A 459,039-nucleotide genomic window follows, 5' to 3' on the forward strand; every position below is an offset into this window, starting at 1 on the left:
GGACTTCAACGCGCGCTTCAAGCAACCCGGCGGCTTTCACCGGCCGCTCGCGGCGTGCGAGCGCAAATGGAAAACGGAGAGCGGCAAGGCGAATTTCATCGTGCCCGAGACGCTCGACGAAGACGCGGATATGCCGTCGCGAGGCCCGGACGTGCTGCGCCTGATGACGGCCCGCGGCGACAGCCAGTTCAACACTACCGTCTACGGTCTCGACGACCGCTTCCGCGGCGTGCACGGTAGCCGCAACGTGCTGCTGATGCATCAGGACGACATGGCGCAGCGCGGTTTCGCGGAGGGCGACGCGGTGTGCATCTCCACCGTCTCGAACGACGACGTGACGCGCGAAGTCGACGGCATGCATGTCCACGCGTTCGACATTCCGCCAGGCTGCATCATGGGCTATTACCCGGAATGCAATCGCCTGATTCCGCTCTCGCATCACGCGGAATCAAGTCAGGTGCCGGCGTCGAAGTCGATTCCGGTGCGGCTGCGCAAGTCGGCGGTGAGCGAGGATCTGGTGGCGTAAGAAAGTACAAAGGGCGCGCCGGCATGAACCCGGCGCGCCCTTTGTGCCATGCCGAACTACCCGTTCTCCACACCGCGTCAGAACTGATGCAGCATACCCACGTACGCACCGGTTTGCGATTCGCCCACCAGCGGACTCGTATTGTTGCTCGCGTCACGCGGTGACGCTTCGAGCGAGAAATTCGAATTGCTGCCGTTGCGCACGTAGCCCACGGTGCCGTACAGGAAGGTGCGCTTCGACAGGTTGTAGGTGGTGCCGAGCACGTACATCATCGCGTGTCCGGAGGGGTCGTGCGCGGCATCGCCCGAACCGTCGCCGACCTTCACGTAGAAGCCGCCCGCCGTCATGGCCCAGCGCGGCAGAAAGTTGTAAGTGGCGCCGAGCCAGTAGTGATCGGCCGAGTCGGCGACGCCGACGGGGGAATCGGGCGCGGAGTAATGCGTGTAGGCGCCCTGGATTTTCACCGCGTCGAAATGCACGTTGACGCCGGCAAAATATTCGCGCGATGCCTGGAAGATGTTGCTGAAGCGGCCATTGTTGTCGCGCAGTTCGTCGTAAATGCCGCGCACGTCGAAGAGCGGCGAGTGATAGGTCAGCATGATCCCGTCCGAGCGGCCGAACTCGCCGGCCGCGCCGCTGTTGAACGCGCCCGGCTGATTGCCGAACGCATATTGCGCCTGCACATCGAAGCCCCAGAATACCGGGCTGTGATACTCGACGTTGTTGCTGGTTTGCTGCCAGTTACGCCCACGCACGAGCGAGGCCGACGAAAACGCCTGCTGCACGAACGGATCGAATTCCCAGACGCCGTCGCTGTCGATAAACAGATTACGGCCGGCTTGCAACGTGCCCCACTGCTCGCTTTTCAAACCGGCGAAGGCGCGCCGCGACCAGAGCCGCCCGCCGCTCGTCGTACCGTTCATGACCTGCAAGCCGGTTTCGAGGTTGAAGACCGCACTGAGGCCGCCGCCCAGATCTTCGTTGCCTTTGAGGCCCAGCATGCTGGTGCCCCAGTCGCCGCCTTCGGCGCTCCAGCGGGTCGAACTGCCGCCCGCGCCATTGTTGATGTGATTCAGGTATTCCAGGCCGGCGTCGAGGCGGCCATATAAGCTCACGCTGGTTTGACCGTATGCCAGCGGACTTGCCACGGCGAGAGCCGCCATTAATTTTGTATGTAGTCTCATTGTTGTGCCGTCAATTTTTGTGTCCACGATGCGGGCCAAAGCGGACTGCGGATGCTTTCCAACAAGATCGGCGTGAAAGATTTTTGTAAAACCATAGCGCCGGGTCCGACGAACTATAGGCGACAGGCGCTTCATGGCCTATTCGTTTGACGCAATAAACATTTGACCGGCATGCGCTCGACAAACCTCGCCTGCAAACGGATCGGGAAGATCAAAAGACGCTCAAGATAAGATAGTCGGTGATTCGGCCTCAGCCAAATTGCAATGCATGATTCGTTATTGACTATTCAACCTCTGCCATGAATGCACCCGAACTGATCGAAGACGAAAACCTTGGCCTTTACCAGCGCGCCACGGAGAACGGCGCGGAATGGTGGCGCGTCAGCGTGGCCGACCGGCCGGAAAACTATCGGCTCGAACACGGCGTCGACGGTGACGGGAGCCCTGGCGCGGTCGATATCGATCTCGTCGTGGACGCGGAAAATCTGCGCGCGAAGCTGAAGAAATGGCGCCGCGAAGGCTTCGCGATGGATACGGACAACGCCGCGAGCGAGCAGTCGGCAGCCGGCCGGGTCGCCTTCATGCCGGAATTGCAGCGCGCCGCGGCGCGGGCTTCGGCGGCCAAACACCGCCAGCGGGAAGGCACCGGCGAGACCGTGCGCATCGGTCATGTGGAGGTGCCGTGCGGTGTCGGCAATCCGCTCGTGCCGCGCATCAATCCGGCCTATCTGTTCTCGGAGCGCTTCAACGACATTGTCGAGGACATCGTCGAGAACCGGCGCGTCATGCTGATCGGCCACACCGGCGCCGGCAAGACGAGCCTGATCGAACAGGTCGCGGCGCGTTCGCGCCACGGCGTGCTGCGCTCGAACATGAACGGGCAGACCACCGTCGGCGACTTCGTCGGCTTCTGGACCGTCAAGGGCGGCGAGACGTTGTGGGTGGACGGCGTGCTGCCCACGGCCATGCGCGAGGGCCTCTGGCTGATCGTCGACGAAATCGACTTTGCCGAACCGTCGATTCTCGCCGCCCTCACCGCCGTGCTCGAACCGCACGGCCGCCTCGTGCTGAAGGAAAAAGGCAATGAGATCGTCGCGCCGCATCCGGCCTTCCGCCTGTTCGCCACGGCGAATGCGGTCGGCGCGATGAGTCAGTTCCGCCATCTGTATCAGGGCGCCAATCTGATGAACGAGGCGTTTCTGGATCGCTGGCGCGTGTATCTGCTCGACTATCTGACGCCCGCCGAAGAAGCCGATGTCCTGATCGCCACCCTCGCCCCGCATATGACGCGCGCGCTCGCCACCACGCTCGCCGCGATTGCCGCCGATTGCCGCGCGGCGTTCGCTCGCGAGGATCTCTCGAGCGCGTTCTCCACCCGGCGCCTGCTCGACTGGGCCGAACTGATGCTGCGCACAGGCGACCCCGAACGCGCCGCCGGGCCGGCCCTCTACGCGAAGGTGAGCCCGGAAGACGCCGCGTTGATTCGCGGCATCATTCGTCATCACATCGCGCCGGCCCCTGAAGCGTGAGCGCGATGCATGCAAGCCGCGACACGCGCGGCTTCGCCTTCGAATCCACGCTCAGCAAGGTCGCCCGCGTGCTGACCGGCCAATATGGCGTGGCGGTCGTGTTCAGTCCGGACGGCCCGCGCGTGGAGCCGGGCCGCATTGTGATTCCCGACTACGAGTTGCATGGCGAGGTCGAGCGCGACGTGCTGATCGGCTATCTCGATCTGCTGGTGGCGCGCGCCAAACATGCGTCGCTCGCGCAACTCGACGCGCTGCCCGCGGGCGTCGCGGCGAATCTCGCGCAAGTAATCGACGACCGTCGCGTCTGCGCGCAGTTGCTCGACGAATATCCGGGCGCGCGCTGGTTCATCGGCAAGTTGCGCCTGCATGCGGCCGAGCGCGTACGGCAGCGCTGGCCGAAGCTGCACTGGCGCGACCGGCTGGTCTGGCTGGTCGAGCGCGCGATGTGGAACGAACCGCCCGCCCGGATCGAAGCGAGCCATGCGCTGCTCGCCGCCTTGCATGCCGCGGAGGATCTGCTGCACGAAGCGCGCGCGAGCCGTTCGACCGCGCAGAGCATCGCGGCGGCGCAGGCGCTGGTGACGCGCGTGCGCGCGCTGTCGGCGGGAGAGGCGAACAGTATGATGTTCACTGCGGATCCAGTCGAAGACATCGATACGGAAACGGCGGCTTCGTCGTCCGCGCCGCTCGATGGTGACGACGCCATGTTGCCCGATCAGGACAGCGCAAATTCGCCGCCGTCCGACCGAAGCGGCGGTGCGCAGGCGGACAACGCGGTCGGTATGGGTCAGTCGCTAACGGATGCGCAACAGCCGTCCGCGCGTTCAGATGGCGAAGCCCGAAACGGAACCTCGAACGTATCGCGGGCCACGCTGTCGATTCCGCTCGCCACCGAATTCGACGACATCCGCGATCTCACGGGCCAGGGCGACAGCGCCGCCTGGCGCGAATTGCGCGCGCAGGCTCGCGCGGACACCGCGCCGCTGAAGGAAAAGCTCGAACGCGCGCTGAGCGCCGACGAACGCACGCGCTGGCGGCGTGAGCAGGAGCGCGGCGAGATCGATCGCACGGCGCTGGCCAGGCTCGCGACCTTGTCCGGTTACCGCACGCCGTTTCGCACGCAGCGGCCCGCCAAAGGACGCGATGTCGCCGTGACGCTGCTGATCGATCGCAGCGGCTCGATGGCCGGCCGCAAGATCGAACTCGCGCGCCAGTGCGCGGCTGCGTTGTGCGACGCGCTCACGCAACTGTCGTTCGATTGTGAAGTCCTCGGCTATTGCTCGGTCGAATCCGCGCCCATGAAACAGCTCTACGAGCGTCAACTCGCCGGCGGCGCGGATCTGCGGCGCTACAACCGCTTCGTCGAACGGCTCGATCTCAAGGTCTATAAACGCTTCGGCGCAACGGACCTGAGCGGGATCGCCGCGATCGACTGCGGCCACGAGAATCCGGACGGCGATGCGCTCGCCTGGGCCGCGACGCGCCTTGCCGACCGTCAGGCCGAACGGCGCATTCTGATGATGTTCTCCGACGGTTATCCCTCCACCGGCGACGGCGATCCGCAGGTATTGCGCAGCGATCTGCGCGAGCGCGTCGCGGCCATCGGCAAGCGTGGCATCGAACTGGTGGGGATCGGCGTGCTGACGGACGCGGTCGAGGACTTCTATCCGCACAACGTGGTGGTCAGCCGCCTCGCCGATCTGCCGTCGACCGTGTTCTCCGTGTTGAGTTCGATGCTGCTCACGCGTTGACGCCGCCGCTCGTGCGGTTCACGCAAGTCACGCCGCTTGCGGCTTGAACAGATATCGATCGATCACACCACCGCGCGCCACCACCGCCGTGCTCTCGGGAATCTCTTGCCACCAGCCCGGCAGGTCGGCGAGCGGCTCGGACAGCACCAGAAACGCATGCTCGCCGGCGGCCACGATACGCGGATCGTCGGGATACAGCGCGTGCAGATGCTGAAACGACGTGCTGTGAAACAGCGAACGCGACTGCCCCTCGCTCGAATAACGCACGGCGACGATCTGCTCGCCGTCGGTCGCGCACACCGTCATGTTCAACGGCTCATCCACGCCGTGCTTGCGACCGGTTTCCTCGACGAAGGCCACCATCCGCTCCAGCGCGGTGACCGGCGCCAGTTCCAGACCGAAGCTCAGCGCGAGAAAAAACATCACCTCGGAATCGGTCGAGCCTTCAATGGACGGAAACAGATCGGGGTCGATCGCCAGCATCAGATCGCGGCGCACGGACGGATAGTTGCGGATCAGCCCGTTGTGCGCGAAAAGCCAGCGCCCGTAACGGAACGGATGGCAGTTGGTTTCCTGCGAAGGCGTATCCGTCGCCGCGCGGATGTGCGCAACGAACAGCGGCGCGCGGATCGCCCGCGCGGCTTCGCGCAGATTGCGGTCGCTCCACGCCGGCTGGATGCAGCGGTAGCGATACGGAATATCGGTCGGATGGCCGTACCAGCCGATGCCGAAGCCGTCGCCATTGGTCGTGGTGTGGCCGAGCCGCGAATGCAGGCTCTGGTCGATCAGGGAATGTTTTGCGTTGAACAACACCGTTTCGAGCTGAAGCGGGTTGCCGGTATAAGCGAGCCAGCGGCACATGAGGTTCTCTCCTGTCGGGTCCCATGCAAGAAAATGGCTGTCGGGTACGCCTAAGCGCCCCGGCACAGCGTGCCGCCGGGTGCGCGTCTACTTTGCTACAGGCTGCATCGTCGCGATCGGAATCAGGAATTCGGAGAAGCCGGTCAACATGATCTGCACGCCGATGCACAACAGCAAAAAGGAAGATACACGCATGGCGACCTTGGTGCCTTCCACGCCGAGGTATTTGGCGAACACCACCGCGCGGCTATAGACCAGATACACGGTGACGGCCACTGTCAGCGAGATCACCACCGACGCGATGCTCGAAATCACAAACTCCGAGAGCTTGTGCGTGCGGTTCGCGGTCAGCGCAACGGCGGTCGCGATCGAGCCCGGCCCGGTGGTCAACGGAATGGTGAACGGGAAAAACGCCTTCGACATCGCGTTGTCCGCGTCCACCCGCTTGACCGCCGGCTTTTCGGCCGGCTGCGTGTCGGGCGCATTGAGCATCTGCCAGCCGCCCACGGCGACGGCGAGCCCACCGCCGATGCGCAGCGCCTGCATGGAGATGCCGAAGAAATGCAGGATCGGCGTACCGATAAAAAACGCCACCAGCAGCACGCACATCACGTTGATGGCGATCTTGCGGGCGAGCGCGGTGCGCTCCTCCGTGGTCAACGAAGCAGTCCGGTCCAGGAAGACGAATGCAATGCCGATTGGGTTGATGATGCTGATCAACCCGGTAAAGCCAAACAGAATGTCCGAGATCAGACTTTCGACCATATGCGTTCCGTGTCGAGCGACGGCTCGGGCAGCTGCATTGCGCACCCGCCGCGCCGTGCCATGTTGATGAAGCCGAACTCTCTCCGGCGCTCCGGACGTTGCCCGACTGTTGCTTGCGTTGCGTGGCGAGATGATATCGCGCCGCGCCAGCCAAAGCGGTAAAAAGGCAGGCGCCGACGGCGGCGTGCCGCAGCGCTCCACGCTATGCACGCCGCCTTGCAGCGCAGCAACCGTCCCCATAAAGATGCGTCCGCAACTTTCAGAAAGCCTACACTTTTTTGACCAGCTTTACGGGACCGAAGCATCCGGCATACAGTCCCCAGCGAAGCCGCACTTTCAACGAGACGTACTTACCGGTTCGAGGAGTTGCCCCCATGTTGCTTCGTGTACTCGCCGCGCTGCCGTTCATCGGCATTCTGCTCGGTGTTCCGTTTGTGAATCGTGTCGAGCCGCTGATGCTCGGCATGCCGTTCGTGCTGGCCTGGATCGTCATGTGGGTGGTGCTCAGTTCGATCATCATGGCGATCGTCTACCGTCTGGATCCGTCCAACCGTCAGCTCGCCGCCGACGGCGAGGAGGTCCGTTCATGAGCGCACTCGTCATCATTGCGGCCATCACGCTGTTTGCGCTTTACCTCGGGGTGCGCGCCAAGCGTGGCCACGACATGAGTCTCGAGCAATGGACCGTGGGCGGCCGCAGCTTCGGCACCGCCTTCGTGTTCCTGCTGATGGCTGGTGAAATCTATACGACCTTCACCTTTCTCGGCGGCAGTGGTTTTGCTTATGGCAAGGGCGCGCCGGTCTATTACATTCTGGCGTACGGCACGCTCGCGTACATCCTCTCGTACTGGATGCTGCCGCCCATCTGGCGCTACGCGAAGAATCACCGCCTTGTCTCGCAGCCGCACTTCTTCACGCGCAAATACGACAGCCCGGCGCTCGGCACGCTGGTCGCGCTGGTCGGCGTGGCCGCGCTGATTCCCTACCTCGTGCTGCAATTGAAGGGGCTGGGCATTATCGTCGCGACGGCCTCGTACGGCGCGATTTCGTCGACGGCGGCCGTGTGGATCGGCGCCTGTGTCGTGACGGCCTATGTGATCGTCTCCGGCGTACGCGGCTCCGCGTGGAATTCGGTGGTGAAGGACATGCTGATTCTCGCGATCGTGCTCTTCCTCGGCATCTATCTGCCGCTGCACTATTACGGCGGCTTCGGCGACATGTTCCGCGCCATCGACGCCGCGCGCCCCGGCTTCCTGACCTTCCCGGCCAAGGGCTCGAGCGTGACGTGGTTCCAGTCGACGGTGCTGCTGACGGCGCTGGGCTTCTTCATGTGGCCGCATACGTTCGGCTCGATTTTCACCGCGAAAGACGAACGCATTTTCCGTCGCAATGCGATGGTGCTGCCGCTGTATCAGCTGATTCTGCTGTTCGTGTTCTTCGTCGGCTTCGCGGCGACGCTGAAGGTGCCGGGTCTGAAGGGCGGCGACATCGACCTCTCGCTGTTCCGCCTGTCGTTGCAGACCTTCGACCCATGGTTTGTCGGCGTGATCGGCGCGGCCGGGATTCTGACCGCGCTCGTGCCGGGCTCGATGATCCTCACCTCCGCGTCGACGCTGCTCGCCAACGACGTGTATCGCGGCATGGTGAGCCGCAACGCCTCGGACGCCACGGTGGCGAAGCTCGCGCGCTTCCTCGTGCCGGTGGTGGCGCTGGTGGCGGTCGGCTTCACGCTGCAAGGCGGCGAAACCATCGTCGCGTTGCTGCTGATGGGCTACAGCTTCGTGACCCAGCTCTTTCCGGCAGTGATCTGCAGCCTGCGTCCGCATAACCGCGCGACCAAACAAGGCGCGTTTTGCGGAATTCTGGCCGGCGTGGCCGTGGTGGCCGTGACGACCACGATGCACCTGAGCATCGGCCAGTTGATGCCGTTCCTGCCCGATGCCTTGAAGGACATCAATATCGGCTTCCTGGCGTTGGCGGTGAACATCATCGTGTTCGCGGTGGTGAGCGCGATGACGCAGCCGCGGCCGGTCGAGCAGACGCACGCGCCGGTGCATTGATTCAGGCTTTGCTGTTTGCGCAGTGAATGAAGGGCTGTCGTTCCGGCGACAGCCCTTTTTATTTTCAGACGCCGCTCCGGCTTCTGAAATTGAGTGTCAAACCTACACACGAATGAAAAAACCGCGCTTCGGGCGGCCAGGCGTCGAGCCAGATAAATAGGCCTTTCAAGCCAAAGATTCGCCCATCCGCACTGCAACACAAACCCACCTCGCCGCCCCCTGCAAAACCGCGAACCTCAGGCACACCCCTTGCTGAACAGACGCGTCCGCGAATCCCACCGCACTGTGCAAGTGCAAAAAACCCGTCCTTGGGGGCCACTTTGCCGCTTAACGTTCTTCTCGTCGCTTCCGAAGCCCTGCCGCTCGCCAAATCCGGCGGCCTCGGCGACATGGTCAGCGCCTATGCTGCCGCGCTGCGCGATGCCGGCGTCGATGTCTCGATCCTGATGCCCGCTTATCCGGCCGCGCTGGAACGCGCGGTCGACGTCGAGCCTGTCGCGCGCATGACCGGCCTGCCCGGCGGCGACGCGCGGCTGCTGCGCGGCCAGATGCCCGATACCGGCGTGCCGGTGCTGCTTCTGCAAATGGATCACCTGTTCGCGCGCGAAGGCCTGTATCGCGATCCGCAAGGGCGCGACTACCTGGACAACCTCACGCGCTTCGCCTCGCTCGCGGCAGCGGCCGCGCGAGTCGCGCGCGGCGTGCGCAACGTGAAGCGCCCCCACATCGTGCACGCGCACGATTGGCATGCAGGACTCACGCCGCTGTACCTGCGGCTCGCGGGCGTCGCCGCGAAAAGCGTCTTTACGATTCACAACCTGGCGTTCCAGGGCAATCATCCGCTCGCCATGGGCGGCTGGATCGGCGTGCCGCCTGAATTGCTGGCGCCCGCGCTGTCCGACGAGCGCAGCATCGAGTTCTACGGCTCGCTGAGCATGATGAAGGCGGGCATCGTCCATGCGGATCGCGTCACGACGGTCAGCCGGCGCTATGCCCGCGAGATCCTGACGCCGCGCTTCGGACACGGCATGGAAGGCGTGTTGCAAGCCCAGGCCGGCAAGCTGTCGGGCATTGTCAACGGTATCGATACGAGCGTGTGGAATCCGGCGACGGACAAACAGATCGCACGCCCCTACTCCGTCGATGACACCGCTGGCAAGCAGGCCTGCAAGCGTGAGCTGCAGCAGGCCTTCGGTTTGACGCGCGATCCGTTCGCGCCGCTGGTCGCGATCGGCAGCCGTCTGACCGAACAGAAGCTCGCCGATGTCGTCGTGCATACGCTGCCGGCGCTGCTCGAGCGGCATCCCCGGCTGCAGTTCGCGATTCTCGGCCAGGGCGAGCATGGTCTCGAACAGGCGTTGCAGGACGTCGCGGCGGCGTGGCCGGGACGCGTGGGCGTGCAGATCGGCTATGACGAGCGGCGTGCGCACATGCTACACGCGGGCGCGGACATTCTGCTTCACGGCAGCCGCTTCGAACCGTGCGGACTCACGCAACTCTATGCGATGCGCTACGGCACGATTCCGGTTGCCTCGCGCGTCGGCGGTCTGGCCGATACGATCGTCGACTATGCACCGCACGATCCTCGCGGCGAACATCAGGCGACGGGTTTCCTGTTCGACGGCGAAAGCCCGGACGACGTGATGCATGCGCTCGGCCGCGCGCTGGCCGCGTTCGTGCAACCGTCGTCGTGGCACGTGTTGCAGCGCAATGCGATGAGCCGCGAGTCCGGCTGGGACGCGTCGAGCGCGAACTATCTCGCGTTGTACGCGGATCTGGTGGACGCACGTCCGGCGCTGCGCGATACGCAAGTTCGCAAGAGCCCGGTTCGAGCTCATACGGCCACCGCCACGGGTACACGCAGGGAAGAGTTCAACGCCGGCATCGGCAAGATGGCGCGTAGCGCCTGAACGGTTTTGACGCACTCGGGCGCGCTCCGGCGCGCGCGGCACGGTATGCTTGGCGGCCTATCCGTGTTTCGTGGAGTTGCCGATGCAGCCGCCCGTTCTCCGAGTCGCTCGTCCTACCAACAATCTGCGTAAGGTTGCTGATTTCTATACGCGGGGCCTGGGCTTCGAAGTTCTCGCGAGCTTCGAGAATCATGAAGGCTTCGATGGCGTCATTGTCGGACGGCGCGACTGCCACTGGCACATCGAGTTCACCCATCAGCATGGCGTGACCGTCGAACGCGCGCCGACCACCGAGCACCTTCTCGTGCTCTATCTCCCCGAACACGATGCATGGAGCGCGGCCGTCGACCGGCTCGAAGCGCTCGGCGTATCGGCGTGCGCATCGGAGAACCCCTACTGGGACCGTCAAGGCAAAACGTTCGAAGACCCGGACGGGTATCGGATCGTTTTGCAGCAAGCGGCGTGGGTATAAACAGAAAGCTGCTCGACAAGCTAATGCCACCGTTGGGCAAGGTGCTGCGCGCAGACGCTTGCATCGCGAGGCCCTTTCCCTGGGCGCTGGCGCATGGGCATCCGCCGTGAACGGGGGTAGACTGTCCGCCGGATCGAAACCGGACCTCAAGCCACTATGCACAGCGACTCCACCCCTTACGTGCTCTACTATTCGCCCGGCGCGGCGAGCATGGCCGTGCACTGGATGCTGATCGAACTCGGCATCTCGTTCGAATCGCAACTGATCGACATCGACGCCGGCCGGCAGCACGACCCGGCGTATCTGCGGCTCAATCCCGCGGGACGCGTGCCCACGCTGGTCGTCGACGGCACGCCGCGCCACGAATCGGCCGCGTTGCTGATGCTGCTGGCCGAGCGGCATCCCGAGGCCGCGCTCGCCCCGGAGCCGGGTTCCGTCGATCGCGCCGCATGGCTCGAAATGATGATCTATCTCGCCAACACGATTCTGCCCGCCATGCGCGACTGGTTCTATGCGGACTCCGACGGCGACCCTGCCGGCGCCGAAGCGGTTCGCGCGCTGGCCTGCCGTCGTCTCGACGCGGCGTGGGACAAGCTCGATGCCCATCTCGGCGCAAGCCATGACTATCTGATCGGCGACAAGCTCAGCACCGCCGACTTCATGGCCGTCATGCTGATGCGCTGGACTCGCAATATGCCGCGTCCCGCGCTCGGTTGGCCGAATCTCGCACGTTATATCCGACAGCTACGCGCGCGGCCTTCGTTCATTGAATTAAATGCGCGCGAAGGCCTGACCGAATGGCGTAACGAGGAACAGTGACGCGCGCTTGATCGAGATCGCGCGGGTGCCGGTTTGCTGTGGCCTCACTCGCGCGAGCCGTCTCTCGTGTCGCGCACTCGACTGTCGTGGCCGTCTCCGCAGCCCGGCGTCAAGTCGGCCGCTTGCCGATGATCACAATGCCGCGTGAAAGTCCGCTCACGCTATCCACCGCCAATGCGCCTGCGTACAACTGCGCGATCGGCACCCAGACAGCCGGATATTTGTAGCGCGCCACGTCGAGCAGCAACGCGCTGTCGCTCGCCGAATCGTACGCAGCGAGCGGCGACCAATGTCCGCCGCCCGCCTCGCCGATCTCCACGCGCCTGAAATTCAATAGCACGAAGCGGTCGCTGTGGCCCGTGGTCGCCCGCACCAGATCGCGGAACTGGCCGAGCGACAGGTCCGCTGCGTGATATTTCCTGACCTCGACCGGAAAGGAATTCAAAGCCGCGCTGAGCTGATCGAGCGTCATGCCCTCCTGCGAAACCTTGGCGGCGTTGGCCACCTGCGGATCGATGCCGTGGAAGAAATCGTCCTGCGAGAAGAACGGGAAGTCGGGGTACTGCGTCGACTGGGGCCGGCGGATGCCCAATGCGTTGAGCGCCATGACCGAGGTCGCGACGGAGCAATAGGCCTGGTTGCGCTGGGTTTCGAAATACTGCGAGAGGGGCCAGTACGACTGGTTGGAGCTGGAACTCGTCAGCCGCTTCTGGCCGGCCGGCTGCGCCAACGCGACGAGGTTCGGCGGCACCGGCAGCGGGCCGTCGGCCGGGCGCGCGGAGGCCTCGCTATTGGGGCGAATAGCGGGCTGAACTGCGGGCTGACCGGCGGACTGAATAACGGCCGGCGGAACGGCGGCCTGACTGCTGGCCGGCGGCACCGGCGCGCACGCGGTTAGCGCGGCGGCCATAACGGTGACGATCCACTCAGGCCGGCTCAAGCGCCCGATGGCGCGCATCAACGAATATTTGAACATGGATTTTTCCGCGGTGGATGAACCCCGATGACTGCGGCGGCGCCGGCGCATGCATCGACGCGCGCGCAAGCCTCAGTTTTGTAACACGAAACAAGACTCAGCGTGCGCGACGGTGCACGCGCTTTGGCCCGCGAAGCGCGCTTCTCCCCTACAATGCTGCAGCATTTTCCAACCGACTCTCGCCCGTCATCGGCAAGGTCAATCCCACGGAACCGCTGGTCGGATCATGACAATCCAGTCACCCTGCATCGACATTTGCAAACTCGACGGCGAAACGGGCTTCTGCCTCGGCTGTCTGCGTACGCGCGACGAAATCCGCGCGTGGAAGACCATGAGCGACCACGTGCGTCTCGCGGTCATCAATGAACGGCCAAGCCGGGAAGCGATACTGAAACGGGCGACGCAAGGGGCGCAAGCGGCGCAGCCGGCACCCGAGACTCAAACGTCCTGAGCGCGACGCTCACTCAACCCGAGCCGCGAACGCGTAACCGTCTTTGCCGCCGCGCTTGACGTGATACATCGCGTCGTCGGCGGCGGCGACGAGGCGCTGATAATCGCTGACGGGATCGGGGTAGCTGGCAATACCGATGCTCGCTCGCACCACGCCGATGCCCATCTCCGCGTCGGTCTCGACCACGCACGTTATCAGCCGTTGAGCAATCTCGGCCAATTCATCCGCCGTCGAATACTCCCGAATCAGCACCGCGAATTCGTCGCCGCCAATGCGCGCGACGATATCCTCTTTGCGCACCGACTCGCGAAAGGACCGCGACACCGCAACCAGGAATTCATCGCCGACGCGGTGACCGAGCGTGTCGTTGACCTGCTTGAAGCCGTCCAGATCGACATACAGCACGGCGATCTGGCGAGACGTCGGGCCGGCGTGTAAATTCGCCGCCACCTCGTCGAGCGTGGCGAACAGGTTGCGCCGGTTCGGCAAGCCGGTCAGGGAATCGTGCAACGCCGCGTACTCGAATTCGTGCGATTCGCCCGCCAGTTGACGATTGCGTTTCGCGTACATGCCGAGCGCGGTGAGCAACATGCAGAACAGCAGCGCGGCCAGCGCGATCAATACGTTCGCCACATGGGCAATGCGCAGGCGCACGTCGGCGCCATCGGCATCGCGTTGCGCGCGCCAATACGACTGGATCGTGGCGAGCAACGCATCGGTGCCATTCAGACTGGCATCGGGCGCCAACGCCGATGGCGGCATCCGCGGCGCCGCCGATGGGCTCGCATTCACCAATGCCGCGAGCGACTTCAGGTGATCGGCGAGTTCGATACGTGCATGGCGGTAACCTTGCGTTTGCGCCTGGCTGTCGCCGGCTTGCTGCTGCGCGTGTTGCTGCCATACGTCGACGATTGCGCGAGCACTTTCCGCGCGCTCCGCCGCTTCGAGCACGAGGCCGGCGTATTCCTGCTTCAACTGATCCGAGAAGATGGTCCTGATCTGCAACGCGAGATAAAGCAAACCCACGAGCAGACAAAGCAATGACGCGCCGGCGAGCATGGCGGGAGCGCGTCTGAAGGGGCTCATGAAAGCGCCATCTGAACCGGCGCGCCCGGCACGACGCGGCTCACGGGTGGGAATAGATGTCTTGCCGATTTGCGTTGCCATGTTGCCGGTAATTCACACGACGAAAGAAGAGCCCCATGCGGGCGAACAGGTTGTTTTTGTGGCGCGCGTTTTCAGGCGCGCGGCGCTCCTGCGGCGCGGCGCGACCGTCCTTGCCGGGATGCGACGCGGCGAGCTGCTGCGTCGGTGCAGCGCCGGCGTTCGCGGACCGGCGCGCGGGCGTGGGTGGGGGCGCCGTAGACGCGGACGTGCCGGATGCCGCATTGGCAACACGAACAGGCTGCGCCGCGAAGGCTTTGGCCTTGACCTCGCCGGACCAGGACGCGAACTGCCCGCCCGCTTCCGGATCCGTGCCCGCTGGCGATGCCGGCATGGTCGCGCCGCTCGTCGCCTTTACCTGTGACGAAGGCAGCGCTTGCGCCGGCTTGGCCGACGCGATTGCGGCTGGGACCGCGGTCGCACTGGCGTTTTTCGCCATCACAGCCGCCACAGCCGCGTTCGCCGACACACCGTTGCCGAGCGCCCGGCGTGCGCCGGCCATTGCTTCGGCGTACGCCTGCTGATCGTGGTTGAACCAGACGCTATACGCCACCGTGCCCAATACGCCGATCGCAAGCGCGCTGGCCGCGGCCACGCACATCGCGAGGCGTCCGAACCTCGGCGGCGGCGTGGCGGAATTTGACAGACCGCTCGTCTGGCCGCCGGCATGCTGGCCATCGAGCACCGATTTTGGCGAGTCTGTATCGTTGTACATCGCAATACGCTCCGGAATCCTTACGTTCGGCCGGCAGGCCGACTTTATTCAGACGATTTCAGGTGCATGCAAAGCCTCTCGAAGCACGCAACCTGCCCTTCGCACGACGACATCAACACGGCAATGCTGCGCTTTAAACGCAGTCTTTGCGAGGCAGTTTTGCGCGGAAGAAACATGTAAAACGTTCCACACCGCGCATAGCTACGCGCAATGTGCGCGAGAGACGCGCCGGGCGCCCTGACAAAACATGCAGGCGCGCGCGGCAGGGCTCCGCTCATGGCTGCGATCATGCGGCCACCACTTCACACACAGTGGAGGTGTCAACGCTTCGGGGATTGCATTTCAAACGCAAGTGCTGTTCCCGACGGTCTGCTTCGCAGTGGGGCCAGCCTTTGCGGAAAGCGTCTGCCTCAAGGCCTGCCGTACCGCCTCCAGCAGAAACTGCCGGTCACGCCGTACGCCCGCGCGGCATTCTGGGGCGGCAACGAAAAGCACTACTCGGATTTTCTGGTTTATTCGCCTACTGTAGAAGCCGCTGAACAAACCGCTGAAACAGCCTGAGCGCACGCGCCTCGCTTGCCTCGCTTTCCTTGTTCGTGGCGAGGGCGCTCACCCAACCCGGAGATTGTTAATGTCACGCACCATCATGTTTGCGAAAGCCGGTGGCCCTGAAGTGCTCGAATTCATCGAGACGCCGCTGGTCACGCCTGGTCCGCACGAAGTTCGCATCAAGGTCGAGGCCATCGGCCTGAATCGCGCCGAGTCGATGTGGCGCAGCGACGCCTATATCGAGCCCGTCCGGTTTCCCGCGGGACTCGGCTATGAAGCCGCGGGCGTCGTCGATGCGGTCGGCGCCGACGTCACCGGTATCGCGCCCGGCGACAAGGTCAACGTGATGCCGTCGTTCTCGATGAACCAGTACTTCACGTATGGCGAAGTGATCGTCGTGCCGGACAGTGCCGTCGTGAAGCATCCCGAGTCGCTCTCGTCCGCCGAGGCGGCATCGGTCTGGATGATGTTCGTGACAGCCTACGGCGCGCTGATCGAAGACGCGAAGGTGGGCCCGGGCGACTTCGTCATCGTGCCCGCCGCGTCGAGCAGCGTCGGCCTTGCCGCGATTCAGATCGCCAACTACGCCGGCGCGACGTCGATCGCGCTCACGCGCACTTCGGCGAAACGCGAGCGACTGCTCGAAGCCGGCGCCGCGCACGTGGTCGCGACCGGCGAAACCGATCTGGTGGCGGAAGTCATGCGCATCACGGACGGCAAAGGCGCACGCGTGGCGTTCGATCCGGTCGGCGGCCCGAGCTTCGCGAAGCTGCTCGCGGCGCTGTCGTTTCAGGGTATCGCCTACATCTATGGCGCGCTGAGCGAGGAAGCCACGACGTTGCCGTTGCTCGACATGATCGCCAAGGTGCTGACCGTGAAGGCCCATAACATCTGGCTGACAAGCGGCGACCCCGTACGGCAGAAGGCCGCGGTGGATTATGTGCTGAAAGGCTTCGCAAGCGGCGCGCTCAAGCCGGTGATCGACCGCACCTTCAGGTTCGACGACATGGTGGAGGCGCATCGCTATCTGGAAGAGAACGGCCAGTTCGGCAAGATCGTCGTGACGCTCTAGATCGGACTGGCGGATTCGAGCGCCGGGCTCGCCGCGCGTGCGGCGGGAGCGGTTTCGTCGGCGAGGCAGTTTTCCACGAACGCGGTGATCCCGAGCCGCCCTTGCATGCGCACCGAGCCCCGGCAGCAGTCTGTAGAGGGTCTCCTGCGACGCTCACGCTCATTGCACCGTGATCGTCTCCTTCATATTCGGATGAATGCCGCAGAACACCTTGTACACCCCCGGCTTGTCGAACTTGAACTGGTACGTGTCGTTCTGGTCGAGCGCGGCAGAGCGGAACATGCCCGAGTCGTTCACTACCGTGTGCGGCTCGCCATCGAGATTCTTCCAGGTCACCGTCGAACCGGCTTTGACCGTCATCTCCATCGGCATGAACATGAAATTCTTGATGGTGACTGTGTTGGGCGTCTCCGCGCGCGCCACGGACAACCCCGACGATGCCGCGAACAGTGCCCAACTCGCGGCTATTGCGAGCAAAACGCGGCGAATTTTTTTAGTTTGCATAACTGATCTCCTGCATTAGAAAAGAACTGGCGTTTAAACCAGCGTCGTGTCGTCGAGCGTGGCCTTGAGCGGATGCCGGGCAATCTTGATGCTGGTCACACCGAGCATTTTCGGAAGCTGGTCGCTGGGCACCGTCAACGGTCCGGGGCCGGTGCCGTTGCCGGCGGTCGGCTGCGGATAGGCGGTCGAGCGCGCCGTATGGAACGTGATGTTGCCCTCCACTTTTGAAACGATCTGATGGATGTGGCCGTTCAGAACGGTCACCGAGCCGAAGCGTTTCAGATAGCTCATCGCCTGGCCCGCATCGCCGGTGCCCCAGCCCCACGGCTCGTAGATCGTCCACATCGGCATGTGCGCGAACACGACGATCGGCGTGCTGGACGAGCGTCCTTTCAGATCGTTTTCGAGCCACTCGAGCTGTTCGTCGCCGAGGCCGCCCAGACCGTTCGGCTTGAAATGCATCACGTTGACGAGGCCGATGAAATGCACGCCCTGATGGTCGAAGCTGTAATAGCCCTTATTGTCCGAGGCCTTGCCGAAGCGGCTGAAGTATTCGGTTCCCGGGCCGTCCGTCACGTCGTGCTCGCCGGGCACGGTGTGCAACTCGGTGATATTCAGACCGGACATCAGCTGGGCGGCCAGATCGAACTCCGACGCCTTGGACAGATGCGTGATATCGCCGGTATGAATGGTCAGCGCGGGCTTGACCGGCATCGCGTTGACGTACTCGATGGTCTGTTTCAGCGTGCCCGCCACGTTGGGATTGGCTTCCTTGTTAAAGCCGATGTGCGAGTCGCTGATCTGCAGGAAAAGCGGCACACCGCCTTTTGCGACGGATGAATTCTGGTCGGCCGCGAGTGCCAGTTCCACCGGCGTGAGAACGCCGCCCGTCAGAACGAACACCGTGCCGAGACCTCCGAACGCAAGACACCTGAGTGCGCCGCGCCGCGACGCGTTGAATGAATCATGTGATGACATGTTGACCTCACGTTTAAGAGTCGCAGTCGAGCCGTGGATGATCCGGCGGCCCTCGCGAGTCGTTCGTCAGGCATGACCAGGTCGGCGTCGGTTTTATTCCAGCTTCGATCAATGAAGGGATGAAACGCCTTGCGGCGCTGACGGACGGATAGAGGGTCTTCCGACGCGGCGGGCGAACGCACGGCCCGCGTCGAGCATTTGCGCTGCCCAGCCAACCCATGCCTGTCAGGCATGCCAGCCAGCTTATAAAGTCTTTTTACTCCGCCCGGAAAGTCACTAAATTGCACTCAAGGCAACGATTCAGGGCAGATCGCAATGCGCTCAACCCGCTGCGGCCCGCTTCGCCCCATACCGCAAATACATACCCATCAGGAGTTTGAAATGAGCCAGCCCGTCATTCTGATCACCGGCGCACTCACCGGCATCGGCCGCGCCACCGCCGTCGCCTTCGCCGAAACCGGCGCCCGTCTCGTCGTCTCCGGTCGCCGCGAAGCCGAAGGCAAGGCACTCGAAAAAGAACTGCGCGAACTCGGCGCGGACGCCCACTTCATCCAGGCCGATGTACGCCGCGACGAGGAAGTCGCCAACCTCGTCGACCAGACGATCGCGCGCTTCGGCCGCCTCGACGCCGCCGTCAACAACGCCGGCACCGAAGGCCAACCCGGCGCGATCACCAGTCAAACCGTCGAGAGCTACAGCGCGACGTTCGACACCAATGTGCTCGGCACGCTGCTCAGCATGAAGCACGAATTGCGCGTGATGTCGGCGCAAAAGAGCGGCAGCGTGGTGAACGTTTCGTCGACGTACGGTCACGAAGGCGCGGCCTTCGCTTCCGTGTACGCCGGCAGCAAGCATGCGGTGGAAGGCATGACTAAGTCGGCGGCGCTCGAAGTGGCGTCCATCGGCGTGCGGGTCAACGCCGTCGCGCCAGGGCCGACCGATACCGGCATGCTCGACCGTTTCACCGGCACGCCGGAGAACAAAGCCGCGCTCGCCGCCAAGGTGCCGCTCGGCCGGGTCGGCCAGCCGGTCGAAGTGGCGCGCGCCATCGTGTTCCTGGCATCGGAAGCGGCCTCGTTCGTCACGGGGCAGATCGTGACCGTCGACGGCGGCAAGACGGCCGGCTGATCCTCGGCTGATCGCCGCCCGATCGCAGCGGCGCGCGCGGCCATGAGCGCGCGCCGCGAAGCATCATTCAAAGGACCAACAACATGACTACCGAAACATTGACGCTTTACCATTCCACTGCGTCGCCAAACTCGCGGCGCGTACGCATCTTTCTCGCGGAAAAAGGCGTGACGGTCACGCTCGCCGCGGTCGACCTCGGCACACGCGAACAGCACGGCGACGCCTATCGCGCAATCAATCCCCGGCGCGTGGTGCCGACGCTGGTGCTCGAAGACGGCACGTCGATCGGAGAGGTGCCCGCCATCCAGCGCTACATTGAAGACGCCTATCCCGACACACCGCTATTCGGCACCACGCCGAAAGACAAGGCGCTGATCACGATGTGGGAACGACGCGCGGAACAGGAGGGATTTGCCCCGGTGATGGAAGCGATCCGCAACACCGCGCCCGGTTTGAAGGGCCGCGCGATTGCCGGCCCGCGTGACTACGAGCAGATTGCGGCGCTCGCCGAGCGCAGCCGGCAACGGGCCGCTCATTTCCTGGCGGACCTCGACGATCGTCTGAAACAGTCCGCGTTCGTGGCGGGCGAGCGCTTCTCGGTTGCCGACATCACCGCGCTCGTGACGATCGACTTCGCCGCCAAAGCAATCGACATGCAAGTGCCGGCTGATCTGAAATCGCTCAGGCGCTGGTACGACACGGTGTCCTCGCGACCCAGCGCTACGGCGTGACCTGCCGCGGCATCTGAAGCGGCGTGAAAACAGCGGCCCACATCGCTGCAACACGATGCGGGCCACTGGACTACCCGGTACGGCCGCTTATTGGCCTTGCTGCGTCTGCGGCTTCAGTTTGAACTTGCCCTGATAGCGGATCGTCGGACGCTGCGACTGCGTGGTCGGCGCCGTCATCAGCAACTGGCGTGCGAGCGGTGTGGCCGCCGGGCTCAGCGAGCCGATACTCGTGACGCGCGACGGATCCGCGAGACCGCTGTTCACCAGCAGCTTCGCCTCGAGTTGCAGGCTGGTCAGCAGGACCGGATCCTTCAGCGCGTTACCCTGCGCGAGCAACTGGCTCCATGCGTTATTGCTGTAGTTGGTCACGTAGTAATCGAGACCGCTCGGATCGGCGAGCACCGCGGAGCAGCCGTTCAGACGCACCTGCGTTTGCGTGTCCTTCATCGCCAACGTCTTGCGCGAGGTGAGGCCGTCGCCGTATGCGAGTGTCAACGGAATGGTCCACTGGGTGCCCGGATACTGATTCTGATTCGGGAACGGCGACTGTTTCAGCGTGACCACCGTCTGGTTGGTCGTCAGATCGCACTGGGTGTCGAGCGTGATCAGCGGCACACCTGTTTGCCGCACGAAGCTGTCGCCGATTGCCACCATCGGCTGCCCACTCGCTTTCGACAGTTCGTCCCACAAACGCTTGGGCGTAACGTTGCCGAGGGAGTAGTCGGCGAGATACGACTGCAGGCCCTTGCGCATCACTTCTTCACCCAGGTAGTTCTCCAGCATCTTCAGCACGTGACCGCCTTTGTCGTACGTGAAGGCGCTCGCGCTCAGCACGAAGTCGTTCGACGCCCAGCCGTTGAAGTTCGGCTGCACCGGGAACGCCGTGGACTTCAGGTCGGCATTGATCACCGCGTACTTGTTCTTCACGTCGTCGACCCAGCTAAAGCGGTCCGGGAAGAAACGCACCTTGGTCTTGTTCTCGAAGAACGTCGCGAACGACTCGTTTAACCAGACGTCGTCCCACCAGTCGAGCGTGACGAGATCGCCGAACCATTGGTGCGCGGCTTCGTGCGTAAGCACCGTCACACCGTAGTCGGACATGGTCGTGCCCGGCGCCGGCAGAATGTCGTCGGCGAATTCAAGAATGGCGCCCCAGTTCTCCATGCCGCCGAAGTTCAGGTCCTTCTGCTCCTTGAACGCGTCGTTGGCCGCGATCGTGTCGAACTTGGTGAAGGGCAGCGGAATGCCCGTGTAGCGATAGTAATAATCGAGTGCCTGCTTGGTCTGCTGCATGGCCGGTTTGGCCCAGTCGCGCATGCCGGGCGGCGTGAAAATCCGCAGATGCAGACCTTTGCCGTCGGGCAGCGGGCTCGTGAAGTCGTCTTCGAGAATGTCGAACTGGCCGCCGCCGAAGAACAGCAGATACGACGGCATGGGCGGCGTTTTCTCGAACGACACCAGCTTGTAACCGCTATCCACGTTCACCGCCGGTTTCTCGGCGGCGTTCGAGACCACGTTCCAGTTTTGCGGGACCTCCGCGCTCACCTCGTAGGTGGGCCGGAAAGCCGGCTCGTCCCAGCCGGGGAACCATTGGCGCGCGAGGTTCGATTCGCCTTGCGTGAGGATCGCGCCGCTCGTCGTGCCGTCGGTCGACTTCAGGTCGACGCGGAACACGCCTTCAGCCGCCGAGCAACCCGGATAGGGATCGTCGCCGCAACTGCCGCCGGTCTTCGCGACCGGATCGTCATAGGTCTTGAAGTTGATGATCCCGCTCCACTCCATGTGCAGCGAATAGTTGCCGGCGGCGATCTGCCCGCTCGCGGGGCGCAGTTGATAGAAGTCGCCGTCGTCCTGGGGCGTGGCGATTAACGGAATGTTGCCCGGCTGAAGGGTGATGGTGCCGTTGGTGAACTTGACGCGGTGCCCGGCGATCGTGATCGCGTTGACGGCCTTCTGCACCTTGATCTGCACGTCGGCGCGGCCGTCGAACGAAGACAGCGCGGGGTTCGGCCGGAACCACAGCTTGTAGTTGAGCGGCGTCACCGTGTCCGGCAACTCGACGGGCGGCACCGTCTTGTTGATCGAGGTGTCGGCCACGACCGGTGCGGCGGGCGGGACCAGCGCCACTTCGGACGCGCCTGACGCGGCCTCGGGCGCCTGCCCGGATTTGCTCGTCAAGGCAGACGAGCCGTCGCTACCGCCGCATCCCGCCAGAATCGCAACTCCGGCTAATGCGAGGCACTGCATCTGCAATCGGAAATTTATACGCATAATTTAATCCTCGACTGACAATATCGGCAAAAGAAAGTGCGTTGAGTGCTTAAGCTGGATTTCTCTTTTTTCAGCGGCAAAGGTCTCCCGCACCAGCACCGAATTGCTAGCGAGAATATAAAGACGTGTTGGCGCCTCAGCACTTGTGGCTGATTTTATAATTGCGACACACGTTTATTACAATGCTTTCATTTCGACAGACCGGGGTATTTTCCCGGGCTGTTATTCGATCGTCCGGCTGATCGGCAAAGCGGCGGCTTACCTGCGTCTCCGGGCAGGTGGATTAAACCGGATCAGTTTTTTGACGACAGTGCGTAGCCTAGTTTGGCAAACGTTCCCGTGTCAACTTCCTTTCACAAACTTTCTTTCATTCGCGCGATGCGTATGCAAATCGAATGGCATCGGTAATGAAGCCGAGTTAATCCTCTAAGAATTGCAATATCGCGCATGACTACGGGAAACTTTATTTTTCTTTGCGAGAGAGTGTGCTATAGCGCGAGGGCTTAAGCGAATAACCTCGAATGAGGTTTTAATTTGAACTAGCTGGAGAGTTCACCAGGAATTAGCGCGAATAAATACGCAAACAATCGGCTAGCCATTCACCGCTGCCACGATTCGTGCGCACATCGCCTTGTCGGGTAACGGGCCCGAACCGGCTCGAACGTTGTCCGCCATATATTGCGGACGCCCCGTGCCGGGAATCACGACCGTCACCGCCGGCTGCGCGAGCACGAACTTCAGAAGAATCTGCGCCCAGCTCGTGCAGCCGATTTCCCCTGCCCACCCAGGCAGCGGCGTTTTGCCGACGCGTGCCAGCAGGCCGCCGCCACCGAAAGGCTGATTGATCACGACGCCAATGCCCAAGTCCGCCGCGAGCGGCAAGATGCGCGCTTCGGCGGCGCGGTCGTCCGCGGCGTAGTTGATCTGCACGAAGTCGGGTTTCTCGCTGCGCATGACGGACGCGACGTCGTCGAATGCGCTTGACGTGTAGTGCGTGATGCCGATGTAACGAATCCGGCCGCGCGCTTTCCAGTCGCGCAGCGTGGCGATTTGCGTGCGCCAGTCGAGCAGATTGTGAACCTGCATCAGATCGATGCGCGGCTGCTGAAAGCGGCGCAGCGATTCCTCCATCTGCGCGATGCCCGCCTCGCGTCCCTCGGTCCAGACCTTGGTGGCGACGAAGGCTTTGTTGTGCGCATCCAGTTGCGTGAGCAGCGCGCCGGCCACTGCTTCCGACGAGCCGTACATCGGCGATGAATCGATCACCGAGCCACCCGCTGCGAACAGAATACGCAGCACGTCGGCGAGTTGCGCGCGGCCGGCGGGATCGGTGCCGACATCGAAGGTGCGCCAGGTGCCGCAGCCGACCACGGACAAGCGTTCACCCGTGGCGGGAATCACGCGTTGCGACATGCGTGGGAGCGATGTGGCGGCGGATTCGGTTTGTGACTGAGGCGTTGGCGAGCCAGGTGTTGGCGATGACCTTTGGGTTGGCATTTGGGTTGGCGTTTGAGCCGCCGCCATGCGCGGCAATGCGAGCGACGCCGACAGGCCGATCGCTGTATGACGAGCCGTGCGCAGAAAACGGCGTCTGCCCGCATTCCCAACAGCGTTTTTCGACAAAAGTGCCATGACGTACCCCCGATTCGCGCGCAGTACAGTGACTTCGTACGATACGGCAAATCGGCACAGCACGTCGATGCGACTCAAAGCGCCCTGCCTCGACGATCGCAGGTCACACGCCACTAGTGGATAAAGTGCCCGCAAATCGGCACGCTCGCCAGCCGCGCGATCACCGACGACTGTTGTCCGCCACCCGCCACCGCAAACTCGTCCGCCGCCATGGCGGAGCCCGCCGCAGCACCGATCGCGATGACCGCGATCGCAATCCGGCGCAGCCGCCCGATGCGGCCGACGAGCGAGCCCGACTCGCTGCGCCAGCTGGCCAGCAAGGTCATCGTGAGTGCAACTATCGCGCAGCACATGACTCCTCCTCAGGCGTTCGCCGTGGCGCGCTCCTGGCGCGCGGGAAACGGATCGCGCCATGCGCCGATCGCGTTCAGTTGATCGTGCCAGCGCACCACTTCAGGAAACTCTTCAAGCGGCATCGCCGCGCCTTTCGCGTACGGCAGCGAGATGCCGACCGAGAAATCCGCGACCGTCAGGTCATCGCCAAGCAACCACTTGCGTCCCTTCAGGTGCTGGTTGAGCACGGCGGCATGCTTGCGGAAAAACCCCTGCGCTTCGGCGACTTTCGAAGGATCGGGCTCGCCGAGTCCGACCCACGGCTTGATCAGATACTCGAAGTACAGCGCACCGGCATGCCTTAGCAGATGCTGGCTATTCCAGCTGAACCAGCGCACGACGTCGATCTGCTGCTGCGCGCCCCGCGGCCAGAGCGAAGATTCCGCGCGCTGCGCAAGATGGCACAGGATCGCGTCGGCCTCCCAGATGATCTTGTCGCCATCGACGAGACAAGGCACCTTGCCGTTCGGATTGATTGCCAGATAGTCCGCTCGGGTATGTTCGCCCTTGCGCAGATCGACAAAGGCGTAGTCGATTGGCAACCCTAAGTATTGCGCCAATGCGCAGGTTTTTCTGGGAGACAGCGTTTCAGCATAGTAAAGCTTCATGGTCGACCTCAGTGTGCGTTGACTTCGGTGGAATATGCTTCATTTGGCCTGGTTTTCCAGCCCGGCAAGCAGTGCGTCCAGCTTCTCGAATGCCCCGGTCCAACCGGTTTGATGACCGTCGCGAGCGGCCTCGTCGAAGAACTGCGCATGATGGAAATGCAGTTCGGTGCCCTCTTCGATCGGACGAAACCGGATCGTCACGAGCGACCGGCGCTCGGGCAGCGTGACCCACTCCCATGTGAAGACGAGCTTGCGGTCGGTCTCGACTTCCTGGTATTCGCCACGGCAGTCGTGCGTTTCGCCGTCCAGCGTCTGAAACACCACGCGAAAGCGACCGCCCACGCGCGGATCGGCTTCGGCGCTCAGCACCGGCCCGGCGTCCGGTCCCCACCAGCGCGCCATCAGTTCCGGCCGCGTCCATGCTGCGTAGACTCTTGCAGGCGGCGCCTTGATGCGCCGAATGATGGTCAGGCTGGGCTTTTCGTTCATTCGTCGTTCCTCTCGACAAAATCGGCGAGCCGGTCGAGACTCGCGGACCAGAAGCGTTCGTAGCGTCGCAGCCACGCCATCGCCTCTTCCATTGGGCCGGCAACCAGTTCGACCGAGACGGTCCGGCCATTCTTTGTGCGCGCCACCAGACCCGCGTCGCTCAGCACGTCGAGATGCTTCATGACGGCGGGCAGTTTGAGCGGCAACGGCCGCGCGATTTCCGTGACGGACAAGCCCGGCTCGCGCTCGAGGCGCGCGAGGATGGCCCGCCGCGTAGGGTCCACGAGGGCGGAAAACGTGCGATCGAGTTGACTGACTGGAGACTTTGCCATATGGTGAACTATAGGCCGTGAACTTCGCGAGTCAAGGTTTTTTGCGGCCGACTCCGTGAACCCGTAGGCCCGTTGATACTGTCCGTCCTCGACGCGCCACGGCTATCATTCCAACGATTCGCAATCACGGATTCGCTCAGCGTCGAGAGGACAGCACCGTATGGACCTCCTTCAAGGCATGGCAGTGTTCAAGCGCGTCGTGGACGCGTCCAGTTTCTCGAAAGCGGCGGATTCACTGGAGATGCCGCGCGCTTCCGTGTCGACGCTCGTGCAGAATCTGGAGAGTCATCTCGGCGTGCGTCTGCTCAACCGCACGACACGCCGCGTGCAGGTGACCGACGACGGCGCGCTTTACTACGAATACTGCGCCCGCATTCTCGCCGAGGTCTCCGACGCCGAGTCGGCGCTATCCAGCAAACGTCAAAGTCCGCGCGGCACGGTGCGAGTCGACACGTCCGCCACGTTCGCGCATCACGTGCTGATTCCCGTGATGCGCGATTTCAACGCGCGCTATCCTGACATCACGGTGAAGCTGGGACTGGCCGACCGCAACGTGGATCTCGTGCAGGAAGGCGTCGATTGCGTGATCCGCATTGGCGTGCTCGACGATTCGAACCTGGTGGCGCGCTCGCTCGGCAGCGTGCGCATGACGATCTGCGCCGCGCCTGCCTATCTGGAGCAGATGGGCGAGCCCGCCACGCCCGACGATCTCGACAGGCACCACGCGGTGAATTATTTTTCCGCGCGCACAGGGCGCGTCTATCCGATGGAGTTCGAAGCGGACGGCGTGCTGATCAAACGACCGATCGAGGGCAAACTCGCAGTCAACGAAGGCCTGGTCTATGTTGCGTCCGCGGTGGAAGGCCTGGGCCTGATCCAGACGCCGCGCTTCATGGCGGCGAAGGCAATCGAATCCGGCGCGCTGCGTGAGATTTTGCGCGACTGCCATTGCGCGCCATTGCCGCTCTCGATTCTTTATCCGCACCGTCGTTTGAGCATGTCCGTGCGGGTGTTCAGCGAGTGGGTGCACGAACTGGTGCAGCAGAATCCGGACTTCTGCGACTAGCACATTTGAAAAACAGCCACAGCCGTTAGATCAAACCGCGACGCTGCAAGTCGTCCGACAATGCGTCGACGCTGACGAACCTGTGCCCTTGCAGTCCCGCATGGATCGCGCCATTCACGTTGGCGGCCGTGTCGTCGACGAAAAGCGTTTGGGCCGCGGGCACGCCGAGTTGTTCAAGACAACGCAGGTAGGTTTGCGCCGCCGGCTTCGCGGCACCAAAAGCCGCCGACGAGTAAACGTGCGGTCCGAACAGCCGCGCGACAGACGGATTCAGATAAGGCATGTGGTCGGTCAACAGGCGGCAATTGTTGGTCAGCACCGCGATGCGATGCCGCTCGGCGACCTGGGCGGCCAGCGCGAGCGCTTCCTGGTTCGGCGTGATCGACGCGTGACGGGCGGCCAGCCAGTCGTCGCGGCTGACGGGGTAGTTCAGCAGCATGCCCAACTCGCGCAGATACTCGTCATCGCTGATTTCGCCGGCGTCCGCGCGTGCTTCGAGACCCGAACCCCAGATAGAGTGACGCACGGTGTCCGCCGTGCAGCCCGCGGTCGACGCCAGATGCTCGACTCGCGCGGCGCGGTCGTAGTGGGACAAAACACCTTCCATGTCGAACAGAACCAGCGTGATGGATGCGGTCATGCTGTCGGCCTCGCGTCGAAAGCTTTCAGAAATGAAGCAACCGCGCGACGCGATGGCGCCGAACGGTTGCCGGTTTCTATTGTGCCTCGACAAAACCATGACTGCCGGCAACGGCATCGGCATTGGCCGGCGTCACGGTTTTTTTCGCGGAGGTCAGCGAAGCAGCAACTCAGTAAGATCCGCTTTCGTAAAACATCGTCATGCGCCGCTGCCGCCCACCGTCTTGACGCTTTTCCATTGGCCCTGCTCAACCTGGAACAGCGTGTACGGCGGCTTGATCAGATCGCCGTAAGGATCGAACGTGATATTGCCGGTTACTCCGGTGACGGTCACCTTGGCAAGGCTATCGACGATCTTCGCGCGATCGAGCGAGTCGGCGGCGTGAATCGCTTTCAGCATGGCAAGGGCCGCGTCATAGGAAAACGGCGCGTACAGTTCGACATCCTGATTGAAACGCGCCTTGTAGCGCTTGCCGAACGCCTGCGCGGCCGGCAGCTTGTCGAGCGCCGGGCCGGGTTCGAGATCCTGCGTTCCGTTGCCCGCCGTGCCGGCGATCTGCAGGAATGCATTGCTCTTCAGCGCGCCGGCGCCGAACAGCTGTGCGGACATGCCGAGCGATCGCATCTGCTTGACCAGCATCGCGCCCTGCTCGTCCAGGCCGCCGAAGAAAATCAGGTCGACGTTCTTGCTCTTGAGCGTGGTCAGAATGGCGCGAAAATCGATCGCCTTGTCGTTGGTGAATTCCCGATCGACGATATTGCCGTTCGCTTCCTTGACGCCTTTCTCGAACGCATCGGCCAGGCCTTGCCCGAAAGCGGTGCGGTCGTCGATGATGGCAATGCGCTTCGCCTTCATCTGCTCCACCACGAAATGCCCCGCCACGACACCGCCGATACCGTCGTGGCCCATCGTCCGAAACACGTTCTTGAAGCCTTGCTTAGTCAATTGCGGATTGGTCGAGCCCGGCGTGATCATCGCCACATTCGCCTGGTGATACACCGTCGAGGCCGGAATGCTGCAGCCCGAGTTGTAATGGCCGATCACGCCGACCACGCCGTCGTCGACCAGTTTCTGCGCGACCTGAATCGCCACGCGCGGGTCGGCCTGATCGTCCTGCACGTCGAGCACGAACTTGACCGGCTTGCCGCCAATCGTTGGGTTCTTCACGTTCTCTTCATCGAGCGCCAACTGCGCGCCGTACTGCAAGTCCTTGCCGACCCGCGCAACGGGCCCCGTCAACGGTCCGACGAAACCGATCTTGACGATCTGGGGGTCGGCGGCCCACGAGAACGGCATATACGTGGCGAGTGCACAGACAGTGGCACTCAATAGCCAATAGCGGCGATTCATGATGCGCTCCTTGCGAGATGTGACGTCGCGCGTGTGTGTGCAGGTGGGCCGATCCGATGCGCGACGCGTCGAAACCGCTCTGCGATGCTGGTGGTAAAACCTCGAAAAAAATCTGCCAACCCGCCTCTGCTGCAATCAAAAGCGCGTAGCCGCGTAGGGCGCGAGATCGAGCGGCGGCGCACGCTGTGCGATCAGATCGGCGACGATGCGCCCGCTCACGCCTGCCAGCGTCAAACCCAGATGCTGATGACCGAATGCGTAAATGACGTGCGCGCTTGCGCGTGAGCGCGCGAGCACCGGCACGCCGTCGGGCAGCGTGGGACGAAAGCCAAGCCAGTTGCTGTCCGGTGTATCGAGCGCGGGCAACGCCCGCTTCGACGAGAACGTCAGCAGAGCGAGCGGTTGCGCGTGTCGCCAAAACCGGCAAGTTCGACCGTACCCGCCACGCGCAAGCCGTCGCTCATCGGCGTCATGTAGAAACCGCGCTCCGCCCAGCCGACCGGCCGCGACACCAGGTGTTGCGCGCCGCGAAAGCGCACGTGATAGCCACGTTCGGTATCTAGCGGAACCGGGTCGCCGCACTGGCCGGCGAACTGCGCCGAGCGTGCGCCGGTCGCGACCACCACGTGATCGAACCGCCGCGTCACGCCGCTAACCGTCAAGCTCGCGTGGTCCGCACCGGGTTGCACCGCGTCGACGGTCGAGCGTTCGAGCTTCAGTCCCTGTGCGGCCAGTTGTTCGTAAAGCGTCTGCAGAAAGCCTTGTGGATTGGAAAAGTGCCAGCTATTGCTGAACATCACGCCGCGTTCGAAGATCGGCGCCAGCGCCGGTTCGAGTGCGCGTATGGCGGCGCCGTCGAGCACCTCGAAAGCGACGCCCAGCTTTTGCCGCAGATCGAGCGCGGGACGCGCGGCATCGAACGAAGCCGCATCCGAATACAGGTAGAGACACTCGCGCGGCCGGACAAAACGTGCCAGCTCCGCGTTGGCGAGCAGCGGCGCGTAGCCTTCCCGCGCGCAATCGAGCAGCGCGGCGAGCGCCCCGGCGCTCGCTTCATAACGCCGCGGCAGCGAGCTCATCATGAAGCGCACGAGCCACGGCGCGAGATGCGGCAGATACCCCCAACGCAATCTGAATGGGCTTTGATTCGACAGCAGAAAGCGCGGCAAATCGCGGAACACGGATGGGTTGTTGACCGGGATGCACGCATAGTGCGCGAAGGTGCCGGCATTGCCGAACGACGCGCCCTGCCCCACGCCTGCCGGGTCGAATAGCGTGACCCGATGGCCGTCGCGCATCAGCGCCGCGGCGCTCGCGAGGCCGATGAACCCCGCTCCGATAATGGCAATTTCCGGCATCATTTGCGCCCTTCGCCGACGCCCATGCGCGCGCCTTCGGTGAACGAGCCGGCGCCGGTTTTCCGCCTGGTGCCGGGTGGGGAACACTGGGGAAAGCTCATCGGAGAACTCCTGCTGACGGATTGCCGGACGAAGTCCGGCGACGGTTCCTGCATCGCGCCACCAGACAAACGATGACATCTAGAATCACACAATATTTTTTTGTGTGCAATTAAAACGCACATTGTGTGGCCCTGGCACTTTCCCTGGATCGCCGTGGGTGCGCTCTTTGCCGGCGCACCGCGGCCGGGTGAGCTGGCACCTGAAGGCTTGCAGTCGCGCAGGTCTGGTATAGAATCGGCAAACCTCCGCACAATTGCGGACAAAGCTGGTTTTGTATGGAGACACCTGATCTTATGGCTTCTGACAAAGACGCCGCCCGCTCCGCCTCTGGCGCGCCGGAGCAGGCGAAGCGCTCCACCTATATCGAAGTGTCCAGTTCGATCGAGAGCGAGATTCGCAGCGGCATCTATCCGCCCGGCAGCCGCCTGCCGCCGCAACGGCAACTGGCCACCGAACTGGGCATTAATGTGTCCACGGTGTCGCGCGCGTACAAGGAATTGCAGTCGCGCGGGCTGGTGATCGGCAGTAAACGGCGCGGCTCGCTCGTGACCGGCGGCGCGATGCCGAGCGTGGCGCCAGCGCAAGCCACCAGCAACGCCGCGATCGATCTGACCGTCAACCGTCCGGCCACGGGCGAGTTCCTGAACTGCCTCGCTCGCACGCTGGCCGATTTGCCACGCGATCCGCGCTATCCGCAGTTGCAGGAGTACCAGCCGCCGCAGGGGCCCGCGTGGGCGCGCGTGGCCGGCGCGCGCTGGATGGCCGCGCCCGGCTTTGCCCCATCGGCCGATCACGTGGTGGTCACGAGCGGCGCGCAGCACGGCTTATATGCGGTGCTGAACAGCCTGATCGGCACCGACGGCGTGATCCTCGCCGATCAGCTCACCTACTATGGCCTCAAAGCGCTCGCGCCGGTGTTCCAGTTCGAGATCGTCGGCATTCCTAGCGATCGCGACGGGCTGCTGACCGACGAAGTCGAACGCGCTTGCCGGCGCATGCCGGTGAAGGCGGTTTTCACCGTGCCGAACCTGCAAAACCCGACTGTTACGACCATGAGTCTGGAACGTCGCATGGCGCTCGTCGATATCGCGCGCCGGCACGGCGTGGCGATCATCGAGGACGACGTATATGGCCCACTGGTCTCGCAGCGCCTGCCGACGATTGCGAGCCTGTGTCCGGAACTCACCTTCCACCTCGCGGCCACCTCGAAGATCCTCGCGCCCGGTCTGCGGCTCGGCTATCTGCTGAGTCCGCCGGACAGCGCCGCGCTATGCGCGGAAGCCGTGCGCACGACGGCATGGATGCCCGCGCCGATGTCGATGCTGATCGCCTCCATCTGGATCGAGGACGGCACCGCGCGTCACATCATGGACGCGCAGCTCGCCGAGATTCGCGCGCGCCAGGACCTCGCGCGCGAGCTGTTGCCGCAGGAGTTGCTGCAGACCGATCCGGCATGCATGTTCGTATGGCTGAAGTTGCCGCCGCCGTGGCGCGCCGACGACTTCGCGGCGAATGCGAAGGCGCGCGGCGTCGTGGTGATGCCGTCGTCGGCGTTCGCCGTGGACCGCTCGGAGATCGAGCATGGAGTGCGGATCAACCTCGCCTGTGCGACCAGCCGCGATCAGCTCGTGAGCGCGCTACGGCTGTTGAGCGGCACGCTCAAGGATCGTCCGCGCGCGCTGTTCGGCACGATATGACGCGCCGCCCGACTGGCCGCTGCGCATGATCAAAAAAACTTCTCCGCCAAAGGAATAAAGCCGCGACACCGTGCGTTCAATAAGCGCAATGACCATCGGTCATGACAGAGAGGTGCGGCCATGAAATCTGTGCTTAAAGCATTGGGCGTCGTCGTGGGCGGCGCGGCATTGGTGAGTCTTGTCGCGTCGTGCGGCGGTTCCGATTCGGTCAACAGCCAATCGTTTACGTCGACGACACTGGTCTCGGACGGCGCCGTCGCGGCGGCGCATACGGACCCGAATCTGAAGAACGCATGGGGCGTTGCCTTCAATCCAAAAGGTTTCGTCTGGGTGGCCGACAACGCCACCTCGCTCGCCACGCTTTATGACGGCAACGGCACGCCACAATCGCTTGTGGTCAGCATTCCGAACGGAGTGAACGGATCGGCGAATCCGACCGGCATCGTGTTCAACGGCACGACGGACTTCGTCGTGACTCAGGGCGGCAAATCCGGCGTGGGCGCATTTATCTTTGCCGGCGAAGGGGGCACGATTACCGCGTGGGCGCCGACGGTCGCGCCGACCACCGCCTTCGTCGTATTCGACAGCGGCAGCGCCGGCGCGGTCTACAAGGGCCTCGCGCTGGCCAGCAACGGCGGCGCCAACTTCCTCTACGCCGCCGACTTTCACAACAACAGAATCGACGTCTTCGACAAGAGCTTCGCGAAGGTATCGACGCCCGGCAAGTTCCAGGACGCGTCGCTTCCGGCGGGCTTCGCGCCGTTCGGCATTCAGGCGCTCGGCGCAAAGCTCTTCGTGACCTACGCGAAGCAGGACGCGGAGGCCCACGACAACGTCGACGGCGCCGGCCTCGGCTTCGTGGATGTCTACGATACGGCGGGTAATCTGCTGCAGCGTTTCGCCTCAGGCGGCGTGCTGAATGCGCCGTGGGGCATCACGCAGGCGCCGGCCAATTTTGGACGCTTCAGTGGCGACGTGCTGATCGGAAATTTCGGTGACGGCACGATCAACGCCTTCGATCCGGCGAGCGGCCAGTCTCTCGGCGCCATCAACTTGCCCGACAACACGCCGTTCGTGCAGCACGGCCTGTGGGGTATCGCGTTCGGCAATGGGCTCAGCAATCAGCCGATCAACACACTGTTTTTCGCCGCCGGCCCGAATGAAGAAACGAACGGCGTCTACGGACGTATCGATGTGAAAATGTGACGGGCGAACGCGCGGCGCGGGCGCGCTCCGCCACGCGCAGGTGACTGGCGCGGCGGCCGCTTCACGCCGCGCAGCGCATGCGCGCCGCGAGCCGCTGCACGTTCAGCAGCCTCACGATCCGCTTGAGCGCGTGACGCACGCGGCCACGCAAATGCGCCGCACGCATGGTGCGCCAGAAACGGTCCGGCGCGAAGTCGTCGAAACGCGCTTCCTTTTCGAGCAGCGCCTTGCCGCCGGGCAAATGGACGAACGAACAGCAACGGAACCAGCGCAAATCCCGATAGTTGTTGCCGGCCCAATGGCGCCCCACAGCCTGATACGCCCCGACTTCGATCAGCACTTGCCCTTCGTCGCTGAGCGCATTGAGCGCGGCCGAGATGAACGCTTCGTCGCCGTGATGCCTTAAACGCTCGCTTTCGCTGAGATAGCGTGCGTAACTGGCTCGCGCGCGAGGCACCAGCCGGCGCAACGCAACAGGTGTGGCGATCAGAAATTCGCCGCCGTACCAGCGCGGATTCATCAAGCGCCGGTCCGCGACGATCTCCAGATCCGCGACCACCCGCTCGCTGCCATAAGCCGGAAACACCTGATCCGAAATATCGAAGACACCGAGACCGGCTTGCGCGCATCGTTCGATCAGATCGCGGTCCAGCGGCAGGAGCGCCACCATGTCGGCGTCGAGCAGCAACATCATCGTGTCGGCGGGCAAGCTCTCCGCCACCTGGTCCATCAGGTCGAGTTTGAAATGCGCCGCGTAGAACGGCGTATTCTTCGGCAACTCGATGGTCGCGGTGAGCCGCGTCACGAGCGGGCGATGCTCCGCCGGTATGCTTTCGAGCCGGCGCGCGACCAGCTCCGGCGCGTTGGTCATGATCGTCAAGGTCGGCAGACCCACGCGCCGCAAGCTGTTGTTCAGGCAGACCGCCTGACTGACATACGAGAGCGGATCGCGATTCGTCGAGTTGGGACCCGGCTTCGCATCGACATCGACATAAACGAGAGTGCACGGAAAAAGATTCACGTTGCTCCTAAGCACGCGTGAGCGACGGACCGCCTTTTGAGCGATGCGTCACTGTCGAAGGTTGATCCACATGTTCTTGCCTCGGGCGCGGAAACAGCCGCAAGGTGCGCGACATTTGAAATCGCGAATCGTGCCATCGTGGCGTCACATTCGAGCCGGGCACGCTGATCTGCGGCGATGGAGTCGGATGAACCGGGGCGCAGGCATCAGGGTTGGTCTATCGTTTCACGTCCTTGCATCGCCTTTCCGCCAAAACGCAGAGAGACATGACGTGGTGCTGCCGCAGGTTGGTTGGGGGCGATTGCATTGCGAAATAATTGCGGATGCGTCAGTGAGCGTCGCGAATAACTTACTCGTTGCGTTTCGTCATGTGCTTACGATTTGCAGACACGTCGCTTGCGTACGCGTGTTCGCAACTTTGCGACAGACGGCAGCGCTATTCCGCCGCGTCCGGCTCGGCTCCGTAGCGCACGGTCCGGGGCAGCCGTGCGACCGTCAAATCATATGTGCCGGCGTGGCGACGGCGGCCGCGTTTCGACTAGCTGCGCGGCTGCCGCAGCGGCCGGAAGAAGCGGCGAATTTCCGCCGCGAGCAGATCAGGCTTTTCCATGGCCGCGAAATGGCCGCCAGCCGGCATGTCGCTCCATTGCACGACGTTGAACGTTCTTTCGAGCCAACTGCGCGGCGGGTGATTGATCTCCTTCGGAAAGTGCGCGAAACCGACCGGCGGCGCGACGCGTTGCCCTTCGGCGAAACGCATCGGCTGCAGGCGGTTTTCCCAGTACATCTGAATCGCCGGGCCGATACACTGCGTGTACCAGTAGAGCGAGATGTTGGTCAGCAGATCGTCTTTCGAAAACACACGCTCCACTTCGCCGTCGCAATCGCTCCATGCGCGAAACTTCTCGCCGATCCATGCGGCCAGTCCCACCGGTGAATCGTTGAGCGACGCAGCGAGCGTTAGCGGCCTGGTGCTGTGCATGTGCGCATAGCCGCCTTCCTGCGCGGCCCACTCGTTTTTCTCCCACAGGAAATTTTCTTCGGCCGGCGTAAGCGGTTTTTGCGCCGCGCCGAGGGCCGGCTCATAGGAGCTCGGCAGGAAGTTGAGATGAATGCCCCCGACGGCTTGCGGATGGCGCGCGGCGAGCGCGATCGACACGCCCGCGCCAAGATCGCCGCCCTGCGCGCCGAAACGCTCATAGCCGAGGCCTTGCATCAGCGAGGCCCACACATCGGCCACCTGAAACGCGGACGTGCCGGCTTGCGCGGGCGCCTGCGAAAACGCGAAACCAGGCAGCGACGGCACGACGACATCGAAGGCGTCGGCAGGATCGCCGCCGGACGCGGCCGGGTCGCATAAGCGGTCGAGCAGCGCATGAAACTCGAAGAACGAGCCGGGCCAGCCATGAGTGATCACCAGCGGATACGGCGCCGGCCCTACGCCGCGCCGATGGACGAAATGCACGCGCTGCCCTTGCACATCGGCGAGAAATTGCGGCTGCTGATTCAAGCCGCGCTCGGCCGCGCGCCAATCGAAACGCTCGGCCCAATACTCGGCCAGTTCGCGCAGCCATGTGGCATCGGCGCCCTGCTGCCAGGCCGGCGACGGCGTGGCGGGCGCCCAACGTGTCGCGCGAATACGCCGGCGAAGCTCGTCGATCTCGTGATCGGCGATTGCAATCTGAAACGCTTGTATCTGCATGGCAACTCGTCCGGGACGGTGTATGGGTCGACGTGCGCAACCGGTTCAAACAGCGGAGCCACGCCCCGTTCAGGCAGCGAGCCAGCACGAAGCAATCTGCATGGTACACAATGGCGCATTTTTCCGTTTTGCACTCTGGAGACTGCCATGCTTCAAGCGCTCGCCGTCCTGCTCACATTTCAGTGCCTCGGCGAAGGTGTGTCGTACGTGTTCCATTTGCCGGTGCCGGGTCCGGTGATCGGCATGCTGCTGTTGTTCGGCTTCATCATGCTGCGCCCGCAAACCGCCGATGCGATCGAGCCGACCGCGCTCGAACTGCTGCGCCATCTGTCCTTGCTGTTCGTTCCAGCGGGCGTCGGCATCATGGTGTCCGCGAGCCGGATTCGCGGCGACGCTGTCGCGGTGATCGTCTCCATTGCGGTCAGCACGACGCTCGCGATTGCGGTGGCCGCACTCGTCACACGGGCGTTGATGCGCCGCCAGCATCACGAGCCCTCCGCGCCGGAGTCCGCATCATGACCGCCCTTCCGAAGCTCGGTGCCATCTGGGTGTATCTCGCCGCGAGTCCCTTGCTCGGGCTGACGATCACGCTGATCGTCTACCTCATCGCCCAGAGAATCTACGCGAAGGCGCGCTTCAATCCGCTTGCCAATCCCGTGCTGATCGCGGTAGCGCTGCTGGTGGTGTTGCTCGAAATCACCGGCACGCCGTACGCGACATATTTTGAAGGCGCGCAATTCGTTCACTTTCTGCTGGGCCCTGCAACCGTGGCGCTCGCGCTGCCGCTCTACCGGCAATGGCCGAAGCTGCGCCGCTCCGCGTTGCCGCTGATCGGCGGCCTCGTCGCGGGATCGTTGACGGCCATCGTTGCGTCAGTTGGCGTGGCGGCGCTGTTCGGCGCGTCGCATCAAACGCTCGCCTCGCTCGCACCCAAATCCGCGACCACGCCGATCGCGATGGCGGTCGCTTCCGAGATCGGCGGCATTCCCTCCCTGACCGCCGTCCTCGTCATTTCGACCGGCGTATTCGGTGCCGTGTTCGCACGCGCGATTCTCAACGCGCTGCGCATTGCCGAACCCGAGGTGCGCGGTTTCGCGCTGGGGATCGCATCGCACGGCATCGGCACGGCGCGCGCTTTTCAGGTGAGCGAGGAAATGGGCGCGTTCGCCGGTCTCGGCATGGGCCTGAACGGCGTGTTCACCGCGTTCGTCGTGCCGGTGTTGATGCCGCTCGCGGCACGCTGGCTGACGGGCTGAGCGACGTCATCGCAGCAACAGAAAGGCCCGATGGCCGGATAATGAGGCTTCCCTTCCCTTACCCACCCAAAGGAGTTTGCTGCGATGTCTGCCTATGAATCCAAAGTGCCGCGGGTACTGTTGACGAACGACGACGGTATCGACGCGCCCGGCCTCGCCGTACTCGAAGCCGTGGCCGCCGAGCTCGCGCACGAAGTCTGGGTGGTCGCGCCCGAGCACGATCAGAGCGGCACGTCGCATTCGATCAGCCTGCATTCGCCGCTGCGCGTGAGCCGCCAGGGCGAGCGGCGTTTCGGCGTGGCCGGCACACCCGGCGATTGCGTCGTGATGGGCGTGCGTCATCTGATGCGCGACACGCCGCCCACGCTGATTCTTTCCGGCATCAATCGCGGCGGCAACCTCGGTGTCGAAACGATGTTTTCAGGCACCGTCGGCGCCGCCATGACGGGACTGTTGCTCGGTTTGCCGTCGTTCGCGCTGAGCCAGACTTTCAGCAATCGCGACAACGTGCGCTGGGACACCGCGCGTGCGCTCGCGCCCGGTGTGATCCGCCAATTGCTTGCAATCGAGCACGCGGCGCCCACCTGCCTGAACATCAACTTTCCCGACGTCGACGCGGCGCATGCCGGTCCGCTCACGCCGACTCGCCAGGGTGTTGGACTGGTGGAAGATATCGACGTGTTGCCGCAAGTCGATCCGCGCGGCATGGCTTATCACTGGTTGCGCTTTCAACGCGGCGCGCGCGCGAACGATCCGGACAGCGAAACGGCCGTGGTGGCGTCGGGGCGCGTGTCGGTCACACCGCTCGCTTTCGATCGCACCGACGAGCCCACCTTCGCACGGCTCACGGCTTCGCTGAGTTGATCCTGCGGCTCGCCTCCCGCCAATCGCCGGTTTGCGCAGCGTCAGGGACGCGGCGCAGCGGTGAGACCCGGCGCCCCGCCCGGCCCCGCGGGGTCGGGATTGCCGAACGCGGGAAGGCTGCCGTTTTCCCGGGCGCGGGCGATTTCCGCGCGCACCTGCGAGCGCGTTTTCGGGCCGTCGTCCGTTTTCGCCGCCGTGCCGGCTGACGGCATAGCCTGCACCAACGGCGGCGACGGCAAGGTGGCTTGCGTGGCCAGGCCGGCTTGCGGCTCCGTCGGCGCGGTTGAAACCACGGGCGGTTTCTGCGGCACTTGCTGGACTAGCGGCGTCACGACACCCGGCGCGCTGCTCGCGCTCTGCATCGCTTTCGGGCCGGCCTGGACCGGTGAAGGCTGCCTCGCCATGGCCGGTTCGCCGTTGACCGGCGTTCTCGCGTCCGGCGCGCTGTGGCTGTCGACGCGGGCGACCAGGCTGTCCAACGCGGCCTGGTTCTTCGCATAACTCGTCTCGGGGTTCGTCTGTTCCCGGGCCGCAACGCGGCTTTCACGCGACCGGCCATGTTTCGCTGATGAAGAAAACATCCGCACGGGCTTCGCAGCACGTTGCGGCGTCTTCTCGGCTCGCGGCGCGTTCCCGACACGCTGCTCGTTATCCGCGCGCGCCTGCACTTCCTTTCGCAACGCGCGCACCTGATCGTCGTCCTGATGCGCGGAACGCGCTGCATCCAGTTGCGCCTGCGCGGCGGCAAGATCGTTGCGTTGCAGACTATTGCGCGCCGCCTGCAGGCTGCCAGCCGGAGCACCGCTCGAATCGTTGCGAGCGGTGATCGGTCCGGATATGACCGCGCCGCTGATCGTGTCGCCGCGCGTGCGGTAAGCCGGCGTCTCACCTCGTGCGGAACCGAATTCGTCCGTCGACTGCCAGGGTTTGCCGGCCTGCGACACATAGGCAGCGATTGCAACAGCGCTGACGACAAGACCTGCGAGAACGATCTTCCTGGGTTCGCTATACATGCGCCTGCCCTTTCAGTCGTGTTGAATGCGTGTCCGGGGCTGCACGGAAATGCCCGGATTCATCAGAGGGTTGCGACGAACGAGTCCATTCGACGCCGCTACGATGACCGCGAGTTTGCGGCCCCGGCTTTAGCCGCGGGTTCGGCCGATCAAGTCACGTACGGAGGCGCACGCGACCTGGATGCGCTCATTTTCTATTTATATCCGTGAGGCGTCGAATCGTCCGATTGCGCATGGTCCGTTGGCCGAAAAAGCCAGCTTCGGCGCGTATTTTTCCCCACAGTACCTGGAACTGCGAAGCAACCCAGCAAGGCCGAAACGTGTCCACCACTCGTCACGCGTATCTATACGAGCGGCCCTTCTTCCTGTTTCCCACACATCGCAACGGCAATCGAACTCCCGACAATCAATGCAATGCCGAGCAGCGACATGGCGCCGATTGTCTCGCCCCACGCCATATAACCGAACAGAGCCGCCCACACTATGCTCGTGTAGTTGTACGGCGCGAGCGAGGCCGCGTCGGCCTGGCGGAACGCCATGGTCATCAGCAATTGCCCGGCCGTGGCGAAGCAGCCGAGCAAAGCCATCACGGCGAGCGCCTGGAGCGTGGGCATGCGCCACGCGAAGAACAGCGAAGCGCCGGTGGCGATCGTGCCGATCGTCGTGAAATACAGCACCGTCGTCCCCGAATCGTCGGAGGCGCGAATGCGCTTGATCTGAATGATCGATAGCGCGCCGAAGAAGGCGCTCGACATCAGCAGGACAGGACCGAGCCAGCTCGAATGCGAGCCGTCCGGACGCACCACGAACAGTACGCCGGCAAAGCCGACCGCGGCGGCCAGCGCATCGCGCGGCTTTAACGCCTCCTTCAGCAACAGCGGCGCGAGCACGATCACCAGCAAGGTCTCCGAGTAGACGATCGCCACCGCTTCACTAAGCGGCATGTACGGCAAACCGGCGAAAAAGAGACCCGACGCGCCCAGCAGCGTCAGCGCGCGCAGAGTCTGCCCGCGCACGTCCATGTGCCTGATCCGCTCGGCGATCGGCTTGCCGCGCAGGCATACCGCCACCGCCGGCACCAAGCCGAACAACATGCGAAAGAACGTGACTTCGTTGGCCGGATAAGCGAGCGCCACGGATTTGGCGAGCGCATCGACCAGCGCGAAACAGAACATCGACACGAGGATCAGCACAATGCTGCGTAAGGGCACGGCGCTCGTGCGGACGACGGTGACAGGCGGCATGGATTTTCCTGGGAGCGCGTGGAATCACACGTCGCCCCGGTTTGGCGGGCCGGTTGCGCGGCTCGCATCGGTGGAAAACGGATTATGCCTGCAGCGCCGTCAATGATCGGCTCGGTGAAAAAGGCAGAACCGCCAGGCTCGTTGGTGCAGCGCAGCGGCATGCGCATCTTGCGCATGCCGCTCGCATAGCCGTTTGTAACGCCGCGTAATTTGTGCGATGCTAGCCACGCCCTGGTTATCCCTAGAAGAAGCATTGGGCGCGAGGCAGACCAATCCTGTTGTCCATTCCTCTGGAGGAGACATGATTGAGTCATCGCAATTGCGCAATTTCGCGAGCGCCGGCAGCGCATCCCGCACCGCTTTCCGTAGCGTCGAATCCACCAGGCTGCACCGCATAGCGGCCGCTTCAAGCTTCGTTTTCCTGATCAATCTCGCCGGCGTCTGCCATGCCGACACGCAGGTCGGCGGCACGCTTCCGCCCGCGCCCGACATACTCTACGGGGATCTCTTCGTAGCCGTGCAAACCGCGCAGATCTACCCGGATCAGAAGACCTTCGTCGACGCAACGCCAAACGCCGATCCCGCCGCGATCGTCCAACTGTACGAGCAGCAGAAGCACAACCCCCGCTTTTCACTGGCGAAGTTCGTCAACAAATACTTCACGCCGCCGAGTGAGCCGATCATCACGCCGCCCGCCAACCAGACTTTGCGCGAACACATCAACTGGCTGTGGCCCGCGTTGACCCGCACCACCACGAGCGCGCCGCCCAACAGCTCGCTGATTCCATTGCCGAAACCCTATGTGGTGCCGGGCGGCCGTTTCCGCGAAGGCTACTACTGGGATACCTATTTCACGATGCTCGGGCTGCAGGAATCGGGCAACGAAAATCTCGTCGACGACATGCTCGACAACTTCGCCTACGAGATCAATACCTTCGGCCACATTCCGAACGGCAATCGCACCTATTACCTGGACCGTTCGCAGCCGCCGTTTTTCTCGCACATGGTCGAACTCGCCGCGAAGGCGGAAGGCCACGGCGTCTATCAGAAGTACCTGCCGGCGCTGCGCAAGGAATACGCGTACTGGATGCAGGGCGAGACCACCACGCAACCCGGCTCGGCCACGCGCAATGTGGTCGTGATGCTGGATCGCACGGTGCTCAACCGCTACTGGGATGAGCTCGACACGCCGCGCGACGAGTCGTATCTGGAGGACATTCAGACCGCGCAACAGGCGAGCGGCCGCAATCCGAACGATGTCTACCGCGAGTTGCGCGCCACCGCCGAAAGCGGCTGGGATTTCAGCTCGCGCTGGTTCGGCGACAACATGACACTCGCGACGGTGCGCACCACGTCGATCATTCCGGTCGACCTGAACAGCCTGATGTTCCATCTCGAGATCACCATCGCCAAGGGTTGCGGCGAGACGCGCGATTTCCGCTGCGTCGGCGAATTCGCGCAACGCGCCGCGAAACGCGCGCTCGGCATCAACCGTTATCTGTGGAATCCCAACGGCTATTACGGCGACTATGACTGGCAACTCGCCAAACCACGCGACAACAAGACGGCCGCGATGGTGTTTCCGCTGTTTGTCGGCGCGGCGTGGCCGGAACGTGCGCTCAAGACGGCGAAACACGTGCAGTCGACCTTGTTGAAACCGGGCGGCCTCGTCACCACGACCTACAACACGACGCAGCAATGGGATGCGCCGAACGGCTGGGCGCCGCTGCATTGGGCCGCCATTCAGGGCTTGAAGCGCTACGGGCAGGACGAGCTCGCGCAACAGATCGGCACGCGTTTTCTTACCGATGTGAAAGGCGTCTACGCGTCCGATCAGAAGCTGGTCGAGAAATACGTGGTGGAAGGCTCGGGAACGGGCGGCGGCGGTGGTGGCGAATATCCGTTGCAGGACGGCTTCGGCTGGACCAATGGCGTGACGCTCAAGCTGCTCGACCTGTATAGCCCGGGCGATTGAGTCCGCACGGAGGGCGGGCTCGCGGCCGTGGCAAGCCATGAATACTGTATAAAAACACAGTATAATGGTTGCCCGAGCCGCCCTTCGTTGTCTGATTGCGCGGCACCCAGCCCACGTCGGAATCATGGTGTCCCAGCAAGCCCTATTCGCGCCCGAGCCCGTCTCCCTTCTCCATGACCAGGAAGGCGGAATCCGCTATCTGCCCGAGTCGATCCCGGCTGCCACGGCGCAAGTGTGGTTCGAGACGGCGCTGCGCAATGTCGGCTGGCTTAGTCAGCAGCGCATGATGTACGACCGCGAAGTCGCCGTGCCGCGTCTGCTCGCCACCTTCGCGCGTGGTGCCGAAGATGTGCCCGCACCCTTGGGCGAGGCATTCGAAGCCGTGCGCGCGCTCGTGGGAGCGCCGTTCAATCGGGTCGGCCTCAATCTCTATCGCGACGGCGGCGACAGCGTCGCGCTGCACAGCGACAAGACCGAAAAGCTGGTGCCCGCCCAGCCCATTGCCATCATTTCGCTCGGCGCGAGCCGCCGCATGTCGATCCGGCCGAAAGCGGGCGCCGGCGCCGGACGGATCGTACATGTCGAACTGGAACCCGGCAGTTGTCTGGTCATGAGCTACGCGTCGCAATTCACGCACGAGCACGGCATTCCCAAGCTCGCGGGTGTGACGGAGCCGCGTATCAGCCTTGCGTTTCGGTGCTTCAGCGGTTGATTGAAGAACGGTGCGTCAGAGCAACGTGACCTTGCCGGTCGCCAGGTCGTAAATGCCGCCGGCAATCTTGACCTTCCCGCTTTTCACATACGGCCCGATCATCGGTCTGGACGCGATCAGCCGGTTGACATTCAACCTGACGTTTTCAATCGTGGTTTGCGTAAGGAGATCCTCGCCTTGATCTCCTTTAGTCACTTTCGTCACTTTCGCCATCTGCATGGCGGGCTTGATCGCGCGAACCAGTTCCGGCAGATGGCCGGGCAAATGAACGCCATCCTTGAGCGCCTTGACCGTGGCGCTCACCGCACCACACTGCGTATGCCCGAGCACCATGATGAGCGGCACGCCGAGGAACTCGACGCCGTATTCGAGGCTCGCGAGAATATCGTCGTTGACGAAATTACCTGCCACGCGCACCACGAACAGATCGCCCGGACCCTGATCGAAGGCGAGCTCCGGCGCGACCCGCGAATCCGCACACCCAACGACGGCGGCAATCGGATACTGCGCCGAGACACGCGCCGCGCGGCCCGCGGAATAGTCCTTGTTTGAAGGGTTATTCGCGGCGTAACGGGCGTTGCCCTGCATCAGGCGGTCGAGCGCTTCAGAAGGTGGAATCGAATTCGGCGCATTGCCTGACGCGGGTTCCGCCGCCACGGCTGCGCGCCGCGGCAAACCCGCCAGCGTGATCGACGACGCACCGGCCAGCAGCAGATCGCGCCGCGTGGGGGAAGACAGATGACGGCCGCACATGGCTCGCCTCCTATGTCATGAGCAGCGCCCCAGCGGTGCCGTTCGAACCGGCATGAACCGTGAAAGCGGGTCGCGCGCGCGACGCCTCATCGTGCGCTTCGCGCGTTCGAACATCAAGTTAGACGGCGTAGATGTCCGGGTTGTCCACTAGCGGTAAAAACTTGCCGCTAGTGCCGTCGAGCGCGAGCATCGTGCCGCTTTCGATATCGAAGATCCAGCCGTGCAGCCGCAGTGTTTTATTCGCGAGTCCGACTGCCACCGACGGATGCGTGCGGATGTTCGCCAGTTGCGCGATCACGTTGTCCTTGACCAGCGCGGAGAGGCACTCGGCGTCCGAATGGTAGGTGCGTGATGCGTTGATGGCCTTGGCCGCATCCGCGTGACGCAGCCAGCCCGCCACTGCCGGCAGATGATCGAGATTCTTGCAGGTCGAGATCGCCGTCATCGCGCCGCAGTTCGAGTGGCCGCAGATCACGATATCGCGCACGCCCAACACGGCCACCGCGTACTCGACGGTCGCCGACACGCCGCCCGGTTCCGGACCATAAGACGGCACGATGTTGCCCGCATTGCGGATCACGAACAGCGAACCCGGCTCGGTCTGCGTCAGCAGTTCCGGCACGACACGGCTATCCGAGCACGTCACGAAAAGCGTGCTGGGACTTTGCGCCGTGGACAGACGCTTGAACAATGCGCTCTGCTGCGGAAAGACTTCGCGTTGAAAGCGGATGAGACCCTCGATGATTTCCTGCACGGTTGTTCTCCATAAATCGAAGCGTGAGCCCGCAGTGCTCGCGGCAATATGAAACCCGCGAGCATACATGCGATCCATTGGCGCGACTATACCGCAGCCAAAGGCGCGACCGCGCACTGGATAAACACGTGAGCGCGAACGTCGCCGAGGCGCCATCGTGAGAACATTTTCACCGTGCGCGGCGAAACAAAAAAAGCCCCGGCTGTTACCAGCCGGGGCCAACTCTCTCGCTCGCACACCGGAAACCGTGCGTGCATGAGTACTTTACCGATACCGCCGAAGCCGATATATACGCCATGCTGGAAGAGTCCCTTCCAACGCGGCGCGCACTATCTCGCGCCCGCCGGATCAACGGCTATACATCGCATTCCAGTCGGCGGCGGACACAGCCGGGCGGCCGCTTTGCGACGTACCCGCCACGTTGCCGCCATAACCGCTGGTTTCGCCGTTGCGCGCGGCGACGCGGGCTTCAGCGGCCTGAATCGCTTCCGGGTAATGCGCCTGGTCGCCGTCGCCGACGTGATAGCCGCCCTGCTGCAGTTGAACCAGTTCCGCGCGCACCTGCGCGCGCGTAATGCCGGAATTCGATTGGGCGAACACGGTGGCCGAAGCAGCCAGCGAAGCGACGATAACGACAGCCTTGATCAGGGAATTCATGATGGAAACACCTCCAATAATTGATGGTCAGCAGCGCTTCGAATCACTCTCCGCGCAACCGCTAAACCCAATATAGGTGCCGATTCCTCATAGAATAACGGCCCGCCGTCGAAGGGATTGTTCCTGAATCCGGAGCAATCACGCTCAGAAGCGCGTGCGGATCCCCACCGTGCCGACCACCTGATTTGCCGTCGACGACGCGCCGCCAGCCGTGTTGATAAACGCGGTGTAGCCCTTGCCGCTCACGTGCTGGTACATCGCTTCGGCATACACGTCGGTGCGCAACGACAGCGCATAGACGGCTTGCAGGTTCACCTGATTCCACTTCGGATCCGAGCCGAAGCTCGAGGTGCCGCCCACATGCGCGTCCGTATAGGTATAGGCCGCCCCGAGGCTCACCGCGGGCGTCACGGCGTACTTGCCGTTCACTTCGTAGTTGTCGAAGCGCATCGAGCCATGCGTGGCGCCGAACGACGCGGTGTTCTGGAACTGGCTATGCGTGTAGACGAAGCCGGCCGTCACGGGACCGAAGCCATAACTCAACGCGGCGCCGGCCGTGCGCTGCACATCGGCGCCGAGCTGAAAGCCGCCCGTGCCGTTGGCCGCGGATTCGCCGAGATCGACCGCGCCGGACGTATTGGCGGTCGAGTTCGAACCGTTGATCTGCAAATAGCCGGCAGCCGCCTTGAACGGACCGTTGACATAGCTGACGCCGGCGCTATAGGCACGATTCAGCGCGAATTCCGTGTTGTTCGAGAACGCGTACATCCCACCGAACTTCAGACCGGCGTAGTTCGCGCTCGTGTACTTCACGGCGTTGCTCATGCGCACGGAGTGATTCAGATTGTCATTGTCGAACGGATGTGCGAAGCCGGTGTCGCCAAAGGTGCCCGCCGTGCCCGAGAGCGGCGCGACGAAATCGACCAGCGAGTCGTACTGGCGGCCCAGTGTGAGCGTGCCGTACTGCTTGCTGCTCAAGCCGACAAACGCCTGACGGCCGAACAGCCGGTTGTTCTGGCCCAGCTTGCCGTTCTGCACGTTGTAGCCGTTCTCCAGCACGAAAATCGCCTGCAATCCGCCGCCGAGATCTTCCGCGCCGCGCAAGCCGAAGCGGCTGCCGTTGATGTTGCCGCTCGTCGCCTGCACCAGCGCGCCCTGCGAGCCGCCCTTCTTCACGTTGTTGGTGTACATCACGCCGGCGTCGATGAGGCCGTACAGCGTGACCGAACTTTGCGCATGCGCCGTCGCGGCGGCGAGTCCTGCGAACGCCGCGACCGCAGCGGTAATCTTTTTCACGTCAATGCTCCTGCGTAGCTGGAATATCAGGTTGAACAGCGACGCGAGTATAGAAACGCGGGCATTGAAAACGAATGCCCGGACCCTGGAGCAGTCCTTTATGGAATCTGGAAGAATCCGTCATCTGCACGCAGCAATCGCGATGCGCCGCGCTTCGACGAGGTGTTTTGAAAGCAGGAGACGCGCGGCAATGGCTCTGCGCGGAATGGACGGGTTGTGTGTGAACAACAACCGTTGAGCCGTTTGCGAGGCCCGGCGCGCGCGCCGGGCTCATCGTCAATCAGAAACCAGGCCGCTCAGGCCCTGTTGAAATCACCGGTTTCGAGTTCCACGGACTGCCCGCCGTTTTTTTCGAGGACCTTGCGCGTAGCGTTTTCAATCCGCGCGCGATTCGCCTCGAACGTATTGACGAGGTCATGGGCCGAAGGGCCGTCGTTGCCGAAATGCTCGTTCAGCGCATCCAGCGACACGCTGCACCAGACGTCGGCCCCGTCGACATTGGCTTCGAAGGCGACGCGCGCCGCCGCAACCACTTCACGGCGTCCGGTGAATTCGATCCTCATGATGACCCTCCATTTGTCGAAAGAAAGCTTCGAGTGCGCAAACGCTGTGCCACGGCGGCGTGGTCCGCAAGACCGGCCGGGGTCAGCGCACATTCTCAGCAGGGTGCATACTCGACACCGGCCGTCCTCGTACGGTCGTGCCGATGCGTCACGGCCTGGCCGCCCATGGCCACGCTGCCCGACGTGCCTTATATCCTAATACTAACTCCTGGCCCATGTCCCGCAACCCGCAATCGTCGCGTCCCCTCGTCATTGCCGCCGTGATGGCGTCCATGGCGATGGTCGCCATCGAAGCCACCATCGTTTGCACCGCCATGCCTCAGATCGTCGCGCAACTCGGCGATCTGCATCTTTATAGCTGGGTCTTCTCGTCGTTCCTGCTCACGCAGACCGCGATGACCGTGGTGTTCGGCAAACTCGCCGACCTGTACGGCCGCAAGCCGGTCATGCTGGCCGGCATCGCAATCTTTCTGCTCGGCTCGGTGCTGGCCGGCTTCGCGTGGTCGATGCCGGCCATGATCGCGTTCCGGCTGATTCAGGGCGTCGGTGCCGGCGCGATCCAGCCGGTCACGCTGACCATCGTCGCCGACCTCTATCCCGCGCGCGAACGCGGCAAGGTGCAAGGCTATCTCGCAAGCGTGTGGGCGATTTCGGCGGTGGTGGGCCCGATGGTCGGCGGCTTCATCATTCACAACCTGTCGTGGGCCTGGATCTTCTGGATGAACGTGCCGATCGGGCTTGCCTCCGCGGCGGGCTTTATCGCGTTCCTGCGCGAATCGGAACGGCATGCGCGCCCTTCGATCGATTTCGGCGGCGCGGCGTTGTTCATGGCGGCCATCGCCGCGCTCATGATGGCGCTCACCTACGCCGGCGACGACCAGGTCGCGCAAGCGTCGATGGCGGGCGGCGCGTTCGCAATGTGCGTGCTGCTGTTCGTGTGGCAGGAGCGCCGCGCGGCTGAACCGATGATCTCCTTCGCGCTCTGGAGCCGCCGGCCGATTGCCGCCTCCAACGGCGCCACGTTGCTGTCCGGCATGATCCTGATGGGCGCGACCACGTTTTTGCCGATGTACGTGCAGGGCGTGCTGCATCGCTCGCCGGTGATCGCAGGCCTCGCCCTGACGATGATGATGGTGGGCTGGCCGGCCGGCGCGACGCTCGCCGCGAAGTCGTTTCATCGCCTCGGCTTGCGGCGCATTCTGATCGGCGGCAGCGCGGCCATTCCGCTCGGCGCGCTGTTGCTGCTGTTTCTGTCGCCCGGCGGCTCGCCGCTCGTCGCGGCGTTCGGCTCGTTGATCATGGGCTTCGGCATGGGCACGTCGAGCGTCAGTTGCCTGATCCTGATTCAGGAGATCGTTCGCATGGACGAACGCGGCAGCGCCACCGCGTCGAATCTGTTTTCGCGCAATCTCGGCAGCACCTTGGGTGCGACGCTGTTCGGCGCGGTGCTCAACTTCGGCCTCAGTCATTCGAAAGGTGTGGCCGTGGTCACGTCGGACCAGTTGAAGGCGCTGTTGCAGAATCAGGCCGCCAGTCTCGGTGACAGCGACATGATCCGCACTGTCCTGCATCAATCGCTGCACCTCACGTTCATTTCGCTCTTCGTCATCGCGATCTTCGTGGTCGTGCTGCTGATGTTCGTGCCCGCAATCAGGATCGGCGGCGAGAGGAAGATGCCGATCGAAGCATTGGCGCCGCTGGAGGACTGAGATGCGTGGCGGGCGCGGCGGCGTACGGTCCGCGGCCGCGCTTTGTTCGATAAGCCTGACGCACTTCTGTCAGCGTCACCGCGCCGGCAAGGTCGCCGCGAAAAAGCGGATCGCCCGGTCAGCAGCCAGCGCATGCACCGCATCGCGATCGACGCCCGGTCCATCCCGGCAAATGCCCGCCACGTGCGCGACGGCATCGGCGAGACAGGTATCCAGAAACGTGTAATGCGACGCGCCCGGCACCATCTCCACATGCGCGCTTCGCAGCAAACCCGCGATGCGGTGAATGTTGGTAGCCACCGGCGCGGTGACGTCGGCCTCACCCGCGAGCAGCGAGACGGGAATCGTCACGTCGGCAAACGAGTTGTCGTCGAAGGCCTCGCCCAATGCGGGCGCAATGGCGAACACGGCTTTGACGCGTGGATCGCGATACGACGCGCCGGACCGCGCGCGCGAGGCCTTCGTTGCCGGTGATAGATCGTCGAGCGCCGAGGGCGCCGCGCCCGATGCATCGCTGATGCGCGCCGCCTCCGGTGGATGACAGATTGCGTCGGCCTCAGGCGATGTGCAGAAACGCTCGAACGCCGGCAGATTGGTCCGCGCGCCCGCCAGTTCGAGCACGGTATAACCGCCCAACGAAAAACCCACCGCGCCGATCCGCTCACGGTCCACATGCGGCCCGAGCAGCGGATCGGCGAGCACGCCGTCGAGCACTTCGCTCGCGTCGGTGGCGCGCTCCCACCAGAGCATGAAGCCGTCGCGCGTCATCGGCGCCGCCGCGTTGTTGCCCGGATGATTGGCGCCGGCCACGATATAGCCTTGCGCGGCGAGCGCCGCGGCCAGCCAGTCGAGACTGTCGGCAGTGCCACCCGTGCCGTGCGAGAGCACCAGCAACGGGTAGCTCGTGTGGGCGGTCGAGAGCGGCGCTTCGTCGGCGGCGGCACGGCCGTGAAAGATCGGCTGAGCGGGCGCGCCGATCTCGCGCGGCGTCTGCGGCACCGACGTATCGACCGGATACCAGATGCGCGTCACCAGCGCCTCGGCTTTCGCCCCGCGCCAATGGCGAGCCACGGCGGGACGAAACACGCGCGTCGTCTCGCCCACATGCAAGTCGGCCTGATCCGCCGACACGGCGCCCGCCCAGCACAACGCCGCCGCACACGCCAATCCGGCGATGACGGCACAGCTCACACGAAACATGGTCAGTCCTTGCGGATAGGAATCATCAGGTCGGTCACGCACGTCTGCTGCAAACCGGCGACCAGTGGATTGCGATACAGCTCGAGTGCGGGACGCCGGTCGCGCAGATAACCGCTTTGCGGCAGCCAGCCGCCGTAAAGTGCGCGAAAGGTCGGCGAGATCAACGCATACGGACCGATCAGCCGATGCACCGCGTACAGCCCGCCTTCGAGCCGCAACGGTTCGACTGCATCGCTGGCTTCGAGCGGCACGTCATGCGGGCTCGCGACGATCGCCGCGCGATAGCTGAAGCTGTCCTTCGCCGCCGGATCGCGCACGCAGATGCCCACGCGCTGATCCATCACCGCGTTTTCGTCGCAGCGCAGCATCGTCATAAGCGAGCGAAAGGTCTGGCCGATCGTCGCGACCGGTCCGTCGTGCCGCAGACTCAGTACATCGAACGGCGCGATCTCAGTGAGTTCGACGGCAGGCAGCGCCGGAGCCGGGGCGTTGTTCCTCCGCGCGTCGAGGTGTGCGTCAGCCGCGCGGCCCGTGCATGGCGCGGCCAGACGTTTTTGCCGTGCCTTGAACTCGCTCGGCGAGACGCCGGTGAAGCCGCGAAACGCACGCGCGAAGGCCTGCGGGCTGTTGTAGCCGGCATCGTGCGCGACCGTGGTGACCGACGCGGCGGCATCGGTCAGCCGTTGCGCCGCTTGCGCAAGCCGCAGACGTTGCACGGTCTCCACCGCGCTCTCGCCCGTCAGCTCCCGGTAGACGCGATGGAAATGAAACGGCGACAGATGCGCGACCGCAGCGAGGCTTTCCAGCGTATGGTGCGCGCCGGGTTCGAGCAGAATCGCCTCGACCACGCGGGCGATCCGCCGACGGTAATCACGTTCGGTGCTGGGCTTCATCATGGCGCTAGGATAGCGGCGTCGCGGCCACAAGACGGTGCAGAGCTTGCGAAATTTCAGGCGGCGTGTGCCGGCGAGGCAGCACGCTCGTTGCGGCTCGCCCCGGTGAGACACCATGATCTTTTCGCGATCGCGCCGGCGATCGCGAGCGTGCTCATTGCGCTCCTTGCTCCTCGCGGCACAACGCGGTGATCCACGCGTGAACCGCATCGACCGCGGCCGAGCGCGCCGGCTGCGCTGAGCGCATCAGCCAGAGCGGCGTGAGCGCGAAGCCCGGCACCTGCGGCAGGACTTCGACGCGGCCGCTCGTCAACGCGTCGCCCGCGTCGAGTCGCGACACCATGGCGATGCCCATTTCCTGTTCCGCAGCAGCGACGAGAAAACGCGGGTCGCTGACCGTGATCGCCCGGCGCGTGCGCAAGCCGCCGCGCTTCAATTCCGGCAGCCACGGCGCCCATTCGGGACGCGCCTCGTGCACCAGCAATGGCGCCTGCGTCATTACATCGGGAAACGGCGCGTCGCGCAGACGGCGCGCCGTCACTGGTCCGCAGATCGCCACGGCCGCTTCGTCGAGCAATGGCTCACACACCACCTCCGGCGTTCGGATGGCCTTCGACGAGACGACCAGATCGACGTCCACGCGGTCGATCTCGTTGACTTCCTCGCCGGTCACGAGCCATAGCTCCAGCGTCGGCAACGCTTCGGCGAACACCCGCATGCGCGGCATCAACCAGCCTGAAGCGAATTGCGGCGCGCACACGAGAATCACCGAATCCGGATTGCCGTACGGCTCGATGCGATCGCGCCCGTCGGCAAGCGTGGCGAGCGCCGTCGTCACGGTTTGCGCGTACAGCGTGCCGGCGGCCGTCAGCGCCACACCACGGCCGATGCGGCGGAACAGCGGCTGCCCGGTCCATTCCTCGAGCTGCTGGATCTGATGGCTGATCGCCGACTGCGTCAGCGCCAGTTCCTGCGCGGCGCGCGTGAAGCTGCCCAGACGCGCGGCGGCGTCGAAGGCGAGCAAGGCTTGCAAGGGTGGAAGTCTGCGCATTGTCAGCTCGGACGAGATATTAGAAATATCGATACTTCCAGCAAGATTCTTCGCTTTTCGCCGGAATTTTTCCCCGCAATCATAGACCCAGTTGCCCGTCACGCGTAACTCGCCGCTGATTCGCCTTGCGGCAGACATGAGAAATATTTGTGTGAAGGGCGCGTCATTCAACCGACTGGATAGCTCCGTATGACCCTGAATCTGAACGCGCCGCATCCGTATTTGAAAAGCCCCGCTCAAGAGGGCGGCCAGCCTGCCGCGCCGACCTATGCGGGCGTGCTGTCATTCATGCGCCGCCCCTACTCGCGTGACCTCACCGGCGTGGACGTCGCCGTATCCGGCATCCCGCTCGATCTCGCCACGACCTTCCGCCCCGGCACGCGCTTCGGCCCGGCGGGCGTGCGCGCCGCCTCCGTGCAACTGGCGGAACTCGGCGCATTTCCGTGGGGCGTCGATCCGTTCGATCATCTGAACGTGGTCGACTACGGCGACTGCTGGTTCGACGCGCACAACCCGTCGGGCATTCGCGACGCGATCATCGCGCACGCCCGTGGCATTCTCGCCACCGGCGCGCGCATGCTGACGTTCGGCGGCGACCACTACATCACGTACCCGCTGCTGATCGCGCACGTCGAGAAATACGGCAAGCCGCTGAGCCTGATCCACTTCGACGCGCATTGCGACACCTGGCCGGACGACAACCCCGATTCGCTGAACCACGGCACGATGTTCTACAAGGCAATCCGTGAAGGGCTCATCGATCCCGCGCGCTCGGTGCAGATCGGCATTCGCACATGGAACGACGACTTCATGGGCATGCGCATTCTCGATGCGCCGTGGGTCCATCGCAACGGCACGCAAGCCACGATCGACGAAGTGCTGTCCATTGTCGGCAGCGCGCCCACTTACCTGACCTTCGACATCGACTGTCTCGACCCGGCATTCGCGCCCGGCACGGGCACGCCGGTCGCGGGCGGGCTGAGTTCGGCGCAAGCGTTGGAGATCGTGCGCGCGCTGGGCGCCGTGAACCTGGTAGGCGCGGACGTGGTGGAAGTGTCGCCGCCCTACGACCACAGCGACGTGACCGCCCTCGCCGCCGCGCATCTCGCGTCGGACATGCTGTGCCTGATGCGCAATCAGAAGCTGCAACGCCTCACGAATCTATAAGTCCGCGGCCCGTTGACCCCTTTCCGGATGAGATGACCCACCATGCCCCGCACCACGATGAAACCGCTTCTGGCCGCCCTGCTGCTCGGCGCACTCAGCGCTGCCTCGCACGCCGACGAAAAACAGCTCAACCTGTACAACTGGGCTGACTACATCGCGAAAGACACCGTGCCGAACTTCGAAAAAGAGTCCGGCATTCACGTGCGCTACGACGTGTACGACGGCGACGAAACCTTACAGGCGAAACTGCTGACCGGCTCGACCGGCTACGACGTCGTGGTGCCGACCTCCAACTTTCTGGCCAAGCAGATCGAAGCCGGTATTTATCAGAAGCTCGACAAATCGAAGCTGCCGAATCTCGCGAACCTCGACCGCAATCTGCTGAAGCTGGTTGCCGACGCTGACCCCGGCAATCAGTACGCGGTGCCGTGGGCGTGGGGCACGACGGGGCTCGGCTACAACGTCACCCGCGTGAAGAAGATTCTCGGCAACGAGACGCCGCTCGATAACTGGGACATCCTGTTCAAACCCGAGTACCTAAGCAAGCTGAAGAGTTGCGGCGTTTCCGTGCTCGACGCGCCGTCCGATGTGTTCGCGGTCACGCTGCACTATCTCGGCCGCGACCCAAACAGCGAGAATCCCGCCGACTATCAGGCCGCGTACGACACGCTGAAAAAGATCCGCCCGTATATCACGCAGTTCAACGCGACGAGTTACATCAACGACCTGGCGGGCGACGATATCTGCTTCGCGCTGAGCTGGTCAGGCGATGTTTCGATGGCAAGCCATCGCGCGCGTGAAGCCGGCAAGCGCTACGAGGTCAAGTACTTCATTCCGCAAAGCGGCGCACCGGTCTGGTTCGACATGATGGCGATTCCGAAAGATGCGCCGCATCCCGAAGCGGCGCTCAACTGGATCAACTATATCGAGCGCCCCGAAGTGCACGCGGACATTACCAACACCGTGTTCTATCCGAACGCGGATGCCGCCGCGCGCAAATTCGTGCGGCCGGAAATTCTCAACGACCCGACCGTGTATCCGCCCGAGGCCGTGCTGAAGACGCTGTTCCTGCTCAAGCCTTTGCCCGCGCAGATCAAGCGTCTGGAAGGCCGCTTGTGGGCGCAGTTGAAATCGGGTTCGTGAAGCGTCGTTGAACGAGCCGCGCATTCGTCACGATGTACGGCCCTCTTCCGTCAGCAACTCGATGCCGTCGAGTTGCGCCGCGCAGGTATCGCGTACGATCCTGACGAAATCATCGAAATAAGGCCCGGTTCGCGAAGCCTTTCGCGGCCACTGCGTATAGTTCGCTCCACAGTCCCTGGGTGCCGACGCGTTTGGCCAGCACGTAATCGTGATCGACGTAGTTTTTCACGCCCCAGTTCGGCAGCGCCGCGATCCCGCGGCGGCTCGCCACCAGTTGCATGATGGCAATGGTCAGTTCCGCCGTGCGCCGTTCGAGTTTGATGCCGGCGGGCTCCAGCACCTCCCGAATCAGGTCGATGCGCGCCTCCGGCACTGGATAGGTAATCAACGTCTCGTCACGCAGATCGCCCGACACCACGCGACGCTTGTTGCGCAGCCGATGCTCGTTGGCCATCACCACCAGAATCTCGAAGCGGAATAGCGGCGCGATATGCAGGTTACGCCGCGTGGCCGGTTTCGAGCCGATCACCACATCGGCCTTGCCGTCGCTGAGCAAACGCAACGGATCCGCGTGGAACCCGGCGACGAGATCCACTTCGACCTCCGGCCAGCGCCGGCGGAATTCGTCCATGACCGGCATCAGCCAGTCGAAGCACGTATGGCATTCCAGCACGATGCGCAACTCGCCGCGCGTGTCGCCTTTCAGCCGAACAAGATCGCGCTCCGCCGCGCTCACCGCCGCGATCGTTTCGCGGCCGAGCGCAAGGAGCCGCTCGCCGGCCGCAGTGAAACGCAAGCCCTGTTTGGTGCGCTCGAATAGCGACACCTCATAGTGCGCCTCGATATCGCGAATCTGATGCGAGAGCGCGGACTGGCTCAGATGCACGCGTTCGGCAGCCGCTACCAGCTTGCCCGACTCGGCAATGGCAATCAACGAACGCAAGTGGCGAAGCTCAAGCATGGGATGGCTCCGCTTTAGACGAATCAGGTTGGATATGAATGTGGCTCATACATTGGTGAAAACATGTCGCTTGATGAATCATAGCGTGACTTTCACACTGGACGCCAATTCACACAACGAACCACAGGACTTCACATGGCCCGCACGCATATCCCCGGCTTCCCACGCATCGGCGCGCAGCGCGAACTGAAATTCGCGCAGGAATCGTTCTGGCGCGGCGAATCCGATGAACAGTATCTGCGTGGCGTCGCGCGCGAACTGCGCGCCCGTCACTGGCGATTGCAGCAGGATGCAAAACTGGAGTTCGTCACCGTCGGCGATTTTGCGTATTACGACCAGATGCTCAATCTGAGCGCACTGCTTGGCGCTTTGCCGCAGCGTTTCGGCTTCGATGCCAAGGCGTTGACGCTTGCCCAGTACTACCAGCTCGCGCGCGGCAACGCCGCACAACCCGCCATGGAAATGACCAAGTGGTTCGACACGAACTACCACTACCTCGTCCCCGAACTGGGACCGCAGACGAGCTTCGACGGCGGCGTCGAGTGGCTGTTCGACGAGGTCGATGAAGCGCTCGCGCTGAACCTGCCGGTCAAGCCGGTGCTGATCGGCCCGATCACTTATCTGTGGCTGTCGAAGAGCCATGTCCCCGGCTTCGACCGTTTGTCGTTGCTGCCGAAGCTCGTGATCCGCTACAGCCTTTTGCTGGACAAGCTCAAGCGGCGCGGCATCGAATGGGTGCAACTCGACGAGCCGGCCTTGTGCGTCGATCTGCCCGCGGAATGGCTCGACGCGTTTTCCGCCGCGTATGACGTGCTCGGCGCATCGGGTGTGAAAGTGCTGCTGGCCACGTACTTCGAAAGCGCCGCGGAGCACGCGCCGCGAGTGGCCGCGTTGCCCGTCGCCGGTGTGCATGTCGACCTGGTGCGCGCGCCGCAGCAACTCGACGCATGGCGCGCGGCCCTGCCTGCGCATGCGGTGTTGTCGGCCGGCGTGATCGATGGCCGCAATATCTGGCGCGCGGATCTCGGCGAGATCGTCGAATCGTTGCAGGTCTTGCATGCGGAATTCGGCGAACGCTTGTGGATTTCGTCGTCGTGCTCGCTGCTGCATGTGCCGGTCTCGCTCGGCTCTGAAAAGAAACTCGACGCCGATCTGAAATCCTGGCTCGCCTTCGCCACGGAAAAACTCGACGAAGTCGCCACGCTCGCCCTCGCCTTGCGCGATCCTGCGGCGGCCGAAGCGACGCTAGCTGCCGCGGACCGCGCGCTCGAAGCGCGCCGCGGTTCCAGCGCGGTAGTCAACGCGCTCGTGCAAAAACGCGTGGCCGCGGTGAGCAGCGCAATGGCCGACCGGCAAAGCCCGTTCGCCGAACGCAATCGTCTGCAGCGCGAAGCGCTCGGCCTGCCGCTCCTGCCGACCACGACGATCGGCTCGTTCCCGCAAACGCCGGCGATCCGCCAGGCGCGTGCCGCCTACAAGCGCGGCGAACTGCGCGCACTCGACTATCTGCAGCGCATGCGTGCCGAGATCGAGATCGCCGTACGCAAACAGGAAGAGTTGGGGCTCGACGTGCTGGTGCATGGCGAAGCCGAACGCAACGACATGGTCGAATATTTCGGCGAACAGTTGTGGGGCTATGCGTTCACGGAAAACGGCTGGGTGCAGAGCTACGGCTCGCGCTGCGTGAAACCGCCGATCATTTACGGCGACGTCTACCGTCCCGAACCGATGACGGTCGAGACCACGCGTTACGCGCAATCTCTCACGCAACGTCTGATGAAGGGCATGCTGACCGGCCCGGTGACGATGCTGCAATGGTCGTTCGTGCGTGACGACCAGCCGCGCTCGACTACTGCGCTGCAACTCGCGCTCGCGATCCGTGACGAGGTGGTGGATCTGGAAAAGGCCGGCATTCGCATCATCCAGATCGATGAACCGGCTTTCCGCGAAGGCTTGCCGTTGCGTCGCGCCGATTGGGCCGCGTATCTGGAATGGGCCACGCGCGTGTTCCGCATTTCAGCCGCGGGCGTGGCCGATCAGACGCAGATTCATACGCACATGTGCTATTCGGAGTTCAACGACATTCTGCCGTCGATCGCCGCGATGGATGCCGACGTGATCACAATCGAGACCTCACGCTCGGCGATGGAACTGCTCGACGGTTTCGGCGCTTTCGCGTATCCGAACGAAATCGGCCCGGGCGTCTACGATATCCACTCGCCACGCGTGCCGGATGCGCAGGCCATGCAACGTCTGCTGGAACGCGCGTGCGAAGTGATTCCCGCTGAACGCTTGTGGGTCAATCCGGATTGCGGGCTGAAGACGCGCGGCTGGCCGGAGACCGAAGCGGCGCTGACGAATATGGTTCAGGCCGCCAGGGCATTGCGTGTGAAGCTGGCGGCGAGGCAGCCGGATGAAGTGACGGCGTAAGAGGCTCTGGCGTTGTGAGCTGATCCGCGCACTGTGCGACGGTGCGCGGATGGGCTTTTTCACGTAAACCGTTTCAGTCTTTCGCGTACAGCGTCGAGTCGGCGAAGCCTTCGGCGGCCAGCACCTGGCCGACCAGGATCAACGCGGTCCGCTCGATGGAGGTCGATTGCACCTTGCCGACAATATCGTCGAGCGTGCCGGTGATCTTCTCCTCGTCGGGCCAGCTCGCGCGATAGATCACCGCGATCGGACATGCGCCGCCGTAATGCGGCCGCAATTCATCGACAATCCGCGCAAGGTGCCGCACGCCGAGATGAATCGCCATCGTCGCACGATGACGGGCGAGGTCGGCCAGTTGTTCGCCTTCGGGCATGCTGGTTTTGCTCGCGAAGCGCGTGAGGATCAGCGTCTGCGAAATATCGGGCAATGTGAGTTCGCAACCCAGCGTCGCCGCGCATGCCGCCGTGGCGGTGACGCCCGGCACGATCTCATAGGGTATCTTCAGTTCGCGCAGTCTGCGGATCTGTTCGCCGATCGCGCCGTACAGCGACGGATCGCCGGAATGCACGCGCGCCACGTCCTGGCCTTTGTCGTGCGCGGCCGCGAGCAACGCGACGATCTGATCGAGGTCGAGTTCGGCGGTATTAACCACCTGCTGCGCCGCATGACCTTCGAGCACCGCGGCCGGCACGAGCGAACCCGCGTACAGGATCACCGGACAACTGCGCACGAGGCGCTGCCCTTTCACCGTGATCAGTTCGGGGTCGCCAGGACCCGCGCCGACAAAAAACACCGTCATTCACTACTCCCTGATTCGTTGAGGCGGCATGGCATGCATGCGCGATTCAGACTGCGCGTTGCAGTGCGTCGAGCAGATCGGAAACGCTTTCGAACTCCCTCTCTGCTGCCGGCAATTCAGGTCGGCGCAGCATCACGACCGGCAAACCGCGTTCACGCGCGACTTCGAGTTTCGCTTCAGTCGCCTGGCCGCCGCTATTTTTGCTGACCACCACGTCGAAGGCTTGCAGCGCGAATAGCGCACGTTCAGCTTCGAGCGCGAATGGACCGCGCGCCGCGAGGATGCGCGCACGCGGCGTGTCTTCGTGCGCTTCGAGACAACGCACGACCCAGAACTGATGAGGCGGGATTTCGTCGAGATGCGCGAGCGGTTCGCGGCCGAGCGTGAAGAGCGGCTTTCTGAACGGCGCGAGTGCATCCGTGAGTTCGTTCCAGTCGCCGACCATGCGCCAATCGTCGCCGGCTTGCGGTTGCCATGCCGGGCGGCGCAGTGCCCAATACGGCACGCGCGCGGCGCGGCTCGCCTGGGCCGCGTTCGCGCTGATTTGCGCCGCATACGGGTGAGTCGCGTCGATCACGAGATCGATACCTTCACCGGCGATGTAACGCGTCATAGCTTCGCTGCCGCCAAAGCCGCCGACTCGCACCGTGCACGCCAGATCGTCTGGCACCTTGCCGAGGCCGGCGAGACTATACACGTGCTCAGGCGCGAGTTGCCGCGCGATCCGCAATGCGTCGCCCGTACCGCCGAGCAGCAGAATCCGCTTCATTTTCATTGCGCGGCTCCGATCAGCTTGCCCTGGCGATCGATCGCGAACATTTCGACGTTGACCTGCGGCGGCACGATCTCGCGCGCCACCGCCAGTGCATGCCGGCAGACGATATCGCCGAGCGGCACGTGCCGCGCGTGCGCCAAAGCGACCGCCTGCTGACTCGTGTTGGCTGCGCGGATCGCCGCCTGAAGCGCGTCGTCGGCGCCCTGTTCGGCGGCCCATTGCGCGAGCTGCTCGAGGTCGATGCTCGAATTGCGGCTATGCAGATCGAGATGGCCCGCCGCCAGCTTGCTGAGCTTGCCGAAGCCGCCGCACACGCTCAGACGCTCGACCGGCGCGCGCTTCATATGCTTGAGCACCGCGCCGACGAAGTCGCCCATTTCGATCAGCGCGATATCCGGCAGGCCGTAGTGCGCGCGCATCGCGTCCTCGCTCGCGTTGCCGGTGCAGGCGGCGAGATGGGTATAGCCGTTGGCGCGCGCGACGTCGATCCCCTGATGAATCGACGCGATATACGCCGAGCACGAAAATGGACGCACGATGCCGGTGGTGCCGAGGATCGACAGCCCGCCGAGAATGCCGAGACGCGGGTTCATCGTTTTCAGCGCGAGCGCTTCGCCGCCTTCCACGCCGATCGTCACTTCGAAGCCGCCGCCGTACGCATGCTCCGCCGCGAGTTCGGCCAGATGCTCGGCCATCATTCTGCGCGGCACCGGGTTGATGGCAGGTTCGCCGACCGGCAGCGTCAGCCCCGCGCGCGTCACCGTGCCGACGCCCGGCCCCGCGCGAAATATCACGCCCGCTTCGGCGATGAGGCGCACGCGCGCGAAAACGACGGCGCCGTGCGTGACGTCGGGATCGTCGCCGGCGTCCTTGATCGTGCCGGCTTCCGCGCCTTCGTCGCCATTCCCGATCAGGCGGCAGAACACCAGCGGCATCGGCACATGCTGGCCCTTCGGCAACACGATCTCCGCCACTTCGCTGACGACACCCGCGAGCAACAGACGCGCCGCCGCCAGCGACGTCGCGGTGGCGCAACTGCCGGTCGTGTAGCCGCTACGCAGCGGCGCGGGTTGTTCGGGGGTTTCTTCGCGCATCAGGGTTCTGGCGATGGGTCGGTGGGGGTGGCGCCGGTCGTGTTCGTCGCTTTCGTCGTGTTGGTCGTGTTGGTGACATTCGTGGCGCTCATACCGCTTCCGGCACTTGCAGCACGCCTGGCATTCGGCACATCCGCCGCATTCGTCGCGTTAATCTCGGTTTCCGTTCCCACGAGGTTCGCGCCCTCGCCGCTCGCCGGCTTCGTCACCTCCAGCAGCGTGATCGGCAACGCCTGCCGCCACGTATCGAAACCGCCAAGCGGTTGCGCGTCCGCCAATGCGATCCGTGTCAACGTCCCGCCATGCCGCTCGCGCCACGCCGCCAACACCGCCTCACCTTGCAGCGTGACCGCATTGGCGACCAGCCGCCCGCCTTCGCGCAGACCTGCCCAGCATGCCTCCAGCACGCCCGGCACGGTCAGGCCACCGCCGATGAACACGGCATCCGGCACCGGCAACCCCTGCAGCGCCTCAGGCGCGCGCCCCGCCACAAGTTGCAGCCCCGGCATACCCAACGCATCGCGATTGTGTTCGATGAAGCGCTGACGCTCCGCGTGCCCTTCAATCGCAATCGCGCGGCAGGTGGAATGCGCGCGCATCCATTCGATGCCGATCGAGCCGCTGCCCGCGCCTACATCCCACAGCAATCCGCCGGGCGTCGGCGCGAGGCGCGCGAGCGTGATCGCGCGCACGTCGCGCTTGGTCAACTGGCCGTCGTGACGAAACGCATCGTCGGGCAAACCGCAGGTCAGCGGCAGACGCGGCGCGCCTTCGGTGGCACGGCAGTCGAGCGCGATCAGGTTCAACGCGGCCACCTCGCCCGCGGACCATTGATCCGCGCGGCCGTCGATGCGCCGCTCCAGTTCGCCGCCCAGGTGTTCCAGCACGCTCATGCGGGTCGCCCCGTAACCTCGTGCGTTCAGCAATGCCGCGAGCGCCGCGGGCGTGCGCCCGTCCGCGCTGAGCACGAACATGCGCGCGCCGTCATGCAGATGCGCGTTCAGCGTGGGCAACGGCCGCCCCACCAGCGACACCGTCGCGACATCCTGCAACGGCCAGCCGAGCCGCGCGGCCGCCAGCGACAACGACGACGGCGCCGGCAGCACCCGCAATTCCCCCGCCGGCAATTGCCGCGCGAGTGTCGCGCCGACGCCGAACAGCATCGGATCGCCGCTCGCCAGCACGCACACGGCTGCGCCGCGCTCGGCCAGCAAGGGTGCGAGATCGAAGGGACGCGGCCAGGCGGCACGGCGCGCGGCGAGACGCGCGGGCAACATCGCCAGATGACGTTCGCCGCCGTACACCACCGACGCTTCCAGCAAGGCACGCCGCGCGGGCCGCCCCAAACCGGCGAAGCCGTCGTCGCCTATGCCCACCACCGTCAGCCACGCGGGCATGCATCCATCCTCGTTCTGTGTCTTCAAATAATGCGCTGTGCCACGCCGATCAAAGCGTCCAGCCTCGTTGTGCTGTTCGAAAAAAGGCATAATACAGCCGCCGGTGCCCTTCGGGGCCGAAGAGGGAACACAGTGCCACTGTGGCTGCCCCCGCAACTGTATGCAGCGAGTCCGCCTGCGCTCCACGCCACTGGTTCGACCGGGAAGGCCGCGGCGGACCATGACCTGCCAGCCAGGAGACCTGCCGGCGAGACTGTTCGTGCCAGCCAACATCGGGCGGGGTGTACCGATGCCGCAGCCATGCCCGCCTCACGGCATGCTCGGGCTGTCGCGCGACGCTAAACCCGGTGTCCGTCTTGAATCAAGCAACGCCCTCCACCGTTTTATCCGACGCAGCCGCCACGCTGCGGCCCTCGGCGTGCCCGGGGCTGCTGCGCATCGTCGCCGCGCGCGACGGCGGGATTTGCCGGATCAAACTGCCCGGCGGCGAATTGAGCGCGGCGCAGGCTCGGGCGATCGCGGAGGCTAGCGCGCGGCACGCGGGCGGGGTGATCGAGTTGACCAATCGCGCGAATGTGCAGGTGCGTGGCGTGAAGCGCGGTGAAGAGGCGGCGTTGATCGCGGCTTTGATCGACGCCGGTCTTGGGCCGATGCCGGCGAACGGCGTGGCGGGCCGTGCGAACACGATGGCGGCGGCCAACGCTGTGAATGCAGTTGCCGCCAGCGCCGCGAATGCAGAGGCGGAGAGCGCAACAGATACCGGAGCCGCGAACGCAGTGAATGAATGGGCCTCGAAAGCCCCGGACGCAGCAGCGCAGCGAGCGGGCACTGCCCACGCGCTCTCCGCCGCAGCCGCGGCCGCGGCCGCAGCCGACGACGTCCGCAACGTCATGATCAGCCCCGCTGCCGGACGCGATCCGTTCGCGCTATTCGACACACGCCCGCTGTGCGCCGAGTTGCTCACGATGCTGCAAAGCGAAGCGCGTTTCGCAGCGCTGTCGCCGAAATTCGCACTGTTGCTGGACGGCGGCGAACGGCTCGCGAGAGTGGACCATCCGCACGATGTGTGGCTCGCGGCGTCGCAAGAGGCGGACGGCCTGCGGTTCGTGTTCGGGTTCGCAGGTTGTCCGCCTGTGAGCGCTAATGCCGGCGCGCTTATGCAAAGCCAAAGCACCGCGCCTGGAAAACCGGGCGTGAACAACACAGGCGCACTAGCCGCAATCCTCCCGTCACAAGTCCCGGCACTAATACGCGCGCTGCTCCTGACATTCCTCGACCTCGCCGCCGCCGACGCCACGCGCATGCGCCACCTTCTGACCGCGCACTCCGTCGACGCGGTACTGCATCACGCCCAGCAATATCTCGACTTCCCACTGACGCGAAACGCGAAGCTCGCGAACTGGCATCGCGCTACACCAGCCGACGCCAACCTCCGCCTCGGCGCCCATGCCCAACGCGTGCCCGGATCCTGGCACGTCGGCGGCCAGCCACCGCTGGGACGTCTCGACGCAGACACGCTAACGGGACTCGCCACGCTTTCGCAACAGCACGGCAACGCCACGCTTCACCTGACACCCTGGCAAAGCGTGCTGCTACCCGACATCGCCACGCACGCCGTTCCGACCGTGTTGTCCGGCCTGAACGCCCTCGGTCTCGCCTGCGATCCCGCACACGCGATCACGCACCTGATCGCGTGCGCCGGATCGGGCGGCTGCGTGAAGGGTCTCGCCGACACCAAGAACGACGCGTTGCGCCTCGCGGCTCGGCTGCCTGCCGGCGTGGACGTGCATCTAAGCGGCTGCTCGCGCTCGTGCGCCGCCGCGCATTGCGCGCCGTTCACGCTGCTCGCCGCCGCGCCCAGCCTCTACGACCTTTATCGGCGCGACGGCCGGCCCGGCTTCGGCCAGTGCGTCGCGCGCCAACTGACGATCGGCGAGGCCGCCGACCTGCTCGAACGCCTCGCCCGGAGTGACACCGATGCTTGATTACATTCGCGACGGTCAGGAGATCTATCGCCAATCCTTCGCGACGATCCGTGCGGAGGCCGACTTGTCGCGCATTCCCGCCGACCTCGAAAAACTCGCGGTGCGCGTGATCCACGCATGCGGCATGGTCGATGTGATCGACGATCTGCAATTTTCCGCGGGCGCGGGCGTGGCGGGCCGCGCGGCGCTCGCGCAAGGCGCGCCGATCCTGTGCGATGCCGGCATGGTCGCGCAAGGCATCACGCGCGCGCGGCTGCCGGCGGACAACGAGGTCATCTGCACGCTGACGCATCCAGACGTGCCGTCGCTCGCACGTGAACTCGGCAATACGCGCTCGGCGGCCGCGCTCGAATTGTGGCGGCCGCAGCTGGCGGGCGGCGTGGTCGTGATCGGCAATGCGCCGACCGCCCTGTTTCATCTGCTCGATATGCTCGACGCCGGTGCGCCTAAACCCGCGCTGATTCTCGGCTTTCCAGTAGGTTTTGTCGGCGCGGCCGAATCGAAAGCCATGCTCGCGGACGACAGCCGCGGCGTGCCCTACGTGGTGGTGCATGGCCGGCGCGGCGGCAGCGCGATGGCGGCGGCCGCCGTGAACGCGCTCGCCACGGAGGTCGAATAAATGACGGCGCAAGGACGTTTGTTCGGCCTCGGAGTCGGCCCCGGCGACCCGGAACTCATCACGCTGAAGGCGCTGCGCTTGCTGAAGGCGTCGCCGGTGGTCGCGTACTTTGTCGCGAAGGGGAAGAAGGGCAACGCGTTCAGCATCATCGAAGCGCATTTGCACGATGCCCAGCAGCATCTGCCGCTCGTGTATCCCGTGACCACCGAAGCGCTCGAACCGCCGCTTTCCTATGAAGCGATCATCGCTGACTTCTACGACACCGCCGCGCAAGTCGTCGCCACACACCTCGACGCGGGCCGCGACGTCGCCGTGATCTGCGAAGGTGATCCGTTCTTCTACGGCTCGTACATGTACCTGCACGATCGGCTCGCGGCGCGCTACGAAAGCGAAGTCGTGCCGGGCGTGTGCTCGATGCTCGGCGGCGCCGCCGTGCTCGGCGCGCCGCTGGTGTATCGCAATCAGAGCTTGTCGGTGCTCTCGGGCGTGTTGCCCGAAGACGAGTTGCGCCGCCGTCTCGCCGATGCCGATGCCGCCGTCGTGATGAAACTCGGCCGCAACTTCGACAAGGTGCGGCGCGTGCTCGGCGAACTCGGTCTTGCGGACCGCGCGCTTTACGTCGAGCGCGCGACGATGGGCAATCAGCGCATCGTGCCGCTCGCCGAAGTCGATCCGATGGCATCGCCGTATTTTTCGCTGCTCGTGGTGCCGGGGGAAAAATGGCAAGGATGAGCGCACCCGCGATCGTCATTCTCGGCGCGGGCGCGTTGGCGACGGCGCGGCGCATCCAGTCGCTGTACGCGGGCAGCCAGGTGCATGCGTTGCAGGGACGCGTCGAGGCGGACGAGCCGTACAGCGAACTCGGCGCGCATCTGCGGGAACTGTATGCGCGCGGCACGCCGATCGTCGCATTGTGCGCGGCGGGTATCGTGATTCGCTGTCTGGCTCCGTCGTTGTCGAACAAGGGCGTCGAGCCGCCGGTGCTGGCCGTCGCCGAAGACGGCAGCGCGGTCGTGCCGCTGCTCGGCGGTCTCGCCGGCGTCAATGTGATGGCGCGCGAGATTGCCGCGCTGCTGGCTGTGCCGGCGGCCATCACGACGAGTGGCGAACTGCGTTTCGGCACTTGCGTGCTGAATCCGCCCGAGGGCTATACGCTCGCCGATCTCGGCCAGGGCAAGCGCTTCGTATCGGACCTGCTGGCTGGCGAGAGCACGCGCATCGAAGGCGAAGCACCGTGGCTCGACGACGCGCAACTGCCCCGCTCCGCTTCGGCGCGTCTCGCGATCCGCGTGACGCCGCGAACGTGGGACGGGCGCGAAGATGAGCTGGTGATTCATCCACGCAGCGTGGTCGCGGCGGTGACGGCCGTGGATGGCGAGATCGCGACACGCGTGCGCGAGGCGCTGGACGCGCAGGGTCTCGCGCCGCTGTCGCTCGCGGCATTGCTGGCATCTTCTGAGCGCATGGCCGACCCGGCGCTGATCGAGGCTGCAGCGAACCTGAACGTGCCGTTGCGTTTCGCGCTGACACGTCCCGACGATGGCGCGCCGCCGGCCAAGCTGCTGCATGCCGCGCTGCGCATCCCGTACGAGACGCTGCACAACGATGCGGCGGCAGGCGTCGCGCTCGCGTTGGCGCCGCTCGCCATCGATCCCGACACGATCGGCCGCGCGCGCGGCCGTCTGACCGTGATCGGCCTCGGCCCCGGCAGCGCCGATCTGATGGTGCCGGCCGCGCGCACGGCGCTCAACGAAGCCACCGACATTCTCGGCTACGACACCTACGTGAAAATGGCCGGCCCATTGCGCGCCGACCAGCGCGTGCACGGCACGGACAATCGCGAGGAAATGCAACGCGCGCGACATGCGTTCGAACTGGCGAGCGAGGGACGTTCCGTGGTCATGGTGTCGTCGGGCGATCCGGGGGTATTCGCGATGGCGGCGGCGGTGCTCGAAGCGTTAGAGTCGTCCGACAACGCGGAGTGGGCTGCGGTCGATCTGGCAATCGTGCCGGGTGTATCAGCGGCGATGGCAACGGCGGCGCAGGCGGGTGCGCCGTTGGGTCACGACTTCTGCATGCTGTCGCTGTCCGATAATTTGAAGCCATGGACGATTATCGAAAAGCGTCTGAGGCATGCCGCCGAAGCGGATCTGGTGATGGCGTTTTATAACCCGATTTCGCGCGCACGGCCGTGGCAGTTGGATAAAGCGCTGGGTATCGTGCGGGAGTATCGCGCGGCGCAGACTCAGGTGGTGTTGGGCCGCGATATTGGCCGACCTGGCGGCACGCTGCGCACGGTCACGTTGGGCGAATTGCGTTCGTCCGATGTGGATATGCGCACGATGGTGATCGTGGGGTCGTCGACGACGCGGCGATTTGGCGTTGGCGCCGGCGGCGCCGAATGGGTTTATACGCCGCGGTGGTATGAGTGACTGGGCAGTCGGTGGTTATGATGTTTTCCTGTGGATGAACCGGCGCATCGCGAGACAGAAAGAAATAAGAAGCACACCGACGCATAGCGTTGCTATCGCCCAATAAAGGTTGACGGCGAAATACGCCAGATAGTCGTCGGCATCTGCACCACCGCCCTGCCCCGTGACTGATTGATAGGCTTTGATAAGCGCCTTCACAGGACGGGGAATGTCGACGGTGTACCTGCCGAACAAGAGCGAAAGATACCAGCCAAGATCGCAACTGACGACGAACGCAAGTAAAGACATGACAAGCACGACAAAAAAAGACAGTCTGGGAATCGCTTCGCCGTTTTTCCTTGCGGTGAAGTAGCGGGACCCCCACCTTTTAAGTCCCGCCAGTCCCCACGCAAACAGCAACGTAGCGATCAGCCAGTAGAGCAGCAACGCGAGCACTTCCATATCGACAGGATTTGCGAGATATTCAGCGCCGGTGTGGCGCAACCAGAACAGGATAAAAGCTTCCACACTGTCCGGCGTCTCGGTAAGAACGAAGTCAACAAGATACGTTGATCGCCACCCTTCCACCGCCGATATCAATATTAAGGCGATGTAAATCGAAAAATTGATTGCAGATCGCTGGTTCATTTCACGTCGACGGTTCCGTAGGCTCGCAAAACTGTTCCTGGTACAGGTACGGTCTTTCCTCGCGCACGTATAAATTTCTGAAGTCGATCAAATTCGTACGGCCGCTCGACCGTGATACATCCGTGACTCAGCCCGAGGCGCCCGACTGGATGCAATCGGAAGTTGCCGCGCTTGATGCCATTGATGTTGGTCATGTCCCCGGTTGTTGGATTCCAGAGCATGAACCATTTTTGACGGTCGGTGGATCCGAAGCCGTGCGCATCCCACCAGTCGTAAAGGAAGCCCATGTACCCACCTGACTGGCGATCGACAAGGTAGTAGGTCCCTTTCGGAATGGGTCCGACATTTTCCATGGCCGTGTCGTCAGGATTGTCCCGGCCATGACCAGTTCCCGAGAATGCAGCAACGGACGCTGTCCCCTCGCACGATAAAACCGAGTCCGTCTGCCCATTAAGAACAAAAGTACATTTAACCGGCATATTCCCTCTGCCCGCCCAGTCAATTCGTCGTGTTGTTCTTGATATACAGAGTGGCAGTCACCGCACCGCCGCTTCCTCCCAGCGCGTTTTGCACGAAGTACTCATGCTTCATCGTCGAGAAAGACAGGTGAACATCTTCATGGCACTCGTCACCGCCGCCGATCGGTTCCACCTGGGTAACGATCACGTCGTACATCGTGATCTTCAGATATTCGAACGGCATTCCCCCGGCCTTTCGCACAGTCAGCTTCACCTGATCCACATGCTTGCCGGTGAAGCAGTATTTGGCCAGATTCGGACTTGCGCGATCCAGCTTGTGCGTGAATTCCAGATCGGAAACGGTGGCCTTGCCGGCTCCGCCGCCGGAGCCCGACATCATGGTCGAGTCCTGTGAAACCTTCCAGCGCCAACCGATTACGTCAATTTCGTTCAGATGCGAGGCATCCTGCGATTCGCCGTCGATGCCGTTGATCTTGATGAACGTATCCTGTGCCATTGACTATCCCCGTGACATTGCGACTGTTCAGACGGTCGTCACGCGGACATGCGTAGGCATTCGACACAAGCAGAATTGACTACTGTTGGCGAAAGGCTCAGACCGCGATGAAGACTCGGATCAGTAGTTTCCGGGGAAACATTGATCCCTGAAGACGGACCTTTCTGCAAATTCACGTTGATTCATCGGCGGCGCGACTTCGTTCATGCAGCCTGCATCGATCGCGTCACGCCGTGCATCGTACCCCTACGCCGCCACCTTCAAATCCTCAATCGCCCGCTGCCTCACGCCCAGGTCATCCCATAACTCCGGGTGGCAAGTGAACACCAGAATCTGATGCCGCGTGGCCGCGTCGATCAACGCGCGCTTGATCGCGTCGCGCCGCGCGGCGTCGGTATGCACGGCCGCGTCGTCGAGCATGAGCAAGGTCGGCCGGCCCGATGCCTTCAACAGATCCGCGTAAGCGAGCCGCGTCAGAATGCCGAGCTGTTCGCGCGTGCCGAAGCTCAGCGCCTCGAGCGTGTCCGCGCGGCCAAAGCGGTCCAGCGTGGCGGGGCTCAGATCGTCGCCGAGCGCGATCGTGGATTGCGGGAAAATCCGTTTCAGATAATGCCCGAGCCGCTCCGTCAACGGCGCGCGCAATTGCGCGACCGCGGCATCGCGTTCGTGGACCAGCACTTCGTCGAGCAGACTCAACGCGCTCGCGCGCAAGCTCAGTTCGTCTTTGCGCCGCGTCGCCTGCTCGACCTTGGCTTCCACCGCTGCCAGACGCTCGCCGAGACCGGACGCGCCGACCGTCTCCAGTTGACTGCGCAACGCCGCGATCTTCACCTGCCGATCGTTCTGCTCGCCGCGCGCAAGCTCCGCCGACGCGCGATAGCGCTTCGCCTCAGCCGCCGGGTCGTCGAGACGCGCCGCTTCCAGTTCGCGCTCGCGCCCTTCCCGCTGCTTGCGCAATGCCTCGACCTGCACGCGCTGTTCGACGATCTTCGCCTGCCACTGCGCACGGTTGCGGCGGAACGCTTCGTCGTCCAGTTGCGCCTGCTTGCGTTGCAATTGATCAGCGAGCGATTCCGCGTTCGCCATGCCGGTCGATTTTTTGTCGGCCGCCTGCGTCAGCACTTTTCTGGCGGCTTCCAACGCGTCGCGCGCGATCTCGGCGTTGCGGCGCGCTTCATCGAGCGGCGGTGCAGAGGAAACGTCAGGCAGACCCGCGAGCCGCTCATTGGCGGCCTGCATACGCGCCGCAGCCGTCGCCGACGCCGCGCGCAACGCGTCGATACCCTGCGGCGCGTGCACGTCGAGAATCTTCGCCTGGCTTTTCTGCTGGGCGAGCGCCGTCTTCCAGCGCTCATGCCGCGCTTCGCCCTCGCCGAGCGAGGCGACGCCGAGCGCCTGCAACAATTGCGCATGCTGGGCTTCGAGCGACGCGAGTTCGGACAAACGCGCCGGCAGATCGGAGACGCCGGGAATCACCCGCAATTCGCCGAGCGCGCCCAAGCCGATCCGCTTCTCCTCATCCACACGCAGCACGCCTTCGTTGCTCACTGGGTGGTCGTTGACGGTAATCGCGCCGTTCAGGCGATATTCGATGCGCGTCATCGCGGCTTCGGTGCGAGCACGTAACACGCTCAGCTCGCTGCCGAGCGCGGCGAGCCGCTTCAGCTTCGCCTCGTCGATTTCGAACATGGCCGCTTCGCGCGCGGCTTCGAGCACGGCATCGTTCGCCTTGCTGGCTGCGGCGATCGACGCTTCGAGCCGCTCGCTTTCCGCGCGGAAGAGTCCGATCTGGCTGCGCAGATCGGCCGCGGTCACGGCTGCGTTGGCCAGTTCGAGCGCGCGGTTGGCGTCGGCAGACGCCTGCTCGAATTGCGTCACGCTGGCCGCGGCATCCGCGTGTTCGGCCTGAACCGCCGCCACGCTTGCCCGCAGCGCGTCGAGTTGCTGGCGCTCGCGCGCGACGGCCGCTTCCAGGTCGAGCGCGTTCTGCTCCTGCTGCAATGGCAAAGCGAGTTCGGCTTCACTCGCTTTCAGCGACTGCTCAAGTCCTTTGAGGCTGCCTTCGAGTTGCACGACGGCATCGGCGCGCAATTGCGCCTGCAACGCCTTCTGCTCGTGAACCTCCCACGGGCGTTTGCGCTGCGTATCGTCGAAGGTTTGTTGCTGTGTGGCGAGACTGGCAATGTTCGCCTCGAACTGTTGACGCTGCTGTTCGAGATCAGCGCGCTCCTCGATCAGGCGCGTGAGGGTCTGTTCCGCCTCGGCGAGCGGACCGGTGGACTTCTGCGTGCGCGCGGTGAGCAGTTGCCGAAGCTCGCGCTGCACGGCGGCGATCAACGCGTCCTCGCCTGCCGATTCGCGGCCGCCTGACAGTTGCGACAGCGCGTCGCGCAGATACTGCGCGGCGTGGCCGGTGGAATCGCGCATCTCCTGCGTGCCGCCTTGCTGCACCCACAGCAAGCCAGGAACCCCCGCGTTCTCTGCCTTCAACGGCCCACGCGCGGGGCGTGAAAAACCGAGCAAGGCCGCGAGCTTGTCTTCGGCTTCATCTTCACCGAACGCGCTCTGGCCAATCCTCAGCTCGCAACGCTGCCGCGTGACAAACTGCTTCGACAAGCGGCACACCATGCCGTCCAGTTCGAAGCTCACTTCGACCGACGGCTGCCCGCTCGCCTTGCCCCATGGCAACAGGTCTTTCAGATGGGAGGCCTTGTAGCGCTCCAGAAACACGGCGCGCACGGCTTCGGCAATGGTGCTCTTGCCGGCTTCGTTCGGACCGACGAACAGATTCAGACCGGGCTGCAGATCGTCGATGACGAGCTTCCCGGTGAACTGCTTGAACTCCTGAATCGCAATACTTTGCAGCTTCATGCGGACCTCGCTTCGCGCGGCAGTTCACGTTGAAAACGCGCCAGAAGCAGCAACGCCTCGGCCGCGCGCTTGATCTCTTGCGGGTCGGACTGTGGGTCCTCCTGCAAGCCGCGCAGACGCGCCACCACTTTCGCGAGGTAGCCGCTCTGCGCGCCGAGTTCGGCGAGATCGTCGTCGGTGGGCAGCACTTGCAGGCCGCTCAGGTCGACGCGCAAGGCTCGCACGCGCGCGCGGGCTTCTTCCACGGCGACGTGCAGCGCTTCGGCGTCGGCCAGCGCGGCCGTGCCACCGACCGACACGCGCAGCACGTCGTGGCTGCCCAGCGTGGCGAGGCGCGCCTTGAGCGAATCCACATCGGTCGGCACGGCGATGGTCTCCTCCCAACGATGCCACTGATATTGACCGACCCGCACCGGCTCGACCACCGGCGAGGCGCCCGGCTCGCTCAGCGTGACATCGAGCATGAAACCCGGATCGTTGGCGCGGAAGCGGTCCTGCTCATGCGTGCCCGCGTACCAGATGCGTTCATCGACTCTCAGATGTCCGTGCCAGTCGCCGAGCGCCAGGTAGTCCAGACACGCGCTCGCGGCACGCGTCGGCGCGATTGGATTCGACGAGTCGATGCCTTCCTGCAAAATCCCGCTTACGCTGCCGTGCGCGAGTCCGACGCGGTGATAGCCGGCCGGTGTTTCCGCGGTATCGAAGAAACCGGTGGTGTCGTCATACGTGATGCGTTGCGTGAGCGGCGCGCACAGTAATGCGCAGCGGCACTCGTCCAGCAGCACCACGCCGGGTTCGAGCACCACGCGCACATTCGGCGCGATGCAGTTCAGGCGCTGCGCGCGCGTCCATACGCTCTCGACGAGCGCGGCATCGTGATTGCCCGGCAACATGATCCACGGCCCCGCGAACGCTTGCAACGCGCCGAACAAACGGCGGATCACGGTGTCGGAGACGGTTTGCAGATCGAACACGTCGCCGGCCACGAGCACCGCATCCACATTGCGCGCGGCGGCTTCTGCCGCGATCCGGCGCACGGTCTCGAAGCGTGCCTCGGCAAGATGCGCCGCCTCGTCCGGCTCGAACTGGCCGAATTGCGTTCCGATCTGCCAGTCCGCGGTGTGCAGAAACCTGATCACTGTGCCTCCTTCCGTTTCATTCCGTTCAATTGCAAGCTGTCTCGCCAGGCGAGCCAGCGCAGTCTAACCGCAGATGTTACCGTGCCCGCGCGGCAAAGCCAGCCCTCGACGACGAGCGCGCCTGGCCCATGCGCCGCCGAGCGGCGCTACACTCGCGATTCCGGACGCGCGCGTAGGGCGCGCCGCATGATTTCAATCGACCTGGACCCGTTGCCCGCCGCCGATGAACAAAGCAATCGAACTGAAGAAGGCCAAGCGCACCCCGCTCCTGCTGTTGATCGCCGCCGCCTGCGTTTTCGTGGTGACCGCGTTCATGCCGCGCGGCATCTGGGTGGACGGCATCAAGGCGGTGGCCGAGGCCGCGATGGTGGGCGCGCTCGCCGACTGGTTCGCGGTCGCCGCCCTGTTTCGCCGCGTGCCGATCCCGGTCGTCTCCGCGCACACCGCGATCATTCCGAGGAACAAGCACAAGATCGCCGATAACCTCGCGGTGTTCGTGCAGGACAAGTTCCTGGATGTGCCTTCACTGGTCGGTCTGATCCAGAAGCACGACCCCGCGCGCACCATCACCGCGTGGCTGACGCAGCCGGAAAACACCGCCCGTTTAGGCGACTACGTCGTCAAGCTCACCAGCGGCATTCTCGAATTGACCGACGACGTGCGCATTCAGGTTTTCATCAAGGACGCGCTGCGCGACGTGCTGGCCAAAGTGGATCTGTCGCAATCGATGGGCTCGATTCTCGACACGCTCACCAAGGACGGCCGCCATCAGGAACTGCTCGACGCCGGCATCGAACAGGTGGTGGCGCTGCTGCGCGAACCGCACGCGCGCGAGTTCATCGCCGAGCGGATCGTCGAATGGGTGAAAGGCGAGTACCCGAAGATGGAGAAGATCCTGCCTTCGGCATGGCTCGGAGAGAAAGGCGCCGAAGCTATCGCCAACGCGGTGAATCGCATGCTCGAACAGATCAGCGAGAATCCTACGCATGAACTGCGTCAGAAGTTCGACGACGCGGCGCACAAGCTGATCGTCAAGCTCAAAACCGATCCCGCGTTCCTGCAAAAGGGCGAGGAACTGAAACGCTATCTGGTGGAAGGCGACGCGCTCAGTTCGTATGTGAAAGACATGTGGGGCGAATTGCGCGCGTGGCTCAAGCGCGATCTGCAAAGCAGCGACTCGGCCCTGCACGCGCGCGTGGTGGCAATGGGCCAATGGGTCGGCCGCGAACTCGCGCACGATCCGGCGTTGCGCCAGTCGCTCAACGATCACCTCGAAGAAGCCGCGCGCACAATGGCGCCGGACTTCGCGCGGTTCCTGACGCGCCATATCAGCGACACCGTCAAGAACTGGGACTCGCATGAGATGTCACGGCAGATCGAGCTGAACATTGGTAAGGATCTGCAATACATCCGCATCAACGGGACGATCGTGGGCGGCTTTATCGGCCTGCTGCTGTACGCGAGCTCGCAATTGCTGGGCTTGCTGCGTCTGCACATGGGATGAGCAGGCCGCCTTGCGTCAAAGCGCCTACAATCCGGGCATACGAATTGCTCATGCGTTTGGCCCGGACTCCCTCTCCCGGTCCGCGAGCGGCCCTTATAAGAACGACAGCACGTCTCAATCGGAAGTGTGCTCATGAAAATCTCGTTACCGCCAACTGAGCGGCCGAACCGCGTTTACCCGCCGGGCACGCCGAGTCTGCACGGGCTTGCATCGGTGATTACCGGCGTGGTGGTGGTGTGCGGCTTGTACTTCGGCCGCGCGGTGTTGATCCCGATCACGCTGTCGGTGTTGCTCAGCTTCCTGCTCGCTCCGCTCGTACAGATGTTGCGGCGTTTCCATATGGGGCAATTGCCGTCGATTTTTATCGCCGTGTTGTTCGCGTTGGCCAGCTTACTCGCCGTCGGTGCGCTGATCACCGCGCAACTGGTGCAGCTCGCGGCCGACCTGCCGCAGTATCAGGAGGCGATCGAGCAGAAGATCGAAACGGTGCAGGAAAAAACCGTCGGCCGCGCCGATTCGCTCATGAGCCGCGCCGCCGTCGCGTTGCAGCGCGTGTCCCCGCCCAAGCCGAACCCGCCGCGCCCCACCGGACGCGCCGCGCGCAATGCGCCCGCCGTGCCGCAGCCGGTCGAAGTGCACGAACCCTCGCCCACGCCGATGCAACTCGCGCAACGCGCGTTGTCGCCGGCCATTGCGCCGATCGAAACGACCTTTATCGTGCTGGTCGTGACGATCTTCATCCTGCTGCAACGCGAGGATTTGCGCGACCGTTTGATCAGCCTGTTCGGCTCGCGCGATCTGCACCGCACCACCACCGCGATCAACGACGCCGCCGTGCGGCTGTCGCGCTACTTCGTCGCGCAACTCGGCGTGAATCTGAGCGCGGGCGGCGTGATCGCCATCGGGCTCGCGATCATCGGCGTGCCGGGGGCGCTGCTGTTCGGCGTGATCGCCGCATTGCTGCGCTTCGTGCCGTATATCGGCATCTGGATCGCCGCGATTCTCGCCGTGTTTCTCGCGGCCGCGATCCAACCGCAATGGACCATGGCCGTTTATACGCTGATCCTGTTCATTGTCGTCGACGTGGTGGCCGGGCAGATCGCCGAGCCGCTGCTGTATGGTCACCGTTCCGGCCTTTCGCCGCTCGCGGTCGTGGTGGCGGCGATTTTCTGGAGCTGGCTGTGGGGGCCGATCGGTCTCGTGCTGTCGACGCCGCTCACGTTGTGCGTGGTCACGCTGGGCCGCTACGCTGACCGGCTGAACTTTCTCACCGTTTTGCTGGGCGATCAGCCCGCGCTCACGCCCGCGCAGAACTTTTATCAGCGGCTGCTCGCGGACGATCCGCACGAGGCGATCGTGCAGGCGGAGCGGCTGTTGCGCGAAATGTCGCTGATCGACTATTACGACAAGGTCGCGCTCGAAGGTCTCAAGCTCGCCCGCAATGATGCAATGCGCGGCGTGCTGATGCCGGACCAGTTGCAGCGTATCAACGACGCGCTGGTGGACATCGTCGAAAACCTCGAAATCGCCGACGGCTTGCCGGACCGCCTCGCACGCAGCGAACCCGCCGATACCGCGAGCGCGCTGCTCGCTTCGGCCTCGGCCGATCTGTCCGAGCGGCACGACAGCCACGTTTCAGCGCACCCGCAGATGCGCCCCGAAGCGGCAAAAACGTCCGTGCTGTGCGTCCCCGGCCGCGGTTCGTTCGACGAAGTCACCACCGCGATCGCCGTGCAACTGCTCGGCCACCAAGGCCTCGCGCCGATGATGGCGACGCACTCGGGCTATCGCAGCGCACGCGCCGACGAACCGAGCTTCAAGGACGCGCCGATCATCTGCATCGTCTCGCTCGACGCGCCCGAATCGCCGCCGTATCTGCGCAACATGCTGCGGCGCACGCGCGAATGGCGGCCGCGCGCGACGCTGGTGGTCGGCGTCGGCGGTGCGCCGGAGGGCGGCCCGGAGATGGGCGCGACCGGCGCTTCGCACGCGGCGCCCACCTTCCGCGCGATGATCGAAGAATGCCTGGCGGCGTCGAGCTTGCAGCACGCGCGCCACGCTTCGCATGTGGGCGGGGCGGACTAGGCGCTTTCGCTGTGGGTACAGCCGCCCGGCGCCGCTGTACCCAAAATGAGGACAGCCACGCGCGCACCCTCCTTCATACTTCGCTATCGATTCGCACCGCCTCGAAGAGCTAACCAGCCCCGGCGGTCGATTTCCGGCATCGAAGCTCCAGGAGACACGCATGAGCCGCCCCTTCAAACCCTATCCGTTTTCGCCGCGTCACTATAAAGGCGTGGCGCCACCGCTCGTCGACGGGCGCGATCCGGTCAGGCGGCCGGTGGCGATTGTCGGCGGCGGGCCGGTGGGCATGACGCTGGCGCTCGCGCTGGCTCGCCAGGGCGTGCGCTCGGTGCTGATCGAAGCCGACGACGGCGTCTGCACCGGCAGCCGCGCGATCTGCATCTCGCGGCGCAGTCTGGAAATATTCAAGCGACTCGGCGTCGTGCAAGGCTTCCTGCAAAAAGGCTTGCCGTGGACCGGCGGCCGCAGCTTCTATCGCGACACCGAAGTGTTCCGCTTCGCCATGCATCAGGACGACGAGCAATCGCTGCCGCCGATGATCAACATCGCGCAATATCAGATCGAGCAGCTGCTGCTCGACGAGGTAGAACGGCATGCCGACCTGATCGAGATCCGCTGGCAGACGCGCGTGACCGGCATCGAGCAACACGCGGCCGAAGGCGGCCGCGAGAATCTGGAAGGCACGGCCGGCGCAACGCTCGCCCTGCTTACCGGCGACACCGCATGGATGATGGACGCCGACTGGGTGGTAGCCTGCGACGGCGGCCGCAGCACGATTCGCGAGGCGCTCGGCCTCAAGCTCACCGGCACCACGTACGAAGGCCGCTACGTGATCGTGGATATCGAACTGGCCAGCGCGCGCGCCACCGAACGCCTCGCCTATTTCGATCCGCCGTCCAATCCCGGCTCGACCGTGCTGGTGCACAAGCAGCCCGACAACGTCTGGCGCATCGACTATCAGCTTCGCGACGACGAAGACCCGGACGCCGCCGTGCAGCCCGAGAACGTCATGCCGCGCGTGCAGAGCGTGCTCGATTCGATGGGCGAAACCGGCGCATGGTCGCCGATCTGGATCACCGTCTACAAGGCCAACGCGTTGACGCTGGAACGCTACCGGCATGGCGCGGTGCTGTTCGCGGGCGACGCCGCGCATCTCGTGCCGATTTTCGGCGTGCGCGGCGCCAATTCGGGTATCGACGACGCGGACAACCTTGGCTGGAAACTGGCCTGCGTGGTGAACGGCGTGGCGTCGCCGCGTCTGCTGGACAGCTACAGCGACGAGCGCGTGTTCGCCGCGCGCGAGAACCTGAGCTACGGCATGAAGAGCACGGAGTTCATGGCGCCGCCCTCGTTTGCTTTCGACCTGATGCGCCAGGCCGTGCTCGGTCTCGCCGAGCATCATGCGGCGGTGCGCCCGTTGATCAATCCGCGGCAGACGCATGCGATTGCCTACGCGCAGTCGCCGCTGAACGAAACCGCGGGTGAAGCGAGCAACGCTTTCGCGCAAGGGCCGGCGCCCGGTACGGTGCTTCCGGAATGCAGACTCAAACGTGAGGATAAAGGCGTCTCTGTCGATATCCATCTGACGGATCTGCTCGGGCCATGCTTCACTGCATTACGCTTCGGTGCAGATGCGAACGACGACTCCACGCAAGACACAGCGTGGCAGCAGTTGCAAGACACGTTGGCCGAACAACGTATCCCGTTCAAAACCGTCAAGCTGGTCAAGAACGACACGCAAAACGTCGCGAGCTCAAACGTAGTCGATCACACCGGCCGTCTGCACGACATGCTCGACGCCACGCCCGGCACGGTCTATCTGGTTCGGCCCGACGGCCATGTACTCGCCCGCTGGCGCGACGGCAGCGCAGCAGCCACGCAGCGCGCCATCGGCGCGGCGCTGACGATCTGATACAAGGAGACAAACATCATGACCGATAGCGATCTCGACCTCGTCTACACGACGCTCTGCAAAACCCTCACGAACGAAGGCGAAGCGCAGGCGCCGCTATATCTGGCCCGCCTCGCGATGCTGTGCCTGACCGAACTCGACAACCCGCAGCGCGCGTTGTCGCTGATCGAAGCGGCACGGCTGCCGGTTTCGACTGCGGTGACGGCATAAAGCGTAAAAAAGCCGCCGCGCCTGACAGGGCGCGGCGGCTTTTCCTCGACGAAAGTGTTACTGCTTCGGATACAAACCCAGTGTGCTCGCATGCAGGCGCGCGAGACCGAGCAACGCATCCGTATACGGCGTAGCGACGCCTGTCAGTTGTCCCAGTTCGCGCACCGCGGCCACCAGCGCGTCGAGTTCGACTGCTTTACCCGCCTGCACGTCCTGCAGCATCGAGGTTTTCATCGCGCCGAGTTTCAGTGTGACCTCGTGGCGATCCGCCGGCTCCTGATCGATCGGAATGCCGAAGCGCGCGCCGATTTCCTTGGCCTCCAGCATGATGCTCGTGACGAAGTTGCGCGCCAGCTCGTCGCTGAGAATCCGGTCGGTGGTGGCGCCGGTGATCGCGCTGATCGGATTCATCGTCATATTGCCCCACAGCTTGTACCAGACGTCGCGCTGAATCTGCGCGGACGCCGACGCATTGAAGCCGGCCGCCGCGAGCTTGGCCGTGAGCGCCGCGACACGCTCGCTCGCCTGTCCCGACGCCTCGCCGATAATCAGCCCGTTACCCTGATGATGCCGGATGACGCCCGGCGCTTCGACGAGGCAACTGGCGTGCACCACGCAGCCCACCGTCTGCGCACTCGGAATCGCGGCGGCAATCGTGCCGTCCGGATCGATCGACTTCAGGCGCTTGCCGGCGAAGTCCGCGCCGAGTCCGTCGCAGAACCACCAGGGCACGCCGTTCATCGCGGTCAAGACGATGGTCCGGGCGCCAAGCAGCGGCGCGATCCGCGCGGCCACCGACGCCATCGCCGGGCCCTTGACGGCGACCACGACGAGACCCTGCACACCGAGGTCCGCGGGCCTCTCGCTCGCGTTCACTTTCACGGCATGCGTAGCGCCGCTTTCGATCAGACGCAAGCCGTGCTCGCGCAGCGCGTTCAGCGTCTCGCCGCGCGCCACCACGCTCACGCCGTGGCCGGCCTGGGCGAGCTTCACGCCCATCCAGCCGCCGATCGCGCCTGCGCCGTAGATTGCTACTTTCATCGTTTCAATCCTTATAACTGGCGTCGATGCGGTCCACTCGCCGCACCAACGCGTCGAACACGTCCTGCCCCGCGCCGTGACGCGGATCGAACTGCAGCGCGTCGCGCGAGCAGCGAATCGCGACCTCTTCCGGCACCGGCCGCGCGCGGCCCATCGCAAACGTCGCCATCTGGATTTCGCAGGCGCGGTTGAGCGTCCACAGAACCGCGAAAGTTTGCGGCAAGGTGTGGCCCCACGCAAGCAGCCCATGGTTGCGCAAGATCACCGCCTGCCGGTTGCCGATGTGCTCCAGCAGACGCGGACCTTCTTCCGCGTGCACGGTGATGCCCTCGAAGTCGTGATACGCAATGCGGTCGTGCAGTTGCGCGCTGTAGAAGTTGGTCTGCTGCAGACCGTCTTCCAGACAGGCCACGGCGACGCCCGCCGTGGTGTGCGTGTGCATCACGCAGTGGGCGTCGGGCAAGCCTTCGTGAATCGCCGCATGCACGACGAAGCCGGCCGGATTCACCGGATACGGCGAGTGATCGAGCACGCGACCCTGTGCGTCGATCTTCACGAGATTGCTCGCGGTCACTTCGCTATAGTGCAGCCCGAACGGATTGATCAGGAACTGCCGCTCGCCGCCGCTCACGCTGGCGGGAATGCGCAGCGTGATGTGGTTGTAGATCATCTCGGTCCAGCCGAGCATGTCGAAGATCCGGTAGCACGCGGCAAGCTGCACGCGCGCGTGCCATTCGTCCGGATGCATCGCTTGGGCCTTCGGCGCCGTCGGCGCTGGTATATCGAGGGTGGTCATGTGGGTCTCCCTTGTCGACCGCTGTTATCGTTCTGTTGCTCGAAAAGCCGTGCTTACGCGCCCGACACCACGGCCGCGATCGACGCCGCCACATACTCCGCGTTGCGTTCGTTCAGACCGGCCACGCACATGCGCCCGGAGCGCAGCACATACACCGCGTATTCGCTGCGCAGACGCTCCACCTGGCGTTCGCTCAAGCCCGTATAGGTGAACATGCCGCGCTGTGCGAGGTAGCGCGCGCGCATCACTTCATCCACACGGCCCGCGAGTCCGGCGTGTATCGTGCCGCGCATGGCGAGAATTCGTTCGCGCATGGTGGCGAGTTCCGCTTCCCACGAAGCGCGCAACGACGCATCCGCGAGCACGTTGGCGACGAGCCGCGCGCCGTGCGTCGGCGGGTTGCTGTAGTTCGCGCGCACCGTCGACATCAATTGGCCCAGCACGCGGCCGGCCTCTTCCGCGCTCTTGCAGACCACGCTCAACGCGCCGACCCGCTCGCCATACAGCGAGAAATTCTTCGAGAACGAATTGGCGGCGATCAACGGTATCCCCGCGTCGGCCAGCAGACGCACGCAAGCCGCGTCTTCTTCGAGACCGGCGCCGAAACCCTGATAAGCCATATCGACAAATGCGATCAGCTTGCGACGCTGCAAGACCGGCACCAGCTCGGCCCATTGCGCCGGGCTCAGATCGACGCCCGTCGGGTTGTGGCAGCACGCGTGCAGCAGCACGACGCTCTGTTCCGGCAAGCGGCCGATCGTTTCGATCATGTCGGCGAAACGCAAGCCGCCGGTGTGTTCGTCGTAATACGGATAAGTGTTGACCGTCAGCCCCGCGCCTTCGAACACGACGCGATGGTTTTCCCAGCTCGGGTCGCTGATCCAGATCTGCGAGCCGGGGAAATAACGTTTCAGGAAATCAGCGCCCACCTTGAGCGCGCCCGAGCCGCCGATGGTTTGCAGCGTCGCGATCCGCCCCGCCTTGCGCGCCTCGCTGTCCGCGCCGAATACGAGTGCCTGAGCCGTATCGCGATAGAGCGGCAGGCCGGCCATCGGCAGATAGGAGCGCGGGCCGATCGAATCGAGCAGCGCGGTTTCGGCGCGGCGCACGGCGCTCATGACCGGCAGCTTGCCGGCGTCGTCGAAATAGATGCCGATGCTCAGATTGACTTTGTTGGTGCGCGGGTCGAGTTGGAAGTCTTCGTTCAGGCTCAGAATCGGGTCGCCTGGATAAGCGGGAATGTGGTCGAACATGGCAATTCCTTGAATGGGGCCGCGGCGCGGTCTCGGTGTGGCGCTTGGTATGGCGGGCGCGTGGCGCGCGTGTGGCAAAACGACAGCCCACGTGAACCGGCCTGACTCAGACTGGCGAGACGGGAGTCTAAGCGGGTTTGGCCGGGTGCGTCGATTGGCACAAGTTTCCGCGCATGCGGCACGCGGCACAATCAATCGATTTTTCACGATTCGTTAGTTTTTCTTTAGAATCGCCTCATGCCACTCACGCGCGTCACCCTCCGTCAGTTTGAAGCGTTTCTCGCCATCGTCGATCTGCATAGCATCGGCGCGGCGGCGGACCGGCTCGGCCTGACTTCGTCGGCGGTCAGCCAGTTGCTCGCCGACCTCGAAACGGAACTCGGCTTCCGCCTGTTCGACCGCACCACGCGGCGCGTGAATCTGTCGAGCGCCGGGCAGGATTTTCTGGCGTCGGCGGAATCGGTGCTGCGGCACGTGCGCGCCGCCGCGCAATCCGCCGACGATATCCGCAACCGCGCCGCCGGCATCGTGCGGATCGGCGCGCCGCTGGTGCTGGCGGCGACCGCGCTGCCCGCGGCCATCGCCGAATATGCGCGCGACAAGCCGAAGGTGGTCGTGCGCATTTGCGATACCGTGGTCGAGCAGTTGGTGGAGCGCGTGGAAAGCGGCGACGTGGATCTCGCGATCGGACCCGACCGGCAAAGCGGCACGCGCGTGCGTTGCGATCCGGCGTTCGCGAGTCCGTGGGTCATGTGGTGCGCGCCGACTCATCCGTTGAACGCGCGCCGCCGCGTGCAGTGGCCGCATTTGCGCGGCGTGCCGATCGTCGCCACCGGCCGAGACCACGAACGCGCCGTCGGGCAAATGCTGGCCAATCTGCCGGCGGAAGCCCGCATCATTCCCGTGGACGTGGTGGACAACGTCACCACGGCGTTCGGCCTCGCCTCGCAAGGACTGGCCATCACGCTCGCGCCCGCCTACGTCGCGCCGTTGGCGCGCACCTTCGGGCTGGTGATGAAGCGTATCGTCGATCCCGAAACGATCCGCGAGGTGTGCGTGTATCGCTCGACGGAACGCGCGCTGTCGCCGCCCGCCGACGGTTTCGCGGACTTCATCATGCCGTGGTTAAAGCGCTGGGATCGCGAGACGCAGGCGGAGGCACGCGGCAAGCGTGCGTAATTGGTAGCTGCGTGGTAGCTGCGCTGCGAGGTGGTTGCGCTCAAGAGACAGTGTCCGCCCCACCGGCTTAACGTAAAACGCGCAAGCCGGCCGCGCTCCGTTTCAGGATCAAGCCAGTTCGGGCGTCATGCACAACGAGAACAACTGTCTCTGGCTCGAGATGCCGAGCCGCGCGTAAGCGCGCTTCTGATAGGTAATCACGCTCGCTGGCTTGACGCCCATCTGCACCGCGATTTCAACAGCGCTGGCGCCTGCTAGCGTGCCACGCAGCACGTCGAGTTCGCGCGACGTGAGCGCAGGGCAAGCGCGCCTGACCCGCGCCAGCATCGCCGCCGCCGAGCCCTGCTGATGTTGTCCATTCAACGCGTAATGGCCCTTCGCCGCGTGCGCGAACAAGGGCGCGAGACTTTCCACGCGTTCCAGTTCGCCCGGCTGAAACACGCCATAGGCGCGGTCGCGATACAGATTGATCGACAGCCAGACGCTTTCCATGGGCTGCACGAGCAGCGACAGCCGGTCGGACACGTTCGGCTGCGCATAACAGGCCGCGCGATACGCTTCGTTTTCGATCTCTTCGCTTTGCTGCTGATGCAGCACCAGCGCGTCGCGCGCCGGTTTGTCGTGCGGCTGCCCGATGATCGCGCGATTGCCGTCGAGCGCATAGAAATGCGTAGCATAGCGATCGGCGACGTCGCGCAGAAAGCGGCCGCCGCGATGATCGGCGGCGGAAACCGTGCGCGGCCTCGCGTCGAATTCATAGGCGAAGATGGTGCACTGCGAAACCGGCAGCGTATCGCCGACGGTCTTTAAAATGCTGGCCGCGAGCGCGTCGGCATCCGCATGCGAAATCGACATGACCAGCTCGCTTGCGCGCGAAATGCTGATCTGTTCGTTGCGATGCGGTGGAGAAATGCGCCATGAACGCATGATGGAAGTCCGGTCGCCGTGCGGTAGTTCGGTTCGGCAAGCGTAGCACAGCGGCACATGCGGCACATTCTTCACTAATGGCGCAGCGCCGCGCCGTTACTTCCCCGTAAACGATCCGCGCTGGAACGTCACCATTCGCGGCAACTCGATCGTAAAGACCGTGCCCACGGCTTCGTCGGAGTTCACGCTGACGCTGCCGCTGTGCATGCGCGCGATTTCCTGCACGATATGCAGGCCCAAACCCAACCCTTCGCGCGAGCGCGCACCGCTGTTGTTCGGGCCGAACGCCTTGAACAGATGCGGAAACACCTCGGCCGGAATCGTGCCGCGATTGGCGACTTTCAGACGCACGCACTCGACCGCCTCGCCATCCACCTCGACGCCGATATCGCCGCCCGGCGCGCCATGATGCAGCGCATTGCTCACCAGATTCGACACGGCTTGCCAGACGAGGTCGGTGTCCCACGCGCCCGACGTATTGCCGCGGCTCGCGAACACGATCTGCTTGCCGTTCTCGCGCGACGCGAATTCGTCGATCACCGAACGGCACAGCGTCGCGAGTTCGATCGAACGCGGCTGCAGCGGCAGGCGCCCGCCTTGCAAACGCGCGAGATTGAGCAACTGGTCGACCATGCGCGCCATCCGCAGCGAACTGTTCTTCACGCGCGCGGCCACCGTCGCCGACTGTTCGTCGGCCGCCGTGCGCATCAGATACTCCGCCGACGCCAGCACCGCGCCGAGCGGCGTGCGCAGATCGTGACTGAGCACGGCCATCAGCATTTCGTTGGCTTCGAGCATTTGCCGCGTGGTGACGAGTTGCGCCGCGAGCTGACGCTTCTGCTGTTCGAGCTGCACGAACACGTCGACCTTGGATTGCAGAATCCGCGGATCGAATGGCTTGTAGAGAAAGTCGACCGCGCCCGCCTCATAGCCGCGGAACGTGCGCGACGCGTCCTGCGCGGTTGCCGTCAGAAAGATGATCGGCACGTGCGAGGTGCGCGGGCTGCCACGCATCAGCGCAGCCAGTTCGAAGCCGTTCATGCCAGGCATGTTGACGTCGAGAATCGCCAGCGCGACTTCGTGCTTGAGCAGCAGGTCGAGCGCCGCCGTGCCCGAGTCGGCCACCAGCACTGCGAGATCCGGCCGGGCCAGCAAAGCTTCGAGCGCCGTGATGTTGTGAACGATGTCGTCGACGATCAGAATGTTCACGGGTGAGTTCGTCATGGCATCGCGTCAGAAAGAGGCCGGCAATGCAGCAAGCCGCCGGGCCATGGTTTCGGGAGTGTAGACAAAATCCGCCGCGCCGCGTTCAATTGCGGCGCGCGGCATTTCGGGGGAAACAGCGGTGTCGGGCGCCTGCACCCAGCTCGTGCCGCCCAACGCGCGCACGCGCTTCAGGCCGTGCGCGCCGTCGTCGTTGGCGCCGGACAGCAGGAGCGCGAGCAGGCGTTCGCCATATACGGCGGCGGCCGATTCGAACAGCACGTCGATCGAGGGACGCGAAAAGCGCACGGCGGCGTCGGTCGATAGCGCGACGGTGCGGTCCACCTCCACCAGCATGTGATAGCCCGGCGGCGCGATGTGCACGCGCCCCGGCATGATGCGCTCGCCCGCATCGGGCTCGAGCACCGGCAACGCGCAGCGGTGCGCGAACGCATCCACCAGATAGCTGCGCAGATCGGGCGGCAGGTGCGTGACGATCATCACGGCCGGCGCAAAGCCCGCGGGCAGTGCGCTGAGCAGCACGTTCAGCACTTCGATGCCGCCCGCCGAGCCGCCGATCACGACGAGCTCGTAGCCGCGCGCCGCTTCGGCATCGACATTTGGCTGGACAGTTGAGCGTGGCATGGTGAGCGTGCTAGCGCTTCTGGTAAATGCGTTCGCTCGGACGGAATTCGTCGAACGCTTCGTAGTGGCTGGAAAACCGCAAACTTTCCTTGCTGCCCAAACCGAGAAATCCGCGCCGCACCAGCGCGTTTTCGAACAGACCGAGCGCGCGATCCTGCAAGCCGCGGTCGAAATAGATCAGCACGTTGCGGCACGACACCAGGTGCGCTTCGAGAAAGACTTCGTCGGTGGACAGGCTGTGGTCGGCGAACACCACGCGCTCTTTCAGCGAGCCCGCAAAGCGCGCACCGCCATACGCCGCATGATAGTAGTCGGACAGCGAACGCTTGCCACCGGCCGCCAGATAGTTTTGCGTGAAGCCCTGAATCCGGTCCAGCGCATAGATGCCGGACTCGGCGCGCGCGAGCGCGTCCGGGTTGATGTCGGTCGCGTAGAACAGCGTGCGTTCGGTCAGCCCCTCCTCGTCGAAGAGAATTTTCAGCGACCAGAGTTCCTCGCCCGTGCTGCACCCCGCCACCCACACCTTGATCGACGGATAGGTGCGCAGACGCGGCAGCACGTGTTCGCGCAGCGCGAGGAAATACGCCGGATCGCGAAACATCTCGCTGACCTGCACCGTGAGGTACTGGAACAGCCGCGAGAACTCGTCGCCGTTGCGCATGATGCGGTCCTGCAGCTGCGACAGCGTCTTCAGTCCGAATTCCTCGAGCGCCTGCGACAGGCGGCGGCGCAGCGACGACATCGCGTAGTGGCGGAAGTCGTGCTGATACTTGAGGTAGACCGCCTCCAGCAGCAGCTTCAATTCGATGTCGAAGTCGCTCATGCGTTGCGGTGCGTCGAATTCGGACTGACTCATCGTGTTCCTGTGTTCCTTCTACCGTTGGCGCAACCAGACACGGCACAATGCGACCAGCTTGTCCACGTCGATCGGCTTCGAGACGTAGTCGTCCGCGCCGGCTTCGAGGCAGCGCGTGCGGTCGTTCGCCATGGCCTTCGCCGTCAGCGCGATGATCGGCAGATGCGCAAAGCGCGGATTGCGGCGAATCTCGCCCATCGCGGTCAGCCCGTCCATCTCCGGCATCATGATGTCCATCAGGATCAGATGCACTTCAGGGCCGTTTTCCAGCGCTTCGAGCGCTTCACGGCCGTTGCGCGCTATCTGCAGTTTCGCACCGAGCGGCTCCAGCACGTGCGAGAGCGCGAAAATATTGCGGACGTCGTCTTCGGCCAGCAGGATCGTGCGGCCCTCGAAGGCATTGTCGCGCTGACGCACCGTGCGCAGCATGCGCTGCTGCTCGGGCGCGAGCGACGACTCCACGCTGTGCAGGAACAGCGTCACTTCGTCGAGCAGGCGCTCGGGCGACTTCGCGCCCTTGATGATGATCGATTTCGAATAGCGGCGCAGACGATGCTCTTCCTCGTCGGACAGCATGCGGCCCGTGTAGACGATCACCGGCAGCGCGGCATGCGCGGTGTTCGCGGCGAGCCGTTCGAGCAGATCGTAGCCGGTGCCGTCGGGCAGCGCGAGATCGGTCACCACGCAGTCGAAGCTGAACTTCGCCAGATATTCCAATGCCTCCGCCAAGGTTGCGACTGCAACGATCTCGGTGTTTTCGCTTTGCAGCAATGCGCGGATGCTTTCGCGCATCGGCGTGTCGTCCTCGATCACGAGCACGCGTTTGAGGCGCTGCTGCAGACGCGCTTCGAGGCGGCGGATCGCGGCTTCCATCGTGCTGCGCGCGGTCGGCTTGAGCGTGTAGCCGATCGCGCCGAGGTGCAGCGCCTTGTCGGCGTGATCGGTAGCCGAGACGATATGGATGGGAATGTGACGCGTGAGCGGATCGTTCTTCAGCCACTCCAGCACGGTCAGGCCGGAACGGTCCGGCAAGCCGACGTCGAGCAGCACAGCGGCCGGGCGCATGTCGCGCACGAGGGCGAGACCGCTGGCCGCACTGCTCGCATGGACAAAGTCGAAGTCGAGTTCGTGGGTCAGATCGCGCAGGATTTCGGCGAAGGCGAGATCGTCTTCCACGGCGACGATAAGACGGCCGGCACGCGTGCGGTTGTCGCGGTCGTCGGCAATCGGGTTGTGTGTGGTTTCGGACGAGTTGCCGCTGGCTAAGCCGTTGGTTAAGCCGTTGGTTGAAGCGCTGGTTGAGCCGTTGATCAGGCCGTTGGCTGGCGTGATCACGCCGGGCTGGCTGCCGCCTGCAGATGGGCGTGCCAGCAGCGGCTCGGCCACAGCCGGCGCGCCGGCCGCTGTCTGTGCCGACGTATGTGCCGATGTCTGAGCCGATGCAAACGCCGGCGCCGTCGCGTGGTGCGCGTCCTGACTCGCGTTCAGCGCCGCCTCCGCATCGAGCGGCAACCACAGCGTGAACACACTGCCCTTGCCGACTTCGCTGGCAACAGTGATCCGGCCGCCCAGCAAGCGCGAAAACTCGCGCGAAATCGACAGACCGAGACCGCTGCCGCCGTATTGACGGCTGGTGGAACCGTCGGCCTGCTGGAACGCCTCGAAGATCATGTCCAGCTTGTCGGCGGCGATGCCGATGCCGGAGTCGCGCACGTCGATGCGCAGCATGCCGCCTTCGGCCGGCGCGACGGACAGCGCCACCTCGCCGCGTTCGGTGAATTTCACCGCGTTCGAAAGGAGGTTGCGCAGAATCTGCGTGACGCGCTGGCCGTCGGTGATGAAGGTATCCGGCGTGCCCGGCAAGCGCTCGAATGTCAGGCTCAAATGCCTGGCGCCGGCCAATGGCTTGAACGTTTCCTCGAGCGCCTGCAGGGTCGCGTCGATCGACACGGTTTCGAGTTCGACCGTCACCTGCCCGGCTTCGACCTTCGACAGATCGAGAATGTCGTTGATCAGCACCAGCAGGTCGCTGTTCGACGCGTGGATCGTGTCCGCGTAACGCACCTGCTCTTCCGTCAGATTGCCGGTACGGTTCTGCTGCAACAGCTTGGCGAGAATCAGCGAACTGTTCAGCGGCGTGCGCAGTTCGTGCGACATGTTGGCGAGGAACTCGGACTTGTAGCGGCTCGACTGTTCGAGGCGCGCCGCGTTGGCCGCGAGATCGTCCTGCGCGCGCAAAAGATCGGACTTCTGCCGCTCGAGACGCTGTGCGTATTCTTCGAGTTGCACATTGGTCTGTTCGAGTTCCGCTTGCTGCGCTTCCAGACGCGCCTGCGATTCCATCAGCGCGCGGCCGCGCTCTTCGAGTCCTTCATTGGAGACGCGCAATTCCTCCTGCTGCACCTGCAGTTCTTCGTTCAACTGCTGCGTTTCGGCCAACGCGTCCTGCAGACGCTCGCGATACAACGCGGCTTCGACGAAGTCGCCCATGCTCTTCGCGATCAGTTCCATGAACTCCTGATCGCGCACGCCCAGCTCGCGAATGAAACCCAGTTCGACGACGCCGTTGACCTGGCCGTCGTTTTCGATCGGCATGATGAGCAGGTTCTTCGGCGCGCTCTTACCGGTCGCGGACATCACCTGCACGTAATCCGCCGGCACGTCGCGCAAGACCAGCGTGCGGCGCGCCAAAGCCGCCTGACCGATCAGGGTCTCGCCTTCGGCGAAATTGCGCGCGGCGGCCTGCTCGTTGTCGCGGCTAAAACCGTAGGTCGCGATCCGCCGCAGCGTGCCGTGTTGTTTATCGCGTACATAGAGCGCGGCCACGACAGCGTCCAGATATTGCGCGAGAAAGTCGAGCATCGCGCGGCCGACCAGCGGCGAGGTAGTCTGCCCGACCACCTTCTCAGCGAGGAGGCGCTGCCCGGAGCGCAGCCACACCTGCTCCTGCAGCATATCGGTCTGTTCGGCCTGCTGGCGCAGCACGCCGTCATAGGTGGTCGACAGGCTCATCAATTCGCGGCGGCCCATCCATGCGAGCAGGCCGCTCACGCCCAGGCTGAACAGCAGGAACACGCCCACCAGCGTGGTGGTGACGCGGCGCGTGGCTTCGCTGCGCTCCTGACGCAGGCGCAACTCGACGTCGAGAAAATCGCCGAATTCACGGCGCGTTTCGTCAAATTCGATTTTGCCGCGCCCGCTCGCGACAGCGCCCTCGACGTTCTGATTGCGACGGCGCGCGTCGATCATCTCTTCGGCAAAACGGCTCCAGCGTTCCTGGATCGCCTGGATCTGCTTGAGCTTTTCGACTTGCGGCGGGTTGTCGGCGACCATCTCCTGCAAGGCCTCGATCTGCGTCTTGAAGCGCGGGCCGCCGGTTTCGTACGGCGTGAGGAAAGTTTCGTCGCCCGTGATCAGGAAGCCTCGCATCGACGATTCGCGATCGACCGCGAGACGCAGCATTTCATTGGCCCGGCCGATCACGCGCTCGGAATGCTCGGCCCAGTTCATGGTCGAGACCAGATAAGCAATCAGTCCGACGAAGACGGCTATCGTGACCAGGCCGACACCCAGAGGCAAGGCAATATTGCGGCGAATAATGCTGCGAAAACGATTCTGGTCGACGGCCTGGGATGCGGTCATTTTTTCTGTCTTCGGCGGGGCGAATCGAGTCGATTCGGAATATTTTTCGGATATTTCGCGTGATTCCTTCTCTCGCGAAGCGACGCGCGTAATCATACAGGATGGGCTTGTTTTTGAGAGGTGCGCGCGGGGGGTTTAGGCTTACTGGGCGGGGCGGATACGGACTCACGCAACTTTGCGCGACCCGCGTGGGTCAATCGTGCGAGGAATGCAAATCCGCTCTTCGATCATCCGATCACCGTCCACTTTCTTCCGGTAGCCGATGCCCTCTCACGCCTTCACCGATTTCTCCCGCGCGCCCTGGCGTATCGCCCTCGCCGCCGCCTTCATGTGGCATGCCTCGTTGGGCGGCGCGGCGCAGCTTGCCGAGCCGCCCGTGGCGCACGGCGGCATTGTCGCCGCCACCGTGCACGTCGAGGCGCCCACGCAGGCTTCGCCGGTCGTACCCGTGCCGCCGTCCGAGCAATACGCGGCGCTCTATCGTGACGTGCAGCTCGCGCATCTCTATCCCGACAGCAAGACCTTTGCGGACATGGTGCCGCTTTCAGCGCCCGCGCGGATCGTGGCGGCGTACAACGCCGCGAAACAACAGCCCAACTTCAATCTCGCCGAATTCGTGAAGCGGAACTTCACACTGCCCACGCGCACCGCCAAGGCCTACGTGTCCGATCCGAATCAGGACGTGGTGAGCCATATCGATACGCTCTGGAACGTGCTGCGCCGCGAGCCGGATGCGACCGCGAGCCCATGGTCCTCGCTGCTGCCGCTGCCATACGCGTATATCGTGCCGGGCGACCGCTTCGACGAGATCTACTACTGGGACTCGTACTTCATCATGCTCGGCCTCGAACAGAGCGGACAACATGCGCTGGTTGTCGATGAACTGAAAAACTTCGCAACCCTGATCGACCGGTACGGCCATATTCCAAACGGCAACCGCACCTATTACCTGAGCCGTTCGCAACCGCCGTTCTTCGCGCAGATGGTGCAGCTCGTCGCCGAAAACGATGGCGACGCGATCTACGCGCAGTATCTGCCCGAGTTGCAGCGCGAGTACGCCTACTGGATGGACGGCGCCGACGGCCTGCCCGCCGGCCACGCCAACCGGCACGTGGTGCGCCTGCCGGACGGCACGCTGCTCAACCGCTATTGGGACGAACGCGCCACGCCGCGCGACGAGTCGTATCGCGAAGATGTCCTCACCGCGCAGCAGACGCCGCAACGCGATTCCGCGGATCTGTGGCGCAATCTGCGAGCGGGCGGCGAAACCGGCTGGGATTTCAGTTCGCGCTGGTTTGCGGACGGCAAGACGCTCGCCACCGTTGACGTGACCTCAATCGTGCCCGTCGATCTGAATTGCCTGCTGGCCGATCTGGAACGCACGCTCGCCAGGGCTTATCGTCTGCGCGGCGACGTCACGCATGCGGAGAATATGGAACAGCGCGCCGCCGCGCGCGCCGAAGCGATTCGCCGCGTGCTGTGGGATCCGCAACTGCAGGCATTCGGCGACTACGACTTCGTGCATCACACGCTCACGCACCGGCTCACGGCCGCGACGGTCTATCCGCTGTATACGGGCATAGCGACCCGTCAGCAGGCGAAGACTGTCGCCGCGACATTGCAGCGCGAATTGCTGCGCCCGGGTGGGCTCGCCACCACGCAAACGGCGACGGGCCAGCAGTGGGACGCGCCGAATGGCTGGGCGCCGTTGCAGTATCTGGCGGTGATCGGCCTGCGGCGCTATAGCGAAATGGCGCTCGCGCAAACCATCGCGACTCGCTGGATCAGGACCAATGTGTCGTACTACCAGCACACGGGCAAGCTCGTCGAAAAATACGATATCGACGCAGCCACGCCAGGCGTCTCGGCCGGCGGTGGCGAGTATCCGCTGCAGGATGGCTTCGGCTGGACCAACGGCGTGCTGCGCGCGTTGCTCGTGCTGTATCCGCAGACGGTGCAGGCGTCGCGTCCAAACGATATCCCCGAAGGTCCGGCGGGCGTGTCGGCGGCCGCGGCTTCCGCTGCCGCCGCGCCGAAGAATACGCATCGGCTGCATGGCGCGCGGGTGAATCCTTGACGCGCTCTTTACGCTGCAATAAAAAAGACCTGGCCAGTGCAAACCAGCCAGGTCTTTTGACGGCTCACCGCACGCTCAAGCCGGCACGGTCTCGGCCTGCTTCGCCCGTGACCACACGCGATGCTGCTCGGCCGCCTTGATGAAGGCCTTCAGCACGTCGGCGGCCTGCTTGTCGTCGCCGGTTGCGACGCCGTCGGCATGGTCGGGCAAGTGCGCGGCAGCGAGCACGTCACGGCCCGCGCCGATCGCCGCGATCGCCTTCAGATGCTTGAACGCCTCGAGCACGAAATGCCGCGCGTCGCCCGATCCGGCCAGCGTCTTCGCACCCTTGTCGCCGCCCACCACGATCACCGCGTCGAACATGATCGACGGCAAGCCGGCAATCGTGGCGTCCGGCGCCATGCCGTCGATCGCGGCAAGCGTTGGCGCGATCAGCATGGGCACCGCGCCTTCGCCCTGCAGCGCCTTCTGCAACTCCTTGATGGCGGCGCCGTCGGAACCCGGCGCGGCCAGCAGCGCGATCTTGCGGGTCTTGATGCCCGGCCGCACCCGGTTGAGCAGGCTCAGCGCCGGCGATTCCTTGGGCCCGGTCAGCTTCGCCGTGCCTTTCTTCGGTGCCGGCAAACCGAGGCCTTCGGCCACCTGCGCCGCGAGTCCCGCGTCGAAGTTGGCGAGAATCTCATTCACCACGCGCGCACGAATTTCCGGCTTCGTCACTTTGCCGAGTTCGAATTGATAGGCCGCGGCGATGTGGTCTTTCTCAGGCTGCGACATGCTGTTATAGAACAGCGCGGCCTGCGAGAAATGATCGGCGAACGATTCGCTGCGCACACGGATCTTGGTGCCTTCCACGCGCTCCTGATAGCTTTCGAAGCCGCCGTCGGACGGCGCCGGATCGGTTTCCTTCGGCCAGCCGCCGCTCAGCGAATTCGGCTCATACGAAGCCTGGCCGACATTGATCGCCTGGCGGTGCATCGCGTCGCGCTGGTTGTTGTTGAACGGGCACACCGGCCGGTTGATCGGAATCTCGTGAAAGTTCGGGCCGCCCAGCCGGCTGATCTGCGTATCCGTGTACGAGAACAAACGACCTTGCAACAGGGGATCGTTTGAGAAGTCGATGCCCGGCACGATATGGCCCGGATGGAACGCCACCTGTTCGGTCTCGGCGAAGAAGTTATCCGGGTTGCGATTGAGCGTCATCTTGCCGATGATCTTGACCGGCACGAGTTCTTCCGGAATCAGCTTGGTCGGATCGAGCAAATCGAAATCGAATTTGTGCTCGTCGGCTTCTTCAATGATCTGCACGCCCAGTTCGAACTCAGGGAAGTTGCCCGCTTCGATCGACTCCCACAGATCGCGCCGATGAAAGTCCGGATCCTTGCCGGCCAGTTTCTGCGCTTCGTCCCACAGCAGCGAATACGAGCCCAGCACCGGGCGCCAGTGGAATTTGACGAAGCGTCCCTTGCCTTGCGCATTCACGAAACGGAAGGTGTGAATGCCGAAGCCTTCCATGGTGCGCAGGCTGCGCGGAATCGCGCGGTCCGACATGGTCCACAGCACCATATGCGCGGACTCGGGCACCAGCGAAACGAAGTCCCAGAAGGTGTCGTGCGCGGAGCCGCCGGTTGGCATTTCGTTCGGGGCTTCCGGTTTGACGGCGTGCACGAAGTCGGGAAACTTGATGGCGTCCTGAATGAAAAACACCGGCATGTTGTTGCCGACCAGATCGTAGTTGCCTTCCTGCGTATAGAACTTCACGGCGAAACCGCGCACGTCGCGCACCGTATCGGCGGAACCGCGCGGGCCTTGCACCGTGGAAAAGCGCACATAGACCGGCGTCTGGACAGCGGGGTCCTGCAGGAATGCAGCCTTGGTGTACTCCTTCATCGACTCGTAGACCTGAAACACGCCATGCGCTGCCGAGCCGCGCGCATGCACGATGCGCTCGGGTATGCGTTCGTGGTCGAAGTGCGTGATCTTCTCACGCATGATGAAGTCTTCGAGCAGCGAGGGGCCGCGGGGACCGGCGCGCAGGCTGTTCTGATTGTCGGAAATCTTGACGCCCTGATTGGTCCTCAGCGCCTGGCCTTCCGGGCTGACTCGAAACTGTTCGAGATCCTTCGATTTCGGATCCACTTGCGGGTTAGCCGCCTGCGCGTCCTTCGCTGCGGGCTTCTGCGTATTCGTTTTACCTGCCATGAGAATCTGCTCCTTGCGTTCGGGGGCGTGCCGGTGGGGAAATCCGGTCTGACGCAACGAGACAGAGCAGCAATCGATATACCCGCGCAGGCGCGCGGCTAGTCACGCTTGCCGATAACTGAGCGGTACTGAACGGGCTACGCGGCGGGCGCGCCGCGAATGGCGCGCCCGCCGTGCATTGATGGATGCGCCGGAGCGCGCGATCAGAAGCGGTAGTTGATCGAGATATCGGCTACGCCGTTGGCTTTGCGGTGCGTGACCGGACTATTGCCCGCGCTGCCCACCAGTTGTTCGAAGGCGCCGTCCGCAGTGGCGAACCAGTGCTTGTCGAACAGCCATATCGCGCTGACGCCGAAGCCCACCGACTTGAAGCCCGCGCTGGCGTGGTACTGCGGGTATTTCGAATTCGCCGCCTGGGTCTGATTCACGCCGAACCAGCTATTCATGTAAGTGGAGTCCGCCAGCGTCACGTTCGGACCGGCGAACCAGAAGAACTTTTTGGTGCTGCCCGGCATCGGCATATAGGCGCCGAGATCGCCGATCCAGCCGTTCGAGCCGCCGAAATAGCGCCTGACGTCGGCACGCAGCACGAGCGGGAAATCCTGCGAGATCACGTACTCGCCCGACAGTTTGACGCCCGGCGCCGGGTTGATATTGCCGAGGCCATCCAACTCTTGCGGATCGTCATGACCGCGGCGACCCAGATCGTAGACAGTGGCAAGACTCGCACGCCAGTTCTCGCCTTGCGCGAAATTGACACCAAGACCCTCGCCGCTCGAGAAGAAGAACAGATCCTTGTAGCGCACGTCGATGCTCGGTCCCGCCATCAGGTGATACCGGTCGGAACCCTCATAGCGCGGCTGGAACGACGTCGCCGCGCCAACCCGCACCTGCCAGTCCGGAATATTGGGCTGCCACATCTTCTGCAATGGAATGCCGACCGAATATTGCCATTCGCCCAGCGGCGAGGGAGTTTGCGCCGAGGCCGAATGCGGAATGACGGCAACGCCGCCGATGGCCACGGCCACCAGGGAGGATGCCGCGATGCCTGTTTGTTTATTGCGGAGCTTACCGCCCCGCTTTCTACGGCTGTTAAACACCAGAAGCCTCCGATCTCGCCTATGCGAAGAGGGTTATGTTCTCGCCCCGGGATCCGCGAGGGATAAAAAGCACCAGGGCGACCGCCGCGTTGCTACTTGCGGCATGTAACTTTTTCAGCGAACGACACGTATCGCTCGGCAATCTCAGGAGCCGCATCCGTCAGAAAGCCTGTAAATAGCGGCTTTTGTCTGAACAGAGCGGCACGAAAGATTTGCCGATGGACGCACTCGTGCAAAATGCGGGCCTAGTCGCTGGAGAACGGGCTCGGATCGGCGGAAGACGAAGACACAAAGAGACGATACGCGCATGCGGATGCTAACGCGGATGCGGTGAACAAGGCGCGGCCGGCGCCGCAAGACGCCGCGCCGGCCTTCTCGTGGCCTACTGCGATGCCTCGACCAGCACCGGCTTGTCGCGGTACAGATTCGGGAACAGACGCTTCAGGTTGGCGACCTTCGGCATGTCGTTGATCGCGATATACGCCGAGTTGGGGTGCAGCGTCAGATAGTTCTGGTGATACGACTCGGCCGGATAAAAGCCCTTGAACGGCTCGGCCTTCGTCACGATCGGCGCCGGGAAGGCGCGCGCCTTGTCGAGTTGCGCGATATAGCTTTGCGCCACGCGCCGCTGCGTGTCGTTCAGCGGAAACACCGCCGAGCGGTATTGCGTGCCGCTGTCCGGCCCCTGGCGATTCAATTGGGTCGGGTCCTGAATCACGGAGAAATACACCTGCAGCAACTGGCCGTAAGTGACCTTGGTCGGGTCGAACGTGACCTGCACCGACTCCGCGTGCCCCGTCTCGCCACCGCTGACCGTTTCGTACTGGGCGGTATCGCGCTGCCCGCCCGAGTACCCCGAGACGGCCTTCGTGACGCCGCGCACATGCTGGAACACGCCCTGCACGCCCCAGAAGCAGCCTCCCGCGAAAACGGCGGTTTCTTCGTGCGCGGTCGCGGCGGACACCGGTTCGTCGAGCGCCGGTGGCGCGATCACGACGGCGGCCTCCGATGAAAACGCCATGCGCTGGGCCAGCAGCAGCGCGAGCGCGCCGAGTCCGACCGAGAGTGAAATCGCCGCCACGCGCGAGCGCGCCCGACTGCCGTCAATGCGTTTGTGGAAGTTCATGAGGTCCATCCTGATTCACCTGAATCACGCGCCCGTTGCGGGCGTGAATGTCATCGCCAGACCGTTCATGCAATAGCGCAGGCCGGTTGGCTTGGGGCCGTCGTCGAACACGTGGCCGAGATGGCCGCCGCAGCGCCGGCATAGCACTTCGTCGCGCGTCATGCCGAACGACTTGTCGGTATGCGTGATGACCGCGTGATCGAGCGGTTGCCAGAAACTCGGCCAGCCCGTGCCGCTGTCGAACTTGGTCTTCGACGAGAACAGCGGCAGTTTGCACCCGGCGCAGGCGAACGTGCCCGCTCGGTGCTCGTCGTTCAACGGGCTGGTGAACGGGCGCTCCGTGCCCGCCTCGCGCAGCACGCGGTATTGCGCGTCGGTCAACAATTTGCGCCATTCGGCGTCGCTGTGCGTAACCTCGTAGGCGGCTGCCGCGCCGCCGCCTGGCGCCTGTGCCGCGCGCGCCATGCGCCACGTCGAGGCGCCGCCGGCCAGCGTTAGCGCGCCGATTAACCTGAAGAATATCCGTCTGTTGCAAGCCATGATGATCGCTCCGGAAAGTCCGTACCGCTCACCCGTTCCGGCGCCGACCGCGCCGCCCGCGAGTGTTCCCGATGCTTGGTCGCACGAGAGCGGGATAAGTGACAGCATGCGCGTCTTTTTGTGTCCCGGTGGCCGCCGCAATGGCGATTACAGTGGAAATTTCGTGGTCGAGAGAATTTCCTTGAGCACCATGAACGAGCGGATCTGCCGGACGCCCGGCAGATAGAGCAACTGCTCCGCGTGCAGGCGATTGAAGCTGTCGCTGTCGCGCGTGCGGATCGTCATGAAGTAGTCGAATTCGCCGGTCACGACGTGGCACTCCATGCAACCGGCCACCTTCTGCGCCGCTTTTTCGAACTCGGCGAACGACTCCGGCGTGGAGCGGTCCAGCACCACGCCGATGATCACCAGCATCCCCGCCCCCGCCGCCTTCGGGTCGATCAACGCGACGACGCCGCGGATCAGCCCCGACTCCTTGAGCCGCTCCACGCGACGCAAACACGCCGGCGCACTCAGCTTGACCTTCGCCGCGAGCGCGACGTTCGAAATCGACGCATCGGATTGCAATTGCCGCAGGATCGCACGGTCGATGCGGTCGAGCGCCTGCAACGGATCGGCGGAGACGGTGGTGGCGGCTGCCACCGCTGTCGGGGTTCTACGAATTTTTGTTGTGCTCATAGGCCTGTTTACAATTATTTCTTAAGTGGAACGTGGTTTTGTACTTTCAAAACTATGCCCAAGCCAATTTTTTTGCAAGCTCATTTCCAGCTCTTTTCCCTACCATTTGCTCAACGCGACCGGATGCCGTTCGCGTCCCACCTACCCGATCACGGAGCTGCCATGAACCTGCAACGATTCCCTCGTTACCCGCTGACCTTCGGGCCGACGCCGATCCAGCCGCTCAAGCGCCTGAGCGACCACCTCGGCGGCAAAGTGCATCTGTATGCGAAGCGCGAAGACTGCAACAGCGGCTTTGCGTTCGGCGGCAACAAGACGCGCAAGCTCGAATACCTGATCCCCGAAGCGCTCGCGCAGGGTTGCGACACGCTCGTGTCGATCGGCGGGATCCAGTCGAACCAGACGCGCCAGGTGGCGGCCGTGGCGGCGCATCTGGGCATGAAGTGCGTGCTGGTGCAGGAGAACTGGGTCAATTATTCGGACGCGGTCTACGACCGGGTCGGCAACATCCAGATGTCGCGCATTCTCGGCGCCGACGTACGCCTCGTCGCGGATGGTTTCGACATCGGCTTTCGCAGGAGCTGGGAAGATGCGCTGGAAAGCGTGCGGGCCGCCGGCGGCAAGCCGTATGCCATTCCGGCCGGCTGCTCCGACCATCCGCTCGGCGGGCTCGGTTTTGTTGGCTTCGCCGAGGAGGTTCGCCAGCAGGAAGCTGAACTGGGCTTCAAGTTCGACTACATCGTCGTGTGTTCCGTGACCGGCAGCACGCAGGCCGGCATGGTGGTGGGTTTCGCCGATGACGGCCGCGCCGAGCGTGTAATCGGTATCGACGCGTCGGCCAAGCCCGTGCAGACGCGCGAGCAGATCACCCGCATCGCGAAGCAAACCGCCGAACAGGTCGGGCTCGGACGCGATATCACCAGCAAGGACGTGGTGCTCGACGAGCGCTTCGGCGGCCCGGAATACGGCTTGCCGAATGACGGCACGCTGGAAGCGATCCGTCTGTGCGCGCGCCTGGAAGGCGTGCTGACCGATCCCGTCTACGAAGGCAAATCCATGCACGGCATGATCGAGATGGTGCGCAACGGCGAATTCCCCGAAGGTTCGCGCGTGTTGTACGCGCACCTCGGCGGCGTGCCGGCGTTGAATGGCTACAGTTTTATTTTCCGCAACGGCTAAACCAGGCGCTTTCTCAAGTGCTCCCTCAGGAATTCCACGAACGCCCGGATCGTGAGGGAGCTTTGCCTGTGCTGCGGATACACCGCGTAGACGCTCGTGGCGGCGGGCAGGAATGCTTCGAGCACCGGCACGAGCTGACCGCTTTTGAGCGCATCGGCGACGATAAAATCAGGAAGCCGAACAATCCCGAGGCCCGCGACGGCCGCATCGCGGACCAGTTCGCCATTGTTGGCGCGCAACGGCCCGTGGACTTCGACGCCTTTCGTCACGCCATCGACGACGAACTCCCAGCTCACCGCGCCGCCGTGCCCATATAACAGACACGAATGGCGCGTCAGGTCGGCGGGCACCTTGGGCGCACCACGGCGCCGCGCATAACCGGGACTACAGCAGGCCACCATGCGGATATCCACGAGCTTCTGCCCGATCAGCGTGGAATCCGGCAAGCTGCCGATCCGGATCGCCATGTCGAAGCCTTCGCCGACCACATCCACCGTGCGGTCGCTCAACTCCATCTCGAAGCGCACGTCGCCGTGCTCGCGCAGAAACATCGCCACGAGCGGCGACAGATGCGCCATGCCGAACGACATCGGCGCGCTCACGCGCAGCAGCCCGCGCGGCCCGGCGCGCCGCAGCGACATGGCCTGCTCGGCGTCTTCCACTTCACCGAGAATGCGTCTGGCGCGCTCGTAAAACTCCTGCCCGAGGTCGGTCACCGCCAGCTTGCGTGTATTGCGGATCAGCAACTGCACGCCGAGCGTTTCCTCCAGCGCCATCACCCGGCGGCTAACGAACTGCTTCGACAGCGACAGGCGGTTGGCGGCGGCCGTGAAGTTGTGCGCGTCGACCGTGGCGACGAAAATCCGCATGTCATCGAGCTGCATCGTATTGTCCACTCCACAGTGACAGTGTTTCCGATTCCATGGCGATTATACCGGTATGGATTGACCTACACTCTCATTCATGGATCGCGGACAAACATCTGGCCGGATCGCACAACCCAAGGAGAAAAAAGATGCTTGAAATCAGACACGCCAATCAACGCGGCCGCGCGGAGCACGGCTGGCTCAGTTCGCGTCATACGTTTTCCTTCGCTAGCTATCACGATCCCAAGCAAAACGGCTTTTCCGACCTGCTCGTGATCAACGACGACCGCGTTGCCCCGGCGCAAGGCTTCGGCAAGCACCCGCACCGCGACATGGAAATCTTTTCGTACGTGCTCGAAGGCGCGTTGGAGCACAAGGACACGATGGGCACCGGCTCGGTGATCGTGCCCGGCGACATCCAGTTGATGAGCGCGGGAACCGGCGTCGCGCACAGCGAATACAACCATTCGAAGAGCGACCCGGTGCACTTCCTGCAAATCTGGATCGCGCCAGGGCAAAAAGGTACGACGCCGCGTTATCAGCAGCGTCACTTCGGCGCGGACCAGAAGCGCGGTGTTTTACGCCTCGTGATCTCGCCGGACGGTGCAGACGATTCGTTGACGGTGCAGCAGGACGCGCGGATCTATGCCGGTCTCTTCGACGGCGACGAAACGGCGCGGCTCGAACTGGCGAGCGATCGCTATGCGTATGTCCACGTGGCGCGCGGCAGCGTGACTGTGAACGGCGTCGAGTTCAAGGAAGGCGATGGTGCGCGTGTGCGCGGCGAAGAAGCGCTAACCTTCGCCCAAGGCCACGACGCGGAAGTCCTCGTGTTCGACTTGCGCAACATCGAGACGTCGGAGTTGTGGGCTTGAACGGCCGAATGAGCTAAATACGGGCTCGCCGGAAACAAGCCGGCGAGCCACTTTCTTCCTACTCTGTTGAGATAAAAATCATGCGCTATACGTTGTTTGAAAATCAGAAAGACGCGGTCATCCTTATTGCCCGCATTTTGTTGATGGTGCTGTTCGTCATGTTCGGCTGGTCGAAGCTCACCGGTTTTTCCGGCACCGTGGCTTATATGACGTCGAGCGGCGCGCCGGTGCCTGAGTTGTCGGCGGTGATCGCCGTGGTGATGGAGCTCGTCGTGGGCATTGCGCTGCTGGTCGGATTCTTTACGCGGCCGCTTGCGCTGCTGCTCGCGATTTATACGCTCGGCACCGCGTTCATTGGCCATCACTACTGGAACATGACCGGCGCGGTGCAGTACGACAATATGATTCACTTCTACAAGAACATCAGCATCATCGGCGGATTGTTGCTGCTGTGTGTGACGGGCGCCGGGAAGTATTCGATCGATCGGCGTTGAGGCTGCTGTCTCGCGCGGAGCGGTGCGGGCGGTACGTCAAAAAAAGCCAGCCGACTTGATGCCGGGCGATGTGAAGCGCAAACAAAAACGGCGGCCCAAAGGCCGCCGTCCACTTCCACTACTCACACCACTGCATTAAACCGCTACTGCAACTTCAGCTTCACCAACCACTTCCACTTCTTCACTATTGCGGATCAGGTGATCGAACGCGGAAAGCGATGCCTTCGCGCCTTCGCCCACGGCGATCACGATCTGCTTGAACGGCACCGTGGTTACGTCACCGGCAGCGAACACGCCCGGCACCGACGTCGCGCCGCGTGCATCCACGACGATCTCGCCGTGCTTCGACAACTCGACCGTGCCCTTGAGCCATTCCGTGTTCGGCACGAGACCGATCTGCACGAACACGCCTTCCAGTTCAATCTGCTTCACTTCGCCCGAACGCAGATCCTTGTAGACCAGACCGTTGACCTTCTTGCCGTCGCCGGTGATTTCCGTGGTTTGTGCCTGCGTGATGACGGTCACATTCGCGAGGCTGCGCAGCTTGCGTTGCAGCACTTCGTCGGCACGCAGCGTGGCGCCGAACTCGAACAGCGTCACTTCACGCACGATACCCGCCAGATCGATCGCCGCTTCGACACCGGAATTGCCGCCGCCGATCACCGCGACGCGCTTGCCCTTGAACAACGGACCATCGCAGTGCGGGCAGTACGCCACGCCATGATTGCGGTACTCGCGTTCGCCCGGCACGTTGATTTCGCGCCAGCGCGCGCCCGTCGCCAGAATGATCGTTTTGGCCTTGAGCACCGCGCCGTTGGCCAGACGCACTTCGTTGATGCGGCCCGGGATCAGCGCTTCAGCACGCTGCACGTCCATGATGTCGACTTCATAAGTCTTCACGTGCTGCTCGAGCGCCGTGGCGAACTTCGGCCCCTCGGTTTCCGTCACGGAGACAAAGTTTTCGATCGCCAGCGTATCCAGCACCTGACCGCCGAAGCGCTCCGCCACCACGCCCGTCGCGATACCCTTGCGCGCCGAGTAAATCGCCGCAGCCGCGCCCGCAGGGCCGCCGCCGACGATCAGCGTGTCGAACACCGGCTTCTTCTCCAGTTCCTTCGCGGCACGCGCACCGGCGTTGGTGTCGAGCTTCGCGAGGATTTCCTTCACGCCGCTGCGGCCCTGGCCGAACACTTCGCCGTTCATGAACATGGTCGGTACCGCCATGATCTGGCGCGCTTCGACTTCGTTCTGGAACAGCGCGCCGTCGATCGCCACGTGACGGATGCGCGGATTGATCAGCGCCATCACGTTCAGTGCCTGGACGACTTCCGGGCAGTTCTGGCATGACAGCGAAAAATACGTTTCAAATTGATAGTCGCCGTCGAGATTGCGGATCTGTTCGATCACGGCGTCTTCGAGCTTGACCGGATGGCCGCCCACCTGCAACAACGCCAGCACGAGCGACGTGAATTCATGACCCATTGGAATGCCGGCGAAACGGATGCCCGTGTCCTTGCCCGGCTCGCCGATCGAAAACGACGGCTTACGCTCGGCGTCGCCACGACGCTCGATCACGTTGACGCGTTCCGACAACGTCGCGATATCGTTCAGCAATGCCAGCAGCTCTTGCGATTTTGCGCTGTCGTCGAGCGACGCGACGATCTCGATAGGCCTGCTAACCTTTTCGAGGTACGTTTTCAACTGAGTCTTGAGATTGGCATCAAGCATGGCTATTCGATTCCGTGGCGATGGTGTTGGGTTCCCGGCACCGCACGCGCCGGATAGAGCGCGCGAGGTCCGGGGACGTGCGGATCACTGTGAAAAGCGATCCGCACGCTGATGCGCCGCGAGGCGCCGACTACGAAAGGTCGTGAGACCTTAGATCTTGCCGATCAGGTCGAGCGACGGGGTCAGCGTTTCTGCACCCGGCGTCCACTTGGCGGGGCACACTTCACCCGGGTGAGCCGCAATGTATTGCGCAGCTTGCACCTTGCGCAGCAGTTCGCCGGCGTCACGGCCAATGCCGTTGTCGTGAATTTCGGCCAGCTTGATTTCGCCTTCCGGGTTGATCACGAACGTGCCGCGCAGTGCCAGGCCTTCTTCTTCGATCAGCACGTCGAAGTTGCGCGAGATTGCCAGCGTCGGGTCAGCGATCATCGGGTACTTGATCTTCTGGATCGTGTCCGACGTGTCGTGCCATGCCTTGTGCGTGAAGTGCGTATCGGTCGACACGCTGTAGATTTCGACGCCGAGCTTCTTGAATTCGGCGTAACGATCGGCCAGGTCGCCCAGTTCGGTCGGGCACACGAAGGTGAAGTCAGCCGGGTAGAACACGAACACCGACCACTTGCCCTTCAGGCTTTCTTCCGTGACGGTCTGAAAATCGCCATTGTGATAAGCCTGCGCCTTGAACGGTTTGACTTGACTGTTGATGATCGGCATTTTGCTGAGTCCTCTTTCGGAGTGGTTGGAAAGTGGAGTCAGTATGTCAGACGACGCTTAATAGGTAAAGCAGAGTGTTTTAATAACGGCGATAGTCTGACGCTATTTATCTCGCTACTCCTGCCTATCACGCGGTGGGTCAGCCTTCAGAAGCCGCCAGAGGGTCGTACGGCCGATTCCCAGCGCCCGGCTCGCCGCAGCGCGGTTGCCGCCAGCCTGTTCGAGGGCGTGGAGTAGGTCCTCGCGGGTTGGACTGAGGCGGCTCAAGGCGGGCTCGGCGGCGGCGTTTGCGGCGGCGTTTGCTAGATTCGCGCCGCCGTTCTTGCCGCTTAGGCCGCTTATGCCGCTTACACTCGCCTTGACGGTCCCCGCTCGCTCCATGCGCCCGAATTCCGGAAACATCGCCTGCCAATCCTGACCGGCAACGCCCGCTGCATCGCCGAGATAGATTGCGGCGCGCGTCAGCAGATTTTCCAGCTCCCGCACATTGCCGGGCCACGCGTAGTGTTCGAACAGGGGCGCGAGAAACGCCAGCACCCGCTCGAGCGCGCTTTCCGACAAGCCATACTCGAGCGCACTGCGGCTCAACAAGTGACGCGCCAGTTGCGGCACATCGTCACGCCGTTCGCGCAGCGCCGGCAATTTTAACTGAAGCAGGTTCAGACGAAAATACAGATCCGCGCGAAACGCACCCTGCTCGACCAGCGCGTGCAGATCGCGGTGCGTGGCGGCGATCACCCGCACGTCGACCGGCGTGGCGCGCCCCGAGCCGAGCTTCATCACCTCGCGCTCCTGCAGAACACGCAACAGGCGGCTTTGCAGCGCCGCCGGCATTTCGCCGATTTCGTCGAGGAAAATCGTCCCCGTGTGGGCGATTTCGAACAGCCCTGGCTTGCCGCCGCGCCGCGCGCCCGTGAATGCGCCCTCCTCATGACCGAACAGTTCGCTTTCGATCAGCCCCTCGGGCAACGCCGCGCAATTGAACGCGACGAACGGATTGCCGCGCCGCCGGCTCGCATTGTGGATGCCTTGCGCGACCAGTTCCTTGCCGGTGCCGCTTTCGCCGCTCAGGAGCACGGTGGCGTCGTGCGCGGCACCGGCGCGCGCCAGCCGCCGCACGCGCTCGAGCGCCGCCGAGTTGCCGATCAGGTCATCCAGCCGATGCCGCGCGACCAGATGCTTCGGGCGCTGGCTGGTGCGCAGCGAGCGGTCGATACGTTGCGCCACCAGCGCGTCCTGCAAGGTCACCACGGAGCCGGAGCGCACGCCCTGCTCCACGATCGGCATGCAATTGACGATCAGCGCGCGGCCGCCGATCTGCTGGATACGCTCCTCGATCGGCAGGTCGTTTTCGAGCGTCTCGCGCAACAGCGGCCCGACCGCGCGCTCGACTTGCGCGGGCACGTCCTGCTCGCGGTCCAGACCCAGCAAGTCGAGCATGGCGGGATTGACGGCCTCGACCTGGCCGGCGTCGTCGAAAGCGGCGACGCCGTCGCGTAGATGCGCCACGATCGTGTTCAGGCGCACGCGCTTCGATTCCTTCTGGCGGCTCACGCGCGCCAGTTCGACCGAGCGCTCGAACGCTTCTTCGACCGCGCCGAGCGAATACAGGAAAACACTCGCGAGGCCGGCCTGCTGGGCGAAGTCGCACGCCATACCGGGCCCGATGATGACGCTGCAGCCTTCGGCGGCGAGGTTGTCGACCGCGAGCCGCACTTCATCGATCGAACGGTAGGCGCGCTGCTTCAGGCTGACTTTCAGCCACGCGCTCAAGTCGGCCAGTTCGTGCGAGATCGTTTCGTGCAGGACGAGGCCGATCTGCGCGTTCGGCCATGTGGTCGTGGCGCGGGTGATCGCACTCAGTACGTCGAAGCCGTTCACCTTGACCATCACGACCGGCACGTTCAGGTTGTCGCGCAGGTAAGCGCCGTTCGAGCCGGCGGCGAGCACGACGTCGACGGAGCCTGCGTCCACGTATGCTTGCAAGGCAGTGACGGCGGCGCCGTAGCCCTCCCGGACGGAGAAGAATTTCGCGCGCCCGGCATAGCGCGGCGCGACAGTCTCGCAAAGCGACTGCAACCGGCTGATACTCACCAGTGCGATGCCTGGGCGGCCCGGATCGGGGTTCGCAAGGGACGACGTGAAAGAGGACACCGCGGCGCTCCGGTCTATGTTGAAACGTTCCATGGAACGTTTCATGGAACAGTGCGCTCATTGTGCCACGAACGCTTGTCGCGCCGCTTGCGGGCTAACTCGCTGATTGTTTGGGGCAAACTGGCAGAACCGGGAAATGGCACGCTTTCTGCCTATTCCCGCTCGCGCCATTTATCCGACTTTCCTCACAGGAGACACACCGTCATGACCCAATCCGCCGCCCGCCGCGCCGCCTTCCGCGCCAAAGTCAACCAACGCCAGGGCCTGCTCGTGCCCGGCGCCTTCAATGCGATGAGCGCCCGCGTGATCGAGGACGCCGGCTTCGAGGCGATCTACATCACGGGCGCGGGCGTGACCAATATGTCGCTCGGTCTGCCCGACCTCGGCTTCATCGGCCTTGCCGAAGTCGCCGAACATACGGCGCGGATTCGCGACGCGGTCGCGCTGCCGCTTATCGTCGACGCCGACACCGGCTTCGGCAACGCGCTGAACGTGCGCCAGACGGTGCGCGTGCTGGAGCGCAGCGGCGCCGACGTGATCCAGTTCGAAGACCAGATCATGCCGAAGAAATGCGGCCACTTTTCCGGCAAGGAAGTGGTCAGCGTGAGCGAGATGGTTGGCAAAATCCGCGCGGCCGTCGATGCCCGCGAAGACGGCAATCTGCAGATCATGGCGCGCACCGACGCGGCCGCGGTCCACGGCATCGAGGACGCGATCGAGCGCGGCCATCGCTTCATCGAAGCCGGCGCCGACATCCTGTTTATCGAAGCGACCGAATCGCTCGCCGACATCGAACGTTTGCCGGGGCTGTTCGACAAGCCGCAGCTGATCAATATCGTGATCGGCGGCAAGACGCCGGTGCAATCGCGCGAGGCGCTCGCCAAGCTCGGCTACGGCATCGTGCTGTACGCGAACGCGGCGCTGCAAGGCGCGGTGCTCGGCATGCAGCGCGCGCTCGGCACGCTGAAGAGTAATGGCCGCCTCGACGAGGACGCCACGCTGGTCGCGCCGTTCAGCGAACGCCAGCGGCTGGTCAACAAGCCGCTGTATGACAAGCTGGATCGGGAGTACGCCGCGAAAGAGTAAGAAGCATAACGAGGACGCTGTGTCCGGTTGATTGGCTTGGCTAGCCGGCTTGCGTGCAATCTGGACATACGTGCACGCTGGCTTGCTGTCTTGCCGGTTTCCGCGCGAGCGTGGGTTCGACGCGTTGCAGGGACGCGCGGGCTTTCGGGCTTTCGGGCTTTCGGGCTTTCGCGCTTTCGCGCTTTCGGGCGTTTAAGCCCACGGACTTGCCGACCTAACGGGCACGCTGCCTGCGCTGCCCGCCGTGCACGCGCGGCACTCGCCGCGGTAGGCGGTATGGCGCCATTTATTGCGTTAGGATTCAGGGCTGGCGCTCGCTTGCCATCGTCGATGGCCGTGCCGGCGCGCCCCACCCGCGGGCCGCGATCCCGTCGCTCGTCCGCCCCGTCCGGATGCCGGAAACACGTTTTTCAAAAGGTAGTCGCAAGAACATGAAGGTCCAACCATCGCGCGCGAAGCGCCGGCACAGCATCGGCGCTGGAATGCGCTCGCACGACACCGCAAGCCGCCCGACAGGAGCCGCGCAATGAGCGGCAGCGAGACACGCAACGCGCACGTCGGCTGGCTTCCATATATCGTCGCGGCCACCTTCTTCATGGAGTATCTCGACACCACCGTGATCGCCACCGCGTTGCCGCAGATGGCGCACTCGTTCGGTGTCGGCCCCAACAGCCTCAGCCTCGGCATGACGGCCTACATGCTGGCACTGGCGATCTTCATCCCCGCGAGCGGCTGGGTCGCCGACCGCTGCGGCTCGCGCACGGTGTTCTTCAGCGCGATCGGCGTGTTCACCGTGGCTTCCGTGTTGTGCGGCCTGTCGCAGAACGTCGTCGAGTTCACTGCCGCTCGTCTCCTGCAAGGCATAGGCGGTGCGATGATGGTGCCGGTGGGCCGCCTGATCGTGGTCCGCAGCACCGAAAAGAGCCGCATGATGCAGGCGATCTCGACCATCACGTGGCCGGCGATTGCCGCGCCGGTGGTCGGCCCGCCGATCGGCGGCTTCATCACGACCTACGCGTCGTGGCGCTGGATCTTTCTGCTCAACGTGCCGTTCGGCCTCGCGGCCATGGCCGTGGCGCTCGCGCTGGTGCCGAACCTGCGCGGCACCGAACGCAAGCCGCTCGACGTGGTCGGCCTGCTGCTGAGCGGCGCGGCGTTGACGGCGATTCTCTACGGCGCGGAGCTGGCAAGCCAGCCCGGCGAGAATCCGTGGATCGCGGGGGCGATCATCGTCGGCGGTTTGCTGGTGGGCGTGGTGGCGTTCCAGCATGCGAAGCGTCATCCGCATCCGCTCATCGACGTCTCGACGCTGAAAATCCCCACTTTTTCCGTGACGGTGGTGACGGGCTCGTTCACGCGCATCGGCATCGGCGCGGTGCCCTATCTGATGCCGCTGCTGTTCCAGGTCGGCTTCGGCTTGTCGGCGTTCAAGTCGGGGCTGTTGCTGCTCGCGAGCGCGCTCGGCAACCTCGGCATGAAGGCGCTGACCACACGCATCCTGCAGCGTTACGGTTTCCGCATGGTGTCGATCGTCGACGTGACGGTCGCCGGCGTGTTCATCATCGCGTGCGGATTGCTGAGCCCGAACGTGCCGCTCGCGCTGGTGCTGTTCGTCGTGTTCGTCTACGGCGTGGCGCGTTCGATGCAATTCTCCACGCTCGCCACACTCGCCTATGCCGACGTCGCGCAACCGCAGATGAGCGCCGCCAGCACGCTATGGAGCGCGGCCGCGCAAATGACAATCGGCCTCGGCATCGCGTTCGGCGCGGTGTCGCTGCGCGCGGCGGCGTTCTTCAATGGCGAGATCACCGGCCGCGTGTTCACGCTCGACGATTTCCGTCTCGCGTTTCTGTTCGCGGGCGTGGTGACGCTGGCATCCGTGATCGGCTACATGGGTCTCGCACGCAATGCCGGCCAGAGCATCGGCGGCGGCTCGCGCGGCAGCGAAGACCCGGCCAAGGGTTGACGAGAAAGCACGTTGATAAACGGCAGGAGACACGCGTTGCAAGCACACGAACTGACGATTTCGAATGACAAGGCCGCTCTCGATATGGAGACGGTCTATACGTTCCTGTCGCAAGAAACGCCGTGGGCCAAGGGCATGCCGCGCGAGACGTTCGAGCGGGCCGTCGCGGGCTCGCTGTGTTTCGGCGGCTATATCGACGGCAAACAGATCGCGTTCGCGCGCCTGATCACGGACGAGGCGACTTTCGCGTACCTGTGCGACGTATTCGTGCTGCCGGCGTATCGCGGTAAGGGATACGCGTCCGCTCTAATGAAGCACGTTTTCGCGAGCCCGTCGCTGCAGGGCTTGCGAAGAATCGTGCTGGTGACGACGGACGCGCATCGCGTATACGAGCCGCACGGCTTCACGGGACTCGCGACGCCGGAACGTTACATGGAGCGGCATAACCCGGACGTCTACAAGCCGGCCTGAGCGCAGCGCGCGCCGCGAACCCTCGCGGCGCTGTCATCGGTGTGCCACGTTGGACGGTTAACTTGCTGCGGGAACAGAAACCGCACAAACAGTAAAAACCGTCCCCAGCCCATGCCACAGCATTCCGCGCGCGCGACCCGCAGCGCTTCCGTCGACGGCGGCCGCCTTGTTTAAGGCCGCCTTCGCCAGCGCGCTCCTCAATGCGTTCCTTTCGGCGATGCAGATCGCCATCGGCCTCATCGCGCATTCGGACGGGCTGTTTGCCGACGGCGTCCACACCTTGAGCGACCTCGCCGCCGACGGCGTCGTGCTGATCGTGCTGTACCTCACCACAAGACAGCCGCGCGCGGCCGGAACCAGCGCCGACCCCGGCATCGAGCAGGCGCTGGCCACGCTGTTCATCGCCGCCGCACTGATGATCACCGCAGCCGGAATGCTCTGGACCAGCGTCGCGCAAACCTCGACGCTCAGCGGCGGCACCACGATGCATATCGGTGCGCTGGCCGTGAGCGGCTTCGTCATGCTCGCCAAAGAGGCCCTGTTTCGCTATATGCGCGCGGAAGGCGCCCGCACCGGCTCGGCGATTCTGCTGGCCAGCGCGTGGCACGCGCGCGTCGACGCGGTGTCGGCGCTCGTGGCGACGTTGGGACTCGCCGGCAGTCTGGCCGGCATGCCGATGCTCGACCACATCGCCGGCGCGGCGATCGGCCTGGTGATCATGCGCATGGGCTTCGCAAGCGGCCGCGGTGCGTTGAAGCAACTCTTCGCCGGCTCGCCCGGCAACGCGACTGCCGCCGCCGGTCAACCGGCTGAATAAAATCTGGAAGCGGTTCGCGTCAGCCGTAAGCGCGTTCGCGCATCCACTTCGTCATGATCCATTTGTCGCCGCCGAGCACCGGCGCGCCGCCATGCAAGGTGAGTGGATCAAGTTGACGCTGAGCGTTCATATAACGAAAATACACCGCCCCGCCCTGCCTTGCCGCGACCGAAATGCCCGCTTCCGGGAAGATGGTTTCGCCGCCGTCCGGCACGTCGTTCAGGTAGATCACCAGCGTGGCGACGCGCTGGCCGCCTTGCGCGGTATGCACCGCGCTGCCGGGTTGATCCGGCGGAAAGTAGTCGAAGTGCGGGCGGTATTCGCCGGTCGTGCCGTAGTGCAGAATCTGCAGCCCTTCGCCGTTTTCGACCGGCCAGTTCATCAGGCTCGCAATACGCCGGTCCATCCGTTCGATGAACGTGTCTTCGCCGCGCTGATACCAGATGCCTTCGCTGGTGCGATTGCGGATCACGTCTTCCTTGCCGGTATCGGGATTGACCGTGGTGGAACGCTTCAATCGATGGCGGGAGCGCTCAATCATCTCGGCGCATTCATCCGGCGACAACACGTCGCCGAACACGATCACCTGGGGACGCTCGCAGCGCATCAGCACACGCACGTCGCGATCGTGCGCGCGGATGAGATTGCCGCGCGCGACGGGCGGATCGTCGTACTGGTACGTTCGTGGCGCGGCTTTGGCGAGCGCCGCTTCGGTCGCGGCCGCCGCGGCAAAGGTCGGGTTCGCCGCCATAGCCGGGTCCTGGCCGAAGGTCCTGTGCACGGCCGCGCGCGCGGCGTCGGTCGCAAAACCGGCCTGCACCATGGCGTCGACCATCGAATCGGGACTGCAGCCGCGCGCCACGTTGCTGCTCAGCCACTCTTCCCATGCGGCATCCACTACTGGCATAGCATTCCTCATTCGTCCGCTTGAAGAAATTCAGCATCACGTGGCTGAATGATAGCAAGCAGGCGGTCTTAGTACTACAGCCGTAGATCTGGGTAAACTGGAGGCACACATCCTCGTCTTCGGTAGTGGCACTGCTGGGCGCGGTACTGGTGTCGGCGCCGCCATGCCGAACAGGACAACACGTACGCGATAGAGTGGGCGCCGCGCCACAGGATGCGACAGAGCAGCCGGCGGATCTCCTGCACGCTGAGCGGCACCAAACCTTCAGGTGTTTTTTTTGCCGTGCACCCGCAGGGTGACGAGTACTGCATGGGCCAGCAGAGCCAGCGTGATGTGGCGATACCAGCCTTGCCATCGGCGCACCTCATACTGATCGAGTCCGCATTCGCCTTTGGTCGCCTCGAAGCCGGTCTCGATTTCCCACCTGCGGCCCGCGACGTTCACCAGGGTTTGCCGTGTGGCCTTGCTGCGCGGTGCGTATACGACGTAATACGCATGTTCGCGTTGCTCGTCCAGGCTGCGTCGCACCAGCAGGTAATGCCCGAAGCGGCGCTCCTCTTCGGTGATCTGCAAGCGCCACAGCGGAGTCAGCGCCCAGTCATACAGGCGCTCGCCCTTGGCGCCGGCACCCGCTGACAGGCGGCGCCATGCCCTTGCCGGCAGGGCCTCGGCGATCCGGTCTGCCCGTACGTACTCTGGACCTTTCCACCATAGGGGTTCGTTCTTCGCAACGGCCAGCACGAAAGACTGGCCGCGCGACTCGAGCCACAGCCGCAGGTGACGGTCACCGCCGTAGACTTCATCCCCCGTGACCCAGCCGCACGGCACCCCTGCGTCCAGCGCCCGCTCAAGCATACGACGCGCAAGCTGTGGCTTCGTTGCGAATTCCACCGACCCGGGAATGCCCGCTGCCTCGCAGCGCACCCGGTCATCGGTCCACACCTTGGGTACATACAGTTCGCGGTCGATGAACGCACTGCCGCCACGACCGGCATAGCAGAGGAACACGCCGATCTGGCTGTTCTCGATACGACCTGCCGTGCCACTGTACTGGCGTTGAACACCGGCCGAGTGCTGTCCCTTCTTGAGGAAGCCGGTCTCGTCCACAATCAGCACCGCGTCACGCTCGCCCAGTTCTTCCACTACATAGCTACGCAGCACATCGCGAGCGGCATCCGCGTCCCATTGCGCCCGCTCCAGCAGGTGCTGTACGCCATCGGGTGTCGCTTCGCCGATCCATTCGGCGAGTTGCCAGCCGTTCTTGCGCTCGACTGTACCCAGCAGGCCCTTCAGGTATGCGAGCGACCGCTGTCGGGGCTCCGGACGCCTGAACAGTTCCCCGAGCCGCTGGTGCAGTACCTCCAGTTCACGCTCCCACGCTTTTGCAGTCGAATGCATAGCCTTAACGTATAGTAATCCTTAATTATTTGAGTATAGTAAAAAAATCTACGGCTGTAGTATTAGGCCCGACTGCGCGGCACGCTGCTCAAGTACGCTGCTGACGGCGCCGGTAGAGTTCAAGGCCCTTTCGCGCCTGCGCCCGGATAGCGCGCTGCACGAGCGGCGACCAGCCGAGCAGCGTCCCCTTGAGGCCGAGCGCCTGGCGCGTCCAGCTCCACAAATCGAAGCTGTCGCGATGTTCGACGATGCGTCCGTCGCGAAACACGAAACGGGCGTCGATGCGGTTGACCACCGCGCGCCCCGTCTGGCTGAAGAGATAACTCGCAATCCAGTGGGCGCGGCCGCTGCGCTCGTCAGCTTCGACGTCTTCGAACGTCAGCGAAAAGTCTTGTGCGCGCGCCACCAGCATGCGCCACATATCGCGCGCTTCCTCGCCGCGCAGCTCGCCGAACGCCGGGTCGCTGAAGACGACGTCGTCCGCGTAACAGGCCACCATGGTTTCGGCGTCGCGTTGCTGGAACGCCGTGTAGAAACGCTGGATCAGTTCGGTGTTGGTGTTGGCGTTGGGATGGCTCATTGTTTTGATGGGGGTGCGTAGGCCGTTTTTGAAGTCGATCCGGAAAAGCGCCCGGCGATCATTCGACGGCGGGCATGCCGCACACGATATCGGAAAACCGGGCCCAACGGGCATTGCGGCGTGCCTGGCCGTTCGACGCCGCGCCACGCATCCGCGCGGCCTCGCTTCGGCCGGCCCACAGCTTCTGTTCAGCACGCGGGTGGCTTTTCGTTATATCCTGCTGAATATCACGGTACGCTTCGTGGTGCGTGGCGGCGCGTCCTTCGGTACGTCCGTGAGCCGCGCGCGACGAGGCCAAACGAGCCAGTAAGAGCCAGCAGGAGCCACTAGCAGTGCGCAGTCGATCCATCTTATCCGCCCCGGCCGGACGCCTCGGGCGCTTGCCCAACGAGCTTTCGTCGACCATCGTCGCGGTGAAGGCGGCGTCCGAGCGCGGCCGCGCCGAATCGATCCGCGATGTCGTCGATGCCTACCGGCGTCTCTACGGCAGCGCGCAGCGTTTCGTGCTGATGCTGACCGACGACCCGTTGAATTTCGCCTCGGTCGGCACGTCGGGCTCGCATTCACTGAACCAGTTGCTGTCGATCCTCGCCGAGCGGGCGGGTGCCGCGGCGTTCGCGCGTCTGCGCGACCTGAAAGCGGCGATCGAAGAAGCACGCTGCGCCGAACAGCTGCGCGACGCGATCTTTTCCGACACGTTCAGCAACGACCTGGCTGCGCTGCGCAAGGTGGTCGCCGAACTCGAACGCCTTGATGCGGCCTTCGTGGGCTTGTGCGTCGGGCATGTGCTCGAACAGCACGCATGCGCGGCGAGCGCGACGAGTCCGGTGGCCGACCCGCGCCCGGCCGCTGCCCGAAGCCCGGCGGGCGGCACGGCGCCCCGGCGCAAAGAACGCGTCGCCGAACCCGCCCTCACTCCTTCTAACGATTGATTCGCGACATCCGCAGATGAATGTTCTCTCGCGCCCACCGTTATATCTTTCCGAATATATCGTCGACCGCGCTCGCGGGGCGAACGTGCGCCATGTGCTTCGCAGGCACGTTCAACCCGCCTGACCGAACCGGATTCGAGATTCCCATGCACACGCCCCCGTTCCGCCTCGCCCAGCCCACGCGTCTGAAGCTGTCCGGTGAGGAGCGTGCCGGCACCGGCATGCACGCCGCCGACGCGTGCTGCGCGCCCGCCAAAGTATCGTTCTCGAACACCAAACGGCGCGCGCGTCTCGCCGAACTCAACAGCCATCTGCATTGCTCGATCGTCGGCACGTGTCTGGGCACGCATGAATTGCGCAAGCTGGTGCCCAAATTCAGGGGACTCGACCGCCGCGACGCGAGCGATCTCGAGATTCATCACGCGGCGGTCGAACTCGCGATCGAAGGCGGCGCGGCCGCCAAGGCGTTGCACAAACTGCTCGACGAACGCTATGCGGGCGCGATCCGCCGCTTCGACAAAGCCACCGACGACGTCGATCTGCTGAAGCTCTGGGACGAAGCGCTGAAGAGCGGCGACATTCCGCCCGCCTACTGGGCTTTGATGACGCATCCGTTCGCGACCCTGCCCGTCCGTCAGAAGGCGTTCGGCGAATTGCACATGCTGTCGCATCTGGTGGGCGCGGCCAATCGCGCGGACATACGCCGCCTGGTCGCGCTGGAAGAGGAAAACGCCGCCTTGAAGGAAAAAATCGAACGTCAGCAGAGCCGCTTGCAGGAACTCAGCGTGCAACGCGACGCGCGGATTGCGGCGCTCAACGAACAGATCGCCCAACTCACGGCGCATTCAACCCGCCAGATCCCCGCCGACGCCACCGGTCTCACAGCCGAAGCGCAGCGGCTGCGCGACAAACTGGCCGACGCCGATCAGCGTGTCGCCCTGCACACGAGCCGCCGCGAGGCCGCGGAACAGCGCGCGCTGCAGGAGCAGGCCGCGGCACTCGCGCTACGCCGGAGCCACGATCAAACGCTGACGCTGCTCAGACTCGTGCAAAACGAATGCGACGCCCTCGAACGCGCGACGCTGGATGCAGCCGACGCGGTGAGCGGAGCCGGCACACGCCGGGCGAGCCTCGACAGCGTGCAAGGCAAACGGATCGTGTACGTGGGCGGCAGGCCAGGCTCGAACGCCGCGCTCAAGCGACTGGTGGAAGCGGCCGGTGGCGAACTCATCGTGCACGACGGCGGGGTGGAAGATCGCAAGGGCCTGCTTGCCGCGGCCTTGCCGGGCGCGGATCTCGTCGTGTTCCCGGTCGACTGCGTCGACCACGATTCAATGAACATGCTCAAGCGCGTCTGCGAGCGCCATCAGATCCGGTATCACCCGCTGCGCACGGCCAGCGTGGCGAGCTTTGTCGAATTGATGGCCCGTCTGCATCCCGAGAATCTCGCCCAACTGGGCAATCCGCCTACTCCGGTGTTTTGCCTGCGGCACGGCTGAGCGCGCCCTGTTCACGAACCCGGCGGCTCAGGAGCGGATCAGCCTGGTCAACTCGGCGATCTGTTTCGCGCAACTGCGCTGCGCCTCGACTTCGACGTCGCGGTACAGGCGAATGATGGTTTCGCCCACCGGCGTGAGCGTACAGCCGCCGCCGCTCTGACCGCCCTGCTCCGAATGCGTGGCCGGCGACTTGAGCGAGCGGTTCAATTCGTCGATCAGCAGCCACGCGCGCCGGTACGACATGTGGAGGCTGCGCGCCGCCGCCGAGATCGAGCCGAATTCGCGCACGGCTTCGAGCAACTCGACTTTGCCCGGCCCGAGCGCGACCGCGTCCGCGCTACGGATGCGCATTCTGAAGCGCACTTCGGGGCGTGTCTTCGCGGCTTTTTTTGCCGCGGGCGCGGGGGTGGTTTTTGGGGTGTCAGCCATGCGCGAAAGCATACACGAACGGCCGCACAGTCATGCTTGAAGCGCCGGGATGCAATGCCCGTAGTCTTCGCCGCCCGGACAACCTGGCGCCGGCCCTGGCTGCAAACCCAATGACCGCGCGCGTCGTTCGGCGAGGAATTTCTTCCACTGCAGGTTAGCGGTATTCAACGCGACGAGCGTGGGGAAATAACGCGTCAACATCCACGTGACTTGGTCGCGGCCGGCGAGACCGAGATCGCGCCACAGATGATCCGGGCACAAACAGGCATGAGCGATGATCGCCGCGAGACACTGCGCGTCGTCCCCACGGACCGTGGAGCTGGCGTGCGTGAGCAATAGGGCGTGGAGCGTGCGGACGCCTCCCACTCAATTGACGCGGAGCGGCGTCGTCACACAAGACAACGCGAGGACGTCGTAATATAGCGCTCTTAATAACGTATCGGGGTTATCGCATGATTCGCAAGCTGCTCGCTTCTCTCGTGGTCATTGCCGGCATCGTGACGACCGTGCCCGCGTTCGCGCAGGACAACACGGTCAACGTGCTGTACGCCGGTTCGCTCGTCAATCTGATGGAGCGCAGCATCGGCCCGGCATTCGAGAAAGCCACCGGCCAGCATTTCCGCGGTTACGCGGCGGGCTCGAACAAGATCGCCAACGAGATCAAGGGCAAACTGCGCCGCGGCGACGTATTCATCAGCGCGAGCCCCAAGGTGAATGACGCTCTGACGGGCGCGGCAAACGGCGATCACGTCACGTGGTACGTGAACTTCGCCGAATCGCCGTTGATGATCGGTTACAACCCGCAGAGCAAATTCGCGCCGCAGTTCAGGAGCAAGCGCTGGGACCAGGTGCTGCAGGAGCCGGGCATCCGCATCGGGCGGACCGATCCGAAGCTCGACCCGAAGGGCGCGTTCACCGTCGAGATGGTGACCAGGGCCGCTGCGCTCTACCATCAGCCGGACCTCGTCGAGAAAACGCTTGGCGCGGCGGAAAACCCCGAACAGGTGTTGCCTGAGGAAACGCTGGTGGGCCGTCTGCAATCCGGCCAGCTCGACGCCGGCTTTTTCTATTCCACCGAAACGTCCGACCTGAAGATTCCTGCAATCCGCCCCGCACCCGAATTGCAGGCCAAGGCCAGCTACACGCTGACCATTCTCAGCGACGCGCCGAATCGTGAAGGCGCGAGCAGCTTCGTCGACTTCCTGTTGAGCACGCAAGGCCGCGCGCTGCTCAAGCAACATGGCGTGGACGTCATCAAACCGACCGTGAGCGGCAACGTGCAGGCCATGCCGCCGTCGGTGCAAGCCGTAATCGACGCCGCGCAGTAAGCGCGATGAAACGTACCGCTGCGCGTCCGCTGCTGTGGCTGGCGGCGCTGCTGGCCGTCTATCTGTGCGCGCCGTTCGTGGCGAGTGTGCCGCAACTCGGCGCGGCGGACTGGGCGAATGTCGACTGGCGCGCGACGTGGTCGGCGGTCGGCGTTTCCGCCGCAAGCGCGAGCGTCGCTTCGCTCGCGATTCTGCTCGGCGGCGTGCCGCTCGGCTATTTCCTCGCGCGCTCGAACTCGCGCAAGGTGGCGCTGCTCGGCTTTGTCGTGCAGTTGCCGCTGGCGCTGCCGCCGCTCACCAGCGGTGTGCTGCTGCTGTTTCTGCTCGGCCCGTATAGCTGGGTCGGCCGCTTCACAAGCGGCGTGCTGACGGATTCGTTCGCGGGGATCGTGCTCGCGGAAGTCTTCGTCGCCGCGCCCTTCCTGATCATCGCCGCCAAGTCCGCGTTTACCGCCGTCGATCCGATACTCGACGACGTCGCCGCGACGCTCGGCCATCACGCCGGCAGCCGCTTTTTCCGCGTCATGCTGCCGGTTGCGTGGCCGGCGATTCGCGCGGGACTCGCGCTCGCGTGGCTGCGCGCATTCGGCGAATTCGGCGCGACCGTGATGGTGGCCTATCACCCGTACTCATTGCCGGTCTACACGTACGTCGTATTCGGCGGCCAGGGGTTGCCGGCGATGATGCCTCTGCTGCTGCCGACGCTCGCCATCGCGGTCGTCTGCGCGGCGCTGTCGATTTACAGCCTTCGGCAAAAGACCGCGCTCGATGAAACCGAAAACGGCGACGACACGCTCGCACCCGGCGTGGGCCTGACGGCTTCGAATGGCGGCGAAACAGCGGACCTGCGCCTTGCTTTTCATTTGCGACGACAACTGGGCGCGTTCATTCTCGACCTCGCATGGACGCCGGCGACGCGGCGCCTCGCGATCATCGGGCCGTCGGGTTCGGGCAAGTCGTTGGCGCTGCGTCTGATCGCGGGACTCGAATCCAACGCAACGAGCCGCGTGACGCTCGGCGCGACGCCGTTGAATACGCTGCCGCCGGAACGCCGGCAGATCGGCTACATGCCGCAAGACTACGGCCTGTTTCCGCACATGACGGTCGCGCAGCAACTGGCCTTTCCCGTCGATGCCGATCCGGCGAGCGCGCGTTATTGGCTCGATCATCTGGGTCTCGCGCGACTGGTTGCACGACTGCCGCATCAACTGTCGTTCGGCCAGCGGCAGCGCGTCGCGCTCGCGCGCGCGTTGACGCGGCATAGCGAACTACTGCTGTTCGACGAACCGTTCGCCGCGCTGGACACGCCGCGGCGGCGCCGCTTGCAGCAGTCCTTGCGCGCGTTGCAACGCGAGATCGCCGCGGTGACGATTATCGTCACGCACGATCCCGATGAAGCCGCGTTGCTCGCTGATGAAGTGCTGGTGGTCGAACAGGGCCGTGCGCTGCAAGCTGGCTTTATCGACGCCGTGTTTGAACGGCCGGCGTCGATGCGCGTGGCCGGTCTGCTCGGCTTGCATAACGTCGGCGAAGGTGTGATGAGCGCGTCGGGCCAGGTCGAGATCGCGCCGGGCTTCGTGATCGGAACCGGCGACAGCGGGTTCCCTCTGCGCGCCGGCGCGCGTGTCATGTGGCGCGTATCGTCACATGCGATTGTTGTCGGGCAAGACGGCACGCATGCGGGCGTGGTCGATGCGGTCGAACTACGGCGCGGCGAGCGCTATGTCCGCGTGAATATCGCCGGCGTCCGCTTCGACATTGCCAATGAAGACGACCGCCTGCGCGAAGGCGCACCGTGCCGGATCGAGATCCGCGCTCCCGGCGTTGCGGTCTGGCCAGCGAGCGACGCGGCGCACTAGCCTTCGTGCGCGTGAGCGCGGCTCCTGATTTCGGCAAGCGACATATCGATCAGCAGCTTGCCGGAATCGAACACCGTCACCAGCGCGTCTTCCCAATCGCCCTCGACCGTGCGCTCATCCCACGCAACGGGTAGCGTCGTCGTTCGATACTCGCCTGTGTGACGATTCTTCAGTAGCGTCAGCCGCCCTTTCATCGAGCGCTTTCCGGCGTCGGTGACAGGATCCTTGAGCACGTCGTGCCACTCGTCGCCTAGCCGGATCGCCGAACACTTCATCGCGAAGCGCTGCGTGTCGCGATTGATCTGCTGCAACAGCGCGCCGCCCATGCCGAACACGATGTTGTCCGCGGCGAAGCCGGCTTCGTCCATGGCGGCAAGGATCGTTTCTATCGAATCGGGATTCACGCCGTCGCCCTGAATCACCCGCACAGTGTTGAGCACGCGCCGCCCTTTGCCGTTCACCACCGATCCGAACGACGCCTCCAATGCCCGCAGCGTTTGCAGCACGATGGTTTGCGGATCGCCCGAGTCGGGCCGGATCACCAATGTGCCGCCCGAGTCGAGCACGGCCTGCTTCAGCTCGTTGCCCCAGGCGTCGAGTGCGGCGAACAGATCATAGGAGTCGGACACCACCGACACGATCGCGCCCGGCTTGCCGAACCGCGCGATCATGTTGCGAAACGCGTCGGTTTCGCGCTCGCGGCCCCACGAGGTGATCGTGCTGTGTTCCGCCGCCGGCACGGAAAACGCCGCCATCGTCTCGTTGTAGTAGTGGTTCGCCGCGACTACACCGAGCACGGTATCCGAGCCCATGAAGCTGACGAGATGCGCCGCGCCGCCAATTGCCGCCGACTCCGCGCTCGACACGCCACGTGCGCCAAAGTCGTGCAGCTTGAACGGCAATTGCGTGAGGTCGTCGCTGCTCTTCAGCAGATAGCCGCGGATCGTCTCGCGCAGATGCCAGCTCTGCGTCGCGACCGTAATCGGATACCACACGCGCAACAGCATGGTCTCCAGATACGACGCCAGCCAGAACACCTGCGGGTCGTCACATTCCACCGTGACGAGCACGTTGTGCGTCGGCACGACCGAGCCTTCCGGCACCGCGCGGATGCGTACCGGCAGATAACCGCCGTGGTGTTCGACGATGTAGCGCCAGCCCGCTTCGTTGAACGGCTCGCCGTGCGCCGTGAAGAATGCTTTGGCCTGCTCGATCATGGCCGGCGTGATCGGGCGGCACAGGTATTCCTTGATCAGCATCTGCAGGCCGAAGAACAGCGTGCGGTCGTAGCGCCCGCCGCGCGATTCGATGTATGAAAACATCGCCGACGCTTCGGGCGGATATTGCAGGTAGTGCGACGCCTTGTACGAATCCGTGTTGAGAATCGGATTGGACAGAACCGACGCGATATCGTTGAGACCGTTGGACTCGTTTTGCATGGACGATGCTGCGCTCATAGGCGCTCTGAAAAGTAAGCAGACGGGCCGCGCATCCGGCCGGCCACAACGACACGATACACCGTCAAAACGCAGCGGGAATCACACCGAACCGCGCCTGGCTTCGATAGGCGCGATAGGTTCGGCGCAACGAAGCACTTCTACCGAGGCCGCGAGCATGAGCGGCCCATGTCATTGCAGACTCGTTCGATATGCGAATTATTATTTGAGCCGGCTGCGCCACGGGCTGCCGGCCTCCGGTGTCGCAGCGTAGCAGCGGCACGCGTCCGCTGTCCAGATCAGCCGATGGACGTGCGGATTTGCTTCCAACCGGTGTGTCCCGCTCGACAGGATGGGTTCAATGCCCCGGCTTGAGCTGCGGCGGCACGTTCGGCCGCGACGCGAACAACCGGCCGAGCACGCCTTTGCGGCGCTCGGCGCTCGCCGGCCACAGCATATCCGCCAGCAGGCTGATGCCTTGCGCAAGCGTGCTGTCTCTGGCCGACGTCACCAGCGGCACACCGCGGCTAAGCGCGTCGTTGGCCTGCTTGTCGTCGCGCGGAAGCTGATGCGCCACCTTCGCGCCAAGCGTCTGTTCGAGCGTCGACAGGTTGATCTGGGCGTTCTTGTCGTAGTGATTCACCACCACCCGCACCTTGCTGGCCGGATAGCCCAGTTCCCTGAAAATATCGAGCATGCGGCGCCCGCCGTGCAAGTACAGCAGGTTCTGGCGCACCACCATGCAAATCGCATCGCTGCGATCGAGCGCGTGGATCGTCATCGGATTCAGGCTCTGCCCGACGTCGATCAGCACCGCGTCATAGCGCTCGCGCGCCAGCGTGAGAATGCATTCCAACTGCGCGGGCAGCAGTTCGGCCGCCTTGAGCGGGTCGCCTGCGCCCGCCAGCACATCGAGATTCGCGTGGACATGCATCACGCATGATTCGAGTAGTGCGGCGTCGAGGCGCTCCGCCTGGGAGCAGAGATCGGCAAGTGTGGTGGGCGGCGGCTTGTCGGCCATGAGCAGACTGGCGTCGCCGAATTGCTGGCTCAGGTCGATCAGCAGCACGCGCCGGTTGCTCAGCGCGGCCAGCGAATACGCGAGATTCACGGCGATCAGCGTGGTGCCGCTGCCGCCCTTGCTCGAAGCAAGCGAAACGACGCGGCCGGCGCGACGGCTAGTGGCGTTTTTACGCGCGTCGGCCTGGATGAGAATGATGGTGATCTCGTCGGCGTCGGCCGGCCACGACAACACGTGTCGCACGCCGACGCGCATCGCCACGCCCAGCAAGGCGGTGGACGGCGCCGCCGTCATCAGCACGCAATGCAGGGCGGGCGTGCAGGCCAGCGCTTCCTCGACGCCGTCCAGGTCGCGCGCGCTCAGATCGGTGTCGTCGACGATCAGCATATCGGCGCTCCGAATCGCACGGTCGTGCGCCCGCACTTGCCGGGCCGTGCCCTGAGCGGTCCGCAGCCGGTAAGCCACGCCGCTTGCTTCGAGGCGAGCGACGATTTGCGGCGCACGCTCCATGCTGGATGAAATCAGGAAGATGTCGATCATGTCGGCTCTCCGCCGGTCTGGCGCGTTCGGTTGGCGAAGCCGCCTCGACAGCGGTCGAGGTTCGTTTTAGTCGTCGGCATCGGACGGATGAATGTCCGCACCGCGCTCGTAGTTTCGTTCCTGCGACACCGGCATCTCATACACCGAGTCGCGCAGCGCCTCGCGCTGGATCTCCGCTTGCGCCCGGCGCTTGATCGCCTCGGCGATCACCAGCGTGGTCAGATCGACCGGCGCAGCGGCGAATAAAGCATGCGGCGCGGCGATATGCCGTTGATAGGAAATGCCCGCTGAATGAGTCGTGCTTTGGCGATCCGGCCGTACTGTGCCAGCCGGTTTGGTGATCTGTCTGGTCATGACAACCCCCGAAAAAAATGTGCTTCTTCTACCGCTCTGTCCAGGTGAGCCGTGTCCGCAACTTCGCGGACACGGCGCCCGGTCCACCTCGTAACCCGCGTCTCTCTCCGGAGACTCCGGCCATTCCTCCCCGCTTCGTCGCGCCCGGTTGGTCCTCGACCGCGCGCTGCCCCGTCGCTGCTCTTTCGCTGTTTTTCTTGTTGTTGTGCGTACCGTTCGCTCGCCGACTCCACGAGCGCTGTACATGTCGTTTTTTTCCGCCCTTCACATCCGCCATAACCGACGGAAAAAGTGGCGAGGTCAACCTTTACATCGTCCGGTCGCAATGACCGGTACGTTGTACCGACCATTGCGCCGTTCCTTTTATGACATCTGTTTTTTATTGGCCCCGCCGCACCCTCGTAGAACGCAATGGCTTTCCCCAGCCGCGCCTACGAAGTCTTTTTGTCGCCGGTCTCTTCTTATTCTGGCTTCCCTGAACCTGGGACCGGGCGGCAACAGCCTCCGCTGTGAAATGCTTATTGCAACGGCTATGCCATGCACCCTCAAACCCTTATGCCACCATGATCGTCGATGCAGCGCACCGGACCTGGGCGTACTTCGCAGCTCGCGTTGATTCGAATTCGACACATGTTTCCGCGCCCGGCGACACGCCGCAGCACGATGTTCGCGGCCATCTGAACGCCGGGCAGCCCGCGCGCTCCGCGCGTGGCCGGGCGTTGCGTCGCATCCCGGTTAAATATGCCGACGCTTCGGAACCCTATCCGGTAGCAGCGCACGTATGCCCAATGTGTCGCACGCGTGAGACAAGGCAAATCTCGAACTACAGTTCCGTTTGACATTTGCCGTAAAACGAATTGAGGCGTTATGTGCGACGGCGCGCATAGCAGGACTTGACCATCCATTTTTGAAGCGCATGGACAATGAGGCGACGTAAAAAACGTTTCTGAATCCAGACTTGTTTATATGGCGCTTCACAGCGGTTTCGCTTATCGTTAAGCCCATGCGCCAACAAGAGCGCCTGTACCAGGTCAACGAGGTTAAAAACGGTTTGAGTGATTCGGGGAAAAGATCGCGGGACGGTTTCAACGGTGAACACTGTTCCCGCCATTCGTCCGATATGCAGCAGCTCGCGGTTTGCGCCGCCTGCTCCATGCTCCCCGAGATTGCCGCTATCGTGAATCGTGACCGCCGGGCTGGGAGGAGCAGAACCCAAAGCGGTGGATCATTCCATGTCCGGACTCGCGTAAGCGGACCGGCTGGCTCCGTTGGCCGGAAGCCGGCATCACGCCGGTCTGTCGCGTACGTCGCAGAACAGTCCTGAGAGCTGCATCAACCGGGGGTAACATGAATACGACTTGCACGCCTGTCGACACGGAACGTACCGTTCTGTATGTGTCGAACGCGCCCGATCAGAAACTCGCCGATTTTCTGGCGGCTTCTGGCTGGCAAGCGGTGCATGCCAAAAGCACGGCCGTGGCCGAGCGTATGCTCGAACGCGGCAACATCAAGGTCGGCCTGGTCGAACTGCCGGGCGACTGCACATCCCAACATCTGTCCGCGCTGGCGTCCTGTATGCGGCGCGTCGAAACCAACTGGGTCGCCCAGATCGCGCCCGGCCAGGCGGAAAACGAACTGGTCAGCCGCTTCATCCTCGATTACTGCTTCGACTTCGTGACCCGGCCGTGGCTCAACGAGCGGCTAGTATTCGCGCTCGGCCATGCGCATGGCCTGTCGAGCCTGCGGCATGTGGAAGTCGCGCCGGAACCTTCGGCCGGCCGGCACGGCATGGTGGGGCAATGCGAGGCGATGCAGCAGTTGTACCGGCGCATCGACAAATGCGGCGTGACCGACGCGCCGGTATTCGTCGCCGGCGAATCCGGCACGGGTAAGGAACTGACCGCCAAGGCGATTCACGAACGCTCGCCGCGCGCCGGCCGCCCGTTCGTCGCGATCAATTGCGCGGCGATTCCGCCGAGCCTGCTGCAAGCCGAACTGTTCGGCCACGAACGCGGCGCGTTTACCGGCGCGCTTCAGCGCAAGATCGGCCGGATCGAGAGCGCGCACGAAGGCACGCTCTTTCTCGATGAAATCGGCGATATGCCGCATGAATGCCAGGCGGTCCTGCTGCGTTTCCTGCAGGAAGGCACGATCGAACGGCTGGGCGGCAACGGCCCGATCAACGTCAATGCGCGGGTGATTTCGGCGACCCACGTCGATCTGGACAAGGCGGTCGAAGACGGCCGCTTCCGCTCCGACCTGTATCACCGCCTGTGCGTGCTGCGTCTGGTCGAGCCGCCGTTGCGCGAGCGCGGCGGCGACATCAAGCTGCTCGCCAACTATGCACTGAGCATGTACAAACAGGACGGCGCGCGCAAACTGCGCGGCCTGTCGAGCGACGCGATTGTCGCCATGTCGAACTATCCGTGGCCTGGCAACGTGCGCGAGTTGATCAATTGCGTGCGCCGCGCCGTGGTGATGAGCGAAGGCCGCTTTATCACGGCCAGCGATCTGGGCCTGCCGGAAGCCGATAACGGGCCGGCCGTCACGCTGGCGGAAATCCGCAGCAAGGCCGAGAAAGATGCGATCGAACACGCTTTGCAGCGGCATGGCTACAAGTTGTCCGAAGCAGCGGCGGAACTCGGCATTTCGCGGGCCACGCTGTATCGGCTGATGCATGCCAACCGGCTGCATCAGGAGCCGGCGGCCGGGCGCGCTTCCAACACGGCGGGCGGCGCGGATGCCGACGGCGACGCGGAGCGACGGGCGCCTTCTTTGGTGTGAGCGGGTAAGTTCAGCGGCGCTTTTTGCTGCGCCTGATTCGATTGACGCCGGCTTGAACCTCGCCAGCGGGAAGATCGCGGGCTGGGCACGCCTCTGCTTGCACACTGGTGCGCAACGACGCGACTCGATGCATCAGCATGCGTCGCCCACGTCCCTCGCGCCTTTCGCCGTCGCGCCGGCATTGCTATGCTGAAGGCCGTTCATCCATCCTCCGGGAGCGGACTTGGCCGACCCGCATGCACCGGCGCTCAAGCGCCGTTCCTCGTCCGTCCTGCCCGCTCAGGCCAGCCCGTGCGATGCGCTCGTCATCCGCGCGCAGCCTGCCAGTCTCGTCCACCCGTGCCGGCGTAAAAAACTCGCGCTGGCCGCGACTATCCTCGGCTCAAGCATGGCCTTCATCGACGGCTCCGTGGTCAATGTCGCCTTGCCGTCCATCCAGAGCGAACTGGGCGCGAGCGTGGCGGCGATCCAGTGGGTCGTCGACGCCTATCTGCTGTTTCTCGGCGCGCTGGTGCTGGTGGGCGGCTCGCTCGGCGACAAGCTTGGCCGGCGCACGGTGTTCATCGCGGGAATCGGGCTGTTCACGCTAGCCTCGATTGGCTGCGGCCTCGCCCCGGGCGCCACGGCCCTGATCGCGGCGCGCGCCGTGCAAGGCGTGGGCGCGGCGCTGCTGGTGCCGAGCAGCCTGTCGATCATCGGCGCGGTGTTCGACGACAAGGAGCGCGGCCAGGCGATCGGCACCTGGGCCGGCGTCGGCGCGATCACCTCAGCGCTCGGGCCGGTGGCGGGCGGCTGGCTCGTCGATGCGTTCTCGTGGAGGGCCATCTTCTTCCTGAACGTGCCGATTGCCTGCGCGACGGTCGCGCTGGCGGTCATGGCCGTGCCGGACAGCCGGCAGGACGATGACGGAAATCCGTCCGCGCGCGCCGGCGGGGCCACTGGACACGCGGCGGCCGGACTCGACTGGCCGGGTGCCGCCACGGCCACCGCCGGACTCGCCGCCCTGACCTATGGCCTGACGCTCGCCTCGGCGCGCGGCTTCGGCGACCGCTGGGTGCTGGCGTCGATCCTCGGCGGCCTGCTGGTGCTGATCGCCTTCGTCGCGCTCGAAGCGAGAACCCACAATCCGATGATGCCGCTCGACGTGTTCCGTTCGCGCGACTTCGTCGGCGCCAATCTCGTCACGCTGCTGGTCTACTTTGGCCTGGGCGGTGCGCTGTTCTTCCTGCCGTTCACGCTCATCCGCGCTTATGGTTACAGCGCGACTCAGGCGGGCGCGGCGTTGCTGCCGGTGCCGGTGACCATCGGCCTGCTGTCGCGCTTCACCGGCGGCCTGACGAGCCGCTACGGCGCGCGGGCCTTGCTGACCGCGGGGCCGGTCGTCGCCGCGGCCGGCTTCGCGATGCTCGCGCTGCCGTGGGTCGGCGGCGAGTACTGGCGCGGCTTTCTGCCCGCGCTGGCCGTGCTCGGACTCGGCATGACCGTCACCGTCGCGCCGCTGACGACGACCGTGATGGCCTCGGTGTCCGCCGCGCGCACGGGCGTCGCTTCGGGCATCAATAACGCGGTGGCGCGGGTGGCGAGCCTGCTGGCGATCGCGGTGCTGGGAATCGTGTTCGTGTGGTCGCACGACGCGGCACTTGAAGCGCGGCTCGATGCGCTGCATGTGCCGCAGGCAGTGCGCGAGGCGGCGAGCCTGGCGCAGGTCGGCATGGATGCGGGCGCTGCATTGCCTGCCGCAGGGGCGGGTGCGTCGAAGGGAAAAGTGGGCGAGGCAGATGTAGCGGCGGCGCACGCCGAAACCGACGCGGCGCACACAAACGTGGATGCGGCACGGGCCCAACCTGAGGTGGCGCGGGCACAAGCCGACGCCCTCGGCGCGGCATTGCGCGCGGTGGCGCTGGTGTCGGCGTTGTGCGCGCTGGCCGGTGCAGCGCTGGCGTTTTTGACGATCCGTTAGCGACGGCCGCTCGAGATGCGCCGCGCCTGATTCACGCCTCGCGCACGGACGCCCATCCATAGTTCAGACCGCGCTGAAACATCGCTGCCCGGCGCGCGCCATACTGCAGTCACGGTCCTTCACACCACGACCTTCGACTAAACAGGGAGCTTGCACATGGCGATTACCTGCTTCATCCGCTATCAGATCGATCCGTTCCAGCGCGATGCCTTCGACGAATACGCCCGCAACTGGGGCCGCATTATTCCGCGCTGCGGCGGCCATCTGATCGGCTATTTCCTGCCGCATGAGGGGACCAACGACATCGCGTGGGGATTGATCTCTTTCGAAAGTCTCGCGGCCTATGAAGCGTATCGGGCGAGACTGCGCGCCGATGCCGAGGCACGCGACAATTTCAAGCTGGCGCAAACGAAGCGTTTCATTCTGCGCGAGGAGCGCACCTTCACCGAGGTCGTGGAAGGCACCTTGGGTGTGCCGCCGGTGCGCAGGGGGGCAGCGACGGAGTGATGGCGAGGCGGTGAACGTAGCGACGGCCGCGGCATCTACGCGGGCGGCGCGCCTGCGCCTGCGCCTGCGCCTGCGCCTGCGCCTGCGCCAGCGGTTGCGGTTGCGGTTGCGGTTGCGGTTGCGGTTGCGGTTGCGGTTGCGGTTGCGGTTGCGGTTGCGGTTGCGGTTGCGGTTGTGGTTGTGGTTGCGGTTGCGGTTGTGGTTGTGGTTGTGGTTGCCGTTGCGGTTGCCGTTGCGGTTGCGGTTGCGGTTGCGGTTGCAAAGACGCGTGCAGCCGGCAGGCACTTGCGAAGGCGGCAGAACGGGGAATTCCGCCCCGCCGCAGCCGGCATGGGACAATGCGGTTCTTTCCGACAGGCAGGTTTTTTGCTACCGCAAGATGCCGCCGCACGGGGCTTGCCGGCTTTCAGGCACCTCGCGCCAAGGCCGGCCGAGGAACTTGTACGACCAGACCCATGTCGGTTCATGGTCACGCCGCCGAATCGGTCCGTATGCGTCGGCACAGCGTTCCGCCTCTGTCCCCCGCTATGCGCAAACTATTCCCAATCTGGCTGTTCTTCCTTCTCGCTTTCATCGCCGCGCCGGTTTTCGCCGCCGCGGCGCCGGCCACGCCCTCGTCGTCGGCTTCCGGCGTCGGTGTCACGCTGACGCCCGAGCAGGCCCGCCAGGCGCTCGCCGTTCTCAATGATCCCAAGCGCCGCGCGCAAGTCGCCGACACGCTGCAGGCCATCGCCGCCGCCGGCGCGCTGAGCGCGCCGCCCGCTTCCGCGCCCGCGGCCGCCTCGGCGCCCGCCGCGGCAAGCGGCGCCGCCGCGCTCGTGCCGGCGGCGTTCAAGTCGAACGGCCTTGCCTCGCAACTGGCCCGCCAGGGCGCGCACTGGGCCGTGCACCTCGGCGCGTCGTTGCGCAGCTCGGTCGCCGCGCTGCTCGACGTCGCATCGGTCCGCGCCTGGTGGAACTGGCAGTCGACCAACCCGCAAGCGCGTGCCGTGCTGGGCCACGTCGCCTGGTCGCTGCTGGCCGCGCTGCTTCCCGCGCTCGTGCTCGAATGGCTCGCGCGCCGCCTGCTGCGCCGCGCCTACAGGGCGCTGGCCGCGCGCCGCGAACTGGAAGACGACAACGACGCGCGAGCCGACCTGCCCGTCGACATCGCGCCCCAACCCGCCGATGCGCCGAACGCCGCGCCGCCCTTGCCCGTGTCGCCGGCTTCGCCGGTAAGCGCGGCGCAGGCGCAAGCCGAAGCCGTGCCGCCGCGCACCTCGGCCGCTACGAAGGCTGAAGGCAAGCTCACCGAAGCCAAAGGCAAGCAGAACGCCAAGCATCACTGGACGCTCCTGCGCCGCCTGCCGCGCGCACTCCTGACGATGGTGCTGCGGCTGTTGCCGCTGGTGGTGTTCGTCGGCGCGGCGAGCGCGCTGATGTCGATCTTCGCCGACGACGGCACGCCGCAAGACCGCGCGCTCGATTCGCTGATCGACATCTACGTGCTGTGCCGGGTGATCGTGATCGTCTGCGGTTTCTTCCTGCAGCCGGCCGCGCCGCGTTTGCGCCTGCTGCGCATGAGCGATGCGTGGGCCGCTTTCATGCAGCGCTGGGTGGTGCGGATCGTCAGCGTGGTGGGTGCGGGCTCCGCGGTCGCGGAGATCGCGCAGTCGCTCGGCCTGAACGACGCGGCGCATCTTGCCTTGATGAAAGTGGTCGCGCTAGCCGGCCACGTCATGATCTCGATCCTCGTGCTGCAATGCGCGAACCCGGTCGGCGAACTGATCCGCAAGCGCCTCGCCGCGCGCAAGTCGCTGGAGATGTTCGGCAACGTATTCGCCGAAGTCTGGGCGTGGGCCACGGTGTTCGTCGTGATGGCGCTGTGGTTCATCTGGGCGCTCGACGTGCGGAACGGCTATCACACGCTGCTGCACCTCGGCGGCATTTCGCTGGCCGTGCTGGTAGGCGCGCGGGTCGTGTCGATCGTGGTGTTCGGGGCGCTGGCCCGGCTCTTCAATGTGCAGGACGACGCAACGAAGTCGCTCGTGCATCAACGTGCGTACCGCTATTACCCGCTGCTGCGCCGTGCGGTGGCGTGGGTCATCGGCATCGTGACCGCGCTCGCGCTGTTGCAGGTGTGGGGCGTGCATGTGGTCGACCTGTTCCGTACGGGCACGATCGGGCACCGGCTCGCCTCGGCGATCATCACGATCGGCGTGGCGGCCGTGGTCGCGCTGCTGGTGTGGGAAGGCGTCAACGTCTCGGTCGAACAGCGGCTCGACCGCTGGACCACCAGCGGCGACCTCGTGCGCGCCGCGCGCTTGCGCACCCTGCTGCCGATGCTGCGCAGCGCGCTCTTCTGCGCGATCGCGCTGGTGGTGGTGCTGACCGGTTTGAGCGAACTCGGCGTGAACATCGGGCCGCTGCTGGCGGGCGCGAGCATCTTCGGCGTGGCACTCGGCTTCGGCTCGCAGAAACTGGTGCAGGATTTCATCACCGGCATTTTCCTGTTGATGGAAAACGCGATGCAGGTCGGCGACTGGGTCACGCTCGCGGGCGTGTCCGGCACCGTCGAATATCTGTCGATCCGCACCGTGCGGCTGCGCGGCGGCGACGGTTCGCTCTACACCGTGCCCTTCAGTTCGGTGTCGACGGTGAACAACACGAATCGCGGCATCGGCAATGCGGCGGTGAAGGTCAACATCGTATTCGGCCAGGATGTCGATCTCGCCATCGACACCTTGAAGGAAATCGGCGCCGCCTTGCGCGAGGACGACAAGTTCAGGGACGGCATTCTGTCGGACTTCAGCTTCTGGGGTGTCGATGCGCTCGACGGCTCCGCCATCACGCTGGCCGGCCAGATTCAGTGCCGCGACAGCGCGCGCTGGGGCGTGCAGCGCGAATTCAACCGGCGCATCCTCTTCCAGTTCCAGGAACGCGGCATCGAGATCGCGAACCCGCAGCGCAATCTGTTGACGTGGGACCCGGACAGCGCGCCGGCCAGGATCGAAGCGGATGAGGTGCACAAAGGCGCACCCAGATCATCTGACGCAACGCAGGACGAACCGCCCGCCGCCGCGCCATCCGCCGACGACGCCGCTGACGACGCCGGCAAAGCCGACGCGCCGGTGGAAGATCAGTTGCCCGTCGATCCTAAGCCGGCTGGCGGCCCAGGAACGCCAGCAAATCCCGGTTCAACCTCTCCGCATGAGTGAAGTAAAAGCCGTGGCCGGCGCCTTCGTAGACATGCAGTGAAGCGCCGGGTATCAGCGCCGCCGTGGGCCGGCCGGTCAGTTCGAGCGGCGCCGACGCATCGCGGTCGCCATGCAGCACGAGCGACGGCACCTCGATGCGCGCCAGTTCCGTGCGAAAATCGGTGATGGTCTGCACGCGGGCCAGTTCGAGCATCGCTTGATGCGAGGTTTGCAGCATCATGCGGATCGTCCAGTCCATCGGCGCGCGCGACACGCCGGGCCCGAAATACGGCGCCGCGTTCGCCTCGATCCAGTCGGGAAAGGAGCGGCTCAGCGCGCGGCGGCCCTGCTCGAATAACGCGGCGTCGATGCCGTTCGGGTTGTCGTCGGTCTTCAGTAGATACGGCGTGGCCGCGGGCGCGACGAAAGCGATCCGGGCGACGCGCGCCGAACCGTAGCGCGTCAGATAGCGCACCGCTTCACCGCTCGCAATCGAATGCGCGACCAGCGTGACGCCGCTCAGATCGAGCGCGCTCAACACGCTTTCCAGATCGGCGGCGAGCGTGTCGAAGTCGTAGCCGCGGCCGGGGTCGCTCGAACGGCCATGCCCGCGCCGATCGTACGCAATGCAGCGGCAATCGAGGCGCGACAGCGGTTCCATCTGGTACGCCCACATGTCGGAGTTCAGCGTCCAGCCCGAGAGGAAGACGAGCGCGGCGTGCCCTGTCCCCAGTCGCGGTAGAACAGGCGCGTATTGTCGGCGGTGCGGATGGTGTTCGGTTCGTCGGCGAGATAGGGTGCGGTCGCGTTCATGGAGTCTCCTTTGTCGACCAGAGTCGGCGCTTTAGCGCTTACTCTGGTCCCGTGCAAGATCGTTGCGGCCTCAAGTGGGAACCGTGATGCCGTGCCGCCACTGTGCCGCGCGGCGGGAGGCAGGTCGATTACCCGAGAGGTAAAGAGGCGCGCTAGTGAAGCGCCGGTTGCCGCGCTATCTATTGCACGTCCCACCAACGCGGCAGCAAGCGCCGCACTTCCGGCCGCCGATAGCGGTCGTCGATCAGATGCACCACACCCTGGTCCTGCTCCGTGCGGATCACGCGCCCAGCCGCCTGCACCACTTTCTGCAAGCCAGGGTACAGATACATGTAGTCGTAGCCGTTGCCGAATCTCGTCTCCATTGTTCGACGCATCTGTTCGTTGATCTCGTTCATCTGCGGCAAACCGAGCGTGGCGATGAAGGCGCCGATCAATTGCCGGCCGACCAGGTCGATGCCTTCCGAAAACGCGCCGCCGAGCACTGCGAAGCCCACGCCCTGGTTCATGGTGCGAAAGCGCGCGAGAAACGCGTCGCGCGCCGTTTCGTCCATGCCGGGTTCCTGCGCCCAGACCGGCAAGTCCGGATGCCGCTCGCGCATCAGCGCAACCACGCGTTGCAGATACTCGAAGCTGCTCAGAAAGCCCAGATAGTTGCCCGGCTGCGCGGCGTATTGCCTGGCGATCAGATCGACGATCGGCATGAGAGAGCGCTCGCGGTCGCGCCAACGCGTCGATACGTTGCCGGCCACGCGCACCTGCAACTGTTCCGCGCGAAAGGGCCCTTCCACGTCGAGCCATTGGGTCTGTTCGGGCAAGCCCAGCGTGTCGCGATAGAAATGATGCGGGTTGAGCGTGCCCGAGAACATCACCGTGGTGCGCGCGGCCGCGTAGCGAGGCACCAGAAACGGTGCGGGAATCACGTTGCGCACGCACAGCGTGGCATTCGTTTTGTCGCGCGGCGCGTAACGGTCTGTGGCGAGCGTGATATCGAAGATGGAATGCTCGCCGAGCTGCTCAGCCAGCGCGACGAAATGCATCGCGTCGAAGAAAAAGCGCAGCGACGCTTCGTCGATGGAAAGCGGCGCTTCCGCCAGTTGATCGGTGACGGCGCCGATCAGATTCTGCGCGGCCGAGAGCAGTTTGCCGGGGACGTCGGCATAGACCTGATAGGTCTCCGTCTGCGCACGCTTGACGGCGCTCCACTCGCGTTGCAGCCGCTCGAGCGGCTTGCGCAAGGTGGCCGGCGCCGTCTTGCGCGCGAGCCGGAACGCCGCCTGATCGAGCGAAGCGCTGTACATGCGCCGCGCGCGGTCGAGCAGATTGTGCGCCTCGTCCACCAGCACGCCGACGCGCCACTGATTGATCTGCGTGAGCGCGTACAGCATCGCACTGCTGTCGTAGTAGTAGTTGTAATCGCCGACCACCACGTCGGCCCAGCGCGCCAGTTCCTGCGCCAGATAGTACGGACAGACCTGGTTGGCGAGCGCCGCGTCGCGCACCGCCGCGCGGTCGAGGCGCGCACCGGCCAGCGCCGCGCTTCGGGCCGCGTCGAGCCGGTCGTAGAAGCCGCGCGCGAGCGGACAGGATTCGCCGTTGCAGGCTTTGTCGGGATGCTCGCAGGCTTTGTCGCGCGCGACCAGTTCGAGGGTTCTCAACGGCAGACGCGTGGCGCCTTGATGGAGGGTTTCGATCGCGTCCAATGCCAGCGCGCGGCCCGGCGTCTTGGCGGTCAGAAAGAATATCCGCTCGATCTGGTCCGAAGCGCACGCCTTGAGCAAGGGGAAAATCGTCGCGAGCGTTTTGCCGATGCCGGTCGGCGCCTGCGCCATCAAAGGCTTGCCGTCACGCGCCGCGCGATACACCGACACCGCCAGCTCGCGCTGCCCACTGCGAAACTGCCCGTGCGGAAACTGCAGCGCGCCGAGCGCCGCGTTGCGCGCGGCCCGATGCGCTTCTTCCTGCACCGCCCAATCGAGAAACCGCTCGCATTGTTCGACGAAGAAAATCTCCAGGTCGAGCGCCGTATGCGTTTGCGTCAGCAGCACCTCTTTCTGCGTGCCGATATCGAAGTACACCAACGCTACGGTCAGCTCCGTGAGCTCCCGCGTCCGGCACAGCAGATGACCGTAGACGAGCGCCTGCGCCCAGTGCAGCGTGCGGTGATTGGCCGGCATGCGTTCGAGATCGCCGCGATGGGTTTTGACCTCTTCCACGCGGTTCGCGACGGGATCGTAGCCGTCGGCGCGCCCGCGCACGGTCAGATTGCGGTGCGTGCCGGTCAGCGTGATTTCGGTTTCGTAGCCGCTCGCGCGCCGGCCGGCGACGGTCACGTGGCCCGCCATGCCTTCGAGCGAGGTCGGCGCCGGCGTGAAGCGCAGATCCAGATCGCCACGCCGCGCCGTGAACTCGCACATCGCCCGCACGGCGACCACGTAGGTCATGCGCGGGCCTCGCTGGTGGGGCTGATGATGGCTTGTGTGGAGGCCTCGATAGTGGCTTTTGTGGCGGCCTCAGAGAAAGCCTTGGCGGTAGCGTTGGCGGCAATTTCAGCCGCGCCACCTTCGGCAACGACCTCTTCATCGGCCCAGCGCACGTCGAGCACGCGCACCGGCATGCCGTGCTGCGCGCAGTATGCGAGCCAGCGAATCTGGTTGTCCTGCAAGCGGTCGCCCGGGCCCTTCACTTCGATCAACTCATAGCGACGTTCGGCCGGCCAGAAGCGGATCAGGTCCGGCAAACCGGACCGATTGCCGCGCACGTCGCGCAGCAAGCGTTCGAACCACAGCTTCAGATGCGCGGCCGGCAGACAGTCGAGCGCCAATGCAACGAGTTCCGGCGTAAGCAGCCCCCAGAACACGAACGGCGATTGCAGCCCCGCCTTGCCATGCAGATGCCGCACAATCGTCTCGCGGTAGGCACCGCTATCGAGTTGTTCGAGACACGCGGCGAACAGCTCTGCGCGGCGCGCATGAAAATCCGGCGCGTGCAGATCGGCCGGACCGCGCTGGAACGGATGAAAAAACGCGCCGGGCAACGCCGCGAAAACCGGCTCCCAGCACAACAACCCAAACAGCGAATTGATCAGCGCGTTCTCGACGTAGTGCACCGGCGCGGTCTCGCATGTCAAGTGATCGCGGGTGACGTATTCGACCGGCATCGGCGCCTCGGGTCGCGGCAGCACGAGCGTGCTGCGCTCGACCGGGCGAGCGGCAGACACGCGCGCGACCGGTTCGCCGCGCTTGCGCTGCAAACGCGGCAGCATGCGCGCGACGCGTTGCGCCTCTTCTTCGCTCTCCGGCGCGGCGGCGGCTTGCGAGGCCAGCGCGAAAGCATCGTCGAAACGCTCGCTGCGTTCGAGCACGCGCATGCGCCGATGACGCGCGCCGGGCCACGCGCAACGCTCATAAACGGCCAGCGCGGCCGCCCAGTTCTGCCGACGCTCGCACAGGTAGCCGATGCGGAACAACAGTTTCGCGCGCCGCGTTTCAAGCCAGGGGTTGGCCGTTTCAATGGCGGCGACAGTCGCGACGATCTCTTCGACTGCGAGCGCTTCCGTTTCGCCACTAGGTAGCCATTCGAGTGCTTCACGGCATGCGTGCAACGAGAGATAGACGTCGACATCCGCGCGCTGCTGGAACGCGCGCGACGACGGCGCGAACGCCACTTTCTCGTACTGGAACACGCCGAGGTCGGCGAGCACGAACTCCGACCACTCCTGCTGCAAATTGCCGAAGAACATCAACCGCAAGCGTTCGCAAAGCGGCGCGATCGCCACGTGAAAAACGCGGTCCCCCGTTCGGCTATGCCATGCCGAAAGCGGACGCGCCGTGGCGTCTTGCTCGTCGCTTTCGCTTGCGTAAAACGGGCGCAGTGTTTCCAGCAGATCCGGCTTGCGCAGGCTCCTTGCGCCCGGAATCATCGCGATGGCGTCTGAGAAAATCTCCATCAACTCGGCACGCGTGGTGAGTGCGAACAATTCGTCGAGCGTGAGTCCCGGTTCGGTGTCGACCCAGCCGAGCGCCGCAATTGGCGCCGCTGCCTGCAACGGGCAGCCGATCTCGTCGTAAGACAGGCGGCTCGCGCGGAACAGCGTGCCTTTGCGCATGAGCATGCGAACCAGTAGCGCGCGCGATGACTGCGGCAACGCGGCGAACTCGCGCAGAAACGCTTGCTCGTGCGCGTCGAACAGATCGTCGTAACGCTGCGCGAGCCACGCCAGGGCGCGCTCGAAGTTCAGCAGATAGTAGAGGGCGTAGGGAGAGACGGGTGTCGCCACGGCACTTTCATGAAACCTGTATGTTTATACAGTGATGATAGCAAACTCCGTGGCCGGCCCGGCCACACGGCCTTGAGGCGACATCCTAGCGGGGCTTGAACGTACCGCCATGCGAATCCGTCCGCGCGCCGCTTTACCCTCGCGTGCTCCGCAACGGCGACGAAGTATCGGAGATGCCGGAGTTCCATGTCAGCAGAGTGGCAGGCTTATCGAACGGGATGCCGCATTGTGTCATTCGATCGTGCCGCCGCTACTGCATTTTCATTGCGCCGCCAGCCACACCACCGTCAACGAACGCACGCCTTGCGCGCCGCGAATCAGCACGCCTTCGATATCCGCCGTCGCCGAAGGTCCGGTGACGAGCGCCGCATAGCGGGCATCGCGGAAATCATCGCGCCGGTACACGTCCTGCAAGCCGTCGATCAGTTGCGCCGGGTCGAGCAGCACGACCAGATGCTGCACGATGTAGCCCAGCGCGTTGACCACATACTCGCGCTCGCTGAACCACACCGAGCCGGTCTCAGCGACGCCGAAGCGCGCCCGCACGACGCCCACGTCGATATCCTGTAGCGAAGCGGGTTCCGTGTCGGCGGTGAGCGGGCGCGTGCCCGACACTTCCGCGGTCGCCGAAGCCACCGACGCCTCAGCGCCGAAGCGCTCGCGAATCAATCCGCTCACCTCGGCAGCAGACGTGGCTTCGACGCAGGTGCCGCCCATTGCCTGCAAGGCCGCCGTGAAGCGCGCGCGCAGATCGCCGCCCGCTGCGTCGAAGAGCGGCACTTCAGGCCGTGGCCGCGCCGGTGGCTGTGCCTGCCGCACCTTGTCCAGAAAAGCCTCACGCGTTGCCATTGCCGCCTCCACGATTCTTCTTGTACCAGGCGTGGAAGGTCAGCTTTGGCGCCTCCGGCAACTCGCGTTGCTTGCCCCAGATATTCAGCGGGTTATACAGCACGAAATTCGGCAGTCGTCGCAGCGCGCTGCCCATCGACGACACCGTCGCGCGATACAAGGTCGGGCTCGCCAGCAAACGCCCCGCCATTTTCAGCACTTCGTGCTTCACGAACGGCACTTCATGGCGCTCCGCAATCACCGTCCGCCACTTATAGATCTGCTCGTGAATATTGATCTTCACCGGACACACATTGGTGCAGCTGCCATTGAGCGTCGACGCGAACGGCAACGCGCTATAGCGCTTCAGATCGAAAGTCGGATTGATGATCGCGCCGATCGGCCCCGAGTAGGTGCCGCCGTACGACAGCCCGCCGCTGCGCCGGTACACGGGACAGGTATTCATACATGCGCCGCAGCGAATGCATTTGAGCGAATACCAGAAGTCCTCCATGGCGAGCCGCTCCGAGCGGCCGTGATCGACGAGGATGAAATGCATCTCCGTGCCCGGACGCGGCGCGCGAAAATGCGAGGTGTACTGCGTGATCGGCGAGCCGAGCGCGCTGCGCGACAACATGCGGATGAACACGCCGAGGTCGGATACTTTTGGAATCAGCTTCTCGATTCCAATCGACGCAATATGCAACGGCGGCACATTCGCCGACAGATCCGCATTGCCTTCGTTCGTACACACCACCACCGTGCCGGTCTCCGCCACCGCGAAATTGCAGCCGGTCATGCCGGCGGTCTTCTCGCGCACGAAGTACGGCCGCGTGTTCATGCGCTGGCTTTCCGCCAAGTAGTGAATGTCGCTGTTCTTCGGATCGGTGCCGATGGTGCGGCCGAACAGTTCGGCGACATCGGCGCGCAGTTTGTGCACGGCCGGCACCACCATATGGCTCGGGTCCTGATGATCGAGTTGCTGGATGCGTTCGCCCAGATCCGTTTCCATCACCGTGATGCCGCGCGGTTCGAGGTACTCGCGCATCTTGCATTCGTCGGTGAGCATCGACTTGCTTTTGACGAGCGTGGTCATGCCGCGCTCCGACATGATCTGGTGCACGAGCGCGTTGTGCTCCTCGGCGGTGGCGGCCCAATGGACGGTCACGCCGTTGGCCTCGGCGGCCGCCGCGAACTGTTCGAGATACTGCGAGAGGTTCGACAGCGTGTGTTCTTTAATACCCGACGCGAGCTCGCGCATCGTCTCCCATTCGGCAATGCCGTGCGCCTGCACGTCGCGCTTCTCGCGCAAATCCCATAGACGTTTGTCGTGAAACGCAACATGCTCTGTCTTGCCGATGAAAGCGGCCGCCGCTTTCGCGTGATCGATCCGGTTGCTCATGCGCGTGCTCCGTTGAGGACCTGCGCGATATGGATGAAGCGCGCGTCGGCTTTCATGCGTTCGGCGCAGCCTTGCTGATGCATGAGACACGACATGTCGCCTGAGACGATATATTCGGCGCCCGCGTTCAGATGATCGCGCACCTTGTCCTGCCCCATGCGCACCGACACCGGCTCTTCGGTGACGGAGAACGTGCCGCCGAAACCGCAGCATTCGTCGGGCCGCGCCGGCTTGACGAACTCGATGCCCTTCACGCCTTCGAGCAAGGCGCGCGGCTTGGAAAACGGCGTGCCCGCCACCTCCGATATCGACGCTTCCTTCAGATGCCGCAACGCGCTGCAACTGTTGTGCAATCCGACGCGATGCGGAAACTCAGCCCACGGGAATTCACGCGCACCGACCACGTCATGCAGAAACTCGACGAGTTCATAAGCGTTCGCGCGGACCTTCTTCACTTCGTCGGTTTGTTCGAGCGCGGTTAGATGCTCGCGCACGTGATGGATGCAACTCGCCGACGGCCCGACGATGTAGTCATAACCGGCAAAGTTGCGCGCGAACACGCGCTCGGTACCGGCGGCCTCGGCATGCGCGCCGCTGTTGGCCATCGGCTGGCCGCAGCAGGTTTGCTCCTGCGGATAGTCGACCTCGATGCCGAAGCGCTCGAGCAATTCGAGCGTGGCGATCCCCACTTCGGGATAGAACGCGTCGATGAAGCACGGGATGAACAGGGCGACTTTCATAGGCTCTTTGAAAGGAAAAGCAGCAGCCGGCGATTCACCTACTCTACTGCGGAATCGCGTCGGTGAACCAGTGTGGCGCTGCAGCGGCGTTGAACGATTGTCAAGGATTTCGCCGCGCTAGTCTGACTGGTAAGGTTGGTCTGACCAAGAATATAAGGAAGTTGCGAAACAGTGTCAATCGCGGGATGGCAAGCACCCCGCGTCGCGCGCAGGCATCCCCCGCGATGAAATCAGAACTGGAGCAGAGTTAAAAAGCGGGGCGTTGGAACCGCAACGACACGGCCGCCTGGCGCGCGCCCGGACGGCATGCGAGCAATCACGAAACCGCACTCGACGAAGGCTTCGCCGCATCTTCCTTGTACATCTCGCGCACGAAGGTCAGATGACGCTCGGCGGCCTTGCGCGCCTTTTGCGCGTCGCGCGCCATGACGGCGTCGTAGATGGCTTGATGCTGGCTCATCAACTGCTTTTCTATCGCGTCGTCGTAATCGATCAGCCGATGGTACTGGCGCATGCCCTCGCGAATCAGCGTATGGATGCCGTGCATCACATGCGCGAGCGCGATGTTGTGCGTAGAGTCGGCGATCGCAAGGTGAAACGCGGCGTCCAGTTCCGCGAGATTGACGCGATCCTGAGACTGCGAGCCGGCCTTCAACGCCTCGAACGCGACGCTGATCTTTTTCAGGTCGGCGGCCGTGGCGCGCTCCGCGGCATACACCGTCGAAATCGATTCGAGCCCCTGGCGCAACTCCAGAATATCGGCACTGGTGCGCGGATTCTGCAGCAGCAGCTCGGCGAGCGGCTTGGAGATGATCGGCGCCGTGACATCGACGACCGTAAAACCGCCCCGCCCCGATGTCTCGATGTAGCCGTCCGCTTCAAGCCGAATCAGCGCTTCCCGCAACGACGGCCGCGACACGCCGAGCTGCGTCGCCAGATCGCGTTCAGCCGGCAAGCGGTCGCCGGGCATCAGCGTGCCGTCCGAGATCAGTTGCTTGATCTGATCGGACACCACGTCGGACAGCCGTTTGCGCGTGAAGGCCTGGATCGGGAGAAATGGCATGGGCAGCGGTGAGTAAAGCCGGTTGAGCGAGCGGTTTTCAGGCCGTGGAGAGTGTCCAGGCACGATGCGTTGCGACGTTGCAGTCGCGCTTGAACGTTGCAGCGAATTATACCGTTCAACGGAACACGCCGAATCCGGTTGGCACGCGAGCCCGTCGGCGTAGCGAGTGGTCGGGAACCCGCTAGCGCGCACCCGCCGCGTAGAAAACCGCCAGATCGCGCCGGAGCGTGTGCAAGGCCGCGTCGTCGAGATAGATCATGTGACCGGTCGGATAGTAGGCGATTCGCACATTGGCGCGCAGGGGCCCGTCCAAGCCCAGATGCGCGAGCGCATATTCGGTCGCGTAAAACGGCGTGGCCAGATCGAAATAGCCGTTCACCGACATCACGCGCAACTGCGGATTCTGCCGCATCGCTTCAGCCAGATCGCCGGCCGCATACGGTACGGGCAAACGCTCGCCCCACCATTCGCGGTGCTTCCAGTCCCATTGCGTCAACGCTTCATCGTTGAAGACGCGGTAGCGATCGGCCGGCGTGAAGTGCAGGTCCTGAGCAAAATGCTGGTGCAGCGCCGCGTCGAAAGCACTCGACACGCTGCTCACCGAGGCGTCGTAGTCGGGGCGATCCGACACGCTGTCGAAGTCGATGCCTTCAAAACGCGCATCGTAACGGCCGACACTGCGCGCCTGATCGCGCAGCAATTCACTGCGATAACGCGACGGATAGAGACGCAGGCGGCTGCGCTTCACATAGGCGACATCAAGGCCGGTGAATTGCGCGACGCGCGCGGCGATCGCGTCGCGCTCGGCGTCGGGCAGCGCATCGCCTTGTGCGAGGGCTTGCGCATACGGGCCGCGTGCGAACGCGCGGGCTTCGTCGAGGAAAGCCGGCAGACTGGCCGGCTTCGGCACGATCTTGCCGTGATACCAGGCGATCGCCGCGAAGCTCGGCAGATAGCTTTCGCTTTTGAAATCCGAACCCGCCGAAAACGCGGCCGAATCGAGCACCGACGACATCAGGATCACGCCGTTAAGCGCGATATTGTTCTGCCCCAACTGATACGCGAGCATCGCGGCGCGCGCGGTCCCATACGATTCGCCGAGCAGATACTTCGGCGAATTCCAGCGCTGGTTCACCGTCAGATAGCGGTCGATGAATTGCGAGAACGCATCCACATCCTTGTCGACGCCCCAGAAGTCTTTGCCCGTGCCATGACCCACGACGCGCGACAAGCCCGCACCGACGGCGTCGATGAAGACGAGGTCGGTGCGATCGAGCAAGCTGTCTGGATTGTCGGCGAGCGTATACGGTGCGGGCGGCGTGATATCCGGGCTCGCGGTACGCACCCGCTTCGGCCCGAATGAGCCGATCATCAGAAAGACGGTGCCGGCGCCCGGACCGCCATTGAACAGAAACGTGACCGGCCGCGTCTGCGGCGTTTTGCTGGCGACGGTGTAGGCAATATAGAAAACGCTCGCGTTGGCCTGCCCCATTTTGTCGCGCAACAGCAGGTTGCCGGCGGTGGCCGTGTAGTCGATCTTGCGGCCGTCGAGCCGAATGGAATGCTGCGTGACCGATGCGGTTTCCGGCGGTACGGGAATCCCCGTCGGTTCCGCTTTCGCGTTGCGCTGCGCCGTGCTGCCAGACGCTTCGTTCTGCGCCGACGCGACCGCGCGTGGCTGCCGAGGCGCGCGTTTCGCCGCCGCATGCGAGTCCTGCTGCGGTTGGCCGTTCGGCTCCGCGCTCTGATTGGGCTGGCCGCTCACGAAGCGGGGCGCGTCCGGCTCCGATGCCTCGGTATCGGCGCTCGCTGCGGCTTCCGGCGAGTCGCCCGGTTCAGCCGCCGCGCACAGGGTGCTGAACATGGCGAGTGCGGCAAGCACGAGCGCCATCGCGACGAGCGCGGCCGCCATGGATCCCGCCATCAAGGATTGGCGCAACCAGAAGGTAAAGCGAAGGCCCATGAGTTTCCCGACGAGTGTCGATAGGCGCCGATGTCCGCAAGGTGCAGGCTTAAGACGAACTCGGCGCTCGATTTTTGACGCAAGCATTTACGGCGTCAATCGAAAACTGGCGAGACACGCATTCCTCCCACGACGCATCGCCGCGTTACGCCAATCGAAAAGCAAACGAAACGTTGGCGAAAGACTCACCGACCCGGCAACGCGCCGACGAATACAGCGATGCGTTCGCACGCGTCGATCAGACGCGCTTCGTCGACGACGAAACCCAGCCGCACGAAACCATTCGCCGTCTCGCCGAACGCACTCGCGTCGAGCAGCGACACACCCTGCGCGCGAAATAGCTGCCAGGTGAAGTCGACCGTATCGAGGCCCGTGCCGCTCACGTCGACCATCATGAACATGCCCGCCTCGGGCAACAGGCACCGCAAACCCGGCACGCGATGCAAACGCTCGAACACCACGTCGCGCCGGCGCCGGTAGATCTCACGCATCTCGGCGGCGATCCGCGCCTTGTGCTGCAGAGCCGTCAAGGCGGCCTGCTGGATGAAGCCGGGCAAGCCGTAGAGCATGGCAAGCGCGAGCCGCCCCATGTGCTCGATCAGCTCCGTGGGCCCGATCGCCCAGCCCACGCGCCAACCGGCCATGGCATGCGATTTCGACAGACTGCCGAGCGTCACGGTGCGCTCGGCCATGCCGGGCAGCGCGGCGATGCTCACGTGCTCGCGTTCGAACGTCAGCTCGGCGTAGACCTCGTCGGAGAGCACCCATAGGTCGTGCCGGCACGCGAGCCGCGCGATACGTTCAAGATCGGCGCGCTGCATGACCACACCGGTCGGATTGCACGGCGTCGCGAAGAAGATGGCTTTGGTGCGCGAGGTAACAGCGGCTTCGAGCGCGTCGCAGTCGACATGAAACGCCCGCGCCGAATCCACAGGCACCGTCACGAGCGTGGCGCCGGCCGCGCGCACGCAGGCCTCGTAGGTCAGATACATCGGTTCCGGGACGATCACTTCGTCGCCCGCTTCCAGCAGACACAGCGACGCGGCGAACACGCCGTTCTGCGCCCCCGCGGTCAGGATCACATTGGCGGCGCTCGCGGCGCAGCCGGTCATGCGCGTGTGTTCCGCGGCGATCGCCGCGCGCACCGGCTCACGGCCGGACACGGCGCTGTAGTGCGTATCGCCGCCGCGCAAGGCTTCGATGGCGCGCTCGACGATCGGCGCGGGCGTGGCGAAGTCGGGGTCGCCCACGCTCAGGACGATGACTTCTTCGCCTCTCGCCTCCGCCTGCTGCGCGACACGATGGATTTCCCACGCTGAGGTGCGCCGGCCTTGCAGGCGTTCGACCAGATTCGAGTACTTCATTCACTGCACCCCGTTTACCATGGACCCGCCAATGTAAAGGGGCGCGCGCGAAACGTCCAGATACGAAAAAGCGCCACGCGAACAAACAGTCTCGCGTGGCGCCCGGACGTTGCCGCTGATTCGCGGGGCGACGCGTTTAGATCTGGCGGCGCAACTCCGCCGGCGGGACCTTCATCAGATGCCGGTATTTCGCCACGGTGCGGCGCGCCACCAGCACGCCCTGATCGGCGAGCATTTTGGCGAGCGTGACGTCCGAAAGCGGATCGTGCGTGTTTTCCGCGGCGATCATTTCCTTGAGCAGCGCGCGCACGGCAGCGGCTGAACAGGTGCCGCCGCTTTCCGTGCCCAGTTCGCGCGGGAAGAAATGCTTGAACTCGAAAATACCGCGCGGCGTGGCCATATATTTGTTGCCGGTGGCGCGCGAGATGGTGGATTCGTGCAGGCCGAGTTCGTCGGCGACGTCGCGCAGCACCATCGGCTTGAGCGCGATTTCGCCGTACTGGAAGAAGGCCTTTTGATGCGCGACGATGCATTCGGCCACGCGCTGAATCGTATCGAAGCGCTGCTGCGCGTTACGGATCAGCCAGCGTGCTTCCTGCAATTGCTGCGCGAGCGGTGAACGGCTTGCGCCGGCCGACTGCGCGAACAATTCCGCATACATGCGATGGATGCGCGCGCGCGGCTGCACCGCCGGATTGATCGTTACGACCCACTTGTTGCGGACCTGACGCACGATCACGTCCGGCACCACGTAATTGTCTTCGGTGCGGCCGTAGCTGTTGCCGGGCTTCGGATCGAGCTTGCGCACCAGCGCGCAGGCCACGCGCAGCTCTTCCGCGCTGCAGCCGATCTGCTTTTGCAGTTCAGCCTGCTCGCGACGCGCGAGCCGTTCAAGATGATGTTCGACGACTTGACGCGCCACGTCGCGCCCCGGCGTGTCGGCGGGCAACGCATTCACCTGCAGGGACAGGCATTCGGACAACGAGCGCGCGCCCAGACCCGGACGATCGAGCGACTGGACGAGACGCAGCGCCACGAGCAATTCTTCTTCGGTCAGTTCCGGTTCGAGATCGACGCTGGCCGCGAGGTCGGAGAGTTCCTGACGCAGGTAGCCGTCGTCGTCGAGCGCTTCGATGATGAAGCGGGCCACCGCGCGGTCGCGGTCGTCGAGGCGATAGAGGCGCAGCGAATCGTGCAACTGCTCACGCAAGGTCGGCTGCGAGCGCGCCCATTCGGCTGGGTCGCTGCTGTCCGAGTCGCCGTTCTGGCGCGTGGAACTACGGCTGCTGTAGTCGCCGGAGAAGTCGCCCGGCATATCGTCCTGGCCCGCGCTTTCCAGCGTGTCGTTGGCGCCGGATTCAGACGGCAGCGCATCGGGTTCGGCTGTCGCGACCGCGTCGGTGGCGGGCAGCGCGCCGCCGTCTTCGCCGGAGGTCGCGGTTGCGAGCGCTACATCTTCCGTTTCCGACGAGTCGTACTCGAGGAACGGATTGGTGTCGAGCGCGGTGCGCAACTCCTGCTGGAACTCCAGAGACGACAACTGCAACAGACGCACCGATTGCTGAAGACGCGGCGTGAGTGCGAGAGACTGCCTTGTGCGTAGTTCAATGGAAGGCATTGTAGTGAGGTCCCTTTGATAGCGAAAATTGGTGAGTAGGCCGTTTAGAGCAACTGTCGTACCAACTCCCGCAACGCACTGTTTTTTCTACGCTTTGTGTTTTCAGGCCCGCCAATTGCGCAGGCCGCCGGGCGCCTTTTTTACAAGCTCCCGGCAAATTCCGGTCCCTCCCGCCGACAGCCGCCATGCTTGGCGTCGACGCACTGCGGCATCGTATTCGTCAGCCTAAATACTTGTGCCGTAACGGCTTTCCCGACATTCCCAAGTTTCTGACGCCACGCCGGGCACACCGCTTGCGTCCTTGCACTATGTGGACGGACGCCGGTCCGTGCATGCGAGACGCGCAAGCAACACGGAGCGAATGCATGCAGAGACCGTCGGCCGGTGTCGATAACGGGCCCTGACGGAACCGTAGCGGCAACGATCCCACGCGTGTCATCAGCGGTTTCGACCGCGATCGACCGCAGGCAACAAGACCGCAATTTTGATCAACACCCGAAGGAGAAACCATGAAGACCATCCAACTTCTGAAGACCGCAGGTAGCATCGCTTGTGTCGCTTTCGCACTGAACGCGACGAACGCCATGGCGCAAAGCAGCGCCCCGTCGGCGGCATCGGAAACCGTCGGCCAGCATGTCGACGACGGCGCCATCACCACCAAGGTCAAGGCCGATCTGCTGGCCGCCAAGAACGTCAAGTCGACGCACATCCACGTGAAGACCCGCAAGGGCGTGGTGTGGCTCACGGGCACGGTGCCTTCGGCTGACGACAAGGCAGCGGCCGGTGAAGTCGTGGAAGCCGTGAAGGGTGTGTCGAGCGTGAAGAACCATCTGAAGATCGCCGCCGAATAAAACGGCGGGTCTGGCCGGACAGTGTCGATCTCGGTCGGCACCGCCCGGTGCTCAGGACTCACAGCAACGAGAAAAGCCATTCGCAATGCGAATGGCTTTTTTTATGTGCGGCTCGCTTTTGAGTTCTACCAGTCGCAATCCGATACGAGCCGAAACAACCGACGCCCTTTTCGGGCGCCGGTCACTCACCTACTTCTTAGCGCTTCGCCGCCGCATATTGATCGCGCAGATCACGCACGCGGTCATGATTCTGCAGCACGCCTTGATACTGCCGCTCGACGATTGCCCGCACATCGGCCGGCAGTTCCTTTTCGAGTGCATCGTGATAGCGCTTTTTCGCGACGTCCTCGCCCTTCTCACACTCGGCAAGAATCTCGTGGTCGCTGCGATCCGTCACAGCGGACTTCACATCGACCCAGCCGCGATGCAACGCGCCGCTCATGCTGCCGCCCGTTTCGGGCTTGCCGCCCAGTCCTTGAACCGCATCCTGCAATTCACGCGCGCCGCGCGCGCAGTCTTCCGCGCGCGACAGGAACAGCGTTTTCAGCTGTGCGTTGTGCGCATCTTCGGCTGCCTTGCGAAAGCCCTTCTCGCCATCCTTCGACGTTTCGACCAGATCGTTCAGCACGGAAACAACGTTCGTAGCCATTCAATACCTCCAGGGGTTTCGTTAGTCACGGAATCCGCCGCCGGAGATAAGTTGCCCGAATCGCGAGGCACTCTCCCTCCGGCGATGGAGTTCATAGATCCGTTCGCACGGCGCGTGCCCGGAACATGCGGCAACGAACGTTTGCGCGCTGCGTCTACGCGCGCGTCCGATCTTGCCAAGGCGCGTAAATCTTGCCCGCCGCTACGCGACGCAATCGGCGGCAAAGCCCCGCGCAACGGGCTTCCGCTCGATGGCACAACGGTTGCTTTATAAGCTCCGCCCGGGCACGCGCGCAATGCAACAACACACTGCAAGACGTGCCAACGGATTGAAAAGAATGGGCAAGCAACAACGACAGGGAGAATCACATGAAGATCAGGAGCGTAGAATTTCTCGCCGCCGTCGCGATCATCAGCTCGGCAACTGTGATGCAGATTCGTGAACATGTGCTGGCGCAGGAAGCGCCGGCCTCGCAGGCCCAGGCTACGTCGCCTTCATGTGGCTTGACGCATGACGGCTTGGTATCGGCCGCTTGCGAGGCGACGCGCGACAAGCGTCAGGTCGATCGAGCACCCCAACCGCAGCGCAATGCGCCGCAAGTCTGGGTTTGAGCAGGCGTTTCAGCGCTATTTGAATAGTGGCCGGACAGAAAAAAGAACGGCCCGATCGATATCGGGCCGTTCTGCTAACTACCGCGATGAAAATATTCAGCGATTCAAGCGCTCTTCTCGCTGAACTCGCTGAGCGGCACCGGCTTTTTCAACGGATCGAAGTCGGCCCAGCGCCCCTGCTGCCAGCGTCCGCTCGCCCGTTCGATCGCCATGCCGCCGGCTTCGCGCAGCACCCGCGCGGCATCGAACTGATTGTCCGGCGAGACATGCACGGCGACCAGCACGCCGGAATCGCGAGTCTCTTCATGGAATGCCGAACGATGACCTGTGTGGCCGGCATCGCGCGTAAGGGACATGGCGCCGACCAATGAGCCCACATATGCGCCGACGCCCGCGGCAATCAGCGAGACGATAATCGGCGCGGAAAATGCCGCGAAGATCCCGACGCCCACCACCGCGCCGGCTACCGCGCCGATCGTGACGCCCATGCCCGCACCTTTGGGCGCCTCCTTCGCGCCGGCATCGGTGCCGGTGTCGCCGCCGATGGGATAGCGCGCGTGCTGACCGCGCGGATTGACGAAGAACAGCGTGACGTCTTCCTCGACGAAACCTGCGTTGAAGAGCTTGGCCGCCGCGTCTTCAGCGGCGGGAAAAGTCGTAAAGCGTGCAGCGACGATGAGTGACATAAGGCCTCCTTGCATCGTTGATAGCGTTTGCGGACCATGCCGCCGCATTTCGCCGCGCGGCATCGCGTGCGCGAGCGGCGGCACGCGCCGGCCTTACGCCGTGGTGCCGCGATCCGGTTCCATGCCTTCCACTCTGAACAGTCCGCTATGCAACACTACGCCTTCACCGTCGTTCTGGTCGAGTGCTTCGGCGCAAACCGAACGGATACGTTGACGACCTTTGTCGAAAGCCGACATCAGCGTGGCTTCCAGGGCGGAATCGGCGCCGAAATGATCCTCGAGCGCCTCGGCGGTAATCGTGCATACGACCGGCTCGCCGTCCACCCGCGCCATGAAGCGCACGGTCAGGTTCGCTCCGTCGAAGACCGGCTTGTCGTCGGAAAAAGTGATCTGCATAAGGGAATCCTCATAGGCCGGCCGCGGCCGGATCGCATTCATGGCGAACCCTTCATTGCGCCGGCGAGTTGCTGCGCCATCGCGAGATGATGTTTGATGGTCGGCAGCGCGTGCGCGGCCGCGGCCTTGAGTTGCGCGTCGGTGCCGCTGGTGCTTTCCTGCTGGAAGAGATCGACCGCTCGCTGGTGTGCTTCCACCCCAACCTGCTCGACATAGGCCTGATCGAAATCCTTGCCCTTGAGCGTCTGGAGTTTGCCGACCAGCGCGGAATCCGCCGACGGCGTCGAGGTGAAGCCCTTCTTCGAGACGAGCGCCGCCATGCCGTGCGAGAGTTTCGTGTGATCCGTAATCATCTGCTGCGCGAATTTCTTCACGTGCGGATCGCTGGAATTCTTGAGTGCGACCTTGCTGGCCGCGATTTCAGTGGCGTCCGACTGCGACGCGTCCTGCACGAATTGCTGATCCGCCGGCGAAAGCTTCGTGCCGCTGACCGGCGCAGCGCTCGCCGGGGCGTCGCTCGCCTGCGCGTAGACCGCGCCAATGGACGCCGCGCTCAAACTCAGCGCGACGGTCATCGCTTGTAGGGAATACCGGATTTTCATGCATTTTCTCCCAGGTCGACGGATACGCCGAAGCGGAACCGATAAGACGGAGCGCAGCTTCATTCCATCTTCGCGCGCGCTTCGTCACCTTCAACACCACATTCATGCCGCCTTGCGTTTCGACAATTGCGCAATCAGCGTTTTGTTAAACGCCGGCAGATCGTCGGGCTTGCGGCTACTGATCAGATTGCCGTCCTCCATGACTTCCTGGTCCACCCAGCTGCCACCGGCGTTGCGAATGTCGTCCTGCAGGCTCGGCCAGCTCGTCATCGTGCGGCCCTTGACGATTCCAGCCGACACCAGCAACCACCCACCATGGCAGATCACCGCGATCGGCTTTTTTGCGTTGTCGGCTGCCTTGACGAAGGCTTGCGCCTGCGGCAGCAGACGGATGGCGTCGCCGTTGACCACGCCGCCGGGCAATACCACCGCGTCGTAATCGTCCGCGCTGGCCTTGTCGAAGGTCGCATCCACCTCGACGGAGTCGCCCTTATCCACGTGCTTGAAACCCTGAATCTTGCCGGGCTTCGCTGAAATCACATGCACCGTCGCGCCCGCCTCGACGAGCGCGCGTTGCGGCTCGATCAGTTCCGCCTGCTCGAATCCGTCCACCGCGAGTACCGCCACCTTGTAACCATTCAACGCACTAGCCATCCCTCATCTCCTTCGTCAGTGCCGGGCCAGCAATGCCGCGTGGCCAGCCCTTCGATTAACTCGATGTGAGCAAAGTACGTGCCCATACGTTCGGATCGCGCGCCCGGTTCACGCGCCCGCGTGACGCCTGCCGCCCGACGCCCGTTCACAGCCCTTGCGGATCGTCGTCGAGGCCGTCATCGTCATTGGCCAGCGGATCGATCACACGGTCCGGCTCGATGTCCGCATCCGGTATCAGGGTGGAATCGCCGTCGGCAGCGGCGCGCTCGCCTGTGCCGGCACGATCCGTATCGCTGCCGAGTTCGGTGTCGCCAGTTTCGAGCGCGTGATTGTCCAATTCGGTATCCACGTCGAATTCATGACGCTTCGCACCAGCCACATCGCTGCCGCTATCGGACGAATCGCTCGGGCCGAGCGCGCCGGTCGTGCCGGCGGTTTGTTTGACGACCTGTTGCGGCTCTTCATCGGGATTCAGGGTGCTGCTCATGGCGCTCTCCTTGGTTGATTCGCTTCGTTCGATACACGTAGCGAGCTTCCGCAAGGACTGTTCCGCCCGCTCGCGAAGCAAGTCCGAAGCAACCCAAGCGCCGTCGCCCGCCCTGTCGACGCCGCGCCAGGCATTGCCGTTGCTTGCAGGCACGGTCACCGGCGCCACGCGCCTTCTGCTTGAAATTTCTACCAGCGACGATGGCTGCTACAACCACCTCGATTCAACGCCGCCCTGCACGCGCGGACGACGACAGCGCTAAACAGCCCACGCCCGCCGCCCTGCCGCCGGGCCTGCGCCACGCCGACGACACGAAGCCCGGCATCACGCGTCAGCGTGAAAGGGACGGCTTCGCGTATTTCGACGTGACGGGCAAACGCATCGACGACGAAGACGAAATCAAACGCATCAACGCGCTCGCCATTCCGCCAGCGTATGAAAGCGTGTGGATCTGTCCGGATCCGCGCGGCCATATCCAGGCGACGGGCCGTGATGCGCGCGGCCGCAAGCAATACCGCTATCACCCGCGCTGGCGTGAAACGCGCGACGCGGACAAATACGAACGCATGGCCGAGTTCGGCCGTGCGTTGCCGAAGATTCGCGCCCGTGTCGCGCGCGACCTGAATCTGCCGGGCATGCCATGCGACAAAGTCATCGCCGCGATCGTGCAGTTGCTCGATACGACGCTGATCCGGATCGGCAGTGTCGAATACGCGCGCGATAACCAGTCGTATGGTTTGACGACGTTGCGCAAGAAGCACGTGAAGATCGAAGCCGGCCAATTGCGCTTCAAATTTCGCGGTAAAAGCGGCGTCGAACACGACGTGACGGTGAACAACCCGCGCGTCAAACGCATCGTGCGGCGTTGCGCCGATCTGCCGGGCCACGACCTGTTCCAGTATCTCGACGCGGACGGCACGCGCCACACCGTCGGCTCCGCCGATATCAACGACTATCTGCGTCGCGCGAGCGGTGCGGACTTCACGGCCAAGGACTATCGCACGTGGGCCGGCAGCGTCTATGCGCTGGCCGCGCTGCGTCGCCTGATATGCAGCAGTGCGGCTGAAGCTCGCCGTCATATCGTCGCGACCGTGAAGGACGTGGCGGCGTTGTTGCGCAATACGCCGGCCGTGTGCAGGCGTTGCTACATTCACCCCGCCGTGATCAGTTCGTTCGAAGCAGACGAGTTGCAGCGTCTCGCGCCCGCTGAATCGCGCCGCGGGTTGAAAGCGGATGAAGTCGCGCTGGCCACGCTGCTTGCGCAGGCCGAGAAACGCGCGGCGAAGCTCGCACGGCAGGCGGGTGCGAAAGGCCGCAAGGCGCGCGAATCGGCGGTGGCGGAAAGCATCGACGGTTCGATCACGAGTCTGTTGAAGAAATCGCGCGTGGTGCGCAAAGCGGCAGCCGCGAAGGTCGATGCGAAGACGGGAGCGCAAGCTGCGCGGCGAGCCGCCGCACCTCGGGCGGCAGGCGCGCGCACGGCGAGTGCGTCACGTGCAGTGAAACAGACCGCGCCTTAGAACCTTAAGGCCGGGGATGTCACGGCGCAGGGCGTGTCGCGCTTCTTGAATCGTCGCGTTTGGCCCCGTCGCTTTACCGCGCGCTCACTGACCTTTCGTATCGCTGCTTGCGTCCGCGCCCGGCGTGTTGGTCGAATCGGTCATCGGCTTCTTGGTTTTCGTTTTGGACATGTGATGCGATTTGGAGCCACTGGAACTCATGGCTCCCGATGTGGGCTGTCCATTCGTGGTCGGTGCCGCTGTCGCCGCGCCGTGAGCGTTCCCCGAGCCGCCGGTGCCGGCGCCGCCACCGTTACCGTTACCACCGCCCGCTTGCGCGAACGCCGCGCCCGACATCACAACAAGTGCCGACACCAGCAACGCTTTTGTATGTTTCATCAAAGTCTCCGTGAATAGATGGACAGCGCGCCCAGGTGATCCATTGCGCTGCTGGCCAACCATCCCGCAAGGGCTATGCCGCATTGCAAGGGCATGTCGCCATCCTGACCGTGAAACGCGTCGTCGCGAACCAGTCAGTCAGTCGGCAGTTGCTCCTTAGCTGTCCTCCTCTCCTCCGACGAAATATTTTCAATCGCGTCAGCACGCTTTACGCGTTCAACGCCACGTCCGGCACGCCGCTACGCACGCGCTTCGCGCAAGACGCACGCGTATACGACGCACGGAGCACCCCGCCCAATATCGCGCGCAGGCCTTCCGCCACACGGAGGAACGCCGGTTGCTCAACTTGCACACACCCAACCTGTAGAGGAGGCTCATCATGGTGAACCAGACACAAACGCAAGGCGGCATGCGCCAGGAACAGGGCGCCCGGGTCATCGGCAAGGGCAGCGCGACCGCGGACGGCCCCGGCCCGGACGTGATGGCCGCCGCCACACTCGACGGCAACAAGGTGCTCAGCAGCGACGGCGAGGACATCGGCAAGATCAAGGACATCATGCTCGACGTCGGCTCGGGCCGCGTTGCGTACGCCGTGCTCTCGAGCGGCGGCTTTCTCGGCATCGGCGACAAGCTGCTCGCCATTCCATGGCATGCACTGACGCTCGATACCGGCCGCAAATGCTTCGTGCTGAACATGACCGCGGAACGCGTGAAGAACGCCCCGGGCTTCGACAAGGACCACTGGCCATCCATGGCGGACCAGACCTGGGCCACGTCCGTGCATCAGTACTACGGCAGCGAACCCTATTGGGGCCGCGACTCGACTTTGCGTCGCGACGACTATGGCGTCGGCGACGTTCCGCCCGCGTCGTCGGATGCGCCGGAGGCCGGCGGCCTGAAGTTGTAACGCGTGCTCACGGTCGGCGCACGTGGCCGTAGGGCGCCACGTGTGCTGACACCGATGCGCCGGCATGCCGCCATCGCGGCAGCCGGCGCGTTTCACTTTGAGCGCAGAATAAGCGTGATCAGCGCGCGCAAGATTTGATAAGGAGGCGGCAGCATGGCCACACGCAAATCCACCAGCAAGTCCAGGCGCCCGGTCACCCGCGGCAAGTCGGGCCGGCCGCCGCGCCAGCGGCACGCCAAGGCTCACGCGGCGCATGCCGCTAAAAGCCCGAAGAAGTGGTCGCATCACGTCATGGAAACCAGTGACGCGATGGATATCCAGCACGATGTGTTCAAAACTGGCAGCGCGGAATCGATCGCGCAATCGCTCAAGCAGTCGTCCACGAAGAGCCGCCGCCGCAAAGGCACGCCGTTCCAGTCGGCCATGTCGATGCTGAACTTCTATATCAACCGCGCCGGCAAAAACCTGCCGAAAACGCGCCGCGACACCCTGCAACAGGCCAAGCGCAAGCTGCGCGAAGCGTTCGGACGCGCGCCCTGAAATGACGCGCCAGTAATCGGCGCGGCGGGGCGCACCGTTGTTCAACCGGCCATGCATGCAGCAGGCGCATGCGGGCCCTCACCGGATGCTCATGCACGAAACTTTGTGGTTTCTCATCGTCGGCGCTGTGCTCGTTTTCATGGGCCTGGCGGCGACCACACTGCGGCGCCTACCCATCAGCGCCGCCATGTTTTATCTCGCGATCGGCTACTTTCTCGGGCCGCCCGGTATTGGCTTGCTGCGCCTCGATATGATCGCCGACGCGCATCTGCTGCGCACCATCACCGAAGTCGCATTGCTCGTCTCGCTGTTCGCTATCGGCCTGCGGTTGCGGCTAGGCATGCTCGAAAAACTCTGGACTGTGCCGCTGCGTCTCGGCTTTCTTGCGATGCTCGCGACCATTCCGCTGCTGATGCTGTTCGGCGTGTACGTCCTGCATCTCGGCTGGGGGCCGGCCTTGCTGCTGGCGGCGATCCTCGCGCCGACCGACCCGGTTCTGGCCCACGATGTGCAAGTGCACAACCCCGGCGACCACGATCTGCTGCGCTTCGCGCTCTCCGGCGAAGGTGGACTGAACGACGGCATCGCGCTGCCCTTCGCGATGCTCGGCCTCGCGTTATGCGCGGCGTCCGCCGCCGAAGCGGGAGATCTGTTGAACCTGGCGCTCGCAGGCAGCATGGTGTGGGGCGTGGCGGGCGGAATCGCGATCGGCGGCATGCTCGGCTGGGCCACTACACACGCGGTGACGTGGCTGCGCACGCGCCACGCGCAGGCGCTCGGACTCGAAGGTTTTTTTGCGCTCGGTTTGATCGTGCTGTCGTTCGGCGCCGCGCAGCTTGCGCACACCTATGGCTTTCTCGCCGTGTTCGCCGCCGGTGTCGCGATGCGCCGTGTCGAACACCGCGCGAGCGGCGGCCAGTCGCCACGCGAAACCATCGGCACCGTGGATTCCGCAGACGTCGAGGCGACCGCGGCGAATCCGAGCAAGGCGCACGCGTATATGACGGAGTCGGTGCTCGGCTTCACGATCGAGCTCGAACGCATCGCCGAGGTCGCCGTCATGGCAATGGTCGGCAATGTGCTCGCCACGCTGCACACGCCGCTCTTTACCTGGCACACCGTCGCGCTGACCGCGGCGCTATTCGTGCTGGTGCGGCCGGCAGCGGTGGAGTTGTCGCTGCTCGGATCGAGCGCGACGCCGACGCAGCGCCGTTTGATGAGCTGGTTCGGCATACGCGGCATCGGTTCGTTTTACTACCTCGCGTACGCGCTGGAAAACGGCGCTGCAACCGAGGTCGCCCCACTCGTGCCGTTCACGCTGGCGGCGATCGCGGCGTCCGTGGTGATTCACGGCGTTTCGGCGACACCGTTGATGAGCTGGTATCGCCGGCTGCGCAGTCGTGAAGGTTAGTTCGACCGTCAATCGGAGTCGCTAGAATACGTGACCTTCATGCCGCAACAAGGCTTCCCCCATCCGATGATCCCACCCGACGATTCCCGACGCACGGCACGGGCGAGCGCCGCCAACTCGCTGTTTGCCTTTCTCAAGTCGTTGCCGCTCGGCGAGCGCCTGATCGAAGGCAGCTTCATGGCTGTGCAGGCGGTCGCCGGCGCGAGTCTGGCGGTCGCCATCGGCCGCCTGCTGCATACGGAGCAAAGCTTCTGGGCCGCCATCACGGCGATCGCGGTCAGCCAACATAGCTATGTCGACACCCGCAACCTGTCGCGCGATCAATTCATCGGCGCGATGCTGGGCGGCTTGTGCGGACTGGTGGGCGCCACGTTCGGCGCCGGCTATTTCGCGGCTTACGCGGCCACGGTGGGCGTGGCGATCGCCCTGTGCTGGACGCTGAATGTCGGCAGCGCGGCGCGCCTGGGCGGAATCACGGCGACGATCATGCTGCTGGTGCCGGGCATAGGGCCCGCGTGGGACAGAGCCCTGCTTCGCCTCGGCGAAGTGACGCTCGGCACGGTCTGCGCGTTGCTGGTGGCCTTTCTGATGTCGTGGATCGAGCATCGCTGGTTAGGCAAACCGGGCAAGCCGTAGCTAGCTTTCCGTCCCATCGTTCTCTTGCGGACGACGCCGGTAGCGTCCCGGCGGCACGCCGACACTTTGCTGAAATGCCTTGCCGAAGGCGGCTTCCGATTGATAGCCCACCGCCTCGCCGATCTCGGCCGCGCTGCGCTGCGTGCGGCGCAGCAGATCGCAGGCGATGGTCATGCGAACCTGCGTAAGAAAGTCCATCACCGTCATGCCCGCGCGCTCGTTGAAATGGCGTGCGTAAGTGGCGCGCGACATGGCGGCGAGAGCGCCGAGTTCGGCGATGGTCCACGCCCGTTCGGGCGCGCTCAGCATGCCCTGCACGGAAGCGCCGAGGCGCGCGTCGGCAAGCAAGGCGAGTACGCTTGACGCCGAGGCGTTCTGCTCGCCGTGCGCCCTCAGCGCAATGGCGAGCAGCGCATGGCTCAATGCGGTGACGATCGCGAGCGCGCCCGCCTGGCGTCGTTCGGCCTCGCTGCGCATCAGCGCGATCACCGTTTGCAGCGAGCCACGCGTTTCCATGCCGCTCAGCGAGACATGCAACGGATCAGGCAGCGCGTTCAGCAGCAAGGCCGACGAACCCGGCGAATAGACGAAGCGGCCGCACAGAAGATCGAGGTCGGCGGGGATGCGCGCGCTGTCGTGCCCTTCGTGGCCTTCGCGGCCGTCGTTGCGTCGCAACGGCAGCATGCCGTCATGGCTTTGCGTCAACGGTGCGGTGGCGTTCGAGCGCTGCACATCGCGCACCCGATGCGCCGCGCCGCGCGGAAACAGCATGAAGTCGCCCGTGCGCAACTCGCGCTGGGCGCCGTCGGCGGTTTCGACGACGCACGCGCCGTCCAGCACCAGATGAAACGGCGCGATGCCCGCTTCCAACTGCCCATGATCGATGTCGAAGGCGCCCGACAGCAGGCAACGCAGGTCGAGACTGGCTTGGGGCCGGGCAAGGTCGATCAGTCGGCTAAGCGTATCCATGAGACGATCGCGCTAAAAGTTGAGCGAATCGAGTATTCAGGATATCGCGGCGCGGCGCAATACTTGTCTTACGACGCCGGCGCCTGCCGACGCGCATCACCCCAAGGAGCACTGCCATGTTGAACTGGATCGATTACCGTCAGGAACTGTTCGGCCGTATCGGCGAAATCGCCAAACTGTCGCCGGATACCGTGAGGGGTTATCAGGCGCTTTCGACCGCCGGCCAGAAGAAGGACCTGCTCGGCGCCAGGACGCGCGAACTGATCGCGCTCGCGGTCGCGGTCAGCCTGCGTTGTGACGGCTGTATCACCGTCCATACCGCCGAAGCGCTCAAACATGGCGCAACGCGCGAGGAAATTGCCGAAGCGCTGGGCGTGGCGATCGCCGTCAATGCGGGCGCCGCGATGGTGTACTCGGCTCGCACGATGGATGCCACAGCGGCTTATACAGCGCAGGCGTCTGACGCAGCGCAGGCTGCCACGGAATGACCGGCGGCATCGCGAGATGCCGGGCTGCCGCTACACCGCCGGATGCCGCGCCTCTTCGAGCTGTTTGCGGCGCGGCTCGCCCTGACGCTCCAACATCCAGCCCGGATATTCTGTCGGCAGCGCACTGACCTGATCGAGTTTCACGAGGTCATCCGCGGTGAGCGAAACGCCGGTCGCGGCGATATTGTCGTCGAACTGCTCGACCTTCTTCGCGCCGACGATCACCGTGGTGACCAGCCGCTGATGCAGCAGCCACGCGAGCGCGATCTGCGCGACCGACACCTGTTTCGCCTCGGCGATCCCGCGCATCACGTCGATGCAGTCATAGGCGCGCTCGCGATTGACCGGCGGAAAATCGAACGTCGTGCGACGGCTGCCCGCCTCGCCCTGCTGCTCACGCCCATACTTGCCGCTCAGCAGGCCGCCCGCAAGCGGACTCCACACCATCAGGCCGAGGCCTTCGCTATGCAGCATCGGCGCGAGTTCGCGTTCGAGGTCGCGGCCCGCCAGCGTGTAATACGCCTGCAACGTTTCGAAGCGCGCGAGCCCGAGGCGCTCGGAAATGCCGAGCGCTTTCGCAATCTGCCACGCGGCCCAGTTCGACACGCCCACGTAGCGCACATGGCCGTGCTGCACGAGCGTGTCGAGCGCGCGCAGAGTTTCCTCGATCGGCGTGGCCGGATCGAAACCGTGGATCTGGTACAGGTCGACGTGATCGAGTTGCAGCCGCTTCAAGCTCGCCTTCACGCCGTCGATGATGTGATAACGCGAAGCGCCGCGCGCATTGGGAAACTCGCCCGTCTGGCCGAAGACTTTGGTGGCCACCACGATCTTGTCGCGCGGCACCTTGAGGTTTTTCAGCGCCTGGCCCGTGATCTGTTCAGACAGGCCCTCCGAATAGACGTCGGCTGTGTCGATGAAATTGATGCCCGCGTCGAGCGCCCGGCCGACCAGCCGCTCCGCGTCCGCCTGCTGCAGATCGCCGATCTGCTTCCAGATGCCCCCGCCGCCGCCGAAGGTCATCGTGCCCAAACATAGCTCTGAGACAAAAACACCGGTACGGCCCAACTGGTTGTATCGCATCGTCGAGACTCCATCGTGGTTCGTGGATGGGTGAGGCGTAGAGAGTACTGCAATCGGCGGAATCCGGCAGCGCGCGACCCAGGCGCGCGTCACGCGGCAAAAATTCCCGCAACGCGGCTTTCGCTCGCGACATAAATGCCGATCCGCGGCCCTCGGCAAAACCGGGGTAAACCTGCCAGACTGATTCCTGAACCATGCAACCGGCTGCTTTCGCCGCCCTCTGGATATGGCACGCCTCGCCCCCAACTACGCAAGCATGACTTCGGCTTCCACCACTACTGCTGCTTTGGGCGCGGCGCCCGCCGCCGCACCTGTCGCGACGCCCGCCGTCGGGCTCTCGACGGCCGGCGCGCTCGCCGATTTCCATCCCGCAGTCGCGAGCTGGTTCCTCAAGACCTTCCCCGCGCCGACCGACGCCCAGGCCGCCGCGTGGCCGCAGATTCGCGGTGGCCGCTCGACGCTGGTGGCCGCGCCGACCGGTTCGGGCAAGACGCTCACCGCCTTCCTGTCCGCGCTCGACGACCTGGTCCAGCAGGGCCTCGCCAACGGCGGCGCACTGCCCGACGAAACGCTGGCGGTCTACGTGTCGCCGTTGAAGGCGCTCTCCAACGACATCCGCCTCAACCTGCAGTTACCGCTGCAGGGCATCGCCGCGGAACTCGACGCGCGCGGCTTGCCGCCGCTGGATATCCGCACCGCCGTGAGGACAGGCGACACCACGCAGCAGGAGCGCAATGCGCTGAAGAAGCGCGCGCCCCATATTCTTGTTACCACGCCGGAATCGCTTTACGTGCTGCTCGGTTCGGACTCCGGCCGGCGCATGCTGTCGACCGTGCGCACGGTGATCGTCGACGAAATTCACGCGCTCGCCGGCGGCAAGCGCGGCAGCCATCTCGCGCTCAGCCTGGAACGGCTCGACGCGCTGTGCCAAAGGCGCTTGCCGCGGATCGGTTTGTCGGCGACGCAAAAACCGGTGAGCGCGGTCGCGCGCTTTCTGGTGGGCGGCGGCAGCATCGACAGCGGGATTCCCGCCGACTGCGCGATCGTCGACGTGGGTCATATTCGCGAACGCGACCTGGCGCTCGAGATTCCACCGGTGCCGCTCGAAGCGGTTATGCCCAACGAAGTGTGGGAGCGCGTCTACGACCGACTCGCCGAACTGGTGGCGATGCACCGCACCACGCTGATCTTCGTCAACACGCGCCGCATGGCCGAGCGCGCCGCGCGTCATCTGACCGAGCGGCTGGGCAAGGACGTGGTCGCCGCGCATCACGGCAGTCTCGCGAAGGAACATCGTTTCGACGCCGAACAGCGCCTCAAACGTGGCGAGCTGCGCGTGCTGATCGCGACGGCTTCGCTGGAACTCGGCATCGATATCGGCGACGTCGATCTGGTCTGCCAGATGGGTTCGCCCCGCGCGATCGCGCCGTTCCTGCAACGGGTCGGACGCTCGGGCCACCATGTTGGCGGCATGCCCAAAGGCAGGCTGTTTCCGAATTCGCGCGACGATCTGATCGAATGCGCCGCGCTGCTCGATTGCGTGCGGCGCGGCGAACTCGACGCGCTGCGCATTCCCCGCGCGCCGCTCGATGTGCTGGCCCAGCAGATCGTCGCGGAAGTCTCGAGCGCGGAATGGAACGAGGACGCGCTGTTCGACCTGATGCGGCGCGCGGCTCCGTACGCGGACCTGACGCGCGAGCAGTACGACGCCGTGCTGCGCATGCTTGCCGAAGGCTACACGAGCCGCAACGGTCCGCGCGCCGCTTACGTGCATCGCGACGTGGTGAGCGGCACGCTGCGCGGCCGGCGCGGCGGCAAGCTCGTCGCTGTCACCTCGGGCGGCACCATTCCCGAAAACGCCGACTATGCCGTCGTGCTCGAACCGCAGGCCATCAATATCGGCACCGTCAACGAGGATTTCGCCGTCGAAAGTCTGGCCGGCGACGTGTTTCAACTCGGCAACGCGTCGTATCGGATTCTGCGGATCGAGAGCGGGCGCGTGCGGGTCGAAGACGCGCAGGGCCAGCCGCCGAATATTCCGTTCTGGCTCGGCGAAGCGCCGGGGCGCAGCGACGAACTGTCGTTCGGCGTCGCGCGTTTGCGCGAACAGATCGCTCGCCTTCTCGACGATAAAAACGCGGCGGCCGAGGAAACGGGCGCCGAAGCCGACACGCTTTCCGCCCGCATCGACCACGCGATCGACTGGCTGGTCGACAACCTGCATCTCGACGAAGCCGCCGCGCGCCAGATCGTCGACTATCTCGCCCGCGCGCGCGCCGCGCTCAGCGTGCTGCCCACGCAGAACACGCTGGTCATGGAGCGTTTCTTCGACGAATCCGGCGGCACCCAGCTCGTGATCCACGCGCCATTCGGCAGCCGGGTCAACCGCGCGTGGGGCCTCGCATTGCGCAAACGCTTTTGCCGCACGTTCAACTTCGAGCTGCAAGCCGCCGCCACGGAAGACGCGATCGTGCTGTCGCTGACCGGCAGCCACTCCTTCGTGCTCGACGAAGTATGGCGCTATCTGCATTCGAACAGTGCCGAGCATCTGCTGATTCAGGCGCTGCTCGACGCGCCGTTGTTCGGCGTGCGGTGGCGCTGGAACGCCACGACCGCGCTCGGCCTGCCGCGTTACACGGGCGGGCGCAAAACCGCGCCGCAATTGCAGCGCATGCGCAGCGAAGATCTGCTCGCGAACGTGTTTCCCGAACAGGCCGCGTGTCTGGAGAACGTGGTCGGCGAACGCGAACTGCCGCATCATCCGTTAGTGGAGCAAACCGTCGACGACTGTTTGCACGAGGCGATGGACAGCGAACGCTGGATCGCGCTGCTGCGCCGTATCGAACAGGGCCACGTGCAACTGGTCGCGCGCGATTTGCCGGCGCCCTCGCCGCTCGCCGCCGAAATCCTCAACGCGAAACCGTACGCCTATCTCGACGACGCGCCGATCGAGGAACGCCGCACGCAAGCCGTGCTGAACCGGCGCTGGACCGACCCGTCGAGTGCCGACGATCTCGGTGCGCTCGATGCCGAAGCCATCGAAAGCGTGCGCGACGAAGCATGGCCGCAGGCGCGCAATGCCGACGAGATGCACGAAGCGTTGACCGGCCTTGCGTGCATCACCGAGGCCGAAGCGCGCCGCAACGAAGGCTGGCCGGCCTGGCTCGCGTCGCTGGCCGAGTCCGGCCGCGCCACCCGCCTGCAGCTCGCCCACGATTGCGCCCTGTGGCTGCCCGTCGAACGCGTCACCTGTTTTCAGGCGCTCTATCCGCACGCTGAATTCGCGCCGCCGCTCGCCGCGCCGAAAGGCTACACGGAAAGCTGGAACGAAGACGACGCGCTGATCGACGTGCTCCGTGCGCGTCTGACCGGCTTCGGCCCGCTACCTGTCGGCGCGATCGCCGAAGCGCTGAAATTGCCGGCCGCATCGGTCGAACAGAGCCTGACGCGCCTCGAAGCCGAAGGCTACGTGATGCGCGGCCGCTTCACGCCGCAAGCCGCCGAAGAAGAGTGGTGCGAACGACATCTGCTCGCGCGGATTCACCGATACACCGTGAAACGCTTGCGGCGCGAAATCGAGCCGGTGGAGCGGCACGACTTCATGCGCTTTCTGTTCGAGTGGCAGCATCTAACGCCGGACACGCGCAGCGAAGGGCGCGACGCGCTGGCCGCGGTCCTCGAACAGCTCGAAGGCTTCCAGGCCGCGGCGGCCGCATGGGAGGAAGACATCCTGCCCGCGCGCGTGAAGGCGTATGCGAATACTTCGCTCGACGAACTATGCCGGGCCGGCAAGATAGTCTGGACGCGCCTGACGGAACGCGCGCGCGGCACCGGCGGGCCGATCCGCAGCACGCCCATCGTGCTGCTGCCGCGTGCGCAAGTGCGCGTATGGAGCGCGTTGCTCGATCCGTCGAAACAACCGGAGTTGTCGGCGCGCGCGCAGAGCGTGTATGAAACGCTCCTGCAACACGGCGCGATGTTCTTCGACGAATTGCTCGCCGAAGTTCGCGTATTGCGTATGGAATTGGAGAGTGCGCTGGGTGAGCTGGTGGCGGCGGGCCTCGTGAACTCCGACAGTTTCGCGGGCTTGCGCGCGTTGCTGAAGCCGGCTGCCAAACGCAACGCGTTTTCCAGCAACCGGCGCGCGCGCTCGAGCGCGCTGATCGGCGGCATGGACGACGCGGGACGCTGGGCACTGGTCAGCCGGCCCACCGCTGGTGCCGCTGCCGCGACGGAGAATGTGCAGGAGCGCCGCCGGCAATTGCCGCCCGAAGTGCTGGAACATGTCGCGATGACGCTGTTGCGCCGTTACGGCGTGGTGTTCTGGCGTCTGCTCGAACGCGAAGCCGAGTGGCTACCGCCGTGGCGAGACCTGCTGCGCGTTTTTCAGCGGCTCGAAGCGCGCGGCGTGATTCGCGGCGGACGCTTTGTGAATGGCCTCGCCGGCGAACAATTTTCGCTGCCCGAAGCAATTCCCGTGCTGCGAGAAGTGCGGCGACATGCGAACGACGGTGCTTTTGTCTGTGTCGCCGGGACTGATCCGCTGAATCTCGCCGGCACTTTGCTGGTCGGCGAACGGGTGCCCGCAGTAGCGGGGAACCGCATTCTGTATCGCGACGGGATCGTGGCCGCAACCCTCGTGGCAGGGACTTTCTGGTTCGAACCGTCGCTGGAAGCGGTTCCCGCCGAAAGGGAAAAGGCTCGCGCGTGGCTGGCGCGGCGGTTTTAGCTTTTGGAATGCGCGCGGATCGCCGTAAATTACCTGAGTGTGACGGAAAAAATAGCATGTAGAAAAGGGCGTGAAAAAGCCTAAAGCCACAAGTTTTACTGACCGTAAATCTTTATAAGCCTTATTCCAATCGCTTCGCTACAATGGGGACAGTCTTAAGTATGATGAAGACTGTCTGCCGCTCCGCCTTCAAGGCGGCCACCGGCACACACCGCCCGGGGAGCTCATGAACGACGACCAACACGAGCAGGTGCTATTTGCTCAGTTCGGCACAAGCAGCCCATGCTGGCGTCTGTCGAACGACAGCAACGCGCTCGAACTCACGCCCGTCACTGGCGACGTGCCGGCCAGTGTCGCCATTCCGCTGAATCCTCAGCAGGCTTCGCAAATCCGTTGCCTCACGGGCGTGACCTCGCACCTCGTCCTCGACGTGCGGCTGTTCGGCGAACCGTTGCGTCTGCATCTGGTCGGTAAAAAACTCAGCAGCAACAGTTGGGCCGGCACCGCCTCCGCCTATGACGACACCGAATCCGTCGCCCGCGATCTGGTGCACGGCCTCTCGTTTGCCGAGCAGGTCGTGTCCGAAGTGAATTCGGTTGTCGTGATCGTCGACCGGCATGGTCGAATACAGCGCTTCAACCGTCTCGCCGAAGAACTCACGGGCGTCAAGGAAGAGAACATTGTCGGCCGCAACGTCTGGGCGTTGTTCATGTCCACCGAAGACGGCGCGGCCTCCAGCCAGAACATTGCGGGCTTCTTCAATCGCGGCGTGTCGTACGAAGTCGAGCGGCGCGTCAAAACAGTGCATGGCGAGCGGCTATTTCTGTTCCGCAACAAGTTCGTGCAGAGCGGCAGCGGCATCGACGAACAATTCCTGATCTGCTCCGGCACTGACATCACCGAGGAACGGCTCGCGCAGGAACGCCTCACCGAACTGGCCAATACCGACTCGCTCACCGGCCTCGCGAACCGCAACGCGATCCAGGACAAGATCCGCGCCGCTATCGAAGACGCCGCGCCGGGCGAAGCCGTCGGCGTGCTGTTCCTCGACCTCGACAACTTCAAGAAGGTCAACGACCACTACGGCCACGTCTTCGGCGACCGCCTGATCCGCGACGTGTCGTCGGCCATCGGCGAGTGCCTGAATGAAGGGGATACGCTCGCGCGTCTCGGCGGTGACGAATTCATCGTCCTCGCCGCCAAGGGCACGGCGCACGAACTCGAAACCACCGCGCAGCGCATTCTCGAACGCATGCGCACGCCGTTCGCGCTCGGGCTCGTAGAGGTCTACACGGGCTGCTCCATCGGCATCGCGCTGTATCCGGAACATGGCGACAGCCTCGAATCGCTGATCCGTTCGGCCGACACGGCCATGTACGTCGCCAAAGACGAAGGCAAGCGCACGCACCGCGTGTTCTCGCCGGAAATGAACCGCCGCGTCGCCGAGTACATGTGGCTCGACACCAACCTGCGGCGCGGCCTCGAAGAAGGCCAACTGACGCTGCACTACCAGCCGAAACTGTCGCTCGCCACCGGCGTGGTGCAGGGCGTGGAAGCGCTGGTGCGCTGGAATTCGCCGGAGCGCGGGCAGATCATGCCGAACGAGTTCATCCGTTACGCGGAAGAGTCCGGGCTGATCGGCGTACTGGGCCGCTGGGTCATGGAAACGGCCGCGAAACAGGCCGCCAAATGGAAGGCGGACGGCTACAACCTGCGCATCGCGATCAATGTGTCGGCGCGGCAACTGGTCGATACGGCCGTGGTCCGCCATTTCAGCGAGGCGTTGCAGAACGCCAGGCTCGACCCCTGCCTGATCGATCTCGAACTGACCGAGAGCTGCCTGATCGAAGACGAAACGGCCGCGATCGATCTGATCAAGCAGTTCCGCCAACTCGGCGCGCAGGTTCATCTGGACGATTTCGGCACGGGTTATTCGTCGCTATCGCAGCTCGGCCGGATTCCGCTCGACGTCATCAAACTCGACCGCAGCTTTGTGCGCTCGATCAACGCCGACACCAAAGCGCAGGCACTGGTGCGCTCCATGGTGGCCGTCGCGCAGGAATTGAATTTCAAGGTGGTCGCCGAAGGGATCGAGACCGAGTCGGAAGAAGTGTTCATGAAGGGCCTGGGCGTGGATTACGTGCAGGGCTTCCTGTACGGTCAGGCCATGCCGGCGGCTGAATTCGAACGCTGGTTGCAGGATAGACAGAAGCTCAGGCTGATTGCCTGAGCTTCCGGTGCCGCCGCCCTTGCGGCTCGTTGTGGTCGAACCCGCGGTCGAACCCGTCGCCGACCTCGGATCAATTCAGGCGAAATTGGCCGCGCTGGCCGTCTGACGCAGGTTCGAGGTGCGGCGGTTCTGCAGCGTCACCAGCCGCTCCATGAAGGCGAGGTCCTTCTCCTCGATCGTGAAGGCGGCGTCGACCCAATCCTCGGTGATTTCCATCAGCTCGGCGCGCGAGAGTTGCAGCACGCGCTGGCGCGCCCGCAGCATCGCGCGGATGCCGTTCATTTTCGGCTTGAGCGTGTCGATGAAAGTGCGGGTCGCCATGTAGGCTTCGCCGGGCTCGAACAGCTGATCGACCAGACCCTTGCCGTAATGCCATTCGGCCGTATGCGATTCGCCGACGCCGATCAGTTCCTCCGCGAGCCGCATGCCGGCCTTGCGCGCCACCAGTGAATAACCGCCCATGCCCGGGAACAGGTTGAACGCGATCTCCGGGAAGCCCATGCGTGCGTCGCTCTGCGCGAGCAGGAAATGATGCGCGAGCGCGGCCTCGAAGCCCCCACCGAGTGCCGTGCCCTCCACCATCGCGATCGAAATCGCCCCCGTGTCGAATCCCCGCGACGCCGCATGCACGCAATCCACACAGGCGCGCGCATAGGACATCAACGCCTGACGCTTGCCGGCGCGGATCGCGTCCGCGAAGAAGTCCAGATCGCCGCCGACGTTGTACATGGTCGGAATCAACGAACCGGTGACCCAGAAATCGATCGGCAATCCTGATTCCCGTGCTGCCTGCGCGAGTTCGAGGATGTCATGGACCAGATCGAGATTGAAGCAGGGACGCGGCTGCGCCCGCAACATCATCCACATGACATTGCGGCCTTCTTCGTAGTAAGCCGAAATTTGCGAAAGATTGCCGGCTTCGAGGAACGGACGGCAGGCGTGATGGTTATGCAGATTCATTTTGAACGGTCCTTTTAAGGTTAAACACTGGTATTGCTATGCGAGCCTAAAGCAGACCGGAATTGGATGGGAGCGGGGTAACCAACAGATGAATGCAAGCCGCGTTCAAAATCCCGCCAGCAGGCGTTCTGCGGGAAAGAGAACGCACAGAGGCATGTCGCATCGACGCAAACGCTTGCGCACCGAAAATGGGCGAAATTGACCCGCAAACAGGCGCTCGGCGCGCAATCAGTTTGCGCACGGCCGAGATTGAACGTCTTGCCGGAATGGCAAGAAAGAGAAAATAATTTTCGATTAGAAAATTCAATCGAAAATGATAAGCGGCGAATTATTTTCTTCTGTGATGGGTTGGCTAACAGACGGTGTATCCGCTTCGCATAATCAAAACGCGGGCGACCCATCGCGCCCGCGCTTTTGCATCAAAATCGTTTATTGCAAACGCGCGGACCAGCGGCCTGCTTCTTCCGCGCTCATGCCGACGGCGAGCGCCGCGGCGAGAATCTGCGCCCATGTGGCCGAATCCACGGGAATACCCTCCGCCTCGCGCTGCGCGCGCGTCACGCGCTCGGGTTCTCCGGGCTCATAGATACGGTCGGTGCCGGCCGCGAGCGGCGAGGCCTTCACCCAGTCGATGAACGCGTCGGCTTCGGCTTGCGCATCGGGCGCGTCGAACGCGGCCGGATCGATGATCACCGACAGCATGCAGTTGATGATCGCGTTGGTCGTGCCGAGCGTGGTCGAGTGCGTGGTAAAGCCGCCCGAGAGCGCGCCGCCGAAGATCTCGCACATGGCCGCGAGTCCGAAGCCCTTATGTCCGCCGAACGGCGTCAGCGAACCGAACGGCGCTTCGTGCATGACTTTGGGTTCGAGCGTGGCGCGGCCCTCGTGATCGATCAGCGCGCCGGGTTGAACCTGCTTGCCCTGGTTATAGGCGACGCGCGTCTTGCCATAGGCCACCGTGCTGGTCGCGAAGTCGAGTACGAGCGGAGGTTTGCCGGGCCGCGGATACGCGGCGCAAAACGGATTCGTGCCGATGCGCCGGTCCGCGCCGCCGAACGGCGCGACGAGCGGATCGCCCGCCACGTTGACGAAGTGGAACGACACGAGACCCGCCCGTGCGCACTGTTCGGCCCAATGACCGATACGCCCGATGTGATGCGCGCTGCGCAAGCCGACCGCGCAGATGCCGAGGCGTTTGGCGCGCTCGATACCCTGCTCCATGGCCTCGAACGCCACCACCTGGCCGAAGCCTCTGCCGCCTTCGACGGTCAGCACGGCGCCTGCGTCTTTGACCACGTCGGCATGCAGGTTCAATTGAAGCTCGCCGTCGGCAAGCGACGCCACATAGCGCGGAATCATGCCCACGCCGTGCGAGTCGTGGCCCGTCAGATTCGCCGCCACCAGATGATCGGCGACCAGTTCCGCTTCCCGTGGCGTGCTGCCCGCCCGCTCCCAGATTGCCCTCACATAGGCGTGCAATTGATCGGCCGGAATCCGGGGCGTGACGGGTTGAGCGGTCGAGTTATCGGTCATTCACAAGGTCGGCGGACGTGACGGATTCAGGGCAAGCAGAAGTTAAAGAACTCGCTCAGGGCGCGGCGGCGATCACCTCGGCAACCGCAGCCGTGAGCTTCTTGCCGTACGGCACGTGCAGGAACTCGTTCGGCCCGTGCGCATTCGACCTCGGTCCGAGCACGCCGCACACCATGAACTGCGATTTGGGGAAACCTGCCTTCAATACGTTCATGAGCGGGATGGTGCCGCCCTGCCCCATATACGCGACGTCGGCGCCGTAGTGCCGGCGCGACGCGTCGTTGAGCGCGGTGGCGAGCCACGGTGCAAGATCGGGCGCGCTCCAGCCGCTCGCCGCGCCCGCGTCCGGCATGAACGTCACCTTGGCGTTGTACGGCGGATCGACTTCGAGCAGCGCCTTCATGTCGGCGACGGCCTTCTCCGCTTCGATCATCGGCGGTAGACGCAGCGACAGCTTGAACGCCGTGCGCGGACGCAGCACGTTGCCGGCGTCAGCGAGCGCGGGCAAGCCGGCCGCGCCGGTCACCGACAGCGACGGACGCCATGTCGAATTGAGCAAGGCCTCTTTCGGATCCGTGGTGGTGGGCAGCACCTGGCGGCCGTCCTGGCCGCACGCCCATGGCAGCTTCTTCCAGACGTCGTCGCCGAGAATCCTGGCGGTGGCTTCCGCTTCGCGCAAACGGTCCGCGGGGATCTCGATATGGAAACCCTTCGGCAGCAGCGTGCCGTTGGCGGAGTCCTCCAGCCGGTCGAACAGCTGCCGCATGATACGGAAGCTCGACGGCGCGATGCCGCCATAGCCGCCCGAGTGAATGCCTTCGTCGAGCACCTGCACTTCGAGATCGCCGGCGACGAGGCCGCGCAACGACGTGGTGAGCCACAGCTGATCGTAGTTGCCCGCGCCCGAATCCAGGCACACCACCAGACCGACCTTGCCGAGCCGCTCGCGCAGCGCGTCGACATAAGGCAGCAGATCGTAGCTGCCCGACTCCTCGCAGGTTTCGATCAGACCCACGCAACGTGGACGCTCGACACCTTGCGCGTCCAGCGCGGCGAGCGCGGTGATGCTTGCGTAGATGGCATAACCGTCGTCGGCGCCGCCGCGGCCGTAGAGCTTGTCATTTTCGAGCTTGGGCGTCCACGGCCCGAGGTCGTTGCGCCAGCCGTCGAACTCGGGCTGCTTGTCGAGGTGGCCATACAGCACGATGGTTTCCTCGCTGCCCGAACGCGTCGCTGGGGACTCGAAGAAGATCACCGGCGTGCGGCCAGGCAAGCGGATGATTTCGAGTTTCAGACCGCGCACGGGCTGCTGTTCGGCCCATTGCGCCGCGTCGGTGATCACGCGCTCCAGATAGCCGTGCTTGACCCACTCGGGATCGAACGCCGGACTCTTGGCCGGCACGGCAATGTAGTCCGTCAACGCGGGCACGATCTCGTCGTTCCACTTGCGGTCCACGAATTCGCGTAGCGTCTCGGGGTTGATGCGCTGAGCCTGCTGGGTATCGTCGGAGATCATGATGGCGGTCCGTGGGATCTGTTCTGTCGAAACGATCATGATAGTCCGGTTGCGGGATTGGCTGAACCCCTCGCAATACATTGGCCTCGCTGAGCGGGCGGCGCGAACTGCCGGTGGCAGTCATCCCACGCACGGCGCAACGCTTTGCGGCGAGCTTACGCAAACAAAATAATCGCGCGACAATCGCAGCATGGGTCGCCTATCGCGAGGGAGCCGCTTCATGGGAGGCAATGTCGTCGTGCAGGCCATCGCCGCGGTGCTGGCGCTGGCGCTCTACTTTTTGCCGGCCGTGGTGGCGGACCGGCGCAAGCGTCATGACGTGCTGACGCTGGCGCTCTTCAATGCCTGTCTCGGCTGGACCGTGTTCGGCTGGCTGCTCGCGCTCTACTGGTCCTTGCAACCGAACCCGCCGAAGAACATTGCGGGCGAAGTCGTGGAGACGCGCAAGCTCGTGAGGATGCGGGCGTTTTCCAGCGCGCTGCTGGTGCGCGTGCAACGACGCGCGAGCGAGCGGGATCGCTCCGGCAAGTAAATCAGGCGTGGTGTGGCGAGGCGGAAAAACGGGCTGGTCGGCCAAGGCGGCCGACCCTACTGCGGGCCGTTCAGGCCGCGCGGCTCATGCGGTTCCACAAGACGGAACCAGCGGGAATGGAGCGCGGCTCGACGCGTACGCTCGCGGGTGAAAACATCTCGCGGCGCAGTTCGCCGTGCTCGTCGAACCATTCGCAAATCAGCCAGTCGCCAGGATTGAGCGCAACGGGGCCTGCGTAGGTTACCGTCATGCGCGAGCCGCCTTCCTTCAAGGTGACGACGTCGCCGATGTTGATCGGGGCGGTGAGCGGTGCCTGGAATGCGTCAATGGTAGCGGTCAGCATATTCGTCCCCCTACGGAACCGTTGAACGGTATTTAAGTCATTGCGCCGGTTTTTCGACTTTGGATCTGCTGAAGGAAAACTCTAAAGGATTGGGCAAGATTAACAATCGAAATTAATGGCCGCAAGCGCTTTTTATTGATACCGTTTTCACCGGAAGTGGAATGGCTTCCACTGCCGGCTGTCGATGGGTAAAAACCGGGAAAACCCTGAAATCGGCTGCCAGGCCGCCTTTCCGTGCCGCACTGCACGATCGCAAGGCTTACTGCCGAGTGTCGGCGCCGCCGGTAGAAAATGCGAATGCGGTTTCGTCATATCTAATGCTCCAGCGGACAGCGATTCAGGGTTTATTCTGATCGTGCATAGCAAGATTACCTGTGAATAACGAACTCACCGGTAAATGCGCCATGCTTAAAATCACTCTCGTTTAAAAAAATGCCTAATAACCTCGGGCAATCTTTGTTGAAAACGATTGCCGCCGCCGGATTTTCAAACCGGCTGCGCCGGGCGGCGCAGCACGAGTTGCTGGTGCCGCACGAGCAGCACGCTCAAGCCGATGCACACGAACATCAGCAGTGCGTTGATCGCGAGGCTGAGCTGGAACGCGTGCGCGTAGTCGCCGGGTGCCGCGCGCCCGCCGATCGCGCCGAAGAACGCACCGCTGATGGCTGCCGTGCCGAACGCCGAGCCGATCTGCAGCGTCGACGACACCACGCCTGAAGCAAGCCCGGCTTTCTCCGGCACGACCTCCAGCAACACGATGCGCATGATCGACGGCAGCAGCAGCCCATGACCGACGCCCGCGCATACCAGCCCGCAATAGAACAGCAGATCCGGTGTAGCCGATTGGGTGGCGGACCAGCCCGTGACCATGAAGCCGACCGTCATCATCGAAAAACCGAGCGTGAGCACATGGCCGCCGATGCGCTTGACTACCGCCGGCGAGGCCAGCGGCCCGACGACGAACCCGATCGCGAACGGCATGATCGCCATGCCGGAGGCGAGCGGCGTCCAGTGCAAACCGGTCTGCAGGAAGATCCCGTAGGTCAGGAAAAACGCGCTGTTGCAGTAGAACAGAAACGCGAGCACGAGCCCTAGCGCGAAGGCCCGGTTACGGAACAATTGCAGATCCACCAGCGGATGGCCGCCGCCGCGCTCCACGCGCTGCTCGGTCATCACGAAGAGCGCGAACGCCGGCAGCGCAAGCGCGAACATCACGAAGGTCCACGCCGGCCAGCCGGCTTCGCGGCCGTGCGTCATCGGATAGATGACCAGCAGCAGCACGGCGGACAGCAGCGCCACGCCCTTCACGTCGATGCCGGTGCGCGTGGCCGGCTGATTCTCCGGCACGAACTTCCACGTGCCGAGAAACGCCGCGATGCCGATCGGAATGTTGATCAGAAAAATGATGCGCCAGTCGAGCCCGAACGGGTGATAGGTGATCAGCGCGCCGCCGCCCAACTGGCCGACGATCGATGACAAGCCGAACACGAAGCCATACAGGCTCATCACCTTGGTCTGCTGATGCAGGGGCACCACCGCGCGAATCGTGGCGAGCACTTGCGGCGCCATGACGGCGGCAGCGATGCCCTGCACGATCCGCGAGATCACCAGCATGTGCCCGCTGGTCGCGAAGCCGCACAGCGCCGAGGCGACCACGAACGCCGCCATGCCCGTCATGAACATGCGGCGGCGGCCGAACAGATCGCCGAGCCGCCCGCCCGTGATCAGCAGCACCGCATACGCCGACGCATAGGCGGAGACGACGAGTTGCAATTGCGCGTCGGTGGCGTTCAGGCCGGTGTGGATCGAGGGCAGCGCGAGGTTGACGATGAAGTAGTCGAGCGGCGCGAGGAAGGCGCCGACGAATAGCACCGCCAGCGCAAGGCCTTGCCGTTCGAAGCGCGGCTGGGTCTTGTCGGCCGCTGGTGTGACGCCCTTTGTCACGCCCTTTGGCACGCCCGCGGCCGAACCCGTCGCTAGATTCGCGGCCGCAGAGCCAGGACAGATCACCGCTGAAGCTGCGGCGCCTTGACGTCCAACGCATGCCGCCGCAGCGGACTTGATCGCTTCGCTTTTCATGACTGATCGTTCAAAAATTCGGCAAAAAAATTTAGACGAGCGCGCGCATGGCGACGTCCACGATTCCTACCAGCGCGTCTTCCTTGTGAGCGACCCGCCCCAGCACGCGCAGACCTTGCATGACGCAGAGCAGAAAATCGCCGACAGCTTTTTCGTCGAGCGTGGAGTTGAAGGCGCCGCTCGCCTGACCGCGTATCACCGACGCCGCCAGCAGCGTCGCCATGCGGCGCTGAATCGCGGCGACGCGGCCGCGCAGTTGTTCGTCGCCCGGTTGCATTTCAAGCGTGGTGTTGGTGATGAAACAGCTACGCTCGCCGGTGAGCGCGCACGCGACCCGAGCGTAATGCAGCAAAGCGTTGCGCAGTGATTCTTCCGGCGGCACCGGTGCGTTCAACCGCTCGGCGAGCCGTGCGACCGACCCTTCCGCGTAATGATCCAGCGCGGCCAGCATGATGCCGTGCTTGTCGCCGAACACGCCGTAGAGACTGCCGCGCAACAGGCCGGTGGCCTTGCACAGGTCGTCGATCGAGGTGGCGTGGTAGCCGTGATTCCAGAACACCTGGCTCGCGCTCGCCAATACCGTGTCTGTGTCGAACTCGCGCGGCCTGCCGCGCGAGCTGACCTCGCCGGCTTTCTTCGTGGATTGTTTCGAATCGCCTGATTGCTTCATGCAGTCGATATTATGACTAACCGTTCAAGAAATCAAGACGAGTTTCCGTAGGCGTGAGTGTCGAAGAGTGTCCCTGCACAAAAGACTCGAAAAATTGAGCAATAGAGTCCGAAACGCCGTCGAATGGCCGTGCAATAGACCCCGAAAAATGAAAGCTGTCTTTAATATTTCACGCACCCATTCGCTTCCGCGCGGGGCGGACCATGAGGGTTCAGCGTTGCGGTAATCCATAGCTGTCTCGCACATCACGACTGACTCCGGACACGCGCACGGGCTCCATGAACCCTACGGTAGATTAAACCCAACGATATCGCCATCGCACTTTGCACACCAAATAGACGCCTTCATGCAGCGGCTTTCGGAACGTACCGACGATCGGTAGTCTGCTAGCGTGCGCTCGCAGCGTCGATGGATACGGGCAATCCCAGCGGCAAACTGGCAAGCCGATTGACTCGATATCGGCCATTGCAGTCGTTCAGCTACTGCGTCTCATCGGGCGGCTGGACGCTGCTAACCGGCCGTTCGCCCGAGCCGGATCCGGAGCGGCGACTCTCACATCCGCGAAAGCGTGCTGTCGTTAAGGGTTATTGGACGTCTGCCCTCATTCACATGGCCGCGAGTCTGCCGCGGCGCCTGTGGGCAGGCGTCGGATAAGCCTCGAGGGAGGAAACCGCGGAGTGGTCCGGGACGCTCGGGATTCCGGGCGGCTATGGCGATTGATGGTCCGGCATCCTCAGCATTGCTGGAGGAAGGCGGCTCGAACAGGATGCTGGAAGAGCCCAGACGTCGTGACGATGCGATGCACTGGTGCGAGGGTGAGGAAGAAGGGGACGTGCGGGAGGCTGCGTGACGCGCCAGGCACAAATGTCCGCTTGTGGGCCGCGTTGCCGCAAAGCCGACGTTGGGTTGGCAGATCGAGGAAACGCCGCGTTCATGGGCGGCCCTGCATCGGTGGCGCGCGAATCGGTGCGGTGCGTTGGAGGATGTCGATGACGATCATCGGGGCTCCGCAGTGCCGGCAGATGAAGGCGGGCCGGGGCGCGACGACGGGCTGCCCAGATGGCGGGCCGGGTTCGGGCGTGACATGCAGCAGCTCACGCACCTTCGCGAGACTGGCGCGGCGCACCGGGTTGGCGAGCAGCCCGTAGTGACGGATGCGATGGAATCCGTCGGGCAACACATGAAGCAGGAAGCGACGCATGAACTCAGCGGCCTCCAGCGTCATGGTCTTGTAGCGGGTGCGCCCCTTCTCGCGATAGTCCTTCCAGCGGAACGTCACGCCGTGCTCATCGAAGGCCAGCAGACGCTGGTTGGAGATCGCTACGCGGTGCGTATAGCGCGAGAGGTACGCGAGCACGGCTTCGGGTCCCGCAAAGGGGCGCTTGGCGTACACAAACCATTCGCAGGCACGCAGGGGTGCGAGCCACTGAGCGAAGACGGTCGCATCGGCAAGCGCCGCATACTCGCCGAAGAACTGCAACTGGCCGCGCCGGTGAGAATCAGCGAGGGCTTCGAGGAAGCGGCGCCGGAACAGGCGCGAGAGCACGCGCACCGGCAGGAAGAAGCCGGGCCGGCAGCCGATCCAGCGTTCTGCGTCGGACGACAGCCCCCCGCCGGGGACGATGCCGTGCACGTGCGGATGATGCGTGAGCGCCGAGCCCCAGGTGTGCAGGACGAGCGTGGCGCCGATCTGCGCGCCGAGATGCCGGGGATCGGCGGCGATCGTGCGCAGCGTGTCGGCGGCGATGTCGAACAGCAGCCCGTAGATGACCCGCTTGTTGTACCAGGCGATTGCGCTGATGGTAGCGGGCAGCGTGAAGACGATGTGGTAGTACTCGACCGGCAGCAGGTCGGCCTGACGCGCTTCGAGCCAGCGTCGTGCGGCATTGCCCTGGCATTTAGGGCAATGCCGGTTGCGGCACGTAATGGAGTGAACTCCATTACCTGCCTTATGGGAAGTTCTGTCTAACGGGGAGTTGCAGATCAGGTTCGGCGCGAAACCTACCGGGCGTATCTGGTTTTGTATCTGGCCGGTCGCCATTTAACACCCCATAAAATCGCGGTCCTCCTTTGCTATGGTGGTTGGGCCTTCCCAGGCAACCCTCATAGGAGGATGTGATGCTGGACACCTACCTGGTAGCACCCAAAACCTTGAAACGCCTGCGCTCGGGACCCAGCGGAGTCTTCATTGACGACTTTGCTGACGCGCTTGAACGAGACGGATATTCCGCGGCCAGTGCCATACGTTACCTGCGAGCTGCCGACCATCTTGGTCGCTTCATGCTGGCACACGGCGGTACCCTGGCCGATACTGGTCCACAAACCCCGGAAACCTTCTTTCGTCATCTGCCAACTTGCACTTGCCCGGAAGTAAAAGGTGGCAGGACCGGCCACCACGTCTATTTCGGCGCCAAACGCTTTCGCGAATACCTGATCGAGATCGGCGTCTGCCCGGACGACAAGCCTTCGATTGCAGAGATTCGGGAACCGGCAATCGTAGGTGGTTTCCGGCGATGGTTGCAAAAGCACCGGGGTGCGAAGGATCCAACCATTCGGCTCTACTGTCGTGATGCCGCAGTGATGCTGAAAGTGCTTGGCGATGACGCCAGCCAGTGGGATCCGAAGCAGATACGTACGTTCCTGCTGAACAGTGCCTGCAGTTGTGGTGCTGGTACCGCTGAAAAGCGGGTCACTAGCGCGCGAGCCTTCTTACGCTACCTCGGGGTTCACGATCTGTGTCGGCCGGGTCTCGATCAGGCGGTTCCGTCGCTGGCGCATTGGCGCCTGGCGTCACTGCCAAGGTGTCTGAGCGCTGACGAAGTTGACCGCCTGATCGCCGCATGCGATGACGATTCACGCAGGCGTCTTCGCGATCGTGCGATCGTCCTCCTGCTTGTGCGACTTGGGGTTCGCGCAGGTGACCTGGCGAACCTTCGCTTGAGCGGTATGGAGTGGGACTCCGGGACGCTACGTGTCTTGGGAAAGGGGCGCTATGAAGTTCGCCTTCCGCTGCCGCAGGATGCTGGCGAGGCACTTCTGCGGTATCTCGAATCGCGACCTCGGGTTGCCGGCAGCGACCATGTCTTTGTTAGAAACATCGCACCCGTCAAGCCGCATATCTCAAGCGACGGCATATCTTCGATAGTGAAGCGCGCACTAAAACGGGCCGGGGTGAGTTCGCCCGCCAAAGGTGCACATCTGCTGCGCCACACGGCGGCGACTGAGATGTTGCGCCACGGGCTTCCCCTCGACCAGGTTGGCCTGATCCTGAGGCATCGCGGCATTGATACCACGGCGTATTACGCCAAGGTCGACGTAGCGCTGCTCAGCCAAATCGCTCGGCCATGGCCGGAGGTGGCGAAATGATGCCGGCCGTGGAGTCCTATCTTGCCGCGCGGCGTGCCGCCGGATTCAAACTGCTGAACGCAGACTACCTGTTGCGCAGTTTCGCGTGCTTTGCTGTCAAACGCGGTGAAATGCACGTTTGCACGCAGACAGCAATCGACTGGGCCGGCGAGGCTGCGTCGGTGGCCCAGCGTGACGCAAGGCTAAAGACCGTGTGTCGGTTCGCCCGGTACATGCGTATGGAGGATCAAAACCATGAACTACCACCCGCCCGCCACTTTGGTTACCGAAAGACGCGTCGCGTTCCGTTCATCTACACCTGCGCTGACATTGAGCGCTTGATAAACACAGCCTTGCAATCGGGCCCTCGGGGCACGTTGCAACCACAAACGTATGCGACATTAATTGCCCTGCTGCTAGCCACGGGCATGCGGATCTCGGAGGCCCTGAACCTGCGCCTTGCCGACATGACTTCCGAAGGACTGCTGATTCGAAAGAGCAAATTCCAGAAGACCCGTCTAGTTCCACTGCACGAGACAGCGGTGGCGGGTTTGCAGAGGTATTTAGCACTGCGGCGACGAGCCTGCCCGGGTGACGACCATGTGTTCGTTGATGACGACGGTCACGCGCTCAGATACACGGTTACTTACTGGATGTTCCAGAAGCTGCTGAAGTTTGCCGGCATCGGCACCACCCACAACGGCCACCGTCCCCGCTTGCATGAGCTCAGACACACGTTCGCCGTCAGGGCACTGGAGGCAAGCCCGGAAGGCCGAGACCGGGTCGGGCGGCACATGTTGGCCCTTGCGACCTACATGGGACACGTCAACATCAACGCCACCTATTGGTATCTCGAGGCCACGCCCGCGCTCCTGCGCGACATTGCTGTCGCCGCAGAGGGGTTTCTCACCGGAGAACAGAAATGATGCCGATCGCGCCGCACATTGTTGCATTCCTTCGTCAAAACCTTGCCCATGAGAGAGGCGCCAGCCAACACACCTGCGACTCCTATGCTTGCACCTTCCAGCTTCTGTTCGAGTTCGCCGCCAGGCGACTCAAGGTGACGCCCTCGTCGCTAGCACTGGAGCAGCTCGATGCGAGGCTGATCAGCGACTTCCTGGAATATCTCGAAGATGCGCGCCACAATTCGCCTGAGACGCGTAATGTCCGGCTGGCTGCAATCAGGTCATTCTTCCACTTCCTTGAGTATCGCGAGCCCGCGATTCTTGAGCAAGCGCGACGAATCCTGGGCATTCCCTATAAGAAAACCGATTCCCGTCTGGTGCCATATCTGCTCGAGGATGAGGTTCGGGCTCTGCTCGATGCGCCAGATCCGTCAACGCGCGAGGGTATTCGGGACCGGGCGATGCTGCATCTGGCCATCTGCGGCGGCCTGCGTGTATCGGAGCTGACGGGATTGCATACCGCCGATGTTGTCCTCCCGTCGTTGAGCATCCGTGTTCACGGCAAGGGCCGGCGGGAGCGCGCCTTGCCCCTGTGGAAAACGACCGCTAACGCGTTGCGTGCCTGGATGGTGATACGGGGAAGTGTCGCAGTACCGGAATTGTTCGTTAATGCACGGGGCGAAGCGATGAGCCGTTGGGGTTTCGCGTATGTCCTTAAATGCCACACTGCGACGGCTAGTCATAAGTGCCCCTCGCTGTCGAAGAAGCAGGTATCACCGCACGTCTTGAGGCACACCTGTGCAATGATAGTACTGCGAAGCACTCAGGACATCCGAAAGGTTTCCCTGTGGCTCGGGCACAGCGATCTGGCGACCACTGAAATCTACACTCGCGCTGATCCAACTGAGAAGCTCGAAGCCCTCAACGCGATCGTCCCACCGCATTTGCGCAGGGGTTCGTTCCGGCCGTCCGATAAGGTAATCGCCATGCTCAGGGCCAAGCTTTAATGGAGAGCTGAACGGGCGCGGAGTTCACTCCGTGCTCGCTCAGGGGGTGCCTTCTCCCCATAGCAAAACACTTCCCATAAGGCAGGAGTTGTAGGCGATCTCGGTGCGCGCGCAGCCGGAACAGCGCAGCACATGCCCGCCCAGCGCCGCGCTGCGGCACTGTTCGATGGCTGACATGACCTTCAGCTGCCCGAGGCTCAGGTGGACTGTGCGACGCCACGCCGGCCCGCGTGCGCGGAAGATGTCCGCGACCTCCGGCATGAGGTACTGCGCCGGGTCAGTTGGCGGGCAGGCGCTCCAGCGGACTGGTGACTTCGCGCAGCAGGTCGGTGGCTACCTGCGCGTAAAGCGCGGTGGTTTCCAGCTTCTTGTGGCCAAGCAGCACCTGGATCACGCGGATGTCGACCTTCTGTTCGAGCAGGTGCGTGGCAAAGCTGTGGCGCAGCGTGTGCATCGACACGCGCTTGTCGATCTGCGCGGCCTCGGCGGCCGCACGGATGGCACGGTTGAGTTGCCTCGGCGTGAGGGGATCGATGGGGTCGAGCCCGGGAAACAGCCACCCGCCGTCGGGCATCCTGCCCTGGGCACGGGCCACACGCCACCAGACGCGCAGGCGTTCGAGCAGCACCGGTGAGAGCATCGCGTAGCGATCCTTGCGGCCCTTGCCCTGCTCGACACGCAGCGTCATGCGCTGGCTGTCGATGTCTGTGACCTTCAGCGCCACCACTTCGCTGACGCGCAGCCCGGTGCCGTAGGCAACCGAGAGAGCCGTCTGGTGCTTCAGGTTGCCTGTGGCGGCGATGAGCCGCCGTACTTCATCGGGGCTGAGCACGACCGGTAACGTACGGGGCACGCGCACGGGCTGCATCCGGGCCATCAGTTCGGACTCGTGGAGCGTGGTCTCGAAGAAGAACTTCAGCCCGGTGATCGCGGCGTTCAGTGATATCGGTGACGTGCCATGATCGACCAGATGCAGCTGGTAGGTTCGCAGGTCCTCGACCGTGGCGGTATCAGGCGAGCGCCCGAGGTATCGGGCGAACTCGCGGACGATGCGCAGATAGTTGGCTTGCGTCTTCGGGGAAAGCTGGCGCATACGCATGTCGTCGATCATGCGCTGGCGCAACGGGCTGACGGTCGGTTGAGAGGAGGTCATGATGCGGCTCCTGCTGGAGAACGAGGCGGATTGCCTCATTCGCCAACATAAACCGCGCGACCGGCCCCTCCCTGACCTCCAGCGTCGGACCGCAGCCCCCTACCGCGCGAGCGGTTTCGTTCGTCGACCCTGAGCCGCCGTCGGAGGCTATTCCCCGAACGGCCGAAGTTGAGCTTGGACCGGACCGTCGCGCCTACTTGAGCGCAATCACATCCGCCACCAGCAGCGCCGTCATATTGACGATCCGACGCGCCGTCGCGGATGGCGGCAATACATGCACCGGCTGTGCCGCGCCCAACAGAATCGACCCGATGGCGACATTGTTGCCTGCGGCGGTCTTCAGCAGGTTGTACGAGATGTTGGCCGCGTTGATGTTCGGCAGCACCAGCAGGTTTGCGTCGCCTTCGAGCGTCGAGTCGGGCATCACTTCGCGGCGCAGATCGTGATCGAGCGCGAGACTGCCGTGCATTTCTCCGTCGACCTGCAAGTGCGGCGCGCGCTCGCGCAGGATCGCCAGTACATCGCGCATCTTCTGCGCCGACGGCGCATTGCTCGTGCCGAAGTTTGAGTGCGACAGCAGCGCGATCTTGGGCTCGATGCCGAAGCGCAGCACTTCGTCGGCTGCCATGATCGTGATTTCGGCCAATTCCTGGGCCGTCGGATCGACGTTCACGTGGGTATCGACCAGGAAAATCTGGCGCCCCGGCGGCGCCAGCGCGTTCATGGCTGCGTAGACGTTGCAGTCCTTCTTCTTACCCATCACCTGATCGATGAAGTGCAGATGCCGGTGCGTCGTGCTCACCATGCCGCAGATCATGCCGTCCGCCTCGCCCTTTTCAACCAGCATCGCGCCGATCAGTGTGGTGCGGCGGCGCATTTCGAGCTTTGCCATCTGCGCGCTGATGCCCTTGCGGGACATCATTTTGTGATATTCCTGCCAGAAATCACGATAGCGCTCGTCGTGGTCGGTGTTGACGACCGTGTAGTCCTGCCCTGCGATGAGACGCAGACCGTAGCGCGCAATACGCTGCTCGATCACCACCGGACGGCCGATCAGGATCGGTTTGGCCAGCTTTTTGTCGACGATGATCTGCGTGGCGCGCAGCACACGCTCTTCTTCGCCTTCCGCGAACACGATGCGCTTTTTCTCCGGCTCGACGCCACGCGCGAGCTGGAAAATCGGCTTCATGGTCGTGCCGCTGTGGTACACGAACTGCTGCAGATGCTGTTCGTACGCTTCCATGTATTCGATAGGACGCTCGGCAACGCCCGAGTCCATCGCGGCCTTCGCCACGGCCGGTGCGACCTTGACGACCAGACGCGGATCGAACGGCTTCGGAATCAGGTATTCCGGCCCGAACGACAGGTCCTGAATGCCATACGCCGTCGCGACGATGTCGCTCTGCTCCTGGCGCGCCAGTTCAGCAATCGCGTTGACCGCGGCAATTTCCATTTCCTGCGTCACCGTCGTCGCGCCGGCGTCCAGCGCGCCGCGGAACAGGAACGGGAACACCAGCACGTTGTTCACCTGGTTGGGGAAGTCGGCACGTCCGGTTGCGAGAATTGCATCTGGACGTACTTGGAGCGCTAGCTCCGGCAGGATCTCGGGCGTTGGGTTAGCGAGCGCCAGAATCAGCGGCTTGTCCGCCATCCGCTTGACCATGTCCTGCTTGAGCACGCCACCGGCCGACAGACCGAGGAACACGTCCGCGCCGCCGATCGCTTCGGCAAGCGTACGGGCGCTGGTTTCGCGTGCAAAACGCTCCTTGTCAGGGTCCATCAGTTCGACGCGGCCCTTGTAGACCACGCCGGCGAGATCCGTCACCAGAATGTTTTCGAGTGGCAGTCCAAGGTCAACAAGGAGGTCAAGGCAGGCAAGCGCCGCCGCACCTGCGCCTGACGCTACCAGCTTCACGTCCTCGATGTGCTCGCCTATGACCTTCAAACCGTTGGTGATGGCCGCCGCCACGACGATCGCCGTGCCGTGCTGGTCGTCGTGGAAGACCGGAATCTTCATGCGCTTGCGGCATTCGCGTTCGACGATGAAGCAGTCCGGCGCCTTGATGTCTTCGAGGTTGATGCCGCCGAAGGTCGGTTCCAGCGCCGCGATCACGTCGACCAGCTTGTGCGGATCGGACTCGTTCAGCTCGATATCGAACACGTCGATGCCGGCGAACTTCTTGAACAGGACGGCCTTGCCTTCCATGACCGGCTTCGAGGCGAGCGGCCCGATGTTGCCGAGGCCCAGCACCGCGGTGCCGTTCGTGACGACGCCGACCAGGTTGCTGCGCGCGGTGAAGCGCGCGGCGTTCAACGGGTTTTCGACGATTTCCTCGCAAGCGAATGCAACACCGGGGGAGTAGGCCATCCCAATCCCTGCTGAGAGACACCGATCGCTTCGCTGATGATGAGTCCGGCGCTCGCGCGCTGGACGTAATACTGCGCCATGATCGATGTCGGCAAGTGATCTCGCGTACCCCGCGCGCGGGTCATGGGCGCCATAAAGATGCGGTTGGGCGCTTCGATTTCGCCCAGCCGGATTGCGTCGAAAAGCGCGGTCATGTCGTTCTCCATTGGCTTTGCGGTTACACGAGGCGCGCGCCGCCATCGACGTTGAGCGTCGCTCCGTTCATGAAGCCATTGGTCATCAGGAACACCACGCCCGCGCCAGCTTCGCTGGCGGTGCCGAGTCGATGCAGCGGCAGCGTCTTCTCCATGTTTGCCACGACCCCATCGCGCGCGTCACCGAGCGCCTTGCGCAGAATAGGCGTGTCGATCGGACCGGGCGACAGTGTGTTGACGCGCACCGGCGCCAGTTCGAGAGCCAGGCCGCGCGCGAGCGCTTCCATGGCGGCGGACGCCGCCGCGAGCACCGCGGTGCCGTAGGCGTTCGGACGGTCGGCGAGACTGCCCGAGATGAAAGTGATCGAGCCATCGGCGCTCAACCGGTCTCCCAGGGCGCGAATAACGTGCACAGCCGCCCAGATGCGTTCCTCGAACGCGTTCCGGAGATGCGCTACATCGGCGTCGCGCACCGTCCCTGCGACGAAGGTGCCCGCCAGCAAAACCAGATGATCGACCTTTGGAATGTCGCGTACCGCCTGCTGTAGAGCGTCTGCGTTGGTCACGTCGGCCGCGCGCCATCCGGCGAAGCCATGCTGTGCGGCGATCAGTTCAGCCGTATCCGCCGATCGGCCGACGACGATGACCTCCGCGCCCGCCCGCTTCGCCTGGATAGCCGCGTCGAGCCCGATGCCCGACGTCCCGCCAAAGATGAGTGCGGTCTTGCCTGCCAGCGCGTGGTGGGCGACTTCCGCGGCCTGTACGTCCTGCGTTTTGGTCTTCGCGTTCATTTCCTTCTCCTGTTGGACTTCGCCGGTTTGGCGTCGATGGAAGAAGGTTAATTCACGAAACCGGGCTTGATAATAAGGCGGTTGTTCGCTTTAATGATGCCATCATGGAACAAATCGCCATCGAAAGGCTGACCGGACTGATTGCTTTTGCGCGTGCCGCATCGCTTGGCAGCTACACGGCTGCCGCGCGTTCGCTGTCCGTTTCGCCATCGGCCATCAGCAAGAGCATTCAGCGGCTAGAGCAGCATTTCGGACTCAGGCTGTTCAGCCGGACTACGCGCTCGCTGACGCTGACACCGGAGGGGCGGGACCTTCTGGAGCGCACGCAACGGTTATTGCGCGAGGCGGAAGGTATCGAGCAAGGCGTAGCCGCTGCGCGCGCGGAGCCGGCCGGAACGCTCAAGGTGACGGCGCCGTTGCCCGTCGGCGTGAACATCCTCGCGCCCGCATTGACGATGTTCCGCCGACAGCATCCGAAAGTGACCGTCGATGTCCGCCTGAGCGATCGTTACGTCGATCTGATCGAAGAGGGCGTGGATGTCGCCATTCGGGTCGGCGACCCCGGCGACACGCGGTTGATTGCGCGTCGTCTTGCACCGCATCGGATTTGCGCGTTCGCATCGCCCGAATATCTGCAGGAGCGAGGCCTGCCTCAGCATCCGAATGATCTCTTGCAGCACGATTGTGTGAACTTTAGATATCAGTCGACGGGGCTGGAGGCTGCATGGCCGTTCAACGTGGGGGGCAAACTCGTTGAGTTTACGCCTCCGTCGGCTTTGATTATCGACGTCAGCGACGCCATTGCCGCGGCTCTGGCCGCGGGTGCCGGAATCGGGATTTCGACGACATATATCGCAGCGGCATACGTTGGAAGGCGCGAACTCGTACCGGTGCTGCATGAGTTCGCCTATGACCGATTCAATTTACATGCGGTGTGGCCCGAGAGCCGCCGCAGCAATCCGGCGGTGAGAGCATTTGTCGGATTTTTGCAGGACATCTTTCCGTCTCCCGCCCCTTGGGACGTGCTGGTGCAGGCTCATGCTTTCTAGCGCTTGTTGTCGAGGAATACGCGGTCATCGGTTGGATGTGCGATCCGTCTCACGTTCGTCCCTCGTCGCATCGAATCTTTGCGCCTTACCCGAGCTGCCGAAAATTCTCCATCACAAAGTCGCTAAACACACACGTCTTAGCGGGTAGAAGCCGCCGCGAAGCGTAGTAAAGGGAAATCATGCCCACGTCTGAATGCAATTCGGGCAGCAAACGCACGAGCTTGCCGCCGGCCAGATCCGGTACGCCGGGAAGCGCCAGCATCGCGACACCCAGACCGAGTCTGGCGGCTTCGCACATGGAAGCGGGATCGTTCATCACGTGACGACGATCACCACAATTGTTACTCGTATGATCTCGGCTATGGTTTTTGTGCGCGCAAGCTCCAATCTACTTGAGAGAGACGGGCACTGTGAACGGCCGCTTAAGGAAACCACGGCTGGCCGTTGTGGGTCGAGGGTGTGTGAAAACACCATGATCGCCTAAACTGGATTAACTCATTCAGCTTGGGTGATCGGATGAAGCGATTCATAGAAGGTGAAGATCGCAAGCAGGTGACGCTGCTTCCAGAGTGCCTCGATGACTTTGTTGCCGAGGACAATCCGGTCAGGATCATCGAGGCGTTCGTTGAAGAGCTTGACCTTGAATCACTGGGCTTCGATGGAGCGATGCCGTCGACTACAGGTCGCCCGTCCTACCATCCAGCAGTGCTGCTGAAGATTTATATCTACGGCTACCTGAACCGAGTTCAGTCGAGCCGGCGTCTTGAGCGCGAATGCCAGCGCAATGTTGAGTTGATGTGGCTCACTGGCCGACTGGCTCCAGACTTCAAGACCATAGCCGACTTTCGTCGTGACAACGGCATCGGCATTCGCAGCGTGTGTCGCCGCTTCGTGATGCTGTGCCGTGAGCTGAAGCTGTTCTCGCAAGCGCTGGTCGCCATTGACGGCAGCAAGTTCAAGGCAGTCAATACGCGCGATCGCAACTTCACCGAGGGTAAGGTCGACAAGCGCCAGAAGCAGATCGAGGAGAGCATCCAGCGGTATCTGAACGCGCTGGAGACTGCCGATCGTACGCAACCCGCTGAGCTGGAAGCAAAGACGACCAGATTGCAAGACAAGATCGCACGCTTGCGCGAGCAGATGCGAAACCTCGATCAGATCAAGCAGGAACTCAAGACGCAGCCCGACGGCCAACTCTCGATGACGGATCCTGACGCGCGCTCGATGGCGACGAGCGGCAAAGGCTCGGGAATGGTGGGCTACAACGTGCAGGTGGCCGTTGACGCCAAACACCACCTCATCGTTGCTTACGAGGTCACAAACTCTGGCAGTGACCGGGCGCAGCTTAGCCCCATGGCAAAAGCTGCGCGCGACGCAACGGGCAAAAGCAGACTGCGGGCGGTCGCCGATCGTGGCTACTACAGTGGGCCTCAAATCAAGGAGTGCGCGGATGCAGGGATTGCGGTCATGCTGCCGAAGCCCACGACATCGGGCGCGAAATACCATGGCCGATTCGACAAGGCAGACTTCATCTACATTGCGCGGGACGACGAATACCAATGTCCGGCTGGAGAACGGGCAATTTACCGTTACACCAGCGAGGAACATGGGATGCAGTTACACCGATACTGGAGCGGCGCCTGTCCGCAATGCAAAATAAAGTCACAGTGCACGCCCAGCGACCAACGGCGGATAAGTCGATGGGAGCATGAGTCGGTGCTGGAAGCAGTTCAACGTCGGCTGGACAAGACGCCTGATGCGATGACAGTGCGCAGGCGAACCGTCGAACATGTCTTCGGAACGTTCAAGCATTGGATGGGCTATACGCACTTCCTGACGCGCAGGTTACCCAACGTAGGTACCGAAATGAGTTTGAATGTACTCGCCTACAATCTCGCTCGAGTGCTGAGAATCCTGGGCTTCAAGAAGACGATGAAGGCAATGCGGCTGGTGGGTGCGTGAGCACCCCGTAGGTCCTGAAACAAGCCCTTAAACTCGTCTGGAACGCATCGGAGAGGCTCACCTCCTCGTCGTCGCCGTGATGGCCGTGAAGGCAGCCAACCGCGCCGCTGGGCTCGGCGGTCATGCGTCGCATTGCAATTCAATCGGGTTTCCACACAACCTGGGTCGACTGCTGCCCGACACGGCGGATCAATGGCCGACCTCGCCGGACCTTCTATGTCGGAGCGCGTTCGGCTTCAGTCGCGCGTATTTGAACTAGACTTGGAGAACATGATTTGTGCGCTGTTTGTGCCCGGAGGTCTGCCGCAGCCCGCAAGCGATTCTTGAGTGGACAAGGGCCCGGCTGGAATCGTCATTTTTCGTTCGGTAACTCTGTGAGCAATTCCACCCTCCCTGTGTCTTCCGGCTTTCTCCCGCATTCCGAAGAGCTGCGTTGCTTCGGCATGCCGAGCCTGATTGCCAACGCTGCAAACAGAACCATTGCTACGTTGAACCACAACGCTATTGCAGCAGCGAACCGGAGTCGGTCAGGATGGATTGCGGGCAGGGATCGCATCGGTGAGAAGCCGTCCGTGGCGGTTAGGGCGGTGAAGATCGCGGCGGATATCGCTATGCCAAATGCCGTACCGAGAGACGATGCCATTTTGTAGATGCCCGACGCCGCGCCTGACCGAGCGTCGGCGACACTGGATAGTGCGGCGTCTGTGGAGGGCGTCGCATAGAGGCCCAGACCGATGCCGAGCAGCGTGAACCCAATGACCGCGATGATCACGTACCCGGTTGCGGATACGTACGTGAACGTGGTGAGCACAATGCCGCCCGCTGTTACCGCGCAGCCGATTAGCATGGGCCTACGCGGACCACCCCAACGTTGGTGCAATTTTTCTCCGACCCGGATCGTCATCAGGATTGCGACGAGGTAGCCCGCTGTCATCAAGCCCGACTGAAGCGACGAGAGCCCATAGGCCTTTTGAACCAGCAATAAGACAATCAGGAGCGCCCCTGCCACGCCGTTCAGGAGAAAATTCGATAACGTGGCGGCTAGATAGGCTGTGTTTTCGAACAGCCGGAAATCGACGAATGGATGACTGCAACGACGTTCGGTTCGAATGAACACGAGCAAAGCAACCGCGAAGACGACCATCAACGCAAGTACGATTGGATTGAGCCAGCCAAGCGTCGACCCTTGCCCCACCACTACGTTGAAAGCCACCATGGCAATCAGCAGCGCGGCCAGGCCGATCCAATCGAACGGCTGTGTAGCGGCGTCTGCATCACCGCGACTTTCCGGCGTCCCACGAATGAGCCTCCAACTCGCCATGGCAACGGCAATGGACATCCAGAAGATAGAGCGCCATCCCATCGTGGCATCGACCACACCGCCTAGCAGCGCGCACAGGCCCGAACCGCCCCACGAACCAATCGACCAGAAGCTGAGTGCCCGTTGCCGCGCCGCGCCATCGTAATAAGCTTTCATCAGGGACAGGGTAGCCGGCATGATGCATGCAGCTGACACGCCTTGAATGATGCGCCCAGTCATCAGGAATATCACTGTGCCGCATGGAGAAGTGGCGATCAGAAGAGAGCCAATGGCACTCAGCGCAAGGCCCACGTAGGTCATCATCACGCGGCCGAACCTATCGGCTAGCCCACCCGCTACGACGATGAAAACCCCGGAAAAGAGTGCGGTAATGCTGACGGCAATGTCACTGATACCGTCGTTGATCCTCAGTTCCGTTCTCATGGCCGGCAGCACGTTGAGCGTCGTCTGAGCAAACAGCCAGAAGGTAACAACCGCGAGCACGATTCCGGCGGTGAGCCTGTCGTTGCCCTCGTATTGAAGGGGATTGACCGTCTTGTCGGAAATAGCCATTTTCTTTTCTCCGCACCCTGAGCAGTGGTGCGCGCGCGATAACAGGAGCGGAAGGCGGCATGGCCGCCGTCTAATGCCGAATTGCTGGAACTGTCGCGAGGGCCATTGATATTTGTCGGGTAGCTGGTTCTGGTCCGGCGAAATTGAAATTTCCGCCCATACTTTCGTCCAACTTACGTACGCCCGACACTCCCATTTGGGAGGGAAATCCGCCTCGGAAGGAGCGAGCATGACGCGCGTCGAGACCATCCATCGAGCGATCCGGCACGTTTATGAGGCAGCGCTTGCGCCGAACGGATGGCCAGGCGCCATCGTTTCGGTCACAGAGGCTATTGGCGCGCCCAAGGCGATGCTGCATGTACAGGCAACGCAGGCGGCATCTTGTTTCGCGATCTCCACCGGGCTTGAGACCGAACACGCGCGGCGTCTGCAACGGGAGTTCGAAACCCGCCTGCCTGGGTGGATCAAAGCCATTCCGGTCGGCACGCCGCTGCGTCAGACCTCGGCGATATCGGACGCGGAATTCAGGCACACGGATATCTATAACGAAGTGGTTCGCCCTGCGGGCGGATTTTATGGGATCGTCGCGCCGCTGGTTCGTTTTCCTGATCGACAAGTTCATTTTTGCGCAGGTCGCAACCTGGGCACTGCCGACTTCAGCGACGACGATGTCGGCGCAGCCAGCCTGATCGTTCCGCATTTGACAACGGCGCTACAGATAGGAAATCGGCTGGCTGCGGCGGACCTCCGGGCCAAAAGTGCGTACGACGTGATCACGCAATTGAATATCGGCGTGGTGCTGCTCGATGCGGCAATGCACCCCATCTTTGTCAACCGCTGCGCCGAAGCGCTAGCTCGGACCTGTGATGGCCTACTGCTCACCGGAAAAGACGTATCGGCATCCCGCGCTTCAGATGCGAAAAACCTGAGGGACGTGATCACAAGGGCGATCGGCCTGAACGACACAGGCCGGGACGCCAGTGAAGCTGCCGTGCGACCTCAGGTACCGATGCGCTGTTATCTGTCCCGCAGACCACCGCGCCTGCCGCTCGTCGTCCGCGTCTTGCCTGTCAATGCATCGGACATGCTGGAAGGGATCAGCGCGGGCACCCGCGCAGCCCTATTCGTGATTGAGCTGGACAAGCCAGTGGGGATCGATCCCATGGTCCTCGCCGCGAGCTTTCATCTGACGCGACGCGAGGCGGCACTTGCCGCGCTGCTCGCTCAAGGAATGGATCTGGCAGAAGCGGCCTCGCAATCCGGCATAGGCATCGGAACGGCGCGCGGATATCTTAAACAGATCCTGGCGAAGACCGACACGCACAGGCAGGCTGAACTGGTGTCTCTGTTGTTACGTGGCGGCCTGCAAATCGCGCGGTGATCAGCACGACGTAACGGATGGTCGTCACTATCCGGATCGTTGCCGTTGAACTCGCGCCGCGTATAAGGGCAGCTCAGTGTCGACTCGGTTCGGCCGCCGTCGGACTCAGTTCGGCCAATTTCTGCCGCTCGCCCGACACATCGAGCGGTCACTCGAACGGCTGATCCCCTTCGGAACTGGCCGGATTTCCAAGGCGAGCATCTCGGCCTTCGCCGACGTTGAGCGTTCGACGATCGGAGCGCATCCGGCGCCCTCGGTGATGAACATGATCTTCAAGCGCCGTTCGCCCGCGGGCTCCCTCATCGGCAGCACCGCGGAAACGCAGGATATGCTCGACTTCTGCGGCAAGCGCGATATCGTGTCCGACATCGAGATGATCAGGACGGACGAGATCAACCACGCTTACGAGCGCATGTCGACGAGCGACGTGAAGTATCGCTTCGTGGCCGACATCGCGACGATCGCACGCTGGTACTCTAAAAGCGAGGTCCTCGAAGAGCACTGCTCACAACGCGGGCCTCCTTTCATGAGCGTGCGTTCGTGCTGAACACCCGCTTTCCTTTTCTTGACATTGCCCTTGCCGGCTTCTAGATTAAATCAAAACAAGAAGCACTGCAGGTCGATTCCTTTACATCTCTTTCATTCCGGCAGCGCAGACATGGCGAGTCTGCCGGTGTGTACCGCATTGCCTAAATGATTAGGAACACGATATAAAGGAGTTCGCAATGAAGATGATGCGTTGCCTCGCCGCGATAGCGGGTCTCGTTTTAGGTGCGTCTGCATCGGTGTCGCTGGCCGGCAATGGCGACGGCTATGGCGATGACGACATCTACATCGGCGAGACCACCAACGACACGATCCAGCGCTGCGACATCCAGCGCGGCAGTTGTCAAACGTTCGTGCAGTCGCAGGCGGGCGGGCTGCGCGGGCCGCGCGGCATGGTTTTCAGCGGCAGCAGGCTGCTGGTCGTAAACCAGAACGTCAATCAGCCCTTCAGCGGCGAAGTGCTGAGCTACAACGGCAGAAGCGGGGAATTCGCCGGCAAGGTCGTCTCCAGCGGTGATCCGAATCCGCCCTACGCGCCGCGTGGCATAGTTCGCGGGCCGGGCAACATGATTTACGTCGCAGAGTTCGGTCTGGAGACCGGCCCGTGCGCCGACGGCCATATCCGCAAATACGACGGCCGTACGCACGCGTGGGTGGCCGACCTCAGCATCGAAGGGTTCGTGGCGGACGGCAAGCCGGGCTTCCATCCACGCGGACTCGTGTTTGGACCGGATGGTTATCTGTATGTCACCGCGTTCGGCTGTCCGACCAGCGTCGGTGCCGAATACGACCCGGAAGCCGGATACGTGCTGCGCTTCGATCCGCGCACGGATAAATTCGACAAGAGGATCGTGTCGCACCTGAAAGGCGCTCCGCTCCTGCATCGGCCCGAAGGTATCTTGTTCGATCGCAAGGGCAATCTTTGGGTCACGAGTTTTCGGAAGAACAGCGGCGACAAGACGCAGCTGGATGTCCTGCTCAGGATCGATGTCAAGCGCCAGACACAGAGCGGCTTCATTCCGCTGGGGCGTTCGGAATATGACGATCTGAAGCATTACCGGACGTCGGCGCAAGTCATCGTGATGGGACCCAAGGGCGACATCTTCGCTCCGATCGCGCGCGGTCCGACCATGCTTGGACCCGAAGGCTACACCATCTCGCCAGTGCCGGGACAAGGCGAAGTCTGGCGTTGCAGCCCCGAGTCGGGCAGCTGCCGCACGGTCGTGAGAGGCGGCGCGCTGACCAATCCGTGGTACGCAATCTTCCGCTTCAGCGACCCGGCCACGCTTGAATATATGGATGATTAACGCCTCTCTTCATACTCAGGGGAATAACCGTTCGTAGGCCTGACATTTGAAACTATCCTAACCAGTCAGGCAAAATGGCCGGACGGCCGATCGCCGAACCAGACCGGCCCTTCATATGGCGGTAGGGTCGAACGGTTGCTACCCTTCGCCATGCTTGGCGAAATCGACCCACCGGCGCAGACGTGCGAGGTCCTGACGGTCAGCCGTGGTCAAACCGTCGTGACACACGCCGGCATCAATGTCAGTCTGCGCGCCACCCGGTTAGTTATCGTCTGCACGCTAGGCTCGAACTCACGCGCCAGTTGCTCAGGCGTTCGCCCCGCTTCACCAGCTCGACTATGCGAGCCCGGAACTCCGCCGGATGCGGTGCTCCATGCTTGCCCATTTTGGCACCTCCTTATCCAAAGGATAGCAGTCCGTTTTCGCGGCGCAATCTCAGTCCGTCGATGCCCGTTCTAGCCTGAAGGCGGTCATAGGCAGTACGCGCCTACGACGTCCGTTCGGAGTCGAAAGTGTGAGTTCGCTGACGTGGAAAGGTGTGCCGCTCCTCTGCTTCAAGCCGACAACGTCGGCAGTCTGCCGTATTGCTGACGTAGGCTCCAGTTCGCTTGAATGTCGGCAATGGCCGAATCTGAGACAGCGCCAAGTCAATGACAAGCGCGCCGACAGGCGAGACACGGCTTTGATTGGCCCCGACGCCGCAATTCCTCGCCACAAAAACTCATTCGGCGGATGAGGAATCTTATCGATGCGCTCGCCGAACACGCCCTCGATTCCGACTCTTCGATATCAAGAGTTTCCCGTCCGGTAAATGTCCGGCGCAACACCCATGCGGTAGCGCTACTGTCAGTAACCGACCAGTGAACGGGAAAACCGATAGGCCCCGCGCGCTTTCGGACCCTGCGGGACCGCGCACGTCAATGACCGGCACGTATGCCAAGCCTGACTCAAATGCCAACCTTTCTATGGTCGCCCGAATCGGCAACCATCCTCTTAAGCGCAGGCGAAAAATATGTCATTCGATCAATACGTCAACATCCCAACCCAACATATGGGATATGAAGTGCGCTCTCTTTCGTTACTTTTATGCCTAATTTAGAAAGTGCGGTTTTTTGTACGTCCATACCTATCACCCCCATTGTCAGTAGTGACTTCCACCATATCGTTAAATTACGATATATGATTCGGGTTGTAGCGATGCAGCCGCAAGGGCGCTAACCGGCGCCCTCGCCTGCCCGTTGTTGTTGATCACCCTGAAACTACCCAATGACGTTCGACATCGACGCGATTCACAAAGCGCTTGCCAACCCGGTCCGCCGGGAGATTCTCAGCAGGCTGCGCGAGCCGTACGCGCATTTCGGCGACCAGGAGCTGCCGCTCGATTACGGCGTCTGCGCCGGCAAGATCGAGGGACAGTGCGGCTTGTCGCAGTCCACCGTGTCGGCCCACCTGGCGGCTTTGCAGCGCGCGGGGCTGGTCACGTCGAAGCGGGTGGGTCAATGGGTGTTCTTCAAGCGCAACGAAGCCGCCATCCAGGCGTTCCTCGAGCACATCAACACCAAGCTGTAGGCGCCGCGATTTGCATTGCCGCGCTTCTTTCATCAAGCAGTTTTTTCCGGCTCGGGCCGCGCGCCCTCGGCCAAAGGTGAACTCATATGCCGACTCTTTTCGATCCGCTGCAAATTGGCGACATCACGCTGTCGAACCGCATCATCATGGCGCCGCTCACGCGCCAGCGCGCCGAAGAAATCCGCGTGCCGAACGCGCTGATGGCGAAGTACTACGCTGAACGCGCGAGCGCCGGCCTGATCATCAGCGAAGCGACCTCGGTCACGCCGCAAGGTGTCGGTTATGCCGAGACGCCGGGCATCTGGTCGCAGGAGCAGGTCGAAGGCTGGAAACTCGTCACGAGCGCCGTTCACGCCGCCGGCGGCAAGATCTTTCTGCAGCTGTGGCACGTGGGCCGTATTTCGGACCCGCTGTTTCTAAACGGCGAACTGCCGGTCGCGCCGAGCGCGATCGCGGCACGTGGCAACGTGAGCCTGGTGCGCCCGGAGCGTCCCTATGTGACGCCGCGCGCGCTCGAACTCGATGAAATCGCCGGCGTGGTCGAAGCCTTCCGCAAAGGCGCGGAAAACGCCAAGGCAGCCGGTTTCGACGGCGTCGAAATACACGGCGCCAACGGCTATCTGCTCGACCAGTTCCTGCAGGACAGCACGAACCAGCGTACCGACGCATACGGCGGCCCGATCGAAAACCGCGCGCGTCTGCTGCTCGAAATCACCGACGCATGTATCGGCGTGTGGGGCGCGAACCGCGTCGGCGTGCACCTCGCACCGCGCCGCGACGCGCACGCGATGGGCGATTCCGACCCGGCCGGCACGTTCGGCTACGTGGCCCGCGAACTCGGCAAGCGCAAGATCGCGTTCATCGCCGCACGTGAAGCGCTCGGCGACGACCGTCTCGGCCCGCAACTGAAGAAAGCCTTCGGCGGCCCGTACATCGCGAACGAAAAGTTCACCAAGGAAACCGCGCAGCAAGTGCTCGACGCGGGCGAAGCGGACGCGGTGGCGTGGGGTCAACTGTTCATCGCGAATCCGGATCTGGTGCGTCGCTTTGCGACGAATGCGCCGTTGAACAAGCCGAATCCGGCTACGTATTACGCACGCGGTGAAACCGGCTACGTCGACTATCCCACGCTGGAAACCGTGGAATAAGGCTTGCCACAGGCTGAAAAAAGCCGAAGCCAGGCGGAGCGTTGGCGGAGGTTAAGCTGCTGAATCGAAAAGCAGCCAATGCGTGACGTGGTGCCGAAAAACGCGCGGCGGGTGAGACTCGAACGATATGTTCCGGTCATACCCGCCGCGTTTCTTTATGGCTCGACACCCGGGCCCACGCGTCCCACGTCACGCAATATCACGCCGCATGAACACCCGTTTCGATTCGTCCAGTCCTCGCGCGATATGCGCATCGCGCCGCGCGATCAACGCCGCGTCGAGGTCGGCCTCTTCGATATCGCGAAACCCGAGCCGCCGATAATACGGCGCGTTCCACGGCACCTCGCGAAACGTCGACAGAATCAGTTGCGTGAGCCGTCGCGTGCGCGCAAGGTGCGCGACCTGCTCGATCAGTGCGGCACCGATACGTTGCCCCGCGTGCGAGGTGAGCACATCGAGTTCCTGCACGTAGATGCGCGTGGGTTGCGGCTCGAACATCACGAAACCGGCGCACGTTTCATCTGCAGCCACGGCAACGATGATTTCCCGCGCGGCGATCTTGCGCTCGACGATTTCCAGATCCATCGGCGGTGCATCGGCGATACCCGCCATATCGACGCTGAGAAAGCGCTGTCCCGCCTCGAATTCGATCGCGCGGATCGCATCGGCATCGTGCAGTTCGGCAAGCCGGAAGGTGATACGGGCAGCGTGTTGCATGGGCGTTCCGGGAGTTTCGTGCTGGTGGTTATTCTCGACGACACGCCCCGATATTGACATCACCTCTGAGAAATAGACAAGTCAGCGCGCCGCCGCGGGACTAAACTCCTGAAGATCCAAATTCCCCTCCGACCCAAAATGGATCTGATGCATGTGCTGCAGGTCGCCCTGCACTTCGACCAGCACCTGAGCGGCCTGATCGTGCAATATGGCACCGCCGTCTACGCAATGCTGTTTCTCGTCGTATTCGTCGAGATCGGTTTCTTGCCGCTGTTCTTCCTGCCCGGCGATCCGCTGATTTTCATTTGCGGCGGACTTGCGGCCACCGGCGCGCTGAACGTCTGGCTCGTGATTCCCGTGCTGTTCGCCGCAACGGTGGCCGGCAGCATCGTCGACTACGCGATCGGGCGGGCGATCGGCGAGAAAGTCTATACCGCCGACTATCGCTGGCTCGACAAGAACGCGCTGCGCAAGGCGCACGCGTTTTACGAAGCGCGCGGCGGGCTGACCTTTCTGCTGTCACCGTTCATCGCCGTGGTGCGCACCTTCGCGCCGTTCGTCGCGGGCGTTTCGCGCATGACGTTCGCGCGTTTCGTGTCCTTCGTCACCGCGGGCGCGGCGTTGTGGATCGTGTCGCTGGTCGCGGCCGGCTATCTGTTCGGCAACGTGCCGCTGGTGCGCGATCACATGAGTTCGATCGTGCTGTTGGGCGTCGCGCTCGGTGTCGGCTCGCTGCTCATGAGCGCCGTGTGGCGCTTCGTTAACCGGCGCCTGCGCGCGCACTGAAGGTCGTGGAGATCGTCATGACGCTGTCTGCGTTGCTCGTTTTCGCCCTCGCGCTGATCGTCGCGGCCGGCACGCCGGGACCGAGTGTCGCCGCGCTGGTCGCACGCGTGCTGACTAACGGCTTTCGCGACGTGCTGCCCTTTCTCGCCGCAATGTGGATCGGCGAGGCGCTTTGGCTCACCTGCGCGGTCGCGGGCCTGGCAGTGATCGCGCGCAGCTTCGGCATGGTGTTCGTGGTGCTCAAATTCATCGGCGTGGCGTATCTGCTCTTTCTCGCCTGGAAAATGTGGCGCGCGCCGGCCGACGTGCAAGGCAGCGACTTGCCGAGCGGCCAGTCGCCGTGGCGTATGTTCATGGCGGGCCTGTTCGTCACGCTCGGCAATCCGAAGATCATGATGTTTTATCTCGCGCTGTTGCCAACCATGGTCGACGTGTCGCGCATCGGCACCGTCGCGTGGTTCGAACTCACGCTCACCATGCTGATCGTGCTAATGACTGTCGACTTCGGCTGGGCGCTGCTTGCCACGCGTGCGCGCAAACTGCTCACCACCCGGCGCGCCGTGAAGATCGCCAACCGCGCGAGCGCAACGATGATGGCGGGCGTCGCGGCGGCAATCGCCACGCGCTGATACTTTCCTCGCCTGGACGTCTTCGCGCTCCTCAGCCGGTCGATCGGGACGCTTGCACCGCGGTTCGCAGTGAAGCCAGCAACGCCTGCCACCATTCGCCGTGCCGCAGCAGAAACACGCGATCGGGGAAATGGTGACGCGCCACATGGTCCTGAGGCACGCTATTCCAACCACGGTGCTCGACGGTCACCCGCGTTTCGTCGCCCACCGCTTCGAAGCGCACCTCGACATGCGTGTGCTGCGCGTCGCCGAAACTGGCCTGACGCCAGCCGAAGGCGAGACGCTCGCCCGGCTCCCAAACCGTAACGCGACCGATCTCGAAGACGCTGCCGTCCGCCTGCGTCTCAACCAGGCGGCGTTGCTCGCCCGCCGGCTCAGCCGGTTCGAACGACAACACGCCGGCGCTTTGCGGCGTGAACTGAAACAGCTGATTGGGCCGCCACCATGCGCCAATCTCGCGCGTAAAAACATCGAACGCGCGTTGCGGCGAGGCGGCCACGCGCAACGACACCTGCACGCGCGAACTCATCCCTGGGCCTCCAGATGCGCCTTGAACGACAGCAATTGTCCGGTCCACATGGCCTCGGTCTGTTCGAGCCACGCCTTCAGTTCGCTCATCGGCGTCGAACGCAACACGTAAAGCCGCACACGCGCGTCGACACCGTCATGCGATTCCTCGATCAGTTGGCTCGAGCGCAGCACACGCAAGTGCCGACTCATCGCTTGAGGCGACAGGCCGGTGGCTTGCGCGAGTTCGCCGGCGCGCATCGGCTGACGGCTGAGCAGATCGACCACCTGACGCCGGTTCGGATCGGCCAGCGCGGCCAATGTGCGGTCGAGCGAGGCGGCGGCAGGCAGGGCCATGTGTTACACCCATCCTTCGGTCTTCAGGCCGCTGACGCGCTCGGCTTCCTCGCGCGACACGGTGCGAACCGTCTGGCCGAAGCTCCACACATGCCCCTCCGGATCGCGGACCGCGTAGACGCGGTCGCCGTAAAACTGATCTTCCGGCTCGCGCGTGACTACCGCGCCCGCGGCGCGCGCCCGGGCGCAATGTTCGTCGATGCCGTCACGCAATTGCACGTGCACCGACTGCGTGTTCTTGCCTCCAATCGACGCCGGACTGGCCGCGTTTTCCGACCATTCACGGCAGATCATCACGTAGCTGTCGCCGAAACGCATTTCCGAGTGGCCCAACTGGCCGTCGTTGTCTATGACGACCAACTGGCGCTCGAAGCCGAACGCCCGCTCCAGCCAGTCGAGCGCGGCAAAGGGGTTCTTGTAGTACACCGCGGATCCCAATGAAGGGCGATGAAGCGGCTCGTTCATGACTGCCTCCTTATTAAACGTCATGGTTGATATTTAACACTATAGTTAAACAAATCCGCAAAGCAAGGACGACGTGAATACCTCCCTCGCCTTGACCTCAGTCAGATACGAAGGTAACCTTAGCAGGTAACCTTCACATTCGTCATGGCATAAGCATGATCAAGAGCGACCTACCGCCCGACACCGAAGCCCTGCACGCCATGGCGGAAGACTTACGCGTGCTGGTCGGCAAATTGCGCCGCCGTTTGCGCGAAGAATCGCATCTGGGCGATTTCACCCCTTCACAGGTGCAGGTCCTCGGTTTGCTGGAGCGCGAAGGTCCGGCAACGGTCACCGCGCTCGCGCGTGCTCACGGCATGCGTCCGCAGTCCATGGGCGAGACGCTTTCGGTTCTGAAGGCGGCCGGGCTCGTCAGCGGCGCGCCCGATCCGAATGACGGACGGCAGACGGTCCTCTCCCTCACACCCGCTTTTCGCAAGAAAATCAAGGCAAGCCGCGCAGCGCGCGAAGACTGGTTGTTCCGCACCATCCAGACGCGCTTCTCGGCGGCCGAGCAACGACAACTCGCAACCGGCGTGGACTTACTCAAACGCCTCATCGACTCGTAACTTTCAGGAGCCACTTATGGCACTCACCACGCTCGACGCAAAAACCGCACTGATCGTCATCGATTTGCAGCAAGGCATTGTTGCGCTGCCCACCGCGCATCCCACCGGCGAAGTCGTCAAGCGCTCAGCTGCCGTCGCCGACGCGTTTCGCCGCCATGGTCTGCCCGTGGTGCTCGTCAACGTGACCGGCGGTGCGCCGGGCCGCGCGGAACAGGCGCGCCCACCCGGCGACTTCCCCGCCGGCTTCGCGGACCTCGTGCCCGAGATCAACGCGCAGCCGTCGGATCATCGGGTCACCAAGCGCACCTGGGGCGCATTCACGAACACCGATCTCGAAGCCTATCTGCGCGAGCAAGGCGTCACGCAAGTGGTGCTGGTGGGCGTGGCAACCAGCATCGGTGTCGAATCCACCGCGCGCTACGCCGACGAACTCGGCTTCAACGTCACGTTCGTCATTGACGCCATGACCGACCTCCATGCGGACGCTCACACCAACAGCATCACGCGCATCTTCCCGCGTATCGGCGAGACCGGCACGACGCAGGAACTGCTCGCGTTGCTCGAGCGCTCGCGCGCATGATGTCAGGTTCGACCATCTATCGAAGCCCGCGCGCCGGGCTAACCTCGCACAGGGAAACAGTCCGGTGACAGGCACTTTCCGTTCGCTACGCAATTTCAATTACCGGGTCTGGGCGAGCGGCGCGATCGTCTCCAACATCGGCACGTGGATGCAGCGCACGGCGCAGGACTGGCTCGTCCTCACGGAACTCACCCAGCACAATGCGACCTCGGTGGGGATCGTCATGTCGCTGCAGTTCGGGCCGCAATTGCTGCTGTTGCCGCTCACCGGTTATGCAGCCGATCACTTCGACCGCCGCAAGCTGCTGTTCGCCACCCAGGCGGCCATGGGTGCTTGCGCACTGGGCCTAGGCATTCTCACCGTCACCGGGCTCGTGCAGTTGTGGCACGTCTATGTGTTCGCGGGGCTGCTCGGCTGCGTCACCGCGTTCGACTCGCCGGTGCGCCAGACCTTCGTGTCCGATCTGGTCGGCGAAGAGGATCTGTCGAACGCCGTCGGACTGAACTCCACTTCGTTCAACATGGCGCGCATGATCGGGCCCGCAGTTGCTGGATTGCTGATCGCATCGGTCGGCACCGGCTGGGTGTTTCTCATCAACGCGTTGTCTTTCGTCGCCGTGCTCGGGTCGCTGCGCATGCTGCGGCTGAACGAACTGCATCTGAGATCGCACGCGGCGCGCTCGCGCGGCAGTTTTATCGACGGCTTCAAGTATGTCTGGAAGCGTCCCGATCTGGTGACCGCGTTGTTGATGCTGTTCCTGATCGGTACCTTCGGGCTGAACTTCCCGATTTTCATTTCGACGATGTCGGTCACGGCGTTTCATGCGGGCGCCAGCGAATACGGGGTGCTGAGTTCGACCATGGCGATCGGCTCCGTGACCGGCGCGCTGCTCGCCGCGCGCCGCGCGAAACCGCGCATGGTGCTGCTGCTCGGCTCGGCGGCCATGTTCGGGGTAGGCTGTACGGTAGCTTCGCTGATGCCAAGCACCCTGTCATTCGGCCTGATGCTCATCGCGATCGGCGTTTCGACGCAGACCTTCTCGACGTCCACCAACAGTCTCGTACAGGTCACCACCGAGCCTGCCATGCGCGGCCGCGTGATCGCGATTCTGCTGGCTATTTTAATGGGCGGTACGCCGCTCGGCGCGCCGGTCGTCGGCTGGGTCGCGGACCGTTTCGGCCCGCGATGGGCACTTGGGGTAGGCGCGGCTTCGGGATTCGCGGCGGCGCTCGTCGGCTTGCTTTATTTCGTGAAGTACCGCCAGCTGCGCGTGTATATCGAAGCGGGGCGTCTGCGCTACAGCGTCGACGATCCGCGGCAGGCGCCCGCCTATGTCAGCCCTGCTGCCGCGGTGCAAAACGCTGTGTTAAGCGAAGCGGAACAGGATTCGTCCGCGGGCGTGTAAGAGGCAGTTGCCGCGCGCAGATGCGAAAAAATCCGCGCCTGACTTGTCGGGCGCGGATTTCATCATTGCAACGATCGTCGAACGACTTACTTCGCCACCGGCATCGTAAATTCAGCACCCTTGGCGATGCTATCGGGCCAGCGCTGCATGATGCTCTTGTAGCGCGTATAGAAGCGCACACCCTCTTCGCCGTATGCATGATGGTCGCCGAACAGCGAACGCTTCCAGCCGCCGAACGAATGCCATGCCATCGGCACCGGAATCGGCACGTTGATGCCGACCATGCCCACCTGAATCTGCCGGCCGAACGCACGCGCCACGCCGCCGTCCGAGGTGAACAGCGACACGCCGTTGCCGAATTCGTGCGCGTTGATCAGATCCACGGCGCTCGCGAAATCGGGCACCCGCACCACTGCCAGCACCGGGCCGAAAATCTCTTCCTTGTAGATCTTCATGTCCGTGCCGACATGGTCGAACAGCGTGCCGCCGACAAAGAAGCCTTCTTCGCTAGCCACCGGATGCGCGCGGCCGTCGACGATCAGCTTCGCGCCTTCCGCCTCGCCCGACGCGATATAACCCGTCACCTTGGCCTTATGTTCAGCGGTAACCAACGGGCCCATTTCAGCGTCGAGATGTTCGCCGTTCTTGATCACCAGCGACTTGACGCGCGGCACCAGCTTTTCGATCAGCTTGTCGGCCACGTTGCCGACCGCCACCGCAACCGAAATCGCCATGCACCGCTCGCCGGCCGAACCATAGGCCGCGCCGATCAATGCATCGACAGCTTGATCCAGATCGGCGTCGGGCATCACCACCAGATGATTCTTCGCGCCGCCGAGCGCCTGCACGCGCTTGCCGCGCTTCGACGCTTCCGTGTGAATGTATTCGGCGATCGGCGTCGAGCCCACGAACGACAGCGCCGCGACGTCCGGGTGATCGATCAGCGCATCCACGGCCACCTTGTCGCCGTTGACCACGTTGAACACGCCGTCCGGGAGACCGGCCTCCTTCAGCAATTCGGCGAGACGCAGCGACGCCGACGGATCACGTTCCGACGGCTTCAGCACGAACGTATTGCCGCAGGCGAGCGCGACCGGGAACATCCACATCGGCACCATCACCGGGAAGTTGAACGGCGTGATACCCGCGACGACGCCCAGCGCCTGCCGCAGATTCCAGTTGTCGATGCCGCCGCCGATCTGGTCGGTGAAATCCGTCTTCAGCAGGTTCGGAATGCCGCACGCGAACTCGACCACTTCGATGCCGCGCACCACTTCGCCTTGCGCGTCCGTGAACACCTTGCCGTGTTCGCGTGTAATCAGCATTGCCAGTTCGTCGTGATGCTGGTTCAGCAACTCCTTGAACTTGAACAGAATGCGGGCGCGCTTGATCGGTGCCGTTTCGCTCCAGGCGGGAAAGGCGGCCTTGGCGGCCTGCACCGCCGCGTCGACTTCTTCGACCGACGCCAGCGCGACCGAGGCGCTCACCTTGCCGGTGGCGGGATTGAACACGTCCTTGAAGCGGCCGCTGGTCGGCGCGGCCGGCGCGCCGGCGATGTAGTGGCCCAGCTGCTGCACCGACAGCTTCGCTTGTTCGTTCACTGCATTCATGTCCTTACCTCGTGTTCGGGATAAACCGCGGCGCGTCGGCACCGGGCCATAGGCAAAAAATCAGGCTACGTCGCCCAGCGCCAGAGCGGCGATCCGCTCGTCGGCAGGCTCCATGAGACCCGCCAACTGTATCGACGGCGCCGGTCATACTCCCGATACAGCCAATTAAAACCGCGCCTCACTGTATTGTTTTTTGTGTGGCAACTGTATTGGGACGCGAACCCGTTCAGGCGTCAGCGCACGTCGCTGTGGCCGGGTCAAAACCCGCCCACGCCGCGCGTCACCAGCGCATACGGCCCGCTCGTCAACTGTTCCCGGAGAAATTCAATGCACACCTGGATCTTCGCCGACGACGACAGCCGCTCCGCCGTCACCGCCCACACGTCCGCGGACTGCATGTAATCAGGCAGCACGCGCACCAGTTCGCCGGTGCGCAGGCTTTCGGCCACGTCCCAGATCGACACCATCACCACGCCGTAGCCGTCTCTCGCCCACTGCACGACGATATCGCTGAGATTGGACGCGACGGTGCCCGTCACCTTCACGCTCTTTTCGCCGTCCGGGCCGCTCAGACGCCAAACGCCGAAGCGGTCGTCGCGTCCGCGAAACAGCAGGCAGTCGTGCTGGGCCAGTTCGGCCAGTTCGAGCGGCATGCCGCGCCGCTCCAGATACTCCGGCGACGCGCAGAGTATCCGCGCGCTCTCCACCATCTTGTGCGCGATCAGGTGCGGCTCATGCACTTCGCCCACGCGAACGTCGATATCGAAGTTCTCGCCGACCAGATCGGCGCGCCGGTCCAGCAATTCCAGCCAGATCTCGAGATTCGGATGACGCTGGCGCAGCAAGGCCAGAATCGGCGACACGTGTTTGCGGCCGAGCCGCAGGCTGGTGCTGATCCGCAGCAAGCCGCGCAGTTCGGTGCGGCGATCGGCGAACGCATCGGCCATGCCTTGCACGTCGTCGAGTATTTTCTGCGCCCACTGCAAAGCGGCTTCGCCGTCGCTCGTCACGCTGACCCGGCGCGTGGTGCGCTGAAAGAGCTTCACGCCAAGACTCGCCTCCAGCATGGCGATACGCTTGCTGACATGCGAAGGCGACAAACCCATTTCCGTCGATGCCGCCACGAAGCTGCCCCGGCGCGCGATGTTGCAGAACAACTGCAGATCGCGCAGGAAAGCCTCATTGCTGGCTGTGAGCGCATTCTGATTTTCCATCTGGCCGCATTGTGTCCGTGCAGAAGCACATTACCCTAGCCTTAACGAGCCGATCGGGCAAGCGACGCCGGCCGGATGAATTACTCGGTACAACCAGGTACTCGTTAACCCTGCATCTGGAAGACCGCTTCGCTGCACAGCAACATCCCAGGCGTCCGGAAAGCAGGCCGAGCGGTCGGGGCCAGGTAAATCCTGGCTTGCATAGTTTTGCTTTCAGTACGCCAATGAATCAGCCGTAGAAGCTGATCAAAAAACATTTCTGTTATGGAGACGACATGGAAACGACTACATCGGCGGCCGGCCACGAGCGCCGCTCGCAGGCTCGCAAAGCAACCGCCAGCGGCTGGATCGGATCGGCACTCGAGTACTACGACTTCTTTATCTACGCCCAGGCGGCGGCCCTGATCTTTCCACAGTTGTTCTTTCCCTCGGGCAATCCGAAGATCGCCATCGTGGCTTCGCTCGCCACTTACGGCGTGGGTTATGTCGCACGGCCGATCGGTGCGGTGGTGCTCGGGCACTGGGGCGATACCCACGGTCGCAAGAACGTCCTGCTGGTCTGCATGTTCCTGATGGGCTTCTCGACGATGGCAGTCGGCTTTCTGCCTACCTATCACAGCGTCGGGCTGCTCGCGCCCACTCTGCTGGTGGTGCTGCGCCTGATTCAGGGCTTCGCCGTGGCCGGTGAAATCTCGGGCGCGAGTTCGATGATTCTCGAACACGCACCATTCGGGCGGCGCGGTTACTACGCCAGTTTTACGTTGCAAGGCGTGCAGGCGGGCCAGATTCTCGCCGCCGCGGTGTTCCTGCCGCTCGCCTACTTCATGGACGAGAGCTCGTTCAATTCGTGGGGCTGGCGCATCCCGTTTCTGCTGAGCGCGGTGGTGCTGATTGCCGGCTACATCATTCGCCGCGAAGTCCATGAAACGCCCGCCTTCACCAAGGAAGACGCGAGCGGCAACGTACCCAGGTCGCCGATTGTCGACGCCTTCCGCTACAACTGGCGCGACATGGTGCGCGTGATTCTCTGCTCGCTGATGAACGTGATTCCGGTCGTCGCCACCATTTTCGGCGCGGCCTATGCGGTGCAGGCGTCGTACGGCATCGGTTTTTCCAAAAGCGTCTATCTGTGGATTCCGGTGATCGGCAACATCGTCGCCGTGCTGGTCATTCCCTATGTGGGCAATCTGTCCGACCGGATCGGGCGGCGCCTGCCCATCGTCGTCGGCGCGCTCGGCGCGGGTCTGCTGTCGTTCGGTTACCTGTACGCGATCAGCATCCGCAACGTGCCGCTCGCCATCGTGATGTCGGTCCTCATGTGGGGCATCATCTATCAAGGCTATAACGCGATCTTCCCGAGCTTCTATCCGGAACTGTTCCCGACCCGCTCACGCGTCTCCGCCATGGCCATCGGCCAGAACATCGGCACGACGATCACCGCCCTGCTGCCCGCGCTGTTCGCCTATGTCGCGCCGCCCGGATCGACCAATGTGCCGCTCATCATCGGCACGATCACGTTCGCCATCACCATCGTTGCCGCGGTGACCGCATGGACCGCACGCGAGAACTACCGCGTCAAGTTGAGCGATCTGGGCGAACCCAATGCGGTGCCGATCGATAAGGCCAGCTACGACCGGATGCGGGCCGAGACCATGGCAGAAACCAAAAAAGCACTCGCGTAAGCCATTTCGATCGAACTTCAAAGGAATCGATCCATGACCACCATCCGGATCTCCGTGGCCGGCGCGGGCTATATCGGCCGCGCTCATATGGCTGTCGCGCAGCAGAGCGGCACGTGCACGCTGTCGGCGATCGTCGACCCGTCGCCGGCGGCACAGGCGCTCGCTGCCCAAGCCGGCGTGCCGCTTTACCGGACGCTCGAGGAACTGCTCGAACGCGATCGCCCGGACGGCGTGATCCTGGCCACGCCGAACCAGTTGCATGTGGAGCACGCGCTGACCTGTCTCGCGGCCGGCGTACCCACGCTGCTCGAGAAGCCGATCGCGCCCACGGTCGATGAGGCCGAAACGCTGGTCGGCGAAGTCGAACGCCGCGGCGTGCCGTTGCTGATCGGGCATCATCGCGCGCACAGTCCGATCATGGCCCGTGCGAAGCAACTGATCGACGAAGGCCGGCTCGGCAAACTGGTCGCGGTGATGGGCAGCGCAGTCTTCTTCAAACCGGATGAGTACTACGCCGACGCCCCCTGGCGGCGCGAGCCGGGCGGCGGTCCGATCCTGCTGAATATGATTCACGAGGTGCACAACCTGCGCATGCTGTGCGGCGATATCGTGGCCGTGCAGGCGTTTTCGTCGCATGCCACACGCGGTTTTCCGGTCGAAGACACCGTGGCGATCAACTTGCGCTTCGCGAGCGGCGCGCTCGGCAGCTTCATGCTGTCGGACACGGCCGCAAGCGCGCGTAGCTGGGAACAGACGTCGCAGGAAAACAAGGCTTATCCAACGTATCCGGATGAAGATTGTTACGTCATTGCGGGCACCTTCGGCTCGCTCGCCGTGCCCACCATGCGCCTGAAAACGTATGGCAAGGCCGAGGATCGTTCGTGGTGGAAGCCGTTTCAGGTCGGCGTCGCCGAGATGACTCGCGACGATCCGCTCAAGCTCCAGCTCGAACATTTCGCGCGCGTGATCCGCAAGGAAGTCAAACCGCTCGTGAGCGCCCGCGACGGCCTGCAAAATCTGCGCATTACCGAGGCGATTGTCGAAGCGGCCAATACCGGTTGCGCGGTCGACACGAGGTCCGCGCTCGCGGCGGCGCACTGATGTCGCCCGGCCTTTACTGAATCCATTGCTCCAGAGACATCCCATGAAAACCTTCGTGATGCTTCACGGCATCAACCACAATATGTTCGGCAAGCGCGATCCCGCGCAATACGGCACCGTGACGCTGGCCGAAATCGACAGCAGTCTGCAGGCATTGGGCAAGGAGCTAGGCGTCCAGGTCGAGAGCTTTCAGACCAACAGCGAAGCCGCCATGTGCGAACGCATCCACCAGGCTTTCACGGACAATGCGCACGGCGTCATGATCAACGCCGGCGCGTGGACGCATTACAGCTACGGCATTCGCGATGCGCTGGCGATCCTGACGGTACCGGTGGTAGAGGTCCACATGTCGAACATCCACGCGCGCGAAGCATTCCGGCACGTGTCCGTGTTCGCGGAAGTCGTCAAAGGGCAGATTTGCGGCTTTGGTGTGGACAGTTATTTGCTGGGGTTGCGGGCGGCCGTATCAGCGGCGGCCGCTTAAACAACGGTGCTTTTGCGTCGCCGCGTTCGGGGTCGTTCACCGTGCGCGGCGAATGCTCCATCAGCGCCATGCGTCGGTCAGTTCGTTGGCCAGCACCATCTTTTCGCGGATCACTTCGACAAAGCCGGCGTCCGCGCCACCCTGTGCCTTGAGGAATTTGAGCGCGGCGGAATGCACGGCACGCATCGCCCTTCCGTCGATGCCGCTCATGCGCGCCGCACCGCGCCGCGTCTCGTCCACCAGATCGCGTGCGCTGCTGAAGTCGGGCCATAAGCCGCTCTGCGCTTCGAACGCCGCGCGCAATCCCGCCGCATAGTCAGGCGATGTTCCGAGCCGGTCCATGTCGATCAGCAGATCGACGCCGCCCGCAATGCGCAACGCACACAGAATCCACAATGCAACGAACGCCCGATACGCATTATTGCCCTCGGCCGTGCGCGCATACTGCTCGCAGGCCATTGCATAAGCGTCATCCGAAGTGGGCGTGGCGGGCGGCAAGCTCACGCCGCAAATCTCGATGGCCTGCCTGACTAGCGGGTCCGCCCGATTCAGCCCCAGCACCCGAAACGGCGCGGCCACGAAAAACGGATTGCTCCATTGCCGGCCAAGCAGCCACCCCGAAGCGAACTGCGACGCGGGATTTCGCAGCACACCCACATGCATCGCCTGCGGAAAAGCCGGTTTGAGCCACGGCAATCGGCCGGACGAACGGCAAAATTTGAAGACCGACACGCTGCCTTGTTCGGTGGTGCGCTCGCAAAGATTGCGTAAATAGGCCTTCAATGCGGGAAATTCTGCGTCCGGTACGCTAGCGAAGCGATCGAGGCTGAAGGCCCGGCGGTAACCGTCCACACCGCGAGCGCCGTCGCGCAAAAACGGGCGATATTCGTCGAAATACGGCGCGTCGAGCGGCGGGTGTCCCGACGTCAGCGTAGGGCGCGACGCGGACACATCGGCAAGGCTCAGGTCCGCGAGCACGTTGCTGAGCGGTTCATAAAAGGCGGTCACGGTGTCGAGTTCGCGCAGTCGTGACCAGACCCATGTTCCCGCACTACGCCAGCCTGTATGTAGAAATACAGCCTGTTTCAAGGCGCTGTTCCGCGCGGCATCGTTTGACGGGTCATGCGGCGACCCATAGGACAACGGCATGTGGACTTCTCTTCAATGAAAGGTAATCGGCGCAAGCGTCTACTTTAGCGGCGCGCGCCGCCGCCTGCGTGACAGAAGCATCACTTTACCTTGCAAGCGGCAACGCGTTCGCCGGCGCGCGTGGCAACCCGAACTGGAAACGCCAGTCCAAACACTTTAAGCTGCCAGTCTTCCGAACCAAAACGCCGCCCATATGAACGATTCGGCCGATATCCGCTTCCTGTTGACGCTGCGCGAAAGCGGCAGCCTGGTCGCCGCGGCGCGCAAGCTGGGGCTGTCGCCCTCGGCGGTCACGCAGCGTCTTCAGCAACTGGAAAGGAAACTGGGCGCGCAACTGGTGAACCGCACGGCACGCCGCCTGCAGTTCACGGACGAAGGCACGCTGCTGTGCGAACGCGGCGCCGACCTTGTCCAGCAGTTCGACGCGCTATTCGAAGATCTGCAGATGCGCCGCGGCGGACTCGTCGGCACGCTGAAGATCAACGCGCCGCTGGGGTTTGGGCGGCGGCATCTCGCACCCGCGATTGCCGATTTCCAGCAGCGGAATCCGGAAGTCGACGTCGCGCTCACGCTTTCCGACAAGCCGCTGACCGAGACGATGGATCGCTTCGATATCGTCGTGCACATTGGCGAACTGCCGGTGTCGAATCTGATCGGCTACACGATTGCGCCGAATGCGCGCTTCGTCTGCGCGGCGCCCGCGCTGATCAAGCGAATCGGCACGCCGGAATCTCCGGATGAATTGAGCAAACTGCCCTGCATCGTGCTACGCGAGAATAACGAAGATGTCTCGCTGTGGCAGTTCAGCAAGGGCCGCACGCGCCGCAGCGTGAGGGTGTCGGCTCATTTGAGTTGCAACGACGGTGACGTGATTCGCCAGTGGGCATGCGAAGGACGCGGCGTGATCCTGCGCTCCGAATGGGACGTGGCCGAAGATATCGCGAAGGGCAAGTTGGTCCGTCTGCTGCCCGGCTGGAAAGCGCCGGATGCCGACGTCATGGCGCTTACGCATCAACGCGCGGGCCTGCCGGCACGCACTCGCCATTTCATGCAGTATCTGCAAAGCAGGTTCAGGCCGCAGCCGCCCTGGCGGCGATGAATGTTCAAAACCAACTCCGGTGCAGTCGCAAAACGGATCATTCAATCTGACCGAATCTATGAGTTAGCCAATCTGAACGCCGCGCCGCCGGTGAAACTTTATAATCAGTTCACCGTCCGCTGCTGGTCAAATCGATCATGACTCTTGCCTCCGTGCCTGCCGCCTATCCCAAAGCCGTCCTGTTCGATCTGCTGACCGCCCTGCTCGACTCGTGGACCTCGTGGAATCGCGCGGCCGGTTCCGAGCAGGCGGGCCGGACATGGCGCGCCGCGTATCTGCGGCTGACCTACGGCTGCGGCTCATACACTGCGTACGAACAACTGGTGCGCGAAGCCGCCACCCAGGTGGGCCTGCCCGAATCCGCTGCGCTGGCGCTCGAAGCGGACTGGCCGATGCTCACGCCGTGGAGCGGCGCCCTCGACGCACTGCAAACGCTCGCATCGCATTGCAAGCTGGCGGTCGTCACCAACTGCTCCACGCGCCTCGGCACACAGGCGGCGCACCTTTTGCCGGTCCGCTGGGATGCGATCGTCACCGCCGAAGAGGCCGGCGTGTACAAACCGGACCCGCTGCCTTACCGCCTCGCGCTCGACAAACTCGGCGTGCAAGCTCACGAAGCGGCGTTCGTGGCCGGCTCCAGCTACGACATGTTCGGCACCGCCGCCGTCGGCATGCGGACGTATTGGCACAACCGCGTCGGCCTGCCGCTCGTTGCCGGCGCGCAGCCGCCCGAGATCCAGTGCGCGACGCTGGACTCGCTCGTCCCGTGGCTCGCTCGCTTCGGCACCAGCCAGCATGACCACGCATAACCCCATTTCCGGTGAAAGCATGAAACTCGACCAGATTGAAACCCCCGCCGCGTTGATCGACGTCGCACGGATGCAAAGGAACATCGCGCGAATGCAAGGGCGGATGAACACGCTCGGCGTCGCGTTTCGGCCGCACGTGAAGACCACCAAATGCATCGACGTGGTCCGCGCGCAGATCGCTGCCGGCGCGCGCGGCATCACGGTGTCCACATTGAAGGAAGCCGAGGCGTTCTTCGCCGCCGGTGTCGACGACATTCTTTACGCCGTCAGCATGGCCCCGTCGAAGCTGCCTAGAGCGCTCGCGCTGCGCCGCCAGGGCTGCAATCTGAAGCTCGTGGTTGACAATCCGATCGCCGCCTCGGCCATCGCTGCATTCGGCGATCAGCATGGCGAAACCTTCGAGGTGTGGATCGAAGTGGATACGGACGGGCACCGCTCAGGCATTACACCTGAGCAGGACACGCTGCTCGAAGTCGGCCGGATTCTGCATGAGAACGGTGTGAAGGTGGGTGGTGTGATGACCCATGCCGGCTCGAGTTACGAGCTCGATACGCCCGAAGCACTCGCCGCGCTCGCTGAGCAGGAACGCGCCGGCTGCGTGCGCGCCGCGCAGCGGCTGCGCGAAGCCGGCATTGCTTGCCCGGCCGTCAGCGTCGGTTCGACGCCAACGGCCCTCGCTGCCACGCAGTTGGAGGGTGTCACGGAAGTACGCGCCGGCGTGTACGTGCTGTTCGACCTGGTCATGCACAACGTCGGCGTGTGCGCGCTCGACGACATCGCGCTCAGCGTGCTCGCCACCGTGATCGGTCATCAGGCGGACAAGGGCTGGGCGATTCTCGACGCGGGCTGGATGGCGATGAGCCGGGATCGCGGCACGTCGAAGCAGTCGCACGATTTCGCGTACGGCCAACCGTGCCTGCTGAACGGCACGCCGCTGTCCGGCTACGTGGTCAGCGGCGCCAATCAGGAGCACGGCATCCTCTCGCCGACAGCGGACAGCGCGCAGGCCCACGACGATGTCACGCAGCGCTTCCCGATCGGCATGAAACTGCGCATTCTGCCGAATCACGCGTGCGCTACCGGCGCGCAGTTTCCCGGGTATCACGCGGTGGCGCCGGACGGCAACAGCGTGGAGTGGCGGCGCTTTCAGGGCTGGTGAAGCAGGAGGCGCCAGCGCATGACACCTCTATTGCGCAGCGCCGACGATGTGATCAAGCTCTACGGCTACAGCCGCTCCACAAGGCAGTCGCATAACGCATGACGATTTCGCCCACCACCGTGCTCGACTATCCGCGTCGCGCGTACAAGGACCGAGGCATGCACGACAACGCAGCGAACACCGCGACACCCGACTCGCGCCGCTGAGCCGCTAAGCTGCCACATCACTCCTCCTCTTCCTCCAGCCCCGCCAGCAGATCGTCCACCGCGCGATACACGCGCTCGACGATCTCCGGCCCCACCTTGCGCTCCAACGCGCGGTAATGCGCTTCGAGATCCTTCGAAATCACGCGCACCAATTCCGCGCTCGTGTCCGTCAGCGACACCAGCACGCGCCGCTGGTCTTCAGCGAACCGCTCCTTGGTCACCAGTTCCATGCTCTCCATGCGCGCGAGCACACCGGCCATGCTCGGGCTCGAAATCGTGCAGATATCGGAGATGTGACGTGGTTCCATCGGGCCGTGCTCATTGAGCGCGCGAATCACGCGCCACTGCTGTTCGGTCAATCCATGCGCGGTAATCAGCGGACGAAACCGCTCCATCATTTTTTCTCTGGCGCGCAGCAACAGCATGGGCAGGTTGCGGTGCAAAACTCGGGTCGAGGCGGAAGCGGACATGTTGGAAGATGATTTAAATGCAGCCGTCGAAGCTTAAGGGAAAACCCGCGATCAGCCGACAGGCTATTGACCATGGATGATATCAAGCGCAATACTACTAACATGTTAGTATTTTTGCCGAGAGACAGCTAATTTATGTTTCCACTTGCCGATCATCTGCTGCATCCCGAGGGCGAGGCGCTGCCGCGCGACGTGGATGCGCGCGCCGCGGCCGCGCTGCTCGCACGCGGCACGGCCTGCCGCGCGCCGGTTCGCGGCGCTGTCTATGGAACCTTGCTGAATGACCGCGCCGCGCTCGCGGCGCTGGGCGACGCGGTGCACGCCGCGCCGTATAAAGCGCCGCCACAAGCGCCGGTGCTCTATCTGAAGCCGCGCAATACGCTCGCCGGGCATCGCGCGCGGGTCGTCGTGCCGGACGACGCGTTGGGGGTGGAAGTCGGCGCGTCACTCGGCATCGTGATCGGCCGCACTGCGACACGGGTCAGCGTGGCCCAGGCATTCGACTATGTCGCCGGCTACACGCTGGTCGCCGATCTCAGCGTGCCGCATGCGAGCGTGTACCGGCCGTCGGTGCGATTCCGGGCGCGCGACGGCTTCTGCGTCGTCGGACCCGCCGCGGTTGCGTCGCATCATGTTGCGACGCCGGATAACCTTCCGATCCGGGTTCAGCTCGGGTCACGGGACGCATTCGCGGCGAGCACCGCGTCGTCGGTACGCAACGTCGTGCAAATGCTCGCTGACGTCACCGATTTCATGACGCTCAGCGCGGGCGACGTCATCACGCTCGGCGTGCCGCACGGTTCGCCTGTCGCGCATATCGGCGACACGGCCACGCTGTCGATCGGCGCCATGCCGCCGCTCACGGTGTCGTTTGTCGGCGCCGAAGAAGAACACGAAGGAGCACGGCCATGATGCGCGGCCGCATTGCGTATGCAGGCGCGATTCACGAAGCCTATCCCGACGCCAACGGCGTGCGTCTCGCCGATGGCCGCGTGCGTCGCGAAGATGAAGTGGTATGGCTCGCACCGATCGAAGTCGGCACGATCTTCGCGCTCGGCCTGAACTATGCCGAGCATGCGAAGGAATTGCAGTTCAACAAGCAGGAAGAGCCGCTCGTGTTCCTCAAGGGGCCGGGCACGGTGATCGGCCATCGCGGCGTGACGCGCCGCCCCGCCGACGTCACCTTCATGCACTACGAGTGCGAACTGGCGGTGGTGATCGGGCAAACCGCGAAGAACGTGAAACGCGGCAACGCCATGCAGCATGTGGCGGGTTACATGATTGCGAACGACTACGCGATCCGCGACTACCTGGAAAACTATTACCGCCCCAACCTGCGCGTGAAGAATCGCGACGGCGGCACGGTGCTGGGCCCATGGTTCGTCGACGCCGCCGACATCGAAGACGTGACGCAACTCGAATTGCGCACGTTCGTGAACGGCACGCGTCAGCAACACGGCAACACGCGCGATCTCGTCACCGGCATTCCGGCGCTGATCGAATACCTGAGCAGCTTCATGACCCTCGCGCCCGGCGACGTGATCCTGACCGGCACGCCGGAAGGCATCGTCAACGTCAATGCGGGCGACGAAGTGGTCTGCGAAATCGACGGTCTGGGCCGTCTCGTCAACACGATTGCATGCGACGCGGACTTCAACCGCGCCTGAGCGACAGCGAGAGAAACAGAAAAGGACACAGCAATGCGAATCGAGCATCTGATCAACGGTAAAGCGAGCGCGGCGAAAGACTACTTTGAAACGGTCAATCCGGCCACGCAAGAGGTACTCGCCGAAGTCGCGCGAGGCGGCGCGGAAGAAGTCGACGCCGCCGTGCGCGCCGCCAAAGACGCGTTTCCCGCATGGGCCGCCAAGCCCGCCGCGGAACGTGCGAAGCTGGTGCGCAAGCTCGGCGAACTGATCGCGAAGCACGTGCCGGATATCTCCGAGACCGAAACGAAAGACACCGGCCAGACGATCTCGCAAACGCGCAAGCAACTCGTGCCGCGCGCCGCCGACAACTTCAGCTATTTCGCCGAGATGTGCACGCGTGTCGATGGCCATACGTACCCGACCGACACGCATCTGAACTACACGCTGTTCCATCCGGTCGGCGTGTGTGCGCTGATCTCGCCGTGGAACGTGCCGTTCATGACGGCCACATGGAAAGTCGCACCCTGTCTCGCGTTCGGCAATACCGCGGTATTGAAGATGAGCGAACTCTCCCCGCTCACGGCCTCCATGCTTGGCAAGCTCGCGCTCGAAGCCGGCATCCCGGCCGGCGTGCTGAACGTGGTGCACGGTTTCGGCAAGGACACCGGCGAGCCGCTGGTCGCGCATCCGGACGTGCACGCCGTGTCGTTCACGGGCTCGACGGCGACCGGCAACCGCATCGTGCAAACAGCGGGGCTGAAGAAGTTTTCGATGGAACTCGGCGGCAAGTCGCCATTCGTGATTTTCGACGACGCCGATTTCGAACGCGCGCTCGACGCCGCCGTATTCATGATCTTCTCGAACAACGGCGAACGCTGCACGGCGGGCTCGCGCATTCTCGTGCAACGGGCAATTTACGCGCGCTTTGCCGAGCGCTTCATCGAGCGTGCGAAGCGTTTGACGGTGGGCGATCCGCTGTCCGACAGCACCATTGTCGGCCCCATGATCAGTCAGGGCCATCTGGCGAAGGTGCGCAGCTATATCGAACTCGGCTCGAAAGAAGGCGCGATGCTCGCGTGCGGCGGCCTCGACATGCCGGAGTTGCCCGAGGCCATGCGCAAAGGCAACTTCGTGCAGCCCACCGTGTTCGTCGATGTCGACAATCGCATGCGCATCGCGCAGGAAGAGATTTTCGGCCCGGTCGCCTGCCTGATTCCGTTCGACGACGAAGCCGACGCGATCAAACTCGCCAACGACATCTCATACGGCCTGTCGAGTTATATCTGGACCGAGAACACGGGTCGCGCATTGCGCGTCGCCGCCGCCGTCGAAGCCGGCATGTGCTTCGTCAACAGCCAGAACGTGCGCGATCTGCGCCAGCCGTTCGGTGGCACCAAGGCATCGGGCGTGGGCCGCGAAGGCGGCACGTGGAGCTATGAAGTGTTTCTCGAACCGAAGAATGTTTGCGTCTCGCTGGGCTCGCATCACATTCCGCGCTGGGGCGCTTGAGTCATTAATACGCTTCGTGCGCCAAGGCCTGGTGCCCCGCGCGGAGCAGCCACACCGAACAGGAGACCGCGATGGGCAAACTCGCGCTGGCAGCAAAAGTGACGCACGTCCCGTCGTTATATCTGTCCGAACTCGACGGTCCGCATAAAGGCTGCCGTCAGCCGGCGATCGACGGCCATCATGAAATCGGCCGGCGCTGCCGCGAACTCGGCGTCGATACGATCGTCGTGTTCGATGTGCATTGGCTCGTGAACAGCGAATACCACATCAATTGCGCGCCGAAGTTCGAAGGCGTCTACACGAGCAATGAACTGCCGCACTTCATCAAGAACATGCCGTACGCGTATCCGGGCAATGTCGAGCTCGGCAATCTGATCGCGGAAGTCGCCAACGAGATGGGCGTGAAAAGCCGCGCGCACAGCGAGACCACGCTCGAACTCGAATACGGCACGCTGGTGCCGATGCGTTATATGAATGGCGATCAGCATTTCAGGACCGTCTCGGTAGCGGGCTGGTGCATGTGGCACGACCTCGACACCAGTGCGCGCTTCGGCCTCGCGGTGCGCAAGGCCATCGAGGAGCGTTATGACGGCACGGTGGCGATTCTGGCGAGCGGCTCGCTCAGCCACCACTTCGCCAACAACGGCACGGCCGAGCAGTTCATGCACAAGGTGTGGAGTCCGTTTCTCGAACAGATGGACCGCAAGGTGGTCGAGTTGTGGGAAGCCGGCGATTGGAAGACCTTCTGCGAAATGCTGCCGCTCTATAACGAAAAATGCTGGGGCGAAGGCGGCATGCACGACACCGCGATGCTGCTCGGCGCGCTCGGCTGGGACCGTTACGACGGCAAGGTGGAAGTTGTGACGCCGTATTTCGGCAGTTCGGGCACCGGCCAGATCAACGCGATCTTCCCGGTTACGCCGCTACCCGCCTGAATACGAGCCAAGGAGTTCACCGTGCCGCATCTGACTCTCGAATACAGCGCCAATCTCGCAGCTGAAGAAAGCATCGGCCAACTTTGCCAGGCCCTCGCGCAGTGCCTCGACGCGCAACGCGAGAACGAACAGCGCATTTATCCGTTGGGCGGCATCCGCGTGCGCGCGTTGCGCTGCGAGCAGTACTGCATCGCCGATGGCCGCGCCGACGCCGCGTTCCTGCACGCAAACCTGAAGATCGGCGCGGGCCGCTCCGAAGCGGCAAAAAAGGCCACCGGCGACGCGCTATTCGCGTTGATCAAACAGTACTTCGCCACGGAATTCGAACAGCACGGGCTGGCCTTATCGTTGGAGATCAATGAATTCAGCGAAGCCGGTACGTGGAAACATAACAACCTGCACGCACGCCTGAAGGCTGAATAGCGGCACTGAGAGAATCCATCATGCTAGACGAACAGACGATCCGCGAACTCGCGGCACAACTCGACCACGCCGAGAAAACGCGCACGCAACTGCGCCACTTCTCGGCCGCTTATCCGCAGATGACCGTGCAGGACGGCTACGCGATTCAACGCGAGTGGGTCAAGCTCAAGCTCGCCGAAGGCCACGTGATCAAGGGCCGCAAAATCGGCCTCACCTCGCGCGCGATGCAGCGCTCGTCGCAGATCGACGAACCCGACTACGCGCCGCTGCTCGACAGCATGTTCATCGAAAACGGTCAGGACATTCGCGCCGACCGCTTCATTGCGCCGCGCGTGGAAGTGGAACTGGCGTTCGTGCTGAGCAAGCCGTTGAAGGGTCCGGGGGTCACGCTATTCGATGTGTTGGACGCGACCGCTTACGTGACGCCGGCCGTGGAAATCATCGACGCGCGCATCGAACAATTCGACCGCGAAACCAAAGCCCCGCGCAAGGTCTACGACACGATCTCCGACTTCGCGGCGAACGCGGGCATCGTGCTGGGCGGCCGGCCCGTGCGTCCGCTGGACGTCGATCTGCGCTGGGTCGGCGCGTTGCTCTACAAGAACGGCACCATCGAAGAAAGCGGTCTCGCGGCCGCCGTGCTGAATCATCCGGCCACCGGTGTGGCCTGGCTGGCCAACAAAATCGCTCCGTACGATGAAACGCTCAACGCGAACGACGTGATTCTGAGCGGCTCGTTCACCAGTCCGATCACCGCGCGCGCAGGCGACACCTTCCACGTCGACTACGGTCCGCTGGGCGGCATCGGTTTGAATTTCATCTGAACTCATTTGAGCCGACACGACATGTCTCTCCCGCCGAACACATTCAAGCGCGCGCTCGCCGAAGGCAAACCGCAATTCGGCCTGTGGGCCGCGCTCGCCGACGCCTACGTGACCGAGTTGCTGGCCACCGCCGGCTTCGACTGGCTGCTGATCGACAACGAGCATGCGCCCAACGACGTGCGCAGCACGCTCGCGCAATTGCAGGCGGTGGCCGGATATGCGTCGCATCCGGTAGTGCGTCCGGTGCGCAGCGACAGCGCGCTGATCAAGCAATTGCTCGACATCGGCGCGCAGACCCTGTTGCTGCCGATGATCGACACCGCCGGGCAGGCCGCCGACGCGGTCGCGGCCACGCGCTATCCGCCGCAAGGCATTCGCGGCGTGGGCAGTGCACTGGCGCGCGCATCGCGTTGGAACCGGATACCGGATTACCTGAACACGGCGGCGGACGAGTTGTGCGTGCTGGTGCAGGTGGAAACCGTGCAGGGCATGGCGAATCTGCCGGCGATTGCGACGGTGGACGGCGTCGACGGTGTGTTTTTCGGTCCTTCGGACCTCAGCGCGTCGATGGGGCTGCTCGGCAAACCCGGTCATGCCAGCGTGCGCGAAGCGATTCGCGACGGCATCCAGAGCGTGCTGCGCGCGGGCAAAGCGGCCGGCGTGCTCGCGCCCGATCCCGCGATTGCCGCCGACTACCTCGAAGCGGGCGCGACTTTTGTGGCGGTCGGCACGGACACGGGTTTGCTGAGCCGCGCCGCGGCCGATCTGGCGGCGTCGTATAAAAAGTCTGCGACGATGGCGGCATCGCCCAAGGGCGGGTACTGACCCGACCCGTTCAGCGCGAACATGCAGGGCCGCGCCGAGGGAAAAAGGAAACGCCCTATTCCCCCGCGGGCCAAGGCAAGCCCGGCGCCGACCAGTCCAGTTCCACCCCGATCACGGACCGCTCGGTGGCGAACTGCAGTGCCAGCGTCACCGCGATACACGGCCTGCCGCTCGCCAGCGAAAGATAAGGATTGCTCGACACCGCCGCGCCCGGCAGCAATACCGCGTTACGAAAATACGGCCGATGATCCCAGCGCGCATCGCGCGGATTCGCCACGGGTTGCAGCGAGGCCCCGTCCGCGCTCCATGCCGGCCCCCGCACCTCATGCCCGATCTGCCTGCCCGCGTCGTCCAGAATGAAACAGCTGACGCAGCGCTCGAACCTGGCCAGTTGAGCGAACGCATCGTCCATGGCCACACCGGCCAGCAAGGCATCGGCAGCGAGCCGCAAGGCAACCCGGTAGGGCTCCACTTCGGTTTCGAACAACGCATGCTGGTGCGCCCGCCCTTGCGCGATCACATCGAAAGCCTCATCGATACGCCGGTGCACCGACTCCGGCGGCGCGATCTCTTTGGCCGGCCGCCCCAGCAGATAACCCTGCGCGAAATCCACATTCGATTCCACCGCGAGAATCAGTTCTTCCGTGGTCTCCACGCCTTCGACGACCACCAGCATCCCCGCCAAGTGCAGCAACGAAACGAGTTTCGGCAGAATCGGCTGCTCGGTGCCGTGACCCGTCGCGCGAATCAGTTCGCCGTCGAGCTTGACGAGGTCCGGGCGGATCCTGAGCAGCCGGTCGAGATTCGACTGGCCGGCGCCGAAATCGTCGACGGCGATCAGGAAACCGTGCTGGCGGTACAGCGCCGCCGCTCGCGACATGTCGTCGACGCTGCCGCCGTGCGATTCGAGAATCTCCAGAACCACGCGCTCAGGTTCGAGCCCCACCGCCCGCACGATTTTCGCCAGCTGATCGGCGTAGCCTTCCGCGATGAACGTGGCCGGCAGAATGTTGAGGAAGAGCCACGCGTCGTCCGGCAGCGACCGGCGCGCGCCGGCCAGATGCACGACGTGACTCGCGCGGTCGAGCGCGCCTTCGTCGCTCGAAGGCCGGGGTGCGAACAGCACCGCGGGCAGCACCAGCGTGCCGTCCTCCTGCTCGCCGCGCAGCAAAGCCTCGAAGCCCACCTGCTTCTGATGCGACAAACTGTAGAGCGGCTGAAAATGCGACGTGAGGTAGTACTCCTCCCACCGGTGCCGTCGCACGGGCGCCCCGCCTTCATCGGATCCGTCGTCGGCCAGCAGTTGCAGCGCCTCGCGCGGCAGCGCGCGCTCGGCGCACACCCGGTTTCTGCCGGAATGCTTGGCGCGCAGCAAGGCTTCGTCGGCGCGATCGAGCAGCACCATGATGCTTTCGCCGCTGCGGTGCTCGGCCACGCCGAAGCTCGCGGTCAGGCGGCCGTCCGGCCGCTCGATCGCGGCGATCGCCTGGCGCAGCCGTTCAGCCACATGAAGCGCGCCCGTGAGACCGTCGCCCAGCAGCAGCGCGAATTCCTCGCCGCCGATCCGGCTCACGCTGTCGTCCGCGGAGACCTCTTCCATCAGCACCTGGGCGACCTGGTACAGCGCCTGGTCGCCGACCGCATGGCCGAAGCGGTCGTTCAGGGATTTGAAGTTGTCGATGTCGAGAAAGATCGCGCTGACCCGCGTATCCGGCGTGACACTGTCGAGGCGGTGCTCGGCCTGCTTGACAAACGCGCGGCGGTTTTGCAGGCCGGTCAGCGGGTCAGTTGCGGCGAGTTGCGCGAGTTGGCTTTCCAGCAGAAAGTGGCTGCGGCGAAACCGGTAGAAGCCGAAGTGAAACACCGCGGAAGTCGGCACGCCGATCGCCACGATCCACATCCACACCACCGTCGCGACGTCATGCGTCAGCGGCGCGCCGAACAGCAGCGCGAACGCCGTGGCATAGAAGAGCACGCTGCCAGTGACGAAGTGCGTCGGCGTGAGCCATAGCGGCGCGGCGCAGATCGGTATCACGACCATGGCGGGCAGCGTCCACAGCAACGGCTGCGCGACGCCGACGACGTTCATCGCCATGCCCGCCACCAGAACCTGTGAGTAGGCAACGCCGATCAGGCCGAAGCTCCACGTCGACTTGGCGCGCGGAATCGCCAGCACCAACAAGGCGAGCAGCAGCGCGCAGGTGAGCCGGTAAGCGAGCGGCGCAGCCGGGCCGTCGACCAGACTGCGCGCCCCGACGAAGCAGAGGAACGCGACCACGGTGAATGCCATGGTCACGGTGGACAGCGGACGTTGGTGCTCGAGCGAGCGCCGGTGGAAGCGATCGCGCAATCCGGCGTCGGACTGGTGCTGCGTTGCGGTGGAAAGCATATTGATAGATATCAGCCTGGTTCCGGTCACTCTGCCAATGGATATCGGCAAATGTCTGACAAATATTTATGCCTTCCCTACAAATAGAAAAGATTTTTCCTTTCGCGCCCTCTGCTTTCCGCTCTACGCTCTACGCCGCCATCACGCGATTGCGGCCGGACGCCTTGGCGGCATACAACGCGCCGTCCGCGCGCGCCATCAACTGGGCGAGGGATTCATCGCGCCGAAACTGATCCACGCCGACGCTGAAGGTGTACCGCAGCCCACGCGGCAACTCGTCCGGCGCGGCCCCGGCCAGGCGGCCGCGCAGACGGTCGAACAGGCTCACTGCTTCGGCGGCGGTGGTGGCCGGGCACAGCACGCCGAATTCCTCGCCGCCCAGCCGGCCGAACAGATCGCCGACCCGCAGGTTGCCGGCGACGAAGGTCGCGAAGTGCTTCAGCACCTGGTCGCCCGCCGCGTGGCCATAGTTGTCGTTGACGGCCTTGAACGAGTCGATGTCGATGATCGCCAGCGCCACCGGCGAGCGGCTACGCAGCGACGCGCTCAGCAGCGCGTCGCCGATCGCGAGAAACGCGCGGCGCGACAGCGCGCCGGTCAGGTCGTCGACGTTGGCCAGCCGTTCGAGCCGCTCGGCGAGGCGGTCGTGCGCGAGCATCACCACGCCGATCGAAAGACAGGGCGGCGCAAGAATGCCCAGCGCGAGAAAAATGATGTTCGACGGCGACACTTGCATCAGGCTGGTTTGCGTCATGAGACCGAAGCCGTACATGAGCCCGCGCGACGCATGCCCGGCGCACAGCAGCATTGCTGCCACCGCGAGGAAATAGTAGCTATAGCGCGGCCGGTGCGCGGGACGGCCGCGCAGCATGAGCGCGGCGAGCGCGGCATATAGCGCCGCGTGAAACGCCGACACCAGCGCGACGCGCGCGTTGAAGTCCGGCGCGGCGAAGGTCCAGTACGAGATGCCGAACAGCACGGCGACGAGGCCGACGTAAGCCGGCCACGGTCGCGCGCGGCGCCCTAGAAAGCGACAACAACCTTCGACTACGAGCAGCAGCGAAGCAGCCAGCAACACGTTGGACGCCACGAAGGTCAGCCAGCGCGACCCATGGCCTTGCAACGCGAAAGCCAGCAACGCGACGATCGCGATCGCGTTGGCGGAGATCCAGTAACCGACGCCTGGGATCGCCGCGCGCCACAACGAACCGAGCACGGCCATCGCCATGGCGCTCGACAACACGGTGACCAGAAGAATACTGAGTGGATTGAGCATTGCAGTGAATGTGAATCAAACGGCATCGTCGGCATTCGCCACGTACGCCCGTTCGTTTTGCGCGCGCACCTTGATGTAAGTCCGCAAGCTTAGCGGCTCGGACAAAAAGTGGGCGTGCAAGGGCTCCGAAAGATTCAGAAAGAATTTCCGCAGGAGGACGATCACAACGGCTTCGCAATCGCGAAACGTTGCATTTATCACGAAACCGAAAATGCTAAATCACCTGGCGAGTCCAGCCGTTAATACAGCCATGACGGACACATTCTTACCGGCCATCCATGATGGCTCAGCGCACGGGCGATTCAGGCAGCAAAAATTACTTAATCCAGAATGCATCCATCGCAATCGATTGCGCGTATAAACAGACGAATGGAAAGTGGCCAAAAGTTAGTGTCTTAAGTAGACTGCTTCGAAGTGTGGTGGACAGACTAGACAGCCCGGTAAAATTAACCTAGGCCGCGTGCAATACGCAATTTCCCGCAAGACTTCTTCTTTTCACCCGGTCGTGGCATCTAATTTTTTTAAGCAGTCAAAGCAACGGCCATTTCCCGGAAAACATGGTCCCCATTCTCGATTACCTGCTGGAACGCCAAATCTCGCCGCAGTGGCGCGGCATGCTCACCGCCTTGGCCACCGAGTTCGAAGCGCAGATCGGTCGCGACGAACTGCGTCAGCTGATGCATCGCGTCGGCAGCCGGTTTGCCGCGGCGCATCCGTTGCCCGCCTGCGACTCCACCGCCGAACTCGCACGGACCTTGAATCTGTACTGGCATGAAATGGATTGGGGCTACGTCGAGTTGGCGGACGAACCCGAGTCGCTGCGCATCGTCCACTACTGCGCGCCATTGCAGGCATTCGGCGGCGCGGCGCTTGCATGGACGCCGGCCTTTCTCGAAGGCGTGTATCAGACCTGGTTGAGCGCGCTGGGCGCGCAAGGTTTGTCGGTCGCGCAAACGAGCGGGTACAGCGAGGACACCGCGATCGAATTTCGTCTGGGCCGTCATCCGGTTTGAACGCCGCACGGTGATGAACATGTGGCCCAGCCAGGTGGGCCGCGTGTGTAAATGGACACAGTTGCAATGAGCAGTAGAGGAACGCGCCAGACCGGTGCGCGTGAAGTGGCAGAACAGGCAGGACCGGCGTTTCAGGGCCGCGAACGCAAGTCAGGATCGGGGCAAGGGTAGGCATGAATAAGACGGCGGCACTATGAGCTCATCGAGCGACATCGAGAAACTTTTCGATCATTTTGGCGGCGACGCCAATGCGTACCAGGAAATCGGCCGCGAGAACGAAGCGCGTTCGGCGCGCACCCGTTGGCCGTTATTAGTGACGCTCGATCTGACCCAGCCGACGATTCCCGCCATCGGGCAGCATCGCGAGCCCAAGCCTCAGGCGCAGGCGGTCCAAGCGCCGGTGGCCGTCGATCGCCAGGACACCACGCCAAAAGACGCCGCCTCTGTCACGCGCGCGAAGGCGCCGCTGTTCACGCGTTCGCATCGGCGGGATATTCCGCCGGTCGCCGTGGCCGCGCCGGTGAATGGGCCGAAGGGCGCGTCGCGCTTCGGCGAACTCGAATCGAAAACCGACGCTACGCCGCCGGTGGCAGTTGGCGCTGTTCGAGTGGAAGCCGTCGCGCCGGTGGCTGCGCAAGCCGCGCCAACCGCGCCTCAGGCTCCGGTTCAGAGCACGCTGGCTGCGACTCCGTTCGCTTCGGCTGCGAGTCCGGCACGGACAGCGCCGCTCGCTCCCGTGCCTCACGCCGCGCAACCGGTTTCCGTGCCGCCGGCGATCCCGCTGCGACCGCCGGTGATGCAAGCGGTCGCGTCCGCCGCGCCGAGCTGGGCGCAGACCCCGGCGCCCGCGCGTGCTTATGCGAGCACGAGCGCGCCTCTTGCACCCATCGCACCCACCGCTCCGACGCACCCCGCTTCCATCCTCGGCAAGCTCTTCGCGCCGGAACCCGCATTCGCATCAGCGCCGCCGCAACCGGCCAAGGCCAGCGACACATCCGCGCCTTTGCAGTCGGTCTTCGACCGTTTGCGCGGCACCCCCGCTCAAGCCGCAGCACCCGCCGGCGCCACGCGCGCCGCCGCACCCGCCACCTCCAACTCGTGGCTGATCAACGGCCCTCGTCGCTCATGAAAGTCATCGCGGTGGTGTCCGCCAAAGGCGGGGTCGGCAAGACCACTCTTGCCGCCAATCTGGCGTCGGTGCTGGCCTCCGGCGGCCGGCGTGTGATCGCGCTCGACCTCGACCCGCAGAACGCCCTGCGTCTGCACTTCGGCGTGCCGCTCGACAGCATCGACGGTCTGTCGCGCGCCACGCTGACGGGCGACCCGTGGCAATCCGTGATGTTCGACGGCGTCGACGGCGTGACCGTGCTGCCCTACGGCGCGCTGCTCGAAGACGACCGCCGCCGCTTCGAAGCGCACATCGACCAGGATCCGCGCTGGCTCGCGCAGTCGCTGCAGAACCTGCGCCTCGACGCCTCCGACATCGTGATCATCGACACGCCGCCGGGCTCGTCCACGTATGTCCGCACGGCCCTGACGGCGGCCACCTTCACGCTGAATGTGGTGCTCGCCGACGCCGCGTCGTACGCCGCGATTCCGCAGATGGAGCGGCTGATCGCAGCCTACGCGGCGCCGCGCGCTGAATTCGGCGGCGAAGGCTATGTGGTCAACCAGATCGACCAGTCGCGCCAGCTGACCAAAGACGTGCTCAAGGTGCTGCGCCAGATGCTCGGCACTAAACTGTTCCCCGGCGTGATCCATCTGGACGAAGGCGTGAGCGAAGCGCTCGCGTGCGACACCACGCTGATTCACTACGATCCACTCAGCCAGGCGGCCGCCGATTTCAAGTCGTGCGGCGCATGGCTGCTGGCGGCGCTCGACGCGATCGCCGTCTCGCCGAGGAACGTCGCATGAGCACGTCTCCAGCGCCGGGCCTTGAGCCCGCCGAGTCGTCGCGGCTCGATCGCTTCGTCGACGCGCGCTTCTGGAACAGCCGCATCGTCACCGGACTCGTCACGCTGTTCGCGCTGGTGATGCTGTACTTCGTATTCACCGTGCCGCTCGCCTTTTACGAGCAGTTGACGTTCGCGACCTGCTGCTTCGTGACCGCGCTGATGTTCCGCCGTCTGCAAGGCCGTTATGCGACGATGGTGATGATCATGCTCTCGGTGGTCACTTCGGGCCGCTATATGTTCTGGCGCCTGACCGCGACCACCTACTGGGAGCATCCGCTCGACGCCGGCTGGGGCCTGCTGCTGGTATCCGCCGAAGTGTATTCGACCATCGTGCTGCTGCTCGGCTATTTCCAGACCGCGTGGCCGCTCAAGCGCACGCCGATGCCGCTGCCAGCGTCGCGCGACCAATGGCCGACCGTCGACGTGTTCATTCCGACCTACAACGAGCCGCTCTCGGTGGTGAAGCCGACCATCTACGCCGCGCTCGCGCTCGACTATCCGGCCGAGAAGATTTCGATCCACGTGCTCGACGACGGCCGCCGCCCCGAGTTCAAGGCGTTCTGCGAAGAGGTCGGCGTCAACTGGACGATCCGCACGCACAACCGCCACGCGAAAGCCGGCAACATCAACGAAGCGCTGAAGATCACCAGCGGCGAATACCTCGCGATCTTCGACTGCGATCACATTCCGACGCGCTCGTTCCTGCAAATCGGCCTCGGCTGGTTCCTGCGCGACAAGCTGCTGTCCATGCTGCAAACGCCGCACCACTTCTTCTCCGCCGACCCGTTCGAACGCAATCTCGGCACCTTCCGCAAGGTGCCGAACGAAGGCGAGCTGTTCTACGGCCTCGTGCAGGACGGCAACGATCTGTGGAACGCCACCTTCTTCTGCGGCTCGTGCGCGCTGCTGCGCCGGACCATGGTCGAGGAGATCGGCGGCATCGCGGTCGAGACCGTGACTGAAGACGCGCACACCGCCTTGAAGCTGCACCGTCTCGGCTACACCACCGCGTATCTGGCGATTCCGCAGGCCGCGGGGCTGGCCACGGAATCTCTGTCCGGCCACATCGGCCAGCGGATTCGCTGGGCGCGCGGCATGACGCAGATTTTCCGCATCGACAATCCGCTCACCGGCAAGGGCCTCAAAATCGGCCAGCGCCTGTGCTATCTGAATGCGATGATGCACTTCTTCTACGGCATTCCGCGTCTGGTGTTTCTCACCGCGCCGCTGTCGTATCTGTTCTTCGGCGCGCACGTGATCGAAGCCGCCGCCGGCACGATCGCGATTTACGCGCTGCCGCACATGATGCACGCGAGCATCACCAACTCGCGCATGCAGCGCTCGTTCCGCCATTCGTTCTGGGCCGAAGTCTATGAGTCGGTGCTGGCCTCGTACATCACCGCACCGACGCTACTCGCGCTCATCAACCCGAAGCTCGGCAAGTTCAACGTGACGGCCAAGGGCGGCCAGATCGAGAAGAACTATTTCGACTGGGCGATCTCGCGGCCCTACCTGTTCCTGCTGTTGCTGAACCTGATCGGCTTCTGCGTGGGCATCGTGCATATCTACTTCAACTGGCATGTGCGCAGCGTGGTGCAGACCACTATCCTCAACCTCGGCTGGACCACGTACAACATGCTGATTCTCGGCGCGAGCGTGGCCGCCGCGAGCGAGCGCAAGCAGATTCGCGCGGTGCACCGCGTGGCGATGCAGATGCCCGTCATGCTGAAGTTTTCGACCGGCCGCACGCTCGCCTGCGAAACCATCGACTACTCGGAAGGCGGCGTCGGCGTGGCGCTGCCCGCCGCGATTCAGGTGCCGATGCACGAGCGCGTGACCGTCTCGCTGTTTCGCGGCGACGAGGAATACGCGTTCCCGGCGACCGTCGGCTTCACCGCCCCGGGCCGCGTGGGCCTGCGCTTCTCCACCATGACGCGCGAGCAGGAGTACGAGTTCGTCAAGACCACCTTTGCACGCGCCGACGCCTGGACCGGCTGGGCGGAAGGACGGCAGCAGGACACGCCCCTGCGCGGCCTGTCGCATGTGCTGACGGTGGGCGCGCGCGGTATCGCGGGTCTGTTCGAGCATCTTTATGCCGACCTTCGCAGCTCGATGAAAAGCCGTCCAATGGACGTCAAGAAGCTAAAAACGAAAGACTGATCTATGCGCAACTGGATGGCGAAGGGCAACATCGAACGCTCGAATCACGAGCGCAGTGGGTCCGGATTGAGCATGCATCGCGCGGCACGCCCCGGCTCGCAACGGCTGATGCGCGGCCTCGCGTGCTGGCTGGCATTGCAGACGGCGCTGGCCGCGCCGCTCGCCTCGGCGGCTGAAGTCGTGGCGGTGGCTGCCGGCGGTGCAAACCCGACGGGCGCCAGTCAGAGTGCCGCGAGCTCCGTTCAGAGCAAGCCGGTTGCGCCGAATGTGCCGACTGCGACCGGCGCCGGCACTGCGAACGCGGCGGGTCCGGCCGTGCCCTACGATCCGAACGCGCTGGCGCAGCCGCAACTGGCGACACCGACGCCGGCGCTCGCTGCGTCGTCGGTCAAAGCGTTGGGCGTCAGGACGCCGACCACCGCCGAGCCGGGCACGCTGGTGCCGGGCGGCCGGCGTCAGACGCTGACCTTCGCCGATCTCGGCGCGCTCGACCCGCTGCAATTGCGCGGCACCGACGGCCAGAACGGCGTGGCGTTTTCCGTGCGCGGCGACGAAGTGGTGACGGGCGCGGTCCTGCATCTGGTGTACAGCTACTCGCCCGCGCTGCTGCCGAATATCTCGCAGCTCAAGGTGCTGGTGAACGGCGAAGTCGCCGCCACCCTGCCCGTGCCGCACGAACAGGCCGGCATGCTGGTGGCGCGCGACGTCTCGATCGATCCGCGCTTCATCACCGAGTTCAACCATCTGAATGTGCAGTTGATCGGCCATTACACGACCAGCTGTGAAGACCCGGCCAACTCGTCGCTGTGGGCCACGGTCAGCAATGCGAGCTCGCTCGATCTGACTTACGCGTCGCTCGCCAGCAAGCCGGATCTGGCCGCGTTGCCGGCGCCGTTCTTCGATCGACGCGATGTGCGCCGTCTCGAGCTGCCGTTCGTGTTCCCGCAAAAGCCGGGCAATGCCACGCTCGAAGCGGGCGGCATCGTGGCGTCGTGGTTCGGCGCGCTCGCCGGTTATCGCGGTGCGGTGTTTCCGGCGCAACTGGATAACGCGCCGCTGTCGGGCAACGCCGTCGTATTCGCGACTTCGGATCAGCGTCCGGCCGGCATCAATATTCCGGCCATCTCCGGCCCGACCATCGCGGTGGTCGATCGCGAAGCGCCGGCGCGCGGCAAGCTGCTGCTCGTGCTCGGCCGCACCGAGGCCGAACTGAAAACCGCCGCGAAATCGCTCGGCATTGGCCAGAACACCTTGACCGGCCCGAGCGCGACCATCACTCAACTGAACGAGCTCGCGCCGCGCGCGCCGTACGACGCGCCGAACTGGCTGCCCACCAATCGTCCGGTGCGCTTCGGCGAACTCACCGATCCGCGCGATCTGACGGTGTCCGGTTACGACGCCGACGCCGTGCGCGTGAATCTGCGCGTGCCGCCCGATCTGTTCATGTGGCACACCAAGGGCGCGCCGATCGATCTGCGCTACCGCTACACCGTGCGTCCGCTGCGCGACCGCTCGTCGCTGAACGTGAGCGTGAACAACGGCTTCGTGCAGGCGCTGCCGATTCCCGCCGAATCCGCTTCCGTGTTCGAGCTGAGCCATTACTTCGCCACCGTGCTGCCGGACAAGACCGCCGAGGCGCGCCGCACGCTGCACATTCCGCCGCTGCTGCTGACGCCGCGCGCCCAGGTGCGCCTGCACTTCTTCTACGACATTCCGAATACCGGCGAATGTCATGGCCGTCTGCTCGACAACGTGGTCGGCGCGATCGATCCGAACTCGACCATCGACCTCTCTTCATTCCCGCATTACATGGCGCTGCCGGATCTGGCCGCGTTCGCCAATAGCGGCTTCCCGTTCACGCGCATGGCGGACCTTTCCGAGACCGCCGCGATCCTGCCGAACGATGCCGATTCGAGCGACTACAGCCTGTTTCTGCTGACCATGGGCCGCATGGGCACGTCGACCGGCTATCCGGTGACGGGCGTCACAGTCGGCACCGCCGACGACGCCGACAAGTTCGCCAACAAGGACCTGCTGATTTTCGGCGCACCGGGCAAGCAACCGTTGTTGCAGCGCTGGGCCAAGTCGATGCCGTTCTCCAGCGACGGCGACTCGCGCACCTTCCAGCTCACCGACATCGTCTTCAAGCTCGAGGACTGGTGGCACGGCGAACGCGGCGTGGAGCGCACGCCGGCGCGCGCCGATCTGACTCTGGTGAGTTCGAACGGAGACGCGTTGCTGACCGGGTTCGAATCGCCGCTGCAGAAGAACCGCAGCGCGGTGGCGCTGGTGAGCGCGGCCGGCCAGTCGGACGCCGACCTGTCCGCGGCGCTGCTCGACTCCGACGTGCTGCCGCAGATTCAAGGCGCGATGGCCGTGATCCACGGCCGCACCGTCACCATCACCTCGAACGGCGAAGCGTATTACGTCGGCCACCTGTCGCCGCAGGAGTATCTGCGCTGGGCGCTGTCGTCGCATCCGCTGCTGTTGATGCTGGGCGGCGTGCTCGCCGCGCTGATCATCGCGGGCCTGTTCTACCGGACGCTGCGCTCGATCGCCGCGCGCCGCCTGAGGGACTAATAGGACTGATATGCGGGTTCGAATCAACAAGAAAATCGGCGTGGCGCTGACGCTCGGGCTGGCCGCGTCCGCGAGTTTCGCCAGCCTCGTCAAAGTGGCGCAGACCACCGCCGCCCCCGGCGCCTGTGGCGATTGGAGCGGCTATCGCACGTTCGTCGAACGCTTCGTGCAGGCCGACGGCCGCGTGATCGACTATTCCACGCCGGCGCAGCAAACCACTTCCGAAGGCCAGTCGTACGCGCTCTTTTTCGCGCTGGTCGCGAACGACCGCGCGACGTTCGACCGGCTGCTCGGCTGGATTCGCACCAATCTCTCGGGCAATCAGTTCGACGCGCAGAACATGCGGCTGCCGTCGTGGCAATGGGGCAGAAAAGCGGACGGCTCGTATGGCGTGCTCGATCCGAATTCCGCATCGGACTCCGACCTGTGGATCGCCTACGATCTGCTGCAAGCCGGCCGCCTGTGGCATGAAGCGGCTTACACGCAGTTGGGCGAAGCACTGGCCGCGCAGATTGCGCGTCAGGAAATGACCACGCTGCCGGGCGTCGGACCGATGCTGCTGCCCGGACCGCAAGGCTTCAAAAGCGGTGGCGTGACGCGCCTGAATCCGAGCTATCTGCCGCTGCCGGTGTTGCGCTATCTCGCGCACGAGATGCCGAACGGCCCGTGGGGCAAGCTCGCCGACAGCGCCTACAGGCTCATCAAAACGACTGCGCCGCAAGGCTTCGCGCCCGACTGGGCGGCCTGGCAAAACGGCCAGTTCGTGGTCGATCCGAAAAGCGGCGACACCGGCAGCTACGACGCGATCCGCGTCTATCTGTGGGCCGGCCTCGCGTCGCCCGCTGATCCGCTCGCCAAACCCTGGCTCGCGGCGCTCGGCGGCATGCGCGCGCGCGTCGCGCAAACCGGCTTTCCGCCCGAGAAGGTCTCATCGACCACCGGCGCGGCCAGCGGCGAAGGACCGCTCAGTTACTGGGCTGCGCTCGCGCCGTACTTCAAGGCGTTCGGCGACGAGCGCGGCCTTGGCCTCGCGCGCACGCATCTCGCGGCGCTCGACACCAACGTGCCGGGCCGCGAACCGGTTTACTACGATCGTGTGCTGGGTTTGTTCGGCACGGGTTTCATCGACGGCCGCTATCGTTTCGACGAAGCTGGACGTCTCGTGCCGAGTTGGAGAAACGCATGCGACTGAGCGCCCTCGCGTTGTCATTGCGCCTCGCGCTCAGCCTCACGGCCGTCTGCTGCGTGGCGACGGTTGCGCCGGACGCGCTGGCGCAGGCGTCGAAAGATCCTTTGAACGTGTTGATCGATCAGGGCAAGTACTGGCAATCGCATCAGCGCGGCGACCTCGCGGAGCAGGCGTGGCTGAAAGTGTTGCGCATCGATCCCAGGCAGCCCGATGCGCTCTTCGGCATGGGCATGGTGCTCGCCGACCGCAAGGACGGCGCCGGCGCGCAGCAATATCTGGCGCGCCTGAAAGCGGTCGCGCCGAACTATCCGAATCTGGACGAACTCGGCCGGCGCCTCGGCGAATCGAGCCTGCGCGACCAGACCGTCAACGACGCGCGGCGGCTCGCGCAAAGCGGTCAAAGCGCGAGCGCGGTGCAGGAATACCAGCGCGCGCTGAACGGCAAACCGGCCACCCCCGAATTGCAACTCGAGTATTACCAGGCGCTCTCGGCCACGCCGCAAGGTTGGGATCAGGCGCGCCGCGGCCTCGAACAGCTTGCGCGCGACAACCCCGACGACCCGCGTTACGCCCTCGCCTATGCGCAGCATCTGACCTATCGCGACGTGACGCGCCGCGACGGCATCGCGCGTCTGCAGAAACTGGCGGGCGACAGCACGGTCGGCGCGTCCGCGAAAAAAAGCTGGCGTCAGGCGCTGTTGTGGCTCGACGCGCGGCCCTCCGACGCCCCGCTCTATCAGGCCTATCTGCAAACCGCCACCGATGACGCCGCCGTGAAAGCGCGCTTCGATTCGATGGTCCAGCAGGACAGCGCGGCGCGCGCGCGTTCACAGGAAAATGCCGCAACCGACGCACGCGGCCGCACCGTCGCCGATGGTTTCAGTGCGCTCGACCGCAACGACGTGGCCACGGCGCGCGCGAAGTTTTCCTCGGTGCTGGCCACCAGCCCGAACGACACCGACGCGCTCGGCGGCATGGGCATCGCCGCGCTGAAGCAGGAGCATTTCGCCGAAGCCCGCAACTATCTGGAACGCGCGTCGCGCAACGGCAATCCGGCGCGCTGGAAAACCGCGCTCGACAGCGCGAGCTATTGGACCTACACGAGCGACGCGATCGGCGCGCGCAGCAACGGCGAATTCGCGAAGGCGAAGTCGCTGTTCGAACGCGCGATCGCGCTGAATCCGTCCGACGTCACCGCGCAGGTGCTGCTCGGCGAAATGCTGCTCGCGAACGGCGACCCGAGCGGCGCCGAACAGGCCTACCGGATGGCGCTGCGCCGCCAGGCCGACAACCCCGACGCGGTGCGCGGGCTGGTCGGCGCACTCGCCGCGCAAGGCCGCGGCGACGAGGCATTGCAGTTCGCCAATCAACTCAACACCGAACAGCAGTCGAAGGCCGGCGGCATCAACCGTCTGCGTGGCGAAGCGCAGGCCGCCCAGGCGCGCGCCGCCGAAGCGCGCGGCGATCTGGGCAGCGCGCGCAGTCTGTTCGAAGACGCGCTGCTGAATACGCCCGACGACCCGTGGCTGCGGCTCGACCTCGCGCGCATCTACGTGCGCCAGGGCGCGGTCGCCAACGCGCGCAGCATGATGGACGGCCTGCTCGCCGCGCATCCCGACATGACCGACGCGCTGTATGCGAGCGCGTTGCTGTCGGCGGAAACGCAGGACTGGTCGGCGGGTCTCGCGCAACTCGACCGCATTCCGGTCGCGCAGCGCACCGACGCGATGACCACGTTGCAGCACCGCTTATGGGTGCATCAGCAAGCTGACCTCGCCGCGCGGATGGCGCGCAGCGGGCAGACGCAGCAGGCGCTCGCCACACTGCATGCGGCCGAACCGGTCGCCGGCAACAGCCCCGAACTGATCGGCGTGATCGCCGCCGCTTACCAGCAGGCCGGCGATCCCAACCGCGCGCTCGGACTCGTGCGCGCCGCCATGAACGCGGCGCCGGGCAACACCGATTTGTTGCTGCAATACGCGGGCATTCTGTCGGCCACGCAACAGGAAGCCGAACTCGGCATGGTGATGCGCCGGCTCGCGTCGATGCAGTTGACGCCGCAGCAACGCACCGACTTCGGCAACCTGAATCTGGGCATCGTCATCAAGCAATGCGACGCGGTGCGCCAGCGAGGCGACCTCGCGAGCGCTTACGACGTGATCGCGCCGTGGCTCGCGGCCATGCCCGACAATCCCGACTTGCAGGCCGCGCTCGGCCGCCTCTATTCGACGGCCGGCGACGATCGCAACGCGCTCGCCAGCTATCGCGTCGCGCTGCAACGCAAGCCCGACGACCTGAATCTGCTGCAAGCGACCATCTCCGCTGCGACCGGTGCGAAGCAGTTCAGTTACGCCGAAACACTCGCGAAACAGGCCTTGAACGCGGCGCCTGCCGATCCTGGCGTGCTCGCCACCGTCGGCCGCATGTATCGCGCGGAAGGCAAGCTGTCGCTCGCGTCGACTTATCTGCAACGCTCGCTGGTCGCCGCCAACACGCCGCTGATGGCCAATGCGCCGCGCAGTCCGGCGAGCAACGTGCCGCGCGGCTGGGAAGCGGCGATGCGCCGGATTGGCGCGACGCCGCTGCCGGGCACCAATCCCTTCGAAGGCAAAACCGCCACGGTCACGCCAACCGACGCCGACAACGCCGCGCTCGCCGGTGGCTACAACGCCGCGCGCTCAGCGCTTCCGTATTCGCAGTCTTCCTTGCCGACACAAACCGTGCCGAACTATCCGCCGCCTACGCAACCCGCGCCTTACGTCGCACCTTATACGGCGCCCGCGCAGCCCTATGCGCCGAACGGTGCGCCTGCCGCCTTGCCGTATAACGCGCCGCGTCCCGCGCTCAATACCGGCGGGTATGGGCAGGAGACTTACGGGTCGAGCCAGGCGGGCGCGCCGTTGCAGCCTTATCCGGGGCAAGGACAGCCGCCGATGCAGCAGCAGGCGCAGATGCCGCCGATGCAGCAGGCCCCGCAGCAGTACAACCCGGCTTATCAACAGCAGGCGCCTTATCCGCAGCAGCCGCAATACGGTACGCCGGATGGCTATGCGGCCACGCCCTGGCCGATGTCGCCGGCCGCGCGCGAAGCGCAGGCCAATGCCGGTTCGATGCAAACGCAACCGTATGGCGCGCAGGGCGCGAGTCCGAAGCGCTCGACCGGCAAGAAGCAGAGTGCGCCGAAGAATAGCCGCAATGCGCCCGCCTATTCGCAGCAGCCTTATGGGCAGCAGCAAGGTTATCCGCAGCAGCAACAGCCGTACTACGGGCAGCAGGCATATCCGCAACAACAGCCGCAGCAGGGCTACGCGCAACAGCCGTATCAACCTCAACCGCCGCAGCAGCAGGCTTACGCGAATCAGGGCTACTACGCGCAACAGCAGCCATACATTCCGCAGCCTCCCACCGGTTACGCGCAACCGTACTATCCGGCGCAACCCGGCGCGAACGGCAATGGCAACACCTACGCGCAGCCGAACGTGGCGAACGCGCAAACACTCGGCGTCGCGGAAGAACTCGCGCAGGTCAATCGCGAACAGTCGAGCAGCATCTCGGGCGGCATCGTGTTCCGTAACCGCGCCGGCGAGGACGGCCTGTCCAATCTCACCGATATCGAAGCGCCGATCCAGGGGCGCATCCGGGCAGGCAACGGCCACGTGGTCGTCACGGCGACGCCTGTCACGCTCGACGCCGGCAGTCCCGCCGACAATGTCTCGACGCTCGCGCGCTTCGGCGCCGGCCTGTCTAACGGCACGTCGGTATCGGCTGCCAATGTAGGCAGCCAGACGGCAAGCGGCATCGGCTTGTCGGTCGGCTACGAGGGCCGCAGCCTCAGCGGCGACATCGGCGTGACGCCGATCGGGTTCCGCGAGACCAACATCGTGGGCGGTGCGAAGTACAACGGCGGCATTACCGACAAGGTGTCGTATTCGCTGGCCGTCGCGCGCCGCGCGGTGACCGACAGTCTGCTGTCCTATGCCGGCGCGCGGGATTCCGGCACCGGTCTCGAATGGGGCGGCGTCACTTCAACCGGCGGCCTCGGCAGCCTCGCTTGGGACGACGGCACGAGCGGCCTGTATGTGAATGCGGCGTTCCAGTATTACGACGGCAACAACGTACTGAGCAATACTGCGGTCAAGGGCGGCGGCGGCATCTATACGCGTCTGCTGAAAGACGCCGATCAGACACTCACGATCGGCGTGAATACGACGCTGATGCGTTACGACAAGAACCAGTCGTACTTCACCTATGGCCAAGGCGGCTATTTCAGCCCGCAACAGTACGTGATCCTGAACTTGCCGGTCGAGTGGACCGGGCGCAACGGCGCGTTCACGTACGACGTGAAGGGCTCGATCGGCGTGCAGCATTATCGTCAGGATGCGTCGAACTACTTCCCGCTCAACGACGGTTCCAATCGCCAGAACGCGGCGATCGGCAATGCAGCAACTGTCGGCACCAGCGTGCAGAGCGGGGCGCAGTATCCGGGCCAAAGCAAGACCGGGGTGTCGTATTCCCTCAGCGCAGTGGGCGAATATCAACTCGCGCCGCAACTGGCGTTCGGGGCCACCGCTTCGCTCGGCAATGCTTATGAATATCGCGAGTATCTCGCGGCGGTTTATGTGCGGTATAGCTTCAGCAAGCAGACCGGTTTGCAGCCGTTCCCGCCTACGCCGCTTGTTTCGCCGTATCTGTCGTTGTCGAATTGATGCGGGTGGGTATGTCGGCGGTGGCTTTTATCAGGCCGCCGCCGCGCGCAAAACAACATCAACTACCCTCACGCTCCGTCGCATACCGCCGGCAATGCTCCAGATACCCAGCAGCATGGCTGCTCACCAGTTCCACAATACCCGTCCACAGCCAGCCCGGCGCATCCAGCGTCTTCGAACGGTTTCTGCGTAGCTCGGTGAGCCACCCCTTGCGCTCCGCGCTATCCATTTGCCGCGCGTGCGCCTTGCCGACCACCATCGCCAGAAAGCGCGCGGCCTTCATTGCTTCGTCGCGGGTCAGTTGCTCGATGGTCAGCTTCATGTCCTGCGGCAACAATTCACGAATCACGACAGCGCGATCCGCGAGACGCGCCGCGCGCATCCGCTCGCCGAGCGATGGCGACAAATGCCGCGCGCCCTCCACCACCCGCTCCGCGTTGTCGCGCGGCATGCGCACGCCGGGATAGCGCGGCGCGGCCGCTTGCGCGGCTTCCTTGATATCCATCAGGCACAGGTCGTCGCCCTCAATCGCCGCGCCGTCGATGTCGAGCAGCACCGCATAACGCAATCTGCCGAGCGAACTGCAGCCCTTCACCCAGTAAGCGGCGTCGAGAACTTCCACGTCGGCTTCATCGCCGGCGCCGCGGATCACCGTGGCGAGGCGCGCCAACGAGCCTTTCTCGAACAACGCCTCGATCTCGCGACGCTCGCTCTTGGCGAGCGGCCAGAAACGCGGACCGAGCGGAATGGTCGGATCGAGATCCTCGATACGCTCCTCCGCGAGATGCCGCCACGAACGGCGCACCGCTTCCCTCATCACCACCCTCACCGCCTCGGGCTTTTCCGCGTGGATGTCGGCGTCGCCCGCCGTTTCGTCGAAGGCGCGCTCGTAACCGTCCGCGAGCGCTTCCATCATGCGCACGGTGGTGACGCCGGGCAGATCCGAGCCACGCGCGGCGGTCGCCAGCGAGAGGCCGAGGCGGATCAGGTCATGTGCCGGATTGCCGATCACGGTCTGGTCGAGATCGCGAATCTGGATTTCAACGCGCCCTTGCGCATCGGCGACGGGTCCGAGATTGCCGGTATGGCAATCTCCGCATATCCAGATGGCCGGGCCTTCCGGCAAAGCGTGGCCTTCTATTCCCTCGAGCCATTCGTAGAACTTGCTGGTGTTGCCGCGTACGTAGGCGTGCGCGGAGCGTGCCATTCTGGCGTTGCGGCGCGTGATCAACAGCGCCTGGCGCGCATCCGGTTTGGGCAACTTGTTTCGTGTGATGTTTTTTTTCGCCATGATGAGGTCCGCGTTTATCGACGTTCGAATTCTGCGTGGCGTTCAACGCCACGGTGCGCCAATCGGCGCGCGCGAACGCCTCGCTGCAGCAGGATTCGCGCCTATCTTCTGAATGCGAACTGTAAGCACCGAGCCACCACAATTGCCAACGTCGGCCAGACCCCGAATAGCCCCCACAACGCATGCGCGATGAATCACCGGCCCGGTGTTGTGGCTTACAATTGTCGCAGCCAGGTGCCCGCATGCACCGGCACGCGGTACACGGCAGAAGCTTCATCCCGCCTCCTGCTGCGGTGCAAACGCATCGCGCGAGCCGACAGAGTGGGACACTTTCATCGACGTGACCTCTGTGGAGCGCAGCATGCCATTTCCGGCACAAGACCACGGCTGCTCCGGCTGGCGCGGGGAGATGGCGCAGCGCATCAGCGCATTCGACTGGGCAGCCACCGGCCTCGGCGTCATCGAAAACTGGCCGCGCAGCCTCACGGCGACCGTCCAGTTGCTGCTCGCCTCGCCCGTGCCGCTCGTGTTGCTGTGGGGCAAGCCCGGCTACATGATCTACAACGACGCGTATGCGATCTTCGCGGGCGGACGACATCCCTATCTGCTCGGCTGCCCGGTCGAACACGGCTGGCCGGAAGTCGCCGATTTCAACCGCCATGTCATGGCCACGTGTCTCGCGGGCGGCACGCTGTCGTATCGCGACAAGGAACTGATACTGCTGCGCGACGGCAAGCCCGAAGACGTGTGGATGGATCTCTACTACAGCCCCGTCGCCGACGACAGCGGCGCGCCGGCGGGCGTGCTGGCAGTGGTCGTCGAGACCACCACGCGCGTGCTCACTGAGCGCTGGCGGCAACGCGCCGAAACCGAACTGCACGAGACCAACGAACGGCTGCAACTCGCGCTCAATACCGGCACGGTGCTCGGCACATGGATGCTGGATATGCGCACGGGCAAGGTCAGCGGCGACGAACGTTTCGCGCGCACCTTTTCCTTTCAGCAGGAAGAAGCCGCGAAAGGAGTCGAGCGCCACGCCGCGGTCCACATGCTTCATCCGGACGACCAGGCGCTCAACGATCAACTGACCGCCGAGGCGATCCGCACGCGGCAGCCGTTTCGCGCCGAGTTTCGAATCCGGCGGCCCGACGGCGACTATCTCTGGGTGCAGGCGAACGGCCAGTGCGAATTCGACGAGCACGGCGAACCGACACGCTTTCCCGGCGTGCTGATCGACATCCACGAGCGCAAGATCGCCGAACAGTCACTGCGCCAGTTGACCGAGACGCTCGAACAGCGCGTCGCCGACGAGGTCGCGGCGCGCGCGCTGGCCGAAGAGCAGTTGCGCCAGGCGCAGAAGATGGAAGTGATCGGCAGCCTCACGGGCGGCGTCGCGCACGACTTCAATAACGTGCTGCAGGTGATCAACGGCAACCTGCAAATGCTCGCGGCCGACGCCGGCGACCATCCGGCGACCTTGCGCCGCCTGTGCGCCGCGACGGACGCCGTCAAACGCGGCGCGAAACTGGCCGCGTATCTGCTCGCCTTCGCGCGGCGCCAGCCGCTCTCACCGACCGTGCTGAACCCTCGCCGGCTGCTGAGCGGCATGAGCGAGATGCTGCACCGCGCGCTCGGTGAAACGGTGCGGATCGACACGGTCCTGAGCGACGATTTGTGGAACGTGCAGGCCGATCGCAACCAACTGGAAAACGCGCTGCTCAATCTCGCGATCAATGCGCGCGACGCGATGCGAGCCGACGGCACGCTCACCGTGCGCGCGGCCAACCGCGTGCTGGACACCGCGTTCTGCCGCGGCAAACCGGAGCTCTCGCCGGGCGAATACGTGGTGTTTTCCGTCACCGATACGGGCACCGGCATGCCGCCCGAGGTTCTGCAGCGCGTGTTCGAGCCGTTCTTCACCACCAAGCCCGACGGCCACGGCACCGGCCTCGGTCTGAGCATGGTGTTCGGCTTCGTCAGGCAAAGCGGCGGCCATACCTTGATCGATAGCGAACTGGGACGCGGCACCACCGTCTCGCTGTTTTTCCCGCGCTGCTGCGAAGCCGAAACCTCGGAAACCGTCGACGAGACCACGGCGCCCACCGGTAGCGGCGAAACGATTCTGGTCGTGGAAGACGACGCCGACGTACGGCTGACCGCCGTCGAAATGCTCGCGCAACTCGGCTACAAGGTGCTGACCGCGTCGAGCGGCGACGCGGCAATCGAGTTCATCGACAGCGACGTGCCGATCGATCTGCTGTTTACGGACGTGGTGATGCCAGGCAAGATCAAGAGCGTGGAGCTCGCGCAGCGTGCCGCGGCGCGCTCGCCCGCGGTGCCCGCCCTCTTCACCTCCGGCTATACACGCGACGAAATCGTCCATCACGGCAAACTCGACGCCGGTATCACGCTGCTCTCGAAACCGTACCGGCGCGACGACCTCGCCCGCAAGGTGCGCAACGTGTTGCGCGCCGGCGCTGCCACGGCGGCGGGTATGGCGTTGCCCGTGTCCGTGGCCGAAGGACAGATCGCCGCCTGCGTGCCGCCTGCTGCTTACGACCCCGCCAGGGAATCCGGCCACGAAAGCCAAGCTCCCGCGGTTGAAGCTATCCGCCAAAGGGGGTCGCCGTTTGCGACGGCGCGCTCGACTCGCACGCCGGCTCGTGTGCTGCTCGTCGAAGACGATATGGACTCACGCGAAGCATTCAGCGATCTGCTGACTGCGTTGGGCCTCGATTGCACTGCGGTCGCGAGTGCGGAAGAAGCGCTGCCGCTCGTGCCCGCGCAACACTTCGACATCCTCTTCACCGATCTCACGTTGCCCGGCATGTCCGGCGACAGTCTTGCACGCGCCATGCTGCGCCAGCAGCCGGGTATTCGCGTGCTGCTCGTGTCGGGCTACGGCAAGAACGCGCAGATCGGCGACGCGATTCCAGGTGCACGGCTGCTCGGCAAACCGCTCGATATCGCGGAACTGCGGCGCGAACTCGCGGACTGGATCGATCACACCGAGGCAGCGTCCTAGCCGGCGCGCGCCACGCATTCAACCGACTTCACGATGGACATTCGCTGCGGCACCGCAGGCTGGACCGACAAGACACTGATTGCGTGCAAGCGCTTTTATCCGCGCGGCAGCAGCAGCGCTGAAGCACGTCTGCGTTTTTATGCCTCGCAGTTCCCGCTGGTCGAAGTGGATTCGGCTTACTACGCGATGCCTTCGGCAAGCAATGCGCAATTGTGGTTCGAGCGCACGCCTGAAGGCTTCACGTTCAACTTCAAGGCGTTTCGTCTGTTCACCGGGCATCAGACTTCGCCCGATGCGTTGCCGCGAGACATTGCGATGGCGCTGCCGGAAGGCATCACCGGTCCGCGCAAGAAGAACGTGTACTACCGCGACATGCCGGACGATATCCGCGATGAACTGTGGCGGCGCTATCTGGAAGCGCTCGAACCGCTGCGCGTGAGCGGGCGGCTCGGCGCCGTGCTGTTCCAGTTCGCGCCGTGGATCACGCGCGCGCCGGACGGCCTCGCGCTGGTGGAGGAATGCCGGGCGCGGATGGCGGGCTACATGATGGCGGCCGAGTTTCGCAATCAGTCGTGGTTCGATGAAGAGCATGCAGCCCGGTCGCTCGAATTCCTGCGCGAGCGCGGCATTGTGCATGTGATCGTCGACGCGCCGCCGGACGTGACCAACCGCGTGCACACCGTGTGGGACGTGACAAATCCCGAACTCGCGATGGTGCGTCTGCATGGACGCAATACGCAGACGTGGAGCGCGACCGGCGCCGCGAGCGCGGCGGATCGGTTTGATTACGACTATGACGAAGCGGAGTTGACGGAGCTCGCCGTGCCGATTCGTGCGATCGCGACGCGCGCCGGACGCACGCATGTGATTTTCAATAACTGCTTCGAGGATCAGGGGCAGCGCAATGCGAGGGTGTTGATGGGCATCCTCGGTTCCGACGCCATCGCGCCGTGAGGTTGCAAGTCAGCGATCGGCCAACAAGCGGTATTCGCTCACTTTCTTGCTAAGACATTCGGGAGTCGGCTCCGCTCCCTGGGAGGCCATCCGGTTCTCTCTTGAGTCTGGACCTGGTCGCGGCTCCGCCTCTTCAAAAGCTCGGGCGAGAACCTGCACAGTCAGCCGTCAACCGTTGGCAGCTCACTTGATTCTCACAACGACCTTGCCCCTGGCGCGTCCCTGGGCCAGATATTCAAGCGCTTCCTTCGCTTGGTCAAACGGGAACACCTTGTCAATCACTGGACGAACCTGTTCTGACTTGAGGAGTTCGCCAATTTCGGAGAGCTGGGTTCCATCGGGACGTACGAAGAGAAATGAATAGGTCACATCCCGCGTTTTCGCAAGCCGCATGATCGTGCGGCTCATTAGCCCGAATACCAACCTTAGAATGAAGTTTAGCCCGCGAGCACGGGCGAACGCCGCGTCCAGCGGCCCGATGAGAGACACAATCTTGCTCCCGGCTTTAAGGATGCCTATGGATTTTTCAATCGCATCACCTCTGATAGTGCCAAGCACTACGTCGTAGCCGCGCAGCACTTTTTCGAATTCCTGCTTTTTGTAGTCGACGATCTCGTCGGCGCCCAGACTGGTTACGAGTTGGACGTTGCCCGTACTGGTGGTCGTTCCGACCCTGGCGCCGAAGTGCTTTGCCAACTGGATCGCAAACGTGCCGATACCGCCGGCCCCTGCAGGAATGAACACCTTCTGGCCGGCTCGGATATTAGCGCGCTCCTTCAACGCCTGCCAGGAGGTAAGCCCGACCATCGGAACGGCGGCAGCCTGCACGAAGTCCAGGTTGACCGGTTTCGATGCCGCAACGCGCTCCGGCACCGCCGCGAATTCGGCGATCGAGCCCCTACCGAGATCGAAGAGGCTGGCAAAGACGGCATCACCCGGTTTGAAACGCGTCACACTGCTGCCGACCTCGGTCACCACACCAGAAATATCGCTGCCGAGCGTAGCCGGCAATTCGAATTTGAGGACGGGCTTGAACGTCCCTGCCGGAATCATGTTGTCGATTGGATTCAACCCCGCCGCGTGGACCTGGACCAGCAGTTCATCAGGCTTTAGCGTGGGGCGAGGCACTTCGGCAAACCCGATCTCGGGCGACTTGCCATAGCGTTTGAAGGTGAGTGCTTTCATGGTGTTCTAAATTCAATGTTGGGTACCTGTCGCCGACCGCGAAGGATTCATCACGCCAGAAACTCCAGTGCTTTGATCACGAAGTCGGTGTGATACTGAAAGATGCCACCGTGCCCGGCGTCCTGGTATATGACGAGCTGCGCGTGGGGAATGCGGCGGGCCATGTCAGAGCTCAATGCGGTGGGCACCATGATGTCGTTGTCTCCATTGGCGATCAGGACAGGCATGCGCAGGCGGGTAAGGTCTTGCGCCGCCTGCTGGCCCCACGCCTTGATCGCCTTGAGTTGGCGAAGCAAGGCGCGGGGTGTCGGCCCCCTGTCGCGCCCGGCCTTGCGTTCCTTGAGCCTCTTCAGAAAAGCGCTTGCTGCCTGTCGGCCGTTGGTGGTGGCGGTGAAGAACAGATAGGTCTTGGGATCGCGCATCGTCACCAGACCCTTGAGCATCAGCGGCCAGGACGTAGCCCCCACGCGATCGATTCCCTGGCCGCCCGCGGGTCCTGTGCCTGTGAGGATGAGCCTGCGCACCAGATCCGGCGCCTTGAGCGCCACGTCCTGCGCCACGAAGCCGCCGAGCGAAAAGCCGAGCAGATCAACCTGATCGAAACCCATCGCGCGGATCAACGCGATGGTGTCGTGCGCCATCTCGTCCACGCTCACGGGCGCAATGCCACCGGAAGAACCGATTCCCCGGTAGTCGATCGCGATCACGCGATGCTTGCGGGCCAGGCCATCGACGATGCGCGGGTCGAAATTATCCAGCACGGCGCCCCAATGGTTGAGCAGCATCAGCGGGATACCCCCGTGCGGGCCTAGTTCGCGGTAAGCGAAAGTGGTTCCCCCCACCCTGACCTCGTTGTTCTGTGCGTGGGCATAGGATGTTGCCGATTGGCTATCTGGGTTGAAACTGATCATCATCGATTCCTTGAGGGGCGGCCTTCACGCGTTGACGTCCACGATAGTGCGGCCACCCACCTAGCCCTGGAGCACCGCATCTGCAAGGCCAGGCACTTCGGCCACGGCGACCACCCGGGTGCGTGTGCGAGCTTTCCGGGGTCCACGTCGGTGGCCAGACGTGCTCACGCTTCTAGCCGCACGATAAGGCATTGCTGGCTTGGGGTATGACAGAAGCCGCAGGGGTCACGCTTCTGACCGATAGCGATCGGCCGCGTGCGCCTGCCGAATGTCCGACAGGAGCCCTTGACGCGCGCCATCCAGCGCGTCCCAGCGCCCCGCCACGTGCAGCGGCGGGATGGTGACGAGTTCGCGACGATCAAAGCCGACCAGCGCCGCATCAACCAGTTCGCCGACCTCCATCACCTCGGGAAGCGTATTGACGTCGATGCCGGCGCGCCCCCAGATCTCCGTGCGGGTCGCCGCCGGGAGCACCGCCTGCACGTAGACGCCGCTGGGCGACAACTCGAGGTTCAATCCCTGCGACAGGAACAGCACAAAGGCCTTGGTGGCGCCGTAAATCGACATGCCGAACTCGGGCGCGAGACCCACCACCGAGCCGATGTTGACGATCGCGCCGGTACCCGACTGCACGAAGCGCGGAGCGACCGCGGCAGCGAGCCGTGTCAGCGCCGTGGTGTTGAGCGTGATCAGGCGTTCGATGCCCTCAGCGGTCTGCTGCACGAAGCTACCGGCCTGGCCCATGCCGGCGTTATTAATCAGGATGCTATGCGAGCGTCGTCGCGCAGGCGAGTCTCGACCGCGGCCAGATCCTCAGGCCGGGTCAGGTCGGCCTGCAGCACGTCGACGGCCACATCGCTTTCCTCACGCAGGCGCGCGGCGAGAGCATCGAGGCGGGCCTTGTCGCGTGCAACCAGCACGAGGTCGTGGCCGCGGCCGGCGAAGCGCTCCGCGTACGTGGCGCCGATACCAGAGGAGGCGCCCGTGATGAGAACTGTCGGAAGCGTGGTCATGAGCTAATTCCTTTGCAAGAGAGGTTCGGATGGTGGACGCAAGCTGCGCTCGCCTCAGGCGATGATGGACGGGTAGTCGGTGTAGCCCGCAGCGCCGCCACCATAGAGCGTGGCGAAGTCGGGCTGCGCCAGCGGTGCGCCGGTCTTCAGGCGTTCGACCAGATCGGGGTTGCTGATGAATGCACGGCCGAAGGCGAACAGGTCTGCTTTACCCTCGTTGAGCCTGGCAGTAGCGAGTTCCAGGTCGTAGCCGTTGTTCGCCAGGTAGGTTTGCCTGAACCGACGGCGCAGCGCGTCGTAGTCGAACGGTGCGACATCGCGCGGGCCGCCGGTCGCGCCCTCGACCACGTGCAGGTAGACGATGCCCAGCGCGCTGAGCTGCGCGGCGATGTAGTCGTACTGCGGCTGGGGATCGCTGCTCGAGATGCCGTTTGCCGGCGACACAGGCGAGATGCGGACGCCGGCGCGATCGGCACCAATTTCTTCCACCACTGCAGCAACGACTTCCAGCAACAGACGCGCACGGTTTTCGATTGAGCCGCCGTAGGCGTCAGTGCGCTGGTTGGCCCCGTCCTTAATGAACTGCTCCAGCAGATAGCCGTTGGCACCGTGGATTTCTACGCCGTCGAAGCCGGCCGCGATAGCGTTGGCCGCAGCCAGGCGGAAATCATTCACGATGCCCGGCAACTCGACAAGCGCCAGCGCACGGGGCTGGGACACGTCGACAAATCCGTTGTTGACGAAGGTTTTCGTCTCCGCGCGAATGGCCGAAGGGCCGACCGGCGCAGCGCCGCCGGGCTGGACATCGACGTGCGAAACACGGCCGACGTGCCAGAGTTGCGCGAAGATGCGTCCACCCCTCGCATGCACAGCCTCAGTGACCTTGCGCCAGCCGGCGATCTGCTCGGACGTGTACAGGCCGGGAGTGTCCTGATAGCCCTGAGCCTGAGCTGACACCTGGGTGGCCTCCGTGACGATGAGGCCGGCCGAGGCGCGCTGGGCGTAGTAGGTCGCGGCCAGTTCGCTGGGTACCAATCCCGCGCCAGCGCGATTGCGGGTCAGCGGAGCCATGACAAAGCGGTTGGCGAGTGTCAGGCGGCCAAGGGCGTAGGGCTCGAAAAGCGTCTTGTCGGTCATGTTGCGTCGGCTTCCAGGATTGGGAATGGACACAATGATGACGATCATAATCTAACTTGTCAAGTTTTGATGATGATCAACATCAATGTATAATGGAACCTTCGCAGATATGCACTCACAGTGGTCAGCAAATGAAGATCACCAAGGCACAGGCGCAGGCCAATCGGGAACACGTCGTCGAGACGGCGTCGAAACTGTTTCGGGAGCGCGGCTATGATGGGGTTGGCGTTGCCGATCTGATGGGCGCCGCCGGCTTCACCCACGGCGGCTTTTACAAACAGTTCCGCTCCAAGGCCGACCTGATGGCGGAATCGGCGGCCTGCGGCATCGCGCAGACCGTGGCGCTGAGCGCTGACGTGGAGGCGCCTGAGTTTGTGCGGTACTACCTTTCTCGCGAGCACCGCGACACCCGCGCGACCGGTTGCACGATGGCCGCACTGGGCGGGGATGCCGCGCGTCAACCGGAAGCAGTCCGTGCCACGTTCGCGGCCGGCATTGAGAGCCTGCTGGCTGCGCTGAGCCCCGAGGGCACTGCGTCGGGCGATGCGGATGCGGGCCAAGCGCGAGCCCGGTCCCTCGACATACTGGCGCACGCCGTCGGTGCCATTGTCATGTCGCGCGCCTGCCCGGACGATTCGCCACTGGCCGACGAAATCCTGGCGGTTTGCCGCGACGCGATTCTGGCGTCAACGAGCCCGTCGGCGACCGCGGGCGAACCCGCGCGCAATGACGGTAGCGGCACGTCGGCAACGACGGAGTGACTCCGTTACCGGCGAGTTCCGCACACAGCGGAGCACTCCGCGGTTTCCTCCATCGGATTTATTTGTCGGCCGCCGGCACGTCGGCGTGTGGATCGCCAACAGTTCTGCTATAGGCGGATACACCGTGGCGACGTCGAATCAGGGGCGAAGGCTTCTTCCGGCTCTGATAGCGGCAATCGACCCTCTCACGCTGTCCGTTTCGCGCTGCGGATTGAACCCGTCGATGCAACACGGGTAGCTGGTTAGGTGTGACGGTGGCAGGCGACGGAAGCCAGTGCCAAACCCTGAATACCGATTGCGAAGCGAGTCAGGAGTCGGGTTTCCTGAGCGCCAAACGCGCTGCCTGTGGCGTCTTCCCCGTCCACGCCTGAAATGCCCGCGCAAACGAGTTGGGATCCTCAAAACCCAGCAGAAATGAGATCTCTGCGCCGGACATCGACGAATTCGTCAGGTAGTGTTTTGCGAGCGACTCGCGCAGGACGTCCAGCGTCTCCTGGAAACTGGTACCTTCAGTCTTCAACTTGCGCTGCAGGGTCCGAGTGCTGACACCGAGTTTGCGGCAGACGACATCCATCGTCAGTTCACCAGCCGGCAACGCCTCGAGTAGCACGCCGCGCAGGCGTTCCGCCATGCTGGCGGTTCGGTCCAACTCCGCCAGTCGCATACGCAGGGCGGGCTCGAAATATGACCACATCTTGTGGTTCTCGGTCAGGAAGGGACGTTCAACGTCTTCCGCAGCAAAAACAAGCGTGGCCAATGCGGTGCAGTCGACCGGTACGCCGAAATACGCCTCGTATGCACGGAGGTCCGACTCCGATCCCGGCTGCACGGGCCAACCTGCCCGCAACGGTCGCACGTGGCTGCGCGTAGCGAGCCGTGCGAGCTGCACGAAGAACACCAGCTTGAACGCGAGGAACACGCTCGGTGGAGACTCCGTGCGGTCCAGGAAGTCGATGGTGACCCTACAGTGCGTCGCCGTTCGTGCCACGTTGATCTCGATCGGCGCGACCAGCCTGACGTACTTTGCGATGCGGTGAAGTGCCCCCTCCATGTTCGCACTGCAGAGCGCAGCAAAGAGCTCCGGGTCGAACCAGTCGGACGACATCACCTGTGCAACCTGCAAGGGCGCCGGACAGTCTGCCCGCACAGCCTCGGCTTCCGCCTCGATGGCCCGCCAGAGTTTGAAGAAATCCGGCGAGTTCAGACGCACGTTCTGGCGGGCGAACAGATCGCCCGGAAGCTGTGCGCGGCGCAGCACGCTCGGCGTTGCCAATCCTGCGTCTTGCATCAGTAACCGCCAGCCCGGCCACACGGCATACCCCAGCGGGGGGCTGCGGTAGCCATTCAACGGGATTGTGTGTTCTATAGACATGGACGAAGTTTACGCGGTCGATCACGACAGCGCACTCGCCGATCGCGCCAACGGCGTACGCAATCATTGGCGCGTTTGGCAGTTTGATTGGCGCGTTCGGCGAGTGCGCGTGACGCGACTCGACGGCAAAGTGCTGCTTATGCCAGTGGTGCCGTCAAATCACGTGCGCCAGGCTGGTTATTCATCATTGCAAACGCGGCATGGCGCGATTCGATGATTTTACCGGGCTGGTTGCAGCAGTCGTCAGATACTGCCAGCGCCGACCGCGAACTACTCATCCCGGCCTGCATGGCTGAGACAACATGCCGTATCTTTGGGGAAGCACACATGAAAAAAACTGTCCTGATTACGGGCGCATCGTCGGGTTTTGGATTGATGCTTGCCAATCACCTCCATCAACAAGGTTTCAATGTGATAGGCACCAGCCGTGAGCCGGAAAAATACGCGGGTAAGGTGCCATTCAAACTGTTGCGCCTGAACATCAATGAAGACGGCTCCATCGAAGCGTTTGCCGACGAATTGTTCCGACACATTAGACAGCTGGACGTACTGGTTAATAATGCAGGTTACATGGTCACAGGGATCGCGGAAGAAACGCCAATCGAATTGGGGAGGCAACAGTTTGAGACCAACTTCTGGGGCACGGTCAAGGTGACAAATGCCTTGCTACCAAAGTTCCGGGCACAGAAGCAGGGGCAGATTATCACTGTCAGTTCCATCGTAAGTCTAATCGGCCCCCCGAACCTGTCGTATTACGCTGCTTCCAAGCACGCGGTTCAGGGGTTCTTCAAGTCGTTACGTTTCGAACTGAATCAGTTCAACATTAAAGTTAGCATGGTGGAGCCGGTCTGGTTCAAAACCAACCTTAGCCAGAATGCTGTCTCCGCGGGCAGCGGCAGTATCGCGGACTACAACACATACCGGAAGCAGGTGACAGCCGCGACGCAAAAAGGCATAGACGAAGCGGAAGCACCAGACGCGGTTATCAATACCATTACTCGGCTGATTAACGCCAGTGAACCGAAATTCAGTAATCCTGTCGGAAAAATGACAGGCATGATTCTTTTCCTTCAAAACTACGCACCAAAAATGTTCGAAGGTTCAATACTGAAGAGCGTAACAGCCGCGAAATGAAGCTACCGGCGCTCATCAATCCTTCAGTTACGCGACACACTACCCGACGAAAGAAAATCAGTTGGCAAAACCGCAGTCGGCGTGAATTTGGGAATGACAGTCAATTTGCTAAATGAGAGGACTTTAACGATGAAATATTATCTTTGCAAATTTATTCCGCCGCGTGCGGATTTCCTCGCGACGATGTCTGCCGGTGAAAAGGAATGGATGAGGCAGCATGGAGTCTTTCTGAACGAGCTCCTCGATAAAGGGCTGATCGTCGCTCATGGGCCCGTGATTGATGACGCTGGTGGCTACGGCGTATCGCTCTACCAGATCGCCGATGATCAGGATATTTCCGCGCTGACATCGGAAGACCCGATCGTGAAGAACGGGGTTGGTCATTACGAACACTACACCATGCTTCATTTGACAACGCGTGGTTGAAAGCCCCAGCGGTTAGCGGGGCGCATCAACTGTCGCCGTTTGACAACCTCTCATGGCGAATTCACCCGCTCGATCCAACGCAACCCTTCAGTTCGCCGTGTGAACAGACAAAGAAATCAGTACCTTCAACGAAGCGCAGCCGCCACCGCCTCGTCAATCTGCAGCGCGAAGCGCGCGTCAACATCGGGCACGCTGTAGCCAATTGACAGTTCCAGATACGCGTCGCCCAGCACCAACTGAACGAACGTTGCTGCCCGCAATGCAGCAGTCGGCTCATCAAATCTCTTCCGCAGAATTCTTGCGGCGAACGCACGCACGACCTTTGCACCATTTTCGTAGAACACCTGACCGAGTTCCGGAAGGCGCTCGGCCTCAGCGACGATCGCCCGGTAAAGCCGCAGGTAATCCGGCGCGATCAGGCTTCGTGCGAGCAGCCATCCCAACTCGTGCAACTCGACTTCAGGCGATCCATCGGATGGCTCGTGCAGAGCGCCCGCAAGAAGTCCGCCGATCTCAGCGCACATCGAGCTCACCAGACCCACGAAGAGTGCCTCCTTCGACTTGAAGTGGCGGTAGACCGTCTGTTTGCCGACGCCAGCGGTCGCCGCGACGTCGTCCATCGTGGCGAGACCAAAACCCTGGCTTAAAAAAACGGCTTTCGCGCCGTCGAGGATCGCGGACCGCTTGCGGCGTTGCAGCGGGCTCAGGTCAGGGGAAGAGAAAGCGTTCATACGGCATAGATAGCAGATCATCGAACGGTTGACAAGACTGGGCAGTCTCGTTTACCTTTGTCGAAACGAGACCGACAAGTCTCGTTCATCTGATTTATCGATTTCACAGGCGATCATCAAGGAGAGCGCTTTGGAACTGTTCATTACGGGTGGTACGGGCTACATCGGGCAAGCGGTCGCGCGCAAGGCAATCAGCCTCGGCCATCAGGTGACTGCGCTGGTGCGCCAGGACAGGTCATCGGCCGCCAGCGCGCTGGCGCGTCTCGGTGTGAAACTGCATGCGGGCGACCTGCGTGAGCCGCAGTCTTTCGCGGCGGCTGCCGGTGCCGCCGATGGCGTGGTGCACGCCGCGTCGACCAACGATGCTTCCGCCGCTGCTGTTGATGAGGCTGCGGCGGTAGCGATGCTTTCGCATTTGCGTCCGGGCGCGGCATTTGTCTATACGTCGGGCACCTGGGTCTACGGCAATACGGTGGGAGGGCCCGCGACGGAAGCATCGGCGCTGAACCCGACACCGCTCATTGCCTGGCGGCCCGCCGTGGAGCAACAGGTGCTGGCGCTGGCAGCGAGCCGCTCGATCGCCGCAGCGATTCTCAGACCGGCGATGGTGCACGGCTACGGCGGCGGCGTCTTCGGCATGCTTGCGGGCATGGCCCGTAAGACCGGCAGTGTGAGGATCGTTGGCGATGGTCGTAATCACTGGCCCGCCGTTCACGTCGATGATCTCGCCACGGCTTACCTCAGCGCGATCGAGCAGGCGACAAGCGGGGAGGTGCGAGTCGCCGGACAGATCTTCAACGTGGTCACGGAAGATGCCGTTGCTGTTGCCGAGATGGGTGAAGCGATCCGGGCGTCGGTCGGCGCCGATCGCGTCGAACTCTGGCCGCTCGCCGATGCGCGCCAATCGCTTGGACCGTTCGCTGACGCACTGGCGCTCGACCAGGCGATCAGCGGCCAGCACGCCCGGCGAGTGCTGACGTGGGAACCCCACGGCCCCGGCCTGATTGCGGACCTCTCTTCACAAGCGCACTTTCAGCAAAGCAACGGAGCATGACGATGGCGTGGAACAGCTTGTCTTTCGAATCGATTCTCGCGACGATCCTGGCGGTTCTATTCGTGATTGCCGGGGTGATCAATCTCTCACGACGCGGCGCGGCAAAACGGGACTTCGCGCGCTGGGGTTACCCGGCGTGGCTTCAGTTGCTCTGCGGCGCGCTCGAACTGCTGAGTGCGGCACTTCTTCCCTGGCAGCAAACCAGAGTCTTGGGCCTGACGCTGGCCGGAGCGGTCATGATCGGCGCGCTCTTCACGTTGCTACGAAACCGGGAGCCGTTCGGGCATCTCGCCCCGGCGCTGGTCTTCTCGGCTCTGATTGTGGCCACCTTGGCGGTTCGCGGTTGAGGCTTCCGCGACACCGCGCGAATGAGCCCGAGACGCTGACATGCCGCGCCGGCAATCCGCGCTGCAGGTACTTGAAATACACACGCGGATTGCGGCATTGGAGCAACTTCAGTTGACCATGTGCTTGATAGGTCCTGCTTTTGCCGCGATGGCCACGCGCTCCATTTTCACGTGCTGTGTGCAGCGGCCCAGATTCGATGGCAATGCCGGCCGCCCCTGACTAGCGGTCCCGTTCTTCTGCTTCTTGAAGCGGTGTGTTAGCGGCTCACCGCCGGCAGTTCACACAAGTTTGTTCATCCAGACCGTTAAGGCATGGGCCCGAAGAAAATCGCGCTCAGCTTTTTTCGGCCGATCACCCGCGCAAGTTCAGCAATCACGCAATACATAAAGATCAGCGTTGCGAGGAGGATCTGGACGGCCCAGAAGCGAGGCCAACTGACATCGGCCCAGAGTTGCGCATTGGCCGCGACGAGACCGGGCGCTTCTTTCCAGTAGTCATAGAGCCGCTCAAAGTAATGAACGATGAGCGCGACGGCCGCATACATCAACGTCTTCCAGCCGACGTTCCAGACAAGCGGCTTGTCGGGAAAGCGATTGATGAACGGCAACATGTCCGCGACCAGAACGGATTTACCCAATATCAATGACGCGAGAAGCACCGAAGTCGACGTAGGCAGCGAGATACCCGAGCCTCTGATCATGAGCGCCCTGACAATCGCGACGATGTGAAGGATGATGAAAAAGAAGATCGTCGGCGGAAGCGTTTTCATGAATTCATGCTTGATCTTGCCCGTCAGCGTACCCATGATGCGCTCCTCGCCAGCCGCCCTGACCTATCCGCACGCTCAACACGCCTCAGCAATCATCGGTGACGGCCGGCTCCGCAATCGCGAGCATCTGCGTTAGCGACCCGGTGGAACTGGCAGGCGTGTCGATCATGAACAGCGATTCGCGCAAAGCCAGCTCAATATCGAAGCGTTGTTCCAGCCACGCTCGCAGGCCGGCCTCGGACATGATGACGATGTTGCTGCGTTTCGCTTCATCGGTGGTCGTCACGTCAGGCATTTCGGGGACAACGTCCGGGTCGAAGCCATTCGTGGTCGCATGAAAGAAACCCCACGTGTCATTTTCAATAAGCAGCACATGGAAGTCGGGGAGCGCCAACAGCGCGTCTTCACTGTGAGCCGCTTCGATGCGTGCCTGAAGCAGGTTCAACGCTTCGACGGCGGACATGCGCATGCGCACCGCGGAGAGCGCGCCCCCCGTGGTGTCGATCGGCTCGACAATCCCCGCATCAATCGCCTTGCGGGTCGCTACCGCGACGGTCAGCGCAAGAGGATGACCAACGCCGAAATCAATCTTGAAGTTGCAGATCGCGCACATGGTTTCACCTCAAGGCGTGACGATGTTGAACCAGAAATCGAAGTTGTCGAGCCAGGACACGAACTCGCCAAGCTTCTGGCTATTGCCGTCGATTTTGGCGCTGCCCGCCATCACCAGCTTCTGCATGTTGGTTTGCCCCATCATGATGCTGTTGAGGTCCGCGCGCGTCATGGTGACCGTTGCGTCCGCTGATTTCGAGGTTCTGTCTTTTGAATAGTGCAACGCGCTGTTCTCGACGCCCAGCACGCAGTTTTCCTTCGTATCGGTCAGTACGAGATTGAACGACGCCGTCTTCCCGTTCGCTCGCTCACCATTCAGCCGGATACCAAGGTAGTCGAGGAACATGTCGAGCGGCATGGCCTGAATGGTATCCGGGCTCTGCGGCGCGGGCGCCTGTCCCTTCCTGACGCCGTTGCGCAATTCCATGGCTCCCGTCAGATAGAAGTTGCGCCAGGGCGCAGACTCCGACTGGTAGCCAAGCTGCTCATAAGCGTCCGCCAGCAGCTGTTTGGCAGCGGTGTTTTGCGGATCCGCGAACACCACGTGGTTGACGACTTCCGCCACCCATCGGTAGTCGCCCTGATTAAACGAATCGTGCGCCCTTCGCAGAACGGCAGCCGCTCCACCCATGTACTCGACATACCGCTTACCGCTTACCGCTGTCGGTCGGCTGCAAGCGGTGCAGATTTGCGGGCACGCCGTCAAAGAATCCAAGGCGCAGGTTGTACTGCGCGACGGCATCGTGATAGACCGTGCCGTAGTAGCTCCGGCAATACCAGTGCTTCGCAAGGCTGTCCGGCAGACGGACTGCCTCGCCAATCTCGAGCGGCGTCTGGCCCGTGTTGGCCATGCGCATGACCTGGTCATGCAGATAGCGATACATGTCGCGTTGCGCACGCAGGAAAGCATTGATCCGGTCGTTGCCCCAGGTAGGCCAATAATGCGAGGCAAAGAGGACCTGCATATCGTCGCCGTGCAGATCGAGCGCCGTTTGCAGGTACTTGGACCAGAGCAGCCCATCACGAACTTTTGCGCCTCGTAACGTGTACAGATTGTGCAGCGTGTGAGTGGCATCTTCCGCCGCGCAGAACGCCTTGAACTTCGGCAGATAAAACATGAACTCAGAAGGCGCCTCCGATTCCGGCGCCATCAGAACCTCAATGTCCACGCCGCGAGCGTCAGTTTCTGGCCGGTCTTTTCTGCAAACATGGAGGGCACCGCCAGCGTGATAGTACCGACCGAAGTCGTCTTTCCCAGACCACCATCGACAATCCCCGTCGGGCTGCGCGGTAGCAGTGAGCCATACATGTAGCTGGCGCGACGCCCCATCGCATTGCCGGCGATGATGTTCTCGCCGACGGCAGCTTCAGTGAAACCAACCGGCGCCACAATCTGCACCTTGCCCGATTTCAGATCGTCGTCACTGACGAGGCCTCGCACACCGCCATAGTGATCGACATGGCTGTGCGTGTAGATGACGTGAGTGATCGGCTTGTCGCCAAGATGCGGAATGACGAGCTGCTTCCACACCGTCGAAGCTACTTCGGTCGTAATAAAAGGATCGACGACAATATAGCCGTGATCTCCCCGAATAATGCTCATCACGGAGAGGTCGTAGCCGCGCACCTGCCAGATGCCGTCGACCACCGTGTAAAGCCCGTGATTCATGTTCAGCTTGGCGTTGCGCCAGAGGCTCGGATTGACCGTTGATGGAGCGTTGTTTTCCGGGCCGCCGTGTACAAACGCGAACTGCTGAAGGTCCCAAGCCGGAAATTCGCCTTGCCCCTTGATGATGACCGGCTCGGGGAGCGTGGCGATGAGACCGCGCTTTGCGTCTTCAAAGTCCTGGGCGTCAGCGAAAGAAAGAAAATCGGCGTATTGCTTATTCAATGCAATGGTCGAGGGCGACGCGGGCTTTGAAGCAGGACTGGTTGAGTTTGTCGACCCGGCTTGCGCAAGCGTTTCGCCAACTGCCCCGGAAAATCCGGTTGCCACGCCGACAACCGCCACGTTTTTCAGGAACGCCCTGCGTGCTCCAGGCTTTGCCGCATCCGATTGGGACATGCCCACCTCCGGTAATTAGGAAAAGCGGACGCTCAATGGCCTTTGAGAGTGGCCTGCCCGCCCTCTTACTGATCCAGAAAACTCGATGGATTAATTAACTGCCAGCTACGTATTCAGTAATCTGTAGCGTCGTTCGCCTGTAGCAGGCTTTTTGGCCTATGTCCGCGTGAATCGGCAATCAAGGAAGGTTATGCGATTGTCACAGGCCTCCAAGTCGTATTGACCGACTGATCCAATGCCCGCAACTGATAACGTATAAATGACCGGCTAACGATATTGCGTTTAAAACGCGATTCAAACGTCCGCAGTTTCTAAACATAGGACAATTTTTCGATATGTCTCACATTTTTTGCGTCAACTTCGTTGCGTGGTAATTCGCAATATCGGAAGTTATCTGGAATTGGCGCCCTACGATACGTAGGCTACCGGATCAATCGGGTCGCCTTCCGCCTCGCCGAACGCCGGGCTCGGAACGTAAGCATGTACGAACAGTTGTTCAAACGTGCGCGCCCGGCGCAGCGGGTCTTGCGAGAGCAGCTTGCCGTGCTTCTCAGCGAGACAAGCAGGATCGCCTGCGGCGGAGCCGTTTCGTTTAATTCTGCGAACCGTTTCCGTGGATGGCGATTGCGATGCGGATTACAGAGCCTGCTCGACACCCGCAATCACATCGACCCGGTTCTGACGCGATAGACCTCCGCCTGAAAACATCTCAGCCACAACACGGACTTCACGAGCCTTCAAGGAGAAGCAGCGGCATGGGCCGGATGGCGGCAATGGAAACCTATGTCAGTGTGGTGGAGGCGGGTTCGTTCTCGGCGGCCGCAAAGCGGCTCAAACTCGGGCAACCGGCCGTGTCGAAGTCGATCACGCAGCTCGAAGAGCGACTCGGCGTGCGACTCCTGTTGCGTTCGACACGCGGACTGACGCCCACCGACGCAGGTCAGCGCTTCTACGAGCACGTGCGGCGCGCAATCGAAGAAGTGGACCTTGCAGAACATGTCGCGCGCGACGTGTCGACGGGGACTCTCCAGCGTGCTTCGCGTCAGTGCCGCGGTGACCTTCGCAATCGCCGGCAAGTGCTGTCGGTGTATAGATTAATTGCTTCGACGAGCAGGGGCCGCGCAATGCAAGGACTTTAATTAGCATCCCGGAAGCAATTGCAAATCCGCTATGCACCGATCCGCCGACAGCCTTACGAAATCAGGTCCACCAGAATTTCTTCCATTGCCTTTGCGCTAACGCCCTCATGTCGCCATAGCCGCGAGTTATCGCGCTCTGGTGACATTCAACCGCGCACGGGGCGCGGCCACCGGCGTTTCCCGTGCCGGCCGGGCGTTCAACTCGAACGACCGGCAATCCGACGACGAATCTGCCTAGCGCCGAAAAAACACCCTCTGCAAGGCTGAGTACGCGGCACGTTAAGTGCTCCATTCGTGATCAAGCAGGCGGCGATCGTCTGCGTCTTTATTCCGGTCCAACCAAGGAGGACGAATCATGAATAAGGCAACCAGCACCTTAATCGCGGCCGTCGCCGCACTCGCTCTGTCGGGCGGCGCTTTCGCGCAAACAGCCGGAGGCTCCAGCGGCGCAGGCACGTCAGGCAGCACCGCTAGCCCGGCGAACCAGACGAACCAGATGAACGGCGCAGCGGGTGGCTACGGCACGCCAAGCGGCACCAATTCCGCTAGCGGCATGGCCACCCGGCAGGCGCCGAACTCCGGCCTGCCGAGTGGGAACAGCACTTCGACCTCCGGCACCAGCGCGCCTAAGACGAGTAACACACTGGCCACCCCAAGCGTCGTGTCGCCCGCCGCCGGCCAACAGCAGTGATCATGTCGGTTCGCTTGAGGACCAACCGTCGGCGACGACTCCACAAAGGACGTCGCCGAATGAGATCCATAAGCGTCGGTAGCGTTATTCGAGAGCAATTGTCCGGCGCGTCAATTCAGACACCGTGTCCGCGCTTACGGAGGACGTCCAACCAGAGCTATCGCCGCATGATCCTGTGCAGTTGAAGACTCGCCGCCAACTGGCGAGTCCCCGCGCTTTAACTTCCAATCCGATGAACCCGCGGGCGCAACCGCCGCAGAGCGCATTTTCACGCGACCGACAATCTGCGCGTGCAATCCGGCCATCGGCATCGCGCTTTTTATCCTATTGTCGCCAATGCGGCTTATATTGATGTCAGGCGTGTTCCCGCATCAACAGGATTCCGCTTGAGCGCGATCCCCGCACTGGTGCTGGCCATCGTGGCCGCGAGACGGGTGGTCGCAGCATGAAATACGCGGCACGCACGCGCCCTGGTAGGATGCCCATCGCACGCCTTTGGTGGAGTCCGGTTCACTGTTGCTCCTCACGCAGCCTGTCCTTTCGTCACGAGAACCATCATGCCCGTCCAACCCGACAAAGTCCCCGCTGCCAGCGCCCCACCGCACAAGGCCCCGCGCAAGGTCATGCCGATCGCCGCGCGCAATCTTCTGATGGTGGCCGTGGGCGTCATGGTGTTCGCGATCGTGGCGACCGTCGTGCTTTACGGTCCGATTACGTACGGCGACCAGATTCCGAACTTCGGCATCATCCTCATGCTGACCGTGCCGGTGATCGCGGGCGTGGCGTTCCGGGTCGGACTGGATGCGTGGTTCGACCGGAAGTGAACGACGGCCGCTTCAAGCGCACACCGTTTGAAAGCCGCCGCGTCTAGCGTGTCGACGCGCCAAGCGGCAGCACCACCCACACCTCCAGCCCGCCACCTTCGCGCGCATGAAACTCCAGACTGCCGCTGTGCAGGCGCGCGATTCGCTCGACGATCGCCAGTCCCAGCCCGGTGCCGCCGCTGTGCGTACGCGCATTGCGGCCGCGCTGGAACGGCGCCTTCAGTTGCTCCAACTCCTGCGCTGAAAGACCTTTGCCGCGATCGCCGACTGCAACGTACACCGCCTCGCGCGTGGCCCAGCTTCGCACTGCCAGTCCGCTTCCGCCGTACACGATCGCGTTCTGCATCAGGTTCATCAGCAGCCGCATCATGCTGATCGGCCGATACGGCACAGCGGGCAACGTCGCAAGGGATAGCTCGAACTCGTGCCCCAGCCCCGCGAAATCCCCCGCCAGCCGTTCGATCAGCGCATTGAGATCGCCAGGCTCCGGCTGCTCGCGCTCGCCGCTGCCCGCGTAGTCCATGAACTGCTGCAAGATCGTTTCGATCTGATCCAGATACGATTCAGCGGCGACCACGAAGCCGCTGTCGCTGCCACTGGGCATGGCCATGGCCATCGAAAGACGCAGCTTGGTCAACGGCGTGCGGATGTCGTGCGAGATGCCCGCGAGCATCAGCGCGCGCGTCGCCTCGGCTTGTTGTAACGCCTGCGTCATCTGATTGAACGCGCCGCTCACCGTGGCGATTTCGGCGGGGCCGTCGGTCGGCAATGGCGCGGGCGTTTCACCGGCGCTTACGCGGCGCGCCGCGCGCGTCAACTCCTGGAGCGGCCGGTTGAGGTGGCGCTGGATCAGGTAGCCGGTCAACGCCGCCAGCGCGCCGAGTCCGAGCGTCAGCACGATGGCGGCGTCGAGTCCGTTGCCCTGCGCGTCTTCGGGAACGGGCAGCGCGATCCAGTACGGCGCTTGCGGTGCATCGGCCGGCGCATGCATGCGGATCCACAGTCGCTGGCCGCCCAGCGTTTGCCAGCGCGCCGGCATGTCGGCGGGCAAATGCGCGCGCAAGCTCTCAAGAAACACGTTGCGCTGATAGGTGCGGTACGCGCGCATGAGATTCGGCGGCGGCGCGGTGGCGGCTTCGTCCGGCGCCTGGGCGCGGGCGTCGAGGCGCGCGCTCAAGCCTTGACGCGCCGCGGGCGGCGTGGCCGCGAGCAGATTGTCGAGCGTCGTCACATAAGTGGCGAACACGGCCGCCGCACGCTCGACGCGCGGCCGCTGCACATAGTGGATCAACACGCCGAGCGCGCACACCTGGCTCAGCATCACGAGCGCGATCAGCAGCGCGATATTGCGCGCCAGCAGCGTTCTGGGCAGCAACCTTTGCAGCAGCGAGCGTGTCATGAGTCGACGTCCGCGACCAGCATGTAGCCGACACCCCACACGGTCTTGATGAAGCGCGGCTTGGACGGATCGTCCTCGACGATCTGCCGCAGCCGCAGCACCTGCACGTCGATGCTGCGATCGAGCGCATCGTGCTCGCGGCCCCGCGCGCGCGCCAGCAGATTGTCGCGGCTCACCGGCCGGTTCGGCGACGACGCCAGCGCGACCAGCAGCAGCATCTGCGCGGAGTGAATCTCCAGCAACTCGCCCGCGCGCGACAGCTGCTGCTTCACGATATCGAGCGAGAAGTCGCCGAAGCTCACGCTTTGCGACGTCACGGTGACCTCGCCCGAGGCGATCTTCTGGCGTCGCAGCAGCGCGTTGATACGCGCCACCAGTTCACGCGGCAGGAACGGTTTGGCGAGGTAGTCGTCGGCGCCGGTTTCGAGGCCGACCACCCGGTCGAGCGGATCGCCCTTCGCGGTCAGCATCAGGATCGGCAAGGTCTGCCCCTGCTCGCGCAAACGGGCGCAAATAGCCAGGCCGTCCTCTTCGCCGATCATCAGATCGAGCACCAGCAGATCGAAGGGCTCGCGCTCCAGGTAACGGTCGAGGCGCTTGCCGTCTTCGGCGACGCGCACGTCGAAGCCGTGGCCGCGCAGAAAGCGCTGCAGCATATTGCGCAATTCGACTTCATCGTCGAGCACGATGATTTTGGCGGGGCGATCCATGCGAAGGCTCCTCGATTCAGGCTAGGCGTCGGGCGGCGTTGCTTTCCGTGCCGCATGCCGTTCGCCCAGACGCTGCAACAGCACATAAAACGACGGAATGAACAGCACGGCAATGCAGGTGGAAGCGAGCATCCCCGAAAATACCGCAATCCCGAGCGAGCGGCGCGCGCTCGCACTGGCGCCGGTGGCGATCACGAGCGGCACCACGCCGAGAATAAATGCGAACGAGGTCATCATGATCGGCCGGAACCGCAGGCGCGCGGCTTCGATCGCCGCCTCGGTTATGGCGACGCCCTGCGCGCGCAGATGCCGCGCGAATTCGACGATCAGAATCGCGTTCTTCGCCGACAGCGCGATCAGCAGCACGAGACCGATCTGCGTGTACAGGTTGTTGGCGGCGCCGAGCGCGGCGAGTGTGCCCGCCGTGCCGAGCAGGGCCAGCGGCACCGCCAGAACCACGGCGATGGGCAACAGCCAGCTTTCGTATTGCGCGGCCAGCACGCAGAACACCAGCAGCACACCCACGGCGAACACCCAGTACGCCGAATTGCCGACCAGTTTCTCCTGATACGACATCGCGGTCCACTCATAGCCAATGCCCGCTGGCAGAATACGCGCGGCTTCCTGCTCGAAGGCCTTGATCGCGTCGCCCGTGCTGTAGCCCGCCGCCGGATTGCCGTTGATGGCTGCGGCCGGAGCGAGGTTGTACAGCGTCGCCACTGCCGGGCCGACACTCGTGCGCGCGTCGATGAAGGTGCCGAGTTCGACCATGTGGCCGCTGTTGCTGCGGATCTGCAAGCGGCGAATGTCGTCGGTTTCGCGGCGGAATGCGCCGTCGGCCTGCACGAACACCGGGAACGTATGATTGAAAGTGGTGAACTGGTTCACGTAGCTCGAGCCGACATAGTCCTGCAGCAGATCGAACACATTGCCGACCGGCACTTGCAGCGACTCCGCCTTGGCGCGATCGAGCGTGAGTTCGACGGTCGGCACGGACGCGCGGAACGGGCTGAACACGCGCTGCAATTCGGGCCGTTTCGAGACGCCGGCGATCAACGCGTCGGTCGCGTCCTGCAAGCGCCGATAGTTTTGCGAGCCGTCGGTCAGCATGACCTGCATCTGCACGCCGCCGCTGTTGCCGAGGCCCTGGATAGGCGGCGGCACGATCACCACGGAGCGGATGTCCGGCAGCTTCGCCAGCTCGCTATTCATGCGCAAATAGAGCGAGCGCAGGTCTTCGCCTTTGCCGCGCTTGCTCCAGTCGTCGAGCGTCACGTAGATCAGCGCGGAATTCGGCAGCGAGGCGTTGTTGTCCAGCGGCGAGATGCCGCCAATCGACACCACATGGCTCACGCCCGGAATCGCGCCGATGCGTTTCTCGATCTGCGTGCTCGCCTCGCGCGTGCGTCCGAGCGAAGCGGCGTCGGCGAGTTGCGCGGCGATCAGCACGTAGCCCTGATCTTCGAGCGGAATGAAACTGGTGGGTATGCGCGTCAACAGGAAAGTGGAGCCCGCGCCGAGCAGCAGGGCGATCACCAGCGCAATCCCGCAGCGCGCGACGAACCACGACACGACCCGCACGTAGCCCTTTTCGACGCGCGCGTAACCCTTGTCGAACACGCGATACACGATATTCGGTTTGCCGGGCCGCGCATGCCGCAGCCAGCGCACGCTTTGCACCGGCTTGAGCGTCACCGCGTTGATCGCGCTGATCACGGTGGTGGCGACGACCACCAGAGCAAATTGACGGTACATCTGCCCGGTCACGCCGCCGAGAAACGCCGACGGCAAAAATACCGAGACCAGCACCAGCGTGATGCCGATGATCGGCCCAAGCAGTTCATGCATCGCGTCGATGGCGGCCTGCTTCGGCGTCTTGCCCTGTTCGATATGCTGCGTGATGCCTTCGACCACCACGATCGCGTCGTCCACCACGATGCCGATGGCCAGCACGATCGCGAACAGGGTCAGCAGGTTGATCGAAAAGCCAAGCACGTAGATTGCACCGAACGTGCCGATGATGGTTACCGGAATCGTCGTGGCCGGCACCAGCATCGCGCGCCAGTTCTGCAAAAACAGCAGGATCACCGCGAGTACCAGCAAGGCGGCTTCGAACAGCGTCTTGTACACGTCGATCACCGATTGCCGCACGAAGGTGGTCGTATCGAACGGCAGCTGATAACTGACGCCTTTCGGCATGTCTTTCGCGAGGCGCGCCATGGTCGCCTTCACGGCATTGCCGACTTCCAGCGCATTCGCTTCGGGCAACTGATAAATGGCGATGCCCGCGGCCGGCTTGCCGTCGAGATTGAAGAACTGTCCGTAACTCGACGAGCCGAGTTCGGTACGCCCTACGTCGCGAATCCGCACGAAATGGCCGCCGTTATCCGGATCGGCCTTGACGATGATGTCGTCGAATTCGCGCGGATCGGAGAGCGCGCCGTGCATCGTCACCGTGAGCTGGAACGCCTGGCCGCCCGAGTTCGGCTCGGAACCGAGTTGGCCCGCGCTCACTTCCCTGCTCTGGCTCTGGATTGCGTTCATGACATCGGCGGCGGTCAGATTGCGTTCGCTCAGCTTCTGCGGATCGAGCCATACGCGCATGCTGTACTGCCCCGTGCCGAACACGGTTACGTCGCCCACGCCCGGCAAACGCGCGAGCGTGTCGCGCAGATAGATCACCGCGTAGTTGCTCAGAAACAGCGAATCGTATTTCGGATCCGGCGATTGCAGCGTGTAGAGTTGCAGGATCGCGGTCGAACGCTTGCGCACGGTCACGCCCTGCTGCTGCACCGCCTGCGGCAGTTGCGCGGTCGCCGCCGAGACGCGGTTCTGCACCAGCACCTGCGCCTTGTCGACATCCGTACCGACGGCGAATGTGACGGTGAGCGTATAGGTGCCGTCGTTGGTGCTGGTCGACTGCATGTACAGCGCGTTTTCCACGCCGTTGACCTGCGTTTCGATCGGCAGCGCCACGCGGTCGATCAGCGTCGCGGCGCTGGCGCCGGGAAAGCGCGCCACCACTTGCACGGTGGGCGGCGTGATGGGCGGATATTGCGCGATGGGCAGATTGATCAGCGCGACGGCGCCGAGCAGCATCACGATCAGCGCGATCACATTGGCGAAGACCGGCCGCTCGACGAAGAAGCGGATCATGACTGGCCTTGCGTGTCCGCGGCCACCACTTGCACCCTGGTGCCCTGCGCCACCGCTAGCGCGCCGCCCGTCACGACCTGATCGCCGGCGTTCAGGCCCGACGTGATCGCGCGCAGCGAGCCGAACAGTCCGCCCGTCACCACCGCGCGTTTCTCGATCACGCTCGCGCTGTTCACGATCAGCACGAAAGCGCCGGCCTGTTCGCGCAGCAATGCGGTGTCGGGCACCAGCAAGACGTTTTGCGGCGCGCCGGCGGGAATATGCACCTCGACCGACATGCCGGGAATCAGATGCGCGTCTTTGTTCGCGATGTCCGCACGCAGTCTAAGCGTGCCACTATTGGCGTCGACCCGCGTATCGACGAATTCCAGGGCGGCATCCTCGCCCTTGCCGGCCGGCGCGCCGCGCACGTTCACCCGCACCGTGCGCGGCGGTTTGGTGAACAGGCCGATGCGGTTCGCGTCGCGTTCGTTCAGCGTGAAGTTCACGTACACCGGCTGGATGCGATCCAGCGTGGCGAGTTTGGTGGAATCGGACGCGCCCACCAGATTGCCGACGTCGAACGACCGCGCGCCAATACGTCCCGCGAACGGCGCGCGAATCTCCGTGTAGCCGAGATTGATGCGCGACATATCGCGTTTGGCGAGCGCCTGGTCGCGGGTGGTCTGCGCTTTCTGCAACGACGACTCCGAGGTCGCGTTATCGGCCGTGAGCTGCTTCTGGCGGGTCAATTCCTGTTCGGCGTTGACGAGCTCGGCCTGGTCGTAAGTGAGCTGCGCGCGGTACGTGTCCGGCTCGATGCGGAACAGCAACTGCCCTTGCTTGACGTTGGCGCCGTCGCTGAAGCCGATTTCCTTCAGCACGCCCTGCACGCGCGCCACCAGCGTGACGGTGGCGGAAGGCGCGACCGTGCCGCTCAGATCGAGCTGTTCACGCACCTCGCGCGGCTGCGGGCGCATCACGCTCACTTGCGGCACGGGCGCAGTGTGGGCGGCCGGCGCGTTGCCGTCGCGGCAGGCGGCCAGCGCCATGGCGAGCACGATGCATATCCCCACCGCCACACGTCTGGCTATCAGACCGTTTTCTGCCATTTCGTTATTTCCCATTCTCGGGCTCGCCTCCGCTCGCGCGCGCCAACGCGGAATTCGCGGGCGGGTTCAACAGGCGGCCCCAATCCGTGCGCCGCGCCATCTGCTCGGCAATCTGTCCGCTCACCACCTGCTGCCCTTGCGCCACTTCCCAGCCTCCGCCGAGCGCGCGATACAGCGCCACCGCGGCGATCGCGGCGAGCCCCTGGTTCTGCGCGAGCGAATCGCCGTCACGCAATGCCGAGCGCGACGCGTCGAGCACCGTGTCGTAAGTAACGGAGCCTGAGCGATACTGCGCGTTGGCCAACCGCAGCGCGCGCTGCGAGGCGTCCGACGCGCGCGCCGACGCGGCCAGCGCGTCGAGCGTGGTGCGCAGTCCGGCAATCGCATCTTCCACTTCTTTCTGCGCCTGCAGCACCGTGTTCTGATAGTCGAGCACGGCCTCCTGAAAGGTCGCGTCCTGAATCCGCACGGCGTTTTTCAATTGACCGCGATCGAAGATCGGCAGCGTGATGCCCGCGGAAAAGAGGCCGATGGTTTTGCCGCCCCACTGCGTCAGTCCAATGCCATGCTGTTCGCCCGACGACAGCCCGAACAGGCCCGTCAACGACAAGGACGGATACAGCTTCGCCTTGGCCGCGCCGATCAGCGCCGATTGCGCCGCCGCGTTGAGCGCGGCCTGGCGCACGTCGGGCCGGCGCCGCAGCAGATCGGCGGGAATGCCGACATCGATCTGCGTGGGCGGCACGGGAATCGCGCTGCTGCCTTTGAGTTGCGCGTCGACGGCGTCGGGCGGATCGGCGAGCAGCACGGCCAGCGTGTCGCGGTCCTGCGCTCGCGCCTTGATGAGCGGCGGAATCTGCGCCTCGGTTTCCGCCACCAGCGTGGCGGCCTGCTCGACATCGAGCTGGCTCGACGCACCATGTTTGTAGCGCGCCTGGGTCAACGTGAGACTCTGCTGGACCGACTTCAGATTCTGCTGCGCGACGACGATGCGTTGTTCGAGCGCACGCAGATCGATGTACGCATTGGCGACGTCGCCGAACAGCGACACCAGCGCGTTGTCATACGCGGCTTCCGACACGCGCAGTTGCGCGCGGTCCGATTCGATCTGCCGGCGGTATTTGCCCCAGAAGTCGATCTCCCAGCCGGCATTCACGTGCAAATGCTCGGCCCACAGATGGGCGGGCGGAATCGGGCCGACGCCGCTCGTGTTGATATGTTCGGCACCCACCGACACGCTGCCCGACTGCGGCAGCAGATTCTCCGTACTGGTCGCGAGCTGCGCGCGCGCCTTGAAGATATGCAGGCCGGCCACTTGCAGCGACAGGTTGCGCTCATACGCGCGCTGCTCCAGCGCGGTGAGCACGGGATCGTTGAACGCGTTCCACCAGGCGGCTTGCGCGGCAGGTGTCGCCTGCGCCGCGCCGGGCAGACTTTCGAGCCACTGGTTTTCCAGCGTCGCTTGTGGTTGCTTGAAATCCGGGCCGACGCTCACGCAACCGCTCAGCGCCGCGCTGATCGATACGACGATCGACGCGCCGGCGATACGCAGATAGCGGGACGTGGCAGGTTTCATCGCACGTTGTTATTGGCTCGGAGGACGGCCGACGGTTCGGCGGGACGGCTCGTGCGCCGGCGGCAGACCGCGCCGCGCCACGGCCCCATGGTCCCGCCAATGCCCGCGGGGCTCAGTGCGCTGCCCCGCGTTCCTGCATGAATGCCTCGATCTGCGGCAGCGTGATGTAGCCCGCCTTCTGCGTATCGATCTCGTCGAAGTGCTTGGCGACCATCGGCATGCCGGCGGCCGCCTGATCTTTGGTGAGCTTGCCATCGTGCGTGGTATTGGCGTTCGCAAAGCGCGATTGCAGCTGCTGCACCATACGCTCCATGCGCTGCGGATTGCCGCCTTGCGGTGCGGCTTGAGCGAACGTAACGGTGGATGCGCAGCACAGCAACACGATAGCGATCAACTTCTTCATGACTGACTCCTTCGATTGAGCCACCGAGCGTCGCCTGCCGTTTGCCGCGATCCGTTTCGATGACAGGCCGAATTCTTGGGGAAGCGCCGTCGCAAGGCAACTTCAGAATCATGTCGATTCATGTCACGGCTTTTAAGGCCTCCCCTTGAGCCGCCACGAACGCCGCCACGAGCGCCACACCGCAATGCAGCATGCGCTTCCATCACCCGCAGCCATGCCGCAGCGCCGCCGTGGCGTGACATGGAATGAAATGAGTTTGCGATGCCGTTTTGACGGCGCTTTGCGTATCTTTCGTCTGCCGGCGCCGTCAGCGCCTCGCCGCAACGGCTGAGTTCTCACGTCACCCGAATCAGCCGGCCCGCTTCTTCACCTGAAGACGCCTCGCGCTGCTCAACGCATCAGGAGTACCAATTGACTATCCGTCTCGTCTGCGCCTCAACTGTCACCGCCATCGGCCTCGTCTGTTCGTCGACGGCGTTCGCCCGCGTGGTCGTCTATCTGCCCGCCGCCGTGGTCTACGCCCCGCCGCCGCGCCCGGTCTACTACTCCGTGCCGGTCAATCCCGTGTACGTGGTGGCGCCGCCGCCAGTGCCCCTGCCCGTGGCGGTTCCGGTCGCGGCCGCCGTGACGGCGCCGAAGCCCATCCCCCTGTACACCACCGTCGTCGTCCCCGCGCCGACCAACTACGCGGTCGTACCCGCCCCCGCGGTGACCTACGCCCAGCCCCTCATGATGATGCCGCGTTAGGCGCGCGTGGCGCGTCATCAGTGAATGTGCCAGTTACAACCCAGGCTGTGGAATCAGCATAGGACATGCTGCCGCCAGCAATGCCTGGTGGATTCCCGTTGTCCTGGGCGCTATCCGGCGGCGTGATGCGAGCGCGAATCCGCGCGGCAAAACTCTGAATGCGCCCTTGGAATAAAGCGCTGCGTCTGGCGGTTATAGAGGAAGGCCGAACGCAGCACGACTCCGTTCCAGACGACGTGGAACATCGCTTGCTCACTGTTCGTTATGACCGGGCGCATGTCCATTCGTTGGACACGTCCGTCCAACCTTGGGACTCTCAAGCGGCCTGCGGGCAGATTTTGGGCAGGCCACCGCCCTTTGCGGATACATCAGATGAACTACCAGGAACTCGACAGGGAGATCGCCCACCTCGAACGCGTATTCGAGATGATCTCCGCCAACGATCGCATTCCGCTGTCCTACTGGCACAGTCGCCTGCGAAATTTGCCCAGACCGATGTTGATGCCGATCCAGCGCGCGCGCATCGCGCGGCTGGAGGCGACGCTGCGCTCGCTGACGGAAGCGGACGAAGCGTCGTTCGCCGAACCGCCATTGCGTCCCACCGGCACGCGGTCGTAACGCGGCGGCCGGGACCGGCCGCCGCCCTCGAAACGGGATGCTCCGTCAACCCGTCAGGATTCGCGCGCCGAGCGCCAGCACGAGCGCCGGCAGCATCACCAGCGCGCCCACTTTCAAAAACTTCATGAAGCTCACGTCTTCGCCTTCGCGGCGAATCGCGTTGAGCCAGAGAATCGTCGCCAGCGAACCGGTAATGGACAGGTTCGGCCCGAGGTCGACGCCGATCAGCAGCGCGTCGATCACACGCTCCGGACTGTGCGCCTGCATCACGGTCGAACTGGCGATCAGGCCCGCCGGCAAGTTGTTCATCAGATTGCTGCCGATCGCGATGACGGCGCCCGCCCAGCCCGCCGTGGCCAGTTCGTGCTGCTGCGCGGCGCGCTGCGTGAGTTGCGCCGCCGCCGTGATCACCCCGGTGTGATCGAGCATTTCGACGAGCACGAACAGCGCGGCGACCAGCGGCAGCACGCTCCACGAGATTTCGCGGATCATCGGCAGCGGCGATTTGCGCTCCAGAATCAGCACGATCAGCGCGGTCAGCGCGCCGAGTATCGCGGTCGGCATGCCGAGCGGAACGTCGAACGCGGAGACAGTCAGCAGCACGGCGGCCGTCACCGCGATGCCCGCGAGCGCCACGCGGCCGCTGGACGACAGCTCGACCGGATCGAGATTCGCCTCGCAGGTGCCGGCGAGCGCGTCGCGCTGGGTCCAGCGCAGCATTACGTAGGTCGCGACGATCGACAACAGCGACGGCAGCGTGAAGCGCATCAGCCAGGCGCCGAGCGCGGGCGTGTGATTGCCGTACAGCACGATGTTGGCGGGATTCGAGATCGGCAGCACGAAGCTCGCCGCATTGGCGATGAACGCGCAGACGAACAGCAAAGGCAGCGGATGCGTCTTCGCCTTTTTGGCGGCGGCGAACACGGCCGGCGTGAGGACGACGGCGGTGGCGTCGTTCGAAAGAAACGCGGTGATCACCACGCCGACCAGATAGACGAGCAGGAAGAGTTTGCGCGGCGAACCCTGGGCATGATTGACCGCGAGCACAGCAACCCAGTCGAACAGACCTTCACGGCGCCCCACTTCCGACAGCAGCATCATGCCGAACAGGAACAGATAGACGTCGGTGCCCTTGCCGATCGCCTCGAGCGCCAGATGGACCGGCAATAGCCCGAGCGAGACCAGCAGCAGCGCGCCGGCCACGGCCCACACGGCTTCGGGCCATTTGAACGGCCGGGTGATGACGCCCGCCGTGGCGGCGGCGGCGATACCCCAGGAGAGGAAAACGGAATTCACGAAGTGAGCCTTGAATCATTGATACGCGCGAGCGCGATATCCGGCCTGGCCGGGCGAACGTGCCGATGAGACGGCGGATGCAGGCGCTGATATAGCAAGTTGCGCGCCCATGGCAGCGCCGGCGCGCGCGCTTCATCCCACGCGCTTCATCCCACTCGGTTGACCGCCGCGATGCAATCGCGGCCGTTGTCCTTCGCGTGATACAGCTGCGTGTCCACCAGATTGACGAAGGCCACCGGATCGGCCGCCGCGGCGGGAATCGTGGTGCCGACGCCGAAGCTGGCGGTGATGGTCTGCCGGAACGGCGAGCGCTCATGCGGGATCTGTTCGGTCGCAATACGGTCGCGGCAACGCTCGGCCACCTGGCGGGCGGCGTCGGCGCCGGTGTTCGGCAGGATCAGCACGAACTCCTCCCCGCCGAAGCGGCCGACAAAGTCGCCCGGCCGAACCGCGTCGGCCAGCACGCTGGCGATCCGCCTCAGGCACTCGTCGCCCTGCACGTGGCCGTAGTAATCGTTGTACGACTTGAAGAAGTCGATATCGACCATGACCAGCGAGAGCGGCGCCGCATGACGCAAAGCCGCGCTCCATTCGCGCTGCAGACTGGCGTCGAACGCGCGGCGATTGCCGACGCCCGTCAAGCTATCCTTGAACGACAGCGCCTCGAGTTCGCGCTGCAACGCCGCCAGCTTCTCCTCGGTCTTCTTGCGCTCGCTGATATCGAACATGAAACCGACCAGCGACTCCACGTTGCCGCGCGCGTCGCGAACCACATGCACCACGTCGCGCAGCCACACGTATTCGCCTCGGCTCGTCAACGCGCGATAGTCCGCTTCGTGATCGGTGCCCGCCTGCGATTGCGCGACACAGAATTCGACCACTTTCTCGCGGTCCTCGGGATGCATGCGCGCGGCCCAATCCTGCACGGTTTTCCAACTGGACGGCGCCCAGCCCAGCAGGGCTTCGATCTGCGGGCCGATATAGGCGAACTCGATGGTCGCCCAATCGATCTTCCACGGAATCGCTTTGGTCGATTCGAGCAACGTGCGGTAGACAGCCGCGTCGTGCTCCATGTAGCCTTCCACCCCGGCCGCGGCAGATGCCGCAGGTGTAGTCTCGTGCCGCAGAAAATCCGCGCTCAGCGCGATATTGTTGTTTTCAAGCCTGTTCATCGGTCCCAACTCTCCTCGCGGTTCAGCCGGCAAATTAACACAGCGGACGACCTCCCGGCCCATTACAGCGGCCGCACCGTTTTATTCCAGCGACATTAGCGTCACGGCTACAACAATCTGTTCCCTTCTCCCCGGCTATTCAGCTTCCATTGGCATCCCTACTATTCGCACTCACCTGCAATACCCGATAACCCTAGAACGTCAAAGTATGAATTCCAGCCCTGTCCGTTCAGACCGCTACCACGGCGCCGCCATTGCCTTGCATTGGCTGATCGCGGCGTTGATCATCTGCGGCTTCTATATCGGCTGGATCATGAGCGATATTCCCGGCTTCACGCCCACCAAGCTGAAGTATTTCTCCTGGCACAAGTGGATCGGCGTGACGGTATTCGTGCTCGCCGTGGCGCGTGTGCTGTGGCGCGCCACCCACCGCGCGCCGGCGCTCGACAGCGCCACGCCCGCATGGCAGAAAGCCGCGGCCCACCTGGTGCACGGCGTGCTGTACGTGCTGATGCTGGCGATTCCGCTGTCCGGCTATTTCTACAGTTCCGCCGCCGGCATTCAGGTGGTGTATCTCGGCATCGTGCCGCTGCCGACCATCATCGGCCCGGATCAGGCGCTCAAGGCGAGCCTGCGCACCGTCCACGTGTTGCTCAATTACACGTTGCTCGCACTGGTTGCGATGCATGTGGCGGCGGCGCTCAAGCATCAGTTCGTCGACCGCGACGGATTGCTGGCCCGAATGATTCCCTTCCTCAAATAACAGCCGGCGATTGGCTACGGCTTGTTGGCAATCTAATTCCCAGCCGTGTGCAATCAACGCACGCAGGTTCGATAGGATGCGTACCACCATGAAAACAACCCTTTACCACTCCGTTCAACGCGCAACGCTCGCCGGCATCGCGGCCTTCTCGCTCTTCGGCGCAAGCCTCGCGCATGCCGATGTCGATGCGAGCAAAAGCAGCGTGATCGCCACCACGAAACAGATGAACGTGCCCGTCGACGGCAAGTTCAGGAAGTTCTCGGCGCAACTGAATTTCGATCCGGCCAGGCCGACAGCCGGCAGCGCGAACGTGTCGATCGACACCGGCAGCTACGACCTCGGCGCCGACGACTACAACAAGCAGGCCCAGGGCAAGGAATGGTTCGACAGCGCCACCTTCCCGGCCGCGACCTTCGTCTCCAGCGCGATCGCGCCGGCGGGCGGCAACCAGTACAAGATCACCGGCAAGCTCACCATCAAGGGCAAGTCGCAAACCGTCGTCGTGCCGGTCACCATCGCCAGCCAGGGCACTACGCAAACCTTCGACGGCGCGTTGCCGATCAAGCGCTCGCAATTCGACGTCGGTACCGGCGAATGGAAAGACACGTCGGTGGTCGCCGACGAAGTCGTCATCAAATTTCACATCGTCGCTTCGAAGAAATAACTCGATACGAAGCGTCGCAGCCCAATCTGAAACCTGGAGAACACCTTGAAGAAACAACTTTCGCTCGCCGCAGGCGCGCTGGCCGCCGCATTGTCGTTCAACGTCATGGCAGCCGATACCTATCAGCTCGACCCGACGCACACCTACCCGAGCTTCGAAACCGACCACTTCGGCGGCGTGTCGATCTGGCGCGGCAAGTTCAAGAAAAGCAGCGGCACCGTGGTGCTGGATCGCGCCGCGAAGACCGGCACGGTCGACGTGACGATCGACATGAGTTCGGTGGATATCGGCAACGACAAGCTCGACGCGGAACTGGTCACGGACAAGTTCTTCGACGCCGCCAAGTACCCGAGCGCCACCTACAAAGGCACGCAGATCCGCTTCGACGGCGACAAGCCCGTGGAAGTAATCGGCACGCTGACCATGCACGGCATCACCAAGCCGGTCAATCTGAAGATCGAGTCGTTCAAGTGCTTCGTGAACCCGATGCTCAAGCGTGAAGTGTGCGGCACGGAATCGACCGCGACGTTCAATCGCGACGACTTCGGTGTCGACTTCGGCAAGACCTACGGCTTCAAGATGCAGACCACGCTGCACATTCAGGCCGAAGGCATCAAGCAGTAAGCGCCTGCCTGTCAGGCTTGCGTTTCGCGGTTGCGGCAACCGGTCTTTCGACCATCACGTTGCCGCGACCCGCCCCTCCTCTCTCCACGTCCGCTCGTTGTTCCGCTCAGCCGCTGATTAGCGCGCGGAACGTGTCCACGCTTTCCGTGTAGGTGCCCGTCTGCCCATTCGACGTCACGGTAATGCCGACCGTCGACGCATCTTTCGGTGTGATGGTCTCGACGGTATCGCTCGTCGAGAGCTGGATCACACCGGCCTGCACGTTGCCGCCGCTGATCGTGACCGGTGCCGGCGTCGCGACATTGAAGGCGATCACCGCGTCGGCCACGTTCACACTGATGCTGCCGCTGGTAGTGAGCATGTCCGTGACCGGATCGGTGCCATGCACGCGCGAGTAATTCAGCGACGTAATCGTGATGGTGCCACTGATGTTGCCTGGGCCCGCCGGCTGCGAACGGCTGAGCGTCACGCTCGGCGCGCTCGCGGTGGTGGTGGTGACGCCCGTCTTCGCGTCGTAGCTCATGGTGAAGTTGACCGTGCCGTTCACCACGGTCGTGCTGTTCGCGGAAACCAGCGTCAACGCGTTGGCCGTTTCAACGGCCGTGTACGACCAGTTGCTCGACGCGCTGCCGACCACGCCCTGCGAACTCTGAATCTGCACGCTCACCGTGCCGGTAATCGAGGCGCTGTTCGATATGCCGGGCGCCTTCAGCTGTCCGACGCATTGATTGAAGCTGACGGCCGCGCTTTCACCGCCTTGCAGGCCGCTCGCGCCCGCGTTCTGTGTCGCCACATTGATCGACCCGCCAGCCGGGCAAGCGGTCGTGCTATTGGGCATCCCCGCGGTGACATCGCTCACTAGCGACTGCACCACCGAGGTATAGATTACCGCGACGCCCGGCCCCGACAGCATGCCGAATGCGCCGGCATGACGCGCGACGTGCTCGCTTTGCACGGCTGAAGACAATTTCAGCACGTTGCTGCCGCTGCCGGCGCTACTGCCGCCCGAGCCGCCGCACGCGCTGAGTAGAACCGCTGCGGCGACCACCACTGCTGCGTCGAACGATCGTGACGTTTGAGACGAAAACATAACTGCTCCAGATCCAGAAAGCCGGTCGCGCACACCATCACGACACACGCAAGACGAAGCGCAACACGCTCCTTTTCTCAGACGAATAGACCCATTTCTCGAGTACCGTGTGCGTGGCAAACGGGTCATCTGCGAGAGTCATTATCAAAGCGCGGCATTCTGTTCGATTCACCGAATATGCCTTTAAAACAGGTCTATTCCGCACACCACTTGCGATTCAGTCGTTCGTTCGGCAGGATTTACAGGTCATAAATTCCGTTTTCTTCAAACCACAAAACTTGAGCGCGAGGAACTGCCATAACTGCCCGCTATTCGTTCCTTTGAACCGCATGGTTAAACCGTACAGTCGCCCCACAGAAATGATCCTTGTCGGGAGACGGTGCGGTGAAACGGGTAATAAATGCAGCTGTGGTCGCGACGTGGGCGACGGCGATGGTGGGAGCGGCGCAGGCGCAGGAAATTTATGTGCATGGCGGCACGCTCGGCGCGGGTGTCGGCGCCGCCTTGCCGCTGAATTCATGGGCGGGCGTGCACGCGGAAATCGAAGGATTCGATCTGTCGCACTCGGTCAACGCCAGCGGCAACGAGTACGACGGCCACCTCAAGCTGTTGCAAGGCGGCCTGTATCTCGATCTGTTCCCGTTCAGCTCCAGCGGCTTTCGCGTGACGGCCGGCGCGCTCATCAACGACGACGAACTGAGCGCGCATGCCGTGCCGAACGCACAAGGCAACTACAAGATCGGCGACGACTTCGTGCCGGCCGTGGGCGCCGCGCCCTCGGCGACGGTCACGCTGCCGCGCGTGATGCCTTACCTCGGCATCGGTTACGGCCACAAGCCGGTCTCGAAAGGCTTCGGCATGACGGTCGACCTGGGCGTGGCATATGGCCGCCCGCGCGTCTCCTACAACGTGCCGGCTATCTATTCGATGTTCACGCCGCAGTCGAACATCGACGAACAGGAGCGCAAGATCACCGACCATGTGGAGCGTTACAAGCTCTATCCGGTGCTGCAGATTGGGGTGAGCTACCGGTTCTGAGCAACCTTGGGAAATGGCAATGAACTCGCCTGCAACCCTTACGGTTGCGGGCTGCTTTGGCACGCACGCGTCCAGCAGGACGAAGGGAATCGCCGGCTGCGCGCCGCTGGTGATCGATCTGTTCGTGGAGGCGACAACCCACGTGTCAAAACAAAGTCTGCAAAAAAATGAAATGAGACTGGCCAGTTGCTTTCAGGCATGCGTGCGACTCATCGCTTCTGCTCGGCCGGGAGATCATGGATCGAAGTGACCTTCGATTCCGCTTCGGCTGTAACATTCATACGACAGGTCGCATTGTGGCGGTGAACGGCCGCGTTGCCCAAGGCGACCATTCATCCAACTGGCAGGAGCGTGTTGTCATGAACATCCAGCGGATCATGCGAATCATCAAACGGCTCGTACTCGTCGTGCTCACGCTGTCGGCTCTCTGGCCCGGCGGCCTCACATGGGCCGACGACAACGCCGCCGCGCTGAGGGGCGAGTACGACACGCTAGCGCCACAGCTGAAGTCGAACGTATTCCATCGTCCAATCCATCTTGATTCGCAGGAAACGCAGAACGCGTTGAAGGGCGATATCTATGCCGTAGTCGATTATCCGTTCGCGACCGTCAACAGCGCCTTCAACGACCCGCAGCGAGGCCCCGCGACCTGGTGCGAAGTGCTGATCCTGCATCTGAACACGAAGTACTGTCATGCCACTTCAGGCAGCAACGGCGCGACCATCAGCATGAACGTCGGCAAGAAGACGGAACAGGAACTTGGCGACACGTCGCGTGTGCAGCTCAACTACCGTTCGGGTCGCGACCAATCCCGACTACTTCCAGGTCGATCTGAGCGCCGCGGAAGGACCGCTCAGCACCAGGGACTATCGCATCGTGCTGGAAGCCGTCGATATCGGCAAAGGGCGCACGTTCCTGCATCTCACGTATTCGTACGGATTTGGCATGGCGGGACGCATCGCGATGAAGACCTATCTCGCGACCATCGGCAGCGCGAAAGTGGGCTTTACGCAGGCGTCGAACGGCGATTACGTGGGCGGTGTGCGCGGCCTCGTCGAGCGCAATACGATGCGCTATTACCTCGCCATCGACGCGTACCTGGGCTCGCTTTCCCTGCCCGCCGACAAACGCGTCGAGCAGCGCTTTGCGACATGGTTCGATGCGACAGAGCAGTACCCGCGCCAATTGCACGAGGTGAGCCGGCAAGAGTATCTGCAGATGAAAAAGAACGAATACCAGCGCCAGCAAACGGCGCAATAGAAGAACCGGCGGAGGTCGCCGCGTGCAGGTCGAGAAGCCGGTTGCGGCGGGACCGCGCCACCGTCGATGACCGGTCGTCGGCTTGAGGCTAGCACTGCGTTGCCCGTCGCACTACGTTTTCTCCGATAATGACGTCCGGCCAGGGATGAGCGTTGATGCGCCCAGGTCCCATCGCTACAGGAGATCGCGATGCATCTCGCCGGCACAATACTTCCGATCTTCGCCATCATTCTAACGGGGTGGGTTGCCGGCGCCTCGGGCTACATGCCGCGCGCGCTGGCCGCGCCGCTGATGCGCTTTGCCTACTACGTGGCGATGCCCGCGTTGGTCTTCCTGACGATCGCCGACCAGTCGCTTCACTCGCTCCTTGACTGGCGCTTTCTGGCCGCGTTCGGCGGCGGCTCCATGATCTGCTTCGTGGCGGTCATGATGTTCGTGCGAACGGCGTGGAGCGCGGGCGTCGCGAAGAGCGGAATACTGGCTGCAGCCGTGTCGATGACCAACACCGGATTCGTCGCGCTCCCCATATTGAAGACGCTTTTTGGCCAACCGGGCGTACTCGCGGCGGCGATCGCGACCGTCTTCGTCGGCGCCGTCATGTTTCCGATACTGGTTCTGCTGCTCGAAATCGGGCGCTACGATACGTCGGGCAACATACGGACGGCTGCGCTGTTGCGGCAGATCGCGACCAATCCCGTCATTCTCGCGACAATCTTCGGACTGCTTGCGTCGATCCTCGGTCTGAAGCTGTACGGACCGGCCGTGTCGTTTCTCACCATACTCGGCGAAGCGTTGACGCCATGCGCGCTGTTCGCAATCGGACTCGATCTGACAATCGCCGAACTGCGCGAGCGGCTGGGTCTGTATGCGTTGCTGACGGCCCTCAAGCTGGCCATCATGCCGCTCGTGGTCTATGGCCTTTGCCTTGCGTCCGGGCTCGACCGGACTGCGACCATTGCCGCCGTCGTGTGCGCTGCCGTGCCCACAGCCAAGAGTGCGTATGTGCTCGCGGTCGAATACGACGTCGAAAAGAACGTAGTGGGTGCCGTGATCTCGATGTCTACACTCTTTTCAGTCCTCACCTTGCTCGCGTGGCTTTACGTTTTGTAGCGCGCAAGCCACCGCAGCAGCCATCCCGACAACCGCGCTCCCGGCCGTCGTTCTGCCGGGCGATCACTGGATCGGCGGCACCACGCCAAGCTTTTCGGCCAGCATTCTCTCGTAGACACCGAAGTGCAGATCGACCTCCTCCTGCGTCACTACAGTCACCAGAATATTGATCTGCGCGGGTTGCAGACCCAGGACTGTCGCGATCGCCGCTTCCAGTTGCGGCGCGCAAAGGCGGTCGTCGGCAAACGTGGTGCCGACAGCGATTTCGTAAGCGGATTCCCGGTGGAATACCACTTCGACCAGGCGCGCGCGGGCGCTCATATTGTTGTCGATTGCCAGCCGGATGACTTCGACCGCGGTGCGCATCGTCTCGGTCGGAAAGCCCTTGGTTGAGCGCAGCCGGATCCGGTGCCGTCCCAGTGTCAGCCAGTCGTATTCGAATTCCATGGTGTCCTCGCATGGTTCGTCAGGGGTGTCCTGGAGGTAGGGATGCGGCCGCCCAAATTCAAGGATAAAAAGTGGCGATACCCTCTTGAAATTTCCGCGCGGGATTTCTATCTTGAATTCCGCTGAGGCAGTCGCGCCAGCAGTCCGGCGCGCTGCGTGTTTCTATTTGTTTGCCCGCAGCACGGCAGACGGACTGGAGCGCGTAGACCGGTTCGTCTTCCTGCTGGCTTGAAGGAGGAAATGACCATGAGCGATCTCTACTTCGGGACCGATCTTTCCAGCGAGCTAGACCGTCTGCAACGGCAGATGGCGAGCCTGTTTGGCGGCTTCCCGTCCAGCATCCGTTCCGGGCGCTCCGGCGCGTTCCCGCAGGTCAACATCGGCTCGACCGACGACTCGATCGAGATCGTCGTGTTCGCGCCGGGTGTCGATCCGGCGAACCTCGATGTGTCGATCGACAAGGGACTGCTGACCATCAGCGGCGAGCGCCGGACCCCACAGCCGGAAGCGGCCGGCGACGACACCCGTACCTATGCGCAGGAGCGCTTCGCCGGCGCATTCCGGCGCGTCATTGAACTGCCGCAGCACGCGGACCCCGACAAGGTCACGGCGCAGTACACCAATGGCTGCCTGACCGTGAGTATCGGCAAGCGGGAAACATCAAAGCCGCGGGCCATCACCGTTCAATGAAACCGGTCACAGAACTGAGGAGGACATCATGAACGACACCACAGAACTTGCCAGGAAAGACGAAAAGGCGGTCGAGCGGCGCGCGGACGACCCGTCACAACGCCGGATCACGCTCACGCCGCCCGTGGACATCTTCGAGGATAGCCAGGGCGTCACTCTGTGGGCGGATTTGCCCGGCGTGACAAAGGACCGGCTCGATGTGAAGGTGCACGACGGCAACCTGTACATCGAGGCAGAGGCAGTCGTACCCACGCCGGCGGAACTGCGCCTGCACCACGCGGAGATCCGCCAGCCTCACTTCGCGCGGGCGTTCGCTCTTGGGGTTGACTTCGACCCGACGAAAATCGACGCCAACCTGAAGGACGGAGTGTTGACGCTGAGGATACCGCGCCGCGACGAAGCCCGGCCGCGGCGGATCGAGGTGCGCACGACCTGAACCCGGCAGACAGGCGACAACCACAGGAGAGAGCCCGGTGGCGGCCACCAGGCCGCCACCTTCGAATGTGGAGGTCAGGACGTCGGAGTGAATGCACTGGCAGCGCGCCGGCAATGCCGCTACGTCGGCTGCCGAGAGATGACCCGCTCGCCGCGCGAACGAGGAGTGTCGACGGCCGCGCACAGGTAACCGGAAACATCGACGCTCACGCCACTGTTCGCGCCGGATGACCGGCATCCGGCTCTCCTGCCAGACTGGCCTTAAGGAGAAAACTACCGGAGGAAACTACGATGAACACGGATCTGAAGAAGTGGAATCCTTTTAAATTCCTTCGACGCGCAGGGCGCAAGTCCGATGCGGACAGCCCGGAAAGCCCGCCGGCCACCGACCCGTGGCGCGCCTCCTGGCCCGACCTGCCGGGATTGTTCATGCGCGAACCGTGGCGCGTCGTGGAGGAGTTCTTTCACGACCCCTTCGCGGGCCGCGGCGCGCTGGAACGATGGTTTGGGGACTTCAGTTCATCGCGCTTCCAGCCGCGCATCGACGTGGTCGACGAAGGAAAAGTGCTGCGCGTGACCGTCGAACTGCCCGGAATGCAGCGGGAGGATCTGACCGTCACCGTCGAAGATGGGGCGTTGGTGTTGCGCGGCGAGAAAAAGCAGGATGTGCGCAGCGAGGAAGACGGATGCTACCGGCTCGAGCGCGCCCATGGCAGCTTCGTGCGTACGATCCCGATGCCGGAGAACGCCGATCCCGATCATGCGCTGGCAAAGTTCGACAACGGTGTGCTCACGTTGACCGTGCCGAAATCGGAGCCGCTGCGGTCCGTGGGCCGCACGATTGATATCGGGTAGCCCGGACGCCGGCAGGAAGCCGTCATCAAGGCTGATTCGGAACTTTGTCTCATGGACGCACGCGAGCGCGACCGTGTGATCGCGCTGCTCGCCGAAAAAAAGAGGGGCCGCACGGTTCTTTACGTAGCGGCCCCACGCTCAGTTCGATGGGCATCGACGGCAATTCGCGCTGCGCCATACAACATCGATTACCGTCTGGCGACCGGGCCGCGCCACGGAGCCTGTGCTTTCAATTGTCCCGTGTCCGCGCCTGTCCATCGCCGGCGCGCCGCTTCGCCCTTGAGCTGTGGGCCGGCGGCAAGGCGGCGCGCAACTGGTCAAGCGTGAACGGTTTGCGCAGCGCCGACCATTCGAAGTCGAACCTCTCGTGCTCCGGGACAACGTTTCCGGAAGCGAAAATGATCCGGAGTGCCGGGCGGGCGGAAGCCGCGCGTCGCGCGAGCTCGGTGCCCGACATGTCCGGCATGATGACATCCGTGAACAGGACGTCGTAGTCGTCCGCTTCCAGCGCATTCAGCGCCGCCGCCGCGCTTTCTGCGCGCCGCGGACGCATCCCGATCAGCATCAGCAGTTCGCAGGTTGCGTCCAGCGATGCAACGTCGTCTTCCACGACCAGGATGCGCAGGCCCTCGCCGTTTCCGCCCGGCCCGACCTCCTCGCCTCGACGCGTATCGGCCGCACCCGCTCCGGTCGCTTCGGTATCGCTTTTACCGAGCACCTGTCGCACCTTGGAGGCGAGCTGCTGGCGGCTGTACGGTTTGCTCAGCAGTTCCACGCCGGGATCGAGCCGGCCACCATGCACGATCGCGTTCTGCGTATAACCCGACGTGAAAAGCACCTTCAATTCAGGCAGCATCTGGACTGCCCTTCTGGCCATTTCCGGACTGCGCAGTGCGCCGGGCATCACCACGTCGGTAAACAGCAGATCGATGTGCACGCCGCTCGCCACGACGCTCAGTGCCTGCTCTGCGTCGTTGGCTTTGAGTACCGCATAACCAAGACCGCTGAGAAGTTCAACGACGGTCGCCTGGACCTTCAGATCGTCCTCCACGACCAGGATCGTCTCGCTGCCGTGCTTGAGGACACCCCCGGTGTTACGCCTGGTCTCAACCGCCGTGCCGCTCGAGCGGGGCAGATAGATCCTGACGGTCGTTCCCTCACCGAGCTCGCTATAGAGGCGGATATGGCCGCCACTCTGCTTGACGAAGCCGTAGGCCATGCTCAGGCCGAGGCCCGTGCCGCGGCCCTCCGGCTTCGTGCTGAAGAACGGGTCAAAAGCGCGCTCAATCACTTCCCGGCTCATGCCGGTCCCCGTGTCCGTGACGGCCAGCATCACATACTGCCCGGCTGAGACGTCGGTAAGCGCTGAGACGTACTCGTCGTCGAGCGTCGCGTTGGCGAGTTCAAGCGTGAGCTTGCCGCCGTCCGGCATCGCGTCGCGCGCATTGATGGCCAGATTCAGGATCACGTTTTCAAGCTGATGGGGATCGGCGATGGTATTCCACAGGCCGCCGGCCACGACGGACTCAATCTCGACCCGCTCGCCTAGTACCCGCCGCAAGAGGTCGTCCAGCGCCTGCAACTGACGCGCGGGGTTGATGACGACGGGCTCAAGAGGCTGCTGGCGACCGAAGGCCAGCAATTGCGACGCGAGCTTCGCGCCGCGATCGACCGCGTCGAGCGCGTTGCCCAGCCGCTCGGCGCTCCAGCCGTCGCGGCCGTGCCGGCTTTCGAGCAGTTCCAGATTGCCGCGCATGACCTGGAGAACGTTGTTGAAGTCGTGCGCCACGCCGCCCGTCAGTTTGCCCAGGGCTTCCATCTTCTGTGCCTGGAACAGGGCTTTCTGCGTTTGCTCGAGTTGCTCGCTGGCGCGCCGTCGCTCGGTGATGTCGCGTGTGATTTTTGCAAATCCGACCAGCTCACCGTTTTCATGAATGGCGTCTATCACGACATGCGCGAAGAAACGGCTTCCGTCGCTGCGCACGCGCCACCCCTCGGCCTCGAAACGTCCCTCCCGCCGCGCCGTGCCCAGGCCCCGGAAGGGAACGCCCGCCGCGACATCCTCCGGGGTGTAGAACCGGGAAAAATGCGAGCCGATGATCTCCTTCTCGGTGTAGCCCTTGATCCTGCGCGCCCCCGCGTTCCAACTGGTGATGTGCCCGTCGGGCGAGAGCATGAAGATGGCATAGTCGGTAACGCCCTGGACCAGCAGCCGGAAGCTGCGCTCGCTCTCGAGTACCGCGTCGTGAGCGGCCTTCTTGTCGCTGACGTCGCGGACCACCTTGCCAAAACCGATGAGCTTGCCGCTGCTATCGCGCAGCGGTGTCATGACGACGTTCGCCCAGAACGACGTGCCATCCTTGCGCACGCGCCAGCCCTCCGCGATGTAACGCCCGCCCTCGGTGGCGGCGCGCAGCGCGGCCTCCGGCGCGCCCGCGGCACGCTCGGCCTCGGGGTAAAAAAGGGCAAACGAACGGCCAATAATTTCGTCGGGGCGATAGCCTTGAATGGATTCGCCGCCCGGGTTCCACGTGAGCACCGTGCCTTCCGGCGAAAGGGCGAAGATGGAGTAGTCCTGGGTGGATTCGGCCCAAAGCCGGAGCCACACAGAGCTGAAGGCATCGGATTGCGCGGTCATGGAAGTCTTTTTTAGATGAGGCATGCGGTGGATCTGCCCGTCGGGTGCCCGGCAACAATAGATGCGGGCGCACTTTAGTCCAGATACGGTAGCAATTATCGAACCCGGTGCAGCGAGAAGCCGATCACTGCACCAAATGGGCGACGGTTCGGATACGATGATCAGAATTCGGGCCGCCGGCCCGCCACGAAGTTGCCGCTTTCGGAACAAACATGCGACTGGCTCAGTTCATTTCGCAAGAAATGGAAGCAATTCTCGCCGAGTGGGAATCTTTTGCCGCGACATTGCTGCCCGCCGCCCAAGGCATGACCTCGCGAGAACTACGGGACCATGCGCAGCAGATCCTGGAGGCGATTGCGAAAGACCTGTCTACCCCGCAGACCAGGCAGGCGCAGTTCGCAAAGTCGCGCGGACGCGTGTCGCCGGTGATCGACGCGCCTGAAACAGCTGCTCAGACGCACGCGGTGCTTCGTGCCCGTGGCGGCTTCGATATCAATCAACTGACTGCCGAATATCGCGCCCTGCGCGCCGCGGTGCTCAGGTTATGGCTGGATAGCGGCGGCCCGCCGACAGATGAACTCGACGACGTGATCCGGTTTAACGAAGCCATCGACCAGGCCCTAAGCGAGTCGGTGAGTTTTTTCACGAACCAGGTCGACCAGAGCCGTAACCTGCTGCTGGGTATGCTGGGTCACGATATGCGAAGCCCGCTGCAGACCATCCAGGTCACCGCGCACCACCTCGCGAGACTGAACGACGGCCAGGAAGTATCCACCGCAGCGGCCCGGTTGATCCGAAGCGGCGCCCGCATGCAGGCGCTTCTGGATGACATGCTGGACTTCAGCCGGACCAAGCTCGGACTGGGCATCCGCGTGACGCAGGCGCCGGTCGATCTTGGCACGCTGGTGGCCGACGAGCTGGACCAGTTGTGCGCCGCGCACGCGGGCCGGAAGGTCGAGCTTGAGATCGCCGGCGATACCCGAGCCACGTGCGACGGTCGGCGCATCCAGCAGATGCTGGGCACCTTGTCGGAAATGCGTTCAAGTACGGAGAGCCGGGCGCCGCTGTGAAGGTGCTGGTGGCCGGGAACGGTGAGGACGTGTCGATTGAGGTGGTAAACCAGGGTCAGGCAATACCGCCGTCAGCACTCCACCGTATTTTCGAGCCTCTTGAGCGCGGTCCCGTTGCGGAAGGCGGGCCGGGCGCCCAGGATAGCCTGGGACTTGGGCTCTACATCGCCCAGGAAATCGCCCGGGCTCACCGCGGCGATATCAGCGCCCGCTCGGACGAGGCCGAGACGGTATTTACGGTGCGCCTGCCGCGTCATTCTGCGAGTCCGTAAAACGCGGGTGCAGGTTAATACGATCCAGCGCCTTCGCAAGCCTCTCCACCGCACCGTCAACGTCATGCAGTTTGTCCAGGCCAAATAACCCAATGCGGAAGGTCTTAAAATCCTCTGGCTCGTCACATTGCAGCGGAACTCCAGCCGCGACCTGCAACCCTGCATCCGCGAACTTCTTGCCGGATCGAATCCCATCATCGTCCGTGTAACTGACAACCACGCCCGGAGCCTCGAAGCCTTCGGCCGCCACGCTTCTGAAACCGTTGTCCGCAAGGAGTGCGCGAACGCGCTTGCCGAGTTCAAGCTGCTCCGCTCGCACTTTATCGAAGCCGTATGTCTCGGTCTCCTTCATGACATCGCGCAAGATCGCGAGACCGTCCGTGGGCATCGTTGCGTGGTAAGCGAACCCGCCGTTCTCGTAGGCTTCCATGATCTGCAGCCATTTGCGAAGATCGCAAGCGAAACTGGTGCTTGTCGTTCCGTCGATCCTTTCGCGGGCAAGCGGGCTTAGCATGACCAGCCCGCAGCACGGTGAGGCGCTCCAGCCCTTTTGCGGCGCGCTGATCAGAACGTCGATGCCGCTCGCCTTCATGTCGACCCAGACCGTGCCGGAGGCAATGCAATCCAGTACGAACATGCCGCCGACGGCATGCACCGCGTCGGCCACCGCGCGCAAATAAGCGTCCGGCAGCATGATCCCGGAGGCGGTCTCGACATGCGGCGCAAACACCAGATCCGGCTTGTTTTCCTTGATCGCAGCGACCACGTCTTCGATCGGCGGCGGCGCGTAGGCCGCCTGTCTCCCTTGTTCGACCGGGCGCGCCTTCAGCACGATCGATTCAGACGGAATGCCGCCCATGTCGAAAATCTGCGTCCAGCGATAACTGAACCAGCCATTGCGGATGACCAGACACTTCCTGTTCGTTGCGAACTGCCGGGCAACGGCTTCCATGCCGAAAGTCCCGCTGCCGGGCACGACCACGGCCGACTTCGCGTTGTAGACCTTCTTCAACGAATCGGAAATATCGCGCATGACTCCCTGGAAGAGTTGCGACATGTGATTGATGGATCGGTCGGTGTAGACGACTGAATATTCAAGGAGCCCCTCGGGGTCGACATCGGGAAGTAAGCCTGGCACGTTGGTCTCCGGTTTTAGAAATATACGGATCGAAAACAGATTCTAACGAAAGCAATCTATGGCTGAGGCAAAAAGCATTCTGCCGCTCGGATCGAAGCGCCAGACAGTTCGCGAGGCCCTACGACCTGACAAAAACACTGTATGAATGTACAGTCTAGGTATTTGCGCCGCGGAACGCGACTTCTCGCTATATCGACGTTCATGACTGGGGTCCAGATAAGCGCCCTATTGGCCAAGCCAGACCGTGAACGCTATTTTTGAGTATCAAGGCATGCCAGATGACAGGCGCATAGCCCATATTGACATGGACGCATTCTTTGCGTCCTGTGAACTTTCGCAGTATCCGGAGCTGCGAGGCCAAGCCATGGTGGTTGCCGGCCGTCGTTCGGACGCGCCCCGAACGAACGCCGATGGGACGCGTGAATTCGCGCGCTTACGCGACTATACGGGCAGAGGCGTCCTGACGACCGCAACCTACGAAGCACGAGCGCTCGGAGTTCATTCCGGGATGCCCACCATGCAGGCAGCCCGGCTGGCGCCGGATGCCATTCTCCTTCCAGTGAACTTTGATCTCTATCGAACGTACTCACGACTGTTCAAGGACGCAATCCGGTCCGTCAGTCCGACAGTCGAAGACGTGGGCATCGACGAGGTCTACGCCGATCTATCGCTGCTGAACGACGAATCGGAGCAAATTGCACGGAAGCTGAAATCCGCCGTCTTCGAGGCGACCAATCTCACATGTTCGGTCGGCATTGCGCCCAATAAGCTTCTGGCAAAACTATGTTCGGACATCCAGAAGCCAGACGGAATCACCATTCTGCGGCGTGAGGATCTGCAAGCCAGGATCTGGCCAATGGCTGCGGCAAAAATCAATGGTATCGGGCCGAAGGCTAACGCCAAGCTGACGTCTCTCGGGATAACGACCATCGGTGACATTGCCGCATGCAGCGAACAATGGCTAATCGAACAGTTCGGACGGAGCTATGGGGCATGGCTTCGCAGAGTCTCCCACGGGCTCGATGACAGGCCAGTGGTCACTTACAGCGAGCCTGTCTCGATGAGCCGCGAGACCACCTTCGAGCAAGACCTGCACGCCGTACGACACAGGCAGGAACTCGGTACCGCATTTACCCGTTTATGCGAACAGGTGGCGTCGGACTTGCAGCGTAAAGGCTATCTCGCGCGCAGGATCGGGATCAAGCTTCGCTTCAACGACTTTCAGACAGTAACGCGTGACGTCACGCTCCAGGAGCCGGTTGCGGACGCCAAGGCACTGCGCCACGCGGCCACCCAATGTCTGAAACGGGTTGAACTTGTTAAATCCATCAGGTTGCTGGGCGTGAAGGCAGGCGGCCTCCAACGTGCGGGAGCGACAGAAAGCGACGCGCCGGCTCAGTTCACGCTGGATTTCTAGTCCATGTACCGGCTTGCCGGGCGAATGTATCTCGACGAGCCGCGAGACGACCTTCGAACGCCGCTGCGGCATCTGCCGATTCAGGCTGACTTGCTCTTCACCAGTGGCGGATAACCGGTTCCGTCAGCAGCCGCACCCGGATTCGAGCGCGCCGCCGGCACGTCGGCTTCCGTCGGCGAAACCGCCGCGACCGAAAACACAAAGGTGTTGATGCCGTGGGCGCTTTGCGCGGACACGGTGCCGCGATGCATCTCCGCGATCGCTTTCACGATCGCGAGCCCGAGGCCGTGATTTTCGCGGCTATTCGTGCGCGAGACTTCCGCGCGGTAGAAGCGGTCGAACAGATGTTCGAGCACATCCGGCGAGATCGGCTCACCGGGATTGGCCACCGCGACGCGCACCTGACTCTCGTCACTCACGATCGTCACGCTGATCTCGGCGTCCGGCTCGCAATGCTGGATAGCGTTCATCAACAGATTGGTGCACGCGCGGCCGAACAGCGAGCGGTTCACGCGCGCCATGGCGTCGCCGCGCAATTGCGCATGCACCCGCGCTTCTTCGAGCGGTATCTCCAGAAACTCCAGCGTATGCGCGACTTCCGCGGCCAGCGACACGTCGACGAGACCCGTTGCGCGCTCGCCCTGATCGGCGCGGGCGAGAAACAGCATGTCGTTGATGATCGCCCGCATGCGCTCGTATTCTTCGAGATTCGATTGCAACGTGTGACGCAGATCGTCGACCGAGCGATTGCGTGTCAACGCGACTTCCGTCTGGCCGATCAGAATCGTCACCGGCGTGCGCAGTTCGTGGGCCACGTCCGCATTGAACGATTCGAGGCGGCCATACGCGCAGTCGAGCCGTTCTAATGCACCATTGAAGGAGTTGGCCAGGTCGTTCAGTTCGAGCGGCAGCGAGGCCGTATTCAGACGCTGCGAGCGGTTATTCGGACTCACGGCGGAAGCGTCGCGCGTGAGGCGCGTGAGCGGCGCGAGACCGAGCCGCGTGACCGAATAGCTGAGCAGCAACACGCCAAGACTGCCGAGCGCCGACAACGCGGCGAGCGCCGAGCCGAACACGCGCATGGTGCGCACATTGGGCGAATAGCTCGCGGCCACCTGCAATTGCACCGCCGGACGCGCGCCGTAAGCGGGAATCGTCACCGTGGAGGTCAGCATGTCCTGGCCGCCGCCCGCCGGCGTTACGCGCGAATAGCCGCCGGCCCAACTCGTGACCACCGAGCCGCCGACCGGCGTGCCGTAATGGAAATACGGATCGGTGCTCGACACCGCGTATACCGTGCTGCCGTCGTGCGGCGTCATGTCGGTAAGCTTTTCGCGCGCCATGCGCCACTTCTCCGGCGTCACGGCGTGATACACGATGATGCGCGCGATCTGCGTGCGGTCGTCGAGCGACTCGCGCAGATGGTGTTCGAGCTGCGTGCGCAGCACCAGAAAGAGCCCCGTGCCGACCAGCGTGAACACGAACAGCGCGACCAACGCGAACATCAACGCGAGGCGCCGGGCAATCGACCTGTTCATGGCTGCTCCGCCTCTTCACGCACCTCGAGCACGTACCCCATGCCGCGCACGGTATGCAGCAGTTTGGAGGGGAACGGGCCGTCGAGCTTGGCGCGCAATCGCTTGATCGCGGTCTCGACCACGTTGGTATGGCTGTCGAAGTTGACGTCCCAGACGAGTTCGGTAATCGCGGTCTTCGACAGAATGTCGCCTTGCCGGCGCGCCAGCACGCTGAGCAGCTGGAATTCCTTGGCGGTGAGATCGAGGCGCACGCCGTCGCGCGTCGCGCGCCGGCCGATCAGATCGACGAACAGATCGCCGACGGAAATCAGCGTCGACTCCTGCGAGCGCGTGCGGCGCGCGAGCGCATGAAGCCGCTCGACCAGTTCGAGAAACGAAAAGGGTTTGGTGAGGTAGTCGTCGGCGCCTTCGCGCAGGCCGCGCACGCGGTCGTTCACGTGATCGCGCGCGGTGAGCATGATGACCGGCGTGGACTTGCGCATACGCAGCGCCTTCAGCACGCTGAAGCCGTCGCGTTTGGGCAGCATCACGTCGAGGACGATCACGTCGTAATCGAATTCGGTGGCCAGATGCATGCCTTCCTCGCCGTCGAGCGCGACGTCGACGACCCACCCCTGCTCTGTCAAACCGGAGCGCAGGTAGTCCACCACCTTGTGCTCGTCTTCAACAATCAGCAATTTCATGCGCGTCCCCTTGTCTGTGCATTATACGAAACGCCTTGCAATCGTCTTGCGCACCGCCGCGTGCTCCCGCTGCTGCCCCTGCTTCTTCATGATCCGCTAGCTCACCGCGCCGGAGCCATCGCCTCTTTCGTGTCGCTGGGTTGCGCGCCCGCGGGCGTACTCGACATGTCCGTGCCGACATCCCAGCCGCCGCCCAGCGCCTTCACGAGCGAGACCGACAGCGTCATCTGCTGGCCGTGAATTTGCACGTCCTGGCGCTCGCTGGTGAGCAGCGACTGCTGCGCGGTGATCACGTCGAGGTACGCGACGAGACCGCCCGAATAGCGGTCGTTGGCGAGAGCCAGTAGACGCTGCGCATCGGTGACGGCCTCGCTCGACTGCTTCGCCGCGCCATCCAGCACGGACAGTCCGGTGATGCCGTCCTGCACCTGCTGGAACGCGGTGAGCACGGTCTGGCGGTAGTTCGCCTCGGTGGCCTTGTAGCCTTCGCTCGCGAACTTCACGTTGGCCGCGCGGCGGCCGCCGTCGAACAACACCTGGCCGACTGCCGCGCCGAGGGTCCACATCAGCGTCGGCGCGCTCAGCAGACTGGCGAACTGCGTGCTTTCCCAACCGATGCTCGGCGCCAGCGTGAGACTCGGAAAAAATGCCGCCCTGGCGACGCCGATCTGCGCGTTCGCCGCAGCCATCGCGCGCTCCGCCGAGGCGACATCGGGCCGCCGCTGCAACACGTCGCTGGGCACGCCGAGCGGAATCGACGGCACCTGAACCGCGAGCACCTTGGGCTCGATCGAAAACTGCGGCGCGGGCACGCCGACCAACGCGGCGATCGCATGTTCGAACTGCGCCCGCTGATTCAGCAGCAGTTGCGCCTGCACACGTGTCGAGTCGAGCAGCGACTTCTGTTGCAGCACGTCGAGCCCGGACACCGAACCGAGATCATGTTCCGTGGTGACGTAGTCGAGCGCCTTCTGCTGCAGTTTCACCGACCGATTCAGCACGTCGATCTCGGCGTCGAGTTCACGCAGCGAGAAATAGTCGCTGGCGAGATCGGTGGTGAGCACGAGCCGCGCGTTGGCCAGATCGTCCGCCGATTGCTGCGCGGAAGCCGCCGCGCCTTCCACTTCGCGACGTATCCGGCCGAATAGATCGGTGTCGTAGCTGATCGTGGGGCCGAGCTGCACATTGTTTTGCACCGTCGACGTCGTGGGCGTGCCGTAATTCGTTCGTGGACGGTTCTGCGAAATCCGGAAGCGCGATCCCTGCGCCGCGAAATCGACTTCGGGAATCTGCTGTGCGCGGTTATTCGCGAGCGTCGCCCGGGCCTGCTCGTAATGCGCGCTGGCCGCGACCAGCGTCTGATTCTGCGCGAGCGCCTGCGTTTCCAGCGTGGCGAGCGTCGGATCGCTGAACGCGCTCCACCAGTCCGGCGAGATCGGCGCATGAGACGGCACGGCCACGCGCCAGTACGAATCGGTTTGCCAGGTGGGCGGCACCTCGGCCTGCGGCCGCTCGTAATTCGGCCCGACTGTGCACGCGGCCAGCAGCGCCGCGCCTGCCAGCGTCGTCAGCGCACGGCATGTGGCCACGTGCTTCACGATGCCCCCTTGCCGTTGGTTTGCGGCTGCTGGATCTGCACGTGATCGCCGTCCGCGATCGAATCGCTCGGGTTGATGATGATCTTGTCGTTCGCCTCGACGCCGCTTTCGATTTCAAGCGACTGTCCGAGATCCTGCGCGATCACGATCTTGTGCAACTGCACGTTGCCCTTTGCATCGACCACGGCGACGCGCGGGCCTTCGGCACGAAACAGCAAAGCATTGCCGGGCACCGTCAATCGCGCATGCGCCAGGGCCGGCACGGCGACCTGGACGTACGCGCCAGGGCGCAGCTTGTCGTCTGGATTCGGCAAGGTCACTTCGATCTGCAGCGAACGGGTGGGCACGTCGATCGCGCCGGAAATGTGCGTGATCGTTCCGTGGAATTGCTGGCCCGGCAGCTCGGCCTGCGTCACCACCACCTTCTGTCCCGCCGACACGTTTTGCGCGTACGCCTGCGGCAATTGCACATAAACGCGCAGCGGGTCCGACTGCGCGAGCGCGAAGAGCGCGCGGCTCGTGCCGCTGCCCGCGTCGATCAGATCGCCGACATCCACATTGCGTTGCGTGACCACGCCCGCGAACGGCGCGACGATCCGCTTGAACGATTCGAGTTGCTGCAGGCGCTTGACGTTGGCGTCGGCGGCGGCGAGATTGGCGACGTCTTGCGTATAAGTGCTCTGCCGTTCGTCGAGTTCCTGCTGCGAGACCGCATCGCGCTGACGCAATTGCTGCCAGCGGTCCAGCGAGCTCTTCGCGAGGCCGAGGCTCGAACTGGTTTGCTGGCGCTGCGCCAAAGCTTGCGCGAGTTCCTGATCGATTTCCGGCGTATCCAGATCGGCGAGCAATTGGCCCTGCTTCACTCGCGCGCCGATATCGGCGTACCAGTGCAGCAGATAACCGGTGGAGCGCGCAAAGATCGGCGATTCGACGTAGCCGCGCAGCGTGCCTGGCAGCAAGGTATCGCCGCCGCCTTCAGTCTGGGTCGGGCTCACCACGTTCACATACTGCGTGGCGTTCTGCTTCGTGGTCTCCGCCACCGCATGGTTTTGCATGATGTTGGCGATCACGGTGCGCAAGGCCCCGACGGCCAGCAGCGCCAGCACGATCCACACGGCGATTTTGGCGCGCTTCCATTCTTGATGGCGCGGTGGCAAGGCGTGGCCGCCTTCTGTCTCTCGCGCAGGAATCGCTAGCGATGCATGAGTTTTTTCGGTCATCTCAGTCAGCCGTCATTTAACTTTACGCGGGCTTGCCAGCGCCGCCGTGCTCGGGCGCGGGGCCGTCGTCGTGGGAACCCGTGTGATTCGCGCCGCCATCGTCATCGCCGCCGCGGTGGCGGTGCGCGAGGCGGGAGTGAATCGCCGCGAACACCAGCGGCACGAAAAACAGTGTGGACACAGTGGCGAACAGCAAGCCGCCGATCACCGCGCGGCCGAGCGGCGCATTCTGCTCGGCGCCTTCGCCGAGACCAAGCGCCATCGGAATCATGCCGATGATCATCGCGAAAGCCGTCATCAGCACCGGCCTGATCCGGCTTGCGCCGGCTTCGAGCGCGGCGGTCAGCGGCGGCGCGCCGGCGGACAGACGCTGGCGCGCAAACGACACCATCAGAATACTGTTGGCGGTAGCCACGCCCATGGTCATGATCGCGCCGGTCAAGGCCGGCACGCTCAGGTGCGTGCCGGTCAGGAACAGCATCCACACAATGCCCGCCAGCGCCGCGGGCAACGCGCTGACGATGATCAGCGGATCGACCCACGACTGGAAGTTCACGACGATCAGCAGGTACACCAGCACGATCGCCATCGCCACGCCGAGTCCCAGCCCGAAGAACGAACTGCGCATGGTCTGCACCTGGCCGCGCACGGTAATCTGACTGCCGCGCGGCAGCGACGCGCGCACGTTGTCCACCAGCTTGTCGACCTGATTCGCCACGCTCCCCAGGTCGCGCTTCTCGACGCTCACATACAGATCGATCACCGGCCTGATGTTGTAGTGCGTGACTTCGGCGAACTGCGTCTGCGGTGCGACCCGCACCAGGTTGCCGAGCAGTTGCGTCGGGCCGTTGGCCGAACCGGAGACCGGCGTGCGCAACAGTTCGTCGATCGACGACACCTGGTACTGTGGCGTTTGCACCGCGACGTTGTATTCCACGCCGTTGCGGTTGTTGAACCAGAAACCCGGCGATGTTTGCGAACTGCCCGACAACGAAATGAGCACGTTTTGCGCCACATTGCTTGCGCTCAGATTGAGTTGCTGAAGCCGCGTGCGGTCCATCTGAAGATTGATCGCCGGTTCATCCAGCTTCTGCTGTATATGCGTGTCCACTGTGCCGGGAATCATGCGCACCTGTTTCAGCAGCTTGCGCGCAATGTCGAAGTTGCCCTCCTGATTCGCGCCGGAAATCTGCACGTCCACGGCGGCAGGCAAACCGAAGTTGAGAATCTGCGTGACGATGTCGGCCGGCTGAAAGAAAAACTCGACGCCCGGAAAGCGCTGCGGCAGAATCGCGCGCAGTTTGTCCATGTAGATTTGCGTGGGCTTGTGATCTTCATTGAGCGCCACCTGGATCTCGCCGTCGAGCGTGCCGATCGTGCCCGCATTGCTGTACGAAAGATTGATGCCGCTATAGGGCAATCCCAGGTTATCGAGAATCGTGCCGAGTTCTCTCTGCGGCACGACTTCGCGAATCACCTTTTCGACTTCGTCGGCGAGACGCGCGGTTTCCTCGATGCGCGTGCCGGTCGGCGCACGCATATGCAGGCGAATGTCGCCGGCGTCCACGCTCGGGAAGAAGTCTTCGCCGAGCACGAAAATCAGGCCCATCGAGACGACGCAAAAGCCGAGGAACACGCTGCCGAACATGCCGCGACGCACCAGCAAGCTGCTCAGAATCATGATGTAGCCGGCGCGCATGCGCTCGAACCCACGATCGAAGCGGTGATAGAGGCGCATGAACAGACCGGGCTTCGCACCCTGCTTCGGCTTGTGCGCGTGCCCCATCAGCAGCATCGCGAGGGTCGGCACCAGCGTACGCGAGAGAATGTACGACGCCAGCATGGCGAACACCACGGCTTCGGCGAGCGGCACGAATAGATAACGCGCCACCCCGGTCAGGAAGAACATCGGCACGAACACGATACAGATACAGAGCGTGGACACCAGCGCCGGAATCGCAATTTCACCCGCGCCGTCGAGAATCGCGTCGTGCAGATTCGTGCCCATATGCAGATGCCGTTCGATGTTCTCGATCGTCACCGTGGCATCGTCCACCAGGATCCCCACCGCCAGCGCGAGACCGCCGAGCGTCATGATGTTGATGGTCTGCCCGAGCGCATGCAACGCGATCAGCGAGGACAGGATCGACAGCGGAATCGAGATCGCAATAATGCAGGTGCTGCGCCAGTTGCCGAGGAACAGCAGGATCATCGCGGCGGTCAGCGCGGCGGCGACCAGCGCCTCGCGCACCACGCCCTGCACCGCCGCTTTCACGAACACCGACTGATCGAACAACGCAGTGATTTTCAGATCGGGCGGCAATGCCGCTTGTGCGTTCGGCAGCAGCCCTTTCAGCGTATTCACGATGGAGAGCGTCGACGCACTGCCGTTCTTCAGCACCGACATCAGCACGCCGCGATGCCCGTCCTGCCGCACGATATTGGTCTGCGGCGAGAAACCGTCGCGCACATGCGCAACTTCACGCAGATACGTGGTCGCGCCGTTGAGCGTGCGCACCGGAATATCGTTGAGCCCTTCCAGCGTGCTGGGCGAGCCGTTCATGTTGATCGTGTATTCCTTCGGTCCGATCTTCGCCGTGCCGGTCGGCAAGATCAGGTTTTGCGCGTTGAACGCGCTGACCACATCGGAAGGCGTCAGGCCTTTGGCAAGCAGCGCGCGCGTGTTCAGGTCGACCGAGATCAGCCGCGACTTGCCGCCATACGGATACGGCACGGCCGCGCCGGGAATCGTCACGAGTTGCGGGCGCAGAAAGTTCAGCGCCGTATCGTTGAGCGCCTGCTCGGAGAGTTTCGGGCTCGACAGGCCGAGCTGGATTACCGGAATACTGGAAGCCGAATAGCTGATCACGAGCGGCGGCGTGGCGCCCGGCGGCATCTGCTTGAGCTGCGCCTGTTCGACGGCCACCGTTTGCGCGATCGCAGTCTGAATGTTCGCGTTCGGCTGCAGGAACACCTTCAGGATCGTGATGCCCGCGAGCGATTGCGATTCGATGTGCTCGATGTCGTTGACCGTGGTGGTCAAACTGCGCTCGTTGACCGAGGTGATGCGGTTGGCCATGTCTTCGGCCGACAAGCCCGTGTAGGTCCAGATGATACTGACCACCGGAATATTGATTTCCGGCAGCACGTCGACCGGCGTGGTGAACAGCACGAACGGCGTCGCCAGCAAGATCAGAATGGCCATCACGATGAACGTGTAGGGCCGCTTAAGCGCAACGTTGACGATCCACATGAAACGCGCCCGGATGAATGCAGGTAAGGGATGGTGAATCAGCGCTTATGCTAGATCGCTAGCACCAACACCTGCATGGCGCCAAAATGGCGGAATTGTCAGGAAGGCTAACGTAAGGAAAAACGGTGCTTGAACTGCGAGGAGTTTGCCGGCAAGCAAACGTTTGATAAGAGAAGATAGCCGGAATTGAGGTGCCGCTTCAATGCGATGTCGCGCGAGCGCGTCGCGAAACATCGCATGGATTGTCTTGCGCGAAGCAAATACTTCACGCGCATTCAAAGCCTGGTCGATCCTCGACCCTTTGCCACGCCGCTACCGGCGTTACTTCGCAAACAACGCCGACATATCCGCGAACGCCTTGAATTCCAGCGCATTGCCCGACGGGTCGAGGAAGAACATGGTCGCCTGTTCGCCCACTTCGCCCTTGAAACGCACATGCGGCTCGATGATGAAGTCGATGCCGGCCGCTTGCAGCTTGTCCGCCGCGGCCTGCCATTGCGCCATCGAGAGCACCGCGCCGAAGTGGCGGACCGGCACGGCATCGCCGTCGACCTTGCTGGTATGACGATGACCGATTTCCTCCGGCGCGAGATGCGCGACGATCTGATGGCCATAGAAATTGAAATCGACCCACGCGTCCGAGCTGCGCCCTTCCGGGCAGCCCAACAGCTCGCCGTAAAACTCGCGCGCGGCGGCAAGGCTATGAACAGGGAACGCCAGATGGAACGGCGGCAAGACGGTATCGGCAACGCTCATGATGGGGAACTCACTGATTGGAATTGGGTTGAACGTGCGGGCCTTTTGAAAACCTCACGCGTGAAGCAAAGTTTAACCATGACTAAAAATGTTGAAAAACGATATATATTTGATCTGACTATCACCAAATTCGATCAATCGAAAATGCTAAGCGAACTCAAGACTTTCATTGCAGTCAGCCAGTACGGCACGTTTTCGGGCGCCGGCGCGCGCATCGGCCTGACGCAATCCGCCGTGAGCGCGCAAATGCAACGGCTTGAAGAAGAACTCGGCTTCGCGCTCTTCGACCGCACCGGCCGCTCCGCCACACTCAACGACGCCGGCCGCGAAACGCTCACGCTCGCGGAGGAAATGATGACGCTCTACGCGCAGCTTTCCGAACGTGGCGCGGTCGCGGCGGAAAGCGGCATGCTGCGGGTGGGCGCCATTGCATCCGCGCAAGTGTCGCTTCTCGCCGACGCACTCGCGCGCTTTCGCGACGACCGTCCCGGCTGGCGCATTCGGGTCGTGCCCGGCGTGTCGCTTGGCTTGCTGGGGCAAGTGGACTCCGGCGAACTGGACCTGGCCGTCATCATCAAACCGCCCTTCGCGCTGCCGTCCGAACTCGAATGGCGCACGCTCGTCACCGAACCGTTCGTGCTGCTCGTGCCCAAGGCGCTCGTGCGCGGCAAGGGCGCGCCGCGGTCCTGGCGCGACCTGCTGCGCAGCGAACCGTTTATCCGCTACGACCGCGGCTCGTTCGGCGGCAGGCTGGTCGACCGGTTTCTGCGGCGCTCGCGGGTCAATGTGCGCGACGTGATCGAACTGGACGAGCTGCAAGGCATCGTGCAACTGGTCGCGCGCGGCATCGGCGTGGCGCTGCTTCCGAATAGCGCGGGGCTCGGCAAATGGCCGGCCGGCGTCGTGGCGCTCGAACTCGGCGAGGCGACGTTTCAGCGGGAAATCGGCCTCGTGCAGCGTCCGCGGCATAGCCGCCAGGCGGTGGCGGGCGCGCTCGCGGATTGCATCGGCATGGCAGCCGGTGCGTGAGCCCAAGCCGCCGCGTCCGCGCGATTGTGCTGTTGCTGGAGCAACGAACTGTATCTGTGAGATTCTTCCGCCCACGCGCAAAAATCTGCGTTCGCGCGACGACTCGCGCTCTTTACCCGTGTGCGCTGCGAGCCGCACGCCCTGCCCGCCGCCAAGGTCCAGCCGATGATCGCCAGCAGCTTCCTCACCGCCGATGTCCTGATCGCCTACAGCGCCTACTTCGTCGGTACGGCGAGCCCCGGGCCGAGCAATCTCGCGATCATGTCGCTGGCGATGAGCGCGGGCCGCCGTTCCGCGCTCACCTTCGCGCTCGGCGTGGTGTCGGGTTCGTACTTCTGGGCGCTGCTGGCGTCACTGGGTTTGTCGGCCGTACTCGCCACTTATTCGGAATGTCTGGTGGCGATCAAGATTGCCGGCGGTCTGTATCTGCTGTGGCTCGGCTTCAAATCCGCGCGCTCCGCGTTCCGTCCCAAGGCGTTGCCCACGGGCACGGCGCGTGACAACGAACCACTCAAGCGCCTCTATCTGCGCGGCCTGCTGCTGCATCTCACCAATCCGAAAGCGATTCTGGTGTGGCTCTCGATCGTCTCGCTGGCCATGTCGCCGGCCGGCGGCACCTCGCATGCCACGCCGGTGGTGCTCGGCTGCATGTGCATCGGCATGTCGGTGTTCAGCAGCTACGCGGTGCTGTTTTCGACCGCTTCCGCACGGCGCATCTACGCGTCGATCCGGCGCTGGCTGGACGGCTCGCTCGCCATCATGTTCGGCATTGCCGGCATCAAGCTGCTGACTTCGAAAAGCTGAGCGCGTCCGGAGGCGCCTGCCGCTCTGCGATACTGTCGCCGTGACAATTGAAGCGGATAGACGAATACGATGAGCGGCGGTAACGAAGTGAATCCGGCAGCGCAGCGCTCGCCATGGCGCAAGCGGCTCTACCTCGCGGGCATCACGGCATTCGTGGCCGGTGTGATTCTGGCCGTGATCATCTATGCGACCACGCCGCCGCCGGACAGCGCCGTCTCCATGTATAGCGTGGCCGATCCGCGCTATCAGATCGAACTGCAGCGTATTGGCGGCAATGCGGCGGTGCTGATGGCGCAGCTTCATCAGTGGTTCGACGGACTGTGGCACGGCACGGCGCTCGCTTATACCGTCGCGGTGTTGGGCGCTGTTATCGCGGGCGTATGTTTCTTCATCGGCTATTTCTTCGCTGACGAATAACCGCGGCGCCGGAAGCTGCGCATCGCGCTGCCCTCGCGCAATCCCGCGCTTACGTGGCCTCTTTCACATGCCGGTCGGGTTTCTCCACACCGGCCGTGCGCAGCGCTTCGTGCAAGGTGTTGAAAATGCAACCTTCCTCGACGATCGGCGTGATGCCGTGCCGGTCCATGTCCGACCGCAAATAGCGGTTCACGCGCGCGAACAATACCTCGATGCCCTGGCTTTTCAATGTCTGGCACAACTCGCCAATCGAGCGTGAGGCCGAATAGTCGATGTCGGTGATCGCGCTTGCGTCGATCACGAAGCAGCGCACCTTGCTCGGCGCAAGGTCGATCAGGCGCCGGGTATCGTCGACGAAAAAGTGGTCGTTCGCGTAAAACAGATCGGCGCCGAAGCGGTAGACGATCAGGCCCGGCGCGGTCTGGACGCCGGGCACGGCGGGCACCGGCACCCAGACGCCGTCGTCGTTGGGGGCGAGAATCATCGTGTGCGGACGGTAGCTGTGGCGCACGTGACGCAGCAGCGAGAGCGCCACCGCCACCAGAATGCCGTGCTCGACGCCAATCAGCACCACGGCCGCCGCGGTGAACACGGCCAGCGCGAATTCGCCAGGGCTCTCCCGGCGAATCGCAAACAAGGTCTTCAGATTGATCAAGCCGATGGCGATCGTGAACACGATGCTGGCGAGAATGCAGTGCGGCAGATACTGCAAATAGCGGCTGAAAAACAGCAGCACCGCCACCACCACGGCCGCGAAGACCAACTGCGCGAACTGGCTGCGCGTGCCGGCGAGATCGGCCATGGCGGTTTGCGTCGGACTGCCGTTCACCACGAAGGCGCCTGAAAACGCCGCCGCCGCGTTGGCCACGGCGATGCCGAGCAAGTCGGCGTTGGTATCGACCGGTTCGCGGTGACGCTCGGCGAACACGCGGCTCGCGGCGGCGCTCTGCGCGACGATCATCACGAAGCAGGACGCCGCCACGGGCAGCAGATCGAGCATCTGCTGCCATGTCACCGACGGTACGCGCAGTGGCGGCAAGCCGCCCGCCACCGGGCCAAGCACGGCAATGCCGTGGACCGGAAAGCGATACATGTCGCTCGCCGCAATACCCGCCACGACGGCGATCAACGGCACCGGCACGCGTGGCAGAAAGCGTTTGCACGTCAGAATGGCGACGACCACCAGCAGCGAAATGGCGAGCGTCGGCCGATGGATCTGGCTAACTTCGCGCACCACCAGCATGAGCTGATCGACGCTGCGCGCGGCATGTCCGGGCAAGCCGAGCATGTCGCCGAGCATCGCAATGCCGACCTGTACGCCGACGCCTGCAAGGAAGCCGACCAGCACGGTGCGCGACAGAAAATCGGCGAGAAAGCCCAGTTTGAAAATCCGCGCGATAAACAGCAAGGCAGCGGTAAGCAAGGCGACCATCGCGGCGAGCGCGGCATATTCCGCGCTGGAGGCCGGCGCCATGGTGGAAAGCCGGCTTGCGAAGATGGTGGCGGTCGCGGAGTCCGCGGCGACGACCAGATGCCGCGAGGCGCCGAAAAACGCAAAGGCGATCAGCGGCAGAAAGACCGTGTACAAGCCCGTCACGGCCGGCATGCCGGCAATACGCGCGTAGCCGAGCACTTGCGGAATATCCATCGACGCAAGCTGCACACCGGCCAACGCGTCGCGCGCCGCCGCGGCGCGGTTCAGAGGAAGGACGCCCTTCAGCACGCTGGCGCGTGCCGCAACAGTCGCCAGAAAATCTCGCATACGCGATACCGCCCTAATCCAGGTTATCGCGCATCGTGCCGCGACTCGGCACTCAAAGGCAAGACCTGTAGCGAGGTCGCCTCAAGAAAGAGAACACGCAGTACGCGCCCGATTGGCGCTGCGGACATCACCCGGCTGACCGACTTACCGCCTGAATTGTCCCGTAGCCGGATGCACGTGCCGCGCGAAACCGAGCAACGCGGCAATGCAGATCGGACAGGCAATGAAGAACACGGCCAACATCTCGCACCCCGTAACGTCTTGTTCCCGCGAGTTTACGCGATCGGCATGCGAACTGAATGGGGGAAAACAGCAAATGACTGTGTCGGCAATTACAACAGTCTCGCGCGAGTCCGCAGTCGTTTCATGGCCACTTTTTATGCTCGAGGCGGTCTCCCCGTATAATCCCGCATGACCCGAATCCCGCATCACCTGCCCTCGCCGCCGGCCGCTTATCGCCGCCGCGCCGACCACCGCTCTTCGGCGGTCGCATGAAAACCCCGAAACGTCTGCTCCCGCTCGTCGAAGAAGGCCTGATCGACGAAGTCATCTCCCAGTTGATGAGCGGCAAGGAAGCCACCGTCTACGTGGTACGCAGCGGCGACGCCACGCGCTGCGCGAAAGTGTACAAGGACGCCAAACAGCGCAGCTTCCGCCAGGCTGCGTCCTACCGCGAAGGCCGCAAGGTCAAGAACAGCCGCCAGCAACGCGCGATGGAAAAAGGCAGCCGCTATGGCCGCGAAGTGCAGGAACAGGCCTGGCAGAACGCCGAAGTCGACGCGCTGTTCCAGCTCGCGAACGCGGGCGTGCGCGTGCCGCAGCCTTTTATCTGCACGGACGGCGTATTGCTGATGGAGTTGGTGACCGACGCCGACGGCAACGTCGCGCCGCGTCTGAACGATGTCGAGATGACGGAAGAACGCGCGCTCGAACTGCATGCGCGACTGGTGAACGAGGTAGTGCGCATGTTGTGCGCCGGCATGATCCACGGCGACCTGTCCGAGTACAACATCCTGCTTGCCGCCGACGGTCCGGTCATCATCGACCTGCCGCAGGCCGTGGATGCCGCCGGCAATCTCGAAGCGCCCGCCATGCTGGAGCGCGACGTCAACAACCTCGCCACGTATTTCGGCCGCTTCGCGCCGGCGTTACTGGAGACCAGTTACGGCAAGGAAATCTGGTCGCTCTACGAAGCGGGCGCGTTGCATGTGGACGCCGCGTTGACCGGCCGCGTCGAACTGGACAGCACGCCGATCGATCTCGAAGCCGTGCTTCAGGAACTCGAAGATACGCGGCTCGATGAAGAAGCGCGCCTGCGCTACGAGCAGTCGCTGCGCAGCGGCACCTGAACCTTCACGGGCGGCCGGGCAGCGAGGTCAGCACCTCTGCCGCCTCGCCGCCTCGCGAGAAGCAGCTACGACGTACTGCTCAACCGCGCCGCCTGCATCGCCCCCTGCGCCGGTCCCACCGACTCCCGCATCGTCACGCTCACCGGAAACTCGCGGAAAATCTCCCACGTAGTCCGGTAGCACTGATTGACCAGCCAGCGCACGGCGTTCTGCGTCAGTTCCGCGGTCGGGATATGCACCGAGGTAAGTCCGGGCGCGGCATACGCGGCCGAATAATCGTCGTCGTAACCGATCACCGAGACTTCGCCGGGCACCGAGATGCCCGCCTGGTGAAAACAGGCCAGCGCACTCACCGCCATCGTATCGTTCGCGCAGAACAGACCGGTGAAACGGCGCTTCGTGCCGAGCAGCTTTTGCGCGGCGGCGTAGCCGCCTTCCGGTGAAAAGTCCGATTCGATCAGCGTGACGTCGTCGCGTGCAATGCCCTCGCGCGCCAGCTCGGCGAAAAAGCCCTCCAGACGCATCTGGTTGTCCGAAGAAGTGAAGGGCCCGGAAATCACCGCAATCTCGCGATGCCCGTGATCGAGCAGCGCGCGCGCCGCCAGTTCGCCGCCCCGATGGTGGTCGGCGCAAAACGACGCCTCCGGCAACTGGTCGAACGCGCGGTTCAGAAACACCATTTTCGGGTGCATCTTGTGCAGCATGATCAGGTCTTCGTCGTGCAGATCGTGGCTGATCACCACCACACCGTCGCAATCGCGGCCGATCAGAAAGCGCACCGCCTCGATGGCCTGCTCGCGCGGCGAGACTTCTCCGCAGCCGGTCGCCACCACCACGTGGCGGCGCACCGCGCGCAGTTCTTCGTCGGTCTGCTTGAGGATCGTGCCGTAGTAGGAGCCGAAGAACGTCGGCACGAAAATGCCGACCATGCCGAGCGACTGCGTGGCCATGGCCCGGCCGATGGAAGACGGACGAAAGTTCAACTGTTCGATGGCCGCCTTCACGCGCGCGGCGGCATCGGCTGAGATGGGTCCTTTACCCGAAATGGCACGCGAGGCGGTCGACATGCCCACGCCGGCCAGTGCCGCGACATCTTTGAGTGTTGCCACGCGGATCTCCGTCAAGCATGTTGTATTGTCAGCGACGCCGCGTGCCGGCGCTACAAACGCGCGCCGCCCGCTTCGTCGAACAGAGAGACATGGGTACTGTCGAACGAAAACGCCGCGGTGTCCCCTATCGCCACCGGCGTCTTCGTCTGGTCGATCGATGCGACCTGCACTCCATGATAGTCGAGCCAGATGACGCGGTGGTTGCCCATCGGCTCCACGAGCGAAACTTTTGCGTGTTCGCTCGCGCCTTCGGCGAGCCGCACGTCTTCGGCCCGCACGCCGAGCACGCACGGCAAGCCGTTGGCGGGCGCGGTCTTGAACGAGTACGCCGACACGTCGAGCCGCCAACGCTCCGTGCAGAAGTGGAGCGCGCCGTCGCGTGCTTCGAGCGTGCCCTTGAGCAGGTTCATCGCGGGCGTGCCCAGAAACGTCGCGACGAACAGGTTGTCGGGACGCGCGTAGACTTCGGCGGGCGTGCCGAACTGCTGGATGACGCCGCCGCGCATCACCGCCATGCGGGTGGCAAGTGTCATTGCCTCGACCTGATCGTGCGTGACGTAGATCATCGTCGCGCCCAGGCGCTGGTGCAGTTGCTTGAGTTCACGGCGCAGCTCGGTGCGCAATTTGGCATCGAGATTCGAGAGCGGCTCGTCGAACAGGAACACGTCGGCTTCGCGCACGATCGCCCGGCCGATGGCGACCCGCTGCCGTTGGCCGCCTGACAGTTGCGCCGGTTTGCGCTTGAGCAGCGGTCCGAGTTGCAGCATGTCCGAGGCGCGCGCCACGCGCCGCGCAATCTCCGCCTTCGGCGTGCCGTTGATGCGCAGCGCAAACGACAGGTTGCGCTCCACGCTCATGGTCGGATACAACGCGTACGACTGAAACACCAGCGCGATGCGCCGGTCTTTCGGGTCGGCCCAGGTCATGTCTTCGCCGGCAATCTCGATGCTGCCGTCGGTCACGTCGATCAAGCCGGCAATGCTGTGCAGCAAGGTGGATTTGCCGCAGCCGGACGGTCCGAGCAGCACGACGAATTCGCCGGCCCGCACGTCGAGATTCAGATTCTCGATCACCGTGTTCGCGCCGAGTTGAATCGTCAGATTGCGCACGGCGACGTTGGCCGGATTCGTGAGGCCCGCGGCATCCGCCGCATCGGGACTGCTCGCCACACCCGCCATGTCCGCCGCGTTTGCCATATTAGCCACGTTTGTCATCGCCCTATCCCTTGACGGCGCCGGACGCAATGCCGCGCACGAACCAGCGGCCCGAAACGAAGTACACCGCGAGCGGCACCATGGAAGTCAGAATGGTCGCCGCCATATTGACGTTATAGAGGCGCTCGCCGGTCGTCGTATTGATGATGTTGTTCAGTTGCACCGTCATCGGCAAGTTTTTGGTGCCGGCGAAAACTAGGCCGAGAATGAAGTCGTTCCAGATGCCCGTGACCTGCATGATGACCGCCACCACGATGATCGGCGTGGACATGGGCAGCATCAGTTGCAGGAAGATGCGCCAGAAGCCGCCGCCGTCGATGCGTGCCGCCTTGAACAGCTCCTGCGGAATCGACACGTAGTAATTGCGGAACAGCAGCGTCATGACCGGCATGCCGAAGATGGTGTGAATCACCACGATGCCCGGCAACGAGCTGAACAGATGCACGCTCGCCAGCACGCGCACGAGCGGATACACCATCACCTGCACGGGAATGAACGCGCCCATCAGCAGCACGCCCAACAGCAGGCCGGCGCCGCGCGGCCGCCAGAACGACAGCGCGTAGCCGTTCACCGCGCCGATCGCGATCGAGAGAATCGTACTCGGCACGACAATGCGCACCGAGTTCCAGAAACCGACCTGAATGCCATTGCAATCGAGCCCGGTGCAGGCGGACTGCCACGCCGCGCTCCACGCGCTGAGCGTGAAATGCGCGGGAAATGCCAGCAGATTGCCGAGGCGGATCTCGCTCATCGGCTTGACCGAGGTGACGAGCATCACATAGAGCGGCAGCAGGAAGAACAGCGCCGCTGTGAGCAGGAACGCGTAGACGCCGAGCCGCGCCGGGGTGAACGTCGAGCGGCGGCGGCGTGGCTGCGCGCGGCGAGGCGTGCCGCTTTTCAACGGCGGACTGAGCGTGTTCATCACACCTCCTTGCGCAGGGCGGCGCGGCTGCGGGCATAGAAGAACGGCGCGAGAATCGCCAGCACGGTGGCGAGCAATACGATCGACGCCGCCGACGCGAGCCCGATATTGGCGCGGCCGAACAGATAGTCCATGATGAACTTCGCCGGCACTTCGCTCGCCGTGCCGGGGCCACCTTGCGTCATCGCGACCACGGCGTCGTAGAGCTTCACGACCATCACGAACAGCAGCACGAAAGCAGTGGAGATGGATGGGCCCAGCATCGGCACGACGATACTGACATACACCCGCCAGCGCGGAATGCCGTCGATGCGCGCGGCTTTCCACAACTCGTCGTCGATGCCGCGCAGGCCCGCGAGCAATAGCGCCATCACCAGACCCGAGGCCTGCCACACCGTCGCAATCACGATGGTGTAAATCACCCAGTCCTGATCGACGATCCAGTCGAAGCGCGCGTGCGCGAAACCGAGCTTGTGCAGCACGGCTTGCGCGCCCAGTTCAGGGTTCAGGATCCACTGCCAGACGAGCCCCGTCGCCACGAACGACATCGCATACGGATACAGAAACACCGTACGCAACGCGCCTTCGGCGACCACGCGTTGATCGATGAAAATCGCCAGCAGCAAACCGATCACCATGCACGCCACGATGAAACACGCGCCGTAGATTACGATGTTCTGCAACGACAGCAGCCAGCGGTCGTTATTGAAGAGACGCGCGTACTGCGTGAAGCCCGCGAAATCGCCGGAAGGAAATGTGCGCGAATTGCTGAGCGACACGCGCGCGGTCCAGACCATCGTGCCCAGATAGGCGAACACGACGGTCAGGACCATCGGCAGCAGCGCCAGCCATGCCGCGAACGGAAAACGCTTCTTGAGCGGCTTTTTGAGCCGCGCCTGGCGAGCCTTGGACGACGACCCGCCGGCCGGCAGCTTGAGCGCGTGCATGCCGCGCACCTAGCTCTTCAACGCGCTGGCGAACGCTTTCTGCGCGTCGTCGACCGACTGGTTCTTGTTCCAGAAGTTGGTGATGACGTCGATCAACGCGCCCTGCGTGTCAGGTGAGAGCAGCATTTCCGGATTCGGCAACTGACGCGACTTGTCCTTCATGATCGCAATGCCCTCCTTCGCGCAGATGTCGAGGCTGCCGGCGTCCACGTCGGGACGAATCGGAATCGAGCCTTTCTTCGCGCTGAATGCCACTTGCGCGGACGGCGAGGTCATCACCGTGGCAAGCAGATTCTGCGCCTTGATCGTGGTGGGATTGTCTGTTTTCGGGAACACGAACACGTCGCCCGCGACCAGATACGGCGAATGCGGACCGAAACCCGGGAAGCAGCCGAAGTCCTTGCCCGCGCTCTGATTGGCCGCCGAGAATTCGCCCTTGGCCCAGTCGCCCATGATCTGCACGCCCGCCTTGCCGGAAATCACGAGCGCCGTGGCATCGTTCCAGTTGCGGCCGGGCGAACCCGGGTCGACGAAATCGTGCAGGCGCTTGAACGATGCCAGCACTTTCTTGAACGCGTCGGATTTCACGGCGTTCATGTCGCGATCGCGGTACACCTTCATGTAGAGATCGGCGCCGCCCACGTCCGCCAGCACCGCGTCGAAGGTGATTTTCTCCTGCCAGGGCTGGCCGCCGAGCGCGAGCGGAATCACGCCGGCGGTTTTCAGCTTGCCGAGATCGGCGATGAACTCGTCATAGCTTTTCGGCTCGCCCGCAATGCCCGCTTTCTGGAACACTGGCTTCGAGTAGAAGAACCAGGCCGGCATATGGATATCGACCGGCGCGGCATAGTAATGTCCCTTCACCTTGATGCTGTCGAGAATCGATTGCGGGAACACGCCGTTCCAGTTCTCTTTCGCGGCGACGTCGTCGACATTGTTCAGCAGGCCCTGGTCGATCAGGTCGTGAAACTGCTTGGACGTATTGAACTGCGCAGCCGTGGGTGGATCGCCGCCGACGATCCGGTTGATCGCCGTGGAGCGCGCCTGATCGGCGCCGGCCACCGCGTTGTCGACCCACTGGCCGCCGGCCTTGTTATACGCATCGGCGAACTGACGGATCGCGGCCGACTCGCCGCCCGAGGTCCACCAGTGAATCACGTTGGCCTTCAAAGGCTCCGCCTGCGCGACGACGCCATACAACGCCAGTGCCGCAACCACGCCTCGCAAGACCAGTTTTTTGCTGTTCATTCCGTCTCCTCTCGATCATGCAACCAACTTGCGCCAAACCATGGCGCCCGTGTTTTCAAGTCGACATACAAACCAGCTTTCACCTGCTATTCAGTGCGTGCCTTGCGCTCCTTCAGGAATTTCGACACCAGCTCCGCGCTGCGTTTGATCGTGCGTTTCTGGGTAGCGTAATCGACATGCACGATACCAAAGCGACGCTCGTAGCCGAAGGCCCACTCGAAGTTGTCCATCAGCGACCAGAGAAAATAGCCGCGAATCTCCACGCCGGCCTTGATCGCCTGATCGACCGCGGCGAGATGGCGTTTGAGGAACGAGATACGCTGGCTGTCCTCGACCTGAGCGTCGATCACCTTGTCGTCCGAGGCCATGCCGTTTTCCGTGATGTAGATCGGCGGCAGGTTCGCGTAGGTGGCCTTGAATCCCGTCAACAGATCGCGCAGGCCGTCCGGATACACCTCCCAACCCATCTGCGTGCGCTCCACGCCTTCGAGCGGCACATCCTTGAAGCCGTGCGCGCCATCGCTCGCGACGTTCGTGCGGAAATAATAGTTGATGCCGAGGAAGTCCAGCGGCGCGGCGATGGTTTGCATGTCGCCGGCGAGCACCAGCGGCTCGGTGCCCGGCCACAACTCGAACAAGTCCTGCGGGTAGCTGCCCTTGAGCAGCGGATCGAGAATCCATGCGTTGTGCTGGACTTCGAACAGATGCGCCGCGCGCTGGTCGGCGGCGCTCTCGCTGTTGGCCGTGCCGCGTCCGACGTTGGCGACGACGCCGACTTGCGCCGCCGGATCGTTGGCACGCAACACCGGCACCGCGAGACCGTGCGCCAGCAGCAGATGATGCATGGCCTGCGTGGCGTAGCGCGCGTCGGCGAGTCCCGGTGCGTGGTGGCCGTTGCCGTAGCCGAGGTACGCCGAGCACCACGGCTCGTTGAGCGTCATCCACGCATCGACGCTGCCGGTCAGTTCGCGGCTCATCAGGTCGGCGTAATCGGCGAAACGGTAGGCGGTATCGCGATTGAGCCAGCCGCCGCGATCTTCCAGATGCTGCGGCAAGTCCCAGTGATACAGCGTGACGAAGGTCGTGATGCCCTTCTCTTTCAGCCGCGCCAACAGGCGTTGGTAGAAGTCGATACCTTTGCGGTTCGGCGCGCCGGCCGCGTCCATCACGCGCGGCCAGGCGATCGAGAGCCGGTAGGCTTCGAGGCCGAGGCCGGCCAGCAGGTCGATGTCGGCTTCCCAGCGATGATAGTGATCGCAGGCCACCGCGCCGGTGTCGCCGGCCAGCACTTTGCCGGGCTTCGCTGAGAACGTGTCCCAGATGGACGGCAGGCGGCCGTCTTCGTTCACCGCGCCTTCGATCTGATACGACGCGGTGGCCGCGCCCAGCAGGAAGTTCTTGCGCCACAGCGACGAGTCCGCGGGCGGCGTGAATGGATCGGCGAGTGATGACGAATGGGGAGAGAGAACGTCGGATACAGCGGATGTGTCATTTGCCACGGATTCCTCGCTGAGGTCGTTGAACCGGGTACGGTGGAAGCCGGAACGCCCATCCCCGGGACTTGGGGTGGAAGCGCTTCCACAACACCCGCGAACGATAGCAGCGGCGGATTCGACGCAGCAATCAGGGTTTGTCTGGAGCGATGGCTGGCATGCCCGGCGCGGCGATGCGCCGGGCATTGCAAGAGCCTTTGTCAGCGGTAGCGCGAATCTGTTGCAAGCGTGGCGGGCGCAATCTCACATGCCACCAGCGCGGTGCAATCTCACGGCTTTGCGGCCAGGTTGAACGCGCCGCTGTCATACGCTTCGCAGTAGGTTTTCCAGTCCGCCACCACCTGCGCCTCGCACTGCGTCGCGCTTTCCACCAACGGCAACTGCCAGTCCCGGCGATTGCCGAACGCGATCAGATCGTCGGCGATCGACGACTTCTGCCGCCCGCCGCTACGCAGATGCGCCCACGCGCTCAACTCGGCCATGCTGCCGACCACCTCTTCGAGACGCGGCAGCTTGCCGTCCCAGTCGCTCAAGGCCACGCGATCTTCCGAAGGCTGCAAACTGCGCAGCACATACGAGCGCCCATTGAATTCGACCGCATGGAGAAACGCCTGCGAGACCGCCTGATTGCGCCGCTGGATTTCGACGACGCGTTGCGCTTCCGTCTGCCACGCCGGCTGCGGCGTGCTGACGTGCGGCGTCACGGAAGAAGACAGCGCCTCTTTCAGATCGATCAGATAGTTGCCATCCGGCGAGCCTTTGCCTTCGACGAGAATCACGTAACGATCGACGCCGAGGCTCCCCGTGCCGGCAATCCGCCGCGCCACGTCGAGAATGCGAAAGAAGTCGGGATTGGGCTCGCCCGCGGCGAACTTCTGCATAAACTGCGTGACCGCGGCACGCTGCGTGTCGCTGACCGCTAGCGCTTTCTTGCCGTCCACTTTCAGCGTGCGGGTCTTGCCCTTGAGCACCGTGCGCCGGTCCAGATGCGCCACCCGCGTGCGGCTGGCAAGCGCGACGAACAGATCGCGCACCATGCCGGTCGCGGTCTCCGCTTCGATCCAGCGTGATTTGCCATTCGCCAGCGCCGCGCCATACTTTTCCAGCGCGACCTGGCACAGCGCCAGCGCCTGCGCGCGGCTCAGCTTGAGATCGCTCGCGCCGACCAGCACGCTCGTCAACAGGCGCACCAGTTCGTAGAGATTCGGCGCGAGGCAGGCCTCGTCGAAGTCGTTGTTGTCGAAGTAGATCAGCCGGTTGTCGGCCTTGTAGCTGCCGAAATTTTCCAGATGCATGTCACCGCAGATCCACACCGGCGGCGCGTCGTCGAACACCTTGGCTTGGGGCAGGCGTTCGTAAAACAGGTGACACGTGCCGCGCAAAAACACGAACGGCGACGTGCGCATGGCTTTGTATTTCATCGCGAGCCGTTCGGGATCACGACCGGCGTTAAAGCTGGCGATCGTCCTGGCAATATCGAGCATGAATTTCCTTTGAATGCGAGCATGTCGTACATTGCGACGACCAACGGCGTAGACCGTGCGGCGCGGCAACGACTGTTTGACAGTAGACCACACCGCGCTCCGCAAACACCCGGTTTTGGCATTCACCTTCGACAGCGCTTGCGCGTCGCGCGCGTCTGAACGCTAAGCCGTTTCCCGCGCACCGAACTTCTTGCGGTACGCGCCCGGACTCGTCAACGCAATGCGCCGGAAGTGCCGCCGCAACGATTCCTCGGAGCCGAAGCCCGCCAGTTCCGCGATGCGCGCCATCGGCAGCGGCGCCTGCGCTTCGAGCAGTTCGCGCGCGATGGCCACGCGTTCGCGTACCAGCCATTCATAAGGCGCCATGCCGGTGGCATCGTGAAACTGCCGCTGCAGTGTGCGCGGGCTCATTGCCGCCCGCTCGGCGAGCGAGCGCAACGTATGCGGCAAAGCAGGATGAGTGCGCACCCAGTCCATCAGTCTGGACAGACGGCCGCTGTCGTCCTGCGGCATGGGGCGCGGCACGAACTGCGCCTGGCCGCCCTCGCGATGCGGCGGCACCACGAGCCGCTGCGCGACCCGGTTGGCCACCGCGCTGCCGTGATCGCGCCGCACCAGATGCAGCAGCATGTCAAGCCCCGCCGCCGAACCCGCCGACGTGATGATCTGCCCTTCGTCGACATACAGCGCGTCCGACTGTACATGCAAGTGTGGATAGCGCTGCTGCAATTTGTCGGCATAGCGCCAGTGAGTCGTGACGGTCTTACCGTCGAGCACGCCCGCAGCCGCGAGTACGAACACGCCGGAGCAGATCGAACAGAGGCGCGCGCCGCGCGCGTAGGCGGCGCGGATTTTCTTCAGGAGCGGTTCGGGCGGCACTTCATCGGCATCGCGCCAACCGGGAATGACGATGGTGTCGGCGCGCTCCAGCAGCTTGAGCGTATAAGGCGCGGCAAGCGTGATACCGCCCGCCGCCCGGATCGGCCCCGGCTCGCTTGCGCAGACCGCGAAGCGATACCAGTCCACGCCGAGTTCAGGACGCTCGAGCGCGAACAGTTCGGTCACGCAGCCGAATTCGAAGGTGCAGAGCCGGTCGTAAGCGAGCGCGACAACGAGATGATTGTGCATGGCGCGATGTTACCGGATATTGACGATTACGCCACTTATCCGGCGTGGCACGCGGCGCCACAATCAAGGCGTCTGAACCGCGATCGCCAGGCAACCCACACACCTATTACTCCTATCGGAAACTCACGTCACCATGCCGACCCTGAACGCCGTCACCCAAACTCCCGCCGCCGACAGCGCCGCCGCGCAAGCTCACTTCCAGGCCACGCTGCAATTCGAAACGGATTGCGCCGATGTCCACGGCGCGCTCGCGAGCGGCGCGCCCGGCTTTGTGCTGCTCGATGTGCGCGGCCCCGCGCTGTTCGCGCAGGGCCATGTGCCGGGCGCGCTCAATCTGCCGCACGGCAAGATCGTGGCCTCCAGACTCGCTGACTATCCGCCGCAGACGCTCTTCGTCACGGCCCGTCAAGCTCATGAGCGGCGGCATCGCCGGCTGGCTCGACGAAGGCTTCGCACTGACACAAACACAAACGGCGTCCGCCGGCGAGGTGGCCAAAGCCAATGGCTGACATATTGAGAATCGATTAAATAAAAGCCTCGTGCTGTCGATAACAAGTTCAGCCGCTTCTCCTTCGCGGTTGGACTGAACATGCAGAGCTCATATAATTTTTGGCTGGTGACCATCTCGTTCGCCGTTGCGACGCTGGCGTCGTACACGGCGCTCGACCTGACCGGCCGCATTTTCCTGCTGGCGTCGGCGCGGCTGCGGCGCGTCTGGCGGCTGGGCGGCGCTGCATCGCTCGGCTGCGGCATCTGGTCGATGCACTTCATCGCCATGCTCGCCTTCTCGCTGCCGATTCCGCTCGGCTACGACCTGGCGACGACCGCCGCGTCGCTCGGGCTCGCGATCGGCGCCTCCTATCTCGCCCTGTGCGTCACGACCCGCGAGCGGCTCACGGTGGGCCGCCTGCTGGCGGGCGGCGTGCTGATGGGCTTCGGGATCGCCGGGATGCACTACACCGGCATGGCGGCCTTGCAGATGGCGCCTGGCATCCGCTATCGGCCGGGGTGGTTCGCCGGTTCGCTCGCGATCGCGATCGGCGCGTCGACCGCCGCGCTGTGGATGGCCCGCGCGCTCAGCAACGACGACGCGCGCCACGTCGTGCGCAAGCGTGTGGCTGCGGCGCTGGTGATGGGCGTGGCAATCAGCGGCATGCATTACGCCGGCATGGCCGCCGCCGACTTCCTGCCGGGCGCCATCTGCGGCGCGGCCCAAGGCGTGAACGCCACCTGGCTCGCGACTTCGGTGATCCTGCTTACCTTTGCCGTACTGATCGTTACGTTGATGCTGTCGCGCTTCGATGCGCGCAACGCCCTTCTGACCGGCGCGGTGTCAAGGCTGAACGGTCAGATCGTGCGGCTCGCCACGCTCGACACCCTGACAGGACTGCCCAACCGCAGCACGCTGACCGAGCGCATCGAACGCGCGATCCTCGGCGCGCGGCGGCAGCGCGCGCTGTTCGCGATCCTCTTCATGGACCTCGACGGCTTCAAGACCATCAACGATTCGCTCGGCCACTCGGCCGGCGACCAGGTTTTGACGGCGTTCGCGCAGCGCCTGCTGCAGTGCGTCCGCGAGACCGACACCGTCGCGCGGCTGGGCGGCGACGAATTCGTCGTGCTGGCCGAAAACCTCGGTTCGCGCGAGGATGCCGGCGCGCTCGCGGAAGGCGTGCTCGAACGCATGCGCGTCGGCGTGTGGACCGACTCGCAGCCGCTGCAGGTCATGCCGAGCATCGGCATCGCCCTCTATCCGCACGACGGCGACACCGTCGAAGCGCTGTTGAAGCACGCCGACGCGGCCATGTACAAGGCCAAACGCGCGGGCCGCAGCACCTATCGATTCTTCGAACGCCGCATGAACGAGGCCGCCACGCGCACGCTGCAGATTCAGAACGCGTTGCACGACGCGCTCGCCGCCGGTCATTTTTCGCTGCACTTCCAGCCCAAGTTCGAAGGCAGCGGCAACTCGCTGGCAGGCGCCGAAGCGCTGATCCGCCTGCATCACCCGCAACTCGGCACGTTGACGCCGCTCGAGTTCATTCCGATCGCCGAGCGTTCAGGGCAAATCGTTCAGATCGGCTACTGGGTCGTGCGCGAAACCTGCCGGCAGATTCGCCAATGGGTCTCGCAAGGCCTGCCGTCGATGAAAGTGGCGATCAACCTGTCGCCGCGCCAGTTGCTGCAGCCGAACCTCGTGGCGAGCATGCTTGAAATCGTCAACGCCGAAGGCGTGGCCTGCGAGCAGATCATGTTCGAGATCACCGAAACCGTGGCCATGCAGGACGCGCCGAAGACCATCGAAATGATCCGCGAATTCCAGGCGAGCGGCTTCGAGATCGCGATCGACGATTTCGGCACCGGCTATTCGAGCCTTGCCTATCTGCAGCGTTTTCGCGTCAAGCAACTGAAGATCGACCGCTTCTTCACCAATGGCCTCGACGCGCACGGCCCGGAGGGCAGCGCGATCGTGTCGGCGATCATCGCGCTTGCGCACTCGCTGGAAATGGATGTGGTGGCCGAGGGTGTGGAAACCGAATCGCAACTCCACATGCTCAAGACGATGAGGTGCGACGAGATGCAGGGCTTCCTGCTCGGCAGGCCGCTCAACGCCGACGACTTTGGCAACCTGCTGCGGGACAGAATGGTGGCCGCATGAACCTGACGACCGTCTGAAGCGCACGGCGCGGCCGGTGCTGGACCTCGTTTCACGAGCAAAAAATAATACGCAGGTCAGGTGTTGGAGACTTCATGAAATTCGATGTAGCGACGTTTACTTCGCTGTGGTTGACCACGTTTTTGTGCTGCGCCTTGCTCACGACCGCGCTGTCGCGCATGTTCGCGCGTGTGAGCGCGTTCCGCTTCTGGGCCGTCGGTTTCTATCTGCTCGCCGCGTCGTCCGCCTGCTTCACCCTGCATCTCACCTGGCGTCACGACGTGCTGCTGATCGCCACCGCGACGCTCGCGCTACAAAGCCGCATGCTGATCTGGGCCGGCACACGCGAGCTGTTCGGCGCGGCAGCGCCGTGGCGCGCCGGTCTGGCCGTCACGGCCGTGTTCTGCGCGCTCTATGCCGGCGCGCTGATCTTCAAAGTGCCGACCGTGTTGCGCGCGGTCCTGCTCGCACTGTTTTTTCTGCCGGTTCGCGCCGCCACGCTGTATGAAGTGTGCCGCCGGCGCCGTCCGCACCTCGGGCCGGCCCGTCTGATCGCGATGATCGGTGGCACGATCGTTACGCTCAACACCATCGTGCCGCTCGTGCTCGTGCTGCTCGACCGCACCAATCTGTCGCTGCTGCTCGGCAATCCGCAGACCACGTCGGCGCTGTACGCCGTGGTGTTCGCGGGCGATCTGCTGCTGGCGAGCGGCCTGATCGTGCTGGCTTTCAAACTGCAGATCGTCGAGCGGGACATGCTCGCCACGCTCGAACGAGTCGCCATGGAACGGCTCGCCGCGAACCGGGAATTGCGAGCGGAGCGCAATGGGCGCCCCGTGCCCGGCGACCCGCCCGGCCACGACACGCCGGCGCCGCGCCAGCCGCTGCCGGGATCGATCTGATTCGCCGGGCGGGCGCTGTGACGCCCTAGCCGGCCTTGCGTTCGTCGAAGGCGCTGTCGGCCACCGACACCAGATGCGGCGTTGCCGCCTGCGCCGCTTGCGCCGCGTCGCGTTTGGTGAGCTTGCCGTCCACCGCGGCGCCGCAATCCATCCGCAACTGCTGGTAGTAGATGTTGCCGGTCACATGCGCATTGCTCTGCAACTCGACGAAGTGATCGGCAATCACGTCGCCGACGATCCTGCCGTTGACCACGACGTCGTAGCCGTGCACGTTGCCTTCGATCGAGCCGCGATCGCTCAGGACCAGTAGCGTCTGGCCGCCCGGCTCGCCGCTGACGTTGCCCGTCACGTGGCCGTCCATGCGCAGGCCGTCGCTGAACTGCAGGTCGCCGGTGATTCGCACGTCGTGAGCGATCAGGGTAGCGAGCTTGGTTTGCTGGATGCCGGTGGTTTTCTTCTTGAACATAACAATTTCCTCGAAATGAAACGGGTCGTCGCGTGATGTTGGGCGTGGCGACGAGCCTGGGGGCGGCTGCTTTGCGTGCTTTTCGGTTTGCAGCTTGCGGTTCGCCTGGTTCGCGCGGTTAGCTGCGCGGCGCGGCGGTGGTTGCGGGAGAACGCCGCTTGCTCTGGCCTCGCAGAAACTGCAATTCCGCGCTGAGCCGCGCGACCTCGGCTGCGGCGCTGTCCGCCGCCTTCTGCACCGCGGCGCGCGCCGCCGTCTCTTGCTCCAGCGCGAGCCGCGTGCGGGCCAACTCGGTCTGCTTCGTTGCTTCGTCGACGGGCGCGGGGGTGCATTGCTCAGGCGGCAAGCCGGCGCGCCTCGCGTGCCAGGCCGTGAGCGCCGCCGCGCCTGCGCATGCGCACAGGACGCACACCACGGCCCACACCGTCATGCGAAACACCACCGATTGCGTGGGCCGAAGCGTGTAGGCGCGATGGGTGAGACTGCGCGCGTCGCGCGGAGAGTGCCGTTTAACCATGAGCCGCGGGCGCAAACAGCGCGAGGTAAGCCACCGGGTTGACCGGCGCGCCGTCGACGAGGACTTCGAAATGCAGATGCGGGCCGGTGGAACGGCCGGTCGAGCCGACATCGGCGATGTATTGCCGCGGCAGCACCAGATCGCCTACATGCACGACGATCCGCGACGCATGGCCGTAGCGAGTCATCAGCCCGTTGCCGTGATCGATTTCGACCGCGTTGCCATAGCCCGATTTCTCGCCGGCGAAGACCACGCGGCCGCCCGCCGCCGCCAGAATCGGCGTGCCGGTTTTAGCGACCAGATCGAGCCCCGGATGAAAGCTCAAACGATGCGTGAACGGATCGGTGCGATTGCCGAACGGCGACCCGAAGCGCGCGCCGTCGGCGGGCATGCGGCCCGGAAAGGCGGCGTAGGCGAGAGCGTGATCGGCGGTCTGCTGTTCGAGCGCCGAGAGGGTCGCGGCAAGGCAATCCAGATGCTCGCCCGTGCGCCCGGCATCCGCATGGCGGCCCAGCGACGGCGTGAGGTCGCTACAGCGGCGCGGCGGCAAGGCCGGGCCGCCCTCGCCTTCGCTGTCGGTGGCGGAGCTGTCGGCTTCGGACGCCGCGGACGCCGCAGCCGGTGCGGCGGGCGCCGCTGATGCGCGCGGCGCGGGCCGAGGCGTGTTCAGGCGTGCTTCGAAATCGCGCAAGTCGCCGACCTGCGCCGTGAGTCGCGCGATGCGCGGTTCGATCTGCGCCACCGACGCGTTCAGCTTGCCAAGCTGGTCGATTGCATAGTCGTGCTCGACGCGGACCGACGCCTGATCGCCGGAACCGTTGCGCGCGAACCAGTGCGCGCCGATCGCGAAGCCCGCGGCAAGCGCCAGCACGGCCGCGCCGCCGGCCGCGCTCACAGCGAGCGTCAGCGCGGTACGGCGTGTGACGAAGCCGACCGAGCCGCTGGAAAGCTGGCTGCCGGCGCGAAACACGGAAGCCATCAGCGGCTCCTCGCGCGTGCCGGGCCCGCGGCGCGCGCCCACCTGTGCGCGCCACGACGCCGGCTCGAAACCGGCAACGCGCGAGGCGCTCCGCTCGTGCGACGCGTGGCGGGCAATTGCAAACGGGACAGAAGATCAGCGAACGGGGCTAACTGCATACGGCATCGACCGGCTACGCGCCGGCCGCGATAATGACAGAGGGCGCCGATTATCCCCTGGCAGCACGAAGCATCATCTCAAATACAGGACGCCAGGACGATGTGCCGCGCGCGGCGCGGATGCCGGGCACTTCATGCCCCCCGTTTCGCCATGAACGCCCCCGTCAAACCGATACTCCGGTCTCCCGCGACTCGCTCCACTCCCGTTCAGCCAGCGCTTCGAGCCGCTCGACCAGCGCACCGCTGGCGCGCGTCATCGGCATGCGCAGTTCGTCGCGTATCAGGCCTTGCGCAGCCAGCAAGCCCTTGACCGGAGCGGGATTCGGCTCGGCGAACAGCGCCTGGATCAACGGCACGAGCGCGTGAAAAATGCGCCGGCCTTCGGCGAGCCGCCCCGCCGCGAGTGCGCGATACATCTCGACGAAGCGCTCGGGCCGCAGATGCGCGGACGCCGCGATCGCTCCGCTGCCGCCCAGGCACAAGGTACTGAACATATGGATGTCCTCGCCGGCAAGCACCTGCAAGCGAGCGTCGCGGATCAGCGCGAGCGTGATATCCGGCGAACCGGCGCAATCCTTCACCGCCTGAATCCGCGGATGCGCCGCGAGCGCGAACAGCGTGTCGAGTTCGAGCCGCACTCCCGTTCGAGACGGAATGTCGTACAGGACGACCGGCTTCTCGCTGGCATCGGCCAGCGCCATGAAGTGCGCGACGATGCCCGCCTGCGAAGGCCGGATGTAGTACGGCGCGGCCATCAGCACGCCGGCCACCGGCAGCGCGTTCAGTTGCTCGATGCGCTCGCGCATGCGCGCCGTGTGATTGCCGGCCACGCCGGCCACCACGGGCAGCGCACGCCCATCCCGCGCCAGATGGGCGGCGGCCTGCGCTTCGTCGAGAATCGTCGCCAGCACGGCGTCCTGTTCGGCGGCGTCGAGCGCGGCGGGTTCGCCGGTCGTGCCGAGCGCCACCAGCCCGGCGATACCCGCGCCGGTATAGCGCCGCACCAGCGCGCGCAACGCGGCGTGATCGACGGCGCCGTCGGCAAACGGCGTGATGAGCGGAACCCAGATACCCGAAAAAATAGACATGTCTTTACCTCGATGACGACCGTATCGATTCCGTCAGGCGGTGCGAGGGAGGAAAGACAGGAAGTGCCCAAGCGGGCGTTGACCGGCTGTTCCGTCGCACATCTGACGGAACAGCAAGCTCCGGTCAGATGAGCGGCTGTTTTTTGGCTTTGGCGCCGGCGTTCGAACCCAACGCGCGTGCGGCAACCACGCTCGCGAGAGCGAGACGTGCGGAGGTCGACGGGCGGAGTCTGAGCGTGGGGCCGGAATGCATGAGACGCAGTGTAACCGCGGGCGGCGTGGCTTGGCAAAGTGCATCTCGAAATTGCTTGACATCTGCCGCAGGAAAACTAATATACGCACCGCGTACATCAGCCCGCCATTTCCTCTTCCGACAGGTGCCCCATGAGCGTCCCGCAACAAGCCTTCCTACGCGATGCGATGCGTCGCCTGAACATGACGCGCGACACATTCGCGAGCCGCATCGGCGTGTCGCGCCGGGCGCTCGACACGTGGCTGCTGCCGGACGACTCGCAGGAATCGCGGGCCATGCCGGAGATCGTCGAGCGCTTCGTGTCGGAAATCGTGGTGCACGGCGAGCCGGGCGAAAAATATACGCAAAGCGTAGACGCGCAATCGCTCGCCAGCCAGATGCTTTTCGAGGGCAAGCCGCAGCTGCTTTCGGTGGATCAGTTCTCGCGCGATTCGGTGGAAGCGCTGTTTCGCGTGGCCGACATCATGCAGCCGATCGCCCGCCGCCGCAAAATCTCCCGCGTGCTGGAAGGCGCGGTGCTCGGCAATCTGTTCTTCGAGGCGAGCACGCGCACCCGCGTGAGCTTCGGCGCGGCATTCTGCCGGCTGGGCGGCTCCGTTTGCGACACCACCGGCTTCACGTTTTCGTCGATGGCCAAGGGCGAGTCGATCTACGACACCAGCCGCGTGATGAGCGGCTACGTGGACGCGCTGGTGATCCGCCATCCGGAGCAAGGCTCGGTGGCCGAATTCGCGCGCGCCACCAACGTGCCGGTCATCAACGGCGGCGACGGTCCGGGCGAGCACCCGAGCCAGGCGCTGCTCGACCTGTACACGATTCAGCGCGAGTTCTCGCGCCTGGGCAAGATCGTCGACGGCGCGCATATCGCGCTGGTCGGCGACCTCAAATACGGGCGCACCGTGCACTCGCTGGTCAAGCTGCTGGCGCTGTACCGCGGCATCAAGTTCACGCTGATCTCGCCGCCCATGCTCGAAATGCCGAGCTATATCATCGAGCAGATCTCGCGTAACGATCATGTCATCGAGCAGACGACCGATCTGACCACCGGGCTGCGCGGCGCCGACGTGGTGTACGCCACGCGCATTCAGAAAGAGCGCTTCACCGACGAATCGTTCGAAGGCTACACGCCGGATTTCCAGATCAACCAGGCGCTGGTGGACAGCGTATGCGGCGCCGATACGCTGATCATGCACCCGCTGCCGCGCGACAGCCGGCCGGGCGCGAACGATCTGAGCGTCGACCTGAATCACGATTCACGGCTAGCGATTTTCCGGCAAACCGACAACGGCATTCCGGTGCGGATGGCGATTTTCGCGGTACTGCTGGGCGTCGAGAAACTGGTCCAGCATTCCATGCGCGATGCGGCATGGCGCCCGCCCGCCTATCTCGGCCCGGACGATGCGGTGTTTCACGGCATCGATTGATGGATCAGTGGGCGGCTCTTTGAAACCGGTCCGCCGCACACCAGCACAGTCTCATCAAGCCGCGGCGCTTGCCGCCATGGCGCCGTTGCGTTTGAATGCCCCGGCGAAAAACAGCACCTGATACTGCACCGCGTTGGCCCAGTACTTCCAGGTGTGGCCGCCGGGCCGCTCCGCGTAATCATGCGGCACGCCGAGTTCGACCAGGCGCTCATGCAGCGTGCGGTTCGATTGCACCAGCGAGTCGTTGACTCCGCAGTCGATCGTGAGCGCGATATGCGCGTTGCCGAAACTGCGCGCGTTCTCGACGATCGCCTCGTTGTTCCAGAAGTCGGCATGCCTCATCGGATCGCCAAATACCTGGTCGATGCCGGGCTCATCCTCGCAGCCACGCGGGTCCACCGCGCCGCTGATGCTGCCCGCGGCGCCGAATTCGTCCGGCCGGTGCAGCGCGATATGCAAGGCGCCGAAGCCGCCCATGCTCAAGCCGGTAATGGCGCGCGCCTGACGTGTCGCGATCGTGCGGAAATGCGCGTCGACGTAACCCACTACCTCGGTGCCCACATAGGTTTCGTAACGGCTGTGCGGATCGACCGGGCTGTCGATATACCAGCTTTCGTGGCCGCCGTCGGGCATCACGAGGATCACGTGATAGCGGTCGGCCAGCTTGCCGATCTGCGAATTCGTGGTCCAGTCGGTGTAGTCGCCACCCGAACCGTGCAGCAGATAGACGACCGGAAAGCGGTCGGCCGCCTTGCCGCGCGCATATTGATCGGGCAGCACGACCGTCGCTTCGAGCGACTTATGCATGGCCGCGCTCGGAATGACGACGACCCGCGACTGAAACGCCCACGCAGGCGCCGTAAAAAGCAGCGTCAGAATGAGCCAGAACGTACGAGCTTTATTCATGGTTTGTCGCTTTTCCCTTTCCAGAAGTCCGAAGAAAACTGTCCGGCATACGGCGGCAAAATTCTGTCGACGACTCTAGCAATGGCGACTTACAACCAAATTTCAGCGAAACATACGATCTCGTCAGCTTGGCGTTGGGGGAAGAGGCGCGCCTTCCTGTATGAAGGACCTACTACCATGCGCGCCTGTTCAGCATGCTATTCGACGTGCGCGGCGAAGCCGACCTTTTCCGGCTCGATATCGGCCCGCAAGGTCAGTTCCGGAATCGTGTAGGCGCCGCGGTTTTGCGGCCGGAACGGAATCGGCTTGGTCTTCCAGAGATCGTCCAGACGCTGCCCGAGTGCATCGCGCACCTGCGGATAGTTTTTCTCGTCGATGCGGCTCGTCTGGTAAATCACGAACGGCGGCAACACGTCGAAGCCGGGGTAATACAGAATGCCGTGCTGGATCGGGAACAGCACGTCGTCGATCGGACCGTTGATGCCGCGCGGACTGTAGTGCGATTCCCATCCGCCCGTCGTGACCATCAGCATCGCGCGCTTGCCGGCCAGTTTGCCCTCGCCGTAACGTTCGCCCCAGCGCGCATCGGAATGCTCGCCGACGCCGTATGCAAAGCCGTACGCATACACGCGCTCCACCCAGCCTTTGAGGATTGCCGGCATGGTGAACCACCAGAGCGGAAACTGCAGGATCACGGCATCCGCCCACATCAACTTTTCCTGTTCGCGTTCGATGTCCTTGCTTTGCAGGCCATTCTCGAATGCATGCTTCGAGTCGAGCGCGGGATCGAAGCGCTCACCGGGTTGTTTGGCGAGGCTGTCCTGCGCATCGAGCGATGCTTTCCACTGCATTGCATACAGGTCGGATACCTGAACGGTGTGTCCGGCGCTTTCGAGACGTTGGACCGTAAAGTCCCTGAGCGACCCATTCAACGATCTGGGTTCCGGGTGCGCATAAACAAGAAGAACGTTCATCACATGGCCTTCATGGCTAAAAGAGAGAAACCAAAGATAGACCTCGCTTGGGTATATTGGAAATGAATTGCCAATATGTCAGGTATAGCCATGAATAATCTCAGGAGGCTCGACCTCAACCTGCTCGTCACGCTCGACGTGCTGCTGTCGGAGCACAACGTCACGCGCGCGGCCGAGCGGTTGAGTTTCTCGCAGCCGTCGGTCAGCGTGCATCTGGCCAAGCTGCGGGAAGTCCTCGGCGATCCGCTGTTGCTGCCCGGACCGCGCGGCATGCGGCCCACCGCGCGCGCGGAGGCGTTGCGCGAACCCTTGCGCGAAGCGCTCGAGGCACTCGAGCGCGCGGTAGCGCCGGCACGCCCTTTCGATCCCGCCGAGGCAACGCACAGTTGGCGCATTGCCGCGACCGACTACGTCGAATCGACGATCATCCTGCCCGCGCTGGCCGGCTTGCGCGCGGCGGCGCCAGGCACGCGCCTCGCGGTCGTCGAACTGGTTCCACCGCGTCTTGCGCGGCAGGCGGAACAGGGGGAGATCGATCTGGGATTTCACACCAGCGAAGGCGCGCCCGAAGGCTTGCGCCACCGGCTGCTGTTCGCCGAGCGCTATGTTCTGGTGGGCCGCGCGGGCCATCCGCGCCTGAAGCGCCGGCCAACGCTCGCGCAGTTCTGCAAACTGGAGCATGTAATCGTGTCGCCGGACGGTGGCGGATTTGCCGGCGTGACGGACGAAGTCCTCGCGAAGGCCGGCATGACACGCCGGGTTGTGCTGTCGGTGCCGCACTTCCTGTTCATGTTGTCGGCGCTCGCGAACACCGATCTGGTGGGCATGCTGCCCGAGCGACTGGTACGCGACAACAGTGCGTTGCGCGTGGTCGAGCCGCCGCTGGATGTGCCGGGCTACGAGATAGCGATGCTCTGGCATGAGCGCTCGCATCGCGATCCGGCGCATCAGTGGCTGCGGGAGACCATCGCGAATTCGGTGTGAAGTCCGCGTGACCCACGCGAAAAACATTTGCCCGGCCACGCATCACCCCGTCACGCTTTTCCGCTCGCACCGCCGATCGCGTCCAGTTCCGCGCACACCTCGGCGGACAATTTCAACTGCGACGCCTGCAGGTTTTCACGCAGATGCCCGACGCTCGACGTGCCGGGGATCAGCAGAATGTTAGGTGCCCGCTGCAACAGCCATGCGAGCGCCACTTGCATCGGCGTCGCGCCGAGTGTTTGTGCGATCTCCGAGAGCGCGGACGATTGAATCGGCGTGAACCCGCCCAGCGGAAAAAACGGCACATACGCGATGCCCTTGCCCGCGAGTTGGTCGATCAGCGCGTCGTCCTCCCGGTGAACCAGGTTGTAGTGGTTCTGCACGCAGACGATTTCCGCGATGTGCCGCGCCTCCTCGATCTGCGTCGCCGTCACATTGCTCAAGCCGATGTGGCGCACGAGTCCACGTTGTTGCAGTTCGGCCAGCGCCGTGACCTGCTTTTCGATCGACCCTTCGGCCGGCGCGTGAATGTCGCCCATGTTCCGCATGTTGACGACCTCCAGCGCGTCGAGACCGAGATTGCGCAGATTGTCGTGCACGCCGCGCTCGATATCGTCGGGTTCGAGCGCCGCCAGCCACGCGCCGTCGCTGCCGCGCACCGCGCCCACCTTGGTGACGATCACGAGGTCGGCGGGATAAGGATGCAGCGCTTCACGGATCAACTGGTTGGTAATGTGCGGCCCGTAAAAGTCGCTCGTATCGATGTGGTTGACGCCCGACGCCACCGCTTCGCGCAGCACCGCGAGCGCCGCGTCGCGATCCTTCGGCGGCCCGAAAACGCCGGGGCCGGCCAGTTGCATGGCGCCGTAGCCCATGCGGTGCACCGGGCGGCCGGCGAGCGGAAAGGTGTCCGTGGTGCTGAGATTCGACATGATGCGCTCCGTGGTGAGTGGTTGAACGCAAGTATGGACGCGGTTGCGCTGTTGAACAAAGCCGTCTAACGTGTACGGGTTGTTAAAAATTCTGCACAATCGTCATGGAATTGAATGATCTGGCTGCTTTCGTCTCAGTCAGCCGCGCGGGCGGCTTTCGCGACGCGGCGCGTATCAGCGGCGTATCGGCGTCGAGTTTGAGTATCGCCGTGCGCCGTCTGGAGGCCAAGCTCGGCCTGCGCCTGCTTAACCGCACCACGCGCAGCGTGGCGCCAACCGAGGCCGGTTTGCGGCTCATCGAGAAGCTGTCGCCGCTCTTCAGCGAAATGGAAGCGGCGCTGGACGTGCTGAACGTGTTCCGGGACAAGCCGGCCGGCACGCTCAAGCTCAACGTGCCGTCGAGCGCTGCTCGCATCGTCTTGCCGGGCATCATCGCCGCGTTTCTGAAAACGTATCCCGACATCCGCGTCGAGGTCGTGGTCGAGGATGGTTTCGTCGACGTGCTGTCGATCGGCTGCGACGCCGGGATTCGCTATGACGAGCGGCTCGAGCAGGACATGATTGCGATTCCGATCGGACCGCGCGTGCAACGCTTCGCCACGGCGGCGGCGCCGGGCTATCTGGACGCGCACGGGCGCCCCGATCATCCCAGCGAGTTGCTTTCGCACGCCTGCCTGCGCGGTCAGTTCGCCGGCGGCGCCATGCCGATCTGGTATTTCGAGCTCGACGGCGAAGTGCTGCAGCTGAATCCATCGGGGCCGCTACTGGTGCGGCCGGGCGCGGCGATCGATCTCGCCGTCAGCGCGGCCATCGCCGGTGTGGGTGTCGTTCACCTGTTTGAAGACATGCTGCGCCCGCATCTCGACAGCGGCGCACTGGAGCCGATTCTGGAGCCGTGGTGGCAGCGTTTTTCAGGCCCGTTCCTTTACTATCCGGGGCGTCGTCATTTGCCGGCGCCGTTGCGCGCGTTCGTCGATTTTTTGAAGGTGATCAATTCTGACTGATACAGCGACGCGGAATAGGCAGGGCAATATTGCCGACCACCCAAAGAAACGGCACGCGCGCTTCGGAAGAAATCGCCCGTTGCACCGCGAGTCCATTAGGGGTCACGGCCGCGGTTTGCACAGCTGCGCGACCGTCGTTAGAAAAAGCGTCGCGCCCACCGGCTTTCTCAAGCAGATATCCCAGTTCTTGCCCGCACTTTCGGTTGGCGGAACGGCGGTATGCATGATAATCGGAACGGTGGCGAGCGCCGGCATCGCTTTCAGCCGACGGCACAATTCGGCGCCGTCCATGAGCGGCATCATCCAGTCGGTGATGATCAGGGCGGGCACGTGGGCCGCGACGCGCGCGACCGCCTCCACGCCGTTGCTCGCGCAAGCGACTTCGTAGCCTTCGTTCTCGAGTATCAGGCGCCACGCCGCGAGGATTTCCGGCTCGTCGTCCACCAGCAAGATTGAGTGCATCGGGGGCCGCCGGGTTGAACGTCCGGTTGGACGTTGTTGTTACCTTCCGACAGCCCCGCAAGGGGTGTTCCACTATCCGCACCTACACCTATAAAAGATGCGAATATTCGGCTGCCACCACGTTTTCGGAGCCCGTGATGGCGGAACGCTTGCTGGCCCGGCCTACCGGTCACGGCGGCCCGGAGTATAGGCCTGCCGGACACACCATGCGCGTCCGAATGCTGCCAGCCTTTTGTCACTTGTAGAAACTTCATCCCACTGCGCCATCATGACCGATACACGCGTTAGCCCTTTGCGCAATTTTGCCGACTTCGTCCGCGCGGAGCGGACCCGACTGACCGAGCAATGGATGAATGCCGTCTTCGGCGACACCGATCTCGTCGAAGCGGACAAACTCACTTACCAGCAACTCGCCGATCATCTGCCGGAAATTCTCGAAGGACTGTGCGTGGCGCTCGATGTCGAAGATCTCGAACGGGTCGAGACAGCCATCGAGCGCGATGCGAGAAAGCATGGCAAGGTGCGCTGGCGCCAGGGCTATCGCATCGAGGAACTGGTGCGCGAGCTCGATCTCTTCCATCAGGTGCTGGCCGCGGCGCTCGAGGAATTCGCCGGTCTCGACAGCACCTTCACGCGCCGCCATGAGAGCCGGGCGCGCCGCCTGATCGCCGAGACGTTCAGCATGGTTACGCTCACGTCGATCAAGGAGGTAGTGAGTGAACGGGACCGCAAGATCGACGAGTACACCGGCCAGCTCGAGCGCGCCAATCACGAGCTGGTGCTGAAGCAGCGGCTGGTGAGCGACCTGTACGAGTCGCGCATGCAGATCACACGCAGCGTGGTGCACGATCTGCGCAACTTTCTGAACGCGTTTTCCATGGCGTTGCAATTGATCGAGCGCGCGCCGGCAAAAGCCGAAATGGCGTTGACGCTGGCGAACCGTCAGGCCACCGACATGAAAGAGCTCGTCGAGCAGATGGTCGAGTACTCCGTGGTGCTCGGCGACGGCGCCCCGCTCACACTCGAACCGGTCGAGCCGCGCGAGCTATTCGATGAACTCGTCGCCTCGTCGCGTCCTTCGACCGAAGCAAAAGGACTCACGTTGCGCGCGGTGTGCGATCCCGCTTTGACCGCCGTCATTTCCAATCGTCTCAAGCTCAAACAGATTGCCGTCAATCTGCTCTCCAACGCAATCAAATACACGAAGTCGGGGCAAATCGAATTGAGCTTCGCGATGGCCGGTGCGGAGCATTGGTCGATTCGCGTCGCGGATACCGGCGTGGGTATCGCGCCATCGGATGCGGAGCGCGTGTTCGGCGAATTCGAGCGCGCTGCGGGCGACGAGATCCCCGGCACGGGCCTCGGTCTCGCTATCGTCAAGGAATTGTGCCGCGTGTTGAACGGGCAGATCGACTTTGTCTCGCGCGAGGGGGTGGGCACCCGGTTCGAGATACGCTTCCCGCTGGTGCTGGTGGAACCGCAATAGAACCGCGCGGCGAACGAACACCCATGATCGAGATCGCCACCGCCGAATTCCCGCAGCAACTGGAAACGGTCCGGTCCATCTTCCGCGAATATGCCGGGAGCCTGGACATCGATCTCGGCTTCCAGAACTTCGAATCTGAGCTCGCCGGCTTGCCCGGCAAATTCGCCGCACCGCGCGGCCGGGTGCTTCTCGCGTACAACCGGGAAGAACTGATTGGCTGCGTCGCCATGCGGCCTCTCGACGACACCACGTGCGAAATGAAGCGGCTCTATGTCCGTCCATCGGGACGCGGTCTGCGGGCCGGCAGGCAATTGGCAACGCGGATTTGCGATATCGCGAGAGACGCGGGATATCACCGCATTTGTCTCGACTCGCTTCCTACCATGCAGGCGGCGCTCGATCTTTACGCATCGCTGGGTTTCGCACGGATTCCCGCTTACGTCTTCAATCCAATTGCCGGCGCGGTATTTCTGGAGCGCAATCTGATTCGCCCGGATAATCAATCGAGCTGATCGGACAATGCAGCACTGGTTATTTAGTGCGTTTAGCAATCTTCTTGGTAGCGTGAGTGTCGTGCGTGGCGCAAGTGCTGTCCGTGCTCGTGCAGTAAGCGACGCGAGCGGCAATCACAACGCTATTCCGCCTTGGCACCGCCCATCGACAAACATTCGCTCATCGCGCCGCCTCTGTCGCTCAGCCCTCGCACGACCACCTCCGATGATTTGCCATCGCGTCTCGCCAATTCCGCAAGATCGAGCAACGCGGCGTAGCGAGCGGAGCATTCTTGCGATGGTTGACTTGCTCCACCTGTATCCACTGGCACGGCGAAGCGGCTCATCGCAAGCGCCGCTCCCGCGGCCACGACAACCGCTGCCAACGCGCCTGCTTTATAGAACCGCCGTGCCGGTGAATCCTTGAGTGACGCTCGGCGCGCCGCGACTGTCTCCCGGGATTTGACTCGCATGGCAGCCCCCTCAGGACCAGTGCGCCGGCACCCAGACACGCCCGATCCAGTGGCCCGGCACCCACACGACCGGACGCGGCGCCGGCGCGACGTAGACGACGCGCGGCGCGACATACACGGCATGCGGCGGGGGCGGCGGTGCGTAGACGACCGGCGGCGGCACATAAGCAACGGGCGGTGCGACCACCACTGGTGCAGGCGTCACGACAACCGGCTTCGGCGCAACCACGACAGGAGCCGGCGTCACCACAACCGGAGGCGGCGGCGCAACCACCACCGGTGCGGGCGTCACCACGACCGGAGGCGGCGGCACATAGACCACCGGCGGAGCGACCACGACCGGCTTCGGCGCCACCACCACCGTCGTGCCGCCCGTCGCGACGACACCCGTGGTCGCCACCACCGTTCCACTCGACGTCACCGTGTTGCCGTGCGTGCCCGTCACGCTCGTCGAGGTCGTCACGACACCCGGCGCGACACGCGTGGCCGAACCCGAGTGATTGACGGTGCCACCATCGGAACCCGTCACGGTGCCCGAGCGCGAGCATGTCGAGCCGGCGCAATTCGTCGACGCCGAATGGTTGACCGTGTTGCCGTTCGAGCCCGTCACCGACCCCGACGACGAATACTGTCCCGGGCCGTTCTTCGTGACATCGCCGGACGTGGTCGCCGTCTTGCCATCGGGTCCGGTAAGCGTGCCGGTGTGCGAGCATGTGCCGCCGGCGCAATTGGTATCGCCTGCATGCTGGACGGAGTTGCCGTAGCGTCCCGTCGCGGTGCCCGAATTCGAGAACTGGCCCGGCGCATTGCGCGTCACCGTGCCGGTGTTGGTCGCGAGACCGCCGTAAGGGCCGGCGACGCCGCCCGCATGCGAGCAGCTGCCACCGCCGCACGAGCCGTAGCGCGCGCCGTTATAGGTGCCGCGCGACGTGTAGGCCGTGCCGTGTTGCGACCAGGCGAATGCCGATGCGCTGCCGAGCGCGAGCACGGCGACCGTGGCGGAGAGCACGAGCTTGCGCAGCGCGCCGCGCGCGGATGAAGGGGTCGTCAAGGAGTCGGAAGCGCAGACAGATGCAGCGGCGGTGGCGGTGGCCGGGACGACGAACGAACGATTTTTCACGATATGTCCTTCTGGGATTCGGGCCACTTCTGTCACTGCTGCGTGGCGACGAAACGGACTATAGAAGGACACGCCGACATAATCGACCGGGAAGATATGTCACCCTGTTTCACCGTGAGCAAAGCCCGTGCGACAAGGGTTTGCGGGCGTTTTCCGCGCCGCGTGACATATTTCGACATAGATTGTTGCAGGCGAAACGGCGGACCGCGCCTGCTTTTAGAAACGGCGATTGCCGCTCCTCGCTTGTCGTGCGCGACGACAAGCGAGGCTGCCAACTCTTCTAACCGTTCTTCATATCATTGCGTTGCGCGCGCCATGGCGATATCGGCAATCTGGTTGGCCTGATACGACGAGCGCACCAGCGGCCCCGCCACGACTTCGCGAAAGCCCATCGCCAATCCGGCCTCGCGCCAGGCGTCGAACTGTTGCGGCGTCACGTACCGCCGCACCGGCATATGAAAACGCGACGGCGCGAGATACTGCCCGATCGTCAGGATGTCCACGTGATGCGCGCGCAGATCGCGCATCGCGTCGAGCAGTTCTTCGTCGGATTCTCCCAATCCGGCCATCAAGCCTGATTTGGTCAGCATCGTCGCGTTCGCCTTCTTGACGCGCGCGAGCAGTTGCAGCGAGCCCTGATAGTCCGAGCCCGCTCGCGCGGCACGATACAAGGCAGGCACCGTCTCCAGGTTGTGATTGAACACATCGGGCCACGCGTCTGAAAACGCCAGCAACGCTCGCGCGACACGTCCGCGAAAATCCGGTGTCAGCACTTCGACCCGAATGCCCGGCACGCGCTCGCGCAGCAACGCCACGCAGCGCGCAAAATGCGCCGCGCCGCCGTCGCGCAGATCATCGCGATCCACCGACGTCACCACGACATAGCGCAGGCCGAGCGCCGCCACGGCATCGGCGAGCCGCTCGGGCTCCGCTTCGTCGGGCGGCGCGGGGCGCCCGTGCGCGACGTCGCAGAACGCACAGCGCCGCGTACAGATACCCCCCATGATCATGAACGTCGCGGTGCGCCGCGCAAAACATTCGCCGATGTTCGGACACATGGCCTCCTCGCAGACCGAATGCAACCGGTGCTCGCGCAGGATCGCCGCAATGCCGGCGACCGTCTCGCTCATCATCGGCTTCGCGCGCAGCCACGGCGGCTTCGGCAAGACCTCGCCGTCCGCGGCCGGCACGATCTTCACCGGAATCCGCGCGAGCTTGTCAGCGCTGCGCTTGCCGTGCTGGCCGAGCGCGGTGACGCTTTCGCCATGCAATGCGGCGTCCATTTCAGCGCCCCAGAAAATCGTTGAGCAGACGATTCACTTCGGACGCCGCTTCCATCTGCACCATATGCCCTTTGCCTTCGAGCACGTGAACCCGGGTGTCGCCCGGCAGACCCTGCGCATGCGCGGCCGGGATGATCTGATCGCCGGCGCCCCAGATCACGAGACTGCGCGGCGCGAGTTCCGCGAGCCGGTCCCGATAGCTCGCGCGTTGCGCGTTGCCGTCAAAGGCCGACGCCGATATCTTGCGCAACGCCTCGGGGACGCCTTCGAGCCGCTTGTACTTGACGATGTCCTCCACCAGTTGACGCGTCACGAGACTTGGGTCGGCGAAGAGTTTGGCCAACTGCGGCTTGAGCGCATTGCGATTACTGCCTTCGGTGAAACCGTTGATGTAGTCGCCGTTGATTTCCGTGCCCAGTCCCGCGGCCGAAATCAATGCCAGCGACGCCACACGTCCCGGCGCCTTTGCCGCAACGGTCATGGCGACCAGTGCGCCCATGGAATGGCCGATCAACTGCACCTTGTCGATGCCGCGATCGTCCATGAAGGCGATCACGCTGTCCGCGAGCTCATCCGCACTGCCGGTCTCGAGCGCCTTGCCGGATTCGCCGTGACCCGGCAGATCCAGCGCCCACACTGCCCGATGCGCGGCGAGGTCGGCGTGATTGAACAACCAGTTGTTCAGATCGCCGCCAAAACCATGAATCAACAGCGCGGGTGTGCCGCCCTCACCGAGTTTCAGATAACGCACCATGCGCCCGCCGATCTGCGCTTTCTCCGGTTGCGGTCCACTGTCGCCATCCGCCGATGTGGCCGGCACGAAGTCGCGCTGAAACGCTTCGACCTCGGCGTCGATCTGCGCGTCCGGCGTTTCGGCGTCCGCCACCACGGCCAGCAATGCGCCGATGGGCAGCGTGTCGCCCTCCTGCGCGATCTGCCGGCGCAAGACGCCCTCGAACGCACACTCGACGCCCGACGAGATCTTGTCCGTTTCCACGTCCAGAATCTCGTCGCCCTTTACTACCTTGTCGCCGATGGCCTTAAGCCAACCGTTGACCTGTCCCTGCTCCATCGACAAGCCCCATTTGGGCATCGTGATCATATGGATCGGCATCGCTCAAGCCCTCACTTTCAGTACGGCCTCGGCGATCTGCGCAGCCGACGGGATATACATGTCTTCGAGCACGCCGGCAAACGGCGTGGGCGTATGCGGCGCGGTCACCATTTCGATCGGCGCCTTGAGCGAGTGGAACGCACGCTGCGCGATCAACGCGGAAATGTCGGTGGCGATCGAGCAGCGCGGATTCGCTTCGTCGACCACGACCACGCGTCCGGTACGGTTCGCGCTTTCCAGGATCGTTTCTTCGTCGAGCGGCGAGGTTGTCCGCAAGTCGATCACCTCCACCTGGATGCCGTCCTTCGCGAGTTTTTCAGCGGCTTCGGTGGCGTAATGCACCATGCGTCCGTAGGTGACGATCGTGGCGTCGTCGCCGTCGCGCACCACGTTCGCTTCGCCGAACGGAATCGCATACGACTCTTCGGGTACCTCGCCTTCGCGGCCATATAGCAACTTGTGCTCGCAGAAAATCACCGGATCGTTGTCGCGGATCGCCTGAATCAGCAGACCCTTCGCGTCATACGGCGTCGACGGGCAGACCACTTTCAGTCCGGGAATGTGCGTGAACAACGAAGTCAGCATCTGCGAATGCTGGGCCGCCGCGCGCAAGCCCGCGCCCTGCATTGCGCGAATCACGACCGGCGTCACCGCCTTGCCGCCGAACATGTAGCGGAACTTGGCGGCCTGGTTGAAGATCTGGTCGAAACACACGCCCATGAAATCGATGAACATCAACTCCGCGACCGGCCGCATGCCGCAGGCCGCCGCGCCGACCGCCGCGCCGACATAGCCGCCTTCGGAAAGCGGCGTGTCCAGCACGCGGCCCGGATACTTGTGAAAGAGTCCTTTCGTGACGCCGAGAACGCCGCCCCACGCGTCCTGTTCACCAGGCGAGCCGGCGCCGCCCGCGTTGTCCTCGCCCATCACGATGACGGTTTCGTCGCGGGCCATTTCCTGACTCAGGGCTTCGTTGATTGCCTGAGAGAATGTGATCTTGCGTGCCATGTCTGTCTCCAGAATCGTTTAGATGTGCAATGCCGTGCGTTACGGATAAGACACGTAGACGTCGCTCAACAAATCTTCAGCAGTCGGCAGCGGCGCAGCCTTGGCTTCAGTCACCGCGCTGTCGATCAGACTCTTGACCTCGGCATCCACGCCGCGCAACTGATCCGCGCTCAGCATTTCGGCGCGCACCACGCGCTCTTCGAAACGCTTCAGGCAATCCTTCTCGTCGCGCAGTTTCTGCACTTCGCCGGGCGCGCGATAGGTTTGCGCGTCACCTTCGAAATGGCCGAAATAGCGTGAGAATTTCACTTCGACGAGCGTCGGCCCACCGCCCTGCCGCGCGCGTTCGATCGCTTCACCAAGCGCTTCATGCACCGCAAAGAAATCAAAGCCGTCGACGATCACGCCCGGCATGCCAAAGCCGCTCGCGCGATCCGCGATGTTGTCGGTTGCCACCGACCACGTCGACGATGTCGCTTCCGCGTAGCCGTTGTTCTCCGCCACGAAAATCGCCGGCAGCCGCCATACCGAAGCCAGATTCAACGATTCGAAAATCACGCCCTGATTCGAAGCACCGTCGCCGAAAAAGCACACGCCCACGCCGCCCGACTTCTTGTACTTCGCCGCCAGCGCCGCGCCGCAAATCAACGGCCCACCCGCGCCGACGATACCGTTCGCGCCCAACATGCCTTTCGACAGGTCGGCGATATGCATCGAGCCGCCTTTGCCATGGCACACGCCGGTCTTGCGTCCGTAGATCTCGGCCATCATGCCGCGCACGTCCACGCCCTTGGCGATGCAATGGCCATGACCGCGGTGCGTGGTCGCCACATAATCGGCGTCGTTCAGATGCAGCATCGTGCCGACGGCCGACGCTTCTTCGCCCGCGTACAGATGCACGAAGCCGGGAATCTCGCCGGTCGCGAATTCCACGTGCAGACGCTCCTCGAACTCGCGGATCGTGCGCATCATGCGATACGCCTTCAGTAGTTCTTCCTTGCTCAACTCAGTTGAAACCGACATGGTGTGTCTCCTTGGAATGAATGCACTGCCTGCCTACAGCCTACTTTTGATGCGCAACCACGTTCGCCACGTCCCGCACCAGTTGACGTGACGCCGCGAAACGCAGCGTGCGTTCGACATCGACGGTCAACGGCCCTTCCCAATCCAGCGCGATCTCATAGCGGTCGCCGCGCTCCAGTTCGATTTCGCGCTCGCCGTCGAAAGCGAGCGTGCCGTGCTCGGTGTCGAGCGGCCGCCACACGCCGACTTCGACGCGTTCGCACGTGCGCATCACCACGCGCTCCACGCGGCCCGGCGCAATCGGCGCCACCAGCGGCACGCCCGATTCGCCCGGCGCCGCGAAACGCAAATGCAAACCGTGCGACGCGGTGCGCTCCACGGGCGCCCACGCTCCGCCGATCGACGAAAGGCCGATGCCGTCCGGCGAGGCAAACGTGAGAAAGAGTTCTTCGATATCGGCCGGATCGGACACGGCCCGCGCGCCGACAAAGCGCTGGCGGCTCACGCAGACATCGACCAGCGCGATCTCCTCGCGGCCGCGATTCGGCCCGGCCGTACAGCGCACCACGAGCCGCTTGTTGCGCATCAGCGCCGCGTCCGGCGGCACCGCGCCCGACGCGACAAGCGCGCCCGCAAGGCCGGCCACGGTCGCTTCGCGCAAATCCGGAAAGGCGTTGTTGGTGCCGGTGGACAAGGTCAGCAACGGCACTCTCCCGCAATGTGCGGCGACGGCGCGATGCGTACCGTCACCGCCCAGTACGGCGATCAGTTCGACACCCGCCTTCAGCATCGCGGCGACCCCGGCGTGGGTATCGGCGACGCTGTCGGTGATCAGCTGCTCGATGAACTCGACCTCGGGCCAGCGCTGTTGCGCGGCGACAGCGTCGTGCGTGTCGAGCGCGCGCAGCAGCAGCGCCGCCACGCCGGTCCGGTCGCGCAAACACAGCACGCGGGTCACGCCGAGCACACCGAGCCCGACCAGCAGGCGCACCACCATGTTGGCTTTTTCGGAGGTCGGAAACACCGACGCGTAGGAAGTAAGACGACGAATGTCGCGACCCGACGCCGGGTTCGCGATCACGCCGACGGTGATGGGCGATGGCACTGTACTTGTCTCCTTTCTACGCCGTCGTCGAACGGCGGCGCTTTGTCATGCGCAGGACACTGCAAAGGGTGTGCCAATTTGCCGAATAATCGTGACGCCACACGAAAGTGCCGTGTTTAAAGGGCTCTGCGCATTGCCATGCGGGCGAGACATCGAACCACTGCCGCGCGATGCAGCGTCACAGGCGTCTCACGCCGACCGCTTGCGACGTTCGCAACCGGCACGACGAAACCGAACACGCAGCGCAAACCCTTCACCCGCCTCGATCCGCGCGGCAAGGCTCCACGTCTCACCCGAGACTGAGACAAACGTCTCACGCGTCTCGCGTGCTGCATTGCAGTGTGATTCCTCAAGCGGGATGTGATACAAGAAGCCCTGATCTCACTGTGTGTCGCTCGCCTGGAGCCGACCATGCCTTACCTCTCGCAGACCCAGCACATCGACCGCGTGCGTGGCGCCATTGAAGGACGCCTGCCCGCGCCTGCCGATTCTCCGCGGCTCGTCTCGTCGTGGCAGCGTTCGTTCGAACAGTACCGGCTCGACCCTGGCGCCGTGATCGGACCGCGCGTGCTGACGTCCGCCGAATTGCGCGAAGTGCAGGGCAAGGAAGAGGACTTTCTGCGTGCGTCCGGGCAATGTCTGTCACGTCTGCACGACATGATTCGCGTCGCCGACTATTGCGTGATGCTCACCGACGCGCACGGCGTCACCATCGATTACCGGATCGACCGCGAACGCCGCAGCGATTTCAAGCATGCAGGGCTGTATATCGGTTCGTGCTGGTCCGAGCGCGAGGAAGGCACCTGCGGCGTGGCGAATGTACTGACCGATCTTGCGCCGATCATCGTGCACAAGACCGATCATTTCCGCGCTGCGTTTACCACGCTCACCTGCAGCGCGGCGCCGATCTTCGCGCCGACCGGCGAGATGATCGGCGTGCTCGATGCGTCCGCCGTGCAGTCGCCGGATAACCGCGACAGTCAGCGGCTCGTGTTCCAACTCGTGCGGCAAAGCGCCGGTCTGATCGAAGACGGTTACTTCCTCAATCAAACCAGCCAGCACTGGGTTCTTTTCGGCCATTCGAGCCGCAACTTCGTCGAGGCGCAGCCCGAAGTACTGATCGCCTTCGACGAATGCGGCAATCTCGTCGCCGCCAATCGCAAGGCGCGCGAGTGCATTCCGGCGCTCAACGGTCCACGCCACATCGACGACGTATTCGACACGTCGGGCTCGCATCTGCACGACGTCGCGCGCACGGATGCGATTATCGGCTTGCGCCTGCGCGCAACCGGAACGACGCTGTATGCGCGGATTCGTGCGCCGCTCAGGCGCGTCTCGCGCTCGGCGTCCACGATGAACGGCAGTGCCGCACGCTCGTCGCAAAGCGCGTCGCAAGACGATCTGCAACTGGGTGCGCTCGGGCGTTTTCTGCACAGCGCGGAGCCGCAGATCGCGCACAACGCGGCCGTGGCGTTGCGCGTGATGGGCAAGCGTCTGCCGATTCTGATTCTCGGCGAGACCGGCGTCGGCAAGGAAGTGTTTGCGCACGCGGTACACGATTCGGGCGCGCGGCGTGCGAGGCCGTTTATCGCCGTGAATTGCGGCGCGATTCCCGAATCGCTGATTGAAAGCGAATTGTTCGGCTACGCGCCCGGCGCCTTCACCGGCGCACGCAGCCGCGGCGCGCGCGGCAAGATTGCGCAGGCACATACGGGTACGCTGTTTCTCGATGAAATCGGCGACATGCCGCTCGATCTGCAAACGCGTCTGCTGCGCGTGCTGGCCGAAGGCGAAGTGACACCGCTCGGCGGCGATGCGCCCATGCGCGTGGATATCGACGTGATTTGCGCCACGCACCGCGATCTCGCGCAGATGGTCGCGGCCGGCACGTTCCGCGAAGACCTGTATTACCGGCTGAGCGGCGCATGTTTGCCGATGCCGCCGCTGCGCGAACGCGCGGATATCCGCGACGTGATCGACGCGGTCTTCGACGAAGAAGCGCAAATGGCCGGCCACGTGCTCACGCTGGACCCACAACTCGCCGAACGTCTTGCAGGGTTCGCATGGCCGGGCAACATTCGCCAGTTGCGCAACGTGATGCGGTACGCGTGCGCGATCTGCGACAGCGCACGCGTGGAATTGCGCCATGTCGCGCCGGATATAGCGGCGTTGCTCGCGCCCGAGGCCGCGCACAAACCGGCGTTATTGCGGATCGATCCGCATGACGGCCGGCGACGGGACGCGCGGCAGGATCCGCGCGAGGAGCGTGCTCGCATTATCGACGCACTCACGCGCCATCAATGGCGGCCGAACGCGGCGGCGCAGGCGCTCGGCATGTCGCGCGCCACTTTGTATCGGCGTATTGCGTCGTTGGGCATCGTCGCACCGCATCGACGGTGAAGCGCTGCTTGTCAGTGTGATGCGTCGCCACGCGCAAAACGCGTGAGTCGCCATTGCCACTACGCGTTTTCGTATTCCATTTTCACGTACCCGTTTGTATGGATTGCGATCTTTTCGATTGACAAGACCTGCGGCAAAACGGCACACTCGATCTCATGTTGACGCACATCTCCATCGCGAATGCGATTACACACCCGAAGCGAGCCATCATCGGCTGGCCATTGGGAGTACGTGCGCGTTAGCAGTCTGAATCTGCGTAACACATCCCCAAGGCCCCGCCGGTAACGGAAGGGGCCTTTTGTTTTGTGGGCGCCTCCGTCAGCCGGCTTGATGACGGAGAACGAGATGGATCAGGCAAGCCCGCAGTGCATGGATGATGACTCGAGTCTGGTGGCGTATCGGCAGGACGAGCGTCTGCCGAGGCTGGTGCTGCATTTTTCAGTGACGCCAGGCGCGACGCTGACCTGGCGTGTGGAGGCCGATAGCACGCTCGCCGTGCAGGGCGCGCGCCTCTGGCTCACACGCGTCAGTTCACCTTACGATCATTGGCTCGATCCGGGCCACACATTTCAACTCCAACGCGGCGAGCGTGTGTGGCTGAGTACCGATGGCGAATGCGTCGCGCGCGTGTCGTTGAGCTACGCGTTGCCGGCGCGAGGCGGTCTGCTCAGACGCTGGCTGGGACGACTCGCGTGGTTGAGTCTGGGACCGCCTGCGCCACGTTAGCCGAGTGCCTGACGGCGCGGCTCCGCGAGGCAACACACGCGACGGGAAAGACACAAACACCCCTGCAAACGAGGGGTGTTTGCTCGCACGCTCTTTTGCACGAACGCGTGATGGCGCAAGACTGTTTATATGCTTACTTCGGCGTCACCTGCACGGCCGCCGCTGAAACGAATACCGCGTGGATCGTATCGCCGACCTTGACGTCTTTCAGATCGACGTCCGGACCGGCTTCGAGGGTTTGCGTCTGATACGCGCCGCGCAGCGTGACCAACCGCTTCTTGCGATCGATCTTCTGCACGGTGGCGAGCACTTCGATCTGGCGCGCCGATTCGAAGCCGCCCGAAGCCGGGGCATACACCTGTGTGTCGACACGCGCGCGAATGCCCTTGTCCTTGCCGGTGACCTTCTCGGCCTTCACGAGCAGCGCATTCTTGTAGAGCACGTCCACCTGATCACCCACTTTCAGCTTGTCGAAACCCTCCACCTGCTGGCTTACGAGCACGACCACCACGTTGCCGCCCGACCCCTTGAGCGTGAGCGTACGTGTGCCTGGATCGATACCGACGATCTGCGCCCGCACATGCACCGGCTCCACCGCGCTGACGACGCCTTGCGCGGCACTGGCCATGGCATCTTGCGCCCAGGCCGGCTGGGCTGCGGCCAACGCCGCGAACACCAACGCTGCTCCAATGGTCGTTGCCTTCATATGCATGCTCCTCGAGAAATTGTTTGATGCAGCGTGACGGCGATCCGAAACCGCGAGATGCCGATTGATAACTCCATGAGTGCCTGTGTGTCTTCAGGATGATAGTTTTCAAAAGGTACGGCGCAAATGATTTTACATGCCTTACAACGGTCTGCAATTGATTGAATTGTGATCTTCAAATAAATGCACGCAGCCCTGTAATGTGCCGCGACGTGGCGTCGCAGCGGCGTCTTGCGAGACGACAACGACGCGACATTGCCACCGCCATTCAAAATGAACGACAGGTTTTAAATGCACCCAGCATTAAGCGGATACTGCATGATTGTCGAATCGGCAATCAATATTTTTTGGGTATTCGAGCATTATCGAGCGTGTCATTAGATCGGATTAGATGCCGATTCGATATGCGCCCCATGCGCGTTGAGCACAAAAAGAAACAGCCTCGTCGCGTGAGCAACGAGGCTGTTTCATCCAGCAGCTTCAACCGTGACGCGGACTAAGCCGCTGAACGATCACACCCGCTCGATCGCGATCGCAATGCCCTGGCCGACGCCGATACACATCGTGCACAGCGCAAAACGGCCTTGCGTGCGATGCAGCTGATACATCGCCGTGGTCACGAGACGCGCGCCGCTCATGCCGAGCGGATGGCCCAATGCGATCGCGCCGCCGTTCGGATTGACGCGGGCGTCGTCGTCGGCCACGCCGAGTGCGCGCAGCACCGCGATGCCTTGCGAAGCGAACGCCTCGTTCAGTTCGATCACGTCGAATTGATCGATGCTCATGTTCAGACGCGCCAGCAGTTTCTGCGTGGCGGGCGCCGGGCCGATCCCCATCACGCGCGGTGCGACGCCGGCCGTGGCGATACCCAGCACGCGAGCACGCGGCGTCAAGCCGAAGCGCTTGGCGGTCTCTTCATTCGCGAGCAGCAGGGCCGCCGCGCCGTCGTTCACGCCCGACGCGTTGCCTGCCGTAACGGTGCCGTCCGGACGCACTACGCCCTTGAGCTTGGCGAGCGTTTCGAGGCTCGTCTCACGCGGATGCTCGTCTTGCAGCACCGTGATCGGGTCGCCCTTCTTCTGCGCGATCGTCACGCCGACGATTTCCTGCGCGAGCGTACCGTCGCGTTGCGCGCGCGCCGCTTTCTGCTGGCTGCGCACGGCGAAAGCGTCCTGATCGGCGCGGCTGATGTTGTAATCCGTGGCGACGTTCTCGCCCGTTTCCGGCATCGAATCGACGCCGTACAGTTTCTTCATCAGCGGATTGACGAAACGCCAGCCGATGGTCGTGTCATGGATTTCAGCCTGGCGCGAGAACGCAGTAGGCGCCTTGCCCATCACGAACGGCGCGCGGCTCATGCTTTCCACGCCGCCCGCCACCATCAACGCGGCCTCGCCGGATTTGATGGCGCGTGCCGCGATGCCGACCGCATCCATGCCCGAACCGCACAGGCGGTTCACCGTCGTGCCCGGCACACCCTGCGGCAAGCCCGCCAGCAACAGCGACATGCGCGCGACGTTGCGGTTGTCCTCGCCGGCCTGGTTCGCACAGCCGTAGATCACGTCGTCGATCGCGTTCCAGTCGACGTCCTTGTTGCGCTCCATCAGCGCCTTGAGCGGCACGGCGCCCAGATCGTCGGCGCGTACCGACGACAGCGAACCCGCATAGCGGCCGATGGGGGTGCGAATCGCGTCGCACAGGAATGCTTCGGTCATGTGATGTCTCCAGTTGATGTGCTGCGTGCGCCGCGCCGCGGCCGGAACTCAGGCCCGGCGCAAACCGGACGCGCCGGAAAGCACGACGGAAAGCGGCTGCCGGGCAGCGGCGGCGTCAATTCAGCTTAGCGCAGGATGATGAACGGTGGGCTCGAGAATGTCGCAACATGTTCTTGATACGAACAGACGGTCATATATCGAACAACCAGACACGATAATAGACGCGCGGCCGAAACCATGTCAAGCACGGCCAGGCCCGCACCAGGGAATACGTGCAGGCCGCGTGCGTTTTTTCGAAGAATCAGACGAAACGTGCGCCCCTGCCGGCGGCCCGTTTTCCAGGCGCCGGCACGGGGCTGAAGACTGCGTGGCGCGTGTTTCTAGCGGAGCTGGATATGCTCGTCCTCGATATAGCTGCGGATCACATCGGCAAAATTGCGCTCGCCGCTCAACCCCAGCCCTTCGGCACGCGACGTATCCCACCGTCCCGGCCAGCTACCCACGATTTTTTCGACGCGCGCATCCGGTTCGAACACGATCCGCGCGGCGACCGCGTCGCCCGCCACCTCGCGCAGCGCGGCGACCATCTCGTCGACGCTCACCGAAATACCCGGCAAATTCAACACGCGCTGGTTACCGAGCGCGGCGGAATCGAGTTCGAGTCCGGCGATCAGGCTCTCGATCGCCTTGCGCGGCGACAGCAGCCACAGGCGCGTCGAGCCCGCGACCGGGCACACCGCCGCTTCGCCGTTCAACGGCTCGCGAATGATGCCGCTCGCGAACGACGACGCCGCCGCATTCGGCTTGCCCGGCCGCACGCTGATGGTGGGCAGCCGCACCACGCGGCCGTCGACGAAACCGCGCCGCGCGTAATCGTTGAGCAGCAACTCCGCGATCGCCTTCTGCGCGCCATAGGACGACTGCGGATTCAGCGCGGTGTCGTTCTGCACGACCTCGGGCAATTCGCCGCCGTACACCGCGACCGAACTCGTGAACAGCACGCGCGGCCGGTGGCCACGTTGCCGGCAAACTTCGAGCAGCAGCCGCGACGCATCCAGATTGATGCGCATGCCGAGATCGAAATCCGCTTCGGCCTGGCCGCTCACGACCGCGGCCAGATGGAAGATCGCCGAAGTCTGGGCGTCCATCACGCGCTCGAGCACGCTGCGCTCGGCGATGTCGCCTACTTCCGCGCGCACGCGCTTATCGCCGAAATCGTTGGCTTGCACGACGTCGAGCAACACCAGTTCGGTGATCGCTTGCGGCGTGCCTTGTGGGTCTTTCAGGGAACCCCGCGCGAGCAGTTCGCGCGCGAGACGCTGGCCGAGAAAACCCGCACCGCCGGTAATGAGTACTTTCATGATGTGTTCGTCCTTGTTAGCGGGTCGCGTTCAGATACGGTTTGAGCCAGCCGAGACCGGCCGACGTGCCCGCGCGCGGCCGGTATTCGCAGCCGATATAACCGTCGTAGCCAAGCGAGTCGATCAATTCGAGCAGGTACGGGTAGTTCAGCTCGCCCGTATCGGGCTCATGGCGCTCGGGCACGCCGGCGATCTGAATGTGGCCGATGCCGGCCATATCGCGCTTGAGTTTCACCGCAAGGTCGCCTTCGACGATCTGGCAGTGGTAGCAGTCGAATTGCACCTTGAGATTTCCTGCGCCGACTTCCGCACAGACCGCTTGCGCTTCGTCCTGACGGGTCAGAAAGAAGCCCGGCATGTCGCGCGTATTGATCGGCTCGATCACGACGGTGATGCCCTCGGCCTGCGCCGCCTGGGCGGCATGGGCGAGATTGCTCAGGTACACCTCGCGATGTTTCGCGCGCGGCTGATCCGCGCCGATCAGGCCGGCCATCACATGCAGTTTGCGATTGCCGAGCACGCGCGCGTAGTCGAGCGCGGTATCGATACCGCGGCGAAATTCATCTTCGCGGCCCGGCAGCGAGGCGATCCCACGTTCACCGCCGGCCCAGTCGCCGGGCGGCGCGTTGAAAAGCGCTTGCGTCAGACCGCTCGCGTCGAGGCGCGCCTTGATCTCGTTGGCGGGGAAATCGTAGGGGAACAGAAACTCGACCGCTTCGAAACCGTCTTGCGCCGCGGCGGCGAAACGGTCGAGGAAAGCGTGCTCGTTGTACATCATCGAGAGATTGGCGGCGAAGCGAGGCATGGCAGCGACTCCTTGAAAACGTTGATGCGGCGCGCGGCAGCAACGCATGCCGCGCGAGCGTGTCGATTTACCGGTTGACCAGTTTGGCCGGCGTGAACCACGTGGCGATCGCGCCGATCACGAGCATGCCCGCCAGCACATACATGCCGGTTTGCGTGCTATGCGTGAGATCCTTCAGATAGCCGATCATGTACGGGCTCGCGAATCCCGCGAGATTGCCGATCGAATTGATAATCGCGATGCCGGCCGCAGCGGTCGCGCCCGACATGAACGCGGTGGGCAGCGACCAGAACAGCGGCGCGCAGGTCAGCACGCCGGCAGCGGCGAGCGAAAGAAATGCGATCGACACCACCGTGTTGTCCGCGAACGAAGCCGCGACCGTGAAGCCGATCGCACCGAACAGCGCCGGCACGATCAGATGCCAGCGGCGCTCACGGCGCTTGTCGGCACTGTGCCCCATCAGATTCATCACGACGATCGCGCACAGGAACGGAATCGCGCTCAGCAGGCCGATATTGAACGCGCCGGTCACACCTGTCGATTTGACGAGCGTCGGCATCCAGAACGTCAGACCGTATTGCCCGGTGACGAACGCGAAATAGATCAGCGACATCCACCACGTGCGCGGATCGCGGAACACCGCGCCGAGCGAGTGCGCCTGGGCCTTTTCCTTCGGCTGCGCGGCGGCGATTTCATCGGTGAGCAGGCGCTTTTCGCGTTCGCTCAGCCACTTCGCGCTAGCGATGCCATTGTCGAGATACAGGATCGTGGCGATGCCGATCGCAATGGCGGGAATCGCTTCGATCAGAAACATCCATTGCCAGCCCGCGAAACCGGAGCTGTTGTGGAACGTCTGCATGATCCAGCCGGACAGCGGATTGCCGAAGATGCCCGACACCGGAATCGCCGACATGAACACCGCAATGATCTTCGCGCGCCGATGCGACGGGAACCAGTAGGTCAGGTACAGGATCACGCCGGGATAGAAACCGGCTTCGGCGAGGCCGAGAAGAAAGCGCAAGATGTAGAACTGCATCGGCGTCTTCACGAAAACGAACACAGCCGAGAGCAAGCCCCACGTAATCATGATTCGCGCGATCCAGATGCGCGCGCCGAGCTTGTGCATCAGAATGTTGCTCGGCAACTCGAACAGAAAATAGCCGATGAAGAACACGCCCGCGCCAAGACCGAACACCGTTTCGCTGAATGCCAGGTCTTGCGACATCTGCAATTTGGCAAAGCCGACATTCACGCGGTCGAGATAGGCGACCACATAGCAGAGCATCAGAAACGGCACGATGCGCCAAAATACTTTCTTGTAGGTGCGCTCGACTTCGGCGGTGCCGGGTTGTCCCGTGGCCGCTGCTGCAATCGGCTGGCTCGAGGTGGCCTGATACGAACTCATGCATTGTCTCCTTCAGTGGATGGCCCGATGCGTCATGTGGAGCGCAACGTGACGTGGCTGTGTTTTGTCGGCTGTGACTACCAGCTAGCGCCGAATACGGTGCGCAGTTCTTCGAGTGCGGCTTCGTCGAGCGGTGCGGGCCGCGGGTTCGTCATCAACCACAAACGCGCGGTCTCTTCGAGTTCTTCTAGCGCATAGGAGGCTTGCGCCACGGAACGCTCCCACACCACCGGACCGAGACGTTCGAGCAGCACCGCGCGAACGCTGTCGGCCAGTGCGGCGATCTGTTCGGCGACTTGCGGATCGCCGGGCCGCCTGTAACGAATCAGGGGGACGTGGCCCACTTTCATCACGTAGTACGGCGTGATGGGCGGCAGCACGTCGGTCTCGCGCCAGACGCCCGCTAGAGTCAGCGCGACCAGATGCGTCGAATGCGTGTGGACGATGCCACGCGCCGCGCCGTTGCGCGCATAGATGCCGCGATGCAAGGCCAGCGTTTTCGAGGGCCGGCCGCCGGATACCGCGTTGCCGTCGAGATCGACTTTGGCGATATCGGCGGGATCGAGCCGGCCGAGACAGGCATCGGTCGGCGTGATCAGCCAGCCGTCGTCGAGCCGCGCGCTGATGTTGCCGGCGGTGCCGACCGTGTAGCCGCGTTGATAGAGACTCGCGCCGGTTACGCAGATTTCCTCGCGAACGCGTGCTTCGTCCGTTGTGTGAAGTGCGGGCGCGCCGGTCATTGCGCGGCTCCGTTCAGATGACGCAGCGCTTTTTCGAAGAAGTCGGTCGTGCCGAAGTTGCCGGATTTCAGTGCGAGCGCGAGCGGTTCGGCGCCGGTCGTGGCGGTGGCCGGCACGCCGGGATCGATCTGCGCGCCGATGCGCAGCGTGTGCACGTCGAGCGCCTGCACCACTGCGCCCGAGGTCTCGCCGCCCGCCACCACGAACTTGCGCACGCCGCGTTCGTGCAGACCGCGCGCGATCGACGCCAACGTGTTTTCAACCAGATGCCCTGCTTCATTCACGCCGAGCTGACGTTGTACCGCCTTGACTTCGTCGGGCGTGGCGGTGGCATAGATCAACATGGGCTCGGCTTTGTCGAGGTACGGCTGGGCGAAAGCCAGCGCCTGCTCGACGACGTTCTCGCCGCGCGCAGCCGCGAGCGGATCGACACGGAACGCAGGCCGTGTCGCGCGCCATTGCGCGACCTGCGCGTTGGTCGCTTTGGATGCGCTGCCGGCCAGCACCGCCGACAATCCGCTCACCTGAGGCAACTGCGCGGCATCGCCCTGCTCGTTCAGCAAACCCGCGCGGCGGAAGTTGGCCGGCAATCCCAGTGCGATACCTGAGCCGCCTGTGATCAACGTAAGATCGGCACACGCTTCGCCGAGTACGTAGAGGTCGGCATCGGACACCGCATCGGCAATCGCCATGCGCACGCCTTCGTTACGCAACCTGTCGAAAGAGTCGCGCACGGCCGACACGCCTTGCGCTACGGCGTCATAACGCACGAGCCCGACTTTCGACTGCGTCTGCCGCTGCAGCACGCTCACGAGGTTCGCGTCGCGCATCGGCGTGAGCGGATGGTTCTCCATGCCCGACGCGTTGAGCAACGTGTCGCCGACGAACAGATGGCCGCGAAAGATCGTGCGGCCGTTCTCGGGAAATGCCGGACAGGCGATCGTGAACGCGCCAGCGCTGCCGTCGCCGGACAATGCGTCGAGCAACGCGTCCGTGACCGGGCCGATATTGCCCGCGTCGGTCGAATCGAAAGTCGAGCAGTATTTGAAAAAGAACTGCCGGCAACCTTGTGCGCGCAACCAGTCGAGCGCGGCGAGCGATTGCGCGACCGCATCGGCGGCGGGGATCGTGCGCGATTTCAGCGCGACCACCAGCGCGTCGGCCTCCACCGTTTCATTCGATGCGGGCACGCCGATGGTCTGCACCGTGCGCATGCCGCCGCGCACCAGCATGTTGGCGAGATCAGTGGCGCCGGTGAAGTCGTCGGCGATGCAGCCGAGCAGCGCGCGTTTCGTAGTAGCCGTCATGACGCTGACCTCCTCACTTCGCCGCCGGCACGTCGATGCCGGGGAAAATCTTGATCACCGCGGAATCGTCCTCGCCGCCGTGACCGGCCGTGGACGCCATCATGAACATCTGATGCGCCGCCGCCGACAGCGGCAACGGGAATTTCGAGCGGCGTGCGGTATCGAGCACGAGGCCGAGATCCTTGACGAAAATATCGACGGCTGAAAGCGGTGTGTAGTCGCCGTTCAGAATGTGCGGCACGCGGTTCTCGAACATCCACGAATTGCCCGCGCTGTGTGTAATCACTTCGTACAGCGCATCCGGATCGACGCCCTCGCGCAGGCCGAGCGCCATCGCCTCGGCGGCCACCGCGATATGCACGCCGGCCAATAGTTGATTGATGATCTTCACCTTCGACCCGGCGCCGTGTTCTGAGCCGAGGCGATACACCTTGCCCGCCATTGCGGCCAGCACGTCCTCGCACGCAGCGTAGGCCGCAGCGGGACCGGACGTCATCATGGTCATCTCGCCGGAGGCCGCGCGCGCCGCGCCGCCGGAGACCGGTGCGTCGAGCATCTGCAAACCGGCCGACTCGATCCGCTTGCCGAGTTCGATCGCGAAGTCCGGCGCCACGGTCGCGCTGGCGATCACCACGCCGCCCGGTTTCATCGCCGCGACCGCGCCCTGCTCGCCGAACAGCACGGCTTCGGTTTGCGCGGCATTCACGACCAGCGTGACGACCACCTCGCACTGCGCGCCGAGTTCGGCGGGCGTTGCGCAACCCACGCCGCCTTCCGCGACGAACGCATTCAGGACCTCGCTGCGCAGATCGCATGCATGGACCCGCAGACCCGCGCGCAACAACGAGCGCGCGACACCCAGGCCCATTGCACCAAGACCGATGACACCGACATTTCTGGACATGCTTGACCTCTATGAATTCGTTGGACGCTCGCGCGCAACACTGGGCGTTTCAAGCTCGGCAGGAAAGCTCAGCAGATCCCTGCTTCCGCGAGACGCCGTGCCGCGTTGTACATATGCGTTCGCGCCGCATTGCGCGCCGCCATCGGATCGCCCGCGCGAATCGCGGCGGCGATCGCCGCATGCTCTTCGCGCACCTGACGCGAAAAGTCCTCCCGCAACGCTTCGTTGCGGCGCGTGACGACCGTGCCGGCTTCGAGGTATTGATTCAGGAACGTGAGGGTTTTGAGGAAATACGGATTGCCGGTGGCGGCCGCAATCGCGCGATGGAACGCGACGTCTTCCGCTACGCCGTCCTCGCCTTCGGCCACGGCCTCGTCGATCTTCGCGAGCGCCGCATCGATCGACATCATGTCGGCGTCGCTGCGGCGCATCGCGGCTTCCGACGCGACTTCCGCCTCGATGGCGCGCCGCAGCGCGAGTATCTGCACCACCGAGCCGGGCTCGACCGCTTCCGCGTAGTCGATCCGCAGCGGCCGCACCGTGCCGTGCGCGGCGACGAACACGCCGCTGCCCTGGCGCGGCTCGACCACGCCCTCGTTCTTCAGCCGCGAGATCGCCTCGCGGATCACCGTGCGGCTCACGCCGAACTGCTGCGCCAGCACGGCCTCGGTCGGCAGCTTGCCGCCGCGCTCGAAGGTGCCTTTGTCGATCTGCTTGAGCAGCTGTTGCGCGACCGTGTCGCTCAACGCTCTCGCAGGAATCTTCTCGAACATCGATGCCTCGATTGATCATGTTGTCGGGTCATCATACAAATTTTAGGCACGGGCTGCATCCATGCAAACCCTGGGATTTTTGTTCATCTGGCGGCAAAGTTGGCGAAACAGAAGGCTTAAGCTATCGTCACGCCTTTAGCGCGTCGCGCCGGGAATTCAGGCGCGGCGCGGGTCCGCAGTTCCTCGAACGCATCTTCAAGGTCCATGAGCAAAGCCCTGCCGCCGTCTTCCGCCGTTCCCGTCAGCGCCGAACCGGCCCCGGACAAACCGGGCGACTCCTATGTGCAGTCGTTCGCGCGCGGCCTCGCGGTGATCCGTGCGTTCGACGCCACGCGCCCCGAACAGACGCTCACCGACGTCGCCGCCGCCACCGGTCTCACACGCGCCGGCGCGCGCCGCATTTTGCTGACCCTGCAGACGCTCGGTTATGTGGAGGCCGAAGGCCGGCTGTTCCGCCTCACGCCGAAGATCCTCGACCTCGGCTTCGCGTATCTGACTTCCATGCCGTTCTGGAACCTCGCCGAACCGGTAATGGAACAACTGTCCGCGCAGGTTCACGAGAGCGTCTCGGCAGCCGTGCTCGATCGCACCGAGATCGTCTATGTGCTGCGCGTGCCGACCCACAAGATCATGACGATCAACCTGTCGATCGGCAGCCGCTTGCCGGCCTACTGCACGTCGATGGGCCGCGTGCTGCTGGCCTCCCTCGACGACGAAGCGCTCGACGCGACGCTGGGCTCGACGCCGCTCTACGCCCACACGCCGCGCACGGTCACCGACAAGGAAGAGTTGAAGAAGCTGATCGCGCAGGTGCGCCGCCAGGGCTGGGCGATCGTCGATCAGGAACTGGAAGGCGGTTTGATTTCGCTGTCCGCGCCGATCCGCAATCGCCAGGGACGCGTGATCGCCGCGATGAATATCAGCGGCAATGCGCAGCGCAATTCCGGCAAGCAGATGGTGAAGGCGTTTTTGGAACCGTTGCAGCACGCCGCGCAAACCGTCTCGGAGATGGTGGCGCGGCGCGGGTAAGCGCGGCGGCGGCGCCTTGTTCGAGCAAGCAATCAATCGATCGGCTTGTCCGCGGTTTCCTTCAGCATCGAGACCGCGATCAGCGACACCACGACGCACGCCGCCACATAACCGGCCGGCGCCAGCTTGCTGCCAGTCAGCTTGATCAGCCACGTGGCGACGAGTTGCGCGGTCCCGCCGAACACGCACACGCTCAGCGCATACGCGATCGAAATGCCGGTGGCGCGCACGCGCCGCGGAAACGACTCGCACATCAAGGCAAATTCCGACGCCGAACCCATCGAGTAAAACAGCAGCATCAGCGCGGTCAGCGACATGATGACGGGCAACTGCGGAAAGCGGTTGATCAGCATGAAGGCCGGAAACAGCAGCAGCACCAGCACGCCGCGTCCGAACAGGATCGGCCGCTTACGGCTGCCGATGCGATCCGACAGCATGCCGAATAGCGGACACGTGATCAGCATCACGAAACCCGAGGCGACGCCGACCAGCATCGATAGCGACATCGGCAGGCCGAGCGTGTGGATCGCGTAGGTCGGCATGTAGAAGGTCAGGATGTAGGTCGAGACCGTGCCGCCCATCACCGTCAGCGTGATCAGGATGAGCGGGCGCACATGGCTGGTGAAGAGTTCGTGCAGCACGCCGCGTTCGATCGCGTGGCCGTGCGCGCTCGCCGTGTCGTCGGCAAGACGGCGGCGCAGATACATGCCGACCGGCGCGATCAGCACGCCGAGCAGGAACGGAATGCGCCAACCCCAGCTTTCCAGCGAGTCTTTCGGCAACGCGCCGGACAGCGCCGCCGCGATGCCCGAGCCCATTAACGCCGCGCCGCCCTGCGTGGCCAGTTGCCAGCTTGCGCGAAAACCGCGCCGCGTGCCGCCGCCCTGTTCGAGCAACGTAGAGGTGGCCGCGCCGAACTCTCCGCCTTGCGAGAAGCCTTGCACGAGACGCGCGAACACGATCAGCAAAGGTGCCGCCAAACCGATCTGCGCATAGGTCGGCGCGATTGCGATCAGGCCGGTGCTCACCGCCATCAGCATGATGGTCAGATTGAGCGCGGCTTTGCGGCCCTTGCGGTCCGCGTACACGCCGAGCATGACGCTGCCGAGCGGCCGCGTGACGAAGCCCGCCGCGAACGTCGCCACCGACAACAGCAACGACGTGGTCGGATCCGCCGACGGGAAATACAGCTTACCGATGATCACGGCAAAAAAACCATACACGGTGAAGTCGAAGAACTCGAGCCAGTTGCCGATCACGGCGGCAGCGATCGCGCCTCGGCTCGTGGTTCGGCTCGCCGCGGCGGCGTGGCTCGCATCGGTCGTGGTACTCATCGCGTGGTCTTCCTCGTTGTTATGGTTGTAGGGCTTGGCTAGGGCGCGGCGCGTTGCGCCGGATCACTGCCCCAGATAGCGCTCCACCAGCCGCGTCCAGAACGCCGCGCCGACCGGCAGATTGCGGTCGTTGAAGTCGTAGTGCGGGTTGTGCACCATGCAGCCGTCTTCCCCTGCGCCGTTGCCGATGCGCAGAAACGTGCCCGGCCGCTTCTGCAGCATGAAGGCAAAATCTTCGCTGCCCATGAGGATGTCGGTCTGCGCGACCACCTTGTCGTCGCCGACCAGTTCGCGCGCCACCTCCACCGCGAAATCCGTTTCGGCATCCGAATTGACCACAACCGGATAACCTTCGATGTACTCCACCACCGCCTTGCCGCCATAGCTCGCGGCCTGCGATTCAGCGAGTTCGGTGATGCGCTTCTTCAGCAGCGCGCGCACCTCGGGACTGAACGAACGCACGCTCAGTTCCAGCTTCGCACTGCTCGAAATCACGTTGTTCGCGGTGCCCGCATGCATCGAGCCGACCGTCACCACCGCCGGCTGCGACGGATCGACGTTGCGCGCGACAATCGTCTGCAATGCCATCACGATGCTCGCCGCCACCACGACCGGATCGACCGTCAGATGCGGACGCGCCGCGTGGCCGCCGACGCCTTCGATCGTGATGATCGCCTTGTCGCCCGCCGACATGAACGGCCCTTTACGGAACAACAGCACGCCCGGTTCTTCGCCAGGATGGTTGTGCACGCCGAACACGGCGTCGCAGGGAAAGCGCTCGAACAGGCCGTCGTTGATCATCTTCAGCGCGCCGCTGTCGATGCCGCTCTCCTCGGCCGGCTGAAAGTACAGATGCACCGTGCCCGAAAAATTGCGCGTGGCCGCGAGGCGTTGCGCGGCGCCGAGCAGCATCGTGGTGTGGCCGTCGTGGCCGCATGCGTGCATCTTGCCGTGCGTGCCGCTCGCATACGGCAAGCCGGTCTGCTCGATGATCGGCAGCGCGTCCATGTCGGCGCGAATGCCGATACTGCGCTTGCCGTCGCCCACCTTCAGCGTGCCCACCACGCCCGTCTGGCCGACGCCGCGCGTGACCTGCCAGCCCCATTGCTCGAGCTTGCCAGCGACCAGCGCGCTCGTCTGGTGTTCCTCGTAGGCCAGTTCCGGATGATGGTGAATGTGATGGCGAATCTCGCGCAGGCTCTCGGCGGCGGGCGCCAGGTCGGACACTTCGGTAAAACGCGCGGCTTCGCTCATCTCCAGGGCTCCAAGGATTCATGGCCGCATGAAAACGCGGCAAACAGGCGAGCACTATAGCGACGCCGTTTTGTTCGAATAAGATGCTGTTTTTTTCACCCCGATTAACAAGCGTTATATACGGGATTACCCGAATGAAACCGCAGCAGTTGCAAGCGTTCGTGGCCGCCGCTCATCACCGCAGTCTGCGCGCCGCGGCGCGCGAACTCGGCGTGACGCAACCGGCCGTCACGCATACGATCCGCGAGCTTGAGAGCGCGTTGAATGCCGAGCTGATGGTGCGCAGCGTACGCGGCATCGAATTGACGGCATGCGGGCTCGCGCTGCTGCCGCGCGCCGAGCAGTTGCTCGGCGACATGCGGCGTACGGTCGAAGCGGTCGAACAGGTCAAGGGAGAACTGGCCGGCAGGGTCAGCGTGGGCACCATGCCGTCGATCGCGCTCACGGCGCTGCCGCACGCGGTCTCGAAGTTTCGCCTCGCGATGCCGCTGGTCAATCTGCATCTGGAGGAAGTGACGATTCCGGACGCCGTCGCGCGTTTGCGCAATGGCGCGCTGGATATCGCGGCGATCCATCATGTGCAGGCGCTCGACAGCGATCTGGTGCAGGCGCCGCTCTACTCGACGCAGTTCGTCGTCGCCATGCGCGCCGGGCATCCGCTTGCCAATGTGACGCGCCTGCATGAGTTGCTCGACGCGGAGTGGATCGTGACCGTGGGCGCCGATCACTTCCCGCACAGCGTGATGATGGCGATGTTCGCCGCGCACGGCTTGCCGGTGCCGAAGCGGCTGGTCCGTGCGCCGTCGTCGTTCGCGGTGACGCTCGGACTGGTGTCGCAAACCGATGTGATCGGCTGCTTCACGCGGCCGCTTGCGCAGATGGTCGCGCCGCTCGGCATTCGCGTCGCGCAGATCGAAGAGGCGCTGCCTAACTACGATCTCAGCATCATTTCGCGGCGCGGCCTGCTGCCGACGCCGGCCGTCCTGCAGTTCGTATCGTGCCTGCAGGATGCGACACGGGAGAGCATGGCGGCAGCAGGATAGTACGGCTTACTGAACGTCGGCTTCCGCCTTTAAAAACGCAATCAACTCATGTCCGGCTTCGTCGAGCGCGCCGGAATTATCGATCGTGGTGCAGCGCACGCCGTCCGGCAACGAGAACGGCGCGCGGCGCGCGAGCCGCGCCGCCACCTGTTCCGCCGACTCACGCGCCCGCGCGCCGAGGCGGGCTTCGAGAATGTGCGGCGCGGCGTCCACGTGTACCACTTCCGTGTGCGGATAGCGCGCCAGCACGTGCTGCAAATGCTGCCGTGAGCCGTTGACGACCACCGTGCAGCCGCGCGCAAGCCACGCATCGAGTTCGACACCGATGCCATAGCGCAGCGAATGGCTCGACCATTCGAGCGCGAACAGGCCGAGCACGGAACGCGCCGCGAACTCTTCCACGCTCAATGCCACATGCGCCTCGCCGTTGCCGCTCGGCCGCGTGATGTAGCGATGCGCGAACAGAATCGGCTCGCCCATCAGGTGCTTGCGCGCGAACTCCAGCAACGAATCCTTGCCCGCGCCGGACGGTCCCATTACGTAGATCAAGCGACCTGTCATTGTTATTTCACCTCGCCGGTCTGAAACGGCACGCGCTGCCACAACACGAACGGTTCACCGGGCGCCGGTTCGACGAAGAGCGCCGCCTGATCGACCAGCAGCGGCCCGAGCGCGGGTGTTCGCGCTCGCCACCATGCGACCAGCGTGGCGCGCTCCTCGGCATCGGCGAGTGAACTGGAGAGCGTCATATGAAAACGGAATTCGTCGAACACGTATGGATAACCCCATTCGATCAGCAGCGCACGTTGCCGTTCGCTCAACGGGGCCGCCAGACGCCGCGCCAGATCGACGGCGGACGGCGGCGCGCGCAAGCTGCCGAGTGTTTGCAACGCGCTCGCGGCCACGGCGCGGATGCCGGCCTCACCTCGCGCATCGGCCGGCCGCAACGCAACAAAGTCGCCGAGCGTCGCGGCTTCCACCGGCAATGCAAATGCGCTTTGCGTCCGTGCCCACTCACGCGTGGCTTGCAATACATGTGCCTGCGTCACGCCGTCGGCGAGTCGAAACGGCGCGACCAGTGTGCCGTGCCAGCCGTAGCGGCGCGGTGCTTCGGTCAGTTCGACGAGTGGACGTGCGAGATCCGAAGGTTGCGGCGCCTCGCACCGCTCGCCGCTTTCCGCGTCGCGCGCGAGCCATGCCGACCCGGCTCGCCACCACGCCGATTCGCGCGAGGGCGCGTAATACACGGCAAAACGAGCCTCGGCGCTCCATTCACCGCCGCTCATAGGTCGTGCTCCACCAGCAGTTGCACGCGATCCGCGGCGAAGTGCGTGAAGCCGTATTTGATGGGCGTGCCTTGCAGATCGACATCGACGTTCTCGACCCACAGCACCGGTTGCTGGCGGTTGATATTCAACCGCCGCGCCACCTCCGGTTCGGGCAGCACACTGCCAATGCGGCTCCACTTGCGCAAATAATCGTTCACGCCGAATTCCGCCATGGCCTTGGTGATGCCGCCGGTGCGCTCCAGCACTTGCGGCAAGTCAGCGAAACGCGCCGCGGGATACCAGTTGCGCGCGAACGTGAGCGGCACGCCGTCGGATTCATGCAGCGATTCGATCCGGTAGACCGATGCACCGGCCCGCAGACTCAAGGCCTTCGCGACGCTCGGCTCGGCCTTCACGCGCGCGGCCGACAACATCGTGCCCGCCGCCGCGTGATGCTGCTGGCGCAAGTTTTCTGTAAACCGCGTGCGGCGGCCAATCGTATAGTCGATGGCGCCCGGTTGCACGAAGGTGCCGCGCCCCTGCTCGACGCTGACGAGGCCCAATGCGGCAAGACCCAGCATGGCCCGGCGCACGGTATGCCGGTTCACGTCGAAGCGTTTGGCCAGTTCGCCCTCGCTCGGCAGGCGCCCTTCTTCGCCAAATCCGCTGGCGGCGATTTCCGCCGCCAGGATCTGCTCGATCTGCCGCCAGACGGCAACGCCCGCGCCGCGTTCGAGCATCGTGCCCGGCGTCGCGTTGTCGTTCGATGTCATGGTGCTGTCATTCCCCTAGGTTCAAATATTCGCTATGACGTGCATTGTAGTGCGCAAGCCGTGATGGAAATATGAAACGGCTTTTATGCGCTACACGGCTCGACAAGCATACTCCTAAACGTCTAGACGTTTAGATGAATAGATGGTCAAATGTCTACTCGCTGGATCAACAGGAATTTCGATGAGTGCCACTTCCGCCTCGCCTTCCTCCGCTCCGTCATCGGCTGTCCGGCGCGCATGGATGGCCGTGCTGGCGCGCACGCCGCGCGCCGATCTCGAAGCCGCGCTCGAACGCGCACTTCGGGACATCCCCACTCCCACGTATGACTGGCTGCGCCCGCCCGAGATCGGCCTCGCAATGGTGCGTGGGCGCGTCGGCGGCAGCGGCGATCCGTTCAATCTCGGCGAAGCCACGGTCACGCGCGCCACCTTGCGCCTGCGTGCTTCGGGCGACGCGGCCGCCGCCGTCGGCGTGGCATGTCATCTCGGCCGTGACCGCCGGCGCGCCGAACTGGCTGCGCTAGCAGACGCGCTCCTGCAAATGCCGGAGCATCACGCCGTCTTGCATAAGCAACTGATCGAGCCGTTTGCCGCGCAGGTGGCCGTGAAACGCGCCGGGCGGCAACAGGACGCCGCGGCCACGCGCGTCGAATTCTTCACGATGGTCCGGGGCGACTGATGGAAAACTCACAGATTGCATTGTCCGCTTTGACACCGGGTTTCGCAGACCCGGTGCATGACACCCAAGCTGTGTTCCGCACCCTGCTCGACGCGCTGTCGCGTCCAGGCACGGTCGGTGTAGTCGAGAACGTGCTGCCCGAAGTGCGGGCCACGCGCGCTGAACTTGCCGCCTTCGCGGCGCTGTTCGCACTCTGCGACTACGCGACGCCCGTGTGGCTTGCGCAACCCGATACGGCCTTGGCCTCGGCGCTGCGCTTCCATACCGGCGCGCCGCTCGTCGACGAACCGGGACACGCCGCGTTCGCCTATATCCACGACGCCGGCGCGTTGCCGCCGTTGGACTGCTTCGCGCTCGGCGCGGCGGAATCGCCCGAGCAATCGGTCACGCTGCTGATTCGCGTCGAAGCGCTGACGGGCGGCGCCCCGGTCGTGCTGAGTGGCCCCGGCATCCAGCACACGGCCACGATCGAGCCGGTCGGCCTGCCCGAGCATTTCTGGCGCGAACGCGCCGCCCTCGCGCCGCTGTTTCCTTGTGGCGTGGACTGTTATCTCGTCTGCGGCGCGCGTCTGATCGGCCTGCCGCGCACAACTGAAGCGAAGGTGAACTGATGTACGTTGCCGTCAAGGGTGGAGAACGCGCGATCGAAGCGTCGTGGCGTCTGCTCGACAAGGCACGCCGCGGCGACATGCGGCTGGCCGAACTCAGCGTCGCGCAGATTCGCGAACAATTGCGCCTCGCGGTGGCGCGCGTGATGACCGAAGGCTCGGTCTACGACGAAGAACTCGCCGCGCTCGCCATCAAGCAAGCCGCCGGCGATCTGGTCGAAGCGATCTTCCTGCTGCGTGCATATCGCACCACACTGCCGCGCTTCGGCTACACGCGGCCGATCGATACCGAAGCGATGCACACCGAGCGTCGCATTTCGGCGACATTCAAGGACGTGCCCGGCGGCCAGTTGCTCGGCGCGACTTACGATTACACGCAGCGTCTGCTGGATTTCGCGTTGCTGGCCGAAGGCGATGCGGTAGCAAGCGTGGCTCCGTCGCCTTCGAATCAAGCCGCCGCAGTGCAAACAGAACCCATGCCGCGCGTCGTCAGCCTGCTCGACAAGGAAGGCTTGATCGAACAGGAACGTCCCACGCCGAACGCGCCGGAACCCGGCGACCTGTCGCGTGAGCCGCTCGCCTTTCCCGCGAGCCGCGCTACACGTCTGCAAAATCTCGCACGCGGCGACGAAGGCTTTCTGCTTGCGATGGGTTACGCGACGCAGCGCGGCTACGCGAATTCGCATCCGTTCGCGGGCGAGATCCGCTTCGGCACGATCGCCGTGGAAATGGAACTCGACGAGCTGGGCGAAACGGTCGAAATCGGCGACATCGACATTACCGAATGCCAGATGATCAACCAGTTCGCCGGTAGCGGCGAGGTGCCGCCGACGTTCACACAAGGCTACGGTCTCGCGTTCGGCCACTCGGAACGCAAGGCGATGGCGATGGCGCTCGTCGACCGAGCCTTGCGCGCCGAGGAACTCGGCGAAACGCTTGGCTCGCCGACCCAGGATATCGAATTCATGCTCTCGCATAGCGACAACGTCGAGGCGTCCGGTTTCGTGCAGCATCTGAAGCTGCCGCATTACGTCGACTTTCAATCGGAGCTGGAACTCGTGCGCCGTTTGCGCGCGAAGCACGCCATGCAGAGCCAGGAAGCAGGCACGGATCAACCCAGCGGTCAGCAGGAGCAGGCAGCATGAACGCGCCCGACACATCTTTCGCCACCGCGCCCACGGCGTCATACGACAGCGCCGCCGACGGCTACAACTTCGCATACCTCGACGAACAGACCAAGCGCATGCTGCGCCGCGCCTTGCTCAAGGCCGTGGCCGTACCGGGTTACCAGGTGCCGTTCGCCTCGCGTGAAATGCCGCTGCCGTTCGGCTGGGGCACGGGCGGCATTCAGGTCACCGCGGCGATCATCGGCAAACAGGACACGCTGAAGGTGATCGATCAGGGCTCCGACGAAACCACCAACGCGGTCAACATCCGCCGCTTCTTCGCGCGCACTACCGGCGTGGCGACCACGCGCCGCACCGTCGACGCGACGATCATCCAGACGCGTCACCGCATTCCCGAAGCGCCGCTCACCGAGAAGCAGATCCTCGTCTATCAGGTGCCGATGCCCGAGCCGCTCTTTCGCCTCGAGCCACGCGTCGCCGAATGCAAGAAGCTGCATGCGCTCGCCGATTACGGCCTGATCAGCGTGAAGCTCTATGAAGACATCGTGCATCACGGCAGCATCGCGACCACATACGACTACCCGGTGATCGTCAATCATCGCTACCTCGCGTCGCCGTCACCGATTCCGAAGTTCGACAATCCGAAGATGCATATGAACCCCGCGCTGCAATTGTTCGGCGCCGGCCGCGAGCGGCGCATTCACGCGATTCCACCGTACACGCCCGTGCGCAGTCTCGACTTCGACGATCATCCGTTCGAAGTGCAGAAATGGCAGCACGCCTGCGCGCTGTGCGGATCAACAGAAAGCTTTCTAGACGAAATGATCGTGGACGACGCCGGCAAGCGCATGTTCGTCTGCTCCGATAGCGACTACTGTCACGAACGCCGCGGCGACGCGGATCTCGATCTGCCGTCGCGCGAAGCACGCAAGGGAGAGCCCGCATGACGCCGCTTCTGAGCGCCCGCTCGCTCACCAGACAATACGGCGGCCGCAACGGCTGCAGAAACGTCAGCTTCGATCTGTATCCGGGCGAGGTGCTATGCATCGTCGGTGAATCCGGCTCGGGCAAGACCACGCTGCTCAACACGCTCGCGCTGAAAAACGAAGCCGATAGCGGCTCCCTTCACTACACGGCCACGCGTGGCGACAAGCTCGATCTGCTCGCGTTGTCCGAGCCGCGCCGCCGTTTGCTGATGCGCACGGAGTGGGGCTTCGTACAGCAGAATCCGCGCGACGGACTGCGCAGCGGCGTCTCGGCCGGCGCGAATATCGGCGAGCCGCTGATGGCGGTCGGCGCGCGCCACTATGGCGATATCCGTTACGCGGCTACGCAGTGGATGGAGCGCGTCGAACTCGACGCCTCGCGCATCGACGAATTTCCGGCAGCGTTTTCGGGCGGCATGCAGCAGCGTTTGCAGATCGCGCGCAATCTCGTCACCAGTCCGCGGCTCGTCTTCATGGACGAACCCACCGCCGGTCTCGACGTGTCGGTGCAGGCGCGTCTGCTCGATCTGCTGCGCACGCTGACGTCCACGCTGCATCTGTCGGTGCTGATCGTGACGCATGATATCGGCGTGGCGCGTCTGCTCGCGCATCGGTTGATGGTGATGCAGGGCGGCGAAGTGGTCGAGGCGGGCCTGACCGATCAGGTGCTCGACGATCCGCAGCACCCGTACACGCAAACGCTGGTTTCCTCGGTTCTGCCGGTTTGAGGCTCACAATGCGATCCATTGAAACAAGCAGTGAAGCGCGCGTCGGCGAGCACGCGTTCATCGACAACGCCGCGCTGATGCTGCGCGCGGTCGGCATCGGCAAGACGTTTACGTTGCATGGCCAGGGCGGTGTGCGGATCGAAGCGCTCGCGGGCGTCTCGCTCGATGTCGAGCGCGGCGAGTGCGTGGTGCTGGTCGGGCCGTCGGGCGCGGGCAAGAGCACGCTGCTGCGCTGTCTATACGGCAATTACCTGGCGAGCAGTGGCTCAATCGTGGTTCGCGATGCGGCGAATGACGGCCAGCCCGTGTCGATCACCGGTGCCGAACCGCACGACGTGTTGCGTCTGCGCCGTGGCGTGGTCGGTTACGTGAGCCAGTTCCTGCGCGTGATTCCGCGCGTGCCGACACTCACGCTAGTCGCCGAACCGCTGCTCTCGCGCGGCGTGCCGGAAGAGGAAGCGCGCGCGCGTGCGGCCGCGCTGCTGGCCAGATTGAATGTGCCGGAGCGGCTGTGGTCGCTCGCGCCCGCTACATTCTCCGGCGGCGAACAGCAGCGCGTGAATATCGCGCGCGGTTTGATCGCGGAGCACCCGCTGCTGTTGCTCGACGAACCGACGGCTTCGCTCGATGCGGAAAACCGCGACGTGGTCGCCGATCTGATCGTCGAGGTACGCGAGCGCGGCGCGGCGATCGTCGGCATTTTCCACGACGAAGATACGCGCAGCAAGGTGGCCACGCGCCGCCTGGAACTGCAGCCGCCGCTGCGTCACTGACGCGAATCACATGAAGCGGCGCGAGCGCCGCGCGAAACAGCACTACACTGACGCATGCGGCATCGATGCAAAAAACACCATATAGCCACACTCAAGTCTGACTGACTACGGAGCAAGTCGATGTTGATCAGGAACGCTCGCATCGTGACGCGAGACGAAGTATTCACCGGCGTGCTACACGTCGAAGACGGCGTGATTCGCGATGTCGAGCGCGGCACGACCAGCGCGCGCGAAGCCGAAGATTGGGACGGCGACTATCTGTTGCCCGGCCTGATCGAACTGCACACGGACAATCTGGAGAAGCATCTGGCGCCGCGTCCGGGCGTGCAATGGAATACCGATGCCGCCTTCGTGATCCACGACGCGCAAGTGGCAGCTGCCGGCATCACCACCGTGTTCGATGCGCTCGCCATCGGCTCGCGTACGAACGTGGGATTGCGGGGCCGCGATCTGCAGACGCAATGCGCCGCGTCGCTCACGCGGTTTTCCGAGCGCAAGCTGTTGCGCGCCGAACATTTCCTGCATCTGCGCTGCGAAATCGCCACCGCCGACGTGGTGGAAGTGTTCGATTCATTGTGCGCGCATCCACTGCTGCGGCTCGCCTCGGTCATGGATCACACGCCGGGGCAGCGTCAATGGCACGACCGCGAGCAATGGCGCCGCTTCCAGGAACGCAACGGCAAGCTGAGCGACGAACACGTCGAGACGGCGCTGGCCGAACTGTCGGTCGAACAGGCGCGTTACGCCGACGCGCACCGCCGCGAGATCGTCGCGCGCTGCAACCGGCTCGGCATTCCGGTGGCGAGCCACGACGACACGCTGATCGAGCACGTCGAACAGGCCAGGCAGGAAGGCATCGTGCTCGCCGAATTCCCGACCACCCGCATCGCCGCCCAAGCCGCGCGCGAACACGGCATTTCGACCATCATGGGCGCGCCGAACATCGTGCGCGGCGGCTCGCATTCGGGCAACGTGTCGGCGCTCGAACTGGCGAACGCAGGCTTGCTCGATATCCTGTCGTCGGATTATGTGCCGTCGAGCCTGATGACCGCTGTGTTCGAACTGGTCGACAAAGCCGGCTGGACCTTGCCGCGCGCGATGCAAACGGTCTCCGCCGAACCGGCGCGCACCGCCGGCTTGCACGACCGCGGCGCGATCGAAGCGGGATTGCGCGCGGACTTCGTGCGTGTGACGATGCTCGACACGTTGCCGGTGCCGCGCGCAACGTTTCGCGGCGGGGCACGGGTCGTTTGAAGTTTGAAATGTGCAGAAAAGACCCTGTTTCAAGGGTCTTTCGATGTTCGCGGGGCGTGTGCACGGCGTGTGCTCACGCCTCGCGAACAGCCTCAGGGCGTGGACGGCAACTGCCCCCACGCCACCAGCACCTTCTGAATCCCACGCGCATACGCATCGCGCTGTTTCGGCGTTTCCGAGTGGTAAGCGCCGATCGCGCGCCACGTATTGCCGTGCTTGACCATCTTCTGTTTCAGCAGCCAGGCCGCCACGTACACGTTCACGCACGGATCGATCAGCGCGCGATGCGGCACGCCTTCGCGCGCGAGATCGTCGAAGTGAATCGAATTGATCTGCAACTGACCCACGTCGATCGAACCGTTGACGTTTTGCCGTATCGCGCTCGCGTCACCCTTCGATTCGTACCACGCCAGCGCTCGCAGCACCCACGGGTTGACACCTTGATAAGCCGCGGCTTCGTTGAAACAGTCGTCGGCCGCTTGCGCGGCGCCGCACACCGACAGCCAGGCGAGCGCGGTCAGGAGGATCTTCAAGGACATGCTGCATCCTTCCGCTTGTCAGCGATAAAGAGGCGAGCGCCGCAGCGCCGCCGGATTACTTAGCCAACGCCTGTTCGATCTGGCGCTGCACGGAGTCGAGATAGGCATGCGAGGCGTCGGATACGACGATGCGCACGACCGGCGTCGGCGGACTTCTGCGCTCTTGCGTCGGCGCCGCCACACGCTGCTTCTTGCGATGCGTCGCCGGCTTGAGCGGCAACGCGTCGTCGCCCGCGCCCGGCGGCGGGAGCATCGCGAGCGACGGCAACGGCGGATACACCTTGTCCGCCGCAGCCGGAAATGCGGCCGGGATTGCGCCGACGGATTGCAGATCCGCGCCCGGCTGACCGGCGAAGGCCGGCGCGCTCAGCAGCATGGCCAGGGCGAGAAAAACGATGCGAACCGTCACGGTGCCCTCCTTCACTGAACCGTCCTGATGGACACGCTATACGGTTGACCCAACCCGGCGGTGCGGTTCTCGAAGTTCACGCGCGCGGTGCGCTGTGCCGGCACGCCCTTCCACACCGCCTGATTCAGATACGCGAAGTCCTGTCCCAGCGCGGTCACGAGCACGACCGTGGACTGCGGCTGCGCGGCAGCCAGCGCGCCCGCCTTGGCGAGCACGGCGGCGAGTTGCGGATCGCGCGCGCCGAGCGCGTCGGGCGGAATGTCGAAGCTGATCACCTCGTTCGGCGCCTTGTCCGGATGAGCCGCAGTCGGCGCAGGCATCTGCGCGCATCCGGCGACCGCGAAAACGGCAGCCAATAACCCTATCTGTCGCTTCACGGAAGTCTCCCGTCAGATTCGTTGCTATATCGGAGTTTTCGGCAGGCTCGCGGCAAAGTTGATATGGCGGAAACGCTTCGCTGAAAATCAAAAAGACTTGCCTCAAGATCGGCGCAAACGATTGCTTCGGCGCTCGGCGAAGCGAGGATCGAAGCAAACTTGCCTCGCGGTTTTGGAGGGAAGAGAGAAGCCGGCGACAGAGACAGAAAGCCGCTGGAAAGAACACAGAAAGCTGTGGGCAAAGTCCCTTACCCACAGCGAGCTATGCAGACGGCCACAGCAACGCCCGTCAGGAGCGTCGCCAATTCAGGCCGGCAGCCCGCGTATTCAGCCAGATCACGCCGTCGGCTCGGCCTCGTGCCCTTGCGTCGCGCCAACGTCCGCCTGCGCCTGCTCGAACTGTTCGCGGCGGCGCATGTCGAGCACATCGTGATAACGCATATAGCCGCAGCGTCCGCCGGATTTGGCTGCGTACATCGCCGCATCCGCGTTGAGCAGCAGTTCCTCGGCTGTGCCGCTGTCGTCCGGGAACTGGCTGATGCCGATGCTCGCCCCCACGGTCATGCCTTGCCCGTCCACCTGGAGTTCCTCGTTCAACGCCGCCATGATGCGCGAGGCAATGGCGGGCGCCGCCTCCGCCGAACGCGGCCCCTCGATCAACACGATGAACTCGTCGCCGCCCAGACGCGCCACCACATCCGCGGAACAGAGCACCTGTTTCAGCCGGCGCGCCACCGCGACCAGCACCTTGTCGCCGACGGCATGGCCGAATTGATCGTTGATCTGCTTGAAGCGGTCCAGGTCGACGAACAGCACGGCCAGCCCTTCCTCGCGCCGCGTCGCTTCGTCGATCGCGTTTTCGAGCTTCTCCATGAACAGCACGCGGTTCGGCAGTCCGGTCAGCACGTCGTGCGTGGCGAGATGCACAAGTTCGCGTTGCTTGGTGTGCAGCGCGTCCATCTGCGCTTTAATTTCGCGGCGCAGCCGGTCGAAGCAGCGCGCCAGCACGCCGATCTCGTCGGTGCGTTTGAGCGGCAGCGTTTCCATCGCGTGCTCGGCGAACAGATGCGTCGCCGCGTACGCGAGACTATGCAGCGGCTTGGTCAGCGCGCGCGCGAACAGAACCGCGAGGAACAGCGCCAGCACGCTGAAAATCAGCACCATGCGCACGATTCTGTCGCCGAGCAGATTCGCGCCGGACAAGACGTCTTCGAGCGGTTTGGCGAGACCGAGCACGATGAAGCGGTTGCCCTCCAGATCGCCGAACGGCCTGCGCACGAAAGCGAGCACCTGGCCGGCGGCCTGGTGCGGCCGCGCAAGACCGTTGACCAGCGCCTCGCTTTGCGTCTGTTCGAAAAGCGGCTTGGTCACGGAGAAACTGTCCTGCATCAGCACGCGCCGGCCGCGATCGAAGCCGAAGGTTTTCGAGGCGTCCGGATTGACGAGGAAATCGCCCCACTCGTTGGCCAGATAGACCTGATAGTCGCTCGGCAAATCGCTTTGCACGCGCTTGAACAAACCCGCCAGATCGATGTCGATCACGACCACGCCCACCACCGTGCCGTTACCGTTCGACACCGGCGTGCCGAGCCGCAAGGTCGGCTTGCCCTCCGCGGCATGCGAGCCGAATTCATGGTTGACCAGGATTGGCGAGGTGTAGATGCGGCCCGGCGAAAACGCCAGCGTGTCGAACACATACGCGAACTGGCCTTTCTCCTGCAGCTTGTCCCCTTCGACGCGCACGAGGCCGTCGGCGTCGCGGTCGAAGCGAACCAGTTCGAGTCCATAGTGCTGACGCGAAATCAGCCTGACTTGCAGGTACTCGGGGTGATGCACCATGAAACTGGAATACACCTGTGCCAGCCGTTCGCGTGCCGCGCTCGGGCCGGCACCGTCGTCGGTCTGCGCGAGCTCCGCCGTGGACGGCATGCTCGCGAGTACGAGCGCGTCGGCGGCGACATCGTCGATCGAGGTGGAAAAGCGCTGGCCGAGCAATTCCGTCGACATGAGCAGGCTGCGCTCGGCTTCGTTCACGAGCATCGTGCGGTTGGCGCGATACGCGTAGTAGCCGGTCGCGCCGGACGCGAGCACGCCGATGCACGCAAGCAGCACGGATAATTTGAAGGTCAGCCCAGGCCGCATCATCAAAAACGCTCCGACCGGTCCCCGGACACGATTCGGGCCCACAGGTCCTCGCGCCGCTGAATATCTTCCACCGGGCCGATCCACACAATGCGCGCGTTATCGGTGTTTTCCGTGGGTGCCGTCAACGTGTTGGCGAGTCCCTGGCGTTGCGTGAGCAACGCGCTGACCTCCGGTTCGAGCATGTAGTTGATCCACGCGAGCGCCAGCGGCCGATCGGCCGCCGCGCGCGTCATCGACCAGCAATCCAGCCACGCGAGCGCACCTTCGTCGGGAATCACGTAGCCGACATCGGCGCCGGCGCGGCGCAGCAACTCGACCTGCTGGGTGCCGTAGTTGCCGAACATCAGCGCGACCTTATGCTGGATGAAAAACGCGGTCGCCTCCTCGGGCAACGTGTAATAGGTCAGCAGATTGCGGCGCAGATCGACGAGCTTGTGAGCAATCGCGCGCATTTGCGCGGCATCGAGTTGAAAAGGATGCGGATAGCCGAGCGCCAGCGCCGTGAACGAGAAATTGTGCTGCGCGCTATTGAAGTCGAGCACCTTGCCGCGATAGCGCGGATTCCACAATTCGCGCATGGAGCGCGGCGCCACGGCGACCTGCTTGCGGTCGTAGATCAGGCCCATCGACGAATACGTAAAGGGTATGGCGTATGCCTTGCCGCTCGACGTGATCCCGCCGATCGAGGCAAGCGCCTGAAAGCGCGGCAATTGTCGTTTGGTGTTCGGCACGCTCGCGAGATCGAGCGGCGCCAGCAGATTCGCTTGCGTGTAGCGCTGGATTTCCGCGGTATTGGCGGCGAGCACGTCGAAAGGCGGCGCGCTTACGGCGTGCATCTGGGCCCACAGCGCCTCGTCGGAATCGACCAGCGTCACTTCCACTTTGGCTTGGTAGCGCGCCTCGAAATTCTTGACGACGTCGGCGTCCGCGTAGCCGGGCCAAGCCAGCACGCGCAGAATCTTCTCGTCGGCTTTAACCGGCGACGCCGAGAAAAGGCTCACGCAGATAAGCGTGCCGATCAAATATGTTAAAAATCCCGGACAAACGCCACATAACGACAAACGTGAGCGCGCCACGGCGCCAGCGATTCGTGAATGGAAGAATCGTTTAAAAATGCGCTTTGCATCTGCTGTCAACATCATGTGCATAACCAACACCGTTTAGCAGAAGGCCTTTCTGACGAGCGCAAACACGCGGACTCGATCCGCGGACAGGTTGCCCGGTGACTTTCTTCAGACAGAGACGCTCGATGCTGCATGTGGCTGAGCGCGAGGAGCATCGATGATAGCGCTAAGAAAACCATTTTTGGTTTTTGGCTCAGCCACAGTCGAAAAAATTACCAGTCGGACGCGATGCAGCAGACCCGCTCATCTGCATTTAACGGCAAGTTTTGCGCAAACTTTAACTCGCCATCGATGGATTGAAACGCGCGAACACGTGAACCGCGCGCTGTAATGCCGCGCGACAGTCCGTCGCTTGATCATGGCATTCGGAAGTTGCCAGCGGCGCTTCTAAAGAAGACCCGCGCGGATGCCGATAAACGATCTCTTGCCCCAAGCCGCCGGCGGCGACAGATGGCAGACGGCAGCGTCGCCGGATGCCACGCGGCCTGTCTCCTGGGCAATCGAAGAGACGGACAAGAAACAGATCATGCGCCTGAGCAAAATAGAGTGGATGTGGGTGGCCGTCGCGGCCGGATCGATCGCGTGTTTCGGCAGTTGGCTGCAGGGCGAAATGAACCGGACCGCGCTCGCGCGCGCCGAGCGCGAGACGCAGGACATGCGCGGCACCTGCTCAGGCATGTCCGCGCATGAGGCGCAGATGATGGCCAAAGGCGAGCTATGGTGCGGCGAGGTCGGCGCAGCGCGCGCGGAATCGCTCGGCAAAGAGTAAACAGAGTAACCGGCCGCGTTGTAGTCCAGCGGTATTCGGGCGCCTTGAGCCATTCTTGACTCGCGCATGAGTCCGGCAGCCGCGATCGTGCAGCCGCAATTAGCCAACTTCATTACCAGGCGATTACAAATCCGAGGCGCGCAGCTTATTCCATCCAATACCTACGCAATACGCACCGCGGCCGCTTCCGAATCTCCACCACATTCAAGCACTAAAAGCTATCCTCATGCGCCATCCGGTGTTTCACTAGCTACCCAATCTTTTTGAACTGATAAGCTTGGCGCGCGCTGCTGGCCGCCCCGGCTGGCAGCTTCAACCCAAGCCCGGTCGTGAGTCGCGCCGGGTGCCCCGCAGCGGCACAATCGCATGCGGGCGAATTTGAACTACACCGAGGAGTTAAACAGTGAAAAAACTGCTAGCGGCTTTGACGGTTGCTCTGCTTGCTACCGTCTCGATTGGCGCACACGCTAAAGATTGGTCGACCGTGCGTTTCGGCGTTGACGCCAGCTATCCCCCGTTTGAGTCGAAGGGCTCGGACGGCAAGCTCGTTGGCTTCGACATCGACCTCGGCAATGAAATCTGCGCGCGCATGAAGGCCAAGTGCGTGTGGGTGGAAAACGACTTCGACGGCATGATCCCGGCCCTGAAGGCGAAGAAGTTCGACGGCGTGCTGTCGTCGATGTCCATGACGCCGCAACGCGCCGAGCAGATCGCCTTCTCGAACAAGCTGTTCAACACGCCGACGCGCCTCGTGGCGAAGAAGGGTTCGGGCATCCTGCCGACGGCCGACTCGCTCAAGGGCAAGACGGTTGGCGTGGAGCAAGGCACGATCCAGGAAACCTACGCGAAGACGTACTGGGAAGCGAAGGGCGCGAAGGTCGTGCCGTATCAGAACCAGGACCAGGTCTATGCCGACTTGCTGTCGGGCCGTCTGGACGCAGCGCTGCAAGACGCGGTGCAAGCTGAAATCGGCTTCCTGAAGACGCCGCGCGGCGCTGGCTTCGAATTCGTCGGCAAGAACCTCGACGATCCGAAGATCCTCGGCAACGGCGCAGGCATCGGCATGCGCAAGGAAGACACGGATCTGAAGGCGAAGGTCGACAAGGCGATCGCCGACATCATCAAGGACGGTACGTACAAGAAGCTCGAGAAGAAGTACTTCGACTTCGACGTGTACGGCGGCTAAGTTGGCCATGCGCGTCTGAGCGCGCGCATGCCGGTTGGCAGAAACGGGCTCCGCCACAGGCGGAGCCCGTTTCGTTTGCGGCGCCGCATAAAACCACACACTGCGTCATATCGGCTAAGATCGTGCGATCGAGGCGCCCGCGAGGCGCCGCCCGCCGGCCCGCCATTGACCGGCCGCGAAGCAAATTCCCCACTGTTATCAACGAGATAGCGCGGCGCGCCCCACTTGGCCGCGGATTTGAAGACCATGCAAACCCAAACCCATCCGCTGATTGCCCCGACGCTCGGCACCGCCCGCAACCTCACAAGTTTCCACTACGGTCCTGGCGGCGCGCAGAAGATCTATATCCAGTCGTCGCTGCATGCCGACGAGTTGCCCGGCATGCTGGTGTCGTGGGCGCTGCGCCGCAAGCTGGCCGCGCTGGAAACAGCCGGCAAGATTCGCGGCGAAGTCGTGATCGTGCCGGTAGCCAACCCAATCGGCCTGAATCAGCACTTTCTCGGCCATCTGACGGGACGCTTCGAAACCAACACCGCGCAGAACTTCAACCGCAATTTCCACGATCTGTCGGCGCTAGTGCAGCCGGTGATCGAGTCGCGCCTGAGCGACAGTCTCGAGGCCAACCGCACCGCCATCCGCACCGCCATGCGCGAGGCGCTCGACGCACAGAAGCCGGCCACCGAACTCGAATCGCAGCGTCTCGCACTGCAAAAGCTCTCGTACGACGCAGATGTGGTGCTCGATCTGCATTGCGACTGGGAAGCCGCGATGCACCTCTACACGAACCCCGATCTGTGGCCCGAAGTCGAGCCGCTTGCCTGCTATCTGGACGCCAAAGCGTCGCTGCTTGCGCTCAATTCGGTGGGCAACCCGTTCGATGAAATCCACAGCTTCTGCTGGTCGGATCTGCGCGGCCGTTTCGGCGACCGCTTCCCGATTCCGAACGGCTCGATCTCGGTCACGATCGAACTGCGCGGTCAGCGCGAGGTGTCGTATGAGTACGCCGAGCACGATGCCCAGGCGATCATCGAATATCTGACCTCGCGTGGCGTGATCGACGGCACGGCCGCACCGCTGCCGCCGCTTGAATTCGCCGCCACGCCGCTTGCCGGCGCCGAGCCGATCGTCGCGCCGATCAGCGGCGTGCTGGTGTATCGCTGCGAAGTCGGCAGCTGGGTCGACGTCGGCCATGAGATTGCCGATATCGTCGATCCGTTGACAGAGCAAGTCGTCACGCTGAAAAGCACGGTGGCCGGCGTGCTGTACGCACGGCATCTGACGCGCTTTGCGACGGCCGGGCTGGAGTTCGCGCGCATCGCCGGCGCGAAGGCGTTCCGCAGCGGGTCGTTGTTGAGCAACTAACTCTTCGGACGGTGTGGCGTCGTTGCCCGTTGCCTCCGTAAGTGCCTGAACCGAAAAGCAAATCGTCCGCTATTCAAGCGGGCGATTTGCATTGGGCGCGTCGTTTATCGAAACCCTGGTCAGAAGGCCGGAATGATCGCACCTTTGAATTGCGTATCGATGTACTTGCGCACTTCGTCCGACTCGTACGCCGCCACCAGCTTCTTCACCCACGGCTGATTGCGGTCCTGCTCGCGCACCGCGATCAGATTCGCGTACGGACCCTTCAGGTCCTCGATCGCGATCGCGTCTTTGGTCGGCTGCAGGCCGGCCTTGACCGCGTAGTCGGTATTAATCGACGCCGCGTCGAGATCGCCGAGCGCGCGCGGCAGTTGCGCGGCGTCGAGTTCGACCAGCTTGATCTTCTTCGGATTCTCAGCGATATCCAGCGGCGTCGCGTTGACGCCGTTCGTGCCGACGCCCGCCTTCAACTTGATCACGCCGTACTTCTGCAAAAGCAGCAGCGCGCGGTTGCCGTTCGACGGATCGTTCTGGATGCCGACCTTCGCGCCTTCCGGCAAGTCCTTGAGCGACTTGAGTTTCTTCGAATAGAAGCCCATCGGCGACACATAGGTCAGGCCGACATTGACGATCTTGTAACCGCGTTGCTTGATCTGGCTGTCGAGAAACGGCTGGTGCTGAAAACCGTTGGCATCGAGGTCGCCCGCGTCAAGCGCCGCGTTCGGCTGAATGTAATCGTTGAATTCGATGACCTTGACGTTCAAGCCCTCGCGCGCCGCCACTTTTGTCACGACCGTCCAGATTTGCGCGTCCGGACCGCTCATCGTGCCGATCTTGAGTTGTTTGTCGTCCGCGTGCGCGAACGTGGCCGTCAGCGAGACGGCGGCGATAGCGAGCAGCTTCTGGATGATTGTGCGGCGTTGCATGCGTTTCCCCACGGGCGATTTGTCGATAGGCGCGCATCGTCGCATGCGGACGCGGCGTCCGAAACCAATCGTTTTTCACACGCTTATACGCCCGACCCGGAAAAAGCTTATACGCGCATGCCCTGCGCGATTTGCGCCGGCAGCGCTATGTGAGTGTCGCGTAGGCACGACAGATTTCAAAAATAACCATGCTGTCACATACCTTACTCTGCGTTCCCTTAAATTGCGGGCCATCGCACGACCTGACCAAAGAGTTCGGCGTCGCGATCGCTTAATTTTTAATCGGAGAAAGTCTTGAACAAGAAACTATTGACCGCCGCTACTCTCGCCGTCTTCGCCACCGCCGCCCACGCGCAAAGCAGCGTCACGCTGTATGGCGTGATCGATGCCGGTATCAGCTACGTGAACAACTCGAAGACCGCAACGGGTCACGACAACCTCTTCAAGTATGACGACGGCGTGGCGCAAGGCAGCCGTTGGGGCCTGCGCGGCACGGAAGATCTGGGCGGTGGCCTGAAGGCGCTGTTCGTGTTGGAAAACGGCTTTAACAGCGGCAACGGCACGCTCGGCCAGGGCGGCGCGCTGTTCGGCCGTCAGGCTTATGTCGGTCTGTCGCAAAACAACATCGGCTCGCTGACGTTCGGTCGCCAGTACTCGTTTTCGACCGACTACCTGGGCGGCAACTACTCGACCGGCGGCCAGACCGTCGCGGGTAACTACGCTTACCACATCAACGACGTCGACCAGCTGACGTCGAGCCGTATCAACAACGCGGTCAAGTTCAGCAGCGCGAATTTCGCGGGCCTGACCTTCGGCGCGATGTACGGCTTCTCGAACCAGGCCGGCGCGTTCGCCGGCTCGCCGACGGTCGGCACGACCGCGGGTTCGTCGCGCGCTTATAGCTTCGGCGTGAACTACGCAAACGGCCCGTTCGGCGTCGGCGCGGCTTACACGGACATCCGCTTCCCCTCACAATCGACGCCGGCGTTCTCGACGGCGATGGCCAACGTGACGACGGGCACCGTGCGTGATCTGCGCACGTTCGGTGTCGGCGGCCGTTACACGATCGCCGCAGCCACGCTGTGGGCGTTGTACACGAACACGCGTTTCGAGCCGATCACGGGCGGCACGACGACGTTCGCCGCCTATGAAGCAGGCGCGAAGTACGCGTTCACGCCGGCTCTGACAGCAGGCGCGGGCTACACGTACATGCACCTGAGCAACGCGAACAAGGGCCACTGGAACCAGGCGGACCTGAGCGTCGACTACGCGCTGAGCAAGCGCACGGACGTGTACGCGCTGGGTATCTACCAGATCGCTTCGGGCCACAACGCGGCAACGGGCGATGTGCAAGCGCAGATCGGTTCGAGCACGAGCTACTTCAGCACGTCGGGCACGGGTTCGGATAACCAGTTGGCGTTCCGCGTCGGTATCCGTCACAAGTTCTAAAGCGAATTTCTCGCAGCGGGGAACGTGAGTTCGCTGCTGGATCGAGGTTCTGGAAAAACGCCCCGCGGGGCGTTTTTTCTTTTGGGCGAGTGCTTGTTCATCCGGATCATTCGCCCCGTTGTTTCCGGTTCCGATCAACGCACGAGGCAATGCGCGAACAAGCAAGCGGCCAGCCGAAATGGTCCTGCTTGCTACGGACGCGGGAAGCCGAGCGCGTCCGCCTGCGTTCTCAGCTCCGCAAAGCGGCCACCCACCGCGCTGACTGCCGTATTGGGGACGGCGCTTTGCGGCGTGACCTGACTTTTGTCCAGCTGTCCGATGCCGGTCGCGGTCGAGGCGCCAGTGGCCGCCGACACGGTGCACGCCGCGCCGTAGACACCCGGCGTGACGGCAATGGCCGGTACGTCGGTGCGCGGTGCGTCCGCCAGATCCAACGCATACGCGAGGTTGACCGTTGCCGGATCGCTGCTCCGCACGCCGAGTGGATCGAGTCCAAAGCGCCAGGCAAGCAGTTGGTGGATCGAACTGGGATCGAACGGATAACGCGACACACTGTTCGCACGTACGCGCGGTCCGAGCAGCACGCACGGTACGCGAAACCCGAGCCGCCCGTCGTTGCCCAACGCGCTTTCAGCGGCCGACACCGGCCTGACCGGCGGCGCGACATGTTCCATGAAGCCGCCCCACTCGTCGTAGACGATGATCACGAGCGTCTTGCTCCAGTTCGGGCTCGTGCGCAGCGCGTCGTAGATCTGCCCCAACAGCACCTGGCCATTGCGCACGTCCGCATGCGGATGATCGTCGTTCGAGGTCCCCTGCGATTCGCCGCCGAAACTCGGATCGACCATGCAGAACGACGGCAGCGTGCCCGCGGCGGCATCGGTGAGGAAATCGGCGAACAGCTTGGAACGCCCGACATAGCGGGTGCCGTAAAGCGCCGTGAACGGCACGTCGTGGAAGTAATACGTCGACGAGATGTTCTTCGCGTCCAGCCGGTCCCAGATGGTCGGCAGCGACGAGACGTCGAGCGTGTCGCTCAGACGGTCCGTTTCACCGCTATGCAGGTAGACCCGGTTCGGGTAAGTGTCGGCGAGAATGCCGCTCATGTAATAGTCGCACACGGTGTACTGCGCGGCGGCCCCTTGGTAAAACTCCAGATCCGCGGAGTGGAAATAGCCGACCGGCAGCAAGTCGCCGGGCGTGAGGCTGGTGGCCGGCGTCAGCAGAAAGCCGTTCATCGCGCCGTTTGCGAGGTGGACGCGCCCGGCTTCGTACGCGTGATTCGGGTCCGCATAGGCGCAGCCCTGGAAGCCATAGGCCGCATTGGCGGTGAGTGCGAACGACGCGCGCGCCGTGCCGAACGCATCCGTGAACGTGCGGCCTGCCTGTGCGCCTTCGGCGTTCGGCACCCATCCCAGCAAATGATCGAAGGAACGGTTTTCCATCGTGACCAGCACGATATGGTCGATGCCGGAAGTCGACGGATCAGGCAAAGGAGGACGCGGAAGATTGGCGCGATCCGGCGGGATCGTTCCAATCGCAGGCGGGGTCGACCCGTCTGACCCGGAGCCGCCGCCGCGCCCGCCACATGCCGACAATGCGATAGAACTTGCCAGCGCGGCGAGAATTTTCCGGCGCGCAAAATCAGGCGGATTCGGGGGCCGAGTGTTCATTTTTGTCGTCTCCTGGGGGCTATGTGTATGTCGTGAGGGTGTGTTCGCTCGTACCGCTGTTCGACTGCGTCGAGAGAGGTAGCAGTTAACGTTCCTCCCTGCCGGATGTTTTGCAGATCGGCGCATAACATATGTGTCCAACCAGTCGCGCAGATGCGCAAAGACTGGTGCTCGCCACCATGGGGTTATGGCGATGAAACACAGGCTGCTGACGGCCGAGCCCGCCGATTTGGTGATGCTGGAACCCCTCAGTCATCCGAAGCGTATGGCAAACGCTCGTATCCGCCGCGCGGATCGACGCTCACCGGCACGGCTCGGCCGGCAGAAGGCGCCGTGACATCGGATGGCGAAAGTTCTGGTACGCTGCGCGCTTTGCCACCGCTTGCATTCGACTCGATGGAAACACCCTTCAATGATCGTGGCGTGTCGGTCACGCGCAACGCACTCTCGTCCGCCGGCCAGGTCTTTCCGCTGCGCGAAATCGTGGATGTGCGCGTTGTCACCGTGCCGAAGAACAAGGTCTTGCCGATCGCGATTTCGCTGCTTGGACTCGCCGGCGTTATTGCCGGCGCGATATTGCGCTCGCCCGTAGGCATGGTGTGCGGCACGATGCTGGCCGTGGTCGGCTGGCTCACCTGGCTGAGCCAGGACATCACGCATCGTCTGATGGTGCAGACGGCGAATGGCGAGCGCGAAGCGCTGTCGAGCGTCGATCGCGATTTCGTCGAACGCGTCGGCGTGGCCGTGAACGAAGCGAAGGCCACAGCCGCCGCACCGAAGGTTTGATGTCGCGCCACGCGGCTATTCGCCGCTATCGAGTGCGATAGCACGGCACGCGCCCCCGCGCGACTATTGATGCAGATCGACATTTGCACGAGCCGGTTGCCGGCCGCGCCCGCGCCTTCACACATCTTTGCAATCGCACCCGAGCGGCCATGTAGAGTCGCCGCTCCTGTTATCGCGTGTTCCCTCCCGCAGGTTTGCAAGCGACCCGGTTTTATCGATCACGCCGCGGCCAATCCAGCGCGATTGCTGTTCGCGCTGTCCGCCTCGCCGCTTGCAATGCCTCGCCTTCGTCAGGGACCCGCCCTCTTGCAAAGCGTGTGACCTATGTTCCTGTCGTTTCTCGATGCCGCGCGCCGGCATTCGCGCCTCAGCCGGCGTCGTCTCAGCGCGGCCGCGCTTGTCGTGACCGGTGCGCTCGTAATGAGCGGCTGCGCCGTGACCTTCCCCACGCCCACGCCGCCCGCGCCGGCTGCCTCCCTGATCAACGGCGGCCAGGACGGCCTGCTGATTCCGCTGCAAGTGGAGTATGTCGACACCGGTCACGCGCGCCTCGGCCTGCCGATCCAGCTCGACGGCAAGGCGGTATATGTCGCACTGGATACCGGCACGCAAGGCGTGCGCGTGCTGAAGTCGGTCCTTCCGGGCACGGACTATCCGAACGCCGGCCCGCTGAGTTCGCTGCCGTTGGCGAACGGCGCGCAAGTCTCCGGCGCGGCCGTCAGACTGCCGATGAGCCTCGCGGGCACGAAGCCGGCGCAAATCGACGCGCAATCCGTCGAACTGGTGAACTGCCAGCCCAACGCCCGGCGTTGCGTGGGCATGGATGGCTACACCGGTGAATTCGGCTGGGCATTCTCGGGTCTGTTCGGCATCGGCGCGGCGCAACCGGACGACACCTGCTGCACGCAACCGCTGCGTGCGTTGCCCGGCAACATCGGCCAGCGCTACCTGGTGCACTCGAACTTTGCGAAACCTTACCTGGTGCTGAGTCCGTCGAGCGCGCTCACGAAGGACTACACGATGGTGCCGATGACCGTCCTGCAAGACGGCACGGCGCAATGGCCGAGAGGCTGCGTCAACGTCGGCGACAAGATGACCTTTTGCGCGCCGCTGGTGTTCGCGACGGCCAGCACCGACATGATCCGCGTTGAAATGGACAAGGCGCCGAACTGGACCGGCGACGACGAAGTCGGCAAGGTGCTCAATCAAGGCAACTACAACGCGGCGCTCGGCACAGGCAAATGGGTGCATCGCTATGAAGGCGCGCAAGTGACGATCGTCAAGGCGAAACCGGGCGCCGATCGCATCGTGATCGGCCTGATGGGCATGCAGAATATCGACGTGCTGTTCGACTTCCCGCACGGCCAGCTGGGCCTGCGCGCCGCGAGCGAGATTGAGCAGTTCGGGCAATAATCGCTGCGGTATCAGTTGCGGCATCGGTCAATGGAAAAGGCCGTGCGATTCACCAGCAATCGCACGGCCTTTACATGTCCACGTCGAGCCGAGACGAAGCAACCGTCCGCTATTCGATATTCAGCGGATTCACATGCCAGATGTTGCGTGCATATTCGCCGATCGTGCGATCCGACGAAAACTGCCCCATGCCCGCCACGTTCTCGATCGCGCTTTCCGTCCATGCGCGTTTGTCGACGAAGCGCGCGTCCACTTCGTCCTGAGCCTTGGCGAACGCGGCGAAATCGGCGAGCACCATGTAGTGATCGCCCCAATCGACCAGTGTGTGGAAAATATCCGAGAAGCGCAGCGGATCGTCCGGAGAGAAGAAGCCCGTGCGAATCTGGTCGAGCGCCGTGCGCAGTTCGGCGTTGTCTTCGTAGATTTGCCGCGGCCGGTAACCGGTGGCGCGCAGGCTGTCCACTTCATCCGCGGTATGGCCGAAGATGAAAATGTTCTCGCGGCCCACCGCGTCGCAGATTTCGATATTCGCGCCGTCCATCGTGCCGATCGTCAACGCGCCGTTGAGCGCGAGTTTCATGTTGCCGGTGCCCGATGCTTCCGTGCCGGCCATCGAAATCTGCTCCGACAGATCGGCGGCCGGAATAATCAGCTCCGCCACGCTCACGCCGTAGTTCGGCACGAACACCACTTTCAGACGGTCGCCGACCAGCGGATCGTGATTGACCTTTTCGCTGACGTCGCCGATCAGCTTGATGATGGTCTTGGCCATCCGATACGCGGACGCGGCCTTGCCGGCGAACATCACCACGCGCGGCACCCAGTCGAGTTCGGGATTCGCGCGAATCTGGTTGTAGCGCACGATCACATGCAGAATGTTAAGCAATTGCCGCTTGTATTCGTGAATGCGCTTGACCTGCAGATCGAACAGCGCGTCCGGATCGAAATGCAGTTTCGTGTGATGCGCGAGACGGTGCACGAGCCGCAGTTTGTTCTGCCGCTTTGCTTCACGGAAGGCTTCGATAAAGCCGCTATCCGTGCGCAGGTTGCGCAACTGCTCCAGTTCGAACAGATTGCTGCGCCAGTGTTTGCCGATCTGCTGATCAATCAGCGAGGACAGCGACGGGCTCGCCTGCGCGAGCCAGCGGCGCGGCGTGATGCCGTTGGTGACATTGGTGAAGCGGTCCGGATAGATGCTTGCGAAGTCGGCGAAGATATCGCGCGTCATCAACTGCGAGTGCAGCTTCGACACGCCGTTCACCTTGTGGCTCGCGACGATCGCCAGATACGCCATACGCACACGGCGCTGCCCGTATTCGTCGACGAGCGAAATGCGGCGGATCATTTCGGCGTCGTGACCCGACTGCTCGCTCACGTGCTTGAGAAACTGCGCGTTGATCTCGAAGATGATCTCGAGATGCCGTGGCAGCAGCCGCGCGAGCAACTCGACGTCCCACGTTTCGAGCGCCTCGGGCATCAGCGTATGGTTCGTGTACGAGAAGATCTGCGTGACATGCTTCCACGCCTTGTCCCATTGCAGATGGTGCACGTCCACCAGCAGACGCATCAGCTCGGGAATCGCCAGCACGGGGTGCGTATCGTTCAGATGCACCGCCACCTTTTCGGAGAAGCGCCCGAACGTACTGTGCGTGCGCTGATAGCGGCGAATCAGATCCTGCATGGTCGCCGAGACGAAAAAGTATTCCTGCCGCAAGCGCAGCTCACGGCCGGCCGGCGTCGAGTCGTCCGGGTACAGCAGGCGCGAGACGTTCTCCGACATGTTCTTCGTGTCGACCGCATTACGGTAGTCGCCGCGATTGAACGCGCCGAGATCGAGCTCCTCGGCGGCGCGCGCCGACCATAGGCGCAGCGTGTTGGTCGCGTCGGTCGCGTAACCCGGAATGACGGTGTCGTAGGCGGTGGCGTTCACGTGTTGCGTGTCGATCCATTCCACGTGTTCGCCGCGCTGTACCGTGCGGCCGCCGAAGTGAACCATGTACGTGACTTCGGGCCGCGGAAACTCCCACGGATTGCCTGCGCGCAGCCAGTAGTCCGGCGCTTCGACCTGCTCGCCGTTGACGATCTGCTGACGGAACATGCCGTATTCATATCGGATGCCATAGCCGAAGCCCGGAATGCCGAGCGTCGCCATCGAATCGAGAAAGCATGCCGCGAGCCGGCCGAGGCCGCCGTTGCCGAGCGCTGCGTCCGGCTCGATATCGATCAGCGCATCCATATCCACGCCCAGACTCGCCAGCGCTTCCTTCATCTGATCGTGGATGCCGAGGGCGAGCAAGGCGTTCGTAAAGGTCCGGCCGATCAGGAACTCCATCGACAGGTAGTAGACGCGTTTCACGTCCTGTTCGTATTGCAGGCGCGTGGTTTTCATCCAGCGCGCGACCAGCCGGTCGCGCACGGCGAGCGCCGCGGCGTGCAGCCAGTCATGCGGATGCGCGGTGACGGCGTCCTTGCCGACGCCATACATCATGCGATTGGAAATTGAGCGCCGTAGCGCGTCGACGGTACTGTTGAGCTGGTCGAATTCCAGATCGACGGCTGTCATCGAAGCCTCCGGGGAAAAAAGACGCGACATACGCGAACCGCACAGATGACGGGCGGGAGGCGCGAGCCGGTCAGGCGGGTTAAGAAACAGAGTAGGTCATTTTACGACCACCGGACACCGGCGGGCGCGAGCGCCTGGTTATGCACATGCCATGCCCGCCGACATCAGCCGGCGCGCCGCTTTTTCGCACGCGCGAGGTGCAAGCCACGTGTGTATGGCACTGCGCGCGTGCATCGGTTCCGCAAAACTGGCAAACGATTGCGAAACGCCCGATGCGCATTGAGTGAAAGGCCACGCTATTATTTTTTCGCCGCGTGACGCGCGGATGAAAGAGTGGGTGGCTCGACGCGTGGTCAAATCGGAGCACCTCGCCTGCAAGCTGGTTGTGCCGGAATGGCGTGTGATGCCACGGGCGCGCAGCAGTTCGCAGACGCCCGGCGGGCTTGACCGTTAGTTGCATCCGTAAAGGCGTAATCGGCGCCCTGCCCCGCCCGAGTCCCAGCACGATTCCCGCGTCTCTGTAACAATCGCTACATTCGCCGCGCGGCTGCCTGAAATGCCTCGAACGCTCCATTCGGGTCACGCGCGTCTGACGTCCCGCAACCTCTGCCACTCGCGCGCCGCGCGTCTCGCCTCGTCCGGCTGCACGCAGGCATGCTCAACCCGTCGAGTCACCGCCTTGTCCGACAAACCCAGCGCCGCCCACCCCGCCCCGCCTTTTCCCGCGGACGTCCCGATGTCCGCGGCCAACCGCCGCGCGATGGCCGCGATCATGCTCGCCGTCGCCCTCGCCACGCTCGACACCGCCATCGCCAACACCGCGCTGCCGGCCATCGCCGCCGACCTGCATGCGGCACCCGCGGCGTCGGTGTGGATCATCAATGCGTATCAGCTGGCGATGGTCGCGACGCTGCTGCCGCTCGCCGCGCTCGGCGATATCGTCGGGCATCGGCGGATTTATATCGGCGGGATTGCGCTCTTCACGCTGGCGTCGCTGGCATGCTCGCTCGCCTCGACGCTGCCGCTGCTGGCCGCCGCGCGCGTGCTGCAAGGCCTCGGCGCGAGCGCGATCATGAGCGTCAACACCGCGCTGATCCGCTATCTGTATCCGCCGCACCGGCTCGGACGCGGTCTCGGCACCAACGCGCTGATCGTCGGCGTGTCGTTCGCCGTCGGGCCGACGGTGGCGTCGCTGATCCTGTCGATTGCCGCATGGCCGTGGCTGTTCGCGGTCAACGTGCCGCTCGGCCTGCTGGCTTTGGGCTTCGCCTGGCCGGCGTTGCCGCACACCGAGCGCGGCAAGCACAACTTCGATCCGGTTGCGGCGCTCCTGAACGTCATCACCTTCGCCGCGTTGATCTTCGCGCTCGGCGAGGCGGCCCAGCGCGCGTCGACGCAACTGGTGGTGAGCGCGGCGGCGATTGCGCTGGTGTTCGGCATCTTGCTGATCCGCCGCGAAGCGGGCCACCCTGCGCCGATGCTGCCGGTCGATCTGTTCAAGCGGCCGGTGTTCGCGTTGTCGGCGGTGACGGCCGTGTGTTCGTTCGCCGCGCAAGGGCTGGCGTTCGTCTCGCTGCCGTTTTACTTTGAAGACGTGCTGCACCGCAGTCAGGTCGAAACCGGCTTTCTGATGACGCCGTGGCCCGTGGTGGTCGCGCTGGCCGCGCCGTTGGCGGGCAGCCTGTCCGACCGCTATCCGCCAGGACTGCTCGGCGCGATCGGTCTCGCGGTGATGTCGGCGGGCATGGCTTCGCTGGCGCTTCTGCCAGTGCATCCGCACGTGCTCGACATCGGCATTCGCATGGCGGTCTGCGGCGCGGGCTTCGGGTTTTTCCAGTCGCCGAATCTGAAGGCGTTGATGGCGAGCGCGCCGCCGGAGCGCAGCGGCGGCGCGAGCGGCATCGTCGCGACCGCGCGGCTGCTTGGGCAAACCACCGGCGCGGCGCTGGTCGCGTTGAGCTTTGGGATTGCCGGGCGGCATGGGCCGACGCTGGCGCTGGGCACCGGCGCTTTCTTTGCCGGAGCGGCGAGCCTCGCGAGCGGGCTCAGGTTGCTGGCGCCGTCGCATCGGTCAGGCGTGCATGCGAAGGCGTCGATGAAATGAAAAAAGCGGGCGCGCTCAAGTGAGAGTGCGTCCGCTGTGGTTTGCCGGGTTGCAGCTTCGTTCTGCTGCCTTGCTTTACGGTGTTGCTCGCAGCCGGCTGGCGTTCGGCTTTATGCGGCTTTATCGCGCCGCGAAATACGCCTTCACTGCTGCGATAAACGTATCGATATCCCCGCGCGATACATCCTTATGCGTCACGAATCGGGACGCATACAGCATCTGCGTGAGAATGCCGCGCTCCTTGAGCCACGCTTCGAGCGGCGCGCAGTGCTGCTGCGGAAACTGCGCGAACACCATATTGGTGGCGACCGACTGCACGTTGACCTGATCGATCGCCTCCAGACCCGCTGCCAGATGCGCGGCGTGCGCGTGATCGTCGGCGAGGCGTTCCACGTGGTGATCCAGCGCGTACAGGCACGCCGCCGCCAGCACGCCGGCCTGACGCATGCCGCCGCCCAGCACCTTGCGCCAGCGGTGCGCCACGTCGATCAGTGCGCGGCTGCCGACCAGCACCGAGCCGACCGGCGCGCCCAGTCCCTTCGAAAAACAGACCGAGACCGAATCGAACGGCTCGCACAATGCCGCGACCGGTTTATCCGACGCCACTGCCGCGTTATAAACGCGCGCGCCGTCGAGGTGAGCGGACAGGCCGTGCTGACGCGCAAGCTGCACCGCCTCGGCGACATACCCCGCCGGCAGCACCTTCCCGCCGATGGTGTTTTCCAGCGCCAGCAGCCGCGTGCGCGCGAAATGGTTGTCGATGGGCTTGATCGCCGCAGCGATCTTCTCCAGCGGGATCGAGCCGTCCGCGGCATTTTCAAGCGGTTGCGGCTGGATGCTGCCGAGCACCGCCGCGCCGCCGCCTTCATATTTATAGGTATGCGCCAACTGGCCCACGATGTATTCGTCGCCGCGCGCGCAATGCGCCATCAACGCCGCCAGATTGCTTTGCGTGCCGCTGGGGAAGAACAGGCCTGCTTCCTTGCCGGTGCGTTCGGCCAAGGTGGCCTGCAAACGCAACACGGTGGGGTCGTCGCCCCAGACGTCGTCGCCGACTTCGGCGGCCGACATGGCCGCGAGCATCGCCGGGGTTGGGCGGGTTACGGTATCGCTGCGCAAATCGATCATTGTGTGTCCCTGTGCGTCTGTGAATGACAGCCTGTAGCAGCCGCGCGACGCGCCGCACCGTCGGTATCGACGGGCGCCACGGTGGCGGCAGTTAGTCGCACAGTATATTCAATTAACGCTGCGCTGAAATCGCGCTGGAAAGAAGCATCACCCGCCCGACTTGGGCAGCCATGCGAGCGGATCGACCGGCTGGCCGTTCTGGCGGACCTCGAACTGGATCGACGCCACCCCCCGGCTGTCCACTCCGACTTCGCCGATGGTTTGCCCTTGTGCAACCGCATCACCTTCCTTCACGAGCAGTGTGCTGTTCTGTCCGTAGGCGGTGATCAGCGAGTCGTCGTGCTTGATGATGATGAGCGGTCCGTACGCCTCGATACCCGTGCCGGCGTACACCACGCGGCCGGTGGCGGCCGCCTTGACCGGATCGCCGGCCCGCCCGCCGATCACGATGCCGTTCGATTTACCGGGCGCGAAGGCTCTCAGCACTGGCCCACGCACCGGCCATTGCAGTACGCCCAGTTGCGGTCCGGCGGCTGCCATCGGCGCGCCGGGCGTGGCCGAACCGCTCGGCGCGACGGCGACCGGCGGCGTCACGACGCTGCCCGAGGCCATCGGCGGAGACACGCGCAGCACTTGCCCCGGCGTCACGGCGGCGTTGACCGGGAGGCCATTCCACGTCGCGATCTCCTGCGGCTTGTGGCCATACGCCGACGCAATCCCGTCGATGGTGTCGCCCGGATTGACCCGGTAGAAACCGGCGGGAACCGGCACCGTGCTGAGCGTGGTCGGGCGGGACGGCGTAGTGCTGTAAAACGGCGTGCTCTCCCACGGCATGGTCGTACAGCCGCTGAATATCAAGCCGAGCGCGGCTGCTGCCAGCAACCGGGTCCCCGTCAATTGCCATGATCTTGTCATTTGATTTTCCTCGACATTTTTTCGATCAATCGGATTCAATCGATGCCCAAGCATTTGCCATGCCGCTCCTCTCGCGGGCGCGGCAGCGCTTATCCATTATGCCGCCGCGCGCGGTGAGAACCGCGCCGGCACGGCACCGGCCGGCCGCCAGGATTCAGACGCTACCTTCCGCCTCGACCACCAGAATGCGCGCGACACCGATAGGATGCGCCACATGTTCGGTGCCGACCGATGCGTAGAACACGTCGCCCGTTTCCAGAATGGCCGACTGTTCGACGCCGCCTTCGCGATAACGCATCTCGACGCGGCCATCAAGCACGGCGAACACTTCCTCGCCGTCGTTGACATGCCATTTGTACGGTTGATCGGTCCAATGCAGGCGCGTCGTGATGCCGCGCATGTTGGCGATATCGAGCGCTCCCCAAGGGCGCGTTGCGGTGAAATTCTTGCTGCGAATGATCTTCATGGTCACGAGGCAGTTGGGAAAACGGCGCCGGCATGGCGTTCGATGCATCGGGCACGGCGGCCCGCCGGAACTCGCGCGAACCGGTTTCCGGCTGGCCCCATTATAGGTGCGCCGGACGGCGGGCTTATGCCGGCGGACGGCGCCGCGATTCGTGTGAGCATTGAATCCGCGGGGCGCTCGCCTATACTCGTTCTTGCTGCCCCGACGCGCCGAAAGCAAAACGTTTGAATTCTGCGAGGGAGTTGAGAATGAACAAAGCCACCTTTCTGGCCGTGCAACTCCACGTCGACGATGTCGCGGCGTCGCCCGGTCTGGTCGAGTTGCTAAACACACACCTGGTTTTCGCCGCCGACGTGGCCGAGGCCGCCGACGCCCTTGTCCAGTTGGCCAGTATCGCGGGATTGTCGAGCGGCGTGGAGGCGAGCGTCGAGATTCCGGCTGTGGCCATCGAGCGTTTGCGCGAGGCGCTCGACAACCTGAGCGGCTATGACGAATCCTGGCTGCTGGCCCTCGAACCCAGCCGCGCATTGTTCGATGAAATAAGCCGCCGGCATCGCACGCTGCACTAGAGCCGCGCTGGCGGATTGCATCCGGGTGCATCCGCCGCACCGCGCACCTTCGGCGTCCGTTCAGCGGCGTCGCCGGTCCGCCACGTTTTGCTCACCGCTCGGCCTGGCTGATTCATCGGCATGCTTCACCGCCGGTGCCGTCTGCAGATTTCGGGCGACTCAACCGGAGGACCGCCGTGAAAAGTCTCCTGAACCGCCGCAACGTGCTGGCAGGCCCATCACATCTCGTGCAGAACGCGCGAGAGAGCGCCTCCGATCCCACCTCACCCGACAGCAGCGAGCACGCAACCTTGGCGGCGTCGTCCGACGGCTCGCCCGCCGGTCCCGCGCTGCCGCGGCCGGTTCGTCCGGTGAGCGCCTTGCGGCCCGTGCCGGTGGTGCCGGCGCAGGTCGGCGTGCACGGCGTGCAGATCGCCGACATCGCCGAAGTGGAATGGCTCGCCGAAGAGGAAGCGTTGGCGCCGTTTCGCGTCTTCCGCAGCTTCGACTATTCGGTCAGCCTGCTGTTCCACGCGAAGGAACTGGCGTACTACGTCGCGCTCTATGAGGACGGCTTGCTGTGGCGCGCGCTGAAAGCCGCCGATCTCGACGCCGCGGAAACCGCCTTCCATCATTTTGAGGAGCAGGCGACGCGGCTCGCGGACGGCGAAACCCGGCGCGCCCAACTGGAGGCGCAGAACGAACAGTTGGCGCGCATGATCGCGCGCTCCGAGGCTCAGGCCGAACGGCTGCGCAGCGATCTGCAAAGGCGCGGCACGCACGAGCAGGCGGTGACGGCCCGCCAGCACCAGGTGCGCAAGGAGGTGTCGCAACTGGAAGCGCAGCGCGTGGCCGCGCAGGCTCATCTGAACAAGGCGCATCGGCAGATTCACCAGCTCAATCTGACGAGCAACGAAGCGATTCCACATTTGCCGAATCGATGAGAACCATGCGCTGACGAGCGCGCAACGGCATCGCGTCGAACACCGGCGCCCTGGCCGCGCCGTAAACGACAAACGCCGCCCGGCAATCCGGACGGCGTTTCCATTTGCTTGCCGCCTTGCAATCAGTCGGCGCTTCCATCAGCTTCAGCGCAGATTAGTTGCCGAAGTAGACCGAGTTACGGTCGTTGCTGCTCACCGGACGGCCCGCTTGCGAGCTGCCGGCGATCGGTGCGCCGTAGCCGCTGTTCACAGCCTGAGCGGTGCCGTTTTGCGCATCGACGCGTGCTTGCGCTGCCTGGATGTTAGCCGGGTAGTTGATCTGATCGCCGACCGGGTTGTAACCGGCCTTTTCGAGTTGAACCAGTTCAGCGCGGACTTGAGCGCGCGTAACCGGCTGATTCGATTGGGCAAAGGAAGCGACAGGAGCGGCCAGAGCGGCGGCGACTACGACTGCAGAGATAAGAGCCTTCATGATGTAAACCTCCAGAACTTGTTTTTAATTCGCTGCGGTTTGTATTCCGTAGCGCTTAAGTAGAAGTTTAAGAAGGTCGACACCTAGGGGAAACCCCTAAAACAATGAAACTCTATTTCGAATTTAGCAACAGTAACGGACCACTTTCCCTAAAGGCGTGTCCGGGCCTTGGCTTTCAGCAATAATTCATCATCTTCAGTTTGCAGCGTTTTTGCGGCCCGGCGCGCCCTGCTCCAAGGGCGCGCCGAGCCGCGATTCAAACGCTCAGCTCCAGTTCGCGTGGAAGCTGCCCGGCTTGTCGATGCGCTCGAACGTATGCGCGCCGAAGAAATCGCGCTGCGCTTGCACCAGGTTCGCCGGCAAACGCTCCGAACGATACGCATCGAAATACGCAATCGCCGACGCGAAAGCCGGCACCGGCACGCCCGCGTTGACCGCGGCCACCACGACCTCGCGCAACGCTGCCTGGTAATTTTTGGCGATGTCGCGGAAATACGGATCGAGCAGCAGATTGGCGATCGCCTTGTCCTTCGTATAAGCGTCCGTGATCTTTTGCAAGAAGCGGGCGCGGATAATACAGCCGGCGCGGAAAATCTTGGCGATCGTGCCGTAATCCAGATCCCACTTGTACTCTTCCGACGCTGCGCGCAGTTGCGCGAAGCCCTGCGCGTACGAAATGACCTTGCTGAAGTACAGCGCGCGGCGCACCGATTCGATGAAGGCGTCGCGCTCGGCGCCGAGCGGCTTGGCCGCCGGGCCCTCCAGCACTTTGCTCGCGGCCACGCGCTGGGTCTTCAGCGAGGACAGCACGCGCGCGAACACGGCTTCCGTGATCAGTGGCAGCGGCGCGCCGAGGTCGAGCGCATTCTGGCTAGTCCACTTGCCGGTGCCCTTCTGCGCGGCGCGATCGAGAATCACGTCGACCAGATCCTTGCCGGTCTCGTCGTCTTTCTTGCTGAAAATCTTCGAGGTGATTTCGATCAGATAGCTGTCGAGCTCGCCCTGATTCCACTCGGTATAGACCTTGCCGAGTTCTTCGTTCGAGAGACCGACCACCTGTTTCAGCACCGCGTAGCTTTCCGCGATCAGCTGCATGTCGCCGTACTCGATGCCGTTGTGCACCATCTTCACGAAGTGGCCCGCGCCGTCCGGTCCCATGTAGGCGACGCACGGTTCGCCGTCCGGCGCCTTCGCGGCGATCTCGGTGAGGATCGGCGCCACCAGGTCGTACGCGTCGCGCTGGCCGCCCGGCATGATGGACGGACCCTTCAGCGCGCCTTCCTCGCCGCCCGACACGCCCGTGCCGATAAAGTGCAGTCCGGACTTCGCGAGGTCCTGATTGCGGCGGATGGTGTCGGTGAAATGCGTGTTGCCGCCGTCGATCAGAATGTCGCCCTTGTCCAGCAGCGGCTTCAACTGATTGATCGTGGCGTCGGTGCCTTCGCCGGCCTTCACCATCAGCAGAATGCGGCGCGGCTTTTCCAGCGACTCCACGAATTCTTCCAGCGTGAAAGCCGGCACCAGCTTCTTGTCCGGATATTCGGCGATGAGTTCGTCGGTTTTCTCGCGGCTACGGTTGTACACCGACACCGCGTGGCCGCGGCTCTCGATGTTGAGCGCCAGATTGCGGCCCATGACCGCTAGCCCCACCACGCCGATTGCCTGTTTGCCCATGTGAATTCTCCAGAGTCCAAAAAATGTCGTGACGCCGCGCCGGAAAAAACGTCGGCGGGACGTCGAGGGTGAAAGAATAAAAGAAATGCCAGCTTGCCGCTCGTTGGTGGACAACGGGCAGCGTTTTCCACCGCGTCGAACCTGCGGTGGACCCGCGTTTATTCGCGTTTAATCTCGTTTGACGCGCGTCAGACTCGCGTCGCGTCCGCGCGTTTCCTGAACACCAGACTGAAATTGTTGGCGGGCATCGCGATCGGCTCATCGCACACCAGTCCGACCGACACGCCCAACGCCACGACCTCCTCCATGTCGCGTACGCCCCATTCCGGATCGCGGCCGCGCAACTGCTGATCGAAGGCATCGTTGCTCGGAGAAGTATGCGCTCCGCCGCGTTTGTATGGGCCGTACAGGTACAGCACACCGCCGTCGACGAGACGGCGGCCCGCACCCGCGAACAGCGCCTGCGCCGCGCTCCACGGCGAGATGTGAATCATGTTGATGCAGACCACGGCGTCGAGCGTGTCCACGCCCCAGTCTGGCTGATGCACGTCGAGCGCGAGCGGCGCACGCACGTTCGTGAGCCCTTCGTGCGCGACCCACGCGCCAATCGAAGCACGCGCGTCGGCATCGGCGTCGCTCGGTTGCCAGTCGAGTCCGGGCATCGCGCGGGCGAACCAGATCGCGTGCTGGCCGGTGCCGCTCGCGATTTCGAGCACGCGGCCGTTGGTCGGCAGCACGGCGCGCAACACCGCGAGGATGGGTTCACGGTTGCGTTCAGCGGATGGCGAATGTTGCCGCAGCGCAGGTTGGAAATCGGTCATGTTCAGCTTCGGTTCTGCTTCAGTTTCAGTACAGGGTCACACACACGAGTTCGGCGAGTTCGCGATCATAGCGCCAGCCGGCCGGCCAGTGCAGTCAACGTCTGCGCGCACGGCGCGGTGATTTTCAACGACAACAATGGATCGGCGCGCGTGCGTCCCAGGTTGATGGCGACGACCGGCTTGCCTTGCTTTTGCGCCCACACGCAAAAGCGATAGCCGGAATAAACCATCAGCGACGAGCCGACCACCAGCACGGCGTCCGCCGTGTCGAGCGCGCGCGAGGCCGCCTCCACGCGCTCCTTAGGCACGCTTTCGCCAAAGAACACCACGGCGGGCTTGAGCAACCCGCCGCAATTCGAACAGGACGGAATACGGAACCCTCCGAGATCGTGCCATTCGAGATGCGCGTCGCCATCGGCGGCGGTTTCCGCGGTCACGTCGACGAGCGCGGGATTGTCCGCTTCAAGCGTCTGCTGGATCGACGCGCGCGAGTGCTGCATGCCGCAGTCCAGGCACGTTACACCGTCTATGCCGCCATGCAGTTCGATCACCTCGCGGCTGCCCGCCCGCTGATGCAGGCCGTCGACATTCTGCGTTACCAGCGTCGGCACGTGGCCGGCCGCTTCGAGCCGGGCCAGCGCGGTATGCGCGGCGTTGGGCTGCGCGTGCGCGACCACCGGCCAGCCGACCATGCTGCGCGCCCAGTAGCGCTGGCGCATGGCGAGCGTGCCGAGAAACTCCTGCACCGTGATGGGCGGCGAGCGTTTCCATTCGCCGTTGTCGTCGCGATAGCCGGGAATGCCGGAGTCGGTGCTGATGCCCGCGCCGGTCAGCACGAACAGCCGCGGATAACGCTGCACGAAGCGATGCAGGTCGTCCAGCGTGTGCGAGTCGTTCAGGGGTTCGAGAGGCGCGGACTGAAGGTCGGTCATGACGGGGCGTGGTGAAGGGCGGTGGCGGTCCCGAGGCAACATCCCACGTGCCGCTCAGCGGTGCGAACGCGGCTTGCCGCTTCGCGGTTCGGGCTTGCGCTGGGCTTGCCGCGCTTGCCACTCAATGAGCGCGCTTCGATAACGTTCCAGCGCTTCGTCGTAGAGATCGAACACACATGGATTGCAGCCGCTATGACAACAGTCGTCGAGATCGGGCTGCACGGGCGGCACCGGCTGCGGGTCGTCCTTCGGTGTGGCTCGGGGCACGGCAAATCGCGTTCCATCAAGGCGGGAAGCGGACAGTATAAGTTGATCCCGCGCCGCTTGCTGCTCGTGCGAAGCCGTCAGCCCCGGCCGACGAACGGCATCTTGCTCGCCATGATCGTCATGAATTGCACGTTCGTCGAGAGCGGCAGTTCGGCCATGTGCAGCACCGCGTCCGCGACGTGCTGAACGTCCATCAGCGGCTCGACCGCGATCTCGCCGTTCGCCTGCGGCACGCCGCGCGCCATGCGCTCGGCCATTTCCGTCGCCGCATTGCCGATATCGATCTGCCCGCACACGATGTCGAATTTGCGGCCGTCGAGCGACACCGCTTTCGTGAGCCCGGTGATAGCGTGCTTGGTAGCGGTATAGGCGACACTGTTCGGCCGCGGCGCATGCGCCGAGATGGAACCGTTATTGATGATGCGCCCGCCGCGTGGATTTTGCGTTTTCATCAGACCGAAGGCCGCGCGCGTGCACAGGAACACGCCGGTCAGGTTGGTATCGACTATTGAGCGCCACTCGTCGATATCGAGTTCGTCGATATCGACCGGCGAGCCGTTGCGGCCCGCGTTGTTGAACAGCACGTCGAGCCGGCCGCGGCGCGCGCGGATCGTCTCGAACAACGCCGCGACGCTATCGGCGCTGGTGACGTCGCACGCCACCGCGAGCGCGTCGCCGCCGAGTTGCTGCGCTTCTTGAACGACGGCGTCGAGCGGCGCCTGACGGCGGCCGGCCAGCACGACGCTATACCCGTGTTCCAGCAGCTTGAGCGCACACGCGCGGCCGATCCCGCTGCCCGCGCCCGTCACCAGCGCGACCTTCTTGATTCCCGTATCCGTCACGTCACGTCTCCTCGTAGTTCAGTGGATGCAGAGTGCAGACAGTCTGCACGCGAACCGCCCGTAGCGGGGCATGGCGTCTTTCGGCGCGCTTTCATTATTTGCCATTCCTGCCGACGGGCGCGTCGGGATGCGCATCAATGGTATCGTTTGCCGTTGCGCGCCGCGCGCGCGATTCAACGCCTTCCCAGGAAGGAGGAAGGAAGACAGGAAGCACGCTTTATGAAAGAACTCTCCACGCCGCCGTCTGGCGTCCACGACGCGCCGTCACGCCGCTGGCCGCAAACCGGTTATCCCGCGATGCTCACCGCCACCGCCGCATGGCATGTCATCGTGCTGGCGGGATGGCTGATCGCACCTGCCGCGTGGCCCTGGTGGCTCGCCGCGATTTTTGTGAATCATGCCATTTTCACGGTAGCCGGCCTGTTGCCGCGCACCTCGCTGCTCGGTCCGAACTGGACCCGCCTGCCGGCCCATGCACGCAACGCCGACGCGATCGCGCTGACCATCGACGACGGTCCCGATCCGGCCGTCACGCCGCACGTGCTGGACCTGCTCGACGCCTTCGGCGTGCGCGCCACGTTCTTCTGCATCGGCGCGAAGGCGCAGCGTTACCCTGAACTCGCACGCGAGATCGTCGCGCGTGGCCATGCGCTCGAAAACCATTCGCAGGTTCACGTCCACACGTTTTCCGTGACGTTGCCGGGCGCGCTCACGCGCGAAATCGATGCGGCACAACGCACGCTCGAAGCCTTGAGCGGCGAGCGCCCGATGTTCTTCCGCGCGCCGGCCGGCTTGCGCAACATCTTTCTCGAACCGGTCTTGCGCAAGCTCGATCTGCGGCTCGCGGCATGGACGCGGCGCGGCTACGACACACGTGAGCGCGATCCCCGGGTAGTCACGCGACGGCTGCTCGATGGCCTCGCGCCACGCGACATTCTGCTGCTGCACGACGGCAACGCCGCCCTCACCGCTGAAGGCACGCCGTTGATCCTCGCCGTGCTGCCGCGTGTGATCGACGCGGCGCGGCAACGGCATCTGCGTTTCGTCACGCTGCGCGACGCGCGCGTGAACGACTGAAGCGCGGTAACGCATATGGGCGCAGTCCACTCGGCTCATGCGCGTTGCAGGTTACGCGGCTTGCACACAGTTCATCGCGTAGCGCAGCGCGAGCAGCGCCGCTACATGCGGAAATCCGCCGCCATGTCTTCGTCGGTGCGCGCCTCGAGCTGGCCGCCGCGGCACGCTTTCAGGAACACGTCGTAATCGCGCTCCACCTGATCCGCGTAGGCGGCCGCATAACCGGTGAGCGCTTCCGCGAACTGGTCGCCACGGCCGATATACGCGCTGACTTCAATCGCCTGCCCGCTCGCCTTGGCATGCGCGCGCGCCATGATCCAGCCGCATAGCCGCGCATAGCCTCCCAGCAGTTCGATATCGAACAGCTCGATGTTCGCCGAGAGCTTCATATCGCGTAGCTGCCGGAAATAGAAATGCCGCCCGAGCGGCCCCGTCGCCCAACCGAGAAAGATATCGCTCGCGGCCTGCAGCATGCGCTGTCCCTGCACGACGCGCTCGCCCTCGTGCTTGTGGGCTGGCGACTTGTAGAACCGCGCGATCACCGAAGGCCGCGCCTCCTTCATTTGCAGGAACAGCGGCTTACCCATGTGATCGACCAACAGCACCACCATGCAGCGCGTGCCGACGCTACCCACGCCCACCACCTTGAACACGATATCCTGCACGGTGAAATGACTGAGCAGTTCGCGCCGATCATGCGACATCGTCTTCAGATACTCGCCCCACATGCGCTCGAGCATCTTGCGCGAGTTCCCGGTTCTGTACGCTTCGGTCTCTTCCTCGGTGAACAGCGTGTTCGCACCGAGCACATGGAACAGCGCCGGTGGCGCGTCGCGGATCGTCCAGCGTTCGCCGTCGCGCTCCGCCATTTTCTCGAGCAGGTTTTCGTGCGTCCGGCTCGCGGCTTTTTCCATGCCGCGCCGCACAGCGCGACGGGCTTCCGGCGTCAGCGCGGTTTCCGCCATGCGGTCGAAGGTGATGCGGTCGTACCAGAGTTCGAGCGCGCCGCATTGCGCATACTGCGACATGCGATCGCGGTATTCGGTGACCGCCGTCATCACGAGATTTTCCGCCGCGCCCCGACTCAGGCGCATATGACGCGCGGCGACGACGAGGCTCGCGGTCAAACGCTTCAGGTCCCACTCGAACGGTCCGACCGATACCTCGTCGAAGTCGTTCAGATCGAAGATGAGTTGCCGCTCCGGCGTAGCGAAACCGCCGAAATTCATCAGATGGCCGTCGCCGCAGATTGGCATGGTCAGGCCGGAGTCGCGCACCTGGCTGAGGTCGTGCGCCTGCAGAAGCGCGGTGCCGCGAAAAAACGTGAAAGGCGAGGCGGCCATGCGCCCATAGCGCAGCGGCACGAGGTTGTGCACCCGATCCTCGCTGCTTTGCCTGAGCAACTCGATCGGGTTGCGGTTCAGTTCGCCTACCGCCTTATGGCTCGAACGTTTCGAATGCTCGCGAGCGGCACGGCCCCGGGCCTCCCGTTCGGCGATGGTGCTGGCTTTCATGCTGTTCTCCGTTTTTCCGGTTCTTGACTAGCGGTTCGAGAGACTGCTTCTGCTGGCACGACGACATCCGGCGACTGACGCATGAGCCCTCACCAACGATAGCCCACACCGCCAAAAATCACATCCGAATCGCGATCATAACGGGTCACGACGCGGTTCCATTCGAGCCGCGCGTTCCAGTGCCCGGTCAGCCGATAGGAGCCCGCAATCGTGACGAGGCCGGAGAACTTGCCGGCGCCCGGCCCGGGGGTCGCGCTGTTTTCGTTCTCGTTGATCGCATAGTAAACACCAAGGCCGACCGCCAGCGAAACCTTGTCGTCGAGAAACGCGCGCGTGGCCCACAACTGGCTCGTCAGGCCATCGCGCCGCGCCACCTTGCTGCTGCCTTCGTGAAGATAGCCGACTGTCACGTCGAGATACTTCGCGAGGCCGCGCCGGTACTCGACTGCGCCGCCCAGCGCAGTCGGCGAACTGGTCGAGTTGACGATGGTTTTGCCGAGATACACCGCCACTTCGTTATTGGTGACCTTGTGCGCGCTGCCGCTCGCCCAGTCGCGCGGACCGGGTGAGCCCGGCGCGTCGAGCTGATAGCCGACGCCGAACATCACGCCGCTCGAATCCGGTCCGCGCTGAACGTGCACGCGATTCAACTGAAGCTGCGTAATCCACCGGTTCGACGCGTAGTACGCGGCGCGGACGCTGTACACCACACCCCAGCCGTGCGTGTTGGAATAGCTGCCGCCCTGCTCGGAGGTGGTCGTATCGAAATAGCGATAGGGGCCGACACCGGCTTGCAGCACGAATTGCGGACTGCCCACGGGAATGCGCGCCCACAACTGGACCATCTGGCCGTCACGGTGATGGTCGGGAATATGCCCTTCGTTGAGCCAGGTGAAGCTCGCGGCGAAATATTGTCCGAGGCCTTCCTGATAGTTGAAGGCCCACGTATACGTGTTGATACTGCTCGCGCGCGAGCCGCCGCCGAATAGCGAAAATTCCTGGGCGTCACTGAGCGTGGGAATGAACAGCAGACCGGCGCCCGTGAGGCAGGCGGCGGCCTTGTGACCCAGCCAACGTTGAGCAGCAGATGTCGAGGCTCGCAAAGGGGATTCCTCTCCGGTTGAGTGCTGGCGCTGCCGGGGTTCGTGATCGGCGGGGCACGGTTACGCGGCAAGGCTCGCACATGAGTGGCCGGCGATGCAAATTGCACGTCATGCTAGCAGACCGATCGGTATAAAGGTTACGTATCCTCTTTGCATCAGCGGGGCATAGTGACTCGGGTTATACCGAGAGCGCCCAATACAGGTTGCAACGGCAACGATCTCGAAACGCGGGCAAATTTACCGGCGTCTTTTTCGAAAACTAACTGATTAGTGAATTTTCGGCGTTTCACGCGGACGAGCACTTCAGCAACGGCGAATTCAGCCGTTTACCCATACATGCAAAAACTTTTGTGACGCACCAGAAAAGTCCTCGAAACAGGACCTGCTCTGATCGAGCATGCGCCGCGCAAGATAATCGGAGAGAGTATGTTTGTTGCAATCGGGTGGCTTCTGGTGATCGGTTCTGTGATCGGTAGCTTTATCGGCGTGGGCGGGCACTTGCCGGCGCTGCTTCAGCCCTTCGAATTACTGTGTATTTTTGGTGCGGCAATCGGCGCGTTTGTCGTGAGCAATCCGACTTCCACGCTGCGCAAAACCATCAAGGCGATTCCGTCGTGTTTCAAAGGTGGCGGCTACACCAAGGAAAAATATCTGGAGCTGATCGCGCTGCTTTATGAACTGCTTCAGAAGGCGCGCAAAGAAGGCATGATGTCGCTCGAAGCCGAGGTCGGTGCGCCGGAAGAAAGCGTGATTTTCCAGAAGTATTCGCACGTGCTGGAAGATCATCATCTGCTCGACTTCATTGTCGATTATCTGCGCATGATGTCCGGCGGCAATGTGAACGTGCTCGAAGTGCAGGACCTGATGGATGAGGAACTGGCCACGCATCACGCGGAAGCATCGGTCGCGGCCAACGCGATTCAGAAGATGGCCGATGGCCTGCCCGCCTTCGGTATCGTCGCCGCGGTCATGGGCGTCGTTCACACCATGGGTTCGGTGGGCGCACCGCCCGCCGCGCTCGGCGAGATGATCGCCGGCGCGCTGGTCGGCACATTCCTCGGCATTCTGCTCGCATATGGCTTCATCGGCCCCATGGCCGATCTGCTCAACGCAAAGGGCCGCGCCGAAGCCAAGCCGTACCAGTGCGTGAAGGCTGTGCTGCTCGCGTCGCTCTCCGGCTATGCGCCGCCGATCGCAGTCGAGTTCGGCCGCAAGGTACTGTTCACCGCCGACCGTCCGAGCTTCCAGGAACTCGACGACGCCGTGCGCGCCACCAAGATGCCGAAGTCGGCCTGACGCGGAGCGGCATGATGAGCGAAAGAAGATCGCGCGCCTCGCAGGATGAGCGGCCGCCGGCGCCGGTGATCGTGCGCCGTTCGAAAAGAGCCGCCGACCATGGCGGCAATCACGGCGGCGCATGGAAGATCGCCTACGCCGATTTCGTCACCGCGATGATGGCGTTCTTCCTGCTGATGTGGCTGCTCGGCTCCACGTCGAAATTTGACAAGCAGGGTATCGAGGATTATTTCAACACGCCGCTGTCGAGCCTGCTCGGTGGCAATGAAGGCACAGCCGCCGCGCGTCCGAGCGTGGTGCAAGGCGGCGGCCGCGACATCTCCGATACGACGCCTGCAGTCGGCAGGAAAAGCCAGGCCGAACCGACGCCGCCCTCCGCGGCGACGCCGTCGGTGGCACCGTCCGATGCGGCGCGTCTCGAGCAACTGAAGGCGAAGCTCAGCGCCTTGATCGAACAAAGCCCCACTTTGAAGGCATTCAAGGATCAGATCCGCATCTCGCTCACGAACGAAGGGCTGCGTATCGAGATCGTCGATTCGCAGAACCGGCCGATGTTCCCTTCCGGCAGTTCGAAGCTTCAGCCGTATGCGGTGACGATCCTCACGCAGATCGGCGCAGCGCTGAACGACGTCGACAACCGCGTTTCAATCGCCGGCCATACGGATGCGGTACCGTACACCGCGGGTCCGGAAGGGTACTCGAACTGGGAGCTGTCGTCGGAACGCGCGAACGCCGCCCGCCGCGCGCTGGTCGCCGGCGGCATGCATGGCGAAAAGCTGCTGCAGGTGCGCGGACTGGCCGACGTATTGCCGCTGAACAGCCATGTGACCGACGAGCCGACCAATCGGCGCATCAGCATTCTGGTGTTGAACAAGGCCGCGGAACTCGCCTTCTTTCACGACGGCGGACGCACCGCGATCGACGAAGCCACGCCGGCAAGTTCAGCCATACCCGCAGTGGTCGAACGCTTGCAACCCGTGACCGGTTCGCATAGCACGCCGTAGCATTTTTCGGCCGCGCGTCCGATAGATTTGGCGGGTGCGCTCGATAACGCACATTGCGCAGCACCTGTGTGTATAAAATCGAACCCATGCGCCCCGCCCTTTCCGAGCAACGGGAGCCCGAACTTCCGCTGCATACGCCCAGTGTGTCGTCGGTGACACTCGCCGCGATCATCGCCGTCATTGCGTGGATTTCGATCGTCGCGCAAGCCGAGGTCACGATCGATCGCACGCTCGCCCGCGGGCTCACCGTGCTCGACGGCCTCGCCCGCATGAGCAGTTACCTCACCAATCTCACGGCGCTCGCCTGCGCGATCTGTTTTACCTGTGTGGCCTTGCGTAGGCACAGATCGGCGCCCGCGCGCTTTTTCCGGCAGCCTACCGTCGTCACCGCCGTGGTGGTGTATATGGCCTTCGTGGGGATCGCCTACAACCTGCTGTTGCGCGGTTACTGGACGCCCACGGCATTGCAGATGCTGCTCAACGAATCGCTCCATAGCGTCTTGCCCATGCTCGCCGCGCTCTACTGGGTGCTGTTTGTGCCGCGCTTTCATCTCAAGCTGCGGCATTGTCTGTGGTGGTTGGTGTATCCGCTGACCTATCTCGGCGTGACCTTCTGGCGCGGGCGCTTGTCCGATTTCTACCCTTATCCGTTCATCAACGTCGACAGGCTCGGGTTCACGCACGCGGCGGTGAATTCGGCGCTGCTGTTTGGCGGCTTCCTGATGCTGATGGCCATCTTCGTGGGGATCAATTCCCGGCGGCGCCACTGAGCGCCCGTCCGGCGCCCCTTGTTTCCCTTTTTCGCTCGGGCGCGCTTCTTGCGCCCTGTCTGGTGAACGTAAGTCGCGCTTTCCGGCGCGGCGTACGTGAGACCTTGGTGTGACAGCGTTGCGATCGCAATGGCTCACACGTAAATTTGACAATGGGAGCAAAAACGTATGGACACCAATTCGGCAGCCAATTCAGCGGAAGGCACGGTCAAGGAAGTCGCGGGCAAGGTACAGGGCGCCGTCGGCGACGTGCTGGGGGATACCGGCACACAACTGGCCGGCAAGGCGAAAGAACTCAGCGGCAAAGCCCAGCAACTGGCCGCGAGCACGACGAGTCTCGTGCGTGAGACCACGGCGGAAAGCCCATTTACCGCGATCGCGGTGGTAGCGCTCGCCGGTTTTGTGGCTGGCGCGCTGTGGGCGCACGGTGCGGCGGGACGCGACTATCGCCGTTGATTTTTGACGGGGTTGACCACCGGGCGATCTGCTTCAGGCGATCGCCCGTTTCGCGTTCGTAGACCGCCGTTCGTACCCCGCCGGTTTTGCACGGCTTTACGCGCCGCCTTTCTTGCGACGCCCCGCGCCCATCTCCAGTTCGACCCACGTAGGCGCATGATCGCTCGCGTGCGGCTCGCCCCGCACCCAGCGGTCGACGCCCGCATCGCGCATGCGCGGCGCGAGGTCGGCGCTCAGCAGCAGATGGTCGATGCGCAAGCCGGAGTTCGTGTCCCAATGCCGGCGGAAATAGTCCCAGAAGGTGTAGACCCGCTCGTCGCCGAAATGCGTTCGCAGCGCGTCGGTCCAGCCTTGCGCGAGCAGCCGCTGGTAACGCTCGCGGCTCTCGGGTTGCAGCAGCGCGTCCTTCAGCCAGGACCGCGGGTTGTAGATGTCTTCGTCGGTGGGCACCACGTTGAAATCGCCGGCCAGCACGACCGGATGAGCGCTTTTGTACAGCTTCGCCGCGTGCTTGATCAAATGGTCGAACCACGCCAGCTTGTAATCGAACTTGGGGCCTGGTTGCGGATTGCCGTTCGGTAGGTAGAGGCACGCCACCAGCACGCCGCCCACTGCGGCTTCGAGATAGCGGCTGTGCGTGTCGTCCTCGAAACCGGGCAGGCCACGGCGGCTCTCCAGCGGCGCTTCGCCCTTCGACAGGATCGCCACGCCGTTCCATGCGCTCTGCCCTTGCCAGATCGCGCCGTAGCCCGCGTCGCGCAGTTGCTCCACGGGAAACGCGCTGTCCACCGCTTTGAGTTCCTGCAAACAGACGATGTCGGGCGCCTCGCGCTCGAGCCACTGCAGCAGCGCCGGCAGGCGCGAGCGGATCCCGTTGATGTTGAAGGTCGCGATTCGAAGCCTGGCCACGGCATGTCCTCCCTGCAATGCGTGCTATTGCGCCGCCGCGTCGCACCACTCGATCGCCCACGACCTCGCGCATGAAATGGCATCCGCCTGGTCGGAAAAGGCGTCGATGTCGCCGGAATCGTGCGACTGGACGTGCTCGTTTTTGCGCGGCGCGCGAGTGATCTTCGCTCTCGCGTAGTAGAGGCCGTCGTCGTCATGGCGGGCGCGGCAATCGATATGGAAATGCCGGTAGTCGAACTGCATTCGATCTCCTTTGAACGCGCTTCACTGCATCTGCCGTAGCATCGCTTATACCCGGGCAACTGTCCTCACAGCACGACGGCAGTCGCGCGCGCCGACCTCGCGCGCGTGATTGCCGTCGTTGTGAGCCCGCGCGTGCCGTCCGCGCGAATCAGTTCGGCACGTTCACCGCGCCGTTGGTCACGGTGATCGCATTGATGCCCGGACTCGCCGCGATCGCCGGCAGATTGGCCGTGGTCAGCGCGGGGGCGGCGCCGGCCGTGCCGCCACGGGGCACCGTGTGAATCACCTGCGACGGCGGCAGCGGCGTACCGCTCTTCAGATGACTCCACATCAGATTGAGCGCCTGAAGATTGTAGTAATGCAGCGGCACGAAGCGCGAGTCGAACCCCGCCACGCCGAGGAACGCATCGAAATGCTGGGCGTTCGTCACTTCGTAGAACGAGAGCTTGCTCGCCCCGCCTTCGCTTAATTGATTCAGGCCGAGATACGGCCGCGACGCATGGTTGATCGGCACCAGCGCATCCGCGCGGCCCTGCACGATGATGGCAGGCTTGCCATGCAGATTCGCGTTCACGCGAATGGCCTCGACGCTGTTGGCCAGCGTGCCGTTCGTCCACAGCGTACGCAGGCAGGAGGCGCCCGAGTAACTGCCGTCGGGGGTCGCCAGCCGGTGGTCCGCCGCTCCGCCGCCCGAGTTGAACACGAGGTTGATGCCGTTGGTCGGCGGCACCCCGTTGCCATTGCCGAACACCGTGAGCATCGGCGACACGGCCGGTGTCACGCCGGCCGTTCCCGTCGCGCTCGTCGTGCCGAAGCTGAAGTCGCAAAGGTTGGCGGTGACGCTCGCTTTCGCGTACGCATTTGCGTAAGTCACTGCAACAGCCGGCACCGCTTGCGAGTCCCACATCGGCGCTTGCAGCAGATCGGAGTCGGTTTGGTAGCCGTTCTGATGCATCAACGCCAGCGCGTTGATCGCCTGGGTCGTCACGTCCCCACCCGCGATCACGCCGGCGCTAGCGAGCGACGCGCAGCGGGCGATGCGAATCGCCGTGGTCGTGGCGAGCGGCAGTGCCGTCAGATACGGTGCGCCGGCCGCGGCGGGCGCGAGCGCCGCGCACGGTTGCAACTGGTTGGCGAGCGTCATGTAGTCGGCGAGCGGCTTGCCGAATGCACCGACGGGCACGCCGCCCTGAGCCACCGACACCTGCGCGGGCAAGCGCAAATTGATCTGCGGTTCGCCGACGACAACCGCGGTGATCCAACCGGACGTGTCCTGTTCCGCCGCCGCGAGCGACGCGCCGCCGCCATTGCTCACCGAAGCCGCAATCGTCGTGATGCTTCCGCCCGCGTAACGCACGGTGCGGGTCGAACCGTTGAGGGCGCCATACGAATCGTTGAGCGCCCAGTACGCGAACTGGATCGCCTCCAACGTATCGTTGCCCCAATCCTTCTCGGGATTCTGCTGCGAGTGCGCATGCTTGAACGCGTAGCGATTCGGAAACTGGCTGTTGTAAGTGGCGAGATCGGTGTTGCCCAGGTTGGCCGTGAAGAGGCTGGCCTTGCCCGCGGCGGTGGCATCCTGCAAGGTGCCGTCGATCAGTGTGACCCGATTGGACGACAGTTCATGCGCACCGTTGCCACTGCCTTTGTCGGTGTACGCCACCGCGCAACCTCGCTTGAGCCCCCACTCGCCGGCGGCGGAAATCGCGCCGTACACGCCGCGCGAACCAGATGACGTCGCCGTGACTATGCACGGCTGATCAGGATTGAAGCTCGCTGGTATCTGCACCAGCATGGTGACGTTCTGCGTGCCGCTGCCGTCGTCGGCGTAAGCGAGATATTCCTTGCCGGCGATCTTGCCTTCGCCGAGCGTGTCGTTGCCGTTCAGATCGACATTCGGCCCCCAGAAGCGTCCATAACCTCCGTTCGCCGTCATGTCGACGAGCGCGCGATAGTTCGACCAGATGGCGAGGCGGCGGAGTTCGGCGGCGGTAGGCTGCGCAGCGTTGGCAATGGCCGGCGCGGCAGCCGATCCGAGGCCGGTTTTGCCGAGGCCGGCGGTGAGCAGGTCGTCGGTATTGCCGTCGTAGGATTGGCTCTTGACCGATGCGGTGGTGATAAAGCTGGGCAGCGTATTGGCTTGCGGTGGCGGGCTACTTTCGCTACCGCCGCTGTGGCATGCAGTCAGCACGACTGCCACCACCAACATGATCGCCAGGGTTGGCACAACCGGGACCGGTCGTTGCGTGGGCTCGACTCTGAGATTGGACTTCACGTTTTTCGTCTCCGATATTTGCTAATACCGTTGTGAATGCAACGGCACCGAAATTGCCGCGTACTGTCCAATGAATCGCGACGCTTCGGATACCGACGCATCGCTAGCCTGCATTGACCTTTCAATGGAGTCAATAGACGTCATGTCTTCGCATAACGAAAGTCAGGATCCGGGCGACGTCCAAGCCGCCATCCCAACACAACCTTCACGCCGCCGCTTTCTTCAATCTGCTGCCGCTGCCGCCACAGTCGGCGCTGCGCCGCATCTGCGCGCGCAAACCCAAACCCCGACCGCGCCGCCGGCTCAGGTTCAGCAAGCGGTGCCGCCGCGTCCGGTCACGCTGACCGTGAATGGCCGCGCATACACGCTGCAACTCGAGCCGCGCGTGACCTTGCTCGATGCATTAAGGGAATACGCGGGCCTGATGGGCACGAAGAAGGGCTGCGATCGCGGACAGTGCGGTGCATGCACGGTGCTCGCCGACGGCCGCCGTATCAACTCCTGCCTGACTCTCGCCGTGATGCATGAAGGCGAGACCATCACGACGGTTGAAGGGCTTGCCGCCAACGGCGCATTGAGTCCGATGCAGCGCGCCTTCATTGAACACGATGCCTTTCAATGCGGTTACTGTACGCCCGGGCAGTTGTGTTCCGCGACCGCCCTTCTGAGCGAATTCCGCAACGGCACCGCCAGCACCGTCACGGCCGATGTCCGCAGCCACCCCGCCCAACTCTCCGACGACGAAATCCGCGAACGCATGAGCGGCAACATTTGCCGCTGCGGTGCCTACGCGAATATCGTGGCCGCCGTGCGCGCGGTGCATGAAGGTGGCGGCCAGAACAACGGCACTAACACCCCTAACGCCTGACGGAGCGACAGCATGGATGCGATCTCATACGAACGCGCCGACGATGTCGCCGGCGCAGTGCGGGCAGCGCAGCAGCCAGGGGCGGTGTTCATCGGCGGCGGCACGAATCTGCTCGATCTGATGAAGGGCGGCGTAGCGCGGCCGATGCGGCTAATCGATATCACGCATATCAGCGGACTCGATACGGTCACCACACTGCCGGACGGCGGCATCCGGCTCGGCGCGCTGGTGCGCAATAGCGATGCCGCCAATCACGCGCTGGTGCGCGAGCAATACCCGTTGCTCTCGCAAGCATTTCTGGCGGGCGCGTCGTCGCAATTGCGCAATATGGCGACGGTCGGCGGCAATCTGCTGCAACGCACGCGTTGCGGTTACTTCTACGACACGGCCTTTACGCAGTGCAACAAGCGCGTGCCGGGCAGCGGCTGCGCGGCGCTCGACGGCCACAATCGCACCCATGCGATTCTCGGCGCGAGTCCGCAATGCATCGCGGTGAATCCGTCGGATATGAGCGTGGCGCTTGCCGCGCTCGATGCCGTGGTGCGCGTGAGCGGCCCGGCCGGCGAGCGAACCATTGCGTTCGCCGACTTTCACCGGCTTCCCGGCGACCGGCCCGATGTCGACACCACGTTGCAGCCGGGCGAATTGATTACCGCCGTCGATCTGCCGCCGCCGCTCTTCAGCGCGAACTCGCATTATCTGAAAGTGCGTGACCGCGCCAGTTACGCATTCGCGCTGATCTCGGTCGCCGCCGCCTTGCAGATGGACGGCACTCGCGTGAAGACCGCGCGCATCGCGTTGGGCGGCGTCGCGCACAAACCGTGGCGCGCGAGTGTCGCGGAACAGATGCTCAACGGCCAGCCGCTCACGCAAGCAACGCTGAATAACGCGGCCTCGGCCGCATTACGCGAAGCGCGGCCGCAGCGCGAGAATCGCTTCAAGGTGGAGCTCGCGCAGCGCGCGATCGTGCGCGCCGTGAACCAGGCCGCCGGGCACGCGGGAGGTGTCGCATGAATCTCATCGGCCAACCCGTCGACCGGATCGACGGTCTGCTCAAAGTCACCGGCGAAGCCCGTTACGCCGCCGAATTTCCCGAAGCGCGTCTCGCGCATGCGGTGCTCGTCACCAGCACGATCGCGCGCGGCACCATTGCATCGATCGATGCGAGCCGTGCGCAGTCACTGCCCGGCGTGCTGCTCGTGATGACTTATCAGAACGCGCCGCGTCTTCCGAACGGCGGCAAGGCCGCATTGGCGCCGCCAGCGGGGCGCCGCCTTTCGCTGCTTCAGGACAATCAGATTCACTACAGCAATGAGCCGGTCGCCGTGGTCGTGGCCGACACGCTTGAACACGCCACCGACGCCGCGCATCAATTGCGCATCACGTATCAGAGCGGCGCAGCGACGCTGGACTTCGCGCAGGCCAAGCCGAACGCGCACGCGCCGGACAAACCGCAAGGCCGGCAAACCGACACGCGACGCGGCAGCTTCGACGACGGCCTGCAAAGCGGTGCGGTACGCGTAGACGCGATGTACACCACGCCGATCGAACATCACAACCCGATGGAGCCGCACGCCACCATGGCGCGTTGGGACGGTCCGCAACTCACGCTCTACGATTCGACGCAAGGCGTCAGCAGCGCGGCGCAGGCAATCGCCAGAACGCTCGGCGTTTCGCCCGGCGATGTGCGCGTGATTTCGCCATTCGTGGGCGGCGGCTTCGGTTGCAAGGGCTCGTCGTGGTCGCATGTGTCCTTGTGCGCGATGGCGGCGAAGCAGACCGGGCGCCCCGTGCGGCTCGTCCTCGAACGGCCGCAAATGTTCGGGCCGGTCGGCGCGCGGCCGCGCACCGAACAGCATTTCGTGCTCGCCGCGCGCCACGACGGCACGCTGACCGCGATGCGCCACGACAGCATCTCGAACACCTCGGTGATCGAAGACTGGACCGAGACCTGCTGCATGGTCACGCGCATGCCGTACGCCGTGCCGAACCAGGTGACCACGCACCGCATCGTGCCGCTCAATCTCGGCACGCCGACCTTCATGCGCGCGCCGGGTGAGACGACCGGTTCGTTCGCGCTCGAATCGGCCATGGACGAACTCGCGGCGGCCTTGAAGATGGACCCGCTCGCGCTGCGCATCAAGAATTACGCCGAGGCCGATCCGCAGGAAAACAAGCCGTGGTCGGGCAAATCCTTGCGCGAGTGCTATCAGACCGGCGCGGAGAAATTCGGCTGGTCGCGCCGCTCGCCGGCGCCTCGCTCGATGCGCAACGGCAGCACGCTGATCGGCATGGGCATGGCGACCGCGACCTATCCGGCCAATCGCAGCGAAGCCAGCGCCCTTGCGCGGATCTTGCCGGACGGCACCGCGATGGTCGCCTCCGGGACGCAGGATATCGGCACTGGCACGTACACCGTGATGACCCAGGTGGCCGCCGACGCGCTCGGCTTCGCGCCGGAGAACATCCACTTCGCGCTCGGCGATTCGTCGCTGCCCAGAGCGCCGGTGTCGGGCGGATCGCAGTCGGCCGCGAGCGTATCGCCGGCCGTGCGGGACGCGGCGAGCCAGGCGCGCGGCCAGTTGATCGCGCTCGCGCTTGCCGATCACGCTTCGCCCGTGTACGGCATCGCGCTCGACGACATCACCGTGGAAAACGGCTGGGTGATGAGCCGCTCGCAACCGGGCAAGCGCGATCCGGCGGCGGCGATCATCGCGCGCTCGGGCGGCAGGCCGATCGAGGCGAGTGCGACCGTCAAGCCGGGCGACGAAAAGCAGAAGTATTCGTTCCACTCGTTCGGCGCGGTGTTCGCGGAGGTGCACGTCGATGCCGATCTCGGCACGATCCGCGTGGCACGCGTGGTCGGCGTGTACGACGTGGGTCGCGTGCTCAACCTGAAGACGGCGCGCAGCCAGTTGATGGGCGGCATCGTGTGGGGCATCGGGGCGGCGCTACAGGAAGAGACCTCGCTCGATACGCGCTATGGCCGCTTCACCAATGCAAATCTCGCCGAATATCACGTGCCGGTGAATGCCGATATCGGCTCGCTCGACATTACCTTTGTCGACCGGCCGGATCCATATATCAACTCGCTCGGGGTACGAGGTATCGGCGAGATCGGCATTACGGGCGTACCGGCGGCAATTGCGAACGCGGTGTATCACGCCACCGGCGTGCGCGTGCGCGATTTGCCCGTCACGCTCGATAAGGTCATGGGCGCGATGCAGGTTTGATGGGCGCGCTTTCGCGGTCGCGGCGCGAATCGAGGCGGCGAGCGCCGCGCATTGATATTCGCGCTTGCCTGTGGCCGCGTTGCATCGCACAATCGACCTCGTTCCCTTCTACCGGTGCCCGCCCATGGCCTACGCTTCGCTCGCCACTGGCGTGTTGCTCGCCGCCGGTTTCGGCTCGCGCTTCGACCCGGAAGGCCTCCACAGCAAACTGCTGGCACGCATGCCCGACGGCACGCCGGTGGCGCATGAAGCCGCGCATCGGCTGCTGCGGGTCGTGACGCAGGTGGTGGCCGTGGTGCGGCCGGGTTCGGACGCGCTCGCGCGGCTGCTCAACGAGGCCGGTTGCGACGTGGTGTTCGCTGCGGACGCCGAACGCGGCATGGGCGCAAGCCTCGCCGCCGGTGTCGAGGCAAGCGCGGAGGCCGAGGGCTGGATCGTCGCGCTTGCGGACATGCCGCGCATCGCCACTGCCACGATCGAAGCCGTGGCGCGCGCGCTGGACGGCGGCGCTTCGCTAGTCGCGCCGTTTTACCAGGGACAGCGCGGGCATCCGGTCGGCTTTGGCATCGAGCATCGCGACGCGCTGCTGGCGCTCGACGGCGATATGGGCGCCAGATCCTTGTTCATGTCGCAGCAGGTGACGCGGCTTGATGTGGACGATGCGGGTATCTTGCGCGACGTTGATACGCCCGAGGATTTGCGCAAGCTGTAGTTGTGCGCTTGGTCAGTCTGGCGTTGCCGGTAGACACACTGTCGTCGGCGCGATCGGCTGCCACTGCTGCCACGCTTGATCTGGACCGGCATTCAGGCGCATACTGTATATCCATACAGTATTTCAACCCACGCGGTTTGATGCGTTTAGTCACGCACAACCGCGGCGCGTCCGCATGAAACGTATTTCTATCGAACCGTCTTTTGCCGCCTGGCGCCATGCGGCGCGGGAACTGTTACGGCAAGGCGTCGAACCGGAGCGGATCGAGTGGGTTGAATGCGATTCGTGTGATCCGGCCGGCTCGGATAACGGCGACGCAAGCGCTCAACAAGGTTCCGCCACCGCTCCGGCCGCCCCTACGCCCGCCATTCCTCGTGAACTGCTCGCCTGGCTGAAAACGGCGGCGTGCTTTTACGCGCCGGACCGCTGGTCCCTGCTCTATCGCATCCTGTGGCGTTGGACACACGGCGAACGCCACGTCCTCGATCCGCAAGACGCCGACGGCGCGCTGCTCGATCAGCGCATCCAGTCGGTCGAGCACGAAACCGGCGATCTGGTGGCGCTCACTCTGTTCAGGCGACGCGATCCGTCCATGGGGCCGCCGGAATTCGTCGGCTGGTACGAGCCGCATCATGATGTGCTGGCGCAGGCCGCCGAGCGTTTTGCCGAGCGCATGGGCGATGCCACGTGGATGCTGGCGACGCCGCAGGGCGCGGTGTTCTGGAACGGCATGTTGCTGCGCATCAGCCGGCCGGCAACGGAGGAAAGCGGACACGTCACGCACGCTTTGGCGGCCGGCCAGTTGAACGAGCCAGCCACACCGGCATTGGGGCCAAGCCAGCCGAACGGGCCGACCACGCCGACATTGCCACCAGGCCAGCGGAACCGGCCAGCCACGCCGACATTGCCGCCCGCCGCCATGGCCGGCGAAGCCACGACCAGCGAGCCCACCGAGGCGCTTTGGCTCGCCTACTACGCCAGCGTATTCAATGGCGCGCCGGCGCCCATGCCGCTGCGTTACTGGAGAACGCCGCCCGCTGGTCCGCCGCTGCCCGCGCAACTCGCGTGCAAGCGCAGCCGTCTCGGCGCGCAGAGCGGCACTGTCACCGTTCCGGAGATGCCGCCGCCCGAATATTCGGCGGTGACGCCACCCTTGCGCGAGCCCACCGGCCCGCTGGCCACTTGCCGGCGCTGCGCGTTGTGGCGCAACGCAAAGCAGGCCGTCGCCGGCGCCGGTCCGGCTCACGCCGCGCTCATGGTGGTCGGCGAACAACCCGGCGAGCATGAGAACCAGCACGGCGTACCCTTCATGGGCCCCGCCGGTCAACTGCTCGACACGGTGCTTGCGCGCGCCGGCCTCGATCGCGCGGCGCTCTATCTGGCCTATGCCGTCAAGCATTACAAATGGGAAACGCTGGAGCAGCAGCGCGTCCACCGAACGCCCGCGCGGCGCGAGGTCGAGGCTTGCCAGTACTGGCTGGACCACGAGCTCGCGCAGATCGCGCCGCGCGTGGTCGTCACACTCGGCGCGACGGCGCTGAAGGCGTTGACCGGCGCGCACGTCAATCTGTCGGAATATCTGGGGCAGACCATCGATCACGGCGGCCGGCTGATCGTGCCGACGTGGCATCCATCTTATGCGCTGAAAATGGCCGACAGCCGGCTGCGCGAGGATATCGTCGCGGGCATGGTGACGGCGTTCAGCCACGCGGCGGCATTGGCGGCGAAAGCGGTGTAGCTTTTTTACCGCTGGATTTGTGCTGCTCGCGCACGCGTCGGCTTTATTGATTGACTATCGTATGCCTCTGCTCATCCAAAATCATTGCAGGGCCGTTGCCACCTTGACCTGCTCGTTTTCGAACGCGGGCTGGAAGGCATCGAGGTCGTCGTCAGTCATGCCTACCGGTGCCGACTTCGCGACGCGTTTCCAGTCTCTGACCGCGTTGCGAACTTCATTGAGAATGCGTTTCGCCTCGTCGGCGGAGAGCCTGAAGTAAGGGGCTTCATTCATCACGGCCTCGATCGAGTCGACCGGCCCGTAGTCTTCATTGAGCCATAACTTCAACTCGGGGTCCTTATCCGGAAAAGGGTTGATGTCGAACGCCGGCGCGAGCCGCCACTGCCCATGCTCGACGTGCAGGAAACCGTGGTTCTGCACATGGTCGTCGACATTGGTAATCAGCAGATTGAACACGAGTCGCCGCCACAACTCCTCCAGGTCGCGCTTCGGGTCAGCACAACGCGCGATGATGCAATCAGCTATCTGGGTATAGGCGTGCTCTTCCTGCCGTGACGCTTGCAGCATGGAGCCAGCCGAGAGGTACGGAATCCGGCCGCCGTTCGCGACACGATCAAAGCGGCGCACGAGCGCAACCGGGATGTCTTCCGACATGACGATGCGCGATTGCGCCACCGTAATGCCGGCGGCTGCGGCCAGATGAAGAGCGAGCACTTCCCCACGCGTGACGCTGCGGTCGTCGTTGACGCTGGGAAATTTGCCGATGGCCAGTTGCCCGTCCTCATCGAGAATCGTGCACTTGGGTCGCATACCGCCAAGCGACGTCCCGCGCCCGCGCAAATACTTCAGGTCGGCTGCGGTTTCCCTGTTCATCTCGACCGCGCGAGTGGCGCCGATCAAATGACCCAATTCGAGCAAGGGCGGCGTGCCACGCCCTCTGTCTTCAATGCTGCGCAAATAGTTGCCCGCTTCGTCCACGAATCGCAACGCACCGATCCGGCTCATATCGTCGACGCCCAGCAGGTAGTCCATCTCCGTGAGCCCGGCGCGCGGCACCTCCAGCCCCTTCTCCTGCGCCGACTTGCGACGCCTTGCGTGGTCACGTGCGATCACCCGGCATCCCCACCCGTCGGGCTCGGTATCCGCAAATGCGAAGTGAAAAATCGAATCGTCTCTGCTGGGTGCCTTACGAAACTGCTGACCGTAAACCAGCTGCAAATCGGGCGAAATCTCGAACCGGTCGGTGGATTGCAGCCACGCTTCGTGATAAGCAAAGCTTGAGTTTTCGCGTGCGCCGTCCTTGTTGAAAGTCAGGGCGCCAACGGGAAGCGCCGCTTGCCCAAGCGCCACCCGGACGATCTGCTGCGACACAGGCCGCTTCATAGCGCCCCCGATTCTGGCGTGACACGTTTATTGCGAACCCGCTGCGGCAGTTGCTGGTTCATTAAGGTCAGCCCGATGGCATCGCCAGCGGAATCCATTAGTCCGTCGATTTTGTCCAGCTCACCCAGAACGAGAAACGCCTGCGCGATCGTGCCGATAGAGATACGTTCGTCGCCGTGTTCCATGCGACGCAGCGTAGCGACGGACGTCTGAATGCGCTCGGCCATTGACGCCTGGGTCAACCGGCGTCGACGGCGCGCCAGCGCAAGGTCGGCTCCGAGTTTCTTCAAGGCACGCACGACCGGCAGAGGGAGCGGATCTCTTTTTCTTTTAACGCTCACATGTGAGCGCTTATGAGGCTTTGCGGTTTCCATATGAGCGGTACTTCAGGATATGGGTTTCCTATTGTCCGCGCGCATTGTTCCTGGGTCAAGTAAATCGACTTAATCGCTCACAGATGATCTTTTATCAACATATAGGGATCATATGTGAGCGATTAACAGGAACTGAAAGTCGTGCGGATGGCGGCACACGCGTAGCCAAAAGGGACGTTCCGGGATTCACCCACCACCCGTCGAGCCCTCAGGCACGCGGCTTGCACATCACAAACCCGCCGCGCAAGCCGCCACGATTCCGCCTAAGCTGATGTGACGCCGCAATTTCCCAAGCACTGGCGCGACACTCGAGCCTCTACCCGTTTCGTCCCCGGCCCGCGCGTCGCGAACCCATCACACGCCCCATGAGCGAAACCAGCCCGCGCCTTTTCATTGTCTCGCCCCATTTCGACGACGCCGTCTTCAGTTGCGGCGCATTGCTCGCCGCCCATCCCGACGCCGCGGTCTGCACGGTATTCGCCGCGCCGCCCGAGCAGCCGATGCACACCGAATGGGATGAAAAGTCAGGCTTCACGGACGCCCATCAGGCCATCCACGAACGCACGCTGGAAGACAACCGCGCACTCGAAGTGCTCGACGCGATTCCGCTGCGCATGCCATTTCGCGACAGCCAGTATTCGGACTCGCCGTCGATCAGCAAAATGGCGGCGGCGCTCGAAGAAACCATCTACCGCACCACCGCCAACACCTTGCTGATGCCGCTCGGCCTGTATCACGACGATCACGTGCGAGTGTTCGAAGCCTGCTGTGAAATCCTGCCGCGCCTGTCGCATCTCACGTGGTTCGGCTACGAGGAAGCGATTCACCGGCGCACGCCCGGCGTGGTGCAGGCGCGGCTCGCGGATCTCGCGCAGCGCGGCATCGTCGCGACGCCCGCCAGTCCGAGCGCCGGCCACACCATCGATGCGCAGCGCCGCGCGCAACTCAAACGCGAGGCGGTCTATGCTTATGAGAGCCAGTTGCGCGCGTTTGGCGCAGGCAATTACGACGACATCTTCGCGACCGAGCGCTACTGGCAGCTCAGCGTGGGTCGTCGCGTGAAAAAGTAGCGGACGCGGCGCGCCGGAAAGGCCTACGCTTGAAGAGAACGGCCGGCGAGAGTTCGACGCCGTCGCCGCATCGGCTTCTTCTCCACTCAAAGGTGCTGCCATGAGCTACGACATGCATACCAGTCCGATTCCCGACCCCAACGCCGATCCGAACCGCGACCCGGAAGCCGATCCGCTGGTGCCGCCGTCGCCCGGCCATCACACAGAGGAGCCGCAGCGGCCCGATGGGCCGCCCGACAAAGACCCGGTGTGACCGCGTTGCGCGGCCAGCCACCGGAAGCGCGAATCAGCGCATCAGTTCGGTAAAGCCTTGCAACAGACGGTCGATGTCGGCGGTGTGAATGTTGCCCATCGTCGAGATGCGGAACAGTTCGGCCGACAAGCCGCCTTGCCCTGCATAGATGACGAAGCCGCGCGCCTTCAGCGCGTCGTGCAGGTGCGGATACGCGATGCCTTGCGGCAAACGGTAGGCGCGCAGCACCACCGACGACTCTTCCGGCGGCAACACGCTGCCGATGCCGCGCTCGGCAAGGCCCGCCCGCGCCTGTTCAGCCAGCGCCGCATAGCGCGCGTGTCGCGCGCGCCAGCCGCCTTCGTCGGCGAGTTCGCGCAGCGCTTCAACCAATGCGTAGTACGCATGCACCGAGGGCGTGAACGGCGTATTGCGCTGATCCTGCAACTTCGCGAGACGGCCGAGATCCAGGTAATACGTGCGGCTCGCCGCCTGCGCGAGCGCCGCGCGGCGCACCAGCACAAACGACGCGCCCGGCACACCATGCAGACATTTGTTCGCCGTGGCGGCCACCGCGTCGAGACTGGCGTCGGCGAAATCGATCGTCTCCGCGCCGAAGCTGCTCACGCCGTCCACCAGTAGACGCAGCCCCCGTTCGCGGCACAATGCGCTGAGCGCGGCCAGATCGTTCAGACGGCCCGTGGTGGTTTCATGATGGATCACGGCGACGTGCGTGAACGCCTTGTCCGCATCGAGGCGTTCGGCGATCCTGGCGAGATCGGGCGCCTGCATCCAGTCGTGCTTCAGCGATTCGTGCGCGATGCCGTATTGCGTCGCGATCTGCGAAATACGCTCGCCATACACGCCGTTTTCCACCACGAGCAGTTTGCCGTTCTGCGGCACCAGCGCGGCAGTCATGCTTTCGACGGCCGCCGTGCCGGAGCCGGTCATCAGCACCGCCTGCCATTCGCTCGCGTCGAGACCGTAGAGATCGACGAGGCGCGTGCGGGCCTCTTCCTGCAAATCGAAAAATTCGCTTTCGCGATGGCACAGATCCGTCTGCAACAGGCTGTTGCGAACGCGTTCGGTGAGCGTCACCGGGCCGGGATTAAGCAGCAGCATGAGCGTTCCCTGACGTTGAATCGAGTTTGACTCGAGGTTGACTTCAAGCCGCGCCGATGTGGCGCATCAGACGCGTCTTCACATCGGGCGGCGTGATGGTGGGACGCGGCAGCCCATCGGGTGTGCCGCGGCGAATGGCCAGACGCGCGAAGCGCGGGCCGTCGAGCGGCGCGGCTTCGAACAGGTCGTCGAGCACATTCACGTCGTCGCTTTCGACCGCCGACGCATAGCCGCACGCCGCCGCCACGCCCGCAAACGAAACTTGCGGCGAGACCGTCGCCTGGCCGCCGGTCGAATCGTGCGCGCCGTTATCGAGCAGCACGTGCGTGAGATTCGACGGGCCGTACGCGCCGATGGTGGCGAACGCGCCCATTCGCATCAGCGCGGCGCCGTCGCCGTCGAGCGCGACCACGTGCAGGTCGGGACGCGACAACGCAAGACCCAGTGCGAACGGCGTCACGCAACCCATTGAGCCGACCATGTACAACTGGTTCGCACGGTCGTCGATCGCATAGAGCTCGCGCCCGCAAAAGCCGGTCGACGCGAGCACCACCGTCGATTCGAGCGGCGTGTGCGCGATCACCTTGTTCAGCGCGTCGTGACGCGAAGCCAGTTCGCTCGCCGCCACATTCGCGAACCGCGATTGCGGCGTGACAGGCACGCGGCGCTCGCTCACACCGCTGTCCTTCAATTCGTACGGCGCCACGCTGCCCTTCTGCATCACGAGCGCGTACGGGCGGCCGGTTTCATCCATATGCGCGATGGCGCGATCGAGCGCCGGGCCGATTGCGTCGGCTTCGGTCGGGAAGGTTTCCCAGGGAATCTCCATCGTCTCGAGCATCGCGGGTGTAACCGGACCCATCAGCGCGTGCTGCGGTTCGTCGGCGACACCGGGCTGGCCGCGCCACGTCACGATCAGCAATTGCGGCAGACGGAAGGTCCACGTGAGCGAGGTCAACGGGCTCACGGCGTTGCCGAGCCCGGAGTTCTGCATCATGGTGATGCCGCGCCGGCCGTTTTGCGCGCCAAGCGTGACGCCCGCAATCAACGCGACGGCGTCGCCTTCATTGGCCGCCGACACGTAATGCAACGATTCGTTCTGCAACACGTAGTTGATGAACGGCGTCAGATAGGAGCACGGCACGCCCGCGTACCAGTCGAAGCCGCGCTCGCGCGCCGCCTCGACGAACTGTGCTGCCTCGATCATTGCGCGGCTCCGCTGGCTGCGTCCGTCGCATCTTTGCCGGCTGCGCCAACCGCGGCCGCGAACGGCGCCTGCGCGTGCGCGAAATCGCCAGCACGGCGGAAGTCTTCGAGGTCGTTCACGCCGCGCCAGTGGCCGTGCACGTATTGCACTTCGATCGATTCGCCCGCTTCGATCAGCGCGTTAAGCAACGCCGGCATGTCGAGCGACGCGAAATCCGCGCGCGCCTGCAACTGGCTCATCACCGCCTGCAGACGCTCACGGCCTTCACCGCGCACATTCAGCAGACCGACCCAGCGGCCATGCGGTGTTTGCGACGCGATCGCCGAGGATGCATCCTGCCCGCTCGACACATGACGCAGCACGACCTTGTTGCCGAACAAACCGCGATCGTCGGCGGCCGAACACCACGCGAAATCGCGCACACTGGCATTTTCGGCGTCGGTCAATGACGAATCGACCACCACGCTGAACGCCGCTTCGCTCTCCACGAGATCACGCAGGATATAGCTGCGGAACAGCAGATCGCCGTACGAGACCACCGTGTCGCCCGCGAGTTTATCGACCGCACACGCGAGCGACGCGAGTTCGCCGGTTTGCGCGTGCTGTTCATTGACGACGAGCTTGATGCCCGCCGTGTCGATCGCATCGGCGCGATAACCGCCGACCACGGTAATGTCGTTCACGCCCTGCTTCTTGAACGCATCGACGAGCCAGCGCAACAGCGGCTTGCCGGCGATCGGCAGCATCACCTTCGGACGGTCTTCGGTCACCGCTTCGAGACCCTTGCCGCGGCTCGCCGCGAGCACGACCGCGGAACCGGCGGCACGGCCGCTCGACAGGTAGCGATCCTCGGCTTCCGAGTATTCGTCGGCGTCTTGCAGGCGGAAGATTTCGTTGACGGCGGCAATGCTGTCTTCCACATTGACGAGCGTTTCGCTCGAATGGATTTCCTTGGCGACGGCCTGCATGGCCGACGTCGCCGCGCGGATCAAATGGTTCGCCCAGATCACCGTGCTGATGCCGGCTTCGCGGAACACTTCGGTGGGCGTGCTGTAGTACTTGGTCGGCACGATCACGAGCGGGCCGCGGCCGGCCCATTCGCGCGCGAATTCGAGAATTTCGTCGGGACGCGACAGCTTGCTGTGAATCAGGATCGCGTCCGCGCCGGCCTGGCGATACGCTTCCGCGCGACGCAGCGCTTCGTCCATACCCCAGCCGGCGATCAACGCTTCAACCCGCGCGACGATCGAAAAATTCTCATCGGACTGCGAGTCTTTACCGGCTTTGATCTTCCCGCAGAACTCATCCATATCGGCGAGCGGCTGCGCTTCGCCGTTGATGAAGCTGTTGGTCTTGGGGAATTGCTTGTCTTCGATACACACGCCGGCAATGCCGCGCTGTTCGAGTTTGCGCACCAGGCGGCGCACGTTGTTGAAGTTGCCGTAGCCGGTATCGCCGTCGAGCAGGATCGGCAGATCGCTGGCGTCCGCCATGAATTCGAGCGTGTCGACCACTTGCGTCCAGCTTGCTTCGTTGTTGTCGCGCACGCCGTATTGCGCGGAGATCGCGAGGCCCGAACCCCAGATGGCCTTGAAGCCGGCTTCGCGAACAATGCGGGCGGACAGGCCGTTATGGGCCTCCATCATGAATTCGAGTTCGTTGCTGACGAGCATCTGGCGCAGGCGCGCGCTACGGGAAACAGACACGAAAGCGGGTTCGCGGGCGTTCATTTTATGTACTCCTGGTGGCGGGCTTATCAATGCTCTTCTATTGCCCGGCTGGCGTCTGGAAAACGGCGACTATAGCGGAATTTTTATTTATTCGTCTTTTCCGTGACAGCGGTTTTCTTCATTTGCGGATAAGTGGAAAAATGTGTCGTTTTTTGCAATCCGCAATTGCGAGAAGTCGCTTGGATTTTATTGGCGTTTTGTGGAATTCTGCCGCAACCGCACGACCACGCTTCGACGGACGGCGCGTCCATTCGTTTTTGTCATCACGCGGTTGTGGCGATACCGAGGTTTTAGTACCCGTATTTTATTTACGGAAGGTTTTAACTCTTATTATCGATTCGCCAACACTGACATTTTCTCACCCGCAATAGTGCGGAATCCCGATTGAACGGCATCGAATAAATCAGCAAGTGCTGAATGCAGCATAAAGCCGCCCGCACGACGATAAAGTCCTTTTAGTCAGACGAATAAAATACCTGACAGCGGGTTTCCCCTGCCCTGCGCCGCTTCTGTCGCCGCGCCGTAAACACAGTCAGCGACAAGCCACTCGCCGCAAGCGAATCCAATCCCTGACCGACCACCGTTCGAAAGCAGAAACCGCTATGACCCTGAACAAAAAACTGACCTCGATGATCGCCGTCCTCTGGATCGGCCTGATCCTGATCGGCGGCTTCGGCGCATGGCAAAACCGTGCCTCCATGATCTCCGACCGCCGCGATCAGTTGAAATCGCTGATCGACCAGGCCGACCACATCGTCGAGCGCTACTACACGCTCGCGCAGCAGCACACCATCACGGACGAGGAAGCCAGAAAGCAGGCGCTCGATTCCCTCAAGGCGATGCGTTACGGCACGGACGGCTACATCTCCGTCAACAATTCGCAGCCCGTCATGCTGATGCATCCGTTCAAGCCGCAGATGGTCGGCAAGGACCTGACGCAATTCACCGATCCGGCGGGCAACCATCTGTTCGTCGATATCGTCAATGCGGGCAATCACGACGGCGGCGGCTTCGTCGACTACCTGTGGGCCAAGCCGGGCAGCGAAAAACCCGTGGCCAAGACCAGCTTCTCGCGTCACTTCGCGCCGTGGGACTGGTATATCGTCACCGGCATGTACATGGACGACGTGCAACGCGCGTTCTACGCCAATCTGCTGCGCTGGCTCGTCATTACCGTCGCGCTCGGCGCGATCGCCACCGCCGTCATGTTGCTGGTGCTGCGCAGTATTCGCCGTATGCTCGGCGGCGACCTCGAAGTGGCCGTCGAACACGCGCAGTTGATGGCGCGCGGCGATCTGGCCACGCGCGTGCCGGTTCAGTCGGACAACACCGGCAGCCTGCTGCATGCGCTTCAGGCGATGCAAGCCGGTCTGGTCGAAACGGTGTCGCGCGTGCGTCTCGGCACGGAAAACATCAATATCGGCGCGACCGAAATCGCCGCCGGCAACACGGACCTGTCGCAGCGCACGGAAGAACAGGCCGCCGCGCTCGTCGAGACGGCGTCGAGCATGGACCAGATGACAGTCAACGTGAAGCAGAACGCGGACAGCGCACTGCAGGCCGCGCATCTCGCCGGTCAGGCCGCGGACGTCGCCACGCGCGGCAGCCGCGTGGTGGACGACGTGGTGCGCACTATGGGCGAGATCACCACCAGCTCACGGCAGATCGGCGACATCATCGGCGTGATCGACGGCATCGCTTTCCAGACCAACATCCTGGCGCTCAACGCCGCCGTCGAAGCGGCGCGCGCGGGCGAACAGGGACGCGGCTTCGCGGTGGTCGCCGCCGAAGTGCGCAGCCTCGCGCAACGTTCGGCCACGGCGGCGAAGGAAATCAAGGCGTTGATCGAAACGTCGACAACTACCGTGGAATCCGGCGCGTCGCTGGTCGCCAACGCCGGCTCGACGATGGGCGAGATCGTGCAGTCGGTACGCCGCGTGAACGAGATTCTCGAGGAGATCAGCAACGCCTCGCGCGAACAGAGCGCGGGCATCGAGCAGGTCAATCGCGCGGTCGGCGAAATGGATCAGGTCACGCAGCAGAACGCGGCGCTGGTCGAAGAGGCCGCCGCCGCGGCGCATTCGTTGAAGGATCAGGTGGGTGTGCTGCGCGAAGCGATTTCGAGCTTCGCGCTGCCGGCCTGAGCGTTTTTACACCGCCCCACACGAGCAGCGGAACAGCAGAAGCAGCAAAAAAAGAAGGCGCTCAACAGGCAGGGAGCGCCTCTTTAACACGCCGCGTCGGAGTCGACGCATTAATCGAACGAAACAGCCGCGCGGATTTTTCAAGTCCGCGCGGTTTTTTTATGGCCGCGCGCGCCCCGGTCTGCGTCGGTTTGCGCCTTGTCGGCAATGTCACCGCGCTCGGCGGCGGCACGGTGCGCGACGTTCGGCTCGGTCACTATCCTCTTGCGTGGATCTCGCATCCAGATTACGTTCTCATTACAATCGGAGCGGCGTCGATAGCCGCGGCGTGCGCGAGGTGGCTGCGCAACTGGCAAAGGCTCTTCGTCACGGTCGACGCGATCGGCTGCGACGTGGCCGCCGCGCAGGCCGCAAGCCCCGCCATTGTCGTGCTGGCCAGCGCGATCATCGGCGTGTGCTGCGGCATGTTGTGCGACGTGCTGTGCAACCAGATGCCGCTGGTGTTTTGCGTCAGGAGTTGTACGCGAGCATCGCCCAGCGCCGGCGTCGTGTATGTCGCTTTGCAAGCCTGCCGCGTCGCGCCGGAACCGGTGTCGCTCGTGCTGCTAGTAAGCGGTTTCGCGATGCGCATGCTGGCCGCGCGTTTCCGCTTGTAACTCAAGGCATTCACCGCCGCCGATTCGGGCGGCACAAGTTAATCGAGCTGTTCGTTATGCGCATCCAATGATCCAGAAGAAGAAATCGCAGTCGCACGATCCCTATACGCCCGTCGCGAAGCACCCCTTGCTGGCCGCGCGCCTGCCAAGGTGGCGTTCGAAATTCATCGTCCTGCTGGTGTTCGGCGCGTTCGCCTCGCTCGCGGGACGCGCGTTCTGGGTGCAGGTGGTGAACCAGGACTTCTACGTCGATCAAGGGCAAAAGCGCTATCAGCGCACCATCGAACTCGACGCGACGCGCGGGCGGATCGTCGATCGCAACGGCTCGATGCTCGCCGTCAGCCTCGCAACCTACGAGATTTGGGCTTCGCCCAAGCTGATCGACGAAGCGGCTGTCGCGCCGCTCTCGAAGCTGCTCGATCTGCCGCTCGCGGAGCTGCGCCGGCGTCTGAACGGCGACAAGACCTTCGTGCTGCTCAAGCGTCAGGTGGATGCCGAGACCGCCGGACATCTGTCGAAATTGGGCCTGGCGGGCATCACGCAGATCGCCGATTCGAAGCGCTTTTATCCTGAAGGCGAATCGGCGGCGCACGTGGTCGGCTTCACGGATATCGAGGACAACGGCCAGGAAGGCGTCGAACTCGCCGCCAACGAACAACTGCTCGGTGTGCCCGGCCAGCGCGAAGTGATCCGCGACCGGCTGGGGCGCGTGGTGTCCGAAACGCGGCCGCTCGTGCCCGCGCAGAACGGCGATACCATCCACCTGACGATCGACCGACGGATCCAGCAGCTCGCTTATGCGCAACTCAAGGAAGCGATCGCCAAACATCACGCCGAAGCCGGTAGCGTAGTGGTGCTCGACGCGCGCAACGGCGAGATCCTCGCGCTCGCCAACTACCCGAGCTTCGATCCGAACGACCGCGCCCGCCTGACCGGCCGCCAGTTACGTAACCGCGCGGTGGTCGATACCTTCGAGCCGGGCTCAACGATCAAACCGGTGGTCGTCGCGCTCTCGATCGATGAGGGCAAGGTGCGGCCGCAGAGTGTGATCGATACCGCGCCCGGATGGTACAAGATTGGGCCGGCCGTGATCCACGACACCTCGAATCATGGCGTGATGACCGTCGCCGAAGCCGTGCAGAAGTCGAGCAACATCGCGCTCGCCAAGCTCGCGTTGAATCTGCCGGCCGAAAAGATCTGGACCAAGTATCAGGAATATGGGCTCGGTTTGCGCCCGGAACTGACGTTTCCGGGCGTGGCATCCGGCAAGGTGCGTCCATACAAACGCTGGCGTCCGATCGAACAGGCGACCATGGCGTATGGCTACGGGCTGTCCACCTCGCTATTGCAGATGGCGCAGGTGTACACGGCCTATGCCGGCGACGGCACCATGCATCGCGTAAGTCTGTTGCGCAACGGAGCGGGCGCGGCCGCGCCATCCGACGACAAGCGCCACGCGGTCACGACGCCGGCCACCGCGCGTGCCATCCGCTCGATGCTGGAAATGGCAACCGGTGTGGGTGGCACAGGCCGCGCGGCGACCGTGGAGGGCTACCGGATCGGCGGCAAGACCGGCACGGCACGCAAACAGGTCGGCGCGACTTACGCGAAAAATCGCTACCGCGCGCTGTTCGTCGGCATGGCGCCGATGAGCGACCCGCGGCTGATCGTTGCGGTGATGATCGACGATCCGGCGGGCAAGGCGTTTTATGGCGGGACGGTGGCCGGCCCGGTGTTCAGCGGCGTGACGAGCGGAGCGCTGCAGTTGCTGGGTGTGCCGCCGGACGCGCCGGGTACTTGAACGAGAGCTTCGGGCGGCATGCGGGGAGCGAGCGAGGCGACGCGAGGCGCGAGCGTCAGCGCCTCAGATCAACGTGCCATCTGCGCATCGCCCGCTGCTGCCAGCGCCTCGATGCGATTGCGGCCGTTGCGTTTGGCCTGATACATCGCGCGATCGGCATCTTCTATCATCGCGCCGCCCAGTTTGGCCGCCTCGCTCGGCGTGCCGCTGATCGTGCGCGCCGCCACACCGATCGACACCGTCAGGACGATGCGCTCGCCATGATCGTCCTGCAAAGCCAGCCGTTCGACCGCCAGCCGCACACGCTCGGCGACGGTAAGCGCGTCGGCCCGGTCGCCTTGCAGCAGCGCGGCGAATTCTTCGCCGCCATAACGCGCCACGGTGTCGCCGAGACGCACCTGTTGCCGCACACAAGCCGCCACCGCCGCCAGTGCGCGGTCGCCGGTCTTATGGCCGTAGGTGTCGTTAATGCGCTTGAAGCTGTCGATATCGATGAACAGACACGCCACCGGCACGCCGTAGCGACAGGCGCGCATGATCTCCTCGCGCATCCGCTCGTCGAAATAGCGGCGATTGGCGAGGCCCGTCAATGAATCGGTCATGCCCAGTTGCTTGAGCCGCTCGCGATGCGCGACGTTGTCGAGGCTCGCTGTCACGATGCTCGCGAAGCGCTCCAGAATGTCGGTGGCCATGCCTTCGGCGAAACGCGCCGGGTCGTCGCTGCCGAGACAGAGATAGCCGCTCGCGGCATCGCCCACGGCAAGCGGCAAAACGATTGCGCTCGCGGGGACCGCGCCGTCGCCGAAGAATGCACGCCGCGCCGAATCGCCCATGCCGTGCAGCTTGCCGAGCCACGGCCGGCCCGCTTCGCACAAACCTTGCGCGGCAAGGCCGCCTTCGCGCGAGACCAGCAGCTTCGACTGATCGAGTGCGCGCAAGGCGGCCGGCTCGAGCAGCTCGCGCAGCATTGGCGCGCGGTCGTCGAGCCAGAGCGTCACGCCCGTCAGCGAAAATTCCCGCGGCAATTGAGTGAACAGCGTGTCGAGAAACGATGCGAAGTCCTGAGCGCCGATTAAACGTAGCTCGACGTTCTGGAAGCGCCGCAACGTGCGCTCGTTGTGCTGCACGGTATCGACGAGCGAACGAAGGCGCTCGGAAAGCGGCGTTTGGGCAAGGTTCGTCACGTTATCTGGGGCGGCCCCGAAGGCGAAGCGGGGTTGGCGACCCCAATCGCTGTAATAACGGCGGATCTCGCCGGGTCTTGAGGGTCCGATCGCGCGACTACGCTTTTACGCGGTCCGCTTTTCGCCTTCTTAAGTCTGGCTTAATTCTTTGCTGCAACCATGAGGCACAACATCCCCTGTTGAAGCCGCCAGAGCACCGGCGGCGCTTTTTCCCCGGGGTGTCGACGACGCGCCAGAAGATGGGCTGCAGGCCCGCGAAGAAGGAGTCAGACCATGGTTGAAGACACGGTATTCGAGCATCTGCGCGCCATGCCCGGCAACGACTGGGTCAGCCAGATTCACTCATGCAAGGTCTCGGACCCGCTGCAGCATCCTTGGGGTCGCTCATACCGGCTCGTCGAATGGACCATGAAGCACACGCCCGAATCAAGCCACCGCGTGGTGCCCGCCGAGAGCACGCCGCTCGAGATCGCTCAAGCTGTTGTCTCGCACGTGCCGGGCCGCCGTTTTTGCCAGGACGGCAACGAATAACCAGCAGCGCGCCGATCACGCGCCGCGCATTCGGCGCTCTAGCCGCGCGCGGCGATCGATGTGCAGTGGTCCAATGCATCCTCCAGCCGGTCGTTGCCCCAGAACATTTCATCGCCGACAAAAAACGTCGGCGCGCCAAAAATGCCACGAGCCGCGGCCGCCGCGGTTTGTTCACGCAAGCGTAGTTTGTTCGCGTCGCTTTGCGCTTCGGCGATGATCTCCGCCGCCGGCAAACCCAGTTCATCGAGCGCTTCGCTCACCACTTCCGTCGAACCGATATCGCGGTCATGCGCGAAGTTCAGTTGCATGATCTTGCGGCAATAGGCGGCGATCCATTCGCGCTGCGCGCCGAGCAGCGCCACGCGCATCGCAAGAAGGGCGGCGCGCGGAAACGTGGAGGGACGCTTCAGGGCGATGCCGTATTTGCGGCATTGCCGTTCCATGTCCTTCCACACATACGCACCCTTTTCCTTCTGAAGGACGAACGGCGAATTGTCGAAACCGAGATCGCGAAACACCGGCCCCAACAGGAACGGACGCCAGTGAATCCGCACGCCTCGCGCAGCGGCCTCCGCTTCAATGCGCATGACGCTGAGGTAGCTGTAGTTGCTGCCGAAGTCGAACCAGAAATCGATTTCCGGTACTTGCGTGGGCACGCGCGTTGCTGATTCGTTCATCTTTGCCCTCCAGTCATTCGTAACCGGACCGCGCTTATGTCTTGCAAAGCTTAACAGTCGGACAGAGCGCGTGTCCCTATGATGGCCCTTCACACCGCTACGTCAGATGCTCATAACATGATGAAGTATCCCTACGACATTCTCACCGCCGCGTGTCTTTTCATCATCGTGGTTTCCACGTCAATCATGCTCGCGCTGTCCTGAGCGATTCGCACCCTCTGGCGCGGCAACGGGAAACCTAGGTACGCGCGCTACCTAGGCACGCACGCTACGCGTTTCCGTAAAAAGACGGGATATACTGTACATATATACAGTACTTTTCGTCTGAGCAATGCGCCTTCCACCCTTTGAACCTCCCACGCTCGCCGAGCTGCGCGCCTGGTGGCGCACGCGCGACGAGCAGGCCGTCCAGCGGCTCATCCTCGAAATCCAGCGGCAGCGGCTCACGCTGCTGGAATTGCGCAATCTGATCGACGGCGGCGTCCAGCAGGCGCGTGCCGCGGACCGCACGCTGGTCGAGCGTGGCGAACCGTTGATGACACTGCGTATCAGGATCGCCCAGGAAGTGCTCCGGGTCGGCGAGATCGACGACACGCGGCAAATGAGCCGCGCCGAACAGGAAAGGCTTGCGGTTCGCACCGAAGGCCAGATGGACTACGCGCGCGAAGGCCGCCTCAGGCGACAGCGCCGCAATATCTAGCGCAAACGCGACCTCGCTGCCGCAGCGGTTAAGCGAGGCCGCGCCATTCGATCAGCGCGTTTGCGTGGCCACGCGCAGGCCGAGCGAAATGAACAGCACGCCGATGATCTTGTTCTGCCAGCGCGTCAGCCACGTCAGACGCTTGACGAATTTGCCCAGCGGACGAATTGTCAACACGATCAACGTCGTATAGAGCGCGCTCATGCCGACAAAAATCAGCCCGAGCGTGGTGAACTGCAGAAATGTGGAACCGTGTTCGGGACGAACGAACTGCGGCAGAAACGCGAGAAAAAACAGCGCGGTCTTGGGATTCAATACTTCGGCGGGAATGGCCTGAAAGAAGGCTTTCGAGGCCGACACCGGCGCGACGGCCGGCATATGAGCGCTTGCCTGTTTCTCACGCAACGCGCGAACGCCGAGATACACCAGGTAGGCGGCGCCGACGAACTTGACCGCGTTGAAGGCCAGCGCCGAAGTCATTAGCAGCGCCGACAGGCCGACCGATGCGCCCAGCGTATGAATGAAATCGCCAACCGCAATGCCAAGGCCGGTGAGAATGCCGGCCTTGCGGCCGCCGTGCACGGTGCGCGTCAACACCAGCAGCACAGCCGGACCGGGAATCAGAAAGAGCCCGAGTACAACGGCAACGAAAGTCCCTAGCGTGGATAGATCAAGCATGTCGTCTCCCTGGTGACGCGCTGTTTGCAGCGAACAGGCGCGCGCGTTCAGCGGAAGATTGTAGACCAATGGGTGATTTCTGATTCGCGCGCGCCCTGTCTGCCGTCTGCTGCATTGCTATCACTTACACGATAAACGCGCGGCGAGCGGCCGGCACAATGCACGCCGCAAACGGGCTCGCGGGTCTTGCAGAGTCGTCTCCGAGATAGTCCGTCAGCGGCCGCTGATCCGTTACCATGGCGGGCACGACGCCGCGTGCGGCCCGTATTTTTTATCTAACGAACTCCTTGCCTTGCCCACTTACACCCTGCCCGCGGCGTTGAGCGCGGAACTCGAGATACGCAAGAGCCGATTTATTGCGTACGCGATACCGGTTGCCGACCGCGACGCCGCGATGGCCGAATTGCGGCGCCTGCGCGACGAGCATCCTGCCGCGACGCATGTCTGCTGGGCTCTGCTGGCTGGCGGCCAGTCCGGCATGTCCGACGACGGCGAGCCCTCCGGCACCGCTGGCCGGCCGATTCTCGAAGTGCTGCGGCATCACGACCTGGACGGCGTGCTGGCCGCCGTCGTGCGCTACTACGGCGGCGTGAAGCTCGGCGCAGGCGGTCTCGTGCGTGCGTATACCGATGCGATCGCTTCGGCGCTGCTGGATGCGCCGCGTGTCGAGCGCATCGCGCAGGTTTCGCTGACCGTCGAGGTCAGTTACGCCGACGAGGCGAAAGTGCGTCGATGGATCGACGCCGAAGGCTATGCGCTCGTGGACAGCGCCTACGCGATGCTGGTGAAAATGACGATCCGTTTGCCCATCAATGCGGTGGATGATGCGCAGCGAGCGTTGGTGGATATGACTCAGGGAAAAGCCGGCTTCTTCTGACGGCGTGCGTGCCTCGTCCTTAAAGGAGGCCGAGCGCGCCCCGATTAAGAGATGCCAGGGTGCAAGCCGCTGTTACCATGTTGTTTATTCCCCGGAACGACTCAATTTAATAGGGTAACTCCTCTGACCTCGACCGCCGTTTTTTCCAGCATAGCGCCTGAGTCGCCGCATCGGAGCGCGTCTGTGCCGCAGTCGCTCGATGCCATGCGTTCACCGTTGACTTCGACCGTGCTCAAGGGATGCGGCACGCTCGCGCTGCCGTTGATGCTCTCCGCCTGCTCGTGGTCGTGGTTCGGCCTGAATACCTCGGCACGCGCGGTGGCGCATCCGACCGGCTGGCTCAGCGTCGCGCCCGCAAGTGACTTCGCCTATGTGCCCGCTCGCGACGGACAAGTTTCGCCGAACCGCATCGAAAACACGGCGATGACGGGCATCGTGCTCAAGAACGACATCAATGAAACCGTGCGCAATGGCATTGTGAAGAGCCTGCGGATCGCCGGTTTTCATCTCGACGGGGGCAAGCGGATCCTCAGCGGCAGCATCGAGACATTCACGGTGGACGACACGCGCTCGCCAGCGTTGTGGACATTGAAAATGCGCTACGTGGTGACCGACGCCGCAACCCAGAAGGTTGTGTTCTCAACCACCAAGACGGTCAAACAGAAGTCGCCGAAGTTCACCAGCAGCACCATCGCCATTGAAGACACGGTCAAGCTGAGCGTCGACGCATTGATCGACGATCCGGGGTTTGTCAAAGCGGTGAATTAAGCGCACCCTCGACATCGGTCTCACCAGCTTCGCTACAATCGCACAAGGGTGTCGCGCGCGCCGTCTCGCCGCGCGGCCCGTCGCAACTGCGTTCTTTCTATGTGCGAGCCGTCATGTCCATCACCGCCTGGCTGTTCTTTCTGCCCGCCTGCTTCGCGATCAATCTCGCGCCCGGGCCCAATAATCTGCTGTCCATCAACGTGGCGGCGCGTCATGGTTTCATGACCGCGTTTGTCGGCGGCACGGGGCGTCTGGTTGCATTCGCAGTGATGCTCGTGCTTGCCGCAACCGGTCTCGCCGTCGTACTGCACGCGTCGGAGTGGTTCTTCCTCGCGATCAAACTGGCCGGCGCTGGTTATCTGATCTGGTTGGCCATTCAGTTGTGGCGCAGCGATGCGCCCACCATCGACACGACGCAGCAGGAAGATGCCTCGCTTACGCGGGTCGCACGCAGAGAGTTCCTCGTGGCTGCCGGCAATCCGAAGGCTATTCTGGTGTTCACCGCGTTCTTGCCGCAATTTGTCGATATTGCCAAGCCGATGTTGCCGCAGTTTGCCGTGCTGGGAGCGAGTTTTCTGGTGTTGGAGTGGTTCGCTATCGCGCTGTATTCGTGGGCGGGGATGTATCTCGGGAAGTGGTTGGTGCGTGCGAGAGTAAGGCGGTGGTTTAATCGGTGCTGTGGGGGCTTTCTGGCGGCGATTGGGGTGGGGTTTTTGATGGTGAGGCGGGGGTGACGGGGCACGCCGCCGTTCGCCGTACCCCTTCCTGCTAATACCAGTCAGGGGACGCCAGTACACGTCCGCGTGTCACCCACGTTGTCGATAAAGTCCATGAACTCTTCGAGATGTGATTCGGCGTTAACGTAACGTTGTTCGTTTTTTCCGCATACCAGAAGTTCGGCAACGTGCCTGACGCAAGCCTCCTCGAGAGGTTGTGCTTCCCGCGGTCCAGGCAACGCATTGTCTTGCAGAAATTCCGCACATTTCCGCTGATAACAGAACAGCATGACAGGGACGTTGTAGACAAAACTAACGATGGCGCCGTGCAGCTTCGAGGTGACCGCGCAGGTCGCGCCTGCGAGCAGATCTATGATCCCGGTAATCGAATCGCTGTATTTGAATCGACTCACGCGCACATACAATGGCGAGAACAGACGCGCAATGTCTCCTGTCACCGCGACGCTCTCGTCGTCAAGTGAGACAAACAAGACTTCATCGACCAGTCGCTGGCTGTCTACTTCGGCAAGTATCGCAAGCACCGTGTCGATATATTGTCGTAGATGAATAGATACGATCAGGGTTCTCTGAGCTTCAAGTCTGCGTTTTGGCGTGTAAATGGCAGGCAACGCGAATGCCAGATCCTTGAGGTTCGCGGGTACCAAACTCGCCGCTGCTGCGATCTCATCAACAGATGCTTCGTCGCGAACGGCAATACGCGGTACATCTTTGAGAACATCCAAAAACCGGTCCCGCCGCTCTATCGTTTCGAAGGGCCCAATCGACACACCAACTGCGGCGACAGGCTTGCCGAGACGCCGTCCCAGATTAACAACCAGGTTTGCGAAGGAAAGCGAAGCATGGGCGCCGAATAGCGAGCCGCCACCAAATATCACCGCCTGAGCGCGTAATATCGCAGCCGCATATGTCACGCACCGCGCCGCTGCGCCAATTGCCCCCCGCCGCGCCCAGAAGGCCCGCGCAACCGGCAAGTGGAACGAATGCGTCAATTCCTGCGTGGTCGTCGCACCGACAATCAGCGGCTGAATGCCTCCGATCCTAAAGGATATCGATTGCAACAGATATCCGAACAGGTCGTCGCCAAAGTTATGGCGTCCGTAGAATCCGAAGAAAGCAATGCGTTTCCCTTGGCGGACAGAAGTGGGTTGGGCACTTCCGGAGCAAGACTCTCGAGCGGAAGCGCGGTCCAATGCATCGTCTGGCGTAGTCATCTCAATGTCCCGTGTGAAAATCTTTAACCACAACGTGTGACTCCAAGTCGTGTTCAGGTGTCAACAGACGCCGGTACACCGTGACATAAGAACGAAAAAGTCGGGTATCGCCAAACCGGGCTACCGCGCGCGCACTCGCAGCTGCACCCATCCGGATGCGTAGCGCCGCGTCGTCGATCAGGCGGCGTGTGTAGCGCTCCAGCTCTTCGTCGTCGTTCGCCAGAAAGCCCGTCACACCGTGGACAATCACATCGCGATTTCCGACGATGCGGCTGGCAACTGCTGGAAGTCCGGCTGCCTGCGCTTCGATCAGGGCTATCGGCATGCCTTCCCAAAGCGAAGGCAGAACAAAGATGTCGCACTGCCGCAGTCGGCGCCGAAGCTCCGGCGCAGCGATCCACCCACTCAACTGAACCACGTCGCGATCGATCCAGCGATCGATGGCATCGCCTTCCCCGTTACCGAACCATACAAAGCGAGCATTGGATGTCGCCACGACGCGTTGAGCAAGGCGTGTGAAGCGCCACGGCGCCTTCTGATAAGCGACCCGTGCTGACGTGCATAGGACGACCTCTCCAAGGCGCCGTTGGCTTCGGCTTAATTCGATATCGTCTAGCTTCACTGCATTCTCGACCAGACTCGTTCGCTCGGCGTTCTTGAAGAGCATTCGTGCATAACGCAATTCACTCTTTGAGCAGGCAACAATGTGCCCACCGCACGCATGCAGCATCCGTTCAAAGAGCAGAAGGAGCTTGGCCTTGTATGGCGAGATGTCCTGCTTCAGAAAGGCGAAACCATGTGGCGAATAAATGGCGCGTGAGGCAATACCAAGTAGACGCGTGGAAACCCGCCCTAATGCCCCTGCTTTCGAAGAATGAAGATGAACAATGTCAGGTCGCTCCCAAAACAGGTCAACGGTAAGTCGGGACAGGCTGACAAGATCGCGAAGGCCGATCGCGGCACCCATCGCGACTACCTTACGGCGTACCCGGGGATCGAACAACTCATCCAGTTTCGCGGACGGCGGCGTGTCCTGGCGCACGGAATGCAGCACGACGACGTCGTCGCCGGCGGCTGCCTGACGATTGGCAAGCAGGACAATACAATGCAGCACGCCGCCGCCCAGTGCTTCTGTCACGTGTACAATTTTTTGACGCATGGCCGCTCACCCCATATCCTGTAATGCGGGCGCGACTCGATACGGGAGGAATGGAGATTCTCCGCGTCCTTCTTCATCGCTCATGTTGTGGATTCGTCCTGCGAGCGCAATCAGTCCAATGACGAACAGACACATCGCCAGGTTCCTGTTCATACGCCCAGCAGGCGGAGAAAACTGGCGCCACAGCATGACGAGCATGAGGTTGACAAGAATCAACTGGAAGCGGATACCGGCATAGCTCACCTGGGTCATGCCGTACAGACAGGCCGCCAACACCGCACATATCAGCCAACCGACAGGCGGAATGGAGAATTGCCGTCGGTACACAATCATCACGCCGAGCATCCCTATCTGAATCAGAAGGAAGAGCAGGCCAGACGACGCGTTCGGTGCGGATATCCCGGTGTACAGACTTGCCTTGTCGGTAAAGTAGTCCGGCATCAGAAGTGAGCCGCCCAGGACAACCATCGCAGCAGTCAGGATCATCAACGTGTTGCCCCGCCGGGTCGTTGCAACAAAAAGGATGAACAGGAGCGCCGACGAGAAATGGACAGAGGTGCTGATTGCCGCGTATATGAAAAATCGAGTTGGCTTCCGCTGTGGCGATATGCTCGTCGCCATCAGAAAGATGGATGATGCGAGACCGTATCGCATCACGTTCATCGTCAGTTCGTAAAACATGCCAGGTACAATGATCAGGCCGCCGAACCAGATACCAAAGCGACTGCGCGAAATGGACCACAGCAAAAGTAGCGCGGTGGTCATCGAAATGCTGTTGACGACGAACCGCGGGTCGGGATTGATGTACCAAAGAAGTTGCGCGTAAGCATTAAATAGCGGTTCACCCCCGTAGCCATTCCCCTGGCCGAGGTCCGTAAACGCCTGGTAATACGCTGCAGTGTCGGTACCACAATGCCCGCGCAAAGCGGCCAACGCGATCATAGGCAGTGCGCAGGTGAGAACGACAACGGGGTTGGTTCCTCCATAGGCAATGCACAATGCAAGGCCGAAGTAGAAGATCAGCAGCGGCATGAAGTAGTACATCATGGTGCGTACCCCGCGGACTGATCCTTTTCAACCAGAATTGCGAGCAGGTTTTTCACGTGAATCTCCGCGATAACACGCAACGACGGAGATACTTAAGCATGCTCAGCAGCGAAAAACATAGCCATTCAACGTTACTAACCAGGCCTCGCTTGCGAAAGGCAAGATAGTTATCCTGTTCGCCTTTCTGGATATTCCAAAGTTGAGCGCTCAGACCCGTCTGTGCACCGAACTGAGCCTTATAAACATGCGAAAGTCGGGACGGAAACAGGTATGCTTTTCCGCCGTCCATCAAAACAACTTCGAGCAACATGAAATAATCTTCCGCGTGCCGCTTTTTCTCGTCGAAACGAGCACTAACGTCCTGGCGCACCATGATGCTGGATGGCGTGAAGCGGTTGGAGAACAGGATGCGCCAACGCGACACGTGATACGGCACAGTAGTAGTCGGCCCTGGTTGTGCGTCGAATTGTTCACCGGACTTAAGTTGTGCCACGGGATGGCCGGTGATCGCCACGTCAGGATGGGCCGCCATCCATCCGTATTGGATAGCTACCTTCGCTGGATGCCAGCTATCGTCCGAGTCGAGAAACGCAATGTAGGGTTGCGTCGCGATAGCCCATGCGGCGTTACGCGCGGCCCCTGGTCCCGCATTGCGAGGCTGCTGGACTATACGGATCCAGTTAGATGGGTAGGCCTGTATCAGTTCGCCGAGGTACTTGCGAGTGCCATCCGTGCTGCAATCGTCGACCAGAATCAACTCTTGGGGGCGACATGTTTGCCGGAACACTGATTCGACCGCGCGTCCGATCGTGTCGCAGCAGTTGAAGCATGGAATGACTACGCTTACTGGAGCATGTTCGCACAGCGATTGGAGCGCCTTTTGAGCGCGTCGCAGGACCTCACTTGCGGGCGCCGGTTTGCGCTGTGGCTCCGAGAGGAAATGGCGCGCGCACAGCAACGATAGCGCTGCCCACAAGATTTCACCGGCGACCGAGGCGGCCGCCGCCCCGGCGATACCCGCGCGTAAGACACCAATGATTCCCGCTATCAGGCTGAACAACAGCGCAACGGCGGCACAGCGATTGCGCACTTGAATCAGATCGCGGGTAGTCATCACCGAAGAGGCACTGACCGTCAGAAATCTGAATGGCGCGCTTAGCGTCATGAATGCGACCACGCAAACGGATTGTTCGTATTGCTTGCCGAATACCAGCGGAATCGCGGTCGGCGCGAGCAGCACCGCAATGCCCGCCAATACGACGCCCAATGCAAACATCCATTTGTTGCCAACGCGATATGCCCGTTCGAGACGCTCATCCCCGGACGCGGCCCAGCGATGGAATCGCGGCATCAAGAGCTTTTGAAACAGAACCGTCGGCAAGAGGTAGAGCGCCGTCAGAATCGTCACGGCCACACCGTAGATGCCCACATCCTGCGGCGTGCCGAGATGCGAGACGATCAAAAGGCCACTTTGCCCGTACGCAAAGAACAACAACCCGGACACGCCGAACGGCATTGCGCTACGCCATAGCTCCGCGACCGATGGCGTCGGCAAAACCCGGTTCATGTCCCCGGCGCCAGACTTCGACCCATGTCCTACCAGTTCCGCTTCCCCACTGCGCAACAGAGAAATCGATTGCCAGGCGCCGAGGGTCACCAACGCGCCGACGCAGCCGAAGCCGAGCGCAATTGCCTCACTGCCTGCGCCCAACTGCCAGCACAAGGCAACCAGCACGAGCCGCCCCGCGTGCTGCAGCGCCTGCCACATCGCGACGCGGCCGAACCTTTCCTCGAGTTGCAATTTCACGGAGGACATTTCAACTGCACCTTGGGTCAGCACCACAGGGAGCATCAATAGCAGGAGATCACGAGTCCGCCTATCAGGCATGCCTAAACACGCCCAGATGGCCCCTCCGATCAGACACACGAAGGCACTGCGAACGACAAAGCTCATCGACGGCGCCATCCATCGTCTGGCCGCCCAGCCTTCAGTGCCATATGCCTTCAACCAGAAGGACGGCACGCCGAAGCCAACGGCAGGGGCAATGATCGTAACGACGGCGAGTGCTGTGGCGAAACGCCCGTATTCCGCCGACGACAGAGAACGTGCGAGCATCGCCTGCACGGCGAATGCCAGCCCTGCTGACGCCAGCGCGCTGACCGACAGCAGCGACACCGCCCGGGCGTCCCGAAATCGCAAATTCATCGCACTGCCCCGTCCAGCGTGGCCCGATCGCCCGAGTTCCCAGAGCGCGTGTAGCGGTAGGTGCCGTAGGTCGCCCCGTAGCGGAAACGTCCAGCATGAGGGTCGATTCCGTTGAGTACCACGCCTCTCACGTCGACGCCAACCTGCCCCAAGCGGCGCGCACTTTCATTGAGCTCCGCCGGTTTGGTGACGCCGGCGCGGGCCACCAGGAAAACGTTGCCGCTTGCATAAGGGGCAAGAATCGCCGCGTCCGGCACGGGAAGAAGCGGCGCCGTGTCGACGATCACTACGTCATAGCTCGCCGAGAGCCCACTAAAAAGGTCGCGCACTGTCGGGCGGCTCAAATGGTCGGCGGCATTCGGCACCATTGACCCGCTCGGAAGGAATTCGAGCGTCGAGCGCTCTATTTTCCGAATTGCGGCATCAAGCCCGCTCCCCCCGGCAATCACATCGGATAGACCCATTGCCGAACTGCAGCCAAAGGAGCGACTGAGTTCGCAGCGCCGAAGGTCGCCGTCGATCAGCAGAACACGTTTACCGCTACTAGCCAGCAAAGCAGCAACATTCGATGCGACAAATGACTTTCCGATGTTGGGAGACGGACCCGTGAACATGACGACGTTGCTGTTTGAATCGGCCAACGAGAACTGCAATGCCGTGCGCAGACTGCGCAGACTTTCAATGGCGGGGTCGGCCGGGTCGACGAGTGCGAGCGGACGCCGTGAAAGCACGTTGCGGCGCAGGAAACTCGGCAATCGGAAGCCACGCACACGTGCCATCGGTACAATTGAAAACACGTCGAGATCGGTCTGCTCTTCTATCTCTTGCGAATCGGATATCCCACGGAACAGGAGGTCGCGAATGAAGGCTGCTGCGGCAGCGGCAAACATTGCGAATGCAACAACGACGATGCACAGCAGCGGGCGCCACATTCGGATCGGTTGGTCGGGCAACATGGCGGTATCGAGGACGCGAACGTTCCCGATCCGTCCTGCCTGCAGAATCTGCAATTGCTCAATGTTGTTCAGCAAGCCGATGTACAGGTCGTTGCTGATCTTGACATCGCGCTGTGCCGTCACCACCTGACGCTGCGTTTCCGGCAGGCGGTCAATGCGCTGATCAAGCCCACCGGAACGCGACCTGAGCACTGATATCTGCTGATCAAGCGCAACCACGGTCGGATTAGTCGGCAAGAAGCGGGTCAATGCATCTGCGCGCTTTTGCAGCAATGCACCGAGTTGTGTTTCATTGTCGGACGATTGCTGCAGGATCTCGCGTGCGTCCCCATCGAGATCGACGGAGCCCAGCTTGCTGCGGACAGCGGCATATGCACTCTCCGCCAAGTCGAGTTTCTGCCGCAAGTCAGGCACCTGGCCGCGCAAGAAAGTCAGCGATCGTGCTGCCTGCTCCGCTTTGCGCGCCTCATTCTGATCGACATAGTGACGCGCAATATCGTTCAGGATCTGCGTGATTAATTGCGGATCGGAACCACGCAATTTGACTTGCAGAACGTTGGAATCCTTGCCCTGCTCACTGACCGAAAGCTTGCGCTGGAGTTCATCGATTGTCTGTAGACGCGATTGGCGCGTAAGCTTGAAACGCGCACCGACCGCTGCTCGAATTGCATCGACGCGCAAGGTTATCGGGCCGTCATCAGTCCGGTAAGTCTCGGTCTTGCCAATCGCGCCGACCGCGGCCCGTTCGATTCCCGCTCCAGACAGCCGATAGGTCCCGGCTTCCAGAACCGTCAGGCCGTAATGCTTTCCTTCGAGTGCTGATGGGACGTCAAAGCGATCGATACTCGCGCGTTCATCACCCCATGTATAGCCCCCCAAGCCGACTATTCCCGGACGGGATAGGCCCTTGTTCGATCGCGCGATTGCGCGGCCGATAAAGGGAAAGCGAGCGGGCTCCGCTTCGATATAGAGGCGCAGGTCGTCGACTGCCGAGGTCACGACTAGCCGCGACTGCAGCACTTGCATTTCTGTGTCAGCCGACGACTTGACGTCGAACATCGATGACAAATCCTGCCCCAGCAGCGAGGATGCTGCCGTCGCCGCAGATCCTTCATCGACCTGTGTAACGATATTGACCTGATATTGCGGATCCGATAAAAGAGCCGCGGCGATGCCGAGAACCGAGAGGACACCGAAAATCCACAGGATCATGCGACGATAAAGCACAAAGACATCGAGCATGGCGGCTAGATTGAACTCCTTGTCCGCTGCGATTGTCTGGTGCGAAACATGCGTTTGGTTCACTGCTTACCTCCGCCAATGGAGACTGCATCAAATCCGCCACCGTTGGATCGCTCAGTTAGCTTTGCCAATTTCCGCACCCAGTGGTCGACGCCGTCTACCAATGCATCGCGACAAATACGAAATGCGGTAATAGATAGTCCCATGGGGTCGTCGATATCTGAATTGTCAAAGTCTCGTATCGAGAACACTCGACCTCGCATGAGCGGATATAGCGACTCAACGCTTCGTTTCTGAGTCGCGGTCATCGTCAAAATGAGTTGCGCTTCGTTCGCGATCTCGCGGGTCAATTGCATGGCGCGATGCGCACGAATATCAATGTCGATCTCGGAAAGCGCGGCGATGGCCTTGGTCTCGGCCCGCTGGCCCGACACAGCCGCCAATCCCGCCGACCGGACGTGCACGTCCGGAAGCCGATGCTGTAGAAGCGCCGCAGCCATGGGGCTGCGGCATAAATTTCCGTGGCAAACCGTTAAAACATTGGAGATCATTTAGTTATGCAGTGAAGTGTTGACGTAGCCTTAAACCGCCGTTTTTTTTGCTCGCGACGTCATGACACGCGCCATACAGCCAACTCGCCAACCTCCAGCGTCCCTGTCCAGTCAATGAAGGTTGCAGTGAGAACAGCCTGACTGGCACCGGCAGGAACAGCGATGTGCGTAGATTGAAGTTCATGTGCTGCGCCTTGTGATTCACTCGTACCCAGCGGAATGTTGCCCAGCGCGTAGAACCGGAATGTGAATCTGATGCTCCCCGTTGCGCCCGTCGTTGCAGCGGCGCACGCGGCCGCAACGTTCTCGCCTGCGATCACAGGAAAGGGGGTTTTAGTGCTGAGCGAAAAATGCGCGTCGCGCCGATTCGGCAGAGTGAGCCTCAACGCGTACCCGGGCGCGACGATTGCGCGACTGCCCGCCGCCTCATTGACCGAGACGATCTCGCCACTTATTTCTGCTGACGCAGCAGGCGATGCGCTCCAATGCGTGAGTGCATTCCACAACGTGCCAGGTTTATCCGAAGCGAAGACACTGTCCACATTAAGCACACTCCCGCGCCAAGGCAGAGCTTGAACTTGTTGAAAGCTCATCGCGGTCAATGATTCGACAGGCACCTCATCGCCGATCAGAGGCGTGAGCGCGCCCTGCTGCGGCGACTCCAAACGCCACTCGACTCCGGACGCACTGAACTTTGCCGTTCCCGCCACTAATCGACGAGGTGCGTTGGTGAGTTCCTTGCGCTTCCAGTGTCTCGGCAACACAATCGAGTCTCGGAAAACGGTTCGAAGAGCTTGGCCACTCTCCGTCGCGTTCACCAGCAATCCGTCGATGCCCTCGAAGTGACAGTGGTTGAATGCCACCGTACCGAAACACGCGTCGCTACCGAAATGCACCACGTCGCCATTGAAATCGAACGAACAGGCATCGAACATGAAATCCATACTGTCAGATTGGATGTCGATGGCACGCGCAGAACCCGATATCGTGCAATCGACGAACGTCATCCGTTCGCCACTATTCTGGCTTCGTCGTTCGCCTCGAGCCACGTAAATGCCATGTTCGCGATTCTGTTCAAACCGTGACGAAAACCACGTGCTGAGGTACGTATTGACCGGATCGATCCGGAGCGCACCGCGCCAGCCGCTGACCACGATATTGCGGCCACCCGCGTCCCGAACAACTCCAGAGAATTCCGTTTGGCGGTTGCCCATCACTATCCCCCACCCTTCAGCCCGCGCGGTACCCGGCCCAAGGATCGAGATCGCGCCCCCTCCACCGTCGAGGAACGGCGAGCGATCACCAGGGAAACGCAACTCAGTCGGAGGTAGCGCAGTCTCGTTTCTACAGGTCAAGCCGTCCAAACCGGCTGGCAAACTGGAGAAGTCGAGCAAAACGCCACCCACCGAACAGAGCTTGATCCAGGGCGCGGTCTCGATCGTTTTTGTTAGAACGTATCGGCCCGACGGCATCAGCAACGCCGGCAAGCAGGATGTGTCGTGTGTACGCAATGCAATGTTGCGTACGAAGTCGATGGCGCGCAGGAAGGTGCCGGTGTCATCGCTAGCGCCCGTTCCCTTCCTGGCGAACTCATCCAACCATCGAAACCCGTGCGGTGTTTGCTTCTCCGTGGTTTGAGCCCACCCTCGCGAAACGACGGACGCACCCAGTACCGTAGCGCCGGCAGTGAACCCCATTATGGAACGGCGGTTCATGATTGCCTCGAGATCAGGTGCCGGATCTCTACGAAACTAAATCCGGCAATCATTTCGCCACCAGACCGGCGGTGAGACCAGCGTTTATACCAGGAAGTAGAAGACTCAACACACGGCTGAAACGAACGAGTCCATTGCCGTCGACATAAACAATGTCCTTCGGCTGCAACTCGAATTGGTTGGCGAGGATCATAGACACTGGCGAAGCGGCGTCGAGATGGAAAACGCGCGCATCTTTGCCGAGGCCGCGGATCACATAAAGCTGCGCGGCGTCCGCAGTCGTTGCGCTAATGCTGCCGGCCTGTGAGAGGGCGTCGCTTAACGTCAGTTGACCGTTGCGAAGCGGTAGTGCGGTGCCTGGCTTCGTCACCTCACCCAACACGAACGTGCCGCTGTCTTCTCTCGCCGACACGCGAACCAGGTCGCCCGGACGCAGCATGATGTTCGAAGGATTCGAGCCGCGCTGTAGCAGTTTGGGGAAGTTGATGTCGTAAGATTGGCCGTCGCGGGTCAGTGAAATTCTGCTTTGATCTGCGCTCGAACTAAAACCGCCTGCATGACTGATTGCGTCATAGAGCGAGGTCGGGATGTCGTTAATTGGCTGAGCTCCGGGCGTATGTACTTCGCCGTCGACGTATATCTGCTTGGCGCGAAACGAGGCCATCCGCACCGTCACTTGAGGATCACGGAACGACTTGCCTAGCTCTATCGCCAGTTGTCTTTGGATTTCGTCTATCTTCATTCCTTCGACGCGTATGCTGCCGGCAAACGGAAATCGAAGTCGGCCAGTATCATCAACGATGAAACCGGACGGCGGGTCATAGGCGCGCGCATTTGCGGGCGGCTGTGCGCCCATTGCTGCGGCCAATTCCGGGTGATCCCAGACCGTGATCTGAAGTACATCGCCAACACCGACCGTATATGCGGATGCGTGCCCAAGCAAGGCACGGGTGTTCAAATCAGCACGGCGATCAACTTCATTCTTCAGCTCGTCGAGCAACGCCAAGGTCACTTCGGTGACAGGCACGGGCAACTGCTCCACGGGTGCACCCGCGCTTGCACTGACCGCAGGTAGCAGAGCCGGGCTGTCCATCCTCATCCCCGGCGCCACCGAGCACGCACTCGCCAACAAACTTACTGCCGTCATCACGACCCCGAGCCTGAAGGCGGGTCTGGCCAGAAATACCGCTAACATCGTGTTCAACCTATTCAAACCAGCGTGCCGAGGCAACGCTCTCGCCACCCAACATCGGGCAGATGTAATCCATAACTCGTGGCGATCTCTGCCTTTCTATGCAGAGTATTGCCTCACAAAAACTCGCCGGCGCCACATCGCGGAACCGCATTTCAATACGCATTCCGATGCCGCAGCCCTCTCACCACCGTCGCCAGCACAATCCGCATATCCAACCCAAAAGACCAGTTCCGCAAGTAATACAAGTCATGTTCGACCCGTGCCTGCATCTTCTCGACCCGATCCGTCTCACCGCGAAAGCCATTCACCTGAGCCCACCCGGTAATACCAGGCTTAATCCGGTAGCGGTGGATATACCCATCGACAATTCCCCGATACTGGTCATCATGTTCAATCGCATGCGGCCGCGGCCCAACCACCGACATTTCCCCACGCAACACATTCAGAAACTGCGGCAACTCATCAAGGCTCGTGCGACGTAAGAACGCGCCGACACGAGTCACCCGCGTGTCTCCTCGCGTGGCCTGCAGAACCACACCTGGCCGCGCCGAGTGCTCGCGCATCGAACGAAACTTGTAAATGCGAAAGACGCGTCCGTCCGCACCCTTACGCCGCTGGGTAAACAACACGGGTCCCTTCGAAGTCGCCTTGACGGCAACCGCAATCGACAACATCACCGGCAACAAAGCCAGCAGCGCCACACTCGCGAACAACCGGTCGAAAACCGCTTTCTGAACCAGCGCGTACGGTGTCATCGGCGAGGCCATCAGATTGATAGCCGGCGCGCCGATCAGATCGACCACGTTTCGATCGAACATCGCAAGACTGCGCACATCAGGAATAAAGCGCAAATTAACAAGGTCACCACTGAATTCGTCGAGCACCTTCAGCACGGTGTCTTCTTCGGACATCGGCAGCGCGATCCACACCTCTTCGATCTGTTCACGGCGCACCCAGTCCGCGAATTCGCGCAGCCGCACGAACGACGGCAAGCCGTCAAACCCGGACTCACTATCCTGTCGCGTGTTGAACGTGGCAACCGCCCGGAAGCCCGCATCCGGTGAACTCATGATGTTGGCGATCACAGCGTCGCGATGCGCGCCGGCGCCAACCACAGCAACCATTCGCAGGTTCCGGCCGCCACGTCTCATCCGACCGAGTACGGCATGCACCACCCACCGCGAAGCGACGAGCGCCGCAGCGGCGATCACGGTCCAACTCACGCACCAAAGCCGGGACACCGACCCAGCGCGATGAAGCAGAAACAACATCGCGAGCCCGCAGGCCTGCACCGCGATCCAGCCGAGCACCAGCTTGACGCTCAGCCGCCATTTCGAGCGGCCACGCCATGAGTCATACACGCCGAACCAGGGCAGCAACAAAACAGCGAACGCAATATCGAGAGCGACGAAGGCGCCTTCGAGAATCGAATACCCTGAGCGAGGCATGAACAGCAGCGAGGCGAGCGCCGCCGACAACGCGATCAACGTCGCGTCTAGCAGGCGCGCCAGCACGCTTTCCATCTCCGCCAAATCCCGGCCAGCGGTTTTACGAATCACCGTGTGCATGAGACCGGGCCTAGCGCGGAGCCGCCGATCCGACACCGCGCAACTTCCGCACAGATGTCACACGCAAGAACACAACGGGATAGCTCACATCAAGCTTTGACTTCATGGCACCACTCTCAAAATTCCTTTCGCGATGCCACGTGCATGCGCAACTTCTCATAGAGGCCGCATTCTGCGCCCACGAAGATTGGAGAGGCTTAAGAGATTTCCGAATCGTTCGCGGCATTCGTCCGCCATCCCCCTTGGCTTCCGATTCAGTCCGGTCCTGTTCCACGTTTTTTCGGGCGCCGCCCCACCCATAACCGATCCCTAATGCACCTCTCCACAAACTTTAACTATCCGCAATCGTCCCGCCCCCGTATGCTCGAACAATGATCCGCAAACCGTGCACGGCAAGACACGGCATCGGGCAAGCGACTATTCATCATCAGAGGAGGGGCGTCATGAAGATCTGTGTCTTCGGAGCGGGAGCAATCGGCGGCTTGATGGGTGTGCAACTCGCACGCGCCGGTGCGGATGTGAGTTTCGTCGCGCGCGGTCCGCATCTGGCGGCCATGCGCGAGCACGGTGCGCGTCTGATCATGGACGGCGAGACGTTCAGCGCACCGGTGCGCTGCACGTCCGACCCGCGCGAACTCGGCGTGCAGGACTTCGTGATCATTACGCTTAAGGCGCATTCGCTGCCCGGCGTAGTCGATGCAATGCAGCCGCTGCTCGGCAAGCACACGGCCATCGTCACGGGCGTCAACGGCATTCCGTATTGGTACTTCTATCAGCACGGCGGACGCTTCGCCGGCACGCGTCTCACGAGCGTCGACCCGGACGGCAGTCAATGGACGAAGCTCGGACCCGAACGGGCAATCGGCTGCGTGCTCTACCCGGCTGCCGAAATCGTCGAACCCGGCGTCATCAAGCACGTGTACGGCAAGAAATTCCCGATCGGGGAGCCGAGCGGAGAACGCACGCCGCGTATTCAACAGTTGCACGAGATCATGCAGGCGGCGGGTTTCGAGGCGCCAATCCGCGACAATATCCGCGACGAAATCTGGCTCAAGCTATGGGGCAACCTGTGCTTCAACCCGATCAGCGCATTGACGCACGCCACGCTCGACGTGCTCACCAGCGACCCCGGCACACGCGCGGTATCGCGCACGATGATGCTGGAGGCCAAGCGCATTGCGGATCAATTCGGCGTGCACTTTCGCGTCGACGTGGAAAAGCGTATTGATGGCGCGGGCGCGGTCGGCGCCCACAAGACATCGACGCTGGTCGATCTGGAGAATCGCCGGCCAATGGAGATCGATCCGCTGTTGACCGTCGTGCAGGAAATGGGCCGCCTCGTCGCCGAGCCGACGCCGACTATCGATGTCGTGCTGGCGCTCATTAAACTGCGTGAACGGATGGCGTTGCAAGGAGATTGAGACTCGATAGAGAGCGTGCGATCAGAAATTCGTTCGCTCTCCCGCCTATCGGCAAAGGCAAACATAAAAGGATCGAACGCCAAAACGCGTTCGATCCTTTTTACGCTACTGATCGATGGCGAGCCACACGGCCTTGGGCTCGGTGAAGTTCTCGATCGCGACGTCACCGTGTTCGCGGCCGAACCCCGAGTCGCCTGACCCTCCCCACGGCAGGCGCACATCGGTGTAGCCGTATGTGTTGATCCACACGGTCCCCGCCCTCAGATCCCGCGCAACCCGATGCACCCGGCCGATGTCCGCGCTCCACACGCCCGCCGCGAGGCTATACAGCGTGCCGTTTGCAATCCTAATCGCGTCGGCTTCGTCGTTGAAGCGAATCACGCTCGCCACAGGCCCAAATATTTCCTCCTGCGAAATGCGCATTTCATGCTCGACGTTGGCAAACACAGTCGGCTCGACAAAGAAACCGCGCTCGCCCACCCGCGCGCCGCCCGTAACGAGCGACGCGCCCTCTGAACGACCCGTTTCGACGTAGCCCAGCACCGTCTTCATCTGCGCCGCGGAGATAAGCGGTCCCATCGACGTTTCGCGCGACGACGGATCGCCGACCTTGATCGACTTCGCGCGCGCGGCGAGGCGCTCGACCACTTCGTCGTACACATCGCGATGGGCGAGAATGCGCGACCCCGCCGAACACACTTGCCCGGTATTGAAGAAGATGCCCGACGCCGCGGCGCGCACGGCGTTGTCGAGATTGGCATCCGGGAAAATCAGATTGGCCGATTTGCCGCCGAGCTCCAGCGTGACGCGCTTGAAATTGCCGGCGGCGCCTTGCAGAATGCCGCGCCCCACCGAGGGCGAGCCCGTAAACGTCACCTTGTCGACGCCGGGATGCGCGACCAGTGCGTCGCCGACCACCCGCCCCTTGCCCGTGACGATATTTAGCACGCCCGGCGGCACACCCGCTTCGAGCGCGAGTTCGCCGATGCGCAGCGCGGTCAGCGGCGTAATCTCCGCGGGCTTGACGATCAGCGTGCAACCGCACGCGAGCGCCGGCGCGATCTTCCACATGCCGATCATCAGCGGGAAATTCCACGGTACGATCGCAGCCACCACACCGACGGGTTCACGCAACGTGTAAGTCAACGCATCGGGGCGCACCGGCACGACCTGACCGTTGATCTTGTCGCACCAGCCTGCGTAGTATTCGAGCGTATCGATCGCGGCCGGAATATCCTGCCGCATCACCGCCGCGATCGGTTTGCCGGCGTCGAGGCTTTCGAGCGCGGCGAGTTCCTCGAGATTCGCGCGCATCAAGCCGGCGAGGCGCATCAGAATGCGGGCCCGCTCAGCGGTCCGAATGCCGTTCCATACTTTCAACGCAGCGCGCGCGGCGCGCACGGCGGTGTCCACGTCGGCGGCGCTGCCTTGCGCAACCAGCGCGATCGGCTCTTCGGTGGCGGGGTTGATGTCGACGGAATATTCGCCGGTGCCGGGCGGCAAGCGCTTGCCGTCGATCAGCAGATCATGGCGCCTGAGGTCGGTTTCAGTTTCCATCATGAAGCTCCTTGCTTGGATGTTGCGTGGGCTGAGTGCGTGCGAGCCGCTTCGATTAAAAGACGCTAGGGCTCGTGGAGGACGGCGCCGTCGCGTGCAACGGTCGGCTTCGTCTGCATCTGCGAAGCGGACAGCGACACGTCGGTGGTCTGTGAAGGGGTGGAGAATTGCGCCCAGGCTGCTGCGGCGTTGGGTCGGAGGGAACGGTTGCGGCGATGCACGAGCAGTGTCGCCAGATTCATCGCGGGTGCGAGCGGCCGGCTGACCAATGAGGCGCCTATTGCCGGCCAATGCGTGTCGATTGGCAAGATGCCGACGCCGAGGCCCAGCTCAACCATGCGCAGCACCGCCGCGACATGTCCGAGTTCCTGCACCGGCCGTCGTTTAACGCCGTTCGCGTTGAAGGCGAGTTCGAGCGCCCCACGCACACCTGTGTCGGCGTTCAGCGTGATGAGCGCCCATTCGTGCAACTCGCTCCATGCAACACTGGCGTGGCGCGCAAGCGGATGCGCAGGTGGCATCACCGCATGGAGCGGTGTCGTGAAAACCAGTTGCGCGTGCAACAGGTCGCCGGCAAGCGGCTCGGCCATCGAGACCACGCCGAAGTCCACCTCGCCCTGTTCGACGCTCGCGAGCACGCCGCTTTGCGGCTGATCCCTGACGGAGACGGCTAGCTCAGTAAAAGCCGCCGCGCAGCGCGCGAGTCCCTGCGCCACCCAACTCGACGACAACACCGGATTGCTGGCGAGCACCACCACGCCGGTGTGACCGTCGTAAGCCGCCCGCTCTTCGCGCAGCGTGAGCTCGATTTCGTCGAGCAGCCGGCCGATTCTTCGCTCGAGGCTCGCTCCCGCATGCGTCAGTTCGACCTGGCGCGTGGTACGGTCGAACAGCTTTAATTCCATGGCGTCTTCGAGTTCGCGCACGCAACGACTCACCGCCGATTGCGTCAAGTCGAACTCACGCGCCGCGCGCGTAAAACTCCGCTCACGCGCGACGGCGACAAACACCTTGAGTTGCTGCAACGAAACATTCATGACGTCACTGCCGGGTGTGGACCATTCACCTATTCTCCTGTCTGCTCAGGCCAATGGCTCAAGCGCGAAGCCTTGCCGTTGCCGGCAACGGCCAGCACACCTTGCGGCTCGTTGTGCGTTTCGATCCAGCGCGAGCGCATCGGCGCGAGTATGAACTTCGCGGAAATGCCCGCGACGATCGTCACGACGGCGGAGACGATGAACACGAGATTCCATCCGCCCGTCGCCGACAACACCGACGCGATCGGCACCAGCAACGAAGCCGTACCCTTGGCGGTGTACAAGGTGCCGGCGTTGGCCGCGGCATATTTGCTGCCGAAGGTATCGGCACAGATCGCCGGGAAGATCGAGAAGATTTCGCCCCAGAACAGGAAGATCAATGCGGCGAATGTCATGAACGCGTACGGGTTAGTGCCGTATTGCATCAGACCGAGCAACGCCAGGCCTTCGCCGATAAAGATCACGAACATCGTGTTTTCACGGCCGAGCTTGTCGGAGATGAAGCCGCACAGCGGACGCGTAAAACCGTTGCAGACGTTATCGATGGAAAGCGTGGCGGTCAGGAGCGGCAAGGTCATGCCGAAGATCGTCATCGGGATGCGTGCGAGGCCCCAGTCTTTCGCGATCGGACCGATCTGCGCGGTCGCCATCAAACCGCCCGCGGCCACGGCGACGAACGACACGTAGATCACCCAGAACACCGGCGTCTTGATCATCTGCCCCGGGGTGAAGTCGACCTTCGACACGGCGAACTTCCTCTTCGGTGCGGCTTGCGAGCGCAAGTTCGGCTTCTTCAACAGCAGCGCAAGCGCGAGAATGCACCCGCCTTGAAGGATGCCGAAGAAGAAGAACGTATGCTCATAACCCGAACGCGTGATCATGTTGGCAATCGGAATCACCGTCACCGCGGCGCCCGCGCCGAAGCCCGCAGCGGTGAGACCCGCTGCAAGTCCGCGCTTGTCGGGAAACCATTTCAACGCATTGCCCACGCACGTGCCGTACACGCCGCCCGCACCGATACCGGCGATGACCGCGGAGACGTACAGCATCGGCAGAGTCGTGATGTACGAATTCATCACCCACGCAACGCCCGCGCAAATCGCGCCGCCCGCGACTACGGGCCGCGGTCCGAACCTGTCGACGAGCCAACCTTCGAGCGGCACGAGCCACGTTTCAGTGAGGATGAAAATCGCGAACGCGAGTTGAATGGACGCTTCGCCCCAGTGATGCCGCGCGTTCATCGGCGTGACGAACAACGTCCACGCGTATTGAAGATTGGCCACCAGAGCCATGCACACCATGCCGATGACGAGTTGCCACCAACGGTTGCCCCAAAATGCGCGGCTCGTAGTCTGCTGACTGATATCGTCCATTCGCTTTGTCTCCACTATTTGTCTGGTGCAGCCGGCTGGCGTCCCGCAGGAAATCGCCCTGCAACGCGCCGTACTGTATGCGTCCCACCTTATGTTATGACCCGAAAAGCCGCGCTCTTCGGGAATATCTGATATTTGCGTCTTTAATTCGCTGCTTTAAAAATAGATCGACTTAAATCATCTCTTTGCGGGAATTTCTTTATTCCGATCAATTAATGCCTTTAACCGCGAGGCGTCGGTTGCTTCGCCCATCAGGGCTCGCATCCAAGCGTTAACCCGAGTTTTTCGCCACGCGCTGCGGCGGCAATTCCGCTTTCTTATACAGAGCCATGCTAGGGTCATTGCTGAATTACTAATAATTAAAGTTTGTTATTATGTTGATTCACATTTGCTTATACATCGGTCATGACGATGCGGAATGCGACTCTGCGGCAACTGAAGGTTTTCGAAACGGTCGCGCGCCACCTGAGCTTCTCGCGTGCCGCCGAGGAATTGCACCTCACCCAGCCGGCCGTTTCCACTCAGGTCCGGCAACTCGAAGAACACGCCGGGCTGCCGCTGTTCGAACAACTCGGCAAAAAAATCTACCTGACGCCGGCCGGCACCGAAATGCTTCACTACAGCCGCGCGATCATCCAGCAGTTCCACGAAGTCGACGAAGCGATGAGTCAGCTCAAAGGTGTCTCCGGCGGCAAGCTGAATGTCGCGGTGATCAGTGCCGGCGACTACTTCTTTCCGCGGCTGCTGGCTGAATTCACGCGCCGTTACTCGGGCGTCGTGCTCAACCTCGCCGTGCACAATCGCGAGGAACTGCTGCATCAGCTGGCTACCAACCAGACCGATCTTGCGGTGATGGTGCGTCCGCCCCACGAGACCGACGCGACCAACGAGCCGTTTGCACCGCACCCGTATGTGATCGTGGCGGCGCCCACGCATCCGCTCGCCAATAAGCGCAACATCAAATTCAGCCAGTTGGCGAACGAAGCGTTTATCGTGCGCGAGCGTGGCTCGGACACGTGGAATTCGATGGAAGAAGGCTTCGCCGGGCGGCTTGCCAACCTCAAGATCGCCATGGAGATCAAAAGCACCGAAACGATCAAGCAGGCCGTGATCGCGGGCATGGGTATCGCCTTTCTGTCCGCGCATACCATCAGCCTCGAATTGCAGCTCGGCCACCTTGTCGTGCTCGATGTCGAGAGCTTTCCGGTCATGCTCAACTGGTACGTGGTGCATCGAAAGAACAAGCGACTGCCGCCGGTGGCAGTCGCCTTCAAACGCTTCCTGATGGAGGAAGGCGCGAATCTGATCGAGAAGATCACGCGCGTCAAGGAATTGAGCGTGTATAAGCAGTAGGCTATGAATATCCAATGAAACTTTAACTATTGCAGATTCGTCAGGACTTCTATGCTGCAAGCGAGTTCCATCACTCGTCTGCCCAGGAGTCCGGTCATGAACCACGCTTCGGTTGAGTCTCATCCCAGCGCACACACTGCCCGTGTTGCCGCGAACCATCCCGACGACGCCCACCTGAGCGCGTACAACGCCGCCTTCAGCGACCTCGGCCTGCGCTTTCGCTGGGACCGCGCCACCCTCGACGTGCTCAGGGAATTCAATAGCGAGGCGGCGCGGATCACTGCCTACATCGAGCGCTTTCACGCCCATTTGCATAGCGCGTACGACGCCGACTTTCTCGCTCAAATGATTCTGCACAAGAAGGCGCAGTACTTCAGCGAGTTCGCGTCGGCGGGCGAGTGAGGGTGTTCGCGGGATCACGGTCCCGCGACGCGTTACACCCGCCCGCCTGAAGGTGTGAGCATTCATGGCATTCGCCGTGCCGCAGCGCGAACCGGCCGGCGGCGGTCGCACGCACGTTGCCGCACGTGGGCACTCACACCATTGCTACCGTTTCGACGATACGGGTAGGCCGCCGTGCGCACGCAGTATGTCGTTACGTCGCGCAGCGTCCAGGTCTGCTCTTCCCCGCCGCGCCATTCGATTCGTGCGAACAGCCCGTGCTTGCCCATCGTCAGACTATGACAGCGCGCGGCAAAGGCGAGTGTGCTCGAATCGTGACCATGCTCGTGGCTGTCGGAGTACTCGCGGCTGAGCATCAAATGTACGCCCATCGCACAAGCCAGCGCGCTCATCGCGAGGAGCGCGGCGAGTCCGAATGGCTGTGCCGGTTCGGTCACGAATCCATAGCCGAGCCAGCCGCACAGTAACAGCGCAAACAGGTTGACGATGCCGTGCCCCGGACGCGCCACCACGCTGAGTCGCAGCGCACCGCGCAGTTTGCAGAACGCGGTGGCCGACGTGGCGAAGATCAATGCGCCGATGAACACGGCGACACAGAGTTCGACACGCTCGACATTCGCCTGCGCCGACGACGACAGATAACGCGCGAAGCCGCCCGACATCACAGCGAGCCCCATGCTGCTGGCCAACAACGCAACGAGGCGCGGGCGCCGCGTCAAGTTGCGCCGACGCACCAGCCACGCGCCGAGCACCGCGCCCGCCACGGCTGCGCCGACCACGCCGTCGCTCGCGCCTATGCCGGCTGCGAAAAGACCGGCGAGCGCGGCGGCCAATGCGCCCGCATGCCAGTCAGGACGGCGCTTCGGTCGCCGTTCGACCGGCAGTTGCCCGACAGCCGCAAGCGCAACGGCCAGCACCGAAGCAAACACCACGGCCAGCGAACACCAGACGGTACTGTCATACGCTAGCGGCATGCGCGCTCCTTCGTACCGGAATGCATGGGCGCGATCCCAACGGATCGCGCAATCGGTCAAGCGTTCAGACAGCGCCTGCCACGGCCGGCTCCGCGCCTGCGGCGGCGCCCGCGCGCACGGCGCTCAAGGTATTGCTCAGCGTGCCGATCCCGTCGACCGTGACCGTTACTGTCGCGCCATCCTTGATCGAACCGACGCCGACCGACGTGCCGCACGCGATCACATCGCCCGGCTCGAGCGTGAGATCCTGCGAGATCAGACTCACCTGCTCGGCGGGCGAGAAAACCATGTCGGCGAGCGGATAGTTCTGCCGCTCCACGCCATCGAGCATTGTGACAAGACGTGCCTGCTGCCAGTCGAAACCGGAGACGATCGCCGGTCCGATACAGCAGAACGTATCGAAGCCCTTCGCCCGGCACCATTGCGGAAAGTGCGGATTCTCGTTCAACAGATCAGCCGCGGTGACGTCGTTGACGAGCGTGTAGCCGAAAATCGCTCCCGCCGCCTCTTCAACACTCGCATCGCGGCAGCGCCGTCCGATCACAATGCCGAGTTCGCCTTCATAGGCGATCTTGCCGGCATAGCTGAGCGGCCGCCTGATCGGCTCACCTGAACCGATCACCGAACCCGCGGGCTTCAACAAGAAAAGCGGGTGCGCCGGCACCGGTTTGTCGAGCTTCGCCGCCAGCGCGTGAAAGTTGTTCCACAGCGCGACGATCTTGCCGGGCGCGCACGGCGCGAGCGGCGTCAGCGCGCGCGTCGACAGCACGGCGCCGGTCGGCACCGGGTGCTCCAGACCTTCATATTCGTGCAGATAGCCACCGTCCACACGGCCGAACACGACGCCTGCGTCGCTCGACATGAACCGCATCCATGTATCCATACGTTGCTCCCTGTTTACGTGGATCGGGCCTAGATCGCGCCGGCAGTGCGCAGCGCACTGACCTGTTCGGGCGAATAGCCGAGTTCGGCCATGACTTCGTCGGTATGTTCACCCAGCAACGGCGAGCGCGTGACCTCGGTCGGGCTGTCGGACAGTTTGATAGGATTGCCAACCGTCAGATACTTGCCGCGAGTCGGATGATCCACTTCGACAATCGTGCCGGTTTTGCGCAGCGACGGTTCTTCGGCGATTTCCTTCATCGACAGAATCGGCCCGCACGGAATGTCGTACTTGTTCAGGATCTGCATGGCCTCGAACTTGGTCTTCGTCATGGTCCAGCGTTCGATCTCGGCGAAGATATCCTTCAGATGCGGCAGGCGCGCAGCGGGCGTCGCGTAGTTGGGATCCGTGGCCCACTCTTCCTTGCCGATCACGTTGCAGATCTTCGCCCACACGGGCGCCTGCGTGATGAAGTAGATATACGCGTTGGGGTCGGTCTCCCATCCCTTGCACTTCAGGATCCAGCCCGGCTGACCGCCGCCCGACGCATTGCCCGCACGCGGCACCGCTTCGCCGAACTCTCCGTTCGGATACTGCGGATACTCTTTCATCACGCCGGTACGTTCGAGCCGCTGCTGGTCGCGCAGTTTCACGCGGCACAGATTGAGCACGCCGTCCTGCATCGCGGCGAGTACGCGCTGACCGCGTCCGCTGTGTGTGCGTTGATACAGCGCCGTGACGATACCGAGCGCCAGATGCAAGCCGGTGCCGCTGTCGCCGATCTGCGCGCCTGTCACGACCGGCGGGCCGTCGTCGAAGCCGGTGGTCGAAGCCGCGCCGCCCGCGCATTGCGCGACGTTCTCGTAGACCTTGCAGTCCTCGTACGGCCCAGGACCGAAGCCCTTCACCGACGCGACGATCATGCGCGGATTCAGTTCCTGAATCCGCTCCCACGTGAAGCCCATGCGGTCCAGCGCGCCCGGCGCGAAGTTCTCGACCAGCACGTCGCATTTCTGGATCAGCGCCTCGAGCACCTGCTTGCCTTCAGGATTCTTCGTATCGATCGTGACGGAGCGTTTGTTGTGGTTGAGCATCGTAAAGTAGAGGCTGTCCACATCGGGAATATCGCGCAACTGCTCGCGCGTGATATCGCCCGCGCCCGCCCGCTCCACCTTGATGACATCCGCGCCGAACCATGCAAGCAGTTGCGTGCAGGTAGGCCCGGATTGCACATGCGTGAAGTCGAGAATGCGCACACCGTCGAGTGCTTTGCTCATGTCCTGTCTCCTGTGTCGACCAAGGCTTGCGCTTTAGCGCCTTACTCTGGTCCTGAGCAACGTAGTTGTTGAAAAGGCGTCTACTTGTAATTTCCTGGCAATTTCGGTGCGTTCTCCGCCGCGCTGACTATGTATGCGGCTTGTCTTCGCGGCAAAAAACGTTAGCGCCGTCACGCGATGCGGGCGAAACAACGGCATCGGCTTTCGGTCTGCGTCTTTTGATATATCACATACCATATTTTTAGGACCGTCAAGCGAGGTTTATCCCGCATTAGCCGGGAAGCCCCGCGCCTGCTGCGTTCGACACAAATAAAAAAGGCCCGCGGTGGCTGCGCCGCGGGCCCTTCCTGTCCTACTCATTCATCAAACGCCGCCTCGCGAGGCAGCCGCGTCAGTCCAGAAAATCGCAATTCGCCTCGACGAACGCCGCCAGATCCAGCGAATGCTGACGGGTGAGACGCTCGGCCAGTTCGGTATCGCGCTTCTCCAGCGCTTCGATAATGCGCAGATGATCGACGATCGAGCGCGACGCGCGGTCGCTCTGCGAAATGGTCATGCGGCGAATCGCGCGCACGTGGATGAAGATATTCTTGATTGTGTCGAGAATGATCTGCGACTTGGACAACTCGACAATCGCCTGGTGAAACGCAATGTTGGCGTCCGAATACTCGGCGATGTGTTCCGCCGGCGTCGCGTCGCGGAAGTTGTCGAACATGTGGCGCAGACGGGCGATTTCCTCGTCCGTGGCGTGCAGCGTGGCAAGACGCGCCGCCATGCTTTCGAGCGCGGCCCACATCTGGATCATCTCGACGATTTCACGCTTGCTCTTGCGCACGATATAGATGCCGCGGCGCGGCACCATGCGCAGAAAACCTTCCTGTTCGAGCAGCGTCATGGCCTCGCGCACCGGCGTGCGGCTAACGCCGAGCGACTCGCTCAGCACCCGCTCGTCGAGACGGATTTCTTCACGGTTCTGATAGATGTCCGCGTCGGCAATGGCCTGGCGGAGCATCGCATACGCCTGATCGCGCAAGCTCGCGCTCGCGCCGATCGGCTGCAATGACAACGTCAACGGTGTGGCCACTGCTTCAGTTTGAAGTTCTGACGACATTCATCGCCTCTTGTTGAACATGCGCACGATACGGTCTTGCCACTGCCACGCGTTGCTCGCCCAAGCCGACGAAGCGGCCATGTTGCGCTGCAAGCTGCGCGACAGGCTGCGGAATCCAGCGGGTCAACAGCACAGTGGCGGCAGAGCCTAAACCGACAACAGCAATGGCAAACAGGGAGAGAGGAACAACTTCCATTTGTAACTCCGAATGATTGAGTGAAGGAATGACTCAATCATATGCTGCAATGCCGCAAAAATCAATATTCCGTATGTAGTATATCAGTCGCTGTTGTTTTTAGGATTATCTACTCACGGTAGCACGGGCCGCTCCGGGGTGTTCGGTCAAGCGGGCCGACGTGGCAAAAGATGGCGCTGTCGGGCTGCCGCCCTGTAAGAATCCGGTAGTTCATTCCGGACAACGCCACCGTCGGGCCTCGAATCGGCAGATTACGCTCGTGTTTCACCAGGCAAACATCATATGTATTTGTATCTCATATTGCCAAGGGCTTGATCGCCCCCTATCGTTCGACGAAGTTGATTTCGTCGCGAATTCGAGCACGCCATATGCAATGAAAATACATATATCGGCGGCATCGAAAACCGCAATTTTTACGCCACAAGACCTAAAGCATTCTTGTGCAAGGCCGATAACAACTAATTCGTCACCGGGAGACCGACCATGAGTAGCATCACCGAGCCGAGCGGGAATTCAGGCTCCGCCCCCTTCTTTTCCAAGCAGGCCACCGTCGCGAAGCCAGGTTTTTCGCGCTGGATGGTTCCGCCCGCGGCCCTTGCCGTCCACCTCTGCATCGGCCAGGCGTACGCCTTTTCCGTGTTCAACGGTCCGTTGACAAAAGTCATCGGCATCACGCAATCGACTGCTGACGACTGGTCCCTGACCTCGCTCGGCTGGATCTTCTCGCTGGCGATCGTGTTCCTCGGTTTGTCGGCGGCCTTCGCGGGCAAGTGGCTCGAACGCGTCGGCCCGCGCCGCACGATGTTTACCGCCGCATGCTGCTTCGGCGGTGGATTCCTGGTTTCCGCGCTCGGCGTATACCTGCATCAGATCGTGCTGCTCTATCTCGGCTACGGCGTGATCGGCGGAATCGGGCTCGGCCTCGGCTACGTGTCGCCGGTGTCCACGCTGATCCGCTGGTTCCCGGATCGCCGCGGTATGGCGACCGGCATGGCGATCATGGGCTTCGGCGGTGGCGCGATGATCGCCGCGCCGTTGTCCGTGGCGTTGATGAATCATTTCCGCAGCGCGACCAGCATCGGCGTGGCCGAAACGTTCGTCGTGCTCGGCATTGCGTATTTCATCTCGATGACGATCGGCGCACTCGCGATCCGCGTGCCGCCGACGGACTGGAAGCCGGCCGGCTGGACGCCGGGCGCCACGAATCAGAACAAGATGATCTCGCGCAATCACGTGCATATCGATCAGGCGTTGAAGACGCCGCAGTTCTATCTGATCTGGCTCGTGCTGTTCCTGAACGTGACGGCCGGCATCGGCATTCTCGGCCAGGCCTCGGTGATGATTCAGGAGAGCTTCAAGGACACGGTGTCGGCAGCCGCGGCGGCTGGTTTCGTCGGCCTGCTGTCGCTCTTCAATATGGGCGGCCGTTTCGTGTGGGCGTCGGCGTCGGACTGGATCGGCCGTAAGAACACCTACTTCATCTTCTTCGCGCTCGGCGCGGTGCTGTACTACCTCGTGCCCGGTTTCGCGGCGTCGGGCCACATCGCCCTTTTCGTGCTCGCCTACTGCGTGATCCTGACGATGTACGGCGGCGGCTTCTCGACCGTGCCGGCTTATCTCGCCGACATGTTCGGCACGGCGTTCGTCGGCGGCATTCACGGGCGTCTGCTGACGGCGTGGGCCGCGGCGGGCGTCGCCGGTCCGGTGCTGGTCAACTACATTCGCGCTTATCAAGTCGCGCAAGGCGTCGCCAAGGCGGATGCGTACACGATGACCGTTCACATCATGGCCGTGCTGCTGGTAGTGGGCTTCGTCTGCAACCTGCTGATCAAGCGTGTGGACGACAAGCACCACATGACCGACGCACAACTCGCCAAAGGCGCTTAAGGAGACTCGCATGTCGACCATTCAAGCAGTGAATCAGACCAGCAAGGTCAAACTCGCCGTCTTCTGGCTGTATGTGACGCTGCCGCTGGCATGGGGCGTGGTCAATACGCTCTCGCAGGCAATGAAGCTCTTCAAGTAAATGTCGTTCGGCACCCCGCGCGCTCGGACGTGCGGGGTGCCTCTGCAGCGAGTGTGACTCGCTGACTGTCTACCGACGCATTCCAGCAGCGCTCATTTCCCGCCGCCCGGCTACCATTGATACGCCGCCCCGGCCGTGACCGCAGTGGTGGCGGAACTGATGCCCGCGCCGAGTTTCACCTTCAGACTCTGCGTGACGCGCGCCGACAGACCCACCGCCACCGCCTGATAGCCTTTGTAACCAGCCGTTCCGACGCCGATTGCGAGGTTCTTCGTGGCATCGACTTCGGGGATCGAGGTCAGCGCCAGCGCCGATGCCGTTCCGGAGTACGCGTTGCGCGCCATGTCACTCAAACCGCCCTGGAACTGCTGCATGTTGACGGCGTCGGTCGGCCCCTGCCCCGCCGCGACGTTGGTGATACGGCGCTCGCTGCCGGACGAGCCCACCGACACCGTGTTGGTCACATCGGCCACCGAGCCCTCGCCGATCGCGACCGAGTTCGGCGCCGATGCTTTGGCGCCGCCGCCGATCGCCACGGAACCGTTGCCGATTGCCTGTGCAGCGTTACCCGAACTGTTGACGGCAACATAGGGCGTGCCGCTGGTCTGGTTGTTCCGCACCACGTTGATCTGCTGGCTAAGCGTGCTGACAGTCTGGTTGGTGGTCCAGAGTTGCGCTCCGGTCACCGCGTCGGTACTGGTGGCCGACAGTGTGCCGTCCTGCAGATTGGTCATCTGGACTTTCGGCGCATTGGCCGCCGCGCCGCCGAGGGTGATTCGGTCATGCGCCGAACTGTCGTACTGCACCGCATTCGCAACCGCGCCGCCAAGGTTGCCGACGGTGCTTTGCAGACCGGCGATATCGCTGCTGTTCTGCGTCACGCGCCCGTCCAGGTTGGTGATCGCGCCGCCGACATTGTTCACGACCGTGCCGCCCACGCTATACGACGGCGCCGAGACCGAACCGTCCGCGTTGACGGTCGCCCCGCCGCCGAGCGCCACCGCCGTGCTCGCCGCCTGCGCGTATAGTTGCGAGCCATTGACCGCGTTGCTGCTGGCCGGCCCCACCGTGCCGGCTGCCACGCCTGTGACGACGCGGTTGCCCGCCGTGCCGGCCATGTCGATCAGCTTGCCGTCCGTGATCGCACCGACGTTGATGACGCGCGACACGGGATCCTGCGTGACCATCCCAATGCCGCCGTTCTGCATGCTTTGCTGCAAGGTGTTGAGGCCTGTGTCGAGCGAGTCGAGCGCGTTGCCGACGGTGGTTTGCGTGCCGCCCTGCATGTGATAGCTGGGGCCGGTCAGCGAACCGTCGGCGTTGATCTGCGCGCCGCCGCCCAGCGCGGCCACCATCGGTCTGAACTGGCCGAGATTGACCGCGGAGGAATCCGTGGTGCCGGCCGCAATGCCCGTCAACTCCCGTGCGCCCCCGGTCCCGGTGAAATCGATGCGAGCGCCGTTCGTGTCCTTCGCCACCGTGAGATTACGCGAGGTCTGATCCTGCTGAACCAGCCCGATCTCGCCATTGCTGATCTGGTTCGTGATGTTGCTCACGTCGCCTTCGATCGTCGTGGTGCGCTGATCGAGTTTGCTGATATTCGTGGTGTTGTCCGTGGTGCGCTGATCGAGGTTGGTGATGTTCGTCGTGTTGTCCGTGACGCGCTGATCGAGGTTGCTGATATTCGTCGTGTTATCCGTGACGCGCTGATCGAGGTTGCTGATGTTCGTCGTGTTGTCCGTGACCCGTCGATCGAGGTTGCTAATGTTCGTCGTGTTATCCGTGACGCGCTGATCGAGGTTCGTGATGCTGCCTGTGTTCTGCGCGACGGCCTGATTGGTGGCGAACAATTGTGCGCCGTTGACGGCGTCCGAACTGCCGGCGGCAAGATTCGCGGCGCGCACGTTGGTGAGCCGGACCGGCGCGCTACTGCTGCCTAACGTGACGGTATCGTGAGAGCTCGAATCGTACTGAACGGAATCGGCGCTGGCCTGGGTGGTGGTCGTGACGACGGCTGCGAGCGCGGAGCCCACATCGTTGTATATCCTCCCGCCGACCTTATAGACGGGCTTCGCAATCGTTCCGTCCGCGGCAACGTCGGTGCCGCCTCCCAGCACGCCCGCCATGCCCTTCAACTGCGAGACGTTAGTGGCATCGCTGCCCTGGGTGCCGGCCCCGACATTGGCGATCTGCCGTTGCAGCGTGGCGGTGCCGACTGAGACGGTATTCGCCCGGTCCGCGGAGGAATCCGCACCCAACGCGACCGATCCCGCTGCCGTGGCCGTCGCACCGGAACCAAACGCGATTGCTTTCGTGGCGGCCGCCGTGATAAGGGCGCCGCTACCCGCTGCGATCGAGTTCGCCGCGTCCGTTTGGACGCTCGTCCCGATAGCCAATGCATTGACGTTCTGAACGGCTGCGTTATAGCCGATTGCAACACCATTCTCTGCAAAATTGTTGCTTGTCGCACCCGCGCCCACCACCGTCGCATTGGGTGCCAACGCTGCGGCTCCCGCGCCGACGGCGGTCGTATTGACGCGCGCCGCGCCCGAACTGGTGCCAACGGCGAGCGCGTTATTGTCGATGGCCATCGCGCCGACGCCGATCGCCATTGCGTTTTCGCCTCCCGACGCTGACGTCGTCAACGCGGGCGTCGTGAACGGACTGACGGCAATGAATTGGGTGACGGGTACTGGATCAGCCAGCGCAGCAGTTGCAAGCGTTAGCGTTTTTGAACGGTTCACATTGGACTCGGGCGTTTGGCCGACAGTCACCGGATCGGCGACATCCCATTCGACAGGCGCATTCATGAGTGGGTTGGGCGACTCCCCGGCCGCTTTCGCGGGCAAAGCCATCACTAACGTCCCAAACAGACTGGTGCCGACGGCTAGCAGTGCGCTATAGCCTACAACCCCTCGCCCACCACGACCTTTCGTCACCTCGGACCCCGCCGCGTATGTGCGGGTCGTGCTATTCCATACGCTCTCATAAGACTTGTTCAACATTCCTCCCAATCTTTTATAGAAGATCCAAGCACCAGGATTTTTACTATGTCATCCTAATTATTTAACGCGATCCAATAGAAACTTAAGACAGCGTGACTACCTGGTCACGACCACAAAGTCGCCGAGCACAAATATACCGTGTAAAGCGATTTTTTAGCTTATATTGGAAAAACGACATAGCGCGTTTAAGACCAAAAATGCCAAACGTCTTATATCGCGCTCATTATTTCTAGGCACTTCTAAGAAGAAATTTTGACTATTCCGAATCAGCGCACGAGACAGCGCTAATTCCGTTTGAAGTTCTCAAAACGGGACGAAAATCGACCACAACGGGTCTACCCTCGGCAGTCAAACGGAAGTCATACGGGAGAACTACACGTGAAGAGGCGTGAACTGATACAGCGGGTGACGCTATACCAAGGCAGATCTATCAGCGGCCCGCGGCCTCCAGACGCATCGGAAAACTGATTTCGAAGATCGTCCCCTCGCCTTCGTGCGAGTCGAAGCGAATCTCGCCCTGCAGCACCCGGCACAGTTCCTTGACGATCGCGAGGCCCAGGCCCGCGCCCGGAATGTCCTCGTCCGTGGCGCGCTCGAACTCCTTGAACACGCGCTCGCGGTCCGACGCGCCGATGCCCACGCCCGTATCCGACACGCGCAGGCGCCAGCGATCGTTTTCCATCGCCGTCATGCTCAATTCGACCTCGCCCGCCTTGGTGTATTTGGCCGCGTTGGTCAACAGGTTGAGCGCGACCTGTTTGAGCTTGAGACGGTTGGAGACGACCACGTCCAGCGCGCCGTCGAAGGCGGTCTGAAGCTGCAGCCCTTTCGCTTCGATCGCGCTTTCGCAGGAGATCACCAGTTCGTCGAACAGCTCGCGCAGCGCGAAGCTTTCCAGCACGAGCGGACTGTCGTCGCCGAGCACCACCGAGTATTCGACCAGTTCGTCGACCAGCGTTTTCATATCGGCCGCCTGACGGTTTGCCAGCGCGAGCGCGGTCTCGGTTTTGGACGGCGCGCGGCCGATCAGTTGCAGCGCCATCGAAAACACGTTGAGAAAGTTGCGCAGGTCGTGCACGACGCTGCGCGTGATTTGCATGCGCGACTCGTACAGGTCGCCGACCAGCCGTTGCTTGAGCGTCAGCTCGTGATTGGCGCGCTCGAGGCGCTCGGTGTAGTCGTCGATCGTGCGGTCGCGTTCGTTGACGACCTCGCGGATCGACGTCAGCGTGACAAAGCTCACGGCTTCGTCGATGAAGTGCCGCGCCCGCTCCTCGTGACGCCGCGTGAAATACGGCCGCGCTTCGCTGAATTCGACGATCGCGCCGGTCAGCATCTGCCGGAACAGATCGAGCTCGCGCACCAGTTCGTCGATCCGGTACCCTTGCTTCCAGCGCAATTTGCCGTGCAAGCGCGCGTCGCGTTCGATCGCGCTCTCTACGTGGTCGAGATCCTGGTTCTCCAGCACGCTGCAGATTTCGTCGAGGATATTCGGAATGTGATCGGCCAGTTGTTCGTAGGTCAGCCGGTCAGATTCGGTCAATTCTGCGTCATGAAAGACCGCCTTCATCCAGCGTTCGGTCAGTTCGACCTGTTGCAGGCGCAACTGTTTGGCGAAAGCGGTGAGCGGCAGTACGTGCGAGTCTGTCATGTGGGAGACCTGGCGCCGCATGGCGGCGAAAATAGGTGTTCCGCGCCGTCCCGGCGAGACTTCCTTCAGGACATGCTTAACGCGACCGCATGGACTGCAAACCGCGCTCAGGAGGCAATGGTGAGCGCTGCGCAAGCCGCCCGGGCGCCTCCAGTATGCGCGATTTATGGAACAAAAATTAACCAGGGTTAGGACGTGTCCGCCCGGCTCGTCCCAAAGAAGGAAGTCCGGGAGGTTGCCACCCGGAGGTCATCCCCCTTGCGCGAAACTGCCCCGCCGCTTCAGATCCTCTCGAACAGCACGTCCTGCGCGCCTTCCCACAGCACTTTGGTGCCGAGCTCGCGCAGCTTCTCCTTGCCTTCGACGATCGTCAGGAAGTGATTGCCCGCGAGTTGCCCCATCTTGCTCGCGAAGCAGCACGAACCGTACGCGAGAATGATCTCGGTTTCGCTATAGCCGCCGGGATAAAACAGGATATCGCCGACCGACGGATGGCTCGTATGGTTCTCGAAGCCGACCGCGTTGCCGTCGTTTTCGAGCTTGAAGTCGCCGAGCGGCACCCAGCATCCTTCGCCGCTCCAGCGCACGTGGATGAGCTTTTGCCGGTACGGTAGGAGCTTCAGGAAAGCGGCCACGGTTTGCGGCGCGTCCGGATGGGTTTCGGCGGTAAAGACATGGCCGCAGGAGGTGATTCGGAGTCGGGTCATCGCCAGGTTTCCAGTGTGAAGGTGAAGGGAACGGTCGGTCGGAGCGCTTGACGCAGGGCGAGGAGCCAAGCCACGGGCAGATGATTCTGTCGTCCGATGCAAGGCTTCGACAGATACAGTTGCTGTCCGACTGGTCAGTCCATTTGGACCTGTGCCAATGTTTTGAGCGAATTACGCCCGGCAAGCCACACCGGCACACGCATGCCAGGTCCAACCACCTCGCCGCCACGAAAGTTCGTAGTTTGCAAGCTGCGCAATGCACAGCACACTGCGCGATGTGCGTGATTCCCGAAGGCGGCTCATCGGCTGAATCTTCCGGCGACCCGATCTTGTCCGCGGTCGGAGGCAGGGCGGCAGCACTGCCCGGCGGCGAAAGCGGCGAGGGGCGAGGCGCCCTCATCAGGCTGCCTCGAATCGTCCACTGCCGTCCCGCCATTGCCGCGCTGACCAGCCGGCCACTTCCAGCCGCGCAATCCGTACTTCAGCCGCGCAGCCGGTAAGCGAGCGGCGTTACGCCGTAGCCACGCTTGAACTGCACGGAGAAATGACTGGCATTCTCGAAACCAACCGCGATCGCAATTTGCAGCACGGTCTGACCGGTGGCACGCAACAGCCGCGCGGCTTCCTCGAGCCGCAAGCGCGATACATATTGATGCGGCGTCTCGCCGGTCTCGCGGCGAAACACCCGCGCAAAATGGAAACTGCTTAGCCCCGCCTGCGCGGCCAGTTCGCTGATCGCCAGATCACCGTCGAGATTGGCGCAAATGTAATCGGTTACACGGCGGACCCGGCGCGGCACGAGGCGCTCCGGGCGCGCCGGCGTTGCGGCGGGCCCGGGACGGCCGCGCGCATAGTGCTGCAACAGATGCGCGGCTAGCGCGTGGACCAGCGCATCGACATACAGACGCGAGTCGGACGGATCGGCGGCGGCGCGATGCAATGCAGCAAGCATCGCGGCGATTAGCGGATCGCGAAACTGCATCGCGTCGCCGAGGGACAGCTCACGGGAGCCGCCCAGTTCCATCTGCTCGGCGACGCTGTCGATCAGGCTGCGCTCGAGGTGCAAATGGACGGTCGACAGCGGCGCATCGCTGATCGAACGCCAGCGCCAGGAGATCGGCGCGGGCGGCACGAACCAGACGTCGCCCATATGCAGATCGGCGCTTTCCCAGCGCCCGTCCAGGTTGCGTTCGAGATGCTCGGCGCCGCTCGCGAGCGTCATCAGCGTGAGGTCCTGCAAGCCGGGCGCTTCCAGCAGCTCCTGCTCGGCCGGTTCGAGATACGAGCGCAGCACCAGGTGCCGCCACGGGCGATCCACGCTCGACACCAGTTTCTGGCCCGCCATGTAGCGGTCGTAGGCGAGCGTCGTTGTGAGTTTTGGAATTCGTACCATCACGTCCATTCCCAGGGAGGTGCCATATGAAGAGTGAACCCTGCCATGCCAGCGTTGCCGATTCTCTATCGCAGCAAGAACTCAAAAATGATAGCAAGGAACCGGCTACCGCAATTTCTGGAAATAGCTAATCATTCAGGTTGTCGTCTTTCACGCGTTTCGAACGCCGGAGCTACCGTTTCATGGAACACGAATGCGATACGCTGCCGCACTGGTTGACCGGTTCGCCGCAAGGTGAAGCCGGGCACGCGTCGGCAGCATACAACTCGGCGGTTGCCGCCCAACCGGCTTACCCGGCCGGCACGCGGCAACTCGAGAAATCAGCCCACGCGGCTGAAGCATCCAGGGCACCCAACCGCACCGCAACAGGCGTGGCGCCCGCAGGCTTTCTCACGCTCTTCACCGAGGAGGAGATCGGCACGCCCTCGCCCGCCGCGCGGCGCGCCGCACCCGTCATCAGTCCGCTGGTGCGCTTTGGCAGCGCGCAGGACCGCATCGAATTCGTGCGGCGGCGCATCAGGCAACTGGGCTTCGACTCGTTCAGCTATACAGCCACGCGCACGTCGGCGCATCACAAGACGATGTTCGTGCTGACCAGCTACGAGTCGCAGAACTGGCTCACGCGTTATTTTCGCGAGCGTTATTTCGAGCTCGACCCGCGCGTGGCCCTCGCCTCGCCCACCGGCATGCCGTTTCTCTGGAACACGGCCGACATGCGCGCCGACCTGCCGCGTGCGCAAATGCGCAGCGAACGCCTCGGCGGGCTGATCGACATGCTGGAGGCGACCGGGCGCAAAAGCGGCATTCTCACGCAGATGCCGCTGCCCGAGCCGGAACTGAGCGCGAGCCTGTGCTTCAACTCCGAGATCGGCAATCCGCGCTGGATGACCGAGTCGATCGTGGCCGAAACGCTGATGTTCGCGCACACGATCCACGAGTTCATCTGGACGCACGCGAAGAGCGTGATCGGCATCGCGCCCGCGCAGCAGCAACGCGTGACGCTGAGCGAATTGCAGCATGCGGTGCTGAAGGCGGTCGTGCAGGGTCAGCGAGACAAGGAGATTGCCTACTTCCTCGGGCTGTCGCCGCATAACGTCGATTACCACTTGCGCCGTCTGCGCCAGCTGTTCAATGTGCGCAACCGCGTGCAGTTGATCAATGTCGCGCAGGCTTATGTGACGTAGAGGCTGGCAAAGCTCAGAGCCGGCACGCGAACGCGTGCCGGACACCCGAAAAGCCGGTTGCGATCGCACCGCGCTTGCCGGGCTGACGTTTGCATGCGCGCGCTCATGCCCTCAGGTCTTGAGCCGATAACCCGTCTTGAAGATCCACGCGACGATCAACAAAAACACGGCCAGAAACAGTGCGGTCATGGCGAGACTCACCTCGACATTCACATCGGCGAGACCATAGAAGCTCCAGCGAAATCCGCTGACCAGATAGACGATCGGATTGAACAGCGTCACGACCTTCCAGAACGGCGGCAGCATATTGACCGCATAGAAACTGCCGCCGAGAAAAGTCAGCGGCGTGATAATCAGAAGCGGCACGAGTTGCAGCTTCTCGAAGCTATCCGCCCAGATGCCGATAATGAAACCGAGCAAACTGAACGTCACCGCCGTGAGCACGAGAAACAGGATCATCCAGAAAGGATGCTGCACTTGCAGCGGCACGAACAAGCCCGCGGTGGCGAGAATGATCAGTCCGAGCAGAATCGATTTGGTGGCCGCCGCGCCCACATAACTCACGACGATCTCCAGATACGATACGGGCGCCGACAGCAACTCATAGATCGTGCCGGTAAAGCGCGGAAAGTAGATCCCGAACGAAGCGTTCGAAATGCTTTGCGACAGCAGCGACAGCATGATCAAGCCCGGCACGATGAAGGCGCCGTAACTGATGCCGTCCACTTCCTTGATGCGCGAACCGATCGCCGCGCCGAACACGACGAAGTACAGCGAAGTCGAAATCACCGGCGCGATAATGCTCTGCATCAGCGTGCGCCAGGTGCGCGCCATCTCGAACTTGTAGATGGCGCGAATCGCGTAGATATTCATTGATTACCTCGGAGCAGACTGACGAAGATGTCTTCGAGCGAACTTTGGGTCGTGTGCAGGTCCTTGAAGCGGATGCCGGCGTCGTCGAGCGCCTTGAGCAGCGCGATGATGTCGGTGCGCCCGCCCTCGCCTTCGTAGGTGTAGATCAGCTCGTTGCCGCCCTTCGCGACGTCGAGCCCGTAACCGGCGAGCGAGGCCGGCACTTGCTCGAGCGGACTCTCCAGTTGCAGCGTCAACTGCTTCTTGCCGAGCTTGCGCATCAACTCCGTTTTCTCTTCGACCAGCATGATTTCACCCGCGCTGATCACGCCGATGCGATCGGCCATTTCCTCGGCCTCGTCGATATAGTGCGTGGTGAGGATGATCGTCACGCCGCTCTCGGCGAGCGAGCGCACCAGCTTCCACATGTCGCGACGCAGTTCCACGTCCACGCCGGCGGTCGGCTCGTCGAGGAACAGCACGCGCGGCTCGTGCGAGAGCGCCTTGGCGATCAGCACGCGCCGTTTCATGCCGCCCGAGAGCGTGATGATCTTGCTATTGCGCTTTTCCCACAGCGAGAGGTCGCGCAACACCTTTTCGACGTAGGCCGGATTTTTCGGCTTGCCGAACAGCCCGCGGCTGAACGAGACAGTCGCCCAGACGGTTTCGAAGGAGTCGGTGGTCAACTCCTGCGGCACGAGGCCGATCAGCGAGCGCGCACCGCGATAGTCGGTTGCGATGTCGCGGCCGTCCACCGTCACGCTGCCGGCGCTGGCGTTGACAATGCCGCAAATGATGCTGATGAGGGTCGTTTTGCCGGCCCCGTTCGGCCCGAGCAAAGCGAAGATTTCCCCGCGGTTGATGGCCAGATTGATGTTTTTAAGTGCATGAAAACCGGTGGCATAGGTTTTCGACAGGTTCGTGACTGAGACGATTGGCTGCATGGAATCGACGATGGCAGACACCGTTGTTTGATTAGAGGGAGCGATGCTAAAGCACCATCGCACCCGCAATGTAAAGGAAAGTGGGAAAGCGTGCAGCGCATCGCGGCGGTGCGCCGGAAACGCGGGGTCGAGGGAGCGATAGAAGCGCGCCGCACCGGCACGGCAAAAGGCGCAAGTTGGCCGGCTTCGCTGCAGTGCAAAATAGTTCGGTTTCCAAAGCGGTTTGGTCGCGCGACGCCGGGAACGCCTCCTGCTCGATTGTTGGCAGTGCCGCCGCGGCGCCTGTCCGAGCGAAACGCGCTCGAGCGAGGCACACCGCTTGCGGCAGTCCATGCATGCAAGTGACAGGCGCTTGCGTGACATTAGACCGACTCTATGGAGGTGAACCATGAAACGCATTACCAGGACGATTTTCGCTTCGGCACTCGTGATGGCATTGTCTGGCGGCGCTTATGCGCAGGCAGGCGGCGGCGCGGGAGGGGCCGGCGGCGGTGCGGGTGGTGGCGGCACCGGCGTGGGTGCGGGCGGCGGCACGACCGGCGGCGCGGGTGGGACTGCCACACCGGGCACGGGCGCCGGGTCGATGAAAAGCCCGAGCGAGTCCGGCTACGGCTCGCCGGGTGTGACCGGCACCGGTGGCGGCACGGGCACCGGCACTGGGGCGACACCCAATAGCCCGTCGATGAACCGCCCGAACAGCGGCATGAGCAATGGCATGAACAAAGGCACGAACAAAGGCATGAGCAACGGGACCGGTAATGGCATGAACAACGGTGCCGGCGGCACGACGCAGAACGGCCAGTAAAACAGGCTGTCGTTGGATTGACCGGTTCAGTTTCGAACGGGGCGGCGGCGCTGATGTAAAGCCTCGCCGCCCTCTTTTTTGAAGCGCCGATCACGCGTTCATCCACCGGGGGCTCGGATCACGCACGCGAGTCATTCCCCTTGCGAGGCATTTTTTCAATAACTGCCGCTCACGGCTCCGCGCAAACGAAACTGTCGGCGGAATTCACATTGCCTCTGCCGACATAGCGCGGAAACAGCGGATAGCGGCACAGCGGACGCGAGCGCCCATTGGTCGCCGCCGCGATATCGGTTGCCGTCAGCGTCTCGGGCGATGCCCCGCGCGTCACCCAATTGTCGAGCGCGCCCAGCAGATCGACCGATGGAATGAACACGCCGCTGCCGTGCTGGAATCCCGGCACCATGTACAAGCGCATGAAACCATTGACCTGGTCGATGCCGAACCTGGCCACCAGTCTGTCGTAGTAAGCGATGGTCTGGTTCGGGCTGATGACTTCGTCGGCGAGGCCTTGCAGCGTGATGAGCTTGCCGCCGCGCGCGATGTAGCGCGTGAGATCGGGGTTCATCGCGCCGATCGTCTGCGACAGCGCGACCAGTTGCGCGCGATATTTGCCGGGGTGTTGCGGGTCGAACCTGAGCGAGTCGAAGGCGGCGTCCCGCGCGACGAAGTAGCGGATATAGCCGTCGCCTTGCGCGAACAGGTAGCCGTTGGCAAAAAACGTCGGCACCGGCAAGCGCTCCGGCTGATGCGCGAGGCCGAGCAGGCCGCTCAGATGCGTGCCCTGAAAAATGTTGTAGCCCCTGTAGCCGTCGACATCCCACGCCAAACGGTAGGGCAACGAGAGCCCGTCGCGCATCACGAGCAAGGTGGCAAGCTGCGTGTTGGTGAGGCATTCATCGTGCGAAGGCGTCCGTCCGCTGCAGCGCAACGAATCGATGATCTCCGCCTCGCGCTCACGGCATGCGGCGACGTCGCTGACAATGCCGTCCGCCGCGCCGTCGAGCCGGTCGCACGCGGCGAGCGTGCGTTGATAGACGTGTTCGAGCAGCATCGGTGGAATGAAGCCGTCGGGCGTGCTGTATTCCGCCTGGCCGAGTTTCACGCCCAGCAGACGCACGCCAGTGAAATTGAGCGCGGGCGAATTCGCGATCACGCCGTCGTAATCGTCGGGATAGCGCTGCATCACGGTGTAGCCTTCGCGGCCGCCGGTCGAGCCGCCGGCGAAATACATGCGTTGCGGCGGCCGGCCGTATGCGCGGACAATCAGCGCAAGCGCGGCATCGTGGGTTTTCTTCAGATGCGCAAAGCCGAAGTTAGTGACCGCCTCGTCGACGAGGCCGAACACCGCCACCGATGAATCGCCGACATGCCCCGAGTCGTCGCCGAAGGTCGCATAACCTTGCGCGAGCGGCGCGCGGTTCGGCGAAAACGGCATCACGCCGGTGCCGCTCACCACCACGCCGTTATAACCGCCGCCACCGATCTGCAACGCGCGGCCATTCCAGCGGCGCGGCAAATTCAGATCAAAACGGATATCCGGCGTCGTGGCGCTGAACCCTTTGATGCGGCCGGTGATACGGCAATACTCGCCGCCTTGCTGATTACCGGGCGCGGTCGCGCTCACCATCGCCGCGCTTTCGATCTGCACGCCGGCAGTGGGCAACGCAATCAGTTCGGGTTGCAGGACGGCGCCCGCCAATTCCGCACAGCGCATGGCGAGCGGCGCTTCCGCAAGCGCGGCGAGCGCTGGCTGAGCGGCCAGCCACAACATTGCGCCGACAATGCGGATGACCGCACGCGAATCTCGCGCGACACGCGCACAGCGCCGACGCGACCTCATCCGTAACCCGCGCCATTGGCGACCGCAGCCGACTTCTGCCCTTTCCAGCCGTTCCAGCCGCGCGCGATCATCAGCACGGCGCCGATAGCGACGAGATCGCCGCCCAGACCGATCAGCACGCCGCGAAAGCCATGAAACATATGCGGCGTCGCCGTATCGACGATCAGCGAAACGAGTGTGCCCGCAACGAAACACACGAGCCCCGTGCGGCCGACGGTCACCACGGCGGGCAGCCGCCGCGCGAGCCACGCGATGCTGCCCAGACGCACGAGCTGTGCGGCGAGCCAGGCAATGACGATGAAGTTGATCACGCGGTCAGGAGACAGATTCTGTTTAAACGCGCCGGGCAAAGGCTGCGTCAGCACGAAGAGTTTGACGATAGCGAACGCCAGCACCGCGACCACCGCGACTCGCGTGAACCAGCGCGCGGTACGGGTTGCGTGAAAGCACTCGCTGATGGGTTGCACCCGGCAGAGAATCCCGAGCACGAACATCAGTTGCCATGCAAACGGATTAAAAGCCCAGTCGGCCACATCGTCAATGCTGAATAATGCGGCCAACGGCCGGGCCAGCGCCCAGATCAGCAAGCTCAGGTTTACCGCCATGAGCGGCGAACGCCGCGCCAGCGGCACCGCGAACGGCACGCTGAGCGCGAAAACCACGTACATGGGCAATACACTCGACAGATAAGGCTGGCGCCGCAGCAGCATGATATCGAAAGCGTCGCGCAGCGGCTGAACCGCAAAAGGCGGCCAGCCGGTGAGGTCCACCATGGGACGGTTCAGATTCAGCGTTGCGAGAATGGCGCCGGACAGCAGCGTCAAGACCGCCGTCAACAGATAGGCACGGTAGATTTCCCAGCAGCGCCGCATGAAGCGCATCTTCGCCGCGTTCTCGCCGCGGCCCGCGAGCACCGCCGTGTATGCCGCCGCCGATGCATAGCCGCCGAGAAACACGAACACTTCAGCCGAATCGCACAACGCGTAGGCATGCAGCATCAGATGCGACAGCGTGCTGCCCGGAATGTGGTCCAGCACGATGACGATCAGCACGACGCCGCGGAAGAAGTCCACTTCGATCGAGCGCCCTCCAAGGGGACTTCCACCGGGGCGGCCGCGACGGGTTTCCATTCAGGTTCTCGCAGGAGAGACGCACGCATGCCGCGCGTCGTTTTTCGTAGAAACACCATGACAATAAAACGTTCCCAGCGAGGCTGCGCAGATCAACGCTGGGCGCTGACAACGCGCCTCTAATTGCGGATCATGTGGCAGTGATTTGAAATTCGGTTGTCGGCATGCGGTAATACTGAGTCATCGCGTCTTCAATTCGCGGCAAGATTTGCGGCTTTAATTCAGCGTCGCGCGGGAGATCGGTAATCGGCACGGAAAATAAATCGCTGAATGCAATGCGCGATTTTTTTCGCTTTTTTTCATCGTAGGATGGTTTCATGCACGCCCGTCGGACCTCACGCGATTCGCGCGACGCCACCGTTCGACGGCGGCCACTCATGTGGACCGGACACGCGGGCGGCCGATCCGCGATCGGCCGGCTCGCCGAGCGTCATTGCGACGCCTTCAACTCGCCACGGCCGACCTGAGCGTCACCGATGCGCGCCGGTCCTTCCACTACCGCCCAGAACGGCTGCGCCGCGCGCGCCGCCTTCGCACTGGAAGACGACCACATGAACAATAGGATTGCCGGCTTCGACGGATTGCGTGCGATCGCAGTCCTGATGGTATTTTTCCAGCACCGCCTGTTCGGCGACATCGGCGAGATTGGCCATCTCGGCGTATGGATCTTTTTTGCGCTGAGCGGTTTTCTGATCATCGGCATTCTTGCTGCGCAACGCGCGCGCATTGAAAGCGGCGCGAGCCGATTCGGCGCCGAATTGAAGCGCTTTCTGTTTCGCCGGACCCTGCGCATTTTTCCGATCTACTACCTGATGCTGGTGGTGATGTGCGTGCTGATGGCGTTCGGCATGGCAAGTCCCGAACTGGCGAGCGGCATGCCGTTTCATTTCGCCTATCTGTCGAATATCTGGATCGGCTCCGTGCTGCACTATTGGCCGGGGCGCTACTCGCATTTGTGGAGCCTCGCAATCGAAGAGCAGTTTTATCTTGTGTTCGCACCGCTCCTGCTGCTGCTTGCCACGCGACGGCATCGCGCGGTGTGTGTCGCGATCGTCGTGGCCGGGCTCGGTTCGCTGCTCGCCATGCGCGCGGCGCATTGGCAGGAAATCACCATTTACACGCATCCGCTGACGAACTTCTGGTTGCTGGCGTTGGGTGGCATTGGCGGCTTGATGATCGCGGGGCGAGCGAGCCGCTTGCGAGGCTGGCTCGGGCACGGCGTGACACTCTTCGCGCTGAGTCTCGCGCTGGTGGGCTTCTGCGCGACCGAACCGAGATGGAGCGAGGTGGACAGTCCACTGCTGTTCACCCTGGTCAGTGCTTCGTATGGTATGTGCATCGCGGCGCTGGTGTGCTCGATTGCCTGCTGCCGCAACGCCTTCGTGATCGGCCTGCTTGAAACGGGCTGGCTGGTGAGCTTCGGGCGAATCAGCTATGGCTTTTACCTCTATCACAATCTGATCCCGGACCTGACGCGCAACCATCACGCCGCGGCGCTCTTTGGCGGCACGGTGCCCGTGTGGGCGCACGTCGTGGGCATCGCCGGGTCGTTTGTGATTTCGCTTGCGATGGCGATGCTGTCATGGCG

The 459,039-nt window shown here is 63.4% G+C and carries 401 protein-coding genes, 13 pseudogenes and 1 riboswitch (2 of these 415 cut by a window edge); of the genes and pseudogenes, 180 read left to right on the top strand and 234 right to left on the bottom strand.

Annotated elements, in window-relative coordinates:
- Positions 1–526, top strand: partial view of an FdhF/YdeP family oxidoreductase gene (locus B0G80_RS31005; protein ID WP_258879082.1) — the end only. 1,844 nt of this gene lie to the left of the window's left edge; only the last 526 of its 2,370 coding nucleotides appear in the window; the start codon falls outside the window, past its left edge; the stop codon is at positions 524–526.
- A gap of 77 nt (positions 527–603) precedes the next feature.
- Here the strand turns inward: B0G80_RS31005 and B0G80_RS31010 are convergent, their stop codons facing one another.
- Complete coding sequence (locus tag B0G80_RS31010) at positions 604–1,689, bottom strand: porin (protein WP_116121736.1); 1,086 nt, start codon at positions 1,687–1,689, stop codon at positions 604–606.
- A 320-nt stretch (positions 1,690–2,009) separates the two neighbouring features.
- On the opposite strand from B0G80_RS31010, the gene B0G80_RS31015 reads away from it, so the two are divergent.
- Both B0G80_RS31015 and B0G80_RS31020 read left to right on the top strand, forming a co-directional pair.
- Positions 2,010–3,239, top strand: a complete 1,230-nt coding sequence (locus tag B0G80_RS31015) for an AAA family ATPase (protein ID WP_116121737.1) — start codon at positions 2,010–2,012, stop codon at positions 3,237–3,239.
- Positions 3,240–3,244: 5 nt separating this feature from the next.
- Positions 3,245–4,990: a cobaltochelatase CobT-related protein gene (locus B0G80_RS31020; protein ID WP_116123785.1), complete on the top strand. Its 1,746-nt coding sequence runs from the start codon at positions 3,245–3,247 to the stop codon at positions 4,988–4,990.
- A 27-nt stretch (positions 4,991–5,017) separates the two neighbouring features.
- Here the strand turns inward: B0G80_RS31020 and B0G80_RS31025 are convergent, their stop codons facing one another.
- Positions 5,018–5,851 (bottom strand): class II glutamine amidotransferase, encoded by an 834-nt coding sequence (locus B0G80_RS31025; RefSeq protein ID WP_116121738.1) that lies wholly within the window; start codon positions 5,849–5,851, stop codon positions 5,018–5,020.
- Positions 5,852–5,938: 87 nt separating this feature from the next.
- Positions 5,939–6,616, bottom strand: a complete 678-nt coding sequence (locus tag B0G80_RS31030) for a MarC family protein (protein WP_106278405.1) — start codon at positions 6,614–6,616, stop codon at positions 5,939–5,941.
- 374 nt (positions 6,617–6,990) lie between these two features.
- On the opposite strand from B0G80_RS31030, the gene B0G80_RS31035 reads away from it, so the two are divergent.
- The 5 genes from B0G80_RS31035 to B0G80_RS31055 all read left to right on the top strand — a co-directional run bounded on the left by B0G80_RS31035 (position 6,991) and on the right by B0G80_RS31055 (position 11,876).
- Positions 6,991–7,206, top strand: a complete 216-nt coding sequence (locus B0G80_RS31035; RefSeq protein WP_116121739.1) for a DUF3311 domain-containing protein — start codon at positions 6,991–6,993, stop codon at positions 7,204–7,206.
- The gene (locus B0G80_RS31040; protein ID WP_116121740.1) at positions 7,203–8,675 is read left to right on the top strand and encodes a sodium:solute symporter; all 1,473 of its coding nucleotides are present in this window, start codon (positions 7,203–7,205) and stop codon (positions 8,673–8,675) included. The genes B0G80_RS31035 and B0G80_RS31040 overlap by 4 nt, the downstream gene beginning before the upstream one ends.
- A gap of 320 nt (positions 8,676–8,995) precedes the next feature.
- The gene (glgA, locus tag B0G80_RS31045; RefSeq protein WP_116123786.1) at positions 8,996–10,585 is read left to right on the top strand and encodes a glycogen synthase GlgA; all 1,590 of its coding nucleotides are present in this window, start codon (positions 8,996–8,998) and stop codon (positions 10,583–10,585) included.
- Positions 10,586–10,667: 82 nt separating this feature from the next.
- Complete coding sequence (locus B0G80_RS31050; protein ID WP_116121741.1) at positions 10,668–11,057, top strand: VOC family protein; 390 nt, start codon at positions 10,668–10,670, stop codon at positions 11,055–11,057.
- Between the two features lie 156 nt (positions 11,058–11,213).
- The gene (locus tag B0G80_RS31055) at positions 11,214–11,876 is read left to right on the top strand and encodes a glutathione S-transferase family protein (protein ID WP_116121742.1); all 663 of its coding nucleotides are present in this window, start codon (positions 11,214–11,216) and stop codon (positions 11,874–11,876) included.
- 109 nt (positions 11,877–11,985) lie between these two features.
- On the opposite strand, the gene B0G80_RS31060 is transcribed toward B0G80_RS31055, so the two are convergent.
- Complete coding sequence (locus tag B0G80_RS31060; RefSeq protein ID WP_116121743.1) at positions 11,986–12,852, bottom strand: phytochelatin synthase family protein; 867 nt, start codon at positions 12,850–12,852, stop codon at positions 11,986–11,988.
- Positions 12,853–13,078: 226 nt separating this feature from the next.
- Here B0G80_RS31060 and B0G80_RS31065 point away from each other — a divergent pair, with 226 nt between their 5' ends.
- Positions 13,079–13,303: a DUF1289 domain-containing protein gene (locus tag B0G80_RS31065; protein WP_116121744.1), complete on the top strand. Its 225-nt coding sequence runs from the start codon at positions 13,079–13,081 to the stop codon at positions 13,301–13,303.
- Positions 13,304–13,312: 9 nt separating this feature from the next.
- On the opposite strand, the gene B0G80_RS31070 is transcribed toward B0G80_RS31065, so the two are convergent.
- Both B0G80_RS31070 and B0G80_RS31075 read right to left on the bottom strand, forming a co-directional pair.
- Complete coding sequence (locus B0G80_RS31070; RefSeq protein WP_116121745.1) at positions 13,313–14,389, bottom strand: diguanylate cyclase; 1,077 nt, start codon at positions 14,387–14,389, stop codon at positions 13,313–13,315.
- Positions 14,390–14,429: 40 nt separating this feature from the next.
- Positions 14,430–15,182, bottom strand: coding sequence for a hypothetical protein (locus B0G80_RS31075; RefSeq protein ID WP_116121746.1), 753 nt, complete (start codon positions 15,180–15,182; stop codon positions 14,430–14,432).
- 631 nt (positions 15,183–15,813) lie between these two features.
- On the opposite strand from B0G80_RS31075, the gene B0G80_RS31085 reads away from it, so the two are divergent.
- Entirely contained in the window at positions 15,814–16,803 is a 990-nt protein-coding gene (locus tag B0G80_RS31085) for a zinc-dependent alcohol dehydrogenase family protein (RefSeq protein ID WP_116121747.1), read from the top strand.
- 159 nt (positions 16,804–16,962) lie between these two features.
- On the opposite strand, the gene B0G80_RS31090 is transcribed toward B0G80_RS31085, so the two are convergent.
- Both B0G80_RS31090 and B0G80_RS31095 read right to left on the bottom strand, forming a co-directional pair.
- Positions 16,963–17,307, bottom strand: coding sequence for a cupredoxin family copper-binding protein (locus tag B0G80_RS31090; RefSeq protein WP_116121748.1), 345 nt, complete (start codon positions 17,305–17,307; stop codon positions 16,963–16,965).
- A 33-nt stretch (positions 17,308–17,340) separates the two neighbouring features.
- Positions 17,341–18,285, bottom strand: coding sequence for a metallophosphoesterase (locus tag B0G80_RS31095; protein WP_116121749.1), 945 nt, complete (start codon positions 18,283–18,285; stop codon positions 17,341–17,343).
- Between the two features lie 381 nt (positions 18,286–18,666).
- Between B0G80_RS31095 and B0G80_RS31100 the strand changes: the two genes are divergently transcribed.
- Together B0G80_RS31100 and B0G80_RS31105 are read left to right on the top strand one after the other, a co-directional pair.
- Complete coding sequence (locus B0G80_RS31100) at positions 18,667–19,413, top strand: SDR family NAD(P)-dependent oxidoreductase (protein WP_116121750.1); 747 nt, start codon at positions 18,667–18,669, stop codon at positions 19,411–19,413.
- A gap of 83 nt (positions 19,414–19,496) precedes the next feature.
- Positions 19,497–20,144 (top strand): glutathione S-transferase family protein, encoded by a 648-nt coding sequence (locus tag B0G80_RS31105; RefSeq protein WP_116121751.1) that lies wholly within the window; start codon positions 19,497–19,499, stop codon positions 20,142–20,144.
- 87 nt (positions 20,145–20,231) lie between these two features.
- Here B0G80_RS31105 and B0G80_RS31110 read toward each other — a convergent pair whose 3' ends face one another.
- From B0G80_RS31110 to B0G80_RS31135, 6 genes are all read right to left on the bottom strand, one after another.
- On the bottom strand, positions 20,232–22,415 hold the full coding sequence (locus B0G80_RS31110; RefSeq protein WP_116121752.1) for a M1 family metallopeptidase: 2,184 nt from the start codon (positions 22,413–22,415) through the stop codon (positions 20,232–20,234).
- Between the two features lie 591 nt (positions 22,416–23,006).
- On the bottom strand, positions 23,007–24,047 hold the full coding sequence (locus B0G80_RS31115; RefSeq protein WP_116121753.1) for an aldo/keto reductase: 1,041 nt from the start codon (positions 24,045–24,047) through the stop codon (positions 23,007–23,009).
- Between the two features lie 113 nt (positions 24,048–24,160).
- A complete protein-coding gene (locus tag B0G80_RS31120; protein WP_147309946.1) occupies positions 24,161–24,400 on the bottom strand; it encodes a hypothetical protein in 240 nt (79 codons plus the stop codon).
- Positions 24,401–24,409: 9 nt separating this feature from the next.
- Positions 24,410–25,048 carry a glutathione S-transferase family protein gene (locus B0G80_RS31125; RefSeq protein ID WP_116121755.1) on the bottom strand — a complete coding sequence of 213 codons (639 nt, stop codon included), beginning with the start codon at positions 25,046–25,048 and terminating at the stop codon, positions 24,410–24,412.
- Positions 25,049–25,087: 39 nt separating this feature from the next.
- A complete protein-coding gene (locus tag B0G80_RS31130) occupies positions 25,088–25,537 on the bottom strand; it encodes an SRPBCC domain-containing protein (RefSeq protein WP_106278145.1) in 450 nt (149 codons plus the stop codon).
- Positions 25,534–25,869, bottom strand: coding sequence for a helix-turn-helix transcriptional regulator (locus tag B0G80_RS31135; protein WP_116121756.1), 336 nt, complete (start codon positions 25,867–25,869; stop codon positions 25,534–25,536). Before B0G80_RS31135 ends, B0G80_RS31130 begins: the two co-directional genes overlap by 4 nt.
- Before the next feature lie 160 nt (positions 25,870–26,029).
- Between B0G80_RS31135 and B0G80_RS31140 the strand changes: the two genes are divergently transcribed.
- Positions 26,030–26,935, top strand: a complete 906-nt coding sequence (locus B0G80_RS31140; protein WP_116121757.1) for a LysR family transcriptional regulator — start codon at positions 26,030–26,032, stop codon at positions 26,933–26,935.
- A gap of 25 nt (positions 26,936–26,960) precedes the next feature.
- On the opposite strand, the gene B0G80_RS31145 is transcribed toward B0G80_RS31140, so the two are convergent.
- The 3 genes and pseudogenes from B0G80_RS31145 to B0G80_RS31155 form a co-directional block, all read right to left on the bottom strand.
- Positions 26,961–27,575, bottom strand: a complete 615-nt coding sequence (locus B0G80_RS31145; RefSeq protein WP_116123787.1) for an HAD family phosphatase — start codon at positions 27,573–27,575, stop codon at positions 26,961–26,963.
- Between the two features lie 198 nt (positions 27,576–27,773).
- Positions 27,774–28,925 carry a branched-chain amino acid ABC transporter substrate-binding protein gene (locus B0G80_RS31150; RefSeq protein WP_116121758.1) on the bottom strand — a complete coding sequence of 384 codons (1,152 nt, stop codon included), beginning with the start codon at positions 28,923–28,925 and terminating at the stop codon, positions 27,774–27,776.
- Positions 28,926–29,060: 135 nt separating this feature from the next.
- Positions 29,061–30,283 (bottom strand): annotated as a pseudogene (locus tag B0G80_RS31155) (NAD(P)/FAD-dependent oxidoreductase).
- A gap of 395 nt (positions 30,284–30,678) precedes the next feature.
- Between B0G80_RS31155 and B0G80_RS31160 the strand changes: the two are divergent.
- Positions 30,679–32,082 carry a PLP-dependent aminotransferase family protein gene (locus B0G80_RS31160; RefSeq protein WP_116121759.1) on the top strand — a complete coding sequence of 468 codons (1,404 nt, stop codon included), beginning with the start codon at positions 30,679–30,681 and terminating at the stop codon, positions 32,080–32,082.
- 120 nt (positions 32,083–32,202) lie between these two features.
- Positions 32,203–33,288 (top strand): TIGR03118 family protein, encoded by a 1,086-nt coding sequence (locus tag B0G80_RS31165; protein ID WP_116121760.1) that lies wholly within the window; start codon positions 32,203–32,205, stop codon positions 33,286–33,288.
- Positions 33,289–33,349: 61 nt separating this feature from the next.
- Here B0G80_RS31165 and B0G80_RS31170 read toward each other — a convergent pair whose 3' ends face one another.
- Both B0G80_RS31170 and B0G80_RS31175 read right to left on the bottom strand, forming a co-directional pair.
- On the bottom strand, positions 33,350–34,309 hold the full coding sequence (locus tag B0G80_RS31170; RefSeq protein WP_116121761.1) for a hypothetical protein: 960 nt from the start codon (positions 34,307–34,309) through the stop codon (positions 33,350–33,352).
- A 538-nt stretch (positions 34,310–34,847) separates the two neighbouring features.
- On the bottom strand, positions 34,848–36,011 hold the full coding sequence (locus B0G80_RS31175; RefSeq protein ID WP_116121762.1) for an epoxide hydrolase family protein: 1,164 nt from the start codon (positions 36,009–36,011) through the stop codon (positions 34,848–34,850).
- A gap of 147 nt (positions 36,012–36,158) precedes the next feature.
- Here B0G80_RS31175 and B0G80_RS31180 point away from each other — a divergent pair, with 147 nt between their 5' ends.
- The 3 genes from B0G80_RS31180 (at position 36,159) to surE (ending at position 38,131) form a co-directional block, all read left to right on the top strand.
- Positions 36,159–36,530 (top strand): CidA/LrgA family protein, encoded by a 372-nt coding sequence (locus B0G80_RS31180; protein ID WP_116121763.1) that lies wholly within the window; start codon positions 36,159–36,161, stop codon positions 36,528–36,530.
- On the top strand, positions 36,527–37,267 hold the full coding sequence (locus B0G80_RS31185) for an LrgB family protein (RefSeq protein ID WP_116121764.1): 741 nt from the start codon (positions 36,527–36,529) through the stop codon (positions 37,265–37,267). The genes B0G80_RS31180 and B0G80_RS31185 overlap by 4 nt, the downstream gene beginning before the upstream one ends.
- An 84-nt stretch (positions 37,268–37,351) precedes the next feature.
- Positions 37,352–38,131, top strand: a complete 780-nt coding sequence (gene surE / locus B0G80_RS31190; protein WP_116121765.1) for a 5'/3'-nucleotidase SurE — start codon at positions 37,352–37,354, stop codon at positions 38,129–38,131.
- A 41-nt stretch (positions 38,132–38,172) separates the two neighbouring features.
- On the opposite strand, the gene B0G80_RS31195 is transcribed toward surE, so the two are convergent.
- Positions 38,173–39,144, bottom strand: a complete 972-nt coding sequence (locus tag B0G80_RS31195) for a DUF4148 domain-containing protein (protein ID WP_116121766.1) — start codon at positions 39,142–39,144, stop codon at positions 38,173–38,175.
- Between the two features lie 344 nt (positions 39,145–39,488).
- Positions 39,489–40,388 carry a DMT family transporter gene (locus tag B0G80_RS31200; RefSeq protein WP_116121767.1) on the bottom strand — a complete coding sequence of 300 codons (900 nt, stop codon included), beginning with the start codon at positions 40,386–40,388 and terminating at the stop codon, positions 39,489–39,491.
- A 301-nt stretch (positions 40,389–40,689) separates the two neighbouring features.
- On the opposite strand from B0G80_RS31200, the gene treA reads away from it, so the two are divergent.
- A complete protein-coding gene (gene treA, locus B0G80_RS31205) occupies positions 40,690–42,363 on the top strand; it encodes an alpha,alpha-trehalase TreA (protein ID WP_116121768.1) in 1,674 nt (557 codons plus the stop codon).
- A gap of 124 nt (positions 42,364–42,487) precedes the next feature.
- Positions 42,488–43,075: an alpha-ketoglutarate-dependent dioxygenase AlkB gene (locus tag B0G80_RS31210; RefSeq protein WP_116121769.1), complete on the top strand. Its 588-nt coding sequence runs from the start codon at positions 42,488–42,490 to the stop codon at positions 43,073–43,075.
- Between the two features lie 15 nt (positions 43,076–43,090).
- Here the strand turns inward: B0G80_RS31210 and B0G80_RS31215 are convergent, their stop codons facing one another.
- The 5 genes from B0G80_RS31215 to B0G80_RS31235 all read right to left on the bottom strand — a co-directional run bounded on the left by B0G80_RS31215 (position 43,091) and on the right by B0G80_RS31235 (position 47,098).
- A complete protein-coding gene (locus B0G80_RS31215; RefSeq protein ID WP_116121770.1) occupies positions 43,091–43,828 on the bottom strand; it encodes a carbonic anhydrase in 738 nt (245 codons plus the stop codon).
- Positions 43,829–43,946: 118 nt separating this feature from the next.
- A complete protein-coding gene (locus B0G80_RS31220; RefSeq protein ID WP_116121771.1) occupies positions 43,947–44,582 on the bottom strand; it encodes a carbonic anhydrase in 636 nt (211 codons plus the stop codon).
- Between the two features lie 348 nt (positions 44,583–44,930).
- A complete protein-coding gene (locus B0G80_RS31225; protein ID WP_116121772.1) occupies positions 44,931–45,239 on the bottom strand; it encodes a DUF4148 domain-containing protein in 309 nt (102 codons plus the stop codon).
- Between the two features lie 144 nt (positions 45,240–45,383).
- Positions 45,384–46,535: a porin gene (locus B0G80_RS31230; protein ID WP_116121773.1), complete on the bottom strand. Its 1,152-nt coding sequence runs from the start codon at positions 46,533–46,535 to the stop codon at positions 45,384–45,386.
- A 296-nt stretch (positions 46,536–46,831) separates the two neighbouring features.
- Positions 46,832–47,098 (bottom strand): DUF1488 domain-containing protein, encoded by a 267-nt coding sequence (locus B0G80_RS31235; protein WP_106278178.1) that lies wholly within the window; start codon positions 47,096–47,098, stop codon positions 46,832–46,834.
- 215 nt (positions 47,099–47,313) lie between these two features.
- Here B0G80_RS31235 and B0G80_RS31240 point away from each other — a divergent pair, with 215 nt between their 5' ends.
- On the top strand, positions 47,314–48,807 hold the full coding sequence (locus B0G80_RS31240; RefSeq protein ID WP_116121774.1) for an MDR family MFS transporter: 1,494 nt from the start codon (positions 47,314–47,316) through the stop codon (positions 48,805–48,807).
- Between the two features lie 75 nt (positions 48,808–48,882).
- Here the strand turns inward: B0G80_RS31240 and B0G80_RS31245 are convergent, their stop codons facing one another.
- The 3 genes from B0G80_RS31245 to B0G80_RS31255 form a co-directional block, all read right to left on the bottom strand.
- The gene (locus B0G80_RS31245) at positions 48,883–50,007 is read right to left on the bottom strand and encodes a peptidase (RefSeq protein ID WP_116121775.1); all 1,125 of its coding nucleotides are present in this window, start codon (positions 50,005–50,007) and stop codon (positions 48,883–48,885) included.
- Positions 50,008–50,009: 2 nt separating this feature from the next.
- A complete protein-coding gene (locus B0G80_RS31250) occupies positions 50,010–50,903 on the bottom strand; it encodes a GyrI-like domain-containing protein (RefSeq protein ID WP_116123788.1) in 894 nt (297 codons plus the stop codon).
- 151 nt (positions 50,904–51,054) lie between these two features.
- Positions 51,055–51,951, bottom strand: coding sequence for a LysR substrate-binding domain-containing protein (locus tag B0G80_RS31255; protein WP_181920102.1), 897 nt, complete (start codon positions 51,949–51,951; stop codon positions 51,055–51,057).
- Between the two features lie 189 nt (positions 51,952–52,140).
- On the opposite strand from B0G80_RS31255, the gene speB reads away from it, so the two are divergent.
- Both speB and B0G80_RS31265 read left to right on the top strand, forming a co-directional pair.
- On the top strand, positions 52,141–53,118 hold the full coding sequence (gene speB / locus B0G80_RS31260; protein ID WP_116121777.1) for an agmatinase: 978 nt from the start codon (positions 52,141–52,143) through the stop codon (positions 53,116–53,118).
- A gap of 42 nt (positions 53,119–53,160) precedes the next feature.
- Positions 53,161–54,261, top strand: a complete 1,101-nt coding sequence (locus B0G80_RS31265; RefSeq protein WP_116121778.1) for a polyamine ABC transporter substrate-binding protein — start codon at positions 53,161–53,163, stop codon at positions 54,259–54,261.
- A 27-nt stretch (positions 54,262–54,288) separates the two neighbouring features.
- Here the strand turns inward: B0G80_RS31265 and B0G80_RS31270 are convergent.
- Positions 54,289–55,222: pseudogene (locus B0G80_RS31270) on the bottom strand (LysR family transcriptional regulator).
- A gap of 135 nt (positions 55,223–55,357) precedes the next feature.
- On the opposite strand from B0G80_RS31270, the gene metE reads away from it, so the two are divergent.
- Entirely contained in the window at positions 55,358–57,652 is a 2,295-nt protein-coding gene (gene metE, locus B0G80_RS31275) for a 5-methyltetrahydropteroyltriglutamate--homocysteine S-methyltransferase (protein ID WP_116121779.1), read from the top strand.
- 73 nt (positions 57,653–57,725) lie between these two features.
- Here the strand turns inward: metE and cobM are convergent, their stop codons facing one another.
- From cobM to cbiE, 4 genes are read right to left on the bottom strand one after another with little or no spacing between them, the layout of a single operon-like run.
- On the bottom strand, positions 57,726–58,451 hold the full coding sequence (cobM, locus tag B0G80_RS31280; protein WP_116121780.1) for a precorrin-4 C(11)-methyltransferase: 726 nt from the start codon (positions 58,449–58,451) through the stop codon (positions 57,726–57,728).
- Between the two features lie 46 nt (positions 58,452–58,497).
- On the bottom strand, positions 58,498–59,220 hold the full coding sequence (locus B0G80_RS31285; RefSeq protein ID WP_181920209.1) for a cobalt-precorrin-6A reductase: 723 nt from the start codon (positions 59,218–59,220) through the stop codon (positions 58,498–58,500).
- Positions 59,221–59,222: 2 nt separating this feature from the next.
- On the bottom strand, positions 59,223–60,320 hold the full coding sequence (locus tag B0G80_RS31290; protein WP_116121782.1) for a cobalt-precorrin-5B (C(1))-methyltransferase: 1,098 nt from the start codon (positions 60,318–60,320) through the stop codon (positions 59,223–59,225).
- Positions 60,320–61,717 (bottom strand): precorrin-6y C5,15-methyltransferase (decarboxylating) subunit CbiE, encoded by a 1,398-nt coding sequence (cbiE, locus tag B0G80_RS31295; protein ID WP_258879085.1) that lies wholly within the window; start codon positions 61,715–61,717, stop codon positions 60,320–60,322. The genes B0G80_RS31290 and cbiE overlap by 1 nt, the downstream gene beginning before the upstream one ends.
- A gap of 84 nt (positions 61,718–61,801) precedes the next feature.
- Positions 61,802–61,981, top strand: a riboswitch (cobalamin riboswitch).
- 83 nt (positions 61,982–62,064) lie between these two features.
- Here cbiE and cobG point away from each other — a divergent pair.
- From cobG to cobJ, 4 genes are read left to right on the top strand one after another with little or no spacing between them, the layout of a single operon-like run.
- A complete protein-coding gene (gene cobG, locus B0G80_RS31300; protein ID WP_116121783.1) occupies positions 62,065–63,702 on the top strand; it encodes a precorrin-3B synthase in 1,638 nt (545 codons plus the stop codon).
- Complete coding sequence (locus B0G80_RS31305) at positions 63,695–64,321, top strand: precorrin-8X methylmutase (protein ID WP_116121784.1); 627 nt, start codon at positions 63,695–63,697, stop codon at positions 64,319–64,321. Before cobG ends, B0G80_RS31305 begins: the two co-directional genes overlap by 8 nt.
- Positions 64,322–65,053: a precorrin-2 C(20)-methyltransferase gene (locus B0G80_RS31310; RefSeq protein WP_116121785.1), complete on the top strand. Its 732-nt coding sequence runs from the start codon at positions 64,322–64,324 to the stop codon at positions 65,051–65,053.
- The gene (cobJ, locus tag B0G80_RS31315; RefSeq protein ID WP_116121786.1) at positions 65,050–66,753 is read left to right on the top strand and encodes a precorrin-3B C(17)-methyltransferase; all 1,704 of its coding nucleotides are present in this window, start codon (positions 65,050–65,052) and stop codon (positions 66,751–66,753) included. Before B0G80_RS31310 ends, cobJ begins: the two co-directional genes overlap by 4 nt.
- A gap of 15 nt (positions 66,754–66,768) precedes the next feature.
- Here the strand turns inward: cobJ and B0G80_RS31320 are convergent, their stop codons facing one another.
- From B0G80_RS31320 to B0G80_RS31340, 5 genes are all read right to left on the bottom strand, one after another.
- Entirely contained in the window at positions 66,769–67,380 is a 612-nt protein-coding gene (locus B0G80_RS31320) for a hypothetical protein (protein WP_116121787.1), read from the bottom strand.
- On the bottom strand, positions 67,377–67,859 hold the full coding sequence (locus B0G80_RS31325; protein ID WP_116121788.1) for a DUF2778 domain-containing protein: 483 nt from the start codon (positions 67,857–67,859) through the stop codon (positions 67,377–67,379). The genes B0G80_RS31320 and B0G80_RS31325 overlap by 4 nt, the downstream gene beginning before the upstream one ends.
- 19 nt (positions 67,860–67,878) lie before the next feature.
- Positions 67,879–68,355 carry a type VI secretion system tube protein Hcp gene (locus B0G80_RS31330; RefSeq protein WP_116121789.1) on the bottom strand — a complete coding sequence of 159 codons (477 nt, stop codon included), beginning with the start codon at positions 68,353–68,355 and terminating at the stop codon, positions 67,879–67,881.
- Positions 68,356–68,601: 246 nt separating this feature from the next.
- The gene (locus B0G80_RS31335) at positions 68,602–71,226 is read right to left on the bottom strand and encodes an AAA family ATPase (protein WP_116121790.1); all 2,625 of its coding nucleotides are present in this window, start codon (positions 71,224–71,226) and stop codon (positions 68,602–68,604) included.
- Positions 71,223–72,365, bottom strand: a complete 1,143-nt coding sequence (locus B0G80_RS31340) for a DNA repair exonuclease (protein ID WP_116121791.1) — start codon at positions 72,363–72,365, stop codon at positions 71,223–71,225. Before B0G80_RS31340 ends, B0G80_RS31335 begins: the two co-directional genes overlap by 4 nt.
- Before the next feature lie 223 nt (positions 72,366–72,588).
- Between B0G80_RS31340 and B0G80_RS31345 the strand changes: the two genes are divergently transcribed.
- The 4 genes from B0G80_RS31345 (at position 72,589) to B0G80_RS31360 (ending at position 78,076) form a co-directional block, all read left to right on the top strand.
- Positions 72,589–73,869 carry a DUF445 domain-containing protein gene (locus B0G80_RS31345; RefSeq protein WP_116121792.1) on the top strand — a complete coding sequence of 427 codons (1,281 nt, stop codon included), beginning with the start codon at positions 72,589–72,591 and terminating at the stop codon, positions 73,867–73,869.
- A 132-nt stretch (positions 73,870–74,001) separates the two neighbouring features.
- On the top strand, positions 74,002–75,954 hold the full coding sequence (locus B0G80_RS31350; protein ID WP_116121793.1) for an AI-2E family transporter: 1,953 nt from the start codon (positions 74,002–74,004) through the stop codon (positions 75,952–75,954).
- A gap of 160 nt (positions 75,955–76,114) precedes the next feature.
- The gene (locus B0G80_RS31355) at positions 76,115–77,866 is read left to right on the top strand and encodes an FAD-dependent oxidoreductase (protein ID WP_116121794.1); all 1,752 of its coding nucleotides are present in this window, start codon (positions 76,115–76,117) and stop codon (positions 77,864–77,866) included.
- A gap of 18 nt (positions 77,867–77,884) precedes the next feature.
- Positions 77,885–78,076 (top strand): hypothetical protein, encoded by a 192-nt coding sequence (locus B0G80_RS31360; RefSeq protein ID WP_116121795.1) that lies wholly within the window; start codon positions 77,885–77,887, stop codon positions 78,074–78,076.
- 57 nt (positions 78,077–78,133) lie between these two features.
- On the opposite strand, the gene B0G80_RS31365 is transcribed toward B0G80_RS31360, so the two are convergent.
- Genes B0G80_RS31365 through B0G80_RS31375 form a run of 3 tightly spaced genes read right to left on the bottom strand, consistent with a single transcriptional unit; the run spans position 78,134 to position 81,166 of the window.
- Positions 78,134–79,117: a 2-dehydropantoate 2-reductase gene (locus B0G80_RS31365; protein WP_116121796.1), complete on the bottom strand. Its 984-nt coding sequence runs from the start codon at positions 79,115–79,117 to the stop codon at positions 78,134–78,136.
- 4 nt (positions 79,118–79,121) lie between these two features.
- Positions 79,122–79,913 carry a class II aldolase/adducin family protein gene (locus B0G80_RS31370; protein ID WP_116121797.1) on the bottom strand — a complete coding sequence of 264 codons (792 nt, stop codon included), beginning with the start codon at positions 79,911–79,913 and terminating at the stop codon, positions 79,122–79,124.
- A gap of 53 nt (positions 79,914–79,966) precedes the next feature.
- Positions 79,967–81,166: an amino acid aminotransferase gene (locus tag B0G80_RS31375; protein WP_116121798.1), complete on the bottom strand. Its 1,200-nt coding sequence runs from the start codon at positions 81,164–81,166 to the stop codon at positions 79,967–79,969.
- Between the two features lie 237 nt (positions 81,167–81,403).
- Between B0G80_RS31375 and B0G80_RS31380 the strand changes: the two genes are divergently transcribed.
- Positions 81,404–82,345: a LysR family transcriptional regulator gene (locus tag B0G80_RS31380; RefSeq protein ID WP_106278230.1), complete on the top strand. Its 942-nt coding sequence runs from the start codon at positions 81,404–81,406 to the stop codon at positions 82,343–82,345.
- A gap of 108 nt (positions 82,346–82,453) precedes the next feature.
- Here B0G80_RS31380 and B0G80_RS31385 read toward each other — a convergent pair whose 3' ends face one another.
- From B0G80_RS31385 to B0G80_RS31405, 5 genes are all read right to left on the bottom strand, one after another.
- The gene (locus B0G80_RS31385; protein ID WP_116121799.1) at positions 82,454–83,272 is read right to left on the bottom strand and encodes a helix-turn-helix transcriptional regulator; all 819 of its coding nucleotides are present in this window, start codon (positions 83,270–83,272) and stop codon (positions 82,454–82,456) included.
- 96 nt (positions 83,273–83,368) lie between these two features.
- Positions 83,369–84,496 carry a hybrid sensor histidine kinase/response regulator gene (locus tag B0G80_RS31390; protein WP_116121800.1) on the bottom strand — a complete coding sequence of 376 codons (1,128 nt, stop codon included), beginning with the start codon at positions 84,494–84,496 and terminating at the stop codon, positions 83,369–83,371.
- A 9-nt stretch (positions 84,497–84,505) separates the two neighbouring features.
- Entirely contained in the window at positions 84,506–85,120 is a 615-nt protein-coding gene (locus B0G80_RS31395; protein WP_116121801.1) for a chemotaxis protein CheB, read from the bottom strand.
- A gap of 10 nt (positions 85,121–85,130) precedes the next feature.
- A complete protein-coding gene (locus B0G80_RS31400) occupies positions 85,131–85,976 on the bottom strand; it encodes a protein-glutamate O-methyltransferase CheR (protein WP_106278236.1) in 846 nt (281 codons plus the stop codon).
- 18 nt (positions 85,977–85,994) lie between these two features.
- A complete protein-coding gene (locus B0G80_RS31405) occupies positions 85,995–89,618 on the bottom strand; it encodes a response regulator (RefSeq protein ID WP_116123789.1) in 3,624 nt (1,207 codons plus the stop codon).
- Between the two features lie 262 nt (positions 89,619–89,880).
- On the opposite strand from B0G80_RS31405, the gene treF reads away from it, so the two are divergent.
- Positions 89,881–91,695: an alpha,alpha-trehalase TreF gene (gene treF, locus B0G80_RS31410; RefSeq protein ID WP_116121802.1), complete on the top strand. Its 1,815-nt coding sequence runs from the start codon at positions 89,881–89,883 to the stop codon at positions 91,693–91,695.
- A 75-nt stretch (positions 91,696–91,770) separates the two neighbouring features.
- On the opposite strand, the gene katE is transcribed toward treF, so the two are convergent.
- From katE to B0G80_RS31435, 5 genes are all read right to left on the bottom strand, one after another.
- Positions 91,771–93,900, bottom strand: coding sequence for a catalase HPII (katE, locus tag B0G80_RS31415; RefSeq protein WP_258879240.1), 2,130 nt, complete (start codon positions 93,898–93,900; stop codon positions 91,771–91,773).
- 197 nt (positions 93,901–94,097) lie between these two features.
- Entirely contained in the window at positions 94,098–94,994 is an 897-nt protein-coding gene (locus tag B0G80_RS31420; RefSeq protein ID WP_116121804.1) for a MipA/OmpV family protein, read from the bottom strand.
- A 382-nt stretch (positions 94,995–95,376) separates the two neighbouring features.
- A complete protein-coding gene (gene msrA / locus B0G80_RS31425; RefSeq protein WP_116121805.1) occupies positions 95,377–96,120 on the bottom strand; it encodes a peptide-methionine (S)-S-oxide reductase MsrA in 744 nt (247 codons plus the stop codon).
- A gap of 24 nt (positions 96,121–96,144) precedes the next feature.
- Positions 96,145–96,660 (bottom strand): peptide-methionine (R)-S-oxide reductase MsrB, encoded by a 516-nt coding sequence (gene msrB, locus B0G80_RS31430; protein WP_116121806.1) that lies wholly within the window; start codon positions 96,658–96,660, stop codon positions 96,145–96,147.
- A gap of 147 nt (positions 96,661–96,807) precedes the next feature.
- Positions 96,808–97,338, bottom strand: coding sequence for an Lrp/AsnC family transcriptional regulator (locus B0G80_RS31435; RefSeq protein ID WP_181920103.1), 531 nt, complete (start codon positions 97,336–97,338; stop codon positions 96,808–96,810).
- A gap of 162 nt (positions 97,339–97,500) precedes the next feature.
- Between B0G80_RS31435 and B0G80_RS31440 the strand changes: the two genes are divergently transcribed.
- On the top strand, positions 97,501–98,517 hold the full coding sequence (locus B0G80_RS31440; RefSeq protein ID WP_116121808.1) for a 1-aminocyclopropane-1-carboxylate deaminase: 1,017 nt from the start codon (positions 97,501–97,503) through the stop codon (positions 98,515–98,517).
- Here the strand turns inward: B0G80_RS31440 and B0G80_RS31445 are convergent.
- Positions 98,514–99,401, bottom strand: a complete 888-nt coding sequence (locus tag B0G80_RS31445) for a LysR family transcriptional regulator (protein WP_116123790.1) — start codon at positions 99,399–99,401, stop codon at positions 98,514–98,516. The two genes, B0G80_RS31440 and B0G80_RS31445, sit on opposite strands and share 4 nt — an antisense overlap.
- A gap of 131 nt (positions 99,402–99,532) precedes the next feature.
- Between B0G80_RS31445 and B0G80_RS31450 the strand changes: the two genes are divergently transcribed.
- Positions 99,533–100,258, top strand: coding sequence for a pirin family protein (locus tag B0G80_RS31450; protein ID WP_116121809.1), 726 nt, complete (start codon positions 99,533–99,535; stop codon positions 100,256–100,258).
- 80 nt (positions 100,259–100,338) lie between these two features.
- A complete protein-coding gene (locus B0G80_RS31455; RefSeq protein WP_116121810.1) occupies positions 100,339–100,752 on the top strand; it encodes a DoxX family protein in 414 nt (137 codons plus the stop codon).
- Between the two features lie 135 nt (positions 100,753–100,887).
- On the opposite strand, the gene ahpF is transcribed toward B0G80_RS31455, so the two are convergent.
- The 3 genes from ahpF to prpR form a co-directional block, all read right to left on the bottom strand.
- Positions 100,888–102,480: an alkyl hydroperoxide reductase subunit F gene (ahpF, locus tag B0G80_RS31460; RefSeq protein ID WP_106278256.1), complete on the bottom strand. Its 1,593-nt coding sequence runs from the start codon at positions 102,478–102,480 to the stop codon at positions 100,888–100,890.
- A 150-nt stretch (positions 102,481–102,630) separates the two neighbouring features.
- Positions 102,631–103,194 (bottom strand): alkyl hydroperoxide reductase subunit C, encoded by a 564-nt coding sequence (gene ahpC / locus B0G80_RS31465; protein ID WP_054035375.1) that lies wholly within the window; start codon positions 103,192–103,194, stop codon positions 102,631–102,633.
- A 114-nt stretch (positions 103,195–103,308) separates the two neighbouring features.
- Positions 103,309–105,381: a propionate catabolism operon regulatory protein PrpR gene (prpR, locus tag B0G80_RS31470; RefSeq protein ID WP_258879086.1), complete on the bottom strand. Its 2,073-nt coding sequence runs from the start codon at positions 105,379–105,381 to the stop codon at positions 103,309–103,311.
- Positions 105,382–105,552: 171 nt separating this feature from the next.
- Here prpR and B0G80_RS31475 point away from each other — a divergent pair, with 171 nt between their 5' ends.
- The 4 genes from B0G80_RS31475 (at position 105,553) to B0G80_RS31490 (ending at position 109,688) form a co-directional block, all read left to right on the top strand.
- Complete coding sequence (locus tag B0G80_RS31475) at positions 105,553–106,434, top strand: oxaloacetate decarboxylase (protein ID WP_116121811.1); 882 nt, start codon at positions 105,553–105,555, stop codon at positions 106,432–106,434.
- Between the two features lie 526 nt (positions 106,435–106,960).
- Positions 106,961–108,400, top strand: a complete 1,440-nt coding sequence (locus B0G80_RS31480; protein WP_116121812.1) for an MFS transporter — start codon at positions 106,961–106,963, stop codon at positions 108,398–108,400.
- Positions 108,401–108,436: 36 nt separating this feature from the next.
- Positions 108,437–108,871: a GNAT family N-acetyltransferase gene (locus B0G80_RS31485; protein ID WP_116121813.1), complete on the top strand. Its 435-nt coding sequence runs from the start codon at positions 108,437–108,439 to the stop codon at positions 108,869–108,871.
- Positions 108,872–109,088: 217 nt separating this feature from the next.
- Positions 109,089–109,688 carry a cation diffusion facilitator family transporter gene (locus B0G80_RS31490; protein WP_258879087.1) on the top strand — a complete coding sequence of 200 codons (600 nt, stop codon included), beginning with the start codon at positions 109,089–109,091 and terminating at the stop codon, positions 109,686–109,688.
- A 19-nt stretch (positions 109,689–109,707) separates the two neighbouring features.
- Here the strand turns inward: B0G80_RS31490 and B0G80_RS31495 are convergent, their stop codons facing one another.
- From B0G80_RS31495 to B0G80_RS31505, 3 genes and pseudogenes are all read right to left on the bottom strand, one after another.
- Complete coding sequence (locus B0G80_RS31495) at positions 109,708–110,595, bottom strand: 2OG-Fe(II) oxygenase (RefSeq protein WP_116121815.1); 888 nt, start codon at positions 110,593–110,595, stop codon at positions 109,708–109,710.
- Positions 110,596–110,868: 273 nt separating this feature from the next.
- A pseudogene (locus B0G80_RS31500) lies at positions 110,869–111,993 on the bottom strand (IS701 family transposase); the annotation flags it as partial.
- Positions 111,994–112,081: 88 nt separating this feature from the next.
- Positions 112,082–112,573: a nuclear transport factor 2 family protein gene (locus tag B0G80_RS31505; protein WP_116121816.1), complete on the bottom strand. Its 492-nt coding sequence runs from the start codon at positions 112,571–112,573 to the stop codon at positions 112,082–112,084.
- A gap of 380 nt (positions 112,574–112,953) precedes the next feature.
- Between B0G80_RS31505 and B0G80_RS31515 the strand changes: the two genes are divergently transcribed.
- On the top strand, positions 112,954–113,505 hold the full coding sequence (locus tag B0G80_RS31515; protein WP_258879088.1) for a hypothetical protein: 552 nt from the start codon (positions 112,954–112,956) through the stop codon (positions 113,503–113,505).
- Positions 113,506–113,651: 146 nt separating this feature from the next.
- Positions 113,652–115,004, top strand: a complete 1,353-nt coding sequence (locus B0G80_RS31520; RefSeq protein ID WP_116123792.1) for a DUF2325 domain-containing protein — start codon at positions 113,652–113,654, stop codon at positions 115,002–115,004.
- 27 nt (positions 115,005–115,031) lie between these two features.
- Here the strand turns inward: B0G80_RS31520 and B0G80_RS31525 are convergent, their stop codons facing one another.
- Both B0G80_RS31525 and B0G80_RS31530 read right to left on the bottom strand, forming a co-directional pair.
- Positions 115,032–115,433, bottom strand: a complete 402-nt coding sequence (locus tag B0G80_RS31525; protein ID WP_258879089.1) for a winged helix-turn-helix domain-containing protein — start codon at positions 115,431–115,433, stop codon at positions 115,032–115,034.
- Positions 115,434–115,463: 30 nt separating this feature from the next.
- A pseudogene (locus tag B0G80_RS31530) lies at positions 115,464–115,790 on the bottom strand (nitrogen fixation protein NifQ); the annotation flags it as partial.
- Between the two features lie 95 nt (positions 115,791–115,885).
- On the opposite strand from B0G80_RS31530, the gene B0G80_RS31535 reads away from it, so the two are divergent.
- Together B0G80_RS31535 and B0G80_RS31540 are read left to right on the top strand one after the other, a co-directional pair.
- On the top strand, positions 115,886–116,761 hold the full coding sequence (locus B0G80_RS31535; RefSeq protein WP_116121821.1) for an extracellular solute-binding protein: 876 nt from the start codon (positions 115,886–115,888) through the stop codon (positions 116,759–116,761).
- A gap of 5 nt (positions 116,762–116,766) precedes the next feature.
- Positions 116,767–118,620 (top strand): ATP-binding cassette domain-containing protein, encoded by a 1,854-nt coding sequence (locus tag B0G80_RS31540; protein WP_116121822.1) that lies wholly within the window; start codon positions 116,767–116,769, stop codon positions 118,618–118,620.
- On the opposite strand, the gene B0G80_RS31545 is transcribed toward B0G80_RS31540, so the two are convergent.
- From B0G80_RS31545 to B0G80_RS46495, 4 genes are all read right to left on the bottom strand, one after another.
- Positions 118,617–120,059, bottom strand: a complete 1,443-nt coding sequence (locus tag B0G80_RS31545) for a nicotinate phosphoribosyltransferase (protein ID WP_116121823.1) — start codon at positions 120,057–120,059, stop codon at positions 118,617–118,619. The two genes, B0G80_RS31540 and B0G80_RS31545, sit on opposite strands and share 4 nt — an antisense overlap.
- Positions 120,060–120,414: 355 nt before the next feature.
- Positions 120,415–121,617, bottom strand: a complete 1,203-nt coding sequence (locus B0G80_RS31550; protein ID WP_116121824.1) for an AAA family ATPase — start codon at positions 121,615–121,617, stop codon at positions 120,415–120,417.
- A gap of 66 nt (positions 121,618–121,683) precedes the next feature.
- Complete coding sequence (locus B0G80_RS31555; protein WP_116121825.1) at positions 121,684–121,971, bottom strand: hypothetical protein; 288 nt, start codon at positions 121,969–121,971, stop codon at positions 121,684–121,686.
- An 865-nt stretch (positions 121,972–122,836) separates the two neighbouring features.
- Entirely contained in the window at positions 122,837–123,187 is a 351-nt protein-coding gene (locus B0G80_RS46495; RefSeq protein ID WP_147309947.1) for a hypothetical protein, read from the bottom strand.
- A 131-nt stretch (positions 123,188–123,318) separates the two neighbouring features.
- Between B0G80_RS46495 and B0G80_RS31560 the strand changes: the two genes are divergently transcribed.
- The 4 genes from B0G80_RS31560 to B0G80_RS31580 all read left to right on the top strand — a co-directional run bounded on the left by B0G80_RS31560 (position 123,319) and on the right by B0G80_RS31580 (position 130,419).
- A complete protein-coding gene (locus B0G80_RS31560) occupies positions 123,319–124,755 on the top strand; it encodes a sigma-54 dependent transcriptional regulator (RefSeq protein WP_116121826.1) in 1,437 nt (478 codons plus the stop codon).
- A gap of 223 nt (positions 124,756–124,978) precedes the next feature.
- Complete coding sequence (locus B0G80_RS31565) at positions 124,979–126,715, top strand: MFS transporter (RefSeq protein WP_116121827.1); 1,737 nt, start codon at positions 124,979–124,981, stop codon at positions 126,713–126,715.
- A 156-nt stretch (positions 126,716–126,871) separates the two neighbouring features.
- Positions 126,872–127,222, top strand: a complete 351-nt coding sequence (locus B0G80_RS31570; protein WP_116121828.1) for an NIPSNAP family protein — start codon at positions 126,872–126,874, stop codon at positions 127,220–127,222.
- A 527-nt stretch (positions 127,223–127,749) separates the two neighbouring features.
- Positions 127,750–130,419 carry a mechanosensitive ion channel family protein gene (locus B0G80_RS31580; RefSeq protein WP_116121829.1) on the top strand — a complete coding sequence of 890 codons (2,670 nt, stop codon included), beginning with the start codon at positions 127,750–127,752 and terminating at the stop codon, positions 130,417–130,419.
- Here B0G80_RS31580 and B0G80_RS31585 read toward each other — a convergent pair.
- The 11 genes from B0G80_RS31585 to B0G80_RS31630 all read right to left on the bottom strand — a co-directional run bounded on the left by B0G80_RS31585 (position 130,358) and on the right by B0G80_RS31630 (position 144,468).
- Positions 130,358–131,059: an alpha/beta fold hydrolase gene (locus B0G80_RS31585; protein WP_258879090.1), complete on the bottom strand. Its 702-nt coding sequence runs from the start codon at positions 131,057–131,059 to the stop codon at positions 130,358–130,360. The two genes, B0G80_RS31580 and B0G80_RS31585, sit on opposite strands and share 62 nt — an antisense overlap.
- Before the next feature lie 23 nt (positions 131,060–131,082).
- Positions 131,083–131,211, bottom strand: a complete 129-nt coding sequence (locus tag B0G80_RS47350) for a hypothetical protein (RefSeq protein ID WP_258879091.1) — start codon at positions 131,209–131,211, stop codon at positions 131,083–131,085.
- Positions 131,212–131,390: 179 nt separating this feature from the next.
- Positions 131,391–133,655: an ATP-dependent DNA helicase gene (locus B0G80_RS31590; RefSeq protein ID WP_116121830.1), complete on the bottom strand. Its 2,265-nt coding sequence runs from the start codon at positions 133,653–133,655 to the stop codon at positions 131,391–131,393.
- A complete protein-coding gene (locus B0G80_RS31595) occupies positions 133,652–135,490 on the bottom strand; it encodes a VRR-NUC domain-containing protein (protein ID WP_116121831.1) in 1,839 nt (612 codons plus the stop codon). The genes B0G80_RS31590 and B0G80_RS31595 overlap by 4 nt, the downstream gene beginning before the upstream one ends.
- A 261-nt stretch (positions 135,491–135,751) precedes the next feature.
- Positions 135,752–136,339 (bottom strand): LUD domain-containing protein, encoded by a 588-nt coding sequence (locus B0G80_RS31600; protein ID WP_116121832.1) that lies wholly within the window; start codon positions 136,337–136,339, stop codon positions 135,752–135,754.
- On the bottom strand, positions 136,326–137,720 hold the full coding sequence (locus B0G80_RS31605) for a lactate utilization protein B (protein WP_116121833.1): 1,395 nt from the start codon (positions 137,718–137,720) through the stop codon (positions 136,326–136,328). Before B0G80_RS31605 ends, B0G80_RS31600 begins: the two co-directional genes overlap by 14 nt.
- Positions 137,717–138,460 (bottom strand): (Fe-S)-binding protein, encoded by a 744-nt coding sequence (locus tag B0G80_RS31610; protein WP_116121834.1) that lies wholly within the window; start codon positions 138,458–138,460, stop codon positions 137,717–137,719. The genes B0G80_RS31605 and B0G80_RS31610 overlap by 4 nt, the downstream gene beginning before the upstream one ends.
- Positions 138,461–138,776: 316 nt before the next feature.
- Positions 138,777–139,523, bottom strand: a complete 747-nt coding sequence (locus B0G80_RS31615; RefSeq protein ID WP_116121835.1) for a FadR/GntR family transcriptional regulator — start codon at positions 139,521–139,523, stop codon at positions 138,777–138,779.
- 181 nt (positions 139,524–139,704) lie between these two features.
- On the bottom strand, positions 139,705–141,486 hold the full coding sequence (locus B0G80_RS31620) for a S10 family peptidase (protein ID WP_116121836.1): 1,782 nt from the start codon (positions 141,484–141,486) through the stop codon (positions 139,705–139,707).
- Positions 141,487–141,671: 185 nt separating this feature from the next.
- Complete coding sequence (locus tag B0G80_RS31625) at positions 141,672–142,850, bottom strand: pyridoxal phosphate-dependent aminotransferase (RefSeq protein ID WP_116121837.1); 1,179 nt, start codon at positions 142,848–142,850, stop codon at positions 141,672–141,674.
- Positions 142,851–142,986: 136 nt separating this feature from the next.
- Entirely contained in the window at positions 142,987–144,468 is a 1,482-nt protein-coding gene (locus B0G80_RS31630; protein WP_116121838.1) for an RNA polymerase factor sigma-54, read from the bottom strand.
- A 509-nt stretch (positions 144,469–144,977) separates the two neighbouring features.
- Here B0G80_RS31630 and B0G80_RS31635 point away from each other — a divergent pair.
- Positions 144,978–145,319 carry a BON domain-containing protein gene (locus B0G80_RS31635; protein WP_106278312.1) on the top strand — a complete coding sequence of 114 codons (342 nt, stop codon included), beginning with the start codon at positions 144,978–144,980 and terminating at the stop codon, positions 145,317–145,319.
- Between the two features lie 196 nt (positions 145,320–145,515).
- On the opposite strand, the gene B0G80_RS31640 is transcribed toward B0G80_RS31635, so the two are convergent.
- The gene (locus B0G80_RS31640) at positions 145,516–145,968 is read right to left on the bottom strand and encodes a PA2169 family four-helix-bundle protein (protein WP_116121839.1); all 453 of its coding nucleotides are present in this window, start codon (positions 145,966–145,968) and stop codon (positions 145,516–145,518) included.
- Between the two features lie 368 nt (positions 145,969–146,336).
- Between B0G80_RS31640 and B0G80_RS31650 the strand changes: the two genes are divergently transcribed.
- Positions 146,337–146,579 (top strand): hypothetical protein, encoded by a 243-nt coding sequence (locus tag B0G80_RS31650; protein ID WP_116121841.1) that lies wholly within the window; start codon positions 146,337–146,339, stop codon positions 146,577–146,579.
- A gap of 104 nt (positions 146,580–146,683) precedes the next feature.
- Here the strand turns inward: B0G80_RS31650 and B0G80_RS31655 are convergent, their stop codons facing one another.
- From B0G80_RS31655 to B0G80_RS31675, 5 genes are all read right to left on the bottom strand, one after another.
- Positions 146,684–147,265, bottom strand: coding sequence for a hypothetical protein (locus B0G80_RS31655; RefSeq protein ID WP_106278424.1), 582 nt, complete (start codon positions 147,263–147,265; stop codon positions 146,684–146,686).
- A gap of 93 nt (positions 147,266–147,358) precedes the next feature.
- Positions 147,359–147,703: a DUF1488 domain-containing protein gene (locus tag B0G80_RS31660; RefSeq protein ID WP_106278318.1), complete on the bottom strand. Its 345-nt coding sequence runs from the start codon at positions 147,701–147,703 to the stop codon at positions 147,359–147,361.
- A complete protein-coding gene (locus B0G80_RS31665; RefSeq protein WP_116121842.1) occupies positions 147,700–148,263 on the bottom strand; it encodes a DUF4142 domain-containing protein in 564 nt (187 codons plus the stop codon). Before B0G80_RS31665 ends, B0G80_RS31660 begins: the two co-directional genes overlap by 4 nt.
- Positions 148,264–148,365: 102 nt before the next feature.
- A complete protein-coding gene (locus tag B0G80_RS31670; protein ID WP_116121843.1) occupies positions 148,366–148,917 on the bottom strand; it encodes a type 1 glutamine amidotransferase domain-containing protein in 552 nt (183 codons plus the stop codon).
- A 145-nt stretch (positions 148,918–149,062) separates the two neighbouring features.
- Entirely contained in the window at positions 149,063–149,404 is a 342-nt protein-coding gene (locus tag B0G80_RS31675; RefSeq protein ID WP_116123793.1) for a chemotaxis protein, read from the bottom strand.
- Positions 149,405–149,604: 200 nt separating this feature from the next.
- On the opposite strand from B0G80_RS31675, the gene B0G80_RS31680 reads away from it, so the two are divergent.
- On the top strand, positions 149,605–150,924 hold the full coding sequence (locus B0G80_RS31680; protein WP_116121844.1) for a DNA topoisomerase IB: 1,320 nt from the start codon (positions 149,605–149,607) through the stop codon (positions 150,922–150,924).
- An 84-nt stretch (positions 150,925–151,008) separates the two neighbouring features.
- Here B0G80_RS31680 and B0G80_RS31685 read toward each other — a convergent pair whose 3' ends face one another.
- Positions 151,009–151,302 carry a hypothetical protein gene (locus tag B0G80_RS31685; RefSeq protein ID WP_181920104.1) on the bottom strand — a complete coding sequence of 98 codons (294 nt, stop codon included), beginning with the start codon at positions 151,300–151,302 and terminating at the stop codon, positions 151,009–151,011.
- Positions 151,303–151,681: 379 nt separating this feature from the next.
- Between B0G80_RS31685 and B0G80_RS31690 the strand changes: the two genes are divergently transcribed.
- The 4 genes from B0G80_RS31690 (at position 151,682) to B0G80_RS31705 (ending at position 154,796) form a co-directional block, all read left to right on the top strand.
- Complete coding sequence (locus tag B0G80_RS31690) at positions 151,682–152,209, top strand: PRC-barrel domain-containing protein (protein ID WP_116121846.1); 528 nt, start codon at positions 151,682–151,684, stop codon at positions 152,207–152,209.
- Positions 152,210–152,362: 153 nt separating this feature from the next.
- Entirely contained in the window at positions 152,363–152,749 is a 387-nt protein-coding gene (locus tag B0G80_RS31695; protein WP_106278331.1) for a DUF3175 domain-containing protein, read from the top strand.
- A gap of 91 nt (positions 152,750–152,840) precedes the next feature.
- Positions 152,841–154,160, top strand: coding sequence for a sodium:proton antiporter (locus B0G80_RS31700; protein ID WP_116123794.1), 1,320 nt, complete (start codon positions 152,841–152,843; stop codon positions 154,158–154,160).
- 66 nt (positions 154,161–154,226) lie between these two features.
- Entirely contained in the window at positions 154,227–154,796 is a 570-nt protein-coding gene (locus B0G80_RS31705; protein WP_116121847.1) for an aromatic acid exporter family protein, read from the top strand.
- Here B0G80_RS31705 and B0G80_RS31710 read toward each other — a convergent pair whose 3' ends face one another.
- Entirely contained in the window at positions 154,797–155,765 is a 969-nt protein-coding gene (locus tag B0G80_RS31710) for an AraC family transcriptional regulator (protein ID WP_116121848.1), read from the bottom strand.
- Positions 155,766–155,881: 116 nt separating this feature from the next.
- Between B0G80_RS31710 and B0G80_RS31715 the strand changes: the two genes are divergently transcribed.
- Positions 155,882–156,253, top strand: a complete 372-nt coding sequence (locus B0G80_RS31715) for a carboxymuconolactone decarboxylase family protein (protein WP_106278336.1) — start codon at positions 155,882–155,884, stop codon at positions 156,251–156,253.
- Positions 156,254–156,283: 30 nt separating this feature from the next.
- Here the strand turns inward: B0G80_RS31715 and B0G80_RS31720 are convergent, their stop codons facing one another.
- Positions 156,284–157,336, bottom strand: a complete 1,053-nt coding sequence (locus tag B0G80_RS31720) for an aldo/keto reductase (protein WP_116121849.1) — start codon at positions 157,334–157,336, stop codon at positions 156,284–156,286.
- Positions 157,337–157,592: 256 nt separating this feature from the next.
- Here B0G80_RS31720 and B0G80_RS31725 point away from each other — a divergent pair, with 256 nt between their 5' ends.
- Together B0G80_RS31725 and pdeR are read left to right on the top strand one after the other, a co-directional pair.
- Positions 157,593–162,065 (top strand): DEAD/DEAH box helicase, encoded by a 4,473-nt coding sequence (locus B0G80_RS31725; protein ID WP_258879092.1) that lies wholly within the window; start codon positions 157,593–157,595, stop codon positions 162,063–162,065.
- 226 nt (positions 162,066–162,291) lie between these two features.
- Positions 162,292–164,295: a cyclic di-GMP phosphodiesterase gene (gene pdeR, locus B0G80_RS31730; protein ID WP_116121851.1), complete on the top strand. Its 2,004-nt coding sequence runs from the start codon at positions 162,292–162,294 to the stop codon at positions 164,293–164,295.
- A 75-nt stretch (positions 164,296–164,370) separates the two neighbouring features.
- Here the strand turns inward: pdeR and B0G80_RS31735 are convergent, their stop codons facing one another.
- From B0G80_RS31735 to B0G80_RS31745, 3 genes are all read right to left on the bottom strand, one after another.
- Complete coding sequence (locus B0G80_RS31735; protein ID WP_106278344.1) at positions 164,371–165,255, bottom strand: crotonase/enoyl-CoA hydratase family protein; 885 nt, start codon at positions 165,253–165,255, stop codon at positions 164,371–164,373.
- 429 nt (positions 165,256–165,684) lie between these two features.
- Positions 165,685–166,788, bottom strand: a complete 1,104-nt coding sequence (locus tag B0G80_RS31740; protein ID WP_116121852.1) for a malate/lactate/ureidoglycolate dehydrogenase — start codon at positions 166,786–166,788, stop codon at positions 165,685–165,687.
- A 55-nt stretch (positions 166,789–166,843) separates the two neighbouring features.
- Positions 166,844–168,304 carry a M20 family metallopeptidase gene (locus tag B0G80_RS31745; RefSeq protein ID WP_116123795.1) on the bottom strand — a complete coding sequence of 487 codons (1,461 nt, stop codon included), beginning with the start codon at positions 168,302–168,304 and terminating at the stop codon, positions 166,844–166,846.
- Positions 168,305–168,524: 220 nt separating this feature from the next.
- Here B0G80_RS31745 and B0G80_RS31750 point away from each other — a divergent pair, with 220 nt between their 5' ends.
- Positions 168,525–168,836, top strand: coding sequence for a superinfection immunity protein (locus B0G80_RS31750; protein ID WP_116121853.1), 312 nt, complete (start codon positions 168,525–168,527; stop codon positions 168,834–168,836).
- A gap of 70 nt (positions 168,837–168,906) precedes the next feature.
- Here the strand turns inward: B0G80_RS31750 and B0G80_RS31755 are convergent, their stop codons facing one another.
- The 4 genes and pseudogenes from B0G80_RS31755 to B0G80_RS31770 all read right to left on the bottom strand — a co-directional run.
- Positions 168,907–169,179, bottom strand: a complete 273-nt coding sequence (locus tag B0G80_RS31755) for a YodC family protein (protein WP_106278351.1) — start codon at positions 169,177–169,179, stop codon at positions 168,907–168,909.
- A 486-nt stretch (positions 169,180–169,665) separates the two neighbouring features.
- A complete protein-coding gene (locus tag B0G80_RS31760) occupies positions 169,666–171,258 on the bottom strand; it encodes an MFS transporter (protein ID WP_116121854.1) in 1,593 nt (530 codons plus the stop codon).
- Between the two features lie 31 nt (positions 171,259–171,289).
- The gene (locus tag B0G80_RS31765) at positions 171,290–171,928 is read right to left on the bottom strand and encodes a TetR/AcrR family transcriptional regulator (protein ID WP_116121855.1); all 639 of its coding nucleotides are present in this window, start codon (positions 171,926–171,928) and stop codon (positions 171,290–171,292) included.
- Between the two features lie 931 nt (positions 171,929–172,859).
- Positions 172,860–173,864, bottom strand: a pseudogene (locus B0G80_RS31770) (IS91 family transposase); the annotation flags it as partial.
- Between the two features lie 182 nt (positions 173,865–174,046).
- Here B0G80_RS31770 and B0G80_RS31775 point away from each other — a divergent pair.
- From B0G80_RS31775 to B0G80_RS31785, 3 genes are read left to right on the top strand one after another with little or no spacing between them, the layout of a single operon-like run.
- Positions 174,047–175,294, top strand: a complete 1,248-nt coding sequence (locus B0G80_RS31775; RefSeq protein ID WP_220377483.1) for a tyrosine-type recombinase/integrase — start codon at positions 174,047–174,049, stop codon at positions 175,292–175,294.
- Entirely contained in the window at positions 175,291–176,199 is a 909-nt protein-coding gene (locus tag B0G80_RS31780) for a tyrosine-type recombinase/integrase (RefSeq protein WP_116120079.1), read from the top strand. Before B0G80_RS31775 ends, B0G80_RS31780 begins: the two co-directional genes overlap by 4 nt.
- A complete protein-coding gene (locus tag B0G80_RS31785; protein ID WP_116120080.1) occupies positions 176,196–177,185 on the top strand; it encodes a tyrosine-type recombinase/integrase in 990 nt (329 codons plus the stop codon). The genes B0G80_RS31780 and B0G80_RS31785 overlap by 4 nt, the downstream gene beginning before the upstream one ends.
- Positions 177,186–177,266: 81 nt before the next feature.
- Here B0G80_RS31785 and B0G80_RS31790 read toward each other — a convergent pair.
- From B0G80_RS31790 to B0G80_RS31810, 5 genes and pseudogenes are all read right to left on the bottom strand, one after another.
- Positions 177,267–177,446 (bottom strand): annotated as a pseudogene (locus B0G80_RS31790) (transposase zinc-binding domain-containing protein); the annotation flags it as partial.
- Between the two features lie 16 nt (positions 177,447–177,462).
- Positions 177,463–178,338 carry a site-specific integrase gene (locus B0G80_RS31795; RefSeq protein ID WP_116121856.1) on the bottom strand — a complete coding sequence of 292 codons (876 nt, stop codon included), beginning with the start codon at positions 178,336–178,338 and terminating at the stop codon, positions 177,463–177,465.
- Positions 178,339–178,531: 193 nt separating this feature from the next.
- Positions 178,532–180,712, bottom strand: a pseudogene (locus B0G80_RS31800) (NADP-dependent malic enzyme); the annotation flags it as partial.
- A complete protein-coding gene (locus B0G80_RS31805; protein WP_309568799.1) occupies positions 180,649–180,912 on the bottom strand; it encodes a hypothetical protein in 264 nt (87 codons plus the stop codon). The pseudogene B0G80_RS31800 and the gene B0G80_RS31805, both read right to left, overlap by 64 nt.
- Positions 180,913–180,923: 11 nt before the next feature.
- Positions 180,924–181,691, bottom strand: coding sequence for an SDR family oxidoreductase (locus B0G80_RS31810; protein WP_116121857.1), 768 nt, complete (start codon positions 181,689–181,691; stop codon positions 180,924–180,926).
- Positions 181,692–181,795: 104 nt separating this feature from the next.
- Here B0G80_RS31810 and B0G80_RS31815 point away from each other — a divergent pair, with 104 nt between their 5' ends.
- On the top strand, positions 181,796–182,740 hold the full coding sequence (locus B0G80_RS31815; protein WP_116121858.1) for a LysR family transcriptional regulator: 945 nt from the start codon (positions 181,796–181,798) through the stop codon (positions 182,738–182,740).
- 85 nt (positions 182,741–182,825) lie between these two features.
- Here the strand turns inward: B0G80_RS31815 and B0G80_RS31820 are convergent, their stop codons facing one another.
- The gene (locus B0G80_RS31820; RefSeq protein ID WP_116121859.1) at positions 182,826–183,056 is read right to left on the bottom strand and encodes a LysR substrate-binding domain-containing protein; all 231 of its coding nucleotides are present in this window, start codon (positions 183,054–183,056) and stop codon (positions 182,826–182,828) included.
- 200 nt (positions 183,057–183,256) lie between these two features.
- Here B0G80_RS31820 and B0G80_RS31825 point away from each other — a divergent pair, with 200 nt between their 5' ends.
- On the top strand, positions 183,257–184,702 hold the full coding sequence (locus B0G80_RS31825) for an IS1182 family transposase (RefSeq protein ID WP_116121860.1): 1,446 nt from the start codon (positions 183,257–183,259) through the stop codon (positions 184,700–184,702).
- Between the two features lie 352 nt (positions 184,703–185,054).
- Here B0G80_RS31825 and B0G80_RS31835 read toward each other — a convergent pair whose 3' ends face one another.
- A complete protein-coding gene (locus tag B0G80_RS31835; protein ID WP_116121862.1) occupies positions 185,055–186,575 on the bottom strand; it encodes an MFS transporter in 1,521 nt (506 codons plus the stop codon).
- A 229-nt stretch (positions 186,576–186,804) separates the two neighbouring features.
- Here B0G80_RS31835 and B0G80_RS31840 point away from each other — a divergent pair, with 229 nt between their 5' ends.
- The 5 genes and pseudogenes from B0G80_RS31840 (at position 186,805) to B0G80_RS31860 (ending at position 192,526) form a co-directional block, all read left to right on the top strand.
- Positions 186,805–187,956, top strand: coding sequence for a helix-turn-helix transcriptional regulator (locus B0G80_RS31840; protein WP_116121863.1), 1,152 nt, complete (start codon positions 186,805–186,807; stop codon positions 187,954–187,956).
- 241 nt (positions 187,957–188,197) lie between these two features.
- Positions 188,198–188,422, top strand: a pseudogene (locus tag B0G80_RS31845) (NAD(P)-dependent alcohol dehydrogenase); the annotation flags it as partial.
- A 259-nt stretch (positions 188,423–188,681) separates the two neighbouring features.
- Entirely contained in the window at positions 188,682–189,809 is a 1,128-nt protein-coding gene (locus tag B0G80_RS31850) for a hypothetical protein (RefSeq protein WP_116121864.1), read from the top strand.
- Between the two features lie 1,266 nt (positions 189,810–191,075).
- Positions 191,076–191,378, top strand: a complete 303-nt coding sequence (locus B0G80_RS31855; protein ID WP_116121865.1) for a helix-turn-helix transcriptional regulator — start codon at positions 191,076–191,078, stop codon at positions 191,376–191,378.
- Between the two features lie 86 nt (positions 191,379–191,464).
- The gene (locus B0G80_RS31860) at positions 191,465–192,526 is read left to right on the top strand and encodes an alkene reductase (protein WP_116121866.1); all 1,062 of its coding nucleotides are present in this window, start codon (positions 191,465–191,467) and stop codon (positions 192,524–192,526) included.
- Positions 192,527–192,715: 189 nt separating this feature from the next.
- On the opposite strand, the gene B0G80_RS31865 is transcribed toward B0G80_RS31860, so the two are convergent.
- Positions 192,716–193,243: a GNAT family N-acetyltransferase gene (locus B0G80_RS31865; RefSeq protein ID WP_116121867.1), complete on the bottom strand. Its 528-nt coding sequence runs from the start codon at positions 193,241–193,243 to the stop codon at positions 192,716–192,718.
- Positions 193,244–193,381: 138 nt separating this feature from the next.
- Here B0G80_RS31865 and B0G80_RS31870 point away from each other — a divergent pair, with 138 nt between their 5' ends.
- Both B0G80_RS31870 and B0G80_RS31875 read left to right on the top strand, forming a co-directional pair.
- Complete coding sequence (locus B0G80_RS31870) at positions 193,382–194,029, top strand: VTT domain-containing protein (protein WP_116121868.1); 648 nt, start codon at positions 193,382–193,384, stop codon at positions 194,027–194,029.
- Positions 194,030–194,046: 17 nt separating this feature from the next.
- Positions 194,047–194,658 (top strand): LysE family translocator, encoded by a 612-nt coding sequence (locus B0G80_RS31875; protein ID WP_116121869.1) that lies wholly within the window; start codon positions 194,047–194,049, stop codon positions 194,656–194,658.
- 31 nt (positions 194,659–194,689) lie between these two features.
- Here B0G80_RS31875 and B0G80_RS31880 read toward each other — a convergent pair whose 3' ends face one another.
- Genes B0G80_RS31880 through B0G80_RS31890 form a run of 3 tightly spaced genes read right to left on the bottom strand, consistent with a single transcriptional unit; the run spans position 194,690 to position 195,987 of the window.
- Entirely contained in the window at positions 194,690–195,187 is a 498-nt protein-coding gene (locus B0G80_RS31880; protein WP_116121870.1) for an SRPBCC family protein, read from the bottom strand.
- On the bottom strand, positions 195,184–195,522 hold the full coding sequence (locus B0G80_RS31885) for a helix-turn-helix transcriptional regulator (RefSeq protein WP_116121871.1): 339 nt from the start codon (positions 195,520–195,522) through the stop codon (positions 195,184–195,186). Before B0G80_RS31885 ends, B0G80_RS31880 begins: the two co-directional genes overlap by 4 nt.
- Positions 195,523–195,525: 3 nt before the next feature.
- Entirely contained in the window at positions 195,526–195,987 is a 462-nt protein-coding gene (locus B0G80_RS31890) for a VOC family protein (RefSeq protein ID WP_116121872.1), read from the bottom strand.
- Positions 195,988–196,142: 155 nt separating this feature from the next.
- On the opposite strand from B0G80_RS31890, the gene B0G80_RS31895 reads away from it, so the two are divergent.
- The 3 genes from B0G80_RS31895 to B0G80_RS31905 all read left to right on the top strand — a co-directional run bounded on the left by B0G80_RS31895 (position 196,143) and on the right by B0G80_RS31905 (position 198,580).
- Entirely contained in the window at positions 196,143–196,595 is a 453-nt protein-coding gene (locus B0G80_RS31895) for a MarR family winged helix-turn-helix transcriptional regulator (RefSeq protein WP_116121873.1), read from the top strand.
- A 16-nt stretch (positions 196,596–196,611) separates the two neighbouring features.
- On the top strand, positions 196,612–197,175 hold the full coding sequence (locus B0G80_RS31900) for an isochorismatase family protein (RefSeq protein WP_116121874.1): 564 nt from the start codon (positions 196,612–196,614) through the stop codon (positions 197,173–197,175).
- A gap of 64 nt (positions 197,176–197,239) precedes the next feature.
- Positions 197,240–198,580, top strand: coding sequence for an MFS transporter (locus B0G80_RS31905; RefSeq protein ID WP_116121875.1), 1,341 nt, complete (start codon positions 197,240–197,242; stop codon positions 198,578–198,580).
- Positions 198,581–198,666: 86 nt separating this feature from the next.
- Here the strand turns inward: B0G80_RS31905 and B0G80_RS31910 are convergent, their stop codons facing one another.
- On the bottom strand, positions 198,667–200,190 hold the full coding sequence (locus tag B0G80_RS31910; protein WP_116121876.1) for a CoA-acylating methylmalonate-semialdehyde dehydrogenase: 1,524 nt from the start codon (positions 200,188–200,190) through the stop codon (positions 198,667–198,669).
- 257 nt (positions 200,191–200,447) lie between these two features.
- Positions 200,448–201,404, bottom strand: coding sequence for a LysR family transcriptional regulator (locus tag B0G80_RS31915; RefSeq protein WP_116121877.1), 957 nt, complete (start codon positions 201,402–201,404; stop codon positions 200,448–200,450).
- 275 nt (positions 201,405–201,679) lie between these two features.
- Between B0G80_RS31915 and B0G80_RS31920 the strand changes: the two genes are divergently transcribed.
- The 3 genes from B0G80_RS31920 to aroQ are packed head-to-tail and all read left to right on the top strand — an operon-like array spanning position 201,680 to position 204,671.
- Positions 201,680–203,086 (top strand): MFS transporter, encoded by a 1,407-nt coding sequence (locus tag B0G80_RS31920; RefSeq protein ID WP_106284657.1) that lies wholly within the window; start codon positions 201,680–201,682, stop codon positions 203,084–203,086.
- Positions 203,087–203,119: 33 nt separating this feature from the next.
- Positions 203,120–204,187, top strand: a complete 1,068-nt coding sequence (locus tag B0G80_RS31925; RefSeq protein WP_116121878.1) for a Gfo/Idh/MocA family protein — start codon at positions 203,120–203,122, stop codon at positions 204,185–204,187.
- Between the two features lie 43 nt (positions 204,188–204,230).
- Complete coding sequence (aroQ, locus tag B0G80_RS31930) at positions 204,231–204,671, top strand: type II 3-dehydroquinate dehydratase (protein ID WP_116121879.1); 441 nt, start codon at positions 204,231–204,233, stop codon at positions 204,669–204,671.
- Between the two features lie 60 nt (positions 204,672–204,731).
- Here aroQ and B0G80_RS31935 read toward each other — a convergent pair whose 3' ends face one another.
- On the bottom strand, positions 204,732–205,820 hold the full coding sequence (locus tag B0G80_RS31935) for a hypothetical protein (RefSeq protein ID WP_116121880.1): 1,089 nt from the start codon (positions 205,818–205,820) through the stop codon (positions 204,732–204,734).
- Between the two features lie 193 nt (positions 205,821–206,013).
- Here B0G80_RS31935 and B0G80_RS31940 point away from each other — a divergent pair, with 193 nt between their 5' ends.
- From B0G80_RS31940 to B0G80_RS31950, 3 genes are all read left to right on the top strand, one after another.
- Positions 206,014–206,919: a LysR family transcriptional regulator gene (locus tag B0G80_RS31940; RefSeq protein ID WP_116121881.1), complete on the top strand. Its 906-nt coding sequence runs from the start codon at positions 206,014–206,016 to the stop codon at positions 206,917–206,919.
- A 137-nt stretch (positions 206,920–207,056) separates the two neighbouring features.
- The gene (locus tag B0G80_RS31945) at positions 207,057–207,728 is read left to right on the top strand and encodes an HAD family hydrolase (protein ID WP_116121882.1); all 672 of its coding nucleotides are present in this window, start codon (positions 207,057–207,059) and stop codon (positions 207,726–207,728) included.
- 19 nt (positions 207,729–207,747) lie between these two features.
- Entirely contained in the window at positions 207,748–208,887 is a 1,140-nt protein-coding gene (locus B0G80_RS31950) for a DSD1 family PLP-dependent enzyme (protein ID WP_116123796.1), read from the top strand.
- A gap of 223 nt (positions 208,888–209,110) precedes the next feature.
- Here B0G80_RS31950 and hpaR read toward each other — a convergent pair whose 3' ends face one another.
- Complete coding sequence (gene hpaR, locus B0G80_RS31955) at positions 209,111–209,518, bottom strand: homoprotocatechuate degradation operon regulator HpaR (RefSeq protein ID WP_116121883.1); 408 nt, start codon at positions 209,516–209,518, stop codon at positions 209,111–209,113.
- Between the two features lie 180 nt (positions 209,519–209,698).
- On the opposite strand from hpaR, the gene B0G80_RS31960 reads away from it, so the two are divergent.
- The 7 genes from B0G80_RS31960 (at position 209,699) to hpaI (ending at position 215,728) form a co-directional block, all read left to right on the top strand.
- On the top strand, positions 209,699–210,475 hold the full coding sequence (locus B0G80_RS31960; protein WP_116121884.1) for a fumarylacetoacetate hydrolase family protein: 777 nt from the start codon (positions 209,699–209,701) through the stop codon (positions 210,473–210,475).
- Positions 210,472–211,230 carry a fumarylacetoacetate hydrolase family protein gene (locus B0G80_RS31965; RefSeq protein ID WP_116121885.1) on the top strand — a complete coding sequence of 253 codons (759 nt, stop codon included), beginning with the start codon at positions 210,472–210,474 and terminating at the stop codon, positions 211,228–211,230. Before B0G80_RS31960 ends, B0G80_RS31965 begins: the two co-directional genes overlap by 4 nt.
- Before the next feature lie 33 nt (positions 211,231–211,263).
- A complete protein-coding gene (gene hpaE / locus B0G80_RS31970) occupies positions 211,264–212,721 on the top strand; it encodes a 5-carboxymethyl-2-hydroxymuconate semialdehyde dehydrogenase (protein WP_116121886.1) in 1,458 nt (485 codons plus the stop codon).
- 71 nt (positions 212,722–212,792) lie between these two features.
- Complete coding sequence (hpaD, locus tag B0G80_RS31975) at positions 212,793–213,656, top strand: 3,4-dihydroxyphenylacetate 2,3-dioxygenase (protein ID WP_106284646.1); 864 nt, start codon at positions 212,793–212,795, stop codon at positions 213,654–213,656.
- A gap of 21 nt (positions 213,657–213,677) precedes the next feature.
- Entirely contained in the window at positions 213,678–214,079 is a 402-nt protein-coding gene (locus B0G80_RS31980) for a 5-carboxymethyl-2-hydroxymuconate Delta-isomerase (protein ID WP_116121887.1), read from the top strand.
- A gap of 20 nt (positions 214,080–214,099) precedes the next feature.
- Positions 214,100–214,903 (top strand): 2-oxo-hept-4-ene-1,7-dioate hydratase, encoded by an 804-nt coding sequence (gene hpaH / locus B0G80_RS31985; protein WP_116121888.1) that lies wholly within the window; start codon positions 214,100–214,102, stop codon positions 214,901–214,903.
- Positions 214,904–214,924: 21 nt separating this feature from the next.
- Positions 214,925–215,728 carry a 4-hydroxy-2-oxoheptanedioate aldolase gene (hpaI, locus tag B0G80_RS31990; protein WP_116121889.1) on the top strand — a complete coding sequence of 268 codons (804 nt, stop codon included), beginning with the start codon at positions 214,925–214,927 and terminating at the stop codon, positions 215,726–215,728.
- 55 nt (positions 215,729–215,783) lie between these two features.
- Here the strand turns inward: hpaI and B0G80_RS31995 are convergent, their stop codons facing one another.
- The gene (locus B0G80_RS31995; RefSeq protein ID WP_116121890.1) at positions 215,784–218,117 is read right to left on the bottom strand and encodes a bifunctional diguanylate cyclase/phosphodiesterase; all 2,334 of its coding nucleotides are present in this window, start codon (positions 218,115–218,117) and stop codon (positions 215,784–215,786) included.
- A 130-nt stretch (positions 218,118–218,247) separates the two neighbouring features.
- The gene (locus B0G80_RS32000; protein WP_116121891.1) at positions 218,248–219,393 is read right to left on the bottom strand and encodes a GGDEF domain-containing protein; all 1,146 of its coding nucleotides are present in this window, start codon (positions 219,391–219,393) and stop codon (positions 218,248–218,250) included.
- Between the two features lie 557 nt (positions 219,394–219,950).
- Here B0G80_RS32000 and bcsD point away from each other — a divergent pair.
- From bcsD to B0G80_RS32035, 7 genes are all read left to right on the top strand, one after another.
- Positions 219,951–220,406 carry a cellulose biosynthesis protein BcsD gene (gene bcsD / locus B0G80_RS32005; protein ID WP_116121892.1) on the top strand — a complete coding sequence of 152 codons (456 nt, stop codon included), beginning with the start codon at positions 219,951–219,953 and terminating at the stop codon, positions 220,404–220,406.
- A gap of 193 nt (positions 220,407–220,599) precedes the next feature.
- Positions 220,600–221,535, top strand: a complete 936-nt coding sequence (gene bcsP / locus B0G80_RS32010) for a cellulose biosynthesis protein BcsP (protein ID WP_116121893.1) — start codon at positions 220,600–220,602, stop codon at positions 221,533–221,535.
- On the top strand, positions 221,532–222,320 hold the full coding sequence (gene bcsQ, locus B0G80_RS32015; protein ID WP_116121894.1) for a cellulose biosynthesis protein BcsQ: 789 nt from the start codon (positions 221,532–221,534) through the stop codon (positions 222,318–222,320). Before bcsP ends, bcsQ begins: the two co-directional genes overlap by 4 nt.
- Entirely contained in the window at positions 222,317–224,521 is a 2,205-nt protein-coding gene (bcsA, locus tag B0G80_RS32020) for a UDP-forming cellulose synthase catalytic subunit (protein ID WP_116121895.1), read from the top strand. Before bcsQ ends, bcsA begins: the two co-directional genes overlap by 4 nt.
- Before the next feature lie 3 nt (positions 224,522–224,524).
- A complete protein-coding gene (bcsB, locus tag B0G80_RS32025) occupies positions 224,525–227,101 on the top strand; it encodes a cellulose biosynthesis cyclic di-GMP-binding regulatory protein BcsB (protein ID WP_116121896.1) in 2,577 nt (858 codons plus the stop codon).
- A 10-nt stretch (positions 227,102–227,111) separates the two neighbouring features.
- Entirely contained in the window at positions 227,112–228,293 is a 1,182-nt protein-coding gene (gene bcsZ / locus B0G80_RS32030; protein WP_116121897.1) for a cellulose synthase complex periplasmic endoglucanase BcsZ, read from the top strand.
- Positions 228,284–232,996 carry a cellulose synthase subunit BcsC-related outer membrane protein gene (locus B0G80_RS32035; RefSeq protein WP_116121898.1) on the top strand — a complete coding sequence of 1,571 codons (4,713 nt, stop codon included), beginning with the start codon at positions 228,284–228,286 and terminating at the stop codon, positions 232,994–232,996. The genes bcsZ and B0G80_RS32035 overlap by 10 nt, the downstream gene beginning before the upstream one ends.
- Before the next feature lie 58 nt (positions 232,997–233,054).
- On the opposite strand, the gene B0G80_RS32040 is transcribed toward B0G80_RS32035, so the two are convergent.
- The gene (locus B0G80_RS32040; protein WP_116121899.1) at positions 233,055–234,287 is read right to left on the bottom strand and encodes a DUF2252 domain-containing protein; all 1,233 of its coding nucleotides are present in this window, start codon (positions 234,285–234,287) and stop codon (positions 233,055–233,057) included.
- Between the two features lie 361 nt (positions 234,288–234,648).
- On the opposite strand from B0G80_RS32040, the gene B0G80_RS32045 reads away from it, so the two are divergent.
- Complete coding sequence (locus B0G80_RS32045) at positions 234,649–237,312, top strand: response regulator (protein ID WP_116121900.1); 2,664 nt, start codon at positions 234,649–234,651, stop codon at positions 237,310–237,312.
- Between the two features lie 33 nt (positions 237,313–237,345).
- Entirely contained in the window at positions 237,346–238,266 is a 921-nt protein-coding gene (locus B0G80_RS32050) for a DUF72 domain-containing protein (protein ID WP_116121901.1), read from the top strand.
- 183 nt (positions 238,267–238,449) lie between these two features.
- Here the strand turns inward: B0G80_RS32050 and B0G80_RS32055 are convergent, their stop codons facing one another.
- The 4 genes and pseudogenes from B0G80_RS32055 to B0G80_RS32070 form a co-directional block, all read right to left on the bottom strand.
- Positions 238,450–239,451 (bottom strand): NADP-dependent oxidoreductase, encoded by a 1,002-nt coding sequence (locus B0G80_RS32055; RefSeq protein ID WP_116121902.1) that lies wholly within the window; start codon positions 239,449–239,451, stop codon positions 238,450–238,452.
- 50 nt (positions 239,452–239,501) lie between these two features.
- Positions 239,502–240,362 (bottom strand): alpha/beta fold hydrolase, encoded by an 861-nt coding sequence (locus tag B0G80_RS32060; protein WP_116121903.1) that lies wholly within the window; start codon positions 240,360–240,362, stop codon positions 239,502–239,504.
- A gap of 225 nt (positions 240,363–240,587) precedes the next feature.
- Positions 240,588–241,375, bottom strand: a pseudogene (locus tag B0G80_RS32065) (SDR family NAD(P)-dependent oxidoreductase).
- Between the two features lie 54 nt (positions 241,376–241,429).
- Complete coding sequence (locus B0G80_RS32070) at positions 241,430–242,512, bottom strand: alkene reductase (RefSeq protein ID WP_116123797.1); 1,083 nt, start codon at positions 242,510–242,512, stop codon at positions 241,430–241,432.
- 131 nt (positions 242,513–242,643) lie between these two features.
- On the opposite strand from B0G80_RS32070, the gene B0G80_RS32075 reads away from it, so the two are divergent.
- On the top strand, positions 242,644–243,273 hold the full coding sequence (locus B0G80_RS32075; protein WP_116121904.1) for a TetR/AcrR family transcriptional regulator: 630 nt from the start codon (positions 242,644–242,646) through the stop codon (positions 243,271–243,273).
- A 307-nt stretch (positions 243,274–243,580) separates the two neighbouring features.
- On the opposite strand, the gene B0G80_RS32080 is transcribed toward B0G80_RS32075, so the two are convergent.
- Entirely contained in the window at positions 243,581–244,561 is a 981-nt protein-coding gene (locus B0G80_RS32080) for an AraC family transcriptional regulator (RefSeq protein ID WP_116121905.1), read from the bottom strand.
- A gap of 171 nt (positions 244,562–244,732) precedes the next feature.
- Here B0G80_RS32080 and B0G80_RS32090 point away from each other — a divergent pair, with 171 nt between their 5' ends.
- Together B0G80_RS32090 and B0G80_RS32095 are read left to right on the top strand one after the other, a co-directional pair.
- On the top strand, positions 244,733–245,779 hold the full coding sequence (locus B0G80_RS32090; RefSeq protein WP_258879093.1) for an SDR family NAD(P)-dependent oxidoreductase: 1,047 nt from the start codon (positions 244,733–244,735) through the stop codon (positions 245,777–245,779).
- A 129-nt stretch (positions 245,780–245,908) separates the two neighbouring features.
- Entirely contained in the window at positions 245,909–246,205 is a 297-nt protein-coding gene (locus B0G80_RS32095) for a YciI family protein (RefSeq protein WP_116121907.1), read from the top strand.
- Between the two features lie 125 nt (positions 246,206–246,330).
- On the opposite strand, the gene B0G80_RS32100 is transcribed toward B0G80_RS32095, so the two are convergent.
- On the bottom strand, positions 246,331–246,936 hold the full coding sequence (locus tag B0G80_RS32100) for a TetR/AcrR family transcriptional regulator (protein ID WP_116123799.1): 606 nt from the start codon (positions 246,934–246,936) through the stop codon (positions 246,331–246,333).
- A 130-nt stretch (positions 246,937–247,066) separates the two neighbouring features.
- Here B0G80_RS32100 and B0G80_RS32105 point away from each other — a divergent pair, with 130 nt between their 5' ends.
- Entirely contained in the window at positions 247,067–247,990 is a 924-nt protein-coding gene (locus B0G80_RS32105; RefSeq protein WP_116121908.1) for an NAD-dependent epimerase/dehydratase family protein, read from the top strand.
- A gap of 2 nt (positions 247,991–247,992) precedes the next feature.
- Positions 247,993–248,337, top strand: coding sequence for a DoxX family protein (locus B0G80_RS32110; protein WP_116121909.1), 345 nt, complete (start codon positions 247,993–247,995; stop codon positions 248,335–248,337).
- 305 nt (positions 248,338–248,642) lie between these two features.
- On the opposite strand, the gene B0G80_RS32115 is transcribed toward B0G80_RS32110, so the two are convergent.
- From B0G80_RS32115 to B0G80_RS47365, 5 genes are read right to left on the bottom strand one after another with little or no spacing between them, the layout of a single operon-like run.
- Entirely contained in the window at positions 248,643–249,143 is a 501-nt protein-coding gene (locus tag B0G80_RS32115; RefSeq protein WP_116121910.1) for a hypothetical protein, read from the bottom strand.
- Between the two features lie 49 nt (positions 249,144–249,192).
- Entirely contained in the window at positions 249,193–249,720 is a 528-nt protein-coding gene (locus tag B0G80_RS32120) for a hypothetical protein (RefSeq protein ID WP_116121911.1), read from the bottom strand.
- 9 nt (positions 249,721–249,729) lie between these two features.
- The gene (locus tag B0G80_RS47355; RefSeq protein WP_258879094.1) at positions 249,730–250,350 is read right to left on the bottom strand and encodes an alkyl sulfatase C-terminal domain-containing protein; all 621 of its coding nucleotides are present in this window, start codon (positions 250,348–250,350) and stop codon (positions 249,730–249,732) included.
- A gap of 16 nt (positions 250,351–250,366) precedes the next feature.
- On the bottom strand, positions 250,367–250,870 hold the full coding sequence (locus tag B0G80_RS47360) for an alkyl sulfatase dimerization domain-containing protein (protein ID WP_258879095.1): 504 nt from the start codon (positions 250,868–250,870) through the stop codon (positions 250,367–250,369).
- Positions 250,870–251,784 carry an MBL fold metallo-hydrolase gene (locus B0G80_RS47365; RefSeq protein ID WP_258879096.1) on the bottom strand — a complete coding sequence of 305 codons (915 nt, stop codon included), beginning with the start codon at positions 251,782–251,784 and terminating at the stop codon, positions 250,870–250,872. Before B0G80_RS47365 ends, B0G80_RS47360 begins: the two co-directional genes overlap by 1 nt.
- 480 nt (positions 251,785–252,264) lie before the next feature.
- Between B0G80_RS47365 and B0G80_RS46140 the strand changes: the two genes are divergently transcribed.
- From B0G80_RS46140 to B0G80_RS32145, 4 genes and pseudogenes are all read left to right on the top strand, one after another.
- Positions 252,265–252,474 carry a hypothetical protein gene (locus tag B0G80_RS46140; RefSeq protein WP_181920105.1) on the top strand — a complete coding sequence of 70 codons (210 nt, stop codon included), beginning with the start codon at positions 252,265–252,267 and terminating at the stop codon, positions 252,472–252,474.
- A gap of 65 nt (positions 252,475–252,539) precedes the next feature.
- Positions 252,540–252,849, top strand: a pseudogene (locus B0G80_RS32135) (LysR family transcriptional regulator); the annotation flags it as partial.
- 429 nt (positions 252,850–253,278) lie between these two features.
- Complete coding sequence (locus B0G80_RS32140) at positions 253,279–253,614, top strand: hypothetical protein (RefSeq protein WP_116121912.1); 336 nt, start codon at positions 253,279–253,281, stop codon at positions 253,612–253,614.
- Positions 253,615–254,171: 557 nt separating this feature from the next.
- Positions 254,172–254,438 carry a hypothetical protein gene (locus B0G80_RS32145; protein ID WP_116121913.1) on the top strand — a complete coding sequence of 89 codons (267 nt, stop codon included), beginning with the start codon at positions 254,172–254,174 and terminating at the stop codon, positions 254,436–254,438.
- Between the two features lie 43 nt (positions 254,439–254,481).
- On the opposite strand, the gene B0G80_RS32150 is transcribed toward B0G80_RS32145, so the two are convergent.
- The 6 genes from B0G80_RS32150 to B0G80_RS32175 all read right to left on the bottom strand — a co-directional run bounded on the left by B0G80_RS32150 (position 254,482) and on the right by B0G80_RS32175 (position 262,773).
- Positions 254,482–255,837 (bottom strand): ATP-binding protein, encoded by a 1,356-nt coding sequence (locus B0G80_RS32150; protein ID WP_116121914.1) that lies wholly within the window; start codon positions 255,835–255,837, stop codon positions 254,482–254,484.
- Positions 255,834–256,547 (bottom strand): response regulator, encoded by a 714-nt coding sequence (locus B0G80_RS32155; RefSeq protein WP_106282327.1) that lies wholly within the window; start codon positions 256,545–256,547, stop codon positions 255,834–255,836. The genes B0G80_RS32150 and B0G80_RS32155 overlap by 4 nt, the downstream gene beginning before the upstream one ends.
- A gap of 21 nt (positions 256,548–256,568) precedes the next feature.
- On the bottom strand, positions 256,569–259,703 hold the full coding sequence (locus B0G80_RS32160) for an efflux RND transporter permease subunit (RefSeq protein ID WP_116121915.1): 3,135 nt from the start codon (positions 259,701–259,703) through the stop codon (positions 256,569–256,571).
- Entirely contained in the window at positions 259,700–260,809 is a 1,110-nt protein-coding gene (locus tag B0G80_RS32165; protein ID WP_116121916.1) for an efflux RND transporter periplasmic adaptor subunit, read from the bottom strand. The genes B0G80_RS32160 and B0G80_RS32165 overlap by 4 nt, the downstream gene beginning before the upstream one ends.
- Complete coding sequence (locus tag B0G80_RS32170; protein ID WP_116121917.1) at positions 260,799–262,370, bottom strand: efflux transporter outer membrane subunit; 1,572 nt, start codon at positions 262,368–262,370, stop codon at positions 260,799–260,801. Before B0G80_RS32170 ends, B0G80_RS32165 begins: the two co-directional genes overlap by 11 nt.
- Before the next feature lie 112 nt (positions 262,371–262,482).
- Positions 262,483–262,773, bottom strand: coding sequence for a hypothetical protein (locus B0G80_RS32175; protein ID WP_106282331.1), 291 nt, complete (start codon positions 262,771–262,773; stop codon positions 262,483–262,485).
- A 411-nt stretch (positions 262,774–263,184) separates the two neighbouring features.
- On the opposite strand from B0G80_RS32175, the gene B0G80_RS32180 reads away from it, so the two are divergent.
- The gene (locus tag B0G80_RS32180; protein ID WP_116121918.1) at positions 263,185–263,520 is read left to right on the top strand and encodes a hypothetical protein; all 336 of its coding nucleotides are present in this window, start codon (positions 263,185–263,187) and stop codon (positions 263,518–263,520) included.
- 372 nt (positions 263,521–263,892) lie between these two features.
- The gene (locus B0G80_RS32185) at positions 263,893–264,138 is read left to right on the top strand and encodes a hypothetical protein (RefSeq protein ID WP_116121919.1); all 246 of its coding nucleotides are present in this window, start codon (positions 263,893–263,895) and stop codon (positions 264,136–264,138) included.
- Between the two features lie 45 nt (positions 264,139–264,183).
- Here B0G80_RS32185 and B0G80_RS32190 read toward each other — a convergent pair whose 3' ends face one another.
- Positions 264,184–265,434 (bottom strand): arsenic transporter, encoded by a 1,251-nt coding sequence (locus B0G80_RS32190; protein ID WP_116121920.1) that lies wholly within the window; start codon positions 265,432–265,434, stop codon positions 264,184–264,186.
- Positions 265,435–265,580: 146 nt separating this feature from the next.
- On the bottom strand, positions 265,581–266,606 hold the full coding sequence (locus tag B0G80_RS32195) for a sensor domain-containing diguanylate cyclase (RefSeq protein WP_116121921.1): 1,026 nt from the start codon (positions 266,604–266,606) through the stop codon (positions 265,581–265,583).
- A gap of 208 nt (positions 266,607–266,814) precedes the next feature.
- On the opposite strand from B0G80_RS32195, the gene B0G80_RS32200 reads away from it, so the two are divergent.
- The 3 genes from B0G80_RS32200 (at position 266,815) to B0G80_RS32210 (ending at position 268,657) form a co-directional block, all read left to right on the top strand.
- Complete coding sequence (locus tag B0G80_RS32200; RefSeq protein WP_106282336.1) at positions 266,815–267,369, top strand: cytochrome b; 555 nt, start codon at positions 266,815–266,817, stop codon at positions 267,367–267,369.
- An 88-nt stretch (positions 267,370–267,457) separates the two neighbouring features.
- Positions 267,458–268,033, top strand: a complete 576-nt coding sequence (locus tag B0G80_RS32205) for a YceI family protein (RefSeq protein WP_116121922.1) — start codon at positions 267,458–267,460, stop codon at positions 268,031–268,033.
- Between the two features lie 45 nt (positions 268,034–268,078).
- A complete protein-coding gene (locus B0G80_RS32210; protein WP_116121923.1) occupies positions 268,079–268,657 on the top strand; it encodes a YceI family protein in 579 nt (192 codons plus the stop codon).
- A 106-nt stretch (positions 268,658–268,763) separates the two neighbouring features.
- Here B0G80_RS32210 and B0G80_RS32215 read toward each other — a convergent pair whose 3' ends face one another.
- Positions 268,764–269,747: a hypothetical protein gene (locus B0G80_RS32215; protein ID WP_116121924.1), complete on the bottom strand. Its 984-nt coding sequence runs from the start codon at positions 269,745–269,747 to the stop codon at positions 268,764–268,766.
- Positions 269,748–270,179: 432 nt separating this feature from the next.
- On the opposite strand from B0G80_RS32215, the gene B0G80_RS32220 reads away from it, so the two are divergent.
- From B0G80_RS32220 to B0G80_RS32230, 3 genes and pseudogenes are all read left to right on the top strand, one after another.
- Positions 270,180–270,785, top strand: a complete 606-nt coding sequence (locus tag B0G80_RS32220; protein WP_258879243.1) for a hypothetical protein — start codon at positions 270,180–270,182, stop codon at positions 270,783–270,785.
- Positions 270,786–271,144: 359 nt separating this feature from the next.
- Positions 271,145–272,045 (top strand): annotated as a pseudogene (locus B0G80_RS32225) (hypothetical protein).
- A 189-nt stretch (positions 272,046–272,234) separates the two neighbouring features.
- A complete protein-coding gene (locus B0G80_RS32230) occupies positions 272,235–273,155 on the top strand; it encodes an AEC family transporter (protein WP_116121926.1) in 921 nt (306 codons plus the stop codon).
- Between the two features lie 63 nt (positions 273,156–273,218).
- Here B0G80_RS32230 and B0G80_RS32235 read toward each other — a convergent pair whose 3' ends face one another.
- The gene (locus B0G80_RS32235; RefSeq protein WP_116121927.1) at positions 273,219–273,602 is read right to left on the bottom strand and encodes a hypothetical protein; all 384 of its coding nucleotides are present in this window, start codon (positions 273,600–273,602) and stop codon (positions 273,219–273,221) included.
- 246 nt (positions 273,603–273,848) lie between these two features.
- Between B0G80_RS32235 and B0G80_RS32240 the strand changes: the two genes are divergently transcribed.
- The 3 genes from B0G80_RS32240 (at position 273,849) to B0G80_RS32250 (ending at position 275,582) form a co-directional block, all read left to right on the top strand.
- A complete protein-coding gene (locus B0G80_RS32240) occupies positions 273,849–274,292 on the top strand; it encodes an Hsp20/alpha crystallin family protein (protein ID WP_106282544.1) in 444 nt (147 codons plus the stop codon).
- A gap of 28 nt (positions 274,293–274,320) precedes the next feature.
- Positions 274,321–274,728 (top strand): Hsp20/alpha crystallin family protein, encoded by a 408-nt coding sequence (locus B0G80_RS32245; RefSeq protein ID WP_106282343.1) that lies wholly within the window; start codon positions 274,321–274,323, stop codon positions 274,726–274,728.
- Positions 274,729–275,018: 290 nt separating this feature from the next.
- The gene (locus B0G80_RS32250) at positions 275,019–275,582 is read left to right on the top strand and encodes an Hsp20/alpha crystallin family protein (protein ID WP_116121928.1); all 564 of its coding nucleotides are present in this window, start codon (positions 275,019–275,021) and stop codon (positions 275,580–275,582) included.
- 229 nt (positions 275,583–275,811) lie between these two features.
- Here the strand turns inward: B0G80_RS32250 and B0G80_RS32255 are convergent, their stop codons facing one another.
- Positions 275,812–278,220, bottom strand: a complete 2,409-nt coding sequence (locus B0G80_RS32255) for a PAS domain S-box protein (RefSeq protein ID WP_116121929.1) — start codon at positions 278,218–278,220, stop codon at positions 275,812–275,814.
- A gap of 212 nt (positions 278,221–278,432) precedes the next feature.
- On the opposite strand from B0G80_RS32255, the pseudogene B0G80_RS32260 reads away from it, so the two are divergent.
- Positions 278,433–279,562, top strand: a pseudogene (locus tag B0G80_RS32260) (ATP-binding protein).
- Here B0G80_RS32260 and B0G80_RS32265 read toward each other — a convergent pair.
- Complete coding sequence (locus tag B0G80_RS32265) at positions 279,525–280,700, bottom strand: aminotransferase class V-fold PLP-dependent enzyme (protein WP_116121930.1); 1,176 nt, start codon at positions 280,698–280,700, stop codon at positions 279,525–279,527. The pseudogene B0G80_RS32260 and the gene B0G80_RS32265 overlap by 38 nt on opposite strands.
- Before the next feature lie 271 nt (positions 280,701–280,971).
- Here B0G80_RS32265 and dinB point away from each other — a divergent pair, with 271 nt between their 5' ends.
- Positions 280,972–282,117 (top strand): DNA polymerase IV, encoded by a 1,146-nt coding sequence (gene dinB, locus B0G80_RS32270; protein ID WP_116121931.1) that lies wholly within the window; start codon positions 280,972–280,974, stop codon positions 282,115–282,117.
- Positions 282,118–282,197: 80 nt separating this feature from the next.
- Here dinB and B0G80_RS32275 read toward each other — a convergent pair whose 3' ends face one another.
- From B0G80_RS32275 to B0G80_RS32300, 7 genes are all read right to left on the bottom strand, one after another.
- Positions 282,198–283,655, bottom strand: coding sequence for a heavy metal sensor histidine kinase (locus B0G80_RS32275; protein ID WP_116121932.1), 1,458 nt, complete (start codon positions 283,653–283,655; stop codon positions 282,198–282,200).
- Positions 283,652–284,338 (bottom strand): heavy metal response regulator transcription factor, encoded by a 687-nt coding sequence (locus B0G80_RS32280; RefSeq protein WP_064269182.1) that lies wholly within the window; start codon positions 284,336–284,338, stop codon positions 283,652–283,654. The genes B0G80_RS32275 and B0G80_RS32280 overlap by 4 nt, the downstream gene beginning before the upstream one ends.
- Positions 284,339–284,439: 101 nt before the next feature.
- Positions 284,440–285,936 (bottom strand): efflux transporter outer membrane subunit, encoded by a 1,497-nt coding sequence (locus B0G80_RS32285; protein WP_116121933.1) that lies wholly within the window; start codon positions 285,934–285,936, stop codon positions 284,440–284,442.
- Complete coding sequence (locus tag B0G80_RS32290; RefSeq protein ID WP_116121934.1) at positions 285,933–287,156, bottom strand: efflux RND transporter periplasmic adaptor subunit; 1,224 nt, start codon at positions 287,154–287,156, stop codon at positions 285,933–285,935. Before B0G80_RS32290 ends, B0G80_RS32285 begins: the two co-directional genes overlap by 4 nt.
- 22 nt (positions 287,157–287,178) lie before the next feature.
- A complete protein-coding gene (locus B0G80_RS32295) occupies positions 287,179–290,409 on the bottom strand; it encodes an efflux RND transporter permease subunit (protein ID WP_116121935.1) in 3,231 nt (1,076 codons plus the stop codon).
- Between the two features lie 45 nt (positions 290,410–290,454).
- Complete coding sequence (locus B0G80_RS45485) at positions 290,455–290,688, bottom strand: hypothetical protein (RefSeq protein WP_147309948.1); 234 nt, start codon at positions 290,686–290,688, stop codon at positions 290,455–290,457.
- Positions 290,689–290,730: 42 nt separating this feature from the next.
- Positions 290,731–291,165 (bottom strand): VOC family protein, encoded by a 435-nt coding sequence (locus B0G80_RS32300; protein WP_012427720.1) that lies wholly within the window; start codon positions 291,163–291,165, stop codon positions 290,731–290,733.
- Positions 291,166–291,309: 144 nt separating this feature from the next.
- On the opposite strand from B0G80_RS32300, the gene B0G80_RS32305 reads away from it, so the two are divergent.
- The 3 genes from B0G80_RS32305 to B0G80_RS32315 all read left to right on the top strand — a co-directional run bounded on the left by B0G80_RS32305 (position 291,310) and on the right by B0G80_RS32315 (position 293,415).
- On the top strand, positions 291,310–292,194 hold the full coding sequence (locus tag B0G80_RS32305) for a LysR family transcriptional regulator (protein ID WP_116123800.1): 885 nt from the start codon (positions 291,310–291,312) through the stop codon (positions 292,192–292,194).
- Positions 292,195–292,359: 165 nt separating this feature from the next.
- Complete coding sequence (locus B0G80_RS32310; protein WP_116123801.1) at positions 292,360–292,998, top strand: LysE family translocator; 639 nt, start codon at positions 292,360–292,362, stop codon at positions 292,996–292,998.
- Between the two features lie 69 nt (positions 292,999–293,067).
- Positions 293,068–293,415 (top strand): hypothetical protein, encoded by a 348-nt coding sequence (locus B0G80_RS32315; RefSeq protein ID WP_106282356.1) that lies wholly within the window; start codon positions 293,068–293,070, stop codon positions 293,413–293,415.
- A 49-nt stretch (positions 293,416–293,464) separates the two neighbouring features.
- Here the strand turns inward: B0G80_RS32315 and B0G80_RS32320 are convergent, their stop codons facing one another.
- Positions 293,465–295,177 (bottom strand): SulP family inorganic anion transporter, encoded by a 1,713-nt coding sequence (locus tag B0G80_RS32320; protein ID WP_116121936.1) that lies wholly within the window; start codon positions 295,175–295,177, stop codon positions 293,465–293,467.
- A 491-nt stretch (positions 295,178–295,668) separates the two neighbouring features.
- On the opposite strand from B0G80_RS32320, the gene B0G80_RS32325 reads away from it, so the two are divergent.
- On the top strand, positions 295,669–296,526 hold the full coding sequence (locus tag B0G80_RS32325) for a PA4780 family RIO1-like protein kinase (protein WP_116121937.1): 858 nt from the start codon (positions 295,669–295,671) through the stop codon (positions 296,524–296,526).
- Between the two features lie 65 nt (positions 296,527–296,591).
- Here B0G80_RS32325 and B0G80_RS32330 read toward each other — a convergent pair whose 3' ends face one another.
- From B0G80_RS32330 to ftrA, 8 genes are all read right to left on the bottom strand, one after another.
- Positions 296,592–297,635: a substrate-binding domain-containing protein gene (locus B0G80_RS32330; RefSeq protein ID WP_116121938.1), complete on the bottom strand. Its 1,044-nt coding sequence runs from the start codon at positions 297,633–297,635 to the stop codon at positions 296,592–296,594.
- A gap of 50 nt (positions 297,636–297,685) precedes the next feature.
- The gene (locus tag B0G80_RS32335) at positions 297,686–298,849 is read right to left on the bottom strand and encodes an ABC transporter ATP-binding protein (RefSeq protein ID WP_181920107.1); all 1,164 of its coding nucleotides are present in this window, start codon (positions 298,847–298,849) and stop codon (positions 297,686–297,688) included.
- A gap of 4 nt (positions 298,850–298,853) precedes the next feature.
- Positions 298,854–299,771, bottom strand: a complete 918-nt coding sequence (locus tag B0G80_RS32340) for a carbohydrate ABC transporter permease (protein WP_116121939.1) — start codon at positions 299,769–299,771, stop codon at positions 298,854–298,856.
- The gene (locus B0G80_RS32345) at positions 299,771–300,718 is read right to left on the bottom strand and encodes a carbohydrate ABC transporter permease (protein ID WP_106282546.1); all 948 of its coding nucleotides are present in this window, start codon (positions 300,716–300,718) and stop codon (positions 299,771–299,773) included. The genes B0G80_RS32340 and B0G80_RS32345 overlap by 1 nt, the downstream gene beginning before the upstream one ends.
- 9 nt (positions 300,719–300,727) lie before the next feature.
- Positions 300,728–301,966, bottom strand: a complete 1,239-nt coding sequence (locus B0G80_RS32350) for an ABC transporter substrate-binding protein (protein ID WP_106282361.1) — start codon at positions 301,964–301,966, stop codon at positions 300,728–300,730.
- Between the two features lie 86 nt (positions 301,967–302,052).
- Positions 302,053–303,465, bottom strand: coding sequence for a GH1 family beta-glucosidase (locus B0G80_RS32355; protein ID WP_116121940.1), 1,413 nt, complete (start codon positions 303,463–303,465; stop codon positions 302,053–302,055).
- A gap of 263 nt (positions 303,466–303,728) precedes the next feature.
- Positions 303,729–304,943 carry a DUF2252 domain-containing protein gene (locus B0G80_RS32360; protein WP_116121941.1) on the bottom strand — a complete coding sequence of 405 codons (1,215 nt, stop codon included), beginning with the start codon at positions 304,941–304,943 and terminating at the stop codon, positions 303,729–303,731.
- A 162-nt stretch (positions 304,944–305,105) separates the two neighbouring features.
- Complete coding sequence (ftrA, locus tag B0G80_RS32365; RefSeq protein WP_116121942.1) at positions 305,106–306,071, bottom strand: transcriptional regulator FtrA; 966 nt, start codon at positions 306,069–306,071, stop codon at positions 305,106–305,108.
- A gap of 133 nt (positions 306,072–306,204) precedes the next feature.
- Here ftrA and B0G80_RS32370 point away from each other — a divergent pair.
- The 3 genes and pseudogenes from B0G80_RS32370 to B0G80_RS32380 all read left to right on the top strand — a co-directional run bounded on the left by B0G80_RS32370 (position 306,205) and on the right by B0G80_RS32380 (position 309,629).
- Positions 306,205–306,580 (top strand): annotated as a pseudogene (locus B0G80_RS32370) (rhodanese-like domain-containing protein).
- An 80-nt stretch (positions 306,581–306,660) separates the two neighbouring features.
- Positions 306,661–308,730: a bifunctional diguanylate cyclase/phosphodiesterase gene (locus B0G80_RS32375; RefSeq protein ID WP_116121943.1), complete on the top strand. Its 2,070-nt coding sequence runs from the start codon at positions 306,661–306,663 to the stop codon at positions 308,728–308,730.
- A gap of 92 nt (positions 308,731–308,822) precedes the next feature.
- Entirely contained in the window at positions 308,823–309,629 is an 807-nt protein-coding gene (locus B0G80_RS32380) for a hypothetical protein (protein WP_116121944.1), read from the top strand.
- A gap of 25 nt (positions 309,630–309,654) precedes the next feature.
- Here the strand turns inward: B0G80_RS32380 and B0G80_RS32385 are convergent, their stop codons facing one another.
- The 4 genes from B0G80_RS32385 to dapA form a co-directional block, all read right to left on the bottom strand.
- On the bottom strand, positions 309,655–310,095 hold the full coding sequence (locus B0G80_RS32385; RefSeq protein WP_116121945.1) for a polymer-forming cytoskeletal protein: 441 nt from the start codon (positions 310,093–310,095) through the stop codon (positions 309,655–309,657).
- Between the two features lie 118 nt (positions 310,096–310,213).
- Positions 310,214–310,612: a hypothetical protein gene (locus tag B0G80_RS32390; RefSeq protein WP_116121946.1), complete on the bottom strand. Its 399-nt coding sequence runs from the start codon at positions 310,610–310,612 to the stop codon at positions 310,214–310,216.
- Positions 310,605–311,591: a M23 family metallopeptidase gene (locus B0G80_RS32395; RefSeq protein ID WP_116123803.1), complete on the bottom strand. Its 987-nt coding sequence runs from the start codon at positions 311,589–311,591 to the stop codon at positions 310,605–310,607. Before B0G80_RS32395 ends, B0G80_RS32390 begins: the two co-directional genes overlap by 8 nt.
- Before the next feature lie 322 nt (positions 311,592–311,913).
- Complete coding sequence (gene dapA / locus B0G80_RS32400; RefSeq protein ID WP_116121947.1) at positions 311,914–312,837, bottom strand: 4-hydroxy-tetrahydrodipicolinate synthase; 924 nt, start codon at positions 312,835–312,837, stop codon at positions 311,914–311,916.
- Positions 312,838–313,221: 384 nt separating this feature from the next.
- Here dapA and B0G80_RS32405 point away from each other — a divergent pair, with 384 nt between their 5' ends.
- Positions 313,222–314,514, top strand: a complete 1,293-nt coding sequence (locus tag B0G80_RS32405) for an aspartate carbamoyltransferase (RefSeq protein WP_106282371.1) — start codon at positions 313,222–313,224, stop codon at positions 314,512–314,514.
- A gap of 54 nt (positions 314,515–314,568) precedes the next feature.
- On the opposite strand, the gene B0G80_RS32410 is transcribed toward B0G80_RS32405, so the two are convergent.
- Together B0G80_RS32410 and B0G80_RS32415 are read right to left on the bottom strand one after the other, a co-directional pair.
- Positions 314,569–315,420, bottom strand: a complete 852-nt coding sequence (locus B0G80_RS32410) for an alpha/beta hydrolase family protein (RefSeq protein ID WP_116121948.1) — start codon at positions 315,418–315,420, stop codon at positions 314,569–314,571.
- Between the two features lie 197 nt (positions 315,421–315,617).
- A complete protein-coding gene (locus tag B0G80_RS32415) occupies positions 315,618–316,394 on the bottom strand; it encodes an NAD(P)H-dependent oxidoreductase (protein WP_116121949.1) in 777 nt (258 codons plus the stop codon).
- 75 nt (positions 316,395–316,469) lie between these two features.
- Between B0G80_RS32415 and B0G80_RS32420 the strand changes: the two genes are divergently transcribed.
- Positions 316,470–317,378, top strand: a complete 909-nt coding sequence (locus B0G80_RS32420) for a LysR family transcriptional regulator (protein WP_116121950.1) — start codon at positions 316,470–316,472, stop codon at positions 317,376–317,378.
- A gap of 50 nt (positions 317,379–317,428) precedes the next feature.
- Here B0G80_RS32420 and B0G80_RS32425 read toward each other — a convergent pair whose 3' ends face one another.
- The gene (locus B0G80_RS32425) at positions 317,429–318,310 is read right to left on the bottom strand and encodes an aldo/keto reductase family oxidoreductase (protein ID WP_116121951.1); all 882 of its coding nucleotides are present in this window, start codon (positions 318,308–318,310) and stop codon (positions 317,429–317,431) included.
- Positions 318,311–318,414: 104 nt separating this feature from the next.
- On the opposite strand from B0G80_RS32425, the gene B0G80_RS32430 reads away from it, so the two are divergent.
- Entirely contained in the window at positions 318,415–319,314 is a 900-nt protein-coding gene (locus B0G80_RS32430) for a LysR family transcriptional regulator (RefSeq protein ID WP_116121952.1), read from the top strand.
- A 102-nt stretch (positions 319,315–319,416) separates the two neighbouring features.
- On the opposite strand, the gene B0G80_RS32435 is transcribed toward B0G80_RS32430, so the two are convergent.
- Entirely contained in the window at positions 319,417–319,758 is a 342-nt protein-coding gene (locus B0G80_RS32435) for a PleD family two-component system response regulator (protein ID WP_258879244.1), read from the bottom strand.
- A 286-nt stretch (positions 319,759–320,044) separates the two neighbouring features.
- Here B0G80_RS32435 and B0G80_RS32440 point away from each other — a divergent pair, with 286 nt between their 5' ends.
- The gene (locus B0G80_RS32440) at positions 320,045–321,262 is read left to right on the top strand and encodes a sensor histidine kinase (protein ID WP_116121954.1); all 1,218 of its coding nucleotides are present in this window, start codon (positions 320,045–320,047) and stop codon (positions 321,260–321,262) included.
- Positions 321,263–321,285: 23 nt separating this feature from the next.
- On the top strand, positions 321,286–321,774 hold the full coding sequence (locus B0G80_RS32445; protein WP_116121955.1) for a GNAT family N-acetyltransferase: 489 nt from the start codon (positions 321,286–321,288) through the stop codon (positions 321,772–321,774).
- 462 nt (positions 321,775–322,236) lie between these two features.
- Here B0G80_RS32445 and B0G80_RS32455 read toward each other — a convergent pair whose 3' ends face one another.
- From B0G80_RS32455 to B0G80_RS32480, 6 genes are all read right to left on the bottom strand, one after another.
- A complete protein-coding gene (locus B0G80_RS32455; RefSeq protein ID WP_116121957.1) occupies positions 322,237–323,346 on the bottom strand; it encodes a hypothetical protein in 1,110 nt (369 codons plus the stop codon).
- 296 nt (positions 323,347–323,642) lie between these two features.
- On the bottom strand, positions 323,643–324,629 hold the full coding sequence (gene lipA / locus B0G80_RS32460) for a lipoyl synthase (RefSeq protein WP_116121958.1): 987 nt from the start codon (positions 324,627–324,629) through the stop codon (positions 323,643–323,645).
- Between the two features lies 1 nt (position 324,630).
- The gene (locus B0G80_RS32465) at positions 324,631–325,743 is read right to left on the bottom strand and encodes an acetoin dehydrogenase dihydrolipoyllysine-residue acetyltransferase subunit (RefSeq protein WP_116121959.1); all 1,113 of its coding nucleotides are present in this window, start codon (positions 325,741–325,743) and stop codon (positions 324,631–324,633) included.
- Positions 325,744–325,746: 3 nt separating this feature from the next.
- Complete coding sequence (locus B0G80_RS32470; RefSeq protein WP_106282388.1) at positions 325,747–326,751, bottom strand: alpha-ketoacid dehydrogenase subunit beta; 1,005 nt, start codon at positions 326,749–326,751, stop codon at positions 325,747–325,749.
- Positions 326,752–326,790: 39 nt separating this feature from the next.
- On the bottom strand, positions 326,791–327,774 hold the full coding sequence (locus tag B0G80_RS32475) for a thiamine pyrophosphate-dependent dehydrogenase E1 component subunit alpha (protein ID WP_116121960.1): 984 nt from the start codon (positions 327,772–327,774) through the stop codon (positions 326,791–326,793).
- A gap of 40 nt (positions 327,775–327,814) precedes the next feature.
- Positions 327,815–328,879, bottom strand: a complete 1,065-nt coding sequence (locus tag B0G80_RS32480; RefSeq protein WP_116121961.1) for an ATP-NAD kinase family protein — start codon at positions 328,877–328,879, stop codon at positions 327,815–327,817.
- Between the two features lie 411 nt (positions 328,880–329,290).
- Here B0G80_RS32480 and B0G80_RS32485 point away from each other — a divergent pair, with 411 nt between their 5' ends.
- Complete coding sequence (locus B0G80_RS32485) at positions 329,291–331,279, top strand: sigma-54-dependent Fis family transcriptional regulator (RefSeq protein WP_116121962.1); 1,989 nt, start codon at positions 329,291–329,293, stop codon at positions 331,277–331,279.
- Positions 331,280–331,624: 345 nt separating this feature from the next.
- Positions 331,625–332,005: a DUF2917 domain-containing protein gene (locus B0G80_RS32490; protein WP_106282392.1), complete on the top strand. Its 381-nt coding sequence runs from the start codon at positions 331,625–331,627 to the stop codon at positions 332,003–332,005.
- Between the two features lie 133 nt (positions 332,006–332,138).
- Here the strand turns inward: B0G80_RS32490 and B0G80_RS32495 are convergent, their stop codons facing one another.
- The 9 genes from B0G80_RS32495 to B0G80_RS32535 all read right to left on the bottom strand — a co-directional run bounded on the left by B0G80_RS32495 (position 332,139) and on the right by B0G80_RS32535 (position 341,721).
- Positions 332,139–332,711, bottom strand: coding sequence for a hypothetical protein (locus B0G80_RS32495; protein ID WP_116121963.1), 573 nt, complete (start codon positions 332,709–332,711; stop codon positions 332,139–332,141).
- A 512-nt stretch (positions 332,712–333,223) separates the two neighbouring features.
- Entirely contained in the window at positions 333,224–334,426 is a 1,203-nt protein-coding gene (gene pcaF / locus B0G80_RS32500; protein ID WP_116121964.1) for a 3-oxoadipyl-CoA thiolase, read from the bottom strand.
- A gap of 380 nt (positions 334,427–334,806) precedes the next feature.
- A complete protein-coding gene (denD, locus tag B0G80_RS32505; protein ID WP_116121965.1) occupies positions 334,807–335,787 on the bottom strand; it encodes a D-erythronate dehydrogenase in 981 nt (326 codons plus the stop codon).
- 16 nt (positions 335,788–335,803) lie between these two features.
- Complete coding sequence (otnI, locus tag B0G80_RS32510) at positions 335,804–336,592, bottom strand: 2-oxo-tetronate isomerase (RefSeq protein ID WP_116121966.1); 789 nt, start codon at positions 336,590–336,592, stop codon at positions 335,804–335,806.
- 67 nt (positions 336,593–336,659) lie between these two features.
- Positions 336,660–337,997 carry an MFS transporter gene (locus tag B0G80_RS32515; RefSeq protein ID WP_116121967.1) on the bottom strand — a complete coding sequence of 446 codons (1,338 nt, stop codon included), beginning with the start codon at positions 337,995–337,997 and terminating at the stop codon, positions 336,660–336,662.
- 77 nt (positions 337,998–338,074) lie between these two features.
- Positions 338,075–338,737 carry an aldolase gene (locus B0G80_RS32520; protein ID WP_116121968.1) on the bottom strand — a complete coding sequence of 221 codons (663 nt, stop codon included), beginning with the start codon at positions 338,735–338,737 and terminating at the stop codon, positions 338,075–338,077.
- Positions 338,734–340,044 (bottom strand): 3-oxo-tetronate kinase, encoded by a 1,311-nt coding sequence (gene otnK / locus B0G80_RS32525; RefSeq protein ID WP_116121969.1) that lies wholly within the window; start codon positions 340,042–340,044, stop codon positions 338,734–338,736. Before otnK ends, B0G80_RS32520 begins: the two co-directional genes overlap by 4 nt.
- A 13-nt stretch (positions 340,045–340,057) precedes the next feature.
- Positions 340,058–340,948 carry an L-threonate dehydrogenase gene (ltnD, locus tag B0G80_RS32530; RefSeq protein ID WP_116121970.1) on the bottom strand — a complete coding sequence of 297 codons (891 nt, stop codon included), beginning with the start codon at positions 340,946–340,948 and terminating at the stop codon, positions 340,058–340,060.
- Between the two features lie 68 nt (positions 340,949–341,016).
- Complete coding sequence (locus B0G80_RS32535; RefSeq protein ID WP_106282401.1) at positions 341,017–341,721, bottom strand: FadR/GntR family transcriptional regulator; 705 nt, start codon at positions 341,719–341,721, stop codon at positions 341,017–341,019.
- Between the two features lie 204 nt (positions 341,722–341,925).
- Between B0G80_RS32535 and B0G80_RS32540 the strand changes: the two genes are divergently transcribed.
- Positions 341,926–342,750: an IclR family transcriptional regulator gene (locus tag B0G80_RS32540; protein ID WP_116121971.1), complete on the top strand. Its 825-nt coding sequence runs from the start codon at positions 341,926–341,928 to the stop codon at positions 342,748–342,750.
- A gap of 32 nt (positions 342,751–342,782) precedes the next feature.
- Here the strand turns inward: B0G80_RS32540 and B0G80_RS32545 are convergent, their stop codons facing one another.
- On the bottom strand, positions 342,783–344,084 hold the full coding sequence (locus B0G80_RS32545; RefSeq protein WP_116121972.1) for an MFS transporter: 1,302 nt from the start codon (positions 344,082–344,084) through the stop codon (positions 342,783–342,785).
- A 63-nt stretch (positions 344,085–344,147) separates the two neighbouring features.
- Complete coding sequence (locus B0G80_RS32550; RefSeq protein ID WP_116121973.1) at positions 344,148–345,338, bottom strand: M20 aminoacylase family protein; 1,191 nt, start codon at positions 345,336–345,338, stop codon at positions 344,148–344,150.
- 134 nt (positions 345,339–345,472) lie between these two features.
- Between B0G80_RS32550 and B0G80_RS32555 the strand changes: the two genes are divergently transcribed.
- Positions 345,473–346,381: a LysR family transcriptional regulator gene (locus tag B0G80_RS32555; protein ID WP_116121974.1), complete on the top strand. Its 909-nt coding sequence runs from the start codon at positions 345,473–345,475 to the stop codon at positions 346,379–346,381.
- A gap of 6 nt (positions 346,382–346,387) precedes the next feature.
- Here the strand turns inward: B0G80_RS32555 and phnN are convergent, their stop codons facing one another.
- Genes phnN through phnF form a run of 3 tightly spaced genes read right to left on the bottom strand, consistent with a single transcriptional unit; the run spans position 346,388 to position 348,422 of the window.
- Positions 346,388–346,942 (bottom strand): phosphonate metabolism protein/1,5-bisphosphokinase (PRPP-forming) PhnN, encoded by a 555-nt coding sequence (gene phnN / locus B0G80_RS32560; RefSeq protein WP_106282406.1) that lies wholly within the window; start codon positions 346,940–346,942, stop codon positions 346,388–346,390.
- 2 nt (positions 346,943–346,944) lie between these two features.
- Positions 346,945–347,667 (bottom strand): DUF1045 domain-containing protein, encoded by a 723-nt coding sequence (locus B0G80_RS32565; RefSeq protein ID WP_116121975.1) that lies wholly within the window; start codon positions 347,665–347,667, stop codon positions 346,945–346,947.
- On the bottom strand, positions 347,664–348,422 hold the full coding sequence (gene phnF, locus B0G80_RS32570) for a phosphonate metabolism transcriptional regulator PhnF (protein ID WP_116121976.1): 759 nt from the start codon (positions 348,420–348,422) through the stop codon (positions 347,664–347,666). Before phnF ends, B0G80_RS32565 begins: the two co-directional genes overlap by 4 nt.
- Before the next feature lie 181 nt (positions 348,423–348,603).
- On the opposite strand from phnF, the gene phnG reads away from it, so the two are divergent.
- From phnG to B0G80_RS32605, 7 genes are all read left to right on the top strand, one after another.
- Positions 348,604–349,101: a phosphonate C-P lyase system protein PhnG gene (gene phnG / locus B0G80_RS32575; RefSeq protein WP_116121977.1), complete on the top strand. Its 498-nt coding sequence runs from the start codon at positions 348,604–348,606 to the stop codon at positions 349,099–349,101.
- Complete coding sequence (gene phnH / locus B0G80_RS32580) at positions 349,101–349,712, top strand: phosphonate C-P lyase system protein PhnH (RefSeq protein WP_116121978.1); 612 nt, start codon at positions 349,101–349,103, stop codon at positions 349,710–349,712. Before phnG ends, phnH begins: the two co-directional genes overlap by 1 nt.
- Positions 349,712–350,854, top strand: coding sequence for a carbon-phosphorus lyase complex subunit PhnI (locus B0G80_RS32585; RefSeq protein ID WP_116121979.1), 1,143 nt, complete (start codon positions 349,712–349,714; stop codon positions 350,852–350,854). The genes phnH and B0G80_RS32585 overlap by 1 nt, the downstream gene beginning before the upstream one ends.
- Positions 350,851–351,783, top strand: coding sequence for an alpha-D-ribose 1-methylphosphonate 5-phosphate C-P-lyase PhnJ (locus tag B0G80_RS32590; RefSeq protein WP_116121980.1), 933 nt, complete (start codon positions 350,851–350,853; stop codon positions 351,781–351,783). Before B0G80_RS32585 ends, B0G80_RS32590 begins: the two co-directional genes overlap by 4 nt.
- Positions 351,780–352,550 (top strand): phosphonate C-P lyase system protein PhnK, encoded by a 771-nt coding sequence (phnK, locus tag B0G80_RS32595; protein ID WP_116121981.1) that lies wholly within the window; start codon positions 351,780–351,782, stop codon positions 352,548–352,550. Before B0G80_RS32590 ends, phnK begins: the two co-directional genes overlap by 4 nt.
- 8 nt (positions 352,551–352,558) lie before the next feature.
- Positions 352,559–353,323 (top strand): phosphonate C-P lyase system protein PhnL, encoded by a 765-nt coding sequence (phnL, locus tag B0G80_RS32600; protein ID WP_116121982.1) that lies wholly within the window; start codon positions 352,559–352,561, stop codon positions 353,321–353,323.
- A 120-nt stretch (positions 353,324–353,443) separates the two neighbouring features.
- Positions 353,444–354,577, top strand: a complete 1,134-nt coding sequence (locus tag B0G80_RS32605) for an alpha-D-ribose 1-methylphosphonate 5-triphosphate diphosphatase (RefSeq protein ID WP_116121983.1) — start codon at positions 353,444–353,446, stop codon at positions 354,575–354,577.
- 92 nt (positions 354,578–354,669) lie between these two features.
- Here the strand turns inward: B0G80_RS32605 and B0G80_RS32610 are convergent, their stop codons facing one another.
- The 5 genes from B0G80_RS32610 to B0G80_RS32630 form a co-directional block, all read right to left on the bottom strand.
- The gene (locus B0G80_RS32610) at positions 354,670–355,116 is read right to left on the bottom strand and encodes a lytic transglycosylase domain-containing protein (protein ID WP_116121984.1); all 447 of its coding nucleotides are present in this window, start codon (positions 355,114–355,116) and stop codon (positions 354,670–354,672) included.
- A 55-nt stretch (positions 355,117–355,171) separates the two neighbouring features.
- Positions 355,172–355,525 (bottom strand): hypothetical protein, encoded by a 354-nt coding sequence (locus B0G80_RS32615; RefSeq protein WP_243856446.1) that lies wholly within the window; start codon positions 355,523–355,525, stop codon positions 355,172–355,174.
- 11 nt (positions 355,526–355,536) lie between these two features.
- Positions 355,537–355,845 carry a hypothetical protein gene (locus B0G80_RS32620; RefSeq protein ID WP_116123805.1) on the bottom strand — a complete coding sequence of 103 codons (309 nt, stop codon included), beginning with the start codon at positions 355,843–355,845 and terminating at the stop codon, positions 355,537–355,539.
- Positions 355,846–356,238: 393 nt separating this feature from the next.
- A complete protein-coding gene (locus B0G80_RS32625; protein WP_116121985.1) occupies positions 356,239–358,047 on the bottom strand; it encodes a GGDEF domain-containing protein in 1,809 nt (602 codons plus the stop codon).
- Positions 358,047–359,048, bottom strand: a complete 1,002-nt coding sequence (locus tag B0G80_RS32630) for an extracellular solute-binding protein (protein ID WP_258879098.1) — start codon at positions 359,046–359,048, stop codon at positions 358,047–358,049. Before B0G80_RS32630 ends, B0G80_RS32625 begins: the two co-directional genes overlap by 1 nt.
- A 10-nt stretch (positions 359,049–359,058) precedes the next feature.
- Here B0G80_RS32630 and B0G80_RS47370 point away from each other — a divergent pair, with 10 nt between their 5' ends.
- From B0G80_RS47370 to B0G80_RS32645, 4 genes are all read left to right on the top strand, one after another.
- Positions 359,059–359,211: a hypothetical protein gene (locus B0G80_RS47370; protein ID WP_258879099.1), complete on the top strand. Its 153-nt coding sequence runs from the start codon at positions 359,059–359,061 to the stop codon at positions 359,209–359,211.
- 384 nt (positions 359,212–359,595) lie between these two features.
- Positions 359,596–359,940 (top strand): hypothetical protein, encoded by a 345-nt coding sequence (locus B0G80_RS32635; protein WP_258879100.1) that lies wholly within the window; start codon positions 359,596–359,598, stop codon positions 359,938–359,940.
- A gap of 403 nt (positions 359,941–360,343) precedes the next feature.
- Positions 360,344–361,126 (top strand): ABC transporter substrate-binding protein, encoded by a 783-nt coding sequence (locus B0G80_RS32640; protein WP_106282419.1) that lies wholly within the window; start codon positions 360,344–360,346, stop codon positions 361,124–361,126.
- Positions 361,127–361,372: 246 nt separating this feature from the next.
- Positions 361,373–362,488, top strand: a complete 1,116-nt coding sequence (locus B0G80_RS32645; protein ID WP_116123806.1) for a succinylglutamate desuccinylase/aspartoacylase family protein — start codon at positions 361,373–361,375, stop codon at positions 362,486–362,488.
- A 119-nt stretch (positions 362,489–362,607) separates the two neighbouring features.
- Here B0G80_RS32645 and B0G80_RS32650 read toward each other — a convergent pair whose 3' ends face one another.
- Complete coding sequence (locus tag B0G80_RS32650; protein ID WP_116121987.1) at positions 362,608–363,414, bottom strand: MetQ/NlpA family ABC transporter substrate-binding protein; 807 nt, start codon at positions 363,412–363,414, stop codon at positions 362,608–362,610.
- Between the two features lie 294 nt (positions 363,415–363,708).
- Here B0G80_RS32650 and B0G80_RS32655 point away from each other — a divergent pair, with 294 nt between their 5' ends.
- A complete protein-coding gene (locus B0G80_RS32655) occupies positions 363,709–364,863 on the top strand; it encodes a porin (RefSeq protein ID WP_106282421.1) in 1,155 nt (384 codons plus the stop codon).
- Between the two features lie 191 nt (positions 364,864–365,054).
- On the opposite strand, the gene B0G80_RS32660 is transcribed toward B0G80_RS32655, so the two are convergent.
- The gene (locus tag B0G80_RS32660) at positions 365,055–366,536 is read right to left on the bottom strand and encodes an alkaline phosphatase family protein (protein ID WP_116121988.1); all 1,482 of its coding nucleotides are present in this window, start codon (positions 366,534–366,536) and stop codon (positions 365,055–365,057) included.
- Between the two features lie 396 nt (positions 366,537–366,932).
- Here B0G80_RS32660 and B0G80_RS32665 point away from each other — a divergent pair, with 396 nt between their 5' ends.
- Both B0G80_RS32665 and B0G80_RS32670 read left to right on the top strand, forming a co-directional pair.
- Complete coding sequence (locus B0G80_RS32665) at positions 366,933–367,322, top strand: DUF6232 family protein (protein WP_106282423.1); 390 nt, start codon at positions 366,933–366,935, stop codon at positions 367,320–367,322.
- A gap of 324 nt (positions 367,323–367,646) precedes the next feature.
- The gene (locus tag B0G80_RS32670) at positions 367,647–368,735 is read left to right on the top strand and encodes a hypothetical protein (protein ID WP_116121989.1); all 1,089 of its coding nucleotides are present in this window, start codon (positions 367,647–367,649) and stop codon (positions 368,733–368,735) included.
- A 109-nt stretch (positions 368,736–368,844) separates the two neighbouring features.
- Here B0G80_RS32670 and B0G80_RS32675 read toward each other — a convergent pair whose 3' ends face one another.
- A complete protein-coding gene (locus B0G80_RS32675) occupies positions 368,845–371,298 on the bottom strand; it encodes a glycogen/starch/alpha-glucan phosphorylase (protein WP_116121990.1) in 2,454 nt (817 codons plus the stop codon).
- Between the two features lie 736 nt (positions 371,299–372,034).
- Here B0G80_RS32675 and B0G80_RS32680 point away from each other — a divergent pair.
- Positions 372,035–373,402, top strand: a complete 1,368-nt coding sequence (locus B0G80_RS32680) for an MFS transporter (RefSeq protein ID WP_116121991.1) — start codon at positions 372,035–372,037, stop codon at positions 373,400–373,402.
- 120 nt (positions 373,403–373,522) lie between these two features.
- Here the strand turns inward: B0G80_RS32680 and ltaE are convergent, their stop codons facing one another.
- The 3 genes from ltaE to B0G80_RS32695 form a co-directional block, all read right to left on the bottom strand.
- Positions 373,523–374,530 carry a low-specificity L-threonine aldolase gene (ltaE, locus tag B0G80_RS32685; RefSeq protein WP_116121992.1) on the bottom strand — a complete coding sequence of 336 codons (1,008 nt, stop codon included), beginning with the start codon at positions 374,528–374,530 and terminating at the stop codon, positions 373,523–373,525.
- Positions 374,531–374,677: 147 nt separating this feature from the next.
- Positions 374,678–375,445: a peptidoglycan DD-metalloendopeptidase family protein gene (locus tag B0G80_RS32690; RefSeq protein ID WP_106282428.1), complete on the bottom strand. Its 768-nt coding sequence runs from the start codon at positions 375,443–375,445 to the stop codon at positions 374,678–374,680.
- Positions 375,446–375,599: 154 nt separating this feature from the next.
- Positions 375,600–375,911 (bottom strand): cupin domain-containing protein, encoded by a 312-nt coding sequence (locus B0G80_RS32695; RefSeq protein WP_181196563.1) that lies wholly within the window; start codon positions 375,909–375,911, stop codon positions 375,600–375,602.
- A 248-nt stretch (positions 375,912–376,159) separates the two neighbouring features.
- On the opposite strand from B0G80_RS32695, the gene B0G80_RS32700 reads away from it, so the two are divergent.
- The gene (locus tag B0G80_RS32700; protein ID WP_106282429.1) at positions 376,160–376,480 is read left to right on the top strand and encodes a hypothetical protein; all 321 of its coding nucleotides are present in this window, start codon (positions 376,160–376,162) and stop codon (positions 376,478–376,480) included.
- Positions 376,481–376,656: 176 nt separating this feature from the next.
- Positions 376,657–377,403, top strand: a complete 747-nt coding sequence (locus tag B0G80_RS32705) for a DUF2968 domain-containing protein (protein ID WP_116121993.1) — start codon at positions 376,657–376,659, stop codon at positions 377,401–377,403.
- A gap of 154 nt (positions 377,404–377,557) precedes the next feature.
- Here B0G80_RS32705 and B0G80_RS32710 read toward each other — a convergent pair whose 3' ends face one another.
- From B0G80_RS32710 to B0G80_RS32735, 6 genes are all read right to left on the bottom strand, one after another.
- Positions 377,558–377,875, bottom strand: a complete 318-nt coding sequence (locus B0G80_RS32710; RefSeq protein ID WP_116121994.1) for a DUF4148 domain-containing protein — start codon at positions 377,873–377,875, stop codon at positions 377,558–377,560.
- A gap of 264 nt (positions 377,876–378,139) precedes the next feature.
- Positions 378,140–379,549, bottom strand: a complete 1,410-nt coding sequence (gndA, locus tag B0G80_RS32715) for an NADP-dependent phosphogluconate dehydrogenase (protein ID WP_106282432.1) — start codon at positions 379,547–379,549, stop codon at positions 378,140–378,142.
- A gap of 188 nt (positions 379,550–379,737) precedes the next feature.
- Positions 379,738–380,370, bottom strand: a complete 633-nt coding sequence (locus tag B0G80_RS32720; protein ID WP_116121995.1) for a DUF938 domain-containing protein — start codon at positions 380,368–380,370, stop codon at positions 379,738–379,740.
- Positions 380,371–380,435: 65 nt separating this feature from the next.
- Positions 380,436–381,302: an NAD-dependent protein deacetylase gene (locus tag B0G80_RS32725; protein ID WP_116121996.1), complete on the bottom strand. Its 867-nt coding sequence runs from the start codon at positions 381,300–381,302 to the stop codon at positions 380,436–380,438.
- Between the two features lie 54 nt (positions 381,303–381,356).
- A complete protein-coding gene (locus tag B0G80_RS32730) occupies positions 381,357–381,569 on the bottom strand; it encodes an oxidoreductase-like domain-containing protein (protein ID WP_116121997.1) in 213 nt (70 codons plus the stop codon).
- A gap of 77 nt (positions 381,570–381,646) precedes the next feature.
- Positions 381,647–382,411 (bottom strand): SDR family oxidoreductase, encoded by a 765-nt coding sequence (locus B0G80_RS32735; protein ID WP_116121998.1) that lies wholly within the window; start codon positions 382,409–382,411, stop codon positions 381,647–381,649.
- Positions 382,412–382,630: 219 nt separating this feature from the next.
- Between B0G80_RS32735 and B0G80_RS32740 the strand changes: the two genes are divergently transcribed.
- Positions 382,631–383,488 (top strand): polysaccharide deacetylase family protein, encoded by an 858-nt coding sequence (locus tag B0G80_RS32740; RefSeq protein ID WP_116121999.1) that lies wholly within the window; start codon positions 382,631–382,633, stop codon positions 383,486–383,488.
- A gap of 101 nt (positions 383,489–383,589) precedes the next feature.
- Here B0G80_RS32740 and B0G80_RS32745 read toward each other — a convergent pair whose 3' ends face one another.
- Both B0G80_RS32745 and B0G80_RS32750 read right to left on the bottom strand, forming a co-directional pair.
- Positions 383,590–385,002 (bottom strand): DUF2252 domain-containing protein, encoded by a 1,413-nt coding sequence (locus tag B0G80_RS32745; protein WP_116122000.1) that lies wholly within the window; start codon positions 385,000–385,002, stop codon positions 383,590–383,592.
- 89 nt (positions 385,003–385,091) lie between these two features.
- On the bottom strand, positions 385,092–386,105 hold the full coding sequence (locus B0G80_RS32750) for a hypothetical protein (protein ID WP_408968709.1): 1,014 nt from the start codon (positions 386,103–386,105) through the stop codon (positions 385,092–385,094).
- A gap of 426 nt (positions 386,106–386,531) precedes the next feature.
- Here B0G80_RS32750 and motA point away from each other — a divergent pair, with 426 nt between their 5' ends.
- From motA to B0G80_RS32770, 4 genes are all read left to right on the top strand, one after another.
- Positions 386,532–387,401 (top strand): flagellar motor stator protein MotA, encoded by an 870-nt coding sequence (gene motA / locus B0G80_RS32755; RefSeq protein WP_116122001.1) that lies wholly within the window; start codon positions 386,532–386,534, stop codon positions 387,399–387,401.
- Between the two features lie 14 nt (positions 387,402–387,415).
- On the top strand, positions 387,416–388,405 hold the full coding sequence (motB, locus tag B0G80_RS32760; RefSeq protein ID WP_116123808.1) for a flagellar motor protein MotB: 990 nt from the start codon (positions 387,416–387,418) through the stop codon (positions 388,403–388,405).
- An 86-nt stretch (positions 388,406–388,491) separates the two neighbouring features.
- A complete protein-coding gene (locus B0G80_RS32765; protein ID WP_116122002.1) occupies positions 388,492–389,175 on the top strand; it encodes a Pr6Pr family membrane protein in 684 nt (227 codons plus the stop codon).
- Positions 389,176–389,343: 168 nt separating this feature from the next.
- Positions 389,344–389,631: a CsbD family protein gene (locus B0G80_RS32770; protein WP_106282441.1), complete on the top strand. Its 288-nt coding sequence runs from the start codon at positions 389,344–389,346 to the stop codon at positions 389,629–389,631.
- 96 nt (positions 389,632–389,727) lie between these two features.
- Here the strand turns inward: B0G80_RS32770 and B0G80_RS32775 are convergent, their stop codons facing one another.
- From B0G80_RS32775 to B0G80_RS32785, 3 genes are all read right to left on the bottom strand, one after another.
- The gene (locus tag B0G80_RS32775; RefSeq protein ID WP_116122003.1) at positions 389,728–390,540 is read right to left on the bottom strand and encodes an exodeoxyribonuclease III; all 813 of its coding nucleotides are present in this window, start codon (positions 390,538–390,540) and stop codon (positions 389,728–389,730) included.
- Positions 390,541–390,564: 24 nt separating this feature from the next.
- On the bottom strand, positions 390,565–390,783 hold the full coding sequence (locus B0G80_RS32780; protein WP_116122004.1) for a hypothetical protein: 219 nt from the start codon (positions 390,781–390,783) through the stop codon (positions 390,565–390,567).
- Positions 390,784–390,931: 148 nt separating this feature from the next.
- Positions 390,932–392,992: a D-(-)-3-hydroxybutyrate oligomer hydrolase gene (locus tag B0G80_RS32785; protein WP_116122005.1), complete on the bottom strand. Its 2,061-nt coding sequence runs from the start codon at positions 392,990–392,992 to the stop codon at positions 390,932–390,934.
- Between the two features lie 208 nt (positions 392,993–393,200).
- Between B0G80_RS32785 and B0G80_RS32790 the strand changes: the two genes are divergently transcribed.
- The 5 genes from B0G80_RS32790 to B0G80_RS32810 all read left to right on the top strand — a co-directional run bounded on the left by B0G80_RS32790 (position 393,201) and on the right by B0G80_RS32810 (position 399,609).
- The gene (locus B0G80_RS32790; protein WP_116122006.1) at positions 393,201–393,926 is read left to right on the top strand and encodes a 2Fe-2S iron-sulfur cluster-binding protein; all 726 of its coding nucleotides are present in this window, start codon (positions 393,201–393,203) and stop codon (positions 393,924–393,926) included.
- Positions 393,927–393,938: 12 nt separating this feature from the next.
- Positions 393,939–394,940: a xanthine dehydrogenase family protein subunit M gene (locus B0G80_RS32795; protein WP_116122007.1), complete on the top strand. Its 1,002-nt coding sequence runs from the start codon at positions 393,939–393,941 to the stop codon at positions 394,938–394,940.
- Positions 394,937–397,159 carry a xanthine dehydrogenase family protein molybdopterin-binding subunit gene (locus tag B0G80_RS32800; RefSeq protein WP_116122008.1) on the top strand — a complete coding sequence of 741 codons (2,223 nt, stop codon included), beginning with the start codon at positions 394,937–394,939 and terminating at the stop codon, positions 397,157–397,159. The genes B0G80_RS32795 and B0G80_RS32800 overlap by 4 nt, the downstream gene beginning before the upstream one ends.
- A gap of 124 nt (positions 397,160–397,283) precedes the next feature.
- Positions 397,284–397,871 carry an NTP transferase domain-containing protein gene (locus B0G80_RS32805; RefSeq protein WP_116122009.1) on the top strand — a complete coding sequence of 196 codons (588 nt, stop codon included), beginning with the start codon at positions 397,284–397,286 and terminating at the stop codon, positions 397,869–397,871.
- 175 nt (positions 397,872–398,046) lie between these two features.
- Positions 398,047–399,609, top strand: a complete 1,563-nt coding sequence (locus tag B0G80_RS32810; protein ID WP_116122010.1) for a UdgX family uracil-DNA binding protein — start codon at positions 398,047–398,049, stop codon at positions 399,607–399,609.
- An 81-nt stretch (positions 399,610–399,690) separates the two neighbouring features.
- Here the strand turns inward: B0G80_RS32810 and B0G80_RS32815 are convergent, their stop codons facing one another.
- Both B0G80_RS32815 and B0G80_RS32820 read right to left on the bottom strand, forming a co-directional pair.
- Positions 399,691–400,992, bottom strand: coding sequence for a type II toxin-antitoxin system HipA family toxin (locus tag B0G80_RS32815; protein ID WP_116122011.1), 1,302 nt, complete (start codon positions 400,990–400,992; stop codon positions 399,691–399,693).
- On the bottom strand, positions 400,989–401,366 hold the full coding sequence (locus tag B0G80_RS32820) for a helix-turn-helix domain-containing protein (protein ID WP_116122012.1): 378 nt from the start codon (positions 401,364–401,366) through the stop codon (positions 400,989–400,991). The genes B0G80_RS32815 and B0G80_RS32820 overlap by 4 nt, the downstream gene beginning before the upstream one ends.
- Positions 401,367–401,731: 365 nt before the next feature.
- Here B0G80_RS32820 and B0G80_RS32825 point away from each other — a divergent pair, with 365 nt between their 5' ends.
- Positions 401,732–402,436 (top strand): PIG-L deacetylase family protein, encoded by a 705-nt coding sequence (locus B0G80_RS32825; protein WP_106282452.1) that lies wholly within the window; start codon positions 401,732–401,734, stop codon positions 402,434–402,436.
- A 112-nt stretch (positions 402,437–402,548) separates the two neighbouring features.
- Complete coding sequence (locus tag B0G80_RS46150) at positions 402,549–402,689, top strand: hypothetical protein (RefSeq protein WP_165924003.1); 141 nt, start codon at positions 402,549–402,551, stop codon at positions 402,687–402,689.
- Positions 402,690–402,722: 33 nt separating this feature from the next.
- Here the strand turns inward: B0G80_RS46150 and B0G80_RS32830 are convergent, their stop codons facing one another.
- Genes B0G80_RS32830 through aepX form a run of 3 tightly spaced genes read right to left on the bottom strand, consistent with a single transcriptional unit; the run spans position 402,723 to position 406,727 of the window.
- Positions 402,723–403,790: a 2-aminoethylphosphonate aminotransferase gene (locus B0G80_RS32830; RefSeq protein ID WP_116122013.1), complete on the bottom strand. Its 1,068-nt coding sequence runs from the start codon at positions 403,788–403,790 to the stop codon at positions 402,723–402,725.
- 43 nt (positions 403,791–403,833) lie between these two features.
- Positions 403,834–404,997 carry a phosphonopyruvate decarboxylase gene (gene aepY / locus B0G80_RS32835; protein ID WP_116122014.1) on the bottom strand — a complete coding sequence of 388 codons (1,164 nt, stop codon included), beginning with the start codon at positions 404,995–404,997 and terminating at the stop codon, positions 403,834–403,836.
- Positions 404,994–406,727, bottom strand: coding sequence for a phosphoenolpyruvate mutase (aepX, locus tag B0G80_RS32840; RefSeq protein WP_116122015.1), 1,734 nt, complete (start codon positions 406,725–406,727; stop codon positions 404,994–404,996). The genes aepY and aepX overlap by 4 nt, the downstream gene beginning before the upstream one ends.
- A 602-nt stretch (positions 406,728–407,329) precedes the next feature.
- Here aepX and B0G80_RS32845 point away from each other — a divergent pair.
- From B0G80_RS32845 to B0G80_RS32855, 3 genes are all read left to right on the top strand, one after another.
- The gene (locus B0G80_RS32845) at positions 407,330–408,871 is read left to right on the top strand and encodes a methyl-accepting chemotaxis protein (protein ID WP_116122016.1); all 1,542 of its coding nucleotides are present in this window, start codon (positions 407,330–407,332) and stop codon (positions 408,869–408,871) included.
- Between the two features lie 161 nt (positions 408,872–409,032).
- Positions 409,033–409,527, top strand: coding sequence for a trimeric intracellular cation channel family protein (locus B0G80_RS32850; protein WP_116122017.1), 495 nt, complete (start codon positions 409,033–409,035; stop codon positions 409,525–409,527).
- A gap of 67 nt (positions 409,528–409,594) precedes the next feature.
- The gene (locus B0G80_RS32855) at positions 409,595–411,328 is read left to right on the top strand and encodes a penicillin-binding protein 2 (RefSeq protein ID WP_116122018.1); all 1,734 of its coding nucleotides are present in this window, start codon (positions 409,595–409,597) and stop codon (positions 411,326–411,328) included.
- Between the two features lie 68 nt (positions 411,329–411,396).
- Here the strand turns inward: B0G80_RS32855 and B0G80_RS32860 are convergent, their stop codons facing one another.
- Positions 411,397–412,512 (bottom strand): diguanylate cyclase, encoded by a 1,116-nt coding sequence (locus tag B0G80_RS32860; RefSeq protein WP_116122019.1) that lies wholly within the window; start codon positions 412,510–412,512, stop codon positions 411,397–411,399.
- A gap of 273 nt (positions 412,513–412,785) precedes the next feature.
- On the opposite strand from B0G80_RS32860, the gene B0G80_RS32865 reads away from it, so the two are divergent.
- Positions 412,786–413,043: a DUF2866 domain-containing protein gene (locus B0G80_RS32865; protein ID WP_106282460.1), complete on the top strand. Its 258-nt coding sequence runs from the start codon at positions 412,786–412,788 to the stop codon at positions 413,041–413,043.
- 38 nt (positions 413,044–413,081) lie between these two features.
- Here the strand turns inward: B0G80_RS32865 and B0G80_RS32870 are convergent, their stop codons facing one another.
- The gene (locus tag B0G80_RS32870) at positions 413,082–413,720 is read right to left on the bottom strand and encodes a 2-hydroxychromene-2-carboxylate isomerase (RefSeq protein ID WP_116122020.1); all 639 of its coding nucleotides are present in this window, start codon (positions 413,718–413,720) and stop codon (positions 413,082–413,084) included.
- 331 nt (positions 413,721–414,051) lie between these two features.
- Between B0G80_RS32870 and B0G80_RS32875 the strand changes: the two genes are divergently transcribed.
- Positions 414,052–414,420, top strand: a complete 369-nt coding sequence (locus B0G80_RS32875; protein WP_116122021.1) for a hypothetical protein — start codon at positions 414,052–414,054, stop codon at positions 414,418–414,420.
- A gap of 51 nt (positions 414,421–414,471) precedes the next feature.
- On the opposite strand, the gene B0G80_RS32880 is transcribed toward B0G80_RS32875, so the two are convergent.
- Positions 414,472–415,098 carry a LysE family translocator gene (locus tag B0G80_RS32880; protein WP_106305054.1) on the bottom strand — a complete coding sequence of 209 codons (627 nt, stop codon included), beginning with the start codon at positions 415,096–415,098 and terminating at the stop codon, positions 414,472–414,474.
- 292 nt (positions 415,099–415,390) lie between these two features.
- On the opposite strand from B0G80_RS32880, the gene B0G80_RS32885 reads away from it, so the two are divergent.
- The 3 genes from B0G80_RS32885 to B0G80_RS32895 all read left to right on the top strand — a co-directional run bounded on the left by B0G80_RS32885 (position 415,391) and on the right by B0G80_RS32895 (position 417,477).
- Positions 415,391–415,975 (top strand): YigZ family protein, encoded by a 585-nt coding sequence (locus B0G80_RS32885; RefSeq protein WP_116122022.1) that lies wholly within the window; start codon positions 415,391–415,393, stop codon positions 415,973–415,975.
- A gap of 228 nt (positions 415,976–416,203) precedes the next feature.
- Positions 416,204–416,743, top strand: coding sequence for a hypothetical protein (locus B0G80_RS32890; RefSeq protein ID WP_116123809.1), 540 nt, complete (start codon positions 416,204–416,206; stop codon positions 416,741–416,743).
- Positions 416,744–416,856: 113 nt separating this feature from the next.
- Entirely contained in the window at positions 416,857–417,477 is a 621-nt protein-coding gene (locus B0G80_RS32895) for a LysE family translocator (protein ID WP_116122023.1), read from the top strand.
- Positions 417,478–417,521: 44 nt separating this feature from the next.
- On the opposite strand, the gene B0G80_RS32900 is transcribed toward B0G80_RS32895, so the two are convergent.
- The 9 genes from B0G80_RS32900 to B0G80_RS32940 form a co-directional block, all read right to left on the bottom strand.
- On the bottom strand, positions 417,522–418,691 hold the full coding sequence (locus tag B0G80_RS32900; protein WP_116122024.1) for a polysaccharide pyruvyl transferase family protein: 1,170 nt from the start codon (positions 418,689–418,691) through the stop codon (positions 417,522–417,524).
- 1 nt (position 418,692) lies between these two features.
- The gene (locus tag B0G80_RS32905; RefSeq protein ID WP_116122025.1) at positions 418,693–419,850 is read right to left on the bottom strand and encodes a glycosyltransferase; all 1,158 of its coding nucleotides are present in this window, start codon (positions 419,848–419,850) and stop codon (positions 418,693–418,695) included.
- A gap of 6 nt (positions 419,851–419,856) precedes the next feature.
- Entirely contained in the window at positions 419,857–420,897 is a 1,041-nt protein-coding gene (locus B0G80_RS32910) for an EpsG family protein (RefSeq protein WP_116122026.1), read from the bottom strand.
- A 52-nt stretch (positions 420,898–420,949) separates the two neighbouring features.
- The gene (locus tag B0G80_RS32915) at positions 420,950–423,103 is read right to left on the bottom strand and encodes a glycosyltransferase (RefSeq protein ID WP_116122027.1); all 2,154 of its coding nucleotides are present in this window, start codon (positions 423,101–423,103) and stop codon (positions 420,950–420,952) included.
- The gene (locus B0G80_RS32920) at positions 423,100–425,364 is read right to left on the bottom strand and encodes a polysaccharide biosynthesis tyrosine autokinase (RefSeq protein ID WP_116122028.1); all 2,265 of its coding nucleotides are present in this window, start codon (positions 425,362–425,364) and stop codon (positions 423,100–423,102) included. The genes B0G80_RS32915 and B0G80_RS32920 overlap by 4 nt, the downstream gene beginning before the upstream one ends.
- Entirely contained in the window at positions 425,361–425,852 is a 492-nt protein-coding gene (locus B0G80_RS32925; protein WP_116122029.1) for a low molecular weight phosphotyrosine protein phosphatase, read from the bottom strand. Before B0G80_RS32925 ends, B0G80_RS32920 begins: the two co-directional genes overlap by 4 nt.
- Positions 425,853–425,911: 59 nt before the next feature.
- On the bottom strand, positions 425,912–427,567 hold the full coding sequence (locus B0G80_RS32930) for a hypothetical protein (protein WP_116122030.1): 1,656 nt from the start codon (positions 427,565–427,567) through the stop codon (positions 425,912–425,914).
- A 49-nt stretch (positions 427,568–427,616) separates the two neighbouring features.
- A complete protein-coding gene (locus B0G80_RS32935; protein WP_116122031.1) occupies positions 427,617–428,762 on the bottom strand; it encodes a polysaccharide biosynthesis/export family protein in 1,146 nt (381 codons plus the stop codon).
- A gap of 152 nt (positions 428,763–428,914) precedes the next feature.
- The gene (locus B0G80_RS32940; protein ID WP_116122032.1) at positions 428,915–430,330 is read right to left on the bottom strand and encodes an undecaprenyl-phosphate glucose phosphotransferase; all 1,416 of its coding nucleotides are present in this window, start codon (positions 430,328–430,330) and stop codon (positions 428,915–428,917) included.
- 443 nt (positions 430,331–430,773) lie between these two features.
- Between B0G80_RS32940 and B0G80_RS32945 the strand changes: the two genes are divergently transcribed.
- The gene (locus tag B0G80_RS32945) at positions 430,774–431,751 is read left to right on the top strand and encodes a 2-dehydropantoate 2-reductase (protein WP_116122033.1); all 978 of its coding nucleotides are present in this window, start codon (positions 430,774–430,776) and stop codon (positions 431,749–431,751) included.
- A gap of 105 nt (positions 431,752–431,856) precedes the next feature.
- Here the strand turns inward: B0G80_RS32945 and B0G80_RS32950 are convergent, their stop codons facing one another.
- The 3 genes from B0G80_RS32950 to oxlT form a co-directional block, all read right to left on the bottom strand.
- A complete protein-coding gene (locus tag B0G80_RS32950) occupies positions 431,857–433,308 on the bottom strand; it encodes an aldehyde dehydrogenase family protein (RefSeq protein ID WP_116122034.1) in 1,452 nt (483 codons plus the stop codon).
- Positions 433,309–433,373: 65 nt separating this feature from the next.
- Positions 433,374–434,345, bottom strand: a complete 972-nt coding sequence (locus B0G80_RS32955; protein ID WP_116122035.1) for a LysR family transcriptional regulator — start codon at positions 434,343–434,345, stop codon at positions 433,374–433,376.
- A gap of 29 nt (positions 434,346–434,374) precedes the next feature.
- A complete protein-coding gene (gene oxlT, locus B0G80_RS32960; RefSeq protein WP_106282479.1) occupies positions 434,375–435,718 on the bottom strand; it encodes an oxalate/formate MFS antiporter in 1,344 nt (447 codons plus the stop codon).
- A 405-nt stretch (positions 435,719–436,123) separates the two neighbouring features.
- On the opposite strand from oxlT, the gene B0G80_RS32965 reads away from it, so the two are divergent.
- Together B0G80_RS32965 and B0G80_RS32970 are read left to right on the top strand one after the other, a co-directional pair.
- Positions 436,124–437,071, top strand: a complete 948-nt coding sequence (locus B0G80_RS32965; protein ID WP_012427868.1) for a LysR family transcriptional regulator — start codon at positions 436,124–436,126, stop codon at positions 437,069–437,071.
- Between the two features lie 96 nt (positions 437,072–437,167).
- The gene (locus B0G80_RS32970) at positions 437,168–437,473 is read left to right on the top strand and encodes a hypothetical protein (RefSeq protein ID WP_116122036.1); all 306 of its coding nucleotides are present in this window, start codon (positions 437,168–437,170) and stop codon (positions 437,471–437,473) included.
- Between the two features lie 62 nt (positions 437,474–437,535).
- Here B0G80_RS32970 and B0G80_RS32975 read toward each other — a convergent pair whose 3' ends face one another.
- From B0G80_RS32975 to B0G80_RS32995, 5 genes are all read right to left on the bottom strand, one after another.
- Entirely contained in the window at positions 437,536–438,447 is a 912-nt protein-coding gene (locus B0G80_RS32975) for an NAD(P)(+) transhydrogenase (Re/Si-specific) subunit beta (RefSeq protein WP_116122037.1), read from the bottom strand.
- Positions 438,448–438,511: 64 nt separating this feature from the next.
- Positions 438,512–439,330, bottom strand: a complete 819-nt coding sequence (locus tag B0G80_RS32980) for a fumarylacetoacetate hydrolase family protein (RefSeq protein ID WP_116122038.1) — start codon at positions 439,328–439,330, stop codon at positions 438,512–438,514.
- Between the two features lie 29 nt (positions 439,331–439,359).
- The gene (gene frc, locus B0G80_RS32985) at positions 439,360–440,607 is read right to left on the bottom strand and encodes a formyl-CoA transferase (protein ID WP_106282483.1); all 1,248 of its coding nucleotides are present in this window, start codon (positions 440,605–440,607) and stop codon (positions 439,360–439,362) included.
- A 391-nt stretch (positions 440,608–440,998) separates the two neighbouring features.
- Positions 440,999–441,718, bottom strand: coding sequence for a GntR family transcriptional regulator (locus B0G80_RS32990; RefSeq protein WP_012427873.1), 720 nt, complete (start codon positions 441,716–441,718; stop codon positions 440,999–441,001).
- Positions 441,696–441,914: a hypothetical protein gene (locus B0G80_RS32995; RefSeq protein ID WP_106282484.1), complete on the bottom strand. Its 219-nt coding sequence runs from the start codon at positions 441,912–441,914 to the stop codon at positions 441,696–441,698. The genes B0G80_RS32990 and B0G80_RS32995 overlap by 23 nt, the downstream gene beginning before the upstream one ends.
- A 483-nt stretch (positions 441,915–442,397) precedes the next feature.
- Between B0G80_RS32995 and B0G80_RS33000 the strand changes: the two genes are divergently transcribed.
- Entirely contained in the window at positions 442,398–443,801 is a 1,404-nt protein-coding gene (locus B0G80_RS33000) for an OFA family MFS transporter (RefSeq protein WP_116122039.1), read from the top strand.
- 10 nt (positions 443,802–443,811) lie between these two features.
- The gene (locus B0G80_RS33005) at positions 443,812–443,940 is read left to right on the top strand and encodes an oxalate:formate antiporter (RefSeq protein WP_106282486.1); all 129 of its coding nucleotides are present in this window, start codon (positions 443,812–443,814) and stop codon (positions 443,938–443,940) included.
- A 110-nt stretch (positions 443,941–444,050) separates the two neighbouring features.
- Here the strand turns inward: B0G80_RS33005 and B0G80_RS33010 are convergent, their stop codons facing one another.
- The 4 genes from B0G80_RS33010 to B0G80_RS33025 all read right to left on the bottom strand — a co-directional run bounded on the left by B0G80_RS33010 (position 444,051) and on the right by B0G80_RS33025 (position 450,696).
- The gene (locus B0G80_RS33010) at positions 444,051–446,750 is read right to left on the bottom strand and encodes a YadA-like family protein (protein WP_408968727.1); all 2,700 of its coding nucleotides are present in this window, start codon (positions 446,748–446,750) and stop codon (positions 444,051–444,053) included.
- 625 nt (positions 446,751–447,375) lie between these two features.
- Positions 447,376–448,596: a sensor histidine kinase gene (locus B0G80_RS33015; RefSeq protein ID WP_116122041.1), complete on the bottom strand. Its 1,221-nt coding sequence runs from the start codon at positions 448,594–448,596 to the stop codon at positions 447,376–447,378.
- A gap of 281 nt (positions 448,597–448,877) precedes the next feature.
- On the bottom strand, positions 448,878–449,303 hold the full coding sequence (locus tag B0G80_RS33020; protein WP_116122042.1) for a DUF3830 family protein: 426 nt from the start codon (positions 449,301–449,303) through the stop codon (positions 448,878–448,880).
- Between the two features lie 481 nt (positions 449,304–449,784).
- Complete coding sequence (locus B0G80_RS33025) at positions 449,785–450,696, bottom strand: helix-turn-helix domain-containing protein (RefSeq protein WP_116123810.1); 912 nt, start codon at positions 450,694–450,696, stop codon at positions 449,785–449,787.
- A gap of 182 nt (positions 450,697–450,878) precedes the next feature.
- Between B0G80_RS33025 and B0G80_RS33030 the strand changes: the two genes are divergently transcribed.
- A complete protein-coding gene (locus B0G80_RS33030) occupies positions 450,879–451,880 on the top strand; it encodes a LuxR family transcriptional regulator (protein WP_116123811.1) in 1,002 nt (333 codons plus the stop codon).
- A 111-nt stretch (positions 451,881–451,991) separates the two neighbouring features.
- Here the strand turns inward: B0G80_RS33030 and B0G80_RS33035 are convergent, their stop codons facing one another.
- Together B0G80_RS33035 and B0G80_RS33040 are read right to left on the bottom strand one after the other, a co-directional pair.
- Entirely contained in the window at positions 451,992–452,753 is a 762-nt protein-coding gene (locus B0G80_RS33035; protein WP_116122043.1) for an ABC transporter permease, read from the bottom strand.
- Complete coding sequence (locus B0G80_RS33040; RefSeq protein WP_106282491.1) at positions 452,750–453,676, bottom strand: ABC transporter ATP-binding protein; 927 nt, start codon at positions 453,674–453,676, stop codon at positions 452,750–452,752. The genes B0G80_RS33035 and B0G80_RS33040 overlap by 4 nt, the downstream gene beginning before the upstream one ends.
- A 388-nt stretch (positions 453,677–454,064) precedes the next feature.
- Here B0G80_RS33040 and B0G80_RS46155 point away from each other — a divergent pair, with 388 nt between their 5' ends.
- Positions 454,065–454,481, top strand: coding sequence for a hypothetical protein (locus tag B0G80_RS46155; RefSeq protein ID WP_181920109.1), 417 nt, complete (start codon positions 454,065–454,067; stop codon positions 454,479–454,481).
- Between the two features lie 169 nt (positions 454,482–454,650).
- On the opposite strand, the gene B0G80_RS33050 is transcribed toward B0G80_RS46155, so the two are convergent.
- The 4 genes from B0G80_RS33050 to B0G80_RS47375 all read right to left on the bottom strand — a co-directional run bounded on the left by B0G80_RS33050 (position 454,651) and on the right by B0G80_RS47375 (position 458,004).
- Positions 454,651–456,252 carry a tannase/feruloyl esterase family alpha/beta hydrolase gene (locus B0G80_RS33050; RefSeq protein ID WP_408968731.1) on the bottom strand — a complete coding sequence of 534 codons (1,602 nt, stop codon included), beginning with the start codon at positions 456,250–456,252 and terminating at the stop codon, positions 454,651–454,653.
- Positions 456,253–456,317: 65 nt separating this feature from the next.
- Positions 456,318–457,451, bottom strand: coding sequence for an OpgC domain-containing protein (locus tag B0G80_RS33055; protein ID WP_116122046.1), 1,134 nt, complete (start codon positions 457,449–457,451; stop codon positions 456,318–456,320).
- Positions 457,452–457,581: 130 nt separating this feature from the next.
- Positions 457,582–457,770 (bottom strand): hypothetical protein, encoded by a 189-nt coding sequence (locus tag B0G80_RS33060; RefSeq protein ID WP_116122047.1) that lies wholly within the window; start codon positions 457,768–457,770, stop codon positions 457,582–457,584.
- 111 nt (positions 457,771–457,881) lie between these two features.
- Positions 457,882–458,004: a hypothetical protein gene (locus B0G80_RS47375; protein ID WP_258879103.1), complete on the bottom strand. Its 123-nt coding sequence runs from the start codon at positions 458,002–458,004 to the stop codon at positions 457,882–457,884.
- On the opposite strand from B0G80_RS47375, the gene B0G80_RS33065 reads away from it, so the two are divergent.
- A protein-coding gene (locus tag B0G80_RS33065; protein ID WP_258879104.1) for an acyltransferase crosses the window boundary here: on the top strand, positions 458,003–459,039 show its 5' portion. The gene runs 121 nt beyond the window's last position; the window shows 1,037 of its 1,158 coding nt (coding positions 1–1,037); the start codon lies at positions 458,003–458,005; the stop codon falls past the right edge of the window. The two genes, B0G80_RS47375 and B0G80_RS33065, sit on opposite strands and share 2 nt — an antisense overlap.

Origin of the sequence: Paraburkholderia sp. BL6669N2, assembly GCF_003387275.1 — a bacterium.
Lineage (GTDB): Bacteria > Pseudomonadota > Gammaproteobacteria > Burkholderiales > Burkholderiaceae > Paraburkholderia.

Excerpts from the sequence above, each read along its gene's own strand:
- B0G80_RS33005 (WP_106282486.1), top strand. The coding sequence starts at position 443,812 with ATGTCGACCATTCAAGCAGTGAATCAGACCAGCAAGGTCAAACTCGCC.
- B0G80_RS32605 (WP_116121983.1), top strand. The coding sequence starts at position 353,444 with ATGTTGATCAGGAACGCTCGCATCGTGACGCGAGACGAAGTATTCACC.
- aepX (WP_116122015.1), bottom strand. The coding sequence starts at position 406,727 with ATGAACGCCCGCGAACCCGCTTTCGTGTCTGTTTCCCGTAGCGCGCGC.
- bcsZ (WP_116121897.1), top strand. The coding sequence starts at position 227,112 with ATGCGGGTTCGAATCAACAAGAAAATCGGCGTGGCGCTGACGCTCGGG.
- B0G80_RS31585 (WP_258879090.1), bottom strand. The coding sequence starts at position 131,059 with ATGGAACCGCTGTCGCGCCTCGATTGCCGCTGCATTGCGTACGATCGG.
- B0G80_RS31400 (WP_106278236.1), bottom strand. The coding sequence starts at position 85,976 with ATGAGTCAGTCCGAATTCGACGCACCGCAACGCATGAGCGACTTCGAC.
- B0G80_RS31635 (WP_106278312.1), top strand. The coding sequence starts at position 144,978 with ATGAAGACCATCCAACTTCTGAAGACCGCAGGTAGCATCGCTTGTGTC.
- B0G80_RS31675 (WP_116123793.1), bottom strand. The coding sequence starts at position 149,404 with ATGAGCAGCACCCTGAATCCCGATGAAGAGCCGCAACAGGTCGTCAAA.
- ahpF (WP_106278256.1), bottom strand. The coding sequence starts at position 102,480 with ATGCTTGATGCCAATCTCAAGACTCAGTTGAAAACGTACCTCGAAAAG.
- B0G80_RS32765 (WP_116122002.1), top strand. The coding sequence starts at position 388,492 with ATGCGCCCCGCCCTTTCCGAGCAACGGGAGCCCGAACTTCCGCTGCAT.
- B0G80_RS32725 (WP_116121996.1), bottom strand. The coding sequence starts at position 381,302 with ATGACCGACCTTCAGTCCGCGCCTCTCGAACCCCTGAACGACTCGCAC.
- B0G80_RS32795 (WP_116122007.1), top strand. The coding sequence starts at position 393,939 with ATGGATGCGATCTCATACGAACGCGCCGACGATGTCGCCGGCGCAGTG.
- treF (WP_116121802.1), top strand. The coding sequence starts at position 89,881 with ATGCCCTCTCACGCCTTCACCGATTTCTCCCGCGCGCCCTGGCGTATC.
- B0G80_RS32080 (WP_116121905.1), bottom strand. The coding sequence starts at position 244,561 with ATGCAAGACGCAGGATTGGCAACGCCGAGCGTGCTGCGCCGCGCACAG.
- B0G80_RS32295 (WP_116121935.1), bottom strand. The coding sequence starts at position 290,409 with ATGTGGATCGTCAACGTTGCGCTTAAGCGGCCCTACACGTTCATCGTG.
- B0G80_RS31755 (WP_106278351.1), bottom strand. The coding sequence starts at position 169,179 with ATGCTGACCGCTACCATTGACGCATTCCAGGCACCGCTCACCGCCCCG.
- cbiE (WP_258879085.1), bottom strand. The coding sequence starts at position 61,717 with ATGCCCGCGTGGCTGACGGTGGTGGGCATAGGCGACGACGGCTTCGCC.
- B0G80_RS31095 (WP_116121749.1), bottom strand. The coding sequence starts at position 18,285 with ATGTCATCACATGATTCATTCAACGCGTCGCGGCGCGGCGCACTCAGG.
- B0G80_RS32145 (WP_116121913.1), top strand. The coding sequence starts at position 254,172 with ATGCCCGTCCAACCCGACAAAGTCCCCGCTGCCAGCGCCCCACCGCAC.
- msrA (WP_116121805.1), bottom strand. The coding sequence starts at position 96,120 with ATGAACTTCCACAAACGCATTGACGGCAGTCGGGCGCGCTCGCGCGTG.
- B0G80_RS32545 (WP_116121972.1), bottom strand. The coding sequence starts at position 344,084 with ATGAGTACCACGACCGATGCGAGCCACGCCGCCGCGGCGAGCCGAACC.
- B0G80_RS33025 (WP_116123810.1), bottom strand. The coding sequence starts at position 450,696 with ATGGTACGAATTCCAAAACTCACAACGACGCTCGCCTACGACCGCTAC.
- B0G80_RS32395 (WP_116123803.1), bottom strand. The coding sequence starts at position 311,591 with ATGGCTTCCGTGTTTCGCGCCGGCAGCCAGCTTTCCAGCGGCTCGGTC.
- B0G80_RS31025 (WP_116121738.1), bottom strand. The coding sequence starts at position 5,851 with ATGTGCCGCTGGCTCGCTTATACCGGCAACCCGCTTCAGCTCGAAACG.
- B0G80_RS31910 (WP_116121876.1), bottom strand. The coding sequence starts at position 200,190 with ATGAATGCAGTGAACGAACAAGCGAAGCTGTCGGTGCAGCAGCTGGGC.
- B0G80_RS32250 (WP_116121928.1), top strand. The coding sequence starts at position 275,019 with ATGAACACGGATCTGAAGAAGTGGAATCCTTTTAAATTCCTTCGACGC.
- B0G80_RS32850 (WP_116122017.1), top strand. The coding sequence starts at position 409,033 with ATGGCCGCGCGCGCCCCGGTCTGCGTCGGTTTGCGCCTTGTCGGCAAT.
- B0G80_RS31615 (WP_116121835.1), bottom strand. The coding sequence starts at position 139,523 with ATGCCATTTCTCCCGATCCAGGCCTTCACGCGCAAACGGCTGTCCGAC.
- B0G80_RS32900 (WP_116122024.1), bottom strand. The coding sequence starts at position 418,691 with ATGACTACGCCAGACGATGCATTGGACCGCGCTTCCGCTCGAGAGTCT.
- B0G80_RS31660 (WP_106278318.1), bottom strand. The coding sequence starts at position 147,703 with ATGAATGCGATCCGGCCGCGGCCGGCCTATGAGGATTCCCTTATGCAG.
- B0G80_RS31250 (WP_116123788.1), bottom strand. The coding sequence starts at position 50,903 with ATGATGAAGCCCAGCACCGAACGTGATTACCGTCGGCGGATCGCCCGC.
- B0G80_RS32240 (WP_106282544.1), top strand. The coding sequence starts at position 273,849 with ATGAGCGATCTCTACTTCGGGACCGATCTTTCCAGCGAGCTAGACCGT.
- B0G80_RS31445 (WP_116123790.1), bottom strand. The coding sequence starts at position 99,401 with ATGCAGCTCGATGACATGCGGATTTTCGTCGCCACGGTCGACGCGCAC.
- B0G80_RS32445 (WP_116121955.1), top strand. The coding sequence starts at position 321,286 with ATGATCGAGATCGCCACCGCCGAATTCCCGCAGCAACTGGAAACGGTC.
- B0G80_RS32185 (WP_116121919.1), top strand. The coding sequence starts at position 263,893 with ATGAACTACCAGGAACTCGACAGGGAGATCGCCCACCTCGAACGCGTA.
- B0G80_RS32345 (WP_106282546.1), bottom strand. The coding sequence starts at position 300,718 with ATGCACGCGCTCAAGCTGCCGGCCGGCGGGTCGTCGTCCAAGGCTCGC.
- B0G80_RS32845 (WP_116122016.1), top strand. The coding sequence starts at position 407,330 with ATGACCCTGAACAAAAAACTGACCTCGATGATCGCCGTCCTCTGGATC.
- B0G80_RS31725 (WP_258879092.1), top strand. The coding sequence starts at position 157,593 with ATGACTTCGGCTTCCACCACTACTGCTGCTTTGGGCGCGGCGCCCGCC.
- B0G80_RS32645 (WP_116123806.1), top strand. The coding sequence starts at position 361,373 with ATGCAAACCCAAACCCATCCGCTGATTGCCCCGACGCTCGGCACCGCC.
- hpaH (WP_116121888.1), top strand. The coding sequence starts at position 214,100 with ATGCTAGACGAACAGACGATCCGCGAACTCGCGGCACAACTCGACCAC.
- B0G80_RS31200 (WP_116121767.1), bottom strand. The coding sequence starts at position 40,388 with ATGCCGCCTGTCACCGTCGTCCGCACGAGCGCCGTGCCCTTACGCAGC.
- B0G80_RS31160 (WP_116121759.1), top strand. The coding sequence starts at position 30,679 with ATGGCTTCTGACAAAGACGCCGCCCGCTCCGCCTCTGGCGCGCCGGAG.
- B0G80_RS32385 (WP_116121945.1), bottom strand. The coding sequence starts at position 310,095 with ATGTTCAAGAAGAAAACCACCGGCATCCAGCAAACCAAGCTCGCTACC.
- B0G80_RS31655 (WP_106278424.1), bottom strand. The coding sequence starts at position 147,265 with ATGTCACTCATCGTCGCTGCACGCTTTACGACTTTTCCCGCCGCTGAA.
- B0G80_RS32790 (WP_116122006.1), top strand. The coding sequence starts at position 393,201 with ATGTCTTCGCATAACGAAAGTCAGGATCCGGGCGACGTCCAAGCCGCC.
- B0G80_RS31925 (WP_116121878.1), top strand. The coding sequence starts at position 203,120 with ATGACCACCATCCGGATCTCCGTGGCCGGCGCGGGCTATATCGGCCGC.
- B0G80_RS31605 (WP_116121833.1), bottom strand. The coding sequence starts at position 137,720 with ATGAGCAACCGGATCGATCACGCGAAAGCGGCGGCCGCTTTCATCGGC.
- B0G80_RS31820 (WP_116121859.1), bottom strand. The coding sequence starts at position 183,056 with ATGAACGATCCCGCTTCCATGTGCGAAGCCGCCAGACTCGGTCTGGGT.
- B0G80_RS31640 (WP_116121839.1), bottom strand. The coding sequence starts at position 145,968 with ATGGCTACGAACGTTGTTTCCGTGCTGAACGATCTGGTCGAAACGTCG.
- B0G80_RS31235 (WP_106278178.1), bottom strand. The coding sequence starts at position 47,098 with ATGAGGATCGAATTCACCGGACGCCGTGAAGTGGTTGCGGCGGCGCGC.
- B0G80_RS32940 (WP_116122032.1), bottom strand. The coding sequence starts at position 430,330 with ATGCACACGGTGATTCGTAAAACCGCTGGCCGGGATTTGGCGGAGATG.
- B0G80_RS31760 (WP_116121854.1), bottom strand. The coding sequence starts at position 171,258 with ATGAAAAGCGAAGCGATCAAGTCCGCTGCGGCGGCATGCGTTGGACGT.
- B0G80_RS31945 (WP_116121882.1), top strand. The coding sequence starts at position 207,057 with ATGACTCTTGCCTCCGTGCCTGCCGCCTATCCCAAAGCCGTCCTGTTC.
- B0G80_RS31085 (WP_116121747.1), top strand. The coding sequence starts at position 15,814 with ATGTCACGCACCATCATGTTTGCGAAAGCCGGTGGCCCTGAAGTGCTC.
- B0G80_RS31860 (WP_116121866.1), top strand. The coding sequence starts at position 191,465 with ATGCCGACTCTTTTCGATCCGCTGCAAATTGGCGACATCACGCTGTCG.
- B0G80_RS32700 (WP_106282429.1), top strand. The coding sequence starts at position 376,160 with ATGAACAAAGCCACCTTTCTGGCCGTGCAACTCCACGTCGACGATGTC.
- B0G80_RS32955 (WP_116122035.1), bottom strand. The coding sequence starts at position 434,345 with ATGAATGTTTCGTTGCAGCAACTCAAGGTGTTTGTCGCCGTCGCGCGT.
- phnH (WP_116121978.1), top strand. The coding sequence starts at position 349,101 with ATGGAAAACTCACAGATTGCATTGTCCGCTTTGACACCGGGTTTCGCA.
- B0G80_RS31345 (WP_116121792.1), top strand. The coding sequence starts at position 72,589 with ATGAACAAAGCAATCGAACTGAAGAAGGCCAAGCGCACCCCGCTCCTG.
- B0G80_RS32965 (WP_012427868.1), top strand. The coding sequence starts at position 436,124 with ATGACGATGCGGAATGCGACTCTGCGGCAACTGAAGGTTTTCGAAACG.
- B0G80_RS31040 (WP_116121740.1), top strand. The coding sequence starts at position 7,203 with ATGAGCGCACTCGTCATCATTGCGGCCATCACGCTGTTTGCGCTTTAC.
- B0G80_RS32200 (WP_106282336.1), top strand. The coding sequence starts at position 266,815 with ATGAATTCCAGCCCTGTCCGTTCAGACCGCTACCACGGCGCCGCCATT.
- pdeR (WP_116121851.1), top strand. The coding sequence starts at position 162,292 with ATGAACGACGACCAACACGAGCAGGTGCTATTTGCTCAGTTCGGCACA.
- B0G80_RS31710 (WP_116121848.1), bottom strand. The coding sequence starts at position 155,765 with ATGGATACGCTTAGCCGACTGATCGACCTTGCCCGGCCCCAAGCCAGT.
- B0G80_RS31105 (WP_116121751.1), top strand. The coding sequence starts at position 19,497 with ATGACTACCGAAACATTGACGCTTTACCATTCCACTGCGTCGCCAAAC.
- B0G80_RS31520 (WP_116123792.1), top strand. The coding sequence starts at position 113,652 with ATGCACACGCCCCCGTTCCGCCTCGCCCAGCCCACGCGTCTGAAGCTG.
- B0G80_RS32785 (WP_116122005.1), bottom strand. The coding sequence starts at position 392,992 with ATGTTGGTGGTGGCAGTCGTGCTGACTGCATGCCACAGCGGCGGTAGC.
- motA (WP_116122001.1), top strand. The coding sequence starts at position 386,532 with ATGTTTGTTGCAATCGGGTGGCTTCTGGTGATCGGTTCTGTGATCGGT.
- B0G80_RS31305 (WP_116121784.1), top strand. The coding sequence starts at position 63,695 with ATGCTTGATTACATTCGCGACGGTCAGGAGATCTATCGCCAATCCTTC.
- B0G80_RS32915 (WP_116122027.1), bottom strand. The coding sequence starts at position 423,103 with ATGAATTTGCGATTTCGGGACGCCCGGGCGGTGTCGCTGCTGTCGGTC.
- B0G80_RS32565 (WP_116121975.1), bottom strand. The coding sequence starts at position 347,667 with ATGAGCGGCGGTGAATGGAGCGCCGAGGCTCGTTTTGCCGTGTATTAC.
- B0G80_RS31115 (WP_116121753.1), bottom strand. The coding sequence starts at position 24,047 with ATGGCACTTTTGTCGAAAAACGCTGTTGGGAATGCGGGCAGACGCCGT.
- B0G80_RS32045 (WP_116121900.1), top strand. The coding sequence starts at position 234,649 with ATGCCATTTCCGGCACAAGACCACGGCTGCTCCGGCTGGCGCGGGGAG.
- B0G80_RS32535 (WP_106282401.1), bottom strand. The coding sequence starts at position 341,721 with ATGTTCGAGAAGATTCCTGCGAGAGCGTTGAGCGACACGGTCGCGCAA.
- B0G80_RS31215 (WP_116121770.1), bottom strand. The coding sequence starts at position 43,828 with ATGTGCGGCCGTCATCTGTCTTCCCCCACGCGGCGCGATCTGCTGCTG.
- B0G80_RS31705 (WP_116121847.1), top strand. The coding sequence starts at position 154,227 with ATGATCCCACCCGACGATTCCCGACGCACGGCACGGGCGAGCGCCGCC.
- B0G80_RS32875 (WP_116122021.1), top strand. The coding sequence starts at position 414,052 with ATGCGCCTTCCACCCTTTGAACCTCCCACGCTCGCCGAGCTGCGCGCC.
- B0G80_RS32620 (WP_116123805.1), bottom strand. The coding sequence starts at position 355,845 with ATGCCTGCGCCGACTGCGGCTCATCCGGACAAGGCGCCGAACGAGGTG.
- B0G80_RS32515 (WP_116121967.1), bottom strand. The coding sequence starts at position 337,997 with ATGAGTTCGTATCAGGCCACCTCGAGCCAGCCGATTGCAGCAGCGGCC.
- B0G80_RS31855 (WP_116121865.1), top strand. The coding sequence starts at position 191,076 with ATGACGTTCGACATCGACGCGATTCACAAAGCGCTTGCCAACCCGGTC.
- ltnD (WP_116121970.1), bottom strand. The coding sequence starts at position 340,948 with ATGTCCAGAAATGTCGGTGTCATCGGTCTTGGTGCAATGGGCCTGGGT.
- B0G80_RS32070 (WP_116123797.1), bottom strand. The coding sequence starts at position 242,512 with ATGACCGACAAGACGCTTTTCGAGCCCTACGCCCTTGGCCGCCTGACA.
- B0G80_RS31490 (WP_258879087.1), top strand. The coding sequence starts at position 109,089 with ATGCAGATCGCCATCGGCCTCATCGCGCATTCGGACGGGCTGTTTGCC.
- B0G80_RS31715 (WP_106278336.1), top strand. The coding sequence starts at position 155,882 with ATGTTGAACTGGATCGATTACCGTCAGGAACTGTTCGGCCGTATCGGC.
- B0G80_RS31135 (WP_116121756.1), bottom strand. The coding sequence starts at position 25,869 with ATGGCAAAGTCTCCAGTCAGTCAACTCGATCGCACGTTTTCCGCCCTC.
- B0G80_RS32830 (WP_116122013.1), bottom strand. The coding sequence starts at position 403,790 with ATGCTGCTGCTTAATCCCGGCCCGGTGACGCTCACCGAACGCGTTCGC.
- B0G80_RS32490 (WP_106282392.1), top strand. The coding sequence starts at position 331,625 with ATGGATCAGGCAAGCCCGCAGTGCATGGATGATGACTCGAGTCTGGTG.
- B0G80_RS32945 (WP_116122033.1), top strand. The coding sequence starts at position 430,774 with ATGAAGATCTGTGTCTTCGGAGCGGGAGCAATCGGCGGCTTGATGGGT.
- B0G80_RS31610 (WP_116121834.1), bottom strand. The coding sequence starts at position 138,460 with ATGAAAGTCGCCCTGTTCATCCCGTGCTTCATCGACGCGTTCTATCCC.
- B0G80_RS32335 (WP_181920107.1), bottom strand. The coding sequence starts at position 298,849 with ATGACAAACGTGGCTAATATGGCAAACGCGGCGGACATGGCGGGTGTG.
- B0G80_RS32485 (WP_116121962.1), top strand. The coding sequence starts at position 329,291 with ATGCCTTACCTCTCGCAGACCCAGCACATCGACCGCGTGCGTGGCGCC.
- B0G80_RS31690 (WP_116121846.1), top strand. The coding sequence starts at position 151,682 with ATGGTGAACCAGACACAAACGCAAGGCGGCATGCGCCAGGAACAGGGC.
- B0G80_RS32425 (WP_116121951.1), bottom strand. The coding sequence starts at position 318,310 with ATGTCGAATCTCAGCACCACGGACACCTTTCCGCTCGCCGGCCGCCCG.
- B0G80_RS32215 (WP_116121924.1), bottom strand. The coding sequence starts at position 269,747 with ATGTTTTCGTCTCAAACGTCACGATCGTTCGACGCAGCAGTGGTGGTC.
- gndA (WP_106282432.1), bottom strand. The coding sequence starts at position 379,549 with ATGGGCAAACAGGCAATCGGCGTGGTGGGGCTAGCGGTCATGGGCCGC.
- B0G80_RS32865 (WP_106282460.1), top strand. The coding sequence starts at position 412,786 with ATGGTTGAAGACACGGTATTCGAGCATCTGCGCGCCATGCCCGGCAAC.
- B0G80_RS31480 (WP_116121812.1), top strand. The coding sequence starts at position 106,961 with ATGAGCGGCAGCGAGACACGCAACGCGCACGTCGGCTGGCTTCCATAT.
- B0G80_RS32060 (WP_116121903.1), bottom strand. The coding sequence starts at position 240,362 with ATGATCAGTTTCAACCCAGATAGCCAATCGGCAACATCCTATGCCCAC.
- lipA (WP_116121958.1), bottom strand. The coding sequence starts at position 324,629 with ATGGACGCCGCATTGCATGGCGAAAGCGTCACCGCGCTCGGCCAGCAC.
- B0G80_RS31745 (WP_116123795.1), bottom strand. The coding sequence starts at position 168,304 with ATGATCTCCGACGATACCCAGCAGGCTCAGCGCATCAACCCCGAGACG.
- msrB (WP_116121806.1), bottom strand. The coding sequence starts at position 96,660 with ATGGCTTGCAACAGACGGATATTCTTCAGGTTAATCGGCGCGCTAACG.
- B0G80_RS32980 (WP_116122038.1), bottom strand. The coding sequence starts at position 439,330 with ATGGATACATGGATGCGGTTCATGTCGAGCGACGCAGGCGTCGTGTTC.
- B0G80_RS32140 (WP_116121912.1), top strand. The coding sequence starts at position 253,279 with ATGAATAAGGCAACCAGCACCTTAATCGCGGCCGTCGCCGCACTCGCT.
- B0G80_RS32650 (WP_116121987.1), bottom strand. The coding sequence starts at position 363,414 with ATGCAACGCCGCACAATCATCCAGAAGCTGCTCGCTATCGCCGCCGTC.
- B0G80_RS32000 (WP_116121891.1), bottom strand. The coding sequence starts at position 219,393 with ATGCTCAATCCACTCAGTATTCTTCTGGTCACCGTGTTGTCGAGCGCC.
- B0G80_RS31060 (WP_116121743.1), bottom strand. The coding sequence starts at position 12,852 with ATGTTCAAATATTCGTTGATGCGCGCCATCGGGCGCTTGAGCCGGCCT.
- B0G80_RS32170 (WP_116121917.1), bottom strand. The coding sequence starts at position 262,370 with ATGAAACCTGCCACGTCCCGCTATCTGCGTATCGCCGGCGCGTCGATC.
- B0G80_RS47355 (WP_258879094.1), bottom strand. The coding sequence starts at position 250,350 with ATGGGTGGAGCGGCTGCCGTTCTGCGAAGGGCGCACGATTCGTTTAAT.
- B0G80_RS32930 (WP_116122030.1), bottom strand. The coding sequence starts at position 427,567 with ATGAACCGCCGTTCCATAATGGGGTTCACTGCCGGCGCTACGGTACTG.
- B0G80_RS32310 (WP_116123801.1), top strand. The coding sequence starts at position 292,360 with ATGATCGCCAGCAGCTTCCTCACCGCCGATGTCCTGATCGCCTACAGC.
- B0G80_RS33055 (WP_116122046.1), bottom strand. The coding sequence starts at position 457,451 with ATGGAAACCCGTCGCGGCCGCCCCGGTGGAAGTCCCCTTGGAGGGCGC.
- B0G80_RS31750 (WP_116121853.1), top strand. The coding sequence starts at position 168,525 with ATGGGAGGCAATGTCGTCGTGCAGGCCATCGCCGCGGTGCTGGCGCTG.
- B0G80_RS31890 (WP_116121872.1), bottom strand. The coding sequence starts at position 195,987 with ATGAACGAGCCGCTTCATCGCCCTTCATTGGGATCCGCGGTGTACTAC.
- B0G80_RS46140 (WP_181920105.1), top strand. The coding sequence starts at position 252,265 with ATGTACGAACAGTTGTTCAAACGTGCGCGCCCGGCGCAGCGGGTCTTG.
- B0G80_RS31350 (WP_116121793.1), top strand. The coding sequence starts at position 74,002 with ATGAAAATCTCGTTACCGCCAACTGAGCGGCCGAACCGCGTTTACCCG.
- B0G80_RS32780 (WP_116122004.1), bottom strand. The coding sequence starts at position 390,783 with ATGCAGTTCGACTACCGGCATTTCCATATCGATTGCCGCGCCCGCCAT.
- B0G80_RS31950 (WP_116123796.1), top strand. The coding sequence starts at position 207,748 with ATGAAACTCGACCAGATTGAAACCCCCGCCGCGTTGATCGACGTCGCA.
- B0G80_RS31700 (WP_116123794.1), top strand. The coding sequence starts at position 152,841 with ATGCACGAAACTTTGTGGTTTCTCATCGTCGGCGCTGTGCTCGTTTTC.
- B0G80_RS32585 (WP_116121979.1), top strand. The coding sequence starts at position 349,712 with ATGTACGTTGCCGTCAAGGGTGGAGAACGCGCGATCGAAGCGTCGTGG.
- B0G80_RS32710 (WP_116121994.1), bottom strand. The coding sequence starts at position 377,875 with ATGAAGGCTCTTATCTCTGCAGTCGTAGTCGCCGCCGCTCTGGCCGCT.
- frc (WP_106282483.1), bottom strand. The coding sequence starts at position 440,607 with ATGAGCAAAGCACTCGACGGTGTGCGCATTCTCGACTTCACGCATGTG.
- B0G80_RS32055 (WP_116121902.1), bottom strand. The coding sequence starts at position 239,451 with ATGAAAGCACTCACCTTCAAACGCTATGGCAAGTCGCCCGAGATCGGG.
- B0G80_RS31110 (WP_116121752.1), bottom strand. The coding sequence starts at position 22,415 with ATGCGTATAAATTTCCGATTGCAGATGCAGTGCCTCGCATTAGCCGGA.
- B0G80_RS32895 (WP_116122023.1), top strand. The coding sequence starts at position 416,857 with ATGTCCATCACCGCCTGGCTGTTCTTTCTGCCCGCCTGCTTCGCGATC.
- B0G80_RS31225 (WP_116121772.1), bottom strand. The coding sequence starts at position 45,239 with ATGAATTCCCTGATCAAGGCTGTCGTTATCGTCGCTTCGCTGGCTGCT.
- B0G80_RS31310 (WP_116121785.1), top strand. The coding sequence starts at position 64,322 with ATGACGGCGCAAGGACGTTTGTTCGGCCTCGGAGTCGGCCCCGGCGAC.
- B0G80_RS31075 (WP_116121746.1), bottom strand. The coding sequence starts at position 15,182 with ATGTACAACGATACAGACTCGCCAAAATCGGTGCTCGATGGCCAGCAT.
- B0G80_RS32420 (WP_116121950.1), top strand. The coding sequence starts at position 316,470 with ATGTCAGGTATAGCCATGAATAATCTCAGGAGGCTCGACCTCAACCTG.
- speB (WP_116121777.1), top strand. The coding sequence starts at position 52,141 with ATGACCCTGAATCTGAACGCGCCGCATCCGTATTTGAAAAGCCCCGCT.
- B0G80_RS31835 (WP_116121862.1), bottom strand. The coding sequence starts at position 186,575 with ATGGCTATTTCCGACAAGACGGTCAATCCCCTTCAATACGAGGGCAAC.
- B0G80_RS32320 (WP_116121936.1), bottom strand. The coding sequence starts at position 295,177 with ATGCGAGATTTTCTGGCGACTGTTGCGGCACGCGCCAGCGTGCTGAAG.
- surE (WP_116121765.1), top strand. The coding sequence starts at position 37,352 with ATGTCTGCCTATGAATCCAAAGTGCCGCGGGTACTGTTGACGAACGAC.
- B0G80_RS33060 (WP_116122047.1), bottom strand. The coding sequence starts at position 457,770 with ATGAAACCATCCTACGATGAAAAAAAGCGAAAAAAATCGCGCATTGCA.
- hpaI (WP_116121889.1), top strand. The coding sequence starts at position 214,925 with ATGTCTCTCCCGCCGAACACATTCAAGCGCGCGCTCGCCGAAGGCAAA.
- B0G80_RS32275 (WP_116121932.1), bottom strand. The coding sequence starts at position 283,655 with ATGAACAGGTCGATTGCCCGGCGCCTCGCGTTGATGTTCGCGTTGGTC.
- B0G80_RS47350 (WP_258879091.1), bottom strand. The coding sequence starts at position 131,211 with ATGAACGCGACCGCACCCTATCTCGCCGACGAACCGAACACCATCCGC.
- B0G80_RS31810 (WP_116121857.1), bottom strand. The coding sequence starts at position 181,691 with ATGAACGCGAAGACCAAAACGCAGGACGTACAGGCCGCGGAAGTCGCC.
- treA (WP_116121768.1), top strand. The coding sequence starts at position 40,690 with ATGATTGAGTCATCGCAATTGCGCAATTTCGCGAGCGCCGGCAGCGCA.
- B0G80_RS31915 (WP_116121877.1), bottom strand. The coding sequence starts at position 201,404 with ATGGAAAATCAGAATGCGCTCACAGCCAGCAATGAGGCTTTCCTGCGC.
- B0G80_RS31090 (WP_116121748.1), bottom strand. The coding sequence starts at position 17,307 with ATGCAAACTAAAAAAATTCGCCGCGTTTTGCTCGCAATAGCCGCGAGT.
- B0G80_RS31935 (WP_116121880.1), bottom strand. The coding sequence starts at position 205,820 with ATGCCGTTGTCCTATGGGTCGCCGCATGACCCGTCAAACGATGCCGCG.
- denD (WP_116121965.1), bottom strand. The coding sequence starts at position 335,787 with ATGAAAGTACTCATTACCGGCGGTGCGGGTTTTCTCGGCCAGCGTCTC.
- B0G80_RS31895 (WP_116121873.1), top strand. The coding sequence starts at position 196,143 with ATGATCAAGAGCGACCTACCGCCCGACACCGAAGCCCTGCACGCCATG.
- B0G80_RS32745 (WP_116122000.1), bottom strand. The coding sequence starts at position 385,002 with ATGAAAGCCAGCACCATCGCCGAACGGGAGGCCCGGGGCCGTGCCGCT.
- ltaE (WP_116121992.1), bottom strand. The coding sequence starts at position 374,530 with ATGATCGATTTGCGCAGCGATACCGTAACCCGCCCAACCCCGGCGATG.
- B0G80_RS32440 (WP_116121954.1), top strand. The coding sequence starts at position 320,045 with ATGACCGATACACGCGTTAGCCCTTTGCGCAATTTTGCCGACTTCGTC.
- B0G80_RS32740 (WP_116121999.1), top strand. The coding sequence starts at position 382,631 with ATGAAAGAACTCTCCACGCCGCCGTCTGGCGTCCACGACGCGCCGTCA.
- B0G80_RS32810 (WP_116122010.1), top strand. The coding sequence starts at position 398,047 with ATGAAACGTATTTCTATCGAACCGTCTTTTGCCGCCTGGCGCCATGCG.
- B0G80_RS31885 (WP_116121871.1), bottom strand. The coding sequence starts at position 195,522 with ATGGCCCTGCCTGCCGCCGCCTCGCTCGACCGCACATTGGCCGCGCTG.
- B0G80_RS31385 (WP_116121799.1), bottom strand. The coding sequence starts at position 83,272 with ATGCGTTCATGGCGCATTTCTCCACCGCATCGCAACGAACAGATCAGC.
- B0G80_RS31965 (WP_116121885.1), top strand. The coding sequence starts at position 210,472 with ATGATGCGCGGCCGCATTGCGTATGCAGGCGCGATTCACGAAGCCTAT.
- B0G80_RS32495 (WP_116121963.1), bottom strand. The coding sequence starts at position 332,711 with ATGAAGGCAACGACCATTGGAGCAGCGTTGGTGTTCGCGGCGTTGGCC.
- B0G80_RS32470 (WP_106282388.1), bottom strand. The coding sequence starts at position 326,751 with ATGGCACGCAAGATCACATTCTCTCAGGCAATCAACGAAGCCCTGAGT.
- B0G80_RS32350 (WP_106282361.1), bottom strand. The coding sequence starts at position 301,966 with ATGAACAGCAAAAAACTGGTCTTGCGAGGCGTGGTTGCGGCACTGGCG.
- B0G80_RS31805 (WP_309568799.1), bottom strand. The coding sequence starts at position 180,912 with ATGGAGAACGACATGACCGCGCTTTTCGACGCAATCCGGCTGGGCGAA.
- B0G80_RS32925 (WP_116122029.1), bottom strand. The coding sequence starts at position 425,852 with ATGATCTCCAATGTTTTAACGGTTTGCCACGGAAATTTATGCCGCAGC.
- B0G80_RS32280 (WP_064269182.1), bottom strand. The coding sequence starts at position 284,338 with ATGAAATTGCTGATTGTTGAAGACGAGCACAAGGTGGTGGACTACCTG.
- bcsA (WP_116121895.1), top strand. The coding sequence starts at position 222,317 with ATGAGCACGTCTCCAGCGCCGGGCCTTGAGCCCGCCGAGTCGTCGCGG.
- B0G80_RS31840 (WP_116121863.1), top strand. The coding sequence starts at position 186,805 with ATGACGCGCGTCGAGACCATCCATCGAGCGATCCGGCACGTTTATGAG.
- dinB (WP_116121931.1), top strand. The coding sequence starts at position 280,972 with ATGCCAGATGACAGGCGCATAGCCCATATTGACATGGACGCATTCTTT.
- bcsQ (WP_116121894.1), top strand. The coding sequence starts at position 221,532 with ATGAAAGTCATCGCGGTGGTGTCCGCCAAAGGCGGGGTCGGCAAGACC.
- B0G80_RS31440 (WP_116121808.1), top strand. The coding sequence starts at position 97,501 with ATGAACCTGCAACGATTCCCTCGTTACCCGCTGACCTTCGGGCCGACG.
- B0G80_RS32800 (WP_116122008.1), top strand. The coding sequence starts at position 394,937 with ATGAATCTCATCGGCCAACCCGTCGACCGGATCGACGGTCTGCTCAAA.
- B0G80_RS31020 (WP_116123785.1), top strand. The coding sequence starts at position 3,245 with ATGCATGCAAGCCGCGACACGCGCGGCTTCGCCTTCGAATCCACGCTC.
- B0G80_RS31435 (WP_181920103.1), bottom strand. The coding sequence starts at position 97,338 with ATGAGCACAACAAAAATTCGTAGAACCCCGACAGCGGTGGCAGCCGCC.
- B0G80_RS32110 (WP_116121909.1), top strand. The coding sequence starts at position 247,993 with ATGGCGTGGAACAGCTTGTCTTTCGAATCGATTCTCGCGACGATCCTG.
- B0G80_RS31290 (WP_116121782.1), bottom strand. The coding sequence starts at position 60,320 with ATGCGCGAAGAAACCCCCGAACAACCCGCGCCGCTGCGTAGCGGCTAC.
- B0G80_RS32910 (WP_116122026.1), bottom strand. The coding sequence starts at position 420,897 with ATGATGTACTACTTCATGCCGCTGCTGATCTTCTACTTCGGCCTTGCA.
- B0G80_RS31285 (WP_181920209.1), bottom strand. The coding sequence starts at position 59,220 with ATGAAGCGGATTCTGCTGCTCGGCGGTACGGGCGACGCATTGCGGATC.
- B0G80_RS32465 (WP_116121959.1), bottom strand. The coding sequence starts at position 325,743 with ATGCCGATCCATATGATCACGATGCCCAAATGGGGCTTGTCGATGGAG.
- B0G80_RS32410 (WP_116121948.1), bottom strand. The coding sequence starts at position 315,420 with ATGAATAAAGCTCGTACGTTCTGGCTCATTCTGACGCTGCTTTTTACG.
- B0G80_RS32475 (WP_116121960.1), bottom strand. The coding sequence starts at position 327,774 with ATGTCGGTTTCAACTGAGTTGAGCAAGGAAGAACTACTGAAGGCGTAT.
- B0G80_RS31735 (WP_106278344.1), bottom strand. The coding sequence starts at position 165,255 with ATGAATCTGCATAACCATCACGCCTGCCGTCCGTTCCTCGAAGCCGGC.
- B0G80_RS31320 (WP_116121787.1), bottom strand. The coding sequence starts at position 67,380 with ATGAACCAGCGATCTGCAATCAATTTTTCGATTTACATCGCCTTAATA.
- B0G80_RS31940 (WP_116121881.1), top strand. The coding sequence starts at position 206,014 with ATGAACGATTCGGCCGATATCCGCTTCCTGTTGACGCTGCGCGAAAGC.
- B0G80_RS32100 (WP_116123799.1), bottom strand. The coding sequence starts at position 246,936 with ATGAACGCTTTCTCTTCCCCTGACCTGAGCCCGCTGCAACGCCGCAAG.
- B0G80_RS32540 (WP_116121971.1), top strand. The coding sequence starts at position 341,926 with ATGAGCAAAGCCCTGCCGCCGTCTTCCGCCGTTCCCGTCAGCGCCGAA.
- B0G80_RS31195 (WP_116121766.1), bottom strand. The coding sequence starts at position 39,144 with ATGTATAGCGAACCCAGGAAGATCGTTCTCGCAGGTCTTGTCGTCAGC.
- B0G80_RS31450 (WP_116121809.1), top strand. The coding sequence starts at position 99,533 with ATGCTTGAAATCAGACACGCCAATCAACGCGGCCGCGCGGAGCACGGC.
- oxlT (WP_106282479.1), bottom strand. The coding sequence starts at position 435,718 with ATGGACGATATCAGTCAGCAGACTACGAGCCGCGCATTTTGGGGCAAC.
- B0G80_RS31130 (WP_106278145.1), bottom strand. The coding sequence starts at position 25,537 with ATGAACGAAAAGCCCAGCCTGACCATCATTCGGCGCATCAAGGCGCCG.
- B0G80_RS31030 (WP_106278405.1), bottom strand. The coding sequence starts at position 6,616 with ATGGTCGAAAGTCTGATCTCGGACATTCTGTTTGGCTTTACCGGGTTG.
- prpR (WP_258879086.1), bottom strand. The coding sequence starts at position 105,381 with ATGGAACGTTTCAACATAGACCGGAGCGCCGCGGTGTCCTCTTTCACG.
- B0G80_RS31325 (WP_116121788.1), bottom strand. The coding sequence starts at position 67,859 with ATGCCGGTTAAATGTACTTTTGTTCTTAATGGGCAGACGGACTCGGTT.
- B0G80_RS32990 (WP_012427873.1), bottom strand. The coding sequence starts at position 441,718 with ATGTCGTCAGAACTTCAAACTGAAGCAGTGGCCACACCGTTGACGTTG.
- B0G80_RS31685 (WP_181920104.1), bottom strand. The coding sequence starts at position 151,302 with ATGAAACATACAAAAGCGTTGCTGGTGTCGGCACTTGTTGTGATGTCG.
- B0G80_RS31015 (WP_116121737.1), top strand. The coding sequence starts at position 2,010 with ATGAATGCACCCGAACTGATCGAAGACGAAAACCTTGGCCTTTACCAG.
- B0G80_RS32160 (WP_116121915.1), bottom strand. The coding sequence starts at position 259,703 with ATGATCCGCTTCTTCGTCGAGCGGCCGGTCTTCGCCAATGTGATCGCG.
- B0G80_RS32050 (WP_116121901.1), top strand. The coding sequence starts at position 237,346 with ATGGACATTCGCTGCGGCACCGCAGGCTGGACCGACAAGACACTGATT.
- B0G80_RS31795 (WP_116121856.1), bottom strand. The coding sequence starts at position 178,338 with ATGACCTCCTCTCAACCGACCGTCAGCCCGTTGCGCCAGCGCATGATC.
- B0G80_RS32075 (WP_116121904.1), top strand. The coding sequence starts at position 242,644 with ATGAAGATCACCAAGGCACAGGCGCAGGCCAATCGGGAACACGTCGTC.
- B0G80_RS31570 (WP_116121828.1), top strand. The coding sequence starts at position 126,872 with ATGGCGATTACCTGCTTCATCCGCTATCAGATCGATCCGTTCCAGCGC.
- B0G80_RS32935 (WP_116122031.1), bottom strand. The coding sequence starts at position 428,762 with ATGTTAGCGGTATTTCTGGCCAGACCCGCCTTCAGGCTCGGGGTCGTG.
- B0G80_RS33000 (WP_116122039.1), top strand. The coding sequence starts at position 442,398 with ATGAGTAGCATCACCGAGCCGAGCGGGAATTCAGGCTCCGCCCCCTTC.
- phnF (WP_116121976.1), bottom strand. The coding sequence starts at position 348,422 with ATGACATCGAACGACAACGCGACGCCGGGCACGATGCTCGAACGCGGC.
- B0G80_RS32950 (WP_116122034.1), bottom strand. The coding sequence starts at position 433,308 with ATGGAAACTGAAACCGACCTCAGGCGCCATGATCTGCTGATCGACGGC.
- dapA (WP_116121947.1), bottom strand. The coding sequence starts at position 312,837 with ATGTCTATTTTTTCGGGTATCTGGGTTCCGCTCATCACGCCGTTTGCC.
- B0G80_RS33030 (WP_116123811.1), top strand. The coding sequence starts at position 450,879 with ATGGAACACGAATGCGATACGCTGCCGCACTGGTTGACCGGTTCGCCG.
- B0G80_RS31740 (WP_116121852.1), bottom strand. The coding sequence starts at position 166,788 with ATGACCGATAACTCGACCGCTCAACCCGTCACGCCCCGGATTCCGGCC.
- B0G80_RS32520 (WP_116121968.1), bottom strand. The coding sequence starts at position 338,737 with ATGACCGGCGCGCCCGCACTTCACACAACGGACGAAGCACGCGTTCGC.
- B0G80_RS32115 (WP_116121910.1), bottom strand. The coding sequence starts at position 249,143 with ATGGGTACGCTGACGGGCAAGATCAAGCATGAATTCATGAAAACGCTT.
- B0G80_RS31560 (WP_116121826.1), top strand. The coding sequence starts at position 123,319 with ATGAATACGACTTGCACGCCTGTCGACACGGAACGTACCGTTCTGTAT.
- B0G80_RS46155 (WP_181920109.1), top strand. The coding sequence starts at position 454,065 with ATGAAACGCATTACCAGGACGATTTTCGCTTCGGCACTCGTGATGGCA.
- bcsD (WP_116121892.1), top strand. The coding sequence starts at position 219,951 with ATGGTCCCCATTCTCGATTACCTGCTGGAACGCCAAATCTCGCCGCAG.
- B0G80_RS31880 (WP_116121870.1), bottom strand. The coding sequence starts at position 195,187 with ATGAGTTCGCGCGTGCAGGTGTCGTTGCGCGTGGCCGCCTCGCCGCAA.
- B0G80_RS33035 (WP_116122043.1), bottom strand. The coding sequence starts at position 452,753 with ATGAATATCTACGCGATTCGCGCCATCTACAAGTTCGAGATGGCGCGC.
- B0G80_RS31265 (WP_116121778.1), top strand. The coding sequence starts at position 53,161 with ATGCCCCGCACCACGATGAAACCGCTTCTGGCCGCCCTGCTGCTCGGC.
- B0G80_RS31665 (WP_116121842.1), bottom strand. The coding sequence starts at position 148,263 with ATGAAAATCCGGTATTCCCTACAAGCGATGACCGTCGCGCTGAGTTTG.
- B0G80_RS32555 (WP_116121974.1), top strand. The coding sequence starts at position 345,473 with ATGAAACCGCAGCAGTTGCAAGCGTTCGTGGCCGCCGCTCATCACCGC.
- cobM (WP_116121780.1), bottom strand. The coding sequence starts at position 58,451 with ATGACGGTGTTTTTTGTCGGCGCGGGTCCTGGCGACCCCGAACTGATC.
- B0G80_RS32325 (WP_116121937.1), top strand. The coding sequence starts at position 295,669 with ATGAAAACCCCGAAACGTCTGCTCCCGCTCGTCGAAGAAGGCCTGATC.
- B0G80_RS31255 (WP_181920102.1), bottom strand. The coding sequence starts at position 51,951 with ATGCGCAGACTTCCACCCTTGCAAGCCTTGCTCGCCTTCGACGCCGCC.
- B0G80_RS47375 (WP_258879103.1), bottom strand. The coding sequence starts at position 458,004 with ATGTGGTCGTCTTCCAGTGCGAAGGCGGCGCGCGCGGCGCAGCCGTTC.
- B0G80_RS31780 (WP_116120079.1), top strand. The coding sequence starts at position 175,291 with ATGATGCCGGCCGTGGAGTCCTATCTTGCCGCGCGGCGTGCCGCCGGA.
- B0G80_RS32675 (WP_116121990.1), bottom strand. The coding sequence starts at position 371,298 with ATGACAGCCGTCGATCTGGAATTCGACCAGCTCAACAGTACCGTCGAC.
- B0G80_RS32230 (WP_116121926.1), top strand. The coding sequence starts at position 272,235 with ATGCATCTCGCCGGCACAATACTTCCGATCTTCGCCATCATTCTAACG.
- B0G80_RS31555 (WP_116121825.1), bottom strand. The coding sequence starts at position 121,971 with ATGACCAGACAGATCACCAAACCGGCTGGCACAGTACGGCCGGATCGC.
- ftrA (WP_116121942.1), bottom strand. The coding sequence starts at position 306,071 with ATGCACAATCATCTCGTTGTCGCGCTCGCTTACGACCGGCTCTGCACC.
- B0G80_RS31185 (WP_116121764.1), top strand. The coding sequence starts at position 36,527 with ATGACCGCCCTTCCGAAGCTCGGTGCCATCTGGGTGTATCTCGCCGCG.
- B0G80_RS32120 (WP_116121911.1), bottom strand. The coding sequence starts at position 249,720 with ATGTGCGCGATCTGCAACTTCAAGATTGATTTCGGCGTTGGTCATCCT.
- B0G80_RS31125 (WP_116121755.1), bottom strand. The coding sequence starts at position 25,048 with ATGAAGCTTTACTATGCTGAAACGCTGTCTCCCAGAAAAACCTGCGCA.
- phnG (WP_116121977.1), top strand. The coding sequence starts at position 348,604 with ATGAGTGCCACTTCCGCCTCGCCTTCCTCCGCTCCGTCATCGGCTGTC.
- B0G80_RS31960 (WP_116121884.1), top strand. The coding sequence starts at position 209,699 with ATGTTTCCACTTGCCGATCATCTGCTGCATCCCGAGGGCGAGGCGCTG.
- aepY (WP_116122014.1), bottom strand. The coding sequence starts at position 404,997 with ATGATCGAGGCAGCACAGTTCGTCGAGGCGGCGCGCGAGCGCGGCTTC.
- B0G80_RS32695 (WP_181196563.1), bottom strand. The coding sequence starts at position 375,911 with ATGAAGATCATTCGCAGCAAGAATTTCACCGCAACGCGCCCTTGGGGA.
- ahpC (WP_054035375.1), bottom strand. The coding sequence starts at position 103,194 with ATGCCGATCATCAACAGTCAAGTCAAACCGTTCAAGGCGCAGGCTTAT.
- B0G80_RS31625 (WP_116121837.1), bottom strand. The coding sequence starts at position 142,850 with ATGAAGTACTCGAATCTGGTCGAACGCCTGCAAGGCCGGCGCACCTCA.
- B0G80_RS32165 (WP_116121916.1), bottom strand. The coding sequence starts at position 260,809 with ATGGGAAATAACGAAATGGCAGAAAACGGTCTGATAGCCAGACGTGTG.
- B0G80_RS31815 (WP_116121858.1), top strand. The coding sequence starts at position 181,796 with ATGGAACAAATCGCCATCGAAAGGCTGACCGGACTGATTGCTTTTGCG.
- B0G80_RS31695 (WP_106278331.1), top strand. The coding sequence starts at position 152,363 with ATGGCCACACGCAAATCCACCAGCAAGTCCAGGCGCCCGGTCACCCGC.
- B0G80_RS31010 (WP_116121736.1), bottom strand. The coding sequence starts at position 1,689 with ATGGCGGCTCTCGCCGTGGCAAGTCCGCTGGCATACGGTCAAACCAGC.
- B0G80_RS46150 (WP_165924003.1), top strand. The coding sequence starts at position 402,549 with ATGCATACCAGTCCGATTCCCGACCCCAACGCCGATCCGAACCGCGAC.
- B0G80_RS32290 (WP_116121934.1), bottom strand. The coding sequence starts at position 287,156 with ATGACCGAAAAAACTCATGCATCGCTAGCGATTCCTGCGCGAGAGACA.
- B0G80_RS31180 (WP_116121763.1), top strand. The coding sequence starts at position 36,159 with ATGCTTCAAGCGCTCGCCGTCCTGCTCACATTTCAGTGCCTCGGCGAA.
- B0G80_RS32820 (WP_116122012.1), bottom strand. The coding sequence starts at position 401,366 with ATGGAAACCGCAAAGCCTCATAAGCGCTCACATGTGAGCGTTAAAAGA.
- B0G80_RS31850 (WP_116121864.1), top strand. The coding sequence starts at position 188,682 with ATGAAGATGATGCGTTGCCTCGCCGCGATAGCGGGTCTCGTTTTAGGT.
- B0G80_RS32870 (WP_116122020.1), bottom strand. The coding sequence starts at position 413,720 with ATGAACGAATCAGCAACGCGCGTGCCCACGCAAGTACCGGAAATCGAT.
- B0G80_RS31720 (WP_116121849.1), bottom strand. The coding sequence starts at position 157,336 with ATGCGATACAACCAGTTGGGCCGTACCGGTGTTTTTGTCTCAGAGCTA.
- B0G80_RS33050 (WP_408968731.1), bottom strand. The coding sequence starts at position 456,252 with ATGTTGTGGCTGGCCGCTCAGCCAGCGCTCGCCGCGCTTGCGGAAGCG.
- phnK (WP_116121981.1), top strand. The coding sequence starts at position 351,780 with ATGACGCCGCTTCTGAGCGCCCGCTCGCTCACCAGACAATACGGCGGC.
- B0G80_RS32825 (WP_106282452.1), top strand. The coding sequence starts at position 401,732 with ATGAGCGAAACCAGCCCGCGCCTTTTCATTGTCTCGCCCCATTTCGAC.
- hpaE (WP_116121886.1), top strand. The coding sequence starts at position 211,264 with ATGCGAATCGAGCATCTGATCAACGGTAAAGCGAGCGCGGCGAAAGAC.
- B0G80_RS32360 (WP_116121941.1), bottom strand. The coding sequence starts at position 304,943 with ATGCTCGATATTGCCAGGACGATCGCCAGCTTTAACGCCGGTCGTGAT.
- bcsP (WP_116121893.1), top strand. The coding sequence starts at position 220,600 with ATGAGCTCATCGAGCGACATCGAGAAACTTTTCGATCATTTTGGCGGC.
- B0G80_RS32855 (WP_116122018.1), top strand. The coding sequence starts at position 409,595 with ATGATCCAGAAGAAGAAATCGCAGTCGCACGATCCCTATACGCCCGTC.
- B0G80_RS31865 (WP_116121867.1), bottom strand. The coding sequence starts at position 193,243 with ATGCAACACGCTGCCCGTATCACCTTCCGGCTTGCCGAACTGCACGAT.
- B0G80_RS32670 (WP_116121989.1), top strand. The coding sequence starts at position 367,647 with ATGTTCCTGTCGTTTCTCGATGCCGCGCGCCGGCATTCGCGCCTCAGC.
- B0G80_RS33040 (WP_106282491.1), bottom strand. The coding sequence starts at position 453,676 with ATGCAGCCAATCGTCTCAGTCACGAACCTGTCGAAAACCTATGCCACC.
- B0G80_RS32375 (WP_116121943.1), top strand. The coding sequence starts at position 306,661 with ATGCAGAGCTCATATAATTTTTGGCTGGTGACCATCTCGTTCGCCGTT.
- B0G80_RS31165 (WP_116121760.1), top strand. The coding sequence starts at position 32,203 with ATGAAATCTGTGCTTAAAGCATTGGGCGTCGTCGTGGGCGGCGCGGCA.
- B0G80_RS31535 (WP_116121821.1), top strand. The coding sequence starts at position 115,886 with ATGATTCGCAAGCTGCTCGCTTCTCTCGTGGTCATTGCCGGCATCGTG.
- B0G80_RS31540 (WP_116121822.1), top strand. The coding sequence starts at position 116,767 with ATGAAACGTACCGCTGCGCGTCCGCTGCTGTGGCTGGCGGCGCTGCTG.
- B0G80_RS32660 (WP_116121988.1), bottom strand. The coding sequence starts at position 366,536 with ATGAACACTCGGCCCCCGAATCCGCCTGATTTTGCGCGCCGGAAAATT.
- B0G80_RS33010 (WP_408968727.1), bottom strand. The coding sequence starts at position 446,750 with ATGAATGCGCCTGTCGAATGGGATGTCGCCGATCCGGTGACTGTCGGC.
- B0G80_RS31600 (WP_116121832.1), bottom strand. The coding sequence starts at position 136,339 with ATGGCAACGCGTGAGGCTTTTCTGGACAAGGTGCGGCAGGCACAGCCA.
- bcsB (WP_116121896.1), top strand. The coding sequence starts at position 224,525 with ATGCGCAACTGGATGGCGAAGGGCAACATCGAACGCTCGAATCACGAG.
- B0G80_RS32380 (WP_116121944.1), top strand. The coding sequence starts at position 308,823 with ATGAAATTCGATGTAGCGACGTTTACTTCGCTGTGGTTGACCACGTTT.
- B0G80_RS31050 (WP_116121741.1), top strand. The coding sequence starts at position 10,668 with ATGCAGCCGCCCGTTCTCCGAGTCGCTCGTCCTACCAACAATCTGCGT.
- B0G80_RS31175 (WP_116121762.1), bottom strand. The coding sequence starts at position 36,011 with ATGCAGATACAAGCGTTTCAGATTGCAATCGCCGATCACGAGATCGAC.
- B0G80_RS32405 (WP_106282371.1), top strand. The coding sequence starts at position 313,222 with ATGAGCGTCCCGCAACAAGCCTTCCTACGCGATGCGATGCGTCGCCTG.
- B0G80_RS31395 (WP_116121801.1), bottom strand. The coding sequence starts at position 85,120 with ATGCCACGCTCAACTGTCCAGCCAAATGTCGATGCCGAAGCGGCGCGC.
- B0G80_RS32805 (WP_116122009.1), top strand. The coding sequence starts at position 397,284 with ATGGCCTACGCTTCGCTCGCCACTGGCGTGTTGCTCGCCGCCGGTTTC.
- B0G80_RS31525 (WP_258879089.1), bottom strand. The coding sequence starts at position 115,433 with ATGGCTGACACCCCAAAAACCACCCCCGCGCCCGCGGCAAAAAAAGCC.
- B0G80_RS31870 (WP_116121868.1), top strand. The coding sequence starts at position 193,382 with ATGGATCTGATGCATGTGCTGCAGGTCGCCCTGCACTTCGACCAGCAC.
- B0G80_RS31055 (WP_116121742.1), top strand. The coding sequence starts at position 11,214 with ATGCACAGCGACTCCACCCCTTACGTGCTCTACTATTCGCCCGGCGCG.
- B0G80_RS47365 (WP_258879096.1), bottom strand. The coding sequence starts at position 251,784 with ATGTCCCAATCGGATGCGGCAAAGCCTGGAGCACGCAGGGCGTTCCTG.
- B0G80_RS31620 (WP_116121836.1), bottom strand. The coding sequence starts at position 141,486 with ATGGGCCTTCGCTTTACCTTCTGGTTGCGCCAATCCTTGATGGCGGGA.
- B0G80_RS31145 (WP_116123787.1), bottom strand. The coding sequence starts at position 27,575 with ATGACCGCATCCATCACGCTGGTTCTGTTCGACATGGAAGGTGTTTTG.
- B0G80_RS31140 (WP_116121757.1), top strand. The coding sequence starts at position 26,030 with ATGGACCTCCTTCAAGGCATGGCAGTGTTCAAGCGCGTCGTGGACGCG.
- B0G80_RS32590 (WP_116121980.1), top strand. The coding sequence starts at position 350,851 with ATGAACGCGCCCGACACATCTTTCGCCACCGCGCCCACGGCGTCATAC.
- B0G80_RS32315 (WP_106282356.1), top strand. The coding sequence starts at position 293,068 with ATGAGCGGCGGTAACGAAGTGAATCCGGCAGCGCAGCGCTCGCCATGG.
- B0G80_RS32195 (WP_116121921.1), bottom strand. The coding sequence starts at position 266,606 with ATGAACAGGCTTGAAAACAACAATATCGCGCTGAGCGCGGATTTTCTG.
- B0G80_RS31545 (WP_116121823.1), bottom strand. The coding sequence starts at position 120,059 with ATGCAAAACGAGTCCAACGGTCTCAACGATATCGCGTCGGTTCTGTCC.
- B0G80_RS32305 (WP_116123800.1), top strand. The coding sequence starts at position 291,310 with ATGCTAAGCGAACTCAAGACTTTCATTGCAGTCAGCCAGTACGGCACG.
- phnL (WP_116121982.1), top strand. The coding sequence starts at position 352,559 with ATGCGATCCATTGAAACAAGCAGTGAAGCGCGCGTCGGCGAGCACGCG.
- B0G80_RS32245 (WP_106282343.1), top strand. The coding sequence starts at position 274,321 with ATGAACGACACCACAGAACTTGCCAGGAAAGACGAAAAGGCGGTCGAG.
- B0G80_RS32680 (WP_116121991.1), top strand. The coding sequence starts at position 372,035 with ATGTCCGCGGCCAACCGCCGCGCGATGGCCGCGATCATGCTCGCCGTC.
- B0G80_RS31035 (WP_116121739.1), top strand. The coding sequence starts at position 6,991 with ATGTTGCTTCGTGTACTCGCCGCGCTGCCGTTCATCGGCATTCTGCTC.
- B0G80_RS31380 (WP_106278230.1), top strand. The coding sequence starts at position 81,404 with ATGCCACTCACGCGCGTCACCCTCCGTCAGTTTGAAGCGTTTCTCGCC.
- hpaD (WP_106284646.1), top strand. The coding sequence starts at position 212,793 with ATGGGCAAACTCGCGCTGGCAGCAAAAGTGACGCACGTCCCGTCGTTA.
- B0G80_RS31370 (WP_116121797.1), bottom strand. The coding sequence starts at position 79,913 with ATGACCACCCTCGATATACCAGCGCCGACGGCGCCGAAGGCCCAAGCG.
- B0G80_RS32610 (WP_116121984.1), bottom strand. The coding sequence starts at position 355,116 with ATGTCCTTGAAGATCCTCCTGACCGCGCTCGCCTGGCTGTCGGTGTGC.
- B0G80_RS31775 (WP_220377483.1), top strand. The coding sequence starts at position 174,047 with ATGCTGGACACCTACCTGGTAGCACCCAAAACCTTGAAACGCCTGCGC.
- B0G80_RS31065 (WP_116121744.1), top strand. The coding sequence starts at position 13,079 with ATGACAATCCAGTCACCCTGCATCGACATTTGCAAACTCGACGGCGAA.
- B0G80_RS31455 (WP_116121810.1), top strand. The coding sequence starts at position 100,339 with ATGCGCTATACGTTGTTTGAAAATCAGAAAGACGCGGTCATCCTTATT.
- B0G80_RS33020 (WP_116122042.1), bottom strand. The coding sequence starts at position 449,303 with ATGACCCGACTCCGAATCACCTCCTGCGGCCATGTCTTTACCGCCGAA.
- B0G80_RS31590 (WP_116121830.1), bottom strand. The coding sequence starts at position 133,655 with ATGACCTACGTGGTCGCCGTGCGGGCGATGTGCGAGTTCACGGCGCGG.
- metE (WP_116121779.1), top strand. The coding sequence starts at position 55,358 with ATGGCCCGCACGCATATCCCCGGCTTCCCACGCATCGGCGCGCAGCGC.
- B0G80_RS31120 (WP_147309946.1), bottom strand. The coding sequence starts at position 24,400 with ATGTGCTGCGCGATAGTTGCACTCACGATGACCTTGCTGGCCAGCTGG.
- B0G80_RS32255 (WP_116121929.1), bottom strand. The coding sequence starts at position 278,220 with ATGACCGCGCAATCCGATGCCTTCAGCTCTGTGTGGCTCCGGCTTTGG.
- B0G80_RS32095 (WP_116121907.1), top strand. The coding sequence starts at position 245,909 with ATGAAATATTATCTTTGCAAATTTATTCCGCCGCGTGCGGATTTCCTC.
- B0G80_RS31995 (WP_116121890.1), bottom strand. The coding sequence starts at position 218,117 with ATGCTTTCCACCGCAACGCAGCACCAGTCCGACGCCGGATTGCGCGAT.
- B0G80_RS31330 (WP_116121789.1), bottom strand. The coding sequence starts at position 68,355 with ATGGCACAGGATACGTTCATCAAGATCAACGGCATCGACGGCGAATCG.
- B0G80_RS31405 (WP_116123789.1), bottom strand. The coding sequence starts at position 89,618 with ATGACCGCATCCCAGGCCGTCGACCAGAATCGTTTTCGCAGCATTATT.
- B0G80_RS31390 (WP_116121800.1), bottom strand. The coding sequence starts at position 84,496 with ATGACGAACTCACCCGTGAACATTCTGATCGTCGACGACATCGTTCAC.
- B0G80_RS32220 (WP_258879243.1), top strand. The coding sequence starts at position 270,180 with ATGGTGGGAGCGGCGCAGGCGCAGGAAATTTATGTGCATGGCGGCACG.
- B0G80_RS31335 (WP_116121790.1), bottom strand. The coding sequence starts at position 71,226 with ATGAAGCTGCAAAGTATTGCGATTCAGGAGTTCAAGCAGTTCACCGGG.
- B0G80_RS47360 (WP_258879095.1), bottom strand. The coding sequence starts at position 250,870 with ATGGCGCCGGAATCGGAGGCGCCTTCTGAGTTCATGTTTTATCTGCCG.
- B0G80_RS32550 (WP_116121973.1), bottom strand. The coding sequence starts at position 345,338 with ATGAGCGAAGCCGCGCGTTTTACCGAAGTGTCCGACCTGGCGCCCGCC.
- B0G80_RS31150 (WP_116121758.1), bottom strand. The coding sequence starts at position 28,925 with ATGAATCGCCGCTATTGGCTATTGAGTGCCACTGTCTGTGCACTCGCC.
- B0G80_RS32155 (WP_106282327.1), bottom strand. The coding sequence starts at position 256,547 with ATGGATCGCCCCGCCAAAATCATCGTGCTCGACGATGAAGTCGAATTG.
- B0G80_RS31495 (WP_116121815.1), bottom strand. The coding sequence starts at position 110,595 with ATGCCAGTAGTGGATGCCGCATGGGAAGAGTGGCTGAGCAGCAACGTG.
- B0G80_RS32430 (WP_116121952.1), top strand. The coding sequence starts at position 318,415 with ATGGAATTGAATGATCTGGCTGCTTTCGTCTCAGTCAGCCGCGCGGGC.
- B0G80_RS31825 (WP_116121860.1), top strand. The coding sequence starts at position 183,257 with ATGAAGCGATTCATAGAAGGTGAAGATCGCAAGCAGGTGACGCTGCTT.
- B0G80_RS32905 (WP_116122025.1), bottom strand. The coding sequence starts at position 419,850 with ATGCGTCAAAAAATTGTACACGTGACAGAAGCACTGGGCGGCGGCGTG.
- B0G80_RS31920 (WP_106284657.1), top strand. The coding sequence starts at position 201,680 with ATGGAAACGACTACATCGGCGGCCGGCCACGAGCGCCGCTCGCAGGCT.
- B0G80_RS31505 (WP_116121816.1), bottom strand. The coding sequence starts at position 112,573 with ATGAGCCATCCCAACGCCAACACCAACACCGAACTGATCCAGCGTTTC.
- B0G80_RS31670 (WP_116121843.1), bottom strand. The coding sequence starts at position 148,917 with ATGGCTAGTGCGTTGAATGGTTACAAGGTGGCGGTACTCGCGGTGGAC.
- B0G80_RS31210 (WP_116121769.1), top strand. The coding sequence starts at position 42,488 with ATGGTGTCCCAGCAAGCCCTATTCGCGCCCGAGCCCGTCTCCCTTCTC.
- B0G80_RS32690 (WP_106282428.1), bottom strand. The coding sequence starts at position 375,445 with ATGACAAGATCATGGCAATTGACGGGGACCCGGTTGCTGGCAGCAGCC.
- B0G80_RS31900 (WP_116121874.1), top strand. The coding sequence starts at position 196,612 with ATGGCACTCACCACGCTCGACGCAAAAACCGCACTGATCGTCATCGAT.
- B0G80_RS31240 (WP_116121774.1), top strand. The coding sequence starts at position 47,314 with ATGTCCCGCAACCCGCAATCGTCGCGTCCCCTCGTCATTGCCGCCGTG.
- B0G80_RS31245 (WP_116121775.1), bottom strand. The coding sequence starts at position 50,007 with ATGTTTCGTGTGAGCTGTGCCGTCATCGCCGGATTGGCGTGTGCGGCG.
- B0G80_RS31650 (WP_116121841.1), top strand. The coding sequence starts at position 146,337 with ATGAAGATCAGGAGCGTAGAATTTCTCGCCGCCGTCGCGATCATCAGC.
- otnI (WP_116121966.1), bottom strand. The coding sequence starts at position 336,592 with ATGCCTCGCTTCGCCGCCAATCTCTCGATGATGTACAACGAGCACGCT.
- B0G80_RS32235 (WP_116121927.1), bottom strand. The coding sequence starts at position 273,602 with ATGGAATTCGAATACGACTGGCTGACACTGGGACGGCACCGGATCCGG.
- B0G80_RS32625 (WP_116121985.1), bottom strand. The coding sequence starts at position 358,047 with ATGATGCGGCCTGGGCTGACCTTCAAATTATCCGTGCTGCTTGCGTGC.
- B0G80_RS32665 (WP_106282423.1), top strand. The coding sequence starts at position 366,933 with ATGGAAACACCCTTCAATGATCGTGGCGTGTCGGTCACGCGCAACGCA.
- B0G80_RS31100 (WP_116121750.1), top strand. The coding sequence starts at position 18,667 with ATGAGCCAGCCCGTCATTCTGATCACCGGCGCACTCACCGGCATCGGC.
- B0G80_RS31360 (WP_116121795.1), top strand. The coding sequence starts at position 77,885 with ATGACCGATAGCGATCTCGACCTCGTCTACACGACGCTCTGCAAAACC.
- B0G80_RS31680 (WP_116121844.1), top strand. The coding sequence starts at position 149,605 with ATGGCTGCTACAACCACCTCGATTCAACGCCGCCCTGCACGCGCGGAC.
- B0G80_RS31765 (WP_116121855.1), bottom strand. The coding sequence starts at position 171,928 with ATGAAGCAATCAGGCGATTCGAAACAATCCACGAAGAAAGCCGGCGAG.
- B0G80_RS32035 (WP_116121898.1), top strand. The coding sequence starts at position 228,284 with ATGCGACTGAGCGCCCTCGCGTTGTCATTGCGCCTCGCGCTCAGCCTC.
- B0G80_RS33015 (WP_116122041.1), bottom strand. The coding sequence starts at position 448,596 with ATGACAGACTCGCACGTACTGCCGCTCACCGCTTTCGCCAAACAGTTG.
- B0G80_RS31475 (WP_116121811.1), top strand. The coding sequence starts at position 105,553 with ATGACCCAATCCGCCGCCCGCCGCGCCGCCTTCCGCGCCAAAGTCAAC.
- B0G80_RS32815 (WP_116122011.1), bottom strand. The coding sequence starts at position 400,992 with ATGAAGCGGCCTGTGTCGCAGCAGATCGTCCGGGTGGCGCTTGGGCAA.
- B0G80_RS31550 (WP_116121824.1), bottom strand. The coding sequence starts at position 121,617 with ATGATCGACATCTTCCTGATTTCATCCAGCATGGAGCGTGCGCCGCAA.
- motB (WP_116123808.1), top strand. The coding sequence starts at position 387,416 with ATGAGCGAAAGAAGATCGCGCGCCTCGCAGGATGAGCGGCCGCCGGCG.
- B0G80_RS32975 (WP_116122037.1), bottom strand. The coding sequence starts at position 438,447 with ATGCCGCTAGCGTATGACAGTACCGTCTGGTGTTCGCTGGCCGTGGTG.
- B0G80_RS31785 (WP_116120080.1), top strand. The coding sequence starts at position 176,196 with ATGATGCCGATCGCGCCGCACATTGTTGCATTCCTTCGTCAAAACCTT.
- B0G80_RS32880 (WP_106305054.1), bottom strand. The coding sequence starts at position 415,098 with ATGCTTGATCTATCCACGCTAGGGACTTTCGTTGCCGTTGTACTCGGG.
- hpaR (WP_116121883.1), bottom strand. The coding sequence starts at position 209,518 with ATGCTGTTGCTGCGCGCCAGAGAAAAAATGATGGAGCGGTTTCGTCCG.
- B0G80_RS31375 (WP_116121798.1), bottom strand. The coding sequence starts at position 81,166 with ATGTTCGACCACATTCCCGCTTATCCAGGCGACCCGATTCTGAGCCTG.
- B0G80_RS32175 (WP_106282331.1), bottom strand. The coding sequence starts at position 262,773 with ATGAAGAAGTTGATCGCTATCGTGTTGCTGTGCTGCGCATCCACCGTT.
- B0G80_RS32720 (WP_116121995.1), bottom strand. The coding sequence starts at position 380,370 with ATGACCGATTTCCAACCTGCGCTGCGGCAACATTCGCCATCCGCTGAA.
- B0G80_RS32040 (WP_116121899.1), bottom strand. The coding sequence starts at position 234,287 with ATGGCGAAAAAAAACATCACACGAAACAAGTTGCCCAAACCGGATGCG.
- B0G80_RS31580 (WP_116121829.1), top strand. The coding sequence starts at position 127,750 with ATGCGCAAACTATTCCCAATCTGGCTGTTCTTCCTTCTCGCTTTCATC.
- B0G80_RS32995 (WP_106282484.1), bottom strand. The coding sequence starts at position 441,914 with ATGGAAGTTGTTCCTCTCTCCCTGTTTGCCATTGCTGTTGTCGGTTTA.
- B0G80_RS32970 (WP_116122036.1), top strand. The coding sequence starts at position 437,168 with ATGAACCACGCTTCGGTTGAGTCTCATCCCAGCGCACACACTGCCCGT.
- B0G80_RS32770 (WP_106282441.1), top strand. The coding sequence starts at position 389,344 with ATGGACACCAATTCGGCAGCCAATTCAGCGGAAGGCACGGTCAAGGAA.
- B0G80_RS31070 (WP_116121745.1), bottom strand. The coding sequence starts at position 14,389 with ATGAGCCCCTTCAGACGCGCTCCCGCCATGCTCGCCGGCGCGTCATTG.
- cobJ (WP_116121786.1), top strand. The coding sequence starts at position 65,050 with ATGAGCGCACCCGCGATCGTCATTCTCGGCGCGGGCGCGTTGGCGACG.
- B0G80_RS31365 (WP_116121796.1), bottom strand. The coding sequence starts at position 79,117 with ATGAAAGTAGCAATCTACGGCGCAGGCGCGATCGGCGGCTGGATGGGC.
- pcaF (WP_116121964.1), bottom strand. The coding sequence starts at position 334,426 with ATGACCGAAGCATTCCTGTGCGACGCGATTCGCACCCCCATCGGCCGC.
- B0G80_RS32340 (WP_116121939.1), bottom strand. The coding sequence starts at position 299,771 with ATGAACACGCTCAGTCCGCCGTTGAAAAGCGGCACGCCTCGCCGCGCG.
- B0G80_RS31630 (WP_116121838.1), bottom strand. The coding sequence starts at position 144,468 with ATGCCTTCCATTGAACTACGCACAAGGCAGTCTCTCGCACTCACGCCG.
- B0G80_RS31355 (WP_116121794.1), top strand. The coding sequence starts at position 76,115 with ATGAGCCGCCCCTTCAAACCCTATCCGTTTTCGCCGCGTCACTATAAA.
- B0G80_RS31875 (WP_116121869.1), top strand. The coding sequence starts at position 194,047 with ATGACGCTGTCTGCGTTGCTCGTTTTCGCCCTCGCGCTGATCGTCGCG.
- B0G80_RS32150 (WP_116121914.1), bottom strand. The coding sequence starts at position 255,837 with ATGACACGCTCGCTGCTGCAAAGGTTGCTGCCCAGAACGCTGCTGGCG.
- B0G80_RS32300 (WP_012427720.1), bottom strand. The coding sequence starts at position 291,165 with ATGAGCGTTGCCGATACCGTCTTGCCGCCGTTCCATCTGGCGTTCCCT.
- phnN (WP_106282406.1), bottom strand. The coding sequence starts at position 346,942 with ATGACAGGTCGCTTGATCTACGTAATGGGACCGTCCGGCGCGGGCAAG.
- aroQ (WP_116121879.1), top strand. The coding sequence starts at position 204,231 with ATGAAAACCTTCGTGATGCTTCACGGCATCAACCACAATATGTTCGGC.
- B0G80_RS32415 (WP_116121949.1), bottom strand. The coding sequence starts at position 316,394 with ATGAACGTTCTTCTTGTTTATGCGCACCCGGAACCCAGATCGTTGAAT.
- otnK (WP_116121969.1), bottom strand. The coding sequence starts at position 340,044 with ATGACGGCTACTACGAAACGCGCGCTGCTCGGCTGCATCGCCGACGAC.
- B0G80_RS32205 (WP_116121922.1), top strand. The coding sequence starts at position 267,458 with ATGAAAACAACCCTTTACCACTCCGTTCAACGCGCAACGCTCGCCGGC.
- B0G80_RS32390 (WP_116121946.1), bottom strand. The coding sequence starts at position 310,612 with ATGGTTAAACGGCACTCTCCGCGCGACGCGCGCAGTCTCACCCATCGC.